The 339,632-nt window shown below is 53.5% G+C and carries 310 protein-coding genes, 7 tRNA genes, 1 other RNA gene and 3 pseudogenes (1 of these 321 running past the window's edge); 141 read left to right on the top strand and 180 right to left on the bottom strand.

What is annotated here, in order from left to right:
* The coding region (locus ACW17M_RS06240) for an IS3 family transposase (RefSeq protein ID WP_161463789.1) at positions 1–94 on the top strand (94 nt) is incomplete at its 5' end.
* A gap of 73 nt (positions 95–167) precedes the next feature.
* On the opposite strand, the gene ACW17M_RS06235 is transcribed toward ACW17M_RS06240, so the two are convergent.
* The 4 genes from ACW17M_RS06235 to metH all read right to left on the bottom strand — a co-directional run bounded on the left by ACW17M_RS06235 (position 168) and on the right by metH (position 7,556).
* Positions 168–731 carry a DUF934 domain-containing protein gene (locus tag ACW17M_RS06235; RefSeq protein ID WP_457547058.1) on the bottom strand — a complete coding sequence of 188 codons (564 nt, stop codon included), beginning with the start codon at positions 729–731 and terminating at the stop codon, positions 168–170.
* Positions 724–2,376, bottom strand: a complete 1,653-nt coding sequence (locus ACW17M_RS06230; RefSeq protein WP_027959435.1) for a nitrite/sulfite reductase — start codon at positions 2,374–2,376, stop codon at positions 724–726. The genes ACW17M_RS06235 and ACW17M_RS06230 overlap by 8 nt, the downstream gene beginning before the upstream one ends.
* 155 nt (positions 2,377–2,531) lie before the next feature.
* Positions 2,532–3,857 (bottom strand): MATE family efflux transporter, encoded by a 1,326-nt coding sequence (locus ACW17M_RS06225; protein ID WP_457547057.1) that lies wholly within the window; start codon positions 3,855–3,857, stop codon positions 2,532–2,534.
* A 3-nt stretch (positions 3,858–3,860) separates the two neighbouring features.
* A complete protein-coding gene (gene metH, locus ACW17M_RS06220; protein ID WP_457547056.1) occupies positions 3,861–7,556 on the bottom strand; it encodes a methionine synthase in 3,696 nt (1,231 codons plus the stop codon).
* 292 nt (positions 7,557–7,848) lie between these two features.
* Between metH and nfuA the strand changes: the two genes are divergently transcribed.
* Positions 7,849–8,472, top strand: a complete 624-nt coding sequence (gene nfuA, locus ACW17M_RS06215; protein WP_457547055.1) for a Fe-S biogenesis protein NfuA — start codon at positions 7,849–7,851, stop codon at positions 8,470–8,472.
* 54 nt (positions 8,473–8,526) lie between these two features.
* On the opposite strand, the gene ACW17M_RS06210 is transcribed toward nfuA, so the two are convergent.
* On the bottom strand, positions 8,527–9,567 hold the full coding sequence (locus ACW17M_RS06210) for a DNA-binding protein (RefSeq protein WP_457547054.1): 1,041 nt from the start codon (positions 9,565–9,567) through the stop codon (positions 8,527–8,529).
* A 215-nt stretch (positions 9,568–9,782) separates the two neighbouring features.
* On the opposite strand from ACW17M_RS06210, the gene ACW17M_RS06205 reads away from it, so the two are divergent.
* Positions 9,783–10,961, top strand: coding sequence for a tyrosine-type recombinase/integrase (locus tag ACW17M_RS06205; protein WP_041158462.1), 1,179 nt, complete (start codon positions 9,783–9,785; stop codon positions 10,959–10,961).
* Between the two features lie 61 nt (positions 10,962–11,022).
* Complete coding sequence (locus ACW17M_RS06200) at positions 11,023–11,439, top strand: SufE family protein (RefSeq protein ID WP_027959429.1); 417 nt, start codon at positions 11,023–11,025, stop codon at positions 11,437–11,439.
* Between the two features lie 9 nt (positions 11,440–11,448).
* Here the strand turns inward: ACW17M_RS06200 and yidD are convergent, their stop codons facing one another.
* The 10 genes from yidD to gorA all read right to left on the bottom strand — a co-directional run bounded on the left by yidD (position 11,449) and on the right by gorA (position 20,434).
* Positions 11,449–11,781, bottom strand: coding sequence for a membrane protein insertion efficiency factor YidD (gene yidD / locus ACW17M_RS06195; RefSeq protein WP_027965443.1), 333 nt, complete (start codon positions 11,779–11,781; stop codon positions 11,449–11,451).
* A 17-nt stretch (positions 11,782–11,798) separates the two neighbouring features.
* Positions 11,799–12,269: a phosphoribosyl-AMP cyclohydrolase gene (hisI, locus tag ACW17M_RS06190; RefSeq protein WP_027959427.1), complete on the bottom strand. Its 471-nt coding sequence runs from the start codon at positions 12,267–12,269 to the stop codon at positions 11,799–11,801.
* Between the two features lie 3 nt (positions 12,270–12,272).
* A complete protein-coding gene (locus ACW17M_RS06185; RefSeq protein WP_027959426.1) occupies positions 12,273–12,719 on the bottom strand; it encodes a transcriptional repressor in 447 nt (148 codons plus the stop codon).
* A 44-nt stretch (positions 12,720–12,763) separates the two neighbouring features.
* Positions 12,764–13,777, bottom strand: a complete 1,014-nt coding sequence (locus ACW17M_RS06180; protein WP_009286711.1) for an alpha-L-glutamate ligase-like protein — start codon at positions 13,775–13,777, stop codon at positions 12,764–12,766.
* Positions 13,774–15,297 carry an inactive transglutaminase family protein gene (locus ACW17M_RS06175; protein WP_457547053.1) on the bottom strand — a complete coding sequence of 508 codons (1,524 nt, stop codon included), beginning with the start codon at positions 15,295–15,297 and terminating at the stop codon, positions 13,774–13,776. The genes ACW17M_RS06180 and ACW17M_RS06175 overlap by 4 nt, the downstream gene beginning before the upstream one ends.
* Before the next feature lie 33 nt (positions 15,298–15,330).
* Positions 15,331–16,167 carry an ATP-dependent zinc protease family protein gene (locus tag ACW17M_RS06170; protein WP_022523469.1) on the bottom strand — a complete coding sequence of 279 codons (837 nt, stop codon included), beginning with the start codon at positions 16,165–16,167 and terminating at the stop codon, positions 15,331–15,333.
* A 229-nt stretch (positions 16,168–16,396) separates the two neighbouring features.
* Positions 16,397–16,786, bottom strand: coding sequence for an ectoine synthase (locus ACW17M_RS06165; RefSeq protein ID WP_457547052.1), 390 nt, complete (start codon positions 16,784–16,786; stop codon positions 16,397–16,399).
* A gap of 103 nt (positions 16,787–16,889) precedes the next feature.
* A complete protein-coding gene (gene ectB, locus ACW17M_RS06160) occupies positions 16,890–18,158 on the bottom strand; it encodes a diaminobutyrate--2-oxoglutarate transaminase (RefSeq protein ID WP_009286707.1) in 1,269 nt (422 codons plus the stop codon).
* Positions 18,159–18,264: 106 nt separating this feature from the next.
* Positions 18,265–18,843, bottom strand: coding sequence for a diaminobutyrate acetyltransferase (ectA, locus tag ACW17M_RS06155; protein ID WP_009286706.1), 579 nt, complete (start codon positions 18,841–18,843; stop codon positions 18,265–18,267).
* Between the two features lie 208 nt (positions 18,844–19,051).
* The gene (gene gorA, locus ACW17M_RS06150) at positions 19,052–20,434 is read right to left on the bottom strand and encodes a glutathione-disulfide reductase (protein WP_009286705.1); all 1,383 of its coding nucleotides are present in this window, start codon (positions 20,432–20,434) and stop codon (positions 19,052–19,054) included.
* A gap of 217 nt (positions 20,435–20,651) precedes the next feature.
* Between gorA and can the strand changes: the two genes are divergently transcribed.
* The gene (gene can, locus ACW17M_RS06145) at positions 20,652–21,299 is read left to right on the top strand and encodes a carbonate dehydratase (protein ID WP_022523472.1); all 648 of its coding nucleotides are present in this window, start codon (positions 20,652–20,654) and stop codon (positions 21,297–21,299) included.
* A gap of 27 nt (positions 21,300–21,326) precedes the next feature.
* Here the strand turns inward: can and ACW17M_RS06140 are convergent, their stop codons facing one another.
* The 7 genes from ACW17M_RS06140 to galU all read right to left on the bottom strand — a co-directional run bounded on the left by ACW17M_RS06140 (position 21,327) and on the right by galU (position 31,585).
* A complete protein-coding gene (locus tag ACW17M_RS06140; protein ID WP_009286703.1) occupies positions 21,327–21,854 on the bottom strand; it encodes a cytochrome c in 528 nt (175 codons plus the stop codon).
* Positions 21,855–21,903: 49 nt separating this feature from the next.
* Entirely contained in the window at positions 21,904–22,536 is a 633-nt protein-coding gene (gene msrA / locus ACW17M_RS06135; RefSeq protein ID WP_009286702.1) for a peptide-methionine (S)-S-oxide reductase MsrA, read from the bottom strand.
* 11 nt (positions 22,537–22,547) lie between these two features.
* A complete protein-coding gene (tamB, locus tag ACW17M_RS06130; RefSeq protein ID WP_457547051.1) occupies positions 22,548–26,600 on the bottom strand; it encodes an autotransporter assembly complex protein TamB in 4,053 nt (1,350 codons plus the stop codon).
* Positions 26,601–26,609: 9 nt separating this feature from the next.
* Positions 26,610–28,463 carry an autotransporter assembly complex protein TamA gene (gene tamA, locus ACW17M_RS06125; RefSeq protein WP_457547050.1) on the bottom strand — a complete coding sequence of 618 codons (1,854 nt, stop codon included), beginning with the start codon at positions 28,461–28,463 and terminating at the stop codon, positions 26,610–26,612.
* A gap of 104 nt (positions 28,464–28,567) precedes the next feature.
* On the bottom strand, positions 28,568–29,389 hold the full coding sequence (locus tag ACW17M_RS06120; RefSeq protein WP_009286699.1) for a hypothetical protein: 822 nt from the start codon (positions 29,387–29,389) through the stop codon (positions 28,568–28,570).
* Between the two features lie 9 nt (positions 29,390–29,398).
* Positions 29,399–30,691, bottom strand: coding sequence for a nucleotide sugar dehydrogenase (locus ACW17M_RS06115; RefSeq protein WP_022523479.1), 1,293 nt, complete (start codon positions 30,689–30,691; stop codon positions 29,399–29,401).
* A gap of 3 nt (positions 30,692–30,694) precedes the next feature.
* Positions 30,695–31,585 (bottom strand): UTP--glucose-1-phosphate uridylyltransferase GalU, encoded by an 891-nt coding sequence (gene galU, locus ACW17M_RS06110; RefSeq protein ID WP_022523480.1) that lies wholly within the window; start codon positions 31,583–31,585, stop codon positions 30,695–30,697.
* 171 nt (positions 31,586–31,756) lie between these two features.
* Here galU and ubiG point away from each other — a divergent pair, with 171 nt between their 5' ends.
* Positions 31,757–32,500: a bifunctional 2-polyprenyl-6-hydroxyphenol methylase/3-demethylubiquinol 3-O-methyltransferase UbiG gene (ubiG, locus tag ACW17M_RS06105; RefSeq protein ID WP_022523481.1), complete on the top strand. Its 744-nt coding sequence runs from the start codon at positions 31,757–31,759 to the stop codon at positions 32,498–32,500.
* Complete coding sequence (locus ACW17M_RS06100) at positions 32,501–33,169, top strand: HAD-IA family hydrolase (RefSeq protein WP_022523482.1); 669 nt, start codon at positions 32,501–32,503, stop codon at positions 33,167–33,169. It abuts the gene before it with no gap.
* Positions 33,170–33,233: 64 nt separating this feature from the next.
* Here ACW17M_RS06100 and ACW17M_RS06095 read toward each other — a convergent pair whose 3' ends face one another.
* The 13 genes from ACW17M_RS06095 to ACW17M_RS06035 all read right to left on the bottom strand — a co-directional run bounded on the left by ACW17M_RS06095 (position 33,234) and on the right by ACW17M_RS06035 (position 44,211).
* Entirely contained in the window at positions 33,234–33,995 is a 762-nt protein-coding gene (locus tag ACW17M_RS06095; protein WP_022523483.1) for a YciK family oxidoreductase, read from the bottom strand.
* Positions 33,996–34,019: 24 nt separating this feature from the next.
* A complete protein-coding gene (ybgF, locus tag ACW17M_RS06090) occupies positions 34,020–34,814 on the bottom strand; it encodes a tol-pal system protein YbgF (protein ID WP_022523484.1) in 795 nt (264 codons plus the stop codon).
* Between the two features lie 80 nt (positions 34,815–34,894).
* Positions 34,895–35,434, bottom strand: coding sequence for a peptidoglycan-associated lipoprotein Pal (pal, locus tag ACW17M_RS06085; RefSeq protein ID WP_009286695.1), 540 nt, complete (start codon positions 35,432–35,434; stop codon positions 34,895–34,897).
* Positions 35,435–35,474: 40 nt separating this feature from the next.
* Positions 35,475–36,767, bottom strand: a complete 1,293-nt coding sequence (gene tolB, locus ACW17M_RS06080; protein ID WP_035537371.1) for a Tol-Pal system beta propeller repeat protein TolB — start codon at positions 36,765–36,767, stop codon at positions 35,475–35,477.
* A complete protein-coding gene (gene tolA, locus ACW17M_RS06075; protein ID WP_457547049.1) occupies positions 36,767–37,954 on the bottom strand; it encodes a cell envelope integrity protein TolA in 1,188 nt (395 codons plus the stop codon). The genes tolB and tolA overlap by 1 nt, the downstream gene beginning before the upstream one ends.
* Before the next feature lie 16 nt (positions 37,955–37,970).
* On the bottom strand, positions 37,971–38,408 hold the full coding sequence (gene tolR, locus ACW17M_RS06070) for a protein TolR (protein ID WP_022523488.1): 438 nt from the start codon (positions 38,406–38,408) through the stop codon (positions 37,971–37,973).
* An 11-nt stretch (positions 38,409–38,419) separates the two neighbouring features.
* Positions 38,420–39,115, bottom strand: coding sequence for a protein TolQ (gene tolQ / locus ACW17M_RS06065; RefSeq protein WP_007114222.1), 696 nt, complete (start codon positions 39,113–39,115; stop codon positions 38,420–38,422).
* 58 nt (positions 39,116–39,173) lie between these two features.
* Positions 39,174–39,587, bottom strand: coding sequence for a tol-pal system-associated acyl-CoA thioesterase (gene ybgC, locus ACW17M_RS06060; protein ID WP_457547048.1), 414 nt, complete (start codon positions 39,585–39,587; stop codon positions 39,174–39,176).
* Positions 39,584–40,621 carry a Holliday junction branch migration DNA helicase RuvB gene (gene ruvB / locus ACW17M_RS06055; protein ID WP_457547047.1) on the bottom strand — a complete coding sequence of 346 codons (1,038 nt, stop codon included), beginning with the start codon at positions 40,619–40,621 and terminating at the stop codon, positions 39,584–39,586. The genes ybgC and ruvB overlap by 4 nt, the downstream gene beginning before the upstream one ends.
* An 86-nt stretch (positions 40,622–40,707) precedes the next feature.
* Positions 40,708–41,316: a Holliday junction branch migration protein RuvA gene (gene ruvA / locus ACW17M_RS06050; RefSeq protein WP_009286690.1), complete on the bottom strand. Its 609-nt coding sequence runs from the start codon at positions 41,314–41,316 to the stop codon at positions 40,708–40,710.
* A 105-nt stretch (positions 41,317–41,421) separates the two neighbouring features.
* Positions 41,422–41,985, bottom strand: a complete 564-nt coding sequence (gene ruvC / locus ACW17M_RS06045; RefSeq protein ID WP_027959417.1) for a crossover junction endodeoxyribonuclease RuvC — start codon at positions 41,983–41,985, stop codon at positions 41,422–41,424.
* 79 nt (positions 41,986–42,064) lie between these two features.
* Positions 42,065–43,846, bottom strand: coding sequence for an aspartate--tRNA ligase (aspS, locus tag ACW17M_RS06040; protein ID WP_022523491.1), 1,782 nt, complete (start codon positions 43,844–43,846; stop codon positions 42,065–42,067).
* A gap of 65 nt (positions 43,847–43,911) precedes the next feature.
* The gene (locus ACW17M_RS06035; protein WP_027959416.1) at positions 43,912–44,211 is read right to left on the bottom strand and encodes an FmdB family zinc ribbon protein; all 300 of its coding nucleotides are present in this window, start codon (positions 44,209–44,211) and stop codon (positions 43,912–43,914) included.
* A gap of 282 nt (positions 44,212–44,493) precedes the next feature.
* Between ACW17M_RS06035 and ACW17M_RS06030 the strand changes: the two genes are divergently transcribed.
* Positions 44,494–45,435: a D-2-hydroxyacid dehydrogenase gene (locus ACW17M_RS06030; protein WP_159176782.1), complete on the top strand. Its 942-nt coding sequence runs from the start codon at positions 44,494–44,496 to the stop codon at positions 45,433–45,435.
* Positions 45,436–45,469: 34 nt separating this feature from the next.
* Here ACW17M_RS06030 and ACW17M_RS06025 read toward each other — a convergent pair whose 3' ends face one another.
* Together ACW17M_RS06025 and ACW17M_RS06020 are read right to left on the bottom strand one after the other, a co-directional pair.
* Complete coding sequence (locus ACW17M_RS06025; RefSeq protein WP_027959414.1) at positions 45,470–45,745, bottom strand: acylphosphatase; 276 nt, start codon at positions 45,743–45,745, stop codon at positions 45,470–45,472.
* Positions 45,746–45,781: 36 nt separating this feature from the next.
* Entirely contained in the window at positions 45,782–46,681 is a 900-nt protein-coding gene (locus ACW17M_RS06020) for a YihY/virulence factor BrkB family protein (RefSeq protein ID WP_027959413.1), read from the bottom strand.
* 143 nt (positions 46,682–46,824) lie between these two features.
* Here ACW17M_RS06020 and ACW17M_RS06015 point away from each other — a divergent pair, with 143 nt between their 5' ends.
* Positions 46,825–47,919: a bifunctional nicotinamide-nucleotide adenylyltransferase/Nudix hydroxylase gene (locus tag ACW17M_RS06015; protein ID WP_022523496.1), complete on the top strand. Its 1,095-nt coding sequence runs from the start codon at positions 46,825–46,827 to the stop codon at positions 47,917–47,919.
* Between the two features lie 13 nt (positions 47,920–47,932).
* On the opposite strand, the gene ACW17M_RS06010 is transcribed toward ACW17M_RS06015, so the two are convergent.
* From ACW17M_RS06010 to ACW17M_RS05980, 7 genes are all read right to left on the bottom strand, one after another.
* Positions 47,933–48,850 (bottom strand): LysR substrate-binding domain-containing protein, encoded by a 918-nt coding sequence (locus tag ACW17M_RS06010; RefSeq protein WP_009286686.1) that lies wholly within the window; start codon positions 48,848–48,850, stop codon positions 47,933–47,935.
* A gap of 62 nt (positions 48,851–48,912) precedes the next feature.
* The gene (gene cls / locus ACW17M_RS06005; RefSeq protein ID WP_138801036.1) at positions 48,913–50,334 is read right to left on the bottom strand and encodes a cardiolipin synthase; all 1,422 of its coding nucleotides are present in this window, start codon (positions 50,332–50,334) and stop codon (positions 48,913–48,915) included.
* A gap of 92 nt (positions 50,335–50,426) precedes the next feature.
* Complete coding sequence (locus ACW17M_RS06000) at positions 50,427–51,932, bottom strand: fumarate hydratase (protein ID WP_022523498.1); 1,506 nt, start codon at positions 51,930–51,932, stop codon at positions 50,427–50,429.
* A 190-nt stretch (positions 51,933–52,122) separates the two neighbouring features.
* Complete coding sequence (gene nei / locus ACW17M_RS05995) at positions 52,123–52,944, bottom strand: endonuclease VIII (protein WP_457547046.1); 822 nt, start codon at positions 52,942–52,944, stop codon at positions 52,123–52,125.
* Between the two features lie 4 nt (positions 52,945–52,948).
* Positions 52,949–54,973, bottom strand: coding sequence for an excinuclease ABC subunit UvrB (uvrB, locus tag ACW17M_RS05990; protein ID WP_009286682.1), 2,025 nt, complete (start codon positions 54,971–54,973; stop codon positions 52,949–52,951).
* 24 nt (positions 54,974–54,997) lie between these two features.
* Positions 54,998–55,405 (bottom strand): OsmC family protein, encoded by a 408-nt coding sequence (locus tag ACW17M_RS05985; protein ID WP_457547045.1) that lies wholly within the window; start codon positions 55,403–55,405, stop codon positions 54,998–55,000.
* Positions 55,405–55,602, bottom strand: coding sequence for a hypothetical protein (locus ACW17M_RS05980; protein ID WP_007114205.1), 198 nt, complete (start codon positions 55,600–55,602; stop codon positions 55,405–55,407). Before ACW17M_RS05980 ends, ACW17M_RS05985 begins: the two co-directional genes overlap by 1 nt.
* 176 nt (positions 55,603–55,778) lie before the next feature.
* Here ACW17M_RS05980 and ygfZ point away from each other — a divergent pair, with 176 nt between their 5' ends.
* Positions 55,779–56,750: a CAF17-like 4Fe-4S cluster assembly/insertion protein YgfZ gene (gene ygfZ, locus ACW17M_RS05975; protein ID WP_009286681.1), complete on the top strand. Its 972-nt coding sequence runs from the start codon at positions 55,779–55,781 to the stop codon at positions 56,748–56,750.
* Between the two features lie 7 nt (positions 56,751–56,757).
* Here the strand turns inward: ygfZ and ACW17M_RS05970 are convergent, their stop codons facing one another.
* From ACW17M_RS05970 to ACW17M_RS05955, 4 genes are all read right to left on the bottom strand, one after another.
* Positions 56,758–57,525, bottom strand: coding sequence for a TatD family hydrolase (locus ACW17M_RS05970; protein ID WP_027959408.1), 768 nt, complete (start codon positions 57,523–57,525; stop codon positions 56,758–56,760).
* 22 nt (positions 57,526–57,547) lie between these two features.
* Positions 57,548–59,137 (bottom strand): peptide chain release factor 3, encoded by a 1,590-nt coding sequence (locus tag ACW17M_RS05965; RefSeq protein ID WP_009286679.1) that lies wholly within the window; start codon positions 59,135–59,137, stop codon positions 57,548–57,550.
* 238 nt (positions 59,138–59,375) lie between these two features.
* A complete protein-coding gene (locus tag ACW17M_RS05960; RefSeq protein ID WP_022523503.1) occupies positions 59,376–59,585 on the bottom strand; it encodes a putative motility protein in 210 nt (69 codons plus the stop codon).
* A 140-nt stretch (positions 59,586–59,725) separates the two neighbouring features.
* Positions 59,726–60,967, bottom strand: a complete 1,242-nt coding sequence (locus ACW17M_RS05955) for an NAD(P)/FAD-dependent oxidoreductase (RefSeq protein ID WP_009286678.1) — start codon at positions 60,965–60,967, stop codon at positions 59,726–59,728.
* 313 nt (positions 60,968–61,280) lie between these two features.
* Between ACW17M_RS05955 and amt the strand changes: the two genes are divergently transcribed.
* The gene (gene amt, locus ACW17M_RS05950) at positions 61,281–64,661 is read left to right on the top strand and encodes an ammonium transporter (protein ID WP_342583985.1); all 3,381 of its coding nucleotides are present in this window, start codon (positions 61,281–61,283) and stop codon (positions 64,659–64,661) included.
* Positions 64,662–64,784: 123 nt separating this feature from the next.
* Here amt and ACW17M_RS05945 read toward each other — a convergent pair.
* From ACW17M_RS05945 to ACW17M_RS05925, 5 genes are all read right to left on the bottom strand, one after another.
* Positions 64,785–64,859, bottom strand: a tRNA-His gene (locus tag ACW17M_RS05945).
* Positions 64,860–64,893: 34 nt separating this feature from the next.
* A tRNA-His gene (locus tag ACW17M_RS05940) sits at positions 64,894–64,968 on the bottom strand.
* Positions 64,969–65,044: 76 nt separating this feature from the next.
* Positions 65,045–65,121 (bottom strand) — tRNA-Arg (locus ACW17M_RS05935).
* Between the two features lie 92 nt (positions 65,122–65,213).
* Positions 65,214–65,290 (bottom strand) — tRNA-Pro (locus tag ACW17M_RS05930).
* A gap of 36 nt (positions 65,291–65,326) precedes the next feature.
* Positions 65,327–65,485 carry a hypothetical protein gene (locus ACW17M_RS05925; protein ID WP_022523505.1) on the bottom strand — a complete coding sequence of 53 codons (159 nt, stop codon included), beginning with the start codon at positions 65,483–65,485 and terminating at the stop codon, positions 65,327–65,329.
* A 14-nt stretch (positions 65,486–65,499) separates the two neighbouring features.
* On the opposite strand from ACW17M_RS05925, the gene folD reads away from it, so the two are divergent.
* Together folD and mtnN are read left to right on the top strand one after the other, a co-directional pair.
* Positions 65,500–66,372 carry a bifunctional methylenetetrahydrofolate dehydrogenase/methenyltetrahydrofolate cyclohydrolase FolD gene (folD, locus tag ACW17M_RS05920; RefSeq protein WP_009286677.1) on the top strand — a complete coding sequence of 291 codons (873 nt, stop codon included), beginning with the start codon at positions 65,500–65,502 and terminating at the stop codon, positions 66,370–66,372.
* Between the two features lie 38 nt (positions 66,373–66,410).
* The gene (gene mtnN / locus ACW17M_RS05915) at positions 66,411–67,118 is read left to right on the top strand and encodes a 5'-methylthioadenosine/S-adenosylhomocysteine nucleosidase (protein WP_009286676.1); all 708 of its coding nucleotides are present in this window, start codon (positions 66,411–66,413) and stop codon (positions 67,116–67,118) included.
* 69 nt (positions 67,119–67,187) lie between these two features.
* Here mtnN and pyrC read toward each other — a convergent pair whose 3' ends face one another.
* The gene (pyrC, locus tag ACW17M_RS05910) at positions 67,188–68,225 is read right to left on the bottom strand and encodes a dihydroorotase (RefSeq protein ID WP_457547044.1); all 1,038 of its coding nucleotides are present in this window, start codon (positions 68,223–68,225) and stop codon (positions 67,188–67,190) included.
* A 224-nt stretch (positions 68,226–68,449) separates the two neighbouring features.
* On the opposite strand from pyrC, the gene ACW17M_RS05905 reads away from it, so the two are divergent.
* The 3 genes from ACW17M_RS05905 to ACW17M_RS05895 are packed head-to-tail and all read left to right on the top strand — an operon-like array spanning position 68,450 to position 70,728.
* Positions 68,450–68,866: a hypothetical protein gene (locus ACW17M_RS05905; RefSeq protein WP_022523508.1), complete on the top strand. Its 417-nt coding sequence runs from the start codon at positions 68,450–68,452 to the stop codon at positions 68,864–68,866.
* A 7-nt stretch (positions 68,867–68,873) separates the two neighbouring features.
* Positions 68,874–70,145: an ATP-binding protein gene (locus ACW17M_RS05900; RefSeq protein WP_027959404.1), complete on the top strand. Its 1,272-nt coding sequence runs from the start codon at positions 68,874–68,876 to the stop codon at positions 70,143–70,145.
* Between the two features lie 43 nt (positions 70,146–70,188).
* The gene (locus tag ACW17M_RS05895) at positions 70,189–70,728 is read left to right on the top strand and encodes a response regulator transcription factor (RefSeq protein ID WP_009286672.1); all 540 of its coding nucleotides are present in this window, start codon (positions 70,189–70,191) and stop codon (positions 70,726–70,728) included.
* Between the two features lie 61 nt (positions 70,729–70,789).
* On the opposite strand, the gene ACW17M_RS05890 is transcribed toward ACW17M_RS05895, so the two are convergent.
* Together ACW17M_RS05890 and hybE are read right to left on the bottom strand one after the other, a co-directional pair.
* Positions 70,790–71,563, bottom strand: coding sequence for a 3-hydroxybutyrate dehydrogenase (locus ACW17M_RS05890; protein ID WP_342583987.1), 774 nt, complete (start codon positions 71,561–71,563; stop codon positions 70,790–70,792).
* A gap of 73 nt (positions 71,564–71,636) precedes the next feature.
* On the bottom strand, positions 71,637–72,062 hold the full coding sequence (hybE, locus tag ACW17M_RS05885) for a [NiFe]-hydrogenase assembly chaperone HybE (RefSeq protein WP_027959403.1): 426 nt from the start codon (positions 72,060–72,062) through the stop codon (positions 71,637–71,639).
* Between the two features lie 183 nt (positions 72,063–72,245).
* Between hybE and ACW17M_RS05880 the strand changes: the two genes are divergently transcribed.
* Together ACW17M_RS05880 and ACW17M_RS05875 are read left to right on the top strand one after the other, a co-directional pair.
* Positions 72,246–72,509: a GrxA family glutaredoxin gene (locus tag ACW17M_RS05880; protein ID WP_027959402.1), complete on the top strand. Its 264-nt coding sequence runs from the start codon at positions 72,246–72,248 to the stop codon at positions 72,507–72,509.
* Between the two features lie 104 nt (positions 72,510–72,613).
* On the top strand, positions 72,614–73,381 hold the full coding sequence (locus ACW17M_RS05875) for a DUF1338 domain-containing protein (RefSeq protein WP_457547043.1): 768 nt from the start codon (positions 72,614–72,616) through the stop codon (positions 73,379–73,381).
* Between the two features lie 93 nt (positions 73,382–73,474).
* On the opposite strand, the gene ACW17M_RS05870 is transcribed toward ACW17M_RS05875, so the two are convergent.
* Complete coding sequence (locus ACW17M_RS05870; RefSeq protein WP_022523514.1) at positions 73,475–74,140, bottom strand: CoA transferase subunit B; 666 nt, start codon at positions 74,138–74,140, stop codon at positions 73,475–73,477.
* Between the two features lie 63 nt (positions 74,141–74,203).
* The gene (locus ACW17M_RS05865) at positions 74,204–74,902 is read right to left on the bottom strand and encodes a CoA transferase subunit A (RefSeq protein ID WP_009286666.1); all 699 of its coding nucleotides are present in this window, start codon (positions 74,900–74,902) and stop codon (positions 74,204–74,206) included.
* A gap of 164 nt (positions 74,903–75,066) precedes the next feature.
* Here ACW17M_RS05865 and ACW17M_RS05860 point away from each other — a divergent pair, with 164 nt between their 5' ends.
* From ACW17M_RS05860 to ACW17M_RS05850, 3 genes are all read left to right on the top strand, one after another.
* On the top strand, positions 75,067–75,963 hold the full coding sequence (locus ACW17M_RS05860) for a LysR family transcriptional regulator (protein ID WP_457547042.1): 897 nt from the start codon (positions 75,067–75,069) through the stop codon (positions 75,961–75,963).
* A gap of 106 nt (positions 75,964–76,069) precedes the next feature.
* On the top strand, positions 76,070–76,951 hold the full coding sequence (locus tag ACW17M_RS05855) for an acyltransferase (RefSeq protein ID WP_027959399.1): 882 nt from the start codon (positions 76,070–76,072) through the stop codon (positions 76,949–76,951).
* Positions 76,952–77,067: 116 nt separating this feature from the next.
* The gene (locus ACW17M_RS05850; RefSeq protein WP_027959398.1) at positions 77,068–77,865 is read left to right on the top strand and encodes a LysM peptidoglycan-binding domain-containing protein; all 798 of its coding nucleotides are present in this window, start codon (positions 77,068–77,070) and stop codon (positions 77,863–77,865) included.
* Between the two features lie 80 nt (positions 77,866–77,945).
* On the opposite strand, the gene gcvT is transcribed toward ACW17M_RS05850, so the two are convergent.
* Together gcvT and ACW17M_RS05840 are read right to left on the bottom strand one after the other, a co-directional pair.
* A complete protein-coding gene (gcvT, locus tag ACW17M_RS05845) occupies positions 77,946–79,058 on the bottom strand; it encodes a glycine cleavage system aminomethyltransferase GcvT (protein ID WP_022523518.1) in 1,113 nt (370 codons plus the stop codon).
* Between the two features lie 123 nt (positions 79,059–79,181).
* Complete coding sequence (locus tag ACW17M_RS05840; RefSeq protein WP_027959396.1) at positions 79,182–80,591, bottom strand: alanine/glycine:cation symporter family protein; 1,410 nt, start codon at positions 80,589–80,591, stop codon at positions 79,182–79,184.
* 390 nt (positions 80,592–80,981) lie between these two features.
* Here ACW17M_RS05840 and gcvH point away from each other — a divergent pair, with 390 nt between their 5' ends.
* Both gcvH and gcvP read left to right on the top strand, forming a co-directional pair.
* Positions 80,982–81,371: a glycine cleavage system protein GcvH gene (gene gcvH / locus ACW17M_RS05835; protein WP_022523520.1), complete on the top strand. Its 390-nt coding sequence runs from the start codon at positions 80,982–80,984 to the stop codon at positions 81,369–81,371.
* Between the two features lie 103 nt (positions 81,372–81,474).
* Positions 81,475–84,369, top strand: a complete 2,895-nt coding sequence (gene gcvP, locus ACW17M_RS05830; protein ID WP_457547041.1) for an aminomethyl-transferring glycine dehydrogenase — start codon at positions 81,475–81,477, stop codon at positions 84,367–84,369.
* Between the two features lie 64 nt (positions 84,370–84,433).
* On the opposite strand, the gene ACW17M_RS05825 is transcribed toward gcvP, so the two are convergent.
* Positions 84,434–85,339 carry a LysR family transcriptional regulator gene (locus ACW17M_RS05825; protein ID WP_009286662.1) on the bottom strand — a complete coding sequence of 302 codons (906 nt, stop codon included), beginning with the start codon at positions 85,337–85,339 and terminating at the stop codon, positions 84,434–84,436.
* A 218-nt stretch (positions 85,340–85,557) separates the two neighbouring features.
* Here ACW17M_RS05825 and ppnN point away from each other — a divergent pair, with 218 nt between their 5' ends.
* The 3 genes from ppnN (at position 85,558) to ACW17M_RS05810 (ending at position 88,234) form a co-directional block, all read left to right on the top strand.
* Positions 85,558–86,940 carry a nucleotide 5'-monophosphate nucleosidase PpnN gene (ppnN, locus tag ACW17M_RS05820; protein ID WP_022523522.1) on the top strand — a complete coding sequence of 461 codons (1,383 nt, stop codon included), beginning with the start codon at positions 85,558–85,560 and terminating at the stop codon, positions 86,938–86,940.
* A 224-nt stretch (positions 86,941–87,164) separates the two neighbouring features.
* The gene (locus tag ACW17M_RS05815) at positions 87,165–87,899 is read left to right on the top strand and encodes a sulfite exporter TauE/SafE family protein (RefSeq protein WP_233974000.1); all 735 of its coding nucleotides are present in this window, start codon (positions 87,165–87,167) and stop codon (positions 87,897–87,899) included.
* Positions 87,900–88,033: 134 nt separating this feature from the next.
* Positions 88,034–88,234 (top strand): hypothetical protein, encoded by a 201-nt coding sequence (locus ACW17M_RS05810; protein ID WP_022523524.1) that lies wholly within the window; start codon positions 88,034–88,036, stop codon positions 88,232–88,234.
* Positions 88,235–88,351: 117 nt separating this feature from the next.
* On the opposite strand, the gene ACW17M_RS05805 is transcribed toward ACW17M_RS05810, so the two are convergent.
* The 11 genes from ACW17M_RS05805 to hemN all read right to left on the bottom strand — a co-directional run bounded on the left by ACW17M_RS05805 (position 88,352) and on the right by hemN (position 101,883).
* Entirely contained in the window at positions 88,352–89,143 is a 792-nt protein-coding gene (locus ACW17M_RS05805) for a DUF6694 family lipoprotein (RefSeq protein ID WP_411906402.1), read from the bottom strand.
* Positions 89,144–89,292: 149 nt separating this feature from the next.
* Positions 89,293–90,282, bottom strand: coding sequence for a GTP 3',8-cyclase MoaA (gene moaA, locus ACW17M_RS05800; RefSeq protein WP_022523526.1), 990 nt, complete (start codon positions 90,280–90,282; stop codon positions 89,293–89,295).
* On the bottom strand, positions 90,279–90,683 hold the full coding sequence (locus ACW17M_RS05795; RefSeq protein ID WP_009286657.1) for a putative zinc-binding protein: 405 nt from the start codon (positions 90,681–90,683) through the stop codon (positions 90,279–90,281). The genes moaA and ACW17M_RS05795 overlap by 4 nt, the downstream gene beginning before the upstream one ends.
* 52 nt (positions 90,684–90,735) lie before the next feature.
* Positions 90,736–91,998 (bottom strand): molybdopterin molybdotransferase MoeA, encoded by a 1,263-nt coding sequence (locus ACW17M_RS05790; RefSeq protein ID WP_022523527.1) that lies wholly within the window; start codon positions 91,996–91,998, stop codon positions 90,736–90,738.
* A complete protein-coding gene (moaB, locus tag ACW17M_RS05785; protein ID WP_138801024.1) occupies positions 91,995–92,573 on the bottom strand; it encodes a molybdenum cofactor biosynthesis protein B in 579 nt (192 codons plus the stop codon). The genes ACW17M_RS05790 and moaB overlap by 4 nt, the downstream gene beginning before the upstream one ends.
* A 35-nt stretch (positions 92,574–92,608) precedes the next feature.
* A complete protein-coding gene (locus tag ACW17M_RS05780; protein ID WP_027959391.1) occupies positions 92,609–93,430 on the bottom strand; it encodes a peptidylprolyl isomerase in 822 nt (273 codons plus the stop codon).
* A 40-nt stretch (positions 93,431–93,470) separates the two neighbouring features.
* Positions 93,471–94,163 carry a respiratory nitrate reductase subunit gamma gene (gene narI, locus ACW17M_RS05775; protein WP_039858452.1) on the bottom strand — a complete coding sequence of 231 codons (693 nt, stop codon included), beginning with the start codon at positions 94,161–94,163 and terminating at the stop codon, positions 93,471–93,473.
* A 13-nt stretch (positions 94,164–94,176) separates the two neighbouring features.
* Positions 94,177–94,989: a nitrate reductase molybdenum cofactor assembly chaperone gene (narJ, locus tag ACW17M_RS05770; protein WP_022523530.1), complete on the bottom strand. Its 813-nt coding sequence runs from the start codon at positions 94,987–94,989 to the stop codon at positions 94,177–94,179.
* Positions 94,982–96,544 carry a nitrate reductase subunit beta gene (gene narH, locus ACW17M_RS05765; protein ID WP_009286654.1) on the bottom strand — a complete coding sequence of 521 codons (1,563 nt, stop codon included), beginning with the start codon at positions 96,542–96,544 and terminating at the stop codon, positions 94,982–94,984. The genes narJ and narH overlap by 8 nt, the downstream gene beginning before the upstream one ends.
* Positions 96,541–100,323, bottom strand: a complete 3,783-nt coding sequence (locus tag ACW17M_RS05760; RefSeq protein ID WP_342583988.1) for a nitrate reductase subunit alpha — start codon at positions 100,321–100,323, stop codon at positions 96,541–96,543. Before ACW17M_RS05760 ends, narH begins: the two co-directional genes overlap by 4 nt.
* 174 nt (positions 100,324–100,497) lie before the next feature.
* A complete protein-coding gene (gene hemN, locus ACW17M_RS05755; RefSeq protein ID WP_342583989.1) occupies positions 100,498–101,883 on the bottom strand; it encodes an oxygen-independent coproporphyrinogen III oxidase in 1,386 nt (461 codons plus the stop codon).
* A gap of 241 nt (positions 101,884–102,124) precedes the next feature.
* Here hemN and ubiU point away from each other — a divergent pair, with 241 nt between their 5' ends.
* From ubiU to ACW17M_RS05715, 8 genes are all read left to right on the top strand, one after another.
* A complete protein-coding gene (ubiU, locus tag ACW17M_RS05750) occupies positions 102,125–103,120 on the top strand; it encodes a ubiquinone anaerobic biosynthesis protein UbiU (protein ID WP_342583990.1) in 996 nt (331 codons plus the stop codon).
* A gap of 9 nt (positions 103,121–103,129) precedes the next feature.
* On the top strand, positions 103,130–104,077 hold the full coding sequence (locus ACW17M_RS05745) for a U32 family peptidase (RefSeq protein ID WP_342583991.1): 948 nt from the start codon (positions 103,130–103,132) through the stop codon (positions 104,075–104,077).
* Between the two features lie 137 nt (positions 104,078–104,214).
* The gene (locus ACW17M_RS05740; RefSeq protein WP_457547040.1) at positions 104,215–105,966 is read left to right on the top strand and encodes a ribonucleoside triphosphate reductase; all 1,752 of its coding nucleotides are present in this window, start codon (positions 104,215–104,217) and stop codon (positions 105,964–105,966) included.
* Between the two features lie 44 nt (positions 105,967–106,010).
* Positions 106,011–106,175: an anaerobic ribonucleoside-triphosphate reductase gene (gene nrdD / locus ACW17M_RS05735; RefSeq protein WP_027959384.1), complete on the top strand. Its 165-nt coding sequence runs from the start codon at positions 106,011–106,013 to the stop codon at positions 106,173–106,175.
* 70 nt (positions 106,176–106,245) lie between these two features.
* Positions 106,246–106,530, top strand: coding sequence for a 4Fe-4S cluster-binding domain-containing protein (locus ACW17M_RS05730; RefSeq protein WP_457547039.1), 285 nt, complete (start codon positions 106,246–106,248; stop codon positions 106,528–106,530).
* A 19-nt stretch (positions 106,531–106,549) separates the two neighbouring features.
* A complete protein-coding gene (locus tag ACW17M_RS05725; protein ID WP_457547038.1) occupies positions 106,550–107,008 on the top strand; it encodes a hypothetical protein in 459 nt (152 codons plus the stop codon).
* Positions 107,009–107,127: 119 nt separating this feature from the next.
* Complete coding sequence (locus tag ACW17M_RS05720) at positions 107,128–107,574, top strand: Rrf2 family transcriptional regulator (protein ID WP_022523538.1); 447 nt, start codon at positions 107,128–107,130, stop codon at positions 107,572–107,574.
* A gap of 127 nt (positions 107,575–107,701) precedes the next feature.
* Positions 107,702–108,178 carry a DUF4870 family protein gene (locus tag ACW17M_RS05715; RefSeq protein ID WP_457547037.1) on the top strand — a complete coding sequence of 159 codons (477 nt, stop codon included), beginning with the start codon at positions 107,702–107,704 and terminating at the stop codon, positions 108,176–108,178.
* Positions 108,179–108,250: 72 nt separating this feature from the next.
* On the opposite strand, the gene ACW17M_RS05710 is transcribed toward ACW17M_RS05715, so the two are convergent.
* Positions 108,251–109,462: an NnrS family protein gene (locus ACW17M_RS05710; protein ID WP_457547036.1), complete on the bottom strand. Its 1,212-nt coding sequence runs from the start codon at positions 109,460–109,462 to the stop codon at positions 108,251–108,253.
* A gap of 265 nt (positions 109,463–109,727) precedes the next feature.
* Between ACW17M_RS05710 and hmpA the strand changes: the two genes are divergently transcribed.
* Entirely contained in the window at positions 109,728–110,900 is a 1,173-nt protein-coding gene (gene hmpA / locus ACW17M_RS05705; RefSeq protein ID WP_457547035.1) for an NO-inducible flavohemoprotein, read from the top strand.
* Positions 110,901–110,956: 56 nt separating this feature from the next.
* On the opposite strand, the gene ubiT is transcribed toward hmpA, so the two are convergent.
* A complete protein-coding gene (ubiT, locus tag ACW17M_RS05700) occupies positions 110,957–111,427 on the bottom strand; it encodes a ubiquinone anaerobic biosynthesis accessory factor UbiT (protein WP_457547059.1) in 471 nt (156 codons plus the stop codon).
* A 228-nt stretch (positions 111,428–111,655) separates the two neighbouring features.
* On the opposite strand from ubiT, the gene ACW17M_RS05695 reads away from it, so the two are divergent.
* Together ACW17M_RS05695 and ACW17M_RS05690 are read left to right on the top strand one after the other, a co-directional pair.
* Complete coding sequence (locus tag ACW17M_RS05695) at positions 111,656–112,222, top strand: cytochrome c oxidase subunit 3 family protein (protein WP_457547034.1); 567 nt, start codon at positions 111,656–111,658, stop codon at positions 112,220–112,222.
* A 15-nt stretch (positions 112,223–112,237) separates the two neighbouring features.
* On the top strand, positions 112,238–112,540 hold the full coding sequence (locus tag ACW17M_RS05690) for a cytochrome C oxidase subunit IV family protein (protein ID WP_457547033.1): 303 nt from the start codon (positions 112,238–112,240) through the stop codon (positions 112,538–112,540).
* A gap of 40 nt (positions 112,541–112,580) precedes the next feature.
* Here the strand turns inward: ACW17M_RS05690 and ACW17M_RS05685 are convergent, their stop codons facing one another.
* The 5 genes from ACW17M_RS05685 to ACW17M_RS05665 form a co-directional block, all read right to left on the bottom strand.
* Complete coding sequence (locus tag ACW17M_RS05685) at positions 112,581–112,778, bottom strand: hypothetical protein (protein WP_457547032.1); 198 nt, start codon at positions 112,776–112,778, stop codon at positions 112,581–112,583.
* A gap of 11 nt (positions 112,779–112,789) precedes the next feature.
* Positions 112,790–114,733: a VWA domain-containing protein gene (locus ACW17M_RS05680; protein WP_457547031.1), complete on the bottom strand. Its 1,944-nt coding sequence runs from the start codon at positions 114,731–114,733 to the stop codon at positions 112,790–112,792.
* A gap of 9 nt (positions 114,734–114,742) precedes the next feature.
* Complete coding sequence (locus ACW17M_RS05675; protein WP_457547030.1) at positions 114,743–115,555, bottom strand: AAA family ATPase; 813 nt, start codon at positions 115,553–115,555, stop codon at positions 114,743–114,745.
* A gap of 64 nt (positions 115,556–115,619) precedes the next feature.
* On the bottom strand, positions 115,620–116,975 hold the full coding sequence (locus ACW17M_RS05670; RefSeq protein ID WP_088701533.1) for a cbb3-type cytochrome c oxidase subunit I: 1,356 nt from the start codon (positions 116,973–116,975) through the stop codon (positions 115,620–115,622).
* Between the two features lie 38 nt (positions 116,976–117,013).
* Positions 117,014–117,466 (bottom strand): c-type cytochrome, encoded by a 453-nt coding sequence (locus ACW17M_RS05665; RefSeq protein WP_088701534.1) that lies wholly within the window; start codon positions 117,464–117,466, stop codon positions 117,014–117,016.
* A 455-nt stretch (positions 117,467–117,921) separates the two neighbouring features.
* Here ACW17M_RS05665 and ACW17M_RS05660 point away from each other — a divergent pair, with 455 nt between their 5' ends.
* The 9 genes from ACW17M_RS05660 to ACW17M_RS05620 all read left to right on the top strand — a co-directional run bounded on the left by ACW17M_RS05660 (position 117,922) and on the right by ACW17M_RS05620 (position 127,284).
* The gene (locus ACW17M_RS05660; protein ID WP_009286641.1) at positions 117,922–118,488 is read left to right on the top strand and encodes a YIP1 family protein; all 567 of its coding nucleotides are present in this window, start codon (positions 117,922–117,924) and stop codon (positions 118,486–118,488) included.
* Positions 118,489–118,557: 69 nt separating this feature from the next.
* Positions 118,558–118,908 carry a DUF488 domain-containing protein gene (locus ACW17M_RS05655; protein ID WP_457547029.1) on the top strand — a complete coding sequence of 117 codons (351 nt, stop codon included), beginning with the start codon at positions 118,558–118,560 and terminating at the stop codon, positions 118,906–118,908.
* A gap of 322 nt (positions 118,909–119,230) precedes the next feature.
* Positions 119,231–119,533 carry a c-type cytochrome gene (locus tag ACW17M_RS05650; protein WP_457547028.1) on the top strand — a complete coding sequence of 101 codons (303 nt, stop codon included), beginning with the start codon at positions 119,231–119,233 and terminating at the stop codon, positions 119,531–119,533.
* A gap of 26 nt (positions 119,534–119,559) precedes the next feature.
* Complete coding sequence (nosR, locus tag ACW17M_RS05645) at positions 119,560–121,707, top strand: transcriptional regulator NosR (RefSeq protein ID WP_457547027.1); 2,148 nt, start codon at positions 119,560–119,562, stop codon at positions 121,705–121,707.
* A gap of 17 nt (positions 121,708–121,724) precedes the next feature.
* Positions 121,725–123,602 (top strand): TAT-dependent nitrous-oxide reductase, encoded by a 1,878-nt coding sequence (gene nosZ / locus ACW17M_RS05640; RefSeq protein ID WP_027959373.1) that lies wholly within the window; start codon positions 121,725–121,727, stop codon positions 123,600–123,602.
* Between the two features lie 68 nt (positions 123,603–123,670).
* The gene (locus ACW17M_RS05635) at positions 123,671–124,969 is read left to right on the top strand and encodes a nitrous oxide reductase family maturation protein NosD (RefSeq protein ID WP_457547026.1); all 1,299 of its coding nucleotides are present in this window, start codon (positions 123,671–123,673) and stop codon (positions 124,967–124,969) included.
* Positions 124,966–125,898 carry an ABC transporter ATP-binding protein gene (locus tag ACW17M_RS05630; RefSeq protein WP_457547025.1) on the top strand — a complete coding sequence of 311 codons (933 nt, stop codon included), beginning with the start codon at positions 124,966–124,968 and terminating at the stop codon, positions 125,896–125,898. The genes ACW17M_RS05635 and ACW17M_RS05630 overlap by 4 nt, the downstream gene beginning before the upstream one ends.
* The gene (locus tag ACW17M_RS05625) at positions 125,895–126,719 is read left to right on the top strand and encodes an ABC transporter permease (RefSeq protein WP_457547024.1); all 825 of its coding nucleotides are present in this window, start codon (positions 125,895–125,897) and stop codon (positions 126,717–126,719) included. Before ACW17M_RS05630 ends, ACW17M_RS05625 begins: the two co-directional genes overlap by 4 nt.
* A gap of 28 nt (positions 126,720–126,747) precedes the next feature.
* On the top strand, positions 126,748–127,284 hold the full coding sequence (locus ACW17M_RS05620; protein ID WP_457547023.1) for a nitrous oxide reductase accessory protein NosL: 537 nt from the start codon (positions 126,748–126,750) through the stop codon (positions 127,282–127,284).
* Positions 127,285–127,316: 32 nt separating this feature from the next.
* Here ACW17M_RS05620 and ACW17M_RS05615 read toward each other — a convergent pair whose 3' ends face one another.
* From ACW17M_RS05615 to ACW17M_RS05605, 3 genes are all read right to left on the bottom strand, one after another.
* Positions 127,317–127,703 carry a SirB2 family protein gene (locus ACW17M_RS05615; RefSeq protein WP_457547022.1) on the bottom strand — a complete coding sequence of 129 codons (387 nt, stop codon included), beginning with the start codon at positions 127,701–127,703 and terminating at the stop codon, positions 127,317–127,319.
* A gap of 11 nt (positions 127,704–127,714) precedes the next feature.
* Complete coding sequence (locus ACW17M_RS05610) at positions 127,715–128,122, bottom strand: ribonucleotide reductase subunit alpha (protein ID WP_244317870.1); 408 nt, start codon at positions 128,120–128,122, stop codon at positions 127,715–127,717.
* Between the two features lie 82 nt (positions 128,123–128,204).
* A complete protein-coding gene (locus ACW17M_RS05605; protein WP_223827952.1) occupies positions 128,205–128,774 on the bottom strand; it encodes a hypothetical protein in 570 nt (189 codons plus the stop codon).
* A 176-nt stretch (positions 128,775–128,950) separates the two neighbouring features.
* On the opposite strand from ACW17M_RS05605, the gene ACW17M_RS05600 reads away from it, so the two are divergent.
* From ACW17M_RS05600 to ACW17M_RS05580, 5 genes are all read left to right on the top strand, one after another.
* The gene (locus tag ACW17M_RS05600) at positions 128,951–130,849 is read left to right on the top strand and encodes a type IV pili methyl-accepting chemotaxis transducer N-terminal domain-containing protein (RefSeq protein ID WP_457547021.1); all 1,899 of its coding nucleotides are present in this window, start codon (positions 128,951–128,953) and stop codon (positions 130,847–130,849) included.
* The gene (gene narL, locus ACW17M_RS05595; protein ID WP_457547020.1) at positions 130,849–131,517 is read left to right on the top strand and encodes a two-component system response regulator NarL; all 669 of its coding nucleotides are present in this window, start codon (positions 130,849–130,851) and stop codon (positions 131,515–131,517) included. Before ACW17M_RS05600 ends, narL begins: the two co-directional genes overlap by 1 nt.
* A gap of 238 nt (positions 131,518–131,755) precedes the next feature.
* Complete coding sequence (locus ACW17M_RS05590; protein ID WP_035558452.1) at positions 131,756–133,348, top strand: MFS transporter; 1,593 nt, start codon at positions 131,756–131,758, stop codon at positions 133,346–133,348.
* Positions 133,349–133,420: 72 nt separating this feature from the next.
* The gene (locus tag ACW17M_RS05585; protein WP_022523564.1) at positions 133,421–133,879 is read left to right on the top strand and encodes a universal stress protein; all 459 of its coding nucleotides are present in this window, start codon (positions 133,421–133,423) and stop codon (positions 133,877–133,879) included.
* A gap of 58 nt (positions 133,880–133,937) precedes the next feature.
* Complete coding sequence (locus ACW17M_RS05580; protein WP_027959364.1) at positions 133,938–135,431, top strand: MFS transporter; 1,494 nt, start codon at positions 133,938–133,940, stop codon at positions 135,429–135,431.
* A 90-nt stretch (positions 135,432–135,521) separates the two neighbouring features.
* Here ACW17M_RS05580 and ACW17M_RS05575 read toward each other — a convergent pair whose 3' ends face one another.
* On the bottom strand, positions 135,522–135,842 hold the full coding sequence (locus tag ACW17M_RS05575) for a carboxymuconolactone decarboxylase family protein (RefSeq protein WP_457547019.1): 321 nt from the start codon (positions 135,840–135,842) through the stop codon (positions 135,522–135,524).
* A 159-nt stretch (positions 135,843–136,001) separates the two neighbouring features.
* The gene (locus tag ACW17M_RS05570) at positions 136,002–136,418 is read right to left on the bottom strand and encodes a MarR family winged helix-turn-helix transcriptional regulator (protein ID WP_141441144.1); all 417 of its coding nucleotides are present in this window, start codon (positions 136,416–136,418) and stop codon (positions 136,002–136,004) included.
* A 127-nt stretch (positions 136,419–136,545) separates the two neighbouring features.
* On the opposite strand from ACW17M_RS05570, the gene ACW17M_RS05565 reads away from it, so the two are divergent.
* Positions 136,546–137,112 carry a YIP1 family protein gene (locus ACW17M_RS05565; protein ID WP_141441145.1) on the top strand — a complete coding sequence of 189 codons (567 nt, stop codon included), beginning with the start codon at positions 136,546–136,548 and terminating at the stop codon, positions 137,110–137,112.
* Between the two features lie 73 nt (positions 137,113–137,185).
* Here the strand turns inward: ACW17M_RS05565 and ACW17M_RS05560 are convergent, their stop codons facing one another.
* Positions 137,186–137,617 carry a DUF488 domain-containing protein gene (locus ACW17M_RS05560; RefSeq protein WP_081742519.1) on the bottom strand — a complete coding sequence of 144 codons (432 nt, stop codon included), beginning with the start codon at positions 137,615–137,617 and terminating at the stop codon, positions 137,186–137,188.
* A gap of 418 nt (positions 137,618–138,035) precedes the next feature.
* Between ACW17M_RS05560 and ACW17M_RS05555 the strand changes: the two genes are divergently transcribed.
* Both ACW17M_RS05555 and ACW17M_RS05550 read left to right on the top strand, forming a co-directional pair.
* On the top strand, positions 138,036–138,395 hold the full coding sequence (locus ACW17M_RS05555; RefSeq protein WP_081742520.1) for an Atu4866 domain-containing protein: 360 nt from the start codon (positions 138,036–138,038) through the stop codon (positions 138,393–138,395).
* 38 nt (positions 138,396–138,433) lie between these two features.
* Positions 138,434–138,640 (top strand): winged helix-turn-helix transcriptional regulator, encoded by a 207-nt coding sequence (locus tag ACW17M_RS05550; RefSeq protein ID WP_414120496.1) that lies wholly within the window; start codon positions 138,434–138,436, stop codon positions 138,638–138,640.
* A gap of 54 nt (positions 138,641–138,694) precedes the next feature.
* On the opposite strand, the gene ACW17M_RS05545 is transcribed toward ACW17M_RS05550, so the two are convergent.
* Positions 138,695–139,525, bottom strand: coding sequence for an AraC family transcriptional regulator (locus ACW17M_RS05545; RefSeq protein ID WP_027959359.1), 831 nt, complete (start codon positions 139,523–139,525; stop codon positions 138,695–138,697).
* Positions 139,526–139,648: 123 nt separating this feature from the next.
* On the opposite strand from ACW17M_RS05545, the gene ACW17M_RS05540 reads away from it, so the two are divergent.
* Positions 139,649–140,077 (top strand): organic hydroperoxide resistance protein, encoded by a 429-nt coding sequence (locus ACW17M_RS05540; RefSeq protein WP_027959358.1) that lies wholly within the window; start codon positions 139,649–139,651, stop codon positions 140,075–140,077.
* Between the two features lie 43 nt (positions 140,078–140,120).
* On the top strand, positions 140,121–141,080 hold the full coding sequence (locus ACW17M_RS05535) for an alpha/beta fold hydrolase (protein WP_457547018.1): 960 nt from the start codon (positions 140,121–140,123) through the stop codon (positions 141,078–141,080).
* Positions 141,081–141,290: 210 nt separating this feature from the next.
* On the opposite strand, the gene ACW17M_RS05530 is transcribed toward ACW17M_RS05535, so the two are convergent.
* Positions 141,291–142,226, bottom strand: a complete 936-nt coding sequence (locus ACW17M_RS05530; RefSeq protein ID WP_400670785.1) for an AraC family transcriptional regulator — start codon at positions 142,224–142,226, stop codon at positions 141,291–141,293.
* A 99-nt stretch (positions 142,227–142,325) separates the two neighbouring features.
* Between ACW17M_RS05530 and ACW17M_RS05525 the strand changes: the two genes are divergently transcribed.
* A complete protein-coding gene (locus ACW17M_RS05525) occupies positions 142,326–143,270 on the top strand; it encodes an alpha/beta hydrolase family protein (protein WP_027959355.1) in 945 nt (314 codons plus the stop codon).
* A 99-nt stretch (positions 143,271–143,369) separates the two neighbouring features.
* On the opposite strand, the gene pdxR is transcribed toward ACW17M_RS05525, so the two are convergent.
* Positions 143,370–144,836 (bottom strand): MocR-like pyridoxine biosynthesis transcription factor PdxR, encoded by a 1,467-nt coding sequence (gene pdxR / locus ACW17M_RS05520; RefSeq protein WP_457547017.1) that lies wholly within the window; start codon positions 144,834–144,836, stop codon positions 143,370–143,372.
* 101 nt (positions 144,837–144,937) lie between these two features.
* Here pdxR and ACW17M_RS05515 point away from each other — a divergent pair, with 101 nt between their 5' ends.
* Positions 144,938–145,567 (top strand): LysE family translocator, encoded by a 630-nt coding sequence (locus tag ACW17M_RS05515; RefSeq protein ID WP_039858431.1) that lies wholly within the window; start codon positions 144,938–144,940, stop codon positions 145,565–145,567.
* 332 nt (positions 145,568–145,899) lie between these two features.
* Here the strand turns inward: ACW17M_RS05515 and ACW17M_RS05510 are convergent, their stop codons facing one another.
* The 3 genes from ACW17M_RS05510 to ACW17M_RS05500 all read right to left on the bottom strand — a co-directional run bounded on the left by ACW17M_RS05510 (position 145,900) and on the right by ACW17M_RS05500 (position 148,848).
* Positions 145,900–146,847 (bottom strand): pirin family protein, encoded by a 948-nt coding sequence (locus ACW17M_RS05510; RefSeq protein WP_039858429.1) that lies wholly within the window; start codon positions 146,845–146,847, stop codon positions 145,900–145,902.
* Positions 146,848–146,891: 44 nt separating this feature from the next.
* Positions 146,892–147,194: a GNAT family N-acetyltransferase gene (locus tag ACW17M_RS05505; RefSeq protein WP_027959351.1), complete on the bottom strand. Its 303-nt coding sequence runs from the start codon at positions 147,192–147,194 to the stop codon at positions 146,892–146,894.
* A gap of 187 nt (positions 147,195–147,381) precedes the next feature.
* Positions 147,382–148,848, bottom strand: a complete 1,467-nt coding sequence (locus tag ACW17M_RS05500) for an MFS transporter (protein WP_457547016.1) — start codon at positions 148,846–148,848, stop codon at positions 147,382–147,384.
* Positions 148,849–148,910: 62 nt separating this feature from the next.
* Between ACW17M_RS05500 and ACW17M_RS05495 the strand changes: the two genes are divergently transcribed.
* The 3 genes from ACW17M_RS05495 to ACW17M_RS05485 all read left to right on the top strand — a co-directional run bounded on the left by ACW17M_RS05495 (position 148,911) and on the right by ACW17M_RS05485 (position 151,104).
* The gene (locus ACW17M_RS05495) at positions 148,911–149,840 is read left to right on the top strand and encodes a dihydrodipicolinate synthase family protein (protein ID WP_009286624.1); all 930 of its coding nucleotides are present in this window, start codon (positions 148,911–148,913) and stop codon (positions 149,838–149,840) included.
* A complete protein-coding gene (locus ACW17M_RS05490; RefSeq protein WP_027959310.1) occupies positions 149,833–150,846 on the top strand; it encodes a 2-hydroxyacid dehydrogenase in 1,014 nt (337 codons plus the stop codon). Before ACW17M_RS05495 ends, ACW17M_RS05490 begins: the two co-directional genes overlap by 8 nt.
* A 147-nt stretch (positions 150,847–150,993) precedes the next feature.
* Positions 150,994–151,104 carry an IS66 family transposase zinc-finger binding domain-containing protein gene (locus tag ACW17M_RS05485; RefSeq protein WP_309599316.1) on the top strand — a complete coding sequence of 37 codons (111 nt, stop codon included), beginning with the start codon at positions 150,994–150,996 and terminating at the stop codon, positions 151,102–151,104.
* A gap of 143 nt (positions 151,105–151,247) precedes the next feature.
* Here the strand turns inward: ACW17M_RS05485 and ACW17M_RS05480 are convergent.
* The 4 genes from ACW17M_RS05480 to ACW17M_RS05465 all read right to left on the bottom strand — a co-directional run bounded on the left by ACW17M_RS05480 (position 151,248) and on the right by ACW17M_RS05465 (position 153,431).
* Positions 151,248–151,324: transfer RNA gene (locus ACW17M_RS05480), tRNA-Pro, on the bottom strand.
* A gap of 132 nt (positions 151,325–151,456) precedes the next feature.
* Positions 151,457–152,278 carry an inositol monophosphatase family protein gene (locus ACW17M_RS05475; RefSeq protein ID WP_009286596.1) on the bottom strand — a complete coding sequence of 274 codons (822 nt, stop codon included), beginning with the start codon at positions 152,276–152,278 and terminating at the stop codon, positions 151,457–151,459.
* Positions 152,279–152,372: 94 nt separating this feature from the next.
* Positions 152,373–152,807 (bottom strand): anti-virulence regulator CigR family protein, encoded by a 435-nt coding sequence (locus ACW17M_RS05470; protein ID WP_009286595.1) that lies wholly within the window; start codon positions 152,805–152,807, stop codon positions 152,373–152,375.
* 108 nt (positions 152,808–152,915) lie between these two features.
* A complete protein-coding gene (locus ACW17M_RS05465; protein ID WP_009286594.1) occupies positions 152,916–153,431 on the bottom strand; it encodes a pilin in 516 nt (171 codons plus the stop codon).
* Positions 153,432–153,672: 241 nt separating this feature from the next.
* Between ACW17M_RS05465 and pilB the strand changes: the two genes are divergently transcribed.
* The 6 genes from pilB (at position 153,673) to ACW17M_RS05435 (ending at position 159,562) form a co-directional block, all read left to right on the top strand.
* Positions 153,673–155,421 (top strand): type IV-A pilus assembly ATPase PilB, encoded by a 1,749-nt coding sequence (pilB, locus tag ACW17M_RS05460; RefSeq protein WP_039858366.1) that lies wholly within the window; start codon positions 153,673–153,675, stop codon positions 155,419–155,421.
* A 3-nt stretch (positions 155,422–155,424) separates the two neighbouring features.
* Positions 155,425–156,657, top strand: coding sequence for a type II secretion system F family protein (locus ACW17M_RS05455; protein WP_009286592.1), 1,233 nt, complete (start codon positions 155,425–155,427; stop codon positions 156,655–156,657).
* Positions 156,658–156,849: 192 nt separating this feature from the next.
* A complete protein-coding gene (locus ACW17M_RS05450; protein ID WP_039858364.1) occupies positions 156,850–157,695 on the top strand; it encodes a prepilin peptidase in 846 nt (281 codons plus the stop codon).
* 68 nt (positions 157,696–157,763) lie between these two features.
* Positions 157,764–158,366, top strand: a complete 603-nt coding sequence (coaE, locus tag ACW17M_RS05445; RefSeq protein ID WP_039858363.1) for a dephospho-CoA kinase — start codon at positions 157,764–157,766, stop codon at positions 158,364–158,366.
* A 35-nt stretch (positions 158,367–158,401) separates the two neighbouring features.
* The gene (gene yacG, locus ACW17M_RS05440) at positions 158,402–158,635 is read left to right on the top strand and encodes a DNA gyrase inhibitor YacG (protein WP_022523595.1); all 234 of its coding nucleotides are present in this window, start codon (positions 158,402–158,404) and stop codon (positions 158,633–158,635) included.
* A gap of 39 nt (positions 158,636–158,674) precedes the next feature.
* Entirely contained in the window at positions 158,675–159,562 is an 888-nt protein-coding gene (locus ACW17M_RS05435; protein WP_457547015.1) for a DNA replication terminus site-binding protein, read from the top strand.
* Positions 159,563–159,585: 23 nt separating this feature from the next.
* Here ACW17M_RS05435 and ACW17M_RS05430 read toward each other — a convergent pair whose 3' ends face one another.
* Positions 159,586–159,945: a hypothetical protein gene (locus ACW17M_RS05430; RefSeq protein WP_039858361.1), complete on the bottom strand. Its 360-nt coding sequence runs from the start codon at positions 159,943–159,945 to the stop codon at positions 159,586–159,588.
* A 375-nt stretch (positions 159,946–160,320) separates the two neighbouring features.
* Between ACW17M_RS05430 and ACW17M_RS05425 the strand changes: the two genes are divergently transcribed.
* Complete coding sequence (locus ACW17M_RS05425; protein WP_039858359.1) at positions 160,321–161,151, top strand: helix-turn-helix transcriptional regulator; 831 nt, start codon at positions 160,321–160,323, stop codon at positions 161,149–161,151.
* Positions 161,152–161,239: 88 nt separating this feature from the next.
* Here the strand turns inward: ACW17M_RS05425 and ACW17M_RS05420 are convergent, their stop codons facing one another.
* The 8 genes from ACW17M_RS05420 to ACW17M_RS05385 all read right to left on the bottom strand — a co-directional run bounded on the left by ACW17M_RS05420 (position 161,240) and on the right by ACW17M_RS05385 (position 172,277).
* Complete coding sequence (locus ACW17M_RS05420; protein WP_022523599.1) at positions 161,240–161,614, bottom strand: histone-like nucleoid-structuring protein, MvaT/MvaU family; 375 nt, start codon at positions 161,612–161,614, stop codon at positions 161,240–161,242.
* 326 nt (positions 161,615–161,940) lie between these two features.
* On the bottom strand, positions 161,941–163,620 hold the full coding sequence (rpsA, locus tag ACW17M_RS05415; protein WP_008957327.1) for a 30S ribosomal protein S1: 1,680 nt from the start codon (positions 163,618–163,620) through the stop codon (positions 161,941–161,943).
* Between the two features lie 183 nt (positions 163,621–163,803).
* Positions 163,804–164,502, bottom strand: coding sequence for a (d)CMP kinase (gene cmk, locus ACW17M_RS05410; protein WP_022523601.1), 699 nt, complete (start codon positions 164,500–164,502; stop codon positions 163,804–163,806).
* On the bottom strand, positions 164,495–166,774 hold the full coding sequence (locus ACW17M_RS05405; protein ID WP_039858355.1) for a bifunctional prephenate dehydrogenase/3-phosphoshikimate 1-carboxyvinyltransferase: 2,280 nt from the start codon (positions 166,772–166,774) through the stop codon (positions 164,495–164,497). The genes cmk and ACW17M_RS05405 overlap by 8 nt, the downstream gene beginning before the upstream one ends.
* A 5-nt stretch (positions 166,775–166,779) precedes the next feature.
* A complete protein-coding gene (pheA, locus tag ACW17M_RS05400; protein WP_009286587.1) occupies positions 166,780–167,871 on the bottom strand; it encodes a prephenate dehydratase in 1,092 nt (363 codons plus the stop codon).
* Between the two features lie 5 nt (positions 167,872–167,876).
* On the bottom strand, positions 167,877–168,980 hold the full coding sequence (gene serC / locus ACW17M_RS05395) for a 3-phosphoserine/phosphohydroxythreonine transaminase (protein ID WP_342584020.1): 1,104 nt from the start codon (positions 168,978–168,980) through the stop codon (positions 167,877–167,879).
* Positions 168,964–171,675 carry a DNA gyrase subunit A gene (gene gyrA, locus ACW17M_RS05390; RefSeq protein ID WP_039858353.1) on the bottom strand — a complete coding sequence of 904 codons (2,712 nt, stop codon included), beginning with the start codon at positions 171,673–171,675 and terminating at the stop codon, positions 168,964–168,966. Before gyrA ends, serC begins: the two co-directional genes overlap by 17 nt.
* Positions 171,676–171,827: 152 nt before the next feature.
* On the bottom strand, positions 171,828–172,277 hold the full coding sequence (locus ACW17M_RS05385; RefSeq protein ID WP_457547014.1) for an acyl-CoA thioesterase: 450 nt from the start codon (positions 172,275–172,277) through the stop codon (positions 171,828–171,830).
* 141 nt (positions 172,278–172,418) lie between these two features.
* Here ACW17M_RS05385 and ACW17M_RS05380 point away from each other — a divergent pair, with 141 nt between their 5' ends.
* The 11 genes from ACW17M_RS05380 to nth all read left to right on the top strand — a co-directional run bounded on the left by ACW17M_RS05380 (position 172,419) and on the right by nth (position 183,307).
* Positions 172,419–173,348 (top strand): recombination-associated protein RdgC, encoded by a 930-nt coding sequence (locus ACW17M_RS05380; protein WP_027959295.1) that lies wholly within the window; start codon positions 172,419–172,421, stop codon positions 173,346–173,348.
* A 93-nt stretch (positions 173,349–173,441) separates the two neighbouring features.
* A complete protein-coding gene (locus tag ACW17M_RS05375) occupies positions 173,442–174,623 on the top strand; it encodes a 1-acyl-sn-glycerol-3-phosphate acyltransferase (RefSeq protein WP_009286584.1) in 1,182 nt (393 codons plus the stop codon).
* Between the two features lie 127 nt (positions 174,624–174,750).
* Positions 174,751–175,032, top strand: coding sequence for a hypothetical protein (locus ACW17M_RS05370; protein ID WP_022523639.1), 282 nt, complete (start codon positions 174,751–174,753; stop codon positions 175,030–175,032).
* Positions 175,033–175,136: 104 nt separating this feature from the next.
* Positions 175,137–177,173, top strand: coding sequence for a methionine--tRNA ligase (gene metG, locus ACW17M_RS05365; RefSeq protein WP_457547013.1), 2,037 nt, complete (start codon positions 175,137–175,139; stop codon positions 177,171–177,173).
* Positions 177,174–177,349: 176 nt separating this feature from the next.
* Positions 177,350–177,931, top strand: coding sequence for an electron transport complex subunit RsxA (gene rsxA / locus ACW17M_RS05360; protein WP_007114112.1), 582 nt, complete (start codon positions 177,350–177,352; stop codon positions 177,929–177,931).
* Between the two features lie 12 nt (positions 177,932–177,943).
* Complete coding sequence (gene rsxB / locus ACW17M_RS05355) at positions 177,944–178,540, top strand: electron transport complex subunit RsxB (RefSeq protein WP_027959293.1); 597 nt, start codon at positions 177,944–177,946, stop codon at positions 178,538–178,540.
* Positions 178,540–180,195, top strand: coding sequence for an electron transport complex subunit RsxC (gene rsxC, locus ACW17M_RS05350; RefSeq protein ID WP_230805053.1), 1,656 nt, complete (start codon positions 178,540–178,542; stop codon positions 180,193–180,195). The genes rsxB and rsxC overlap by 1 nt, the downstream gene beginning before the upstream one ends.
* Positions 180,192–181,241 (top strand): RnfABCDGE type electron transport complex subunit D, encoded by a 1,050-nt coding sequence (locus ACW17M_RS05345; RefSeq protein ID WP_009286581.1) that lies wholly within the window; start codon positions 180,192–180,194, stop codon positions 181,239–181,241. The genes rsxC and ACW17M_RS05345 overlap by 4 nt, the downstream gene beginning before the upstream one ends.
* On the top strand, positions 181,238–181,897 hold the full coding sequence (gene rsxG / locus ACW17M_RS05340; protein WP_009286580.1) for an electron transport complex subunit RsxG: 660 nt from the start codon (positions 181,238–181,240) through the stop codon (positions 181,895–181,897). Before ACW17M_RS05345 ends, rsxG begins: the two co-directional genes overlap by 4 nt.
* Positions 181,894–182,595, top strand: a complete 702-nt coding sequence (locus tag ACW17M_RS05335; protein ID WP_009286579.1) for an electron transport complex subunit E — start codon at positions 181,894–181,896, stop codon at positions 182,593–182,595. The genes rsxG and ACW17M_RS05335 overlap by 4 nt, the downstream gene beginning before the upstream one ends.
* Before the next feature lie 73 nt (positions 182,596–182,668).
* Positions 182,669–183,307 (top strand): endonuclease III, encoded by a 639-nt coding sequence (gene nth / locus ACW17M_RS05330; RefSeq protein WP_457547012.1) that lies wholly within the window; start codon positions 182,669–182,671, stop codon positions 183,305–183,307.
* A gap of 175 nt (positions 183,308–183,482) precedes the next feature.
* Here the strand turns inward: nth and ACW17M_RS05325 are convergent, their stop codons facing one another.
* A complete protein-coding gene (locus ACW17M_RS05325) occupies positions 183,483–184,616 on the bottom strand; it encodes a tRNA-queuosine alpha-mannosyltransferase domain-containing protein (RefSeq protein WP_027959291.1) in 1,134 nt (377 codons plus the stop codon).
* 368 nt (positions 184,617–184,984) lie between these two features.
* Here ACW17M_RS05325 and ACW17M_RS05320 point away from each other — a divergent pair, with 368 nt between their 5' ends.
* From ACW17M_RS05320 to ACW17M_RS05300, 5 genes are all read left to right on the top strand, one after another.
* The gene (locus ACW17M_RS05320) at positions 184,985–185,359 is read left to right on the top strand and encodes a response regulator transcription factor (RefSeq protein ID WP_022523646.1); all 375 of its coding nucleotides are present in this window, start codon (positions 184,985–184,987) and stop codon (positions 185,357–185,359) included.
* Positions 185,356–187,416 (top strand): 3'-5' exonuclease, encoded by a 2,061-nt coding sequence (locus tag ACW17M_RS05315; protein WP_039858347.1) that lies wholly within the window; start codon positions 185,356–185,358, stop codon positions 187,414–187,416. The genes ACW17M_RS05320 and ACW17M_RS05315 overlap by 4 nt, the downstream gene beginning before the upstream one ends.
* Entirely contained in the window at positions 187,416–187,625 is a 210-nt protein-coding gene (locus ACW17M_RS05310) for a hypothetical protein (protein ID WP_022523648.1), read from the top strand. The genes ACW17M_RS05315 and ACW17M_RS05310 overlap by 1 nt, the downstream gene beginning before the upstream one ends.
* A gap of 2 nt (positions 187,626–187,627) precedes the next feature.
* Positions 187,628–190,372 carry an ATP-binding protein gene (locus ACW17M_RS05305; protein ID WP_009286577.1) on the top strand — a complete coding sequence of 915 codons (2,745 nt, stop codon included), beginning with the start codon at positions 187,628–187,630 and terminating at the stop codon, positions 190,370–190,372.
* A gap of 97 nt (positions 190,373–190,469) precedes the next feature.
* Entirely contained in the window at positions 190,470–191,696 is a 1,227-nt protein-coding gene (locus ACW17M_RS05300; protein ID WP_230805060.1) for an EAL and HDOD domain-containing protein, read from the top strand.
* Positions 191,697–191,702: 6 nt separating this feature from the next.
* Here the strand turns inward: ACW17M_RS05300 and ACW17M_RS05295 are convergent, their stop codons facing one another.
* The 3 genes from ACW17M_RS05295 to ACW17M_RS05285 form a co-directional block, all read right to left on the bottom strand.
* The gene (locus ACW17M_RS05295) at positions 191,703–192,845 is read right to left on the bottom strand and encodes a DUF294 nucleotidyltransferase-like domain-containing protein (RefSeq protein WP_027959287.1); all 1,143 of its coding nucleotides are present in this window, start codon (positions 192,843–192,845) and stop codon (positions 191,703–191,705) included.
* A gap of 39 nt (positions 192,846–192,884) precedes the next feature.
* Entirely contained in the window at positions 192,885–193,214 is a 330-nt protein-coding gene (locus ACW17M_RS05290) for an HlyU family transcriptional regulator (RefSeq protein WP_022523652.1), read from the bottom strand.
* Between the two features lie 75 nt (positions 193,215–193,289).
* Positions 193,290–194,510, bottom strand: coding sequence for an argininosuccinate synthase (locus tag ACW17M_RS05285; RefSeq protein WP_027959286.1), 1,221 nt, complete (start codon positions 194,508–194,510; stop codon positions 193,290–193,292).
* Between the two features lie 271 nt (positions 194,511–194,781).
* Here ACW17M_RS05285 and rnt point away from each other — a divergent pair, with 271 nt between their 5' ends.
* Together rnt and ACW17M_RS05275 are read left to right on the top strand one after the other, a co-directional pair.
* Positions 194,782–195,450: a ribonuclease T gene (gene rnt, locus ACW17M_RS05280; RefSeq protein WP_009286574.1), complete on the top strand. Its 669-nt coding sequence runs from the start codon at positions 194,782–194,784 to the stop codon at positions 195,448–195,450.
* A gap of 168 nt (positions 195,451–195,618) precedes the next feature.
* Positions 195,619–196,878 carry a 6-phosphofructokinase gene (locus tag ACW17M_RS05275; protein WP_009286573.1) on the top strand — a complete coding sequence of 420 codons (1,260 nt, stop codon included), beginning with the start codon at positions 195,619–195,621 and terminating at the stop codon, positions 196,876–196,878.
* 186 nt (positions 196,879–197,064) lie between these two features.
* On the opposite strand, the gene ACW17M_RS05270 is transcribed toward ACW17M_RS05275, so the two are convergent.
* Positions 197,065–198,780 (bottom strand): bifunctional protein-serine/threonine kinase/phosphatase, encoded by a 1,716-nt coding sequence (locus tag ACW17M_RS05270; protein WP_009286572.1) that lies wholly within the window; start codon positions 198,778–198,780, stop codon positions 197,065–197,067.
* 283 nt (positions 198,781–199,063) lie between these two features.
* Here ACW17M_RS05270 and ppa point away from each other — a divergent pair, with 283 nt between their 5' ends.
* The 8 genes from ppa to purH all read left to right on the top strand — a co-directional run bounded on the left by ppa (position 199,064) and on the right by purH (position 208,067).
* Entirely contained in the window at positions 199,064–199,594 is a 531-nt protein-coding gene (ppa, locus tag ACW17M_RS05265) for an inorganic diphosphatase (RefSeq protein WP_022523655.1), read from the top strand.
* Between the two features lie 190 nt (positions 199,595–199,784).
* Positions 199,785–201,659 (top strand): protein-disulfide reductase DsbD, encoded by a 1,875-nt coding sequence (gene dsbD / locus ACW17M_RS05260; protein WP_443603939.1) that lies wholly within the window; start codon positions 199,785–199,787, stop codon positions 201,657–201,659.
* A 334-nt stretch (positions 201,660–201,993) separates the two neighbouring features.
* Entirely contained in the window at positions 201,994–202,470 is a 477-nt protein-coding gene (gene accB, locus ACW17M_RS05255) for an acetyl-CoA carboxylase biotin carboxyl carrier protein (RefSeq protein WP_022523657.1), read from the top strand.
* A 31-nt stretch (positions 202,471–202,501) separates the two neighbouring features.
* A complete protein-coding gene (accC, locus tag ACW17M_RS05250; RefSeq protein ID WP_027959283.1) occupies positions 202,502–203,842 on the top strand; it encodes an acetyl-CoA carboxylase biotin carboxylase subunit in 1,341 nt (446 codons plus the stop codon).
* 128 nt (positions 203,843–203,970) lie between these two features.
* Positions 203,971–204,885 (top strand): 50S ribosomal protein L11 methyltransferase, encoded by a 915-nt coding sequence (prmA, locus tag ACW17M_RS05245; RefSeq protein WP_027959282.1) that lies wholly within the window; start codon positions 203,971–203,973, stop codon positions 204,883–204,885.
* A 113-nt stretch (positions 204,886–204,998) separates the two neighbouring features.
* Positions 204,999–206,036, top strand: coding sequence for a tRNA dihydrouridine synthase DusB (gene dusB / locus ACW17M_RS05240; RefSeq protein ID WP_457547011.1), 1,038 nt, complete (start codon positions 204,999–205,001; stop codon positions 206,034–206,036).
* On the top strand, positions 206,033–206,401 hold the full coding sequence (gene fis / locus ACW17M_RS05235) for a DNA-binding transcriptional regulator Fis (RefSeq protein ID WP_022523661.1): 369 nt from the start codon (positions 206,033–206,035) through the stop codon (positions 206,399–206,401). The genes dusB and fis overlap by 4 nt, the downstream gene beginning before the upstream one ends.
* 49 nt (positions 206,402–206,450) lie before the next feature.
* Positions 206,451–208,067, top strand: a complete 1,617-nt coding sequence (gene purH, locus ACW17M_RS05230) for a bifunctional phosphoribosylaminoimidazolecarboxamide formyltransferase/IMP cyclohydrolase (RefSeq protein WP_202606275.1) — start codon at positions 206,451–206,453, stop codon at positions 208,065–208,067.
* A gap of 152 nt (positions 208,068–208,219) precedes the next feature.
* Here the strand turns inward: purH and ACW17M_RS05225 are convergent, their stop codons facing one another.
* Together ACW17M_RS05225 and folE are read right to left on the bottom strand one after the other, a co-directional pair.
* A complete protein-coding gene (locus ACW17M_RS05225; protein ID WP_022523663.1) occupies positions 208,220–209,677 on the bottom strand; it encodes an NAD-dependent succinate-semialdehyde dehydrogenase in 1,458 nt (485 codons plus the stop codon).
* Positions 209,678–209,797: 120 nt separating this feature from the next.
* The gene (folE, locus tag ACW17M_RS05220; protein WP_022523664.1) at positions 209,798–210,349 is read right to left on the bottom strand and encodes a GTP cyclohydrolase I FolE; all 552 of its coding nucleotides are present in this window, start codon (positions 210,347–210,349) and stop codon (positions 209,798–209,800) included.
* Positions 210,350–210,740: 391 nt separating this feature from the next.
* On the opposite strand from folE, the gene ACW17M_RS05215 reads away from it, so the two are divergent.
* Positions 210,741–211,301 (top strand): hypothetical protein, encoded by a 561-nt coding sequence (locus tag ACW17M_RS05215; RefSeq protein WP_009286567.1) that lies wholly within the window; start codon positions 210,741–210,743, stop codon positions 211,299–211,301.
* Positions 211,302–211,349: 48 nt separating this feature from the next.
* On the opposite strand, the gene ACW17M_RS05210 is transcribed toward ACW17M_RS05215, so the two are convergent.
* Positions 211,350–212,324, bottom strand: a complete 975-nt coding sequence (locus ACW17M_RS05210) for a serine/threonine protein kinase (protein ID WP_009286566.1) — start codon at positions 212,322–212,324, stop codon at positions 211,350–211,352.
* Positions 212,325–212,378: 54 nt separating this feature from the next.
* Positions 212,379–213,083 carry a ComF family protein gene (locus ACW17M_RS05205; protein WP_027959278.1) on the bottom strand — a complete coding sequence of 235 codons (705 nt, stop codon included), beginning with the start codon at positions 213,081–213,083 and terminating at the stop codon, positions 212,379–212,381.
* A gap of 83 nt (positions 213,084–213,166) precedes the next feature.
* Between ACW17M_RS05205 and ACW17M_RS05200 the strand changes: the two genes are divergently transcribed.
* The 3 genes from ACW17M_RS05200 to ACW17M_RS05190 all read left to right on the top strand — a co-directional run bounded on the left by ACW17M_RS05200 (position 213,167) and on the right by ACW17M_RS05190 (position 215,283).
* Positions 213,167–213,251, top strand: a tRNA-Leu gene (locus tag ACW17M_RS05200).
* Between the two features lie 336 nt (positions 213,252–213,587).
* The gene (locus ACW17M_RS05195) at positions 213,588–214,247 is read left to right on the top strand and encodes a hypothetical protein (protein WP_027959277.1); all 660 of its coding nucleotides are present in this window, start codon (positions 213,588–213,590) and stop codon (positions 214,245–214,247) included.
* 49 nt (positions 214,248–214,296) lie between these two features.
* Complete coding sequence (locus ACW17M_RS05190) at positions 214,297–215,283, top strand: hypothetical protein (RefSeq protein ID WP_027959276.1); 987 nt, start codon at positions 214,297–214,299, stop codon at positions 215,281–215,283.
* A gap of 111 nt (positions 215,284–215,394) precedes the next feature.
* On the opposite strand, the gene ACW17M_RS05185 is transcribed toward ACW17M_RS05190, so the two are convergent.
* Positions 215,395–216,156, bottom strand: a complete 762-nt coding sequence (locus tag ACW17M_RS05185; protein ID WP_027959275.1) for an SDR family oxidoreductase — start codon at positions 216,154–216,156, stop codon at positions 215,395–215,397.
* 181 nt (positions 216,157–216,337) lie between these two features.
* Between ACW17M_RS05185 and ACW17M_RS05180 the strand changes: the two genes are divergently transcribed.
* The 4 genes from ACW17M_RS05180 to ACW17M_RS05165 all read left to right on the top strand — a co-directional run bounded on the left by ACW17M_RS05180 (position 216,338) and on the right by ACW17M_RS05165 (position 220,013).
* Positions 216,338–216,823, top strand: a complete 486-nt coding sequence (locus ACW17M_RS05180) for an FxsA family protein (RefSeq protein ID WP_039858336.1) — start codon at positions 216,338–216,340, stop codon at positions 216,821–216,823.
* Between the two features lie 235 nt (positions 216,824–217,058).
* The gene (locus tag ACW17M_RS05175) at positions 217,059–217,352 is read left to right on the top strand and encodes a co-chaperone GroES (protein WP_027959273.1); all 294 of its coding nucleotides are present in this window, start codon (positions 217,059–217,061) and stop codon (positions 217,350–217,352) included.
* A gap of 85 nt (positions 217,353–217,437) precedes the next feature.
* On the top strand, positions 217,438–219,081 hold the full coding sequence (gene groL / locus ACW17M_RS05170) for a chaperonin GroEL (protein ID WP_041158428.1): 1,644 nt from the start codon (positions 217,438–217,440) through the stop codon (positions 219,079–219,081).
* Between the two features lie 200 nt (positions 219,082–219,281).
* A complete protein-coding gene (locus tag ACW17M_RS05165; RefSeq protein WP_027959272.1) occupies positions 219,282–220,013 on the top strand; it encodes an RNA methyltransferase in 732 nt (243 codons plus the stop codon).
* Between the two features lie 66 nt (positions 220,014–220,079).
* On the opposite strand, the gene ACW17M_RS05160 is transcribed toward ACW17M_RS05165, so the two are convergent.
* Positions 220,080–221,429: a Na+/H+ antiporter family protein gene (locus tag ACW17M_RS05160; protein ID WP_041158427.1), complete on the bottom strand. Its 1,350-nt coding sequence runs from the start codon at positions 221,427–221,429 to the stop codon at positions 220,080–220,082.
* Between the two features lie 166 nt (positions 221,430–221,595).
* Here ACW17M_RS05160 and ACW17M_RS05155 point away from each other — a divergent pair, with 166 nt between their 5' ends.
* The 5 genes and pseudogenes from ACW17M_RS05155 (at position 221,596) to ACW17M_RS05135 (ending at position 224,975) form a co-directional block, all read left to right on the top strand.
* Entirely contained in the window at positions 221,596–222,804 is a 1,209-nt protein-coding gene (locus tag ACW17M_RS05155) for an MFS transporter (protein WP_039858333.1), read from the top strand.
* On the top strand, positions 222,801–222,926 hold the full coding sequence (locus ACW17M_RS05150) for a hypothetical protein (protein WP_268747805.1): 126 nt from the start codon (positions 222,801–222,803) through the stop codon (positions 222,924–222,926). The genes ACW17M_RS05155 and ACW17M_RS05150 overlap by 4 nt, the downstream gene beginning before the upstream one ends.
* A 26-nt stretch (positions 222,927–222,952) precedes the next feature.
* Entirely contained in the window at positions 222,953–223,402 is a 450-nt protein-coding gene (locus tag ACW17M_RS05145) for a potassium channel family protein (protein WP_041158426.1), read from the top strand.
* A 31-nt stretch (positions 223,403–223,433) separates the two neighbouring features.
* Positions 223,434–224,441: pseudogene (locus ACW17M_RS05140) on the top strand (cation:proton antiporter domain-containing protein); the annotation flags it as partial.
* 111 nt (positions 224,442–224,552) lie between these two features.
* Positions 224,553–224,975, top strand: a complete 423-nt coding sequence (locus ACW17M_RS05135) for an NAD-binding protein (protein WP_411906434.1) — start codon at positions 224,553–224,555, stop codon at positions 224,973–224,975.
* Between the two features lie 18 nt (positions 224,976–224,993).
* Here the strand turns inward: ACW17M_RS05135 and ACW17M_RS05130 are convergent.
* Together ACW17M_RS05130 and ACW17M_RS05125 are read right to left on the bottom strand one after the other, a co-directional pair.
* Positions 224,994–225,280, bottom strand: a pseudogene (locus ACW17M_RS05130) (metal ABC transporter permease); the annotation flags it as partial.
* A complete protein-coding gene (locus tag ACW17M_RS05125) occupies positions 225,259–225,396 on the bottom strand; it encodes a hypothetical protein (RefSeq protein ID WP_155705819.1) in 138 nt (45 codons plus the stop codon). The pseudogene ACW17M_RS05130 and the gene ACW17M_RS05125, both read right to left, overlap by 22 nt.
* Positions 225,397–225,556: 160 nt before the next feature.
* Between ACW17M_RS05125 and mntR the strand changes: the two genes are divergently transcribed.
* Positions 225,557–226,036 carry a manganese-binding transcriptional regulator MntR gene (gene mntR, locus ACW17M_RS05120; protein WP_138800315.1) on the top strand — a complete coding sequence of 160 codons (480 nt, stop codon included), beginning with the start codon at positions 225,557–225,559 and terminating at the stop codon, positions 226,034–226,036.
* A 181-nt stretch (positions 226,037–226,217) separates the two neighbouring features.
* On the opposite strand, the gene ACW17M_RS05115 is transcribed toward mntR, so the two are convergent.
* From ACW17M_RS05115 to ACW17M_RS05010, 22 genes are all read right to left on the bottom strand, one after another.
* Positions 226,218–226,976 carry a DUF3750 domain-containing protein gene (locus tag ACW17M_RS05115; protein ID WP_009286560.1) on the bottom strand — a complete coding sequence of 253 codons (759 nt, stop codon included), beginning with the start codon at positions 226,974–226,976 and terminating at the stop codon, positions 226,218–226,220.
* Positions 226,977–227,214: 238 nt separating this feature from the next.
* Positions 227,215–228,162, bottom strand: coding sequence for a glycosyltransferase (locus ACW17M_RS05110; RefSeq protein WP_457547010.1), 948 nt, complete (start codon positions 228,160–228,162; stop codon positions 227,215–227,217).
* Complete coding sequence (locus tag ACW17M_RS05105; RefSeq protein ID WP_457547009.1) at positions 228,163–230,211, bottom strand: acyltransferase family protein; 2,049 nt, start codon at positions 230,209–230,211, stop codon at positions 228,163–228,165.
* Positions 230,212–230,380: 169 nt separating this feature from the next.
* Positions 230,381–231,157, bottom strand: coding sequence for an AAA family ATPase (locus tag ACW17M_RS05100; protein ID WP_457547008.1), 777 nt, complete (start codon positions 231,155–231,157; stop codon positions 230,381–230,383).
* Positions 231,158–231,359: 202 nt separating this feature from the next.
* Complete coding sequence (locus tag ACW17M_RS05095) at positions 231,360–232,286, bottom strand: glycosyltransferase family A protein (protein WP_051051899.1); 927 nt, start codon at positions 232,284–232,286, stop codon at positions 231,360–231,362.
* A gap of 44 nt (positions 232,287–232,330) precedes the next feature.
* Positions 232,331–233,290, bottom strand: coding sequence for a glycosyltransferase family 2 protein (locus ACW17M_RS05090; protein ID WP_152419231.1), 960 nt, complete (start codon positions 233,288–233,290; stop codon positions 232,331–232,333).
* A gap of 262 nt (positions 233,291–233,552) precedes the next feature.
* Positions 233,553–234,371, bottom strand: coding sequence for a glycosyltransferase family 2 protein (locus tag ACW17M_RS05085; RefSeq protein ID WP_457547007.1), 819 nt, complete (start codon positions 234,369–234,371; stop codon positions 233,553–233,555).
* 147 nt (positions 234,372–234,518) lie between these two features.
* On the bottom strand, positions 234,519–235,421 hold the full coding sequence (locus tag ACW17M_RS05080) for a phosphoribosyltransferase (RefSeq protein WP_457547006.1): 903 nt from the start codon (positions 235,419–235,421) through the stop codon (positions 234,519–234,521).
* A gap of 217 nt (positions 235,422–235,638) precedes the next feature.
* Positions 235,639–236,847 carry a glycosyltransferase family 4 protein gene (locus ACW17M_RS05075; protein ID WP_233974053.1) on the bottom strand — a complete coding sequence of 403 codons (1,209 nt, stop codon included), beginning with the start codon at positions 236,845–236,847 and terminating at the stop codon, positions 235,639–235,641.
* A gap of 157 nt (positions 236,848–237,004) precedes the next feature.
* Positions 237,005–238,363 carry a UDP-glucose dehydrogenase family protein gene (locus ACW17M_RS05070; protein ID WP_342584041.1) on the bottom strand — a complete coding sequence of 453 codons (1,359 nt, stop codon included), beginning with the start codon at positions 238,361–238,363 and terminating at the stop codon, positions 237,005–237,007.
* A 50-nt stretch (positions 238,364–238,413) separates the two neighbouring features.
* Positions 238,414–239,481 (bottom strand): NAD-dependent epimerase, encoded by a 1,068-nt coding sequence (locus ACW17M_RS05065; RefSeq protein WP_022523691.1) that lies wholly within the window; start codon positions 239,479–239,481, stop codon positions 238,414–238,416.
* A 68-nt stretch (positions 239,482–239,549) separates the two neighbouring features.
* The gene (locus tag ACW17M_RS05060) at positions 239,550–240,734 is read right to left on the bottom strand and encodes a hypothetical protein (RefSeq protein ID WP_457547005.1); all 1,185 of its coding nucleotides are present in this window, start codon (positions 240,732–240,734) and stop codon (positions 239,550–239,552) included.
* Positions 240,735–240,950: 216 nt separating this feature from the next.
* Entirely contained in the window at positions 240,951–242,951 is a 2,001-nt protein-coding gene (locus ACW17M_RS05055) for a polysaccharide biosynthesis protein (RefSeq protein WP_022523693.1), read from the bottom strand.
* Between the two features lie 53 nt (positions 242,952–243,004).
* A complete protein-coding gene (locus ACW17M_RS05050) occupies positions 243,005–244,150 on the bottom strand; it encodes a hypothetical protein (protein WP_022523694.1) in 1,146 nt (381 codons plus the stop codon).
* 24 nt (positions 244,151–244,174) lie between these two features.
* Positions 244,175–245,989, bottom strand: coding sequence for an ABC transporter ATP-binding protein (locus ACW17M_RS05045; protein ID WP_009286549.1), 1,815 nt, complete (start codon positions 245,987–245,989; stop codon positions 244,175–244,177).
* 6 nt (positions 245,990–245,995) lie between these two features.
* Positions 245,996–248,251: a polysaccharide biosynthesis tyrosine autokinase gene (locus ACW17M_RS05040; RefSeq protein WP_022523695.1), complete on the bottom strand. Its 2,256-nt coding sequence runs from the start codon at positions 248,249–248,251 to the stop codon at positions 245,996–245,998.
* 28 nt (positions 248,252–248,279) lie between these two features.
* Positions 248,280–249,434, bottom strand: a complete 1,155-nt coding sequence (locus ACW17M_RS05035; RefSeq protein WP_009286547.1) for a polysaccharide export protein — start codon at positions 249,432–249,434, stop codon at positions 248,280–248,282.
* Between the two features lie 474 nt (positions 249,435–249,908).
* Positions 249,909–250,901, bottom strand: a complete 993-nt coding sequence (locus tag ACW17M_RS05030) for a phosphoribosyltransferase (protein ID WP_009286546.1) — start codon at positions 250,899–250,901, stop codon at positions 249,909–249,911.
* A 650-nt stretch (positions 250,902–251,551) separates the two neighbouring features.
* Positions 251,552–251,989: a low molecular weight protein-tyrosine-phosphatase gene (locus tag ACW17M_RS05025; protein ID WP_009286545.1), complete on the bottom strand. Its 438-nt coding sequence runs from the start codon at positions 251,987–251,989 to the stop codon at positions 251,552–251,554.
* Between the two features lie 51 nt (positions 251,990–252,040).
* The gene (locus ACW17M_RS05020; protein WP_457547004.1) at positions 252,041–252,667 is read right to left on the bottom strand and encodes an ElyC/SanA/YdcF family protein; all 627 of its coding nucleotides are present in this window, start codon (positions 252,665–252,667) and stop codon (positions 252,041–252,043) included.
* A gap of 43 nt (positions 252,668–252,710) precedes the next feature.
* Positions 252,711–254,018: an O-antigen ligase family protein gene (locus ACW17M_RS05015; protein WP_051430440.1), complete on the bottom strand. Its 1,308-nt coding sequence runs from the start codon at positions 254,016–254,018 to the stop codon at positions 252,711–252,713.
* Positions 254,019–254,056: 38 nt separating this feature from the next.
* Complete coding sequence (locus tag ACW17M_RS05010) at positions 254,057–254,617, bottom strand: sugar transferase (protein ID WP_035537425.1); 561 nt, start codon at positions 254,615–254,617, stop codon at positions 254,057–254,059.
* Between the two features lie 310 nt (positions 254,618–254,927).
* On the opposite strand from ACW17M_RS05010, the pseudogene ACW17M_RS05005 reads away from it, so the two are divergent.
* A pseudogene (locus ACW17M_RS05005) lies at positions 254,928–255,268 on the top strand (transposase); the annotation flags it as partial.
* A 235-nt stretch (positions 255,269–255,503) separates the two neighbouring features.
* Here ACW17M_RS05005 and ACW17M_RS05000 read toward each other — a convergent pair.
* Together ACW17M_RS05000 and ACW17M_RS04995 are read right to left on the bottom strand one after the other, a co-directional pair.
* On the bottom strand, positions 255,504–256,154 hold the full coding sequence (locus tag ACW17M_RS05000; protein WP_233974058.1) for a BON domain-containing protein: 651 nt from the start codon (positions 256,152–256,154) through the stop codon (positions 255,504–255,506).
* Between the two features lie 58 nt (positions 256,155–256,212).
* Complete coding sequence (locus ACW17M_RS04995) at positions 256,213–256,716, bottom strand: Hsp20/alpha crystallin family protein (protein WP_009286542.1); 504 nt, start codon at positions 256,714–256,716, stop codon at positions 256,213–256,215.
* Between the two features lie 451 nt (positions 256,717–257,167).
* On the opposite strand from ACW17M_RS04995, the gene ACW17M_RS04990 reads away from it, so the two are divergent.
* A complete protein-coding gene (locus ACW17M_RS04990; RefSeq protein ID WP_101148358.1) occupies positions 257,168–258,895 on the top strand; it encodes a PHA/PHB synthase family protein in 1,728 nt (575 codons plus the stop codon).
* Positions 258,896–259,304: 409 nt separating this feature from the next.
* On the opposite strand, the gene ACW17M_RS04985 is transcribed toward ACW17M_RS04990, so the two are convergent.
* The 5 genes from ACW17M_RS04985 to ACW17M_RS04965 form a co-directional block, all read right to left on the bottom strand.
* Complete coding sequence (locus ACW17M_RS04985) at positions 259,305–259,955, bottom strand: DUF2238 domain-containing protein (RefSeq protein WP_009286541.1); 651 nt, start codon at positions 259,953–259,955, stop codon at positions 259,305–259,307.
* 16 nt (positions 259,956–259,971) lie between these two features.
* A complete protein-coding gene (locus tag ACW17M_RS04980; RefSeq protein ID WP_457547003.1) occupies positions 259,972–262,710 on the bottom strand; it encodes a cation-transporting P-type ATPase in 2,739 nt (912 codons plus the stop codon).
* A 45-nt stretch (positions 262,711–262,755) separates the two neighbouring features.
* Positions 262,756–265,422 (bottom strand): bifunctional acetate--CoA ligase family protein/GNAT family N-acetyltransferase, encoded by a 2,667-nt coding sequence (locus tag ACW17M_RS04975; protein ID WP_457547002.1) that lies wholly within the window; start codon positions 265,420–265,422, stop codon positions 262,756–262,758.
* On the bottom strand, positions 265,409–266,431 hold the full coding sequence (locus ACW17M_RS04970; protein ID WP_457547001.1) for a zinc-dependent alcohol dehydrogenase family protein: 1,023 nt from the start codon (positions 266,429–266,431) through the stop codon (positions 265,409–265,411). Before ACW17M_RS04970 ends, ACW17M_RS04975 begins: the two co-directional genes overlap by 14 nt.
* Before the next feature lie 480 nt (positions 266,432–266,911).
* Positions 266,912–267,412, bottom strand: coding sequence for a hypothetical protein (locus ACW17M_RS04965; RefSeq protein WP_039858552.1), 501 nt, complete (start codon positions 267,410–267,412; stop codon positions 266,912–266,914).
* Positions 267,413–267,773: 361 nt separating this feature from the next.
* Between ACW17M_RS04965 and ACW17M_RS04960 the strand changes: the two genes are divergently transcribed.
* From ACW17M_RS04960 to ACW17M_RS04935, 6 genes are all read left to right on the top strand, one after another.
* Positions 267,774–268,802, top strand: coding sequence for a zinc-dependent alcohol dehydrogenase family protein (locus ACW17M_RS04960; RefSeq protein WP_039858317.1), 1,029 nt, complete (start codon positions 267,774–267,776; stop codon positions 268,800–268,802).
* Positions 268,803–269,369: 567 nt separating this feature from the next.
* Positions 269,370–269,828, top strand: a complete 459-nt coding sequence (locus ACW17M_RS04955; RefSeq protein ID WP_457547000.1) for a hypothetical protein — start codon at positions 269,370–269,372, stop codon at positions 269,826–269,828.
* Positions 269,829–270,006: 178 nt separating this feature from the next.
* Positions 270,007–270,333 carry a TraR/DksA family transcriptional regulator gene (locus ACW17M_RS04950; RefSeq protein WP_027959244.1) on the top strand — a complete coding sequence of 109 codons (327 nt, stop codon included), beginning with the start codon at positions 270,007–270,009 and terminating at the stop codon, positions 270,331–270,333.
* Positions 270,334–270,692: 359 nt separating this feature from the next.
* Entirely contained in the window at positions 270,693–272,225 is a 1,533-nt protein-coding gene (gene ftsH / locus ACW17M_RS04945; RefSeq protein ID WP_457546999.1) for an ATP-dependent zinc metalloprotease FtsH, read from the top strand.
* Positions 272,226–272,472: 247 nt separating this feature from the next.
* Positions 272,473–273,405, top strand: coding sequence for a DnaJ C-terminal domain-containing protein (locus ACW17M_RS04940; RefSeq protein ID WP_039858316.1), 933 nt, complete (start codon positions 272,473–272,475; stop codon positions 273,403–273,405).
* 3 nt (positions 273,406–273,408) lie between these two features.
* Positions 273,409–273,723, top strand: a complete 315-nt coding sequence (locus ACW17M_RS04935; RefSeq protein ID WP_039858314.1) for a chaperone modulator CbpM — start codon at positions 273,409–273,411, stop codon at positions 273,721–273,723.
* A gap of 119 nt (positions 273,724–273,842) precedes the next feature.
* Here the strand turns inward: ACW17M_RS04935 and ACW17M_RS04930 are convergent, their stop codons facing one another.
* The 6 genes from ACW17M_RS04930 to ACW17M_RS04905 form a co-directional block, all read right to left on the bottom strand.
* Entirely contained in the window at positions 273,843–274,958 is a 1,116-nt protein-coding gene (locus ACW17M_RS04930; RefSeq protein ID WP_041158414.1) for an ABC transporter permease, read from the bottom strand.
* A 1-nt stretch (position 274,959) separates the two neighbouring features.
* Positions 274,960–277,680, bottom strand: coding sequence for a ribosome-associated ATPase/putative transporter RbbA (rbbA, locus tag ACW17M_RS04925; RefSeq protein ID WP_027959239.1), 2,721 nt, complete (start codon positions 277,678–277,680; stop codon positions 274,960–274,962).
* The gene (locus ACW17M_RS04920) at positions 277,677–278,753 is read right to left on the bottom strand and encodes an HlyD family secretion protein (protein ID WP_457546998.1); all 1,077 of its coding nucleotides are present in this window, start codon (positions 278,751–278,753) and stop codon (positions 277,677–277,679) included. Before ACW17M_RS04920 ends, rbbA begins: the two co-directional genes overlap by 4 nt.
* Before the next feature lie 528 nt (positions 278,754–279,281).
* Positions 279,282–279,378: signal recognition particle sRNA small type (gene ffs / locus ACW17M_RS04915), an RNA gene on the bottom strand.
* Between the two features lie 52 nt (positions 279,379–279,430).
* A tRNA-Met gene (locus ACW17M_RS04910) sits at positions 279,431–279,507 on the bottom strand.
* Between the two features lie 100 nt (positions 279,508–279,607).
* Positions 279,608–280,546 carry a choline ABC transporter substrate-binding protein gene (locus ACW17M_RS04905; RefSeq protein ID WP_009286517.1) on the bottom strand — a complete coding sequence of 313 codons (939 nt, stop codon included), beginning with the start codon at positions 280,544–280,546 and terminating at the stop codon, positions 279,608–279,610.
* A 243-nt stretch (positions 280,547–280,789) separates the two neighbouring features.
* On the opposite strand from ACW17M_RS04905, the gene betI reads away from it, so the two are divergent.
* The 11 genes from betI to ACW17M_RS04850 all read left to right on the top strand — a co-directional run bounded on the left by betI (position 280,790) and on the right by ACW17M_RS04850 (position 295,596).
* Positions 280,790–281,410 carry a transcriptional regulator BetI gene (gene betI / locus ACW17M_RS04900; protein ID WP_009286516.1) on the top strand — a complete coding sequence of 207 codons (621 nt, stop codon included), beginning with the start codon at positions 280,790–280,792 and terminating at the stop codon, positions 281,408–281,410.
* A gap of 23 nt (positions 281,411–281,433) precedes the next feature.
* On the top strand, positions 281,434–282,903 hold the full coding sequence (gene betB, locus ACW17M_RS04895; protein WP_457546997.1) for a betaine-aldehyde dehydrogenase: 1,470 nt from the start codon (positions 281,434–281,436) through the stop codon (positions 282,901–282,903).
* Between the two features lie 202 nt (positions 282,904–283,105).
* Positions 283,106–284,779, top strand: a complete 1,674-nt coding sequence (gene betA / locus ACW17M_RS04890) for a choline dehydrogenase (protein ID WP_027959236.1) — start codon at positions 283,106–283,108, stop codon at positions 284,777–284,779.
* 230 nt (positions 284,780–285,009) lie between these two features.
* Positions 285,010–287,496: an acyl-CoA dehydrogenase gene (locus tag ACW17M_RS04885; RefSeq protein ID WP_039858290.1), complete on the top strand. Its 2,487-nt coding sequence runs from the start codon at positions 285,010–285,012 to the stop codon at positions 287,494–287,496.
* Positions 287,497–287,696: 200 nt separating this feature from the next.
* Positions 287,697–288,794, top strand: coding sequence for an ABC transporter ATP-binding protein (locus ACW17M_RS04880; protein ID WP_022523706.1), 1,098 nt, complete (start codon positions 287,697–287,699; stop codon positions 288,792–288,794).
* Positions 288,787–289,911, top strand: coding sequence for an ABC transporter ATP-binding protein (locus ACW17M_RS04875; RefSeq protein ID WP_027959234.1), 1,125 nt, complete (start codon positions 288,787–288,789; stop codon positions 289,909–289,911). Before ACW17M_RS04880 ends, ACW17M_RS04875 begins: the two co-directional genes overlap by 8 nt.
* On the top strand, positions 289,904–290,791 hold the full coding sequence (locus ACW17M_RS04870) for a carbohydrate ABC transporter permease (protein ID WP_022523708.1): 888 nt from the start codon (positions 289,904–289,906) through the stop codon (positions 290,789–290,791). The genes ACW17M_RS04875 and ACW17M_RS04870 overlap by 8 nt, the downstream gene beginning before the upstream one ends.
* Before the next feature lies 1 nt (position 290,792).
* Complete coding sequence (locus ACW17M_RS04865; protein ID WP_027959233.1) at positions 290,793–291,689, top strand: carbohydrate ABC transporter permease; 897 nt, start codon at positions 290,793–290,795, stop codon at positions 291,687–291,689.
* A 12-nt stretch (positions 291,690–291,701) separates the two neighbouring features.
* On the top strand, positions 291,702–291,974 hold the full coding sequence (locus tag ACW17M_RS04860; protein ID WP_022523709.1) for a DUF2160 domain-containing protein: 273 nt from the start codon (positions 291,702–291,704) through the stop codon (positions 291,972–291,974).
* Between the two features lie 95 nt (positions 291,975–292,069).
* On the top strand, positions 292,070–293,836 hold the full coding sequence (locus tag ACW17M_RS04855; RefSeq protein ID WP_022523710.1) for an ABC transporter substrate-binding protein: 1,767 nt from the start codon (positions 292,070–292,072) through the stop codon (positions 293,834–293,836).
* 119 nt (positions 293,837–293,955) lie between these two features.
* Positions 293,956–295,596, top strand: coding sequence for a glycerol-3-phosphate dehydrogenase/oxidase (locus ACW17M_RS04850; RefSeq protein WP_039858288.1), 1,641 nt, complete (start codon positions 293,956–293,958; stop codon positions 295,594–295,596).
* Positions 295,597–295,652: 56 nt separating this feature from the next.
* On the opposite strand, the gene ACW17M_RS04845 is transcribed toward ACW17M_RS04850, so the two are convergent.
* From ACW17M_RS04845 to ACW17M_RS04825, 5 genes are all read right to left on the bottom strand, one after another.
* Entirely contained in the window at positions 295,653–295,877 is a 225-nt protein-coding gene (locus ACW17M_RS04845; RefSeq protein WP_022523712.1) for a hypothetical protein, read from the bottom strand.
* 482 nt (positions 295,878–296,359) lie between these two features.
* Complete coding sequence (glpK, locus tag ACW17M_RS04840) at positions 296,360–297,847, bottom strand: glycerol kinase GlpK (RefSeq protein WP_027959230.1); 1,488 nt, start codon at positions 297,845–297,847, stop codon at positions 296,360–296,362.
* Positions 297,848–298,101: 254 nt separating this feature from the next.
* Complete coding sequence (locus ACW17M_RS04835; protein WP_022523714.1) at positions 298,102–298,860, bottom strand: DeoR/GlpR family transcriptional regulator; 759 nt, start codon at positions 298,858–298,860, stop codon at positions 298,102–298,104.
* 125 nt (positions 298,861–298,985) lie between these two features.
* Positions 298,986–300,926 (bottom strand): SLC13 family permease, encoded by a 1,941-nt coding sequence (locus tag ACW17M_RS04830; protein WP_009286509.1) that lies wholly within the window; start codon positions 300,924–300,926, stop codon positions 298,986–298,988.
* Positions 300,927–301,306: 380 nt separating this feature from the next.
* On the bottom strand, positions 301,307–302,284 hold the full coding sequence (locus tag ACW17M_RS04825; protein WP_009286508.1) for an NADPH:quinone reductase: 978 nt from the start codon (positions 302,282–302,284) through the stop codon (positions 301,307–301,309).
* 227 nt (positions 302,285–302,511) lie between these two features.
* Between ACW17M_RS04825 and ACW17M_RS04820 the strand changes: the two genes are divergently transcribed.
* The 3 genes from ACW17M_RS04820 to ACW17M_RS04810 all read left to right on the top strand — a co-directional run bounded on the left by ACW17M_RS04820 (position 302,512) and on the right by ACW17M_RS04810 (position 305,681).
* Positions 302,512–303,267 carry a glycerophosphodiester phosphodiesterase family protein gene (locus tag ACW17M_RS04820; RefSeq protein WP_009286507.1) on the top strand — a complete coding sequence of 252 codons (756 nt, stop codon included), beginning with the start codon at positions 302,512–302,514 and terminating at the stop codon, positions 303,265–303,267.
* 46 nt (positions 303,268–303,313) lie between these two features.
* Positions 303,314–304,156, top strand: a complete 843-nt coding sequence (gene nfo / locus ACW17M_RS04815; protein ID WP_009286506.1) for a deoxyribonuclease IV — start codon at positions 303,314–303,316, stop codon at positions 304,154–304,156.
* A gap of 109 nt (positions 304,157–304,265) precedes the next feature.
* Positions 304,266–305,681: an amidase gene (locus ACW17M_RS04810; protein WP_027959227.1), complete on the top strand. Its 1,416-nt coding sequence runs from the start codon at positions 304,266–304,268 to the stop codon at positions 305,679–305,681.
* A gap of 70 nt (positions 305,682–305,751) precedes the next feature.
* Here the strand turns inward: ACW17M_RS04810 and ACW17M_RS04805 are convergent, their stop codons facing one another.
* Entirely contained in the window at positions 305,752–306,186 is a 435-nt protein-coding gene (locus ACW17M_RS04805) for a hypothetical protein (RefSeq protein ID WP_009286505.1), read from the bottom strand.
* Positions 306,187–306,456: 270 nt separating this feature from the next.
* On the opposite strand from ACW17M_RS04805, the gene ACW17M_RS04800 reads away from it, so the two are divergent.
* The 5 genes from ACW17M_RS04800 (at position 306,457) to ACW17M_RS04780 (ending at position 313,018) form a co-directional block, all read left to right on the top strand.
* A complete protein-coding gene (locus tag ACW17M_RS04800; RefSeq protein WP_027959226.1) occupies positions 306,457–308,175 on the top strand; it encodes a proline--tRNA ligase in 1,719 nt (572 codons plus the stop codon).
* A 386-nt stretch (positions 308,176–308,561) separates the two neighbouring features.
* Complete coding sequence (locus ACW17M_RS04795; RefSeq protein ID WP_009286503.1) at positions 308,562–309,245, top strand: cupredoxin domain-containing protein; 684 nt, start codon at positions 308,562–308,564, stop codon at positions 309,243–309,245.
* A gap of 50 nt (positions 309,246–309,295) precedes the next feature.
* On the top strand, positions 309,296–311,665 hold the full coding sequence (locus ACW17M_RS04790; RefSeq protein ID WP_027959225.1) for a bifunctional diguanylate cyclase/phosphodiesterase: 2,370 nt from the start codon (positions 309,296–309,298) through the stop codon (positions 311,663–311,665).
* Complete coding sequence (locus tag ACW17M_RS04785) at positions 311,662–312,540, top strand: DUF3034 family protein (RefSeq protein WP_223827962.1); 879 nt, start codon at positions 311,662–311,664, stop codon at positions 312,538–312,540. Before ACW17M_RS04790 ends, ACW17M_RS04785 begins: the two co-directional genes overlap by 4 nt.
* Before the next feature lie 10 nt (positions 312,541–312,550).
* Complete coding sequence (locus tag ACW17M_RS04780) at positions 312,551–313,018, top strand: group I truncated hemoglobin (RefSeq protein WP_027959223.1); 468 nt, start codon at positions 312,551–312,553, stop codon at positions 313,016–313,018.
* On the opposite strand, the gene ACW17M_RS04775 is transcribed toward ACW17M_RS04780, so the two are convergent.
* The 4 genes from ACW17M_RS04775 to ACW17M_RS04760 all read right to left on the bottom strand — a co-directional run bounded on the left by ACW17M_RS04775 (position 313,002) and on the right by ACW17M_RS04760 (position 315,647).
* On the bottom strand, positions 313,002–314,054 hold the full coding sequence (locus ACW17M_RS04775) for a GGDEF domain-containing protein (RefSeq protein ID WP_027959222.1): 1,053 nt from the start codon (positions 314,052–314,054) through the stop codon (positions 313,002–313,004). The two genes, ACW17M_RS04780 and ACW17M_RS04775, sit on opposite strands and share 17 nt — an antisense overlap.
* Before the next feature lie 92 nt (positions 314,055–314,146).
* Positions 314,147–314,662, bottom strand: coding sequence for a hypothetical protein (locus ACW17M_RS04770; protein ID WP_022523727.1), 516 nt, complete (start codon positions 314,660–314,662; stop codon positions 314,147–314,149).
* Positions 314,663–314,863: 201 nt separating this feature from the next.
* Complete coding sequence (gene ccoM, locus ACW17M_RS04765) at positions 314,864–315,019, bottom strand: cytochrome c oxidase subunit CcoM (protein ID WP_022523728.1); 156 nt, start codon at positions 315,017–315,019, stop codon at positions 314,864–314,866.
* A 109-nt stretch (positions 315,020–315,128) separates the two neighbouring features.
* Positions 315,129–315,647: an FKBP-type peptidyl-prolyl cis-trans isomerase gene (locus ACW17M_RS04760; protein ID WP_039858286.1), complete on the bottom strand. Its 519-nt coding sequence runs from the start codon at positions 315,645–315,647 to the stop codon at positions 315,129–315,131.
* A gap of 113 nt (positions 315,648–315,760) precedes the next feature.
* On the opposite strand from ACW17M_RS04760, the gene ACW17M_RS04755 reads away from it, so the two are divergent.
* On the top strand, positions 315,761–317,122 hold the full coding sequence (locus ACW17M_RS04755; protein ID WP_009286498.1) for an AmpG family muropeptide MFS transporter: 1,362 nt from the start codon (positions 315,761–315,763) through the stop codon (positions 317,120–317,122).
* A gap of 19 nt (positions 317,123–317,141) precedes the next feature.
* On the opposite strand, the gene ACW17M_RS04750 is transcribed toward ACW17M_RS04755, so the two are convergent.
* Complete coding sequence (locus ACW17M_RS04750) at positions 317,142–318,959, bottom strand: SEC-C domain-containing protein (protein WP_041158385.1); 1,818 nt, start codon at positions 318,957–318,959, stop codon at positions 317,142–317,144.
* 137 nt (positions 318,960–319,096) lie between these two features.
* Positions 319,097–320,338 carry an ABC1 kinase family protein gene (locus ACW17M_RS04745; protein WP_027959219.1) on the bottom strand — a complete coding sequence of 414 codons (1,242 nt, stop codon included), beginning with the start codon at positions 320,336–320,338 and terminating at the stop codon, positions 319,097–319,099.
* Positions 320,339–320,550: 212 nt separating this feature from the next.
* On the opposite strand from ACW17M_RS04745, the gene ACW17M_RS04740 reads away from it, so the two are divergent.
* A complete protein-coding gene (locus tag ACW17M_RS04740; protein WP_457546996.1) occupies positions 320,551–322,473 on the top strand; it encodes a DNA topoisomerase III in 1,923 nt (640 codons plus the stop codon).
* Positions 322,474–322,581: 108 nt separating this feature from the next.
* Here ACW17M_RS04740 and ACW17M_RS04735 read toward each other — a convergent pair whose 3' ends face one another.
* Both ACW17M_RS04735 and ACW17M_RS04730 read right to left on the bottom strand, forming a co-directional pair.
* Complete coding sequence (locus ACW17M_RS04735) at positions 322,582–323,097, bottom strand: MgtC/SapB family protein (RefSeq protein ID WP_009286495.1); 516 nt, start codon at positions 323,095–323,097, stop codon at positions 322,582–322,584.
* A gap of 233 nt (positions 323,098–323,330) precedes the next feature.
* Positions 323,331–324,236, bottom strand: a complete 906-nt coding sequence (locus ACW17M_RS04730) for a LysR substrate-binding domain-containing protein (protein WP_027959213.1) — start codon at positions 324,234–324,236, stop codon at positions 323,331–323,333.
* A gap of 119 nt (positions 324,237–324,355) precedes the next feature.
* Between ACW17M_RS04730 and ACW17M_RS04725 the strand changes: the two genes are divergently transcribed.
* Positions 324,356–325,057, top strand: coding sequence for an FMN-dependent NADH-azoreductase (locus ACW17M_RS04725; RefSeq protein WP_141441186.1), 702 nt, complete (start codon positions 324,356–324,358; stop codon positions 325,055–325,057).
* A gap of 56 nt (positions 325,058–325,113) precedes the next feature.
* On the opposite strand, the gene ACW17M_RS04720 is transcribed toward ACW17M_RS04725, so the two are convergent.
* The 6 genes from ACW17M_RS04720 to ACW17M_RS04695 form a co-directional block, all read right to left on the bottom strand.
* Positions 325,114–325,434 carry a DUF1330 domain-containing protein gene (locus ACW17M_RS04720; RefSeq protein WP_141441187.1) on the bottom strand — a complete coding sequence of 107 codons (321 nt, stop codon included), beginning with the start codon at positions 325,432–325,434 and terminating at the stop codon, positions 325,114–325,116.
* A gap of 75 nt (positions 325,435–325,509) precedes the next feature.
* Positions 325,510–326,145, bottom strand: a complete 636-nt coding sequence (locus tag ACW17M_RS04715) for a LysE family translocator (protein ID WP_141441188.1) — start codon at positions 326,143–326,145, stop codon at positions 325,510–325,512.
* Between the two features lie 50 nt (positions 326,146–326,195).
* Complete coding sequence (locus ACW17M_RS04710) at positions 326,196–326,603, bottom strand: VOC family protein (protein ID WP_141441189.1); 408 nt, start codon at positions 326,601–326,603, stop codon at positions 326,196–326,198.
* An 80-nt stretch (positions 326,604–326,683) separates the two neighbouring features.
* Complete coding sequence (locus ACW17M_RS04705) at positions 326,684–327,223, bottom strand: GrpB family protein (protein WP_457546995.1); 540 nt, start codon at positions 327,221–327,223, stop codon at positions 326,684–326,686.
* Positions 327,224–327,255: 32 nt separating this feature from the next.
* A complete protein-coding gene (locus ACW17M_RS04700; protein WP_141441190.1) occupies positions 327,256–329,217 on the bottom strand; it encodes a M48 family metallopeptidase in 1,962 nt (653 codons plus the stop codon).
* Between the two features lie 18 nt (positions 329,218–329,235).
* Positions 329,236–329,832: a LemA family protein gene (locus tag ACW17M_RS04695; protein WP_027959206.1), complete on the bottom strand. Its 597-nt coding sequence runs from the start codon at positions 329,830–329,832 to the stop codon at positions 329,236–329,238.
* Between the two features lie 337 nt (positions 329,833–330,169).
* On the opposite strand from ACW17M_RS04695, the gene kynA reads away from it, so the two are divergent.
* The 3 genes from kynA (at position 330,170) to ACW17M_RS04680 (ending at position 333,096) form a co-directional block, all read left to right on the top strand.
* On the top strand, positions 330,170–331,006 hold the full coding sequence (kynA, locus tag ACW17M_RS04690) for a tryptophan 2,3-dioxygenase (RefSeq protein WP_027959205.1): 837 nt from the start codon (positions 330,170–330,172) through the stop codon (positions 331,004–331,006).
* Positions 331,007–331,089: 83 nt separating this feature from the next.
* Positions 331,090–332,319, top strand: coding sequence for a kynureninase (gene kynU, locus ACW17M_RS04685; protein ID WP_141441191.1), 1,230 nt, complete (start codon positions 331,090–331,092; stop codon positions 332,317–332,319).
* A gap of 12 nt (positions 332,320–332,331) precedes the next feature.
* Positions 332,332–333,096, top strand: coding sequence for an alpha/beta hydrolase (locus ACW17M_RS04680; RefSeq protein ID WP_141441192.1), 765 nt, complete (start codon positions 332,332–332,334; stop codon positions 333,094–333,096).
* On the opposite strand, the gene ACW17M_RS04675 is transcribed toward ACW17M_RS04680, so the two are convergent.
* From ACW17M_RS04675 to ACW17M_RS04640, 8 genes are all read right to left on the bottom strand, one after another.
* Complete coding sequence (locus ACW17M_RS04675) at positions 333,091–334,224, bottom strand: GGDEF domain-containing protein (RefSeq protein ID WP_457546994.1); 1,134 nt, start codon at positions 334,222–334,224, stop codon at positions 333,091–333,093. The two genes, ACW17M_RS04680 and ACW17M_RS04675, sit on opposite strands and share 6 nt — an antisense overlap.
* Before the next feature lie 202 nt (positions 334,225–334,426).
* Positions 334,427–334,912: a VOC family protein gene (locus ACW17M_RS04670; protein WP_141441194.1), complete on the bottom strand. Its 486-nt coding sequence runs from the start codon at positions 334,910–334,912 to the stop codon at positions 334,427–334,429.
* A 56-nt stretch (positions 334,913–334,968) separates the two neighbouring features.
* A complete protein-coding gene (locus ACW17M_RS04665; protein ID WP_141441195.1) occupies positions 334,969–335,208 on the bottom strand; it encodes a hypothetical protein in 240 nt (79 codons plus the stop codon).
* 69 nt (positions 335,209–335,277) lie between these two features.
* Positions 335,278–336,591 (bottom strand): S8 family serine peptidase, encoded by a 1,314-nt coding sequence (locus ACW17M_RS04660; RefSeq protein WP_141441196.1) that lies wholly within the window; start codon positions 336,589–336,591, stop codon positions 335,278–335,280.
* 197 nt (positions 336,592–336,788) lie between these two features.
* On the bottom strand, positions 336,789–337,580 hold the full coding sequence (gene map / locus ACW17M_RS04655) for a type I methionyl aminopeptidase (RefSeq protein ID WP_457546993.1): 792 nt from the start codon (positions 337,578–337,580) through the stop codon (positions 336,789–336,791).
* Positions 337,573–337,779, bottom strand: coding sequence for a ParD-like family protein (locus tag ACW17M_RS04650; RefSeq protein WP_022523750.1), 207 nt, complete (start codon positions 337,777–337,779; stop codon positions 337,573–337,575). Before ACW17M_RS04650 ends, map begins: the two co-directional genes overlap by 8 nt.
* Positions 337,780–337,867: 88 nt before the next feature.
* Positions 337,868–339,238: a CHAD domain-containing protein gene (locus ACW17M_RS04645; RefSeq protein WP_457546992.1), complete on the bottom strand. Its 1,371-nt coding sequence runs from the start codon at positions 339,236–339,238 to the stop codon at positions 337,868–337,870.
* A 53-nt stretch (positions 339,239–339,291) separates the two neighbouring features.
* Positions 339,292–339,632: the 3' portion of a DUF2784 domain-containing protein gene (locus ACW17M_RS04640; RefSeq protein WP_035578726.1), read on the bottom strand. The gene runs 61 nt beyond the window's last position; 341 of the gene's 402 nt are visible here — the last part of the coding sequence; its start codon lies beyond the right edge, outside the window — the gene reads right to left on this strand; it ends in the stop codon at positions 339,292–339,294.

The following is a 339,632-nucleotide window of genomic DNA, read 5'->3' as shown; positions in this document are numbered from 1 at the left end:
GCACTATATCCATTACTACAATCACGAGCGGATTAAGACCAAATTAAAAGGCCTGAGTCCGGTGCAGTACCGAAATCAGGCCTTGGCTGCTTAGTTTTTCACTGTCCAAGTTTATGGGGTCAGTTCAGAAGCTGCCCTTTTGGGTTTATAACATTCACTCTCTGCGTCTACTTATTATCGGCTAAACGGCGCTCAAACAGCGCCTGTCGCTCTTCAACATCGGGTTGGTAGCGAACGCTGATAAAACTTAGCGCGCGCAGGGCATCCTCGGGATGCTGGTCATCGCGCAGCGCCATGGCAGTAAAACCACAGCGGCGCATATACTCCAACTGATCCACCAGAACATCACCCACCGCGCGCACTTCGCCGCTATAGCCGTAGCGCTCGCGCAGCAGGCGGGCGATGCTGTAGCCACGGCCATCGGTGAAGGCAGGGAAGTCAATCGCGATGGCTACGGCATTACCAAGCTGTTTGCCTAATTCGGCCGTCAGCTCGGTATCGCTGGTGAGTAGTGGTGCCAGCTCAGCGTCTTCCTGATTGGCCTGCCACAACGCCAGCGGCACAAACGCTGGGCGCTGTTCGGGCAGGGTGTCTGTATCGTAGGAAACACACCAAGCGTTTTCCGCCGCAAGCTCGCCATTGAAAATTAAGTGATCGACATGAACCGGTGTCTGTTCAACCGCTTCAGCTTGCGTCTCATCAGGTTTATTAGGCGCAGGGCTATTAGGCATAGACACGCTCCTTAAAGGGTTTTAAGCCAATACGGCGGTAAGTATCCAAGAAGCGTTCGTCCTCATGGCGCTGTGACACATAGACTTCCAATACTTTTTCAACCACATCCGGCACGTCTGAGCGGAAAAAGGATGGGCCTAAAATCTTACCAAGCGAGGCATCGTCGGTGGAGTTGCCGCCAATCGATATCTGATAGAACTCTTCGCCTTTTTTATCCACGCCCAGGATGCCGATATGACCCACATGGTGGTGGCCACAAGCATTCATGCAGCCGGAGATATTCAGATCCAGCGGGCCAAGGTCATACAAGAAGTCGAGGTCTTCAAAACGTTCCTGCAGCGCCTGGGCAATGGGAATGGAGACCGCATTAGCCAAGCTGCAGTAGTCGCCTCCAGGGCAGCAGATAATGTCGTTGAGCGTGCCCACGGTGGGGTTCGCCATACCCAACGCTTCAAGCTCTTCCCACAGCGCTTCCAGTTCATCGACCGGTACGTCAGAAAGCACCAGGTTCTGTTCGTGGGTAACACGCACTTCACCAAAGCTGTAGCGATCGGCTAAATCTGCGACGGCTTCCATTTGGTCAGCGGTGACATCCCCAGGCGCGTGCTCGCGGCGTTTCAGTGACAGCGTTACGGCCTTATAGCCGGGCACTTTGTGGTCGGTCACGTTGTTGGTGACAAAGCGTGCGAAGCTGCGGTTTTCAGCGCGCAAGCGGTCAAAATCCTCGTTAGCGCTCTCTGCAACCGGGCGACGATCAGGCTCAGGGAAGTGAACTTTGGCTGCGTCGACGGCTGCTTGGTTAAGCGTTTGCGGGCCGTCTTTCAAATGCGCCCACTCTTCTTCCACCCGGCGACGGAACTCCTCAATACCCAGGGCTTTTACCAGGATTTTAATCCGCGCCTTGAACTTGTTATCCCGGCGACCAAACTGGTTGTAAACCCGTACACAGGCTTCCAGGTAGGTGAGCAGATGCTGCCAGGGCAGATCTTCACGTACCACGTCTGCAATCATAGGAGTACGGCCAAGGCCGCCGCCGGCTAGCACTTTAACACGCAGCTCGCCGTCGTCGTTGTGCCATAGGCGCAGGCCAATATCGTGCACTTGAATCGCCGCACGGTCTTGGGCCGCACCGCTGACCGCGATTTTAAACTTACGCGGCAGATAGGCGAATTCCGGGTGCAGAGTCGACCACTGGCGGATTAATTCGCACCAGGGACGTGGATCTTCCACTTCATCGTTGGCGATGCCGGCAAACTGGTCGCTGGTGGTGTTACGAATGCAGTTACCACTGGTTTGAATCGCGTGCATTTGTACTTTGGCGAGATCTGCCAAAATATCCGGCACGTCTTCAAGGGCAGGCCAGTTGAGCTGCAAATTTTGCCGGGTGGTAAAGTGGCCGTAGCCGCGGTCATAGCGGCGGGTGATCTCAGCCAGGGCACGCAGTTGGCTACCCGCCAGCATGCCGTAAGGAATCGCAATACGCAGCATAGGCGCATGGCGCTGAATATAGAGGCCGTTCTGCAACCGTAAAGGGCGAAACTCCTCTTCTCCCAAACGCCCAGCGCGGTAGCGTTCCATTTGGTCGCGGAACTGAGCGACACGCTCGTCAACCAGGGTTTGGTCGTGAATATCATAACGGTACATGTGGCACGATCCTGCTAAAAGCGAAATGGTCACGTTGAGACGGACGTTAATGTAGCGTCACCTTAACGCGGGCGTCATATTCTTCAAAAGAATATATAATTATCTTTTTATCTCTAAAAGCTATTTAGAACACCTATTATGGGTCAGGCAGCCGGTTAGAAAGCAGGGGCCAGCCAGCGGCGTCGTTGCCATACCCATAAAAAGCCGGCTGAGTTTATCAACCGGTAGAGCAGTTGCATAAGCCAGATACCTAATAAGCCCTGGTTTAAACCAATCCCGACCCACCAGGCCAGGGGTAAAAAAAGTAGCCACTGCATCCCCAGGGTCAACATCATCACTGTGCGTTGAGCGCCCGCGCCCATTAAAGCCTGGGCGAGCACTAAAGCTGCGGCATCCAGCACAATCATCACGCCGGTTATCTGCAACGGGAGTTTACCCAGCGCCACTAGCTCGCTACTGCTGAAAAATATCCCAAGTACCTGTTCAGGTATCACTAACATCGGCAGCGCCAGCACAAGTAAAAGTAGCCATGCGACTCGCAGCGCATCCAGACCCCAGCGGTGGGCTTCGTGCTGAGCATCTCGGCCTAATGCCTCACCCACCAAGCTCATCGCCGCAACGCCAATCCCCACCCCCGGCAAAATTAGCAGCAGTGAAAGATTAATCAATACATGGCCAACCGCGACACTGGCCGTGCCTAGCTGGCTAAGTAACCAAATGAGTACCGCATAACCCGCTGCAAATAAAAACTGCTGCAAAGAGTGAGGAGCGGCAAGTAGCAAGGTCGTACGCAGGGTGGCTAAGCAAGGCATGCGTGTCAAAAAATGCTGGGTAAATGGGCTTTTTATGCTCACCCAACACCAAACAATCAAGCCAATAAACAGCGATAGTGTTGTGCCAGCACCCGCACCGCTCGCCCCCATTTTGGGTAGCCCGGCGAATCCATAGATCAACCCCGCACTGGCCGTCACATTAATCAAGTGAACCGCCACGATGATACGCAAGTAGAGATGCGTTTGCTGGCGACCGTTCCAGTAGCCACGAAAGCAGAGCGTTAGCGCAATGGCCATTAGTGACACCACCCGCCAACGAAAATAATCAACGGCGACGCTTTGCACATCATCGGCTTGGCTAATCAAACCAATCAGCAGTGGTGCTTGCCACCAAGCCCAGACGGACAACGGCAGGCCAACCACAAGCCCAATCACCAGCCCCGAGTTAAGCGGATGGGCAATATCCGCGTGGGCAGCCCCCTCGCGCTGGGCGGTTTGTGACTGCACGCTGGAGGAGAGGCCAAACACAAGAGCGCTGAGCATAAACATGGCGTAACCGCCCACGCCAACACCCGCAAGCGCTACCTCGCCTAAATGCCCCACCAGTACGGCATCGATCAAGTTAAGCATGCTCTGGGAGAGCATGCCCAACATGATCGGAAAAGCTAAGCGCATGACCTTGCCATGGCGGCCGGGAACAAACAGCATTAATTAGCTCGGGTCGTAGGAGAGTACTGGTGAGAGCCAGCGCTCCATCTCCTCAAGAGGCATCTGTTTGCGCTCGGCAATGGCCTCGACCTGATCCCGGGTAATCTTACCGGTGGAGAAGTACTTCGACTGGGGATGGGCAAAGTACCAGCCGGAAACCGCTGCCGCAGGCCACATGGCGAAGTTTTCGGTCAACGCCAAACCGGTATTTTCGGTGGCATCGAGCAGCCGGAATAACGTGGCTTTTTCGGTATGATCCGGGCAGGCAGGGTAGCCGGGGGCAGGGCGGATGCCCTGATACTTCTCAGCGATCAGGGCATCGTTGTCCAGCGTTTCTTCCGGTACATAGCCCCAAAACTCTTTACGCACCCGTTCATGCATGCGCTCGGCAAAGGCCTCCGCAAGGCGATCCGTCAAGGCCTGCACCATAATCGCATTGTAGTCATCGCCTGCCGCCTCATAAGCTTTGGAGAGCTTATCGACGCCGTGACCGGTAGTGACCGCAAAGCCACCAATCCAATCGGCTTTGCCGCTCTCTTTGGGGGCAATAAAGTCGGCCAGACTGTAGCAGATACCGTCGCGGCCTTTGGTGGTTTGCTGACGAATATGATGCAAGCGCTCGACGACTTCGCTGCGCGACTCATCCGCATAGACCTCAATAACGTCGTCATCGACGCTATTGGCGGGCCACAGGCCGATAACACCACGGGCCTGAACGCGCTTTTCATCGACCAGCTTGCGTAGCATCACTTTGGCGTCTTCAAACAGGTTGCGGGCTGCCTCGCCGACGACTTTGTCGTCGAGAATTTTGGGGTACTTGCCCGCTAGCTGCCAGCTCATAAAGAACGGCGTCCAGTCGATGCGTTCGATCAGTTCTTCCAGATCGTAATCATCGAAGGTTTTTAACCCCAACATATTGGGCTCGGCGGGAGTGTGGTTGTTCCAGTCGGTGCGGAAACGCCGCTTGCGCGCCTGGGTGTAGTCCAGATCCGCCGCTTTGGGGCGGCGCTTGGCGTTACGCTCACGAACTTTTTCGTACTCTTCACGGATTTCGGCGACGTAAGGTGTTTTTAAAGCAGGCGTCAATAATTTGCCCGCTACACCAACGGCCCGGGAGGCGTCGGTCACGTAAATCACCGGGTGCTCATACTGGGGCTCGATTTTGACGGCAGTATGCGCTTTTGACGTGGTGGCACCGCCAATTAGCAGCGGTAGATCCATATCGCGGCGCTGCATCTCTTTGGCGACGTGCACCATTTCATCCAGCGACGGGGTAATCAGGCCCGAAAGACCGATAATATCGGCGTTGTGATCTTTGGCCGCCTGTAAGATTTTGTCGGCGGCGACCATAACACCAAGGTCAATCACTTCGTAGTTATTACACTGCAAGACCACGCCGACGATATTTTTGCCGATATCGTGAACATCGCCTTTGACCGTGGCCATGACGATTTTACCTTTGGCTTTGGTCTCTTCGCTCTTCTCGGCTTCGATATACGGGATCAGGTAGGCCACGGCCTGTTTCATCACCCGCGCAGACTTAACTACCTGGGGCAGGAACATTTTGCCGTCGCCAAACAAATCGCCGACCACGTTCATACCGTCCATCAGCGGGCCTTCGATCACTTCAATAGGGCGTTCGGCCTCGGCGCGGGCCTGTTCGGTGTCCTCCTCGATATACACCGTAATCCCTTTAACCAGTGCATGCTGAATACGCTTGTTCACCGGCCAGCTACGCCACTCAAGATCCTCTTTCTTAGCCGCGCCGCTACCGTCGCCTTTATACTTATCGGCAATATCCAGCAAACGCTCGGTGCCGTCGCTACGGCGATTGAGCACCACATCCTCTACTGCGTCGCGTAGCTCGGCGGGTAGGTCGTCATAAACGGCGAGCTGGCCCGCGTTGACGATACCCATGGAAAGGCCCGCGCGGATCGCATGATAAAGGAACGCCGAGTGAATCGCTTCGCGCACCGGGTTGTTGCCACGGAACGAGAACGAGACGTTAGACACACCACCCGAGATCATTGCGTGGGGCAGGTTTTCGCGAATCCACTGAGTCGCTTCGATAAAGTCGACCGCGTAGTTATTGTGCTCCTCAATACCCGTGGCAATAGCAAAGATATTAGGGTCGAAGATGATGTCTTCGGCGGGGAAGCCGATCTCATCAACCAACAGGCGATAGGCGCGCTGACAAATTTCGGTTTTGCGGGCGAATGTGTCTGCCTGGCCTTCTTCGTCAAAGGCCATGACGACAATGGCAGCGCCAAAGCGGCGGCACTTGGTCGCCTGTTCGCGGAAGGCGGCTTCGCCCTCTTTAAGCGAGATGGAGTTCACCACCGCCTTGCCCTGGACACACTTGAGGCCCGCTTCGATGATCTCCCACTTGGAGGAGTCGATCATAATCGGCACACGGGCGATATCTGGCTCGCCGGCGATCAAGTTAAGGAAGCGCTCCATGGCTTCCTTGGACTCGAGCATGCCCTCGTCCATATTGATATCGATGACCTGGGCGCCGTTTTCGACCTGCTCCAGGGCGACTTCCAAGGCGGTGGTGAAGTCCTCTTCTACTATCAAGCGCTTAAAGCGTGCCGAGCCGGTAACGTTGGTACGTTCACCAACGTTGACGAAAAGTGAATCAGATTCAATATTGAACGGCTCAAGACCGGATAAACGGCAGGCGCGGCTGCGCTCAGGAATTACCCGAGGCGTCATATCGCGAACCGAATCAGCAATGGCGCGAATGTGCTCAGGCGTGGAGCCACAGCAGCCGCCGATAATATTCACCAACCCGCTGGCAGCAAACTCGCTGACAATCTCCGACATCTCTTCCGGCGTTTGGTCGTACTCACCAAACTCGTTGGGCAGGCCCGCATTGGGGTGGGCGGAGACAAAGGTATCGGCTTTGGTAGCGAGCTCTTCCAGATAGGGGCGCAACTCCTCGGCACCCAAGGCACAGTTCAAGCCTACCGACAGCGGCTGAGCATGACGTACCGAGTTCCAGAAGGCTTCGGTGGTTTGACCTGACAGCGTACGCCCCGAGGCATCGGTAATGGTGCCGGAGATCATTACCGGCAAGCGCTCGCCGCGGTCATCGAACAGCTCTTCCAGGGCATAGATCGCGGCCTTGGCGTTAAGCGTATCGAAGATGGTTTCGATCATGATCAGATCGGCACCGCCTGCAATCAGCGCTTCAGCGGCTTCATAGTAGTTCTCACGCAGCTCATCGAAGGTGACGTTACGCTTGGCGGGATCATTCACATCCGGCGATAGCGACGCGGTGCGCGAGGTGGGGCCTAACACACCGGCAACATAGCGGGGCACGCCGGTTTCAGCGGCCACTGCGTCGCAGACCTCACGGGCTAGGCGCGCTGATTCACGGTTGAGTTCAACCACCAGCGATTCCATGCCGTAATCAGACTGTGACAGCTGAGTGCTATTAAAGGTGTTGGTCTCAATAATGTCGGCACCGGCTTCCAGGTAGTCACGGTGAATCCGCGTGACCACTTCGGGGCAGGTTAGCGCGAGCAGATCATTATTGCCTTTGAGATCCGAGGGCCAGTCGCTAAACCGTTCGCCGCGAAAATCTTCCTCGCTCAACTGGGCATTCTGCAGCATGGTGCCCATGCCGCCATCCAGAATCAGGATACGTTGGGCAAGGCGTTGGGTGAGGGTCGCGATCAAAGCACTATCAGCCATGGCAGGGGGAGTTCTCCAGCGTCACAGTCGTCAAAGGGGATGTTGTTATCGTCGGAAAAGCAGCATCTGTCGTTATAAGGCGCATAATGATAACAAAAGGGATGGCAAAAGGCGCCCCTACGGAGGCTATACGCAAGATAAGGAAAGATAATTAATAGTCGCTCGTAAAAAGAGCCGTTTAAAATAGCCGACTAAAACAGTCGGGATTGTGTCAGCGCGCTGTTTTGCTTACCATAGACACAAATGACATGTGAAGTGGCGCCGCCACTACCACGGGAGGAAGACAGCCCTCATGACCACGACTAGCGAAAAAGAAACCAGTGTCGATACCCAAGGTATTGATATTACAAACAGTGCGCAAGAATACTTGGCAGAACTGCTGGAAAAGCAGAACGTTGAGGGTATTGCCGTACGCATTTTCATTACCCAGCCGGGCACACCCTACGCGGAAACCTGCCTGGCTTACTGTCGTCCCGGCGAAGAAGAACCCACCGACGTTCTGCTTGAGCTCGAGAAAATCAACGTCTTTCTCGATAAAAACAGCTTAGCGTTTTTGGAAGAGGCGGTAGTGGATTTCAACGCCGACCGCATGGGTGGCCAGCTAACCATCAAAGCGCCCAACGCCAAAATGCCCAAGGTAAATGCGAATAGCCCGCTGGAAGACCGTATCAATTATGTGCTTTACAGCGAGATCAATCCTGGGCTGGCGGCCCACGGCGGCGAAATCAAGCTGGTGGAACTCACCGAACAGCAGTACGCGGTGTTGGCCTTTGGCGGCGGCTGCCAGGGTTGTGCAGCGGTTGATTTAACCCTGAAAGATGGCGTTGAGAAAACCCTGATGGAGCGCATTCCAGAGCTTGCCGGTATTCGCGACGTTACCGATCACAGCGATACCACCAACGCTTACTACCGCTAAATAAGCGATAGTAAGGCTCAAAAGCCCAGCTTGAATCGCTGGGCTTTTTTACGTCTACTGGCCTGGCTCACTGCTCTGTTTTGAAAGCGCATCGGGCAGCGCCGTTAGCTGTGTTTGTAACGCTTCCATACGGCTCCAAAGCTTCTCTTGCCACGCTTGCTGTAGCGCAGCCTCGCGCTCGGCATGCTGTTGAGATTGGCTGTTTAGCGCGGCTTTGGCCTCATCTAGCTGCTGGGTCAGCGCTTTCTCTTGCTTCTCCAATGCCGTCATTTGCTGTTTCTGCTCACTTAGCTGTTGCTCGCGCTCACTGGCTTCCAGCTGTAGTTGATGCAGGGCCTGCTGCTTTGTCTTTAGCTCCTGACTCAATGTCTCAATGCGCTGCTCAGACTGCTGCAGACGTTTTTGGAAATTCTTCTCTTCCTGGGCACGCGCCTGCTGAGCACTATCCAGCATCGCCATCAGCCTTCCTTCGGCCGCCTCATGGCGCTGTTCTTCCTGTGCTAGGCGCTGCTCCCACGCTACCTGCTGCTCGCTGAGGGCATTGCTATGCGCATCGCGCTGTGCATCTGCCTGGCTCTCTAGCTGCTGCTGTACCTGCTTCAGTTGAGTTACTTCTTCTTGGGATGCTTCGGCTTGTTGATGCCAGTGATGTTCGCTGGTTTGACTGGCGGCTAATTCCCGGTTTAACGCTTCCATGCGCTGCTCCATATGACGCAAGTGCTCGGCGAGGGCGCTTTCGCGCTGTTCGGCGTTAGCGGCCTGCTGTTTAGCGTCCTCCGCGAGCTGCTGGGCCTCTGCCACTTGGCGATTGGCATCTTCGCGATAATGGAGCAGCGCTTGATTCGCTACCTCCTGGGCCTCGCGCCATAGCTTGCTGGCCATGGTCACCACGACTTCCGGCACACCCTTGGGCGGCGGCACGTCGCGATTCTGTTCCCGCTCACTGCGCCACAAGCGAAAGTGATCACTAATCGTCGTGAAGCTGCCGGTGCCCAGCACATCGCGAATACGCTGCACGCTGGGCGTGTCGCCCCGGGCCAACAGGGCATCAATGGCTTGTTGAACATCGCTGTACTGAATGCCGTTGCGGGCCATGAAATGATCCTTCCTTGAGAGCTTCTGTAACCACCATTGTCGGGACTTGTCGTATAAAAGGCAACAATTACGTATTATGTAATACGTAATTTTATTTATGATAATGTGCATAAATTCAAGATTACCCGTATTATCTTGAATTTATAGGGCTACAGGAGCACACTTAAGGCCAGATAATATAAACATCGGCTAAAAAGAAGAGAGTGGCGACGGGCATGGCGAACGAGGTTATTACACCCACTGGTCAACTACAGATATTGAAAGATTCGCCAAATGGCGGTCGTATTAGCGCCCAAAACGATGCCCAGGCAGTGACCGCATGGCTTGAAGAGTACGTGGATAGCCCACAAACCTGGAAAGCGTACCGTCGCGAAGCGGAGCGGCTGCTGCTCTGGCTCGCCAGCCAAGGGCACACGCTGGCCGATATCAACCGCGAAAACCTGCGCCGCTTTGAAGCCTTTCTCGCCGACCCACAGCCAAGCGAGCAATGGGTAGGGCCCTCCAAACCCCGCGCGCACCCGTCGTGGCGGCCATTTCGTGGCGGTTTATCACCCGCCAGCCAACGCCAAAGCCTGGTGATACTGCAAGGGATGTTTGCCTGGTTGGTGGAAGCAGGCTGGGTTCACCACAATCCGTTTCGCTTGATGCGCGATAAATCGCGGCGCCTGAATAATCAAACGCCGCGTGTTGAGCGCTATTTGGAAAGTGATTTGTGGGCGTGGCTGTGGGAGTGGCTGAATAGCCCGTTAGAGGCTGGGGAGGGCAGTCGTGCCCGTTTTGAACATTCACGACGGCGCTTTATCTTTGGCTTTGCCTATTTGCTGGCACCGCGCATCAGCGAGATGGCCGATGCACGCATGGGGGATTTCCAGCGCAGCGAAGGGCGCTGGTGGTGGCATGTGGTGGGCAAGGGAAACAAGATGGCGCGCATTCCGTTGCCTGACGATATGCTTGATTGTTTGCGCCAGTGGCGCCATACGCTGGGATTGCCTGAATACCCTGAGCAGTTTGAAGCTGAAGCACCGGTGCTTCGCGCTCTGGATGGACAGCGTGGCCTGGGCCATAACCAGCTTTATCGGCTTATTCGCGCAACGTTTCAGCAGGCGGCACAAGCACTTGAAGATATTAACGGAGCATCGGAACATGTGACCGCGCTTAACCTGGCAACGCCGCACTGGTTACGGCACACATCGATCACCCATCAGGCTCAATCGGGTATTAGCCTGCGTCATCTGGCCGAAAGCGCTCGACACGCACGCCTCGACACCACCTCACGCTATCTCCATAGCGAAGACAACGAGTGGCATCTTGAACAGCAGCGACATCGATTGACTGTTTCCGACACAACCTCCCTCAAGACACCTTCGAGCCGTTATAATGGCCACAATGAGTAACCCTATGACGCAAAATGTCAGTCGCCAATATTCAGCCAATTCCAATAGAGAAGGAAATAGCATGAGCACTTCCGGCGCCGAACAGGCCCAGCAAGAGCTAATCGAAGATTTCGAAATATTTGATAACTGGATGGATCGTTATCAGTACATTATCGATATGGGCAAGCAACTGCCTGACTTTCCCGAAGAGTGGAAACTCGAAGAGTTTAAGATACAGGGCTGCCAGTCAAACGTGTGGATGCGCCATGAGGAGGAGGGCGATAAGCTGGTGTTCAAAGCGACCTCCGATGCCGCCATCGTATCCGGCCTGATTGCCGTATTGCTGCGCATTTACAGCGAACGCACCGCCGCTGAGATTCGTGCTACCGAGCCACACTTTTTGGCGGATCTGGGATTGGATAAGCACCTTTCACCTACGCGCAGCAACGGCCTGCATGCCATGCTGGAGAGGATCTACGCGGTAGCGCAGCAGAAGTAGGAAAACAAGCTAGCGAGGGTGATGGTCACAGCAAGAGGGCGGCGATCCCTTTTCGTCATCCTCGCGGCAAAGCTGTTCGCTGCGGCCACCGGGCACCGGATCCATACCGCCAGGATTGCCCGGGTGGCACTTAACGATCCGCTTAACGGCCATCCAGCCGCCCTTGATGGGCCCATGCACCTGAATCGCTTCAATCGTGTAGGACGAACAGCTCGGCCAGAAGCGGCAGCGCGGGCCTAAAAGGGGGCTGAGCGTATATTGATAGACTCTAACGCAGCCAATCATCACCTTCATCAATACCCAACGCGGGCCTGAGCGCAGGGCTGATATTAACCGAGTCATAGCTTGCATAGGCAGAACTAGGTTTTTTTGCCGTACAGGTCGTCAGGATCAATCAGCGGATTGCTGGTAATTGAGGCCTGCTCTCCATCCACGGCAATATAGAAACAGCTGCGCCGCCCGGTGTGGCAAGCAGGCCCTGTTTGTTCAACTTGCAACAACAGCGTATCACCATCGCAATCCAACGCAGCAGAAACAAGCTGCTGCTGCTGGCCCGATGACTCACCCTTGCGCCACAGTTTTCCCCGCGAGCGCGAATAGTAGCAAACACGCTGGGTGGTTAACGTCTCTTCCAGCGCCTCACGGTTCATCCAGGCCATCATCAACACTTCGTTAGTATCGTGCTGCTGAGCAATGGCAGGGATCAAACCATCAGCATTAAAACGCACCGCGGCTAGCAAAGTGGCCACAGCGGGAAGACTATCTTCTGGGGCAGCACGCTCGAGTTGCTTAAACAGAGCATCCGGCGCGACGTGATCAAAACGGGACATAAATTACTCGCTAACTGTTCGGCAGTCCTGACAAAGCCCTTGAAGCTCAATGGTTTGGCGCTCAACGTTAAAGCCCTGGCGTTTTGCCAGCGCCGCCAGTTGATCGCTTATCTCGTCCAAGTGCAGCTCTTCGACATAGCCGCAGTGACGGCAAATCAGTAGTTGAAAACCATGCGCATGCTCTGGGCAAGCGCAGGCCACGTAGGAGTTCTGCGACTCAATGCGATGCACCAAGCCTTGATCAATCAAGAACTCAAGCGCCCGATAAACCGTCGGGGGGCGGGCAGCAGCATGCTCAGTAGAGAGCTTATCGAGCAGGTCATAGGCTTTTAGCCCGCCGCCATTTTCGGCGATCATCTCCAGCACACGTCGGCGAATAGGGGTGAAGCGGACGCCGCGGATATGGCACTGAGACTCCGCCTGCTGTAGTAGTGTACTCGCTTGGGTCATGGGCAACTCGTTGAACGTTGTTAGCCTAGGCTCTCGTTAGTAGTCTACGCGCCGGTGGAAGCGGTGTCAGAGCTTTCTACCGATTCGCTGTCTACCAGCTCACTTTGTCGCGCAAAATGGTGCTGGGCAAAAGCTACCCGTTGTTTAGCGGGCACGCCATCGGGTTGACGTTCAATCAGATCGAGGCGACGGCGCAAACCTTCACCATTGGTCATTTGAATAGCCAAGCCAGGCCTGGCGTTGAGCTCAAGCAGCATCGGCCCGTATTTACGATCCAGCACCATATCAGTACCCAGGTAACCTAGACCGGTCATTTCATAACAACCCGCCGCTAAGTTAAGCAGCGTTTCCCACTGGGGAACGACCAAACTTGCCAGATCGTGCCCCGTGTCCGGATGACTAAAGCAAGGGCGGTCAAACTGAACGGCGCGCAGGGCAGCCCCGGTAGCGATGTTCAAGCCAACGCCTACCGCCCCTTGGTGCAGGTTAGCTTTGCCGTCGGATGCTGCGGTGGAAAGGCGCATCATGGCCATCACCGGGTAACCCTTGAAGACGATAACCCGGATATCAGGAACACCTTCATAGGTGTAATCCATCAGGCTTTCATCGAAATTAATCAGTGTTTCAATCACCGCCACATCAGGCGAGCCGCCCAATGAGTAGAGCCCCGACAGAATATTCGACACATGTCGCTCAACGTCGGTAAGAGAGAGCGTGGTACCACTAGGCTTGATAAAGGCGTTATCTTCGACCTTTTCAATCACCAGGATGCCCTTACCGCCGCTTCCCTTAGCAGGCTTGATGACGAAGCCCGCGTGCCCCGTGAGCATGGCGCCAATATGCTTAACGCCAAATTGGGTTGTTACGGTGCCAATCAGCTCGGGCGTGGTAATCCCATACTGCTGAGCCAGTAGTTTGGTTTTAAGCTTGTCATCGACAAGGGGATAGAGACGGCGGCTATTATATCGGCCAATGTAGCGAATATTACGCCGATTCATGCCGATAATACCTTTATCCCGCAGGCGCGTGGGCCACGTCCAATTCTTCAGCCAACTCATGAGGGCTTCTCATCGTCAGTGATCGGCTTGAAGCGACGCAGCTCCAATAAACGGTAGCCAGTGTAATTGCCCAGCAGCAAGATCAACGCCATCAATATCAACTGAACGCCCAGGAAGTTGAAGGTGATATGACGTACCCAGGGGTTATTCATCGCCAGGTAGGCAAGGATAGCCGTGATCAAACTGCCGCCGCCTTGGATTAGCACCTGCTTAGGGCCTTCCTCTTCCCAAAGTATCGACATCCGCTCGATGGTCCAGGCCAGGATGATCATCGGGAAGAAGGTGATCGTTAAGCCAGCACTGAGCCCCATGCGGTAGGCCAATACGGTGAAGATCGAGATAATCGCAATCACCGTTATGATCACCGCCGAGACCCTGGCCACCAGTAATAAATTCAAGTAGGAGAGATAGTTACGAATAATCAGACCGACGGCAACGATAAGCAGGAAGCCAATCAACCCCGTAGGAAGGGTGGTTTGAATGAAGGCGAGGGCGATCAGCACCGGCATAAAGGTACCGGACGTTTTGATGCCCACCAGCACACGCAAAAACACCACCATTAACGCACCAATGGGAATCAGCAAGATAGTTTGGAATAGCGCTTGCTCCTCCAGTGGCAGGCTGTGAATGGAGAAATTCAGTAGCGTATCTTCAGAGTAGTGGTTGCGCACCGCCGCCGAAGCAGGCTGGTCATGGGTCATCATTGAGAAAGAAACCCGTGAGTTGGTGCCGCCCTGAACTTCTAATACCGCTCGACCACCGGTTTCCCATAGCAGCAGGTTGTCAGGCTTACCTTGCTCACCCGTCAGTGGATGGAAAATTGACCATTCTTCACCTGACTCGTTAAACACCTGAATCCAACTGCTAAGCGTTTGGCGACGACGACCATCTTCCAGAAGCAGGCCGCTCACTTCACGCGCTAATACGCCCGCCTGGTTTAGCAACCGCACCACCAAGGCCGCCGGATTCTCTTGCGTCAGCAGCAGGCGGGCATTTTCAGATTGACGCTCGCCGTTAATATCACGTATTAACTCACGGGCGAAGGTGGCGTTATTGGCACTGCGCGCCCAGGCTTGTTCGATAAGCTGATTAGCCGCAGTGTCATAGGGGCTTTCCCAAGGCGTTGTGACGGGGATTTCAGGGGGTGTCTGCACCGGCGAGCGAGCATCTTGAGATACCAGCATCTGAACCGAGTAGTATAATGTTTGGCTACCCATTGCTTCACGAATAGTCCAGCGGGCGGTGCGGCCTAAATCATCCGCCTGATAAGCAAGCCCATACCCTGATGATGCGGTGTTTTCAGTCAGTACACGGTAGCCTGCCTGATGGGAAGGCAACGCCAAGTCGACCTGGACGGGGCCGTCCTGAGCATTAAAGGTAATGCCCGCCTCAATCTCCCACACCTGGCGCTGTTCACCAGGCAACCATGGAATTTCAAACTGCACATGGCGGTGCACGCTGGTCGCTACGCCCGCGACTAGCAACAGGCCGACAATAATATAGAACATTAACCGTGACATGGAGATTCCTTTCCTCGTGAAGCGTCAGAGCGGTTACTCTTCGCTATCGTCTTCGTCAACTGCTTCATCTTCAGCAGCTTGGTCCGCTGGTTCGCCACCAGGAAATTCGGGGCGCTCATGCAAGTAAGTATCGGCTACATCAATTACCGCAATATCCATCAAAAAGCGCCGTCCTAGCAGCACTGGATAATCGAGATGAGAGCGGTCATTGAGGGTAAATTCGACATTTTCACGGATCGGCCCTAGAGTCATTAACAGAGAAATGACGGGGCGTGACTCTTCGCCAGAAGCTTGAACAATGCGCACTCGGCGCACGATAGGCGCTTCAACCCACTCATCGCGCTGCGACTCAACCGCCACGTCGTCGTCGTTCAGCGCCAACTTGAAGCGCACCCAATCTTCACCGTCACGCTCGAAGCGAGTGATCTCGGCAGCAGAAAGGGACGAGGTGTTGGCTCCTGAATCGACTCGCGCTTTGAGGTAGGTGCCAAGGCTTGGTAAGCCAACCCATTCGCTGCGGCCCAGTAACGTTTTAGTGGTCAAGCTCTCATCAATCTCACACTCTTCACGTATGATGACCGGCTCTTCACCGCGAGCTTCCAATTGCTGTACGTCTTGGCGGAGGTAACGCAATAAACTGCCCACTTCACGCATATCAGCGGTCAATGCCTGCTGGTGATCAAGCTGGCGTTGCTGCAAATTAATGCGGGTGTCACATTGTTGCGTTAGCTGGCTCTCTAACTCCAGGATACGAGAATTGAATGAGGCTTCGCTTAAAGGGGGCGGTTGATTCGTTTCCGGCTGGGTTGCTGCACAGCCTGCGATCGAAAGCGACAAGCCAGCGATAAGCCACAAAACACCTGGGCGCATAACGAGAGATATCCTTGGACAATAGGTTGGGGAATGATAAGGAGATGGGGGTCTAGTGTCCAACGCCATCATCGCTTTTGGAGCACCTATTTTATCTAATTTAACATAATATATATTAAGCGAACCAGTGATGCCGCTATGGGTAAAATTGCGCTCGTCCATTCAGATCAAAAAAGGCAGCCCGCATATTTAGCAGGCTGCCTTCTTATCTATCTCACGCTAGCACGATTTACTCTGGGGCTGCGTATGAGCCATCTTCCTGGTGAACTTCGTTGCCCGTAATCGGCGGTGTAAATACACATGCTAGGTGCATGGTTTTATGCGCACGCAGCAGATGTTCATCGTGCTGGTCGAGGATGTAGATATCACCCGGCTTGATAGGCCAAATCTTGCCATCAGCGAGTGTTTCTACCTCGCCCTCGCCTTCGATGCAGTACACAGACTCATAGTGATGTTTGTAATGAATATGAGTCTCAGTGCCTTCGAAAATTCGTGTGATATGGAAAGAAAAGTTTCCATCGTCGTTGGCCAACACCAGGCGTGTGCTGTCCCAGTTACCATTTTCGGCGGTCACTAGGCGCTCTGTTTTACGCGCTTCTTCAATATTACGAACGATCATAGGAGTACTCCTTAGCAAAGCAGCTGGTGACTACCAGCCGCTATATCCCTAACTAAAAACTGTGAGCTACTGCTTCAGCGTAACGCTTAATCCTACCGCCAGGTTATTCGCTAGCAACAGCCTTAACGCACATTTCGAGAATATCCAAACCTTTCAGCAGATCTTCATCGCTAATGGTTAGCGGGCATAGGCACTTAACCACTTCACCATCCTGACCACTGGTTTCGATTACCAGACCATGCTCAAAGGCTTTACTGGTAATTTTATCGGCAATATCACCCGACACGACGTCAATACCGCGCATCAAGCCACGACCACGTTCAGTGGCAGGCATGCCGTGCTCCGTTAACAGCGCTGCTAACTTCTGGAAGCGCTCTTCTACAATACGCCCTTTGCGCTGAACATCACGCTCAAAGGTGTCATTAGTCCAGTATTTTTTCAACGCAGCGGTGGCAGTCACCATCGCCAGGCTGAAACCACGGAAAGTGCCGTTATATTGACCCGGTTTCCATTTATCCAGCTCTGGGCGCATCAACACATGGGCAAATGGCAGGCCAAAACCGGAGAGCGATTTCGAGTTGGTAATAATGTCAGGTGTAATACCCGCGTGTTCGAAGCTAAAGAACTTACCCGTACGGCCACAGCCTGCCTGAATATCATCAATAATCAGCAGAATGTCGTGGGCACGGCAGATCCCTTCGAGACGCTTTAACCACTCCAAGCCTGCAACGTTAATACCGCCCTCACCTTGCACGGTTTCAATGATGACACCCGCTGGAATATCCAGACCACCAGATTTGTCGCTGAGCAGCTTTTCAAAATAATCCAGGGTATCGGTATGCTCACCCATGTAGCCATCGTAAGGCAGGAAGCTAGCGCCCTGGGTGGGTATGCCACCCGTGGCTTCACGGAATTTACGATTACCCGTGGTCGCCAAAGCCCCCATGGTGACGCCGTGGAAACCATTGGTGAAGGTGACAATGTTGTGACGGCCTTTAGCCACACGAGCCAAGCGGATAGCGGCCTCTACGGCATTGGTACCGGTTGGGCCAGGCAGATGCACTTTATAATCCAGCCCGCGTGGCTTGAAAATAACTTCTTCCAGCGTTTCAAGATAATCACGCTTGGCATTGGTCCACATATCCAAACCGTGAACAACACCGTCAGTCGACAGGTAATCAATCATCGCCTGTTTCATGTGCGGATTATTGTGGCCGTAGTTCAGCGTGCCCGCGCCGGCGAGGAAATCAATGTACTCACGGCCATTCTCATCGGTTAGACGCGCATTTTGCGCTTTGGTAAACACCACCGGAAACGAACGAGAATAAGTACGTACATTGGATTCCATGCGTTCAAGCGTCTGGGTCTGCATTAGCGACCTCCTTGGTTGATCATTTTAACTTTAGGCATTACTTGCCCGAAGCAACATGAGCGGGAAAAACGGTAAGTCCGATACGTGTATCTAGCAAAACGACGTATTAGATGCGATCTGTTTGGAACGGGCCGATACGAACCAGGTTTTCCGGGTCATGCTCTCCTCCGAGCTGTTCGGTAGAGAAGTATTCGCGGCTATTGAGCGGCGCATGCCAGCGTGCCGCCAAGCGACGGAATAAGCCCCAAGAGGCTAGATTGTCAGGGGTGATGGTGGTTTCAAGGTGATGCACATCATCAAGCTCAGGGCGGGACATAATAGCCTCGACCAAGCGTCGCGCTAGCCCTGTACCACGTGCTTTTTCACCGACAGCCACTTGCCATAAAAAGTAGGTGTCTGGAGCATTATCCTTAACATAGCCAGAAACAAAACCAACGATTTCGCCCTCTTCATTGGTAGCCACTGCGCAGGTATCACGAAACTGAGTCGCCAGTAGCAAGTAAGCGTAGGCTGAATTCACATCCAGCGGAGGGCAAGCTTTGACCAGCTCGTAAACTCCCCAGCCATCATCCGCATTGGGTTTGCGAATAAACAGCGGCATCTCCGCATGACCCACAACAGCATCAGCCACCGTTGGCCTAGCAAGGTCAGCAGAGGGGGTAAAAGGTTGTGTCGGCGTACTCATAGTTATGCTTCGCTGTAGCGAATTTGATGTTCATTATAACAGCTGATTATGAGCAATTCAAAAATCATATTATTCTACACCTCGCTTTCCATAATTTTTTGTTATGATCGAGTAGCATAACCACCGCTCACCGCTATCTCTTTTAGAATAGTGCAAGTAGCCTACAAAAAAAGGCGCGCCCATGGGCACGCCTTCACTTTTAATATGCTTATCTGCGTGTCAGCGTACGCAGCGTGACGAACTCCTCGGCCCCCGTTGGGTGGATGCCTACGGTGCGGTCAAAGTCCTGCTTGGTAAGGCCAGCTCTTACCGCGATAGCAATTCCCTGAATAATTTCACCCGCGTCATCTCCGACCATATGGGCCCCTACGACCACATCGGTAGCATCGTCCACGACCAGCTTCATTAAGGTGCGCTCTTGGCTACCCGATAGGGTGTGCTTCATGGCGCGAAAATCGGTGCTATACACGCGAATATGGGTGAATTTTTCCCGCGCGGCCTCCTCGGAAAGACCCACGGTACCGATGTTGGGATGGCAAAAAACGGCGGTAGGGATCGTAGTGTAGTCCAACGGCTTGGGAACCGTATCGGCAAAGTGGGCGTCGACAAGCTGCATCGCCTCAGCCAGTGCTACCGGTGTTAATTCCGGCCCAGCCGTCAGGTCGCCCAAGGCTAAAATTGAAGGCAGCGCTGTTTCAAACCGCTCGTTTACGGGGATTTTGCCCGCCTCATCCAGGCATAGGCCCAACGCTTCAAGCCCTAGCTCACGGATATTCGCCTTGCGCCCTGTGGCTGCGAGCACCACATCGACTTCAAGCACGTTGCCGTTGGTAAGGTGAACATTGTAGCCGTCTTGGCTGCGCTCAATACGCTCGATGTTAGTGTTGAAATGGAGGTTGACTCCCTTTCTTTCCATTTCCGCGCAGGTGAACTCGCGAACCTGTTGATCAAAGCCTTTTAAAAACAGCTCGCCACGGTAGATGAGGTGCGTCTCGCTGCCCAGACCATTAAAGATACTCGAAAATTCCACCGCAATATAGCCACCGCCAAGCACTAAAAAGCGCTTAGGAAAAGTATCTAGATCAAAAATCTGATTGGAATCCAGTGCGTGTTCACTGCCAGGAAAATCGGGTACCCAGGGCCATCCACCAGTAGCCAGAACGATTTTTTGTGCAGTCACCGATATATCGCCATGCTCGCCGCTTAAGGTCACCGTGTGTGCATCGGCCAAGCGTGCTCGTGCATTGAAGAGCGTTACTCCAGCGCCTTCCAGCATGCGCTGATAAATGCCATTCAGACGTTTGATTTCACTGATTTTGTTGTCGCGCAGTGTGGCCCAATCGAAGCTGGCGGGGCCAGGCAGCTGCCAGCCAAAACCTGCCGCATCATCAAAACTGTCATGGAAATGGGCAGCGTAGGAGTAAAGCTTCTTGGGCACACAGCCAACGTTGACACAGGTTCCGCCCAGGTAGCGATCTTCGGCAATGGCCACTTTGGCGCCGGTAGCCGCGGCCATACGCGCGGTGCGTACACCACCAGAGCCTGCGCCAATAACCAGAAGGTCATATTCGTATTCAGAAACGTCTGCCATGATTTGCTCCTGGGGAGTTAGAATTCGTATGAATCAATATCGGGTTGCCCATTGGTCAAGTGCAGTGGTTGACCTGACTACCCGGGAAGGTTAAAACCTTCTGCTGCTATTTTGTACTGGCCTAGGTTATACAAGGCCTAATTCCACCCTGAGTAGGGCTTTGATAACCCGCTTATCTACCAGCGACTTAACGCCCTTTAACTTTTCTGGAGACGCTATGTCTGACCCTATTGCGACGCTACTCGACAATAATCGCGCCTGGGCTGAGCGTATGTGCGAAGAAGACCCCGACTACTTTAAGCGCCTTTCGAACCAGCAGAACCCCGATTATTTATGGATTGGCTGCTCCGACAGCCGAGTACCGGCGAATCAAATTATTGCACTCCCGCCTGGGGAAGTTTTCGTACACCGCAACGTCGCCAACTTGCTACACCACACCGATATGAACGCCCTCTCCGTGGTTCAGTTCGCGGTGGATGTTCTTAAAGTCAGCCATATCATGATTGTCGGTCACTATGGCTGCGGGGGCATTAAGGCCGCCATGATGGGAGGCGAATGTGGCGTGGTGGATTACTGGCTGCACTCAGTGCGCGAACAGTACAACCATCACAGGAATTCGCTTGACCACCTCCCACTGGAAGATCAAATCGATCGCATGTGCGAGCTCAACGTGAAAGCCCAGGTAAACAGTTTGTGCCGCACCAAAATTTTGCAGCGCGCTTGGCAGCGAGGTCAGCAGATTTCGGTGCATGGCTGGGTCTACGGATTAAGCGATGGCCGCGTTAAAGATCTTAACTGCACCGTAAGTGGTTTAGAACAAGTGGAAACACTTTACCGTATTGACCGCATCCAGCAAGGCGATTAAGCACTCCCCCAATGCCTACCGCTACGCTTAGTCGTAGCGGTAGGCACGATGGCAGCTCTTACAGCTCGCGCCCACTTCTGAAAGCGCTCGGGCAGTGTTTCGAGTATCCTCTTGCTCGGCTACATCAATTAAATTAGCGATTTTATCCTCCAGATCGCTAAAACCGGCGGCGAACTCACCCCACTCTTCCCATATGGATGCCCGCGCTTCAGAACCACTGCCGTGGGTGCCCTCAATAAACGCAGGTAGCAAACGATCAGCGCTGGCACGCTCTTGCAGCTCAAGTAACCGCGGCATTGCAGCCTCAAGATCTTGATTATTGATTAGATCAAAGCGCAGCTGACGCACCAGACTTTCAATATCTTTAAGCTCTTCTCGGCGCCAAACCACGGCTTCGCGCTCACTTGCGAATGGCGTGTCGCTGACGGCTTGGGGCATGGCCAGGGCGCTCGTTTCCTCGCCTGCCCAAGCCAGCGGCGTGCAGAGCATTAATGCTAAAGCGCTGGCTGCCGTGCCGCGGGGGGAAGCCCACTTCAGGTAATGGCGTTGCTGCATAATGGCTTCCTGTCGATGATTCGGTAGTCAAAGGTTTAGTGCGCACGTTTTAACCTATCGGGCAGGTGACACCCGTACCTTTTAAGCCGCAGTAGCCATGAGGGTTTTTATCCAGGTACTGCTGATGGTAAGCCTCTGCGTAATAAAATGTTTCTAGCGGCTTAATCTCAGTAGTGATTGCCCCTCTGCCCGCTTTGTCGAGCGCCTGTTGGTACGCTGCCGCACTCTGCTCGGCTACCGTTTGCTGCGCTTGGCTGGTGGTAAAAATGGCGGAGCGATACTGCGAGCCAATATCGTTCCCCTGGCGATTGCCCTGGGTCGGGTCGTGCCCTTCCCAGAAAACCTGCAACAACGTTTCCAGCTCGACTTGCTGTGGGTCATAAACCACCCGTACCACTTCGGTGTGGCCAGTACGCCCCGTGCATGTCTCGTCGTAGGTGGGGTTAGGTGTCTCACCACCGGCATACCCCACCGCAGTGACATAGACTCCTGGCAACTGCCAAAACAGGCGTTCAACGCCCCAGAAACACCCCATGCCTAGCACGATCTCCTCGTGGCCTTCGGGAAACGGAGGATGTATCGAGTGCCCATTAATGGTATGCACCTGACTGGTTTCTATGGGCGTATCACGTCCAGGCAGTACACGGCCTGAACCTGAGCTAGCGTTTGAAAATAGTGACATATCACCCTCACTTATTGCTGCTGAATGATTTCAGGATTACCGGAACGGGTAAAGGTGTAGATTAAGTCCACCGCTTGGTTGGTACCCGAGACGGCCTGTACATAAAGGTTACGCCACAGCGTGTAGCGTAGTGTTAGTTCGGCAATTGGCGAGAAAATTCCCACACCGTAACTAATTCTAAGATCATCGGTGAGTTGGCCACTGACAGCGACTTGGCTATCATCGCCAGCCCCAGTGGTGTCCAGAGTTAAGTCATCAATGCCGAAGGCTTCACCAATGGAACCAACCGCCCCACCGGTGCGCCCTAACGACATGCCTATCAGCGCGGTAGTCAGTGCGCTATCCACACCGCCCCCAGAAGCATCAGGTGCGCGACCCCGTAACAGGTAAGAGAGCGCACGGGATTCATCCATCGCCGGTTCAGAAAAGATCAGTACGTTCGGAGATTCGGCACTACCTGTTACCCGCAAGCCCGCAATAACGTCATCTTCGGTAATGTCAGGGTTGCGAATGGCCTCGAAGTCGAGCGTAGGTAGACCGGGTGGCCCACTAAACAGCAGTTCACCGCGGCGGATAACCAGGTCTTGGCCGAAAGCCTGGAAACGACCATCGACCAAATTAACGTCGCCGAATAACTGTAACGCGCCGCTGCTTTGGCGAATTTCCAGCGCGCCTCCCAAGCCAGATTCCAAGCCGTAGGCTGAAATTTGCATATCGCTACCCAACGTTAAGGTCACCAGTACGTCAATGGCCATACCGGTGGCGGCAAGCTCGTCCGCGGCACTTGGATCATCCTCATTGGCAGCCGCTCGCTGAGCCTCAATTTCGGCCTGGCGATCGTCGCGCTCGGTAATAATCACTTCATCGCCACTTGGGGTGACTGCTGATGAGGGCATATCGCCAATTTCAAGCCGTGCCCAGGGTAAATTCACATCCCCCCTCACTTGCAGCCTTTCCGGCGTGACCCGGATACGGATATCAGGCGCTACTTCAAGACGTCCAAACTGGGGCAAAACGACCAGGATAGGCTCCTGCACAGCATTCAGATCGACGCCAATCCGCCAATCATCACTGCTTGGCCAATATGCATCACCGGTGATTTCCAAACGCCCGCGCTCAGCGGCCAAGTAGCCGTCAATATCCCCCTGTTCACCGTCGAAAGAGACCACCAGTTCGCCACCCTGAATATCGACAGGAATATCCGGGCCACTTACTCCTATACCGCGCAGTCCAAGCTGGCCTTGTAAGTCAGGCGCGGCGGTGGTGCCAGTAATTTGGACGTTGCCCGTTAATTCGCCCTCCAGTCGCTCCATTCCTACCAACATGGATCGATAGGGCTGCAGCGAAACATCTTCTGCACGCAGCTCGCCAGTTAACGCGCCGGCCCCCAAGGGATCATTAACCGCTAGGTCCAAGTTGATATCGCCCGCTTCGGCAAGCGAAAGCGACACATTGGTATTCGCCTGAGCTTGGTTGGCCTCGATCTGAGCGTCGAAACTGACTTCTGGCAGTTGCACAGGCTGGCCATAATCATTAACGGCGGTAATGGCGAGTTCGCTAAGAATTTGTAGATCTGCCTGCCACTGGGCACCCCCTTGACGCCAGTTGGCAACAAGATCCGCGGTTGTATCCCCCTCTAACTGCCACTCTTCAGGCAAAAAGGGCTCCAGCATTTCCATTGGCACTTCACGTACCGAAAGCACGGCGTTGCCCTGTTGCGCAGAGGCAGTGATCTCCTCTTCAGAACAGACTAGCCCACCTTGCTCCCGGCGCAGGCAGAACGGCGATAGGCGCGCCTGACCATTGGCTAGGTCATAGCGCAGGTCTAGAGGCGCTTCAAGACGAATATCCCCCGCCTCAGAATCAACTTCCAGTGGCGTTACGCGGGCTTGGTAAAGCTGGTCTTGCTGGTCAAAGCGGCCTTCCAGGGCAATCAGCGCACGGCTTAAAACGCTGTTGTCTGTGCCCTGGGCGGTCAGTTCAAGCTGATGCTCAGAGAGGCGCCCGGCCAAATTGGCCTCTATGTTTGCAAGGGCCTGCCCCCCAGCATTGACGTTTTGTAGTGCGAGCTGTACGTCGAGGGAAGGATCATCAATGCCCTGTACATCAGCATCTAGGACAAGCCGTTCAATACGATTCTGACCAAAACGCACGCCATCACCCTGTAAATTGGCGAGTAATTGCGGTTGATTAAAACTACCGCTGGCTTCTAGCGTACCGACGATAGTGCCCGCCAAGTCTGGCGATAGTGTTTGCAACTGGCGTAGTGCAATGTCCGCGTTTAACGACATGGCCTGTTCGCTAATTTGCCCCTCTGCTGTTAAGCGATTCTCCCCCTGGGTAAACAGCAACTCGTCAATCTCCAGCTCCAGGTTGCTGTTAGCATCAAAGGCCGCTTGCAGGGTTAGCGGGTAGTCGCGCAGTTCACCGTCAATCGCTAAGTTGGGTACGCTAACTGCCCACTGATCCTCTTGCTGCCTCAGCGTAAGCTCGATGTCGCCGTTTAAATTACCCTCAAGCTGATCCACGAAGTGGGCAGGGTTAAACTGATCCAGACGAATAGTGGTGTTGACCTGTAGCGGTGCAACCCAACTGATGTTCCCTTCGCTGCGCAGGGAGCTTTCGTCGACTGCGAGGGTGAGCGGTTGCCAGCTAAACTGCTCGAGATCGCCCTCTCCGGTAACGTTAATTTGAGTGCGCGGCAGGCTCGGGCCCTCAACCGCCAGAGCCAATTGAGCACTATAATCGCTCAGGCTGCCGGTGACCTGTAGATCCAGGTCATCGACTATATAGGCTTGGGCTGTCTCTTCTTCAGTGCTGTCATCGACGCTTTCATTGCTACTCTCATCTGCGCTGACAGGCAGCGGCCACTGAACTTGGTCACTTTGTAGCTGCAGTTGAAACGGCAGCGTCGGGGCGAGTGCATCGACTTGCCCCCTCAAGGACGCATTGACCGCGCCAGAGGCATCCAACTGCGCTTCAAGCGCATCCAGTGGACCAGACAGCGTTAAGGTTAAAGCTTCGCCACTTAGCTCAGGGTATATCTCAGGTAAAAATAGTTCGACGCCCAAGCGAGCTTCGAGTGGGTAGTTGCCGGTTAGAGTGGCGTTCGCGGTTAATTCCGCCTCAGCAGCCGGGGTAACAACGGAAAGCTCAGTTACTTCGACGTTATCACCTTCGGTTAACAGCCCAAGCCGCAGTCGCTCGACGCGGTACTCGGTAGCCCCTTCCAATCGAAAATCGTTGAGCGTGAATTCAGGTATCTGGATATCAACCGGTAGCGTGATCTCTGGTAGTTCCAGGCGTTCGCGTTTTTCAAGCTGCTGCTCTGGAGATTCCACCGACGCCACGGCTTCTTGGGGTGGTTGGTTGAGCAAGATAGCGGCATCGATGGCTTCAGCATAAAGCGGCGTTTCAATGCCCTGGGTTAGCAGAACACCTGGGGAAGGTGGCAAATAGACACGAGGCTGCTCCAAATGGGTTGGCGAGAGGCGTACTGTGTTTCCTTCAGCGGTGGCTGCCGAGCTTAACGAGCGCCACGCTACTTCGGTACCATCGGCAAGCCTGAGGTTAACATCGTCCAGCAACAAAGAACGTAGTTCGATGGGGAAAGGAAAACGAATAGTCAGCGGGCTCTCTTCCTCTTCGGGAGGTGGCGCTTGCTCACTGGATGGGCCTAGCTGGATGTCGGCGCCCACCACACGCAGTGTGTCGATGCATAGGCGCCCTGACAGAACACAGTCATCTGCCCACTGGAGTTCGAACTCATCCACGGTTATACGGGTTTCGCCTAGCTGTAGCTGGAAATCTTCGAGCTGGAAATGGTCGAGCAAGCCGCCTTCATGATGCGTGTAGGAGAAAAAATCACGCTGCTCCCCCTGCGAGAGCAGCACCCCAGTGCCCCAGGGTGATAACGCCACCCCGACAATCAGCGCCACAATACCGAACAGCCAAATAGGCAACACGATTACAAGACGCACAAGGCTCCAGAACAGTAGCCAGGCACGATACTTTGGAGACAACATACGGCGTTTATCAGACGCAGCTGGTTCAACCTGAGACAAGTCTCTCTCCTAGAATTCCGGTCCGATAGAAAAGTGCAAACGCCAATCGTCTTCGTGGTCAAAAGGGTGGGCGATGTCAAAACGAATTGGCCCCACCGGCGAGACCCAACGTACCCCGACCCCGGCGCCCGTTTTCAAATCATTAGGCCCCCAGTTATCAAACGCATCGCCGTTATCTATAAACGTGGCCCCCCACCAATCCCCCGTCACGCGACGCTGATACTCCAGGGTCGAGGTGAGCATTTGCTGCCCACCTCGCAGTCGGCCCTCGTCGTTGCGGGGAGATAAGCTCTCATAGGAGTAACCACGCACACTGCGGTCGCCACCCGCGAAAAAGCGCAGCGATGGCGGTATTTTGGCAAAATCATCGGTTTCAATGGCGCCTAAGCTAATACGTGCCAAGAAGCGGTTATCGTTGCCAATCATGCGGATCCACTCCGTATCCCCCGTGATACGAGCGAATGTCGCATCCGAACCCCAAACGGTATCCGAATACTCTAACGAGAGCTGCTGGCGATCACCCCATAACGGAAAGCGCTGAGGGCGTGTCCGCGTACGCGACCACTGAATACCTGGATAAAACAGCCATACTTGATCCGCTTCGCCGCCCTGTTCAAAGTCTTCATAAGTAGTGCGGAAATAGATCGTTTGCACCCAATCGTTATCAAACTCCCAACGCCGGGCTAGCTCGACAGTGCCTTCTAACGACTTGGTGTCGCTGTCATCGACATTACGAACCCCGTACTGAAGCCGATAGCTGTCGCGAAGCGGGTCTTCCAGTGGCACATTATATACCCCGGTAAAACGCTGCTCTGGGGCAGATAAATAGAGGTCGTGATCAAGGCTATGACCAAAGCGGTTAATCCATGGTTGATCCCAACCAAAGCGCAGCCGTGGCCCTAAATCGGTGGCGTAACCAATACCCACTTCAAACTGATGGCGATCAGCAGGTTCAACACTGACATCGATAGGCAATTGGGTATCACTGGGCTTATTAAGACTTAGCGCGCTGGTCAAAGCAGCACTGGTGACTCTCGGGCGCTCCGGCTGAGAGGCGGTGGCTTCACTCCACCAGGGGGCACCACCGCCAGGAGGAGAAATAACCAACTCTTGGGCGGTCTCAAGGCGCGGACGCACCGAGACCGAGCTAAACCAGCCGGTTTCCGCAAGCGACCGATTATAGTCTGCCAGGGTCTGCGCCAAATAGGGGTCGCCCGGCTCGAAGGGCTGCATGCGACGCAATCGATCAAGCTCAATATGGCTTCCGGTAATGGAGGATTCACCAAATTGGTAGCGTGGGCCACTGTCAAAATCCATATACAGGCGCGCACTTTGCAGATACGGACGCACTTCCATGCGTCGATCGGTAAACCCCCAGTCAAAGTAACCGCGCTCAATAGCCAGCCCCGAAAACTGGCTGCTTAATCGATCCCAGGGGGCGTGCCGCAACACATCCCCTTCTTCCAAGGGAAAGTCCTCTACGGCCTGTTGGAAAGGTGGGTCTTCACTCGCCTCGCCTTCCACATTGATTGACAGAATTTCAATTTCAACCTGAGGGCCGGGCTCGATTTCCAGCCACGCACGTTTATCAGTGGCGCGCTCAAGGGTTATCTCGGGTTCGTAATAGCCGTAAACACGCATTGCTTCCTCGGTGCGTCGGCGGATCTCACCCTCTAAACGCACCTCGGTATATTGTGCCGCATCGATATTCTGTAAGTAGGCTTGGATGTTGCCTTCGACCTCATCGGAAACACCCGTGACAGTCGCTTCTAATGCCCATGCGCTAGGTGATACGCATAACAGCGGTAGCACAACAGTAACGGTGCGCTTTGTGGCTGATGTCCATCGCCGTTGTCTTCCCATACATTTTTATCCCAACCTAAATCAGCGGCTTCATCGCCTAAGCATTTCAACGCATTAGCATGTTAAAGATTAAGCAATCACACTCATACTTCCGTCGCGCCTTATTAACGCAACATCTCTAGCTGGGCACTGAAAGCAAGCTGCGCCTGGCGTACTTGGCGCACATCGCTTTCCAGCGAATTCAGCCGTTGAGACCACTCCTGCTCCAATGCTTCCAGGGCTGCTTGATCTGCGGGTGCTTCTATCTCTGCAACGGATGTTTCCAGCTCATTAAAGCGTGCCTCGAACGCTGCTCTTTGTGCTGATAGCTGCTCTTCCCAAGCGCTACTGACACTGTTGAGCTGACTATCCAGGCCATTGATGCGCCGTTCGGTCAATTGCTCCAGATGGGAGACTTCCTCAACAAGATTTTGACGACCCGAGGAACCCGTTTGTTCCAAGGCGTCAAGAGATTCCCTCACCGCCATTAATTGACTGTCGCGCAGTTCGGCTTGCTCTCTAAGTTGAGACAACTGCTGCAACAGTGTATTGATGGAATCACTAGAGACAGTATCCTCGCTAGAAGTGAGAAAACCGTACAACTCTTCCCGAGTAGCGGCCAACGACACTGACAGCTGCTCCTGCTCTTGGAAAAGCGTCGACATCTGAGCTTGTACAAAGGTTATCGTATCTTGTACATCCGTGTCATCCGAATCCAACCGAGCGTGCACATTGGAGACTTCCCCACTTACCCGGTGCAGCTCACCCAGCAGTCGTTCACGTTCATACCAAAGTCCAGCCGCCGCCGCGCCCATAAGCGCAATGATCAGTAGCAAACATAGCCATAGTGGCCATAGCGTGGGCCCCTTTCGGTGACGCAAGTGTTGCGCAGTCAAGCTTTGATCCACATCGGGCACAATACGAGAGGATGCGGTAGCGTCTGGCATGACATTTCCTCAAAGAGTCTTCGGGTCGGCACGGCGGCCAATACCTCGGTACATTAATCCACAGCTGGCAACGAACTCAGGGTCGTAAATATTGCGTCCGTCTAGTACGAGCTTAGCGTTTAAAAGCGAGCCGAGTCGGTGCCAGTCCGGGTTCCAATACGTTTTCCATTCAGTCACCAGCATCAGTACATCGGCCCCCTCACAGGCTTGGTAAGGGTCATGCGTATAGGTGCGCAGGTCGTCACGTTCGCCCACCAAGGCATGAAGAGCTGGCACTGCTGCTGGGTCGTGGAGCTGAACTTTAATTCCTTGCGCCCAAAGAGCCTCAAGCAGCGTTAATACCGGGGCGTGGTCAATACGCGCTGTGCCGGGCTTAAACGCCGCACCCCATATCGCCACGGTTTTACCCGCCAGCTCACCTGCAAAGTGAGCCCACAGTTTGCGAAACAGGGTCTCTTTCTTCTGCTCGTTAATATCCATTACCTGCTCAAGCAGTGCTGAATAGCGACCACTTTGCAGTTGCACATCGGCCAAGCGCATCAAATCCCGGGAGAAATTCGGCCCGCCAAACCCACATCCGGGGTAGAGATACTCAAACCCGATCCGTGAGTCAGCGCCCATTCCCTGGCGGACATGTTCAACATCCACCCCCAGGGTATCAGCCAAGCCAGCAATTTCATTCATATAACTGATACGGGTAGCCAGCATGCCGTTAATTGCCAGCTTGGTGAGCTCTGCAGCGCGGCGCGGCATACACTGAAATACTTCGCTGCGGCGATTAAAGGCGCGTAATAGTTCCCTGGTCACCTGCTCACCAGTGGCATCATCGCAACCTAGCAGCCGCCTAGTGGGGCGGGTAAACGACTCCCACGCCCGCCCCTCTTCCAACGTATCTGGGAGTGCCACGCTGGTGTGCTGCATGCCCATCAGTGCATGCAGGCGCTCGGTCTCGCCGACCGGAAACGTTGAATTATTGATAAGCACTATGCCCTGCTGATCGACCAATAGCGGGTCTTCAACCAACGCACTGGCTGAACTACGCTGCGCAGGAGATAACGCCAGCCAGATCACTTCAGGCGTGCGCGCCTCTTTAAGCTGCTCAATGACCTCCAGTGTCCCATCCGCCAAACCCTGCTCCAGATGAGCCATCAGCTGAGGTTCGCTGCGCAGCCAGTCCACTCGGGAAAGTGCTGACCAGGGGGCGTCAGCGTGCGGCAACCACTGCACCTGATGCCCGACCCAGGCCAACGCAGCGGCGGCCGTCGCTGCGCTCAATTCGCTACCGTAAAGCAACACCCGCATGGGTTACTCTCCTTGTTGGTAACGTGATAACAGGGCTTGGAAACCCTCACCAAACTCGGGGTGACGCCGCGCGTAGGCAAGTGTGGCTTCAAGATAACCCAGCGGCTGGCCACAATCGTATGTCGTGCCCTGCATACGGTATGCCTGCACCCCCGACTGTTCGCGCAGGGTCTCCAGCGCATCAGTGAGCTGAATTTCGCCACCGGCACCGGGCTTGGTGGCTTCTAAAATGGAGAAAATATGGCCTGGCAGCGCGTAGCGACCAATCACGGCTAGGTTTGAAGGCGCTGCATCGCGCTTTGGCTTTTCCACCATTCCCACAAGATCTGCCGATTGGTTAGGTGCAGGCACATCGCCAGCGGGTGCCACGATGCCATACTTCTCAACTTGCTCCCAAGCCACCTCTTCCACCATTAGCTGCGCCGTTTGCTGTTGGTCATAAGCTGCCAACATGCCGGCCAAGTCGGTAGTTTGGTTGGCGCTGTTGTCGACCAGCACATCGGGAAGCAGCACTGCAAAAGGTTCGTCGTCGCCGATGATCGGGCGAGCGCATAGCACCGCATGGCCTAACCCCAGCGGTACACCCTGACGAATACTGATAATGCTGACATCATCAGGCACCAAATTGCGCAACATCGCCAAAAGCTCGTGTTTACCTTTCGCTTCCAGGCTGGCTTCTAGCTCGGCGTGGGTGTCAAAGTGGTTTTCAATAGCGCTTTTATTACTACTGGTGACCAGCACAATCTCACGAATACCCGCGGCAATGGCTTCTTCGACCACATATTGAATAACCGGCCTATCGACAATCGTAATCATCTCCTTGGGAATAGCCTTCGAAGCCGGTAAGCAGCGGGTGCCAAACCCAGCAACAGGAAGTACGGCCTTGCGAATCATAAAGAGGTCCTTTTCATGCGTTCCGACACAGGAGTGGTTAGAATGTCCATAATACTGAAGGCGTGGATGGATGCCACCTCGCCAATGGACGATAACCAGTGCAAATGGATAATAACCAGTAACTAAGCGTCAACTCTTCGCTTAATGCGTAACGACAATGGGAGTCACAACATGCAAGCGACACCACAGGATAGCACTGCTGGTCACTATCAAGGCAATGTCGATGCAGCAGAAGTCGCCAAATTTGAAGCGCTTGCTAGCCGCTGGTGGGATCCGCAGGGTGAATTTAAACCACTCCACGAGATTAACCCTTTGCGGCTCGATTTTATTGATGCGCGTGCGGGCTTGGCAGGAAAAAAAGTGCTGGATGTGGGCTGTGGCGGCGGCATTTTGAGCGAATCAATGGCCAACCGCGGGGCTAAAGTAACCGGTATTGATCTCGGTGAAGCACCTTTAGCGGTGGCTAGGCTGCACGCGGAAGATCGCGGTGTCGAGATCGATTATCAGCACATCAGTGTGGAAGCCATGGCGGCTCAAAAGCCCGGTTTTTACGATGCAGTGACCTGCATGGAGATGCTTGAGCACGTACCCGACCCCGCCTCCGTCATTCGTGCCTGCAGCGCCCTGGTTCGCCCTGGCGGCTATGTGTTTTTCTCTACGCTGAATCGCACCGCCAAGTCCTATGCGTTTGCCATTCTAGGCGCCGAGTACGTGCTTAGACTGCTCCCCCGGGGTACGCATAACTACGCGAAATTTATTCGCCCTTCAGAAATGGCCGCCTGGTCTCGCGACTGTGGCTTAGAAGTGCGTGAGCAGACGGGGCTTACCTACAATCCGCTAACCCGGCACTATCGTTTGGTAAGCCATGATGTTTCGGTCAACTACATGATGTACTGCCGTAAGGTGAGCGATTAAATGCCGATGCAAGCGCCCCAAGCGATTCTCTTCGATCTAGACGGCACCCTGGTCGATACCGCTCCAGATTTAGCCCACGCAACCAATGCGCTACGTATTCACCACGACTTAGAGCCACTTCCCTTTGAAGTGATCCGCCGCCAGGTCTCTAACGGCGGTAGTGCGCTGGTGACGCTGGCGCTAGGGTTAGAAGCGACAGCGGATGGACATACTCAAGCACGCCAGTTCTTGCTGGATGCCTACGAGCAGGCGGTCGCGGTGCACAGCCAGGTCTTCTCGCCGCTCGATGTATGGCTGAAAGAGTGGCATGGCAACCAACGACCCTGGGGGATTGTGACCAATAAACCGCGTCGCTATACGCTACCGTTATTGGACGCATTGGCGCTTCAGCCGGGCGCCCTACTATGTGCAGATGACCTGAGTGTAAAAAAGCCAGCCCCTGAGCCGCTCTGGGAAGCTGCCCGGCGGCTAGGCGTTGAGCCGGGTCAGTGCTGGTACATCGGCGACCATGCACGGGATATCGAGGCCGCCGTCGCTGCGGGGATGACGGCCGTGGCCGTTGGCTACGGCTATATCAGCGCAGAGGATGACTATCAACAGTGGCCTGCTGACTTATGGTTTGGAGAGTGTCACGCGCTGGTCGATGCCCTTAACGGTTTCAGACGCTAGCGACAATTTCAAGCGTAAGTACCGGCGGGCATCGACGTGCTGATAAGGGGTTTAAAAGTAAGCGCTATACCCGTGGCGGCTGGGCATCAAGCTTTTGACCGTTGGTGCCTGCACTGTCTGGCCCCATAAGCCATAAGTAGGTAGGCATGATGTCTTCCGGGGTGCGTAGTGTGAAGGGATCCTCACCGGGGAACGCGGTACGCCGCATTTGAGTCCGTGTGGCACCCGGATTGAGTGAATTAACGCGTACCGTGGACTGGTTATCCAATTCGTCGGCCAACACCTCGACAAACCCTTCGGTGGCAAACTTAGAGACCGAGTACGCTCCCCAATAGGCGCGGCCTTTACGGCCAACGCTGGAGGAGGTGAATATCACCGATGCATCGTCAGACGCCTGCAGTAGCGGCAATAGTGCCTGGGTCATCCAGATGGGCCCATTGATATTCACCTGCATCACCTGCTGCCAGAGCTCAGGGTTATACTGCTCGAAAGGCGTGATGCGACCCAACAACCCAGCGTTATGCAACACCCCGTCCAAACGGCCAAACTCTTTATCCAGCGTTTCCGCCATATCATGAAAATCTTTTAGCGTAGCGCCTTCAAAGTTGAGCGGAAAAATCGCTGGCTGGGGGCCACCGGCCGCTTCGATTTCATCGTAAACGCGCTCTAACTTGGCAATAGTGCGCCCCAATAGAATCACGGTGGCTCCGTGTTGGGCATAGCTCAAAGCTGCCGCACGGCCAATCCCGTCCCCTGCGCCGGTTACCAACACGATGCGATTTTCCAATAGGTTGGGCGCTGGTTGATAGTCGATCTTGCAGCTCATGCTGATTCCTTGAAGCAAAAGATATTAACTTGCTGATTGGCGTAAAAAGTCATTGGCAAGGCCCGCGGCACTGCTTTGCGGGTAGTCATCGCGCACTTGCTCGAGTAGCTCACGGCTGCGCTCTGCTTCGCCTTTACGTGCTTTCACTAAGCCTAGCTTATAGATCGCATCCGGCACTTTACTGCTGCCGCTGTACTCCTCGATCACACGGCTAAATGCCTGGTCGGCGGCATCCAGCTCGCCTTCTGCAGCATATAGCTCGCCCAGCCAGTAGTGACCATTAGCCGTTAGACTAGTATCAGGATGGTCGCTAACAAAAGCCTCAAAGGCCGCAATCGCCTCATCAAAACGGCGCGCTTGAACATGCGCAAAAGCCGCTTGGTAATCGGCCTGGGCGTCCTCACTGACATTGCGGCTCGAAGGCGCGTTGACAACTTCTTCAGCGGCCTCAGGCTCGACTGCTGGTGTTGACTGCTCAATCTGAGTTGGGCCGCTGCTCATCAGGCGGTCTTCAATATCGAGATACTGCTGCTGGGATTGACGACGCAGCTGTTCCAACTGGTGGCGTAACTCTTCAATTTGACCACGCAGCTGCTGGATCTCCTGCTGGTGCTCCTGCACCTGGTTAAACAATACCAGGTTACCGCTGGACGCTTCCTGGCGCTGCGTTTGCTGGTAAAAGCTGCTGTTGGAAGAGTTGGAAAGATCTTGAACGAGCGGCTGTTGAGCGGTGGCCGTTAGGGGCAATACGGACAGCGGGAGCACTATGGCTCCCGCACCGCACAGCCTCTCAACGTAACGCTTGAGACTGTGATTCATGATGACTCCGTAGACGTAAACGGCGTGCGATAAGCCGCACGCCGAATTCATCAGTGGTTAAGCATTCAATCGTTAAATGCTCAGTAGTTAAATACAACACGGCGGTTCTGAGCGTAAGCACTCTCGTCTTGGCCATTGACAGCCGGACGCTCTTCACCATAGCTAACCACGCTCATTTGTGAAGGAGAGACGCCCTGAATATTCAAGAAGCGTTCTACCGCATTCGCACGACGCTCCCCTAGCGCCATGTTGTATTCACGGGTACCGCGTTCATCAGTATGCCCGTGGAGTACCACTTGAGCGTTCGGGTTAGCACGCAGATAGCGCGCATGAGCCATTACCACGGATTCGTACTCGCTCTTAATTGTATCGCGGTCGTAATCGAAATAGATGGTGCGTACTTCTGGGATGCGCGAATCAGCCTGCTGACCAGCGCCTGAACCAGAGGTGGAACCATACTGACTACCCGTGCCTGTACCCGAGGTGCTAGACCCAGTCGTGCTGCCATCCTGGCTACCGTACGAGTCACCGTCTTGGGTTCCGCCGGTGCTGGAACAGCCAGCGATTACCACGATAGATAGCGCTGCTGCTAATGAGCGAGCCAACGGTTTAAGTTGCATAATCAGACTCCTTGCCTGAAAACTGAAATTTTGATGTTAATCAATTTAAGAAGGGTGACCAAGCTGGATCACGAACATCGCCTTGTGCTGACGGCAGCCTGAATGAAGAGCGACCATCGGCAGAAACAGCACTTAGTACCCCACTGTTACCCTGCTGGGTAGCGAAGATTACCATGGTCCCGTTCGGCGCAACACTAGGAGATTCATCTCTTGTTGATTCACTCAATACCACTAAGCGGTCACCGCTTAGGTCTTGCCTTGCTACTTGATAACCACGGCTAGAGCGATGGATCAAGAATATTTGCTCGCCATCCGGCGAGAAGCGGCCACGCGCATTATAATTACCGGTAAATGTCAGGCGCTGGGCCTCTCCGCCACCCAGTGTATATTGATAGAGCTGGGGGCCACCGCTACGATCAGAGGTAAACAACAGGCTGCGTCCATCCGGCGCCCAAGCGGGCTCCGTATCAATACTGTTGTTATTGGTAATGCGTTCTACTGAACGGTTGGCAACATCCATAATGTAAATTTCAGGCTGGCCATCTTTAGACAGTGACATGGCGATACGCCGCCCATCCGGTGACCATGCTGGCGCGCCGTTAATGCCATCGAAGGAGGTCGCCTGCACGCGCTGGCCCGTCGCCACATCCTGGATATAGATCGCCGGACGCTCAGTCTCAAAGGAGACATAGGCGAGCTTGGTGCCGTCGGGCGACCACGCCGGTGACATGATCGGTTCATCAGAGGTCAATACCTGCTCACTACGGCGGCCATCGGCGTCTGCAACGTACAGACCAAACTGCATATCGTCACCGATACCTTGGGCCGTGACATAAGCAATTTTGGTGGAGAACGCGCCGCGGATATCAGTAATCTCTTCAAAAATTTGATCGCTGATATAGTGTGCTGCACCGCGCAGGTCATTACCCCTCACTGTCACGGTTTCACCGATCATTCGACGCTGACCACTGATATCCATCAGTTCAAACTGTAGTTCAAAGCCACCGTCAGTTTGTTCTGCCTGGCCGACGACCAGATAGCGCACGTCCAGCGAACGCCAGGTACCGAACTGCACATCGTCAGATTGGCTAGGCTGCTCAAACATAGCGCTGCGCGCCAAGGGGGCAAAATAGCCACTGCGTTCAAGGTCATCTTGAACAATCTGTGCTACATCTTCGGGCAGGCCGTCTGAACCGGCAAACGGCACGACACCAATCGGCAGCGCTTGATCGCTGCCCCGCGTGATCTCAATGGTTAAGTTAGCACTTGCCACACTGCTAAAAGTGAACAGCAAGCACAATAACCAAAATTTCTTTAACACTTGAGTTTGCATCAACGGACTCCCCCTGGGGAAAAGTTCAAAGTGATATTGCGTCGGATTTCACGCTGTTGATCTTCTGATAATTGTAGTAGCTCAGAAAACGGTGCCGCTTGCTCAACCGCCTGAATAATGGATTGATCAAAGGCACTATCGCCACTCGATGATGTTACGTTTACTAATAATACCTCCCCCGAAGGCCCCAGACGCACATTGACAGAAGCCCGCATACTATCACTTGATCCACCAGGAATTATCCAGGCTTGTTCAATAGCTCGTTTCATTATGTTGCTGAAATTATTTGCAGCCTGCTCAGCCTGCTGGGCATTGGCAGCTGCTTCGGCCTCACCGTCCAGTTGGCGCTGCATAGCCGCCTCGGCAGCTTCTGCGGCTTGGCGTTGGCGCTCAGCTTCTGCTTCACGACGCTGCTGCTCTTCAGCTTCACGCTGACGCTGTGCTTCGGCCTCTCGCTCTCGCTGAGCCTCCTCTTGCTCACGCAATCGCTGTTCTTCAGCTTCGCGTTGGCGTTCAGCCTCCTCCGCTTCACGGCGCTGCTGCTCTTCAGCTTCGCGCTGACGCTCGGCTTCTTCCGCTTCACGGCGCTGCTGTTCTTCGGCTTCGCGCTGGCGTTCTGCTTCTGCCTCTTCGCGTTGCTGCTGCTCGGCGGCTTCCTGCTGGCGTTGTGCCTCTTCCACTTCACGCTGGCGCTTTGCGGCAGCTTCCGCTTCGGCTTCACGTTCAGCCGCTTCAGCAGCCTGCTGTTCGGCCTGCTCAGCCGCTTCTTCAGCTCTGCGCTGAGCCTCAGCTTCAGCGGCCGCACGCGCCTCTTCTAACGCTTGTGCTTCCGCTTCCGCCGCCTGCTGGGCGGCCTCTTCGGCGGCTTGCTGCTCGGCTGCGGCCTGCTCTTCACTGGCTGAAGGCTCCTCACTAACTGAAGGCTCTTCCGGTGCATCAGGCTCGGTGGGGGCTTCAGCAGGCGCATTCATCGCCGCCTGCTCTTCCGTTGCTTGCTGCGCCTGGTCGGTAAAGGTTTCGGTGCTTACCAGCGTTGCCTGTACGATCGAGGAGCTGTCAGGTTCTGCGTCTCGATTAGGCAGGCTGATCAAGCTAAACGCTACAATTGCTACGTGCACACCTATCGCCAGAACAGTCGGCCACTTATAGCCGACGTCTTGAGGATCGCGCGGGGATTTCAGTGCCATGTGCTGCGCCTTGCCCTTACCCATCTTTTGACGGCTCAGATAGCAGCCCCACATTAGCCACGCCCGCGCCTTGCAGAGTGCTCATCAAGACGACAATCTGACCGTAGGCCACATTACGGTCGCCGCGTACCATTACCGGTGTGCCTGGGCGACGCTCTATAATCGTTGTCACTCGTGAGGACATCTCATCCAGCGACACCGACGTGGAGTCTTCCCCAAGCGTGATGAAGTACCCACCGTCGCTATCAACCGAGATAATGATCGGATCATTATCCTCCTGGATATCAATGGGCTGAGAGGTGACTTGCGGCAACTCAACTTGTACGCCCTGGGTCAACATGGGCGCGGTGATCATAAAGACCACCAGCAGTACCAGCATGATGTCAATGAAAGGGACGACGTTAATCTCCGCCATTGGCTTGCTTTTGCCGCTACGATTGAATGGTCCTTGCATGGCTCTCTCCCTTAGCTGGCGCTCGGTTTGCCGTCACGACCTTGCAAATTGCGGTGCAGGATAGCGTGAAACTCTTCGGCAAAGTCTTCATATTTGCCCAGCAGGCGAGAAGACGAGTTGGATAGGCGGTTATAGAAAATCACCGCTGGAATCGCCGCAAATAGACCCATGGCTGTGGCAATGAGCGCTTCAGCAATCCAGGGAGCCACTGTAGCAAGGGTCGCTTGCTGAGTCAGTGATAGTGCCTGAAACGACCCCATGATGCCCCATACAGTGCCGAACAAGCCGATATAGGGGCTAGCTGAGGCTACCGTGGCAAGAAACACTAAATGCTGGGTTAAGCGATCCTCTTCCCGAGACCACGCTACGCGCATGCTACGCTGAACGCCTTCCAGCACGGTATCCGGGTCACGGGTTTTAGGCATCAAACGGTTAAATTCACGAAAACCAGCTTGAAAAATATGCTCGGCGCCGTGGCGCGGGTCATCGGCGGGAATCTCACGATAGAGTTCGTTTAAGTCGACACCTGACCAAAAAGACTCCTCAAATTGGTTGTACTCTTTCTTGGCGCGGCCCAGCGCAATACTGCGCTGAAAAATCACTACCCAAGAGAGGATCGACCCCACCAGTAGCAGCAGCATTACCAGTTGCACTACAGTACTGGCATTCATTATCAAATGGGGAATGGACATGGTGTTATCGTTCACAGGTGCCCTCATCAATCTATTAGGGTCGGGATTGCCGACGCAGTGAGTGACCTCTTGGTTAAGAGGCCTGGGTCAAAACTTTAAGCGATGCTGGCCATGCTTTTGGCCGTAAACGTTCGGTGCTCAAGCAGGCTATCTCGACTGTGGCAGAGCATAGGAGTTCCTCATTACGCCAAACCTGCTGTTCAAATGTCATCCGACAGCGCCCAACGTTGGTAACGTGAGCACTAATTTCCAACGCGTCATCCAAGTAAGCCGGTTTCGCGTAGTGACAGGCCAAGCGGTATACCACTAGCTGTGTACCTTCGTCTAGCAGCGTTTGCTGATTCAGGCCCAACTGGCGGAGCCATTCACTACGCGTACGCTCCATAAACTTCAAGTAGTTAACGTAGTAGACAATGCCGCCTGCGTCAGTATCTTCCATATAAACGCGCAGCGGCAGTCGATAACCTTCTCTTGTGCAGCTACTCACGGACGGCGCTCTCCTTCCATATCGGTTGCCTGTTCGTGGGGCACGCGCTCAAAGTGCAGCCACGCCTGGCGGGTGGCCACCCGGCCGCGGGGAGTGCGCATCATCAAGCCCTGCTGAATAAGATAGGGCTCAATAACGTCTTCGATCGTGTCACGTTCTTCACTGATCGCCGCGGCGAGTGAGTCAATACCCACCGGCCCACCGTCAAATTTATCGATCATGGCCAGCAGTAGCCGCCGATCCATATGATCCAAGCCGTGGTGATCCACATTAAGCATATTGAGAGCCGCATCAGCCATGGCGACATCGACGACGCCGTTACCTTTCATTTCGGCGTAATCCCGCACCCGGCGTAGCAGTCGGTTGGCAATTCGCGGCGTGCCCCTTGAACGCCTGGCCACTTCAATGGCGCCATCATGGCTGGTTTCAACGCCTAACAAGCGCGCTGAACGCGAGACAATTTCTGTTAGCTCTTCCAGGTTATAAAATTCAAGCCGCTGCACGATACCAAATCGGTCACGCAGCGGGGAGGTCAATAATCCTGCCCGGGTCGTGGCGCCCACCAGGGTGAAGCGGGGAAGATCCAGTTTAATCGAACGTGCCGCAGGCCCTTCGCCAATCATAATATCGAGCTGAAAATCTTCCATGGCCGGGTAGAGCACTTCTTCGACCACCGGTGACAGGCGATGAATTTCATCGATAAAAAGTACATCGCCAGGCTCTAAATTAGTCAGCATGGCGGCTAGATCGCCTGCCCGCTCGAGTACCGGCCCGGAAGTCGACTTTATACCGACGCCCATCTCGGTGGCAATAATATGCGCAAGGGTCGTTTTACCTAACCCTGGGGGGCCAAATACCAGAGTGTGATCCAGGCTCTCTTCACGCAGCCGCGCGGCGCCGATAAAGATTTCCAGTTGTTCACGCACACGCGGCTGGCCAATATAGTCATCCAGCCGCTTGGGGCGAATCGCGTAATCAATGCGCCCCTCCCCCTGTTCAGGCTCAGCGGCGATCAGCCGATCGTGTTCTAACATAGGTGCTCTTCTTTATGGCGATTCAAAAGGTCTATTCACAAAGGTCTATCCACTACCCACAATTTCGTACTCACACCGCTGCCTGCTTAGCCACCCATGCGCTGGGTGAGCGCGGCTTTAATCAGCGCTTCGGTAGACTGATTGGGGTCGATATCGGCGAGCATTTTCGACGCCTCAGTCAGTTTATACCCCAAGCTAACTAACGCGGCTTCCGCATCGGCAAGACTATCGCGGGTAGAAGCACGGCCATTGGTGGCTTCAAGGGGCAGTAGCGCGTCGCTGCCATCTTCCCACTCGGGAAAACGGTCGCGCATTTCAATAATCAGCCGCTCTGCGGTTTTCTTACCCACTCCTGGCAGGGTTGTCAGCGCTTTGCTGTCGTCATCACGGACGCAGCGCATAAAGGCGTCTTCGTCCATACCCGACAGGATGGCGAGTGCAAGCTTGGGCCCTACGCCATTGACCTTGATCAAGGCGCGGAACAGAGCACGTTCATGCTCACGGCCGAAGCCATAGAGTAAGTGGGCATCATCACGAATGGTTAAATGGGTGAATAATGAGACGCTCTCGTTAATCGCAGGAAGTGCGACCAGCGTATTCATTGAGGTTTCCAGTTCGTAACCTACGCCATGAACGTCGATCACAATCCAGGGAGGTTGCTTTGCCACTAGCTGACCACTCAGACGTCCAATCATAAATACGCTCGCACCGGAATGAAAAAAATAGAGTGAAAAACAGGTGATTACTATAAAGCGACTCTGTACAGGTGACCAGTAGTTCAGCCAGCGGTACAGCGGGAATTAAAGCCGCCAGCGTCCAGTTGAGCGACGGCGGCCCCGAGATGGCGCAGCGGGCAAGCCATGGCTGCTAAACACAGAGCCGTTATAAGCATGGGTTAACGCAATGGCTAACGCGTCGGCGGCATCGGCCTGGGGAGTAGCGGAGAGCTGCAGAATGGCGGTCACCATATGCTGCACCTGCTCTTTGTCCGCGCCGCCCTGGCCGGTCACCGCCTGCTTGATCTGCCGCGCGGCGTACTCGGCAAGGCTCAAGCCATGATTGGCCATACACACCATTGCCGCCCCCCGAGCCTGGCCAAGCTTCAGCGCTGAATCGGGATTTTTGGCCATAAATACCCGCTCAATGGCCACCTGGGAGGGTCGATGCAGGCCGACGACTTCGCTAAGACCGGCGTAAATTTGCGCCAAGCGCTGCTCCAAGGCCCCTTCTGCCGTGCGGATACAGCCACTCGCTACGTAGCAGGGTTTAACGCCAATAATGTCGATCACCCCGTAACCGGTTACCCGGGAGCCAGGGTCTATGCCCAAAATGCGAATGGGTACGACGGGCTTTTGCTCTTCCATGGCGTCGATACTCGTGTGACTAGAACATACAAAAACACCGACGCCGTGGCGTCGGTGTTGAGCAGCCATCCAAACCGATTTATTCGGCGGCGGGTTCCGCTTTGACTTTCTGACGTAGGCGGATGTTCAAATCTTTCAGCTGCTCGGGGCTGACTTCGCCCGGTGCATTGGTCATCAAACAGGCAGCGCTTTGGGTTTTCGGGAAGGCGATGACTTCACGAATAGTTTTGGCACCGACCATCAGCATGACCAAGCGATCCAAGCCAAAGGCTAAGCCACCATGAGGCGGTGCACCATACTGAAGTGCATCCAGCAGGAAGCCAAATTTCTCTTGGGCTTCTTCTTCACCGATGCCTAGAATCTCAAACACCGTGCTCTGCATGGTCTGATCGTGGATACGAATAGAGCCGCCGCCCAATTCGGTACCGTTGAGCACCATATCGTAAGCGCGTGAAAGCGCATTGGCGGGGTCTGCCTTGAGCTCTTCCGGTGTGCAGGAAGGCGCGGTAAAGGGGTGGTGCAGCGGGCTCAGGCGACCACTGTCGTCGGCTTCAAACATTGGGAAGTCGACTACCCACAGTGGCGCCCACTCTTGAGTATAGAGTTCCAGATCAGCACCGAGCTTGACGCGCAGCGCGCCAATGGCTTCGTTAACGATACGGGCTTTATCGGCACCGAAGAAGATGATGTCACCATCTTCTGCGCCCACGCGGTCGAGCAGCTCTTCAACGATGTTTTCCATAAACTTGACGATCGGAGACTGCAGACCTTCAAGCCCTTTGGCGCGCTCGTTGACCTTGATCCACGCCAAGCCTTTGGCGCCGTAGATGCCGACAAACTTGGTATATTCGTCGATCTCTTTGCGCGATAGCTTGGCGCCGCCGGGTACTTTCAGCGCCGCTACGCGGCCATCATCCGCGCTGGCGGGGCCAGAGAAGACTTTGAAATCGACTTGCTGCATCAGGTCGTCGACATCGGTCAGTTCCAGCGGGATACGCAGATCCGGCTTATCGGAACCGAAGCGGTCCATCGCTTCCTGCCAGGTCATGCGCGGGAACTCAGGGAGTTCGGCTTTTAGCACGTCCTGGAAAAGCTGACGAATCATGGCTTCGGTAATGCCCATGATGTCGTTCTCTTCCACAAACGACGCCTCGATATCAATCTGAGTGAACTCAGGCTGACGGTCGGCGCGCAGGTCTTCATCGCGGAAGCACTTGGCAATTTGGTAGTAGCGGTCAAAACCCGCCACCATCAACAGCTGCTTAAACAGTTGCGGCGACTGAGGCAGTGCAAAGAAACTACCCGCGTGGGTACGGCTAGGCACCAGGTAATCACGAGCACCCTCTGGCGTAGCGCGGGTGAGTACCGGCGTTTCGATATCCAGGAAGCCTTGGTTTTCGAGGTACGCGCGCACGTTATGAGAAATACGCGAGCGCAGACGCAGCTTCTCGATCATATCCGGGCGACGCAGATCGATATAGCGATGCTTTAAGCGCACTTCTTCGCCGACCTTGCCATGCTCATCCAGCTGGAATGGCGGGGTAACGGCGGTATTGAGCACTTCAACGTCTTTTGCCAACACTTCAATCATACCCGTCGGCATGTTGGCGTTTTGGGTGCCTTCTGGGCGCAGCCGAACGCGACCAGTGATACGCAGGACAAATTCACTGCGGGCACGGTCGGCATTAGCGAATGCCTCGGCGGTATCAGGGTCGACCACGAACTGTGCGATGCCGTCGCGATCGCGCATATCGAGGAAAATTACCCCACCGTGGTCACGGCGGCGATGAACCCATCCGCATACCGTAACCGTTTGATCCACCAAAGTTTCGTTTAGCTGGCCGCAATAATGGCTGCGCATGTCAAATCCTGTTCTGTTACGTGGCAATGAGTGTGTCGCGGGCGTCCCGACCCTGACTGCCGCGGCTATGCCGCGGCGCCCTTGTCTTTGGGAGTAACGCTCTTAGCGGTAGCGCTGGAATCGCTTGATTTACCGGCATCTGCAGAGGCAGTTTTGCCATCAGCGGCCAGGTTCTTTTTGCTACCCGTTTTGAAATCAGTTTCGTACCAACCGCCGCCGGCCAAACGGAATCCCGCTGCCGAGACAAGCCGTTCCAAGCCATCACTTTGGCATGCAGGGCAATCCTTGAGAGGATCGGCGCTAATTTTCTGCAATTTTTCCATGCGATGGCCGCAGGCCTTGCACTCATATTCATAGATGGGCATCTTAATGACTCCTAATAAGCTCAACCCTGACAAGCTTAGTTCTGACAGAACTGATTCTAACGACTCAGCTCTAAGGAAACAGCTCTGACAAATCCAGTTCTATCTAAAAGACTCGTTCTGAAAAGAAAGAACAATGGCGAACACAAACGCTGCCAGGCTGCAATATGTGGCCAGTCGGGGTAAATTCCAAGGCTGCGGTTGATAAAGCGCCGCCATTATACCCTTTTGTGCCCCCTGACGAGCAAGGTTATACAGCCCCCTGCGGTTAATGGAGAGAAGAAAATGCCCCATGCGGTGATACTGGATGCGCAAAGTCTCGGCCCCGAGATCAATTTGGCCGCCATTAAAGAGACGGTTTCAAACCTTGAGGTGTTTGAGCAGAGTACCACGCAACAAGCGCGGGAACGCCTTGCTAACGCCGATGTAGCGATCGTGAACAAGGTAGTGCTGGACGCCGAAACGCTGCAGCAACTGCCAAAACTGCGGCTAATATGCGTATTGGCGACAGGTCTCAATAATATCGATCTTGAAAGCGCAAAAGAACACAACATTGAAGTTAAAAACGTCGCGGCTTACGGCACTGCCAGCGTTTCCCAACACACTTTGATGCTCATGCTCGCGTTAGCCAATCGTCTTCCCCAATATCAGCGCGATGTCGCCGCAGGCGAGTGGCAGCGTAGCGCCTTCTTCTGTTTGCAGGATTACCCAACGCTCCAACTGGCAGGTAAACAGCTAGTGATGGTCGGACAAGGCGAGTTAGGTACCGAAGTAGCACGCTTGGCGGAAGCCTTTGGCATGCAAGTCACCTTCGCCGCCCGCCCCGGCAACGAAGCTAATGATAAGCGCCCTGCCCTGGACGACCTGCTTCCCGATGCCGATGTTATCAGCCTGCACTGCCCGTTGAGCGAGGCCACCAAGCACTTGATCAATCGGGAGCGCTTAACGCGCGCCAAGAACTCACTGCTACTGGTCAACTGCGCCCGCGGCGGGGTTATCGATGAAGTGGCAGCGTTAGAGGCGCTGCGTAGCGGCAAGCTGGGTGGATTAGGCGTTGATGTACTGCCCGCTGAACCACCCAGAGATGGGCACCCACTGCTGGATGCACTCAGCGAGCCGCTAAACTTAATTGTCACGCCTCACAACGCCTGGATTACACCAGAAGCGCGCCAGAATATTGTTAGCCTGACAGCTAACAATATCCTTGAATGGAAAGGTGCCCAATAGAGACCTGCCTCTCATTAGAGGCTCCCAATAGGCTTTACTGGGTGGCAAAGTGGCTCGGGGCGCGGCAGTTATCCAGCACCTCGAGCTCTACATGGGTAACTTGTGCACCTTCTGAGCCCTGCCATAGCCATTCGCTTAGCAGCTTGACTGCGTCGGAGTGACCACACATCAACACTTCAACCCGGCCATCGGGCAAGTTTTTGGCATAGCCGGTGATACTGTGCTGAAGAGCTTTCTCTTGGGTGGCACGGCGATACCAGACACCCTGCACCTTACCGGTCACAAGGGCACGTACACAGCAATCACTCATACTTATCTCCTTACCTTGGCGCTTCTTAACGGAGTGTTAAACAAACTCGCGTTTGACAATCACTGCGCTGTTGCGCGGAATCAGCGGGCGGCCACGGCGTAACAGCAGTGAGCGGGTGAACGCCGCCCCAAACAGCAATATTAGTGAACTGTAGTAGACCCAGAGCAAAATCATGACCACCGACCCGGCGGCACCATAGGTAGATGCTGTAGCCGTATACGCCAGGTAAATCGCGATTACACTGCGCCCAATAGTAAACAGTACGGCAGTGACGACAGCACCAATCAACACATCTTGCCAGCGCAACACAACGTCGGGAAGTACTTTAAAAATGGTGGCAAATAGTAAGGTAACAACAGCCAGCGAGACCAGCGACTCAACTGACGTTGTCAGCAAGCTGGCATAAGGCACCAAATTATCGGCGGCCTGGAGCATACCGCGCAAAACGACACCTAATACCAGCGATACCATCAGTATGAATCCGATGGAGAGCACCACTGTTAACGATAGCAATCGACTTTTAAGAAAGCGTAAAGCGCTATTAGAAGTGGGCTTTGCCGTTACGCCCCAAATGGTATTGAGCGAAAATTGCATCTGGGCGAAAACGGTTGTTGCACCAATCACCAGGGCTCCTACGCCCAATAGCGTTGGCAGGATACCCGACTCCTCAATCCTGGATTGAGCGACGGCGTCTTGAATAGCGACAGCTGCGTCAACCCCTAAGGTACCTTGCAGTTGCGCTACAATTTGTCCCTGAGCCGCCTCTTCTCCCATCACGACACCGATAACTGTGACAGCGATAATAATGGTAGGCGCCAATGAGAAAAGTGTATAGAACGCTAGCGAACCTGCGTAGCTAAAGGCATTACGCTCCAACCATAGTGACGTGGCGTCTTGGACTACTTTCCACCAAAAGATAGCGGCGCGTTTAATCATATTCACTCCCTGTGCTCTGGGTAACGGGGCTTTTTATAAGCGTTATCAACATCCTATTTTTCTAGCATACCTAACCACAGCGTTTAGCGCAGTTTTCTGGTAGGTTGCATCTCTGAGTTCACCAAACGAAAAAGGAAGCTTGGATGGCCACTGATACTTCGCGCTCTGCGACTGCCTGCGATTTCGACTGTTTGGTGTTTATTGGCCGTTTTCAGCCGCCACATCTGGGGCATCTCGCGGTCATTCGTGAAGCGCTCAAACGCGCACGGCAGGTCATTGTGTTGGTAGGCTCTTCTTGGCAGGCTCGCTCACTGCGTAACCCCTGGCGATTCGACGAACGACAAGCCATGCTTCGCGCGGGATTTGACGACGCCGATAATCAACGCTTGGAGATCACCCCGCTACTCGACGCCCTCTATAACGACGATGTTTGGGTGCGCGATGTGCAGCGCAAAGTGCGCGATTTAGCTGCACCTGCCAATGCTCGCCTACCACGTATTGGCTTGATCGGAGCCAGCCGCGGCCAGTCAAGCTACTACCTTTCACTGTTTCCTCAGTGGGAGTCTGTCAGCGTGCCGTCGGTGGAGGGGATTTCAGCCAGCCAAATACGTGAGCGACTGTTTCGCTCGCCGAGCTCAACGAATGACTACCTGAGTACCGGCGCTTACCACGATTTACCGCCAGGGGTGGTGGAGAGCGTCAAACACTTTTGCAATGAGGGCGCCTATCAGCGCCTGATCGAAGAGCAGCAGTTGTTGGATCAGTACCGTCAGGCCTGGGCTCACGCGCCCTACCCGCCTATTTTTGTCACGGTCAACGCAGTGGTCGTGCAGTCAGGCCATGTGCTGCTGGTACGACGCACGGCGGCACCGGGCAAAGGCCTTTATGCCCTGCCGGGAGGGTTTATTAACCCCCATGAACGGCTGCTGGATGCTTGCTTGCGTGAACTTCGCGAACGCATTCGCTTAAAGGTTCCTGAGCCTGTACTCAAAGGCTCGCTGCGTGGGCAACGCCTGTTTGATGAACCCCACCGCAGCTGGCGCGGGCGCACCTTGGCGGAAGCTTTCTATTTTGCGCTACGCCCCGATCAGCAGCTGCCACGCCTAAAGCCCGTTAAAGGCGGTGATCATGCGCGCTGGGTAGCACTTGCAGATCTCGAGCCCGACAGCCTGTTTGAAGATCACTTCTTCATCATTCAGAACTTTTTAGGGCTACCCGCAGATTTTGGCAGTAGCTAAACGTCAACAGGCCCTAGGCTTGTAGGAAATCCCGCGGCAGCTTCATCATCTGCCGCCATAAACGCTCTACGCCGGGCTTATGCACCATCGAGCAGCGATATAAGCGGATTTCCAGGGGGATATCCCAGCTAGGGTCGCCTGCCCTCACCAAACGGCCACTTTTCAGCTCTTCACGAATACAAAAGTCGGGGATCCATGCGACGCCAACGCCTTGTAATACCATTCCCTTCAGGCCTTCAGCCATGGCCGTTTCATATACCGTACGCAGCTTCATACGCAGCGGGTCATTTTTCAGCAGCATGCGCACACTGCGCCCTAAAAAGGCCCCCTGGGTGTACGAAAGATAGGGAATGGAGGTGTCGTGCTGGAGTGAAAACTTTGCTTTCCCATGCTCGTCGGGTAACGAAACGGGCAGCATATTGACCTTACCAATTGAGAAAGAGGGGAATACTTCAGCGTCCAGTTGCATCGTCGCAAAAGGGTCATAGTAGGCGAGCATCAGATCACAGTTGCCCTCTCGCAGCACATGTATTGCCTCGCCCACATTCATGGCCACCAAGCGGGTCGGCAACTCGCCCAAACCCTGCTGCAGGCGAGAGATCCAAGGCGGATAAAAACTCAACGCCAGGGAGTGCGCCGCGACAATATCCAGCGCCTCATTGGCGATAGAGAGACCGCGCAAATGGCTAAGCGATTCGTTTAACTGTTCGACCAGATTGCGCGCAGTAACCAAAAACAGCTGCCCTTCGGGCGTTAACCCGACGGGGGTAGTTGAACGATCTACCAAGGTGACATCAACGGCCTGCTCCAACGCGCGAATACGGCGACTAAAGGCCGGCTGGGTCACGTGTCGCTGGCGTGCTGACGCAGAGAAGCTGCGCGTATTGGCTAGCGCTACAAAATCTTCCAGCCATTTTGTTTCAAGATTCACCCCATGACTCCTTGTCTCACCCTGCGTTTGAGCATCTCGATTTTCCTTTTAGGCTGACGTATCTATTGAACCGGGGCCATTAAATAGGCCGCCCGCGAAACGACTTTCATCCATACCGGGCGCTGGTTAATTTCATCGATGGTGACACGCCGACAGTGAGCAAAGTCTTTTTCCAGCATCGCCTCGACGCAGGTAGCAAAATCACGACTTGGAATAAACGCGGTAATCTCAAAATTTAACCTAAACGAGCGATTATCCAAATTGACTGTCCCTACCGTGGCTGCTTCGTTGTCTACCAGCATGACTTTTTGATGTAAAAAACCAGGGAGATAACGGTATATTTTAACACCTGCCCTTAACATATCGGGTAGAAATGAGAATGCAGAGAGAAAAACCAGCAAGTGATCGGGGCGCTCTGGAATCATTACCCGAACGTCGACGCCGCGCATCGCTGCAAGCCGGAGCGCATCCTGAACTCCCTGGTCAGGGACGAAATAGGGGCTGGTCACCCACAGGCGCTGCTTGGCACTATGAATGACCTGCTGGACGAGCAGGCTGGCGGTGTCCTGACGGTCGGCGGGCCCAGAAGGCACGATCACCACATGATGGTCGGTGGCAGAGGATGACGTGTCGGCCATCCAGTTCAGGCTAATCACTTCATCCGTCGCCCAGTGCCAATCCTCCCAAAATGCCTCCTGCAAGCCCAGTACGCTGGGTCCTGCAAGCTTGAGATGGGTATCACGCCAAGGCCCGTGCCGTGGGTTCTCGCCGAGATATTCGACCCCAATATTAAAGCCCCCTATCCAGCCCTCCTTGCCGTCTATTACCGTTATTTTGCGATGGTTGCGAAAGTTAAGCTGAAAACGGTGCTTAAAGCCTCGCGATGAGCGAAAGGCACTCACGGCCACCCCATCGCTGATTAAATCATTGAGGTAGCTATCGGCTAACTTGCGGCTACCCACTTCATCATAAAGAAAATAGACCCGCACGCCGCGCCGGGCAGCACACTGTAAATGGTGCTTCAAACGTTGCCCGAGAGCGTCGTCGCGAACAATGAAGAACTGCACCAAAACATATTTTTCCGCCCGGTCAATACCATCGAACAGGCTTTCAAACGTTGCTGGCCCGTCAATGAGCAGTGTCGCTTGATTGCCATGGGTTAACGGCATCATGGCAAGCTGCTCGACCGCCTGAATATCGGCGTTGGTAGAGGGCGCAACGTAGGGTTGAACGTTAGCCCGGTAGTGCACTAGAACCCGGCGTAGCACGGTGTCCCGCTGGCCGCGGGCAGACACATAGCCATAAAACCTTGGACGCCCGAAAAACCAGTACGCTGGAAGCGCGACATAAGGGAACGTCAGCAGCGAGATGATCCATGCCACGGCCCCCTGAGAGGTGCGACTAGACATCAGCGCCATAATGGCTGAAACGATGCCAAGCAGGTGTATCAGTAAGATGCTGGTCCCTAGCAACCAGGAGGTCATAGTCACGTCCTTATAAAGCCCTCACATAGAACAAGGCCTCGCCGTCAGCGAGGCCCTTATGCGTCTAAAGCCTAATCAACCTTACCACTCCATTACGCCGATTGGGCAATAATCTCTTTCCACTTCGCAGGCCCGGTTTGATGTACCGATGTGCCCAGGCTATCAACGGCGACGGTCACCGGCATATCTTCAACCTCAAACTCATAGATTGCTTCCATACCTAAGTCTTCGAAGCCCACTACCCGCGATTTTTTAATCGCTTGAGCGACCAGATAAGCCGACCCACCGACCGCCATTAAGTACACCGCTTCATTGTCACGGATAGCATCAATAGCGGCTTGGCCACGCTCTGCTTTGCCGACCATGCCTAACAGGCCAGTCTCTTCCAGCATAGTGCGGGTAAATTTATCCATCCGCGTGGCGGTAGTTGGGCCAGCGGGGCCAACGACTTCGTCACCAATGGGATCAACCGGGCCCACGTAGTAGATAAAGCGACCTTTCATATCCACGGGCAGCGGCTCGCCTTTGGCCAGCATATCGACCATGCGCTTATGAGCAGCATCGCGCCCCGTGAGCAGCTTACCGTTCAACAGCAGCGTATCACCAGGCTGCCAGGTTTTAACCTCCTCAGGCGTCACCGTATCAAGATTGACACGTTTGACGTTTTCACCCGCCTCGCGAGTGATTTCCGGCCAATCCTCAAGCTTCGGCGGCTCAAGTACCGCGGGGCCAGAGCCGTCAAGCGTGAAATGGGCATGACGGGTCGCCGCGCAGTTGGGAATAATCGCGACGGGCTTGTTGGCCGCATGGGTTGGATAGTCTTTGACTTTAATATCCAGCACGGTGGTTAAGCCGCCTAACCCCTGGGCACCGATACCGCTCTTGTTGACCTTGTCAAACAGTTCTAAACGCAGCTCTTCGGCACGGTTGCTGGGGCCACGGGCCTGTAGATCCTGAATATTGATAGGATCGAGTAGCGCTTCTTTGGCAATCAGCATGGCCTTTTCGGCGGTGCCGCCGATGCCAATCCCCAGCATCCCGGGTGGACACCAGCCAGCGCCCATCTTCGGAAGCTGCTCCATCACCCAATCAACCACACTGTCGGAGGGATTCAGCATGGCGAACTTGGATTTTGCTTCGCTACCACCGCCCTTCGCCGCTACGTGAATATCGACCGTATCGCCGGGCACAATCGAGTGGTGAATAATCGCCGGGGTGTTGTCTTTGGTATTGGCACGCTTGCCGTCGGGATCCGCCAGCACCGAGGCGCGCAGGATATTATCGGGGAGCAAATAAGCGCGACGAACACCTTCGTTAATCATGTCGTCCAGGCTCATGTCCGCTTCCCAGGTAACGTTCATGCCCACGTGAACGAATACGGTGACGATGCCAGTGTCCTGACAGATTGGACGGTGCCCGGTGGCGCACATGCGTGAGTTAATCAAAATCTGTGCGATGGCGTCTTTGGCGGCAGGGTTCTCTTCGCGCTCATAGGCGGCGGCCATGGCGTCGATGAAATCTTTAGGATGGTAGTAAGAGATGTACTGCAGAGCATCGGCAACGCTTTGAATAACGTCGTCCTGGCGAATCACGGTCATAGACTAATAGCTCCTAGGTTATCGTCTAGTCAGCGGCTTCCCCTCCGCGCCCGCGGAGGTGCCGTCTTAGCGTGCTACCAGTATACCGTATTGGCACTTACGCAGCAGCAATCCCTGGCACCTATATGACTACTATGGTTAGGGCTTTAGTCGATGGTATCTCTTAAGCAAGATAACGGTATAACCCTACTCACGCCGACTGACAATATGGGCATAAATAAAGCCTGCGCGCCCCGACCCTTTTGCGCTCGATCACCGTTCCACAGCGGGGGCACTCTAGCCCTGCTCGCTCGAAAACCGCAAAACGCCACTGCCTGCGCGGCTCACCCGCTGCTTTAGCCTGAGCAATCCAGGCCTCACGATTAGTAACACCTGCGGCTTGGTAGGCTTGCCGGGTAACATCAATGATGCAGTCAGCCAGAGTTTGCTGCTGTTCTGGGGTTAAATCCACCGGTCGAGCGCTTGGCGGAAGCTGGGAGAAAAAAAGGATTTCAGAGCGCAAATAGTTGCCCAGCCCGGCGACCAACCCCTGATCGAGCAGCAGTGCCCCCAGGCTGCGTTTATGAAACTGCTTTAAATTCAGCCGCTGCTGCACATCGGAGGGAGCCACGTCTTGACTCAGTAGATCAGGGCCCAAGCGGGCTAAGAAAGGGTGTTCGGTGAGATGTTCTGCGTGCCAGAGGGAAATATCGGAGGCGCTATAGAGGCTGGCGCAGTGCCCTTCTGCGCTCAATCGAACCCGCAGCGCTCGCTTGGTATTAGGCGGCTTATCCTCGCTATGCAGCTTCCAAACACCATAAAGTTGGTTGTGGGAATAAAGCACGCGCTGATCGGCAAACCGGACCAGCATTGCTTTACCCCAGGTATCTACTCGGGCAACCCGAACACCAATAAATGAGGCTGCCTGCTCGGCAAGTTCTGGAAAGGCGAACCAGGCATCGTCGATCACCCGTCCACCTATCTGCTGCTCAATACGATCCGCCGCGCGGCGAATTTCTGGGCCTTCTGGCATACCGCTAGCCCAGCGCCAGCTGTTTGTCTTTCATTTGATGGAGCTGGTCGCGAAGCCGAGCCGCCTCTTCGAACTCCAGATTTTGTGCTGCCTCAAACATGGCGTCTTCGAGCTTGCTGATGGCGCCCAACAGATCATGCTTGCTCATCGTGGTGACATCATACTCGGCGGCGCTTTCCGCCACCTTGCGCTCATTACCACGCCGACGGCTGTTCTTCTTGCCCGGCGCCTGGGCGGCTTCAAGGATATCGGCCACTGAGCGGGTAACCGTTGTTGGCGTAATACCGTGTTCTAGGTTGTGTTCGGTCTGCTTGGCGCGACGACGCTCGGTTTCATCAATCGCCTTGCGCATCGAGTCAGTAATCCGATCACCGTAAAGAATCGCCTTGCCGTGGGCGTTACGGGCAGCGCGGCCAATGGTCTGTATCAGCGAGCGTTCGGCACGCAGAAAGCCCTCTTTATCGGCGTCGAGAATCGCCACCAGCGACACTTCGGGAATATCCAGGCCTTCGCGCAGCAGGTTGATACCCACCAACACATCAAATTTGCCCAGGCGTAAATCGCGAATAATCTCAACCCGCTCGACGGTGTCGATATCCGAATGTAAGTAGCGCACCCGAATGCCGTGCTCATCAAAATACTCGGTCAGGTCTTCCGCCATACGCTTGGTTAGCGTGGTCACCAGTACTCGCTCGCCTACCGCAGTGCGCAAGCCGATTTCCGAAAGCAGATCGTCGACCTGGGTACTGGCCGGACGCACTTCGATTTCGGGATCCAGCAGCCCGGTGGGACGCACCACCTGCTCAACGGTCTGGCTTGCGTGCTCCCCCTCATAGCGGCCTGGGGTTGCGGAAACAAAGATGGTTTGTGGTGAAATGGCCTCCCACTCTTCAAACTTCATGGGCCGGTTATCCAACGCCGAAGGCAACCGGAAACCATACTCGACTAGGGTCTCTTTACGCGAACGGTCGCCTTTGTACATACCACCTACCTGGGGCACGCTGACGTGGGACTCGTCGATAAATAGCAGTGCGTCATCGGGCAGGTAATCAAAGAAAGTAGGCGGTGGCTCGCCGGGGGCACGCCCAGAGAGGTAGCGGGAGTAGTTTTCGATACCGTTGCAGTAACCCAGCTCCAGCATCATCTCAATATCGTAAAGTGTGCGCTGCTCAAGACGCTGTGCTTCTACCAGCCGTTCATGCTTACGCATCCACTCCAGTCGCTCTTTGAGCTCCTCTTTAATGGCATCAATGGCGCCCAGAATCGTTTCCCGGGGGGTGACGTAGTGCGATTTTGGATAGATAGTCATCCTTGGCACCTCCCCGCGGACAGCGCCGGTGAGCGGATCAAACAGTCGGATAGTGTCGATTTCGCTGTCAAACAGCTCTACCCGCACCGCCTCCTCGTCAGAGTCGGCAGGAAAGATATCGATCACATCGCCGCGCACCCGGTAAGTACCGCGGCGGAAATCCATATCATTACGAGTGTACTGAAGCTCGGCCAAGCGCCGCAGGAAAGCGCGCTGGTCAATCAACTCGCCGCGAGTGAAGTGCAGACGCATCTTTAAGTATTGGTCGGGGTCACCCAAGCCGTAAATCGCTGACACTGATACCACAATCAGCGCATCGCGCCTTTCTAGCAGTGCCTTGGTGGCCGAAAGCCGCATCTGCTCGATATGGTCGTTTATCGAGGCATCTTTCTCGATAAAGGTATCCGAGGAAGGCACATAGGCTTCCGGCTGGTAGTAGTCGTAGTAGGAGACGAAATACTCTACGGCGTTATCCGGGAAAAACGCCTTGAATTCGCCATACAACTGGGCAGCCAGGGTCTTATTCGGCGCCATCACGATGGTCGGGCGCTGCTGTTGTTCCACAACATTGGCCATGGTGAAGGTTTTGCCCGACCCGGTCACGCCAAGCAGCGTTTGGTGAGCAAGCCCAGATTCCAGGCCACTAATCAGCCCTTTAATAGCAGCAGGCTGGTCGCCAGCGGGCTGAAATTTTGACTGCAATCGAAAGGCTTTGCTCATCGGTGCTCCTATAAAAGATATAATTTAAACTAACCGGGTGGCGATCTCGACCGTAGACTGGGTCATCAGGCGTTGAATCGGGCAGCGGTGGCTAATATCTTCCAGCCGGGCGCGCTGTTCGGGGTCTTCAATACCGTGCAGTGTTAATGCCACGTCTAGCTTGTAGATGCCCTTTTTTTCCTGACTATCGTCCCGCTGCACGGTGACGGTAATGCCCTCAAGCGGCCACTCTTTACGCTTGGCGTACATCTGCACGGTAACCGCCTTGCAGGTACCCAGAGCAATATCGAAATAGTCGTGGGGATCAGGGGCACTGCCCTCGCCACCTACTATCGGTGGCACATCGGCATATAGATCTTCCAAACCATTGACTTCAACTCGCTGCCTAAAGACATGGTTGCGTTCACTGGTCACGGTAATGGGAGGGTGCATTAGGATACCTTTACGCCTAGCTTGAGTTTTTCAATGGCATTAATCAGCGTCTCGCGTTTTGCCCGGCCGTCCACATCGGCACCATGGCGCCCCACTTCGGCACTATCAACGCCATCAAGCATCATGAGTGCAGTGGTGATTTTGTTCACCTGATCGACCGATTTAACACCCTGGAATGTCAACGACTGCTGTGCCATAGCGTTTCCCTACCTGTTGCCCTGTGCAAAACTGATACAAGAGAAAGAGTCTAGCACGCTAATGGTGCCTTGCAATCAGTGACGACTGCCCACACCTAATAGCATTCAAGGCACTTTTACTTTTACGTACTGAATGCATCACTATCGAACGCTTTCCCACTTTTGCAGGAGTTTTTATGGCGACCGTTACCGCTAGCACCCCCGCCCTTGGCAGCGTCCGCCTTAACCACTTAGCCGCGCTGGATGTGAAGGGGGCGGATGCAGAAAAGTTCCTACAGGGCCAGACCAGCGCCCAAGTCAGCTTGGCCGACGGGCACTTTGCGCCGCTCACCTGTTTCTGCACGCCTAAGGGCCGCATGCTGGCCAACGCCCAGCTAATGCGCTTGGGCGAAGAGCATTATCGGCTACTGCTCAGTAATACCCTATTGGATAGCCTAGAGAGTCATCTTAAAAAATTCGCCGCTTTTTACCGTGCTGAACTAACCAGCCAACGCGACCTAGTATTCATTGGTGCCAGCGATGAGGCCCAATCGCTTGCGAATCAGCTGGGCCTGACGCTAGCTGATCAAGTAGGCACCCATACTAGCAACGATCAGGCCTGCGCAATCCGCTACCCTGGTGAGACACCGCGCTGGCTATTGTGTTTCGCAAACGACAGCAAGGTCGATTTAGCGTCGGCTCAGGATGACCAAGCGGGCCGTAACGCTTGGCAGCTTGAGGATATTCGTAGCGGTTTGGCGTGGCTAACCGATACCCAACAGGATCACTTCCTGCCCCAAATGCTGAACTGGGAAGCGCTGGGCGGCATTAGCTTTAAAAAAGGCTGTTACACCGGCCAGGAAGTCGTCGCCCGAGCACACTTCCGGGGTCAGGTGAAAAAGCGCTTGATGCGTATTAGCTTAGAAGCCGACTCACTGCCCGCAGCAGGTGCTAGCGTGGTTAATAGTGACGATAAAGCGGTAGGTGAAGTGGTGGTCAGTGCGTTTAATCATCAAGGCGGCGTCGAATTACTGGCAGTCATGAGCACCAAAGTCGCCGAAGAAACTATGCAACTTTATTTAGATGGGGTGCCAGCGACACTTCTCACGTTACCCTATACGATTGAACGCGTTGACCCTGAACAGCTGGCAGTTAGCCTTAACGGCTAGGCTTACTCTAGGTTGAAGGCAAGCCAAACAGCGTCGCGGCGGTATTACTGCTCTGAGCTGCGACCTGCTCCTCTGTTTGCCCGCGCAGTGCGGCAACAACGCTGCATACCTCAGCCACTCGACATGGCTCATTACGCATGCCCTGGTAGCCGCTAAGCGGCATATCGGGGCTGTCGGTTTCCAGCACAAAGGCATCGTCAGGCAGTCCCTCAACGGTTCGCCGTAACCGCCTGGCGCGTTCATAGGTGACTGCGCCGCCCAACCCCAGCTTGAAGCCCAGATCGAGAAACTTGGTTGCTTGCTCAATGGAGCCTGAGAAGGCGTGAATCAGCCCTGCCTCTGGAAGCGCAAGCTGGCGTAGGCGCTTGGCGACCTTATCGTTGGCGTGGACACAGTGCACCACTACCGGCAGAGAATGCTGTTTCGCTAGCTTCAGCTGGACATCAAAGTAGTGCCACTGCGCTTCAAGCGTGTCGGTAAAGCGACCATCAATACCGCACTCGCCCACTGCTACTATCTCAGGGTGCTCAGCGAGCAAATGATCAAGCGCGTTGATATCCGACGCTTGATGCTCATCGACAAAGTAAGGGTGCAAGCCCAAGCATACCGACGTATCCGGCCGCTCGCCGAGCGCCAGCACCTGCTGCCAGCGCGAACGGGTCGTCCCCGGTACCACAAAGTGCACGACACCCACTGCCTTAGCGGACTCGAACACCTCAGCCCGATCATCATCGAACTGGGTAAAATCGAGATGGCAATGAGCATCTATCAGCATGGGAACGCCTGACATATAGGGATTAGTGCTCGCGGGTAGGCTGGAAGCGAATATCCGGCCAACGCTCCTGAGTCATCTGCAGGTTCACCCGGGTAGGCGCAATGTAGGTGAGATAACCACCGCCATCGATCGCCAGGTTGGCGCTGGCCTTGCGCTTGAACTCTTCCAGCTTTTTGGCATCTTCACAGTAGACCCAGCGAGCTGTCTGGACATTGACACCTTCATAGAGGCAGTCGACCTTGTACTCCTCCTTGAGACGGTGGGCGACCACATCGAACTGCAGGGTACCTACGGCGCCGAGAATCAGATCGTTGTTGTCCATCGGCATAAAGACCTGGGTAGCCCCCTCTTCGGAAAGCTGCTGCAAGCCTTTTTGTAGCGCCTTCATCTTAAGTGGATCTTTAAGCCGTACGCGCTTAAATAGCTCGGGGGCAAAGTGGGGTATGCCGGTAAAGCGCATATCTTCGCCCACGGTAAAGGTATCGCCGATCTGAATCGTGCCGTGATTATGCAGGCCAATAATATCGCCGGGCCAAGCCTCTTCTACCTGGGAGCGGTCGGAGGCCATAAAGGTCAAGGCGTCGGCAATTTTAACGTCCTTGCCGATACGCACATGGCGCATCTTCATGTTCTTTTCGTACTTACCCGAGCAGACGCGCAAAAAAGCGATGCGGTCGCGGTGATTGGGATCCATATTGGCCTGGATTTTAAACACGAAGCCGGTGAAACGCTCATCATCAGATGTAACTACCCGAGTATCGGTTTCGTGGGCCTTGGGCGGCGGTGCGTACTCGACAAAGCCATCCATCATCTCGCGCACCCCAAAGTTACCCATGGCGGTACCGAAATAGACCGGCGAAAGCTCACCCCGGCGATAAGCCTCCAGATCAAATTCATGGGAGGCGCCACGCACAAGTTCTACTTCCATACGCAGCTCTTCGGCCTGATCTTCCCCAAGCACAGCATCCACTTCGGGATTATCCAAACCCTCAATGCGCTTATCCTCGGGAATGCGGCTACCCTGCCCCTGGGTATAAAGATGAATCACGTCGTTATAAAGGTGATAAACGCCCTTAAAGTGGCGACCCATGCCAATCGGCCAGGTCATCGGCGCACACTGGATATTGAGTACCGTTTCAACTTCATCCATCACCTCAATGGGATCACGGATATCGCGATCCATTTTGTTGATGAAAGTGAGAATCGGCGTGGTGCGCAGACGACACACTTCCATCAATTTAATGGTGCGATCCTCAACACCTTTGGCGCCGTCGATCACCATCAAGGCAGAATCAACCGCCGTGAGCGTACGGTAGGTATCTTCAGAGAAGTCTTCGTGACCCGGTGTATCCAGCAGATTGACGATGCGGCCGCCGTAGGGGAACTGCATCACCGAGGTCGTTACCGAGATCCCCCGCTCCTGCTCCATCTTCATCCAGTCTGACGTTGCATGGCGATCGTTACGCTTGCTCTTCACCGAGCCGGCTAACTGGATGGCATTCCCAAATAGCAGCATTTTTTCGGTAATGGTGGTTTTACCGGCGTCGGGGTGCGAAATAATAGCGAATGTCCTGCGAAGCTCGGCTTCACGGGCTAATTGAGTCTCTTTCATTGTGCCTCTTCAAATATAGGGTCTCATTCGCAGCACTCACTCAGCAGCTTTCGCTAACTGGCCACCGCGCGTTGAGCCATGTCCATTGCGACAATTGTAACGCTTGGAGGCGGCTGTTGTCGCGGGTGGCGTCAAATGTGACGCTCTTGAAAAAGGCCAAAAAAAACGCTGAACAAGTCAGCGTTTTAATCTTACAAAGTGGCACAAGGCCGATGTTAACCACCACCAAAGCCGGGGGCTAGGCGAAGGTATTTACCTGCGTACCTAGGGTGCCCTCTTTAGCTAGATCTGGCTGCGCGCCAGTATCGGCAGAGGCCATTATTTCAGTTACTTGATCAGCTTGCGTATCCAAAGCTTCTTTGAAAACCTGCATTTGAGCCTGTTCGGCGGTTTGCGCCTGATTCATATACAGCGATGCACTGACTGAACTGCTGATGCCTACATCCATATATCCACCTCATGGTGTGCAAATGTACTTATAAACTAGCAAAGCATTAGATCACGCGCAAAGATACCGTCTCTATTACTGGTGCTAGCGTCTATTACTATCGGCCTAACTCGCCTGATCATTAATAAATAAAGCGCTAGTTAGAACCTATCAGCACGAAATGGTGCCATATCGATGGCCGTGGGCTGCCCCTCCATCATATCCGCCATTAGATGACCGGTGGCGGGCCCCAGAGTGAACCCCTGATGGCCATGGCCAAAGGCAAGCCACAACCCTGGATGCCTTGGCGCAGGCCCAATCACTGGCTTCATATCGGGCAAACAGGGGCGCGCGCCTTTCCAAGGGGCGTCATCGCGTCGCTCGCCCAAGGGGAACACGCTGCGTGCCACTTTCTCGGCGGCGCCCAGTTGATTGACATCAGCAGGCGCATCCAAGCGATCCAGCTCAGCGCCGGTAGTCAAGCGAACCCCTGCGTTCATCGGCGCCAGCAGGTAGCCCACCTCGGCATCCATAACCCAGAAATTTAGCTTGGCTGGCGCTTGAGGCGCGTAGTGCATGTGGTAGCCACGTTTTACAAAGGTAGGAAAGTGGTAGCCCAATTCTTTTAGCCAGCTTCCCGCCCAGGGCCCTAGCGCCACGACGACGTCATCTACTTCTAACGCTTCAGCAGCGGTATTGACCTGCCAGCGATCACCCATTTGCTGAACCGACTTGATATCCGACTGCAAAATACGCCCGCCATCATTACTAAACGCTTGGGCGTAAGCCGCGACCAACCCACCTGGATCAGCAACCGTCCAGGGATCAAGCCAGTGAATTGCGCCGATAATGGTGTCACTCAAAGAGGGCTCTTTCTGCGCAAGAGCCGCCTTATCCAGTTGCTCAAACTGCACGCCATAAAGGCGCCGTGCTTCTTCGGCCTCGGTTATCCGCGCAGCAAGTTTTTCAGGCGTGCGATATAGCTCAAGCCATCCCTGCCTGCGCACCAAGTGCTCAGCGCCTGCGGCTTCAATCATCGGGCCGTGGGTTTTTAGCGAAAGCTGAATCAGTGAGGCGTATTCCGGCACGATTTTCTGGTAAGTCTTCGGCGCTGAGTTCATCCAGTAGCGCAATAGCGGGGAGGCGGCGTTGACCATACCCGCGGGGCGGTAACGAATATCTACCCGACGGTTAGGTAAAACGCTGAGGAGCGTTTTAACGTCGCGGGGAAAAGGGTAAGGCCTTACCGCTTCCCGCTGAATGATACCCGCATTGCCAAACGAGGTTTCGCGGCCAGGCTGAAGGCGATCTACTAGGGTCACCTCATGCCCACGCTGGCGCAGATGCCAGGCAATGCTGACACCGACCATGCCTGCTCCCAAAACTACCGTTTGACGCGCCATCTTGGTGCACTCCCTTTTCAGCGTTTATGAACCACAATTGAAGACCTATAACTAATTGAAAAATATCACCAATCAATGCGCATTAACACAGTAGAAAACGCTATTTTATTTCTAAAAATCAGTAATTAATGCTGCCATTAGCGTTAAAAAGGATGACTTCACTATTAGCGGCATAACAATTGCTTAGTTTCTATTAGGAAACCTGAATAGCAGTCAGTTAGCACCGGTGCAACGGTTCCCCCTCCTTCCGCTTAAAACAAACAAAGCACCAAAAAGAAGCGCACTTGCACCAAAAGATACTAAGGAAAACACCATGCCTGCCACGCTAAATTTGGACAGCTCGTTGCTCGATATGCTCTGGGTGCTCTGGGCCGCTGCTCTGGTATTTGTGATGCAAGCTGGCTTTCTCTGCCTGGAAGCGGGCACTACGCGCACCAAGAATGCTATCAACGTCGCTATGAAAAACGTAGCGGACTTTGCCATTGCCGTCAGTATTTTTTGGTTAGTCGGTTTTGGTCTCATGTTTGGCGACTCTCACCACGGCTTAATCGGCACAACGCTGTTTGGTTGGCAATTAGAAGCCTCCAGCCACTGGGTGATTACCGTTTTTATTTTCCAAGCAATGTTCTGCGCCACCGCCGCTACCATTGTGTCGGGCGCAGTGGCAGAACGTATGCCCTTTTTAGCCTATACCTGGACGGCCCTCTGGATAGCCTTGGTTATCTATCCGGTTTTTGGGCATTGGGCATGGAGCGGGCTTTTGGATGGCGCGGAAGGCTGGTTAGGGGCGCTAGGGTTTGTCGACTTTGCGGGCTCCACGGTCGTACATAGCGTAGGCGGTTGGGTCGCCCTGGCAGCGGTACTGTGTATTGGGCCACGCAGCGGACGCTTCAGCCACGGTAAACCACCTACTGCCTTCCCTTCAGGCAACTTACCCCTCGCCATGTTAGGCGCACTGTTTATGATCTTAGGCTGGTTTGGCTTTAACGGCGGTAGCACCCTGGCCGTTACCGAGCAAATACCCAGCATAATAGCCAATACTGTTTTGGGCGCCGTCGGCGGCATCCTTTCGGGCATGCTGATGGGGCTACGCACTCGGCGCTACGCCGACGTTATGTATGCGATTAATGGCGCCATTGCGGGCTTGGTCGCCGTCACCGCCAGCGCTCATGTGATCTCCTTATCGGCGGCATTTGGGCTGGGTGCGGTTAGTGGCGTACTGATGGTACTGACCAGCGAATGGCTGATAAGCAAACATATTGATGATGCAGTCAGCGCCATACCCTCGCACCTCGTCGCGGGCGTATGGGGTACGCTAGCACTGCCTTGGGTCGCTGACTTAACACTGATGGATAGTGGCTTGTCGCGATCCGCTCAGTTTGGCGTTCAGTTGATCGGTGTTGTGGTGTGCGGCGTTTGGAGCTTTGGCAGCGCCTGGCTACTGTTCCGCATTACCCGGCGCTTCCTGCCCATACGCGTCTCACCTGAAGCAGAAAAGATGGGCCTCAATCTCGCCGAGCATGGCGCCAAAAATGAGTTGAACCAACTGCTTGAGCATATGCGCCAGCATGAACAGCAGGGTGATATGCGCCAGCGAATTGACGCCAACCCGTTTACCGAAGTGGGCGAAATAGCGGCGAGCTATAATCGCGTAACCGCTGCCCTTGAAAGCGCCGTTGGACATACCCGCGTGATGCTTCGCAATCTCCGCGATGGCGTGATTACCTGGCAGGCAGACGGCACCCTGACCAGCCTTAACCCTGGAGCGGAGCAACTCTTCGAGGTCGACGCCAAACAGATTATTGGCCAACCTGTCTCGCAGCTATTGCCAACCCGCTCCCTCAGCCCCGGAGCACGCCATGAAATTAAACGCCGCTGCGCAGATATGCAGGTGCGCCACCTGGAAATACAAGTCAGCGAAGGAGCCAGCGGTTCCGCGTCAGAGCGCTCAGGGATGGTGCGCGATATTACCGAGCGCAAACAGCTGCAGGAGCAGTTAAACCGCGAACGCGACCTTGCCCGTACTACCCTGGCATCGATCGGTGATGGCGTTATTACCTGCGACGCTAGTGGCAACGTAACGTTTATCAATGCGGAAGCTAAGCGCTTGACCGGATGGACACTCGAAGAGGCCATGGATAAACCCATTTACGTGGTGTATCAACTACTCGATGAAGCCAGTGGCCAACCGCTAAACAACCCGGCCCGGCAAGTGCTCACTCAACTAACTCCGGTGCACTCCACCGAGCACTGCCTACTGGTCAGTCGTGATCACTCGCATACCCCCATCCAACACAGCGCTTCACCAATACGTTCGCGCAGCGGCATTACCTTAGGTGCAGTGGTCGTTTTTCAGGATGTTAGCCTCACTCGCCAGTTGACCGAACAGCTGAGCTATCAGGTCAGCCATGACAACCTGACCGACCTGCTCAACCGCCGCGCCTTCGAATCAGCACTGACTGCGCTACTTAATCGCGACGATGGCCACCATGTGCTGTGTTACCTGGATCTCGATCAGTTCAAAATCGTCAATGACACCTGCGGCCATCTCGCTGGAGATGAGCTGCTGCGCCAATTGGCGTTAAAATTTAAAGACCATGTGCGCAGCAGCGATATCGCCGCCCGCCTGGGTGGCGATGAATTCGCTTTGTTGCTACCCGATTGCGGTATAGAGCGAGCATTGACGATTGCGGAAGCGTTACGCTGCGATATTGAGCAGTATCGTTTTTCTTGGCAGGGCCATACCTTTGGTATCGGCGTAAGCATTGGTTTGGTTGAACTCAACGCCGCTCAGCCCATGCAGTTGAGCCAGGCTCTCCACGCCTCTGACGCTGCGTGCTACGCCGCGAAAGAGGCAGGCCGCAATCGCATCCACTGCTATCAGCCTGACGATCATGCATTACTGGAGAAACACGGCGAACTGCAGTGGGTACAACGCTTGCAAAATGGCTTGGATAACGACACCTTCCGTCTTTTCGCCCAACCCATTGCAGCCATTTGCGCCACTGGCCCTGGCTACCGGGAAATTCTGCTGCGACTTGAAGAGCATGGAGAGATCATCGCGCCAGGTAGCTTTCTACCCGCTGCCGAGCGTTATCACTTTATGGAGCGCATTGACCGCTGGGTGATTCGTAACACCCTAGCTTGGCTAGGGGATCAAAACCGCCATGCGACGCTGCCACCTCACAGCTTATGGGGGATCAATCTTTCAGGTGCGTCGCTTTCCGATGCGGATTTTTGTCACGACCTTATTACTCAGGTCGCCATGGCAGGCCTGCCCCACGGCACGCTCTGCTTTGAAATTACCGAAAGCACCGCCATTGCCCAACTCTCAAGCGTGAGTGAAATAATTGTCACCCTTAAAGAGTACGGCTGTCGCTTTGCACTGGATGACTTTGGTACCGGCCTCTCCTCTTTTAGTTATTTGAAGCAGTTGCCCGTCGATTATTTGAAAATTGACGGTAATTTTATCCGCAATGTGCATCAGGATCCGATTGATCGGGCGATGGTTGAGGCGATTCATGCCGTCGGCAAGGCGTTAGGAATTGAAACCATTGCTGAATTTGTGGAAACCCAGGCAACGCTGGATATTTTGCACCACATGGGAATCAACTACGCGCAGGGGTATTTGCTGGGCAGGCCTGAGCCGCTCACCCATATGGCGGGTAACCGCATTAAGGTGATGCCGCGCTAGCTACAATAAAGGGGGAGTCTAAAAGCCAGAAACACAAAAACCCCAGTTAAGGGCATACTCTCTAAAAGAAGGGGTAAACTAAAAGGAAATTAAAAATAGCAGAAGCGATATATGCTGGGGTAATGGGGTGGATGATGGGACTTGAACCCACGACCACCGGAGTCACAATCCGGGGCTCTACCACTGAGCTACACCCACCACAACCTAAAACTGGAAACGCAAATATTGTCACTGGGGTGGATGATGGGATTTGAACCCACGACCACCGGAGTCACAATCCGGGGCTCTACCCCTGAGCTACACCCACCAAAGACAATCTTACGTAGAACAAATAGCATGCGCTTGAAGATATGATTCTGACAGGTTGTTACCACTGAATTAGGTGGCACGCCCAGCAGGAATCGAACCCGCAACCTACGGCTTAGAAGGCCGTTGCTCTATCCGGTTGAGCTATGGGCGCACATATAGTATTCATATAATACGAATACCGATGAGCACTAGACCACAACTGCAGCTTGGAAAAGCAAACTACTACCTTTCATGCTAAGTGATTGGTCGGGATGGAGGGATTCGAACCCCCGACATCCTGCTCCCAAAGCAGGCGCGCTACCAGACTGCGCTACATCCCGATTTTTATCACCTTAGACGCTACCGTGCTGCCCGTCTCAAGCGAGGCATATATTACTATTTTTAATTTTAAAGTCAACCATTAAAGTGATTGTTCGTGAAGGCGCTTTGCCTGGATGCTCCAGCGTGCGAAAATTACCGCCTTTAAAGCGCTGTGGCTTGAGCGCTTTAATGCCTAGGCTATTTTTAACATTCACAGGGACTCCATTACATGACCGCCCAACTAATCGATGGCAAAGCCATCGCTGCTACTGTCCGCCAACAGGTTGCCGAAAAGATCGCTGCACGCCGTCAAACCGGCGGACGGGCACCGGGACTAGCCGTGGTTGTGGTCGGGGACGATCCCGCCTCTCATGTGTATGTCAGCAATAAGCACCGCGCCTGCGAACAAGCTGGCATTCTCTCCTTTCAGCATGCCCTACCCGCTACAACCTCACAGCATGAACTGGAAGCCCTGGTTGATCAGCTCAACAGCGACCCGACCGTTGATGGCATCTTGGTTCAACTGCCACTGCCCAAGCATCTCGATGCCGAGCCCATTTTAGAGCGTATTCTGCCTGGCAAAGACGTCGATGGGTTTCACCCCTACAACATTGGCCGCTTAGCGCAGCGTATGCCCGCCCTACGCCCCTGCACGCCGAAAGGAATCATGACCCTACTGGCACAGAGCGATATTGCGCTACGCGGCTTAGATGCCACCGTTGTGGGCGCCTCTAACATTGTAGGCCGCCCTATGGCGCTGGAGCTGATGCTGGCAGGCTGTACCACCACCGTATGTCACCGTTTTACCCGCAACCTTGAAGATCACGTAAGCCGCGCCGACATCCTGGTCGTGGCCGTCGGCAAGCCGGGTATCGTGAAAGGCGAATGGATTAAGCCGGGCGCTATCGTGATCGACGTAGGCATCAATCGTCAGGAGGATGGCACGTTAAAAGGCGATCTTGATTTTGCCACCGCCGCCGAACGCGCCAGCTTTATCACCCCCGTACCTGGCGGCGTGGGGCCGATGACCGTAGCTACTCTGCTGGAAAATACCCTTGAAGCCGCCGAGAAGCACGATTTAGCTCCCCTAGAGCACGCCTGAGTTAAACAACACCACTTTTAATGTAGGAGCATGGCGCAGTGAAGCGTATTGGTATTATTGGCGCAATGGCGCAGGAAGTGAGCACCTTGGTGAGTCAGTTGGACAATCCCCAACGCTACGAGCACGCGGGTTTTGTCTTCCATACCGGCACGCGTTACGGCCTTGAGGTCATTGTGCTGCAGTCAGGGATTGGTAAGGTCAATGCCGCAGTAGGCACGGCTATTTTATTAGAGCGCCATCAGCCCGATGCCATTATCAATACCGGTTCCGCCGGTGGCTTTGCCGCCGATTTAGCCATTGGCGATGTAATCATTTCAGACGAAGTACGCCATCACGACGTCGACGCCGTGGTATTTGGCTACGAGATAGGCCAAGTGCCAGGGATGCCCGCCGCCTACTTGGCCGACAAATCGCTGCGAGAGGTGGCGCGTAATGCCATCGCCTCGTTAGGTGAAGTCCAGGTACGCGAAGGCTTGATCGCCACCGGTGACGCCTTTATGGCTGACCCTGCAAGGGTAGACGCTACCCGTGCCCAGTTCCCTAGCATGCTTGCGGTAGAGATGGAGGGCGCAGCCATTGCTCAAACGTGCCACCTCTACCAGTGCCCCTTCGTGGTGATCCGCGCGCTCTCTGACATTCCTGGCAGTGGCGACAACCACCTCTCCTTCGATGAATTTCTGGAAGTGGCCGCCGACCACTCATCGCGCATGGTTGACCAAATGCTTAAGCAACTTGGCAACGTCTAACAGGGCTTACTAAGCGCTTGGAGCCGTCGACCGTTAAAGCGTCGACGGTTCTTGTTAAGACCTGGCTTGTTAAGACCTAACCGCCCAGTTAAGCGTCTCCCCCGCCAGCAATGGAATAATGTTCTCTCCCTGAGCGTAAGGATAACTCTCCGGCAGTGTCCAACCCCGTCGCTCTAGCGTAATGGTGTCTGCGTTAGCCGATAACCCATAAAAACGCGGCCCATTCAGGCTGGCGAAGGCTTCCAACTTATCCAGGGCACCCATTTCATCGAAGGCGGTGGCGTAAAGCTCAATGGCCGCGGGGGCAGTATAGGCACCGGCACAGCCGCAGCTTGACTCTTTAGCCCCCTGGGAGTGGGGCGCGCTATCGGTGCCCAAAAAGAACTTATGGCTACCGCTGGTGGCTGCTTTAAGCAGCGCCTGGCGATGCTGCTCACGCTTTAGAATGGGCAGGCAGTAGTAGTGAGGACGAATCCCACCCACCAGCATCTTATTGCGGTTAAACAGCAGGTGATGCGCAGTAATGGTGGCGGCCACATTATCCGGTGCCTGGGCAACAAACTCTGCGGCTTGCTGGGTGGTGATATGCTCACACACTACTCTCAGCGCCGGATGGCGTTCCAGCAGCGGTTTTAGCACTGTTTCAATAAACACCGCTTCGCGATCAAAAATATCGATCTCAGCATGGGTGACTTCACCGTGCACCAAAAGTGGCATGCCAACCTTAGCCATCATTTCGATAGTAGCGTCACAGTGGGCCAAATCGGTCACCCCTGAATCGGAGTTAGTCGTGGCACCCGCCGGGTAAAGCTTCACCGCTTTGACAATGCCACTTTGTGCCGCGCGCTCGATCTCTTCCGGTGGAGTTGTATCGGTGAGATAGAGCACCATTAAGGGCTCGAAGGTACTGCCCGCTGGCAAGGCAGCAAGAATACGCTGACGATACTCAAGCGCCTGAGCCGCAGTGGTAACCGGCGGGGTGAGATTGGGCATAATGATCGCCCGCCCCATCTGCGCTGCGGTATGGCCTACCACCGCGTTGAGCGCCTCATCGTCGCGCAAGTGAAGGTGCCAGTCATCGGGGCGGGTCAGTGTTACAGTGTCCACGGCATGTCCTGTAGTGGTGTTAAGTCGGGTAAAATACGCCATGTACAGTATACGCAATTGCGCGATGGGATAAATCTGCTCCTCAAGCGCCCACACCCCAGCCCAAGTATCGTATTATGGCGGCGCTGTTTTAGAGACACAGCTCTTTCAAGATCCAGATCTAACGGTTAGTTTTTGCAGTCGTTTATAAAAGTTAGTTTTTGACGCTAAGGATTCGGTTGTTTATGCAGAACGTGCGCCGCTATGCGGATATTATTGCCAGCCTGGAAGGATTGATGTGGCTAAGCCTCGCTTGGTCGATTTCGCTCTCCGTTCATATCGGCAGCACAGAACCCACTCTTGCTAGCTTATTGGTGATTGGTGCTCTAGTGGTTTTCTGCTGGGCTCATCGGCCACTGCGTTACCTGTTGCGCCGCTACCATATTCGCAAGCGACGCACCGACATGTGGATCCATACCCTGGCTCTGCCGTTGCTGCTGGCGATGTTCCTCCACATCATGCTTGAAGCGTTATTGGGTAGCGCCTGGTTGCCGCCTAAAATGCTGCTGTTCAATATATTGGCGTCGGCTGGCTGGACAACCTACGTGATGACCCTGTTGATTAAATCTGTCATTCATGGCTTTAAAGCCAAAACCAAGTAAGCCCATCATGCCGACTGCCCTACCCCTCCCGCTTTCTACACCCAACCGTAACTTGGTGCGACTGACTATTGTGCGCGGCATCACCTGGACGGGTTTTTTACTGGCGATTGTGGTGGGCGTTGAACTGCTCGCCTTCGATTTACCGGTGACCGCCGTGGTGAGCGTGGTCATTTCAATGGGCGTACTCAATATTGCCACCTGGTGGCGCCTGGGCCGTCCCCGTGCGGTGACGCACCTTGAGTATTTGCTGCATTTACTTGCCGATATCACCGGCTTAACACTACTGTTCTATTTCTCGGGCGGTTCCACCAACCCTTTTATTACCTACTACCTGGTGCCGGTTACCATCGCCGCCGCCACACTGCCCTGGCGCCATGCCTGGATCATCGCCGCTTGCTCCATGGCGGGCTATACCTTTTTAATGTTCTCCTACCACCCCATCCCGCAACTGGGCCATATCAACAGTGATAGCCCCTTGAGCCTGCATATACTAGGCATGTGGCTTAACTTTGGCCTCTCTGCGGGGCTGGTAACCTTTTTTATCTACAAAATGGCTCACGCGCTGCGTAGCCGTGATCAGGCGCTCTCCCGCACTCGGGAAGCGGCCCTGCGCAATGAGCAGGTGTTGGCGGTCGCAACCCAGGCCGCGGGCACTGCCCACGAACTGGGCACACCACTCTCTACCATGGCAGTCCTCCTCAAAGAGATGCAGGCCGATGCCCCCGCCGATTCGACGCTTGATCAGGACATTAACTTATTGCGCCAGCAGGTCGACGTATGCAAATCACGTCTACAAAATTTGGTCTCCAACGCTGACCGGCGGCGTATGGCAGAACCCGAAGTGCTCGATGCAGAAGTGTGGTTAGCGGGGGTTGTTCAGCGCTGGTTGGTGCTCCGTCCTGATGTGAGCCATCAGTTCGATGTGGCAGAGAAACGCGGAAGACCTTGGCTGGCCGTCGATGCCACGCTCGACCAAGCATTGACCAATTTGCTCAATAACGCCGCTGACGCCAATCCTGAGCACATTGCCATACGCTTAGACTGGCAGAGTGAGAGCGTGGTGATCGATATTCGTGACCATGGCCCAGGTGTCGCCATGTCGATCGCCGACCAGTTGGGTGAGACGTTTATTTCGACTAAAAGCAAAGGCATGGGCATCGGCTTGTTTTTAACCCATGCCACCATCAATCGCTTTGGTGGTGGTGTAAGCCTGTATAATCACCCGGAAGGGGGTACGCTAACGGAAGTCACGCTGCCCCGCTGCGCAGCGCCAACTTAATCGCGCCCGCCCCAAGCACCGCCAGTTATGGATTGAGGACAACATGCAAACGCGAGAGCAACGCCTGCTAATCATAGATGACGATGAAATGTTTTGTCATGTGCTGAACCGTGCCCTTACGCGCCGCGGTTACGACGTTATAGTTGCCCACGATGCCGAGCAGGCCCTGACCATGGCCGCGCAGCATTCACCCACCATGGCGACCCTTGATTTAAAACTGGAAAACAGCTCAGGTTTAAAACTGCTTCCGGAGCTGCTTGCCACCGTGCCCCAGTGTCGCATTGTGGTGCTGACCGGCTACTCCAGCATTGCCACCGCAGTGGAGGCGATTAAGCTCGGCGCGGTTAACTACCTGTGTAAGCCGGTGGATGCCGACGATGTATTAACCGCATTCGAGCGCCAAAGCGGTGACCCGGATATTGAGCTTGCAGACAATCCGCCATCGATTAACCGCATCACCTGGGAGCATATTCAGAAAGTGCTGCAGGAGCACGACGGCAATATATCCGCCACCGCACGAGCGCTGGGCATGCACCGCCGCACCCTGCAGCGCAAACTACAAAAACGCCCCGTACGTCGTTAAAGCCTGCAACAAAGCACCCCGCCAACCACATCAAGGTCACTGGCGGGGCCAAACTGATTAATTAATGCGCCGTCCAGCCTAAATCGATATTAAAGCTTGAGCCAGTCACAGCACCGGCTGCGTCGGATGCCAGATAAGCGACTAATTGCGCCACCTCTTCAGGTTCGATCAAGCGCTTGATGGCCGCCTGTTTGAGCATGACTTTCTCGATGACCTCCTGCTCATCCATACCGTGCAATTTAGCCTGGTCGGCGATTTGGTTGTCCACTAACGGGGTTTTCACATAGGCAGGACATACCGCATTCGCGGTGATGCCTTGTTCACCGCCCTCTAGCGCCGCCGTTTTGGTCAAACCAATCATGCCGTGTTTGGCACTGATGTACGCCGCCTTCCCTGGTGAAGCCACCTGAGCGTGTATCGAGGCCACGTTAACGATGCGTCCCCAACCCTTTTCACGCATATGCGGCCAAGCCGCCTGTGTTAGTAAGAAAGGCGCCGTTAGCATCAAGTCCATAATCTGACGCCACTTTTCCTCGGGGAAGGTCTCAATCGGGGCAACGTGCTGAATCCCAGCGTTATTGACCAATATATCAACACCGCCAAAGCGCTTGACCGCATCCGCCACCGCCGCACGGCAGGCGTCGGGATCGGTTAGATCCGCCTCAAAGAACGCCGCGCCGGATTTTTCAGCGACCGCCTTACCCGCCGGATTAAAATCGACGGCAAGCACTTGATGACCTAATTCGCAAAAGTGCTTAACCACAGCGGCACCGATCCCGCTGCTAGTACCGGTTACCAGCGCAACTCGCGGTGTTGTAACGGCTTGGGGAGTCATGGGTAATTTCCTTTTTCACTGCGTGGATGGAAGATACTGTTTGTAGAAATCCTGACAGTATAGCTGGCTGCACTTAGGCGTTGAGCTCTTCATCGGGTTGCATTAAACGCGCCATCATTTGCTGCGCCAGCCTCGCGGCCTCCTGCATGCTCTCCAGCTCGCTTAAATCTCGCAAAATGGCGCGCTTATAGAGTCCGTAGCCGCCTGGCAAGCGCTCAAGAGATAGTGGGTATGTGCCTGAAGGCAGAGAAAGCGTAAGCGTATCCGCCAGAGTCTCGGTCAGCAGGGAGTGGTCAGGCACTGCAACCAGCCACAGCTCGCAGGGCGTAATCAACGCCCCCACCATGTGCTTAGCGCCATGATGCTGGAAGCATAGCGCATCAACCCCTAAACGCGGGTTCCAGTCACTTTTTCGTTTAATGGATGGCAAGTGCCTATCTCGGTACGCTTTCGACAGATCAGTAAGAAAGGTGTATTCGTCAGCGGTGAGCGTTTGCATAGGCTTGTTGGTTTTCCCAGGTGATAACGGACATTAATGGTTCGTGTAGCGAGCTACTATTGGCGAAACGAGCTCTGCTCAGCCACAATGGGCGCGAATTTATCGCTTAGCCAAACGGCTATTTACCCTTCAGTTACTGTCTACCTGATAACTTACTCAGTTTATCGTAAAGGAGCACCACCTATGTTCGTGGTTATTTTTGGTCGGATGTCATGTCCTTTCTGCGTACGCGCAAAACAGCTGGCCGAGCATTTGGAAAAAGTCGGAAAAATTGAAGGCTATCGCTATGTGGATATGCCCTCTGAAGGCGTCACTAAAGAAGATATCGCCAAAACAGCGGGTAAACCCATTCACACTGTCCCGCAGGTATTTGTCGATCAAACCCATGTAGGCGGCTTTACTGAATTTGATCGGTTTGTCCGCGATCAACAGCTACTTGCCGTTTAACCGCTCGTTAATAGCCGTTGAACCCTTGCTTACCCTGCTTGCCTATACTGAGCAGTTATTTAATGGCTCACGCTAGGTGTGCCACTTTAGGCAAGGAGTTCACCATGCAGCGTCAGGAGTTCGTTCAGCAGCTGTGGCTTGACTATGTACATACCCATCCCGACATCGGCGCCCTTAGACTTTGGCCACTATCAACGGCGGCTGAATATTTAACGCTGGTAACGCTCAATTACGGGCCCTTTGCCGCTGCCGCGCTTACCGGCAATTTAGCTCATATGGGCTATCGCGTCATGGGCCATTACGCCATGGCCGATAAAGGCCTATTGGTGCAACTACTCGCGCCAAGCGACGGCAGTAGTTGGCTGGTGCTGGCAGAACTGCAAATAGGCACATTGTCCAAGGCGCCCCGGGAAGCCATTGAAGGGCTGGTGCAACAATCTCACCCTCAGGATTGCAAGGGGCATAATTTGCTCTGCCGCGGTCGCCCCTGGCCGATGCCTAACTGGGCGCTTTATCAACAGCTACAGCAAGCTCACCCCTTGGCTGCCTGGATAGCGGTGATGGGCCCTCGATTGCATCACGCTGGCTTTGATTGTGGGCAGTTGGGGGAACCCTTGAAAACGCTGGATCAACGCCTAAGTGAAGTGGGCATGCCAAGCCTTGAGGGCCAGCAAAACGGTGTCTTCACGGTATCATCACTGCTTGATCACCGCTTCTACCCCACCACACCACAGAAAACAGTCTTCGCCAATGGCGATGAACATCGCCTCTGCCTAGGCGGCCTGGCGTTAGCCCAAAAGCACGTTGAAGATAATCACGAGCGTATTGCCGATTTACTGCTACCCCACCATACGCGCTGTGAAATGGCCTGAGACGCTAGCAGTAATGGCGCTAGCGTCTCACTGTGCAGTTTATTTAACCCTCTAACCTTCGGCTGTTTATCATTCGGGCTAATGGGAGCGTACTTACTCGGCATCAAACGTCATTTCGGGAACATGGTCAGGCACAATCAGCTTGCCCGCCGTCTTCTCGACGATTTCCTCAACGCTTACGCCCGGAGCGCGCTCCTTGAGAATAAAGGCACCGTCTTTGATTTCAAGATAAGCTAAATCTGTCAACACGCGGTTAATGCAGCCTGCGCCGGTCAGCGGTAGTTCGCATTTTTCCAATAGCTTGGATTCGCCGTGCTTAGAGGCATGGGTCATAGTGCAAATGATATTGTCGGCACCGGCAACGAGATCCATGGCACCGCCCATGCCTTTGATCAACTTCCCTGGAATCATCCAGGACGCGATATTGCCCTGCTGATCCACCTCGAAAGCCCCCAACACGGTGAGATCCACGTGGCCACCACGAATCATCGCAAATGATTCTGCGGAAGAAAAAATCGCTGCGCCTGGGCGCGCCGTCACCGTCTCTTTACCCGCATTAATCATATCTGGATCAAGTTCGTCTTCGGTGGGGTAGCGGCCCATCCCCAGCAGACCGTTCTCGGATTGCAGCATGACATCGATGCCATCCGGAATATAGTTGGCAACCAGGGTGGGAATACCAATGCCCAGGTTGACGTAAAAACCATCTTGAAGTTCGCGGGCGACACGCTGAGCCATCTGTTCTCGTGTTAAAGCCATGGTGACTTCCTCTTGTTGAATCGTTAAATGAGAAGCTAGTGTTGCGTTTGAAGGCGCGGCGTATTAGCTGCGCACCGTGCGTTTCTCTATCCGCTTTTCAAACGTGCCTTGAATAATCCGATCCACATAAATTCCTGGGGTATGGATCTGGCTAGGCTCAAGCTCACCCGGTTCAACGATCTCTTCAACTTCCACCACGGTAATTTTCCCCGCCGTGGCGGCCATGGGGTTAAAATTCTGCGCCGTATGGCGATACATTACATTGCCATAGCGATCCGCCTTCCAGCCTTTCACTATGGCAAAATCACCTACAATGGCTTCTTCTAAAATACAGTGTCGGCCATTAAACTCGCGAACCTCTTTCCCCTCACCAATCGGCGTTCCGTAACCGGTAGCGGTGTAAAAGGCGGGAATACCAGCGCCGCCTGCGCGCATTTTTTCCGCCAATGTGCCTTGAGGCGTTAACACCACTTCAATCTCATCGTTGAGCATTTGCTTCTCAAACAGGGCATTCTCACCTACGTAAGAGGCCAGAATCTTACTGATTTGGCGGTCTTCAAGCAGTATTCCCAAGCCAAAACCATCGACACCGCAATTATTGGATACCACGGTAAGGTCAGTGACGCCGCGTCGCTTGATCTCGGCAATCAGGTTTTCGGGAATACCGCAGAGCCCGAAGCCACCAGCGATGACGGTCATACCGCTTTCGATGCCTTCCATAGCCTCTTCGTAGGAAGCTACACGCTTATCGAATCCTGCCATTGTTGTGCCTCACATTGTTGTTGATGATCAGTATTATCGTAGATGAGTGCTGTCAAAAATTCGCGAACTGAAGCTTACGATAGTGCCAGTGTTGTGCGAGATGATATATTTGTTAAGTTTGTTTTTCTTATCAATTTATTTTTTAAACTTATAAAAGGTACTTTATGACCGTCAAACAGCTGCGCGCCTTTCTGGCGGTCGCCCAAACCCTCAGCTTTACTCAAGCCTGCGAGCGCCTGCATTTATCCCAACCAGCGCTAAGCCTGGCGATTAAAGACCTGGAAGAGTCCCTGGGTGGCAAACTGCTGATTCGTAGCACCCGCAGCGTCAGATTAACCCCAGAAGGCGAGTCGCTACTACCGCTAGCCAAACATCTGCTGGCCCAGTGGGACAATACCGAGGAGCGTTTGCGCCAGCGCTTCACCCTCCAGCTGGGGCGCCTTAGCGTGGCGGCGATGCCCGCCTTTGCCGGTAACTTACTCCCTGCGGCGCTGGTTAAATTTCGCCAACAGTACCCCAAAATCAACATAACCGTGCACGATGTCATCAACGAGGAGGTTACCGCCATGGTGCGCTCCCGACAGGTAGAGATGGGGATCGCTTTTTCTCCGGAGGGTACCGGCAGCCTGCTCTTTACGCCGCTGTTTGAAGACCATTTTGTGGCGGTCGTGCCGACTGGCTCTCCGTTAACCCAGAGCACCCAGCTCGCCTGGTCGACGCTGCTAAGCCACGATTTCATTACTCTTCAGCGCCCCTCCATGGTACGTCGTTTATTGGAACAGGAGCTGAGCAAACAGGATATGGAGCTCACTGTGGCCTTTGAAAGCCACCAGCTCTCCACCGTGGGGCGGATGGTTGCCGACGGCCTGGGCGTCAGCGCTGTGCCTTCCATGTGCATTCGTCAAATGCATGAACTGGGCGCTCGCTGCATACCGCTGACAGCGCCCGCTATCTCCTGCCGGGTCGGCATTTTGACTCACCAAGAGCTCTCCGTAGCCGCCCATGCACTGCGCACCGTTCTCTTGAACACCGTCCAAGCCCCTTCACTGCCGCTCGTCTAAAACATCATCAAGCTAATGAATTGCTGTAGGTTTCTGCTGGGCAGCGTGGCTAGGATCATTTAGCATTCAGTATTACGTTATTGGTCTGACGGTAAGGAAACGTGGTATGCCTATTTTAAAGGGGCTGATTAGCGCTCTGCTGCTAACGCTCAACACGCTGTTCTGGGGCGTACCTCTCATTCTGCTGACGCTACTTAAAGTCATTGCCCCAGGGCAGCGGCTTAAACAGTTAGTGTTGCAGGGGCTGAATGGCGTTGCGCTTAACTGGATAGGCGTTAATCTTTGGTGGATGCGGCACTGGCTCAAACCCGTGCTACACGCCAGCGTACCTGATAATTTGAGTCCACAGCAGTGGTGGTTGGTGATATCCAACCACCGCAGTTGGACGGATATCTTTATGCTGTTGATGGCGTTGCATCGGCGTATCCCCATGCCACGTTTTTTCTTAAAACGTCAATTGATCTGGATCCCCATCGTAGGGTTGGCTTTTTGGGCGCTAGAATTTCCTTTTATGCGCCGCTTTAGCCGCGAACAAGTCGCTAAAAATCCTAAGCTGGCCACCATTGATCGAGCAGCTACCGAACGGATGTGCCAGCAGGCAAGGCTCTCGCCCATTGCGATTTTTAATTTTGTCGAGGGCACCCGCTTTTCGGTTGCCAAACGCGATGCCCAGCAGAGCCCCTACCGCCACTTATTACGCCCTAAAGCGGGCGGCATTGCCCAAGTACTTAGTCTGCTAGGCAACCAATTGGATGGTATCCTGGATGTGACGATCAGCTACGCTAACCCCTCGCCGACGTTTTGGGGCTTTTTATGCGGCAGGGAAGCGCCCATAACATTACAGGCACGGCAACTCAGCATTCCTGAGTGGATGTACGCATCAGAAAACCACGAAGAAAAGCAGCATAAGGAACGCTTCCACACATGGATCAATGCACTCTGGTTGGAAAAAGATGGCATGCTGGACAGCCGAACCGATCACGCCTAGCCGGCTGGCTCACTGTTTGGCTGTTAGCGGGACTACTGACCGGCTGTTCCAGCGCTCCTCCATCGTCATCCCAGCGAGCAGCCGCTCCTAGCGACAGCCAGATCAGTGGCAACTGGGTGCAAGTACAGCGTGGCGACACGCTGGGTAAGCTGGCGGCCCGGGCTAACGTGCCACTGGAACGCTTGGAGCGCTTTAACCCAGGTGCCGATACGCGGCGCCTGGAAATTGGGCAACGTCTATTAATTCCTACCCAGCAGGAGCGGGCACCTTCAGGTGGCCCCTACCGCTATCAAATCCGTCCTGGTGATACGTTCTCGAGCATCGCCCGACATTTTGGCACTACCAGTGGCCGCATTCAGAGTGCCAACCCTAGTGCCTCTCCCACTAATTTGAGAATTGGCCAAATAGTCAGCCTCCCCCTTAGCGGTTCAGCGGCGCGAAGTTCATCTAGAAGCTCAGCAAACAGTAGCAGCTCTTCAAGCGCTAACAAGCCTGCCGCTGCACCTACCAGCAGCGCTCCCAGTCAGGCGCTACCCTCATCAGCCAGGCGCTGGCCCTGGCCGCTGGAGGATTATCGAGTGGTTCGCCGCTTCGGGCCAGACAGCCGAGGCACCCTGCAGCCCATGCTGCTGGCTACTCAAGCTGGCGCTCAGGCTAAAGCCGTCGCCCCTGGCGAAGTACGCTTTGCCGACGGTATGCGTCAGTTGGGTGAAGTGGTGATTGTGCACCATGCCAATAACCTCCAAACCGTATACGCCCTTTGCGAGCGCATTTTGGTCGAGGTAGGCAAACAGGTTAGCGCGGGAGACCCACTTTGTGAGGTAGGTCAAAGCAGTGCCACCCAACGCTATGATCTACTCTTTGATCTGCGCCAAGGCGGCAAACCCATCGATCCCAAGCAGGTTCTGCGCTAAAACACTCGCTTGAAACCGTCCCTCATAATAAAGCAACGGCCCCTAGCTTAAGCAGGGGCCGCGGGTAGATGGACACGCTTCTAGCCGCGATAGTAGCCCGGCTTTACAAACGGCGTGGGAGTTACCACCATAGGTAACTGTTTACCGCGTACCACCGCGAATACAGTGCTTTGCGGTGCTTCCTGCTCGCGAGTGACATAACCCATCGCCACAGGCTTACCGACGCTGGGACCAAAGCTGCCGGAGGTAACGATTCCAATCTCATTGCCTGCCTCATCCACAAGCGGCGCACCCTCACGCACCGGCGCGCGACCTTCAGCTAACAGCCCAACACGCTTGCGGGTGTGATCTTTGGCATCGACCTGATGAAGAATCACATCGGCGCCTGGAAAACCTCCCGGCCGATCACCGCCACGACGACGGGGCTTGCCAATCGCCCAAATTAGACCTGCTTCTATCGGGGTGGTTTGCTCATCCATATCGTGGCCATACAGGCATAAACCCGCTTCCAAACGCAGCGAGTCCCGCGCTCCCAGGCCAATCGCTTCGACTTCAGGCTCAGCTAGCAGTTGCTCAGCGAAGGCTTCGCAAGCATCGGCGGCGACGGAAATTTCAAAACCATCTTCACCGGTATAGCCGCTGCGGCTCACCCAAACCTCCTGCCCAGCAATGGTGAAGCGGCCATGCTGCATAAACACAAGCTCACAGGCTTCAGGGCAAAGCCGCTGCATGACATCCCGCGCCTGAGGCCCTTGGAGCGCCAGTAAGCCACGATCCAAAGGTTCAATTGTATGGGTTGACGCCAAATTGAGGCGCAGGTGAGTCAAGTCCTGATCTTTACAGGCGGCATTCACTACCAGATAGAAGTGATCACCCGCATTGACCACCATCAGGTCGTCAATAATGCCGCCTTCTGTGTTGGTGAACAGCCCGTAACGTTGGGCACCTTTCTCAAGGCTCATCAAATCGGCAGGAATCAAGGTTTCCAGGGCTTCGGCCACGCCGTCACCGGAAACGCTGATTTGCCCCATATGGGAGACATCGAACAGCCCGCACTTTTGACGGGTGTGTTCATGTTCTTTTTTGACCCCCAGCGGATACTGCACCGGCATATCGTAGCCAGCAAAAGGTACCATCTTGGCGCCTAGCTTGAGGTGCAGCGCATGCAGTGGCGTTTGCTTTAATTCAGACATAGGGGCTTTCCTCACTTAAAAGTGCTCGCTCAAAAAAGAGAACGGGAAGCCACTGATTAAGTGCCTTCCCGACTCTCCTGTTATTCACGTTCACCTACAGCGCCGATGAACGCGCTGCGGGTATTACTGGTCGTGATCCAGTGCTTCACCCGGCAATACGTCTTTGCCGTCGAAATAGTCCTTGGTTAGCTTAAAGACTACCGGCGAAAGCAGTGCCAAGGCAATCAGGTTCGGGATCGCCATCATGGCGTTGAAGGTATCCGCCATGAGCCAGATAAAGCCCAGTTGAGCGATGGCGCCCAGCGGGATGGCCAGTACGAACAGCACCCGATAGATCATAATGGAGCGAGTGCCAAACAGGAACTGGCAGCACTTCTCACCGTAAAATGACCAGCCTAGGATGGTGGTAAAGGCAAAAATCGCCAGCGCAATGGCGACAATCTGATTCCCAAAGCCAGGCAGTGCAGCGTCAAACGAAAGCGCGGTCAGCGACGCCCCCGCTTCACCCTCTTGCCAAACCGTTGAGGTCAAAATCACCAACGCGGTAATCGTGCACACAAGAATGGTATCGATAAAAGTGCCCAACATCGCGATTAAGCCTTGGCGCACTGGATTTTTGGTTTTGGCCGCCGCGTGCGCGATCGGCGCACTACCCAAACCCGCTTCGTTGGAGAAGATCCCGCGTGCCACACCAAAACGAATCGCCGCCATGACGGCGGCGCCCGCGAAACCACCTGCGGCCGCCATGGGGTTGAAGGCATAGTAGAAGATCAAACCAAAAGCTTCACCGATCTGCCCGGCATTGACGATCAATACCAACAAGCCAGCCACTACGTAGGCAATGCCCATAATCGGCACCAACTTGCCCGCCACTTTAGCAATACGCTTGATACCGCCCAGAATCACCGCGCCAGCCAGCACCATAATGACCACCCCCGTGAGCCAGTGCGGCACGCCGAAGGTGGCGTCCATGGCGTCAGCAACGGAGTTGGACTGAACGGTATTGCCGATCCCGAAGGCTGCGACAGCGCCAAAAAATGAGAACAGGCCGCCCAACCATAGCCACTTTTTACCCAGGCCATTCTTGATGTAAAACATCGGCCCGCCCACGTGGTAGCCAGTGCTATCGGTTTCACGATAGCGCACGGCCAGCACCGCTTCAGCAAATTTAGTGGCCATACCCACCAGTGCGGTAATCCACATCCAAAACACAGCGCCAGGGCCACCTAACGCAATGGCTGTGGCGACACCGGCAATATTACCGGTACCGATGGTCGCAGAGAGTGCGGTCATCAAGGCATTAAAAGGAGATATTTCCCCTTCGTCTCCCTCTTTGGCAACTGCCGCTTTACCCACCCCAGGTTTCGCATCACGCCCCGCCCACATTAGCTTGAAGCCCATGCCGAGCTTTCTAATCGGCATCAGTTTCAAGCCAAGCTGCAGGTAGATCCCCACACCGAGTAGCAGAATCAACATGACGGGCCCCCAGACCACGCCGTTGATCGCCCCTAAGAGGCTAGTTAATGCTTCCATGTTCATCTCCTCGCTTTGTTGGTATGCAATATTGGTGTGTATTATTGGCTTGTTGCGATTACGGGCTAGTCCTAACGACGCTATTGTTGGTTAGCGCACGATTTGAATGTTTTACACCATAAACTTAGCTAGCATCTAGGGTGATGTCGCTTGTGCATAGAGGATACCGCTTTTTTCATAACCCGATCTTCTGCACAAACCCGGCGAAAAGTAGCTGAACCGATAACGCTACCAAGCAAGCTTTGAAGCAACGAAGAAATTTGTTTCCGATTGGAAACACGTTAACATGCTTGCTTATTCGCTCGATCTACCCCAGTCACTAGTCGCCAAGGCGAACGACAACCGCTAGTATGCTCGGGCCCAGAAAACTGTTTCATATAGGAAAACACCATGAGCAATCTTCCTACCAATCTTCGTTACGCAGAAAGCCACGAGTGGGTGCTGGATAATAAGGACGGCACCGTGACCGTGGGTATAACTGATCACGCCCAGCAGGCGCTCGGCGATGTCGTGTTTGTTGAACTGCCTGAAGTGGGAACAGCGCTGAACAAAGGGCAAGAGTTTGGCGTTATCGAATCGGTAAAAGCTGCTTCTGATCTCTACTCACCGGTTGTTGGCGAAGTCATTGAGGTCAATGACGCTCTTGAAGACGCCCCTGAAACAGTCAATGAAGCGCCTTACGAAGGCGGCTGGATTATGAAAGTGCGTTTAGACAGCGACTCACTTGATGGCCTGCTCGACGCAGATGCCTATCAAGCAACGCTAAGCGCCGACGACTAAAGGCGGTAGCTGAATCATATATTAGGGCCTGCCTTTATCCTTTATGGCAGGCTCTTCGCTTAACGCCCTGCACGGTTCTCTCTTAACGTCCGGAATCTTCTTCATGTCTCTTGAAACACGCCGTCTGGCCGAGCTGGCCGATCACGATGCTTTTATCAAACGTCATAATGGTCCAAGTCAAGATGACGTGGCCACCATGTTAAAAGCGCTCAACATGCAGCACATGGAAGATCTGATTGAACAGACCGTGCCGAGCGATATCCGTCTTGGCCGTGAGCTAGCGCTTGATGAACCGCGTAGCGAATCAGAGGCGCTAGAGTACCTAGCGCAGCTCGCGCGCCAGAACCGCGTGGCTAAGAGCTATATTGGCCAGGGCTATTACGGCACCCATATGCCCGCGGTGATTCAGCGCAACGTATTGGAAAACCCAGGCTGGTACACGGCCTACACCCCCTACCAGCCGGAGATTTCTCAAGGACGCCTGGAAGGCTTGCTTAACTTCCAGCAGGTGGTCATGGATTTAACCGGCATGGAGCTGGCTAATGCGTCGCTGCTCGACGAAGCCACCGCTGCCGCCGAAGCCATGGCGCTGTGTAAGCGTGGTAATAAGAAAAGCAAATCCAACGCTTTTTTCGTCGCCGACGATGTTTTCCCGCAAACGCTGGATGTCGTTAAAACCCGTGCCGAGTTCTTTGGCTTTGAGCTGATCACAGGCCCTGCAGAAGAGTTGGCCAGCCACGATGTGTTTGGAGCCCTGGTTCAGTACCCCTCTGCCAGTGGTGAAGTGCGCGATCTGGCACCGCTATTAAGCGCCGCGGCTGAGCGCAATATAATGACCTGCGTGGCCAGCGATCTTTTGAGTCTGGTGCTGCTTAAAGAACCCGGCCAGCTCGGCGCGGATATTGTGGTGGGCAACTCCCAACGCTTTGGCGTACCCATGGGCTTTGGTGGCCCTCACGCGGCGTTCTTTGCTACATCCGACAAGCTCAAGCGCTCGATTCCTGGGCGTATCATCGGCGTATCAAAAGATAGCCGTGGTAACACCGCCCTACGCATGGCAATGCAGACCCGCGAGCAGCATATCCGCCGCGAGAAAGCGACGTCCAATATCTGTACCGCCCAGGCGCTTCTGGCCAACATCGCAGGCTTTTATGCCACCTATCACGGTGCAGAAGGGTTGCGCAAAATTGCCGGCCGCGTTCATCGCCTAGCCACCCTGCTTGCCGAAGGCCTTAAGCAGGCAGGCGTATCGCTCGCTCATGACAGCTGGTTTGATACGCTACGTCTGACAGGTGTTGATGCAGGTAAGATCCATGGCCGAGCCATGACCCATGATATTAATCTGCACTACTTCGGCAATGGCGATGTCGGTATTAGCCTGGATGAAACCACCACCGCCCACGATGTAGCCACATTGTTTGATGTGCTGCTGGGCGATGAGCACGGCCTTGCCGTTGCAGTATTGGACGAGCAAGTGGTAGCTAGCGGCGCTTCCGGCATTCCCACGGCATGCCAGCGCGAAAGCGACTTCTTGAGCCATCCCACCTTTAACCGCTACCGCAGCGAAACCGAAATGCTGCGCTACTTAAAGCGTCTGGAGAATAAGGATCTGTCGCTTGCCCATGCAATGATCCCGCTCGGCTCCTGCACCATGAAGCTCAACGCCACCAGCGAAATGATCCCCGTCTCCTGGCCCTCGTTTGCGCACCTTCACCCCTTTGCACCTCGCGACCAGGTGGCTGGCTATCATCAAATGATCGACGAGCTCTCGGCCTTCCTGGTCGAAGTCACCGGTTACGATCACCTCTCGATGCAGCCTAACTCCGGCGCTCAGGGTGAATATGCTGGCCTTGTGGCAATTCGTCGTTACCAAGCGGCCCAAGGCGAAGGTCATCGCGATGTCTGCTTGATTCCAAGCTCTGCCCACGGTACCAACCCTGCCTCGGCAGCCATGGTGCAAATGAAGGTGGTGGTGGTCGAGTGCGATCAAAACGGCAATATCGACATAGCGGATTTACGCGCTAAAGCTGAACAGCATAGCGATAAGCTCTCCGCCATTATGCTGACCTACCCATCCACACACGGGGTGTTTGAAACCAGCGTACGCGAAGCGTGCAAGATCGTTCACGACAACGGCGGTCAGGTGTATATTGATGGCGCCAATATGAACGCCCAGGTAGGGCTAACCCGTCCTGGCGATTTTGGCGGCGATGTGTCTCACCTTAACCTGCACAAAACGTTCTGTATTCCCCACGGTGGCGGCGGCCCGGGCATGGGCCCTATCGGCGTGAAAGCCCACCTGGTGCCCTACGTTTCAAACCACGTGGTAACGCCCATCAACGGCGTCAACACTGATAGCGGTGCAGTCTCCGCGGCCGCCTTCGGCAGTGCTTCCATTCTGCCCATTTCCTGGGCCTACATTAAGATGATGGGTGCCCGCGGGCTGCGGGAAGCTACCGAGCTTGCCATCCTAAACGCCAATTACATTGCCAAACGATTGGAAGCGGCATTCCCGATTCTATACCGCGGTCAGAATGGTACCGTTGCCCACGAATGCATAATCGATATTCGTCCGCTCAAAGCGGCCTCTGGGATTAGCGAGGAGGATATCGCCAAGCGTTTGATGGATTACGGTTTTCACGCACCAACCATGTCGTTCCCAGTGCCGGGCACGCTGATGATCGAGCCGACTGAGTCTGAGTCGCTGTATGAAATCGACCGTTTCTGCGATGCGATGGTTGCCATTCGTGACGAGATCGCCCGAGTGGAGAGCGGCGAATGGCCGTTGGATAATAATCCGCTGGTCAATGCGCCACATACCCAGGCGGATCTAATGGATAGCGACTGGCAGCGGCCTTATGACCGCCAGTTGGCCGCCTTCCCGACCGCGGCTGTTCAAGCCGCTAAATACTGGCCCGCCGTTAACCGCGTCGATAACGTTTTCGGTGACCGTCAGTTAATCTGCTCCTGCCCTAGCATCGACGAATATCGCAACTAGCGGCAAAGCTGGCAAGATGTGAAGCGATAGCGCTCTAAGTAACGAAAACGCCCTTGGTGCCTAATCAATTAGACGGCATCAAGGGCGTTTTTTCTTGCAGACGCTGAGCGTGAAAACCGTCTAACAGCTTCGCGTAGCGCTTAGGCAGCACCGAGTCGCGGCGGCGCAGCAAATAGAGCACTTCATTGACCGCATTGGGCAGGTTCAACGCTTTTACCTGGCGCTGCCAAGGCGAAGTTTCCAATACCAATCGCGATACCACGCTAAAGCCCAACCCCCTGGCCACTGCATCCAGCACCATGCTGACTTCATTGGTAAAGCCTTGATGGCGGAAATGGGTCATTGAGCGAAACTCGTCGGGGTAGTTGGCTCGCAGCAGTGCATTGGCATGGTTAATGCCGTCGTAATAATTGAGAAAGCCGATGCCCATTAAATCTGATAACGTGCTGCCCGCAAAATCTGCAGGCACCACCAAGCAGAGCGGTTCTTCATGCCAAATGCTGCAGCTAAGCTCAGGGTGCCGCATTGCCTCGGTGACTATCCCGATGTCATAACGCCCTTCAAGCAGGTCATTGACGATTTCGTGGTTGAACGCAAAGCTATAGTTGACCGTTAAATTGGGGTGCATTTGCTGCTGCCCCAATATATACGGATAGAACATCAGGCCAACGCTACCCGGCGAGGCAATGCGGCAGTCACCGCTATCCAAAGAGTCATCGTCTAGCCCGTGACGGAACTGTTCATGCTCAGCAAATAACTTTAAAGCGTAATCGTAAGCACGCCGCCCCGATTCGGTTAATGTAAAGCTACGCCCCTTGCGCTCTAGCAGCTCTTTATTTAAATAGTCTTCTAACTTGCGTACATGCTGGCTTACGCCCGGCTGGGTCATTTCTAAACGTTGCGCCGTACGGGTAAAACTGCCTGTTTCAACAAGCGTAATAAAGGTACGAAAATAGTGGGCATTGAACATAGTGAAGCGCCATGGTCTTTGATAACGGTCTTTAGCAGCTCTCTTTGAGAACCCGCTTTAGGCAACAGTTTAGTAACTAACAAAAAACGCTATTGCCGCCGCCCTATAAAATAGACCTCATAATAGCACACCCCGGCGAGCCAGCCGCTGCGCTGTACCCACCGCTTGGGCGTGGTAATATGCCAAGAGACATCAAACGATTAGGGACAGCCCCGCTAATGACCGAAAACGTTCAACCTCGCGCCACTCTTTCCAGCATCATTTCCCCCGAGGGGAGCCTCGAAGTACTCTCTCAGCATGAAGTTAATCGACTGCATAAAACTTCTCAAAGCGGTCTGCACGACCTTCTTCGGCGCTGTGCGTTGGCAGTACTCAATTGCGGTAATCCCAGCGACGATAGCCTGGCGATTTTAGAAGCCTATAAAGATTTCGATATTGAAGTGCTGCAGCAAGACCGCGGCATTCGCTTAAAGCTCACTAACGCCCCCGCCGAAGCCTTTGTAGATGGCCGCATGATTCGCGGTATCCGCGAGCATCTATCCTCGATCATTCGCGACATCGTTTACGTCTACAATGAGATTCAGCACCACAATCGTTTTGACCTGAGTACGGGAGAAGGCACCACCAATGCGGTCTTCCATATTCTGCGCAAAGCGGGCACGCTCAAACCCGGCCGCGACCCTAGCCTGGTGGTGTGCTGGGGCGGTCACTCTATCTCCCGGGAAGAGTACGAATATACCAAAGATGTGGGCTATCACTTGGGTCTGCGCGATTTAGATATTTGTACCGGCTGTGGCCCTGGCGCAATGAAAGGCCCCATGAAAGGCGCGAACGTTGCCCATGCCAAGCAGCGGCGTAAAGAAGGCCGCTATTTGGGTGTTTCAGAGCCCGGCATTATCGCTGCCGAAGCGCCTAACCCCATCGTCAATGAACTGGTTGTCATGCCAGACATTGAAAAACGCTTGGAAGCCTTTGTGCGCCTGGGCCATGGCATTATTGTGTTTCCTGGCGGGGTGGGCACCGCAGAAGAGATTCTCTATCTGCTGGGCATTCTGCTGCACCCCAGCAACCAGGATATTCCTTTTCCGTTAATTTTCACTGGCCCTGCTGATTCTGCGGCCTACTTTCAGAAAATTGATGAATTTCTGGTCTATACCCTCGGTGAGGATATCCGCCGTTACTACACCATCATTACCGGCGATCCGGTCTCGGTTGCACGCACCATGCGCCACGGCATCGATGAGATCGCTGAATTCCGGCGCACCCATCAGGATGCTTTCTACTACAACTGGCGATTGACCATTGCGCGCGACTTCCAGGCAACCTTTGAACCGACACACGACGCCATGCGTGGCTTAGCGCTCCACCGCCAGCAGCCTACCCATGAGCTCGCTGCTAATCTGCGCCGCGCTTTCTCGGGGATCGTCGCAGGCAACGTCAAAGAGGCTGGCATTCGAGCCATTGAAGCTCATGGCCCCTTTGTACTGACCGCAGAGCCCGAACTAATGCAACGCCTTGACGAGCTACTCACCTCTTTTGTAGCCCAAGGGCGCATGAAACTCGACGGCCAGCACTATGTGCCCTGCTATGTGCTGAAATAACAGCGTTTAGGCTCTGCCTGAAAACTGGCTGCGCTCGACCATACGGCGTTAAAAATCGGCTCAAAGTACTCATTTACAAAACGTAAACTCCGTCTTTTCGCCGATTTTTGCCTTGTCTGGCCTTCGCTCGCCGACTTTTCAGACAAAACCTAATCCTGAAGAAAATCAATACGCACAGCTGCCGGTTGCGTGGCGGCTGTGCGCTAAAAAGGGCCGGTAACCTTATGCTGTTAATTGCGTTTATAGCGCTACTCGTTGCAGGTATCGTCAAAGGCGCCATCGGTTCAGGTGTCCCGGTTATTGTCGTACCCATTCTCACCATGCTGTACGACGTTCAACTCGCTATCGCTCTATTAGTCGCGCCTAACCTATTTAGTAATGCTTTACAGGTATGGCAATATCGACGCCACCTACTACCCTTGCGCTTCTTGGCAGCTTTCTCCATTGCTGGCGGGCTAGGCATCGTTCTGGGCACTTGGGGATTAGTCGTTTTATCTCCCGAAATACTGTCACTGGGTGTCGCGGGTGTGATCGTGCTTTACCTGATCATCAAAGTGATGAAACGTCGTATCGCCCTGCCTTTTAATATCGCTGCGCGACTAGTGATCCCTATTGGCCTACTCGCTGGCGTGCTTCAAGGCGCTGCAGGCATGTCGGCGCCAGCCTCGGTTACGTTTCTCAATGCGATGCAGTTGAAACGAAGCGTATTTATTGGCTCCATCTCGGTCTTCTTCGTCGCTATTACCAGTGTTCAAATACCGGCGCTTTTAAACGCGGGCATTTTAACTCTGGAACGCTTTTTGTTTAGTATTCTTGCCCTTGTGGTGATACTCGCCGCCATGCCCCTAGGCGCCCGCCTGGGCAATCGGCTGCCCCACCGCTGGTTTGATAATTTGGTTATGCTGTTGCTGGCAAGTATCGCCGGTAAAATTTTTATCGATACGCTGATGGCTGGCTAGCCCACGGAAAACCTTTTCTACGCTTTTTTTCTCACTTCAGCTAAGCAGTGTTGAGAACCAAGTCAGGTAAAAGCGGCCAGAATAGCTACACTGAGTGAGCATTACCTCACTATTGACCTTGAAAGGAACTCAACATGTCGATGATTAATCAGCTAAAAGATGTCAAAACCAAAGATTTCGCCAAGCACTGCTATGAAAGCAGCAGCGTCGATAAACTACGAGAGGCGTCAGCAGGCAGCGCCGATCAGTCAGAAATGGAGCATTGGGGGTTAACCGAAGGGCAGTGGGAAGAGGCAATTGTTGCCGCCCTCGCCGACCATGAAGCCAAAGAGTAAGTAACCCCGTTTGGCGAAAAGATAATTGGTAGAAATGTTTGCGCCCTATCGGATAACCGCTAGGGCGCTGTGGTTTTTGCACCGTTTACCCCACAAAGAGCTTAGTCCACACGAGACTCACTCCAAACGGGAGAAAGCAATGCCACCATACTCCTTCTGCAGTTGCTCAAGCCTGGCCAGTTCGTGTTCCGTTAGCTCAGGGGAGTCCCATAATGGCTGCTCATCAAGCCCTTTCAACCCTTGCAAGGTGACCGTCAGCTCTGCATCGCTGGGTATTTGAGCATTCCCCCATGGGCCAAAGCGGTTAGGCGCAAGGCTCCACTCCAGTGTTTCACCAGGCTCAATGCCACCAGGAACAACGTAGTAAAACGTTTCGTCTACCCAAGCTGCTGAGTGATCAGGGCTCGTCACCACGCCCCTCAACAGAAGCTCAGAAATGGCCTGATCCGTGTCATTGGTCACTGTAAGATCAATCACAGGTTCCGGAGCGCCATAAGGGCTTGAGCCAATGTAATAGCGAGCACTGTCAATGGTAAACCGCGCTAACTGCTGCTGATCACTGGTGGCTTTTGCACGCTTCTCTTCCAGCCGCTTTAAGGTGCGAATAGCCTGTTCGCGTTCGCGTGCCCGACGCTCGCGCAGAATTTGATCGGCACGCTGAATCACCTGATCCCCCGTTAACCCATGCATTTGCACATTGGCAGTTTCGGCAATCTCAGCGGCATTCATGCGGTGGGGGTTGAGAATATCGATACCACTAAACGACGTCGACGTGGCGATAATGATCAAGCCTTGATCAAACTCATCGCGCTTGTAGGTGGGCAAGGAGTTACGCACTTTCTCAACCGAGACAACCGACGCAGGCATGGAGCTAGTATCAATTTTGGGATCTGAGCAACCAGCTATCATGAGTACTGATAGTGATATTGCAGACAGCCTTAGCAGGCTCCACATACAATCACCTCAACGCAACCAAAAATAAAAAATTGTCGAGGAGCTTAACGGAAAGCGCTATTCACCACTAGCCCCTGCTAGCTTTGAACGCTGACCGAATCGTATTACCCGCCTGTTGCATTCATAAACCTCACTATTTGAACTTCACCATCCGTCGTGAAGTGATGGCGCTCAGGTTTTTTCTTCATGGCCGCCACAATGCTCGATTTAAGCCGCTGGGTATCACCCGGATAACGTCGCATTACGGCGCGTAAATCTACCGAGTGCTCATTGCCCAAGCAAAGGAGTAGTCGCCCTTCAGCCGTCACCCGAACACGATTACAGGCAGAGCAGAAATTGTGGCTATGGGGAGAAATAAAGCCAATCCTCGACTGGCTGTCTACCATGCGGTAATAACGGGATGGCCCTAGGGTGGTCTCGGTGGTGGGTAAGAGTTGATAGTGGTTTTCTATGGTCTCGCGTACCGCATCGGTGGAAAGAAAGGTTTCACCACGGTTATGCTCGCTGATAGCGCCCAGCGGCATCTCCTCAATAAAGCTTATATCGACTTGTTCATCCCGGGCAAAGTTTACCAAGTCGATAATTTCGTCGTCATTGCGCCCCTTGAGCAATACGGCGTTGAGCTTAATCGACTGAAAGCCAGCGCGGCGCGCTGCACGGATACCCGCGATCACCTGATCAAGATCCCCCGTCCGGGTTAATGCTTTAAAGCGTTCGGGCTTGAGCGAGTCGAGGCTAATATTGAGCCGATGTAGCCCGCCTTGCCGCAAAGCATTGGCATGCTTGACCAACCCTGAGCCGTTGGTGGTCATCGCCAGCTCGCGCAGACCTTCCAATGCACCGAGTTTTTGCACTAGCGTGAGTACGCCCTGGCGTACCAGCGGCTCACCGCCAGTTAGACGGATTTTCTCCACACCCAGCTCGACAAATGCCTGTGAAAGCGCGGCTATCTCCTCAAGGGTAAGCAGTTGGGCGCGTGGCAGAAAGGTCATTTCCTCAGCCATGCAGTACACACAGCGAAAATCACAACGATCAGTTACCGATATACGCAGGTAACGCACCGTACGGCCATACCCATCGACTAGCGCACTCATTCCATGGGTTCCTCTTGGGTATTGGCATTAACGGGCAGCCGTGCAATGAGTTCTTTTACTTCTGCGGTGACGTCGATGATTGTTTGCTCATCATAAAACTGGCCCCGCCGCTTGCGCAGGCCGTTTTCATATAGCTTTACGTGCTCTGTGGGTATCACATCCGCTTTGGCGAGACAGTGGCTGGCGCAGTGCATCTGGCACCCGTCAATGGCTACAATAGGGCGCCCTGAGCGGGCAATGCGCACCAGACCGGGCACACCACCGCCCACACCAGCAATGCAGGACATTTCTGCCTCTCCTGCATGGTCAAGACGCAGGGCAACGCTATTGGCAAGTTGCGCCACATCAGAGCAGCCGGAGCAGGCATAAATCAGTGTGCGGGGTTTGTGTTGTGAAGACATACCCTCTCCTATGAAAAAAAACGAGGTCAGTGGCCACGATAGGAAAAGCTGTTCAAGCGGCGAACTGATTGATGGGGTAATAGTGATAGGTGGCCCCTTCAGTTACCTCCGTGGCGGGGTTAATCATTAAATAACCATGGGCCTGGCTAGCCGCGCTGAGCATATGTGAGCCCTGCCCGCCCGCTAGCTGCGCCACGGGAGCCCCCTGTGACCAATCCATCACCACCCGTAGTAGCTCGCAGCGCCCCTGGGGGCCACGCTGAGAAAAGCCCGCTTTTACCGGATAACGCTGTAGAGCCGCTACGGCTCTACCTTGCATGGCATGGATAAACGGCAGCGCCAGCAGCTGCCAGCCCACCAGGGAGGCCACAGGATTACCCGGCAGCGCCATTAACGGTGTGGAAGAGGCAGGCTCCGCGCCCAGATAACCGAACGCAAAGGGCTTCCCTGGCTTCATGGCGACACCATGAAAATGTAAGCCACCGCGCTGCTCAATCACTGGGCGTACATGATCCTCCTCGCCTACCGAAACGCCTCCGGTGCACATCACCACATCCGCAACGGTTTGTGCGTGCTCAAAGGCCTGATGCAATGACTGCGGTGAATCAGCGATGATGCCCAAATCCAGCACGTCGCACTGAGCTTGCGCTAGCAGTACGTTAAGCATGGCGCGGTTGCTGTCGTATACCTGTCCCGGTGATCGCACTGTACCTGGGGCAATCAGCTCATCGCCGGTGGAAAGCAGCGCCACCCTCAGACGCCGTTTGACAGTCACGGCATTGATTCCATGGCTTGCCAGCAGCGCAATCGACGCGGCATCAAGAAGCTTACCCGCAGCGAGCAGCGGGGTGCCTATGCGAGTCTCCTCGCCTTGGCGACGAATGTTAGCGCCTAGCACCAAGCTACCCTCGAGGTGTATATGCCCGCGCGGATCAAGAGTCACCCGCTCTTGAGGCACCACAATATCTGCCCCCATGGGCACCGGCGCGCCGGTAAAAATACGCGCGCAGCCTCCTTCCGGTAGCAGCATGACGCCTGCGCCAGCTGGTACGCGTTGGAGAATGGGTAAGCCTGCGCCGCGAGGTGCCGCTTGGTAATCAGCCAGACACAGCGCGTAACCATCCATAGCGCTATTGTCCACGCCCGGCATATCGAGAGGAGCGACCAGCGTTTCTGCCAGCACTCGCCCTGTCGATTGTTCTAGGGTGATGGTTTCTACTGCATTAATGGGCGTGGCTGCGTCGATAAGCCGTTGGCGCGCATCAAACAGATCTAACAAGCCGGGCGTGACTATTTCTGCGCAGTGACAGTTCATAAGCGCTCCACCTCATTGGAAGAAGTCGCTGTGTGACGTCCACTGCACGGGGTCGCTGAAGGCAGCACCATGGCGGCGAAGTTGCAGGGCCGAGTGCGGGAGTCCAGCTGCAAAGCAATAATCCTGTCCCACGCCAAGGCACACGCTTTGGGCGAACCGGGCATCGCAAATATCATCGTTCGGTTGGCCACCCCCGCTACGGCGCGAGACTGGATCGTCGCTGTGCCGATTGTTTTCAGGGAGTAGTGGCGGAACAGCTCGCCATACCCCTCAATCGCTTTGTCGAACAGCGGTATCAACGCCTCGGGAGTGGTATCCCGGGAGGTAAAGCCAGTGCCGCCATTAACCAGAATCGCGTGGACATCCGTTCGAGCAATCCACTCCGAGACCACGGCACGAACCTGGTAGATATCATCAGAAACGATGCGCCTCTCGACCAGGATATGGCCGCTTTCGCTCAGATGTTCAACCAGCAGGTCACCGCTACCATCCTCGTCGAAACCACGGGTATCGGAAACCGTTAGCACCGCGATGCCGAGCGGAGTGAAAAGAGCATCTACAGGAACATGGGACATCAAGCCTCTCCTATTAGCTTTGCTATTGCTTCAAGCTATTGCATCAAGCTGCCGCCAGCATCGTCATCCAGAACAATCCCTTCGACGCCTATTTCGCTCTCTAACGCCAGCAAATAGTGACGCAGCGCACGTCGAGTTGCCTGTTCCCGTAGGCTATGGCGCACCCGGTCAATCACTTGATCGAAAGGTAACGCCCTACCGTCTCGCCGCTCGTCAATACTCACCACATGCCAGCCATAGCGAGACGCCAAGGGGCGCTCGTGTAGACCTTCGGGTAAGTGCTGCAAAGCGCGATCCAACTCCGGAACAGTCTGCCCTGACACCAGCCAGCCCAAATCACCATCCAGCTCTTTTGAAGGGCACGCGGAGTGGTGTTGAGCAAATTCGGCAAACCGTTCGGGTATCTGCTTAAGCTGTTCGAGTAGCTTTTCACCAAGCTGGTAAGCGTCGTCGCGACCCTGGGAGTCATCGGGTGCGGCCGCGAGCAGGATATGCCGAACGCGTAACTGCACTGGTTCGCTGAAGCGCTCGCGGTGGGTGTCAAAAAAGCGCTGGCAATCTGTTTCCCCCGGTTCCGGCACCTCAAGCTCCTGTTCGAGCAAGGCAGCAATCGCCGCATCTTCCTGTGCTTCGTTAGTTTCCTGCCTCGACAGTAGGCCCAGGACGTTGGCTCGCTGGCGCAGCAGTTCCCTGACCACCAGGGCGCGGGCCGCCTGAAGCTGGGCCTCCCCCGACGTTTCGGCGGGGTGGTACTGCATCTCCAACGCAATCGTTGCTTCATCGATAGGGGTGTCACCGACACGTACCGGAGGCGCAGCGACGCCCCCAGGTAGCTGTTCGATATCAATCATCTGCATGTTATTTCTCCTCTAGGCCTGGCCGAGCACAAGCCAGTTTTTAGCCACGACGGCGGACAAGCTGATAGCGCCGGGTTACATAGCCGAACGGCGCGCTCCACACATGCACCAGCCGCGAAAACGGGAACAGCAGGATGATGGTTAAGCCGATAAAGATATGCAGTTTGTAGATCCATGACACTTCCTGCATGTAGTCCGCCGCACCGCCGCTGAAGAAGACAATCGACTGCGCCCAGCTGGAGAGTGTCAGCATCATCTCGCCGTCCATATGGCCCAACGAGAAGATGATGGTCACCATACCCAGGCACGCCTGTAAGACGATCAAGCCCAGGATCAAGGTATCCATCATGCTCGACGACGCCTTTACGCGTGGGTTGGCCAAGCGGCGATAGAGCAACATGGCGCCGCCCACCACGCACATGGCACCGGCAATACCGCCCACCACGATAGCCACTAGCTGTTTAGTACCGGCGTGCAGGAACGGTTCATAGACCCAGTGCGGTGTGAGCATGCCCACCAGATGGCCGAAGAAAATCACGATAATACCGATATGAAACAGGTTGCTGCCCAGGCGCATATTCTTTGAAGAGAGCATCTGGCTAGAACCGGTCTTCCAGGTGTACTGACCATGATCAAAACGGAGCAGGCTGCCAAGCAGAAACACCGTGCCCGCGAGATAGGGGTAGTAACCGTAGATCAGATGGGTTAAGTAATGCGCAATCGCGTCATACATGGTGATTCTCCTATTAACGATCGGCGGAAGGAGCGGAAGAGGCATTTAAAGACGGAGCAGGCATAATGCGTACCGGCTGGCTCTGAACGGTGTGTTTGCGCTCGGCCAAGCGGCGGCCTTCGGCAGACTGCAGCGCGCAGTCTTCGTCAGAGGTTGCCGAGAAACGCACCGCTTCTTCTTCCCATACGGCGTCCAAGGCTTCGGGGGTGTTATCAGGCGCTTCTTTTTTGACCTGGGGCCGATGCTCTTCGACATCGCCCTCGGCCCCAATTAACGCCAAGAGTGATAGCGGCACCAGGGCGTGATCCGCTCCGCGCTCCTCCAGCCGCGCGGTGAGCAGCGCCAGGATATGACGTATTTCGCCCAACCAACGGCCGATCTCGGCGTCGTCGCACATCGAAAGGTATTCAAGAAATACCGGTATATGGTCCGGCAGCTCCCGGGCATCCAGTTCGAAACCGGCCGCGCTATATTCGGCCATAAGATCGACCATGGCCTGACCACGATCGCGGGATTCACCGTGAACGTGCTCGAATAGCAGCAGCGACGTAGCCCGCCCCTTATCGAACATGGCGACGTACTCGGCCTGCAGCTCAAGCAGGTCGCCCTCTTGGAGACGCTGACACCACTCCATTAGCGACGATTTGAGAGCCGCCCCCAGGCGGCGTTCGGCATTGAGAATTTCGATGAGCTCGCCGCTGGCATCCTGCAGTTCCTGGGTCGGGTAATCGAGCAGGCGGGCCAGTACGCGTAGGCTACGCATACCCTGTAGCGGTTCGAACGACGGCTCTACCGGGGTCGGCGATTGGGTAGCGGCTTCAGTCATGACGAGACTCCTCAAGTTGTGGCTGTGGGTCGAAGACCTCTACCGGTTTTACCAAAACGCTGGTCTGCTTACGGCCGTTAAATAGGTTGGGCTGGCTCTCACCGTGGCAACCATCACCAAAGGTAAAGCCACATCCACCCCGCTCGGGGAAGGCTTCGGTTGCCATCTCACGATGGCTGGTGGGGATCACGAAACGATCCTCGTAGTTGGCAATGGCCAGGTAGCGGTACATTTCTTCCACCTGGGCTACGCTCAGACCTACGGCGTCGAGCACCTCGGCATTAGGGGCGCCATCCACGTGCTTGCCGCGCATGTAGACACGCATCGCCATCAAGCGCTTGAGTGCCAATACCACGGGCTCCTCTTCACCGGCTGTCAACAGGTTAGCCAGGTACTTCACCGGGATACGCAGTGATTCGATCTTGGGCAGGATGCCATCGAACTCTACATGCCCCGCCTCAGCGGCGGACTGAATCGGCGACAGCGGCGGCACGTACCACACCATCGGCAGCGTGCGGTATTCCGGGTGCAGCGGCAGCGCCAATCCCCAGTCGATAGCCATCTTGTAAACCGGTGAGGCCTGGGCGGCTTTAATGACGTTATCCTGGATGCCATCCCGCTTGGCCTGGGCAATCACTTCCGGATCGTTGGGATCTAGGAAAATCTCGCACTGGCGGTGGTAGAGATCACGCTCGTCAGGGGAGCTTGCCACTTCCTCGATCCGATCAGCGTCATACAGCAGCACGCCGAGATAGCGAATGCGGCCCACACAGGTCTCGGAGCAGATGGTCGGCTGACCGGCCTCGATACGCGGGTAGCAGAAAATACACTTCTCGGACTTACCGCTTTTCCAGTTGTAGTAGATCTTCTTGTAGGGGCAGCCGGAGATACACATACGCCAGCCACGGCACTTGTCCTGGTCGATTAGAACGATGCCGTCCTCTTCCCGCTTGTAGATCGCACCACTTGGGCAAGCCGCTACACAGGTTGGGTTCAAGCAGTGCTCGCACAGACGCGGCAGATACATCATGAAGGTGTTTTCGAACTGGCCGTAAATATCTGCCTGCACCTTGTCGAAGTTGGCGTCTTTGCGCCGCTTGGCGAACTCGGTGCCAAGAATCTCTTCCCAGTTCGGGCCCCATTCGATCTTTTTCATACGCTGACCGGAAATCAGCGAGCGCGGACGCGCCACCGGCTGGTGCTCGCCGATCTTGGCGGTATGCAGGTGTTGGTAGTCGAAAGTGAACGGCTCATAGTAGTCATCCATCTCGGGCAGGTCGGGGTTGGCGAAAATGTTCGCCAGCACCCGCCATTTGCCACCAATACGCGGTTCAATCCGACCGTCGTTACGGCGCATCCAGCCGCCCTTCCACTTGGCCTGGTTCTCCCACTCTTTGGGATAGCCGATACCGGGCTTGGTCTCGACATTGTTGAACCAGGCGTACTCCATACCTTCGCGACTGGTCCAGACATTTTTGCAGGTCACCGAACAGGTGTGGCAACCAATACACTTATCAAGATTGAGAACCATGCCTACCTGGGAACGAATTTTCATTTCACGGCCTCCTGAACGCTGTCATTGCCTTCACCATCCAGCCAGTCAACGTGTTTCATCTTGCGCACTAACACGAACTCATCGCGATTTGAGCCGACGGTGCCGTAGTAATTAAAACTGTAAGAGAGCTGCGCGTAGCCGCCGATCATATGGGTTGGCTTGGGGCAGACACGGGTGACCGAGTTGTGAATACCGCCCCGCGTACCGGTGACCTCAGAGCCAGGGACGTTCACGTTGCGCTCCTGGGCGTGGTACATCATCACCATGCCCGCCTTGACCCGCTGGCTGACCACTGCCCGCGCGGCAATCGAGCCGTTGGCGTTGTAGACCTCGATCCAGTCGTTGTCCTCGATATCGATCTCAGCCGCGTCCGCCTCGGAGAGCCACACCACCGGGCCGCCTCGGTTAAGCGTCAACATCAGCAGGTTGTCCGAGTAAGTGGAGTGGATGCCCCACTTCTGGTGCGGCGTGAGAAAGTTCAGCGCCTTGCTCTTGAAGCCGTTGTCGGCGGGAAGCTGGAAGCCTTTGGCCGCCTTGGTATCGATGGGCGGACGATAGACCAGCAGGCTTTCGCCGAAAGCGCGCATCCAGGCGTGATCCTGATAGAACTGCTGACGGCCACTCACGGTGCGCCAGGGAATCAGCTCGTGAACGTTGGTGTAGCCGGCGTTATAGGAGACATGTTCATCCTCGAGGCCGGACCAGGTCGGGCTGGAGATAATCTTACGCGGCTGGGCGACGACATCGCGAAAGCGGATTTTTTCGTCATGTTTGGGCCTTGCCAGGTGGGTATGGTCACGCCCGGTAATTTTGGAGAGTGCATCCCACGCTTTTACTGCCACGGCGCCGTTGGTTTCCGGTGCCAGGGTCAGAATCATCTCGGCAGCATCAATAGCGCTGTCGATCAACGGACGCCCTTTATGCGGGCCATCCAGTTTGCGATGGTTGAGTTTTCCCAGCAGCTCGACTTCAGCATCGGTATTCCAGGCGATGCCCTTGCCGCCGTTACCGATGCTTTCCAGCAGCGGCCCAACAGAAGTGAAGCGCTCATAGGTTTCGGGATAGTTGCGCTTAACCTCAATCAGCGATGGCATGGTCTTGCCGGGAATCGGCGCGCATTCGCCCTTCTTCCAATCCATCACCGCCGGTTGGGCCAACTCTCCTGGCGAGTCGTGCTGCATCGGCAGAGTGACCAGGTCGGTCTCTTCGCCTAGGTGGCCTACACACACCTTGGAGAAAGCCTTGGCAATGCCCTTGTAAATATCCCAGTCGCTGCGCGATTCCCAGGCCGGGTCGGTGGCGGCAGTCAACGGGTGAATAAAGGGGTGCATGTCAGAAGTGTTAAGGTCGTCCTTCTCATACCAGGTCGCCGTAGGCAGCACGATATCCGAGTAGAGGCAGGTGGTGGACATGCGGAAATCCAGCGTCACCAGCAGGTCGAGCTTGCCTTCCGGCGCCTCGTCACGCCATACGACTTCTTCGGGCTTCTGGCCGCCGAAGTCGCCCAGATCTTTACCCTGAATACCGTGGCGAGTACCCAGCAGGTACTTGAGCATGTACTCATGGCCCTTACCGGAGCTACCCAGCAGGTTGGAGCGCCAGATGAACATATTGCGCGGGAAGTTCTCTGGCGCGTCCGGGTCTTCCGCGGCAAAGCGCAGTTCACCGCTCTTGAGCTGCTGAACCGCATAGTCGGCTGTCGACATACCCGCGGCTTCGGCTTTTTTCGCCAGGCGTAGCGGGTTAGTGTCCAGTTGAGGTGCTGACGGCAGCCAGCCCATGCGCTCAGCGCGCACGTTAAAGTCGATCAGGCTGCCGGGGTAATCCTCGGCCTTGGCCAACGGCGAAAGAATTTCTTTAATCTCTAGCTTCTCGTAGCGCCACTGGGAGGAGTGACTATAGAAGAAGGAAGTAGAGTTCATGTGGCGCGGCGGGCGCTGCCAGTCGAGGCCAAAGGCCAAAGGCGTCCAGCCAGTCTGCGGACGCAGTTTTTCCTGACCAACGTAGTGGGCCCAGCCGCCACCGCTCTGACCGATACAACCACACATGACCAGCATGTTAATCAGGCCGCGGTAGTTCATATCCATGTGGTACCAGTGGTTCATACCGGCACCAACGATGATCATGCTACGGCCGTTGGTTTTATGGGCGTTGTCGGCAAATTCACGGGCAATGCGGGTGCACTGCTCTGCAGGGACACCGGTGATTTTCTCCTGCCACGCGGGGGTATAGGGGCGAATCTGATCAAACGAGGTCGCGCCATCATCTTCGCCGTCGCCGACAAAGCCACGGTCGATACCGTAGTTGGCACACATCAGATCAAAAACGGTGACCGCCAGCATTTCGCTGCCATCGGCTCTCTTCAAGCGTTTGGCGGGCAAATTGTGGAACAGCAGGTCGTCAGCAGCACCAACACCGGCCCCTTTTACGTGCTCAAAGTGCTCGTGCTCAATGCCACCGAAGTAAGGGAACGCCACGCGCGCGACGCTATCGTGGTGGTTGACCAAACTGAGTAACGGCTTGATTTCAGCGCCTGCGGCGTCCAGCGATTCCAGGTTCCACTTGCCCACTTCGTCGCCGGTTTCGCCCCAGCGAAAACCGATGGAACCCCGTGGTACCACCAGCTGGTCACGGGTTTCGTCCCAGGCAACGGTTTTCCACTCGGGATTGTTTTCCTGGCCCAGGGCAGCATCAAAATCACTCGCACGCAGTTGGCGGCCCGGTGCGAAGCTGCCATCTTCACGCACTTCCAGTTCCACCAGGAACGGCATGTCAGTATAGCGGCGTACATAGTCAGTGAAGTAAGCACTCGGGTTATCGAGGTGGAACTCTTTGAGGATGACATGGCCCATGGCCATCGCCAGGGCGGCATCGGTGCCCTGTTTGGCGGACAGCCATTCGTCGGTGAGTTTGGAGACTTCGGCATAATCCGGAGTGATCGAAACCGTCTTGGTGCCCTTGTAACGTACTTCGGTAAAGAAGTGGGCATCCGGGGTACGCGTCTGGGGCACGTTGGAGCCCCAGGCGATGATGTAGCCGGAGTTGTACCAGTCAGCGGACTCAGGTACGTCGGTCTGCTCGCCCCAGGTCATCGGTGAGGCTGGGGGCAAGTCGCAATACCAGTCGTAGAAGCTCATGCAGACGCCGCCAATCAGCGAGAGGTAGCGGCTACCCGCGGCGTAGCTGACCATCGACATGGCAGGAATCGGCGAGAAGCCAAGAATACGGTCGGGGCCATACTGCTTGGCGGTGTAAACGTTAGAGGCCGCCACCAGCTCGTTGAGCTCGTCCCAGTTTCCGCGAACGAAGCCGCCCATGCCGCGAGCACGCTTGTACTGTTTGGTCTTGGCGGGGTCTTCGACAATAGACGCCCAGGCGTCGACCGGATCTGGGTTAGCCTTGAGCGCTTCGCGCCATAGCGCCAGCAACGGCTTGCGGATCAACGGGTACTTGAGGCGGTTGGCGCTGTACAGATACCAGGAGTAGCTGGCGCCGCGGGGGCAGCCACGCGGCTCATGGTTAGGCAGGTCGGGACGGGTACGGGGGTAGTCAGTCTGCTGGGTTTCCCAGGTAACTAAACCGTTCTTAACGTAGATCTTCCAGCTACAGGAGCCGGTGCAGTTCACCCCGTGGGTACTGCGTACTACTTTGTCGTGCTGCCAGCGGGCACGATAACTATCTTCCCACTGGCGGGATTCGCTGCGTAGCTCACCGTGTTCGTTGGCAAAAGGCTCGCGGGACTTGCGGAAGAAATTCAGCCGATCTATGAAGTGACTCATGGTCGATCTCCAGGCTCCTCGGAAATTTGCATACCCGACAGTGCGGGCTCCATGGAGTGGATTCTGCGTGATCGACAAGCGAATTACTGCGTGATTACCTCCATATACACCCTATCTACCCCCAAGGTGATAGAGCGGCCAACGTAAAGGAATAGACGGTTGGCGCTGTTGAAATTACACCGTGCGCGAATAACGGTTTTCCGTTGGTTTCAGGTAGGCGTCGAACGCCATGGCCAGGTTGCGGATCATTAACCTCCCTGAAGGCAGCACCTCGATGTCATGGTCGCGCAAAGCAATTAACCCGTCGTCCGCCATCTCTTCGAGGCTCGCCAAGGCACTCGCGAAGTAGCTGCGAAAATCGACATTGTGCCGGGCTTCAATAGCGGAAAATTCAAGTCGGCCGTGACACATCAGGGTATTAATGACATCGCGGCGCAGGCGGTCGTCATCGCTAAGGCGATAGCCACGGAAGACCGGTAAACGCCCTTCATCCAAACGATGCTGATACTGGGCAGTTTCCTTGACGTTTTGGCTGTAGGTATCGCCCACCTTGCCAATCGAAGTAATGCCCAGCCCAATCATGTCGCAGTCGGCGTGGGTAGAGTAGCCCTGAAAATTGCGCTGCAGAGTGCCATTTTCACGGGCCAGGCTCAGCTCGTCATTCGGAAGGGCGAAGTGATCCATGCCTATGTAGACATATCCTGCAGACGTCAGGCGGTTAATCGTAAGCTCCAGCAGCTCCAGCTTGCGCTCGGGTGGCGGCATGTCTTCGGGGCGAATTAGCCGCTGAGCTTTAAACAGTTCGGGCAGATGGGCGTAGCTATAAGCGGCAATGCGATCCGGTTGCAGGTCAATAATCTTGGTTAGCGTCGTATCGAAACTCGCCACTGTCTGCAGCGGTAAACCGTAGATCAGGTCAACGCTGACCGATTCAAACCCCGCCTCGCGGGCAGCCTTGACCAGGGATACCACCTGCTCTTCGCTCTGGACGCGATTGACAGCTTGCTGCACGTCGTGATCGAAATCCTGCACACCGAAGCTCAACCGATTGAAGCCCAGCGCGTAGAGCTCGTACACCTGTTCGGGTGTCACGGTGCGAGGGTCTACCTCCAGCGAGAATTCACGCTCTTCAGGTGCGGCGAAGTGAAAGGCTTCGTCCAGCGCCGCCATCAGTTCGCGTAGCTGGGCATTGCTTAAGTAGGTTGGGGTGCCGCCGCCCAGATGCAGTTGGGTCATTTGGCGGGTGGTATCGAACAGCGCTCCCTGAACACGTATCTCCTGTTTTAACCACTGGAGGTATTCGGCAGCTCGCTCGGTATTATGAGTAATGATTTTGTTGCAGGCGCAGTAGTAGCAAAGGCTTTTGCAGAACGGGATATGCACATAGACCGAAAGCGGCTTGGGTACTGCGACCCGATTACTGCGCTCGGCGGCGCTACGGTAATCATCCTCGGCAAACGCGGCATGAAACTGGGGCGCAGTGGGATAAGAAGTGTACCGCGGGCCTGGGCGGTCATATTTCTCTACCAGGGGACGATTGAAGAGCAGTTTATCTTGCATGATCGAAGTAGGTCTCTGAAAAGGGGCTCTAAAAGAGGTCTCTGAAATGGAACTCTGGAAGTGGGTGCAGCAAGCATTGGTTAATATTCATACAATATACGTTTTAAAAACTGCCTGCATCCAGCTTGCCTACTCTGCAGCGTTATCCTCTTTTGAAAGCCACCCCGATATGACCTGTGTCAAAAGCCGACAAAAAATAGGTGACTAAAATGCTCGGACTTTTCCCGCAAGGAGTCTCGCTATGGAGCTTGTATGTCCCGCTGGCAACCTGCCCGCTCTAAAGCGCGCTGTAGATGAAGGTGCCGACGCTGTCTATTTCGGTTTCCAGAACATCACCAACGCACGGCAATTCGCCGGGCTAAACTTTACCGACAAACGTGCCCGCGAGGGGATCGATTACGCCCACCGACATGGCAAACGCGTTTTTTGCGCCATTAATACCTATCCCCAGCCCGATGGCTGGGAACACTGGACTCGGGCCGTGGATCAGGCCGCCGAACTGGGCGTGGATGCGCTGATTCTCGCCGATATGGGACTGCTCGACTACGCTACTCGCCATCACCCCGAGATCTCGCGGCACCTTTCAGTGCAGGGTTCGGCGACCAGCCATGAAGCGCTACGCTTTTACCACCAGCATTTCGGCATCAAGCGCGCCGTACTTCCACGGGTGCTGTCAATCACTCAGGTACGCGACCTGGCCAAGCAAACACCGGTAGAACTGGAGGTGTTCGCTTTCGGCAGCCTGTGCATCATGGCCGAAGGACGCTGCTATCTCTCCTCCTACCTGACCGGCGAATCGCCCAATACCCGGGGCGTCTGCTCGCCAGCGGCTCATGTCCGCTGGGAAGAAACGCCTGAGGGCTTAGAGTCACGCCTTAACAATGTTCTTATCGACCGCTACGCCGAAGGCGAGCGCGCAGGCTACCCCACCCTATGCAAGGGTCGCTTCGAGGTAACGGGCGAGACCTATCACGCCATTGAGGAACCCACCAGCCTCAATACTCTGGAGCTATTGCCGGAACTACGCGACCTGGGTATTAGCGCCGTCAAAATTGAAGGTCGTCAGCGCAGCCCCGCCTATGTCTCTAAAGTGGCCGGGATCTGGCGTCAGGCGCTCAACCGCCTAGAGGCTCAGCCTGAGCGCTTTGATCCAGAACCCGCCTGGATGGCAGGCCTTGCCGAGCTTTCCGAAGGTGCCATCACTACCCTAGGCGCCTACGAGCGCCGCTGGAAATAGGAGCCTACTATGCCGAACACTACACCTCCCCTATCACCGACCTTATCAACCGGCCCTCTGCAACTCTCCCTCGGGCCGGTGCTTTTTTACTGGACTCGGCAACGCTACGCCGACTTCTACCGCGAGGCGGCCGACTGGCCGGTAGAGATTATAACCCTGGGCGAAACCGTCTGCTCGCGGCGCCGCGATATGAAACTGGACGACTGGCTAGGCATTGGGCGCGAGCTCGCCCAGGCGGGCAAGCAGGTGGTACTCGCCAGCCAGACACTGATCGAGTCTGAGGCCGATCTGCGTGACTTACGCAAGCTGTGTGACAACGGCGACTTTATTGTCGAGGCCAATGACCAGAGTGCCCTGCAGCGCCTCTCCAGTGCCGGACTGCCGTTTATCGCCGGTGCTGCGCTCAACCTCTACAACCCGGCGACACTGGGCGTTATGGCCCGTGCCGGCATGCGGCGTTGGCAAGCGCCGGTGGAAATGTCACAGCAAGACTTAGCCAAGCTTATTAACGATTGCCACCAGGCAGGCGTTCCCCACCCATGCGAAGTATTCGCCTACGGGCATCTCCCCTTGGCCTGGTCGTCACGCTGTTTTACCGCCCGGCGTCACCAAACACCCAAAGACCGCTGCAAGTTCGTCTGCCAAAAGTACCCCGAAGGCTTGGTGCTACGTTCACAAGAGTCCCGGGATGTTTTTACCCTGAACGGTATTCAAACCCTTTCCAGCGCCTGCCAGGATCTGCGTCATGAACTTATGGTCATGGCGGATATGGGGGTATCAGTGGCACGTCTCAGCCCACGGGCGGAAGGCATGGCCGAGGTGGTCAAGGCTTTCGATCAGTCCCGCCACGGCAGGTTAGCTACGCCCGATCCTTTGACACTGGTGGATGCTGAAATCTGCGACGGTTACTGGTATGGCCGACCGGGTATGGATAACACCCGCACGATGACCGGCTAAAACAATAGCCTAGGCGCCACCACGCCTTACTATTTTTCCCCACCATTTTTGACCTGGGTCATTTATTGCAAAATCCTGAACGCTTACCCTTTAACACCACATATAGTATTTATTTTTATTAAATCTAGCATATATAGGTGAATTGGGTGAAAAGCTCCACAAGCGTTCAGGTAGCAAAGCATCATATTGACGTCGCTTCGACGGTCAATGAGTACCTCCAACGCGCCGACTGGCGTGTTCACGCCAATGCCAACCAGGGCTATTCATTGGGCGGTTTAATCCTCAACGTCTCGGGCAAGTTGATAGCCAACTACTGGCTCGATGAGATTTACCCCCACACCGTGGGGGAAGCTCATAGGGAAGGTGATTTGCATATTCACGACCTGGATATGCTGTGCGGCTATTGCGCCGGCTGGTCGCTGCGTACTTTGCTGCTAGAGGGATTTAATGGGGTACCGGGACGAGCCGAAAGCCACCCGCCCCGCCACCTTTCAAGTGCCCTGGGGCAAATGGTTAATTTTCTTGGCACCTTGCAGAACGAGTGGGCCGGGGCACAAGCCTTCAGCTCTTTCGATACCTATCTGGCACCCTACGTGCGCAAGGACGGCCTGACCTACGCGCAGGTTAAGCAGGCGCTTCAGGAATTCATCTACAACCTAAATGTACCTTCGCGCTGGGGTAGCCAGACGCCCTTCACCAACCTAACCTTCGACTGGGTCTGCCCCGACGACTTGCGCCATCAGGTACCGGTTATCGGCGAAGAGGAGCAGCCGTTCAGTTACGGCGAACTGCAGGTTGAAATGGACTTGATCAACCGGGCCTATTTGGAAGTCATGGAGGCCGGGGATCGCCACGGGCGTGTGTTCACCTTCCCGATACCCACTTATAACATCACCCATGATTTCGACTGGGAAAGCGACAACGCCGAGCGGCTCTTCGCACTGACCGCCAAGTATGGACTGCCCTACTTTCAAAACTTTCTCAATTCGGATCTGGAACCCCACATGGTGCGTTCCATGTGCTGCCGCCTGCAGCTTGATTTGAGTGAACTGCTCAAACGCGGCAACGGTCTGTTCGGCAGTGCGGAGCAAACCGGATCGTTGGGAGTAGTGACGATCAACTGTGCCCGGTTGGGTTACCGCTTTGCCGGCGACCGGGCCGGGCTGTTCAGCGAGCTGGATCGCCTTCTGTCGCTCGGGCGCGATAGCCTCGAACTCAAGCGCGAGCGCATTCAGCAACTAATGGATCAGGGGCTCTACCCCTTTACCCAGCGCTACCTGGGCACGTTACGCAATCATTTCTCTACTCTGGGTGTGAATGGGCTCAACGAAATGGTACGCAACTTTACTGGGGATCGCTGCGATATCGCCGACGCCCAAGGGCTACAGCTGGCACTGGATCTTCTTGACCACGTTCGGGAGCGGATGCGCGAATTTCAAGAACAGACCGGCCACATGTATAACCTTGAAGCCACCCCGGCAGAGGGCACCACTCACCGCTTTGCCCGGGAGGATCTGACGCGCTTTCCTGACATTCTTCAAGCCGGTACACCCGAGGCGCCCTACTACACCAATTCTAGTCAATTGCCGGTGGGTCATACCGATGATCCCTTTGAGGCACTGAGCCATCAAAACCCCTTACAGACTCGCTACACCGGTGGCACGGTATTGCATCTCTATATGCGCGAACGGATTACCTCGGCCTCCGCCTGTCGCAAGCTGGTTAAAACGGCGCTCTCTCACTTTCGCTTACCCTACCTCACAGTCACACCCACCTTTTCGATCTGCCCGGTGCATGGCTACCTGTCGGGTGAACATGAGTTCTGCCCCAAGTGCGACGAAGCACTTTGGGCAAAAACGGCGAGCGCAATCGACGCCGCCACGGCTTGAGGCATTTGCCTCACTTTTTCTCAACTCGTTTAAGGAACACGCTAATGCAAACCTCTCAATATGCTAGCTTGCCCACTGAGCAGCGCCAGCGCTGCGAAGTCTGGACCCGCGTCATGGGCTACCACCGCCCGGTAAGTCAGTTCAATATCGGCAAACGTGCCGAACACCAGGAGCGACGCCATTTTACTGAAGCCGCCGCCTCTCGGTAGCTAGCCCTCACTTTTCTCTAACGACAGCTGGGGGGTCTGGCTACAGGCGCCCCAGCAGGGGGATATCACTATGGCTATGCAGACGACACTTGACGACATCACAACTAAATTATCTTCGGTTCGGCTGCCGATTGCCGGCCTTGTGCCCATGACCACACTGGATTATCCCGATCATCTGGCGTGTGTTGTCTTTCTCCAAGGCTGCCCGCTACGCTGCGGCTACTGCCACAATCCCAACATGATCCCGTCGCGCCGAGGTGAACCCCAGGAGTGGCAAGCGATACGGGAATTCCTGAGCACCAGGCAAGGCCTGCTGGAAGCGGTGGTTTTCAGCGGTGGTTTTCAGCGGTGGTGAGCCCACCCTGAATGCCGGTTTGTCCGATGCAGTAAAGGAAGTGAAAGCATTGGGCTTTAAGGTGGGACTACATACCGCCGGCCCTTATCCTGACCGCCTCACCCAGCTATTACCGCACCTTGACTGGGTGGGGCTGGATGTAAAAGGACGCGGAAAAGAGTTTGACCGCATCTGCGGCCGTCCCGGCATCTGGCAGTTGCATGCCCGCAGCTTGGAAGCTTTGCTCGACAGCGGACTCAATTTCGAGTGCCGTACCACCATTCACTGGAAAGATTTTCAGCTTGCCGATGTGGAACGCCTGGCACTGAGTCTTGCCGACTGTGGGGTACGCCACTATGCGCTGCAGGTGGCCCGCAGCGAGCAATGCTTCGATCCCACCTATTCTCAGCCAGTTGCCAATACTCCATCTACAGCTCAGATGAATGCGCTGGTAAGCCGTTTGAAACCGTACTTTGACCAGCTTGAGCTAAGGCAATAACGCTTTCCTTCTTGACTCAGGTCAGCATTAGTACCCCCATGTTCTGATTGCAACTTACTGAACGTTCATACAACATGTTTCTTTTACAGTTGGATTACTCTCGGAGCAAAGCACACTCCATGCATCTCACTCGATTCACCGATTATTCAATACGCGTGTTGATCTTCCTCGCCGTGAAAGGCGAAGAGCGTTCTACTATCAATGAGATCGCAGAGACCTTTGATATTTCTCGCAATCACCTGATGAAAGTCGTTCAGGAGCTTAGCCAGAAGAACTACGTTACCGCTATTCGGGGCAAGAACGGTGGCCTATTGCTCACGCGAGACCCCGCTACTATCGTGCTGGGTAAACTCGTGCGCGAAATGGAACATGGCATGGAGCTAGTCGAGTGCTTTCATAGCGATAACAACTGCATCATCACCCCTTCTTGTCGGCTCCAGCCCATTCTAAACGAAGCATTGTCAGCGTTTCTGGAGGTGCTTGACCGCTATACCTTGGCAGATGTGTTGTCCAATCGTTACCCGCAGTTGGCAGGACTAATGCGTATCCCCACCGTCAATGTCTGACAATCACTAGAAACAACCCTATTAATTTCAGCTAAGGAAATTCTGCATAGTTGCTCTACAATAAATGCATTAAAAATGCATTTTAACGCGCTATTAATGGTTCCCACTTTGCCGAATGAGGTTCTCTATGGCTATTTCCCCATCCTCCATGCCCTCCGCATCTCACTCCGCGGCCACTTCAACGTCGACTTCCTCTAATACGTTTAAGAAAAGCCGCGGACGTGGCACGGCTATCGTTGTCTATATGCTCTTTCTGGGTAGCGTATTAGCGGTGGTCACCGCCCCCATAGGGGCACTCATTGCCCACATGAAAAGAAACGATGCCGAGGAGTGGGTCGCTTCCCATTTGCAGTTTCAGATTAGAACGTTTTGGTTAGGGCTATTAGGCGGGGTGTTGTTCACTGCCATTTGGCATCTACTGGGCTGGATCGGGCTACCGGCAGTAGCCCCCTGGGCTCTGGGCTACCTCTATTTTACAGCCTGCCTGATCTGGATGGTGGGCCGTTGCGGGGTAGGCATTACCCGCCTCACCAACAACCGTCCAGTGGCTAACCCACGCAGTCTTGCCTTTGGCGGTGCCCGGGTCACCCTGGCTGATCGCTAATGAGCGTTTGAATACCTCAATGGTTTTAATACGCCTGCATCCGGACGGATGCAGGCGCCATCTATTATTCGTTCAACCATCCTGACCATCGACTCGCGCCTGCATCAACGGCCAAGTGTAGTGCACGACGAATATTGCGTAGGCAACGCACCAGAAGATGATGCTCAGCGTATAGGTCCAGTGGGTGATCTGGGGAAATAACGCCAAGACGGGTGAGCGCACCAAGGCGGCTATTAGCATTAAGCCCAGCGCCACACCAATACCGGGCAAAGTGCGTATGGGGCGGCCCGTATGACCTAGCGAAACCCTGGCCATCATGGCCAGCATCATGGTGCCCATGCCACCAATGGTCAGGGCGTGCACGGCAAGTTCAACGCGCATCAGCCCCATGAGTGCCAAGACCCACATGATAAGCCCTAGCGGAATGCAGGCGTAGCTACCGTGCAGCCCCCAAAGTAAAGGTTCACGCCAGCTATGCAGCCCACCCCAGCGCGCCATGCGAACAGTGTTGGCCAACGCCGCCAAGAGCATCACTCCCCCCATTAATAAAGCAGGAATGGCAACCCCCAACATGATGACCAGCTGCAGCACGACTACGCCAGCCGTACTCACCAGCGTTACTCCTTCGAGTAAAGCAATAGGTTCAGGTTTTGGGCGCCCCAGACGATTGGCAGTGAACATGGCAATCACACGCCCGCCAACGACTGTCATCATCAGTGTGATTAACAGTACGGCCAAGTAGGCGGCTTGGCGGATCAGCTCGGCGTCACCCTGCATCACCCCTAAGTGCATCGCCAGGTTAGCCGTGGCAAACAGCAACAGCGCGGGAATAAAGATCAGGTTGCGCCAACGCTTTGCGGTAATGACCAGACGCGCCATAACAATGGCGACCACTGGAAGAAATGCAAGGTCAACCGCCAGCAGCAGCCATCCTGGCAAATCCATGGGAAAAGCCATCAGCACCCTACCTAATAGCCAAAACGCCACCAGACCCAGTAGCGGCCCGCCGTTTAAACTTGGCAAGCCTGTCCAGTTTCGTACAGCGGTAAGCAAAAACCCTCCGATCACTGCTGCGGCAAAACCAAACAACATTTCATGCTGATGCCAGAACACCAGGCCGCCATAAGGGCGCAGCAAAATATTGCCATGCCAAAAGCCCAGCCATACCAGTAGAGATAAAATACTGAACAGCGCGGCCAACAGGAAAAAGGGCCGAAAAGCCAGACGCAGCAACGGTAGTTGCTTGAGCTTGGAGGCAGGCTGGGAAGAGGTGATGGTTGGCATAGCATAATACCCCACTGAATTACTTGGATTTGCATTGTGCGTCAGGCTAATAACAAAAACCATGACAAGTATCAAAAATGCATCTTATAGGCTCAAATAAGCTACTTCGTCACTCAATGACAGACGCTTTTGCATTGTCTTCAGGCCTTGTTATTCAAATGACTAGCAGCCCCCTCTCCTTAACAAAGCCCCTTGATGGTTGGTATTTATCGCTTTTAGCGTTAAGATGCATCTGCAATGAATCTTAACGCCTGAGGTATTATCCGTGCTAACACATGAGCAGGAAAAGCTGATCAACGCGACAGCTCCCGTCGTGGCCGAACACCTGAATGCGATTACACAGCGCTTCTATCCGCTGATGTTTACCCGCTACCCAGAGGTCAAGCCGCTCTTTAATGAGGTTCATCAGCAAAGCGGTGGTCAGCCCCGTGCCCTGGCCAACGCCGTGTTGGCCTATGTGCAACTACGCAGTAATCCAGCTCAGGCGCGTGCTACTCTGGATGTTGTGGTCAGTAAACACATCTCGCTAGGCATTCTTCCTGAGCAGTACCCTATTGTCGGAGAATGCCTGCTGGCAGCAATTGGCGAAGTGCTGGGTGAAGCTGTCACTCCGGAAATCGCCGATGCATGGGGCGCTCTATATAACGAACTTGCCGCCCTGTTAATCGACCTCGAAGACCAGCGCTATCGTGAGTTTGAGCAGCGCCCGGGGGGATGGCGCGGCACACGCCGTTTCAAGATTGCCAGTACCCATCAGGAAAGTGCTGTAATTCGCTCTTTTATCCTTGAGCCCGAGGATGGAGGACGTGTGGCTGACCATGAGCCAGGTCAGTATATCGGTGTACGTCTAACCATTAATGGCGAGCTGGTTTATCGGCATTACAGCCTCTCAGACACGCCAAATGGCCAAAGCTATCGAATCTCGATCAAACGCGAAGAACAGGGCCAAGTCAGCCGTCACTTCCACGATGTCTTACAACCCGGCGACACCTTGGAAATGCTACCGCCAGCAGGTGACCTAACGCTGATTGAAGGTGATGAGCCTCTGCTGCTTGCCAGCGGCGGCGTTGGGCAAACGCCCCTGCTTCCCATGGCAAGACATGCCTTGTCCCTTGGGCGGCAAGTCACCTATCTACACGCTGCCCTGGATGCCGACCACCAGGCCTTTAAAGGCGAATTAGAAGCACTGAAGAGCGAGTACCCTCAACGTCTTAAGGCTGTCCGTATTCATGAGCGCGGCAACGAAGCCGAACATATTGGTCGTATCGACCACAGCTTATTAGCTCACTACCTGCCTGATCTTAAGGCGCGCTGCTACTTCGTCGGCCCCCAAGGATTCATGACAGCGATTAACAGCGCTTTGTCCGAACTGGGTGTCGACGAGGATCGCCGACACTTTGAGCACTTTGGGCCTTCACGCCCCCTCGACGCAGCGTAATAATGGGCGGCCTCGGGATTTCCCGAGGCCGCTTGTGAACATTTCAGAAGCCTGGGTCACTCTTTACGTACCAAGCGCTCCAGTCCCAACAACAGTTCCCCCAAACGCCCTTGTGCAAGGCCTTCCTCGCAACCGTCGAGTAGATTCTTGAGCGTCAACCCCAGCTCTGTATCCCCTTCAATGATTAAGCGACGCTGGAAAAACAGGCTGTCGGGATCCTCGCGGCGCGTGGCAAGGCACAAGAATTCACGCCAACCTCCCCGAATGGTTGCCTCGCCTTTCTCGCGACATAATATTAAGCGCTGGGATTCAAGCGTCAGACTTAGCGTCACAGCTAAATCGGCGATGGTGAGACTAATGCGCCGACCTTCCAAAGCATCGAACTCCCCCTCTGCAAGCGGCATAGCAAAAGTACGGTTGAGTAAAGGCTCGACTATACGTTGCTTAATTGTAAAAGGTATCCGTGGATCAAGGAGACGTATCAAATGGCTAGGCGTTATAGGAGGGGAAATTGAAAAAGAGGGCATGGAAAAAGGTAAAGACAGCAATGACATAACAGTCACTCCGGAGTAAAGGCATTATCGGCAAACACTAGGCCACTGATGCTAAGCGTTGCCGTGGCGCTGGGTAGTGACGCGTGTCAAATAAAAGAAATATTGCACCAAAATTAACATGCATTTAAAATGCACTTAATATATTGACGAAAACTAGTGAGCCCTGATACCTCGGCACAACGCTTACCGAGTGGAGTATTAATGAGGCACGACCTGCCCAATCCGGGCTGGGGGCCGCTTTCAGCCCTACCCGGCAATCCACTGATGTGGGTATTGATACTGAGCGAAATGCTGGTTTTCACCGCCTTCTTTGCGCTCTATGCCGGTCAACGCGCCCTTGACCCTGCACTATTCAATGAATCCCAACATCAGCTTGACCCGGTGCTGGGCGGCCTCAATACCCTGGTGCTCTTGACCAGCGGACTATTTGTAGCCTTTGCCGTTGAGGCGATAAGCGCTCAGCGCATACAGCGCAGCCGACAGTGGTTAGGCGCCGCTATATTGTTGGGCGTACTGTTCTGTGTCATTAAGGTTTTTGAGTATACAAATAAGTTTGCTGCTGGAATAACGCCAGAAACGAACGCTTTTTTTGGTTTTTACTATGGTTTAACCGCCTTCCATTTTGCTCACGTTGTGTTCGGCTTAGCGCTACTAGGCTTAGTGAGCTGGCGCACCTCCACCGAGAACGTAGAAACGGCGGCAGCCTTCTGGCATATGGTGGACTTGATTTGGATCCTGCTTTATCCACTAATCTATCTGCTGAGATAATTTTGTGAGGAAACAATGAGGGCACTGCCCGGTACACGACGTTTACTGATTACTTGGGGCATATTAATGGCGCTGACCCTGGTTTCCATGGTTTCCGCTCGGCTAGATCAGACCACCAACTGGCAGGCGCTTCCCCTATGGTCAGCCGCCATGATAATGATGGCGACGGGGTTCAAAGCCCACTGTGTGCTCATGGTCTATTTAAACTTGCGCGCCGCGACCCCAGCCTGGAAGGGAATTTTCATTGCCCTGACACTATTAACGTTAACGCTGATTGCCGCGGGCTACCTGGCCGGTCGCTTTCATTTAGTGGGGTAGCCTCACAGGATTGGCTTTAGCGAAGTGCGGAATCAGTACCTCAAGGCCGCTGCGCGGCATTTGCCCAGGCTTCCAGCAACCGACCCAGCCGCATCAAACCATAAACGATAAAGGGAACCAGCAACATCAGCGCCACGCCCCAATCACGATTATTGATAAGCCATACCAGCGGCACGACTATCCCTAAAGCGACCAAAGACCAGAGACAAATCGCCACTACGAGGCGCAAACGCACCATAGATAACCTCCTTAGGAAGCAACAATCTGGCGGTAGATACTCGGCAGCGCCAAGGCGAGATGCTCCGGACGCTGGACAATGGCATAACCACCTCGCCCAAACAGATGAGGAATATAGCGCCCTGCTTCCCGGTCAATCGTTACTCCGAACACGCGCACTTCTTCCCGTCGCGCTTCAAGAACGGCTTTGCGCGTATCCTCTATACCATAACGCCCTTCATAATAGTCGGTATCGTTAGGCTTACCGTCGGTCAGAAGTAACAGCAACCGGTGCCGATTGGGCCGTTTGGCAAGCGCTTGGGAAAGGTGCCGAATAGCGGGCCCCATACGCGTGTAGTGGCCTGGTTTGAGCGCTGCGATCCGCCGTGACACCCGCTCGCCCATTGGCTCATCGAAACTTTTCAGCGTATTGACCCAAACACGGTGACGACGGTGGGAGGTAAAGCTGTGAATGGCATAGTCATCGCCGCACCCCGCAAGGCCGTGCCCCAATACCAGCAGCGCCTCTTTAGCCACATCCAGCACCCGCCGGTCTTCCAGCCAGGCCTCAGTGGAAAGGGATACATCGACCAGGATCGAAACCGCCAAATCCCTCGCTTGGGTACGGCTAGCTTGATAAAGACGGTCGCTGGCTTCACCGGTAGCCGCCAGATCACAACGGGAGCGAATCACGGCGTTCATATCCAGCTCGCTGCCATCCAGCTGGCCACGTAGCGTCTCACGACGCGGCCTCAGTGCTTCAAACTCGCGACGGACTCGGCGAATGCGCCGTTTTGTCGTTTCGTCCGGCTGCCAGTTCTCCCCCTCCTCGCTCTGCACATCGCTGAGTACCACACAGTGGTCAGGCATATAGATTTGCTTACGATGGTTCCATTCCGGATAGGTATGGCGCCCACGCAGCCTTCCCCCACTCACCTCATCGGGCGCCAGATCAAGATCAAGCTTTAGCTTGGAAGCCGCCTTCTTACGGTTAGCACTGAGCACAATCTCATCAATCTGATCGGCCGCCTGCTTGGCCTCATCATCGTCTTCATCCTCTACATGACGATTGAGATTGACCATTTCGGCCCAGGAAAGCATCTTTTCGGATGCATTGAGCATTAAAGAGTCATCGCGGTCGGCCTGATCCTGCTCGCGCCGGTCAGCCTTACGTTTACCACGATCATCTTGTGGAGAATTCTTCCCTGCGACCGGTGCCTCATCATCTTCCTGCTCGGTTCGTGCTTGTTTATGGGTACCCAGGGCAACGGCTTGCCCCCATAGCGGCACCGGAAGTGGCGGCCGGTATCCACGCGGCGCATGAAACTTGTCCAAAGGCAGGAGCTCATCGAGGATAGCGATATGCATCGCTTCGGCCCAGCCAGCCTCGGGCGGCGTTTTTCCAAGCTGGGTGCAGAGAACGGATTCCAGCGCCGCTTCCATCGGCGGCAAGCGCTTGCGCTGGGGGCGAATGGCCAGCAATGCCTGACATAATCTGGCGTGGCGCTGAGCGAGCCCAGGGAAATGGGCCAACACTGCCCGAGTCGCCCGGTTTACTTCACGCAGCTGGAGAAGGTCTTGCTGTAGCGGATCTTCGACGACGTGCACATGCCGGGTCACCGCCAGGTACGCTACCAGCCAAAGGTAGAGATCCCGGTTCAAGGAAACCTCGGCGAACAGGGCAATGCGTGGCGGTAACAACAGGCTTTCTTCGTCACGGCGTGCTTGATCGAGCACCTCCTCATCAAGCCCAAGCCTTTGACGTAAGGATAAGCGATGCGACGAACTACGCCCCGCAATAGCAGCAACATCGATACCCGCCTCGCCACCTCCGGCGCGGAAAAAGACGCCGAGCATGGGCCGCAGCGTTTCAAGACGTACTGCGGCTTCGGGATGGTCAGGGTAACTTGCCGCACTGGAAGCCCAACGGTTCCAATGGCGGCCTACAAACTCCTCGACTTCAAGAAAATCAAGCATGCCGTGCCCTCACCCAAAGGTTGCGTGAATGGCTTCCATCAGCCCTTCCTGAACATCTGCGTCATCACTCAGCGGCTCCACTAAAGTAGCCCGGGCAGCTTCCAAAATGGGCACCCCGGCAGCAATCAGGGTAGCGCAGTAAACTAACAGGCGAGTAGAAACACCCTCTTCTAAATCCTGACCCTTCATGGCCCGTAGGCTGGCGGCAAGATTGACCAGCGCGGCGCACTGCTCACCAGGCAAACCACTCTCCCGCGCGACAATATCGCGCTCGACTTTGGGTGGTGGAAAATCAAATGACATGGCCAGGAAGCGCTGGCGGGTACTCGGTTTAAGCGATTTGAGAATATGCTGATAACCAGGGTTATAAGACACTACCAGCATGAAGTCATCCGGCGCTTCGAGCAGTTCTCCGGTACGTTCCAACGGCAGTAGTCGGCGGTCATCGGTGAGTGGGTGAAGCACCACGGTGACATCTTTACGCGCCTCCACCACCTCATCGAGATAGCAGATACCCCCTTCGCGCACTGCTCGAGTAAGCGGGCCATCGACCCAGCGGGTCTCACCGCCCTGCAACAGATAGCGGCCTGTAAGGTCGGCTGAAGTCAGATCGTCGTGACATGAAATAGTGAATAGCGGACGGCCCAGCTTCGCGGCCATATGGCTAACAAAACGTGTTTTACCACACCCGGTGGGGCCTTTAAGTAACAGCGGCAAACGTTGACGAAAGGCGTGCTCAAACATAGCGCATTCGTTCCCGACGTTCTCGTAGAAAGGTATTTCACGCTCAGCGATAGGATTAGCGACAGAAGAAAGAGGCATGGCAAGACTCCATTGCCGGAAAATAAATAAAGAAAGTAAAAACGGCCCCGCAGGGCCGTTAAGCTCAGGCCGAGCCTGCCCCAGCGGTAATTTGTGTGCCGCCGGCGGGCACCTGCTCTCGGGCGGGCCCGAAGAAGGAGTAGAGCAGCATGATCGCCCCCACTGCCACGGCCACACCAGCGCCCAGACGCATGATGTAGAACAGGCCCAATTGATCCTGCACTTCCATGTAATTCATGCCCAAGACGCGCTGTAAGTGAGTCTGCACGACCCCGGCGAAGGTCAGGGTAAACGTCATGAAGCACATGGCACTGGTGACGATCCAGAAGCCCCACATGTTCAGCACTTGGTTATAAGGCTGCACACGGCGGATCTGCGGCATGGCGTAGGTAATCACGCCAAGAATCAGCATCACATAGGCACCATAGAAAGCTAGATGGCCATGAGCGGCGGTTACCTGAGTGCCATGGCTGTAGTAATTCACGAACGAGAGGGTATGCATAAAGCCCCACACACCAGCGCCGAAAAAGGCAATGGTTGGGCAGCCTAAGGCCCATAGCATGGCCGCTTTATTAGGATGGTTACGACTGCCCTTCCAGAACATGGTAAAGGCGAATACCACCATGGCGAAGAAAGGCGCCACTTCAAGCGTCGAGAAGATACTGCCGATGGGCTGCCAGTAGCCAGGTGCGCCAATCCAGTAGTAGTGGTGCCCGGTGCCCAGCAGGCCGGAGAACAGTGCCAATCCAACAATGATATAGAGCCATTTTTCGATCACTTCGCGATCCACACCGGTCATTTTGATCAGCAGGTAACCCAGCAAGGAAGCCATGATCAACTCCCATACGCCTTCCACCCAGAGGTGCACCACCCACCACCAGTAGAGTTTATCTACCGCCAGGTTGGTCGGATTGTAGAAAGCGAATAACCAAAACACTGCCGCTAGCCAAAGCCCCAGCATTAACACCAGATTGATAGCGGTCTTGCGGCCCTTGAGCAGCGTCATGCTGGTATTGAAAAGAAACATCAGAAAAGAAATGGTGATGAGTATTTTCACCCAGAACGGTTGCTCAAGAAACTCGCGCCCTTCATGGATACCGAACTGGTAGCCGACCAGAGCAGCGGCGCCAGCAAAAGCAAAGATCGCCAGCTGGATATACGCCAGATTGGGGCTATGGATTTCCCGCTCGGCTTCCTCTGGCATCAGATAGTAGGTACAGCCCATAAAACCAATCAGCAGCCACACAATCAACAGATTGGTATGGCTGACACGCATGATATGAAAGGGCATCACTTCGGCCATAAAGTTAGGCCAAGCATAGACGGTGGCGGCCAGTAGTCCGAAGACTATTTGTAGCGTAAATAGCGCCATGGCCACCATAAAAAAGGGTAAAGCAACCTTCTGGGTTTCATATTTCATTGTACGGTTCTCCTTGATTCATCCTTCGGCTGTTTGCTTTAGCCAGCGGGATGTGGGGGCCAGTCCTGATCGTCGATGCCATCGGTCCATTCGAGGAAGTCGATTAGCGAGTTCATATCCTCTTCGCTAAAGTCATACGCTGGCATTTGACGACGACCCTCGATCCCCAATGGCTGGGCGCGGATCCAGGCATTAATACCCGATCTGGCAGCCTCAGGATTTTCATGACCTCCATAGCGTTCCCAGACGTTACCCAGTTCAGGAGCGAAATAAGCACCCTCTCCCATAATGCTATGGCAGTTGATACACATGTTTTTTTCCCACACTTCTTTGCCATGCTTAACAGAATCCGTGAGGCCTTCGCTGTCCGTGGAGACATTGACCATGTACCAATGACTATGAGCCGTTAGCGCGGCAAAGAGCAGGAAGAAGAACAGCGAACCACCGTAGAAAATATTGCGGGCCGCTGATTTAGTGAGACCATCAGCCATAAGCCATACTCCCTTGCTAGTCAGATCCGACCTTAGGCTGGGAAGCCAAAAGGCATACGTTTATTAAGATGTATATTATTTACATTTTTAAGATTAGCAGAAGAATCCCCCTAGCAACATTGCCACAGATCAATTTTTGGCAAGAGCAAAACCCTTGGTAAATTTACGATTACTAATTAATTCGAGCCAGAACGCGGCTGGGTTTCTTAATATTGCCTAATCACTCTGTGCGGTTTGCACCAGGGCATAGCCGTTCTAGAGGTAGGCTGATGCTATGACTTCTCAGATTTCACACGGGCATGCACCACTGCTGCTGATATGGGTTGCGCTCTCTTAAAACAGAGAGAATCAAGCTTCACACTTGACAAAATACAAACTAGCCTTAATTCTGAATATAATATCACGACATGATATTTTAAGCTCACAACGATCACAACTGACTGCGAGGCTAGACAATGAACCCTCTAACCATTATTCAACTGCCCTTTACCCATTTAGCGGGATGGAAAGACCTCCAGCAACGCCATCCTTCAATCGCCACTCTGGCTTGGTGCATCGTGCTGCCCATGTCATTGTTGCCACCCGTGATGCTCTATTATGCCGGTACACACTACGGAGATATCTTCGCTCCAGGCTTCGCCGATCGGCAGTGGCGCTTCATCACGACCATTCTCTTCCTGGCCGAGCTGCTCACCTTCTTTGTAATGGGCTGGCTAATTCACGCGGTGGTCAATAGCGATCGTGATCTCTCAATTAGCTACCACGACGCTTATCTGTTGGCAGCCCTGGCACCTTTGCCACTTTGGTCAGCAGCGACCGCTCTGCTGATCCCCAGCCTGTTGTTCAATGCGCTGGTAGTACTGGTGGCACTGGGCATCTCTTGCAGTTTGGTCTACCACGGGCTGCAGGCTCTGTGTAAACGCTCAGCGAATGACGTAACAACGATGTCTGCTACTTACACCGTTATGGCCGCCGGGGTGCTGGCATGGGGCTTGCTAATGGCTATTGTCTGGGCTTACTAGGATTCAAGTAGAGTGGAACCGACTCACTAGCTAGGCTTAAAAGGAAACGCATTGACTTGCGAGATAGCGATGAATATTGAATTAAAGCGTGCCTATGACTCACCTCAGAGCAAAGATGGTTATCGTGTCCTCGTCGACGGTATCTGGCCGCGCGGGGTGTCCAAGGAGGAAGCCAAAATCGATGAATGGCGCAAGGAGGTCGCCCCAAGCAGCGAGCTTCGCAAAGCATTTCATAATGGTTCTCTCGACTGGAGTGGCTTCCGCCGTCGCTATCTCAAAGAGTTAATCTCTTATCGCGAGTCTCTTCGTGATCTTGCACAACGTGCCAGGAAAGAGCGAGTTACTCTGGTATTTGCCTCTAAGGAAGAGCGCCGTAACAATGCCGAAGTGCTGCGCCAGTACTTGAACATGTTGAAATAATCCACGCTGTAAAAAACATTTCTACATCGCCACACCCCTAGCGCCGTGGTGCATAGCCAAGCGTCTGAATTTCGAGTTGAAATCACAATAACGACTGACGTCATCGCCTACCCACTAAGGGGTAAGCTAATGCTCTGTAGGGGTACGCGAGACTAAAAATGATCCAGATCAATATTAGCCCCCCTTATTTCTTTAAAGTGAACTTCATACCTTTTCTCGTACTGAGAAATCAGTACCCAGCAACTCGTATACCTCTATAAACCACCTTGCCACGTTGCCGAATTGGTAATTTCAACTCAAAAGATGCATAAGGAATACTTCAATGAAAACCCTCGCGTCCATACTGTTGCTAGGCGTTGTTGCTTCTATTTCGGTTACCGCTCATGCAGATGGCGAAGCCACCTATAACCAAGCCTGCATGGCTTGCCACATGACGGGCGCCGCAGGTGCTCCCATTCGCGGCAATGCCGAACGCTGGGAGCCACGCTTAGAAAAAGGCATGGACACCCTGTACGACCACGCGATTAACGGTTTTCAGGCAATGCCGCCGAAAGGAGGCCAATTGGGCTTGAGCGATGACGAAGTGAAAGCTGCCGTCGACCACTTGCTAGAACCGGTTCTATAACGCTCTTGACCCGAAAGGAAACCACGATGTCCCCTGTGGCTTGCCCGCGCCGTCTAACCGGCATCTGGATTAGCTTGCTGTTACTCCTAGCGATAACACTGCCCGCCCAAGCTATCGAACTGGGGCAGGTACGCGAGGGGTTTCCCACGGCAGAGCGTCTTGAAGCCTCGGATTCACAGTGGCCGGTAAGCCGTGTACTCGCCAGCGACGATGAGTTGCTCGGCTACGCTTTTGAGAGTGTGGATGTCGCTCCGATCCCCGCCTACTCGGGCAAACCGGTCAATGTACTGGTGGGGATCGGTCTGGATGGGCAAATTGTACAGACCGACGTCCTCAGTCATTCAGAGCCGATCATGCTGGTGGGCATTCCCGAATCGAAGCTAAATAGCTTCGCCGATGAGCACGAATCGGCCCACGTCAATGACAGGCTCAGGGTCGGCGACAATCTTGACGCTATCTCTGGCGCGACGGTGACCGTCATCGTCGTCAGCGACACCATCATGCGCAGCGCCAGGCAAGTGGCCGCTGAACAGCAGCTCATTGCCGACCCCTCCCAGACACCACCGGCACGCGTTCGAGAAGACGTTTTCGCCCCTGCCAACTGGGATGAACTGACCGGCGACGGCACCATTCGCCGTTTGCAACTGACCCATGGCGAGGTCGATGCGAGCTTTATAGGTACGCCCGCCGAAGATTACCTGCGCTCGCCACAGCCCGCCGATAAAACCTTTATCGAGCTGTTTTACACCTACCTCAACCCACCAACCGCTGGCCGCAACCTGCTCGGCGATACTGGCTATGACCAACTAATGGTCGAGCTGAAGGATGGCGAGCACGCTATTGCCGTCATGGGGCGTGGTGACTACTCATTCAAGGGTTCAGGGTATGTGCGCGGCGGCATCTTCGATCGCATCGAGCTTTCACAGGGCAGCACTCGGGTCAGCTTTCATGATCGCGAACACATCCGCCTGGGTGATCTGGCCCTCGAAGGCGCGCCCTCGCTGGCCGAGCGAGACATCTTCATCGTCCGCGAAGAGGCGGGCTTCGACCCCGGACAACCGTGGCAGCTGGAATTACTGGTTCGCCGCGCCTCTGGCCCCTTGGATACCGAGTTCAGCCGCTTTAGCGCCGACTACAGTGTTCCCGAGGCCTATATAGAACGGCCTGAGCCACCGGTGGAAGAGCCTATCTGGGTACAGGTTTGGCGCGACAAGGCTTTCCAGATCGTTGTGCTATCCGCCGGATTATTGGTGCTCACTGGCATCATGCTGTTCCAGGATGTGCTGGCGCGCCACCCGCGTGTTCTGAACCCACTGCGTCTGGGTTTCAAGATATACACCTTAGTATTTATCGGCTGGTACTCGCTGGCCCAGCTATCGGTCGTCAATATCCTTACCTTCACCAACTCGCTGATAAGCGGTTTTAGCTGGTCCTCATTTTTGATCGACCCAATGCTATTTATTCTCTGGTCGTTCGTGGCGGTGAGCCTGCTGCTGTGGGGCCGCGGAGTTTTCTGCGGCTGGCTGTGCCCCTTCGGCGCTTTACAAGACCTGGTCAACCAGGTCGCTCGCAAACTAAACGTTAAGCAGATCGAGGTGCCCTTCGGGCTCCATGAGCGCCTATGGGCGATTAAATACATCATTCTGCTGGCCTTGTTCGCAGTCTCGCTACATTCGCTTGGCACCGCGGAACGCTACGCCGAAGTGGAGCCGTTCAAGACCGCAATCACCCTGCGTTTCCAACGTGACTGGGCCTTCGTTATTTATGCTCTTGGACTGGTGGCGATTTCTGCCTTCAACCACAAATTCTACTGCCGCTATCTGTGCCCTTTAGGTGCCGGGTTGGCTATTCCTTCGCGTTTACGCCTGTTCGACTGGCTCAAGCGCCACCGCGGTAGCTGCGGTACCCCGTGCCAAATCTGTGCCAATGAATGCGAAGTGGCCGCTATACACCCGGACGGCCGCATCAATGCCAATGAGTGCCACTACTGTCTCGACTGCCAAGTGACCTACCACGACGACCAGCGTTGCCCGCCCATGGTCAAGCGCCGCAAGCGCTATGAAAAGGCGGCCAATATGTCATCGCGCGGTAATAGCGTTGAGACCCAACGGGATACCGATGCCAGCGGCAAACAGGCCGCATGGCAACGCATCCCTCTTCACCAGCAAGACTGATCTCAGGGGAATCAAGCATGAGCGATAAAAAAGACCATATTCAGGATATCGGCCGTCGCCATTTCTTGCGCAATACCGCCGTCACCGGCGTTGCCGGGGCGGGCCTGGCCAGTGGTTTTGGCGCAGGTGCGTTACTCAATAGCCGTCAAGTTCAGGCCGCCGGCGCCAACGGTATCGACGTTGCACCCGGCGAGCTCGACGATTACTACGGCTTCTGGAGCGGTGGCCACTCGGGCGAGGTTCGGGTGCTCGGTGTACCTTCAATGCGCGAACTGATGCGGATTCCAGTGTTCAACGTGGATAGCGCCTCTGGCTGGGGGATCAGCAACGAGTCGAAGCGGATACTCGGCGAATCGAGCCATTTCCTCAACGGCGACTGCCACCACCCCCATATTTCCATGACCGACGGCAGCTACGACGGCAAGTACCTATTTATCAACGACAAGGCTAACACCCGCGTTGCGCGCATTCGTCTCGATATCATGAAGACGGACAAGGTCACCACCATCCCCAACGTCCAGGCGATTCACGGTTTGCGCCTGCAGAAGGTGCCTTACACCAAGTACGTCTTCGCCAATGCCGAACTGCCAATACCCCAGATCAATGACGGCCGCGACCTGGAGAACCCCGACAACTACTTCACTATGTTCAACGCTATCGATGCCGAAAGCATGGACGTGGCTTGGCAGGTGATCGTCGATGGCAACCTCGATAACACCGATGCCGACTACACCGGTCGTTTCGTCGCCTCTACCTGCTACAACTCAGAAAAAGGCATGACCCTGACCGAGACCATGCGAAACGAACGCGACTGGGTCGTGGTATTCGACGTTGAAGCGATTGAAGCCGCCGTGGCGGCCGGGAACTACAAGACACTGGGTGAATCAAGCGTCCCGGTACTGGATGGCCGCAAGGGCTCGCAACTGACACGTTACATCCCGATCCCCAAGAACCCCCATGGCGTGAATACCTCACCGGATGGCAAATATTTCATCGCCAACGGCAAGCTATCCCCCACTTGCTCAATCATCGCCATCGACAAGTTACCTGAGCTGTTCGACGACAGTATCGAACCGCGCGATACCATTGTGGGTGAACCTGAACTGGGCCTGGGCCCGCTTCACACCACCTACGATGGCCGGGGCAACGCCTATACCACGCTGTTCATCGATAGCCAGGTAGCCAAGTGGAATATTGAGGATGCCATTCGCCACTACAATGGCGAAGACGTCAACTACCTGCGTCAGAAGCTAGATGTCCACTACCAGCCTGGGCATAACCACGCCAGTCTCACCGAATCCCGGGATGCCGACGGCAAGTGGCTGGTGGTGCTGTCGAAGTTTTCCAAAGACCGTTTCCTGCCGGTAGGCCCTCTGCATCCCGAGAACGATCAGTTGATCGACATCTCAGGGGAAGAAATGAAACTGGTGCATGACGGCCCCACTTATGCCGAGCCCCACGACTGTATTCTGGTACGCGCCGACCAGATCAACCCAAGCCGAGTATGGACACGAGACGACCCCTTCTTCGCCGAGACCGTGGCCATGGCCGAGGCAGACGGCGTCAACCTGGAGGGCGAAAGCAAGGTAATCCGCGATGGCAATAAAGTACGCGTGTACATGACCTCCATCGCACCGCAATTTGGCCTGACCGAATTCAAGGTCAAACAGGGCGATGAGGTGACCGTGGTCATCACCAACCTTGACCAGGTCGAGGATCTGACCCACGGCTTCTGCATGGTCAACCACGGCGTGCAGATGGAGATCAGCCCCCAGCAGACCGCTAGTGTCACCTTCACCGCCGACAAAGCCGGGGTGCACTGGTACTACTGCAACTGGTTCTGCCACGCGATGCATATGGAAATGACTGGTCGCATGCTAGTCGAACCCGCCTGACGCCTCACTGACAGGAGTCTGAAGACACAATGCGGGCCGATTCCTTCGGCCCGCTGCGGGAGAACACCATGAAACGACACCCTGGCTATTTAGGTTGCTTGCTGGCGCTGCTATGGCTTTTTGGGCTGCCTAGCGGGGTTTATGCAGCTGACTGGCTCGCCACGCCTGGTGAGCCGTTACAGCCGTTGATCGAACAGGCTACCGACGGCGATCAATTGCTGCTGCCTGCAGGACGCTACCCTGGGCGTGTGGTTATTGACCGCACGCTGCATATTAGGGGCGAGTTGCAAGCCATCCTCGATGCAGGAGGCCAAGGCCATGCGGTGGTGCTGGCAGCTCCCGACATTATATTTGAAGGTGTGCGCATTGAAGACTGGGGGGATAACCTGACAAAACTGGAGGCCGCTATTTTTGTCGAGCCCAGCGCTCACGGTAGTACCATCCGCAATAACCAGCTAAACGGGCCTGGCTTCGGCATCTGGCTCGATGCTGTCAATAACGTCAGTGTGATAGGCAATACCATTCGTGGCGATACCCGACTGCGCTCTCAGGATCGCGGCAACGGCATTCACCTCTATAACGTTAGTGACTCGATTATCGAATCCAACGATGTTGCGCAGACTCGCGACGGCATCTATCTCGACAGCAGCCGCCACAACGTGCTGCGCGACAACACCCTGCATGACCTGCGCTATGGCGTGCACTACATGTACTCCTTCGACAATCGTCTTGAAGGCAACCTGACCCAACGAACCCGAACCGGCTACGCCCTGATGCAATCCAAACGCCTGGAAGTCGTTGATAACCGTTCGGAAGCAGACGACAACTACGGGATTTTGATGAACAACATCACCGACTCCCTGTTGAGCGGCAACCGAGTCGAAGGCGTCACCCAGCCCCTGGGGGCAGATGGCGAGGGGCGTCTAGCGGGCGGCGACGGCAAGGCACTGTTCGTTTACAACTCGCAGTTCAATCGTATCGAGAATAATCGTTTCGCAGCCAGCGACATCGGCATCCATCTCACCGCCGGTTCAGAAGATAACCAAATGGCGGGCAACGCCTTCATCGCTAATAAGCAGCAAGTCATGTATGTCGCCACCCGTGAGCAGGATTGGTCGGGCAATTACTGGAGCGACTACCTGGGTTGGGATCTTGACGATAACGGTGTCGGCGACACCGCTCATGAACCCAACGACGCCATGGATCATCTTCTCTGGCGCCACCCCTCCGCGCGCCTGTTGATGCAAAGTCCTGCGGTGTTGGCACTGCGCTGGGTGCAACGCCAGTTTCCAGTGTTTCGTCCCCCGGGGGTCAGAGACAGCGCGCCCTTGATGAGCGAGCCCGGCCGAGAAGGAAATGCTCCATGAACCCAGTAATAGAACTACAGCGAGTTACCAAGCGTCACGGGGCGCTGGTGCGACTAGCTGAAATGGATCTCACCATCAAAGAAGGCGAGATGCTCGCCCTGCTGGGGCATAATGGCGCGGGCAAGACGACCATCATGAAACTCATACTGGGCTTAATTGCGCCCAGCTCGGGCCACGTTGACGTCCTCGGTGGCGCTCCTGACGGGCCACATGCCGAACGCCTACGGCGTCAGTTGGGCTATCTACCTGAAAACGTCACCTTCTACGAACAGCTCACCGGGCGTGAAGTGATCACCTATTTCGCTCGTTTAAAGCGCGCTGACCGCCATCAGGTAACGGTTCTGCTTGAGCGTGTGGGCCTGGTCGAAGCCGCCGACCGTCGCGTTAAAACTTACTCCAAGGGCATGCGCCAGCGCCTTGGCCTGGCCCAGGCTTTACTAGGGTCTCCCCGGCTATTGTTGCTGGATGAACCCACCACCGGCCTTGACCCCGCTGCCACCCGCGATTTTTATCAAGCGGTAAAAGCCCTACGCGACAACGGTTGTACCGTGCTGCTCTCTTCCCATGTACTGCCGGGCATCGAACCCTATATCGACCGCGCCTTGATCCTGGGCAAAGGGCGACGCCTGGCCCTGGGCAGCCTTAAACAGCTGCGTGAAGAAGCACAGCTACCGCTGACGTTTCGTATCCACGGCACATTGCTGGCCATGCAGTCTCAGCTCTGGAAAGCCATGTCCCTTGAGCCTATCCCAATCAATGAGCGCTGTGTGGAGGTCAACGTGCCCGCGGAAAATAAAATGCAGGTACTACGTCAATTAACCACCATGCCGAATATCGACGACATCGAGTTATCGCCCCCCACCCTTGAGCATCTCTACACGCATTTTTCTACTCGCCCCGCCTCACTGACGCTAGGAGCCAGCGCATGAAGGCCATGTTCATCGTCGCCGCCAAAGAGTTCCAGGATGGCCTGCGTAATCGCTGGGTACTGGCGATCACCGTGATCCTTGCCGTTCTGGCAATGGGTATTGCCTACTTTGGTGCCGCTGCGAGCGGCGGTCTTGGTTTTACTTCACTGGCCACCACCCTGGTCAGTTTATCAACTCTGGCCGTTTTTCTGATCCCCTTAATCGCGCTGATGCTAGCCTACGACGCCGTTGTTGGTGAGCAGGAGGCCGGCACGCTACTACTGCTACTCACCTACCCTATAAGTCGTTCGGCGTTGCTGTTTGGTAAGTTCTTCGGCCATGGGATGATTCTGGCCGTCGCCACGCTACTCGGTTTTGGTATCGCGGGTATGGTTATTGCGTTGGGCGCTGAAGGCGTACCGCTTATCCAACTAACCGTCGGCCTAGCACGATTGATCGCCAGCAGTGTGCTCTTGGGCTGGGTGTTTTTGGCCTTTGCCTACCTGATCAGCGTAACGGTCAGCGAAAAGGCACGGGCCGCCGGGCTGGCACTAGGAGTGTGGTTTCTGTTCGTGCTGGTATTCGATCTAGTACTGCTGGCCCTACTGGTTGGCGTCAAGCAGGGGGGCGACTGGCTCCCCTACCTGATGCTGCTCAATCCCACCGACAGTTTTCGCTTGATCAATCTGTCGGGGTTCGACACCACACAGCTAGAAAGCGGTATCGCGGCTATCGCGCAGCAAGGCGCGTTCCACTCTGCCTGGCCGCCCTTGGCAATGCTGGTTTGGGTCGTGGTGCCCCTGCTATTGGCCGTCCGTCGCTTCCACCGTCATACCGCTTAACATCATCTCTTAATAACGAGGATTGATCATGCCCGCCCTGCTGCCCACGCTAGCCCTTATTATTTTGCTCATGACCGGTTGCAACAATGCCACTGACAGCGCCGAAAGGATGCCGCCTCAGCCTATTAGCGGCGATGACATCTGCCATGTATGCGGTATGTTTATCACCGAATTCGAAGGCCCCAAAGGTCAGGCATTTATGCAAAGCCACAGTGACGCGCGTAAGTTCTGCTCTACGCTGGAGATGTTCGTTTTCCTCCAGCAGCCCGAAAATCAGACCCAGCTGCGCCATGCCTATGTACATGATGTCGGCGTAACACCCTGGGAAGCACCTAAAGACGATGCCTTTATCCCTGCAGCAGACGCTTGGTATGTGGTCGGCCATGATCGGCGCGGCAGCATGGGCCACACCCTTGCACCGTTCTCCAGCCATGAGCGTGCCGCGCAGTTCGCAGCAGTTCATGGTGGCGAGATAATCACCTATGACGATATCGACCTGGAATTGCTCGCCCGGCTCGGGCGCCACGGAGGGAGCGGCCATGCCGCCCACTCAATGGCGCAATAAAAGTGAGGAGTGAGGCAGAAAGTAGCCGCAATTCAGGCTAGCCAGGAAAGCGGGCTGTGATGTATGGCAGCCCCCACCATGTAGGCGAATATGGCAACCGCCACTAACGCAGCAACAGCACGTGCCCTTGGCGTTGCACCGCGCTTAATCGCAATGGTGCCAATACCGATATAGGCCAGCAGCGCCAGTAACTTGGCGCCAAGCCAAGGAAGCTGCCAGGGCCATACGGAAAGCAATACCATCAAAGTCACCCCCAGCCCCAACAGAGCCGTATCAATAAGATGAGGCAATACCTTGACCCAACGGGCGTTGAGCCGCGGGCTTTCCTGCACCGACCACCAGGCGCGCACTATGAAGAGCGTGATGCTCAGCGCAGCGGCCGACATGTGCAGGTGCTTGATGAGGAAATAGTGCTCCATGGTAACCGTCCCTAGCCGACGTTAACCGCATTGCCGTGATGATCGAAGGCAAGATAGGCGGTGATATTACCCATTTGCAGCGACTCCATCATACGCTGGAGCTGCCGTTCAACCTCAGCGTCATCTTTTGGGTCGTCCATGGCAGCTGTGAAAACTAGATCCCATTCGATCTCGGTACGGCGTGACTCCTCAACCAACGCCGCCATGCTGGTCAACTCCTCCGTCGACTTATCTACGCATACCACAGGCACCAACACCCCCCCTTCACCCTGTTCGAAGCGACGACGCTGGTCAGCATCAGGGAAGTCGGGCAGCTCTGCGCGAACGAACACAAACAGCAGGCGCTGGGGCTTAGGTTGTTTACGCGCTTCCTGCAGTAAATCGGCAAACGTGGCTATGGTCATCAAAACTGTGGTCATAAAATAGGCCTTATCGCTAGTGGTTTAGAATCAGAAGGTGAGAGAGTAGGTAAGAATGAACAGGTGAGACTCATAGGCGGCGTTACTCGGGTGACTCTACGAAAAGCCACAGCAGCAGCATTACCATAAACAGAGGGATCAACAGGCTAAGTGGCGCCGCGCGCCAACCATAGGCTTGGACTACCAGAGGCGCCATCCGCAAGGAAAACCCTACCCCCGCCGCTAAAGCCAGAAAAAGGGCGACACAAAGACTCACCCAACGACCAGGCATCCAGCCTTTGGCGTGGGCGATGCCCGTCGTAATCACCGCACCTCCCAGTCCAAGCCCAGCCCCCACTAACAAAAACTCCCACGGTCGGCTAGCCATCCCAAACCCGCCCAGCGCCAACGCTAGCCCCAGTAATAGCCATTGCATCAAGCGGCAGGTGTCTCCCCGCCTGGCGATATACCAAGCCGGCCAAGCCAACAGCACACCGCTACTCAACGGTACCAGCACATAGAGGGGTTGTTTTGCGAGCAGGGCATAAAGTGTCCAGCCAGCCACCGCTAAAGCGCTTGCCAGCGGCATCAGCAGCATGGCTACCAGCAACTGATAACCATTTACTGGCTGTTTTGATGTCTCCAACGTGGGAGGCGGCACAGATGATGGCATGGCGTTTCCCAGCGAGGGTATAAAGACATCGGAAGACATGTAAGAATTGTCTGTAAATACTGGGCGTAGGTCAAAAGGCATCGGAGGTAGACCGGCTAACCCCAAAGGAATAGCCCTCGTATCGAAATGCAGACAGTGCCACACTCCCTTACCTCTTCCGCGCTATCGGAAATGCCATGAAATTACTTCAGCGCTCCCTGGTTGCTCGCATCATTGCGTCCTTACTTGCCATTAGCGGGATGGCACTCATCAGCATCACCCTGACCATGGCAATGTCTAACAGCAGCCGTGGCGATGCTGCCGCGATTAATGTCGCTGGCTCACTACGCATGAATGCCTATCAAATCATGGGGGCACTGCAACGCCTGGAGTATGCTCCAGAGGAGACTAGCGCAGAACAGCTCGAAGGACTGATTTCGAGCTTCGATCAACGTTTGTATGGCACAACGCTTCAACAAACGATCCCCATCGATGATCGTCACGAGCGCCGCCGTCAACTGGAAAAACTTCAGATCTACTGGCAGCACACGCTTCGTCCGGCACTAGAGGCACCGTCCCCAGCCACTGCGCTTGACCTCGATACGCTAGAAATGATGATCGTGGCGATGGTCAATGACATTGAAGTGCTGGTGACCTATTTGGAAGAGAGCACTGAGGCCAAGGTGCGGCTGCTGGGGATGATGCAAGTGCTCTTTCTGGTACTGATCGCTATAGTGGTCTCGATCGCCCTCTACGATGTTCGCTTCAATCTGGTAGTTCCTTTGCGTCAACTGATGGTTCTTGCCCGCGAGGCGGCACAGCGTAACTTCAAGCCACGCTCCGAACTCCGCGGCAGCGACGAGTTGGCTTTGTTGGGCCATACCTTTAACAAGATGTCTGCGGAGCTGGCAACAAGCTACGCCGCATTGGAAGACAAGGTGTCGCGCAAGAAGCAGGAGCTTGAACGCAGTAATCAGGCACTGCGGGTAATGCACGATGCCAGCCGCTCGCTGTATGGGGGCGGTAATGATCTCTGCTCTAGCGCAGCCCCTATGTTACGCGAACTGGAAAAGCTGCTGGATATCGGGCCAATACGGCTTTCTCTCAACGATCCTTTCGACCAACGGGAAATGCCGGTTTTAGAAACCCACTCGCGTACCCGACCAGAGTATTGCCGTGACCAGGAGTGTCACGCTTGCCTGATCGATCCTCGCCCCTTGGAGATGGTGTCCAATAACCAGTCACAGTGCTTACTGCTACCGATTAGCGTAGGCGATACGCTGCTAGGCACCCTGGAAGTGTGGTATCCCCAGGAGCGCCTCAACGATAGCACCCGTCGGCTGCTCACCATGTTAGCCGACCAGCTCGCCACGGCGGTGTATCTGCAGCGACGTATCGAGGAGCAGCAGCACGTTACGCTGATCAACGAGCGAACCATCATTGCGCGGGAACTTCACGATTCTCTAGCCCAATCGCTCTCTTATCTCAAAATGCAGGTCGCTCGACTCGAACGCATGCAGCAAAAAGAAGCCACCCGAGAGATGCAGTCTGCGGTATTCGACGAGCTGCGTACCGGCCTAAACAGCGCCTATCGTCAGCTACGTGAGCTGCTCACTACCTTCCGGCTCAAACTAGAGGGGCCGGGGCTGCAATTTGCCTTACGCCAGACCGTCGATGAGTTTAGCCAGCGCATGGAGGTAACGGTCGAGCTTGAGTACGATGTGCCGCCTTACCTACTTAACCCCAATGAAGAAATTCACGTGCTGCAGATCATTCGTGAGGCGCTGGCCAATACCCACAAGCACGCCCAAGCCCACTGGGCTGGAGTCACTGTGCGCTTCGCCGATACTCGCCTGCTAGTGCGTATTGAGGATGACGGCATCGGCCTGGAAGACGATAGCTCGCCACCTATGCACTACGGTTTGGTGATCATACGCGACCGAACCACTACCCTGAACGGGGAGCTGAGTATCACCAATCGCCCCACAGGGGGGGCCAGCATTGAGATAGTCTTCACCCCGTTGACCGCTCGCTTAATTCAGCAGCAGCCTGTTACGGCTGCCTCCGACTCTCACTTAGGTACAGGGACTTCTTAATGACGCTGACCAACGCCAACGATACACCCGCCAGCCTGATGATTATTGATGACCACCCGCTACTCCGGCGTGGCGTCGCTCAGCTGCTTGAGCTAGAGGACGATCTTGAACTGGTTGGCGAGACGGGCGACCCTGAAGAAGGCATTGCACTGGCCCTCAAACTTGAGCCTGACCTGGTTTTACTTGATTTAAACATGCCGGGCGTCAATGGCTTAGAAGCCTTGCGCCGCCTACGGGAAGCCAACTATAGCGGCCGTGTGGTGATGTTCACTGTTTCCGACCATGAGGATGATGTTATCGCCGCACTGCGCAACGGTGCTGACGGTTACCTGTTAAAGGATATGGAGCCTGAAGACATGGTTCGCCAACTGCGTCAGGCTGCTTTGGGGCGCATGGTCATCAGCGAAAGCCTGACCGCCCTACTCGCTGAAGCCCTGCGTAATCAGCGCAATGCCCCCACCACCCCGGATATTCATAGCCTGACGCAGCGTGAACGCGAAATTCTGCAACAGCTTGCTGGCGGACTCTCCAACAAGCTCATCGCACGCAAGCTGGATATTACCGAAGGCACGGTCAAGGTTCACGTCAAGCATCTGCTCAAAAAGCTTAACTTACGCTCACGTGTCGAAGCCGCCGTCTGGGCAGTCCAGGAAGGTATCGATCACTAATCGATTCTGTGTGGTTACCTCTAAAGACTCACAGAATACTTTTGCTCTGACCCGCCTTTACCTTCTCTCGATTTTTTCTGTTTAAAATCAATGAATCCAGGCTTTTCAGCGACTACCTCTCAAGAGGTATGTCGCTGTTTTTCATGCTATTTCCACCTATTCCCCAATTTCTTCCTCCAGCGTATCTTGCTTTCTAACTGCTAGATGCAGATAGGTTTGATGCCAAGGGGAAATCGCCATGAGCAAGAGAAATGCCGACATTGAGAAATGGAATGTCGAAGACGCCCAATTCTGGGAACAGGAAGGCAAGCACATTGCCAACCGCAATCTATGGATATCCATTCCCAGTCTGCTGATGGGATTCGCTGTCTGGATGATGTGGGGAATGATTACCACCCAGATGCAGAACCTGGGTTTTTCGTTCACGGTTAACCAGCTATTTTCACTGACGGCGCTTGCCGGTCTAGCAGGTGCCACACTGCGCATCCCAGCATCGTTCATGATCCGCATCGCTGGCGGGCGTAACACCATCTTCCTGACCACCGCGCTATTGATGATCCCCGCTGCCGGCACTGGTATCGCCTTGATGAACCCAGGCACGCCGTTCTGGGTATTCCAGGCTTTGGCGCTACTTTCCGGTATCGGAGGGGGTAACTTCGCTTGTTCAATGAGCAACATTTCCACTTTTTATCCCAGCAAACAGCAAGGTTACGCCCTGGGCATGAATGCAGGCCTCGGTAATTTCGGCGTCACTACCATGCAGATTGTCATCCCGCTGGTAATGACCGTCGGTATTTTCGGCGCTATAGCCGGTTCGCCGATGGAGTTGCAAAGCGCTAGCGGTACGTTGATCGGCCGGATCGAGGCAGGTACCGATACCTGGATCCAGAATGCTGGCTTTATCTGGCTTGTATTCCTGGTTCCATTAGCGTTCGCCGGTTGGTTCGGTATGAACAATCTTCGCACTATTACGCCCAACCCTGGTTCGCCGCTGGCGGCTTTTAGCAAAATATTAGGCCTCTACGGCGTCGGCATGGTAACTGCCATCGTCGGCATGCTAGCTCTCAGCTGGCTTAATATGTGGGTTGCCCTGCCGCTAACCATTGTTCTGACTCTGGTGTTGTTGCGCCTGATTCCTGGCGACATCAAACCTAATATCCAGAAGCAGTTCGCAATATTTTCCAATAAGCACACTTGGTCAATGACCATCCTCTACATTCTGACCTTCGGCTCTTTTATCGGCTTCTCTGCAGCCCTGCCGCTCTCCATCAACGTCATCTTCGGCAACATGATGGAAGCCACTGCCGATGGCACGCTGATTCGCGTGGCCAACCCAGAGGCGCCCAGCGCTTTAACCTGGGCCTGGATAGGCCCCTTCGTGGGCGCCCTGATCCGTCCGCTGGGCGGATGGATCTCCGACAAAGTGGGTGGCTCCATCGTCACCCAAATAATCTCTGCGGTCATGGTGGTCGCCTCTATCGCCACCGGCTACGTGATGATGCAGGCCTATAACGCCACCGATCCTAATCAATTCTTCTGGCTATTCCTGCTGCTATTCATCGTGTTATTCGCCGCCAGTGGTATCGGCAACGGCTCTACCTTCCGCAGCATCGGGGTTATTTTCGACCAGCAGCAGAAAGGCCCGGTACTTGGCTGGACCTCAGCCGTCGCTGCCTATGGCGCCTTCATCGCCCCGCGGGTAATGGGCGAGCAAATCCAGGCCGGCACACCGGAACTTGCCATGTACGGCTTTGCGGTCTTCTACGCCATCTGCCTGGTCATCAACTGGTGGTTCTACCTACGCAAAGGTGCCTACGTTAAGAACCCCTAAATAGGGCTTGCTTGTTTACGCCCGGAGCCAAGCTCCGGGTCTTCACCCCCTACCCCAATGCGGGAGGACACCATGAAAATCATGATCGCCTATGACGGTTCGCGAAACGCCAAGCTGGCTCTCGCTCAGGTCGTCAACATGTTCCGCTGTAACCAACCTCTGCTGGTACTGGTCGGCGTGGTGGAGAATCCACTCGACGCTACCGATAACAACGAGGCGCTTTTTCAGCAGGAGCACGATGAGGTTAAACGGCACCTTCAAGAGGGTGTGGCATTCGCCATCGGCGAGGGCTTCCAAGCCGAGCAACTTCTAGCCGAAGGGGATGCGCGCAAGATGTTACTGCAGGCCACTCGCAAACTCTCGCCAGACCTACTGGTCATTGCCCGCCATAGCCATCAGCCGGACGGCGGCATCATCGCCAAATCGTTGACTTATTTTGTTGATGAACTCGACTACATGACTTTCGGCAGCGTCAGCTCGTTCCTGGCCCGGCGCGCCGAGTGTCCCTTGTTGATCCTACCCAGCCCTTGAGCAGCCCTTACCCCTCCTTTTGGTACAAACCACCTTTGGGACACAGGACGATACGACCATGAAAGTTTCCGCTGTATTCAAGTTTCGCAGCCCCGAAATTCGGGCCTTGCACCTGACCTGGATTGCCTTCTTTATTACCTTTTACGTGTGGTTCAACATGGCGCCGCTCGCGTCGAGCATGCTCAAGAGCGTCGACTGGCTGACCACGGATGATCTCAAACTATTCGCCATCTGCAACGTCGCCTTGACCATTCCCGCCCGCATCATCGTCGGCATGGCGCTGGATCGATTCGGCCCGCGACGGGTGTTCTCGGTGCTCATGGTCACTATGGCGCTACCGGCGTTGGCGTTTGCTTTCGGTAACAGCATGACGCAGCTGCTGGTGGCGCGTCTGGTGCTGAGTTCGATTGGTGCCAGCTTCGTGGTGGGTATCCACATGACGGCGCTGTGGTTCAAGCCGAAAGACATCGGCTTCGCTGAAGGCTTCTACGCCGGCTGGGGTAACTTCGGCTCCGCCGTAGCGGCCATGTCGCTGCCGACCATCGCCTTGAGCATGTACGGCGGCCCCGATGGCTGGCGCTGGGCTATCGCCCAAAGCGCTATTGTTATGGCCGCTTACGGTGTTTACTACTGGTTCGCGATTACCGATGGCCCGGATGCCCAGGCTCACCGTAAGCCACGCAAATCCGCTGCCATGGAAGTGAGCTCCTGGGGCGATATGATCAAGCTGATCATCTGGACCATCCCACTGGTCGGCGTACTCGCCATTCTGGTCTGGCGTATTCAGTATATGGGCTATTTATCAGTTACTGGTGCGACCATCGCTTATCTAGCCATTATCACGATCGTCATCTATCAAATTGTCCAGATCCTGAGAGTCAATCTACCGATCCTGCGTAAGGGTGTACCGGAGGATGATAAGTACTCGTTCAACAGTGTGGCGGCGCTGAACAGCACCTATTTTGCCAACTTCGGCGCTGAACTAGCAGTGGTATCGATGCTGCCCATGTTCTTTGAGGAGACCTGGGGCCTGAATGCCGCTACGGCCGGCCTGATCGCTGCATCATTCGCGTTCGTCAATCTGGTGGCGCGCCCCATGGGCGGCATGGTTTCCGACCGCATGGGTAACCGGCGTTTTGTGATGCTGTGCTACATGTTTGGCATTAGCGTTGGGTTCTTGCTGATGGCCATGCTCAATTCGAGTTGGCCACTGATCCTGGCCATTGCGGTGACCATCGGCACCTCGATTTTCGTACAAGGGGCTGAGGGGGCAACCTTCGGTATCATTCCCTCCATCAAGCGCCGCATCACTGGGCAAATCTCGGGCATGGCCGGCGCCTACGGTAATGTTGGCGCGGTGGTTTACCTAACCATCTTTACGTTTGTCACACCGTCGCAGTTCTTCTACATCATCGCGACCGGCGCCTTCATCAGTTGGGTTATCTGCCTAGTGTGGCTCAAAGAGCCAGAAGGCGCTTTTGATGACGAGTACTACGTCTCTTCAGTCGATAGAGACATCGAAGAACAGGCTCTTCAGAACGCCAAGCACTAAACGGTCGGAACATCTGTAGCATCACGGCACTGTTCGCGTCGATTGGACGGACAGTGCCTCTAGAGTAAAAAGAGCGCCCCCAGAGCGCTCTTAATCAGGATCCGTGATGTCCTCAATCCAGGTTAAGGCCGCCACAGCAGTCGGAAATCCGGTGGTAGGAATCGCTAACATGGCTACTTGTTTAAGTTCCTCGGCACTCGCGCCCTCCTCCAAGGCACGACGCACATGGGAGTGAACGGCCCCTTCAGAGCGTGCCCCTATGGCCAGCGAGAGTTTTATCAAGCGCCGACTACGTTCATCAAGCGGCCCAGCTTCAGCACAGGCTTTGCCCAAAGCGGCATAAGCTTCCCATATCTCAGGATACTGGTTTGCGACATCTCCGGCTCCAGAAGGCAAATCATGCTTTGTCATAGTGCAATACCTTAATGATAAATCGAAGTTCACAGTATAGAAGTACAGCAACTAAATGCCACACACCACACTTAAGAGCTAAACACAGCAACCGAACCAAGCATTATTAATGAGGACTTTCGATGTATATTGGCTATATCCAACTTCTTAAGCTCTGCATTAAGTGGGCTTATGCCAACCAGGAAATGGCGTCTCTTCCTGCAAATGACGCAACTCAGGTTGATGAGCTTCAGCGATTTGGGTTACTCGATTCACGCCCTCTTCCAATAAATGCACTTCTATTTGTCGGCGATCCTCACGCCCTTGCCGCCGTACAACCAATGATAACTGCTCACAGCGGTCAACTAGCGCCACCACCCCGTGATGTTTTGATTGAAGCCGCTCCGCTAGCTCCCCCACCGTCGCCCAGTCTCTTCCATGGAAACCACGAAGATGTAGCAATAGTTGATACTGCAATGGTGTCAGCCCATAGCGGCGACAGATATCTTCACTATGGCGAAGAAAGCAACGCAACCGGTAGCGAAATTGCGACAGCCGCTCAAAGTCGCTTTTATCAAGTGTCTGAGGGTTATTCATTTTTCCAATTCTCTTTACCACATACTCGGCTATTGCTGACTCGCCAATTTAGAGCGCTTTAAAAAAATACAATATCACACCATGATACAAATAACCATTGAGATTACACCTGCAGGGGGGATCTGAAATGAGAGCACTCACCTTTCTCAAATTACCATTCAACCATCGTGAAGGCTGGAAAGAGCTACAGGCTTCCTCCCCCTCCATTCCTTTGCTAGCGTGGCTGGTGGTTTTACCCATGTCGCTCTTGCCGCCAGTAATGCTCTATTATGCGGGCACCCATTACGGCGATGCATTTATGGCGGGCTTTGCTGACCGAGAGTGGCGTTTTATCACGACAATTATTTTCCTAGCAGAGATATTGAGTTTTTTCGTTATTGGCTGGGTAATCTACGCTGTAGTCAATGGAACTGAAGAGCTATCTATCAGCTATCAAGATGCCTATTTACTTGCCACACTTGCACCGCTACCGTTATTCGTCGCTTCATTATCGCTATTGGTACCCAACTTACTTTTTAACGTAGTGGTTATACTTAGCGGGCTGGGTATCTCTTGCAGCTTGATTTACCACGGCTTACAAGCACTCTGTACCCATCAAGAATTTGATGTTGCTACGATCTCAGCCACTTACACAATCATGGCTGCCAGTGCTCTGGGGTGGGGTATTTTGTTTGCTGTTATCTGGGCTTATTAAGCCATGAATATTAGGCGCACTGGCACCAACCCATTCATCGTCAAGCCCAATGATGACGCGTGAAGCAAACGGTCTAACGTTGAGAAGTGGGTAATGTGTGCGCCAGGCAGGGCGATGAGCAAAATTCACGATCACTGGCGTCTTCCTCTTCGAGCGCTGATAGCACCAGCTCTTTGATTACTGGAAGGTGGGAATCTTCAATTTCACGAGCGGCGGTTAGTAGGGTAACTCGCCCCGCTCGTGCGAATCTCATTAAAGGCAGTAGCTTATCAGGACATGCCTTCAGCTCACGCCTGTATCGCTCAAGAAAGAGTGATTGACTGATTTTTTGCTGTCGATACTGACGGCATAATTGAGACGCAGGCGCTATCTCCGGGTACCACTCATTCAGTGCCAGGAAACTGGGAGACAGCCCGCTAGGACATAATCGATCAACCAACACCCGAGTGCCGTCGTGATCCTCTATCGGCGCATATATACGCTTTAGCATGATTTCATACGACATCGTTTATATACCTCCGCCAGCGCGCACATGGCTTCAGCGAGTAAATCTATATAGGTATTAACATAGTAGCAAACTTAGACAGGTTAATAGCCATAGGGATTTGCACCATTCATAACTGGGCGTTGGTCATCACCACGGTGGAACGCCCCCGCTCACCCTTATTTTAATAATAGGATTAGGCAAGGATGCAATAGAATTGTCTCTATGAGCGATTGCTCCCGCTAGTTAAACTTCTCCAGGTATTTTTCATTGTGCGGATTAACACATGACAATTTCAACTAACTTCATATCAAAAGTTGTTTTATTAACCGGACGACGTTGATACCAGAGACATAGTGGTACGACCTACGGCGAGCCTGTAACTCCGTATAAATTGTCCGAGCTATTCAAACAAATGTGGCAAAGCGAGTGACCTTACATGCAAGACACCAAGCTTCCTATCTACTGGCAACGTGCGATAGTCGTTGCTGGCATTATCACTATTTTCCCCGCCACCACTACGGCTCAAACAGCCCCGAACATAGGAGATAACGCTATGGCAGAACACCCGTATGTTGGCATGTGGGTAACTAAAGATGGCCAAATACGCCACGAACTTTTACCCAACAATCGTTACGATGAAGCCCGTGGTGAGCGTGAAAGCGCCTATCAGGGCCGCTATCAGGTGACAGGTAACTATATCGAATACTGGGACGACACCGGTTTTACCGCTGATGGCGAGTTTATTGATGGCGTGCTCTATCACGGTGGTATGGTGCTATACCGTAACAAAGAGTAGCGCTAAAAAACGAATCACCCGAGCCGGACTTCGCCGTAATTCGTCACTACTTCCCTGAAGTGCCACCACGTGTGGAGTATGAGCTGTCTGAGATGAGCGCCAGTATGCTGCCCGCTCTAGAGGGCTTTACTTCATGGATACGCATTCACTGGCCACAAATTGAAGAGAACCGTCGTGCCTTTGATAAGGAGCAGCCTGCCTCTACCGAAATTCGGTCGACATACCGCGATCGGGACGGTTATTGATGCCAGCGAGTCTGCCTAGTATTTATACTTCGTCTGGAGCTGAGCGATCAAATCTCACAGAGTGGCAGTTTGCGCTTCTCGCCATTGTCTTGGTGACATTCCCGTATAGGCTTTAAAAGCGCGCGATAAGGCCACTTCACTTCCATAACCCACTTCACCGGCAATAATCTTGATCGGCCGGCCGCGCTTCAACGCCTGCTGTGCCATCCTGATACGCCACCCTTGCAGATACTGACCCGGCGTATCACCCACAACGTCGCGAAAGGTGGAAGCAAACACACTGCGCGACATACCTGCCCGTTCCGCCAGTACCTCCAGCGTCCATGTTTTTGTTGGTTCTTCATGCATGGCAACAAGTGCATTGCGCAAGCGTGGGTGTGAGAGGCCCGCCAGCATCCCCCCCTTCACATCGTTATTTTCCATCAACTGTCGCAGTATTTGAATCATCACCACCTCAAATAGGCGGTTAACCAGCGCAACCCGACCGCAGCGTTGGGTAAATGCTTCTTCAAACAGCAGATCGAGAACCTGCGCTACACCAGCAATGGAATCCAAAGGCAAACACACAACGTTAGGCAAACTTGCTGCAATTGGATTCTGCTCGCCTCCCTCAAAACGTAAGCTTGCACAGGCCATGTCGGCACCCTGTTCAGGATCGGTCATGAAACGGTGTGTCATTGGCCGAGCATAGAGCAACAAACTGGGCTGCGTAATGCTCAGAGAGCCATCGTGGTGTACCACTTTAACCGTTCCACGCCGCACCAAGTGCATCTGCCCTGATACCCCATCGGCTTCCAATGTATTGGTGCCGCATAAAGCCCCTGCGTGAAATACCTGAGCCGTTACCGAAAAGTGCTCCATCAGAGTTGCTAACCTATCGACCATTTGATACTCCAAATCAATTTATCGAGATTATAGATCACCAACCGTCCAATCATAACAGGCAGAATGCCTATCACCGGACAACATTTGTTTTCGGATCAACCACTGCTTTGGAGAAAACTAGACATGACTATCGAAAAAATTCTTTACACAGCTACTGCCTCAGCCACAGGTGGACGCGAAGGCCAAGCCACTTCTTCCGATAACGCTTTGAACGTCAAGCTTTCCACGCCACGCGAACTGGGCGGTGCGGGTGGAGATGGCACCAACCCTGAGCAGCTGTTCGCCGCTGGCTATTCAGCCTGCTTTCTGGGCGCCCTGAAATTCGTGGCGGGCAAGCAAAAAATCAGCCTTCCTGAAAGCACGTCTGTCACCGGAAAAGTTGGTATTGGCCAGATACCTACCGGCTTTGGAATTCAAGCTGAATTAACGATTGCGGCGCCAGGTGTGCCCAACGACGTTTTACAAACGTTAGTCGATCAGGCCCACATCGTCTGCCCTTATTCCAACGCCACGCGCAATAACATCGACGTCACACTCACCATCACCGAATAAACACCACCACCACTACTCAACCGCGAGAACAGGAAACGACATCATGAAAAAACTAAACCGCACATTGACCACTACAGTGCTAGCACTAGGCCTTCAAATTGGCTCAAACGCCTACGCTGCAGATGCCCAAGAAGCCCAAGAAGCCCAAGAAGCCTTCAATGCTGAACAAACTACCAGCACCATCACGACCGCTGATGGTGTGGAACTGTACTACAAAGACTGGGGACCTAAAGAAGGTCAGGCCATCACCTTCAGCCATGGCTGGCCGCTGAGTTCTGACAGCTGGGAGTCACAAATGATTTTCCTGGCCTCTCAAGGTTACCGTGTGATCGCTCATGACCGCCGCGGTCACGGACGTTCCAGCCAACCCTGGGATGGCAACGATATGGATCACTATGCTGACGACCTGGCCACGGTCATCAACACCCTTGACCTGAACGATGTCACACTCGTCGGCTTCTCGACGGGTGGCGGAGAAGTGGCTCGCTACATTGGCCGGCACGGAACAGATCGCGTCGCTAAAGCCGTCCTGGTTTCAGCGGTTCCTCCACTAATGCTGCAAACACCTGACAATCCTAATGGACTACCTATCGATGTGTTCGATGGTATCCGTGAAGCTTCTCTAAACAATCGCTCCCAACTGTACTTGGATATTGCATCAGGGCCTTTCTTTGGCTTTAACCGCCCAGACGCGGAACCCAACCAAGGCCTGATCCAGTCATTTTGGGCACAAGGAATGCAAGGCGGCCATAAAAATACCTATGACTCCATCGCCGCATTCTCGGCCACTGATTTCCGTGAGGATCTCGCAGCATTTGATATTCCCACCCTGGTGATCCATGGTGATGACGACCAAATCGTACCTTTAGACATCTCGGGCCAGGCATCTGCTGCATTAGTAGAAGGCGCGGAATTGATCGTGTACGAGGGTGCTCCCCATGGTTTGACCGACACACATAAAGAGCGACTGAACCAGGATCTGCTCAATTTCCTTCAAAACTGATCGCTCCCCCATTGGCCCACTGCCATGCAGTGGGCCAGTTTGTAACATCTTTGACAGCAAAAGTTCAGCAACCTGCCATGCCAAGTTCAATGAGGACTCTAGATCCAGGAGCAGTGTTTCGGCCTGCTCGCGGTGAATTCGCACTTTGAGTCCCAACACAGCGTTGCTCCATGAGTGGGAACAACCTGTACATCATAGCCACTGTCGTCTTCAAGACACTCCCTTTGAACCTCTCTTACGGCCTTGCTTGCCTGCAAACGCACCGGGAGAAAAGCCCTCGTGCCGAACAAATGCCATCCCGAAGGCACTGGCAGATCCGTAGCCGACCCGCAGGGCGATCTCCGTGTTGGTAAGTTTGCCCTGCCGTAGCAGCGTCTTAGCGATGGCCATGCGCCAATCCGTTACGTATTCCATCGGCGCGCGTCCAATTTCCTTCCGGAACTTCTCGAAAAATCCAGAGCGGGACATACCCGCGTCCTGCGCCAGCCCTGAGACGGAAATCTCGCCACCCGCGTCCGCGTGAATGCGCTGCAAGGCGGCAGCCAGTTGCGGATCGGACAGCCCGCGCAGTAGCCCCGGCGGCATATTCACGGCAGGGCCCGAGCGGAGCGCCTCAATAAGCAGCACCTCTAGAAGCCGCTGGAGGATCAGCTCACGCCCCGGCCGGTCGGCGCGGGTCTCATCGTGTATCACCGGCACCAGGGCCATCAGGCGATCGTGCCCAGAGACATGAATCATCTCGGGCAGCAGTGACACCAGCAAGTCGCTCGCGGGCGTATCGAAGCGGCAATGCCCGACCAGCGCGCGCATCTCCACGGGGGCGTCCGCCGGGCCGAGGCGAACCCGCCCGGGTCCGATTTCAAGCGGCCGGCCCGACCCCCTGGGTTCCGGCGGCACCTCGCTGGTCATGCTAAAGTCATGCAGATCGGGGATCAGGACGAAGTCTCCGGCCGCCAGCGTAACCGGCTTGCGACCGCTCACCTCAACCCGGCATCCCCCCTCGACCATCGCACAATAAAAGGGGCTGGCCATGTCATGCCGCTCGACTTGCCACTGGCCACCCGCCTCGACCAGCTTCGAGATAGACACCGACGGTTTGAGCAACGTGACGACACTGGACAGGGGGTCTTCGATACCATCGGGCATATTTTGGACTCTTGATAAAAGAATTTGGACATTTGTGTATCGCATGAACGGGTAATCGCTGTCTATACTCTCCTGCTCATCAAACAAGGAGGCTAATAGATGAACCGACTGATCAACCTGTCCCGCGCACTGCCGACGCCGGATCCCGCCCTGACAGTGGCCTACACGCCGCTCCGCCTGAAGATGCCTGGCCGCCAACCCCTGGAGCTGCGCCTTACCGCGCCAGCAGCCGGGGACGCCATACCAATCGTGATCCTGTCGCACGGCTTTGGTCCATCGAGCTATATCCCCTCGAAAGACGGCTATGCCCCGCTCGCCCAGTTCTGGGCCGAACGGGGCATAGCCGTCATTCAACCGACCCACGCCAGTTCACGGGTCGGCGGACTTGACCCCGACCTACCTGAAGGCCCCTTCTACTGGCGCGAGCGCGTGCTCGAGATGCGTGCCATCCTAGACCAGTTGGCCGAGATCGAACGGCAGGCTCCCGCCATCGCAGGACGTCTGGACCACGACCGGATCGCGGTGGCGGGCCACTCCTTCGGCGGCCACACCTGCAGCCTGCTGCTTGGCGGACGTTTGTATGGGGAGGATTTCTCTGATCCGCGTATCCGCGCGGGTGTCCTGCTGGCAACTCCAGGGCGTGGCGGCGCCGATCTGACACCCGATCATGCTCGACGCTTTCCCTTTTTCGATGTGGATTTCAGCGGCATCGAATTACCCACCCTTGTGGTCTGCGGCGCGGAAGATGACCCGCATTTCACGCCACGCGGCCCCGAGTGGCACGCGGATGCCTTCCACGACGCGCCGGGGGCCGATGCCCTGCTGACAATCAGTGGCGTGGGCCATGGGCTTGGCGGAATCGCGGGGCTCGACGCGAAAGAGACCGAGGCAGAAGATCCCGATGCGCTGGAGGCGACCCGGCGGTTGGTATTGGCTTGGCTGCGGCGCATATTCTTCATCGAGCAAGATGCCTGGATACTTAGCCAGACTGCGCTCCGGGATAGAGCGGCCGCCGTCGCGAAGATCACCGTGAAAGAGCGCTAAGACGAGGTCTCATTGTCAGCTCGCCTGAAGGCTTTTCAATGCGCACCGAGGAGAAACCGAGATTTATCGGCCCGGTTGACCAAGCGAAAAAGTCACCAGCTAACTGGGTGTTGGAAGCAGTAATTGCCCAAGCTTACGAGCGGCATATTTTGCCTGTGCCCGTGTTAGCGCTGCGAAACCCAACACAATGGCAGGCGCTAATTCAATCTCACGGCAGCAGTGCCGAAGCGGTTGTAGCACTACTCCCTGCTGTTCCGCTGCATGGATTAACATGTTTTCGTCTTGATCCGGCGATAACCACAGAATCAGGTGGAAGCCTGCATGTTCGCCACTAATGCGATAGCGCCCCGGCGCTTCGGCCCTCAAGGTTTCAAGCACGATGTCACGCAACGTCTGATACTCCTGCCGAGAACGGCGTAAATGCCGTAAGAAAGCAGGGCCTTTCATAAACGCCGCCAACCCCAGTTGCTCCGACACTCCCACACTACGCCCTACCGTATGCCACAATTCGAGCACTTTTCGCTGTAGTTCTGGTGGAGCAAGCATATAGCCAAGCCTCAAATTGGAAAAAGGCGCCTGATTAAAACTCCCGCAATAGACTACTCGATTCATCGTGTCGATGGATTTTAGCGCTGGTAACGGCGCGCTTTGATAGTTGAACTCGCTATCGTAATCATCCTCGATGATCCAGGTGTTGTTGCTTTGGGCCCAGTCAAGAAGCTCTAAACGGCGAGTCGCCGACATGATAACGCCAAGCGGTGACTGGTGCGCCGGTGTCACATAGGCAATACGACATTCAGTTGCGCCTATTATGCCACCCAAATTAAGCCCTTCCTGATCAATAGGCGCGTAAAGCAGGTTAGCGCCTGCTTCTTCAAATATTTGGTGTACAGCTGGATAACCAGGATCCTCGACACACACATGATCACCAGGCTTTACTACACAGCGCGCGACCAGATCAATGCTATGGCGAATGCCGTTAGTGATGAGTATCTGCTCTGCCAGACAATCGATTCCCCGATGGTTACGCAAGTACTTGGCAATCTGTTCCCGCAATACCCAAGCGCCTTGCGGCTCAACGCTACACATCTGCTCGGGCTGCATAGCTGCCATGGCCCGCTGTAGATGCGCGGCCCACTCAGCAGGTGAAATAAGCAACGGGCTGGCAAGCCGGGCAACAAAAGGTACTCCTACCTGGGCTTGGTAGTGTTTTCTTACGCTAACGGGCGCCGCTTCGACCATCGCTGGCTCTTTATGGTGGGTCGCCGTCGTTTGCGCCGTCAAATATCGGTCTGGGATAGTGGCACTGACACGGCTTCCAGACCCCACTTTGCGGGAGATGTAACCCTCGAGTTGCAAACGCTCAAAGACACTTTCCAACGTACCACGCCCTACCCCCCAACGTTGCGAGAGTACGCGTGTGGATGGCAACCGGTCACCCGCCTGTAGCAACCCATTCACAATCCCATCGCGCATGGCTTGGTAGGCCAGTTCAGATTTCGTTACACCGACGGGGCTGGTGGGTAAAGGTAGGTCTAACCCAGCTGTGTTTTTTCCTTTAACCATAATGGTTCGTATCAATCTCGTTTATATGGCTCTCTTATATGAGCCACTTTACTTCTAGCATAGCAACATATTGACGTTTCATTGGCTAAGGAGTGTTCACTATGTTGCTCACTGACTATCTGTTATTCGCCATGATTGCGGCGATGCAAGTTGGCTCGCCGGGCCCTTCGACAATTTTTTTGGTAAACAACGCGCTGGTGCATGGCCCCAGCCGGGCCATATTGATACTCACTGGGGATTTGGTGGCTATTGCTGGGCTCGCGGCTTGCTCACTACTGGGGGTCGGTGCGCTACTGGAGGCAAATCCAACGGTGTTTATGGCCGTCAAGGTAGCCGGTGCTGTTTATCTTTTATGGCTGGGTATGCAGCAGTTTCGCCTGGCACAAAGGGTTCGTATTTCCAGCGATCAGCCTACAACGCTGCAAAGCATACCCGTACTTTGGCGACAATCGTTTATGGTTGGGCTCAGCAACCCCAAGGCGATTCTATTTTTCTCATCGCTGTTGCCGCAATTCGTAAGTGCCCAGCAGGACTCCCACATTTCTGCGTTCCTTCCCCTCATACTGTTATTTGTGTTTATTAAACTGATCGTATCGAGCGCTTACGCATTAGCAGCAAGAACAATGATAGCGAAGGTGGCCACACCAGGCGCCGCCGTTTGGGGTAAGCGCGCGGCCGGAGGAGTGTTAATGCTGTTTAGCATCTTTATGGGCATAAGCGCTTTTTACTAAGTGCCCAAATGTTGGAAAAAGGCAGGCGATTAACTTCATGGTTGGACTTTCCCCTTGTGCTCGCCAAGTAGCTCGCTCCCAAGCGATGCCTTATAGAATAGAGTTTTGCAAACACTTCTCGCTATTGCTCAAAAACATCACTATGTATCTGGAAAGATATAGTCGGATGTTATGTATGGAGGGACGCCCCCTCGCCCCATAGCGACGTTACCGATGGAGGCCTTTGCGTAAGCACTGATTGAGATCCGACATCGGCTGGGAGCTCAATTCGCTGGCACTCCTACGAGTGAAGTATAAGCTGACTGCTTAAGGCGGCCAGCTTTTTTGGGGCGTTATTTAGCAGGTTCTCCAGGAAAAGGAATGAACTCCGCATCGTCTCCGGGGGGAAGACGAAAGCGACCATTCTCAAAATCTGCTTCTACCCAAGCCTGTTTGGCGGCTTCCAGCTTTTCTCGCGAAGAGGCAACGAAGTTCCAGGATATATAACGGGGGCCATTCAGCGTTTCACCGCCCAGTAGCATCAGCCTAGTTCCGGATTCGCCCGCCACCACCGTTATCGGGTCGCCTGGTCTGAACACCATCATGCGGCCGGCTTCAAAGGTTTCCCCTGCAATAATGACACTACCGGACATGACATAAATACCACGATCCTCATGGCCATCCGGCAAAGGAAGCTTTGCACCTGGCTGCAGTATCGCATCCGCATAGAACATTTCAGAGAAGGTTTGCACCGGCGCCCGCTCCCCCCAGGCCGTGCCCAGGATCAAACGCACTTCCTTACCCTCGCCCTCCAGTACTGGCAGTGTCTCCTCGGCATGATGCTCGAAGCTGGCAGGCTGGTCTTCATAGGCTTCAGGGAGCGCTACCCACGTCTGTATCCCCAACACAGAGTGCTTGTTCTGACGAGTAATAGCACTGGTGCGCTCCGAATGGGTGACCCCATTGCCCGCCACCATCCAATTAACCGCGCCAGGATGAATCATTTGGTTGGTACCCAGGCTATCGCGGTGTTGGAACTCCCCTTGATATAGATACGTAACAGTGGCAAGCCCAATATGGGGATGTGGGCGAACATCAATGCCTTCGTCGTTAAGAAACTCAACGGGCCCCATCTGATCAAAAAAGATGAACGGCCCCACCATCTGCCGTTTTGGGGCAGGCAGCGCACGGCGCACCTCAAAACCACCCAAATCCCGAGCGCGTGGAACAATTAGTGTCTCTATATCATTCAAGCTACCGGCGGATGGGCATTTTGGCTCTAAATCAGGCATCCAGCTCATAGGTTTTCTCCAGAAGTGAGAGGTAGGAAAATGGAGTACGCACCTTACAAAAGCACATCGTGCCACTCTGAGTGGCGTGCAAACTGTGCTTTTGCAAATGGGCATAACGGCATGATTTTCTTGCCCGAGGTGCGAACGTCTTCGACTGCTTTTGCAACTAACGCAACACCCACTTTTTGTCCGCGCATAGCATCAGGCACTTCAGTGCTATCGATGATGATCATCGAATCACCTGCTTTCGAATAGGTCATCTCTGCTTTAGCCCCATTGAGCTTGACTACATAGCGCCCCTTGGTATCGCTGGTTTCATGCTCAATGGTAAAAGAAGCTTCAGGTGTACCAGACATTGCTTTCTCCTTGTCGTATTACCCAGCAAACAACTCAGTATGTGTATCTATAAGTTAATAGTTATCAAAAGCCTTTTCTTTCTATAGCACTTAAGACCAGCACTTAAGACCAGCACTTAAGACCAGCACTTAAGACCTGTACTTAAAATTAGCACTAAGCTTAGTACTTAGCCCCTTGAATAAGATCTTACGTTCGGCCTTCATGGGGATGATTGAAAGTCAGGAAATGGCGCACGACCGGGCGTTCCTCCCCTTGATGGAAACGCAGAACCTCCTCTTGGATATCGGCGGCTGATTTAGAAACACGCTTATGCTGACGCAGATGCTCTGCCCAGGATTCAACTTGGAACCACTCCAGCATCAAGCTGGGATCGGCGGAATCTTCGGTAATACCCCAAGCATAGGCACCATCACGACGTCTTTCAGCAGAGAGCCTAGCCAATATTTTCAGAAAGGCTGAACGATCTTCGAGGGCTACCCGGTACTCTATCTGGATAAGCACCGGTCCGCGATCATACTCGACGGGAGTAGCTGTCAGTGGCTCAGGCCAATGATTCGACGGCATTAAGTCTGATTCGCCTTTGGGCAACTTGATACGGTGTGCAATAGATCCGATCGCTGCTAGCCCCGCCGCGCCAGATAGTAACGCCAACGGTACGCCAATCCCTTGAGCGATTACCCCCCATGCCAAACTGCCCGCGGCCATGGCGCCATTGAACACCGTCAGATATACCGCCAGAGAGCGGCCACGTACCCAGTTGGGAAGAATTGCCTGGGCGACGCCATTGAGGGTCGTCAACGCTGTAATCCAAGCGGCACCAAGGATCAATAGAGAGGACACTGCGAGCCATTTAGGCGGCGACAGGGATAGCAAAGACATGACGGCCGAAGTGACTAATGTTGACGTTAGAAGTAAGCCGTCGGCGCTAAGATACGTACGCAAACGGGGCATAATAATAGCCCCGCCGATTGCGCCCAGGCCAACTGCGCCAAGCAATATGCCATAGAAACTTGGGCCGCCTTCCAGTAACTGACGTGCTACTAGAGGCAGCATTGCCCACACTGAGCTGGCCATAGCAAAGAAGAGAAAAGCGCGCAGCAGGACAACATGCAACTCGCGACTGGCGCGGGCATAGCGCAGCCCGGCTCGGAAAGCACCGGGGAAGCGCTCGGATAAGGCATCCCGTTGCGTTGCTGGTCGTTTCCACCAAAACAGCGCAGTGATGACAACTACATAGCTCAGAACGTCTACTCCATAGGTAAACGCTGCTCCCATGCTGGCCAGCAACAGCCCGTCTAAAGCGGGACCTACGGCACGGGCAATGTTGATCCCCAGCGAGTTAAGTCCCACTGCGTTTTTGAAGTCTTTCTTGTCTACCAGCTCGGGGACGATAGCCTGCCAAGTTGGCCCCATCAGAGCAACGCCTATGCCCCCTATAAACGTAAGCATTATAAGTGATGCCACAGAATGCTGATCTGTAAGCGATAGAATAACGAGGCAAACGCTGACACAGGCCAGCAGAAGCTGAAAGCAGGAACAGCCGAGAGCCCCGAAAAAGCCTTTCAAATCCGACGTCGGTGCGTTGGATGCCCAGGCCCAGGCATGATCATGGCCGTGTAGGCCACACGCGCTTGCACAGCCACAGCTGGCCATCGCTTGGGCGCTACGCCATCGAGCCCTGGCAATAAAGACCTTACAACAACAAGGAGAATATCATGTCCCAATTGAGTGATGACGTCTGGTCACCGGTGATTACCCCCTTCGGCGCCGACTTGGCGCCGGATACGCAACGTTTTGTGGCGCACTGCCAATGGCTGGCCTCAAATGGTGTCGGCTTGGCCGTGTTCGGCACAAATTCTGAAGCCAACTCAATGACGGTGGCCGAGAAACAGGAGCTGTTAAAAGCGCTAGTGCATGGCGGTGTCGATCCCTCCAGGATTATGCCCGGTACCGGGAGCTGTACAATTGATGATTGCGTGGCGGTGACATGCGAGGCGGTGGACGCTGGCTGTGCCGGTGTGCTGATGCTACCGCCCTTCTACTATAAGGGGGTTAGCGATGAAGGCTTGTTTCGCTTTTACAGTGAGGTGATCAACCGTGTCGCAAATTCGCGCCTACGGATCTACCTCTACCATATCCCGCCGGTCACTCATGTCCCGCTCTCGTTTGAACTGATCGAGCGTTTACGTGACGCCTTCCCGGGCATTATTGCTGGCATTAAGGACAGCGGCGGAGACTGGGCACACACCAAAGGGTTAACCGAGCGCTTTGCTGGGCAAGACTTTGCTGTGTATGCCGGCAGCGAGCGGTTTTTGCTTGATACCCTACGAGCAGGCGGTGCTGGCTGTATCAGTGCCACTGCCAATGTCAATCCGTCGGCCATCGTTGAGTTGGCAAGGCATTGGCAGGAGGACGATGCCAACGAGCGTCAGCAGAGCCTGAATGCTATACGCGACTTGTTTGAAAAGTACCCACTGATTCCTGGCATGAAGGCAGCGACAGCTTACTTTTCGGACAATGACGATTGGAGGCGTGTGCGCCCACCTTTAGTAGAGCTGGAGGAGCAGCATGTGTCTGAACTCGTGTCTTCGCTTAAAGCGACAGGATTCCAGATGGAAGGCGTAGGTGAGGCGAGCCATGGATGAGCAAACGAAATCGTGGCGTATTGTCGCTGTACGACGGCTCAGTGAAGCCCAGCTTGAGGCACTTTCCGAGGTTGCCGAGGTCGACTATTTCGAGGACGTGGACGAATCAAACCGTGCTGATTTCATGGCAGCGCTTTCCAGAGCTCATGGCCTAATCGGCGGTAAGCTAGAACTCAATGAGGCAATGCTAGCCGAGGCGCCTGCGCTTCAAGTGGTATCCACCATTTCAGTGGGCTATGACCACCTGCCCCTTAAGGCACTGAATCAACGCCGCATTCTACTCTGCAATACGCCAGATGTGCTTACCGAAACCACTGCCGACACAGCATTTATGCTAGTCATGGCGACCCAGCGGCGGCTAGTCGAACTGTCCAACCTTGTCCGCGATGGCGGCTGGCGAACACATATCGGTCACGAATACTTCGGTATTGATGTACACGGCAAAACCCTAGGCATCGTGGGTGCTGGTCGCATTGGTGCGGCGATTGCACGACGGGGAGCGTTGGGTTTTGGTATGCCCATTCTCTATACCGCCGCCTCATCCAAGCCTGCGCTTGAGCAGCAGTTAGGGGCGAAAAGGCGTGAGCTGAATGACCTGTTAGCTGAAGCAGATATCGTCTGCCTCAGCGTGCCCTATAACAGCGATACACATCACTTAATTGACGCAGATGCTCTAGCACGGATGAAAACGACGGCTGCCCTAATCAATATAGCGAGAGGTAAAGTGGTCGACGAGCCAGCACTGATCGAGGCACTCCACTCCGGCGGAATCCGTGCAGCTGGGCTTGACGTGTTCGTAGAGGAACCGCTTCCACCCGATTCGCCACTGGCGGCCATGGACAATGTAGTGACGACTCCACACATTGGCTCGGCGACCCATGAAACACGTGAGGCCATGGCACAGTTGGCAGTCGATAATCTGCTGGGCACGCTGATCGGCAGCGGCCCGCTTACCGCGGTTAATGAGCATGTCTGGCGACGGGCTGATGCTATTGAGGAAACATAATGCCTCGCCGCCTACAACACATCTTGTGTCTTGATGATTTCGAGCGGGCCACTCAGCGGCATTTAGTCCCGGCCGGTTTGTCGCGGTGGGGAGCGTCCATGAACTGCCCGAGAACGCCCACCATTGTGACGATGACAGCACACCGCGCTGAAGGTCATCGGTGAAGCGGTCAGCGAGGAGCTGCATGTGGTGCCCGCCCGGATCGAGGTGATCCGTCATGTGCGGCGTCAAGATCGCCCCAGCGCCCGCCAAGCATGAGGTTGCTGTGACATCTCCAAATACGATGATGGCGTGACATCACAGAAACTCCGGACAAGTGTCACCTATATGCCACTTATAAAACGCTAACAAACAAAAACGGCCACTGTAGCAATTAGCTAAGTGACCGTTTTATATGTTCTTGGTCGGAGCGACAGGATTCGAACCTGCGACCTTTGCAACCCCATTGCAACGCGCTACCAAGCTGCGCCACGCTCCGCTGTCTTTATTGGCCGCTACATCTTTGCCTCAAGACGGTGCGTATACTAGCGGTTTCTTGCATAAATGAAAAGCCCTTATAGCGCTTTCTTTTCAAGTATTTGTCACACACCGCTATAAATCTCATCACCCTTTATGGCTTACGTTGATCAGCTTCAAGCAGCAGATAAGCCATCGCGTCATATACACCGGGGGCCGTTACGATTAAATGATCCGGGTAGATATCTTCCGACACCGCTGAAGGTACCGGGTATAGATGCCCTACTCGCGCACCGGCTTCCCGTGCAATAACCCAGCCCGCAACGAAATCCCAGGGCGAGACACTCTCGTAATACGCATCCAGACGACCGCAGGCTACATCGCATAAATCGAGCGCTGCTGCGCCATTACGACGTACGTCTTGGCACTCAAACAGCACAGCTTCCAAGCGCTTCAAAAGTTGCTTACGCTCCTCTTTACGGTAGGGAAATCCTGTCCCTACCAGGGTGTTCGCCAGTGATTCTGCACTGCTTGGCTGTATGGTTTGACCGTTGCAAAAAGCCCCAGAGCCTTCTGCAGCACTAAAGGTCTCACCTAAAAACGGTGCATGAACAACGCCCACCTTGGCAACGCCCTCTTCCATCCAACCAATGGAAACCGCTACGTGGCGAAGCCCTTGAGCAAAATTAACAGTGCCATCAATAGGATCCACCACCCACAGCTTAGGTGCTGTTTCATGCAAAGCGCTTTCTGGAGCAAGCTCTTCACTCAGCCGCGCTTCCCCCGGAAAGTGCTCCTCCAGGCGTTGGCTAATGAGTTCATCCACGGCCACATCCACGTCGGTGACCAACTCATTATCCTTTTTTAAGCGCTGGGCAAAGCCTTGCTGCTCCCGCGCCTTGATAATCATCTGCCCAGCTTCTTCGGCAATAGCGATAGTAATTTCAAGACGTGCGGCTAGTGTGTGGTCGCTCATTGAATCTCCCTTTAGGACGCGATGATACTGTGAGCTTCTACCATAAGCCGCCGGGATATAATTTTCGAGTCATACCGACTTGCGCTTGCAATGGTTAACGCAATACGTCTACCAATACATCCACCACGATGCGCGTGGCAGCTTCAATTAGCACCACATCGGCACCAACACGCTCCCACTCATAGCCTGGGTAGCGCGGCAATTGAGATGCTAACTGGCCGTCAAAACGCTTGGCGATACCTGGGGGCAAAGGTTTGCCACGCTCAAGGTTGCGCTGAATACCTGGCGGCAACGATTCGGCTCGCGGTGCGTCATGCCGGCGCAGCAGCTGGCGCAGCTCACGTTCGTTAATGCGTGGTAAATCAACTCGCTCATCGCGGAAGTGACCAGGTCGGTTAGATTCATGTTGCTGGTGCTGGCCCTTATCGCGGGCACCGTGGGCCGGGGCATGGTCAGGCTGAGCAAAGGCTGCGCTATTAACTAGCAATGCGCCAAGTGCGCTTATGGCAATCAGTTTGATGGGCTTCACTGTAAGCTCCTCGCTTAAGGTCAGAGTTTATAGTGTAAAGAACAAATGAGTAGGAAGTATGGAAGTAATAAAGGGCACGTGGGCCCTTTGGAATTAATAAGTAAAGAGCTAGGGACGACAAGCTGAGGGAAGAAAGGTATCGTCGATAGTAGTGCTGCTACAACGCCAACCAGTAATTTGCCCACCGCTAGTGCTAGCAGTTGCTACAGCATCATTCATTGTTTCATTGCTGATAAGTGGTTGAATCACCATTGAAGAGCCGCTATGAACGCCATTATCAAATGCGACGGTGAACCCACCGCTCGCTTGTCCATTGAGTGTCACACCACTGATGTACTGACCACCTATTTGATTTGCGGTTTTGGAGATGTAAGAAGGGGTGCTGTTTATTGTTTTATAGCCTACAAAGTTTCCATTCTCAGAAAAGTATAAACCGATGTCAGTTCTCAAACCTGCTGTAGCAGTAAAAGCCTCTGCAGCTTGCGCGCGACCCACGTAATTTTGATACTGCGGCACAGCAATAGATGCCAATACACCAATAATCGCAACGACGATCATCAGCTCAATCAGCGTGAAACCGCCTTGGATGGTGTTACGAGAAATTTGCTGTGCAGCATTCTGCATGAAGGCATCTCCTGTGGGGTGAAGGAAAAGCCTTTTTAAGGATCGTGAATCCTTAAAAAGAATTAGAAATCGTTGAAATTAAACTAACTTAAATGGTCTACTTTTACAATGAACCTTATTAATATGATCAGCTTAGCCGACTACCTCTTTAATTACATGAAAGGATTAGTCATTTCATCCCTGTAAACGCTAGTTTATGGTACAAGTAACACGCTTATATCGATGTAAAACAGGTTTTTTGATGAGCCAGCCCTCCTTAGAGTCGACTTTAAGCCACGCCTCCGCACATGGCGACCTGCGCGGCATTGCCCAGCGCTTGGTCAAGCACGGCTTGCTGACCAACGCCCAGGCCGCAACAGCGGAAACAACCGCGTCGGACTTGGAAATATCGTTACTTCAGCATGTGATCGAAAGCGGCCTGGTCGACCCTAACAAAGCCACACTGGCGGCTGGCTGGGAGTATGGGCTTCCAGTCATTAACCTGGAGGCGGTGCGGCTTACCTCACTGCCCCCCGCTGCAGACTATCCTGTCAAAGTACTGCAGAGCCTTAACGTTTTGCCATTAGCGCGCCACGGTCATCGCCTCACGGTGGCGGTGCCCTACCCCGCTACATTGACGCGACTGGATGAATTGCAGTTTGCAACAGGCCTGAGCATTGAAGGTATCCTCGCGCCCGTTGATCAAATCACTGTCGTTCTCAATAGCTACCTTGCTCACAACGAGCGCGGCATGCTGGATGAGTTGGACGATGTGGTCAGCTCGCTGAGCATTATGCAGAACAACGGCGGTAACGATGTACCGCTGGAAGAGTCTTCCCAAAATAGCGAAGATGCACCCATCGTTAAATTTGTGAACAAAATTCTGCTAGATGCTATCCGCCGAGGCGCCTCCGATATCCATTTCGAACCTTACGAAGCGCTTTACCGAGTACGCTTTCGGGTTGATGGAATGCTCATAGAAGTGGCACGGCCACCATTCGCCATGCGCAATCGTATCGCGGCCCGGCTAAAAATCATGGCCCGCCTTGATATTTCCGAGCGCCGCCTGCCTCAGGATGGCTCGATAAAACTCAAGCTTTCGCGCACCCGCTCCCTTGATTTCCGGGTTAATTCGCTACCTACTGTCTATGGTGAAAAGTTGGTGCTGCGAATATTAGACCCTACCGCAATGCAGCTGGGTATTGAGCAACTTGGATTTACCGACGAACAACGGCGCCATTATGAGTACGCCTTAAAACAACCCCAAGGCATGATTCTAGTAACCGGCCCTACCGGTAGTGGTAAAACCGTTTCGCTGTATACCGGCATTAATATTCTTAATAAAGTGGAACGCAATATTTGCACCGCCGAAGACCCGGTTGAAATCAAAGTCGCGGGTATCAATCAGGTGAACGTATTGCCTAAGATCGGCCTCGATTTTGCCAGTGCGTTAAGGGCGTTTCTGCGCCAAGACCCTGATGTGGTCATGGTGGGCGAGATTCGTGACCTTGAAACAGCCGAAATTGCCGTCAAAGCGGCTCAGACAGGCCACCTGGTACTTTCCACGGTGCATACCAACTCGGCAGCTGAGACACTGACTCGACTGGCTAATATGGGAGTCTCTTCGTTTAATATCGCCAGCGCCGTTAGCTTGATTGTTGCCCAACGGCTGGCTCGTAAACTATGCACACACTGCAAAGAGCCCATTGACATTCCCCACGAGGCGCTGCGCAAAGAAGGCTTTAGTAGCGAAGAAATCCATCAGGCAACGATCTACAAACCGTTAGGTTGCAAGCACTGTACTCACGGTTATAAAGGTCGAATTGGCATTTATGAGGTAGTGCCGATCACCGAAGCGATGCGTCAACTAATTATGCGTGATGCCAACGCCTTAGATATTGATCAACAGGTGCGCAAGGAGGGCTATCCAAGCCTTCACCGCAGTGGGTTACTGAAAGTCATGCAGGGTATTACCAGCCTGGAAGAGGTTAACCGAGTGAGCAAGGAGTAAGGCATGGCTAAAACGGCACGTCGACGCCAAACGCCCGCCATCAAGCTAGCGCGCTGGAAATGGATCGGTAAAGGCCCCCAGGATAGAGCGCTAAGCGGTGAGATGATTGGCCGCAGTAAAGCCGAAGTAGCCGCTAAACTCACCAAGCAAAATATCGTTATCCGCCGGATTAGTAAAAAAGGCAACCTAGGCGGCAACGGCCGAGTTAACCCCAACGACGTTATGGTCTTTGCGCGCCAGATGGCCACAATGGTTCGCGCCGGTATCCCCTTGCTACAGGCGCTTCAAGTGGTGGCAGAGAGCCTCAAAAAACCTGCTATGGTTGCCCTAATGCAACAGATGATAAGCGATGTATCATCGGGCTCCAGCTTCTCTGATGCATTGAACCGCCACCCCAAACACTTTGATCGCCTGTTTGTTAACCTAGTCAGCGCCGGCGAGCAGTCAGGTGCGCTGGATCAAATGCTTGATCGTCTTGCGACCTATAAGGAGAAGGTTGAGTCGCTGAAAGCGCGAGTAAAAAAAGCGCTTTGGTACCCCACCACCGTTATGACGATTGGCATTGCTGTGACCATGTTGCTGTTGATTAAAGTGGTGCCTGAATTTGAAAGCATGTTCCAGAGCTTTGGCGCTGAACTTCCAGCACTGACCCAGTTGACCGTGAATTTATCCGAGCTTGCCCAGCGTTATTGGCTAGTGGCACTCGGCGCAGTGTTTGCCGCCATGCTCCTGCTCAAAATAAGCATTCAGCGCTCGCCCAATGTCGCCTACCGCATGCACGCACTGCTGCTTCGGTTACCGGTCATTGGCGACATCGTGCATAAATCCGCGATCGCGCGCTTTTCTCGCACGTTAGCGACGACCTTTGCCTCCGGTGTACCGCTCGTAGAAGGCTTAGATACCGCCGCCGGTGCCACTGGCAATAAAGTGTACGAACGCGCGGTGGTACAAACGCGCCAGGACGTAGCCACCGGGCAACAGCTACACTTCGCCATGCGGATGACCAACCGCTTTCCCCCCTTGGCAATCCAAATGGTCAGTATCGGTGAAGAAGCGGGGTCGCTGGATGCCATGCTTAATCGTGTTGCCGATTACTACGAAGAAGAAGTCGACAATAAGGTCGATGCTCTTACCTCGCTCATGGAGCCGGTTATTATTGTAGTACTGGGCGTGCTCGTTGGCGGTGTGGTTGTCTCTATGTACTTACCCATTTTCGACTTGGGCGCAGCCCTCTAAGCACCAAATGCTTAGGCTCTGTCAGAAAACTGGCTGCGCTCGACCATACGGCGTTAAAAATCGGCTCAAAGTACTCATTTACACCATGTAAACTCTGTCTTTTCGCCGATTTTTGCCTTGTCTGGCCTTCGCTCGCCGACTTTTCAGACAGAGCCCAAAAAAACGCTAATTTCTAGAAACCTAAGGAGCTCCATGCATCACCCTCCGTTTATCCTGTGGTTAATCGTTTTATTGATTGGGCTATGCCTGGGCAGTTTTCTAAATGTGGTGATTACGCGCCTGCCGGTGATGCTGATGCGTGGCTGGCGTAATGAAGCCCGCGAAGCACTTGAGCTTAGCGCTGAACACTCACCACGCTTTAATTTGGCCACACCAGGCTCTATGTGTCCACGCTGTGAAGCCCCCATTGCATGGCACGACAACCTGCCATTGATTGGCTGGATAAAGCGCCGCGGCCGCTGCGCTGAGTGCCAAACACCGATTAGCGTTCAATATCCTCTGGTAGAAGTAGCCGGTGGCTTACTGGCCATGGCGGTGCTAGCGCTCCACGGGCTTACGGCAGAATCAGTCTTCGTCTACGGGGCCTGTCTGATGCTGTTAGTGCTCGCCGTGATCGACTTTCGCACCCAGCTTCTCCCCGACATCATCACCCTCCCCTTGCTTTGGGCAGGGTTACTGTTTCAGCTCCTCTTCCAGCCACTGATGCTGCCAAGTGCCGTTATCGGCGCAATGGTAGGCTATCTTTCACTGTGGAGCTTTTATTGGCTATTCAAACTGGCCACCGGCAAAGAGGGTATGGGCTATGGCGACTTTAAGCTGCTGGCAGCACTAGGCGCCTGGCTGGGTTGGAGTTTTTTACCGCTAATATTGATACTTTCCGCAGGGCTTGGGGCCATTGTTGGGATAGTTGCCCAGGCCTACTCACCTAACCTACGCGGCACACCGTTTCCCTTCGGCCCTTTTCTCGCCCTCGCCGGCTGGGTGGCGTTGTTAGTCGGTGATGAAATAATGGCAATGTATCTCAACCTGCTTATGTAAAATTGAGCCATGTGAACTTTGGCCATGTGAAACGTGGCCCTATAAACTTTAGCTATATGAGGCAGCAGATGATTATCGGATTAACGGGTGGCATTGGATCGGGAAAATCGACCGTCGCTCGCGCCTTCGAAACGCTTGGCGCTGCCTGGGTCGATGCCGATGATGTCGCCAGGGAAATAGTCTTACCTGAAGAACCGGCACTGCTAGCCATTAGAAATCGCTTCGGCGGTCAGGTCATGCACCAGGATGGCACGCTTAATCGCGCCGCCCTGCGCGAGATTATTTTTAACGATCCAAAACAACGCCAGTGGCTAGAATCCATCACACACCCCAGAATAAGGGAGCGGCTATTGCAGCATTTAGCGCGGCTCAAAGCCCAGGGAGCGCCTTACGTGCTGCTTGTGTCACCGTTACTGTTTGAGTCGGGTCAAAACACACTAGTAAACCGCGCGGTGGTTGTCGATGTGCCCCAAGCGCTACAATTATCGAGAACCCAACAGCGTGATGGGGTGAGTGAAAGCCAGGTGCGTGCTATTCTCGCCGCCCAACTTTCCCGCGAACAACGGCTAGCAAAGGCAGATGACGTGATAGATAACAGCGGTGACCACGCCAGCATGATGGAACAAGTGGCACGGCTTGATGAACGCTACCGTCGACAGCTTAACTACTGAGATATCGCACTTGTTAACGCAATTGGAGTTTTTTTATGGCTCGCCCTGCAAACGATTCCCCGCTAGAAGTTAATTGTCCGCAGTGCGCTAAGCGCGTGCCCTGGTTACCAGAAAGCACTTACCGCCCTTTCTGCAGTAAGCGTTGCCAACTATTGGATTTGGGTGCCTGGGCCGATGAGTCACATCGCATATCGGGCGAATCTGCCATGGATGAAGCCGATATAGAAACCTTACTGGCGCAAGCCGACAAGGATGCACCACTGACCTAGTTTTTACGAAAACTGACTTAACGAGCACTGACACTGACTATGGCCGAGATAAACGCTAACCCACCATCGCCTTCGGCCTATCATCTGCTGCTTCAACTGGAGCAGCAGTTTGATCATCTACTTGCAACCATTGAAGCCGCTGTTTCACTATACGAACAGCAACTACCGGCAACATGGCTCTTTCATCAAACGGCGCCGTCTAGCGATTGGTTGCGTAAAGCCCTGTTCGATATGTGGCATGAGCAGGATCAAGATGGCCGTGAGACGCGCAACTATATTGCCGTAGTAGCCGCTAATGACGAGCTACTAATGACAATAGACGCTGTAAATCAAGCCAAGGTCAGTTTTAGTGACCAATTACAACATATCAAACAGGCATTTCCCCAAACACTTAGCGATGCAAAAAGTCGCCTACCGCAACGCCACCCTCACGTTGATGAAGTGTTACGCCGCAATGGACTTGCCCGTTTACATCTTAAACAGAGCTGGCGGCAGCTACCTATCGCACAAGCGCCTGTCTCACGCATTCGCTTTGCTTGGTACAGTAGTGGTCGCTCTATTAAACGCCTGTCAGTTCAAGAAGCTGAACATAAGCTATTGCAGCTTGATACTGATGCACCGCATATTCGTATTCAGCTACGCAAGCTAGCCGGTATTCCAAGCGGCGAAGTGCTTGCCCAGGTGCAAACTCAGGCCCCGCTGATGCGGGCAAACCTGTTTTTTACCGAACCACTCGACGATGGGCATACACGACGGGCACTGAATGCCGCTATGCCTATTTTTGTGCCTGACAATAACCAGCGGCTGCCCCACATTAACCTGCCTACGCCAGAACCTCCCACTGCCCGCACACGGGCAAGACGACGCGATGAGAAACTAGAGCAGGATGTATTTCTACCGAGCTTGAGGATTTATCGCTACCGTTAGCATAAAGGCACCTGCAAAGACTTCTACGGTGTTTTGGATATGCTAGCTGCAGGCACTACATCCTGCTGCCATACCCCATAGCCAAGCAGCGCTTCGATCAGCTCGGCCAGGTCGTAATGATCCACACCATACTCGCTCAACAAAGCTTCAAAGCGCTGTTTAAAAATACGCTCCCGCTCTTGTTGCTGTTCCTCCTGCTGGCTTTCTAAATCTTCTTGCTCCAATGCCGCAAGCGAGCGTACCGGCGGGCCTGTCGGTATATCGAAACCGCTCTCTGGGTCATCTAATTGGCGTAAAGCCTGCGCAAAAGCATCGTCTAACTCACGAAACTTACGCAGCTTCTCGCGCTCATCTATCGGCTTTTGAACCTTTTGATATTTCATCGATGTTTCATTTACACCTTGCTTGAAATGGTCGATATGACTGCCAATGTCGCTTTTTTTTGGCAAAAACTGTGCACAAACGCGTAAAGCTAACGAGCAAACTTGCCTTTGCCACCCAATTACCAGCATAAAGGCATCATTATTAGGTATATGAGGGTAACCCACACATTTATCAAACACGTCACAGTCAGCGACAACGCATTAATTGATGCCTCGCATCAACATTACCCACAAGTAGCCTGAATAGAGATTCCACTCTCATCAGTAAGCTGAACTTTTTCCTTTCAGCCAGGTTACCAACACTAACGCACTGGGAGAGTGCATTACAGGCAAGATAAGCACGACCTGTATGATTCACGTATTAGAGGCCAGATAATGTTCAACGCGATGACACGAGCTGAGATCTGGCTGCAGGACACACTTGATAAGCCACTCGGTATTGAAGACCTTGCGAATCACATAGGGTATTCATCTTCCCAAGTTCGGCGCCAATTTCGCCAAAGCTTTGACATCTCACCTAGCGCCTACCGTGAAATAAGGCGATTGGAGCGCGCAGCGGTGTTGCTAGGGCTTACTCCTCTCAATATAGCGCAAATTGCGATACGTTGCGGGTACCATAACCACTCGTCGTTTTCCCGGGCATTTCAACGTCGCTATCAGCTGAGTCCGCGCCATTTTCGACAAACCCTGAAAACCGCGCTCATTCAGCCAAAACCGCATCCTGTTTTTAACACGCGCATCGAAAAAAGCAATGACCGCCAAATGATCCTAATGCGCCTCTACAAAGCTCCCACGCATATTAAGGGGCTAGGGGATGCCAGCTATCAGAATAAGCAGCTAGCGCGCTTACAGGCGCGCCTTAGACTATCAACGACCGTCATTGCACTGCCCGACATACTCGCAGATAAGGTTAATGCACTTAATAGTGAATTTTTTCATTCATACCGTACCGACTTTGGTCTTTACCTATCGGATACGGACAATGCACAAGACATTGCGTTACCAGTGCACTACCGGCGGGTCGACATTCCCACCCACCACTACGCGAGCACGTGCTTTGACGACTTAGCTGATCTAAATAGCGCGTTGATGCATACCATCATGTATCTACTTCACAAGAAAAATGTCTGTCACGTTAGCGGCCACCCTCCGCAGGTATTATGGAAAGCGAACCATTTAGAACTTCGTATTCCCTTAATAGCCTAGCAGTGATGGTCACGTCTTAGCGATATAGCTGAACACAGGGCAATAAAAAACCGGCATTCCTGTACAGAAATGCCGGTTGTTAACTAACTTAGTCTTCCATGCGCTCCAGCCAAGACTCGACGGTTTCATCGCCATACTGATCTTTCCAGCTACGCAGACCCTTATGGTTGCCGCCACGAGTCTCAATGACTTCCCCCGTTTTGGGGTTTTTGTAAATTTTAAGACGACGCTTACGACGTGCATTGCCACTGGCTGTGGTTTTAGCCGTACGCTGGTCAGCAGCCGGATCCAATAAGGCAATGACATCGCCTGGGCGCTTGCCAAACTCAGTCATTAGCGCTTCAAGTTTGGCCTTAAATTCCAACTCGCTTTTTAGACGCTGGTCGCCTTCTAAGCGCTGCAAATCTTCCTGAAGCTGCTTTAGCTGCTGCTCTTTTTGGATATATTCGTTAAGTAATGACATCGAGGTTCCTTTAATAGCTTATCCAACTGAATGGGGCTCAGCTGAATGGGATCTAACTGAGGTGCAGATTGACAACCTTGACACCCACTAGTTCAGAATGCAGGGACATTATTCCTGTAAAAAGAGTAACTGACAACAGTCTAGTTGATTTTCACTCAATTACTAATCGTTTTTTTAAAACTCAATTGCTGCTTAAAGAGTTTAACCCTAATAGAACATGGCGACTATACACACCTACCGTAGAGCTATTACAAGCACTCAACCACTACAAACAAAAGCGCCGCCCATAAGGGCGGCGCTTTTACAAACCAATAACTAATCGATAATTAGTCTTGGCCCATCTGCTGCTTGATCAAATCACCGATGGTGGTCGGGCCACCTGCAGTTTCCGGCTCTTGCTCACGCATCTTCTTCAGGTTCTGACGCGTATCGTCTTGGTCTTTCGCTTTTACCGACAGATTGATCTGACGACTCTTACGATCAACACTTACAATACGGGCTTCTACGCTGTCGCCTTCATTCAGCACATTGCGCGCGTCTTCTACGCGGTCAGCACTGATTTCAGAGGCTTTCAGCACAGCAATAACGTCAGTCGCCAATTCAACTTGAGCTTCTTTAGCATCAACTTCAATGACGCGACCCGTTACGATGCTGCCCTTATCGTTGACTGACAGGTACTCAGCAACGGGGTCAGAATCCATCTGCTTGATGCCCAGCGAGATGCGCTCACGCTCAGGATCAATAGACAGGATAACGGCTTCAGCTTCATCGCCTTTCTTAAAGCTGCGTACAGCTTCTTCGCCAGTATCAGTCCAAGAAATGTCAGACAAGTGAACCAGACCGTCAATACCGCCTTCTAGGCCGATAAAGATACCGAAGTCAGTAATTGACTTGATGGTACCGGAAACACGGTCACCCTTGTTGTAGTCAGTGTTGAAGGTTTCCCACGGGTTAGCAGTGCACTGCTTGATACCCAGAGAAATACGACGACGCTCTTCGTCGATATCCAACACCATGACGTCAACATCATCGCCCACTTGAACGACTTTAGACGGATGGATGTTTTTGTTAGTCCAGTCCATTTCAGAAACGTGAACCAGACCTTCAACACCCTCTTCCAGCTCGGCAAAGCAGCCGTAGTCAGTCAGGTTAGTGACGACCGCGTGTACTTTCATGCCTTCTGGATAACGCTCTTTAATGTTGACCCACGGATCTTCGCCCAACTGCTTCAGACCCAGTGAAACGCGATTACGCTCACGGTCAAACTTCAGAACTTTGACGTTGATCTCATCGCCAACGGCAACGATTTCGGACGGATGCTTAATACGCTTCCACGCCATGTCTGTAATGTGCAGCAGGCCGTCAACACCACCCAGGTCTACGAAAGCGCCGTAGTCTGTCAGGTTCTTAACGATACCCTTGATCTGCTGACCTTCTTGCAGAGTTGCCAGCAGCGCTTCGCGCTCGGCACTGTTCTCTGCTTCCAGAACCGCACGACGTGATACCACAACGTTGTTGCGCTTCGGATCGAGCTTGATGACTTTAAAGTCCAGCTCTTTGTTTTCCAGGTGCGCAGTGTCGCGAACTGGACGAACGTCAACCAACGAGCCCGGCAAGAAGGCACGGATAGAGTCAACTTCAACAGTGAAGCCGCCTTTAACCTTACCGTTAATAACGCCCTTAATGATTTCGTCTTTCTCGAAGGCTGCTTCAAGAATCTTCCAAGCTTCTGCACGCTTGGCTTTTTCACGAGACAGACGCGTTTCACCGAAACCATCTTCTACGGCTTCAAGTGCAACGTGCACGTCGTCACCGATAGCGATGTTCAGATTACCGTGCTCATCGCGGAATTGTGACGCAGGGATCTGACCTTCAGATTTCAGACCAGCGTTGACAGTAACCCAGTCACCGTCAATGTCGACAACCTGAGCCGCGACAATAGCGCCTGGCTCCATGTTGATGTCGTTAAGAGACTGTTCAAACAGCTCAGCAAAGCTTTCGCTCATGGTGTTCCTACGTAATTACGTTGTTGAGGCATAAATGCCTTCTCCGCACCACCAGCAAGTGCGGGCCTAATGTCACTCAGCCTTTGGGGGTGTTAACGCTGGTTAGACCTGACCGGGCTCACCGATGTGAGTTTAGTGCCCTGCCACGTCGTGACACCTATCCAAAAGCGCCGCAAGGGAGAATCAGACGCCGCTTACCAGCCCTTTTTGGGCGAGCAGTTCGGTCAGTCGATCAACCACTTCCGGTATGCTCAGGCGCGTGGTATCAAGCGTAATGGCATCATCTGCCGGCTTGAGAGGAGCCACACTGCGCTGCGTGTCGCGTGCATCGCGTGCCTGAATCTCCTTTAAAAGACTCGAAAGACTAGCATCCACCCCGGCTTCCTGCAACTGCAGATAGCGTCGACGCGCCCGTTCATCGGCGCTGGCGGTTAAAAAAATCTTCAGCGCCGCGTCAGGAAACACCACGGTACCCATGTCACGACCATCCGCCACCAAGCCCGGCGCTTGGCAAAAATCGCGCTGGCGCTGTAGCAGGGCTTGGCGCACCGCAGGCAGTGCCGCCACTTGAGAAGCTCGCTCGCCGGCCTGTTCGGTGCGAATCACCTGGCCAACATCTTCACCCTCAAGCAGTGTACGTGGCTGCCCCTCTTCCACAGGAAACGCCACATCTAACTGCTCTGCCAAGCGTGCCAGGCCCAACTCGTCGTCAACGGCTACGTTGTGCTTAACTGCTGCTTGAGCCGTCAGTCGATAAAGTGCGCCACTATCGAGAAGATGCCAGCCTAGGCGCTCTGCCACCAAGCCACTGATCGTACCTTTACCTGCGCCGCCAGGCCCATCAATGGTGACAACGGGAGCAGCAGCAACACGATCATTCATGCGCGCCCTCCACGCTAACGCCCATGCCAATACGCGTGGCTAATTCGACAAAGTCAGGGAATGAGGTCGCCACATTGGCGCAGTCTTCAATCACAATTTCTGCACTTGCACGTAGTGATGAAATCGCAAACGCCATGGCAATACGGTGATCGCCCAGACTATCGACACGCCCACCGCCGTAGCTCGCTTTTTGCGCATCGCCATTGCCGACAATATCGATGCCGTCGTCTACAACGGTATGCTGCACACCTAACACAGCCAAGCCATCGGCCATGGCCTGAATGCGATCAGACTCTTTGACCCGTAGCTCTTCAGCACCTCTAAGACGGGTCACACCCTCGGCATTAGCGGCGGCAATAAACAGCGCGGGGAATTCATCAATTGCTAACGGCACTTGCTCTTCGGGAATATCAATGCCTTTCAGCGGCGCATAGCGAATACGAATATCGGCCACCGGCTCGCCACCCACTTCGCGCTCATTCTCTAACGCCAAATTCGCCCCCATCAGGGTAAGAATATTGATTACGCCAATCCGGGTGGGATTAATCCCGACGTGTTCAAGGGTGATATCTGAGCCTGGGGTAATGGCAGCTGCCACTAAGAAGAAGGTTGCAGATGAAATATCCGAAGGCACATCAATGGGGCCTGCGGTGAGCTTACCGCCCCCTTTGAGCCAGCAGGTATCGCCCTCACGGGAAACCGCATAGCCAAAACCATTGAGCATACGCTCGGTGTGGTCGCGGGTCGGCGCAGGTTCGCGCACTCGAGTTTCGCCTTCGGCGTACAGCCCCGCCAGCAACAGGCAAGATTTTACCTGGGCACTGGCCATGGGCATATCGTAATGGATGCCTTTAAGCTTGGCGCCACCATGAATCTTCAACGGCGGACGCCCGCCCTCAGCGGTATCAATGGTTGCGCCCATCAAGCGCAGCGGGTCAGCCACGCGCCCCATAGGCCGTTTGGTTAGTGACTCATCGCCGGTCAGCTCGCTATCAAACGCTTGGCCTGCCAGCAGTCCTGAAAAAAGCCGCATGGCGGTGCCCGAGTTACCTACATAGAGCGGGCCTGCTGGGGCTTTTAAGCCATGCATACCCACACCGTGAATCGTCACGCGGCCCTGGTGCGGCCCTTCGATCGCCACACCCATTTCCCGAAACGCCTGCAGGGTCGCCAGGCTATCCTCACCTTCCAGAAAGCCTTTTACTTCAGTGACACCCTCAGCCAGCGCGCCCAACATGATAGAGCGGTGCGACATGGATTTATCGCCAGGTACGCGCAAACGCCCCTGGGCTTGACCGCCCGGCTGCACACGGTAGGTGACCTTACCTTGTGGTTGCATATGATATTCCGCCTGATAACTGGTTTTGTTCAATAAAGAGTCGAAATAGTGCCGGGCGTGGCTAGCCCGATCAAAGGTGGCAATCAGCGCATCGCTGTCACCGGCTTCTACCGCATGACGCAATCGAGAAAGCCCCGCTTCAAAATCATCCAGCGATGCTAAAACCGCCTGCTTGTTGGCAATAAAAATATCTCGCCACATCACCGGGTCGCTTCCCGCGATACGGGTAAAGTCGCGAAAGCCGCCCGCTGCGTAACGAAAAATATCTAGCCGCTCATCCTGACGGGCCAGCGTATCCACCAGCGAAAATGCCAGCAAGTGCGGCAAATGGCTGGTACGCGCCAACACTTGGTCATGGCGCTCTACGTCCATTTCCAGCACATCGGCACCACAGGCTTCCCATAAGCAGCGCACGCGCTGCAAAGCCTCACGGTCGACGTTCAGCTCAGGTGTCAAAATAACCTTGTGGTCTACATACAAACGCGGATTCGCCGCTGCCACACCGCTTTTTTCTGAACCGGCAATAGGGTGCCCCAGCACCATATTAGTGGGTACCTGGCCAAATACACGCTGAGCGCAGGCGCGGATAGTCGCCTTGGTACTACCAACATCGGTAATCACAACGTCAGCCGACGCGTTAGGTAGCGCTTCGGCCAAGCTTGCCATCACGCTCTCCATGGCGAGCACCGGCACTGCCAGCACTACCATGGTGGCGTCATTGACTTGCTCATCAAGGTGGGTACTGCCTGAGTCGATCAGCCCCATCTCAATACCGCGTGCAATCTCAGCTTCGTCAGGGTCACAGGCAACAATTTGACCCTGAAACCCTACCGCGCGCAGCGCTGCCGCTAGCGAACCACCAATCAATCCCAGACCAACAATCAATAGACGCGACTCATGACAGCCTGATGTTTTTACACCGTCTTCGGCCATTAACGTCACAGCACGCCTATGGGGTAAGAGCCCAGCACGCGTAGATCTGCCGCTCGTAGCTGCACCTCTTCAAGCACTGCCGCGACCTCGGGCTCATCACGATGGCCTTTAAAGTCGATAAAAAAGACGTAGTTCCACACACCGGTACGCGAAGGACGCGTTTCAAGGCGCGTTAAATCAATTTGGTGGCGATGAAAAGGCTCCAGCAGCGCATGCAGCGTTCCCGGCTGGTTGCGCATGGCAACCACAATAGAGGTTTTATCCTCTCCTGCCATGGGCACATCCTGGTTGCCAATAATCAAAAACCGCGTGGAGTTATCCGGGCTGTCTTCAATTTTTTCGGCAATGTGCTCAAGCCCATAAAGCTTGGCCGCCATATCACCTGCAATCGCCGCACTATGCCACTCGGTTTTGACTAACTTGGCCGCTTCCGCATTAGAGGAAACCGGCACGCGCTCCGCATGGGGATAGTGAGCATCCAGCCATTTACGGCACTGGGCAAACGACTGCGGGTGCGAGTAAATACGCGAGACCTTATCGCGGCGCGTCGTTTCACTGACCAATAAATGGTGATGAATACGTAGCACTACCTCGCCACAAATTTTGATCGAGGAGTCCATAAAAGTGTCCAGGGTGTGATTAACCACCCCTTCGGTGGAGTTTTCCACCGGCACGACGCCGTAGTGTACGGCCCCCGCCTCTACTTCACGAAATACCTCGTCGATGGCTGCCATGGGCAGGCTAACAGCGCTTTCACCAAAGTGCTTGAGCGCCGCCTGTTGCGTAAAGGTACCTTCAGGGCCTAAGTAAGCAACTTTTACCGGCTGCTCAAGCGCCAAACACGCCGACATGATTTCGCGAAACAGCCGCGCCATTTCTTCTGAATCGAGCGGCCCCTTATTCAACGCCATAATGCGCCGAAGCACCTGAGCCTCTCGCTCAGGGCGATAAAACACCGCATCTTTATCTTCAGCTAGCTTGACATGGGCCACCTGCTGGGCACAGCTGGCGCGCTCACTGATCAGGTTCAGAATATCGCTATCGAGCTGATCGATACGCTGGCGCAACTCATCCAGATTGATCGACGTGTCGGACATGGTGATTAGCCCCTTGTTTTTTCAAAATCGGCCATAAATGCAATTAAGGCATCTACCGCAGACTCAGGCACCGCGTTGTAAAGGCTGGCACGCATACCGCCCACGCTGCGGTGACCTTTCAAATTAAGCAGCCCCGCCGCATCGGCCTGCTGTAAAAACGCTTTATCCAGTGCCGAATCGGCCAGTACAAAGGGCACGTTCATGCGCGAACGGTTGGCTTTAGCAATTGGATTGCTATAAAGCTCGCTGGCATCAATCGCTGCGTAAAGTTTATCGGCCTTACGTTGATTGATAGCGTCCATCGCCGCCAATCCGCCAATATCGTCCTTCAGCCACTGAAACACCAGCCCGGCTAAATACCAAGCGTAAGTGGGGGGCGTATTGACCATCGAACCAGCGTCCGCCAGCATTTGATAATCAAATAGCGAAGGTATATTGGCCCGAGCTTTACCTAGCAGGTCGTCACGCACCACCACCAGCGTTAACCCGGCGGGGCCAATATTTTTCTGTGCCCCAGCGTAGATAACGCCAAATTCGCTAACGTCGATGGGCCCAGACAGAATGTTCGACGACATATCGCAGACCAGCGGCACGTGAGCACCATCGGCACGCTGAATATGCGGCGTATAATCAAATTCCAAGCCACCAATTGTCTCGTTAGAGGTGTAGTGCAAATAGGCAGCATCTACGCTCACCCGCAGTTCGTCTTGTGCGGGCACCGCCGTATGGCCGTTGGACTCACTGCTGGCAACTACATGGCAATCAAAACCAAGGTGTTTGGCCTCATTGAGCGCCTTCTTGCCCCAGATGCCGGTCTGAATAAAGTTTCCGCTACCACCCTGCCCCAGCAGGTTCATCGGCAGCATGGCAAACTGCATGCTGGCCCCGCCCTGTAGAAACAGAACGCGGTAGTTATCCGGCACGCTTAGCAGATGACGAAAGTCGGCTTCGGCGCGCTCGGCAATGGCAATAAATTCATCGCTGCGGTGGCTCATTTCCATTACTGAAAGGCCGCGCCCCTGGTAGTCCAGCAACTCTTCCCGGGCGCGCTCCAGCACGGCCACTGGCAGGGCCGCTGGCCCTGCGCAGAAATTATAGTGACGTGTCATCAGTCCCCGTTTCCTGTGCATCATCGGATGTTTCATTCGCCTGGGCGTCTTCAAGAGCGCTTAGCTCGTCGCTCTCTTCCGGTTCATCAACGCGCACCGTCTTGACCAGCTTCTCCTCTTTGCCAAGACGAATCAGCATCACGCCCTGGGTATTCCGTGATGTGGTCGAGACCTCTTCCACACGGGTACGCACTAGCGTGCCGCGGTCGGTGATCAGCATCATTTCATCGCTGTCATAGACCTGCATCGCCGCCACGAGCGAACCGTTACGCTCGCTGGTTTGCATGGCGATGACACCCTGGCCACCACGACCACGCAGCGGGAATTCTTCCAGGCGCGTGCGCTTGCCGTAACCATTCTCACTGGCGGTCATAATGTAGATCTGACCAACGGCGGTCTCGGCTACAGTGCTCTCTTGGGCACCGTCTTGCGTTTCCCCTTCGGCATCCGCCTCGGCGTCGATCTGCTGGCTTTTAGGAATAATCAGGCTAATGACTTCCGCGTCGCCAGCTAGGCGCATACCACGCACCCCGCGGGCAGTACGCCCCATGGCGCGGGCTTTGCCCTCTTCAAAGCGAATCGCCTTGCCGTTAGACGACAGCAGCATGGCATGGTCATTACCCGTGGTAATCGCCGCGCCAACCAAGCGGTCGCCCTCTTCCAAATCAATCGCAATCAGACCGACGCTGCGTGGGCGCGAGAACTGCTCAAGGCTGGTACGTTTTACGGTACCTTTAGCCGTGGCAAAGAAGATGTAGTTATCAGGGTTGTAGTCGCGCACCGGCAAGATGGCGTTGACCGCTTCACCCTCTTCAAGCGGCAGCATATTCACCAGCGGTTTACCCCGCGAGCCGCGGCTGGCGTTGGGCATTTCGTACACTTTCAGCCAGTACACTTTGCCGCGATTTGAGAACAGCAGTACGGTGTCATGAGTAGAAGCCACCAGCAGATGCTCTATCACATCTTCGTCTTTCATGGCTGTAGCGGACTTACCTCGGCCACCACGGCGCTGGGCCTGATAATCCGACAGCGGCTGCGTCTTGGCATAGCCTGAACGCGACACGGTTACCACCATGTCCTCTTCGGCGATCAAGTCCTCCATCGACAAATCGAGGTGACTAGCCTGAATTTCAGTACGACGGTCATCGCCAAACTGATCACGCACCGCCCGCAGCTCTTCGCGAATCACTTCCATCAAGCGGTCAGCAGAGGCCAGAATCTCGGTTAGCTCGGCAATTTTCTCAAGAATGCTGAGGTATTCATCAAGCAGCTTCTCGGTCTCAAGTCCCGTCAAGCGATGCAGGCGTAGCTCAAGAATCGCCTGCGCCTGGGCAGGAGAAAGCCGATAAGAGGTGGCCGCGGTATTTAAACCAAAACCCTCTTCCAGCTCTTCTGGCTTGCAAGAAGTAGCCCCGGCCCGCTCTAACATGGCGGTCACCTGACCGGGCTGCCAAGTCTTGGCGAGCAGCTTTTCACGCGCTTCAGCCGCGTTGGGTGAGGCTTTGATCAGCTCAATCACTTCATCGATATTAGAGATAGCGACGGCCAAGCCTTCCAACAGATGCCCACGCTCACGGGCTTTTTTCAGCTCATACAGCGTGCGCCGGGTAACCACTTCGCGCCGGTGACGAATAAAGGCTTCCAGCATCTCTTTAAGATTGAGCGTGCGTGGCTGGCCATTTTCCAGCGCCACCATGTTAATCCCGAACACGTTTTGCAGCTGCGTTTGAGCAAACAGGTTATTGACCACTACTTCGCCGGACTCACCGCGCTTGATTTCAATCACCACGCGCAGGCCATCTTTATCCGACTCATCGCGTAGTTCGGCGATACCTTCAATCTTCTTCTCTTTCACCAGCTCGGCGATCTTCTCGATCAACCGCGCCTTATTCACCTGATAAGGCAGCTCGGTGATGATGATGTGGTCGCGACCGGTTTTGTCGTGGTGCTCAATGGTGTGGCAAGCGCGCACATAAATACGCCCACGGCCTGTACGGTACGCCGACAAAATACCCGCGCGACCATTAATGATCGCGCCGGTGGGGAAGTCAGGGCCGGGGATATACTCCATCAAGTCATCCACCGACAGCGTGTAGTCATCGATGAGGGCCAAACAGCCGTCAATCACTTCACGCATATTGTGCGGTGGAATATTGGTCGCCATACCTACCGCGATACCCGACGAGCCGTTAATGAGCAGGTTGGGTACCTTGGTGGGTAATACGGCGGGGATACGCTCGGTACCGTCGTAGTTATCCACCCAATCGACGGTATCTTTTTCAAGGTCAGCAAGCAGTTCGTGGGCAAGGCGCGACATACGCACCTCGGTATAACGCATGGCGGCCGCGTTATCCCCATCAATAGAACCGAAGTTGCCCTGACCGTCGACCAGGACATGGCGCATCGAGAAGTGCTGCGCCATACGTACGATAGTGTCGTATACCGCGCTATCACCGTGCGGATGGTATTTACCGATGACATCGCCGACGACACGCGCCGACTTCTTGTACGGTTTATTCCAATCATTACCCAGTTCATGCATGGCAAACAGCACACGCCGGTGAACCGGTTTAAGGCCATCCCGCACATCTGGAAGCGCGCGGCCGATAATGACGCTCATCGCATAGTCGAGATACGACTGTTTAAGCTCGTCTTCAATATTGACGGGCAAGATTTCTCTGGCGATGTCACCCATGAAAGTCAGATCCTTTGCACTGCATTGGCACTGCGAGAGTTGAAAGCGCTGGTAAACACCGCTCTGAAATTACCATAGAGCGGCGCGCAAATACTGCGACATCATACCACCGCAAAAGCAGCAAGGGCAGCCAGGGAGCTCACCAAAGCCGTTTAGACGCTAAATGCCTCTTTCCCCAAGGTTAATGCAGCCAACGCCTCACGCACCTCTCCCTCGATTGCAGCGGCCTTGTTGGCGCGCATATCGAGTAGCACGAAGGTTAAATCCGCACGGGCGATGACGGCGCCATCCTTACGCCCACCGTTTTTACGAACAATACGATGGTGGCAAAGCCCGCTGCGCTCACCAACGTCGATGATCCCGGTCATCACTTCCAAATCATCCCCTTGGCGGGCAGCGGCCAGATAATCAATGTTCAAATTGACGACGACGAATGCCCGCCCGGCCTGATGGAGCTCTTTGATCATCTCTGGGTGTTGATCAAAGAAGTCCCAGCGCCCTTCTTCCATAAACTCAAGATAGCGAGCGTTATTGACATGCCCATAGCCATCCAGATGATAGCCTCTAACGCGTAAATGAACTCGCGACAGCGATGCACTCATATCGACTCCTCTATAGTGATTGGCAACGATTCAATCAAACACAAGTTTGAAACACGTGCAACAGAGACGATTGGTGACAGCCGCTGGTAGGAATGCCCCGCTTTCGCCATAATGTGCCACCTTTTAAACAGGATTGGCTCCATGTGGTTTAAGCACTTGCATTTATACCGCCTGCACGACGCGCCCGAATTATCCAGCGATGAGCTCGCTAGCGCTTTACAAGAGCATGCCGCCAAACCACTCGGCAACGCCGACGCACGCCGCCTGGGCTGGACTGCACCTGCTGGACGTTTGGGCGCAGGGCAGCTTGTTCACGAAATTCAATCACATCGGCTGCTTTCAGCGCTGCGTCAAGAGCGCCTACTGCCCGCCTCTGTTGTAAAAGAGGAAGTCGATGAGCAGGTGGCGGATATTGAGGCCAGCGAAGGCCGCAAAGTGACCCGCAAAGAGAAGACCGCGTTAAAAGAGCAGGTAACCGAGAATTTATTGCCCCGCGCTTTTGTGCGTAGTCAGAAAATTGATCTTTGGTGGGACATTCGCGGCCAGATGATAGGCATCAATGCCAGTTCACGCACCCGCGCCGAAGATATTCTGGATTTGCTTCGCGAAACCCTGGGCAGCCTAAAAGTCACCCCACTGAGTTCACAGACGCTGCCTATTCGCGCCATGACCACTTGGCTAGGTGACGCGGCCAGTCGCCCGGCCGATCTTCAGCTTGGTGACCAGGTTGAACTCAAAGCTAAAGGTGATGACGGTGTACTGCGCGCTCGTCAGGTCGATTTAGACAGCGATGAAATTCAGCAACTGCTTGAGACCGGCCGCCAAGCCAGTAAACTCGCGATTAGCCTGGAAGGACGGCTAAGTTGTGTGTTACACGATGATTTGGCGCTGAAATCGTTGCGCTTTGGCGATGCCTTGATTGAAGAAGCCGATCACGCTGACGACGGAGACGACGCGCTTGCCCGTCTGGAAACAGACTTTATTCTAATGGCGCAGGCGCTATCTACCGATATTCCACGCTTGATAGAGTGGCTTGGCGGCGAGACACAGCGGGAACCCGCGGCACAGTAAGGGCTCTATAGTCATTCAAGACTGTTATCCGAAGTCGTCTTTTCGCCTCGATGTTATTAATCGATATTTACTATTTATCATCCAACGGTTCGCATGACTCATCACAACAACGCTACCAACGCCTCTACCGAGACAGACCCGTGGGCCGATATTCGGCCCTTTATGGATCATGAAGTGGCCGATGTGCTGGCCAGACTCTCACGGGACAACGAGCTGCTGGATGCACTGACCCGCTTTCGGCTGCCTCGCATGGCGCGCTGGGCACCATCCCTGGCGCGTGTTTTTGCCAGCCGTGCCGTACGTCGTGAAGTCAAAGACGTAACGACGGTTTATGAGTTTCAAATGCGTATTGCCCATTACATGGAGCGCATGATTCGCACCACCACGGATGCCTTTGAAGTTACCGGCCTCGACAAACTCGACGCCAACGGCGCTTACCTGTTCATAGGTAACCACCGCGATATCTCGCTGGATCCCGCGTTCGTCAACTATGCGCTGTATCAAGCAAACCGCGATACCGTGCGTATCGCGATCGGTGACAATCTGCTTAAAAAGCCCTATGTCACAGATCTAATGCGGCTTAATAAAAGCTTTATCGTGCCACGCAGCGCCCGAGGTAAGCGGGCTATGCTGGCAGCATACCAGCAACTTTCCGCTTATATTCGCCATACCATTACCGAAGACCAGCACTCAATCTGGATGGCACAGCGGGAAGGGCGGGCCAAGAACGGCATCGATCACACTGAGCCCGCCATTATCAAAATGTTGATCATGGCCAGGCGAGCCGCAGAACGAGACATGGTATTTGGCGAGGCAATTGCTGAGTTAAAGCTGGTACCGGTATCGATTAGCTATGAATACGACCCCTGCGATGTCCAAAAAGCCCAGGAGCTGCACGATATCGACACACTGGGTAGCTACGCTAAAAGTGAGTTTGAAGATATTCGCTCCATTGTAGCCGGCATTACCGGCTCCAAAGGGCGTGTACGGCTGCACTTTGGCACACCGGTAGGTTCTGATATGGCCACGCCCGACGAAGTCGCTGCTGAGATTGACCGCCAGGTGATTGGTGGCTATCGACTGTTCCCCAGTCATTATTTGGCTTTAGAGGCGCTGGGCGAAGCACCGGAGCTGGTGGCACGCAAAGCCATCACTCGACAAGACCGTGAACGCTTTAATGCCCGGCTTGCCGAAGTGCCGGAGCCTCTGCGCCCCTACTGGCTTGCCCAGTACGCGAACCCTGTTAAACACAAGGCAGGGCGACTGACGCTCTAAATCAGCGTTTTAAGCTGCCATTTTAATAACGGGCAATTCATGCCCGTTGGCGGAAAAAATGCTATGGTCGACGCATTGATTGGTTTCGCATGGCGCTGTCGTCAATTGCGATCCTAAGGAGACCCCCATGTCCGGTTCAGAAATTCAGAAAACACGTATCATCAACGAGCTACGTGGCTTTATTCGTAAGCTGCTGCAAGATCCAAAGATCCTTGAGCAATCACTGGCGATTGCCAGAGAACAGCTGACCGAAGGCAATAGCCCTGCGGTGATGGCGCGGATTGCCAACGAAATTTCCGATACCACCAGCGTGCATATACCGGAAGACCCGGCTGAACACTCTGAGGCTGATAAGCTCTTTTTAGAACTGCTGCGTGAAGTCGTTCAAGAAGAGCAAGCGCTTTATTAATCGTTGCTAGGACGTAACGGTATCGGCGAAGCGTTTAGCGGCTTCGCCGTCTTTTTTACTATCGCCTGACCGGCACCCTTATTCACTCGGAATTAACCTTCACCATGTCTACTACCGCCACGCGCAACATTTTGGTGACTAGCGCGCTCCCTTACGCCAACGGAGCCATTCACCTCGGTCACTTACTTGAGTATATCCAGACTGATATCTGGGTACGTTTCCAGAAAAGCCGTGGCCAGCAGTGCTACTACGTATGTGCCGATGACGCCCATGGCACCGCCATTATGCTGCGTGCCGAGCAGGAAGGTATTACCTCTGAAGCCCTGATTGAGCGGGTTTCCAACGATCACCAAACAGACTTTGCCCGCTTTGGCGTTGGGTTCGACAATTACCACTCGACCCACTCCGCTGAAAACCGCCACTTCAGCGAAATGATTTATAAGCGCTTACGGGATAAAGGCCATATTGCCACCCGTGATATCGAGCAGATGTTTGACCCCCAGAAAGGCCTGTTTCTGGCTGACCGTTTTATTAAAGGCACCTGCCCTAGATGTGGCGCTGAAGACCAGTATGGCGATAACTGCGAAAAGTGCGGCGCTACCTATACTCCCGCCGACTTGATCAACCCCGTTTCAGCCATTTCAGGCGCAACGCCCGAAGTACGTACATCGACCCACTACTTCTTTAAACTGCCTGACTTTGCCGACTTCCTGCAGGGCTGGATTGACGACGGCCATGTGCAGCCGCAAATCCGCAATAAGCTGATGGAGTGGTTTGAGTCTGGCTTTAACGAGTGGGATATTTCCCGGGATGCGCCCTACTTCGGCTTCGAAATTCCCGATGCCCCGGGCAAATACTTTTATGTCTGGCTGGATGCGCCAATTGGCTATTTGGCCAGCTTCAAGAACTTGTGTGACCGCGAAGGTATCGACTTCGACAGCTACTGGAACAAAGGCTCTGATGCCGAGGTATATCACTTTATCGGCAAAGATATCGTCTACTTCCACGCGCTCTTCTGGCCCGCCATGCTGCATGGCGCGGATCTGCGCACCCCCACCGCCGTCAACTGCCACGGTTTCCTGACGGTAGACGGCGCCAAGATGTCGAAATCCCGCGGCACCTTTATTAAAGCCGCCACCTACGCCGATCATCTCAACCCGGAATACTTGCGCTACTACTTTGCCGCCAAGCTTACTTCCAAAGTTGATGACCTGGATCTGAATTTGGACGATTTTGCCGCGCGGGTAAATTCAGATTTAGTCGGCAAGGTGGTCAACATTGCCAGCCGCTGCGCCGGTTTTGTTAAAAAGCTCGGCAGTGGCAGCCTCTCAAGCCACTGCGCTGAGCCACAGATGGTCGCCCGCTTTATTGCCGCCGGTGATGATATTGCCGAAGACTTTGAAGCCCGGGAATTTAGCCGGGCAATGCGCAAAATTATGGAACTGGCGGATGAAGCCAACACCTACATTGCTGATAAAGAACCCTGGGCGCTGGCCAAGCAGGATGGCCGTGACACAGAGGTGCTTGAGATATGCTCGGTAGGCATTAATCTGTTCCGCCAGTTGATGGTTTATTTGGCTCCTGTGGTACCCGCCATGGCTGAAGAGGCCCGTGTTTTTCTTAACGTTGAGTCGCTGGACTGGCACACTCGACAGAGTGTGCTCACCGAGCACACAATCAACAAATTCAAGCCGCTGATGACCCGCGTTGAACGTGACAAAATCGATGCCATGATTGAAGCGTCGAAGGAAGATCTCGTGGAAGAGCAAAAATTGAAAGAAGCACCCAAAGGCCCGCTGGTGGAAGAGCCTATCGCCGAGGAAATCGACTTTGCCGCCTTTGCTAAAGTCGACCTGCGCATTGCGCGTATTGCCAAAGCCGAATACGTAGAAGGCGCCGACAAACTGCTGCAATTGACCCTCGACCTGGGTGGCGAAACCCGCAACGTCTTCTCCGGCATTCGCTCCGCCTACGCCCCGGAAGCCCTGGAAGGCCGCTTAACGGTCCTGGTCGCCAACCTGGCTCCGCGCAAAATGCGCTTCGGCGTATCGGAAGGCATGGTGCTGGCCTCTGCTAACGAAGATGGCATCTACCTGCTCTCTCCCGATGCAGGTGCCGAGCCGGGTCAGCGGGTAACCTAACCCGTCGCATAAGCGGTAAGCAGGTTAAAGGGCAGAGACTCAAAAGCGCTCTGCCCTTTGCATTTTTATTACAGCGGCAATTTTATTCAAACTTCCTCCTGCATAGGTTTTTCACACATCAAACTTCCTTGCCTCCCACTAGCCAGCGCCGCCTTTTCTTCGCACAATACGCTGCCATGAGTGAGTTATTTATCATTTTGATCAGCACTGCCCTGGTCAACAATTTCGTACTGGTTCAGTTCTTGGGCCTATGCCCGTTTATGGGCGTCTCCAATAAACTGGAGTCGGCCATGGGCATGTCCCTGGCCACTACCTTTGTGCTGACCCTGGCATCGGCCGCTAGCTTCGTGGTTTATCACGGCCTGCTTGTGCCGCTGGATGTAACCTACCTGCGTACCATTAGTTTTATCGTGGTGATCGCCGCCGTGGTGCAGTTTACCGAAATCATGGTGCGCCAACTGAGTCCGCTGCTGCACCAGGTGCTGGGCATTTTCCTGCCGCTGATCACCACCAACTGCGCGGTATTGGGTGTAGCCCTGCTGTCGTTAAACCGTGAATTAAGCTTTTTCCACACCACCCTTTATGGATTGGGCGCAGCACTGGGCTTCTCGCTTATTTTGGTGCTGTTTGCCGCGATGCGCGAACGTTTAGCGGGGGCGGATATTCCCAAACCCTTCCAAGGCGCCGCGATTGCTATGGTCACCGCCAGCCTTATGTCGTTAGCATTTTTAGGGTTTTCAGGGTTGGTGCAGGGATGAAGGCAGCGCGCAATGAATAGCACCATTGATATCATTGGAATCCTCAGCGCCGTCGCGGTATTAACCGGCTTGGGTATCGGTTTTGGCGCCCTGCTGGGCTTGGTGAGCGAGCGCTTTAAGCGCGAAGATAACCCGCTAGTTGAGCAAATTGATGCGCTACTGCCGCAAACCCAGTGCGGCCAGTGCGGCTACCCAGGCTGCCGCCCTTACGCTGAAGCCATTAACCAGGGTGATGCGCTGAATAAATGCCCTCCGGGTGGCGAAGCGACGATTCACGCCCTTGCCGATCTTCTCGGGCGCGACCCCGAGCCCCTGGATGGCGAAGCGCAAAGCGAAGCCAAGGTGGCATTTATTCGCGAAGCGGAGTGCATTGGCTGCACCAAGTGCATCCAGGCCTGCCCGGTCGATGCGATTATCGGCGCGGCTAAATTAATGCATACCGTGATTGAAGACGAGTGCACCGGCTGCGATCTCTGCCTTGACCCCTGCCCCGTGGACTGTATCGATATGCTGCCACGCTCAGCCCCGCTCACCCAGTGGCAGCCGGTAGTGGCGCACTCATCAAACATGATTGCCAGCGACCGCCAACCCGCTTCAGGGGTGTCTTGATGTCGAACGCCTTTGACTTCCCGGGAGGGATTTACCCCCCCGAACGCAAACAGCGTTCAAACCAATCCGCGCTGATTGAAGCGCCACTGCCCCGCCGGGTCACTCTCCCCCTTCAGCAGCACAGCGGTCAGCCAGCGAAGCCCTGTGTGGCGCAAGGAAATGCGGTAAAAGTGGGCAGCGTGATTGCCAAACGTGAAGGTATGGTCTCTAGTGCCCTGCACGCCAGCATTAGCGGTACGGTGAGCGAGGTTAGCACTACCCAAATCAGCATTGAGGGTGACGGGCAAGATGAGTGGCTTAGACTGCCACCATTGGTGTGGCAAAATGTCGAACCCCACGCGCTGCTTGAGCGTTTAAACGAGAGCGGCATCGTCGGCTTAGGTGGCGCCGGGTTTCCCACCCATATTAAAGCGCGGGTGGTCGAACAACATACGATTCACACCCTGGTGATTAACGCCGCCGAGTGCGAGCCCTATATCACCGCCGATGATCTTACCCTGCGCCACTACGCTAACGAGGTGCTTGAAGGCGCACAGATAATCGCCAAACTGTGTGGCGCGCAGCATATCGTTATTGGCATCGAGGATAACAAACCCGAGGCCATTGACGCGCTGAAGCAAGCCCTAACCAATAGTCAGCCAGTCCCCGTCGAGCTGGCCGTGATCGCCACCCGCTACCCCAGCGGCGGCGAACGACAACTGATTAAAAAACTGCTAGACCTCAACGTACCCAGTGGCGGGCTGCCTGCTGATGTTGGCGTGCTGTGCCACAACCCAGGCACGCTACTGGCGATACTACACGCAGTGCGCGATGGTCAGCCGCTGGTTTCCAGGGTGGTCACGCTGACTGGAGAGGCCATCACCCAGCCCGGCAATCGCTGGGTGCGTCTGGGCACATCGGTTAGAGAGCTGCTGGAGCAGGCAGGGTTAAATACCCCAGAGTTACACCAAGTGATTCAAGGTGGCCCCATGATGGGCACGCCACTGCTAACGCTCGATACGCCGGTCACCAAGCTTACCAACTGTTTAATCGCGGCAACGCTTGAAGAGTTACCGCCGCCCCCAGCAGAATCGCCCTGCATTCGCTGCGGTGAGTGCGAAAGCGTTTGCCCGGTAGCACTGCTGCCGCAACAGCTGCACTGGTACGCCCGCGCTCAGGATGATGCCAAGCTTGAGCGCTACCACCTATTTGATTGCATTGAGTGCGGTGCCTGCAGCTACGTCTGCCCCAGCCATATTCCGCTCGTGGTGGATTACCGGGAAGCTAAAAGCCGGTTACGCCTGCAGCGAATTGAGACAGCAAAAGCGGAGCACGCCAAGCACCGTTTTGAGTTTCGCCAAGCGCGGCTTGCTCGGGAGGAGGCTGAGAAACAGGCACGCAAGCAAGCCCGCCAGGCGCAACAGCGGCGCCCTTCTAACACTGCCGCAACCAACAGCGAAAAGGTCGACTTACGCGGTCTGCGCATCGCCCATGCCGCCGCCAAAGCATCGGTCAAAAAGGCTGAAAAAACCCTGGCGCGCGTCGCTCAGGAAGATCCTAAACAATCCCTGGATGACTTAGAAATGCAGCTTGCCACCGCCCAGGAGAACTTGAAAGCAGCCGAGTTGCAGCTTGCCCAGGCGCGCGAACAGCAGTCTAACGAGGAGTCGCCATGAGCATGATGCACGCCTCAGGCGTTAAAGATGCCATGACGGCAACCGCGGTGCCACCAACGGCAAGCTTAATGCGCTGGGTAATTGCAGCAACCCTGCCAGGCATCGCCACCATGAGCTACTTCTTTGGCCTTGGAGTTATCAGCAATGTACTGTTAGCCGCCGCTTTTGGTATTGCGCTTGAAGCCGCCGTGCTACGGCTACGCAAGCGCCCCATTCGTGTGACGCTGAATGACTCAAGTGCCCTGCTTACCGGCGTTTTGCTGGGCACGTCACTGCCACCCGCTAGCCCCTGGTGGCTTGTCGGCGTGGGTATGATCGCGGCAATTGTAGTCGCCAAGCAGCTATACGGCGGCTTGGGGCATAACCCGTTTAACCCCGCCATGGTGGGCTATGCGCTGCTATTGGTGTCGTTTCCTACCTACATGACGCTATGGGCACCGCCCCAGGAAATGCTACCTAATGATTTATGGGCGCAAATCACCGGAACTCTACCGACCGCCCAACTAGATAGTTTGAGCGGCGCAACACCGCTAGATGCTTTTAAGCACAAAGGGGACGCCGTGCTTGCCAGCGAGTTTTGGGCGGCTAACCCACTGCCGAATGGAACCCTAACTGCCTGGCGATGGGTAGCACTTGCTTGGCTAGTAGGTGGTGTGGTGTTGTTAGCGAAGCGGATTATTAGTTGGCATATTCCGATCGCGATGCTTGGCAGCCTAGTACTACTGGACACGCTGTTTTATCTCAGCGACCCCAGCCACTTTGCTTCACCGCTGTTTCACCTGCTCACCGGGGCAACGCTATTCGGGGCGTTCTTTATTGCCACCGACCCGGTCTCCGCTGCCACCAGCCAACGCGGCAAACTTATTTATGGCGCGGGGATCGGCGCGCTGGTTATCATTATTCGCACCTTTGGCGGCTACCCCGATGCTGTGGCGTTTGCGGTCTTACTGATGAACCTGTGCGTACCATTACTGGATATATATAGCGTGCCGCGGCCCACTGGCCAGCAAAAAGCTTCACCGGGTAAGCCAGGAGAACAGCCATGACGCTGCTCCAGGCCATGCGGCGTGGCGCCTTCGCGCTGGGCACCTTTGCACTGATTACCGCCGGCAGTGTCGCGCTTACCCGCGCGCTAACCGCCGAACGTATAGAGACACATCAGTTGGCTTACCAACACCGCCAGTTGCAGGAAGTACTGCCCCAAGCGCTGGCGAATACCCCCGTCACCCAGGTACTGGAGAGCACCTTTACCCTTCCCAACCCACAAGCGCTAGGGCTGGCGAGTGATAGCCAAGGCTGGTGGGTAAGTGGCAGCGAGAACAATAACCCGAGCCGAAACGGAAGCAGCGCAGTGATCTTGCCGGTGGTAACCCGCCAGGGATATAACGGCAAAATCCACCTACTGATTGGCATTGATGAGCACCAGCGTATCAGCGGCGTGCGCGTTACCCAGCACCAGGAAACGCCTGGGCTAGGCGATGACATTGAGCGCAGCCGCAGCGACTGGATCACCCGGTTTAATGGTTTAAGGTTAGATAGCTTGCCACCAGAAGGCTGGGCGGTAGCTAAAGATGGCGGTCACTTTGATGCGTTCACCGGTGCAACGATTACGCCCCGAGCCGTGGTCAACGCTGTCCATAAAGCGCTTCAGTACGCCGCCGATACACCGCTACCGATGTCATTTGAGGAGCCCACCTTATGAGCCAGTGGCGCGAACTAGCCCAAAGCGGCCTTTGGTCGAATAACCCCGCGCTGGTGCAACTGCTGGGACTTTGCCCGCTGCTAGCCGTGAGTGGAAATGTCGTCAATGCGCTGGGGCTGGCGCTGGCTACGCTACTGGTAATGGTAGGCGCCAGCACGGCGATTTCGCTGATTCGTCACCAGGTGCCCAGCGCGGTGCGCTTGCCCGCTTTCGTAATGGTGATTGCAGCTTTTGTTACCTGCGCTGAACTGCTCATGGCCGCCTACGCCTACCCGCTCTATCAGGTATTGGGGATTTTTATTCCGCTGATCGTGACCAACTGCGCCATTCTTGGCCGAGCCGATGCATTTGCTTCCCGCCAGCCGGTGCTTCCAGCGGCCATCGATGGCTTTATGATGGGGTTGGGTTTTGCTGCGGTACTGGTGTTACTTGGCGCTCTGCGCGAGTTGCTGGGCCAAGGCACGCTGTTTAGCGATATGGCGCTACTGTTTGGGCCGCAAGCGGCCAGTTGGCAGCTGACGATTGCCGACGACTACCAGTTCCTGTTTTTCGTGCTGCCGCCCGGCGCGTTCTTTGTGGCGGGCCTGTTAATCGCGCTGAAAAACGTTATCGATCAACGCAATGCTGCCCGTGCCAAGCCAGTCGCGGCAGCACCCCGAACTGAGCGCCGCGTACGGGTTACCGGCACGATTAAATAGTTGGCAAGATGCCGAAAGTACACATGTAAGCAACTGCTTGTATTTATAACGCGTATTTATTAAGAGACCCGCCATGAATGCCCAAAAGCGTCATGAAATCTTTGCTCGCCTTCAGGCAGAGAACCCGCACCCCACCACCGAGCTTAACTGGAACACGCCCTTTGAGCTGCTGGCTGCCGTACTGCTTTCTGCTCAAGCCACCGATGTAGGCGTCAATAAAGCCACGGCGCGGCTCTACCCGGTCGCTAACACGCCCCAAGCGATCATTGATTTAGGTATCGATGAGCTTAAAGCGCATATCAAAACCATCGGCTTGTACAACACCAAAGCCGAAAACCTCATGAAGACCTGCCACATCCTCGTTAATCAGCACGCCGGCGAAGTGCCCGACACCCGCCAAGCGCTGGAGGCCTTGCCCGGCGTAGGCCGTAAAACGGCCAATGTAATTCTCAACACGGCATTTGGTCAGCCCACAATGGCGGTAGATACGCATATTTTCCGGGTATCCAATCGCACCGGCATCGCTAAAGGCAAAGATGTCGTTGAGGTAGAGCAGAAACTGCTGCGCCATGTGCCAAAAGGGTTTCTGCACGATGCTCACCACTGGCTAATTCTGCACGGCCGCTACACCTGTATCGCGCGCAAACCCCGCTGTGGTAGCTGCATTATCGAGGATCTGTGCGACTACAAAGACAAAACCGAACTTGCTTAACGGCTAGCAGCCTGTCGGGCTTGACCGATCGTCGCGAGAAGAACGGATTTTGAGCCAAATTTATCGATCGATTGAGGCGAATAGCGCGCTATTTAACGAAATCGATCGAATAAAGTTGGCCAAAATACCGGGATTCGCAGTAGATCAGTGTTAAGTCCGACAGGCTGCTAGGCCATCAAGTCGAACTCATCAGCAACTGGCGGTAAGCCTCACGCCAAGCGGGCCACTCCCAAGCGGTAGTATCAAGTAGTTCAGGGCGAGTCGCTGGATCGTTAAGCCAAGCACTGAGCCGGTCGTAAAGCCCTTCCCGGGTACCGTCATAGCGATAGGCAGGCGGATAAAGCGCCGGGAAGCAGAGCCGATCCGGCACCAGCGGCAACGCCCCGCGCTGGGCCGCCTCCATGATCGCCAACCCCTGAAATTCATGCCAAGTGGTCGAAACCACAATATCCGCGCTATCCAACAACTCACGGTAGGCCTCCTCCGGCTGTGGCCCCCAAGCCACAATATGCTTGGCTAAGCGCTGCTCGGCCTCGGCAAAAATAGCGGGGACTTGGCGGAAACGCTGACCAAGCACCGCCAGTTCAAACGCTACACCGGCTTCGCTTAACGCAAACAACACGGTGAAGAAGTCGTCGGGATTTTTGTCATACTCCCAGCGGTGATTCCAAATAATTCGCTGTGGCACCATTTTTTGAAAAGCCGTTTGCTGGCAAGGTGCTAAGTTTTTAGATGCTAAGTTTTCAAGCTCTACGTTTTCAGGTGCTAAGTTTTCAGGGGCTGTGCTATCAGGAATGGGCACCGGCAATACCATAGCCCGCTCGCGTATCGCTTCTAATGGCTTAGCTGCCGGAAGGTTTTCCGGCATTTTTTTCAAAAAAGCTCGCGCGCCATCAATAAAGGAGTCACGGTTATAGGCGCTGTTAAACACCACGCTATCCGCCGCCAGCGCCGTATAGAGATTGACCATTTTGGCCTCTACTTGTGGCATTTGATCGCTCGACTCAGGATAGGCGAACTGGTTTTCATGAAAGTAGACAACCTTTTTTGCTCGACCCAGATGCGGGAACAGCCCTACCAGCGTTGCCAGATCAACCATCGAAGTGGCTAGCACTACATCAAACGACTGGCTGAGAGTATCGTGCTCTTTGAGCATCCAGCTCAGCGGATTGCCACGAATACGCCAAGCAAAATGTCGTGGCGGCAGGCTCAACTGCGTCCACGACACCTCCTCAAGCTGCGCCATTAAACTTTGTGCCCAGTAGCGATGGCTCACCGCCTCGTAGGCAGATAACAGGAGAACGCGCATTTACAGCCCTAACAGCCAGATCAGTGGAACGCCATAACATGTTAAGCAATGGCACAGAGGTGTGCAGTGTAACAAAGCGCGCTTACTAGGCTTTGTACGAAAACTGCCTGCGCTCGACAATACTGCGTTAAAAATCGCCTCGAAATGCTCATTTACACCCCGTAAACTCCGCTTTCTCGTTGATTTTTGCCTTGTCTAGTCTTCGCTCGCCGACTTTTCGTGCAAACCCTATCTCTTTTGCAATAGCTCCCTGAACTTGCACGCATTCGGCCAAGGTCGTCTTGGCTGACCTGTTAGATCTATCTAGACTGCATTCATACGGCTTTAAAACAAATAAACGTTAAAACAAATAAAAGCAGGAGAGCTCCATGGCTAAAGTGCTCGTCGTCGATGACGAACCCAACATTGTTTTATCGCTAGAATTCCTGATGGAGCAAGCGGGGTTTGAGGTCGTCACTGCCGAAGATGGTGAACAGGCCCTGGCAAGAGTGAATGATAGCCAGCCTGATCTACTGCTACTTGATATTAGCCTGCCCGGGATTAGCGGTTTTGACGTTTTAGAGCGGCTGCGTAGCGAAGCGGCTACTGCCCAGCTTCCCATTATTATGTTGACCGCTCACGGGCGTGACGTTGAGCGGGAAAAAGGCATGGCGCTGGGCGCCGATGATTACATCACCAAGCCCTTCTCTACTCAGTCGCTGGTCGAAAAAGTCAAAGCGCTACTGATTGAGGAGCAGCCATGACCCGAGGCGGGCTGCCCAAGCGTCAGCGCCTGATTGGCCTCTGGTTGCTACTTAGCGGCATCAGCCTGCTGGGTGGAGCCATTTTCGCCGCTTGGCTGGATGCCAAGCTTGCTCCCACAGGCGTAACGCGCATCGCTCTCTGGCTAGGCAGTTTCTCCGGTGGCGCGACGATTTTTTTAGTCGGTTTGCTGCTTGAGCGCATGCTGTTTACCCCGCTGCGCCATTTACAGGTGCAGCTGGCACGCCTGGTCGCCAACCCGGACGCCCGAGACGAGCACCCACCCGAAGGTTGGCTAAAAGGGCTGGGGCCCGACCTACGTCGAGTACGCGAAAGTTGGCGATCAGATCGCAGTCGCCTTGCCACCGCTCACGCTGACGGCGCCCGCAGCGCTGCACGTATTCGTCAGGAGCTGGAAACGCTGCTGCAAGTGCTCGAAACACCGCTGCTACTGTGTGATCACCACCGCCGGCTCATGCTGTTCAATCAGGCAGCCGAGGACTTTTTTGAGGGTAATACCGGGTTAGGGCTGGGTAAACGCCTGGAGGCGCTGCTGCCAGTAGTAAGCTTACAGCAAATGCTCGGTCAACTGCCTAATGACGGCTCCCCGCGCGAGTTACTCGCTCCCTGTGATGACCGCTGGCTCAAAGTCATTTTACGCCGCGTACCGGGTAGCGATGGCGAAACACTGCTGACTTTTAGTGACGCCACCGCCTCTTGGTCGAGCGAAATGGGCGTTAGAGCGGAACTGGCGGCCATGCTGACCCCGCTTCGCCAGCATACCGCCAGCCTGACCAGCGCTGCTGATGCGCTGATACAGCTGCGCGATCAAAATGACGCCAGTACATCCTCTTTACGCCAGCGTTTTGAGCGGGTAATCCACGAGGAAGGCGTTACGCTTGGCGACAACGTGGCTAAAATCGGCCAGCTACTCGACGACATGCAACACCAGGGCGAGCGCTTGACGCCCATGTGGTCAAACGATTTCTGGCAAGCGTTGGATGAGCGTCTTGATCCGGAGCACCGCCTAATCACCCCGGTGGGCATGCCAGCCTGGTTTAAAGGCGATGCTCCGGCACTCATTGCGCTGTTCGACTCTTTAGTCAAACACCTCAATACCCATCTGCCTGACAGTGGCTTTGAGGGTGAGATGTGCCTGGGCAATAAGCGCGTCTATCTCGACCTTATTTGGCGTGGCAAAGCAATCCCTGAACACGAACTGGCGGAGTGGCGCCAGCAGCCGCTAAACTCCCTGCCATTGACGCCAAGCGTCGCGGATGTGCTGCGCCAACACGCCAGCGACATCTGGAGCCTTGCCGACGATGACGGCGTTCATTCACGCCTGCGACTCCCCCTGCCCGCCATGGAGCGCGTCGGCGCCCCACGCGAAACCGCCCCGCCGCGCCCTGAATTCCATGACTTTGGCATTGCCGACCTGCCTCCACCAGATGAAGCGCTGGCCAGCCGAACACTGCGCAGCCTGGAAATAGTCGCCTTTGATACGGAAACCACCGGGCTTGAGCTACGCCGAGGCGACACCGTCATCAGTCTTGGCGCCTGCCGCGTGGTCAACGCCCGTTTATTGGCAAGCGAGGTCTTCGATCAAAAAGTTGATCCGCAGCGGCCGATCCCGCCGGCTAGCACCGCGATTCACGGCCTTACCGATGCCGATGTGATCGGTGCGCCACCGCTGGATATTGTGCTTACCCGCTTTCGTGATTATGTCGGCGAAGCCGTCTTGCTGGCCCATAATGCCGCCTTTGATCTGCTTGCCATTAGCCACAAAGGGGTCGTTTTTGATATCCCTGTGATCGATACCCTACTGATTTCACGGGCACTGGACGAAGCACTCGCTGGGCATGATCTGGATAGCCTTGCCCAGCGCTATGATCTGGCTTTTCCGCCGGGCACCCGCCACACTGCATTAGGCGATGCTCGTGTTACCGCCGAGCTATGGCTAGCTTTGCTGCCACGCCTAGAAGCCCGCGGCGTCGATACCCTCGAGCAGTTGTTAGCGCTGCAAGCCAACGCCTTCGACCGACAGGATGCCAGTGCCTAATGAAACCGTTCGGTGTTAAATCACGCCAAACAGAGCGCCTAATGGCTCTGGTGGCGATTGCCCTGCTACTGTTCTGCCCGCCGCTGATTATCGTGGTGGATCGCCTTCCCGCGTTTAGCGTGGGCTGGCTACCGCTCTATCTATTTATCGCCTGGGCTGGGGTGATCGGCTTAACCGCCTGGCTGATGGAACAGCGTGCAGGCCGCTAACCATGCGTAGTGAGGCGATTATCCTCGGCACCGCTTTTGGCTACTTGGCGCTGCTGTTTGTGGTCGCCGCCTGGGGCGACCGGCGGGCAGAGCAGGGTCGTTCCATCATTGGCTCGCCAACGGTATATGCCCTTTCTATTGCTGTTTACTGCACGGCCTGGACGTTCTACGGCAGCGTAGGGCGCGCCACTGAGTATGGACCCAGTTTTATGCTCATCTATCTGGGGCCGACGCTGGCGATGCTGTTGGCCCCTTTTGTTATACGCAAGATGGTGCGCATCGCCGCGCGGCAGCGAATCACTTCCATTGCCGACTTTATCAGCGCCCGCTATGGCAAAAGCACCAGTTTAGGCGCGCTGGTGGCACTGATGGCGCTCATTAGCATCACCCCCTATATTGCCCTGCAGTTAAAAGCCATCACTGTTAGCCATGCGGTACTGATCAATTATCCCCACGCGGCCGACACTACGTTGGTGGATGAACACTTCTGGATGGATAAGTCCCTCTGGGTCGCCCTGGTGTTGGCGGTGTTTATTATTCTGTTTGGCACACGCCACCTGGATGCCAGCGAGCGCCATGAAGGCATGGTGGCAGCGATCGCCGTGGAATCTATCGTTAAGCTGGTAGCCTTTATGGCCGTTGGCGTGTTCGTAGTGTTTGTGATGTTTGAAGGCCCCGCCGCGCTGTTTGCCCAGGTAGCGGCCACGCCGGCCCTTGTCGATAGCATGCGGTTGAATAGTGTTCCTGGTGGGGTCACCGGCTGGGTGGGCATGCTGGTGCTGGCCTTTTTGGCCTTCTTAACTCTGCCTCGCCAATTCCAGGTATTGGTGGTGGAGAATGTCGATGAGCAGCACTTAGCCAGAGCAAGCTGGCTATTCCCCCTCTACATGCTGCTGATTAATCTGTTCGTTATTCCCATTGCGCTGGCTGGCCTGCTGTTAGGCGTAAGCGCAGGTGATCCAGACAGCTTCGTACTCACGCTGCCGCTCTCAGCTGGTTTAGAAGGGCTGCCGCTACTGGTCTTTATTGGTGGTCTGTCTGCGGCGACAGGCATGGTGATTGTGGAGACAATCGCGCTTTCCACTATGGTTAGCAATCAGTTGGTGATGCCACTGCTGCTGCGCTCACGGCGCCTGCACCTGAGTACCAAAGGGGAGCTTGCCGGTTGGCTGTTGGGTATTCGCCGCATCGCTATCGTGCTGATTCTACTGCTCGGATATCTCTATCATGCTCTGATTGGTGACTCCTATAGCCTTGTCACTATTGGCTTGGTCTCCTTCGCTGGGGCCGCGCAGTTTGCTCCAGCGCTTTTGATTGGACTCTATTGGCGTGGCGCTACTCGCCAAGGCGCCACCGTTGGTTTAATCGCCGGGTTCTTAATCTGGTGCTATACCCTGCTGCTACCCGGGTTTGCTCAATCCGGTTGGTTGGATACAGCACTGCTCACCGAGGGGCCATGGGGCATCGGTTGGCTAGTGCCCTACAGCTTATTCGGGCTCGAAAATTGGGATATTTATACCCATTCGCTGCTCTGGAGCATGTTGGCCAACGTGGGGCTATTGGTGGGGGTATCGCTGTTTACCCGCCCTACGCCCCTTGAGCAAACTCAGGCGGCACTGTTCACCGAAGCGATGCACCCCAATTTGCAAACCACCTCACTATCTTCGTCACTATGGCGCGGGCAAACTACCCAGGGTGCACTCAAAGAACTACTCGTTCGCTATCTTGGCACCCCGACCACCCGCCGTGTATTTAGCCATAGCGGAGCCAAAAGCGCTTATGCAGCGGACGAGCCCGCCACCGCGGAGCTGATTACTCGCGCCGAACAGGCACTGGCGGGGGCGTTGGGTAGCTCCTCAGCGCGAGTATTGATCAACTCGGTGGTACGCGGCGAAGCACTGGATATTGAGTCGATTCTGAGCATTCTGGACACGACCTCACAAACTCTGGAGTACAACCGCCGTTTGGAGCAGAAGTCTCAGGAGCTGGTGCAAATTGGCGAAGAACTGCGTAGTGCCAATGAGCGCCTGCGTGAGCTGGATCGCTTGAAAGATGAGTTTGTCGCCATGGTCAGCCACGAGCTACGCACGCCGCTCACCTCGATTCGCGCCTTTGCCGAAATATTGCGCGATAGCAGCCAACTGCCTGATGAAAAACGTCAGCATTTTCTTGGCGTGATCGTCCACGAGAGCCAGCGCCTGTCACGTTTAATTGAAGAAATTCTGGATCTTGCCCGTCTGGAGAGCGGCCGTTTAACGCTTAACCCCGTTCCTCTTGATCTTGCCGCCCTGACTCGGCATAGCATTGATGCTATTGCGCATCTGCATGAGGAGCGCGGCATAGTGCTAGACGTTAGCTTAGAAGCTGATCCTGCGATGGTGGTTGGCGATCATGACCGTTTAGAACAGGTGATTATTAACCTGCTTGATAACGCGGGTAAGTTTGCCGATCGGGAGCAGCCAAAAGTGCGCCTCACGCTTTATCGTCATCGGCGTCATTTCCGTCTGAGTGTAGAGGATAACGGTGCGGGTATTAGCGAAGATGAGCGTGAGCGGGTATTTGAAAAATTCCATCAAATTCAGCAAGGCGATGATATTCCCCGTGGTCGGCCAAGGGGCAGTGGCTTAGGGCTACCGATTAGCCGGGGCATTATCGCCCACCTGGGGGGACGGCTTTGGGTCGAAGATGCTAAAACCTTAGGCGGTGCCTGCTTAACGCTAGAACTCCCCGCTGCGCCTCCAACATAAAGCGTTGATTCCTTATTGGTGACAACGGCTAGCCTTGCTCACTAAAACTAAGTTATTCTTTACTCCAGAGTTCTACTTTCGCCTAAAGAAGCATGTCGTGGATGAGCCGATGAAAAATGAGTGTCACCTTCCTCAAAAAGCGAACACAAATGAGTACACTATTGCGATCCAGCCAATAGTGGATGCTCAGCTACGTCATGTCGCCGATGAACTTCTTTATCGGGCTAATGAAACGAATCAGACTGCTAACGTTTTTGATAATGTCCAAGCCACCGCCAGAGCATGTGCTATTGCTGTCTATGAAATTGGCCTGGATAAACTTTGCGGCACACGCCAGCTGTTTATTAATGCTTCTGCAGACTGGCTCACCAATCCAGACCTGACTGGGCTACCTAGTCAACAAATAGTCATTGAGGTTCTCGAGGATACTTCGCCTACTAAAGAAGTTATTGATGCCTTGCACTACATTAAAAGCCAAGGGTATAAATTAGCGTTAGATGATTTTATCCTAGATGAACATAACCATGCATTTCTGCCCTTCTGCGACATCGTCAAATTTGACATATCCAACGACTTACCTAAAAAACTAATAAAAAAGCTACACAAAGAAGGGATTACGCTTCTGGCTGAACGAGTTGAGACACAGGAAGAGTTCAAGCAGTGTAAAGCGCTAGGTTTTACTCTTTTCCAGGGCTATTTTTATGAGCGCCCCAAAACCCAACTAACTCAAACAGCTCGTCTCTCAACGTCACGCGCCAATCAAATGCAGCTACTTTCCGCACTGTATAGTGACAATGTGCGTCTCTCTGAAATCAGTACGTTAGTGGCTAGGGATCCTTACTTACTGAGCGCAATATTCAAGCGCGCAAACTCCGCGGAGAAGGGCTCACGTCGTCCCACGACGAAACTGATTGATTGTTTACATATTATAGGGCTGAGGGAGCTACGTACCCTGGTTACCATTGTTATGCTCGCTAACAACAGCCCTGTGAGCAAACTTAACCTTATCAAAGGGTTAACCCGGGCATTTGCATGTGAAATGATGGCCGACCAACGTAGACTCGATGAACAGGAAAGCTTTATCGCGGGTTTATTCTCGCTAATGCCTACCATCCTGGGGATTAGTGCCGAACTCATGAAGAATGAAATCAGGCTTGGGCGCTTTATTGAAGATGCTATCAATCAGCGTATAGGCTCATTAGGTAAGTTACTTAATGATGTGGAGGCCGCAGAGAGTCAATTTTCTCCTCTAGATTTTCCATCCGACGTCATGCTCCAAGCGGCTTCTAAAGCGCGCTCGCTTGTTTATACCGACGCTAGCTGATTTATTTTATACGCTGCTTTGAGCGCTAGCACTCAAACGTTTAATCTGCTGTAGATCAAACTTCAGCAGTAATCGCTCGTCTTCGCGCAGGCGCCGCAGGTCAACCCAGCCATCTGCAGCCTGACCGCGAGCTTTGTTATACCGCTGCTGATCCAATAGGCGCTGCTGCAGTCGCTCAAAAGCGGCTACAAGCAACGCCGATTCAGCCGACGTTAGCGCATCCGTTGCATGGCTTAGCGCGATCAATCGCTCGCGTGTGGGTATATCGCGCAGCCCGTACCGCAAGCAGAGTAAGCGTGCAGCGCTAATCAACGGCAACAAGCCTTGATGCTTAAGATTAAGGGCTTGTTCGTGAGGGGCATCCAGGCCCGGGCTTGAGGCAAGCCGCCCAAAGCGATCCAGCGCCACCGGCAACTCATCCAGTAGCGCCGCCATTTCATCCATAAACAGTGGCGCTTTGGGAAGTGTCGAAGCGATGCTCTCACCCAACTGCTTAGCAAGCGCCGGATTACCAGCGATCGGGGCAAAATCGAGTAAGATATTAGTCTGTTGTACGCGCTTTACCCGGCGATCAGCGCTCCAAATGTCTAGCTGCGCGTGCCACTCACTCAGCCGTTTGCGCCACATCGGCCATCGCGCCATGACATGGCCATTGCAGAGCGGAATACCGGCCTCATCCAGGCGCTGGGTAAACCGCTCACCCAGCGCTTGAAAGTAGCCGTCGATCTCTACGTGGCGATGGTCAGGATAATCGTCAATAATCAGCGCATTATCCTGGTCGGGGCCTAGCAGGCTCTCAAAACGCGCCGCGGAACCTAGTAGCAGTATGCAGTAGTCGACTGGCGGAGCGCCCCACCCCTGCGCCTGCATTTCGTCCAGGGATTGCGCAATAGCCTGACGATAAAGTAAAGCATTGTGGTCGCTGATGATTTGGCTAATACGCCAGGCGGGTAAATCATAATGCACCAACGTTTCGACCAGCGGCAGTTGCCACGCATAGACATCAGCTAATGAGGTTTGCGGCAAGGGGAATGTAGAGAAGAGTTTCGAGAAGAGATGATCTAACGGCGCATTAAGCGCCGAGGCATTAAGCGTTCCATCCTCATGGAACAGAGAGCGCCAGGGTGAGGCTTGGTGTACTAAACGCATACGCCTCTCCTTTACTAGAATGATATGATGGCGTTGTTGCTACTCGCCCTCGCCTGCCCTGCGCGGGTCTGGCTCGAACATCGCTTCACCTACTTCATCAATATAGCGTTGCGCTTTGGTGATCATCATGGCATCACAGGCCTCTCGCCCTGGGAGCATATCGGAACGCTCAAAGCGGTGCTCAAGAGTTTCACCACTGGCGTCGGCCTTGCGAATCCAGCCACTGACGCGGTACTGACCGCTCTGATTGTCTGGCTGAGAGACAATCTCGTAACCTTTGTATTCCACCGGCTCAGCAGCTTTGGTGGTAGCACCTGGCTCAGCCTGACGATCACTACCGAAGAGACCGGAAAATAATTTCTTAAGCATAATGGCTCCTTTGCTTGCAGGGCGGCAAGGAGATGGCCACCCTGCAAGATATAAGCTGCTTTTATCAGCGCTTAATTAGCTCTGCTTACGACCCTTGCCTGCGGCAATGCGCAAACGCAGCGCGTTTAGCTTAATAAAGCCTTCGGCATCTTTCTGATTGTAAGCGCCAGCATCATCTTCAAAGGTAGCGATTGATTCATCAAACAGCGACTCATCGGACTTGCGGCCCACTACGGTAGCGCTGCCTTTGTAGAGCTTCATACGCACGACACCCGCTACATTCTTTTGGGTCTCGTCAATGGCCGCCTGCAGCATGCGACGCTCAGGGCTCCACCAGTAACCGTTGTAGATCACTTCTGCGTACTTCGGCATCAACTGATCTTTTAGGTGGGCTTCTTCGCGGTCTAGGGTGAGCGACTCAATGGCACGGTGAGCACGCAACATAATAGTGCCCCCTGGCGTTTCATAACAGCCACGAGATTTCATGCCCACGTAGCGGTTTTCAACAATATCCAAACGGCCAATACCGTTGTCGCCACCCAGTTTGTTGAGCTTTTCGAGCACTTCATGGGCTTTCAACGGCTCGCCGTCGATGGCCACGATATCGCCCTTTTCAAACGTCAGCTCAACATAGGTGGGCTGGTCGGGCGCGGCTTCAGGAGAGACACTCCAGCGCCACATATCGTCTTCAGCTTCGGCCCAGGGATCTTCCAAAATGCCGCCCTCATAGGAGATGTGCAGCAGGTTGGCATCCATTGAGTAGGGCGATTTTTTCTTTTTATTAGAAAAATCGACCGGAATTTTATGCTCTTCGCAATACGCCATTAGCTTTTCGCGGGAAGTTAAATCCCACTCCCGCCAAGGGGCGATCACTTTTACGCCGGGCTTCAGGGCATAGCCGCCAAGTTCGAAACGCACCTGGTCGTTGCCTTTACCCGTAGCACCATGGGAAATAGCGTCAGCCCCCGTTTCATTGGCAATTTCGATCAACCGCTTGGCAATCAGCGGACGAGCGATAGAGGTACCCAGCAGGTACTCGCCCTCATAGATAGTATTGGCGCGGAACATCGGGTAGACGTAGTCACGCACGAACTCTTCACGCAAGTCTTCGATGTAAATCTCTTTCACGCCAAGCGCTTGCGCTTTAGTTCGCGCCGGTTCGACTTCTTCGCCCTGACCGATGTCGGCAGTAAAGGTCACTACCTCGCAGTTGTAGGTTTCTTGCAACCACTTAACGATAACGGATGTGTCCAGGCCGCCTGAATATGCCAGCACAACCTTTTTGACATCGGACATTCTTTGCTCCTCGTTGACCATAAGATATTCATTAGTAAAAACTACACTTGCCACTAGCGCCTGGCGAATGTGATAGCTCGTATTTGATAGCTCGTTGGAGTAAACCGTTGAGACTGACGTTGAGTATAGCGTTCTCAATGCCCAGCGAATACCGTCAACGACGCCTGGGGGCTAAAGCTGCTAGAATCTCCCCATTCAAAGCGGTGGTTTGCCGCTGATGTTGACTGATGACTCGCTTTACTATTACTCGCTTTAAACCAAGGAGAGCTGCATGAGCGAGGCTATTGCCCGCGAATTAATGGCCCAACGTTTTCGCAGTTACCTGCCTGTGGTCGTTGATTTAGAAACCGGGGGATTTAATGCCCAAGGCGACGCTGTACTCGAGATAGCCGCCGTCACGCTGACCATGGATCCGGAGGGCAACCTGCTTCCTGATGCCACCTATGCCTACCACATTCAGCCCTTTGAAGGGGCGAATGTAGAGCAGTCTGCGCTCGATTTTACCGGTATCAACCTGGACGACCCCCTGCGTCGCCAGGTGGCGCTGAGCGAGTCTGAAGCGCTGGGCGAAATTTTCCGCCCGATTCGTAAATCGATCAAAGCCCACGACTGCACGCGCGCTATTTTAGTCGGCCATAATGCGGCGTTCGACCAGGGCTTCTTGAATGCGGCGGTCAATCGCTGCGGCATTAAGCGCAATCCTTTTCACCCGTTCTCAAGCTTTGATACCGCCACCCTTGCAGGCCTGGTCTATGGTCAAACGGTGCTTGCCCGGGCCTGTCGTGCCGCGGGCATTGAGTTTGACAACAAAGCCGCTCACTCCGCTCGTTATGACACCGAGCGCACTGCCGAACTGTTTTGCGCGATGGTTAATCGCTATAAAGACCTGGGTGGCTGGCAGCTTGCCCAGCGCGAGCAAGAGATGGACGGTGCGGATTAACACCTCGCCGTCAACAGCGTAGCCGCTAATGCAGAGAGCCAGGCTTTACGCTAAACTTCGCCCCATTACAGCAATCTGGTTTAGAACCGACAATGCCGGGTAGCGGGTATTTGGCGGTGATAAATATATCGATTAAAACTATCCGTTTTTAGGAGATGAGACGTTTCCATGGCCCAGCATAATGCCTTTTACGCCCAATCAGGTGGCGTCACCGCCGTGATCAACGCCAGCGCCTGCGGCGTTATCGAAGCCTGCCGTCAAGCCCCCGATCAAATAGGCAAGGTTTACGCCGGTCATAACGGCATTATCGGTGCCTTAACGGAAGACCTTATCGACGTTACCCAGGAGAGTGATGAGGCCATTGCCGCACTGCGCCATACGCCGGGCGGCGCTTTTGGCTCCTGCCGCTATAAGCTCAAAGACATCGACACCCACCGTGCCCAGTACGAGCGCTTGATCGAAGTCTTCAAAGCCCACGATATTCGCTACTTTTTCTATAACGGCGGCGGCGATAGCGCCGACACCTGCTTAAAGGTCTCTCAACTTTCCGAGAAGCTGGGCTATCCGCTGACCGCTATCCACGTGCCTAAAACCGTCGATAACGACTTGCCGATTACCGATAACAGCCCGGGCTTTGGCAGCGTAGCCAAGTATATTGCCACCTCAACGCTGGAGGCATCGCTGGATATCGCCTCCATGTGCGCTACCTCCACCAAGGTATTTGTGCTCGAAGTGATGGGCCGCCACGCGGGCTGGATTGCCGCCGCAGGTGGTTTAGCAGGCGAAGCCGAAGGCGAGCCGCCGCATATGATTATCTTCCCGGAAATCCCCTTTAACCGTAAAGCGGCCATGGCACGGGTTGAAGAGAGCGTTAAACAGTATGGCTACTGCGTTATTGTGGTCTCTGAAGGCGCTCGCTACGAAGATGGCACTTTCCTGGCCGATGCAGGTAACACCGATGCGTTCGGCCACCGCCAGCTTGGCGGCGTGGCACCAACACTTGCCGGTATGATCAAGCAGGATTTGGGCTACAAGTATCACTGGGCAGTGGCCGACTATCTGCAGCGCGCGGCGCGTCACCTGGCGTCTAAAACCGACGTTGAACAAGCCTATGCGGTGGGTCGCGAAGCGGTAACCTTGGCGCTGGCGGGTAAAAACGCCATGATGCCCGCCATTCGCCGCATCTCTCAGGCGCCCTACCAGTGGGATGTGATCTCTGCCCCGCTCTCCCAGGTGGCCAACCAAGAGAAGTTTATGCCCCGGGACTTTATCAGCGAAAACGGTTTTGCCATTACCCAGACCTGCCGGGACTATCTCTCACCGCTGATTCAGGGCGAGGACTTCCCACCGTTCGAGAATGGCCTACCCAAAGTCGCCAAACTGAAACTGGCCAAAGCAGAACGCAAGTTGCCCATTTTTACGCTGTAAACGGATCACCGGTCATTGCGAACTGAGATTGCTTCGTCGCTTCACTCCTCGCAATGACCTACCCTTATGTCATTGCGAACGCAGTGAAGCAATCTCGGGGTTGGCTGCCACAATACACTTAGATTCCCGCGTCGCTTCGCTCCTCGCAATGACATAATCTTATTTATCCACCTTTACTACTTGGAGTTAGCGTAGCAACCAGGAAAGCACTAACAGCAATAACAGAATTCCCGCCACACCCTGCCAGAAACGCCGCGGCTCCTGGCGGCTCTCTTCCCGATTGGGCAGCCGCCCGAGCGGCACCCTAAGCGCATGCAAAAACTCAGACATACGCCTAAACCGCAACGCCCTTTGTGGATCCAAGGCGCGGCGTAGTGCATCGTCTAATTCCTGGGAGATTTCAGGATTGGTTGTTCGCGCACTACGATAGGTCAACTCTTCGAGGTCGGTATGGCTGCGCAGCCTGTTGGGTGTCAGTGTGTAAGGTAACGCGCCGGTCAAAAGCCAGTAAGTAGTGGAGGCTAGCGAGTACTGATCACTACGCCGACCGATGCTGTCGCCCAAGGCATACTCAGGTGCGCTGTGTTCGTTAAAGCCAATCTGCCTGAGCAACTCACCTGAGTGGCGATGCCCTTCCCCATCACGCATATGGCAGGCACTAAAATCGGTGAGCACGAGCTTGCCATGTGGGTCGATCAAAATATTATCGGGATTGATCTGCTGATGAATAATGTCCCGATGATGCAGCGCTTGCACCGCTTTACCCAACTGATTGGCAATGTCCAGGCGCTGGGTCAAGCTGGCTTGAGGATGGCGCTCTGCCCACTGTCGCAGCGTCTCGCCTTCAATATGCTGCATCAGATAATAGAGGTAGCGTCGTGGCCGAGATGGCTCCATCACCTTAACCACAAAGGGCGAGTTAACCCGCTCCACTACCCACTGCTGGAGCAGAAAGTGCTCAAGATAGGCATTGCGCAACGAGAGCTCGGGGCTGGGCGCTTTCATGACCATTTCCCGTTCGCTATGCACATCACGGACACGGTACACCCGCGACTGCGCCGTTCGCGATAGCACGGCGAGAACCTCCAGGCCATCTAAACGCTCACCCGGCGCCAGCTCAGGGGGAATGGGTAGATCACCGTAGAGCTGCCCCGGGTGCTCGGCGACCTCATCGGGTAATTCATCGATACGTACCAGCTGAAAGCAGAACTGATCACCGCCATAGCCACGCTCCTGGGCGCGCTGCTTCGCCTCATCAGCTAGCCGCTCGCAGGCGGCATCCAGATCACTGGCATCCTGGCGAATCAAGCGCACATAGTCGGAAGGTAGCAGCGTGCCGCGCACGCCCTGGGTAGTAAACAGGAACAGATCGCCCTGCTTAAGCGCAATGTGGGTGTAATCGATATCGACACTGCCATCCAGACCCAGTGCCCGTGAAGGGTAACGATAGCCGCCTAAATCAGTCACATGGTCGCGGCTTAGCTGTTCAAACTCGGCACCCCGTAAGCGAAAGACCAGCGTATCCCCCATATGGAACAGGTGGGCTTCACGGCCACGAAACACCATCGCCGACATGGATGAAACAAAACTCCCCTCTTTCACATGCTGGCTTTGGCTGTAGCACCAGCTATTAAGCGCGCGCAGTACGCGGGTGGCAGAGGTTTTTACGTCCCAGTGATCAGGGGTGGAGAAGTAATCGGCCAGGAAGCCGCGCACGCTGATATCACCGGCCTGTTTGGCCATGGTATTGCGTGAAATGGAGTCGCTGATCACCGCACAGCCGCCTTTGGCGCGAAGCAGCGGCGCTTCAGGAAAGCGAACTGACATTGAGCTGCGATGCAGGCGCCGATCGGGCGCGACAAACGCTTGACCATAACTAATGAGCAACTGGGCGTGCGACAAGTCATCCTCCTAGGCTGCCGACTCGATCGAGGGACATCACTGCCAACCAACACTATTGATAAACTCTGGCTATGATACACGCAGCGGAACAGAAACGATGCCCACCAAACGTCTCTATCGTATTCGTCCAAATAGCAGGACATATGAATGATCACCCACGAGCAACCTATGTCGCATTGGTAATCGTGCAGTCATGTTCGTATAATTCTCCGCCATAAACGACTCTGACACGTTTGCCTAACCACGGCACGACTCTAGCCACAGCACTACCAAGGAATCAACGATGAACTTCGATAATATCCCTGCTGGAAAGGATCTCCCCAACGACGTTTACGTGGTGATCGAAATTCCAGCCAACCACGACCCGATCAAATATGAAATTGATAAGGACATGGGCGCGCTACTCGTTGACCGCTTTATGGCCACTCCCATGTTCTACCCCGCCAATTACGGCTTTATCCCGCATACCCTCGCCGACGATGGCGATGCGCTGGACGCCTTGGTGGTTACCCCGCACCCGGTTCAACCTGGCAGCATTATTCGCGCGCGCCCGGTAGGCATTCTGAACATGACCGACGAAGCCGGTGAAGATGCCAAGTTGATCTGCGTACCCCATGCCAAGCTAAGCTCGCTCTACGACGATGTCCACGAAGTTACCGACCTGCCTGAGCTACTGCGCCAGCAAATTGCTCACTTCTTTGAGAACTACAAAGATCTCGAGAAAGGCAAATGGGTAAAGGTTGAGTCATGGGAAGGTGCTGACGCTGCGCGTAAGGCGATTGAAAAGTCCGTAACCGCCTATCAAAAAGCGTAAAAATCTCCTTGCGGTGTATTTCTCCGCCGCCAATGGGATAAGAGGCCGCCTTCTGGGCGGTCTTTTTATATGCGCAGGATTAACGCATTATTAACGGCCGCGTCACGTCACCGCAGCGTATACGCCAGGGACTTAAGGTTGCGGTATGCTGTTCGCCTTTCATTGCGATGCCATTGATTAAGGACGCACCGTGTTATCTCTTAAACGCCTGAGCCTGTTTACATTATTGATTTTCTTTCTTGGCTTGCTACCGCTAAGTGCAAACGCCCAATGGTTTTCATCGTCTAGCAACCAAGATGAATTTTTGCCGGTTATGGAAGCCTTTCAGCCGACTGCTTGGCATGATGGCGATACGCTCTATATCGGCATGGATATCGCAGATGAGTACTACCTATATCGCCACCAGTTCGCGGTAGTCAGCCAAACTGAGGATGTCAGTCTCGGCGACCCCATTATCCCCCAAGGCATCTTTACCAACGATGAGTTTATGGGCGATGTGTATGTGTTCCGCGATCAGGTAGTGTTTGAAGTACCGCTGGAAGCACCCTACTCAGGCCCGCTCAATATTGCCCTGACCTTTCAAGGCTGCGCAGATGCCGGGCTCTGCTACCCTCCAGAGCAAACAACCCTAGAGGCCAGCGAAACCCAACCCCCCAGCCAGTTTGCCGATTGGCAAGCCGATAGTACGGCATCCAGTCCAGCAGCCAACACTTCAGCCGCTAACACCTCTGAACAGAATGGTTTCGCCGCCCCCAAAAGCGAAGATAGCCGCTTTAGCGCTTTGATTAGCGATGCTAGCCTACCACTGGCACTGGGGCTGTTTTTTATTGCCGGCCTGGGGCTTACCTTTACCCCCTGCGTGCTGCCGATGATTCCAATCTTGTCATCGATCGTGGTTGGCCAGAACCCCACACGCCCCCGCGCCTTTGCCCTTTCGTTAAGCTATGTGCTCGGCATGGCGCTGACCTATGCCCTGGTCGGGGTGTTAATGGGGTTGTTTGGCGCCGGGCTTAATCTTCAGGCGCGACTGCAGTCAGCACCGGTATTGATCATCTTTGCAGTACTCTTCACGCTCTTTGCCCTGGCCATGTTTGGGGCATTTAACCTCAATCTGTCGCCTCGTTTAGCCAACCGTGTTGACGCTTGGCAGGCACGCGCTCAGCGCAGTGGCCCGGCCGGCCTAGCGCTGGCTGGCGCCCTCTCGGTATTGGTGGTATCGCCCTGTGTAACGGCGCCTTTGGCCGGCGCGCTGGTGTTTATCTCTTCAACAGGGGATGCCGCGATGGGCGGCGCGGTGCTGTTTGCGCTGGGCATGGGCATGGGCGTGCCACTGCTTTTGGTCGGTACCTTTGGCGCCACGCTGCTGCCCCGTTCCGGCGCCTGGATGAACGGCGTAAAAATTGCCTTTGGCCTTTTACTGTTGGGCGTAGCGATTTGGATGGTCGAGCGTTTAGTGTCCGCGCCTATTGCGCTGCTGCTATGGGCAGCCCTTGCGATCGGCACGGCACTGGCACTTGGGGCGCTGAATTTCAATCAGCCGCAGGGGTGGCCGCGGGCACGCCAAACGCTGGGGCTTATGCTGCTAGCTTGGGGGATAGTGTTGGTGATTGGCGCCGCTCAGGGGGGTAGTAACCCCTTGCGCCCCCTTGCGGCAACCTCCAGCATTTCCGGCGAACCTCAGGCAGAAGCACTCGACTTCATCGAGGTCAACAGCTTAACTGAGCTTGAAGCGGCTATTGCACAAGCTGAAGACGCCAACCAGCCCGTCTTTGTCCACTTTACCGCCGACTGGTGTATTTCGTGCAAGCTGCTGGAGCGGGATGTTTACCCCGACCCGCAGGTCGTCGCAGCGCTTAATGATTACACCTTGATCGCCGCCGACGTCACCCGCACGGACTCTCAAAGTCGTGAGTTGCTCAACCAATATAATCTTTTCGGCCCACCCAGCCTGCTCTTTTTCAGCCAGGGTGAGGAGATTCGCGATGCACGCATTCAAGGCGAAGTGACCGCCGATCAGTTGCGCGAACATCTGGAGTCAGTTAGCCAGTGGCTAGCAAATAGCTAAGCTCAAACCCTATGCTGGCTACTCATTGAGGCACTAAAGCCGCTTTCTGACGCGAACATCGTCAAACAGTTGTTTAATTCTTAACTACATGATGGCTTGGACGTTGGCGTAGGCAGTTGCTGGACATCCTGGCACTTTTTCGGCAAACTCCGCTCCCATATTAGCTAAAAACTTGCTTTTTTAACGGTGAGAACGGGGTAACGTTCGCTAACATGCAGCGTTCTCTTCATTTTTAAATTTGGTTTACTGCGCAACGTACGCGCCATAAAGAGCTTCCTGCACTTATGCTCGCGCGCTTTGTGACTACCTTTTATGACATTGATGGGGCTATGCCATGGATATCCGCAAAGTTAAGAAACTGATTGAGCTACTCGAAGAGTCCAATATTAGCGAGATTGAAATTCAGGAAGGCGAAGAGTCAGTCCGCATCAGCCGTCACCCTAATGGCGCTTCGTGGCAGCCACAGCCGATGCCGCAATATGCGCAGCAACCTGGCTATGCGCCTGCTCCCCCCGCAGCGGGCGCTCCAGCATCAGCACCGGCTGCTGAAGCAGAGCCTCAGGGCGCAAGCTACCGTGGCGAGGCAGTCAACTCTCCCATGGTAGGCACCTTCTACCGCAGCCCAGCGCCGGGCGCCAAATCGTTTGTGGAAGTCGGCGATAGCGTCAAACAAGGTGACACTGTATGCATCATTGAAGCCATGAAAATGATGAACCAGATTGAAGCTGACCGTGACGGTGTAGTGGAAGCCATCCTGGTGGAAGATGGCGAGCCTGTAGAATTCGATCAACCCATGATCGTTATCGCTTAATCTTTCATTTTCAACACGGGTGGACTCTCCCATGCTGGACAAGGTACTTATCGCCAACCGCGGCGAGATTGCCCTCCGTATCCTACGGGCCTGTAAAGAACTCGGCATCAAAACCGTAGCGGTACACTCCAAAGCTGATCGTGAACTGATGCACGTTCGCCTGGCGGATGAAGCCGTGTGTATTGGCCCGGCATCGTCAGCGCAGTCTTACTTAAACATTCCGGCCCTAATTAGTGCAGCCGAAGTCACCGACTCGACCGCCATTCACCCCGGCTATGGCTTTTTGTCTGAAAACGCCAACTTTGCTGAACAGGTTGAGCGCTCAGGCTTTACCTTTATTGGCCCCCGCGCCGAGACGATTCGTCTGATGGGCGACAAAGTCAGCGCCATCCAGTCGATGAAGGAAGCGGGCGTTCCCACGGTGCCAGGCTCAGACGGTCCCTTGGGTGATGATGACGCAACGAATCTCGCCACGGCACGTCGCATTGGCTACCCGGTGATCATTAAGGCTGCCTCTGGCGGCGGCGGTCGTGGTATGCGCGTGGTGCACACTGAAGGCCATCTGCTTTCAGCGATTACCGTTACTCGCACTGAAGCCCACGCCGCCTTCGGTGACGGCACGGTCTACATGGAAAAATTCCTTGAGAAGCCGCGCCACGTGGAAGTACAAGTATTAGCCGACGGCCAGGGTAACGCGATCCATCTTTATGACCGCGACTGCTCGCTGCAACGTCGTCACCAGAAAGTGCTTGAAGAAGCCCCGGCGCCAGGTCTTGACCCAGACGCCCGTGCTCAGGTGCTTGAAGCGTGCCGCCAGGCATGTATCAAGATCAACTACCGTGGTGCGGGCACCTTCGAATTCTTGTATGAAGACGGTGAATACTTCTTCATCGAGATGAATACCCGCGTTCAGGTCGAGCACCCGGTCACCGAAATGGTCACTGGCGTGGATATCGTCAAAGAGCAGCTGCGTATTGCCTCAGGCCTGCCGCTGTCGATTCGCCAGGAAGATGTGCAGCTCAACGGCCACTCCTTCGAATGCCGTATTAACGCCGAAGACTCGCGCACCTTTATGCCGTCTCCCGGCAAGGTAACGCTGTTTCACGCACCCGGTGGCCTCGGCGTGCGGATGGATTCCCATCTCTATACCGGCTACACCGTGCCGCCGCACTATGACTCTCTGATCGGCAAGCTGATCAGTTGGGGCGCGGATCGTGAAATAGCCCTGACACGGATGCGTAACGCCCTCGACGAGCTGCTGGTGGAAGGCATTAAAACCAATATCGACTTACAAAAGGATTTGGTTCGCGACAGCTACTTCCGTCAAGGCGGTGTCAACATTCACTACCTGGAAAAGAAACTCGGCAGCTAATGCAGCAGCCAAGCGCTTTCCAGCGCACTGTGTGATACCCAGCGGGGTGGCCATGTCCACCCCGTCCTTGTCTTTACTCCATGTGTCTGTACTGTATTTATCTTTAATTCGCCTTGCGGAGAACCTCCATGCCCTGGCTTCAACTCAAAGCCCACGTCGCCCCCGAACAGGCAGAGTTCCTAGAAGAACTACTGCTTGACGAAGGCGCAACGGCTATTGGTCTTCAGGATGCCCACGATGATCCGGTATTTGAGCCAGAGCGTGGCACCACACCGCTGTGGGAAGATACCATCCTTACCGGCTTATACGATGACCTGGAGGGGGTCGAGAGCATGCTGGAGCGTATCGAGGCCGCCTGGTCAGAGCAGATGCCTGGTGAGCCCTGCCCGACCATCGAGTATGAGCTGCTCGCTGATCGAGATTGGGAGCGCGAGTGGATGGATGACTTCACGCCGCTGCGCATGGGTCAACGCCTGTGGATTGTACCCAGCTGGCACGAACCACCCGAGGCCGACGCCGTTAACCTGATACTCGACCCGGGCCTCGCCTTTGGTACCGGTACGCACCCCACCACAGCGCTGTGTCTTGAGTGGCTGGATGAGCTGGCCGTAACCGGTCACCTAGCTCAGCAAACCGTACTGGATGTGGGCTGCGGTTCTGGCATTCTCGCTATCGCCGCGCTCAAACTGGGCGCTAGCCACGCCGACGCCACCGACATTGATCCCCAGGCGCTGCAGGCCAGCCGAGACAACGCCGAACGGAATGGTATTGCCGAGTCGAACCTAAACCTCTACTACCCTGAGCAGTTAAGCGACGGCGGTGACTATCCTATCGTAACCGCCAATATTTTAGCGGGGCCGCTGGTCGAACTAGCGCCAATGATTGCCGGGCACGTGGCGCCAGGTGGGCGCATTGCGCTATCGGGGGTGTTGGCAAACCAGGCCAATGAGGTTTACGAGGCCTATGCAGCGCAAGGCATTGCTATGGATGAACCGGTGATTCGCGAAGGCTGGGTGCGGCTTAGTGGCTTGCGTCCACGTTAAAGCGGCAATTGGCCTTCACCCCACCACCGAGTAGGCGTATCATACGCCTCCTTGAAACGCCTACTCGCCGTTAGCACTGCACCCATAGCTTAAAACCAACAAAGTCTGACGCCATGACGTTAACCACACTACCTGCCAGCATTGGCCCGTTTGCATTACCTAATCGAGTAATGCTTGCACCCATGGCTGGCGTCACTGACCGACCTTTTCGCCAGCTATGCCGGCGGCTTGGGGCTGGCTGGGTAGTGGGCGAAATGGTCACTTCAGACCCTAGTTTGTGGCATACTCGTAAATCGCAGCTGCGCATGGATCACCGCGGTGAACCTGACCCGAGAGTGGTGCAAATTGCCGGAGGCGACGCTGAAATGCTCGCCCAGGCAGCGCTCTTGAATGCCGAGTTAGGCGCCCAGATTATCGATATCAATATGGGCTGCCCGGCTAAAAAAGTATGTAACAAGGCGGCAGGGTCGGCGCTCCTTCGAGATGAAGCCTTGGTGGCCGAAATTCTCGATGCAGTAGTGGCAGCAGTTGATATACCCGTGACGCTAAAAATACGCACGGGCTGGTGTGCCGAATCCAACAACGCCCTGCGCATTGCCCGGCTCGCCGAGTCAGCCGGCATTCAATCGTTAGCGATACATGGCCGTCATCGCCAGCAGCGCTATACTGGAAAAGCAGAGTACGACACAATTGCCGAGATTAAGTCTCACCTATCGATCCCGGTGATTGCCAACGGCGACATAACAAGTCCGGAAAAAGCCGCCGAGGTACTCGCTTATACCGGCGCTGATGCCGTGATGGTAGGCCGCGCTGCGCAGGGCAACCCATGGATATTTCAACAGATCAGCCACTACCTCCAGCATGGAGAGCGGATGGCACTGCCAAGTCTTTCGGAGCGTCACCAAGTGCTCCACGGGCACGTTGAAGCGCTGCATGAGTTTTATGGCACCACCATGGGTGTACGTATCGCGCGCAAGCATGTCGGCTGGTACCTCAGCGATGACCAACGCTTTACGCCGCCCCAACAGCGCGCGCTTAAGCAGCAGTTCAATGCGTTAGCGTCACCTGAAACGCAATTTGATTGGATCAACGACGCGATGGCCCCCGGCGCCGCCTCGCGTTTGCTAGCCAAAGGAAACCATGCTGCATGACCGAACGCGATCTTCTCTCTAGCGACACCTATTCAAGCGATAGCTATTCCAATGATGTCGGCTCCAGCGATAGTTACTCCCATTTAGCAGGCACGCTAGCGGATCCTGCAGCCAACTCACCGCCGCAGCCGCTTCGGGAGGCAGTGGAAACGGCCATGCGACGCTACTTTGAACATTTAGATGGCAGCCAGGCGACCGATCTATACGCCATGGTGATGGCCGAAGTTGAGGCGCCTTTACTTGCCTGCGTCTTGGAGCACACCGACGGCAATCAGACCCGTGCCGCCGATGCGCTAGGGCTAAACCGTGGCACCCTGCGCAAAAAACTCAAGCTATACGGACTTATCGAAGGTGACGCCCCATAACCAGGGGCGTTGTTGTTTTTAATTCTCGACTCTGCACACGAGCACTCTAATGGCTGATACCCCTCTCATGGCTGATAATCCTTCCCTGACTGACAGCAACGCCACTCCCGTCCGCCGCGCCCTGCTGAGCGTTTCTGATAAAACCGGCATTGTGGAATTTGCTCGGGGCCTCACTGAGCACGGTGTTGAACTCCTCTCCACTGGTGGCACCTTCCGTCTACTGCAAGAAAATGCTATTGCCGTGAAAGAAGTGTCTGAGCACACAGGCTTCCCCGAAATCATGGATGGCCGCGTTAAAACGCTGCACCCGAAAATTCACGGCGGCATCTTGGCTCGTCGCGGCCAGGATGATGCGGTCATGGCTGAGAACGATATTACGCCGATCGACATGGTGGTGGTCAATCTCTACCCCTTTGCCGCCACGGTAGCCAAGCCCGACTGCACACTTGAAGATGCTATCGAGAATATCGATATCGGCGGCCCCACCATGGTTCGCGCCTGCGCCAAAAATCACGCCTACACCACGATCGTCGTCAATAGCAGTGACTACGCGCGAGTGCTGGGCGAGCTGGCCGCCCAAGATGGTCAGGTCAGTAGCGCTACGCGCTTTGACTTAGCGGTTAAAGCCTTTGAGCACACCGCCGGTTATGACGGCGCGATTGCTGACTACCTAGGCCGTAAGGTCAATGCCGCTGATGAAGCGTTCCCACGCACCTTTAACCTGCAGCTCGAGAAAAAGCAGGATATGCGGTACGGCGAAAACCCGCACCAAAAGGCAGCTTTCTACGTTGACCCCCAGGCAAGCGAACCCAGCGTTGCCACAGCAAAAATGCTTCAGGGCAAACCCCTCTCGTATAACAACGTCGCCGATACCGACGCTGCATTTGAATGCGTAAAAGCGTTTAGCGAGACGGCCTGCGTGATTGTTAAGCACGCCAACCCTTGCGGCGTCGCCATTGGTGCAACCGCCTTAGCAGCTTACGACAAAGCCTTTGCCACCGACCCTACCAGCGCGTTTGGCGGCATTATCGCCTTCAATACGCCGCTGGAAGCCGAAACCGCCCAGGCGATTATTGACCGCCAGTTTGTCGAGGTGATTATTGCCCCGGGCGTCAGCGATGAAGCTGCCGCGATCGTGGCTAATAAGCAAAACGTACGCTTACTGGACGTCAGCGCTCACTGGCCCGGCGAGCAACAGCCTGCACTAGACTTTAAGCGCGTCAACGGCGGCTTGCTGGTGCAAGAACGTGACGACGGAATGGTCACCCGCGACGAATTGACCGTGGTCAGTCAGCGCGCTCCCAGCGAGCAGGAACTGCGTGACCTTGCTTTTGCTTGGCGGGTAGCTAAATTCGTTAAGTCCAACGCCATTGTGTATGCCAAAGAGGGCCAAACGGTGGGCGTTGGCGCGGGTCAAATGAGCCGTGTTTATTCGGCTAAAATTGCAGGCATCAAGGCCGCAGACGAAGGCCTTTCGGTTCCCGGCTCGGTGATGGCGTCTGATGCTTTCTTCCCTTTCCGTGACGGCATCGATGCTGCCGCAGCGGCAGGTATTACCGCGGTTATTCAGCCCGGTGGTTCCATGCGTGATCAGGAAGTGATCGACGCCGCCAACGAAGCAGGCATTGCCATGGTATTTACCGGTATGCGCCACTTCCGCCACTAAGTCCGCTAAATAACCCAGATTAGAAACACAAAGCCCCTTAGGCGCTCTTTTGATAGGAGCATGCCTAAGGGGCTTTCTTACTATCATCAATAAACGCTAATCAATCACTGCCTATCGACTCAATATCGAGTTTCTAGCCAATATTGAGCCTTTCAGCCCAGATCAATACACAGATACTTGGTTTCCAGATACTCTTCCAAGCCCTGATGACCACCTTCGCGGCCTAGGCCCGAGGCTTTTACCCCCCCAAAGGGCGCAGCAGCGTTAGAAATGGCGCCAGTATTAATACCCACCATACCGTACTCCAGCGCCTCTGCGACACGCCATACGCGCGCAAGATCACGGGAGTAGAAATAAGACGCCAGGCCATACTGGGTATCGTTGGCCATCTCAATAGCGGTCTCTTCATCATCAAACGGGAAGACAGCAGCTAGCGGGCCAAAGGTCTCTTCGTGGGCCACCTTCATCTTGTCAGTGGCAAAACTGATCAGCGTAGGCGTGAAGAAATTACCCCCCAGCGGGTGCGGATGCCCACCTAACAGCAGCTCAGCGCCATTATCAATGGCGTCCTGCACATGCTCACTGACTTTCTTAACAGCATTTTCATCGATAAGCGGCCCAATATTAATATTGGGCTTGGTGCCATCACCCACATGCAGCTCGCTGTTCATGGCAACAGCCAGCTTTTCACAAAAGGCGTTAATTACACTGGACTGAACCAGGAAGCGATTAGTGCAGACACAGGTTTGCCCGGCGTTACGGAATTTAGCTGCCATGGCGCCTTCCACAGCGGCGTCTAAATCGGCATCCTCAAACACGATAAAGGGCGCATTGCCGCCTAGCTCTAGCGATATTTTTTGGATATGTTCCGCCGCTTGGGCCATCAGCTTGCGCCCCACTTCAGTCGAACCCGTAAAGGTGATCTTGCGCACTTTGGGAGATTGGGTCATCGCTTGGGCAATATCGCTAGCGCTACCTGGCACCACATTAAAGACACCGCGTGGGATGCCTGCCCGCTCAGCCAACAGCGCCAAGGCTGTTGCGGAAAACGGCGTTTGGCTAGCGGGCTTCACCACTATCGTGCAGCCAGCAGCCAATGCAGCCCCGGCTTTACGGGTAATCATCGCCGCAGGGAAATTCCAGGGCGTGATCGCACCAACAACACCGACTGGCTGCTTGGCAACCACAATGCGTTGATTGGCGTTAGCCGCGGGAATCGTTTCGCCATAAACGCGCCGCGCCTCTTCGGCAAACCAGCGTAAGAAGCTGGCTGCATAGGCAATTTCGCCCGCGGCTTCTTTAAGTGGCTTGCCCTGCTCAAATGTCATCAGCATGGCTAAATCCTGCTGATGCTCCAACATCAGGTCGTGCCACTTCATCAGCAAGTCAGCGCGTTCTTGAGCAGTCAACGCCCGCCAAGCCGGTAGCGCAGCGTCCGCCGCATCAATGGCCCGCTCGGTTTCGGCTTTACCCAAGCGAGGTATATCGCCAATCGCTTCACCGGTGGCCGGATTCAATACCGTGATCTGCTCACCGCTATCTGCCGCGACCCAACTGCCGTCAATATAGGCAAAGGGGCAATATAGCTGTGTTTCTTTAAGCGCTTCCATGACAGGCTCCTGACCAAAAATGATGGCCTTGTAGGCTCATTAACGTCTTCATGCTAAGACGAAACACCCCTTTAAACCAAATTTACGGCGTGCATAATCGGTCAATGACAACCGTACACGTTAGCTAATGAGCATTAAAAATTCTTGCCGGGTTGCTTGGTTTTGACGAAATCCACCCAGCATGACAGACGATGTCATGCTGGAGTTTTGCTTCTCCACGCCACGCATCATCATGCAGAGGTGCCGCGCTTCAATAACCACAGCAACGCCCTTTGCCTCGGTCACTTCCTGCACCGCCTCTGCAATCTCGCGGGTTAGGTTCTCCTGAATCTGCATACGGCGAGCATACATATCGACGATTCTGGCAAATTTAGATAGCCCCAACACTTTGCCGTTAGGCAAATAGGCGATATGGCATTTGCCTATGAACGGTAACAGGTGGTGCTCGCACATTGAGTAGAGCTCAATGTCTTTTACCAACACCATCTCATCCGTTTGCGACTCAAACACCGCCCCATTGATAATGTCGTCCAATGACTGAGTGTAGCCCGCATTGAGAAACTGCATGGCCTTGGCCGCACGTTTAGGCGTATCTCGCAGACCTTCCCGGGCGGGGTCTTCGCCAAGTGCTGAGATTATCTGGCGGTAGTGCTCGGCGATATCATCGGACATATTTAGCCTCATCAATAGCTATCTCAAAAACGATGCGCAATCGCTTCCAGGCGGTCACCAAGGTCATCCCCTTTTGCGCATGAAAAAGTAACATCATTATTAGGAGGACATTAATCAGCGTCATCCACCACCTTCATTGTACAAAAGGTATACTTTAAAAAAGCACTGCACAATGAGTATTAAGCAAAGAGTGCATTTTACCGCATCTAGGCTGCCTGTGGCTCCCCAGGCTTTGTACGAAAACTGCTGGCCCTCACTCAGGTTTTTTTTGCGCAGCCTTGAACTGCGTCAGAGCGCCGCGCCACTCAATTTGTCCCCCCAATGCCTGTGATATAATAAAGCGTTTTTATTTAACTGCCTTTATTGCAGGCGCCAACATTGAGAGCTCGCCATGTCATTCAAGCCAACGCCTTTGTGGTTAACCGCCCTTGCAGCCCCCTTTCTTGCTACACCGCTCTTGGCTACCGCTGCAGACGCTACGCTTTCGCTGCCCAATGAAGCAACCGTCGGCGTAGAGGTTGTGGAAGAGCTTGCGTTTGAATCAAACCAAACGCGCCTTAACGATATTTTGCTACACCCTACTCAGGCTGCTAGCGCCTCACACTCTTTACCGGAATACTGCGTTATCGTAGGCAGGGCGCAACGGGTTGATGAGCGCATTCGCGTTACCACCCAAGAGGCGACCTGTATTGAAACACACGACGCTGACAGCGATATTTTCACTGGCGAATTTAGCGCCAGCGCTTATGGCGAAGATGGCCAATATGGTATCGCCTGCGAAGGTTCACAGTGCGCACTCTCCCCTGGTCAGACATTCCTTCTCACACTGGATCAACCCGTAGAGATTGAAGAACTGGACAATCCGTCTGCAGAGCTTAACGAACAGCGTCGCCAAGCAGACGGAGAAGGTATCGCCAACCCTGTGCCGCGCGACGAAGCCGTGCCTGATTGACCTTGTTCTAATATCGCCATAACAAGTCAGTGGTGGGCTGAAAGCTCATTACGCCAGCCAGCGTGGGTTCTCTAACTGCAGGCACTGCTGCTCTAATTGGCGGATATGCTGGTCCCAGTAGCCACTATCCGCCAGCCAGGGGAACGCCCGAGGAAAAGCGGGATCCTCCCAACGTGATACCAGCCACGCTGAGTGCCTGATCAGCCGATAACTCCTAAGCGGCTCGATAAGCGCCATCTGCTCGCTAGGAAACGGGCACGTCTCTTCATACCCTTCGGTAATTTCACTTAACTGCGATCGCCATCCCTGCGGGTCATCGGTGGGCAGTAGCATCCAAATATCCTGCATGGCGGGCGCCATGGTGCAGTCGTCAAAATCGACTAGGGTAAACTGCTCGTCACGCCCCAGCACATTCCCCAAATGGCAGTCGCCATGGCAGCGAATCATGCTGCTGGCGGGCACATTATGTTTTAGGAGCTGCTGGTGAACCTTTTCGATCACACGGTCATAGGCCCGGCGCTGATGACGGCTCATCCAATTGCTGGCCAGCACGCGCTGCTGAGCATCAAGAATACCGCTCGCCATTTCTAAACGCGGGCGATGCTGAAAGGTTTTTTTAGCTGACACTTGGTGCAACCGCCCCAGCAACTCCCCCATGGCAAATAGGTGCGATGGATTATCAAGCTCTGGCGCCTGGCCGGGGCAATGGGGGAACAGCGTAAACCGAAAGCCCTTAAAATAGTGTAAAGACGCCCCCGCCTTATCACGCCAAGGGGCAACGACCGACACCTGTTGATCTACCAGCTCCTGCAGAAAATCATGCTCTTCCTGAATCGCACTGTCTGACCAACGATCAGGCCGATAAAACTTAACAATCCAGTTCTTGCCATCGTCATCGCGAAATAGCAGTACACGGTTTTCATAGCTATTTAGCGCAAAAGGCTCGCCTGCAGGCCAAATATCCAGCGACTCCACTGCAGACATCACTAAATCAGGCGAAAGAGAGCTAAACGGGTGTGACATAGGCCACTCCTGGGTTGGCGAAAGAGCTAATGAATAAGCGAAAAGACTATTCTATCAATCCTTACCTAACGGTGTCCGTGCGGCCGCCCAAATATCAACACGTTTGGCACCTGCCTCCAGCGCAGCGCGCCCTAATGCGTTGCCTGTGGATCCGGTGGTGACCACATCATCGATTATTAACAAATGCGCCGGGGGCGGTGATTCAAAGACAAAGGCACCCGCCAGGTTGGCAGCCCGTTGGCGGCGGTTCAACGTGCGCTGGGAGGGGGAATCCTTTATCCGTTTGGCCGACACCATTGGAATTCCAAGCTGGCGGCTGAGATGTTCGGCCAACCAGTGCGACTGGTTAAATCCTCGGGTGCACGCATGCGTGGTAGTCATAGGCACTGATAGAAGTGCGTTTCCCAGGTCTATCGGCGGGGTTAAGAGCATCAATTCAGCCAATAGCGTGCCCGCCCGCGGAGAAGCATGAAATTTAAAATCATGCACCAACTGTTTGATCGACCCTTGATACAACAGCCCCGCTTGGGTGGTCGAAAATGCCGGTGGGTCAACTAAGCAGTGCCCACACAAGCTTGTACCATGAGCAACTGGGTCACCGCATTGGCGACAGGCATGTAGGTTCCACGGCAGCTCGTACAAACAGGTTGCGCACCACCCTTGCCCTGCGGATGCCGGCGCCAAACAAAATGCGCAGTAGCCGGGCATGGCCTGCTTTACCCAATTACTACCCCACTGTAGCCACCCCTTTAATGCCATGCCCTCTCCTGACTGCCATATGCATTAATATCAAATCATTGATTGACTTCTATCACAAAGTTGATAATATACGCCTCGTCTTAGCGGATGTGGTGGAATTGGTAGACACGCTAGATTTAGGTTCTAGTGCCGTAAGGTGTGGGAGTTCGAGTCTCCCCATCCGCACCAATTACTTGTTAGCTTTCAAGAGGTTAGCACAGCCCCTCTTGTATTTTGAATAGCTTCCAAACAGCTTGATGTTAGCGCTACTTGGATAGCTTTTGGTCAGTATTCTTCGCAAAACACCTTCTCTTCGTTTGAAAAATACCCATGGCTTAAGGCCATTTTTTTGTGTGCCTGGTATTTGCTCAATACTACCTCTATCAAAGGCCGATTTGGCTGACTTACCCCCACTTTTCCGCTAGTCTCTATTCCTAAATAATGCTACCCAACCTCCCTCAATGGCTATCCTCAAAAGCCCGTGTCAGGGATTAACACCAATAACAATGAGAAGGATCTCATATAATGGAATGGCTCAACGATAATGCTCAGGCAATCTCGGCTGTAGCGAGCATTTGCACACTCTTTGTATGGGTATTTTACGCCCAGCTACTTTATAACGGCTATGTGCGACAGCGTCGCCCCCGCGTGATCATTAATCGCGGCAAGGGTATCGGCGTGGACTCCATCTGCTTAATTAGCAATATGAGCAGCGAAGCGATCTATGTTCAACACCTGGTAGCGGTACTGCATACCCAAAAGGGCAGTTACTCCCTTGACGTAGTGGAGTACCAGCAGCACGGTGGTGAACAGCAAACGGGTAGCCAACAGAAAGGTGAGCAACAAGAACCCAGCTACCGCACTCATCAAGGCCCGTTAGCTTCCGGGGATTATCTGAACATTCAATCGTTTGGTGATATTGTGAATCAGGTTAAAGATTATTGGGAAATCGATGATAATCTACTGCAAGAGCAGGATATTCAGCTTGAAATTCGCGTTATCGCTATTTATGGCTCCGAGGATATGCCGACAGGCGCGTCACGAACCTTTAACCTCGACCTTAACGCGCCACCCAATCACCAGCTTATCCCGGCGAGCGTCGATACGGATCGACTCAATAGCCGTGGCCAACGCAAGCGTGTGCTGGAGTGGGCAAAAGAGATTGAGACCCATAAAGCACGCTAAATAAACGCTATTGTTAAGCAGCGACGCCCCATTACCGAGACTATCGACGATGCATAAACTGTTAACCCTCTGCTGGCTTGGCCTACTCACTACGGTTTCGACGAATGTGTATGCCGAAGAGGAAGATAGTGACTTACCCGAGTGGGCGGAAGAGCGCATTGAGCCGTTTCGTGAAAGTGTAGGCAACTGGGTTGATAACACATCGCGCCGCATCGATGGATTCTTTGGCACTGACGACCATATGCAGGTCAACAACGAGTCCTATCTACGTTTCGGCCAAGAGATTGATTGGATGGAGGGGGATGGCACCCGCGGCGACACCACCCTTCGTTACCGTATTGACCTACCTACCTCAGAGGATCGCCTGCGACTGGTCATCGAGAGTGACCCGGAAGAGTCGCAAGGCACCCTAGAAGAGCAGGGCTCTGGGCGCCTTGCCAATGACCAGCGTGACCGTCGCAGCTCTACGCTCGGCCTGGATTGGTTAGAAAGCCGAGATAAACGCGAAAACTGGAGCAATCGAGTAGGTGCCGGTGTTCGCCTGCGCCTCCCTCTTGACCCCTACGTGCGTTTTACCAGCGAGCGCCTGTGGCAACTGGGTGAAGGGCCGTGGCAGCTTGAGTCAAATAACCGCGTCTCATGGTTCAACAATGAAGGCTACTCAGCGCGCACACGCTGGGATGTCGGCCGACCGTTGAGCAAACGCCGCCATTTACGCTTTATCTCGACAGTTCAGTGGCGCGAGGAAGAAGACAAACTGGAGTACAGTGAAGTTGCCGAAATCAATCACCGCATCAACCGCCGCAGTGCACTGCGCTACTCGGCTATCGCCATCGGCGAAAGTGTGTCCAATCCTCGCATGACTAATTACTACCTTCAGACGCGCTACCGCCGTGATCTTCATAAAGGTATTTTATTCGCCGATGTGATTCCGGAGCTACACTTCCAGCGCGATGTCAGCTACGACCCACGCTGGGCGATGACCCTGCGCCTTGAGATGTATTTTCAGCGCAAAATTAGCCACGACTACTTTTAAGCGTTATGTACAGATGAGTGAGTTCACACGTTCATCTACACACGCAACGCGGGCGGCCTTTTAGAGCCGCCCACCTATGCAACACGCCTTTGTCTTACCACGGCCAAGAAACTATAGCCGTAAACCGCCGTCACACTCGATGATGCGCCCAGAGAAGTAGTCGTTCTCCATAATAAAGGCAACGCTTTGGGCAATATTATCGGGCTCACCCAAACGCTTTAACGGCACGCTTGACGAGATACGCTCCAACATATCAGGACGCATCGCAGCGGTCATTTCGGTAGCCACAAACCCAGGCGCTACGGTGCCGGTACGAATACCATAGCGTGCCAACTCCTGGCTCCAAGTGACTGTCAACGCATGTACGCCCGCTTTTGCGGCAGCGTAATTGCTTTGCCCCATATTGCCTGCCCGGGAAATACTGGAGATATTGACGATCACGCCTTCATGTCCGGTTTCAATCATCTGAGTGGCGGCTTCGCGACCGCACAGGAAAACGCCAGTTAAATTGACATTAATAACGTTTTGCCAAGCCTCTAAGGACATGCGCTTTTCCACTTGCCCCTCTTTGGCTTTTACCAGCAGCGCATCCTGGGTAATGCCCGCATTATTGACACAACCGCTGATAGGCCCCATGCGTTGCGCGATATCGGCAAACGTCTGAGTCACGGAGGCTTCTTCGGCGACATTCACCACAAACGCCTGGGCATCGATACCTTCAGCGGCAAGTTGCGATACTGCCTGATCAAGCGCTTCAGCGCTCATATCCAATAGCGCCATGCGTGCACCCTGCCTGCCCAAGCGCAGCGCCATGGCATAACCCAACCCTCGCGCCCCACCCGTGACTGCAATGACTTTATCGGTAAGTACCATTCGTGACTCCTTACAAAAGATTAAACCAGCTTCATTGTGCATCGCAGCATAGAAGAATTATGGACATAAATCGAGCTACATCATCGCTGGAATACGTCATGTCAGCTGCTTGCTATTTATATTTATGTCACCATATTACGCATTTACGACTGTTATCGAGTCGCTTTTTCGGGAGTTAGCCATGCCTATTCTTATTTTTATATCACTTTTCACTCTACTGGATTTTGTGGTTCTGTTTTCGATTGGCAGCCAGATCGGCCTACTCACCACCCTACTTTTAGTGCTCGGCACAGGTTTTGCCGGGCTACATCTGATTCGTAAAGAGGGTGTATCCACCTTTGCGCGGGCACGCCAGCGCATGGAGGCTGGTGAACTCCCCTCCAGTGAGCTATTAACTGGCGCTGCACTTATCTTCGGCGGTGCCTTATTAATGGCCCCAGGCTTTTTGTCTGATGCAGTAGGCTTGGCATGCTTGATCCCCAGCGCGCGGCAATTGATGTTCAAAGCACTTACCTGGCTGGGGCTTAAAAAAGTTGCCGGACAACAGCAAGGCCCCAGCGCTTCATCAGCTCGGCCCAATGAATATCAAAACAGCCAGTCTTCACAACAGGATGGCCCGATTGAAGGTGATTTTATTAGTCGAGATGAGCCCCCACGCCGTCGCTGAGGTTTTCTTCGGAAGAAATTCAGCGGAAAAGCAATTTTTTTATTACTCTCCCCCTTGAAAGGCCATTCGCAGCCCCCATTTTTCATTCAGCACACAAATTCGGTAGCGATCGAGACGGTAGCTGCCATTAACAAAGAAGACCGTGAGGTCTTCACTTCTCGCGGGTTACTCCCTCGAGAACACTTTTAGGCTAACCGCCCTCACCAGGGCTTCAACCATACTCAGGAGAACGTGAATGAATATCCGTCCTTTGCACGATCGTGTCATCGTCCGTCGCGTTGAAGAAGAGCAAAAAACCGCAGGCGGCATCGTGCTTCCGGGCAATGCAGCAGAAAAACCGACACGCGGTGAAATACTCGCCGTCGGTAATGGTCGCATTCTGGAAAATGGCGATGTCCGTCCGCTAGACGTTAAGGTTGGCGATAACGTGATCTTTAAAGATGGCTATGGCGTCGAGAAGCAAAAAATCGACGGCGAAGAAGTCTTGATCATGAGCGAAGCCGATATTCTTGCCGTTGTTGAAGGCTAAGCATCGTTGCAGCTGGTACTTATTTAACCAGTGCTTCGACTATTTACTTTCACGTTTTTGCATTCAATATTAGGAAGTAGCAGATATGTCAGCTAAACAAGTTAAGTTCTCCGATGATGCTCGTAAACGCATGGCCCGCGGTGTCGACGTTCTCGCCAACGCGGTAAAAGTTACCCTCGGCCCGAAAGGCCGTAACGTAGTACTGGAAAAATCTTTCGGCTCACCCACCGTTACTAAAGACGGTGTTTCTGTTGCCAAAGAGATCGAACTGAAAGACAAGTTCGAAAACATGGGCGCGCAAATGGTGAAAGAAGTCGCTTCACAGACTTCTGACGCTGCAGGCGATGGCACGACTACCGCTACTGTTCTGGCCCAGGCCATTATCGCTGAAGGCCTGAAAGGCGTGACGGCGGGCATGAACCCGATGGATCTTAAGCGCGGCATCGACCAAGCGGTCAACGCCGCGGTTAAAGAAATCAAAGCCATGTCGGTACCTTGCACCGATACCAAGTCGATTGCTCAGGTAGGCACTATCTCTGCAAACGGCGACAAACGCATCGGTGAAATCATCGCCGAAGCGATGGAAAAAGTCGGCAAAGAAGGCGTCATCACTGTTGATGAAGGCCGTGGCTTTGAAGACGAGCTGGAAGTCGTTGAAGGTATGCAGTTTGACCGCGGCTACCTCTCGCCCTACTTCGTTACCAACCAGGACACCATGACGGTTGAACTGGAAGATCCCTACATCCTGCTAGTGGATAAAAAGATCTCCAACATCCGTGAGCTGCTGCCGGTTCTCGAAGCTGTTGCCAAGCAAGGCAAGCCACTGGCCATCATCGCTGAAGATATCGAAGGCGAAGCCCTGGCAACGTTGGTTGTAAACAACATGCGCGGTATCGTTAAAGTAGCCGCTGCTAAAGCACCGGGCTTCGGCGACCGTCGTAAGTCCATGCTGCAGGATATCGCTATTCTGACTAACGGCACGGTCATTTCTGAAGAAGTCGGCCTGACGCTTGAGCAAGCCAACCTGGATCACCTGGGTACTGCTAAGCGCATGACGATGTCTAAAGAAAACACCACTATCATCGATGGTGCTGGTGCAGAAGGCGATATCGAAGCACGCGTTAGCCAGATCCGCGCGCAAATCGAAGACACCTCTTCTGACTACGACAAAGAGAAACTGCAAGAGCGCGTTGCCAAACTGGCAGGCGGTGTTGCCGTTATCCGCGTCGGTGCTGCCACCGAAGTAGAAATGAAAGAGAAGAAAGCCCGTGTTGAAGACGCTCTGCACTCTACTCGTGCAGCCGTTGAAGAAGGCGTGGTGCCAGGTGGCGGTACAGCACTGGTTCGCGTAATGGCCAAAGTACAGGGCCTTACTGGCGATAACGAAGACCAGAATCACGGTATCAACATGGCGCTACGCGCTATGCAGTCACCACTGCGTCAAATCGTTTCCAACGCTGGTGAAGAGCCTGCCGTTGTGATTAACCGTGTGAAAGATGGCGAAGGCAACTTCGGCTACAACGCACAAACCGGCGAGTACGGCGACCTGTTTGAAATGGGCGTCCTGGATCCAGCGAAAGTAACCCGTACTGCACTGCAGTCCGCTGGTTCTGTTGCTGGCCTGATGATCACCACTGAGTGCATGATCGCAGAAGACCCTGAAGAGAAAGACGCTGCACCTGATATGGGTGGCATGGGCGGAATGGGTGGTATGGGCGGCATGATGTAATGCACCCCTGAGCCCTTCGCTCTATCGACGGCTAGCATTTAGCTGTCAACAAGAACCCCGCCTTGTGCGGGGTTCTTGCGTTTTGAGGCGCCTACAGGCGTGAGGTTGTCGATAGCGTTTTGTCAGCCATTTCCAGGGCCGAACGTGCTACTATCTGGGCGATTTTTTTAAGCTACATTTTCACTACTGGGCACCAGCGCATGTTGCAGCATATCCGTATCGTACTCGTTCAGACCTTCCATCCCGGCAATATCGGCGCTGCCGCGCGAGCCATGAAAACCATGGGCCTGACCGAGCTGGTGCTGGTTAATCCGCGCCTATTCCCCGATGAAGAAGCGAATCGGCTAGCGGCGGGTGCCACTGATGTCCTGGAGAGTGCGCGGGTGGTTACCTCGCTGGAGGAAGCCGTTAACGACTGCGTGCAGGTCGTGGGTGCCAGTGCACGCTTGCGCAGCCTGCCCCTTCCCCACTTTGACGAACCTGATGAGATGGCAACAGACGTCATCCAGAACGCTCAAACGGCGCCGGTGGCACTGGTGTTTGGGCGTGAACGTTCGGGGCTGACTAACGATGAGATTCGCTGCTGCACGCATCAGGTCAGCATTCCTGCCAACCCTGATTACGGTATTCTGAATCTATCCCAGGCAGTACAGATACTCGCTTATGAAGTACATCGCGCCTGGCGTAAAGGTGATGGGAGCGGTTTTACTTATCAGCGCCCGCTGGAGGCAACGCCACCCAGCCGCGAACAGTTCTTACACTTTCAAGCGCATCTGGGCCGCTTAATGCAGGAAAGTGGCTTTTTAACCCAGCCACATGCCCGCACTGAAGAGCAGCTTCAAGCCCTATTCGCTCGCGCTCAGCCCAGCCGCAAAGAGCTTTCGCTTCTGCGTGGGCTATTAAGCGCGTTTGAAAGTCATCTGCCTAAATAGTGATAGAGTTAAAGCGACTAAAAAGGGACAACCAAGTTGTCCCTTTTTAGTTTGAAGATAAGGCTTTTAGAGCATCATTGCCGCTAGCCAGCCAAAGCCGACTAACGGAATGTTGTAGTGCAGAAACGTTGGCACCACGCTGTCCCACATATGATCGTGCTGACGGTCAACGTTAAGGCCTGAAGTGGGGCCCAGGGTAGAGTCAGAGGCAGGCGAGCCTGCATCACCCAACGCCGCTGCCGTACCCACCAGCACCACCGTGGCCATGGGAGAGAAGCCAAACTGTACCGCCAAGGGCACAAAGATGGCAGCAATAATGGGAATGGTTGAGAACGACGAGCCGATACCCAGGGTAATGAATAGCCCTACCAACAGCATCACCAGCGCCGCTAGCCCACGGTTATCGCCAAAGAGTGAAAAAGCTCCTGACACCAGGGCATCAATCTCTCCCGTGGTTTTCATGACTTCAGCAAAGCCCGCTGCGGAGATCATGATAAAACCGATCAGCGCCATCATGCGCATACCACTGGTAAATAGATCGTCTGCTTCGCGCCATTTAAAAATACCGCCCATTGAAAGCAGGCCAATCCCCACCAAGCCCCCCAGAATCATCGAGCCGCTATAAAGCTGGAGACCGAGCGCTGCGACAATAGCTATTCCAGACATCACAAGCCCCAGCCTATGAGGTTTAGCGGGCGTATGGCCTTCGGCAACGTTGGCGTTAGCGATATCTTCGGCCTGATACTCACGCGGGCGGCGGTAACTCCAAAATAGCGCAACGATTAGCCCCAGCGCCATCCCCCCTACCGGTACTGCCATGGCCAGCGGCACCATGCCACGGGTGATCTCTAAACCCAGCGGTTCCCCAGCGCTATTTAAGTTGGCCAAAAGAATATCGTTTAGAAAGATCGCCCCAAACCCTACCGGCAGCAGCATATAAGGGGCCGTTAAACCAAAGGTGAGCGCACAGGCCACCGCGCGTCGATCCAACTTTAAGCGGTTCATCACGGTTAATAGCGGCGGAATCAGCACCGGTATAAAGGCAATATGTACCGGGATAGCGTTCTGAGAAGAAATAGCCACCAACAACACAGCCGTTAGCAACAGCATTTTGACCCGCGTCTGCTGCGCAACGGTTGCCTCTTTTTTACCCAGCAGCGTAATCAAACGATTAGCCAGCATATCCGGTAGCCCAGAGCGAGAGATCGCCACAGCGAAGGCCCCCAAAGTGGCGTAGGCCAGCGCCACCTGGGCCCCGCCGCCCACGCCTGTATTAAAGGCTTCCAGAGTTTGTTCTAGTGACAACCCGCCCACTAAACCGCCGACTAAAGCGCCCACCACTAACGCAAATACCACCGAGACACGCGCCAGCGATAGCGCCACCATCACCAGCACCGCAAGAATTACTGCATTCATGAAAATCCTTAGAGCTATTGAGAGGTCATTAACGGCGAAGGGGGCGGATTTTAGCAGATTAATAGCATAAAACTAATACTGCCTTACTTACCTATTCCTAGCTTCTAAAAGCGCACAACGCATGCGATAGTGAGCTAACTGTTAGCCTGCCAACAAAGAGAACATCATGGCCTTCGTTCTTCGCCACTCACTGCTGCTGATTATATTGGGAAGCTTGGTTATTTCCACGGCCATGGGCTTACGCCATGGTTTCGGGCTCTTTATGGAGCCCCTCAGCAGCGAGCTCGGCTGGGGGCGTGGTGTATTTGCTTTTGCACTAGCCTTACAAAACCTGGTTTGGGGCTTATCGCAACCCTTTACCGGGGCGCTCGCGGATCGCTTCGGTGCGGCCAGGATTATCGTTGTTGGCGGCTTGCTGTATGCCTTGGGGCTGCTGTTTATGAGCCTCTCTACGTCAGAACTAGGCATGACGGTCAGCGCCGGGCTGTTGATTGGCCTTGGCCTCTCCGGTACCACATTCTCGGTTATTTTAGGTGCTGTGGGGCGCGCAGTGGCGCCTGAAAAACGCAGTATGGCCATGGGGATCGTTAGCGCAGCGGGCTCGTTTGGGCAATTTGCCATGCTGCCTGGCACTCTGGGTTTGCTCGAGTGGCTCGGCTGGGCCGCAGCGCTGATGGCGATGGCAGCTATCGCGACCATCATTCTGCCCCTGGGGGCAATGCTGCGCGACAAGCCCTCCGCCAAAACGGCATCCGATTTAAGCCTCAAAGATGCGCTCAACGAAGCAGCAGGCCAAAAAGGCTTCTGGCTACTCTGTTTAGGCTTTTTTGTCTGTGGCTTTCAGGTGGTGTTCATTGCCGTGCACCTCCCCGGCTACTTATTCGATAACGGCCTGGCGGTAAAGGTGGGTACGACGGTACTGGCCTTAGTGGGACTGTTTAATATTGTTGGCACTTATACCGCGGGTTGGATGGGCGGCATCTGGTCAAAACCCAAGCTGCTAACCTGGCTCTATTTGATTCGCGGCGTAGTGATTACGGCGTTTGTTTATTTGCCGTTAAGCCCAACCAGCGCTTACCTATTTGGTATCGTCATGGGGCTTCTATGGCTCTCTACCGTACCATTAACCAACGGCATTGTGGCTTCCGTGTTTGGTGTTCGTCACCTCTCCATGCTGGGCGGCATCGTATTTCTGTTTCACCAGTTAGGCTCTTTTATGGGTGTATGGCTGGGTGGCTATTTTTATGACCTTACTGGCAACTACAATACGGTCTGGCAAATTGCTATTGTGCTCTCGGTCGTCGCTGCTGCACTGCATTGGTTTATCAATGAAAAGCCGCTCGAGCGCTCGCAGTCAACAACGGTGATCCCATGACACGCAATAATTTACTCAAGGCCATGGTGGCAACTCTGCTGTTTAGCTGTTTAATACTCGCATGGTGGGGCTGGCAGCATATGGATGCTGCCTTGCTACTGATGGGAACCCGGTTATGCTAACGAGCAAAGGTTGACTACTTGCTAAGATGACTATTCCTTACCCTGAGCATGTCACCGTGGTGGTAACCACTTTTATTACCGTGGTCATTGCGGTGCTGCTTCACTATGAAGCCCTGTGGCTTATCTCGCACCAAATAGAAAAATCTCGAAGACCACATCGGCAACGCATCCTGGCGATGGCGTTTGGAGTATTGATGACCCACGTTGTCGAAATTTGGCTATTTGGCATCACTGGCTGGTGGCTTACCGAGCAATTAAGCATTGGTGCTTTACATGGGTACGACAGCTTCAACATTTTTGATTATATCTTCTTCTCTGCGGTGACCTATACCACCGTGGGCTATGGCGATATATATGCCATTGGGCCGGTACGTTTTCTGTACGGCACGCTGGCTTTAACAGGCTTTGTATTGATCACTTGGTCAGCATCATTCACTTTTATAGAAATGCAAAAGCACTGGCGAGTTGGAAGATAATCAGCTTCGTTACGCGCTCTAGGGATCCGGCATGTTTGAAGTGGTTATTCTATCGGTAGCGTTTATCTTTGGTATCGCAGCACGACAGCTAAGTTTACCGCCACTCGTGGGGTTCTTATCAGCAGGGTTTGCACTCAATGCCTTTGGGCCCAGTATTGGCCTCCCAAGTGATGCGGGCCCAATGCTTGAACACCTTGCCCATCTAGGGGTTCTGCTACTGCTGTTCACCATTGGTCTTAAACTCAATATCCGCAGCCTGGCAGAGCCCGTTGTGCTAGGAAGTTCCTTTATACACTTGGCAATTACCTGCCTGTTGTTTACATCTGGTTTTGTCATTTTTCTATCGCTGCCCCTGGACAAAGCAATTCTGCTGGCCACTGCGCTGTCTTTTTCAAGCACGGTATTAGCGGCCAAAGTCCTTGAAAGCAAACGCGAATTACGCGCCCTACATGGCCGAATTGCGATTGGCATTCTGATTATTCAAGACCTTGTGGCTTTAGCCGTTCTCAGCATCTACAGCGGCAACTCCCCTAGCCCCTGGGCCGTGCTGGTTTTTTTGGTACCGTTATTAAGGCCGGTACTTTATTGGCTTATGAACGCGGCGCAGCACGATGAATTACTGGTGCTACTAGGCGCCGTATTAGCTATTGCCGTTGGCGGCATGGGCTTTGAAGCAGTGGGTTTAAGCTCAGAAGTAGGAGCCCTGGTCATGGGTCTGCTGCTGGCCAAACACCCCCGTGCGCAAGAATTATCCAAGGCGCTCTGGGGGCTGAAAGAAGTATTGTTAATCAGCTTCTTTCTGCAGATAGGCATGGCTGGCTTACCTGATCAAGACGCACTGCTATTTGCGGTTATCCTAGCAGTTCTGCTTCCGCTTAAAGGGATCCTGTTTTTTGCACTACTCATTGCCTTCCGAATCAGGGCACGCAACGCCTTTTTGGGAGGCTTAAGCTTGACGGCTTACAGTGAGTTTGGCCTGATCGTCGCTGCGAGCATTTTGCAAGAGTGGCTTGTTCCTTTGGCAATTACCGTTGCCTTGTCGTTTGTCATCGCCGCACCGCTGAATCGCATTGCCCATCAGCTTTTTGATCGCTGGGAGAAACACCTGCTCTGTTTTGAGCGGCACGCACGACATCCTGACGAACAGCCTGTGGATTTAGGCAACGCCACCATCTTAGTGCTAGGCATGGGGCGAACCGGTAACGCCGCCTACGACTTTTTTACCGATAAAGGTTTGTCTGCCGTGGGCATCGATTCAGATCCCAATAAAATAAATACCCAACGGCATGTTTTTTATGGTGATATTGAAGATGTGGGATTTTGGCATCACCTGCATATTGCGCAAATAACCGCAGTAACGCTGGCCACCCCAGAACTTGAGAGCAAGCTTATTGCCACCCGCGAACTGCGTAAAGCGGGCTTCACTGGCCACATTATTGCGGGCATCCACTTCCAAGATGAAGCCGAACCGCTGCATACCGCTGGAGTAGATCAAACGTATTTGCTGATGACCGGTGCTGGCATCGGTATTGCCGAGAAAACCTGGGAATGCCTGCAGTCGCCGCCGTTGTAAACGCTTAAGTAAATGGTGCTAACTAATTTGACGATGGCACCAAAAACGCATCAGCCCCCTGATTGGGCGAGAAAAGCAGCGCCATAAAGAACCAGCAGGTAGCGACGAGCACGATTGCACCGCCCGAGGCAACGCCCAATACCACCGAAAGCCATAGCCCGATGACCGCCGAGCTATCCTACACCTACGGAAATCAGCATTATGGTTTTAAAACGGTCGGTGAGCAGGTGTGCCGTTGCTCCTAGGGTGATCAGCATCGCCACCACTAAAATGATACCCACCGTTACCAAACCCGCCACGATGGTAGGGAAGGAGAAGTCGCATTCTCTTGCGCTTCGGCACTGGGCGCTTCGGTACAGGCTAGTGCAGCGCTCAGCCATAGCGGTAGGCTCAAGGCCATACCCAGATTGCGCTTACTCATTGTCTCTCCTTTTTTGTACATGACCGATAAGTATATTGCAGCTCAACAAGAAAGCATTGTGCAAATAGTTTAGCCTAGGCTAACAATATTGCACAAAAATACGTTACTATCCCAGCGACTATCCAATGATTGTTCCCACTGCTTCCGATATAATTTACCAATGACTGATTCTAATCCGAACGCCTCATTGACTGCCCCAAGTATCCCTGGAGATGCCCTACCCCCTGTGGAGCAGCATGCCCAGCAGTATGCAACGGTGCGAAATGCCCACGAAACCGAACTGATTGAAGACTACGTTGAGCTAATTGGCGACCTGCTGGCACACCGCGGCGAAGCGCGCGCGGCGGACATTGCCAGCCGTATGGCGGTCAGCCAGGCGACGGTTTCAAAAATGATTCGGCGTTTAAATGAGCTGGAGTTGGTTACTAGCAAGCCTTATCGCTCGCTGTTTCTAACCGAAGCGGGTCAAAAAATGGCGGAAACGTCACGCGCCCGCCACGATATCGTGCTGCACTTTTTACGCGCCCTTGGGGTGAGAGATGCGACTGCGCGTATTGACGCTGAAGGCATGGAGCACCATGTGAGCGACGAAACCCTCGCTATCATGCAGCGCTTTACCGAACAGCAGCAAAACAACTAAACCCGCTGCTCGTCCTCAATGGGAAAAACGCAATTGATTCGCCTGGGTAATGGCGCCGTTCCAAATCATTTCCAAATAAGTGGTTTGGATAATGTCAGCAACGCAGCTTGGTGTCATCAGCGCCCAGTAGTTACTAGTTTAATAAAAAGTATCTGCAAACACAGTTTTTTACTCTTATTGATCAACCTTCTGTTACCTTGACGGGCATCCCCAACCGCCCGATGCCCGGCAATTTCAAAGCGGGTCGCATGACATCGATACCAAAGCTCAAGCCCAGGAGGTTAAGTTCAATGCCCTCCTCAAGCGCCAACATAATGCCAACCACCCCACCCAAAGACAGCTGGTAACCGCTGCCGCTGGGCGCAGCAGCAAAAACGCCATTGAAAATATAATCCTTACCAATAGCAGTTACCGGGAGCGTCACCTCAAAGCCTGGCACTTCGCGTATAACCCAGGCAATAAAGCTATTGCTGTTCGGGCCAGGCCACACTCGATAAAGCTCAGCTTGTGGGTAGTCAGCGGCGGCGGCCTCTATCTGCGGTATTATCTGTGCAGCCGCCTCGCCGCGATAGTCAGCCAACAGTGTAGGAGGACTGCCAAACCAGGCTCGATCAGGCGTGTCGATTGAAGACACCACCGTGGGACGCCGCCAGCTCAACACCTGATGCAGTCGGTAACTATCGGCGTTTTCAGTCTTGGTCGCAATCCAGATATGCTCGCCAAACGCTCCGCGCCAGTTATAAGCCCGGGCTGAATATACCTGAACGACGGCTTCAGCGTTCACCGCTGGATCAGGCGCTATGCCAGCAGATGACCGATCCAGCGACGACCAATGCCCATCGGTCGCCACCTGATTACTCGCCAATAGCCAAACAGGCCCCGCTAACAGCAACGCTAACAGCGCCACTAGACTATGAAGCCAACGCATTAGCATTTTCATCGCATTATCCGTGATTGGAGATTATCTGCTTATTACCGCGATAGCTCAATGGGTGCAAGTATAGATTCCAACGACGCCATGTGCTCTATAGAGTATGATCAACAGTACAGTAAGCTACTTTTCAGGCACCACTTGAAAAATTAAAGAAAAATTTATACCCAAAAAAACCCTCCAATATTTATGGAGGGTTTATATTTTATGAACCTTATACAGAGTCAACAACATTTCATTTTATTGATCAAGATCTCTCGGGCTTTGCAATACCTATTAGCAAGGCTAACTTATAAGTAGTTGAGTAAATCTTAAAGTAATAACACAACAAATATGCCAAAAACTTTCTAGAAAATGAGAGTCCTTTTCTACCAAAAATATTTAACTGTCTTCGTGGAGGAAAATAGCCTTTAAGAAGAATTAAAAAAAAGGTATTTTTAGAAGCATTATTTTTATTGCATACTTCCCCACCGATCACCCTTTTGCGTTTTTTTAGCATAGCTTTCATATCGGCACGAGCAGGATGATTTACAATAACGTCTGGAGCATACTCAATAGATATACCTTTATCTTTTGCTCGCCAGCCCCACTCATTATCGCCTCCTGACATTAATGTATCGTTAAAAAGCCCAACCGTCTCAAAGTGTTTCGCCAATGTAATCATATTGGCAGTTGCTGCTCCTCCAGTCTGAGCATATTTTTCCTGATCAAAGGCAAAAGCCTTCTCATAAATTTCGACTAGGGTGAGCTTATCAGACTTAAAAAAAAGCTCTATTTTTCCTGCTATTCGCTCTACACCTTTATCAAAATGGTTAACAGCAGCTTCCAACCAGTAAGGATCCGGAATACAATCAGAATCAGTAAAAGCAATAATTTCACCTTTCGCCAATTTTAAAGCTGCATTTCTTGCAGCATATGATCCCGGCTTTCCCTCTTTAATGATACAGAAATTGTGAGGCAAAGAGAAATCAACAGGTGGTGTATCTTCTGGTGCATTATTTACAATAATAACTTCAAAATCATCCTGGGGAAATGTTTGATTTTTCAAAGCATTAACACACAGCTTCAATCGAGCCCAATCATGATAAGTAGGCACAATTACTGAAGCTCTTGGGCTGCAAACCTTCGTAACCCCACCTGCATCCTCTATCGCACTTTTACATTTCACCGCTTTTTCAAATTCATAAATGGACATTTAGTTGCTCTCCCCGTAATTATTAAAAACCTGAAAAATTGACGTCTGATGCTCAAGCGAAGCTTTCAGGCTTGGGGTGATATATTCCAGATAATTTCGTGTCAGGTGGTGGGTATCAGACCACATCAATCTTTCATCAAAATATGCCGGACATAATCCCTCAACACAAATTAATTCGGTAAAGTCTATTGAGATAAACAGAGGTATTTCACCTACATACGCATCTGCAGGATTAACAGATAGCAACACCTCTTCAATGGGTCGAGCGCATAGGCTTGCCTCATGACGGTTCTTCCAAACGCAATAGCTTGGATCACTTTCAAACCAAGGGTTATCTCTTATACCCATTACAGGAATACCTAAAGCAGATATTTCCTTCCATTTTTCCACATGTCCAGAAGGAACAAACTCAACAGGATTCCCTACTACTAATCTATTCTCACGGGGACGATTCGACCTCGTCGAGTTTGTTATAACAAGATCAGGGGACAGGTCACTTAAATAATCAACGATATTTTCATTCCATAACTTACAAGTATCATTACCTTCCACAATTTCATAGCCAAGGGAACAAGAATTCTTTATGATACTTACCACTTTAAATCCATATTCATTCCCTAGACTCGAGAAAAAAGGTTCCCACTGACCTATATGCGACCCGCCTACGAGTGCGACTACATTTCCTGAAGAGGTATCTCCAAAATCACAAGATGAAATTTTGGACTCTGTAATGACCGTAGCACAACCATTATCTCTGTCCATGGTCTCGCCTAAGTCATTAGAAATGGCGGTAACATACCAATAGTTCAAATTGGAAGCATCGTCTTGTATAGAAATCTCATCGCCCTCGAATGCAGATCTTTTAAAATCAACTTTTACATCATGCAGATTTTCAATATAGTATTTAGCACCCAACCCAAGCGTAACCGAAGGAATGAAAAATGAAAAACCTGCAATATAGGAGATCCAAACCCTAGACTTGGGTATTTTCCTAAAAGGCTTTTCAATCAACCAGGTCGTAATAATAGCCAGCAAAACTCCTAATACAACAATGGTCATACCTTTTACAACGCCTAAGTTTGTTGTTTCATAATAGTGCTGAAAAAAAACCAATATCGGCCAGTGCCAAAGGTAAATGGTAAAAGACATGGCACCCAACATGACAAGATATCGATTTGACAATAACCTATTCACCAGTGTACGTTTTTCAGATTCGTTTCCTGAAATGATGATAAAAGCAGCTGAAACAACAGGAAATAGCGCGACATATCCAGGGAAATTCCAGTCGCTAGGAAATGCTATACCGATGCTAAAGAGAATAAAAATACCTAGAAAAGAGATGATTGATGCCGTTTTTTTATTCAACTTAATATAAGGAATAAATATAGCAACCAAGGCACCGGCTAGAAACTCCCAGACTCTTCCTAAAGGATTAAAATAGGCTGTGTTAGGAGTAAAATGCGTAGAGACCAACGAGTAAACAAAAGAAATAAAAAAAACTATAGAAACTCCCAACATTAAAGGTATCAATGATTTCATTTTGTTTGAAATATACAATAGTGGCCCAATAAGCAAAGGGAGAAAGGCATAGAATTGCACTTGAATTGATAGTGCCCAATACTGTTGAAAAGGGCTTGCTGGGTCTCCAATTTGTAAGTAATCAACCTCTCTTCTTATTAGCAATAAGTTTTCTAAATGCCCTGCGCTAAAAATAAATTCATGTATTGTAGCCACCCAGTAAACAGGTGGTACGAAAAAATAACTGAGAATGAAAGTCGTTAAGAGTACAACATAAGCGGATGGAGCCACCCGTTTAATAATTCCTCCCCAAAAATGAAAGGGCTTTATATTACCATCCTTTGCATACTGACGAAGCAACATTCCGGTCATTAGAAAACCAGATACAACGAAAAATACATCGACACCTCCAGATACCTTCTGAAACCAGATATGGAAAACAAGCACCAGTATCGCGCCGATGGCACGAACTCCTTGAATATCCTTACGATACTTGTTATCGAGAGTATAAACATCAAACGTTTTGTTCACTTCTATCCTCCTTAATAAATAGCAAAAACATTCAACACATCTACCCACAGATGCCCTTGAGGGCCTCCAGAGGAGAGTTTAAAGTCTGCGTAAAGGAGTTTTCGGCAAAAATAGATAATTTTCTTACTCATCAACGGGTATTTTCTAGAAAAACCAACCTCGAGTTAAATCAATTAGCTCCTAAGTAATCATTCATTAGTATTTTGATAAAATCATCTATGTGTTTCGTATTCGCTTGCTCACCATCTTCAGCATTAACCGTTAACACTGGTACTCCTCTTTTCTCAAATTCCCCGATCACTTTCTTTCTTTTTTTTTGAGCTTTTCTACAATATTCAGCAATTTCATATTCATGTTTATTTTTATAATATGGCAACAGGTTACCAGTCTTCCTATAACGCTTAAGAATGCGCTCCGCTATAATTTCTGGCCGAGCGGTCATATGCACAATAACCCTTTTTTCCATCAGCTTACTAAATAAAGCTTTATCCTTTCCCCAATTATCACTAATTTCATATTTGAAGTGGTGAAAAAGGCCTTCGTCTATTAGCAAGACAGTCGGGATTTTTTTATCTTCAACATATTTATCTACTGCTCTTGGAGTAATAGCGTACTGGGAATACTTAAACCTTGATTTTTCATTCTCTAAACTTATTAACTTGTAATCTAAAATTCTTTTATAAGCACTATCGATGTTCGTATTACGTTGTAGTCTGGCAATCCACAATCTTGCACGAATCAAACCTTTAATTAACCCCTTTTCTTCCATATAATCTATCAGAGTACTCTTTCCCACCCCTGGACACCCTACAACTTCTATAAAAAGTGATTTATTTGCGTTCTCTATCTGATAATCAAAGACATCTTTCACAAAAAAATGTGCCTTATACTCAAAAGTACGCAGTCGACCTAACCAGTTTTTTGCGATGAATTCTAATTGTGTCATGGCTAATCACCTAATAAGGAAGATCTTGCATAGATTTATTATTATTCGCTGAGATATGCTGACGTCAGACAGGATAGTTAGTGTTAGCGACACAACAGTTCCCGCGAATCCTCTGAGAATTGCGCCGTTATTTAGATAGTCTACTTTACTTTATCACTTTAATTTCGAAAAAATCTCTGCAATAAAAAAGAAGATACGATTTTTAACCACTTAGCACACGATCCCGTAATCTACAGTAATATGGCTGAGGTATTATTAGAGTCGCCAAAGTCATCCATTGGCGGGGCCGCATACTAAATAGTATTAATGAGCATATATCTTTCTTAACTGACCTTCCAACTATCTTTTTTTCAACCGCCCATGACAATATTTTACGATTAATGGCGGCATTTAGATAATGTTTTTCAAGCCACGTTAGGTCAACTTCACATTCACTCTTTAAGTCTAAGCAAGGATGAATTTGAATCATATTATTTTTGTCGCTTACCACGCCACTATTATGAAGCAACCACATGCTCGTAACGGTGGGATCATAGTGAACCATTTTAAGACTGCATATAACTTTTAACCAAAAATAAACATCCCCAGCACGTCGGTATCGATCAACAGGAAAACCACCAAGGGCCATGAATGTATTTTTATGTATGCAAGCGCCGTTCATGTGAATGAAATCAGAACGTGAGAACGCTGCTAAAGCTTCCTGTCGACTCATGACTCCATTTTTTAAAGGTTCACTTCTCGGAATTACTATATTTCCTTCCATCTTCCGAAATGCATTTACAAAAAGATTAACAGATGGGTTTTCGGAAATAGCATTAGCAAACCTTGAAAGGTGGTCATACACAAGCAGGTCGTCTGCATCAAAAAAAACCAACCATTCAGCTGTTGCCTGCTGTGCTCCATAATTGCGTGCTGCGTAGCCGCCTGGGCCAGGCTTATCTCGCTGGAACAGTCGCAGCTTACCCTTGCGTTCCTCTTGTAATAAAATCTGGAGAGACCCATCTGTAGAGGCATCATCAACGACAATGATTTCAAAATTCTTAAAGGTCTGATTATAAAGACACGAGAGAGAGTCCAACAAAGTTGAAGCCTTGTTATGAACAGGCACTATGACAGAAAACTTATACATAAACTCACCTCGTCTTAAGCTATTAGCCAACTTTAGCCAAAAAACTATAAACTTTCACATTTATAAATTCTCAATGGAAGACATTGACTTTTAACCGGTGAATCAATGTATTCAATTTCAGGTGAAAACAAAAAACCTTCAACCAACCCAGCTGTTACAATACCAGCTTTTTTTAACTGTCTTCTTCGTAATAATTTTAATATCATATATAAATCTAAACACATAATTTTTACTACGACATGAGCTGGACGATATTTTTTTGTGACAAATATTCTATTTCTTATTAAGTACTTATAATACTTAAGGCGCACCTCACTATTTTCAGAAATAATATTTAGCACTCCTTTCTCCTGCCGTAAATGCATCACTTTGCTGGCACCCACAACAAACCCGGGAACATCTTCCGTTATTCTTAATGTATATTCAGTATCCTCGCCCCATATGAACATATCGGAAATAGGCAAACCATACCTGTCAATGGTACCGCGGGGAACAAGAATAGATACAAAAGTTGCTCGATCAACGGAGACAACACCATATTGAGCAAATTTTGGCCAATCTTTATATCCAATATGATTAATTTTTTTGTTGATAGAAGGTGAATTAGTTACATAACCATTTTCTGTAAAAGCAGTAGAGATAAGGTAGGCTCTGTCAATACCATTTTCATCCAAGGTATTATCTGCTTCAATTAATCTTTGCAAGGCAAACGGCTCAGGAATGACATCATCGTCCATCATCCAGATATAATCAGCTCCTTCCTTATATGCGAGACGAAACCCAGCATTGAATCCACCTGCAGCACCTACATTCTGCGACAGCAAATACACTTTTAGATTCGGATAGTCCAATTCACTTAGCATTTCTTGTGTATTATCATCGCTAGCATTATCGACCACAATCACCTGGTCACAAATGCATGTTTGTGAATAAATGGCAGCTAAACATAGCTGTAGCAAATCCTGCCGATTGTAGGTGAGTATCACCGCGATCACCTTGCTCATAGTGTCCCCTGCATAATCATGCCCTTGAAAACTCAATACAGCGTTTAATTATTGGCTAACATATACATGCGATTAATACGGCAGCACCTGACCTTAGTTGCCATTTTAATATAATAAACATTTTTGTTTGGCATAAAGAGAAGCCTGGAATTTCGTGCATTCGTAAAATGCAAATGGAGAACACACACACTTTATGTCGCTAATTATTTAGTATTATGCTATTCCAGGTGCGATCCCTAAAGCATATCAAAGATTAGCATCATTATAATTTCCAAAGGCTCACCCTTTTCAAGCGACGCCGGATGCTTCTTGGAATGTTATTATAAAAAAATTTAACAAAAGCAATTGGAAAATAGTAGAAAGGAGCTTTAAGCTGTCGTAATTTTTTTAGACTAATTTTCAATGAATTAAATGTATAACTCAATCGATTTCCGACTTCAAAGCTCTGTCCTTCATGAAGTCGTTTAACTGTTAGCGGTAAATCCACTTGGTAAAATATAAAACCTTTTCTCAGAGCGCGTACCCACAGGTCTATATCGACCTGTCTAAACAATGCTTCATCGTACCCTCCAACCTCATCAAAAAATCGTCGAGAGAACAATATAGAGCTATGATTTATTGGATTGTTAACATAAAAACTATCACACCCCATTGGTGTGACGGAGAATCCTCTACTAATAACTAACTCCCCTTCCCCTTCTCCATAAACGATCTGGCTAGCTGTTACGACAAGCTCCACATTTGGAAATAGGCTTATAGTAGCGACCTGCTGCGCCAATTTTTCGGGTAGCCATTGGTCGTCTGCGTCGATATTGGCCAGCCACGGATAACAAGTATGATTGACAGCAAGGTTAAGCGCCCGCGCACGACCAACACCTTGCGTATCCACTAACTGAACCTGGACAGGGGCCATGTGACGTAACTTCTTGAGCACTTCCCAGGTATCATCGTCTGACCCATCGTTGACCACCACAACTTCTTTAGGTAGATAGGTTTGAGAAAAAACGGAAGAAAGACTTGATTCCAGGTATTTGGACCCATTTTTCACAGTCATAATGACAGAAATATCAATCTGATTCATTAGGCCACCTCCATGGCATCAGACAAGCTGATGATGAGAACTTTTTCTATTAATAATAATTATCATTAACAGACAGTAAAAACTCATTAGCATATTAACTACAGAACTAACAATTTATTTAGCCAGAAAATAATTTATATCTCTTTTCTATCGGTGAAATTTCATATTGACTACTTTCCATATCAATAATTTTATTTTATTCTTGGCAAAACGAGCCCCAAGCTGATCTTCAGGATTATATATACGGCTATCACTAAAACAGAAAACAGGCTTACCTGCTTCTCGACAAATTAGTTTTGCTTGATAAGAATTAAACTCGACAAACAAGTCCGCCGTGGATGCAACGAAAGTCTCAACCTTGAATTTCACCTGCGAATCAATAGTCATGACATTCTTATTATTTTTCTTCATAACGAGATTACGATACGAAACCCCGTTATCCATCAGTAAAGCTTCTACCTTATGTCGGTTTGACTCACTCTGAGACGTAACGATTGTATCGATATCTCTTGAAGGAAGGTAACGAAAGCGTGTAGTACCTGTATCATCACAAAGTTCGTTTTCTGACATCATCCCCTCAAGACAAATACAAGACCTACTCATTACATTATGATGAAATATATTCCATTCAAAAGCTCTTGGATGGGGAAGAAATTCAAGAATAATATCTACATCACTTCTGATTGGCTTGCCTGAGTAAATAGCCAGTGTCGATGCACGTGCTGCTAACCAATCGGGGAGCGCGTTAATTTCGTTTCTTATTGAATCTCCGGTCATTATACTGTCGTCTACAATAAGAACTTTTTGTGCCTCCCAGGGAGAGTTCAAATCTTTTCTCACGCATCGCGTAAGCCCTTTTTTCAATGGATAATTATTAACCCAGGATGAAATATCCGTACAATTTATATTTAGTGCAAGTGCAATCATGTAGGCGGGAACCATACCACTTCTTGGTACCCCGACGACTAAGTCCCAGTCACCAGAAAATTTTTCAAAATTCTTTGTAATATCCCTGCCGAGATCACCATATGACTTGAACTGAATCTGCATTAAGTTTTCTCCGACAACTCGCTCAATATTTTCAGCAACAGCTATCTACCACCCATTTAGCTGATACAGATAGATATATGGTGACCACCAATCGAAATACCTATTGCATCAGAGATGCCGCAGCTATTAAATTAGATAAAATCAGGAAATTAGTATCGAGGCTGTTAGTACTTTTGCAGGGTATAATGTAGATAACACGCAGCACTACGCTACAATTTTATTTAGCAGTAATAGTATCAAATGGTTTTTGCACCCTATTACGAAGCTCTGGTTTTCCTATACCCATTGCTTCAAGCATAACAGCATTGACTTTATGCACATCGTATTTATCTTTAGCAATCTCGTGGGAGCGCTGTCCCATGGTTTTAACTAAAGCTGGTCTGTCAATAAAGTGTTGCATGGCTTTAACAAGCGCATCGACATTTTTTACAGGTATCAAGTAGCCGTTATCGCCATTAGTGACGGTTTCTCGACATCCAGGTGCATCGGTAGTGATGACCGCTCGCCCCATAGACATGGCTTCCAGAATTGAGCGCGGCGTGCCTTCTCGGTAATAACTAGGCAGTACAAAAACACTACTCTCGGCAAGTGCCGGGCGCACATCATTCAGCCAACCCAAGTGTTCAAGCGATCCCTCTCCCACCCAAGTATCCAGCTCTTGTTGCGAAATCGTATCGGGGTTGCTGTCGATATCACCAGCCAGTTGAAATACTACCTCAGGGTGCTGCTGCTTGATTCGCCTAGCTGCCTCAGCGTACTGGCGGACACCTTTGTCTGCCAACAAGCGAGCAACCAATAAAAAACGTGGCGGCCCAGCAGGTAAAGGGGCTGCCGCAAAATGCGCCATATCGACCCCTGACCCATTGAGTACTTGGGAAGGTACGCGATCGCGTAGTATTCCCAAATCACGAAATAAGCTTTCATCATCGGGGTTCTGGAAAAAAACCTTATCCACCTTATTCAAAGCTGCCGAATACAGTCTACGCACCAGATGGAAAACCAGAGCGCGCTTACCGCGTGCCTCTCCGGCAAAGGCATATCCCAGGCCAGTGATCAATGCATAACGTTGAGGAACCTTCGCCAGCCAAGCCGCCAACATCCCATACACCACCGGCTTGATGGTATATGCCAGAACGACATCGGGTCGTATATTACGCATCAACAAGTAAAGTGCTTTTAGCGTCAAAAAATCATACCACGGGTTAAGGCCTGTTCGTTGCATGGGGATATCGTGAACAAATACTCCCCAAGCCTCTAACTGGCGGCATGTCCTTGGATCATCATGTAACCCTGGTGATGCCGCATGTACTTCTAATCCTGCACTAATCAGGCTTTGTACGAGCGGCCCCCGAAAATTGACTAAGGAATAGCTTGAGCCCGACACTAGCAGAAAGCGACGTTTTGGTTTATTAAGCTTAGAGTTCATGCTGCCTCCTCAACGAACACCAGATAGTAAAAAATTACCAGCTAAAAACATATAAATTCGAAAACATAAACGCCTACTTATAATAAAGACCCATGCATAACATAAATGCATCCTTAAAGTAGTGAATATAAACAAAACCATGTGATACATGGAATATTTAATTAGAAGCTAGATATGAAGATTCTAATGGGCTGGGCCTACCTACTGAATAATAAGTAAATCCTTTCGCCCTCATTCGGCGCGGCTCATAAATATTACGCCCATCAAAGATAGTGGGTTCAGTTAATTTCTCTTTAATAAGATCAAAATCAGGTGCACGGAAGTTCTGCCACTCCGTGACGATAATCAAGGCGTCAGTATTCTTTAAAGCTGCTTCTTTGGTTCCACAAAGGATTAAGTGATCATGACTCCCGTAGAGACGCTGAGCTTCTTCCATGGCTTCCGGATCATAAGCCTGCACCTTGGCACCAGCTGCCCAAAGTGCCTCCATTAGTACCCTGCTGGGGGCATCGCGCATATCATCAGTGTTGGGCTTGAATGAAAGCCCCCAAATGGCGAAGGTCTTACCCTTTAATTCAGCATGGAAGTGCTGGCTTATCTTATTGAATAGCGTGTTTTTTTGCTCTTTATTACGCGACTCCACTGCTTTGAGTAATTTGGCGTCAAAATCAATGGTATTCGAGACGTGGATAAGAGCCTGCAGATCTTTAGGAAAGCACGAACCGCCATAGCCCACACCGGGATAAATGAAGTCGTAACCAATGCGTGGATCCGAGCCTATTCCTTTACGCACCGCCTCAATATCGGCACCCAGACGCTCAGCCAGGTTTGCCATTTCGTTCATAAAACTGATTTTGGTAGCCAACATGCAATTAGCTGCATACTTGGTCAGTTCGGCACTTTTTACATCCATCACGATGATCTTGTCGTGATTACGATTGAAGGGGGCGTATAGCTCGCGCATGACTTCAATCGTGGCATCGCACTCTGTGCCGATAATAATACGATCAGGCTTTTGGCAGTCTACGACCGCACTACCTTCTTTTAAAAACTCAGGATTAGACACCACGTCAAACGCGATATCATGGCGTCCGCGCCTTTCCAGCACTTTTTCCACCTCGTCACGCACTTTGTCAGCACTACCTACAGGTACGGTGGATTTGTTAATGATAATTTGGTTCTGCTCCATATGTTCGGCAATGGTGGCAGCCACAGTGAGAACGTACTTGAGATCAGCACTACCGTCTTCGTCCGGTGGAGTTCCCACAGCAATAAACTGCACTTGGCCATGGTTGACTCCCGCGGCCGCATCGGTAGAAAACTCAAGGCGCCCAGCGGCGTAGTTCTCTTTTACTAAAGATTCTAGACCAGGCTCATAAATAGGGATGTTGCCCTGCCTAAGTTGTTCGACCTTATGATCATCTAGATCGATGCAAACAACATGATGGCCAACTTCAGCCAGAATAGTTCCTTGAACCAGGCCTACGTAACCCGTGCCGAAAACTGTAACGTTCATTGGATTTCCTAACTGGAGAGTAAAGTGGTGAGAAAAATTAGAGAGAAGTTTTATTTAGGCAAGCTATGAATTTCACTTATGGTGCTGCTCGCCTTATTTGGCGAATAGTAACTTCGATACCATTCGACAAACTTGGCAACGCCATGAAAAACTGATGTGGCGGGCCTATAACCAACCTTTTTTTCTAATTCACTTGAATCCGCATAAGTGTCTGGAACATCGCCAGGCTGCAAAGGCAGTAGATCCTTGATGGCCTTTCTACCTAATGCTTTTTCAATGGCTTCGATATAGATGTTGACCGTCACAGGATCATTATTGCCAATGTTGAAGATACGAAATGGCGCATTGCTGGTAGCAGGGTCAGGGTTATCGCTATTCCACTCAAAAGCAGGAGTGGCTATATCATCACTGGCGCGAATAACGCCCTCAACAATATCATCCACATAGGTGAAGTCGCGGGTATGGCAGCCATAATTGAAAACCTGGATGGGCTCATTGGCCAAAATATTTTTGGTGAATTTAAAAAGCGCCATATCTGGGCGCCCCCAGGGGCCATAGACGGTGAAAAACCTTAGCCCGGTGGTCGGTAATCCAAACAAATGACTATAACTGTGGGCCATCATTTCATTGGCTTTTTTGGTGGCAGCATAAAATTGCAGTGGATGGTTGGCTCCTTCATGCTCGGAAAACGGCATTAAAGTATTAGCGCCATAAACACTACTGGTACTGGCGTACGTCAGGTGCGCAATGCTGGAGTAACGACACGCCTCCAAAACATTAGTAAACCCAATCAAGTTACTTTCCACATAACTAAGTGGGTTTTCCAGCGAATAACGAACCCCTGCTTGGGCAGCTAGATGAATAACTCGGTCAAAGTGGTGTTCATTAAAACACTCGGCCACCGCCTGTTGATCAGCTAGATTAGCGCGAATAGAAAGGTAGTCGTTTCTTGTCTCTTTCGCCGTCTGCTCAAGAATTTTTAGGCGCGCCTCCTTAATGGCAGGGTCATAATAGTCATTGACGCTATCAAAGCCGACGACACTATCACCGCGCTCCAGTAGCCGCTTGGCAGTGTGAAAGCCGATGAATCCGGCATGGCCGGTAACAAGAATCTTCATTTAATAACTCCATGACGTGGGAGGAATAGAGGGCATTGGCAGGAGTAGGGCAAATAACAGCGCTAATCTCAGCTGCGTACAAAGCGCTGAATATGGCGCCAGCTCACTCGCCTCAAGCCATCCAACGTCAAGGGCACCAGAGCCACTGAACGCACCATGGCAAGTAACGGACGCGGAAGCTCACTCAGACATAAGGTTCGCGGCAGGCCGGTATAGGGAAACCAACATTGTCGATAGGAGCTCTGCCGGGCTGAAGGAGGTAAATCGCCGGTAAAAATCGAAGGTACGGCGTACCAGGCATAGTTGCCTTTCAGCGTCTTTATTTCGTCAGAACCGGGCTGTAGAAACTCGAAATCGATAATCTTTAGCCCTTGGCAAGGGTCATAGATAAGGTCATGCGGATTAAGATCGATGCATTCATAGCCAAGACTGCGATAGTGCAAAATAACGGCTCTCACGCGCTCGATGGCCCAGATAGGCAGCAAACCATGATTAGAAAAAGGCGCACGAGGCGATAAAATGCGTTCCATGCAATTGGCATAGCGCTCAAACACTAGATAATGAGTACCGACTTCTAGCAGACGGGATACTTCTGGCAGAGAGGCACCGAGTTCACGCGCCTTTACTTCACGCTCTAGGTAGCGCTCACGCCCAGGCCGAAATGTCTTGCAAATCGCCTCAGTGCCATGAAAATCCACCAGCTCTACTTTGGCTCGGCAAACCTCTTTACTTAGGTCAGCTAATACCGGGTAAGGTGTGCGAAATGCTGCATCGTTGCTTAGGGCTGCTTCACGTATCTTACCGATCTGCTCGGGCACCAAGGTTTTGAGATACTTAAACGCCTGATCCGCATCGCGGGAGCAATGTATCGGACTCTGTTGTTCTGCTTTGCTCTCCTCTGGAGAGAGCGTGGCACTGAAGGTTGCCCTGATGGTAGGTAGTCTTAAATTGGGAGAGTCACTCGACATCCGCTTCACCGGTACTGGATGGACATCCTGTACCACAAGCAGAAAAACTGGCGGCGACCCACTGCTGGCAAAATTTCCTTGCTCTTGTCCATCATCAAGAACCCACTGAGCGAGCGTCTGTTGCTGCCCACTTTCGATTGGCACGCTACACAACACATTAAATCCATAGTGATCAAGCAACTTAAGAAGGGTGTCCAAATACGCCAACTCACACTCTCTAATCAGAAAAACAGTAATCCCGGATAGCCACTCTTGTTGCTCGTCATCAGATTGTTTGTTCGTCATGACTTGCCTCCTTGTGCTAAAGAGAGCACTTATTTTTAAATAAGCATTGATGACATGCTCAATAATGCTTTTCGCATCACTCAAGCATGAAAAGTGGTGATCAGAGCGAGGGGGAAACGGCTCAGTCGCTATGGCGTAGGCGCCGGAAGTAAACGGGTTGCAGCAAAGTTGGTAAGATTCCGTCGTCTTGTGATAGCCAGCGATTCAATAAGATTCTCAACCTTCTTTGGGTACGGAGCGTAATACAGGGCCTAGTCTGGCGACCGACCTTAAGGCTGTGTTCGTTGCATCAACATGTTGGCGTTGCGTATCTGAGGTCATGGTCTGACGCGCTTTCCATACCAGGTCGGCTATTTCGTCCAAAGGGTTGTAGTCCAGTGGAGCCGACTGCAACAACTGGCGGATACGCAGGTGATCAGTAGCGATAAATGCCTGCTCCAGCTGCTTTAAAAAGGCTTCGAGCCTCGGCCATTCCCAGAAGCGCTCTTTTGAAGTCATGATACGATCATGGCGCGTCTTGCTGACGTCATGACCTATCAACAATTCCTCGTAAAGCTTTTCACCAGGCCGCAAGCCGGAATAGATGATTTCGATATCCCCTTCAGGATGCGCAGCGTCTCTTACCTCCAATCCCGAAAGGCGAATCATATTCATGGCCAGATCATGAATGCGTACCGGCTCGCCCATATCGAGCACGAAAACCTCCCCACCTTCCCCCATGGCGCCAGCCTGGATAACCAGCTGCGCAGCTTCGGGAATTGTCATGAAATAGCGGGTGATATCCGGGTGAGTCACCTTAACGGGGCCGCCCTGCTCAATCTGCTGACGAAACACTGGGACAACGGAGCCACTTGAACCCAGAACATTGCCAAAGCGCACCATGCAGAATCGAGTGTTGGACTGAGAATGTGCGAAGGCCTGACAGATAAGCTCAGTCAAACGCTTGGATGCACCCATGGCATTGGAGGGGCGAACCGCTTTATCGGTGGATACCACCACAAAGGTTTCAACATTGGCCGACATTGCCGCCTTGGCCAGATTCAATGTGCCAAAGACGTTATTACTCACTCCTTGCACGAGATTAAATTCCACCATCGGCACATGCTTGTAAGCAGCAGCGTGGTAGACAGTATGCACCTCGAAACATTCGAACACTGCCTTAAGACTGCCCGAATGCTGCACTGAGATAAGCAATGGTTTTAGCTCGCACCGTGACGCGGTGCTTTCGATATGTTGCTTCAACTCTTGCTCAATGGCGTATAGCGCAAATTCGCAGTTATCGATCAAAAGCAGGCGGACAGGATTCTGATCAAGAATCTGACGACACAGTTCACTGCCTATCGAGCCTCCTGCCCCCGTCACCATGACCGATTTATCGCGGATATTGGCCTCCATCAGTTCGGGGAAGGCAGGCACAGACTCCCTACCCAATAAGTCCTCCAGCGCCACATCGCGAAGTTCACTGATTTTGGCTCTACCGGCAATTACATCGGCGCTACCAGGAATTGTCTTAAGAGGCACGGAAAGGCCCGAAAGCCAGTGCAGTATCTCGCGGCGACGCCAACGTGGGGCGCTGGGGATAGCTAACAAGACCATTGTGGCGCGGTGTTCTTGAACCAGAGCAGCTAATGCTACCGGCTGATGTACCCGCAGCCCTTCTACCATGGCGCCTTCCAATCCCCGCCAGTCATCAACGAAGGCCACCGGCTGGTATTCCTCTCCATTGCGCAGAGCAGCCACCAGCTCGCAACCCGCGGCCCCTGCCCCATAAATCACCACTGGCTTGCGCTGTCGAAGCTGACTGTGGCGATACAACTCTCGCAATAGAAAACGCAGGCTACCGATACCCAACAATAAGAGCAGCGCATAAATGATGATAATAGATAGTCCAATGGGCGAGTTAACCATGTAACTGGCCGGCGCTACTAACAAAGTCGATGCCAGCACAACAACAGCGATAGTGGATACAGTGGCATGGCTCATGTAGCGAATGACGGCGCGATAAAGCCCTAACCAGCGGAAAAGCAAAAGGCTTATCGGAACTAACACGCTGATGGTCATCCACAAGGAAATGCTGCTGAGTGGTTGTAGGCTTTCCAGGTGAATCATTGTGGCAAGTTGCAGGCTACCCACCACAATCAAACCATCAAATACAACAAGTACCCGGCGCTTTATGGAGCGCGGCGCCATTGATAACGACTTTATTAAACTAGCCATAGTTATCTCTATCCGTCCTTGCGGGTTGCCAAGTTACGGCGCTGGCAGCCGCATTATTGAAGTGGGCGATCAAAAACGAGATTTTGACGGGAAGCCGCTATCGAGCCTTCTCGATAGAGATGCCAACAGATCACTAGTAGTACCCAGAATAACGTCGCGCGCAGCCCGTTATGAGTAGTGGAATAAATCAATGGCCCTGCTACTCCAGCCCAGATGTAAAGGGGAGCTCGGCGCAATACGGTGGCTATTATCGATAGGAAAAGCACTAGGCCTGGCAAGCCATAAGCAAACAACATGTTAATAAAGGAGGAGTGGATTTCGGCCCCATCATATGGTGCAAAACGCTGCCGTTCGGCTTCTCCTGCCCCCAATATTGCGTAGGCGGGAAAGTTAGTCAGTCGGTCAAACTTGCGTTCTTCATACACACTATCAATTTTGCTTGGTGCTCGATCCATACGCGCTTCCAGGTTGCGCAACACCTGCCCCTCAGTACTAATATTGGCGAGCACAACACCTCCCAATAATAGTGGCACCAGCAGCAACAGGCGCGCAAAGTACTTGACCTGCTTAGCATTTGCTATGGCCCAGCCGATCCCCACCATAGCCCCACCTCCCATAGCGGCCAACGACGACGCCGATAAGATCCCCAACACGCCGCTAGCTAGCCCGGCCAATGCCAAAGGCCTCATTTTAGGGTGAAAATCATCGAGCATTAACAACACCACTACGCCACATAGCGAAAAGTAGGCCAGCTGATTGGGATTATTAAAGCTGCCAGTGGTGCGGTTGATCCCCAAGGCTAATTGCACTAACACATGGCCACCGGCGATCACTAGCGCAATAGAGATGCTATTTCGAATAAGCCCTATGGCACGTTCACCGTAAACGCTTAGGAAACGCAGCAGCCCCATACCGATTAAAAAATTGAACAGGAAAAACTGGGCTGGTCTAAAAAATTCAGTGGTTTCCATCACTAACGTCCAGCTAAGGCATACCATTACTACCCACAACACCATTAATCCCCAGCACATAGCGAAGGGTGAAACTTTCAGGTGTTTGTCTCCTAATGACATCAAAAGCATCACGCCGGCAAAACCGATCAGCACAAAATCAGCCAGCTGTGGCCCACCGCTGGGAAACAAATAAAGGCTGCTTAGCGAAAGCCCCACAAACAGCAATAGCGCACCGATCAGATTCATGGCGATACCTTTTTTCTACTGTGGCTAGAGGTTAGCCATCATCTGGAAGGTATGATTGCGACTGGCCAGGTCATCATAAGTACCTGCATCACTTACTTGCCCGTCCTCAAGCATATAAATTATGTCGCACTCTTTGACCGTGGCCAGGCGGTGGGCAATAAGCACCACCGTCATTTGGCCTGCGAAGCGCTGGATATCTTCCATCACACGACGTTCGGTGATCCCATCCAGAGCACTGGTGGCTTCATCAAAAACTAATACACTGGCTTGCTGATAAAGAGCACGGGCGATACCCAAACGCTGACGCTGTCCCCCTGATATCTGCACTCCGCGCTCCCCGATTCTAGTTTCGAGCCCTTCGGGAAATCGCATGATCAGTTCATCGAGTTGCGCCATGTGTAGGGCTTCTTTGACTCTCTCAACATCAATATTTTCGCGTTCAATGGCAAAGGCGACGTTTTCGAGGATCGTGGCATCGGACAGAAATATCTGTTGCGGCACAAACCCCACACTGGCATGCCAATTCCGCAAGTTCTCCTGCGTTAAAGCCACACCATCAATGAGTATTTGCCCTTGCTGAGGCTCGATCAGACCCAGCAATAGATCCACAGCAGTACTTTTACCACTGCCAGAAGCACCGACTAAGCCGACCATCTTGTTGACCGGAATTGTCAGAGTCAGGCCATTCAGCGCCCGTGCTCGCGCTCCTGGGTAGTCGAAGGCGACCTCATGAATTTTGATTTCTCGCTGAGGAACCCACGGCATTGACTGAGCAGCAGGCTTAGATTCACTGCCTGTTTTCAGTTTTATGGTTTCCTCACTGCTGGCGATCAAATCTTCACGGATTGCATCATAAGCCGCCAGGTTGCCGCGTATTTTAGTAATGGAGGTATAGATTTTCTGAAAGCCAGGCAGCATCTTGAAACCGGCTAGGGCATAAATTGAAAGCGCCGGCAAAATGGCGCCCAGATTGCCTTGGTAGAGGTTAAGCAGGTAAAGAACCAGCAGGATTACCGAACCAAAGGCCACTAGCTCGATAGCATAACGGGGTGCCTCACTCAGTCCTTGTGTTACACCTTGGCCTCGCGCTATGCGGTTGCTGGCCTTTTCAAACCGCGTGGTAAAACTCGCCTGACGATGCAATAAAAGAAGATCTTTGATGCCTCCAAACCCTTCAGTCATCAGCTTGAAGCGTTTCGATTGAGCCTCAGATATACGCCTTCCATTAATGCTGAGAAAGCGCCGCACCGTCTGATAAAGCAGTAGATAAGTTGCGAGGAATATCACTAAGCCGGATATTGCTACAACAGGGTTATAGATAAAGATAGCCAAGCTCATCAAGGTCACCATGACCGCCTTGGCGTTGAGCTCCATCGCTGGATTGATCACCTTTGTCGTAACGCGCTGGACTTCAACGGAGACCTTGCTGATCAGGACACTGGTATTCTGGCTCGAATGAAATAACCAAGGTTGGTACAGATAATAACGATAGAGGCGGCTAGAGAGTTCCGCTCCCACTTGCTCACTGTAGAGCGACAGCCGCCAGGTGGTATACATGGAAATTAGCGCTGCCATTAACAACACTCCAAGTACCATACCGCCCAATAGACTCAAGAAGGACTTGTGGCTTTGCATTCCGCTATAAGTATAAGCCCAGGCTAACCAACCATTGCCCTGGAGTTTGCTCATATCGCCGACCACCGCCATAAAAGGCCCAATGGCGATGACACTGGCAATTTGAGCTAGCGCCATCACAATGATCAGTGCCTGAAGCCCTAACAATCGGCGGCGCTGTTGTTGCGTTAGTAAAGAATAAAATTCGCGCAATTGATTAAGCATATTGGCTCACCGGTAAGCATAGAGGTAGCTGCCATAGTATCCGTGACGGCTGCTGGTCGGCTTCTTAACACCATTTAGAATTCCACCTTTGAGCCTCACACCAGCACTCTCAAGACGACGCTTAGCGGCTTTGATTTCGCCAGGAGGGTTCGTGTCGAACCGCACCACCATTAGACTGGTACCAACCAACTTGCCGACTACCGAGGCATCGGTTACCGCCAGAATCGGGGGCGTATCCACGATTACCAGGTCATAGTGCTGGCTTATCGTGTCTAGAAAGTCGTGAAAACTCTGCTGCATCAAAAGCTCTGATGGATTAGGCGGTACGCTTCCTCTTGCCACATAATCAAGTCCATCAAGCTCACTATGGCGAATGGCCTCCTCCACACTGATACGCCGTGCCAACAACTCTGAAAGTCCCTTTATTCCCTTACCGTGAAAGGCATGGTGCAAATGGCCGCGGCGCATATCAGCATCGATTAACAACACTTTTTGGCCAGCCTGGGCACATACCGCCGCTAAGTTCGCGGCTATGAAGCTCTTACCTACCCCCGGACTAGCACCAGTAATCATCAACCGATTGTTATCGGATTCGAGCATGGCGAAGTAGAGGCTGGTACGAAGCCCACGCAATGCCTCAACGGCAATTTCAGCGGGTTTCTTGACGGCCAGCAAGCCACGAAAAACTTCTTGGGCTTTCTTGGCACGACGCGGACGAATACGCTCGGTAAGCCCTGCCTGTTCACCGGAATTCGGTAAGGTGGCATAGACAGGCAGACCCAATTCTTCAAGCTGCTCGGGGGTTTTGATAGACCGGCTGAGCAACATACGAACGATCACTAATAACATTGCCAACAAGGCGCCAAACAGGCCGCTAACAGCGGTTATTAAAGGGATACGTGGAGCAATGGTACCGGGGGACAGCATGGCCGCATCCAAGATACGCACATTGCCTACTGTGCCAGCCTTCACCAAACGCATCTCTTGAAGCTGGTTGAGTAGCTGGACATACACTTGCTGATTGACCTGAGTATCCCGAGTAAGACGCAGCACTTCCTGTTGGGTTTCGGGTAATTCACTCACCAGAGCGTTAAGTCGGTCACGCTCGGCTTCTAGCTGGCCGCGTTGTCTCAGTAACGTTTGGTAGTTAGGGTGTGAAGGACGGTACCTCTCAGCCAGATCCGCTTCCCGCATAGCCAACTCACCAAGCTGGTTTTCCACATCGACTACCCGAGTAAGCAGGTTCTGTGTCTCGAACGTCAGGTCGACAGAGTCACGCTGAGCTCGGTAATCGTTGAGCATGCCTTCGGCATCTGACAATTGGTTGCTAACCTGAGGAATTTGCTCGTTGAGAAAGGCGATCTGTTTTTCTGCTTCTTCTGAATGACGCTGCACGTTTTGAGTCAAAAAAACGCTGGTCAGCGTATCTAGTGTTGGCTGAATCTGGTTTTGATCCGCCCCGTTCAACGTCAGTTCATAGACGCCCGACTCTAACCCACGCGGAATGATTTCAAAGCGATTCTTCAGCTCACTTATTGCACTAAGAGCAGACGTTCTTACTAATGTGAATTCTGCGCCGGGGTGGGCCTCTGCCTGGCTGACAAAAAGACGATACCCCAATTCATCATTCTGTACCGTTTCCCCAACGCTACCAGTAAGCAGCGTTTCTTCTTCCAGCAGCAGCTCGAATTCACCGCCGTCGAGAAGCCGCAACACATGCTCCCCCCCCACGTTCTCCTCGGGAACATCGAAACGAGCGACTCGCAGTGATTCCCCAGCCCACACATAGGGGTTACTCCAAGCATCATCCACAGAGTCTGCTAACCACTGGCGAATGAATTCAGGCGTGAGGCTCTCGAACCACTGCTGATTAACTCCATGATGAACCAGAAAGTCCCCCACCACCGGCAACCTACGCGGCTCAACCTGAATGGCAAGGTCAAGACGGTCAGCGGTTTCACCCAACACCATACGTGACTGCAGAATTTCTAGCTCAGCAGAGGTAGGGTTGCCTTGTTGCGGCTCTCCCAATGACTCCATAAACGCCAAGTTCGATCCTCGGGTCTCTATCTGAACTAAGGCATCGGCCTGATAAATTCTCGGCTGAGAGCTGGCATTAAAGTAGCCCGCCAGCAGAAAAAATCCCGTCACCGACACAATAAACCAGCGATGATCGGACAGCGTGTCTACCAACTTACGCAGATTAAGCTCATCGCTCTCTCGAGGTGCTGGCGACGGCGCTGGTGAAGGGAAATTAGTCATGGAGATGCCTCATCACTCAGAAAATATATTAAAGCTCACCGGCATCAATAGCAGACGTTGCAAAGTCGCCTGGCAAACTAACTGATGGCAACAGCAGGGAGATCACAGAGTTCCAGCGAGCCAGCGGTGCTGACGTCACGTACACCACATCCTGCGGCTCAAGAGGAAAGCGTGTTCCTAGCAATAAGCGAGTGGCATCCTGAATATCCAACTGATAGACGGTGGCAATTTTCTCGCTACCCGGCGGGTTTCCCCTTACTACGAAAATACCCGACGGCTGGGCGCGATTTTCATTCACACCACCTGCCCTTCCCAATGCATCCGTCAACGTGATGCGTTCATTGCCCAGGGCAATGGCACCTGGACGGCTAACCTGTCCCAGAACGACCACGTTTTGATTTTCCATGGTGGGCACGTGAAGTAGATCGCCATCACGCAGTAACCGGTTTTGTGTCATATCCCCTTGACGCATCATGGCGTAAAGCGATATCACCTCTTCACCACCATTGCGGCTTAGGGTGACATTACGCCAATCCGCATTATCACGTGCCCCGCCTACTTCACTAATGGCATCAAGTACCGTCATCGGCACAATACTCAGAGGCAGAGTGCCGGGGTTTTCCACTGCACCACTGATGTACACTTTTTGGGAGTTAAACGCCGCAATGCCTACCTCTACCTGCGGCTCATTGATTACTGCGGACAATCGCCGTGCGATTAACTCGCGCACCTCGTCAAGCGTCATGCCCTCGACTCTCACACGCCCTACGTAGGGATAGAACATCGTGCCATTGGGCCGTATACGGTTCCCGGTTTCCGCAGCGGAGCGCTCGGCGCCGGCAGGAATCGTTAATTCTGGATGGTCATAGACGATCACGCTTAAAATGTCCCCAGGCCCTACCCGATATTCGTAGTCTTGCACTTCTTGATTCAATGCTTGAGACGTGGCTTGCGTGGTAGGCTCTTCTGGGACATACAACCTATCTACAAACTCTGGTGTAATGGGTTGTACGTCCACTCGGCCATCAAGCGATTGGTCGAGCTCGCTTTCATCAATATGCCCGCCTGGGGCCATGGCACAGCCACTTAATATCCCCAGCAGCATGATGAACATTAGATAGCGAACCAGCCGCAATGGGTTTTTTCTGGTTTCTACACCTTCTATTTCTTTGAAATTATTCATTTTTTGTTCCCTTTGCTTTGTGTCTTACCACGCTACCGCCCGGGGATTTTAAATGGCATTTCCCAGAGCCTATTTGGAAACTCGCCTTGGCAGTGCAACCTTCGAGCCGCCATAAGACATGAATGCCATTACGGCAGACAAATATAATGTTACATAAAAAAACAAAAAACATACTTTGATTTACTTCATTGCTGAGGATGAGATAGCTAACGCTATTTAGGCGTTTAGAAATGAGGTTTGGCGTCATGGGTGAGAGGAGAGGAGATCATGCCTAGCGGTATTAAACATTTAATGATAATAAAAAATTTATATTTAAAATTAATAAGTTGTAAAAAGTTACAAAAGAAGAAATTTCAAGTTACAATCGCGGAACAATTGTAATATCGCCTTAATTGAGGGGTTTCTTAGTGACAGTGGTCACATAGAAAAAAGCCACCCTTGGAGGGGCGGCCATAAGTTGGTCTTTGAATCCGCTCACGCCTTTTTGGGTTTCCACCGCTCCCTCAGTGCCGTCTTGAGGGGGCTTGGAAAGCTAGATAAAATCTTTCTTTTGCTGGCGCTGAGAAGGCGTTTCGTATAGCTATGCGATCCCTTTTTGGCGGAGATTTTATCAGACGCTGTATAGACTCTATTATCTTCACAGCAATAAACGGCTTTCCCCGATATTTTTGCAATACTTGCAGCCTGCCTGGTAGCACTCTCAATGAAGAAAGTGTAATCCGAGTTCTTATAGAACAGGCCCTTGTGCGTAGAGTGAATCCCCTGGCGTTGGCGCTCCTCTTTCGAAGGCAGATCCAGCATGACCAAGCGCTCATAGTCAATTCCCTGTTGCTTCAGCCACTGCTCTGTCTGGCTACGGTACTTCTCAAGACGGTTGGTTACCAAGCAGCCGATTCGGCCAGCAGGTAGGAAAAGAAGCTCCGCGTTATTCAAAAACGCAATGTACTGCTCTCCATCATCGTTCTGAAGGTCGGTAGGATCGACGCACAGTACACCATCGATATCGACACATGACTGGGAAAGTATGGCAGGAGTGAAAAGGTTCCACTGGAAAGCACAAGGCGATTCTAGCGTGTAAAAATGAAAATCAACATGTTGCTTACCGTCGGGATCAGCATAGATCGCCAAGGTATCTATTATACAAGGACAGTTTTCGGGGATAGCACTCCGTGCTTCCTGCACAGTCTTCCCTGTAATGACGCTATCATCGACGAAAAGAACTTTTTTCGCGTCCCAGGCGGCTCCCGGCGGCTTTTCTTCCTTTCTACGCAAGCGAGTTTTCAGCGGTTGGTTGTCAATAAAGTCTGGGAGCCCCATCATATCGAGATGCAAACCCAACGCAACCATGCTGGCAGGGATGATGCCGCTACGGGGAATACCGACCACCAGGTCGTAATCCTTCCCGTGAACTTTGAACAAGGACGCAGCGATGTCCTCACTTAAATCACCATAGGATTTGTAATTCATTGTCTATCCCTCCTTATTTATCAGGCTTGACCGCCAAATTAATGGATGGTTAGGTAGAATCGCCTTTCTTGTAAAACCCAGCGGTGATGGCCCTAAACACAAAGACATACTCTCGGTACGTCACGCCTCTACCCAAGATGGAGCATCACGCCAGAGAGTTAAAAAGGCTTTTCCGATAGTTTCTGCAATGAACAAAATCGCTTAGTTACGACTTATAGTGGAACGGTAACTTTATCGAATGACAAAATCGTGTCACTTAAATGATAGGTTATATGATATCTCCAGAAAAAATTATTAAAACTACAATAAAAAAAATACAAGCATTTGTTTCTGTTAAATTTATTCACCTTCATAGTCTAAAGACAGAAACCTCAATCTTCTACTTTATTGGCATTTAAATCAGGCATTTTTAACAATTTTACTCCTTCAAAATAAATGAGAAAAACAACACATAAATCCCATCATAAATACAAAGATCAACATCTTAAAAACACGAAACACATAATTAAAAAATAGCAAAAAAATCATTACTTAATGATTAGTCAACTAAAAATTTTAAAACGAAAAATGGATCTAATACTGACATGCACATTGGTCATACCGCAGACAGATCAAGCAGTAAAAAAGAAAAAGAAGCGATGGCGATGCCTCTAGAGCCTCTCTGCCCACGTAAAGGCAGCGTCCTTTAGCAACATATGGATATGCTCGAAAACTTCCCTGGATTTTCGGTAAGGATCGGGGATATTGCGCCCTTTGCCACTATCTAGCCAACGACCTAGCAATAGCGTCTTACCTAAGGCTTGGGGTACGTGTTGTCCTACGGCACGGCGCTGGCCCTCAGACATCACCAGAATGAGATCGGCTTCCTGTATCATTATCACCGTTAATTGCCGTGCCTGGTGGCTGGTCACATCCAAACCATCGGCCTCGGCCAATTGACGTGCAAACGGGGATACAGGCTCGCCTTCCAAGGCGCCCAAGCCTGCAGAACTGATATGACGCTCGGGTAGCCGCTGTTTAAGAAATGCCTCAGCGACAGGACTACGACAAATATTACCTGTACACACCACTAAAATACGCTCGAACATGTCTTACTTATCTCCTGGGTGAGCAGAGGTAGACGTTTTCAAATGACACCTTCAATGCTCCCACTGAATAGCAAGCAACCCAAGGGTTTCGTAGATTGCCCTCTCAGTCTTGCGTAGCTCACGGGCAGAGGGCAGCCAATAAGCTAGCGCTAATCCCTCCGTTCGATCGGCCAAATAATGGGTAGGTGCAGCAACTGGAGCTAGGCCTGCCGCCTCGAAATGACGCATAGCGCGCGGCATATGCGACGCTGATGTCACAATCAATACTTGCGCACCTTCACCGAGCAGCGCCCGAACTGACTTGGCCTCTTCAGCAGTATCGTTGGGCGACACCAGCGTCACGATACTCTCTGGCGGAACCCCCAATGCTTCGGCAGCTTCGGCGTAACCATGAGCCATGGTCATTTTTGGATCTTGCCCTCCCCCTGACACTACCTGTAGCAAGTCTGGACGCTCATGCCATAGCCGCAGGCCTTCCATCAGACGCAAACCCGAACTTTCGCTGAGCCTGCCGGTTATCGACCAAGGGCGATCCGGCTGCCAACCACCCCCGAGGACTACCACTGCTTCGATGTTCTGCTCTTCAGGCCATTTCTCCCAAGCGACATATTGAGACTCCAACGGCCCTAGCAAATTATCTGCCACTGGTGCCCAGGCCGCCAGCAATAGCAAGAGCATTGCTAACGTCATTATGCTGTGACCCAGGCGGTACCACCCAAGCTTACGAATCAACCATCCGATAGTAAAAGTGAGGGCCATCAGAGACATTGGCATCAGCAATATCGCCGTCAGGCTTTTCATTAGTGTATACATGGCAACCATCTTGCAGAACTTGCTCGGAAACGAGAACCCAAAGGAAAATCAGCCAGCTAGCATACACCGCTACCCCTGCTGGATAAGCAAAAAAAGAATAGCTTAAGCCAAAGCCCATAAAAGTGATTGGCAGCAATATACCAGCCACGGCATAGGAGCGCTGAGTGGCGCTTTCAGCGCGTAAACCTGGGAAAAAAAGCCACAGGGGAATGAGATAGAGGCTCACTACTATAACAAGACCTGGCAGCCCTTTTCGTACCCAGGCATCCAGAAGGTCGTTATGCGCATGCCAGTAATTGCCTAACTCGGGGCTTAGCACGCCTTGAGTCTCTAGTCTTTGCATGGCGGGTAGATAGCCCTGATGCCCGTAGCCCACGAGGGGACGTTCATAAATCAGCCAGAATGCGCCGCGATACATTTCCAAGCGAGCCCCTACGGAGCCATAGTCAGCGCCTTCCATGTAGCGATGCACCTCGGCCACCGCCTTATCCACCCTTTTTTCTACGCCGCTATGGGGCGTCGTATACACCCCTATCATCACAGCTATTGCAGCAGTCAGTGCCAACCATCGCCACAGCGCTCGCCAGCGACGCGCATAACCGTAATAAAATACCCATATCACTAGCGGCAGTGCCAACCACCCGCCCCGGGTGCCAGAAAGAGCCGAGGCTAGTCCGCCCCCCATTGCGCCGCTCAGCAAAAGCGCTACCCAAAAAAAACGTGTTGATCGCTGTTGCCAGGCCCACCCCAATCCGGCCAAACATAACAGCGCCATCAATAGCGCAAGATTGCCGAAAAAGATTGAATGTAACGGTGGGTGGCCTGTAGCACGGGTTAAACCGACTATCCATTTTTGCCACGCCGCCCAACCCCCTGCACCCAATCCACTTAGCGCTAAACCCACCCACCATGCTGAAGGACGTGGTGGAACGGCGCGCACTAACATAAACGCCAATGCCGCGAGCCAAGCTGCACCAGCTAATGGCAAGGCCCGCTCCAAGCTAGAATGCCAAGCGCCAGCCACTACTTCGACAATACCGACTCCTAGTAGCAACGCCAAAAGAAGGCCATCACCACGCCCCATTGGTTTTCTAAAAAAGCTACGCCTTTGTCGCTCATGCCTAGCAAGAAACGACCATATAATAGTGATCGCCAATCCTAGCCAATAGCCCAAGGGGGCCAATAGCGGTAACACGGTGATTGCTAAAGCCTGCATGCAGTATTTACCTTGTAGGCCACAGGAGTGCGCATGCTTTATTGTCTCACCCGGTCTCCGCTTCCTCTACCCATCACAGTGAGGAACAGGTAGCGAAAATACGTCGGCATCGCCATTGTCGCCAACATTTTTTGATCCGTTTCTGCCAGTAATTGAGGCGTAGACATATCAATATCGTTAAGTTGCGCCAGCCCGGTAATTCCTGGGCGAGCATTGTATACACCACGCTCAGTACGCTCTTTGATCAACTCATCTTGCGTATATAAGCAAGGACGAGGCCCCACAAGGCTCATATCCCCTTTCAATACATTCCATAGCTGCGGTAACTCATCCAATTTGGTACGCCGTAAGAAATGACCGAATTTGGTAATTGAAGAAGAATCCGCAAGATGCGAAGCAACCCAAGCGGTATCAGGCTTCATAGTACGAAATTTAATCAATACAAACGGCTGGCCACGGTATCCCACACGCTTTTGCAAAAATAGAGGAGACCCCGTGTCCCAGTAACCGATTAAGGCTAATATAAGCAATAATGGCAGACCAATGAGTAGGCCCGTGGCAGCAAACAGGATATCAAAAAATCGTAATATTTTAGTCATGATGTCAATACCCGCATGGTTAAGTCACTATTATTACCATATAAAAATTAGATCTTGGCAACTTCCACTTCAACAAGAATACGCTTTATCACCCAAACAAAGGCAACCAAAGAGTAACGATCTCGAAGAGAAGTATATAAACAAGCTGTTTATATAGCTATAACTGTTAACCTAACAATTTAGGCATATTTTCTCATTCTATTTTACTAGTCTCACCAATTATAAATTAAGCAAAAAAGGCTAAAACAATTCCCATTAATATATATTATTTGGTAATCCCCCCCGAAAAACCAGGGAACTCAGAAGTAGAATTTTCCGTAAGCTAAACGCAGGGAGAACCTGCACGAAAAAATCACGTTTTTCAGACAGCCAAATACTTTCGATCCTTAAGTAAAAGGAAGGCGGTTCCCCGGTTCCGAAACTATGCCGTGAGCTCGGCATGAGCAGTGCGATCTTCTACAAGTAGATAGCTAAATTCGGTGGTATGGGTGCATCCATGGTGGCACGGCTGAAGGTGCTAGAGGATGAAAGCCAGCGGCTCAAGAAGATGTACTTCAAGGAACGATTGAAAGCGGACATCTTCAAGGAAAGCCATCATAAAAAGTGGTGAAGCCGTCTCGTCGCCGTGAGATGTCGCAGAAAGCCGTAAGGAGACATCACTATGGATCACAGGCTCGGCGGCCATCAATATAGTTTTGCATCGCCCACAAATTAGATGCATCGTAAAGATGTTCGGCGGCCTCCCATTGGTAGCACCTCAGGACGGGCGGACTAGGTACATAGCAGGATTCCCTTTGGTTACAGGATCCAACAAGCCAAAAAACAAAGGGTCATCGAACCCCTGCCTGCGATTAGACAACCCTGAAAACTCTATAACATTTAATGCTTAAGTTCTTATATGATCCGTTACTTTCCAGACGCCTGGTGAATTCCATACAGCATGGTGAATTAAGTCTTTTTCCGCAAGGTTGTGTACCTTTCCACTAAGCGTTACTTCATGATTATGAACTTCTACTTTTATGGCATTCGCATCCTGAAGCGCCCTTCGCTTAAGTGCGTTCTCAATATTAGCCTTAACCGCAGTAGTCGTTGGCTTAGGTTTAAGAACGATCTGGTTACTAACACCAGTCACACCTGCTAAATATCGAATTGAGCTAGCAGCTAGGCGGCGCTGATATTCCCAGGGCACTTCCCCTGACAAGGTGACCCATCCATCCTCAACCATTACCTTTAATGGGTCATTTGGAATAAAAACATTCCACTCAAGCGTATTTTTTACCGCACGCGCTATATCGGCATCAGTGCGCTGATTTTCCCCTGGCAGTTGTACGTCAATTTCCACAGCGACGCCCTTTACCCCAGCCACCCGCTGAGCTGCCTTTTCCGCATGCCATTTTTCACCATAACTATCCACATGACCGGCTAATGTTACAATGCCATCTTTTACCTCTACACCAATATCCGACGCTCGGACAGAGGGTTCATCACCAAGTTCCGCAAGTACATCTTGCTGAAGTTGACTATCTGATTTCGACATTATGAATACTCCTTGTGTTATGCAGTTATAACTTTCCGTCAACCAGACTATTTTTGACTTACTTAACCTCAAGCTTTCGCCGTAATGCCTGCTTGGATTTGGGCATGGTGATTGTCAAGATACCATCCTTAAATTTGGCCTCCGCATGCTGTGTTTCTACATCGACAGGCAATGCAATCGTACGAGAAAAAGTGCCTTGCCATATTTCTGAATGGTAATATTCATCTTTCTTTTCCTCGGTTTCACCAGAGCGCCGACCTTTTAACATCACAGCATGGTCGGTGATCTCGATATCTATCTCCTTGCGATCAACACCTGGCATCTCAGCACGAACGACGAGTTCCTTTTCTCGGTCAATAATGTCGACTTTAGGGTTGCTTTGAGCAAAAAATCCGAGCCTTTCCTTGACTAAGTCATCTCTAAAGAAAGGTTTTAACCAACTACGTTCAAAGAACCCCTCCATTAAGCGGTCGAACTCCTCAAGCGGATTCAGCGACCGATTGGTTGGCAATGCGCTGGACTCCTGCCCCGCAATAACAGGTTTTGTAGCAGTCTTCTCCATGATATTTCTCCTCTATGCTTTCATCTGCTTTGGATAGCACCTTCACCCATTACGTATTAATCTTAGGCACCAAAAAAACATCAGGTGTTACTTGAATATTTATAGCGCAAACAAGATTTTTTAAAAGCTAATCAACGTAACAAAAAGGTATTAAAATGCTTAAAAATTGATCTAGAGCAATTTATCTTCCTTTCCAGCCATTCAAAATTCTATTCTTAAAAGGGGGTTACAACAGACTTATTAAAAATCAAAAACTTAGCAGGGCAGCATGATGAGTTTTATATGGCGTTAAACTAGCCCTATTGAAACCCAAGTAGCTTATAATCTAGAAAAGAACAGCTAGTATCAAACACGATGCCAAGACGCTAAGCAAGTGGTAGATAAGAGTGAAGCACTAAATCTTGTACTCACTCTCTTGAGCAGCCTATCTACCTCACGAGGATTGATTTTGATGATTTACGACGAAGCTCAACACCAAAATATCGATAGGTTGGTACGTGCATCATTGGCCAGGCTAACGCTCGGTATTTCTCCTGCATCGGCGATGCTGACTTACTTGGACTGGCTATCCAGCCTCCAGCTTTCTCCAGGGACTCAGGCTCATCTACTACAAAAAGCAACGAAGAAACATCTACGCTTACTGATTTGGGCCAGCCATTCGGCTCTAGATCCCGATGCCAAGCCTTGTATTGCCCCTTTGCCACAGGATCGTCGTTTTCGTGATCCTGCTTGGCGTTATTTTCCCTATAACCTGCTTTATCAAGGCTTTCTTCTTCAACAGCAGTGGTGGCATAACGCTACCACCGGACCACGCGGTTTATCTCCGCATCACGAACAGGCAGTAGAATTCGGTGCCCGCCAGTGGCTTGATGTGTTCTCGCCCTCCAATTTTTTACTGACTAATCCCACTGTGCTCAAAAAGACCTTTGAAAGCGCCGGAGGTAATCTAATCCAAGGCCTGCAGCATTACTGTGAAGATATCCAAAACCACTATCTTGGCAAAAGGTCAGCGGGTACTGAAAAGTACGTCGTTGGAAAAAATGTAGCAATTACGCCGGGTAAGGTTATCTATCGCAACCATCTAGTCGAATTGATCCAGTACACGCCTACTACTGAAGAGGTGCACGCGGCTCCTATGCTCATTGTGCCTGCCTGGATCATGAAGTATTACATCCTAGATCTGTCACCGCATAACTCGCTTGTCAGGTATCTGGTCGACCATGGCCACACCGTTTTTATGATCTCATGGCGCAACCCAACGTCTGAGGATTGCGATATTGGGATGGATGACTATCGGCAACAAGGCATTATGGCTAGCCTCGATATTATCGAACATCTATTTCCTAGCCAGAAGATACATGCGGTAGGCTACTGCCTTGGAGGAACACTGTTGGCCATTACCGCCTCTGCGATGGCGAGAAATAGCGACAATCGCTTAGCTTCAATGACACTCTTTGCCGCGCAAACAGATTTTCGAGAAGCTGGCGAATTGATGCTATTTATTGACGAAAAGCAGCTCGCCTTCCTTGAAGATTTAATGTGGGCTCAGGGCATTCTCGATACTAAGCAAATGTCAGGGGTATTCCAGATACTGCGCTCCAACGATTTAATCTGGTCTCGGGTCGTGAACGAGTATTTGCTAGGCACAAGGCAACCCATTAACGATCTTCTCGCCTGGAACGCGGATGCAACGCGTATGCCTTACCGCATGCACTCTGAATACTTGCGTAACCTGTTTTTAAATAATGATTTAGCCGAAGGACGTCTTCGAGTAGATGGCCGTCCGATAGCACTTAGTGATATTCAGATACCTATCTTCTGTGTTGGCACTGAGTGGGATCATGTCGCACCATGGCGATCAACCTACAGGTTGCATCTAATTGCGGATGCGCCGGAGATTACTTTTTTACTCACTAGTGGAGGTCACAACGCGGGTATTATTAGCCCCCCTGAACAATCGCATCGGCATTATCGGGTAGCCACCGCCTTTGAAGGTGACTCTTATATTGATCCAGACACTTGGCTGAAACGCACAGCAATTAAGCCAGGTTCATGGTGGGCTGCATGGCAATCATGGCTGGCAACCAGGTCTGGCTCTCTTATTAAGGCGCCCGATGTTGGTTCACAAACTTACCCACCGCTCGAAGACGCCCCTGGTAGCTATGTTAGAAAGGCGTAACGCCTGTATGGCTAGTTCTATTAAGGTGCTAGTCACTTTGTTTCTTTTATCCTGGCTGCCTCACAGAGCTAAACGATATTCAACGTTACACGCCCTATCTCTCACTACCTATAAATCCCTGGATATTTACTGCGCCACATCCCAATGAGGCACTGTAAAATACATACCACTGCTTGCAAGATTTTAATATAGCTTACATTCGCAATATTGAAACGCTCAGCCGACTCATCAGCGGTTTTCAACAGCAAGGCATATTATCAGCTCATGGGCATGAGTACTGCCGCCTTCTTAACCCTACAAAGTTGGCTGCTATTGCTGAAATAAAAACATGAGCGCGCATCGCATTACCTCTTCTTTCAATGATGCAATTGATATCTATGAAGAAAATTCCACATACTCACCACTCTGCTTATTTATTTGAATTTGAGTTAATTGGTGTCACGAAATAGTGTGCTGTCACACTCAGTAGGCTTGCTATGGACGCTCCTAAAAGTGCCAAAACCATGTCCTTCTGTGCATCCCAAATATCTCCCTGGGCACCTAGGTATGATTCCCCCAATTCCCCTGGGAAGAGTACAACCGCCAGCCACTCAGCAATCTCATAAAACGCCGAATGGGATAAAATCAGCATCACCGGTAGTAGGCGTCTTTTCACAAGATCTTCCATCAGTGGAAAAAGTAGCAGTCCATAAAGGAAATGTACCCAGCGGTCGTACTGATTACGCTCAAAGCTAAACCGTTGGTCCAGAGAAAACCCAAGCAGGGTTCTCAACCAACGGTCATAGGGCACTTCAGAATAGGTATAATGAGCACCAACTTCATGAAATATCAAAAATAGAAAAATGCTTAACCATGCCAGACGTGAGACACCACCCTGATACCACAACCAACCCAATACGGGCACCGCGGCAAACACCAGAATATTTTCAAGTAGCCAATCTGAACGGTAATAAGGCGCTATGGCCAACCATATCCAGAACAGCACAAATCCAACAAACAGCCATGCAGGAAACGGATCAAGCGTTAGCAGACGAGCACGTACTTGCTTAATCCTAGACACACTCCCCTACCTCTGTTTATTGATTTAGCCAGCCTGTTCGGCGCATCACAATTTTCTCGAGTTCCAATATAGTCATCATCACCATGCCGATGCTGATGACCAATACGCCATCCAAAAATGTTAACGGCTGAGTATCGAAAAGGGCTTGCATAGCAGGCCAGTAGGTAAACATCGCCTGAGCAACTATCACCACAGCGACAGCAGACAGCACAGCGGGAGTGCCCAGTAACCCCTGCCAACTAAATGAGGTGTAGTGTAGATAGCGCACATTAAATAGATAGAAAATTTCCAATACGACGATCAAATTGACCACCAAGGTGCGAGCCATCGGCAGCTCATCCCCACGCCCCAGTGAGTAAAAAAATACGCCCAGCACCGCTGCTAGAAAAAGGAACGAAACAAGCGCTACCCGCCAGATCAGAAAAGGTGTCAGCAACCCTTGATTAGCAGGCCTGGGACGGCGCTGCATGACATTGGGTTCTGCCGGTTCGAACGCTAGAGCTAGGCCAAGGGTGCCCGCCGTAACAAGATTAATCCACAAAATTTGCACCGCAGACATCGGCATGGAGAAGTTAAACAGGATAGCGGCAATGACCGCCAATACCTCACCGCCATTAGTGGGTAGTGTCCACGCGGTTACTTTGCGGATATTGTCATAGACAACTCGACCTTCGTTCACCGCAGCGACGATAGAGGCGAAGTTATCATCCAGCAAGACCATTTGAGAGGCCTCTTTCGCCGCATCAGTGCCTTTATGCCCCATCCCAACGCCGACATTTGCCTGCTTCAACGACGGCGCATCATTGACGCCATCGCCGGTCATGGCCACGATTGCCCCCGTCGACTGCAGGGCACGAACGATACGCAGTTTGTGTTCAGGGTTGGTGCGAGCAAAAACACTGGTTTCGTTCACGATAGCAGGAAGGTCAGCGTCTGAAATGCCATCAAGTTCACGCCCAGTCAGGACGTGTGGATCTTCTCCAAATCCTAGCTGCCGCGCAATCGCCGCTGCTGTCTCAGCGTGATCACCGGTAATCATTTTCACCGCAATACCCGCGGAATGGCATTCTTTAATGGCGGCCACCGCCTCCTCGCGCGGAGGGTCGATAAACCCTATCAGGCCAATGAAGACGAGCCCATCCAGGTCGGAAAAAGCTAGCTTATCAGCACCTGGAGCTACTACTTTAACGGCAAAGCCGAGCACTCTTTCTCCCTGAGAGGCTGCGTTCGCGACCTTGGCGCCCCAGGCGTCTTGGTCTAGCAATGCCGTCCCTTCACCATCTATCTGGGCGACACATCGCTGCATTAGTTCATCGGGGGCGCCCTTGACAAAAATCCGACCATCGCCTGATGAATGGCGATGAAGGGTGGCCATAAAGCGATGATTAGCATCAAAGGGGATCTCATCAATTCGCGGCCATTCATGGCGGGTTAGCTCCGGCTCCAAACCAGCTTTAATGGCCAACGCCACCAGCGCACCTTCCATCGGATCGCCCATCACATGCCAGGCACCATTTTCCTGGTTCAACTGGGCATCGTTGCACAGCACTCCCGATAGTACTAAACAACCACTCTCTAGCCGCTGTTTATCCGCAGCAGCGTCATCTGTAGAAGCAGCTTCCAGCCGCCCTTCCGGCACATAACCCGAGCCTGTCACCGTGTACCGACCATGAGGGACTTCCAGCCGTCGCACCGTCATCTCGTTACGCGTCAGGGTGCCGGTCTTGTCTGAACAGATGACCGAAGTAGCGCCTAGTGTTTCCACCGCCGGTAGCTGCCGGATCGCTGCATGACGACGCGCCATACGCTGTACGCCGATAGCCAATGTAATGGTGATGACCGCTGGCAAGCCTTCAGGAATAGCCCCCACTGCCAGGGCAACGACAGCTATCAGCGCGTCCGGCCAAGCATAGCCACGTACCAATACCGCAAAGGCAAATAGTAAGACCGCCACCGCCAGTGTGATCCAGGTAAACCACACCCCAAAATGGTTAATCTGGCGCAGCAGCGGTGTGGTCAATGGTTGTACTTCACGCAGCAAAGCACTGATGCGCCCGATTTCCGTAGCACCGCCCGTTGCCACAACGACACCCATCGCCTGCCCTGTAGCCACCAGCGTCCCGGAATAGGCCATTGAGTGCCGGTCACCTAATGCAGCGTCCTTGGGCGCTGGTGTTTCCCGCTTTTCTGCCGCCACCGACTCGCCCGTCAGAATGGCCTCTTCGATACGCAAAGCACTCGTACGAATAAGCCGCAGATCAGCAGGTACCCGATCCCCTGGCTCAAGTGACACGATATCTCCAAGTACAATCTCTTCCACGGGTACCTTGACTCGCCTTCCCTCTCTTACCAGATAGGCGTGGGGAGCGATAAGATTGTGGATCGCGCTCAGCGCCTTTTCGGCCTTACCTTCCTGAATAAATCCAACCAGCGCATTGACCAAAACCACCGCAGCAATAACCGCAGAGTCAACGAAATGCCCTAGCAGCGAAGCGGCAAGCGCTGCCGCCAACAGAAAATAGATCAATGCGTTATGAAACTGGGCAAGAAGACGAAACAATGGATGTCGACCGGCCACCTTTGGCAACCGATTACTTCCAAAAATAACGAGGCGCTGCTTCGCGTCACCCACTGCAAGCCCGGCGGTTGAGGTTCCTAGCGCCGCAAGAACATCCTCGCTTCGCTTGGTATGGGCATCGCTGGGCGGTGAAACCAATGGAGAAACAGTATCTCGTTTAACAGTCGGCGTCTCCATCCTGTCTCCCTGGCAGACGTACTCAAAAGGAATAAGCAATCACCGTTACAGCTTGAGCGCCACCGTCACGGTATCGACTTCATCGCGGCCGGGCTGAACTATAAAACCAAATTCTTTGGCCATGTCCCGCATGGCATGGTTCTCTCTCAGGACATCGGCAAACACCTGCTGAATGCCGGCAGCACGAGCATAATCAATCATCTGCTGCATAAGCCGATAGCCAAGCCCGATCCCCTTCATATCACTACGCACCATGATCGCAAACTCCGCTTTTTCATTGTCGGGATCCGAAGATAAACGAACCACTCCCGCGATATCCTGCTTGCCAAATGGCATCGCTATAAAGGCCATTTCCCGGTCATAATCGATTTGAGTCAGGCGAGCAGCAAAGGCGTGATCAAACCCTCGAATGGCAGCAAAGAAGCGCAGCCTCACATCATCAGGGGAAGAGTGACGCAGCATATCGACCAATGCACTCTCATCTTCGGGGCGAATAGGTCGCAGGCTGTAGCGCTGACCACTGCGTGTTTCTATCGTTTGCTCAAGCTGCTGTGGGTAGGGACGAATAGCCAGCGGGCGCCGCTGATCACGCTCGGCCCTGACCACAATACGTGCATCTAGGGCAAGCACCCCAGAGGTATCGGCCAGCAACGGGTTAATATCCAGTTCGACCACGCGCTCCAAATCAATGACCAACTGTGACAATTTGATAAGAGTGAGCGTAACCGCCTCAAGATCAGCCGCAGGCCGATCACGATAGCCACGTAGCAACTTTGAGATACGTGTCGCCTGGATCATTTCCTGCGCTAACAGCGGGTTGAGAGGCGGGAGGCCAATCACACGATCACCTATCAGTTCAACGGCCGTTCCTCCCTGGCCAAACAGTATGATTGGACCAAAAATGCTATCTTCAGCGATACCTAAGATCAGCTCATGTGCGCCAGGACGACGAATCATCGGCTGTACACTAAATCCATCTAATCGCGCCTCAGACATTACTTGGCGAATAGACACAAGCATGTCTTCAGCAGCCTGCTTCACCGCACCAGGCGAGGCAAGATTCAATTGCACGCCGCCACTATCCGACTTATGCGAAATGTCTCGCGACAGGATTTTCAATACCACCGGAAAGCCAATCCGTTTTGCTGCCTCACTCGCCTCTTCCGGGGTATGCACCGTGATAGCAGAGACGGTTGGAATGCCATAAGCTGATAGCACGGCCACCGCCTCTGGCTCCGTTAGAACACTCCGCCCATCTTCCAGTACGCGGTCAATCACAGCATCCGCACTACTCTTATCGATAGTACTGTTGTTAAAAAGAGGCGGCGGCGTTTCCCTTAATGTTTGCTGGTTTCGCCAGTAACTAAACAGATGTCCGAAGGCCCGAATGGCCTGCTCGGGTGTTTCGTAACTCGGAATGTTGTGTGCCGCAAACAAATGGCGAGCTTTAGCCGGTGCACCTTCACCCAGCCAACAAGTGAGGACGGCTGTCCGCTGTGAGCCCAGAGTATCCACCACTGTCTGGGCAGCGTCCAAGCTATCGGCGACCGCTGTCGGGCAATTCATGACCAGAATCGCATCCGCTTCCTTCTCATTCATCAAAGTTTCGAGTGCGCCGGCGTAAAGTGCCCCTGGCGCATCACCGAGAATATCGACCGGATTGGCATGGGACCATGCAGGTGGCAGAAGATGATTCAGACGCGCTAACGCGTCTTCGGAAAGCTCGGCAAGACGGCCATGCATGTCAGCCAACTCATCGACTGCAAGCACACCAACGCCGCCACCGTTGGTGAGAATGGCTAGCCGGTCGCCTTTCACGCGAGCCCCTGTGGCCAACGTACCTGCCGCTTGAAATAGTTCATCGAGTGTTTTGACGCGCAGCATCCCAGCACGCCGAAACGCTGCATCGTAAACGGCATCAGCACCTGCCAGCGCTCCGGTATGCGACAATGCAGCCTTGGCCCCCGCATCGCTACGCCCTGCCTTAACCACCACTACAGGCTTGGTACGAGAAGCCATTCGGGCCGCCGAGAGAAATTTGCGTGCCTCAGTAATGGCTTCGACATACAGCAGGATGGAATGCGTCTTAGGGTCAAGGGCTAAGTAGTCGAGCATATCGCCGAAATCGACATCGCTCATCGAACCCAGAGACACTACATGCGAAAAGCCGATTCCCCGTGCTGCCGCCCAATCGAGGATAGAGGTCGCCACCGCGCCAGACTGCGTCACAAAGGCCACATCGCCTTTTTGGGGCATGATATGCGCAAAGCTGGCGTTGATCCCCCGATGGGGGGCTAAAATGCCCAGACAGTTAGGGCCAACAATGCGCATCAAGTAAGGCTTGGCCGCGTCAAGCATCGTCTGTTTGAGTACTTTTCCATCGGCATAATCGCCTTCGCCGAAGCCAGCTGTAATGACCACGACAGCCCGACATCCACGTTCGCCGAGTTCGCGTATAAGACCAGGAACCGTATCTGGCGGCGTTGCAATAATGGCCAAGTCGGGAACCAGCGGCAGCTCACTCACGGTGTGGTAGTTGAGGGTCGAGCGGATCGCTCTCTCCCGTAGATTGACCGTTAGGACAGGCCCGGCAAAACCAGCATCAAAAAGATTGCGTGCCAGTACCGCCCCCACAGAACCGGGGCGGTTACTGGCGCCAATCAAAGCGATCGTACTAGGTGAAAACAGGGCATCCAAATTACGAATCGACATCTAACATCTCCGATGCCAGGGATGGCCCCATCACCAACACGGCAGCTCCGGTCAGCTTGCCTTCCCTGAGATCCTTCAGTGCGTCATTAGCGGCGTGGAGCGGGTAGCAAACTGTCCTGGTCTGGATCATCGCCTCAGAGGCCAGTGATAAAAACGCCCTACCGTCCTGGCGAGTCAGATTGGCTACCGAGCGCAACTGCCGCTCTCCCCAAAGCAGCGCATACGGAAAAGAGGGAATGTCACTCATATGTATACCGCCACAGACAACGACTCCCCCTTTGCGCACGGCACGAAGTGCAAGGGGTATCAGCTCTCCCACAGGTGCGAAAATGATAGCGGCATCCAGTGGCGCTTCCGGCAACTGTTCAGAGCTACCTGCCCATGTCGCCCCCAGGTACTGCGCAAATCGTTGAGACACTTCATCCCCTGGGCGAGTAAAGGCGTACACTTCCATGCCCTGCCATTTTGCGACCTGGGCCACAATATGTGCCGCCGCGCCAAAGCCATAAATACCGAGACGCTGCAGGTCATTGCCACACATAACCAGAGAACGATAGCCAATCAGGCCAGCACACATCAGTGGGGCTGCTTCAGCAGCGCTATAGTGGGAACTGATAGAAAAGCAGAAGCGATGATCCGCTAAGGTATATTCAGCAAAGCCACCATCTATCTGGTACCCGGTAAAACGCGCCTGATCACAAAGGTTCTCCTTCCCGTGCAAACAGTAGCGGCATTTACCGCAGCTATACCCTAGCCAAGGAACGCCCAGGCGTACTCCCTTCTCTAGCACTACACCAGGGCCGCACTTAACAACACGACCAATAATTTCGTGCCCAGGAACAATCGGATAACGGATGTCCGGCAGCTCTCCGTCAAGCAGATGCAGGTCAGTGCGACACACGGCGCACGCTTCAACTTTCAGCAGTACCTGCCCCTTTCCCGGCGTAGGAATGGGCCTTTCCTGACATTGCAACGATCCACCCTGTTGCTCAAGCACCATGACCTTCATGCGACGTCCCTAAGCACCGTAAACACCAATTTTCGTTACCTTTTTCTTAGCTGGTTTCGTATGCTGCTTTTGTGTACAAACCACTCCTTTGCTCACAGTCACTACTAGAAATCTATGGATAGTTATAGCGTAAAGTCCCGTGAAGAAAAGCTCATCAAGCAAATAAAATCACTTATTCATAATAACATTGATCTAGCGCAATCAAACTGCCTCGACAGCGCCCGTTTTTTTTTCATAGCAGTCCACTCAACATAAGGAATTAAAACAACACCTTATCGCTCAAATAAAAATACCTATTAAATACAGCCTTGATATTAAAGGCGCAGATTTTAAAACGCTCCTGAATCAAAAATACCAGCCGATAGTGAGACATCTTTCATAGCGTCTTAACAAACGAGCTGTTTTGGGAGGTATGCCGCTTTTACGTGGCCACATATGCTCTAATGCATGAATATACCATGCGTGAAAGCGGCGCTTTAATCACATCGCAAGATTTAGCTCAGAAGAGCCTACTCTCCACTGTTCTTGGCACTCCCGAAGCACAAAACACTCTTTCGTTTTCTGTGTCACAAAGTCGAATAAAGGCTGGTGCAATTCAGGTGTAGCATTCGTTTCCAGCATCCAACCAAAGAAAGCACTCGTCGCTTCAGCGGCTTTTTCGGCATTCACTAGCAGGTGATGCCCCATATTTTCATCCACAACGAAGAAGTGCTTACTAACTTTATTGAAAAATGGAGGTTCCTTTTGCTGATTAGCACTCACGCAAGCACCAAGATCCATTTGGCTAGCCACTTCCTGCAAACTACAAAGTCTGTGCACACACTCCATACCAATCGCATCCATCAAACGACTAATGGGTGGATCAAAGGGTAGAAAACTCAATGCCAAGCCTCGGTAGCGATTTAACTCACGTACTTCGTGCAAATATGCTAAGTTCAGCTGGTCTTGCGGCAGAAAATTAAGTGCTGTCAAGTTATCCATCAATAAAGCCCTCTCACCATGTAGCAATAGCCCAACATTAGGCTGTTTTTCAGGAGGCATCCTAGTGTGAGAGAAAGCTCATTTTCTATGATCTCTGTCAATTTTTCATCACGGCATTAAGAAATTAATACTCCTCAAAAGAACATCCACCATTACCATTAGCCAATAACTCAAACTTCACCCTTGTAGTGCTAATCAAGTCTTAGCTATTTAAGCTGCCGGTTTTATAACAACCATACACGCATAAAAAAACAAAGCTATAAAGCTGACAACGGTCAAGTTTTTGTGCACCTATATTATCTATACTCTTTGAAAGCTATTGCGAGATCCCTAGCAATTGTCTGCATAGGAGGAATAAACGATGAAAGCACTTGTTTATGAAGGAGTAGGGAAACGGAAGTGGAAAGAGAAGCCCCGGCCTATAATCGAGACTCCCACCGATGCTCTTGTAAGGATAACGCAAACCACCATTTGCGGGACTGACCTGCACATCCTTAAAGGAGATGTTCCTACAGTCGAAGCTGGTCGCACTCTGGGCCACGAAGGAATCGGTATCATAGAAAAAGTAGGTGATAGCGTGAGTAGCCTCAAGCCAGGAGATCAAGTACTTATCTCCTGCATCACCTCTTGCGGACATTGCGACTACTGTAAGCAAGGAATGTATGCGCATTGCCGCGATGGAGGCTGGATTCTGGGGCATAAAATTGATGGCACCCAGGCTGAATTCGTACGCATCCCGCATGCCGACAACAGTCTCTACCACTTGCCGCCGGGACTCGATCCTGCCGCCGCACTTATGCTGAGCGATATCCTGCCAACCGGTCATGAAATTGGCGCACTCAATGGCGGAGTTAAACTCGGCGATACCGTGGCCATCGTCGGTGCCGGGCCGATCGGCTTGGCGGCCCTACTCACCTCCCGTTTCTACTCACCCGCACGTATTATCATGGTAGATCCCGACGAAAACCGTCTAGCCGTGGCACGTCAGTTAGGAGCTACCGATACCGTCAGTGCTGACCCGGTCGAAACAATAATGAAGCTCACGGATAGTGAAGGCGTCGATGTAGCGATGGAAGCCGTAGGAATTCCCGAGTCGTTTGATACCTGCCAGCGCATATTGCGTCCCGGTGGTCGCCTTGCCAATATCGGGGTGCATGGCCGCAGCGTTGAATTTCGAATCGAGGACTTATGGATCAAAAACGTTACCGTGCGCACTGGGCTGGTGAACACCAATACCATTCCAGTATTGATGCGTTTCCTGGAGGCAGGTGGCATTGAAGCGAAGAGCCTAATCACCCATCGGTTCGCCTTGAAAGAGATCGAGGAAGCCTATGATATTTTTTCGCGTGCTTCTTCAGAAAATGCAATTAAAGTGTTGCTGTCAGCCTAATAAGATAACTCACCGACCTAAATAAAATAAAAATCAGGACGTTAAGTACATCGAACTAATTGATTATTAATGAAAATACAAAACGAATCAAAATAAATGCAATTTTCGCCTGGCTACAAAACAAAAACACTTCAACGAGGACAAGAACATGATAACTTCAGGTCATCAAAAAAACCCTCTGAAAGCACCCGTGGCAGACAACTTGCTCGTTTTGTGGTCTCAACCTTGGATGGAATCCACTAACACAGCGATCAAGTTACAGCGCATTTGGCTAGAGACACTGAATGACGCAACGCGTCACGAACTAGACTTCTTTTCAACCGTGGCGATTTCCTGCAGTAAGCTGACAAGCTGCATGCTGTGTCTTGAGGGTCTGCTAACGCCATCATCTATGATGTCCTGCTATCACGAAATCACTGGTGATATGACAGAAGCGACGTTAAAACGCGTGCATAAGGTATCAAAGCTCAGTGATGATCTAAGAGAGCGCATTTGGTGTGAAATCTAAAAATTCTGCAAGGATCGCGCGACTTTTTCTAAAGGACTAACCTGAGATAGGACAAGGGCATGACGGTTGAAACCATCAAAGACATACTGGAACTGACCCAGCGGTTGCATGCCAATCTAGCCGATAAACTAAAGCGCGCCGCCAGGGACACCCAGCATGAAAAGCTGCGCATGTTACTTGACTATCTTTCCCAACATGAACAAAAGCTTAGCCGGGTCATAGCGTTGAGCGAGCAAGATGCAGAGAAAGCCGCGCTCCAAACGTGGTGTGCAGAATACTTTGACAAGCACCCTTTCAAGCTTGAAACACTGGGTAATTTAGACTTTGCCAACATGAGCACTGACGATGTCTTGCGCTCTTTTCTAGCAGTACATGATCGTATTATTGATCTCTATCGCTATTTATCGACACGGGCTGAAGTCTCGTCCACCGAGGAATTATTGAATGGCCTCCTCGCTTTAGAACAACACGAAATCATGCGCATGATACGAGACGCGGAAAAGCTGGAAGATCTTTAGTCATAGCTACAAGTTCTAGCGCTCATGCTGTTTGACCTTACTCAGAAAACCGTGGGGTGTAACGCCACCATCGGCCCGATTAAAACAGGTTTGAGCATAACGCGAGCTGTACCAAGTGTATTAGATGCCATATAGCGCTCAATAGAGCAACTTACTAATCAACATTAACGGGTACATCATGTCTACTCAAGATAGAAAGGCCTTGCTAGACAACCTACGGTTAGAGCTCAAAGCCCGCATCCATCACTATGAAGAACACCAGCATCGAAGCAGTGGCGCTCTGAATAAAGATCTTGATGATCAGGCGGTAGAGGTTCAAAACGACGAAGTTGTCGCGCGGCTGGAGGAAGAAGTCAGGCTAGAACTGGCCCAGGCCGAACGCGCCTTGGCACGCATCGCTGCCCAGGTCGGAGACTTATGCGAGGAATGTGACAAGCCCATCGCACCAGATCGTCTCAAGGCCTTGCCCTACACAACCCGCTGCAAAAACTGCGCCGATCTGTAACAAGGGCGAAACCTCCTCCAATAAGGCCCTCTAGTAAGCCGCATTGAGGTTAGCATGGACAAACGTTACCAAGCATATATCCTCTTTTTTATTTTCGGCTATATTGTTGTCCTATTGGCTCAGGACTTCATTGCGGAGGAGCGTTCCTACGAACCGATTCCCTATTCCGAGTTTTTGAGCAAGGCATCATCAACACGCTTGATGTTAGTTCAGAGCGGATCAAAGGCACCTACAATACGCCACTCTCCGACGGTACTACTGGCTTCACCACCTATCGCATCGACCCGACCTTGGCCAATGACCTAGCCCAATACGATGTCACTTTCAATGGTGCGCCTAGTGAGTCATGGCTGACCTCTATGCTTTCTTGGCTCTTGCCGTTCCTGCTCGTATTCGCTATCTGGGGATTTTTCCTGCGCCGTATGGTATCTAGTCAGGGAGGCCTTGGCAGCATGATGACACTGGGCAAATCGAAAGCCCGTGTTTATGTTGAGACCGAAACCAAGGTGACCTTCGCCGACGTGGCTGGCATTGACGAAGCCAAGGATGAACTCAAGGAAGTAGTGGCCTTTTTGCGCGACCCACAGCGTTATGGTCGCCTGGGGGCTCACGTGCCGAAGGGCATCCTTCTGGTTGGTCCTCCTGGCACTGGCAAGACGCTACTGGCCCGTGCCGTGGCTGGCGAAGCTGGCGTTCCCTTCTTTTCGATTTCAGGGTCCGAGTTCGTAGAGATGTTCGTCGGTGTGGGGGCAGCCCGAGTTAGAGACCTCTTTGAGCAAGCTGCAAAAGCCACGCCGTGTATCATTTTTATTGATGAGCTGGATGCACTCGGCGGCGCCCGAGGGCTTGGTATGCTCGGTGGCGGTCATGACGAAAAGGAACAGACCCTCAACCAGCTACTAACTGAGCTAGATGGCTTTGATACATCATCCGGGATTGTACTTCTGGCCGCGACTAACCGACCCGAGATCCTTGATCCCGCCCTGCTGCGTGCAGGACGTTTCGACCGTCAGGTTTTGGTCGATCGCCCCGAGCGGCGGGGACGTATTGCCATTCTCAATGTACATCTAAAACACCTCAACAAGCTGGCGCCTGATGTCGATGCCGAGCAGATAGCCGCCTTGACCCCAGGGTTTACCGGTGCTGATCTAGCCAACTTGGTCAATGAAGCGGCTCTGCTAGCCACGCGCCGTGATGCCGATGCGGTGACACTAAGCGATTTTACACTCGCGGTGGAACGCATCGTTGCCGGACTGGAGAAGAAAAGCCGTGTGCTTAATGAACATGAGCGACGCGTAGTAGCGCATCACGAAATGGGCCATGCTCTCGTCGCCGCTTCGTTGCCTGGAATGGACCCCGTACACAAAATCTCTATCATTCCACGTGGGGTTGGCGCCTTGGGCTATACACTCCAGCGCCCAACAGAGGAGCGTTTCCTGCAAACGGTTGCCGACCTAAAGAGTCGTATGGCAGTGCTGATGGGCGGCCGAGCCGCCGAACGCATGATTTTCAACGAAATCTCCACTGGAGCGGCTGATGATCTGGCCAAGGTGACCGATATTGCCCGTAGCATGGTCACCCGATTCGGAATGAGTGAGGAAGGCGGACAAGTCATTTATGAGGAAGACCGGCAAGCATTTCTAGGCGACAAATTTGGGCTCGCAAAGCCCAAGACCTACTCCGAGGAAACAGCCCGTGAAATCGATACTGCCATACGCAGACTGGTCGACGACGCTTTTGATAGTGCCACCCAGATACTGACCCGCCGTCGCAAGGTACTGGAGACCGGTGCCGCCATGCTGCTTGAGCGTGAGACGCTGACCGCCCAAGATTTTCCGCCTATCGGGGAAGTAGCAGAGATAGCTGACAGGCCAGCGACGGATCGAATATAAAGCACTCTTGACCCATAGGTACGATAGGCTCGACTAAAAAACATAATGACTACTTTGTCTGACCTATTACAGCAAAGTGTGGATTTATTGATAATGGTCACGATAAGACGAGGAGAGGCATTTTAAAATAACAATAACCTTTTACTATAGGCTCTTAAAGTAACAAAAGAGGCATCTAGCCGGCCAACGGACATTTGCGTAATGAATGTCTCGCCCCCCTTAGCCCCGAACAAGTATGGAGTGATTCGTGGAGTTCAAGGATTATTATCAAATACTTGGGATCGATAGAGCTACCGCCATCCCCGACATCAAGAAGGCCTATCGCAAGCTGGCGCGCAAGTATCATCCTGATATTAGCAAGGAGCCCGATGCTGCCCTGCGTATGCAGGAAATCAATGAGGCTAAGGCGGTGCTTACCGATCCCGAGAAACGTGCGGCTTACGACCAACTGGGAGAGCATTATCGTGCTGGGCAGGAGTTCCGGCCGCCGCCAGATTGGGATGCAGGTTTCGAGTTCTCGGGCAGAAATTACGAAGATGTCGACCTTGGTGAGTTCAGTGACTTCTTCACCGATCTATTTAGCCACGTTGGTCGGCGAAGCACCGGGTCACATCACCGTGTGCGTGGATTGGATCGTCATGCAAAAGTTTTCATCGACTTGCGCGACACCTATGACGGTGCAACACGCTCGGTGACTTTGCATGCGCCACAGACTGATCCACAAGGACATGTCTACCTGCAGCAGCACAATCTCAAGGTGCGCATTCCTAAGGGTATCACTGAAGGTCAGCATATCCGCTTAGCGGGACAGGGCCACCCTGGTACAGGTGGGGGCGAGTCCGGCGACCTTTATCTGGAAATACACTTTACACCGAACCCCGACTATCGCGTGGAAGGGAAAGATGTGTTCGCAACCCTGCTGGTTGCACCTTGGGAGGCAGCTCTCGGTACGTCTCTCACGATGCCCACACCTTCTGGACAGGTTCAACTGAAAGTGCCCAAAGGTTCCCAAAGCGGTAGAAAGTTACGATTGAAAGGCCGAGGCATTCCCAGTTCTGAGCCTGGTGATCTCTATTTCGTCCTGAACGTGGTATTACCTCCGGCCAATACCGATAAGGCACGCCAACTGTATGAAAGTATGGCGCGTGACATACCATTCAACCCGCGTCAAAAGAGGTAGATCATGGTTGAAAACAACATAGTCAATGGTGAAATACTCGACGAAACTACCCTTACACTGGAAGAGTTCGCGCATGCATGCGCCGTAGAAAGGCAATGGGTGAAAGAGCGGGTCGAGAGCGGCATGCTCGGCGATGGCACTCACTACGTCTCTCAATGGCGATTCACCAGCCACGATCTTATTCGGGCTCGCCGCCTTCGCCAAATGGAGTACGATTTCGATGCTGTCCCAGAGCTAGCCGCTCTGGTCGCCGACTTGTTTGAGGAGATTGAGCGACTAAAAGGACGGCTCAGAGCGGCTGGACTGCCCTTCCATTAAGTCGCTAGTCCATGACCACTTATGGGATTGATGAATGCTGCATTGATTTATGTTGCCGTTGCCCCCCTGCTCCAGGGTTTGTTCGGCCATAAACAACGCGCCGAAAGTAGCTGGCTGAATCATTCTTGTGCTTTTCTAAGTCTTACCAGGGCGCCAAAGAAGAACACGCTTCCAATGATGGCCAGCGCCAACAAATGCGGCCAGACAATTCCCAATCCGGCGCCACGAAAGAGAATGGCCTGAGCAAGCTCGACAAAGTGAGTGGTCGGGGCGACGAACATAATGCGCTGCACTAGATCTGGCATGCTTTCACGCGGTGTCATCCCGCCCGAGAGAATCTGCAGGGGAATCAGTACCAGAATGATTAATAGCCCCAATTGCGGCATCGAGCGCGCCATCGTACCCAGAAAAATCCCCATCGATGTGGTCGCGAACAGCAGTAGCGTGGCGCCGAAAAGATAGAGCATCTGCGAGCCGCGAAGAGGTACTTGCAGCCAACCCTCGACGATAATGCGTAGTGCGAAGACCGAAGCCAGCAGCACGACCAACCCCATCGACCAGACCTTGGCCAACATGATCTCGAACGAGGTGACCGGCATGACCAACAAATGCTCAATGGTGCCGTGCTCTCGTTCACGGATCAACGCTGCTCCTGTCAGGATAATCGACAACATGGTGATTTGATTGATAGCTTCATTAATGGCGCCGAACCAACTTCGGTTGAGATTAGCGTTGAATTCAGCACGAACCACTGCCTCAATGCGGCCCGGTGATGATTGCTGGTATGCTCCGATGAAATCGGCCACCTCACCACTGATAATCCGCTGGATATGCCCAGCTCCCGTGAATGCCTGGCTGATCTGGGTAGCATCGACATTCAACTGAATGGTCGGCTGTCGAGCGGCCAGCAGATCACGCTGAAAGTTAGGAGGAATATTAAGTGTAAAGGTATAACGCCCCGCATCCATGCCGCGATCCATCTGGCCAATATCGATAAATTCGGGCGGCAAAAAATAGGGAAGTTGAAAGGCATTAACAATACGCAAGGATGCCTGAGATCGATCCTCGTCGACGATGGCTACGCTAGCCCGGAACGGCGCCTCCGGCTCGCCAGTGGCACTCAGGTAGATCCCCAAAGTAAACGAGTAAACGATCAGTAACATCAGAGCCGGGTCGCGATACAGGCTGCGTATTTCCTTGATACCCAGTTGCAGAATATTGGCAAACCTGGCCATGTCAGCGCTCCTGCTTCCTAAGCCCCAAAACACTAAACAACGTCAGTACGGGGATAGTAATCAGCAGGGCCAGAAAATACGGTGTCAAATCTCCCAAACTAAGCGCTTTGGAAAACACGCCTCGACTGATAATCAGAAAATGGCTAGTGGGGTAGATATGTCCAATGACAGCCGCCCCCCCTTGCAGCGCAGAAACCGGAGAGAGTAGCCCCGAAAACTGGATCGCAGGCACCAGTGTAGCGATGGCGGTACCGAAGATAGCGGCAATCTGACTATGCAGAACCGATGACATCAACAATCCCATCCCCGTGGAACAGGCGACATAGAGCAGCGCTCCTAGGCTCAATGTCAGCAGGCTCCCCTTCACTGGGACGCCAAAGGCCAGAACGGCGAACGTCACTAAGGTGGCGAAATTGATCATCGCCAGCATTATGTAGGGCAACTGCTTGCCAAGCAGAAATTCCAACCGAGAAACCGGCGTGACGTAAAGATTGATAATAGAACCGAGCTCTTTCTCACGAACGATTCCCAGTGCAGTAAGCATCGCCGGTATCAGCATGAGCAGTAACGGGATCATCGCCGGGGCCATGGCTGGCAGGCTTCTAACATCGGGATTGTAGCGGTAGCGAATGGCAATCTCGACAGGAGAAGAGGTTCCAGCACTTTCACTCAAACGAGCTACGGTCTCAGCATGAATCCCCTCCACATACCCTTTGATGGTATCGGCCCTGACCGGCATGGATCCGTCGACCCAGTAAGCAACTTTGGGCACATTGCCACGCTTGAGATCGCGGCCAAACCCTGGCGGAATTTCCACCGCCAGGCTAATGTCGCCGCTGCGTAGACGTTGCTGTACATCGGTGTAGTCGGTCAGAGGAAACTTCTCGGTGAAATAACGCGATCCCGTTAGATTGAGAGTATACGCTTGGCTGGTAGTGGTCTGGTCACGATCGAGCACGGCATAGGTCAGATGTTCGACATCCATATTGATGCCATATCCCATGATAAACATTAGGATCAGACTACCCAGCAGCGCCAGCGTGGCGCGTATCGGATCGCGACGTAGCTCCAGGGTCTCTCGGTGGGTATAGCTGAACAAACGACGCAGGCTAACGGTCAGCCCGCCTGACCGGGTCGACGGGTGCGGTTTTAGAGAGGTAGTTGTCGGCTTTTCGGGCTCGGCTTCATCTATCTTGCTAGCCTCCTTCAGGTACGCCATAAAGGTAGCTTCTAGTGTGGGTAAGCCACGCGACGCTAGTAGCCCCGCAGGGGTGTCGGTGGCTAATACGCGCCCTGCATGCATCAGGGCAATTCGGTCGCAGCGCATTGCCTCGTTCATGAAGTGGGTGGAGATGAAGATCGTCACTCTCTCTCCACGGGAGATCTGCCCTAACAGCAGCCAGAAATCATCGCGTGCAATCGGATCCACTCCAGAGGTGGGTTCGTCGAGAATCAATAACTCAGGACGGTGAATAACAGCCACCGCCAACGACAGCCGCTGGCGCACACCTAGGGGAAGCGCTGTCGGTAATTTGTCAGCCACTGCTGTGAGGTCAAAACGATCCAGCATCTCCCTCACGCGAAGGGAGCGCTCAGCCTTAGGAAGATGAAACAGGTGCGCATGCAATTCAAGATTCTGACGAAGCGTCAGTTCCGTATAGAGAGAAAAACCCTGGGACATGTAGCCCACCCGACGGCGCGTAGCGATATCGCGTGGATCGACGGGCTTATCGAATAGCAATGCCTTTCCTTCACTGGCGGATAGTAGCCCAGTGAGCATCTTCATCGTGGTGGTCTTTCCACAGCCATTAGATCCCAGGAAACCAAATATTTCACCGCGTTCGATACGAAAGTCAGCGTGATCCACGGCGACGAAATCGCCGAACCGCTTGGTAAGTCCATGGGCCTCAATGGCTATATTGGCATCAGGTTGACGCGGCGTTATCTTGAAGTCTCGATGCCTGCGCCGTTTAGTCTTGGGTAATAACCTGATAAAAGCTTCCTCAAGCGTTGCGCTTTCCGTCGCTGCCAGCAGATCGTGGGGCGAGCCAGTATTCAGTACCTGTCCCTCATTCATGACCACCAACCAGTCGAAACTTCGAGCCTCCTCCATATAGGCAGTGGCAACTAGTACGCTCATACCTGGGCGCTTGCCCCGTATCCTACCAATCAGTTCCCAGAACTGGGCGCGTGACAAAGGATCGACGCCAGTGGTGGGTTCATCGAGTATCAATAGGTCGGGATCGTGGATCAGCGCACAACATAGCCCCAGTTTCTGTTTCATTCCGCCGGAGAGCTTGCCGACAGGACGTTCCGTGAACCCAACCAGCCCAGTACTGTGCACAAGTTCGGCAATACGACTATGCCGGTTCCGGCGATCCAGACCGAATAGTCGGCCGAAGAAATCGAGGTTTTCAAAGACTGTCAGAGTGGGATAGAGGTTCTTTCCCAACCCCTGAGGCATATAGGCAATCCGCCAGCACACCTGTTTGCGATGTCGCCCTTCTGCCATGTCACCGCCTAACACGACAACTTTACCCTGCTGAATTTTCCTGGCACCGGCGATCAGGGCCATCAGACTGGACTTACCCACGCCATCGGGTCCGATCAATCCCACCATACTGCCAGCGGGGATGGCCAAATTTAGGCCAGATAAGGCATGCACTGAACCATAGCGCAAGCTGACACCTTCAAGCTGTACCACAGGTTTATCAGGGATCATGGCGTCACATTGACCTTCAGTTCTTCGGGCCAATCGAGCGTATCATCAAGCTTGAGATAGGCCATGCCCGGCAAACCGGTTTTGACTTGATCCAGATGCTGTTCAAGTAGCGCAGGGTCGATACGAGCCTTAACTCGAAACATTAACTTTTCACGTTCGCTAGCCGTTTCCACGGTCTTGGGCGTGAATTGGGCCACGCTGGAGACGTAGCTGACGTTAGCCGAGATCACATACTGAGGTGCTGCATCTAGCACCAAGTGCACGTCAGCACCCAGCGCAACACGCCCGGCTTGACGCTCGGGCAGGAAAAAGGTCATATACACATCGGTCAGATCGATGAGATTGAGTACCACGCCCCCCGCTGACAGCACTTCACCGGGCTGAGCGACACGATACTGAACCCTAGCCACCCGGTCACTGCGCAGCTGGCTGTCTTCAAGATCTGCCTCTAATTTGTCCACCGTGGCGCTCGCCGCCTCAATGGCCGCCTGTGACTCAATGACCTGTGAATCGGCTGCCTCAATAGCCGCCACGGCAGCGAGTACACCCGCACGCGCTGCCGCCAACGCGGCTTCGGTACTCTCCAAGCGGGCTAAGTCATCGTCGAGTTGCTGCCTTGACAAAGCATTGCGAGCGACCAATGCCAGAGTTCTTTCATAACGCTTTTGAGCCGCCGTTAGCTCGGCTTGCCGTTGCAGAACGGTGGCATCGGCAGCCGTTTTTTCGCTCTGTCGTTGAGCTACTTGTGCCTGGGCGGTGCGTGTCGCGCTCTCGGCCTGTCGAACCTGTGCCATGGCCTGTCCCAGCTCGGCTTCTAGCACCTTCGTGTCCATACGCACCAAAAGCTGATTCGGCTCGACCTGCTCTCCTTCGCCAACAAACACTGCTTCGATGCGCCCCGCCTGCTTGGTAGCGATATCGATTTCTGTCGCTTCAATCCTTCCATTACCGCTGACAAAACCATCACCCAGCCCATCGGGTCGGAACTCCAGCCATACCAGCACACCGGCAATGAATACAACTCCGGCAATTATTAATATTCGCCATAACACTTTTTTCAGCGTGGAGGACACAACAGAGCTTCCTTGATTCTCTAATTATTCAGTAGGAAAAAAAGATAACGACTGATGTCATTATTGACCTTTACAACCACCATGAAACTGGAAAATGTACATTTGGTGATACAGATCAAGAATATTCTCCAAATATCTTGCATTCCTGATATCAATTCTTGAATGACACTAGGCTTAAGAGCCTGTCCCTGCTGAGTAGGAGGCTAGACTTGAAAAAGGCTTGCGCGAAGTATAAGTCACTTGCTTTAGATGAAGCAGAAGCGAGGCTGCATACCAAGTAACCATGTCGTCGATACGACTCCAGGGAAACCAGCGACTATCTTCGTGATATGTCAACTTCGGTGGTTTAAATGTAGCGGGTGCCTAATAGTATAAAGAAATCCAAACATGAAACATGTGGATCATTATGCTTTTTACAGAATAATGTTTATAGAAGGCACATGGCAACACAGCTCTCGAAGGATAACTACATAAAGCTATGACACGTAACTGAGGCAGGATCGAAGGGAAAATCAGAAATGGAGGCGGCCCCAAAAGCCACATCCCGGCACACGCAGCCACCACTACCGTTGCTCCCTTCCGGGCCTGGCGGGGTTCGCAGTTTAGCGTTGCGGGAGGACCTAAGGGACCACCATAACGGCACACTCTGTTATATATTAAGTGTGCTGAGGCTGATGTGGTGGCTACGCCCTGATTTGAACAGGGGACCCCATCATTATGAGTGATGTGCTCTAACCAGCTGAGCTACGTAGCCTTTCCCTCATCAACGGGTGCAGATTATGCCTACCTTAATGACGAAAGGCAAGCCGGATTCCGGCTTGCCCTGCTAGTCAACAAAGCGTATCGAAATTGACTTACTGAATAGCGGCGCGCACGGCCTCTGCACCTGGCTCGCCGTCTCGTGTTGTAACGCCGTCTAACCACTCGTCCAGTAGGCTATCATTAGCCTTCAAATAGTCACGTGCGGCATCACGGGGATCTTCGCCATCATCCATGATCGCGCTCATGAGCTGATTTTCCATTTCCAGCGTGAAGGTCATATTGCGCAGCAAGGTACCCACATTCGGGCACTCATCCACGAATCCCGCTCGGGTATTCGTGTGCACAGTCGCGCCGCCTAAATTTGGGCCAAAATAGTCGTCGGCATCAGCAAGATAAGCCATATCGAAGTTAGAGTTCATGGGGTGCGGCTCCCAGCCCAAAAACACCATCCACTGCTCATTGGGTACCCGGGCGCGCAGTTCCGCCAACATTCCCGCTTCGCTGGAATCGATCACCTGCCAATCGCCTAACCCATAAGCATCATCATCGATCATCTGCTCAATGAGCTCGTTACCGTCGTTACCCGCTTCGATGCCGTGCACGCTACGCTCAAACTGCTCCGCATGCTCGGCCAAATCGTTAACCGACGTTACCCCCGCATCGTAAACGTACTGAGGCACTGCCAGGGTATACTTCGCCCCTTCCAGGTTGGTCGCCAAGCGCTCAACTTCACCGCGCTCGATATAGGGGTCACTAATAGAGGCCATCGAGGGCATCCAGTTACCCAGGAAGACATCGAAATCATTGTTGCGCATACCGGCGTAGGCAATCGGAACGGAAACTGTATCGACGCTTGGCTCATAGCCAAGCCCTTCAAGGACTTCGCTGGCGAGCGCAGTGGTGGCGGTAATATCTGTCCAGCCCACTTCAGCAAAGCGCACGCTGCTGCACTCGTTTGCATAGGCTGCCGTTGGCAGACCCGCTGCCAGCAATAAAGCACCTGCATAGCGTGAAGAAGTTCTGCTCATCATCGTAGTCCCCTTTTATAAGCTTATTGCCAATACATATTGCCAATACATATTGCCAATACGTATTTCCAAAACATAGATACGAACACTCCGTTGCTGCAGTGGTCGCAGTGCGTAGCAATCACCGCTGTCTTTTTTATTGATTGAACGTTCAATAAAAAAATGCCATCATTGTTAGGTAATCATGTCTACGCTCGGGTTTCAAGCAACGACCCTGTTAGGCATTCAACGAATTAGGAGAACGTCGTGCCAAAGGTGGGAATGGAACCGATACGCCGCCAGCAGTTAATCAACGCGACTATGGCAGCCATTGATGAAGTCGGCTTAGCCGAAACTACCGTGATGCGAATTGCCCGCCATGCGGGCGTGTCAGCGGGCATTATCAGCCACTACTTTGGCGGTAAAGATGGCTTGCTGGAAGCGACGATGCGGCAAATCCTGACCGACCTGTCCGGAGCCGTTGCGGTGCGTCGCCATGCGCTGGAAGACGACTCTCCCCGCGCCCATATCGGTGCCATTATTGAGGGTAACTTTGACCGCACTCAGGTCACCGGCCCCGCCGCCAAGACATGGTTAGCGTTCTGGGCCAGCAGCATGCATAAGCCTATGCTGCAGCGTCTGCAAAACGTCAATGATCGCCGTCTTTACAGCAATTTATGTCACCAGTTCCGACGTGTTATGCCCCGCGTAGAAGCCCGCAACGCAGCACGCGGCTTAGCCGCCATGATTGATGGGCTATGGCTGCGTGGCGCACTAACGCCAGAAGGCCTTGACGCCGAAGAGGCCCGCTACCTTGCCCACACCTATCTCGACCAGCTTTTTGCTCATCATGGATGCACCAACAAAGCATCCAATATTTACCTTTAATTTTCTGATTCTTGGAGATCGACATGGCCGCTCAAGACGTACAGCCACTTTATATTGATGGTCGCCAGGTAAACGCCACTTCAGGCGATACTTTTACCGTTACCAACCCCTTCGATGGCAGACTGCTGGCCACTATCGGCCAAGCCAGCCAAGCGGATGTTGACACCGCGGTCGCCGCAGCCCAGCGCGGCCAGCGCGAGTGGGCCGCGATGAGCGGCATGGAGCGCTCACGCATCCTGCTGCGCGCCGTCGCGCTGCTGAGGGAGCGCAATGACGAGCTAGCTGAGCTTGAAACCCGCAATACCGGCAAGCCGATCAGCGAAACGGCCAGTGTCGATATCGTTACCGGCGCAGATGCGTTGGAGTACTACGCGGGCCTGGCGCCGGCTATTGAAGGCAGCCAGATCCCCCTTCGCGACAGCTCTTTTGTGTACACTCGCCGCGAGCCCTTGGGTGTCATTGGTGCCATTGGCGCCTGGAACTACCCGATCCAAATCGCCTGCTGGAAAGCCGCCCCGGCGCTGGCGGCAGGCAACGCAGTGGTATTCAAGCCCAGCGAAGTGACCCCGCTGACCGTGATGAAACTAGCGGAAATCTTTACCGAGGCAGGCCTGCCCAACGGCGTCTTTAACGTGGTTCAGGGCGACGGCCGCGTGGGCGCCATGCTCACCGAGCACCCAGGCATCGCCAAAGTCTCGTTCACCGGCGAAGCAGGCACCGGCAAGAAAGTGATGGCCGCCGCTGCTAGCTCAACGCTGAAAGACGTCACCATGGAACTGGGCGGCAAATCGCCGCTGCTGGTGTTTGCAGATGCCGACCTTGATCGCGCTGCAGACGCCGCCATGATGGCCAATTTCTACTCCAGCGGCCAAATCTGTACCAACGGCACGCGGGTATTTGTTGAGCGCAGCGTTAAAGATGCTTTTGAAGCCAAACTGGTGGAGCGCGTTAAGCGCATCAAAGCAGGCGACCCCATGGATCCCAGCGTCAACTTTGGTCCCCTAGTCAGCTTCGAGCATCAGGAGAAAGTGCTCTCCTATATTGCCCTGGGCAAAGAGCAAGGCGCTCGCCTGCTCGTGGGTGGCGACGACTGGAACACTGGTAGCTTTGCCAATGGCGCCTGGGCTGCACCCACCGTGTTTACCGACTGCACTGATGAGATGCGTATCGTGCGCGAAGAGATCTTTGGCCCGGTGATGTCGGTACTCGCCTTTGATGATGAGGCGGAAGTCATTCGCCGCGCCAATGACACCACCTACGGCCTGGCCGCCGGTGTCTTCAGCGAAAGCTTGAACCGCGCCCACCGCGTGATCCACCAGTTGGAAGCGGGTATTTGCTGGATTAACACCTGGGGTGAGTCACCCTCGGAGATGCCGGTAGGCGGCTATAAAGAGTCGGGCATTGGTCGCGAAAATGGTGTTGAGACGCTCAATCACTACACCCAGACCAAGTCGGTACAAATCGAGATGGGGCCATTTGAGTCAGTGTTTTAACTCTAAGCACTAAGCTCCGCCGGTAGGCATAACACGAAGACGCTGTGAACCCATCCATGGGTGCTCGGCTTTTTCATCTGACCGCCAAGGATGGCGGGAATGCTGGAATCGCATGGAGCACTTTCCGGCCCTGAAAAAGACGCTTCGCTTTTATGCCTACCGGCTCACTTCCTCGACTCGCCAGATTTCTTAAGGAGACACTATGTCTCAACCACGCGAATTTGATTACATCATTATCGGTGCAGGCTCGGCGGGCAATGTGCTTGCTACTCGCCTCACCGAAGACAGCAACGTCAGCGTATTGCTGTTAGAAGCGGGCGGGCCCGACTACCGCTTCGATTTCCGCACCCAAATGCCCGCTGCCTTGGCATTCCCACTACAGGGCAAGCGCTACAACTGGGCGTTTGAAACCGACCCCGAGCCACATATGGATGGTCGCCGCATGGAGTGTGGTCGTGGCAAAGGGTTGGGCGGCTCCTCACTGATTAACGGCATGTGCTATATCCGCGGTAATGCACTCGATTACGACAACTGGGCCAAACAGCCCGGCCTCGAAGATTGGGACTACCTAAGCTGCCTGCCCTACTTCAAAAAGTGCGAAGCCCGCGACATTGGACCCAACAGCTACCACGGTGGCGACGGCCCGGTCAGCGTGACCACGCCCAAAGCGGATAACAACCCGCTTTATCGCACCTTTATTGAAGCCGGCAAGCAGGCTGGCTACCCGGAAACCGAAGACGTTAACGGCTACCAGCAAGAAGGCTTCGGCCCTATGGATCGCTTCGTCACGCCCAAAGGCCGCCGCGCATCAACGGCCCGCGGCTACCTGGATACCGCCAAACAGCGCCACAACCTCACCATCGAAACCCATGCCGTTACCGATATTATTGAATTCGAAGGTAAACGTGCGGTGGGGGTACGTTATGAGCAGAAAGGCGAAAAACAGCAGGCCTACGCCCGCCGTGAAGTACTCCTGTGCGGTGGCGCCATCGCTTCCCCGCAGATTCTGCAGCGCTCAGGCATCGGCAACCCTGAACTGCTGAAGGAACTGGGTATCGAGACGGTTCACGCCCTGCCCGGCGTAGGTGAAAACCTCCAGGATCACCTGGAGATGTACATCCAGTACGAGTGCAAAGAACCCATCTCGCTCTACCCCGCGCTAAAGTGGTACAACCAGCCCAAAATTGGTGCTGAATGGCTGTTCAATGGCACCGGCGTGGGCGCCAGCAACCAGTTTGAATCCTGTGGTTTTATCCGCAGCCGCGATGAAGAGGAGTGGCCCAATCTGCAATACCACTTCCTGCCCATTGCCATTAGCTATAACGGCAAGAGCGCGGTGCAGGCCCATGGCTTCCAGGCCCACGTTGGCTCCATGCGTTCAGAAAGCCGTGGTCGTATTCGACTTACCTCGAAAGATCCACACGCCGCGCCCAGCATCCTGTTCAACTACATGGCCAAAGAGAAAGATTGGGAAGAGTTCCGCGATGCTATTCGCCTGACTCGCGATATCATCGCTCAGCCAGCCTTTGATAAATACCGTGGTCGCGAGATAGCACCAGGGCCCGACGTGCAGTCGGATGCCGAGCTCGATGCCTTCGTCAAACAGCACGCCGAAACCGCCTACCACCCCTGCGGTAGCTGCCGTATGGGCGAGGGTGAAATGGCCGTCACCGACGGCCAGGGTCGTGTCCATGGTATTGAAGGCCTTCGCGTCGTAGATGCCTCACTGTTCCCGGTGATTCCCACCGGCAACCTGAATGCGCCCACCATTATGTTGGCCGAGAAAATCGCCGACCGTATCAAAGGCCATGAGCCGCTTCCCCGTGCCAGCGTTGACTATTACGTCGCCAACGGAGCACCGGCCAAACGCGCCTGAACATTTAGTCTGTTTTTTACTCCAAACGCCATGGCTTGTCGCCATGGCGTTTTTTTTGGCTACGTTAAAGGAACAAGCTACGCCAAACGTGCCTAAAAACTTGCGTGTGATAGCCCCCATCTGCCAATATTCAAACAAGTGTTCGACTCAATATCTCAACAACGATGTTACTCGCGTTTTATTAACAACAGTCGGCCTGCAACAGTGGCCAGCAAAAAGAGAGATAACCTATGCTCACCCTACTTCTGATCGTGCTCGCCATTGTCGGCTTGCTCGTGGTCATGCGTCGCGAAGCAGGCGCTCCCGCGGCGCTAGCTGTGTTTGGCGTATTAGGCCTTGTTGGCCTACTGTTTGACGCGGAAATCATTGGTGGTCTGCTGCTTCTTGGCGCTGCGGCAGTAGCCGTGGCAGGCCTGCCTGCACTGCGTCGCAAGTGGCTCACACCGCGCTTATTCGCCACCTTTAAAAAAGTCGCCCCCAAAGTTTCCGCCACCGAGCGCACAGCTCTGGAAGCGGGCAGCGTTTCCTGGGACGGAGAGCTATTTTCAGGCAAACCCCAGTGGGAAAAACTGCTCGCCTTTAAAGACGATGGCCTACGCGACGATGAGAAAGCCTTCCTAGCCAATCAGTGTGCGAAAGCCGCTGGCATGTGCAACGCCTGGGACATCGCCCAGGAGCGCGCCGACCTGCCCCAGCAGCTTTGGGACTACCTGAAAAAAGAGGGTTTCTTCGGCATGATTATTCCGAAGGAGTACGGTGGTCTTGGCTTCTCGGCTAAGGCTCAGTCCATGGTACTGCAGAAGCTCTCCGTCAATGAAACCCTGATGGTGACCGTGGGCGTACCCAACTCCCTCGGCCCTGGCGAGCTGCTGCTTAAATACGGTACCCAAGAGCAGAAAGATCATTACCTGCCGCGCTTATCCGATGGCCGCGAGATCCCCTGTTTTGGCCTCACCGGCCCCCGCGCAGGTTCTGACGCTACCTCGCTGCCAGACACTGGCGTTGTATGTAAGCAAACCATTAACGGCGAAGAAGTGATCGGCCTGCGCCTTAACTTCGAAAAACGCTGGATCACTCTGGCGCCCATCGCCACAGTCGTTGGTCTTGCCTTCCGTCTGTTTGACCCGGAAAAATTGCTGGGTGACGAAGAAGATCGCGGTATTACCCTGGCGTTGATTCCCCGCGATACCGACGGCATGGAAATCGGCCGCCGTCACCACCCTATCGGCAGCCCGTTTATGAACGGCCCGATTATCGGCAAAGATGTCTTTGTTCCGCTGGACACCATCATTGGCGGCCCAGACATGATCGGCCAGGGCTGGCGGATGCTGGTGGAGTGTCTGTCTATCGGCCGCTGCATCACGCTGCCGTCAGGCGCCACCGGCACCGCGCGTTACGCCCTGGGCTGGAGCGGCGGTTTCACCCGTGTTCGTCGTCAGTTCAACGTGCCGGTTGCCGAAATGGAAGGTGTGCAAGAGCCCCTCGCCCGCATGACGGCGCTGGCCTATATCTCCCAGGCCACCGTGTATCAAACCGCCAATATGATCGACCACGGCGAAAAACCCGCCGTGCCCTCAGCCATCCTGAAGAGCCAGTTGACCGAGTTCCAGCGCGTATTGCTTAGCGATGCGATGGACGTTCACGGCGGCAAGGCGGTCACTCTTGGCCCGCGCAACTACCTCGGTATCGGTTACAGCGCCAACCCGGTGGCGATCACCGTGGAAGGCGCCAACATCATGACCCGCAACCTGATGATCTTTGGTCAGGGTGCTATTCGCTGCCACCCCTACGTACTAGAAGAACTGGCCGCCAAAGACGCCAACGATATGCAGGCGTTCGATAAAGCCTTCTTCGGTCACGCGGGCTTGATCTTTGGTAACGCTGCGCGCGCCTTTACCCTCGGCTTTGGCATTGGTAAAGCCAGCGTACCCTTCGACGGCCCCGCCGCCGCCTATGCCCAGGATATTGCCCGCCTCTCCGCTGGCTTTGGCCTGTGTGCCGATGCTGCCATGGCAAGCCTGGGTTCAGCGCTGAAGAAACGTGAAATGATCTCTGCACGGCTGGGGGATGTGCTGTCTAACCTCTATCTCACCTCAATGGTACTCAAGCAGTGGCAGGCAGGCAGTAAAGTAGAAGGCGAAGAGGCGCTGTTGCACTACAGCTGCCGCTTCCTGCTCCAGCGTGCCGAGCAGGCGTTTGTGGAGATTTTCGATAATCTACCCAACCGTGCGCTAGGTAAAACGCTCAACGCCGTAGTAATGCCCACCGGTCGCCGCTGGAATAAACCCCACGATGACCTGGCCCGGGATATCGCTAAGCGTGTGTCTACACACAGTGCCCTGCGCACCAAGCTGCTGGAAAACACCTGGGATGCAGACGACGGTGAACAGCGCAACCCGCTGGCGCGCTACAACGCTTTGCTGGTCGATTATGACCGCGCCGAGGCGATCTACCGCACGGTGAACAAGGCGTATGCTAAAGGCAAACTCCCGCAAACGGCGCTGCATCCTGAGGCACGTGTAGAAGCCGGTCTGGAAAAAGGCCTGATCAATGAAGAGGATGCCGACTTTATGCGTACCTTCGAGGCCGAAGTACTGGAAATGCTCACCGTGGACGATTTTGCCTACGATGCCTTTGCCAAGAATAAGTCCACGCTGATCGAGCACAACGGAAAACCTGTGGTAGCGCCTAAGCAGGAGGAAGAAAACGTTAAGTAATACCTCTTTTTCAAAGCATTACCTGTAAAGATAGCCGACTCCTGTATGCCAGGAGTCGGCTTTTTTGTGTTCACTTTCTACACCTAAATGCGTAGACCAAGGAACCAAAAACGCGTTGCAAGTTCGCAAACGATCAACTAGCCTTTCGTAAACGAAAACGATCTACCTTATCCAACAACAATGACGCTAGCGAGATCGGCATGTCCTTACATTTGCAAAATATCGATCACATCGTTAACGGTGTGCCCCATATCAGTGGGATAGACTTAGCCCTAGAGCCAGGATCCTTTAATGTGCTGCTTGGGCGAACACTTGCTGGCAAAACCACTTTAATGCGCCTAATGGCGGGGCTTGAACCACCCACCCGCGGCAAAATTATTATGGATGGCAAAGACGTCACGAACGTCTCAGTGCGTAAACGCAATGTCTCCATGGTGTACCAGCAGTTTATCAACTACCCCAGCCTCACCGTTTACGACAACATTGCGTCGCCGCTTAAACTGGCCAAACACCCAAAAAGCGAAATTGATAAACGGGTTGGCGAAATTGCTGAAATGCTGCATATCGAGCACCTGCTTAACCGCTACCCGCAGGAACTCTCTGGTGGCCAGCAGCAGCGTACCGCCATGGGGCGGGCCTTGATCAAAGATGCCGATTTAATTCTGTTTGATGAACCGCTGGTCAATCTGGATTATAAGCTCCGCGAAGAGCTACGCGATGAGTTGCGTGACCTGTTTAAAGCGCGTAACTGTATTGCGGTATACGCCACCACCGAGCCCAATGAAGCGTTAGCGCTGGGCGGTAACACGGCGGTACTGCACGAAGGCAGGCTTCTCCAATACGGCCCTACCGAGCAGGTCTATCGCGAGCCCAATGGCCGCTTTAGCGCAGAAATGTTCTCCGAACCCCCAATCAATATCGTTCCCGGTCAGCTGACCGACAGCGAGATCACCTTCGACCAAACGCTTCACTTTCCCTGCGATGACGAGCTAAAGCGTCTTGAACCGGGTGATTACGACTTTGGCGTGCGAGCTTCGCATCTCACTCTACAACCCCAACAGGCCGATGACCTGGCCCTGGATGTCCATGTGGATGTAGCGGAAATTAGCGGCTCTGAAACCTTCCTGCATGTTCGCCACGAACGCTTCCCCTTAGTGCTGCACTTAGCGGGTATTCACCAGTTTAGTGTTAATGAACCTCTGAAAGTTTACTTCCCCACCCATCAACTTTACGCCTTCGACAAGCAGGGTCACACGGTACATATTCCTGCACGTCAGGGAGGAGCTGCCCATGGCTGAGATCACACTAAAAGGCTTGGCGCACTCCTACGAAAAAACGCCCAAAGGTGCGGCGGATTACGCCATCCGGCAGATGGATCACGTATGGCACCAGGGCGGCGCCTATGCCCTATTGGGCCCATCAGGGTGCGGTAAATCGACCCTTCTGAACATTATTTCGGGCCTGCTTGAACCCTCGGAGGGTGACGTACTTTTCGACGGTCAGCGGGTCAATGAGCTGCCCCCAGAAGAGCGCAATATTGCCCAGGTGTTCCAGTTTCCGGTGATCTACGACACCATGACGGTGTTCGATAATCTTGCCTTTCCCCTGCGCAATATGAATACCCCCGAGTACCGGGTGAAACCCAAGGTACTCGAAGTCGCCGATATTCTTGAGCTGACCCCTTTGCTGGATCGTAAGGCCAAAAACCTGACCGCCGACGAGAAGCAGAAGGTCTCCATGGGCCGTGGGCTGGTACGTGACGACGTAACGGCGATTCTGTTTGATGAGCCGCTCACCGTTATCGACCCGCAGCTAAAGTGGAAGCTGCGTCGCAAGCTCAAAGAGATTCACGAGCGCTTCAATATCACCATGATCTACGTGACCCACGATCAGCTCGAGGCCTCTACTTTCGCGGATAAAATTGCCGTGATGTATGAGGGCCAGGTGGTGCAATTCGGCACCCCACGTGAGCTGTTCGAGCGCCCTGCGCATACCTTTGTGGGTTACTTTATTGGCAGCCCGGGCATGAATTTTATGGCCGTGGAATATCGCGACGATCAGGTAATGTTCGGCACACAGCCACTGCCGGTTAGCGAGCAGATGAAACACGCTGTCGCCAGCGCTGCCAATGCCAGCGCTAACGATATTAGCCATAACAATATAAAACTAGGCATCCGCCCCGAGTTTATCGCCATTTCCTCAAGTGAAGTGGCCAATAGCGTGCCGATTCAGGTGACCAGCGTGCAAGACCTGGGCACCTACTCCCTGCTGACCTTCAAACTCAACGAGCAAACGTTTAAGGCACGCCTGCCCGAAGGCCATCCGCCGGTCAGTGAAGCGGCGTTTGCGCACTTCGATGCTGCTCACGTAGCGCTGTATATCGATGAATACCTGGTGGAGGCTGGTCATGAATAACAAGGTACCCAATAACAGAGCCTGGCTACTGGTGCTTCCCATGCTGGTGTTGGTGGCCTTCTCCGCCATCATTCCGCTCATGACCGTGGTCAACTACTCGGTGCAGGACGTGCTCGGGCCGAACGCACGCTTTTTTACCGGCACTGAGTGGTTTCAAAGCATGCTCAACGACGACGCGCTGCAGGCAGCGTTTCTGCGCCAAATTTCGTTCTCGCTGATTATTCTGGCTATTCAGATTCCGCTAGGGATTGGCATCGCGCTCATTATGCCCAAACGCGGTTGGCAAGCCTCGGCGGTGTTGATCCTGATTACCCTGCCGTTGCTGATTCCCTGGAACGTAGTGGGCAGTATCTGGCAAATCTTTACCCGTGGCGATATCGGCTTAATGGGCTGGGGCCTGCGCGAACTGGGCATTGAATACAACATTACCCGTAATGCCGGCGACGCCTGGGTAACCATCATTTTAATGGACGTGTGGCACTGGACGCCGCTGGTGGCCATGCTGTGCTATAGCGGTCTCCGCTCGATTCCCGAAGCCTACTATCAAGCAGCACGTATCGACCGTGCCTCAAAATGGGCGGTGTTCCGCTACATTCAGCTCCCCAAGCTAACCAACGTGCTGGTCATTGCCGTGCTGCTGCGCTTTATGCACTCTTTTATGATCTACGCCGAACCCTTTGTACTGACGGGCGGCGGGCCGGGCAGCGCCACCACTTTCTTAAGTCAATCACTAACCACTATGGCTGTCGGCCAACAGGATTTAGGCCCTTCTGCAGCTTTCTCGCTGATCTACTTCCTGGTCATTCTGCTGGTGAGCTGGGTGTTCTACACCACCATTATGAATATGCAGAAAGACAAACCGCCGCACGGAGGTGCCTAACATGAGCTATCAACTCGAAAACACCCAGCGCGGTGAAAAGTACAACACGATTTTTAGCAAGGTTTCACCGGCCAAGCGGCGTAACCGCACCGCCCGTGCACACTGGCGCTCGCGCCTCTTGCTTGGCCTGTATCTGGCGCTGATGATTCTGCCCATTTACTGGCTGATCAATATGTCGCTACAGACCAATAGCGAAATTCTCGGCTCGATGACGCTGTGGCCCCAGAACCTTACTTTTGATAACTACATCGGCATTTTCACCAACTCAAGCTGGTACATGGGCTACGTCAACTCGATGCTCTACGTAGCGATGAATATGCTCATCACCATCTGCGTCGCGCTACCCGCCGCCTACGCCTTTAGCCGCTACACCTTTATTGGCGACAAGCATCTATTTTTCTGGCTGCTGACCAACCTAATGGCGCCACCTGCGGTATTTCTGCTGCCCTACTTCCAGCTCTACTACTCGGTAGGCCTGTTCGATACCCACATCGCCGTCGCGCTGGCTCACTGCCTGTTCAATATCCCGCTGGCTATCTGGATTTTGGAGGGCTTTATGAGCAGCGTGCCTAAAGAGATCGATGAAACCGCCTATATCGACGGCTATAGCTTTCCGCGCTTTTTCGTCAAGATTTTTATCCCCATGATCCGCTCAGGCATTGGCGTCACGCTGTTCTTCCTGTTCATGTTCTCCTGGGTGGAGCTGTTGCTGGCCCGCACGTTGACAGCCACTGACGCCCAGCCCATTGGCATGATCATGACGCGCACATCGACTGCTTCTGGGATTGACTGGGGCACTTTGGCCGCCGCCGGTGTACTCACCATCATTCCCGGCATTCTGGTGGTCTACTTCGTTCGTAACCATATCGCCAAGGGCTTTGCCCTGGGCCGTACCTGAGGAGATCTCGCTATGTCTTGGATGGTATGGACAGTGCCCACCGCCATATTCTTTTCATCCATTGCGGCCATGCTGGCAGGCATGACGGTATGGGAGATCATGTCGCCCACTGTTGAACGCAAAGGTTTTTTACCCATTGCCACCACTCGCGGGGATCGGCTGTTTATCGGCCTGCTCTCCGCAGCCTTTATCCATTTGGGCGTGATCGGCTTCACGTCACTTTCCATTTGGATAGCACTAGCGGTATCAGCCGTATGGCTGCTGGTTTTAATGCGCTGGGGATAGCCCTTGGGACTAGCCCTTGGGAAATGCCATCAGCGTTTAATCGGTATCAAGGACGGCCAAGCCATCAAGGAAGAACACAACAAAACGAGGTCAACATGCAAAAGCACGACAATAAATCCAAACTGACTAAATTCAAACTGACAACCCTCGCCGCCAGCTTGTTGCTGGCGTCGGGAACGCTGTCAGCGCAAGAGCAGGATACCCGTGCCATCGCTGAACGCTTGGTCGACGAGCACTTCCAGAACTCAACCCTGAGCCGCGAAGAGCAGATCGAAGAGCTGATGTGGTTTGCCAACGCTGCCGAGCCTTTCCGCGGCATGGATATTCAAACCGTGGCTGAAGGCCTCACGACTCACGTTTATGAAAGTGAAGTGCTTGCAGAAGCCTTTAGTGAGCTGACCGGCATTAACCTGACCCACAACATCATCGGTGAAGGTGATGTGGTGGACACCATGCAGAATCAGATGCAGTCGGGTAACAGCATCTACGATGGCTTCGTCAATGACACCGACTCCATCGGCACGCATATTCGTTATGGCACCACCATCAACCTGTCTGAAGCGATGGAGAACGAGTGGGCCGACTATACGTTGCCCACCCTGGATTTAGACGACTTTATTGGACTGCAGTACGGCACCGGGCCAGATGGCAGCCTCTTTCAACTGCCCACCCAACAGTTCGCTAACCTCTACTGGTTCCGCTATGACTGGTTTACCGACCCTGAGCTGATGGCACAGTTCGAAGAGGTCTACGGCTACCCTCTTGGCGTTCCCACTAACTGGACGGCCTATCAAGATATCGCCGAGTTCTTTACCGAGCATGTCGGCGAAATAGATGGCACCAAGGTGTATGGCCATATGGATTACGGCCGCCGCGATCCGTCACTGGGCTGGCGCTTCCACGACTCCTGGCTCTCCATGGCAGGTATGGGCAGCCCCGGCGTCCCTTCCGGCAACCCGGTGGATGACTGGGGTATCCGCGTCAACGAAGATAGCCAGCCAGTAGGCGCAAGCGTAAGCCGCGGCGGTGCTACTAACTCACCGGCCTCGGTATTTGCCATGCAAAAAGCCGTCGATTGGCTGCGTGACTATGCCCCTCCTGAAGCACAGGGCATGACCTTTGGTGAGGCTGGCCCGGTACCTGCGCAGGGACACATTGCCCAGCAGATTTTCTGGTACACCGCCTTTACTGCCGACATGACCGACCCTGCAGTCGCAGTGACCGATGACGAAGGCAACCCGCTATGGCGCATGGCTCCATCCCCCACCGGCCCGTACTGGGAAGAGGGTATGAAGGTCGGCTACCAAGATGTAGGCGCCTGGACGTTCTTCGATTCAACGCCGGAAGATCGTCGCACCGCGGCGTGGCTGTTCGGCCAGTTCACCGTGTCTAAAACGGTGTCTTTGGAAAAACTGATGCACGGTCTAACGCCGATTCGTGAATCTGACATCTTCTCTGAGCAGATGACCGAGATGGCCCCCAAATTAGGCGGCCTGGTGGAGTTCTACCGCAGCCCCAACGAGTCGAACTGGACGCCTACCGGCACCAATGTGCCTGACTACCCACGCATGGCCCCACTGTGGTGGCAAAACCTGGCGCCTGTCATGAGTGGTGAAGTCACGCCTCAGGAAGGCTTGGACAAACTGGCGTCGGATATGGACAGCACCATGCATCGCCTAGCCAGGGCCAACGTCTTCGACAGCTATGCGCCCGTGCTCAATGAAGAGCAGGATCCGCAATACTGGCTGGATCAGGAAGGCGCACCCAAAGCCAAGCTGGACAATGAAATGCCCCAAGGCACCACCGTTCCTTATGACGAAATGATGGAAGCCTGGATGGCAGCCGGTACGCGCCAAGAGTAATCACGCGTAACGCTTGCAGGGTGGGCAACCGCCCTGCAAGGGTTTCATTGGCGGCAGGCCATAGCACAAGAGAAAACACCCAGGGCACCAGGGCTATTTATTTGTTAATTGGATCCGCTATGAAACTGCGAAATCGAAATATAGAAAAATTACCTACCGAGACCTTTGATGCCCTGATTATAGGGGGCGGTATCAATGGCGCGGCCACTGCGGCGGCGCTGGCTGGAAAAGGCGCTAAAGTCGCACTGATTGATCGCGGCGACTTCGCCGGCAGCACCAGCATGCACTCCTCCAACTTAGTTTGGGGAGGCATTAAATACATGGAAAGCAAGGATTTTGCACTGGTTCGAAAATTGTGCAAAAGCCGCAATCACTTGATAAAGAGTTACCCCTCTACCGTGCAGGAGATTCGTTTCCTGACCACTATTTCGAAAGGTTTCCGCCACTCACCACGCTACCTATGGGCGGGCACCTGGCTTTACTGGCTGATGGGCAACGGCTTCACTAAACTGCCCCGCCTGCTTTCGCCTAACAAGATTAAGCAGCAAGAACCCATTATCGATATTGAGGACGCCGTTGGCGGCTTCGAGTACTCCGACGCCTACCTCCACGATAATGACGCACGCTTTGTGTTCAACTTTGTGCGCCACGCGCTTAACTATGGAGCAATTGCCGCCAACTACGTCGAGTCACTCGGCGCCGAACGGGTCGGCGACCTATGGGTGACCAAAGCGCACAACGTGATGGATGGCAGCACCTTCGATATTCATGCCAAGGTATTAATCAACGCTGCTGGCCCCTGGGTAGATCAGCATAACGAGCTGACCGGCCAAAAGACTACCCATCATCACCTCTACTCCAAGGGCATTCACCTCATCGTTCCACAGCTAACCGATTCACAGCGGGTGTTGGCATTTTTTGCCGACGATGGAAGGCTGTTCTTCGTCATTCCCATGGGCAATCGCACCTGTATCGGCACTACCGATACCCATATGGAGCATCCAGAGGTGGACGTTACTGCTGACGATATCGCCTTTGTGCTGGAAAATATCAATAAACGCCTAACGCTAGATCAACCGCTCACACAAGACGACATTATCTCGACACGCTGTGGCGTAAGGCCTTTAGCCATCAAAGATGATCAGGGCAGTGACCGAGACTTTTTACAGCTTTCTCGCAAGCATGTGGTCGATACCAACGTTGAGAGTGCGCATATCAGCATCTTTGGTGGCAAACTTACCGACTGTTTGAACGTGGGGGATGAGATTGCCGAAGAGATCAGCCGCCTGGGCGTTTCACTTTCAGACCCCAACTTTCGGTGGTACGGGGAACCTGCCAAGCCCGTGAAACAGCAGTTTATGGATCAAGCCAAGCGTATGAACCTGGATGCCATGACCGCCTCTACGTCATCGGAGCTGCTCTCCTCTCGGCTGTGGCGGCGCTATGCCGATCAAGCCATACCGATGCTGGAGAAAATTCGTCAGGATCCCGCTCAGGGCGAAATCCTCATTGAAGGCACTGAGTACATCCGTTGTGAAATTGAGCATGCCCGCGACCACGAGATGATCACCCAGCTTGAGGACTTCCTGCGCCGCCGCGCCAAAGTTTCTCTGGTGGTACCTCATGAGCAGTTACGCCATTCCACAGGTTTAAAGGAAGCGTGTCGGGTACTGTTTGGTGACGATGCTGAAAATCGATTTAGCCAGTACTTCGAACAAAATCGCGATACTGCACTTCCGCCGACATCGACAGCGGTTTAGCGTAAAAAAGCCCCCTCACCTAAGTGAGGGGGCTCAAACAATCAATAAGCGATGCCCTACTCTTCGTCTTCAATTCGCATTTGAGAGTCCCCTGAGAGCACTTCATCCCAAGCTTCTTCCAGTGTGCAGCCTGAGCGGCTATCCACTGTGTCGATGACCTCAACGGCATGCTGCAGTGATTCACGGTTGCCCTTCAGTGCCACAACAAGTCTAGCGAGATCTTGTTTGCTGAAAGTGCTGGCGATGCTGTCGGCTTGTTGGCTCAGTTCGATGCAGTTCATTAGTAATACCTCATGGTATGGTCATCCGCTGCTTAACCGACTATCGGTTAAAAAAAGCAGCCATCTTAGTTAACGACGTATGGTGACGTTGCTACTCATGCTGGGCCGGATAAGTGCCCAGTTCGGCAACTGCGAAACGGTCACAAGCTTTGCAAGACCTTCGCCTTTAGCGCTCGGGTAATACTGAAGCGCTATGGTTCTGTAGCAGAGATCAGGGCAGTGACTCGGGATAACGAAGCACCCTCCTGATCCATGGCTTCACTATGGTTCACTGCAACAAAACCCACAATGCATCATTGGCAGCAGGGGTGGTTGTAACTCGACTACATAAACACTCATTAAGTGTTAAGTGTGTTAAAGACTTTCATGAGGGGCGCTAAAAGCGAAGAAAGGCGGCCAATGGTTTAATTGGCCGCCGCATTATAAAGAATCGAAAGAGTTAATAGATAGTGTGCTTAAGTAGTGGGCTAAATCGTTATTACCTAAGGCGTGGAGCGCACGCGCGAAACCGCATCCAACCAGCCTTGATAGAGCTGCTCGCGAGTGGTCTCCTCCATAGCAGGCATAAAGCTCTTCTCACAGCGCCACAGCTGCTCAATCTCTTCGAGGGTTTGATACCAACCTAAACGCAACCCGGCTAAGTAAGCAGCCCCCAGCGCCGTGGTTTCCAAAATCGTAGGGCGATCCACCTGGACACCCAGCATATCGGCAAGAAACTGCATCACCCAGCTGTTCTTCACCATGCCACCGTCGACGCGCAAAGTGCCTGGTGCGGCCTCCATGTCGTCGTTCATACAGTGCTGGAGGTCTCGGGTTTGATAGCACACCGCTTGCAGGCCTGCAGCGACTATTTCAGCGATACCGGTATCGCGAGTTAACCCAAAAATAGCGCCGCGGGCTTTGGGATCCCAGTGTGGAGCGCCCAAGCCGGTAAAGGCGGGCACCAGATAAACGCTGTGGCCACTGCGGGTCTCCTGGGCCAAGGCCTCCGTCTCTGACGCATCGGCAAACAGGTTCAAGCCGTCACGTAACCACTGCACCGTCGCCCCCGCCACGAAAATACTGCCCTCCATGGCATAGGTCGGCTTACCGTGAAGCCGGTAGCCAATGGTGGTCAACAGGCGATTGCGCGACAGCGAGGGCGTTTCACCGGTATTCACAATCATAAAACAGCCTGTGCCATAGGTGCTTTTACCCATCCCCGGTTGAAAGCACGCCTGCCCCACTAAAGCAGCCTGCTGATCCCCCGCTACCCCAGCAATGGGGAGCGCGGCACCCAGCCAGTGCGCTTCGGTGGTGCCAAAATCATCGCTGGAGTCTTTCACTTCGGGCAATAAATTGGCGGGAATATTAAATAGCGCCAGCAGCTCTTCATCCCACTCCTGAGTATGGATATTAAACAACGCTGTACGCGAAGCATTGGTGGCATCGGTCACGTGCTGCTGACCGCCTGTCAGCCGCCAGATTAAAAAGCTATCTACCGTTCCAAATGCCAACTCGCCCTGCTCGGCGCGCTCCCGAGCACCCTCAACGTTGTCCAGTACCCAACCAAGCTTGGTGGCTGAAAAGTAGGGATCAATCAATAGGCCCGTTTTAGCTTGAACGGTATCGGTATAGCCTTGATCGCGCAGTGACTGGCATAAATCTGAGGTGCGGCGATCCTGCCAAACGATGGCGTTATAGAGTGGCTTACCCGTTTTCCGATCCCACAGAATAGTGGTTTCCCGCTGGTTGGTAATGCCGATCCCGGCTATTTGGTCGGCGGAAACTTCAGCGTTACGCATCACATCTCGGCAAGTCGCCACCACGGTTTCCCAAATGTCTTCGGGGTTGTGCTCAATCCATCCGTCGTGGGGGAAGTGCTGAGTGAATTCTTGCTGGGCAACAGCGGCCACCTGGCCTTGGCGGTCAAACAGAATGGCGCGAGAACTGGTGGTACCTTGATCAATGGCGAGTATAAAAGAGGACATATCGAGTTCGCTTTGTTGTATTATCTTTCGATTTTGTATGATTGGAAACCTCTGATTAACGCGATGAGCGCAGGCCAGACAAGGCAAAAATCAACGAAAAAGCGGAGTTTACGGGGTGTAAATGAGCATTTTGAGGCGATTTTTAACGCTGTATGGCCAAGCGCAATAGTTAATCAGAGGTTTCCACGTTTTCGCTTTATTATCATCCAAGGCTACTCTAGCCGCCCAAAATGCTCAAGGCTGAAACCACCTCATTAAGCAATGTAGAGCGCCACATCGTGTTGCGTCAGCAAGCGCTGAATCGCGTCTGGGGGTTTGCGGTCGGTAAATAGCGCATCCAGCTGTTCCAGGTTACCTTGCCGAACAACCGGGTTACGGTGAAATTTAGAGTAGTCCGCCGCCAGATAGATGCGCCTGGAATTGGCGATAATCGCCTGAGCAACGCGCACTTCCTGGTAATCAAACTCCAGCAGTGAGCCATCCTCATCGATACCGCTGATGCCGATAATGCCGTAGTCCACTTTGAACTGATTGATAAAGTCGATCGTTGCTTCACCGATAATGCCGCCGTCCCGGGAGCGCACCTGACCGCCGGCGATAATCACGGTGAAATCCTCTTTATGTTGCAGGATAGCGGCAACATTTAAATTATTGGTAATGATCTCAAGGCCCTGGTGCTCTAACAGCGCTTGAGCAATCACTTCATTGCTGGTGCCGATATTAATAAACAGAGAGGAGTGATTCGGGATGTGCTGTGCTAAACAGCGGGCAATGCGCTCCTTTTCTTCCAGATGCAGTGTCTTGCGCGTGCTGTAGGCGGTATTGACTGTACTCGACTCGATTCCTACTCCGCCATGCACCCGCCTCACCCGGCCCTCATTGGCCAGGGTATTTAAATCGCGACGGATGGTTTGTGGTGTCACGGCAAAATGATCGGTGAGCTGCTCAATACTCATATAGCCGTGCTGACGAACCAGCTCGACAATGGCATCCTGACGAAATTGTTGATTCATAAGCCCGGCCTGTTCGATTTTTATTGATATCTGAACATAATCTAGCAAAATTTTCGAAACCTAATAGCACTATTCATACAATTCCGCAGGTGCCAAACCGACAGACCAAGCGGCGACCTCGCCTATTAAAGCGGCCACACCCATAGGATCATTGGGATAGCAACCACCAGCACCACCAGTGATAGCGGCAAGCCCAGTTTCCAATAATCACCAAAGCGGTAGCCGCCAGGCCCAAGCACCAGCGTATTGGATTGGTGCCCAATAGGGGTTAAAAACGCACAGGAAGCGCTAACAGCTACGACCATCAAAAACGGATCCAGTGAGACGTCAAAGCCATTGGCTAAGCTCACCGCAATCGGTGCCATCAGTAGCGCAGCCGCCGCATTGTTAACCACATTGGAGAGCAGCATAGAGAGTAAAAACAGCCCTATCATGGTCACCACCACCGGCCAATCGCTGCCAAAACTGAGCAGCGCGTTAGCAATCAAATCTGCACCTCCACTGGTTTCTAATGCTTCGCCCACGGGAATCATCGCCGCGAGCAGCACTATGACGGGGCCATCAATGGCCTGATACCCTTCCCGGAGTGGTAACACGCCAATCAGGAGCGAAATCAGTGCCGCACTACTCATGGCCACCGCTGCGGGGAGTAGATCAAACAGCATGGCGACGATTGCCAAGGCAAAAATAGCAATCGACATAGCGAGTTTGCGTGGCTGCCCCAGATGCAGTTCACGGCTAGCCAGGGGTAGACACCCAAGCGAGGCCAGGCTATCTGACATCTCGTTTTCACTGCCCTGGAGGAGCAAAACATCACCGTTTTTAAAACGAATATCCCGCAACCGCTGCTTCAAGCGCCCGCCATCTCGTGCGACAGCCACCAAGTGCAGGCCAAACTGATGGTTTAAGCGGAGCTGGCGTACGCTGCGGTTAATCATCATTGAGTCGTTACGCACCACGGCCTCGATCAGTTGCAGGCCCTCGGTATCCACGGGCTGTCGATCCTGCGCAGAATCTTTCTTATTCGCAGGATCCTTATCACTCTCCGTAGGCTCAGCATCCTCCGCCTCAGGGTCTTCCTCCAACTCTGCAATCGCGCTTAGCCCTACTTTGTCTTCCAGCATTTGAAGCTCATCAGGCCCTGCTTCTAATAGCAGAATATCGCCCTCTTCCAGTGCGCCGTGGAAGTTATAGCCCGCACGGCGGTTGTCATCACGCACCACCGCTAACACGGGAATGGTTTCGTCCAGTTCGTCGCGCAACTGCTGTAGCGTTAAGCCTTTGGCTTTCGACTCTTCACCCACTTTCAATTCGACTAAATAGTTGGCGGTATCGAACATTTCATCCGTAGAGGCCTGGCCGCTACGCTTGGGCGTCAAGCGCCAGCCCACCAGAACAATAAAGGCCAGCCCCGCCAGCGCAACTACGATGCCAACAGGCGAGAAGCTAAACATACTAAATGCTTCATCTGTCACATCACGGCGATAACTGGAAATAATGATATTGGGTGGGGTACCAATCATCGTGGTCAGGCCGCCGAGCAGAGAGCCAAACGCCAGGGGCATAAGCAGTAAGGAAGGCGAGGTGTTGTGTTCGCGGGCAAGCCGCATTGCTACCGGTAGCAGCAGTGCCAGGGCGCCCACATTATTCATAATACCTGACAGCACAACAATGGTACCCACCAGCACCAGGAGTTGGAGCAGCAGGTTTTCCCCCACTTTAAGCACTTGGTTGGCAATAATATCGACCACGCCCGAGCGCTCAAACCCTCGGCTAAGCACCAGTACAGCGGCCACGGTAATCACCGCCGGATGGCCGAAACCGGCGAAAGCGCTTTCGGCCGGCACAAGCCCCAGCATGACCGAACCCAACAACGCTGCCAGCGCCACTAAGTCATAACGAAAGCGTCCCCATATAAACGCGGCGAGCGTTAGCCCAAGTACGATAAACACCAGTGTGCTAGGTGTAAGCGTTAACCCGCCAAGATCCAATGCTTCAATACTTACGTTTTCAATACCGGAGCCCTCAGCGCTTGAGCCCTCAACACTTATGTCCTCAGCCGACATCCTTTTCCCACTCCCTTGCTGGCGTTTGAAAGTTCACCATGCGATTGATGCAAAACACGCTTTAACATGACTATTTCTTCTGCACATTAGACGTTTACTATACAGAGGTATAGACCCTGCATACGCAAAGCCTATAAACACATAGCCAAAAGGGACAAAAGCTCGGCAAAGCCGAGCTTCATATCGGTAGTGTAATGAAGGGTAAAACGGGCTAATAAAAGCGCTTACTTTTGGCGCTCAACAATAATGTGAGCATCAACAATCTTATAGCGATGCGTGCAGCCTTTGAGATATAGGAAACTTCACGGGGCCCTGGCCAATCGCTTCAGGCTGCCCCTGCTGCTGCTCTCAAAGTTCTATCGTCGGCTAAAATGAACCCGCTACGGCAAAAGAATAGTTGAGCCCGTGGTCTTGCGGCTTTGCAGGGCGTCTTGGGCTTTGCCAGCTTCTGCAAGTGGGTAGCGGTTGGCGATATCAATGTTGACCTTACCGCTTTCAATCATGGCGAAAAACTCTTCGCACATCATCTCCAAACGCTCGCGGGTGTCGGCGTAGCCATTCAGGCTGGGGCGGGTCACGTAAAGTGCGCCCTTCTGATTCAGAATGCCGATATTAACGCCCTCCACCGGGCCAGACGCGTTGCCAAAGCTGACCATCAGACCACGGGGCTTCAGGCAGTCCAGTGACATTTCCCAGGTGTCTTTACCCACCGAATCGTACACCACATCGCACATATCGCCGTTGGTAAGCTCGCGTACGCGCTCTACCACGTTCTCTTCGCTGTAATTAATTGTCGCCCAGGCACCGTTGGCCATGGCTAGATCCGCTTTTTCCTGTGAACTGACTGTGCCGATCAGCTTAACGCCTAACGACTTCGCCCACTGGCAGGCAATCGAACCTACCCCGCCCGCTGCGGCGTGAAATAGAATGGTTTCGCCACCTTTTAGTTCATAGGTTTGGCGCAGCAGATACTGCACGGTAAGGCCCTTGAGCATACTCGCCGCTGCGGTGTCGAAATCAACGAAGTCGGGTAGCTTGACCACTTTAGCCGCTGGCAGCGTATGCAGTTCAGCATAGGCGCCCAACGGGCCTTGGGCATAGGCCACGCGATCGCCAACCTGAAGGTGTGTGACTCCTTCGCCAACCGCATCGACCACGCCTGCACCTTCGGTGCCTAGACCAGAAGGCATGGAAGGGGTTGGATAGAGCCCGGTACGAAAATAGATGTCGATAAAATTAAGGCCAACGGCTTTATTAGCAATACGTACTTCACCCTGGCCAGGTTCAGCAGGGGTAACGTCGACCAGTTCAAGTACCTCAGAACCGCCGGTGCGGGCAAATTGAATACGCTGAGACATTAGGACTCCTTATTGTGTAATTCGGCTATTATTCGAGTTGATACGCCATCTCTGAATAATGCTAAGCATGGCAACAGGTGCTGCTATACAAGCGCGTCATGGCATTTAAATCAAGCTAGCACGCTAGCGTATTTTTACCCACTAGAACGCGAGGCAATGCAATCCTGCTGTCATGCGCCCATGCTAGTATTAGCGCTTCTTTATCGTCTAAGGCTTAGAGATTTGTCATGACGCATCCCGCTATTCAACTCCCCGCGCTGATTGCCCACCGCGGCTACTCCGCCGCTGCCCCTGAAAACACCCTCGCCGCGGTGCGCGCCGCCTATGAAGCGGGAGCCACATGGGTAGAGCTGGATGTGCAGCTACTCGGTGATGGCACCCCGGTGATTTGGCACGACGGCGATGTAGCACGCTGCTCAAACGGACGGGGCGGACTCGCCTCCATGAGCTGGGCGAAGGCGCAAACCCTGGATGCCGGGGCTTGGTTTGACGATCGTTTTGCGGGTGAGAAGATGCCTAGCCTCAGCGAGATGTTGGCACTGCTTAACGAGCTGGAAATGGGCGCCAATATGGAAATCAAGGTCAACAAAGGCCGCGACCCCATCGCGCTGGTGGAACGCGCGCTGCCGGAAATGCTCGACACTCTCCCCCCCGAGCGCTTGATTATCTCCTCCTTCAATGCCGCGGCTCTTGGCCACTGCCGTCAATTTGCCAGCAAAGAACGGCTGGCCCTGGGTGTGCTGTTCGGTAGCGTGCCCAAAAGTTGGCGTGAGCAGTGCGAGGCCATTGAGGCTTTTAGCGTGCACCCCCACTGGCCGCGTTTGAAGCGCGCCCAAGCCGACGCTATGCAGCGCGATGGCTATCAAATATTGTGCTATACCGCCAATGACCCCAGTGCCTTTCATAGCCGCTGGGAGTGGGGCATCGGCAGTGTCATCACCGATGAACCCGCCGCGTTCAAGCGCTTTTTAGACAGCCATTGATAAACTCTAACAACTTATAAGTTCACACACTGACAAGGAGTCCACCGTGAAGTACCTAGGAGCCCATGTGAGCGCCGCTGGCGGCGCAGACCAAGCCGTGCAGCGAGCAGTGGAAATCGGTGCGGATGCGTTTGCGCTATTCACCAAAAATCAGCGTCAATGGAAAGGTAAACCGCTCACCGATGAGGCGATTCAAGCCTTTCGCGATGCCTGTGCCGAGCACAACTTTTCTGCAGAGCAGATTTTGCCCCACGACAGCTATCTGATTAATCTGGGTCACCCCGAGCAGGAAGGGCTGCGCAAATCCCGCGATGCGTTTCTGGATGAGATGCAGCGCTGCGAGCAGTTGGGGCTGACGCTGCTTAATTTTCACCCTGGCAGCCATTTGAACAAAATCAGCGAAAGCGACTGCTTAAAGCGTATTGCAGAATCCGTTAACGAAGCGCTAACGCATACCCAAGGCGTTACCGCAGTCATTGAAAATACCGCTGGCCAAGGCACTAACCTAGGTTGGCGCTTCGAGCATTTGGCCGAGATCATTGCCCACGTGGACGATAAAACTCGCGTGGGGGTGTGTATTGACACCTGCCACGCCTTTGCGGCGGGCTATGATCTACGCACGACAGAGGCCACCCAAGCAACGCTTGATGAGCTAGACAGCGTGGTCGGCTTTGAGTATCTGCGCGGTATGCATTTAAACGATGCCAAAAGCAACCTTGCCAGCCGCGTGGATCGCCACCATAGCCTGGGCAAAGGCAATATTGGCCTACCTGCCTTTACCACCATCATGCAGGAACCACGGATTAACGGCATTCCAATGATACTGGAGACCATCGAACCCGAGATATGGGCCGATGAAATAGCTTGGCTACGCGCTCAAGCCTCCTGAAGTGGATACAAAGAGTCAGCCTACGATTCAGCGGTTTTTGCACGCCCGGTAATGCTTGCCTACGCTTAAACTCCTTTACCCAAGCCCCAGCCTACGTAAGGAGTGTGCAATGAGCGATACCGATCTTGGCAGTTTAGATGCCCAGACCCTAGCTCACTTGTTTGCAAGCCGAGAGGCCTCCCCGCTAGAAGCGACTCGTGTCGCTCTTGATCGAATCGAGCGCTTCAACCCAGACGTTAACGCCTATGTGTATGTAGATGCTGAAGGTGCGGAATCGGCGGCCAAAGCCTCGGCGCGGCGCTGGGGGCAAGGCAAGCCGCTAAGCCCCATCGACGGGGTGCCGGTATCGCTTAAAGACCTGACCCAAGTGGCAGGCATGCCCTGCCGAGAAGGCTCGTTAACCTCTTCTGAAGCGCTATGTGACACCGATGCGCCACCCGCACGCATGCTGCGTGAAGCAGGCGCCGTCATTTTAGGTAAAACCAACACGCCCGAATTTGGCTGGAAAGCCGTGACCGATAACCGTGTCTTCGGTGCCACGGCTAACCCCTGGGATACTCGGTTAACCCCCGGCGGTTCTTCCGGCGGGGCCGCCGCTGCTGCGGCACTCAATATGGGGGTACTGCACCAGGGCGGCGACTCCGGCGGATCCATACGTATCCCCGCGGCGTTCACCGGTGTTTTTGGCTTCAAACCCACATTTGGCTGGACGCCCCAATGGCCTCCAGCTAAAGAACCCAGCCTATCGCACCTGGGGCCGTTAACGCGCACCGTGCGGGATGCGGTTAGCATGCTCAATGTGATGGGCCGTTACGACTACCGTGACCCTTACGCCACCCGCGGGCAGCCCGAGTGCTGGGGGATGGATTTGGATAAAGGTTTAACCGGACTACGGATTGGCTACTCGGCTGATCTTGGCTACGCCAAGGTAGATCCACAGGTTGCCGAACGCGTGCGAGAAGCAGCCGGCAGACTGGAGGCGTTGGGCGCTGAAATCGTCGAAGTGCATCCCGGCTTTTCGTCACCGCTGGATACCTTCCGTAAGCTGTGGTTTACCGCCTCTTTAGAGCAGTGGTCACAAATGGATGATCACCAGCGTACGCTGCTGGATCCCGGCATGGTGGCCAATGCCCGTGAGGCCGAACCCTGGAAAGCCGTTGAACTGTTTCGTGCCTTGGCAGATCGTGCGGAGTTAACCCAGCTCCTGGAGCACTTTAACCAAGAGTATCATCTACTGATGACCCCCTCGGTGGCGATACCGCCGTTTGAAATTAACCAGGAAGTTCCCCTCAGCAGCGATATGCGGGACTGGGAAGAGTGGGCGCCCTTTAGCTATCCTTTTAACCTTAGCCAGCAGCCCGCCGCGTCAGTGCCCTGTGGTTTTACCGATAACGGTTTACCGGTGGGTTTTCAGCTTGCGGGTGGCAAGTATGATGATGTGCGGGTACTGCGTGCCTGCCACGCCTACATGGAAGCGCACCCGCCGCGCTTTCCCAGCGTACCCAACCCTCCCCAGTATGCTTAACACTTGCACGACATGAAAAAACCCAGCCAAGCGTGACACATGGCTGGATTTTAGCGATCAATAGCGAACGTTACATAGCTGAGAGTTTCTCTTGGTCTAACACGCCCGACATACGCACCATGGCCAACGCTTCATCCAAGCTGCTCACCTCCTCGATCATGACCAACTCGCTCTCTAAGCTCACCGGCTGACCAGCTGTTTCAGAGAGCAATTTTTCCAGGGAAGCCACATCCATAGCGTCGTCTAAGTGGTGAACATCTACTGAGGCGCTGTTGCGGCCCGGCAGATAGATGGTGCCATTAGAGAAATCCACGGCGTAGGCAATCACTCCGGGTACAATAAAAAACAGCAAACCGACCCCATTGGCGACAGCAATAACCGGATCAATATCACCGCTCAATTGCCCTTTACGTTCAGGGTGAAAAAGCGTACCACAACCACTCAATGACACGATGGAAACGCCAACCACGGCGCCAGTCAACCAGCGACGAACTGCTTGATGCATGAAGGTTCCCTCAAATACAAAAGTAACGATAGTCGATATAGCGTATTGCGCTTGCGTTTTTGCCGACTATCGCGCCACAAAACTCGATCAGTTTAGCACAGCCATCCAAAAGCATAGATCATTTGAACATAAGCACTATTTTGCCGCTTTAACCGCTAGACCGTACAATGTCCCCATTCAACGCTTCCAAGCACTTTTTCAAGAACCCAGCTTTCAAGAACCAGGTTTTCAACAACCCTGTTTTCAAAAACCTAAGGAATGCTCACGCCCATGCGCGCCAGCCAATTACTGATTGCCACTCTCAAAGAAACCCCGGCTGACGCCGAAGTCATTAGCCACCAGCTAATGCTCCGTGCCGGGATGATTCGCCGTTTAACCTCAGGGCTATACACCTGGCTGCCACTTGGCCTGCGCACCCTGCGTAAAGTGGAAGCCATTGTGCGCGAAGAGATGAACCGTGCCGGTGCTCAAGAGGTACTGATGCCCGCCGTGCAGCCCGCTGAGCTTTGGCAGGAGTCTGGCCGTTGGGAGCAGTATGGCCCCGAGCTGTTACGCCTGAAAGATCGCCACGACCGCGACTACTGCGTCGGCCCGACCCACGAAGAAGTGATCACCGACCTGGTGCGCAAAGAGATTGCCAGCTATAAACAGCTGCCGGTCAATTTCTATCAGATTCAGACCAAGTTCCGTGACGAGATTCGCCCACGCTTTGGGGTAATGCGCTCCCGCGAGTTCATCATGAAGGATGCTTACTCCTTCCACCTGGATGAAGCCTCGCTGAAGCAGACCTACCAGGATATGTATGATGCTTACACACGCATTTTCACGCGACTAGGCCTCGACTTTCGCCCGGTAATTGCCGACAACGGCTCTATCGGCGGCACCGGCTCCCATGAATTCCACGTACTGGCCGACTCGGGCGAAGACGATATCGTATTCTCCAACGCCTCCGACTACGCCGCAAACATGGAAAAGGCCGAAGCCTTGCCTGCCCCGGTGGGCAGCGACATACAGCGCGAAGCACCTACCCAAGAGATGCATCTGGTAGACACACCTAATGCCAAGACCATCGCCGCCCTGGTTGAGCAGTTTGATCTGCCGATCGAGAAAACGGTCAAGACCCTCATCGTACGTGCCGCTGAAGGTGGCCTGATTGCCCTATTGGTGCGCGGTGATCATGAGCTGAACGAGGTAAAAGCAGAGAACCTTCCCCAAGTGGCGGCCCCGCTGACCATGGGCAGCGAAGAAGAAATTCGCGCAGCAGTTGGTGCAGGCTTTGGCTCGCTTGGCCCGGTGAACCTTGATATGCCCATTATTGCCGACCGCAGCGTTGCCCTGATGAGCGACTTTGGCGCGGGTGCCAATATTGAAGGCAAACACTATTTCGGCATTAACTGGGAGCGTGATGTTGCCCTTCCCGAGGTGGCCGACCTACGCAATGTGGTGGAAGGCGACCCTTCTCCCGACGGTCAAGGCACGCTCTCTATCAAGCGCGGCATCGAGGTTGGCCACGTCTTCCAGCTTGGCCAAAAGTACTCCCAGGCCATGAACGCCAACGTACTGGGCGACAACGGCAAAACCAGCCATCCTTGGATGGGTTGCTACGGCATCGGCGTGACCCGTGTGGTCGCCGCGGCCATTGAGCAGAACCACGATGAATCCGGCATTATCTGGCCTAACGCTATTGCGCCCTTCCAGGTGGCACTGGTGCCGATGAATGCACACAAATCCCAGCGTGTTCGCGAAGAGTCTGAACGTCTTTACCAAGCACTCACCGCCGCTGGCTTAGACGTCTTGCTGGATGACCGAGACACCCGGCCCGGCGTTAAATTTGCCGACTTGGAGCTGATGGGCGTTCCTCACCGCCTGGTAATCGGCGACCGCGGCCTGGACAACGGCGAACTGGAATATAAAGGACGTCGGGATAGCGAAGCCACCATGGTGCCTGCGGATCAAATCATCGACTTTTTGCGTGAGAAAGCTAGCTAAGGCAGTAACGCTGAGCGGCGCTGGGCTTGTAGAGACAAGCCCAGTGGCGTGAACGTATGGGCACGCCGCTAGCGCGTTTTATTGGTGATGACGTGCAGCGCCAGACGCAGCCTGGGAGAAACCTGGTACCCAGAGCGCGTCATGTATGCCTGGCGGGACACTTGGCGCCAGCCAGCATTGCGTTAAGCACTATCCTGCCCATCTAATCGGTAAAAGCTAACGTGGTCACTGGTGCGAGTGCCACAGCACCTAATAAAACAAAAGCAAAGTTAAGGATAAATCCACAAGTGTTGGCTTACCGTTAAGCCAAAGGCATGACTTTCTTGCATAATCCATCCACTATTAGGCTTAACACTTTGCCAGCTTAATGCGGGATGCCAATCTGAATGCCAACACAACAACGTAGCCCTTTTAGTGGCTTTTTCAGCGTATTTACTGCCCCGTTTTTTGTAGTGGCAATCACATCCCTACTTGTCTCCACCGCTAATGCTGCCCAGGTAACGGTGCGTAGTGTTGAAGGTCAACTGCTTGAGGACGCAGTGGTTGAGGTCTATTACGACACCTCAGCAGGAAATCCACCCCAACAAGAGAGTATCTACCAGCGCGATGCCGCCTTTCACCCCAAGGTGCTAACCGTATCGACCGACAGCTATGTGGCATTTCCTAACCAAGATACGACTCGCCATCACGTCTACTCTTTTTCACCGGCCAAAACCTTTGATTTAAATCTCTACCTGCAAGAAACCCCACCACCAGTTCAATTCGACCGAGCGGGCATTGTCGTCTTGGGGTGCAATATTCACGACCATATGCAGGCCTTTATTGTCGTTAGCGACGCTCCCTATATGGCCACAACGGCTGCCGAAGGCACGCTTTTGCTACCTACTCTGCCGCCAGGTGAGCATCGTGTGCGGATTTGGCACCCTCAGCTTGATGACAGCCAACAAGTCTGGTGGGAAGGCGTCATTACCGATACCGACCAATTAAACGTCAGCTTGAAACTCAATGCGCTGCCACCCCCAGCGCCAACACTCTCTCCACTTCAGCAGCGATTTAAAGATGCCACCTAAGCCCCTATCAGTGTTCAGGAGATCGCGATCCGCCACTTAGTGAGGTTGCTATGCGCTTTAGAACGCGCCTGATGCTCGTGCTACTGACAGTGGTGATTGTCTCGCAACTCGCCACCGGGGTGGCGTTTCTTCGTGCGACCCAAAACGACGTCATTGCAAAAGGCTCCCAACGTTTAGAAGTGGGTGCCAATGTATTGGAACAACTGCTGGACGCACGCGGTGAGCAGTTAGCTAATAACGTCGCCATTCTTGCCGATGACTTCGGTTTTAAAAGCGCCGTTTCCACCCAGGACACCGATACGCTCTACTCCGTATTGGCCAACCATGGTGATCGAGCCAAGGCGGATATCGTGTTACTCAGCGGCCTGGATGGGCGTATTTTGGCAAGCAGCCATCACGCGCAAAATAGCCCCATGCCTTTCCCGCAGTTGTTCGATCGAGCCAGCCAAGAAGGCGAAGCTGTTAGCGTCGTCATCGCCGAAGGGCAGCCGTACGAGTTTGCCCTGCTGCCAGTGCGTGCCCCCAACCTGATTGGCTGGGTGGGTATGGGCTTTTTAATCAATGAAGCGGTCACGGAAGAGATTAATGCATTAACCGGGTTGGACATCAGCGTAGTCAACTATCGCGACAACGGCGAGATCAGCTACCTTGCCAGTTCTCATCCCGAGCAACTGGCCCTGGAATTAATGAGCGGGCGTGACGATGAGCTAATCGAAGGTGAATATGCCTTACACAGCCAGATGACGCCGGATGCCGAGTACCTGACCTACGCGTCTCAGCTCTATTCCGATGACGTCAACCAGACCTATGCGTTGTTACAACTCTCACGCAACGAGCTGCTTGGCGCTTACCGCTCGCTGCAGTGGCAACTGCTGGGAATCATTGCTTTGATCCTGCTGTTTACCGTGCTGATTGCTATGTGGAGCGCCCGGAGTATGAGCAAACCGTTAATGGAGTTGGCGAAGGCGGCACAGCGCATTGGTCGCGGCGAACGTTTTACCGAGCTACCCATTGGTAGTGAGCGAAGTGAAACGGGGCTTTTGGCGTCGACACTGATCGCCATGCAGGAAGGCATCGCTCAGCGCGAGGCGACGCTTCATCACCAGTCTCGCCACGACCTCCTTACCGACCTGCCCAACCGCATCAGCACCCAAGAAGATATTAGCCTTTTGATCAAACGCGGTGAGCCTTTTACCTTGCTTCGCCTGGCGATTAACAACTTTCGCGACATCAACGACACCTTCGGCTATGCGCTGGGGGATCACGTGCTAGTCACACTGGCCAAGCGCTTGCAGCACTTTGATGGCTCTGAGAGCACTGCCTACCGACTGGATGGCGATGAATTACTGCTACTCGTCAAGCAGTCGAGAAGCGACTTTGCCTGGCGAACCCGCCTTTTTACAACGCTGCACCACCCTATCGACCTTGATAAATTCCCTATCACGCCGTCACTCTCGGCGGGCGAAACTAATTACCCCGACCATGGCGACAGCCCTCAACTGCTGCTGCGGCGTGCCGACATCGCACTCGATATGGCGCGTCGCCACCGTCACGCCCATCAACGCTATTTGGAAGGACAGGATGAGCATCATTTACGCCAGCTCACCTTGATTCGAGACCTACAGGACGCGGTGGGCAACGGTGAGCTGTGGATGGCCTACCAGCCCAAAGTAAACACACGTAACGGCCGTGTCGATCAGTGCGAAGCGTTGATGCGCTGGCGTCACCCGTCGTTAGGTTTTGTGCCACCCGATGAGTTTATTAGCTTGGCCGAGCGTTCGGGAAGCATCAGCATGCTAAGCCACTGGATGTTAGCCAATGTCTGCGCTCAACTGCATGCTTGGCAGCAGCATGGTTACCACTTATCGGTAGCGGTTAATCTCTCCGCCAGTGATGTGGTGGATCGCCAATTAGCTGCTTATTTGGCTAGCCTGCTTGAGCGCTATCGTCTTGCCCCTGCCCGCCTGAGTATCGAAGTCACTGAAAGTGCCGTTATGCAGGACGTTGATGCCGCCATGGCCACGTTGATGGAGCTCAACCAACTAGGGCTGCGTATCGCGATTGACGATTACGGCACCGGCTACTCTTCCCTAGCGCAAATCAAACGCTTGCCCGTGGATGAACTCAAGATCGATAAATCGTTCGTGTTGGCCATTGATTCTCAAAAAGATGACTTGACGATTGTCAGCTCGACCATCGAAATGGGCCACAGCTTAGGACTGCGCTTAGTGGCCGAAGGCGTCGAGAATCGCGCCAGCGCCGAGCTGTTAAGCAAGCTTGGCTGTGACTTTTTACAGGGCTATTGGATTGCTAAACCAATGCCAGCTGATGAACTCCCCGCATGGTTGGATAATTTTACGCCGCTCTCCTTGCCCCACCCGATGTCTTCCTTACTAAAGGCGTTCCAGAGAAAGCCATGATGTTATTTCAATCTATGTTTTCACCATCCAGTTCACCCTTTCGGCACTTTTTTTTCAGCTGCCTTGCGGTCTGTTTAGCGCTTGCGGCCATGCCCTCCTATGCCGGTAGCCGTATTGTAAGTACGGGCGGAGTGAGTGCTATTGAAGGGGCCGCGGGGGGTGGCTTATCGCCTTGGGCAGTGCTGGCCAGCACCGCCAGCGAACAGGAAATCGGCGTCACTGCCGCCGCTACCCATGCCTGGGTGGACGATTATCGGCTAACAGTGACCGGCGCAAGCCTGAATGTTTATGACCGTATTGAAGTCTCAGTGGCGCGTCAAACGCTTGATCTAGACACCCTGGGTGGCGAGCTAGGCCAGGATATTTACGGTGCTAAGGTGCGCTTGCTCGGTGATGTGCTCTATCACCCTTGGGGCATTTGGAGTGTTGGGATGCAACATAAACGACTGGTTGATGGCACCATTCCCACCGCCCTCGGTGCCGATAAAACAAGCGGTACCGATATGTATCTTAGCGCCAGCAAGTTGCTGTTTAGCGCTGTTGCCGGGCGCAATGTGCTATTCAACGCCACCCTGCGCAATACCAATGCCAACCAGGGCGGTCTGCTTGGCTTTGGCGGCGATCAGAGTAGCCGCTCGTGGATGGCCGAGGGGAGCGTGGGCGTTTTTATTACCCCGCAATGGGTTGTCGGTGCAGAGTATCGTCAGAAACCCGATAACCTAAGCGTAGCTAAAGAGGATGATTGGCAAAGTCTCTACAGTGCCTACTTCTTCAATAAGCACTTATCACTCACGGGCGCGTGGTTGAACTTAGGCGACATTGCCGGCCTACCTTCCCAACGCGGCGGCTATCTTTCACTTCAGGCAGCTTTCTAAGCGGGGCGCTATGAGCTTTCCACACAAATGCAAGCGGACACACCGTGGTTTAATAACGGTTACTTTTGCAACAATCGCAATTACGCTCGCAGGCTGCACTCATCAGTCAGCCACTCAATCAACAACGCTTTACGAACGGCTTGGCGGTCAGGGCACTATCGACACGGTGGTCGAGAATCTCTTATACCGAATTGCGGATGATCCCGAAGTAGTGGTGTTTTTTGCTAACACCAATATCGATTTATTTGCTGAATCCCTGGCCAGCCAGCTATGCGATGTAAGCGATGGCCCCTGCCACTATGAAGGCCCGCCGATGGATCGTGCTCATCAACATATGGGGCTAACAGATGCGCATTTTAATCGCTTGGTGGAACATCTCGATGCGGCTATGCAGGCGGAGGGTATTGCCCTTGGCGCACGTAATGAACTGCTGGGCAGACTCGCCCCTATGTACACAGACGTTATGCGTCTTCAGTAACCTGCCAACCGTCACGGCCCATCGCTTTTACCCGGTAGAGTGCTTTGTCGGCGGCTTCGTAAGCGTAGGGAAACGTTGCTTCATCGGCTACAAAACAGCTCCCGCCAACGCTTAACGTCACGCCTTTTTTATCCGGATGGGCAGAGTGGGCAAAATCAGCTTCCCGCAGCCCTTCAATTAGCTGACGACAGTAACGCTTCAGCGTGTCAGTGTTCGGGCAGTGAAGTAGTGCCGCGAACTCATCGCCTCCCAAGCGGTAGAGCTGCGCTTCATCATTCAGCGTTTCACCAATCAATGTGGCCAATTGGCGCAAAAGAGTATCGCCTTGCGGATGCCCATAGGCATCGTTGTACTGTTTAAAAAAGTCGATATCGACCAGAATCAGCCCTAACGATTGATGCTGCTTCGCCAACACATCCTGGTGTAAAGCGCTGCGATTGCCAATCCCGGTGAGCGGGTCGCGCATGGCACGCTGCATCCACTCGAAGGTCTCTTGGGTGGCGCGATCTGCGCGTCTTAGCTGGCGCTCATGGAGCCACCAAAACGCCAATCCCATCACAAAGATCAATAAACTGGAGTAAGTCAGCACCTGACGATGCTGACGGGTGCTTTCGGAAAAATCGTTAATCGCTGCGCCCCGACGATCAAGCTGATCCATCTCAATATGGGTTAAGCATTGAATCGGTGCGAACAACGCCATCGCCGCAGCGATACGGTCAATGCCCCGCGCCACGAGCAGCGCCACCAGCCGATCCAACTCCTTCAAACTAGGCTCAACGCAGGTATATTCACGCCGATAAATGTGCACATCGGCTAAGCCGTAGGCCAGGTCAATATCCAAGGCTGCGGCATCCAGCGCATCTTGCTCTGCCTGGTCACTCAATAGCTCGGATTGGGCATTTTGTAGGTAGACCCGTGCCCGAGTAGAAAGCTGCTGACCTGTAAGGCTCCCCGTCTGGCTGAAATAAGCCTGTATTTCGGGGTATACCCAGCGCGATTCATAAACAATCAACACCATAAGTGCCAAAAAGCTCATCAAGCTCAATGATAACCACGTAAAATAGCGGTGCTGGCGAGCTAAAGGCCGGGGACGAACTGTGGGCTGCGCGACGGGCCTAGTTTTGGATGTCACCACTTCGCCTCTATGCTACGAATCATCCAGATCCAGTCATTGAACTCACGCAGGTTTTCTACGTCGCGATCACCCTTGCCCTGATTATTGTAGTCACGCTCTACCAGCCGCACAGGGCCTCGCGTACGGATGGTGAGCGGATCGCCATCCTCAGAGCTAATCAGGTACCAGTTAGGGTCGTCCCACCCTTCTAAGGTAACCTCGTAGTCGTCCCAAGCGGTAAAGTGAAGCGCCGGGGGCACTTCGCCAAACTGTTCAATCAGAAAGGTGCGAAACTCGACGCCCTGCATCTCCACATCGCGCCCTTGATAGGGGTCATAGAGTGTAAACGTCGTATCAGACATGTCGTGCAAGTCACTTAAAGCGACCTTTTGAGTGACATCGCCGTTGATCATATTTACTGCCTGGGCAAAGGCAGTCGCGGGAAGTATTATGCCCACGACAATTAACGCGCACGCTAACCGATCACGTACACGACCCCACGGGCTGTGGTGTAAGGCAACTGCGTTCATGACAAAGCATCCTAGTGTAGTCATTGCTTCAATGGACTTTACCAGAGCACGCCTTGCATTGCTCATTAACGCACGCTATGCGATTGCAACTTTTCAGCACATTTCAGGCAAAAAAAAGCCAGCCCATGGTGGGCTGGCAACAGGAGGTTTACTGCGATAGCAAACCCCCTCCCCTGACAAGGTTTACATGAGGTGGGAAAGCTACTTTTTACGCTCATCTTTACGTAGATGATCACGAATCACGAAGCCCACCCACCCCAGCATAAAAACGATTACTAACGCGACGGTCACTAAGCCGAAAATAACTGTGTCATCCCAATACATGGTGAATCCCCCCGCCGTGATGTATGCGTTCATACTAGTCACTCAACGGCAGAAGAATGCTGACCTAGATCAAGTTACGGCAGGCGGGGGAAGGCGGTTAAACAGGAAATTGATACTGATCAATTTTTGGGCGTGATTAGCACTACAGCACCTTGCGGTCTTCGACTTTACTGTGTTCGGTACCTGGTGGTAACGGATGGCCTTTGGCTAATTCTGCACGGGTAGCTTCGCGTACGTCTAAAATGGTGACTTTATAGTTCAGCGTGCGCCCGGCCAGGGGGTGATTGGTATCGACGGTGACGCGGTCGCCATCGACTTTGAGTACCGTAACAATTTGCGGCCCGGCTTCGCCCTCAGTTTGAAAGCGGCTGCCCGGTTCCAACTCAGCGTTACCAAAAGAGCCACGGCTGACTTCCTGAACCAGATCTTCGTTACGCACACCGTAGGCATCTGCGGGCATTAGTTGAACGCTAAGCTCGGCGCCAACGATTTGACCTGCTAGCGCACTCTCCAACCCTGGCACGATATTGTCGTGACCATGCAAATACTCTAGCGGCTTATTGCGCGCTTGGGAGTCATCCAATACCTGCTTGCTGCCATCGTTGAGCACGTCGCTGAGGACATAGTGCAAGGTAACTACCTGATGCGCCGTAATCGACATGGAAAACTCCTCTCCGGTAAGCTGTCGGTTTTGTGATAGCACTTTGTGTTAGAACACTGCCTCAGTTTATCACTTGGCCGTTGCCAGCGTCTTTCCACCAGGAGTAGCGTTTAATGTTAAACCCCACCCCCCAGCGCACTTGGCTTGCTGCGCTGGCTATTTATTGTCGTGCACCCGTTATTACCATGCTGTTTTTGGGGTTTTCTGCAGGCCTACCCTTTTTATTAGTGTTTTCAACACTCTCCGCCTGGCTGCGTAGCGACGGCGTGGAGGTAGCGGCAATTGGCTTTTTTGCCTGGATTGGCATGCTCTACTCGATCAAGTTTTTCTGGGCGCCGGTGGTAGACCGGTTAGCGCTCCCGATTTTGACCCGCGCCTTCGGCCAACGCCGCGGCTGGATGCTGTTAGCCCAGGGGTTGATCGTTGCGGGGTTAGTGGGGCTGGCCGGTTTGAGCCCGGTGGGTAATCTCGGCTGGGTGGCCCTCTTTGCACTGCTGGTGGCGTTTGGCTCAGCGACGCAGGATATCGCTATCGATGCCTATCGCATTGAGTCCGCCGATGACGATGTTCAGGCCGCCATGGCCTCGACCTATATTATTGGCTATCGCGGTGGCTTACTTGCCGCCGGTGCCGGCGCACTGTATATCGCGGCCTCTGCCTCTTGGGATGTGGCCTACATGAGCATGGCGGCTCTAATGGGCATTGGCGTTCTCACCGTGCTGCTGCGCCCTGAACCGAAGCGCGCTTCGCTTTCTATTCAACTTATCCATGAGCCTAAGGTACGGGCGTTTATTCGCGCCAGCCGCGGTAAGCCCAAACTGTTACGCCGCCTGGGTGCCTGGAGCATTGGTGCGCTGGTCTGTCCGTTTACCGACTTTTTTCGCCGCTATGGAGTGAAAGCGCTGTGGATTTTGGTGTTTATTGCCGTATTTAGAATCAGCGATTTGGCCATGGCCTCCATGGCCAACCCGCTGTATATCGACCTGGGCTTCTCGCTGGCAGAGATTGCTAACGTGACCAATATATTCGGCATTGCGATGAGCATTACCGGTGGAATTCTAGGCGGGCTATGCGTGGCGCGCTACGGCATTGGCCCGCTGCTGATCTTCGGCGCGGGGTTAGTGATGGTGACTAACCTGCTGTTTGCCGTGCTTGCCGTGGTGGGTAATCAGTTGCCCATGCTGGTGGTGACGATTATCGGCGATAACCTTGCCAATGGCTTAGCCAGTGCGGTGTTTATCGCCTTTCTTTCCAGTCTCACATCACGCGCCTATACTGCAACGCAGTACGCGCTGTTCTCATCACTAATGACGCTGCCAGGAAAGTTTTTGAGCGGTTTTGGTGGGCTGGTCGTAACCTCTCAGGGCTACCCAAGCTTCTTTGTCATCGCAACGTTACTGGGCCTTCCCGCCATTATCTTGGCAATTTGGATCAGCCGGGACAAGCAGCTAGTGCCTACCCCCAAGCCTGCTTAAACAGGCTTGAAGGTTTAGGCTAGCGATGTGTTTCGAGCCAGTCCAAGGCCCCTGGCGTAGTCCGCCACTGATCGCGCATCAAGGTGCGGTACTGCCACGCTTCCGCCCGGGAGCCGGGGTCAACCTGACCATCGGGGTGAGGCATGGAAGGCCGCGGGCTCTCTGCACAAATTAGCTCTAACGCGTAGCGGTTATGGCCAAGCACATCGCCTAGCGCCGCTTCTGCCGCCTCACGCTGCTCTAACCGATAGAGTGCCAGGGCTTTACCCATCAAAAGCCCCAATACCAGCGAGCCGTCGTCGTCACTCTCTTCCGCAAGTGCCAACGCTTCCTCGTTGCGATCATCACGTAGCAACTGGTCAAGTACCAGCTCCCGCAGCCCTAAGCTATCTTCCTGGTCGATCAGCAGTAGCTCTTCGGCCAACTCGCGGGAGTGCTGACGCGCCCCGCGCTCCATGCCGACCACCAACGCGAGCCCTGTGCGTAGCAACATGGCGTTGTTGGCATCGTCCCAGCACAGGTTGCCATCGCCTTCGGCGCGGGCTTGTTCCAACCAGCGCGAGAGGCGAAGCGCCAGTGGCTCCAGCAGGCTTGGGGCCATCCACGGCAGGCTGCCAAAGCGGCTGGTGAGCGCCAACGTTAAGTCCTGCACAACCTGTGGGGCGTCCAGCCACTCGGGATGTGCACAGAGTGCCGACATCCACTCAATGGCGTTGCCCCAAGGGTCATCGCGGAAGCCCAACGCTACGTCTTCATCCACCAGCACCTGAAACTGCTCATGCCAGGCGGCAAACAGCGTCTCTTCACGAGCACTGGTGTTGTAAAGCAATCGGCCACTTTCAGGGTCGGCGCTCACATCGATTTTGGGGGCAGTGGGCAGCGCGGCCAACAGCGCCTGAAGCGCCACCAGCGGCGTGGCCAGATCCTCTTCCGCACTCAGCAACTGATCGGCAAGCGTCGCGCCGGGGTTATCCGCCAACGCGGCTAAAAAATCCAACTGATCTTCATCCAGATCACCCTGTCGAACCAAGCGGCGATACCAGAAATTAGCGCGCTCTTTGGCTTCCTGTTCGTGGCCTTCATGCAGTAACAGCATGGCTTCAATGTAGGCCAAGGTAGGCGAATCGGGTAGCGCCTGCTGAGCCTTCACAAAGGCACCGCGGGCACTATCCAGGTCATCGTTATCCAAGTGCATCAGGCATAAACGCTCAAGAGCCACGCCACGCAAAAACAGCGGCCCCCGCTCCATCACATCATCAAGCAGGTCAGCACGTTTACGGCTAAAACCGCGCTCTTGATAAATATCCAGCAGGATTTCAAAGGCAGGCTCGGCCTGCTCAGGCAGCCGTGACCAGTCACTACCATCGAAGAGTGATTCAAGGATTTGCATAGCGCGGCCCGTCTGGCCGCTTTCAGCAGCAATCAACCCGGCTTCCAGTAGCGCTTGAGCCGGAGCCTGTTGGCTATCCAACGCGGCTTTCAGGGTCGCGCCCTTCCATTCGCGCAGCGAGAGCATCCACATCATCTGATCGGGGATCTCAGTGGGAAACTCGATCTGATAGCAACACTGCTTGAATTTGCGCCCTGAGTCACACCAGCACGGTTCATTACGCCCCGGCGTGGCGAGGGGCTCACAGGCAAAGTCGAGCCGCTCTAGCGGTGTTTGCGACCATAGCACCGGCGCCAGCGCCTGGGCCATAGCCACATCACCTTCAAAGGAATCCGCGCCTTTGGCACGCACCCAGGTCATAAAATCCGGATAGTGTTCTTGTTGCCTGATTGCCGAGAGTGCCCCGGAGGCGAATCCCAGCAGCTGATCGACCCATACCGCCAGCATTGCCGTCTCCATGTTGTGACAGGATGGCTTGTTAAACGATGTCGTGTTCAACGATATCGAATTAAACAACGACCTGTTTAAAAGCGGCATAGTTTAGCATGAAGGCCGACATGGTCGCAGTGGCAATCGGTTGATCATTAATAGGCTCGATGTAATAGCGGAAGCGTGCGCTCGTGCATATTCAGTCGCGCGCCCAAACGCACTAAATTCCAATAGTGGCCGTTCAGCGCCCGGGAAAGCAGCAGCGTTTCAGCAGGAGGCTGTAGTCGATCCATCGCCGCCCACACTTTAGGGGTTAGCTCGCGCAGACGACGGTGCACCCGCACATCGCTGAAATCCTGCTCGCCCGGCTCAAACAGCGGCGCGATACATTCAGCAGATTCACGATAGAGCGCCAGCGGCGCGCCCTGCCCCTGGCGGCCACCCATTTGCATCAAGGCTTCGTCCATCCCCATGGGGTCATGCTTCAAGGTGGCATCCAACAGCTGCATCATCGCCTTTATGCGCGCATCGGGGACCGCAATTACCGCGCCCAAATCGTAAATCACCAGCCGCCCTTGGGCATCGGCGGCGAAATTACCCGCATGGGGGTCGGCGTGTAGTTCGCCGTAGGTAAACAGTTCTTGGGTAATCCAGTCCGCTAATGTCTCGGCAATGCCCTGGCGCGTCTCGTCATCTGCCTCGGCTAATTCGCGCAATGGCGCTCCTTCCACGTAGCGCATCGCCAGCACATGGGGGCCGGAGAGCGCTGGCAAAGGCTCGGGAATCACTAGCCGCGGGTCATCCTTATAGCGCTCACGGTAGCGGGCCAGTGCATCGGCTTCGGCGTGGTAGTCCAGTTCCCCACGCAGGCTTTCAGCAAGCTCTTCAAATAGGGCATCCAAACGCGCCTGGGGCACTTTGAACCAGCGGCCTAAACGCATAATGCGCCGCACCTGAACCAAATCGCTCTCCAATACCTCGGCTAGGCCGGGGTACTGCACCTTGAGTACGACCGTTTCTCCCTCATGGGTGGTCGCGCGGTGAACCTGCCCCATGGAGGCGCTGGCAAAGGGGCGCTCCTCGACTTCGCTGAAATAGTGGTCAATGTCGCCGTACTGCTGAACCAGCGCTTCATGAATACGTGGCCAGGGCATCGGTTCGGCTTGGCGCTGCAGGCGGGCAAGCTCCTCGGCGAGATCGGGCGGTAGCAGATCGTCCCACTGGGACATAATTTGGGCAAGCTTCATGGCCGGGCCTTTAAGCTCTGAAAGCCCCTCAAACAGCGCTTCGCCCAGGGCTCGCCAATCCGCTTGGCCACCTAAACGGGTTTTCAGCAGCGCTCCACCGGTGCGTGCACCCAATCCCATTAAACGTCGTGTTCTGCCTCGATCACGCATTGATGATGCCCCTTAAATACCAACCCTGACCATCAAATAGATGGCTATCGAACAGTTTCCTGGCGAACAAAACTATTTGTACATAATTTATACAACTTAACAGTATCAGCAATTTACCGCATCACTATATTGACCTGCCCCTCTGGCGCCAATGCTGGTCAGCGTCTGCTACCATAGGCGCCATCAAAGGATACGATGAAGGCTTCGCTGCTATGCGCCTGATAATTGCCGAAAAACCCAGCCTCGCCCAAGCCATTGTCGAGGCGTTACCGGGCACTAGCAAACGCCAGGAGGGCGCGGTGCTATGTGGCGACACCACGGTCACTTGGTGCTTAGGGCACTTATTAGAGCAAGCGCCACCGGAAGCCTATGACCCCACTGACAAACAGTGGCGGCTGGATCGGCTCCCTATCGTGCCGCAGCAGTGGAAGCTGATGCCACGCCCCAAGGCACGTGGGCAGCTCGCGGTGATTCGCAAGCTGATCAAACAAGCCACCGATGTGGTTCATGCGGGTGACCCTGACCGCGAAGGTCAGCTGCTGGTGCAGGAAGTGATCGAGTACATGAAGTACCGTGGCCCGGTACAACGGCTGCTGATCAGCGACCTCAATAAACCTGCAGTGAGCCGGGCGCTTGCCAAGCTACGCTCCAACGCCGATTACCAGCCGCTGTTTCAGGCAGCCCAGGCCCGCTCTCGCGCCGACTGGCTGTATGGCATTAACCTAACCCGTGCCTGGACACTCACCGGCCGACAAGCGGGGCACGACGGTGTGCTTTCTGTCGGCCGTGTGCAAACCCCGGTACTGGGATTAATCGTGCGCCGCGATAACGCCATCCGTGATTTTGTGCCCCATCCGTTTTATCCACTATGGGTGGATCTCAAGGTTGCCCAGGGTCAACTGCGCGCCTGGTGGGCGCCCAAAGAGCACCAACCCCTCGATGATCAAGGCCGCTTGATTGACCGCAGGCCCGCCGATGCCCTGGCGGCTCAGTTACCCGGCGCATCAGGGCAACTCACCAAGCTCGACCAGCAGGAGAAACGCCAGGCACCGCCACTGCCCTACTCGCTCTCTGCTCTTCAGGTAGACGCCGCCCGCCGCCACGGGCTCTCTGCGCAGATGGTGCTGGATATTTGCCAGCGGCTCTACGAGCGCCACAAGTTGATCACCTACCCCCGTTCAGACTGCCGCTACCTACCCGAGGAGCATCTTCAGCTTGCTCAGCGCAGCCTCACCAGTGCCTGCCAGAACGATGAAGCGCTTCAGCAGTGGCTGAATGGAGCAGACTTTACCCTGCGCTCCAAGGCGTGGAACGATAAGCAGGTCGGTGCCCACCACGCAATCGCACCGACCGGAAAACCCGCTGATTTCAGCCAGCTCTCCGCTACCGAAGGCCATGTGTTTCGGTTGATCGTGCGCAACGTGATGGCTCAGTTCTACCGTCCTCTGCGCACCTTCGAAGTCAAAGCCGAATTTACGCTGCTTAATGAAGCCTTCCGCGCCCGCGGGCAAAGCATTCTCGACCCCGGCTGGAAACCGCTATTCACTACTCGGGATGAAACACCACCGCTGCCGCCGCTGACCCAAGGTGAAGCATGCCAGGCTATTGGCGCAGTCGTCGAGGAGAAAGAAACCCGACCGCCGGAGCCTTTCACCGATGCCAGCCTGATCAAGGCGATGATGAACATCGGCCGCTACGTGGATGACCCAGAGGTACGCCGCACCCTGCGCGACACCGATGGCCTGGGCACCGAAGCCACCCGGGCGGGCATTATCGAAACCCTGGTACAGCGCGGCTACCTGGTACGCCAGCAAAAAGCCCTGCGCGCCACCAAGCTTGGCACTGCCCTAATCGCCGCCCTTCCCAGCGCCGTAAGCACGCCTGAACGCACTGCGCTATGGGAACAACGCCTACGGGCGATTTCCGAACAGCAGGACGACCCTGGCGCGTTTCAGCAAGCGCTGCTGGATGATTTACGCGACCTGCTCACCCACAGTGACGCTGCCAAGCTCAGGCAGAGCCTGCAAACCGCCCAGGGTGAGGCCGGTGGCCCGCCGAAACGCACGGGTAAGCCGAGAAAGAGCTATGCAAGAACGAAAAGCCCCAGTGGAAGAAAGAAGGCTTCCAACAAATAATAATTATACCGTCTGGATGTAGTTCCCTGATTATAAAAAGGCGAGGCCTTACCAGAGGAGTTAACTCTCTGTTCATTCACGCCCTCTAGTTTTTGCATTCGGCTCCCATCAAATATCGGTATTGTCTTCGTCATCGCCCAAGGACGAAGACTTTTTCTTGCTGATTGAACCGGAAAAGAAAGGCACTACATAGAGGACTACCCAGGCCAGCAGCGTACACAAAACCGCCGTCTGCTCGCGTCCTAGGCCTACGGCTATGCCAATTGCCGCCGTCAACCAAACCCCTGCCGCCGTGGTAAGCCCTGACGTGCCTTTTTCATCTTTTCGGGTGATGATGGTGCCAGCACAAAGAAAACCGATGCCAGCAATAACGCCTTGGATGACCCGGCTCATTTCCGCATCAGAGATACCCGTTTGCTGAGGTATAAATATAAACAAAGCCGCCCCCATACAGACCAGCATATGGGTGCGTATTCCAGCGGCCTTGCCTCTCTGCTCTCGCTCGAGCCCCAATAGACCGCCTAGTACAGCCGCCAACAGCAAGCGAATCACAACAATGATGAATTCACTCAGGTCATTAAAATCCGAAAACTCGGATATTATAGTATTAATAATTACTTCCATCGTTTCGTTCCTTGATTGCCAGAGCGACGGCTCTTAAATACTATGAGTTGAATTCAGGGGAAACAGCATTTCTCACCTGCAGTAGGACGAGCATCAGCTCGGAGATACACTTTAGAAGCTCCTTGAACAACAGCGAAGCTTCGAAGGTCATCCAGCAGCGTGGCCTGTTAACCAAGTCAGTAAGGTGGATGGGTAGCTTGCCTATAAGATAACGGTATAAAAGTCCTCCACTATCAATTCATCAACGTACACAACCCACCCGGCACCGCCAAAACCCAATCACTGATCGCTTGAATGGTTGGGTCATGCCGTCGGCTTTCTGGGTAGACCAGAAAGAACGGTTTGCCCTCGAATTCTGGGCCAAAGGGCTGTACCAAGCGCCCTTCTTCCAACTCATCCTGAATCAACTGGCGGCTCATCAGCGCTACCCCCTGCTCCCCAACGGCAGCCGAGATAGCGTGGGTCTCATCAGAAAAGACCAGCCCGGCACTCACGTCCAGCCCAGGTACCTTTGCCTCTTTCTGCCACGTCGCCCAATCCAGTGGTGATGATATGGCCCCCTGGCTGCTGAAGTGAATCAATGGGTGCAACGGTAGCTGTTCTACCTCGTGTAGACCAAGGCGTGGGCTACAAGTCGGGATAAAGGTGTTATCAAACAGCTTTTCCGCGACCAACCCTGGCCAACGGCCATCGCCATAGCGAATGGCAATGTCTGCCGTTACCCCATCCAGAGGAACCGACTCATGCGAAGCATGAATACGCAGATCTATATCTGGATGGGAGTCGCGCAACATACACACCCAGGGCAGCAACCAGCGCACCGCAACCGCTGGCGTTGTAGAGAGCGTAACGGTTTGGCGAACAGGTACAGCACTCAACCGCTCGACAACATGACTAATGCTATCAAACGCAGTCTCCAGAACCTGCAGTAGCTCACGGCCCTGAGGTGTCAGCGCCAACTGTCGGGGTTTACGTAAAAATAGGGTAACGCCCAGCGCCTCTTCAAGACCCCGAACCTGATGGCTAATCGCAGTGGCAGTCACCGACAGCTCCTGCGCGGCCTGCTTGGCGCTTTCATGGCGGGCAGCGGCTTCGAAAGCTCGGAGTGCTGAAAGCGAAGGTAATCGGCGATGGTTCATGAATGAGCTTCACTCATCTATAGCTGCAAGAAAAGATCGTTTGTTCAGGCTGAAAGGCACAGCCTAAGCTAAGCCTGTTGTTAATCATAGATGAGTTTAACTCAGATTAGGAGGCCACCATGACACACATCCTGCATATAGACGCTAGCGCCCGCCCCGGCATTGCTGGCACAGGTAACCACGGTTCGCATAGCCGCCATTTGACTTATCAGTTTGTCAGCCAGTGGCAATCAGGCCGGCCGCAAGACACGGTTACCTATCGCGATATAGGTCAAAACCCGCCGTCGATTATTAGCCACGACTGGATTGCCTCTGCCTTCGCTCCAGAAGAGCGACGAGAATCCTGGATGAAGAACGCACTAACAGAGAGTGACCAGCTGATTGATGAGTTAATTGCTGCTGATATTGTGGTAATCGGAACGCCGCTTTACAACTTCGGGATGCCTGCCGCCCTCAAGGCGTGGGTCGACCAAGTAGTACGGCCCGGTCGAACGGTAGAGTTCGATGACACCAACCCGATAGACCCTTACATACCCAAGCTCACAGACCGAAAAAGGCATGCCGTTGTGCTCACCGCTAGAGGCGGCGTAAATATGGCGCCAGGTGAAGAAATGGCCCATATGAACCACCTTGAGCCACACTTGGCCACAGCACTGGCATTTATCGGCATCACTCGCGTTCACTACATCGCGATCGAAGGACAGGAAGTGGGCGGCGAGGTATTGGCCAAATCGGTTGCTGCCGCGATACAGAAAGTTGAAACGCTTGTTGAAGAGTTGCAGGTAGCGTTGGAAAGCACGCCATCACCTCAACCGGCCTAAATTATAATTAATGGTCTTTCATCGTAAATACGCTGAAGTATAAGGAGCGGCTATCGCTACCCAAGGATGTCCGCTCCTTTATGCCCTTCTGGTACACCTTGAACTAATAGCACATCGCCCTCTGTATTCCGGGTACGCAATGGGCGGATCGCTTTATAAGCAGCCGAGTCATACCAACCTTGCGCATGCTCCATGGAAGGAAATTCAATCACCACCATATCCCCTGTCCACCCTCCCTCAAGCGGAATGTATGGCCCACCATGCACGAGGTATTTGCCCGAGAACGGCGCGAGGGTTGCATCAATGCCTTCTAAATATTGTTTAATTTCAGGATCGAATCGGGTTTCGCGGATAAGAGCAACGGCGTAGGCAGGCATTATCATCATCCTCCATTTCAACGAAAAGAGACACCCGCCCCCAGCACTTCAAAAGTAAAAATAGCATCACGTAGCCTATCTTGCACTGGCAGCCAACCGTGCACCCAACGCGACGAAAAGTGCTCCAAGGGATCTATCCATCCATAAACCAACGCGTGGTTTTCTCTTTAAGTAAGCACCCAACTTAGCACCAGCCAGAACCAAAGGGGGCTCTATTACGGCAGCAACTGCAATAATAAGGCTGCCATGCAATAAAAGCTGTGCCTCGGCTGGGCCAGAGCCTTCCACGATAAATTGCGGCAGGAAAGCCAGAAAGAAGATAGCGACTTTGGGGTTTAGCGCAGATACCAGCATGCCCTGCCAATAAACAGCGGAGAGGTTCTTGTTACCCGGCTTTTCTGCAGCGACAAACTGATCCCCTTGAGACAGCAACATTTTAATACCGAGCCATATCAGGTAGGCGGCCCCTACCCATTTAACAATCGAAAACGCCAATGCAGAGGTGGCTAAAATAGCCGAAAGACCAACTGCAGCCATTACTACATGGAGCGCCGCTCCTGTCCAAATCCCAAACATAGCGGCAAACCCTTGTCGTCGCCCGCTACGTAATGTTTGCCCAAGTATGTAGGCAATATCTGGCCCCGGCGATAGGTTCAAAAGCACGGCCGCTGATAAAAAAGTCATCCAGTGCAGCAATGTATACTCAAACATAAGCGCTCTCTTGTATTTTTCCGTTGCCAAGCTAAAAGAATGTTAACGTGCTAGCTGGAAAGGTTCAGCTGCCAGGAAACGCCGTATTTATCATTCAACCATCCGAATTTTTCACTAAAGCCGTAATTATCTAGAGGCATCAAAACCTTACCTCCATCGCTCAATGCTTTAAATACGTCTTCTATTTCTTTCTCTGAGCCGCACTCAACGTGTAACGACATTGATGGCGTAAAACTGAACTGATGGTCGTAATAGCTATCCATTGCCAGGAAGAGAGTGCCGTTTATCGAGAAGCGGGCGAGCTTAACTGCCCCTTCGGGACCATGCCCCCCAGCTTCGACACGCTCGATATCGATGATTTTCGAGTTCTCAAATAGCGAAGTGTAAAACTTGATAGCTTCTTCGGCTTTACCGGCCTGATCCCCCACAAACATTAGAGATGTTTTGATAGCCTTCACTTTAACCTCCCATTTCATTTGACGCGCTAAGCGTTACTGTAGAAAGGTCTGCAAAACAGACGCGACATTGACTGCTGTGGTTAAGAGGCATTCTTGAGCCCCTGTTTAATGAAATCCCCTTTCGCCGCCGTATAGGCTTCTCGGTCTGACGTAAATTCCGCCGCCCACAGACGCTTCTTTTTCTCATAACGTTGCGCCAGTTCAGTATCAGCGCGCAGTCTATTGCGAAAAGCCAATCGCCGATGCCACTCTTCACCGCCATACACCATAAGATGCAGATGATGCGTCCTACGCCCCTCGGCCCATCGCATTAACCAACGCCGCCCGACCAAGGAAGCGTTGTACGCTAATGATGTCGCATATTTGGCACGGCACAACGGCTCCAGCAAGTCATCAGCCTGGTGCATTGACTCTACGCCTGCCAGGATATCGATGATTGGCTTGGCCGAGAGACCATGAACAGCGGTACTTCCGATGTGCTCAATGGCTAGAAATTCATCTGGAAATAAATCCAGCAGCCTGTCTCGCTCCTTCTCGAATAGAGCTGGCCAAGCCATATCATATGGAAATAGCGCGACCTCCTCATGGATGGCTCGATTTAAAGATTCCGTTTCATCCATGGCTGAGGCTCCCCTGTATCGAAAATTGTTGCCTATGCTTCATCTGATAACAGTGGCGACATTGGGCAATCGAGAATATCGGCCATAGCACGGAACAGCTCGGCTTCAGCAGGCAAAATACGTCCGCTATGTTCAATACAGCGTGCCATCGCTTGCAACAGCGCAGGCTTTTGCAGAGGCTTTAAGCGCCGCAAACGCTCAACCGCTAGGCTGAGTGCACGCATATCACTTATATCGTCAGTGGCCCTCAATGAGAACGGCAGCTCACTCTCAGCGGCATTGAGCGCGGCGCTTATCTCAACCGGGTCATCTTGCCCGGCGGTGGCAAGCACCGTCAGTAGCATCTGACACTCCCGTTGCAGGTCGTTTATCTTGAGGTTTGCAGGCCCACTGCCTTGCTTGCTGATGTTATTCAACACCAACTGATATAGCGTCCACTCCAACAGGCTGACCTGACCATCTGCCTCGATCAACCGTTCCATACAGAGGCGAAAGTGTTGGGCCTGCTCCATTGAGAGCGAGCGTAACGCTGGCAGCGCCAGTTCAATCAGTGGCAAGCGTAACTGTACATCCAGCCTCAACATTTCAGGGCCATAATCCATCAGCGCTCGGTAAACATCTGGCAGTGCAACTTGATGCAACGCCTTAAGCTGATGCCTACGCATTGTCTTATCCTGGCTGAGCAGCAGTGCATAGATCAGAGCACGAGCGGCATGGGGCTCATGGGCGGCGCTTTTAACTCGCTCAGGCAGCGCATCTAATGTCGCTCTAGCCTGATTAAGATGGCGCTGGTCAGGCTGGCCCATGGTGTTAATGGCAGTTTGAGCTGAGGCACCGGTTAACACAGCGGCCATTGCCCCCGTTCCCGTTGCTGTTCCCGAGCCAAATCTGGGCTCTGCTTCAGACCGCTCACCGTTGCCTTCTGGTTCTGTTGCGTCATTCTCGGCTTGCTGGCTGGGCCAAGTGACTTCGAAGCGGCCACTCCAATCAGGCATGACCCGCTTGATACGATCTTTAATCGGCGGATGGGTGGCCATCATTTGGCTAAACCCCTGCCGTACGCCTTGACCGAAGAACAGGTGGCTGAATTCCGCCGCCTGTGTCGCTTGCAGGTGAGAACCCTGGCTGTGCGAGCCGATTTTAACCAGCGCATTACCAATCCCCTTAGGGTTACGGGTAAACTGCACCGCAGAGGCATCCGCCAGATATTCACGCTGCCGACTGACCGCCGATTTGATCAAATTGCCAAAAAAGGTACCCGCGTAGCCGATCAGCATTAGCACCGCCCCCAGTGCTAAAACGACAGTGCCTGAGTTGTCGCGTTTTCCACCGCCCACCCGTCGAAAACGCATACTGCGCAGCAGTGTACCGCCCAATAAGCCAATAATCAGGATGCCATGGAGGATGCTGATCAGGCGCATGTTCAACCGCATGTCACCATGCAGAATATGGCTAAACTCATGCGCTACGACGCCCTGCAGTTCATCCCGCGTCAGGTTTTGGATCGTGCCACGGGTAATCCCGATCACTGCATCATTGGTTTGATAACCGGCGGCGAAGGCATTGATACTCTCCTCCTCAAGCACATAAACCGAGGGCACTGGCGTACCAGAGGCAATCGCCATCTCTTCGATCACATTGAGAATACGCCGCTCATCAGCATCACGGGTATTAAGATTGATCTCGCGTCCACCAAGGGCTTCTGCCACTACCCGGCCACCACGCCTTAGCTGACTGCGTTTAAATAGCCCGCCCAGCACCACGACGGCCAACACCGCAATAGCAACGCCAGTGACCAGTTCAATCGAGAGTGCCGACCACATCCCCTGAGCAGAAAGATTGGTTTGTGTAGCAGATTGCTCCCCCATTAGATGCAGCGCGATGGTAATTGCGAGCGTGGTAACAGCAATCAGGGCAAGTACTGCCAGTACCATCAAAACGACCAGACGCCCGGTTTTACGACGAGCGTTATCCTGCGCGGTAAAAAAATCCATGTCGCGTTTTCCCTGAGCTTAGAACGACACCGTCGGCGCCACTTGAATCTGGGCACTGTCTTCAAACTCTAACAACGAGGCATCCTGCCCATGGCCGAACATGCCAGCCACTGCTACCGGCGGGAAGCTCTGCCGATAGGTGTTGTAGTGCATCACCGCATCATTAAATGACTGCCGCGCAAAGGCCACCTTGTTTTCAGTGCTGGTTAGCTCTTCTGACAATTGCTGCATATTTTGCGAGGCTTTTAAATCCGGATAGGCTTCCATGACCACATTGAGCCGCCCCATTGCCTGAGTCAGTGCACCTTCTGCGCCGCCCAGGTCTGCCATGGCTTTGGCACTGCCTGGATTTGCCGCGGCCGCTTTTAGCCCAGCGGCGGCTGTATTACGAGCTTCGATGACCGACTGCAGCGTCTCCCGTTCATGGCTGAGATAACCTTTTGCGGTCTCTACCAGATTAGGAATCAGGTCATGCCGACGCTTAAGTTGCACTTCAATTTGCGCAAAGGCGTTCTCAAAGCGATTTTTCAAAGACACAAGTCGGTTGTAGATACCGATGACGTAAAACGCGATAACGGCGATGATCGCCACGGTGATGATGATAGTGAGCACTATGGTTCTTCCTTATAGTAGGCATTCGTCAGTAAAAGCCGGTCTATGAAAAGCTAGACAATGAATGCCTAGCTAGTGAAAAAAGTAGCCACCAAGTTCAATATCCGACGTTCACACATCACTTTGCAAGCTTAGGGAGAAAGGGAATGTCGACATAGCATTGCTCAAGATCACCTTTCTCATAAAACACTGTGATCGTATCAGTACCTGCTCGAAACGATTATCGAGCAGGGTCTGAAGCTCGCCTCCGGTATACTCTGGGACTTAGGTGAACCTAAAGAACAGGCTTGCAAACAAACGACAACAACCACACATTGCACAGCAACCAAGGCAGAATAAAATGACGACTCCTGAAGAAAACAGCGTCGATAATGAAGCCATTCATTGGGATCAGGATATTAGCTACGGCCAGTACCTGGATCTGGAACCTTTGCTTGCTTGCCAAAATCCGGCTTCTGATGAACACGATGAATTACTCTTCATCGTTATCCATCAAGTATCGGAGCTATGGATCAAACTTTGCCTTCACGAAGCTCATGGTGCCGCAGCGCATATTCAAGAAGATAACCTGCGCCCTGCTTTCAAGATGCTATCGCGGGTTTCCAGAATTCAGGAACAGCTTATCAAGGCCTGGGAAGTGTTGGTCACCATGACCCCCGCCGACTATGCCAGCTTCCGAGACAGCCTTGGCCAAAGCTCTGGGTTTCAGTCCTATCAATATCGGGAAATGGAATTCCTGTTAGGTAACAAGAACGCCAAGCTAATCGAAGCCCACAGATCAAAACCCAAACACTACCAAAAACTTCAGGAATCCCTCCACTCGCCCAGTCTTTACGATATCGTGCTGCAGCTGCTTGCCAAACGCGGTTTCAGCATTCCGGAAAGCAAAACCCAACGCGATTGGAGTATCCCCTACACCGCCAGTAGCGAGGTGGAAGCGGTCTGGACGGAAATCTACCGCAACAGCGAACAACACTGGGATCTATACGAGCTTGCTGAAAAACTGGTGGATGTCGAATTCAACTTTCAGCGCTGGCGATTCAGCCACATGAAAACGGTCGAGCGTATCATTGGCTATAGACGCGGCACAGGCGGAACGGCTGGGGTGAACTATCTGGTCAAAGCGCTGGATCTTCAGTTCTTCCCGGAACTGTGGAGTGTTCGGACGACGATATAAGCACTTGGCGCGCTGCTGCGCACCCAGTTTAACTACCGTATTGATATTCAAAACAGCGACATACAATTTTTCGGAGCAGCCATATGCCTGTAAGCCTGGATAGTGTTCGTGAGCGTGACCGCCAAGACCCATTGGCAGACTTTAAAAGCCATTTCGCCCTGCCCGAAGGCGTGCTTTATCTTGATGGGAACTCACTAGGCGCTCAACCGAAGGCCGCCAAACAGGCGGTCGATGAGACTCTGGATCAATGGCGCGACCAACTGATCAAAGGCTGGAACCAGGGCTGGTTCGATGCTCCGGAACGCCTGGGCAATCTACTAGCCCCGGTGATTGGTGCGCAACGCGGTGAAGTGAGCGTCACTGACAATATCACGTTAAATATCTTCAAGCTGCTGGGGTATATCCTCGGCCAAGACAAGGAGGGGCGCCAGGCGGTTCTTAGCGAAGGCGGCAACTTCCCGACCGATGGCTACATCGCCCAAGGCTATTGCCGGGTGAGTGGCGCCGAGCACCGCTTCCTGCCCGAAGGAGGCAACTTGGCCGAACACCTCGACGGTGTAGCCGTGGTGGTACTGAGCCAAGTTAATTACCGTACTGGCAAATTACGCGATATAGCCACCACCACGAAACTGGTGCACGACCACGGCGCGGAAGTCATCTGGGATTTGGCCCATTCCGCAGGCGCACTGCCCATTGATCTAAACGGTTGCGGTGCTCGCTACGCCGTAGGCTGTACGTACAAGTACCTTAACGGCGGCCCTGGCGCGCCAGCTTTTTTATACGTGCATAGCGATCACCAAGACAAAGGTTGGCAGCCGCTTTCCGGCTGGCACGGCCATGCATCGCCCTTCGCTTTTGAAGCGGATTACACCCCAGCAGGGGATATTTCCCGCTTTCGCACTGGCACCCATTCGGCACTTGCCTACGCCGCTCTGGAAGCCTCACTCGCCCTATGGAGCGAGGTGGACATGCAGGCGCTGAGAGAAAAAAGTCTGGCAATGAGCGACCTGTTTCGAGAGTGTTTAAGCGATATTTTTACCACTCATAATATTGACGATATAACCCCATCAGCCAGTGAGCGCGGCAGCCAGGTATCACTGGTGGATAGTCAAAACGGCTACGCTATCGTTCAAGCCTTGATTGCCCGCGGTGTAATCGGCGACTACCGGGAGCCCGGCTTAATGCGTTTTGGTTTTACCCCGCTATACCTCAGTTTTGAAGATGCTTGGCAGGCCGCCCAGCACTTCCGTGAGGTAATGGAAAGCGGTGAGTACCAGGATCCGCGGTTTCATGTGCGTGGTGCCGTTACCTAATAGAGGTACGTGATGACTGAAACACCCCTGAACCTCGCCTACTCGCCGAGCTATTTCGCTCGGGATTATGAAGCCACTTTAAGGCGCCAGGCAGCGTTAGGTAGCGACCTGGTGGCACGCCACCAGCCGATTACCCTGCGCTACGGTGAAGATCCGGCGGCCCGCCTCAACCTGTTTGTTCCGGAAAATACCGCGGGCCCCTGGCCATTGATGCTATTTATTCACGGCGGCTACTGGCAGGCGCTGGATAACACCGCAACGGACTTTCTGGCTGAACGCTACCTTGCCCGTGGCTTGGCTTTCGCCTCCCTGGGTTACGGCTTAGCCCCGGAAACGTCCATTAACACCATGGTGAACCATTGCGTTGAGGGGATTACGGCGGCATGCAACGCCCTCGCGGATAACGGTGGCGTGTGGTCTATTGTATTAGGCGGCCATAGCGCCGGTGCCCAGCTGGCTTACTGGGTAGCCGCCAGTGGTGATATCCCCATTGATAAGCTGGTACTGGTTAGCGGCGTTTATGACCTAACGCCATTGGTAGATACCTACGTTAACGAAGCGCTGGAGCTCAACCCAGCCCAAGCGCTTGCGTTAAGCCCTATATTTGCCGATTCGAGCAAACTACCCTCATGCCAAGTGGTGATCGCCGAAAATGATCCGCCCTCTTTCCGCCAACAAGCACACGATTTTGTTGCAGCGTTAAAGACTATCCATACCCAAGTCGAGCTCGTGGATATAGCTAACTGCGATCACTTTGATGTGTTAGATGCTTTATGAGGTTGAGGCAATTGCAGAAAACACCGTGCCCGATCTATCGCCTGCCAGTACCGCACGGTTGCGGCCTTCTTGCTTGGCACGGTAAAGCGCCTTGTCGGCGCGACTGATCACTTCGTCAATGCTCTCGGTCTGGCGGTGAAGCGCAACACCCAGGCTCAATGTAACCGCCAAGTTGCCTGCTGAGGTGGCAAAAGTCGGCTCAGCAACTGCTCGACGTACCTTTTCGGCGACGGCCATAGCACTCTCAACGGTGGCGCTTGGAATCAGTAGCAAAAACTCCTCTCCACCCCAGCGGGCAACCCGATCACCACCGCGAAGCGTAGTGGTGAACCGAGTAGCAAGAATGGTGAGCACTTCATCACCCACTTCGTGGCCATACTGGTCATTAACTGCCTTGAAGCGATCCAAGTCAGCCATCAACACAGCAAAGCACTGTTCGCCGCGTTTAGCGCGGCTCCACTCTGCCTGCAAGTGTGTTTGCATCGAGCGCCGGTTGGGCAAGCCGGTCAGCGCATCGGTCAAAGCGCTATGCTCAAGTTGCTGGCTGGCAATAAAAGTGCGCTGGTGTTCCTGGTAAAGCATAGTGGCAATGACTACACCTATCCCTATCGCAGCGGGAATGAAGGCCAAATGAATAGGGTTATCTGGAAACGGGCTGCCTGAAAAAACAATAAAAGCGATTACTGCTGTAAGCGGCAAGCCGTATATCAAAGCCAGATCTCTAGCACCGTAGACGGTCGCTGTAGCCACAGTAATAATGACCAAGGTTAGCCCCTGGGTGATGTAGAGAAGATGTCCGCCCTGCTCCGAATAGTGCAATACAAACATGGCAGCCATCATGCCCACTATTGAAAGATTCAACGTCAGCAATAGCGGATAAGCCCAAAAGCCCGGGTCTTTCTTATGATGGAGCAGCAAAAAAGTAATCGCCAGAATAACGGCGGGCAGGCGGAAGAGAATATGTTTCCATATCAACTCCCCATCAGCGTAGCTGACCAGTGTCGCGTCCAAAATAGTAAAAATGGGTAAAAACACCAACACCACGCCAGACAACGAGTAGCCAAGTCGGTGCGACAGCGAGAATTGCTTAAGCAGAAAATCGGCCTGCCATTCGGGGGGTATTGGCACATGCTTACTCATCATCATTACCTGCTTCCGGGAACTGGATAGCTTTACTCCACCCGCCACCTACCGGGAAACACCGGTGAGATCAGGATTTTCTGACGTGGCTAATGGTAAGTGACATATTGAGGTTCAATGCTCATAATACCTAATCAAGCCGACTTGCAAAATATTCTTAATTTAAACGAAGAGTCAACCAGTCCTATACTCAACCGTGAAGCGCCGCCTCAATGTCAGCGACGTTGATTTTTCTCATCTGCATCATTGCGTCGAATGCGCGCTTAGCGGCGGCAGGGTCAGGATTGGTAACGGCGTTAATCAGCACGACAGGCGTTATCTGCCACGATATTCCCCATTTATCCTTGCACCAGCCACAGGCGCTTTCCTTGCCACCATTGCTAACAATGGCATTCCAATAGCGATCCGTTTCGGCTTGGTCATTCGTTGAGACCTGAAAAGAGAACGACTCATTGTGCGTCACCCCAGGCCCGCCGTTGAGTCCAAGGCACGGAATGCCCATCACGGTAAACTCTACGGTCAATACATCCCCTTGCTTACCCGATGGAAAGTCTCCCGGTGCGTGATGAACCGCCCTGACAAACGAATCAGGAAAGGTATCAGCGTAAAAGCGTGCTGCCTCTTCTGCACCACCATCGTACCAAAGGCAAACAGTGTTCTTTGCGGGGGTTGCCATATCACATCTCCACTAAAACCATAGCGTCATTAAGCCCAGTGAAATATTTACCGAGCTTACCAAGTCTCATCAGCGCCCGGTGGCCCCATATCGATCTGCATATCAGGCGCTATATCCACTACGCCTTTGATCTTTTTCAGCCGTTCCGCCGTGGCATCGTCAGCCGAGCCGGTAATACAGCCGATCTCCTCCAGCACCTCCTGGATGGTTAATCCTTCAGCGCTGAGGCGCGTGGCCATTTCATTTATCGGTTGATCGCTGGAAATAGTGATCAACCATAGCGCTACCGTTGGCATCTGACATATCTCCATAGTAAGTGTGCTGGGCGGCCTGAAAGGAGCGCCTGCCCAGCGCGTCGCCCAACATCAAGGCGCTTGTACCAACCCAGCTCCCACGCGGGATTCAGGCGATGGCAGCTCTTGCACCGAAGCCACTAGCTGTTGCCACAGTTTCCTTCCCCGTAATGAGGCATCAGACTGTGCCCACAGTGCCGCGCAGCCTGCCACGTGTGGTGCCGCCATGCTGGTGCCACTGATCGTCTTATGGCGAGTGGGCCGGGGCCATGAGGAGAAGATATCGCGCCCAGGCGCGGCAATTTCGATCTTGCCATGATTGGAAAAGCTGGAAGGCTTCAGGTTCGGATCGAGAGACGCCACCGACATCACGGTAGGCGAGTTGGCAGGCGCCCCTGTATTGGTTGCAGAATTTCCCGCTGCAGCGATAACGAGGCACCCATTACGCAGCGCCGCTTCACCAGCATGGGTGTAGGCGGCCTGCACCGGGCTCTGGCTGCCAAGCGACATCGAGATCACCTCACAGCGGTTGGCTATGGCCCAGTTTAGGCCAGCGAGAACGCCCGCCCCGGTACTGCTGCCCGAGTTGGTCAGCACCTTGCCGACGAAGACCTGCGCCTCATACGCGATCCCGTAACGCTGTGTGTTTTCACCGGGCGCCAGGGGGCCACAGGCCGTGCCGATACAGTGAGTACCGTGCCCGTTAATATCCTGCACCGGCTCCCCGACGAATGAGCGGGTAACGAACTCCCTACCCTCGAAATCCGGGTGGCCAAGATCCATCCCGGTATCCAGAACGGCGACTTTTATACCCGCGCCACTCCAGCTACTTTGCGGCACCTTACAGCGTTTTAGCCCCCAAGTTGGCCGAAGGGCATCCTCTTCAAGGTTCTCTTCGCCTTCTTCCAACTCCAGCTCAACACCAAGATCACGAGCGATGGTGCTGGCTGCCCGCAAAAAACCACGTAGATATTCAGAATTTTCAGAAAAGGCGAAATACTCTGGCTCAATAATTTCGATGGGACTATCCGCAGCTACCTTACCCAGCGCACTCATGCCACGTTGCTGTAGGGCATCGCCGCCTACCAGTGCCACTCCAAGCTCCGGAAAGACCATTGCCTCAGCATCTCCGGCATCTTCCAGGCTAACGGCTTGATCGGTGAAATCCCGCGCATCTGCGATCCGAAATTTCTGGGCTTTTAGCGACTTAATGCCCTCTTCTACCCGCCCCTCACGATAGCTAATCAGAAAGCGCCCGGTTTCAAGGCAATTGCCGCCCCGCTCTAAGGCTGCCAATAGCAATTTTTCGGTGCCGCATGAAACAGTGGCGAGTAACTCACCCGCTGGCGTACTGCCTTTTCCATTACCTGTCGGTTTTTTCGCCATCGTAGACATCCTTTTCATTTAGCTGGTAAGCGATATGGAATAGGTGAATCATAGACACCATGCAAGGGCAAGCATGCCTATCTATGTAGCACCCACCATTTCAGCTTAACGCACCTGATGTGCTTCGCCAGATCGATTTCAGGCTACGGTCCTTAAACATACAGGGCGCTTAAACGAAGGAGGATGGGTCATGGCCGTTATGGGTTAATCTCAGTAGGGAGGCACTCGTCATCGCGGAGTGTTAGCACTTCGAAACCAGAGGATGTGACCGCCACTGTATGCTCCCACTGAGCAGACAATTTCTTGTCACTGGTCACCACCGTCCAGCCATCCCGCTTGGTTTTTATCTTGGCTCTGCCCTGATTAATCATGGGCTCGATGGTAAACACCATCCCTTCTTTCAACGCTAGGCCTCTGCCTCTCTTCCCGTAATGCAGCACCTGCGGCTCTTCATGCATTTCGCGACCAATGCCATGGCCACAATACTCACGAACGACAGAGTATCCGTGTTTTTCGGCATATTGCTGAATTGCGTAGCCTACATCACCCAACGTGGCACCTGGCTTGACCGCGTGTATTCCTTGCCACATGGCCTCGTAGGTTTTATCGACCAGTCGCTTGGCATAGGGAGTCACATCGCCAATCAGATACATCTTGCTGGAGTCAGCAATAAAGCCGTCTTTCTCCAGGGTAATGTCGACATTGACGATATCACCTGTTTTGAGTATTTGCTTCTCGGATGGAATGCCATGGCACACCACGTGGTTGACTGAGGCATTCAATACGTACTGGTAATCGTATTGCCCCTTACTGGCCGGACGAGCCTGCAATTGATCGACGATATAGCGCTCGGCCCAATCGTTAATAGCCATGGTGGATACGCCGGGCGCTATCCGTTGGTCGAGATGACTGAACACCAACCCGAGTAGCCGTCCGGCTTCCCGCATCAAACGCAACTCCTCCTCGCTTTTTAGCGTCAGCTCACTCACCGACCACCTTCCTTACTTCAACGTCGGCTTGTTTCATTTGCTCACGCATGATGTCAGAGAAGGTCATTCCCGGATTGGCCTCGGCAAGCATGCCCACCTTTATCCAGTACTCTGCCTGGGCATTGATTGAGCGCACCATGACAGTGCTTGCCTTGCGAATATCCTCATGCAGCTGGTCATTGATCTTAACGATACCCATCACACCACCCAATATATGAAACGAGTATAAAGCATATATGAATCATATATCGCGTAACGATTGGCGGCAAGGCTACCTGATTACGTTGTTACGGGGACACGTTGGCCATAGGTTCCAACGCCAATACTTCTTTGCGCAGCACAAGCTTCGGCTTCTCTAACGAATCGCGCCACTGAACACACTCCTGCTGTTGCTGCGGGTCGTTATCGGGGCTTGCGCCGAAGGCATCCAGCCAGGCCTGACGGGAACACAGGTCTTGATACTCCCCAAGCAGGTGCTGGCGGTACTTCAGTTGGGACAGAAACGGCTCAGGGGTCTCTGGATTCAGATCAGCCAGGTAGCGAATCCGCTTCACGCCCTTACGCAGTTCATGAAACTCGGCGTCATGACTATCCAACGAGAGTGCCGCCAGGTCTTCATCGTGGCGTGCGATACGCTCACTCAGTACCGTACGGATACGCTTTGGCGTGAGTTTCGAAAGCGCCTTCCCAACGTCATCTGAAGCGATGAAGTGCTGCCAGGCCTGCATCTCCTCAGCATACGCCGGTGTACTTAACTGCTGACACAGCACCTGGTGACGTTCCCGCTGGCAAGCCTGGAGCCACTGCATCAATCCCTGGCGACTACCAGAAGTGAGCGGCGGGGGCGTCTTGGCCATATCCTCCAGAAACACATCAATATCACGCAGGTCACTGGTAGCCTGGGCACGTTGCTTGAGTCGCTTAAGCATCTTTTTCAGGCCAGGCACTCGGGTAATAGCGTGCACGGATTCGCCCACTGCCCGGCTACGGCGCAGATTGACCCGGTACTGGTGCAGAAACTCAGGGTCAACGCCTGCGATGACACCGGCTTCCAAGGCACGGATCATCTGATACTGGTGCTCCATCATGTCACGCATGCGGCTGGCGGTGTCGTTATTGCGTTTGGGTGGTTGGGGGGCAAGGCGCTGAAAAAGAGGATAGCTGGCCGTTTCCGGGGTCAGGAACCCTGCCAGTTTGGCTCCGTTATGCCCCGCGCTTTTCCAAGAAGAGCCGGACAGCGTGAAATGCAGCACGCTCCCGGTGGGCAGTGAATGAGGCGCAGCCTTGTCGAGCCAACGAGCCAGATCATGCAGCGCAGGGTTATGCCCAATCACCAGGACGCTTTCGGCTTCGTTTGGCAACGATTCGAGCCAGGCCTGCAGCCCGCCACCATCGAACGTGTAAAGGTCTTCATCGAAGTGAACCTGGTTGACCAGGGTATGATCAGGCAGTTGGCCTGCGATCTCATCGAAGGTTTCCCGCGTGCGAGCCGCTGTACTGACGTAAATCCCCCCTTCTAACGCTTGCCAGTGCTGCAGCACATGCGCCATCGCCGCTGCCTGACGTTTACCACGCTTTCGCAACGGCCGTTGATGGTCGATCATATCGCCACTGGGCTGTTTAGCCTTGGCATGCCGCATTAGGTATAGGTGCCGCATGGGTTCGCTCCCAAGCACAGTATGATACGCAAAGTTTAGTACACGCCCATCTTCTAGGAAGAGTGCTGACGAGGCTTCACCACAAACCAACTGGCCAACACCAGGCTACCGAATAGCGTGTACACCACCACAAACACCCACTCCGGCAAAGTGAAATAGAGCAGGCTGTGCAGCCAGTACTGAATAAACGAGCCCGAATAAGTAGCGGCGCCCGCCTCTGCCCTAAGCGCCATTTCCCAGGTGGTTAACGGGCAAACCACCCCGAGCCAAGCCTGAACCACCACATAGCCAATGGCGCAAAGATGTACGATGCGGAAGGTTTTATTGCGAACCCACCTCCAGTTGAAGAAGTAGCCTGCGTAAATGGCGACCAGGCCTAACACCACGAAGGCCA

This window comes from Vreelandella sp. 2A-K22 (assembly GCF_054065485.1).
This window is presented reverse-complemented; position numbering and strand designations above follow the sequence as displayed.

Bases quoted from the DNA above. Each gene is read 5' to 3' on its own strand.
- ACW17M_RS06235 (WP_457547058.1), bottom strand. From the start codon at position 731: ATGCCTAATAGCCCTGCGCCTAATAAACCTGATGAGACGCAAGCTGAA.
- ACW17M_RS06230 (WP_027959435.1), bottom strand. From the start codon at position 2,376: ATGTACCGTTATGATATTCACGACCAAACCCTGGTTGACGAGCGTGTC.
- ACW17M_RS06225 (WP_457547057.1), bottom strand. From the start codon at position 3,857: ATGCTGTTTGTTCCCGGCCGCCATGGCAAGGTCATGCGCTTAGCTTTT.
- metH (WP_457547056.1), bottom strand. From the start codon at position 7,556: ATGGCTGATAGTGCTTTGATCGCGACCCTCACCCAACGCCTTGCCCAA.
- nfuA (WP_457547055.1), top strand. From the start codon at position 7,849: ATGACCACGACTAGCGAAAAAGAAACCAGTGTCGATACCCAAGGTATT.
- ACW17M_RS06210 (WP_457547054.1), bottom strand. From the start codon at position 9,567: ATGGCCCGCAACGGCATTCAGTACAGCGATGTTCAACAAGCCATTGAT.
- ACW17M_RS06205 (WP_041158462.1), top strand. From the start codon at position 9,783: ATGGCGAACGAGGTTATTACACCCACTGGTCAACTACAGATATTGAAA.
- ACW17M_RS06200 (WP_027959429.1), top strand. From the start codon at position 11,023: ATGAGCACTTCCGGCGCCGAACAGGCCCAGCAAGAGCTAATCGAAGAT.
- yidD (WP_027965443.1), bottom strand. From the start codon at position 11,781: ATGACTCGGTTAATATCAGCCCTGCGCTCAGGCCCGCGTTGGGTATTG.
- hisI (WP_027959427.1), bottom strand. From the start codon at position 12,269: ATGTCCCGTTTTGATCACGTCGCGCCGGATGCTCTGTTTAAGCAACTC.
- ACW17M_RS06185 (WP_027959426.1), bottom strand. From the start codon at position 12,719: ATGACCCAAGCGAGTACACTACTACAGCAGGCGGAGTCTCAGTGCCAT.
- ACW17M_RS06180 (WP_009286711.1), bottom strand. From the start codon at position 13,777: ATGAGTTGGCTGAAGAATTGGACGTGGCCCACGCGCCTGCGGGATAAA.
- ACW17M_RS06175 (WP_457547053.1), bottom strand. From the start codon at position 15,297: ATGTCACGGTTAATGTTCTATATTATTGTCGGCCTGTTGCTAGTCGCG.
- ACW17M_RS06170 (WP_022523469.1), bottom strand. From the start codon at position 16,167: ATGCGCCCAGGTGTTTTGTGGCTTATCGCTGGCTTGTCGCTTTCGATC.
- ACW17M_RS06165 (WP_457547052.1), bottom strand. From the start codon at position 16,786: ATGATCGTTCGTAATATTGAAGAAGCGCGTAAAACAGAGCGCCTAGTG.
- ectB (WP_009286707.1), bottom strand. From the start codon at position 18,158: ATGCAGACCCAGACGCTTGAACGCATGGAATCCAATGTACGTACTTAT.
- ectA (WP_009286706.1), bottom strand. From the start codon at position 18,843: ATGAGTACGCCGACACAACCTTTTACCCCCTCTGCTGACCTTGCTAGG.
- gorA (WP_009286705.1), bottom strand. From the start codon at position 20,434: ATGGCAGACGTTTCTGAATACGAATATGACCTTCTGGTTATTGGCGCA.
- can (WP_022523472.1), top strand. From the start codon at position 20,652: ATGTCTGACCCTATTGCGACGCTACTCGACAATAATCGCGCCTGGGCT.
- ACW17M_RS06140 (WP_009286703.1), bottom strand. From the start codon at position 21,854: ATGCAGCAACGCCATTACCTGAAGTGGGCTTCCCCCCGCGGCACGGCA.
- msrA (WP_009286702.1), bottom strand. From the start codon at position 22,536: ATGTCACTATTTTCAAACGCTAGCTCAGGTTCAGGCCGTGTACTGCCT.
- tamA (WP_457547050.1), bottom strand. From the start codon at position 28,463: ATGGGAAGACAACGGCGATGGACATCAGCCACAAAGCGCACCGTTACT.
- ACW17M_RS06120 (WP_009286699.1), bottom strand. From the start codon at position 29,389: ATGCCAGACGCTACCGCATCCTCTCGTATTGTGCCCGATGTGGATCAA.
- ACW17M_RS06115 (WP_022523479.1), bottom strand. From the start codon at position 30,691: ATGCGGGTGTTGCTTTACGGTAGCGAATTGAGCGCAGCGACGGCCGCC.
- galU (WP_022523480.1), bottom strand. From the start codon at position 31,585: ATGATTCGCAAGGCCGTACTTCCTGTTGCTGGGTTTGGCACCCGCTGC.
- ubiG (WP_022523481.1), top strand. From the start codon at position 31,757: ATGCAAGCGACACCACAGGATAGCACTGCTGGTCACTATCAAGGCAAT.
- ACW17M_RS06100 (WP_022523482.1), top strand. From the start codon at position 32,501: ATGCCGATGCAAGCGCCCCAAGCGATTCTCTTCGATCTAGACGGCACC.
- ACW17M_RS06095 (WP_022523483.1), bottom strand. From the start codon at position 33,995: ATGAGCTGCAAGATCGACTATCAACCAGCGCCCAACCTATTGGAAAAT.
- ybgF (WP_022523484.1), bottom strand. From the start codon at position 34,814: ATGAATCACAGTCTCAAGCGTTACGTTGAGAGGCTGTGCGGTGCGGGA.
- pal (WP_009286695.1), bottom strand. From the start codon at position 35,434: ATGCAACTTAAACCGTTGGCTCGCTCATTAGCAGCAGCGCTATCTATC.
- tolB (WP_035537371.1), bottom strand. From the start codon at position 36,767: ATGCAAACTCAAGTGTTAAAGAAATTTTGGTTATTGTGCTTGCTGTTC.
- tolA (WP_457547049.1), bottom strand. From the start codon at position 37,954: ATGGCACTGAAATCCCCGCGCGATCCTCAAGACGTCGGCTATAAGTGG.
- tolR (WP_022523488.1), bottom strand. From the start codon at position 38,408: ATGCAAGGACCATTCAATCGTAGCGGCAAAAGCAAGCCAATGGCGGAG.
- ruvB (WP_457547047.1), bottom strand. From the start codon at position 40,621: ATGTTAGAACACGATCGGCTGATCGCCGCTGAGCCTGAACAGGGGGAG.
- ruvA (WP_009286690.1), bottom strand. From the start codon at position 41,316: ATGATTGGACGTCTGAGTGGTCAGCTAGTGGCAAAGCAACCTCCCTGG.
- ruvC (WP_027959417.1), bottom strand. From the start codon at position 41,985: ATGGAAGAGCAAAAGCCCGTCGTACCCATTCGCATTTTGGGCATAGAC.
- aspS (WP_022523491.1), bottom strand. From the start codon at position 43,846: ATGCGCAGCCATTATTGCGGCCAGCTAAACGAAACTTTGGTGGATCAA.
- ACW17M_RS06035 (WP_027959416.1), bottom strand. From the start codon at position 44,211: ATGCCCATCTATGAATATGAGTGCAAGGCCTGCGGCCATCGCATGGAA.
- ACW17M_RS06030 (WP_159176782.1), top strand. From the start codon at position 44,494: ATGCCCCATGCGGTGATACTGGATGCGCAAAGTCTCGGCCCCGAGATC.
- ACW17M_RS06025 (WP_027959414.1), bottom strand. From the start codon at position 45,745: ATGAGTGATTGCTGTGTACGTGCCCTTGTGACCGGTAAGGTGCAGGGT.
- ACW17M_RS06020 (WP_027959413.1), bottom strand. From the start codon at position 46,681: ATGATTAAACGCGCCGCTATCTTTTGGTGGAAAGTAGTCCAAGACGCC.
- ACW17M_RS06015 (WP_022523496.1), top strand. From the start codon at position 46,825: ATGGCCACTGATACTTCGCGCTCTGCGACTGCCTGCGATTTCGACTGT.
- cls (WP_138801036.1), bottom strand. From the start codon at position 50,334: ATGACCTCCTGGTTGCTAGGGACCAGCATCTTACTGATACACCTGCTT.
- ACW17M_RS06000 (WP_022523498.1), bottom strand. From the start codon at position 51,932: ATGACCGTGATTCGCCAGGACGACGTTATTCAAAGCGTTGCCGATGCT.
- nei (WP_457547046.1), bottom strand. From the start codon at position 52,944: ATGCCAGAAGGCCCAGAAATTCGCCGCGCGGCGGATCGTATTGAGCAG.
- uvrB (WP_009286682.1), bottom strand. From the start codon at position 54,973: ATGAGCAAAGCCTTTCGATTGCAGTCAAAATTTCAGCCCGCTGGCGAC.
- ACW17M_RS05985 (WP_457547045.1), bottom strand. From the start codon at position 55,405: ATGCACCCTCCCATTACCGTGACCAGTGAACGCAACCATGTCTTTAGG.
- ACW17M_RS05980 (WP_007114205.1), bottom strand. From the start codon at position 55,602: ATGGCACAGCAGTCGTTGACATTCCAGGGTGTTAAATCGGTCGATCAG.
- ygfZ (WP_009286681.1), top strand. From the start codon at position 55,779: ATGGCGACCGTTACCGCTAGCACCCCCGCCCTTGGCAGCGTCCGCCTT.
- ACW17M_RS05970 (WP_027959408.1), bottom strand. From the start codon at position 57,525: ATGCTGATAGATGCTCATTGCCATCTCGATTTTACCCAGTTCGATGAT.
- ACW17M_RS05965 (WP_009286679.1), bottom strand. From the start codon at position 59,137: ATGAAAGAGACTCAATTAGCCCGTGAAGCCGAGCTTCGCAGGACATTC.
- ACW17M_RS05960 (WP_022523503.1), bottom strand. From the start codon at position 59,585: ATGGATGTAGGCATCAGCAGTTCAGTCAGTGCATCGCTGTATATGAAT.
- ACW17M_RS05955 (WP_009286678.1), bottom strand. From the start codon at position 60,967: ATGGCGCGTCAAACGGTAGTTTTGGGAGCAGGCATGGTCGGTGTCAGC.
- amt (WP_342583985.1), top strand. From the start codon at position 61,281: ATGCCTGCCACGCTAAATTTGGACAGCTCGTTGCTCGATATGCTCTGG.
- folD (WP_009286677.1), top strand. From the start codon at position 65,500: ATGACCGCCCAACTAATCGATGGCAAAGCCATCGCTGCTACTGTCCGC.
- ACW17M_RS05905 (WP_022523508.1), top strand. From the start codon at position 68,450: ATGCAGAACGTGCGCCGCTATGCGGATATTATTGCCAGCCTGGAAGGA.
- ACW17M_RS05900 (WP_027959404.1), top strand. From the start codon at position 68,874: ATGCCGACTGCCCTACCCCTCCCGCTTTCTACACCCAACCGTAACTTG.
- ACW17M_RS05895 (WP_009286672.1), top strand. From the start codon at position 70,189: ATGCAAACGCGAGAGCAACGCCTGCTAATCATAGATGACGATGAAATG.
- ACW17M_RS05890 (WP_342583987.1), bottom strand. From the start codon at position 71,563: ATGACTCCCCAAGCCGTTACAACACCGCGAGTTGCGCTGGTAACCGGT.
- hybE (WP_027959403.1), bottom strand. From the start codon at position 72,062: ATGCAAACGCTCACCGCTGACGAATACACCTTTCTTACTGATCTGTCG.
- ACW17M_RS05880 (WP_027959402.1), top strand. From the start codon at position 72,246: ATGTTCGTGGTTATTTTTGGTCGGATGTCATGTCCTTTCTGCGTACGC.
- ACW17M_RS05875 (WP_457547043.1), top strand. From the start codon at position 72,614: ATGCAGCGTCAGGAGTTCGTTCAGCAGCTGTGGCTTGACTATGTACAT.
- ACW17M_RS05870 (WP_022523514.1), bottom strand. From the start codon at position 74,140: ATGGCTTTAACACGAGAACAGATGGCTCAGCGTGTCGCCCGCGAACTT.
- ACW17M_RS05865 (WP_009286666.1), bottom strand. From the start codon at position 74,902: ATGGCAGGATTCGATAAGCGTGTAGCTTCCTACGAAGAGGCTATGGAA.
- ACW17M_RS05860 (WP_457547042.1), top strand. From the start codon at position 75,067: ATGACCGTCAAACAGCTGCGCGCCTTTCTGGCGGTCGCCCAAACCCTC.
- ACW17M_RS05855 (WP_027959399.1), top strand. From the start codon at position 76,070: ATGCCTATTTTAAAGGGGCTGATTAGCGCTCTGCTGCTAACGCTCAAC.
- gcvT (WP_022523518.1), bottom strand. From the start codon at position 79,058: ATGTCTGAATTAAAGCAAACGCCACTGCATGCGCTGCACCTCAAGCTA.
- ACW17M_RS05840 (WP_027959396.1), bottom strand. From the start codon at position 80,591: ATGGAAGCATTAACTAGCCTCTTAGGGGCGATCAACGGCGTGGTCTGG.
- gcvH (WP_022523520.1), top strand. From the start codon at position 80,982: ATGAGCAATCTTCCTACCAATCTTCGTTACGCAGAAAGCCACGAGTGG.
- gcvP (WP_457547041.1), top strand. From the start codon at position 81,475: ATGTCTCTTGAAACACGCCGTCTGGCCGAGCTGGCCGATCACGATGCT.
- ACW17M_RS05825 (WP_009286662.1), bottom strand. From the start codon at position 85,339: ATGTTCAATGCCCACTATTTTCGTACCTTTATTACGCTTGTTGAAACA.
- ppnN (WP_022523522.1), top strand. From the start codon at position 85,558: ATGACCGAAAACGTTCAACCTCGCGCCACTCTTTCCAGCATCATTTCC.
- ACW17M_RS05815 (WP_233974000.1), top strand. From the start codon at position 87,165: ATGCTGTTAATTGCGTTTATAGCGCTACTCGTTGCAGGTATCGTCAAA.
- ACW17M_RS05810 (WP_022523524.1), top strand. From the start codon at position 88,034: ATGTCGATGATTAATCAGCTAAAAGATGTCAAAACCAAAGATTTCGCC.
- ACW17M_RS05805 (WP_411906402.1), bottom strand. From the start codon at position 89,143: ATGATAGCTGGTTGCTCAGATCCCAAAATTGATACTAGCTCCATGCCT.
- moaA (WP_022523526.1), bottom strand. From the start codon at position 90,282: ATGAGTGCGCTAGTCGATGGGTATGGCCGTACGGTGCGTTACCTGCGT.
- ACW17M_RS05795 (WP_009286657.1), bottom strand. From the start codon at position 90,683: ATGTCTTCACAACACAAACCCCGCACACTGATTTATGCCTGCTCCGGC.
- ACW17M_RS05790 (WP_022523527.1), bottom strand. From the start codon at position 91,998: ATGAACTGTCACTGCGCAGAAATAGTCACGCCCGGCTTGTTAGATCTG.
- moaB (WP_138801024.1), bottom strand. From the start codon at position 92,573: ATGTCCCATGTTCCTGTAGATGCTCTTTTCACTCCGCTCGGCATCGCG.
- ACW17M_RS05780 (WP_027959391.1), bottom strand. From the start codon at position 93,430: ATGCAGATGATTGATATCGAACAGCTACCTGGGGGCGTCGCTGCGCCT.
- narI (WP_039858452.1), bottom strand. From the start codon at position 94,163: ATGTATGACGCGATTGCGCATTACTTAACCCATCTGATCTACGGTTAC.
- narJ (WP_022523530.1), bottom strand. From the start codon at position 94,989: ATGACTGAAGCCGCTACCCAATCGCCGACCCCGGTAGAGCCGTCGTTC.
- narH (WP_009286654.1), bottom strand. From the start codon at position 96,544: ATGAAAATTCGTTCCCAGGTAGGCATGGTTCTCAATCTTGATAAGTGT.
- ACW17M_RS05760 (WP_342583988.1), bottom strand. From the start codon at position 100,323: ATGAGTCACTTCATAGATCGGCTGAATTTCTTCCGCAAGTCCCGCGAG.
- hemN (WP_342583989.1), bottom strand. From the start codon at position 101,883: ATGCAAGATAAACTGCTCTTCAATCGTCCCCTGGTAGAGAAATATGAC.
- ubiU (WP_342583990.1), top strand. From the start codon at position 102,125: ATGGAGCTTGTATGTCCCGCTGGCAACCTGCCCGCTCTAAAGCGCGCT.
- ACW17M_RS05745 (WP_342583991.1), top strand. From the start codon at position 103,130: ATGCCGAACACTACACCTCCCCTATCACCGACCTTATCAACCGGCCCT.
- nrdD (WP_027959384.1), top strand. From the start codon at position 106,011: ATGCAAACCTCTCAATATGCTAGCTTGCCCACTGAGCAGCGCCAGCGC.
- ACW17M_RS05730 (WP_457547039.1), top strand. From the start codon at position 106,246: ATGGCTATGCAGACGACACTTGACGACATCACAACTAAATTATCTTCG.
- ACW17M_RS05720 (WP_022523538.1), top strand. From the start codon at position 107,128: ATGCATCTCACTCGATTCACCGATTATTCAATACGCGTGTTGATCTTC.
- ACW17M_RS05715 (WP_457547037.1), top strand. From the start codon at position 107,702: ATGGCTATTTCCCCATCCTCCATGCCCTCCGCATCTCACTCCGCGGCC.
- ACW17M_RS05710 (WP_457547036.1), bottom strand. From the start codon at position 109,462: ATGCCAACCATCACCTCTTCCCAGCCTGCCTCCAAGCTCAAGCAACTA.
- ubiT (WP_457547059.1), bottom strand. From the start codon at position 111,427: ATGCCCTCTTTTTCAATTTCCCCTCCTATAACGCCTAGCCATTTGATA.
- ACW17M_RS05695 (WP_457547034.1), top strand. From the start codon at position 111,656: ATGAGGCACGACCTGCCCAATCCGGGCTGGGGGCCGCTTTCAGCCCTA.
- ACW17M_RS05690 (WP_457547033.1), top strand. From the start codon at position 112,238: ATGAGGGCACTGCCCGGTACACGACGTTTACTGATTACTTGGGGCATA.
- ACW17M_RS05685 (WP_457547032.1), bottom strand. From the start codon at position 112,778: ATGGTGCGTTTGCGCCTCGTAGTGGCGATTTGTCTCTGGTCTTTGGTC.
- ACW17M_RS05680 (WP_457547031.1), bottom strand. From the start codon at position 114,733: ATGCTTGATTTTCTTGAAGTCGAGGAGTTTGTAGGCCGCCATTGGAAC.
- ACW17M_RS05675 (WP_457547030.1), bottom strand. From the start codon at position 115,555: ATGCCTCTTTCTTCTGTCGCTAATCCTATCGCTGAGCGTGAAATACCT.
- ACW17M_RS05670 (WP_088701533.1), bottom strand. From the start codon at position 116,975: ATGAAATATGAAACCCAGAAGGTTGCTTTACCCTTTTTTATGGTGGCC.
- ACW17M_RS05665 (WP_088701534.1), bottom strand. From the start codon at position 117,466: ATGGCTGATGGTCTCACTAAATCAGCGGCCCGCAATATTTTCTACGGT.
- ACW17M_RS05660 (WP_009286641.1), top strand. From the start codon at position 117,922: ATGAACCCTCTAACCATTATTCAACTGCCCTTTACCCATTTAGCGGGA.
- ACW17M_RS05655 (WP_457547029.1), top strand. From the start codon at position 118,558: ATGAATATTGAATTAAAGCGTGCCTATGACTCACCTCAGAGCAAAGAT.
- ACW17M_RS05650 (WP_457547028.1), top strand. From the start codon at position 119,231: ATGAAAACCCTCGCGTCCATACTGTTGCTAGGCGTTGTTGCTTCTATT.
- nosR (WP_457547027.1), top strand. From the start codon at position 119,560: ATGTCCCCTGTGGCTTGCCCGCGCCGTCTAACCGGCATCTGGATTAGC.
- nosZ (WP_027959373.1), top strand. From the start codon at position 121,725: ATGAGCGATAAAAAAGACCATATTCAGGATATCGGCCGTCGCCATTTC.
- ACW17M_RS05635 (WP_457547026.1), top strand. From the start codon at position 123,671: ATGAAACGACACCCTGGCTATTTAGGTTGCTTGCTGGCGCTGCTATGG.
- ACW17M_RS05630 (WP_457547025.1), top strand. From the start codon at position 124,966: ATGAACCCAGTAATAGAACTACAGCGAGTTACCAAGCGTCACGGGGCG.
- ACW17M_RS05625 (WP_457547024.1), top strand. From the start codon at position 125,895: ATGAAGGCCATGTTCATCGTCGCCGCCAAAGAGTTCCAGGATGGCCTG.
- ACW17M_RS05620 (WP_457547023.1), top strand. From the start codon at position 126,748: ATGCCCGCCCTGCTGCCCACGCTAGCCCTTATTATTTTGCTCATGACC.
- ACW17M_RS05615 (WP_457547022.1), bottom strand. From the start codon at position 127,703: ATGGAGCACTATTTCCTCATCAAGCACCTGCACATGTCGGCCGCTGCG.
- ACW17M_RS05610 (WP_244317870.1), bottom strand. From the start codon at position 128,122: ATGACCACAGTTTTGATGACCATAGCCACGTTTGCCGATTTACTGCAG.
- ACW17M_RS05605 (WP_223827952.1), bottom strand. From the start codon at position 128,774: ATGCCATCATCTGTGCCGCCTCCCACGTTGGAGACATCAAAACAGCCA.
- ACW17M_RS05600 (WP_457547021.1), top strand. From the start codon at position 128,951: ATGAAATTACTTCAGCGCTCCCTGGTTGCTCGCATCATTGCGTCCTTA.
- narL (WP_457547020.1), top strand. From the start codon at position 130,849: ATGACGCTGACCAACGCCAACGATACACCCGCCAGCCTGATGATTATT.
- ACW17M_RS05590 (WP_035558452.1), top strand. From the start codon at position 131,756: ATGAGCAAGAGAAATGCCGACATTGAGAAATGGAATGTCGAAGACGCC.
- ACW17M_RS05585 (WP_022523564.1), top strand. From the start codon at position 133,421: ATGAAAATCATGATCGCCTATGACGGTTCGCGAAACGCCAAGCTGGCT.
- ACW17M_RS05580 (WP_027959364.1), top strand. From the start codon at position 133,938: ATGAAAGTTTCCGCTGTATTCAAGTTTCGCAGCCCCGAAATTCGGGCC.
- ACW17M_RS05575 (WP_457547019.1), bottom strand. From the start codon at position 135,842: ATGACAAAGCATGATTTGCCTTCTGGAGCCGGAGATGTCGCAAACCAG.
- ACW17M_RS05570 (WP_141441144.1), bottom strand. From the start codon at position 136,418: ATGAATAACCCTCAGACACTTGATAAAAGCGACTTTGAGCGGCTGTCG.
- ACW17M_RS05565 (WP_141441145.1), top strand. From the start codon at position 136,546: ATGAGAGCACTCACCTTTCTCAAATTACCATTCAACCATCGTGAAGGC.
- ACW17M_RS05560 (WP_081742519.1), bottom strand. From the start codon at position 137,617: ATGTCGTATGAAATCATGCTAAAGCGTATATATGCGCCGATAGAGGAT.
- ACW17M_RS05555 (WP_081742520.1), top strand. From the start codon at position 138,036: ATGCAAGACACCAAGCTTCCTATCTACTGGCAACGTGCGATAGTCGTT.
- ACW17M_RS05545 (WP_027959359.1), bottom strand. From the start codon at position 139,525: ATGGTCGATAGGTTAGCAACTCTGATGGAGCACTTTTCGGTAACGGCT.
- ACW17M_RS05540 (WP_027959358.1), top strand. From the start codon at position 139,649: ATGACTATCGAAAAAATTCTTTACACAGCTACTGCCTCAGCCACAGGT.
- ACW17M_RS05535 (WP_457547018.1), top strand. From the start codon at position 140,121: ATGAAAAAACTAAACCGCACATTGACCACTACAGTGCTAGCACTAGGC.
- ACW17M_RS05530 (WP_400670785.1), bottom strand. From the start codon at position 142,226: ATGCCCGATGGTATCGAAGACCCCCTGTCCAGTGTCGTCACGTTGCTC.
- ACW17M_RS05525 (WP_027959355.1), top strand. From the start codon at position 142,326: ATGAACCGACTGATCAACCTGTCCCGCGCACTGCCGACGCCGGATCCC.
- pdxR (WP_457547017.1), bottom strand. From the start codon at position 144,836: ATGGTTAAAGGAAAAAACACAGCTGGGTTAGACCTACCTTTACCCACC.
- ACW17M_RS05515 (WP_039858431.1), top strand. From the start codon at position 144,938: ATGTTGCTCACTGACTATCTGTTATTCGCCATGATTGCGGCGATGCAA.
- ACW17M_RS05510 (WP_039858429.1), bottom strand. From the start codon at position 146,847: ATGAGCTGGATGCCTGATTTAGAGCCAAAATGCCCATCCGCCGGTAGC.
- ACW17M_RS05505 (WP_027959351.1), bottom strand. From the start codon at position 147,194: ATGTCTGGTACACCTGAAGCTTCTTTTACCATTGAGCATGAAACCAGC.
- ACW17M_RS05500 (WP_457547016.1), bottom strand. From the start codon at position 148,848: ATGGCCAGCTGTGGCTGTGCAAGCGCGTGTGGCCTACACGGCCATGAT.
- ACW17M_RS05495 (WP_009286624.1), top strand. From the start codon at position 148,911: ATGTCCCAATTGAGTGATGACGTCTGGTCACCGGTGATTACCCCCTTC.
- ACW17M_RS05490 (WP_027959310.1), top strand. From the start codon at position 149,833: ATGGATGAGCAAACGAAATCGTGGCGTATTGTCGCTGTACGACGGCTC.
- ACW17M_RS05475 (WP_009286596.1), bottom strand. From the start codon at position 152,278: ATGAGCGACCACACACTAGCCGCACGTCTTGAAATTACTATCGCTATT.
- ACW17M_RS05465 (WP_009286594.1), bottom strand. From the start codon at position 153,431: ATGCAGAATGCTGCACAGCAAATTTCTCGTAACACCATCCAAGGCGGT.
- pilB (WP_039858366.1), top strand. From the start codon at position 153,673: ATGAGCCAGCCCTCCTTAGAGTCGACTTTAAGCCACGCCTCCGCACAT.
- ACW17M_RS05455 (WP_009286592.1), top strand. From the start codon at position 155,425: ATGGCTAAAACGGCACGTCGACGCCAAACGCCCGCCATCAAGCTAGCG.
- ACW17M_RS05450 (WP_039858364.1), top strand. From the start codon at position 156,850: ATGCATCACCCTCCGTTTATCCTGTGGTTAATCGTTTTATTGATTGGG.
- coaE (WP_039858363.1), top strand. From the start codon at position 157,764: ATGATTATCGGATTAACGGGTGGCATTGGATCGGGAAAATCGACCGTC.
- yacG (WP_022523595.1), top strand. From the start codon at position 158,402: ATGGCTCGCCCTGCAAACGATTCCCCGCTAGAAGTTAATTGTCCGCAG.
- ACW17M_RS05435 (WP_457547015.1), top strand. From the start codon at position 158,675: ATGGCCGAGATAAACGCTAACCCACCATCGCCTTCGGCCTATCATCTG.
- ACW17M_RS05430 (WP_039858361.1), bottom strand. From the start codon at position 159,945: ATGAAATATCAAAAGGTTCAAAAGCCGATAGATGAGCGCGAGAAGCTG.
- ACW17M_RS05425 (WP_039858359.1), top strand. From the start codon at position 160,321: ATGTTCAACGCGATGACACGAGCTGAGATCTGGCTGCAGGACACACTT.
- ACW17M_RS05420 (WP_022523599.1), bottom strand. From the start codon at position 161,614: ATGTCATTACTTAACGAATATATCCAAAAAGAGCAGCAGCTAAAGCAG.
- rpsA (WP_008957327.1), bottom strand. From the start codon at position 163,620: ATGAGCGAAAGCTTTGCTGAGCTGTTTGAACAGTCTCTTAACGACATC.
- cmk (WP_022523601.1), bottom strand. From the start codon at position 164,502: ATGAATGATCGTGTTGCTGCTGCTCCCGTTGTCACCATTGATGGGCCT.
- ACW17M_RS05405 (WP_039858355.1), bottom strand. From the start codon at position 166,774: ATGGCCGAAGACGGTGTAAAAACATCAGGCTGTCATGAGTCGCGTCTA.
- pheA (WP_009286587.1), bottom strand. From the start codon at position 167,871: ATGTCCGACACGTCGATCAATCTGGATGAGTTGCGCCAGCGTATCGAT.
- serC (WP_342584020.1), bottom strand. From the start codon at position 168,980: ATGACACGTCACTATAATTTCTGCGCAGGGCCAGCGGCCCTGCCAGTG.
- gyrA (WP_039858353.1), bottom strand. From the start codon at position 171,675: ATGGGTGACATCGCCAGAGAAATCTTGCCCGTCAATATTGAAGACGAG.
- ACW17M_RS05385 (WP_457547014.1), bottom strand. From the start codon at position 172,277: ATGAGTGCATCGCTGTCGCGAGTTCATTTACGCGTTAGAGGCTATCAT.
- ACW17M_RS05380 (WP_027959295.1), top strand. From the start codon at position 172,419: ATGTGGTTTAAGCACTTGCATTTATACCGCCTGCACGACGCGCCCGAA.
- ACW17M_RS05375 (WP_009286584.1), top strand. From the start codon at position 173,442: ATGACTCATCACAACAACGCTACCAACGCCTCTACCGAGACAGACCCG.
- ACW17M_RS05370 (WP_022523639.1), top strand. From the start codon at position 174,751: ATGTCCGGTTCAGAAATTCAGAAAACACGTATCATCAACGAGCTACGT.
- metG (WP_457547013.1), top strand. From the start codon at position 175,137: ATGTCTACTACCGCCACGCGCAACATTTTGGTGACTAGCGCGCTCCCT.
- rsxA (WP_007114112.1), top strand. From the start codon at position 177,350: ATGAGTGAGTTATTTATCATTTTGATCAGCACTGCCCTGGTCAACAAT.
- rsxB (WP_027959293.1), top strand. From the start codon at position 177,944: ATGAATAGCACCATTGATATCATTGGAATCCTCAGCGCCGTCGCGGTA.
- rsxC (WP_230805053.1), top strand. From the start codon at position 178,540: ATGTCGAACGCCTTTGACTTCCCGGGAGGGATTTACCCCCCCGAACGC.
- ACW17M_RS05345 (WP_009286581.1), top strand. From the start codon at position 180,192: ATGAGCATGATGCACGCCTCAGGCGTTAAAGATGCCATGACGGCAACC.
- rsxG (WP_009286580.1), top strand. From the start codon at position 181,238: ATGACGCTGCTCCAGGCCATGCGGCGTGGCGCCTTCGCGCTGGGCACC.
- ACW17M_RS05335 (WP_009286579.1), top strand. From the start codon at position 181,894: ATGAGCCAGTGGCGCGAACTAGCCCAAAGCGGCCTTTGGTCGAATAAC.
- nth (WP_457547012.1), top strand. From the start codon at position 182,669: ATGAATGCCCAAAAGCGTCATGAAATCTTTGCTCGCCTTCAGGCAGAG.
- ACW17M_RS05325 (WP_027959291.1), bottom strand. From the start codon at position 184,616: ATGCGCGTTCTCCTGTTATCTGCCTACGAGGCGGTGAGCCATCGCTAC.
- ACW17M_RS05320 (WP_022523646.1), top strand. From the start codon at position 184,985: ATGGCTAAAGTGCTCGTCGTCGATGACGAACCCAACATTGTTTTATCG.
- ACW17M_RS05315 (WP_039858347.1), top strand. From the start codon at position 185,356: ATGACCCGAGGCGGGCTGCCCAAGCGTCAGCGCCTGATTGGCCTCTGG.
- ACW17M_RS05310 (WP_022523648.1), top strand. From the start codon at position 187,416: ATGAAACCGTTCGGTGTTAAATCACGCCAAACAGAGCGCCTAATGGCT.
- ACW17M_RS05305 (WP_009286577.1), top strand. From the start codon at position 187,628: ATGCGTAGTGAGGCGATTATCCTCGGCACCGCTTTTGGCTACTTGGCG.
- ACW17M_RS05295 (WP_027959287.1), bottom strand. From the start codon at position 192,845: ATGCGTTTAGTACACCAAGCCTCACCCTGGCGCTCTCTGTTCCATGAG.
- ACW17M_RS05290 (WP_022523652.1), bottom strand. From the start codon at position 193,214: ATGCTTAAGAAATTATTTTCCGGTCTCTTCGGTAGTGATCGTCAGGCT.
- ACW17M_RS05285 (WP_027959286.1), bottom strand. From the start codon at position 194,510: ATGTCCGATGTCAAAAAGGTTGTGCTGGCATATTCAGGCGGCCTGGAC.
- rnt (WP_009286574.1), top strand. From the start codon at position 194,782: ATGAGCGAGGCTATTGCCCGCGAATTAATGGCCCAACGTTTTCGCAGT.
- ACW17M_RS05275 (WP_009286573.1), top strand. From the start codon at position 195,619: ATGGCCCAGCATAATGCCTTTTACGCCCAATCAGGTGGCGTCACCGCC.
- ppa (WP_022523655.1), top strand. From the start codon at position 199,064: ATGAACTTCGATAATATCCCTGCTGGAAAGGATCTCCCCAACGACGTT.
- accB (WP_022523657.1), top strand. From the start codon at position 201,994: ATGGATATCCGCAAAGTTAAGAAACTGATTGAGCTACTCGAAGAGTCC.
- accC (WP_027959283.1), top strand. From the start codon at position 202,502: ATGCTGGACAAGGTACTTATCGCCAACCGCGGCGAGATTGCCCTCCGT.
- prmA (WP_027959282.1), top strand. From the start codon at position 203,971: ATGCCCTGGCTTCAACTCAAAGCCCACGTCGCCCCCGAACAGGCAGAG.
- dusB (WP_457547011.1), top strand. From the start codon at position 204,999: ATGACGTTAACCACACTACCTGCCAGCATTGGCCCGTTTGCATTACCT.
- fis (WP_022523661.1), top strand. From the start codon at position 206,033: ATGACCGAACGCGATCTTCTCTCTAGCGACACCTATTCAAGCGATAGC.
- purH (WP_202606275.1), top strand. From the start codon at position 206,451: ATGGCTGATACCCCTCTCATGGCTGATAATCCTTCCCTGACTGACAGC.
- ACW17M_RS05225 (WP_022523663.1), bottom strand. From the start codon at position 209,677: ATGGAAGCGCTTAAAGAAACACAGCTATATTGCCCCTTTGCCTATATT.
- folE (WP_022523664.1), bottom strand. From the start codon at position 210,349: ATGTCCGATGATATCGCCGAGCACTACCGCCAGATAATCTCAGCACTT.
- ACW17M_RS05215 (WP_009286567.1), top strand. From the start codon at position 210,741: ATGTCATTCAAGCCAACGCCTTTGTGGTTAACCGCCCTTGCAGCCCCC.
- ACW17M_RS05210 (WP_009286566.1), bottom strand. From the start codon at position 212,324: ATGTCACACCCGTTTAGCTCTCTTTCGCCTGATTTAGTGATGTCTGCA.
- ACW17M_RS05205 (WP_027959278.1), bottom strand. From the start codon at position 213,083: ATGGCATTAAAGGGGTGGCTACAGTGGGGTAGTAATTGGGTAAAGCAG.
- ACW17M_RS05195 (WP_027959277.1), top strand. From the start codon at position 213,588: ATGGAATGGCTCAACGATAATGCTCAGGCAATCTCGGCTGTAGCGAGC.
- ACW17M_RS05190 (WP_027959276.1), top strand. From the start codon at position 214,297: ATGCATAAACTGTTAACCCTCTGCTGGCTTGGCCTACTCACTACGGTT.
- ACW17M_RS05185 (WP_027959275.1), bottom strand. From the start codon at position 216,156: ATGGTACTTACCGATAAAGTCATTGCAGTCACGGGTGGGGCGCGAGGG.
- ACW17M_RS05180 (WP_039858336.1), top strand. From the start codon at position 216,338: ATGCCTATTCTTATTTTTATATCACTTTTCACTCTACTGGATTTTGTG.
- ACW17M_RS05175 (WP_027959273.1), top strand. From the start codon at position 217,059: ATGAATATCCGTCCTTTGCACGATCGTGTCATCGTCCGTCGCGTTGAA.
- groL (WP_041158428.1), top strand. From the start codon at position 217,438: ATGTCAGCTAAACAAGTTAAGTTCTCCGATGATGCTCGTAAACGCATG.
- ACW17M_RS05165 (WP_027959272.1), top strand. From the start codon at position 219,282: ATGTTGCAGCATATCCGTATCGTACTCGTTCAGACCTTCCATCCCGGC.
- ACW17M_RS05160 (WP_041158427.1), bottom strand. From the start codon at position 221,429: ATGAATGCAGTAATTCTTGCGGTGCTGGTGATGGTGGCGCTATCGCTG.
- ACW17M_RS05155 (WP_039858333.1), top strand. From the start codon at position 221,596: ATGGCCTTCGTTCTTCGCCACTCACTGCTGCTGATTATATTGGGAAGC.
- ACW17M_RS05150 (WP_268747805.1), top strand. From the start codon at position 222,801: ATGACACGCAATAATTTACTCAAGGCCATGGTGGCAACTCTGCTGTTT.
- ACW17M_RS05145 (WP_041158426.1), top strand. From the start codon at position 222,953: ATGACTATTCCTTACCCTGAGCATGTCACCGTGGTGGTAACCACTTTT.
- ACW17M_RS05125 (WP_155705819.1), bottom strand. From the start codon at position 225,396: ATGAGTAAGCGCAATCTGGGTATGGCCTTGAGCCTACCGCTATGGCTG.
- mntR (WP_138800315.1), top strand. From the start codon at position 225,557: ATGACTGATTCTAATCCGAACGCCTCATTGACTGCCCCAAGTATCCCT.
- ACW17M_RS05115 (WP_009286560.1), bottom strand. From the start codon at position 226,976: ATGAAAATGCTAATGCGTTGGCTTCATAGTCTAGTGGCGCTGTTAGCG.
- ACW17M_RS05110 (WP_457547010.1), bottom strand. From the start codon at position 228,162: ATGTCCATTTATGAATTTGAAAAAGCGGTGAAATGTAAAAGTGCGATA.
- ACW17M_RS05100 (WP_457547008.1), bottom strand. From the start codon at position 231,157: ATGACACAATTAGAATTCATCGCAAAAAACTGGTTAGGTCGACTGCGT.
- ACW17M_RS05095 (WP_051051899.1), bottom strand. From the start codon at position 232,286: ATGTATAAGTTTTCTGTCATAGTGCCTGTTCATAACAAGGCTTCAACT.
- ACW17M_RS05090 (WP_152419231.1), bottom strand. From the start codon at position 233,290: ATGAGCAAGGTGATCGCGGTGATACTCACCTACAATCGGCAGGATTTG.
- ACW17M_RS05085 (WP_457547007.1), bottom strand. From the start codon at position 234,371: ATGAATCAGATTGATATTTCTGTCATTATGACTGTGAAAAATGGGTCC.
- ACW17M_RS05080 (WP_457547006.1), bottom strand. From the start codon at position 235,421: ATGCAGATTCAGTTCAAGTCATATGGTGATCTCGGCAGGGATATTACA.
- ACW17M_RS05075 (WP_233974053.1), bottom strand. From the start codon at position 236,847: ATGAACTCTAAGCTTAATAAACCAAAACGTCGCTTTCTGCTAGTGTCG.
- ACW17M_RS05070 (WP_342584041.1), bottom strand. From the start codon at position 238,363: ATGAACGTTACAGTTTTCGGCACGGGTTACGTAGGCCTGGTTCAAGGA.
- ACW17M_RS05065 (WP_022523691.1), bottom strand. From the start codon at position 239,481: ATGAAGATTCTTGTTACCGGCCATGCCGGATTCATCGGCTTTCACACT.
- ACW17M_RS05060 (WP_457547005.1), bottom strand. From the start codon at position 240,734: ATGACGAACAAACAATCTGATGACGAGCAACAAGAGTGGCTATCCGGG.
- ACW17M_RS05055 (WP_022523693.1), bottom strand. From the start codon at position 242,951: ATGGCTAGTTTAATAAAGTCGTTATCAATGGCGCCGCGCTCCATAAAG.
- ACW17M_RS05050 (WP_022523694.1), bottom strand. From the start codon at position 244,150: ATGAATCTGATCGGTGCGCTATTGCTGTTTGTGGGGCTTTCGCTAAGC.
- ACW17M_RS05045 (WP_009286549.1), bottom strand. From the start codon at position 245,989: ATGCTTAATCAATTGCGCGAATTTTATTCTTTACTAACGCAACAACAG.
- ACW17M_RS05040 (WP_022523695.1), bottom strand. From the start codon at position 248,251: ATGACTAATTTCCCTTCACCAGCGCCGTCGCCAGCACCTCGAGAGAGC.
- ACW17M_RS05035 (WP_009286547.1), bottom strand. From the start codon at position 249,434: ATGAATAATTTCAAAGAAATAGAAGGTGTAGAAACCAGAAAAAACCCA.
- ACW17M_RS05030 (WP_009286546.1), bottom strand. From the start codon at position 250,901: ATGAATTACAAATCCTATGGTGATTTAAGTGAGGACATCGCTGCGTCC.
- ACW17M_RS05025 (WP_009286545.1), bottom strand. From the start codon at position 251,989: ATGTTCGAGCGTATTTTAGTGGTGTGTACAGGTAATATTTGTCGTAGT.
- ACW17M_RS05020 (WP_457547004.1), bottom strand. From the start codon at position 252,667: ATGCTCTTGCTATTGCTGGCGGCCTGGGCACCAGTGGCAGATAATTTG.
- ACW17M_RS05015 (WP_051430440.1), bottom strand. From the start codon at position 254,018: ATGCAGGCTTTAGCAATCACCGTGTTACCGCTATTGGCCCCCTTGGGC.
- ACW17M_RS05010 (WP_035537425.1), bottom strand. From the start codon at position 254,617: ATGACTAAAATATTACGATTTTTTGATATCCTGTTTGCTGCCACGGGC.
- ACW17M_RS05000 (WP_233974058.1), bottom strand. From the start codon at position 256,154: ATGTCGAAATCAGATAGTCAACTTCAGCAAGATGTACTTGCGGAACTT.
- ACW17M_RS04995 (WP_009286542.1), bottom strand. From the start codon at position 256,716: ATGGAGAAGACTGCTACAAAACCTGTTATTGCGGGGCAGGAGTCCAGC.
- ACW17M_RS04990 (WP_101148358.1), top strand. From the start codon at position 257,168: ATGATTTACGACGAAGCTCAACACCAAAATATCGATAGGTTGGTACGT.
- ACW17M_RS04980 (WP_457547003.1), bottom strand. From the start codon at position 262,710: ATGGAGACGCCGACTGTTAAACGAGATACTGTTTCTCCATTGGTTTCA.
- ACW17M_RS04975 (WP_457547002.1), bottom strand. From the start codon at position 265,422: ATGTCGATTCGTAATTTGGATGCCCTGTTTTCACCTAGTACGATCGCT.
- ACW17M_RS04970 (WP_457547001.1), bottom strand. From the start codon at position 266,431: ATGAAGGTCATGGTGCTTGAGCAACAGGGTGGATCGTTGCAATGTCAG.
- ACW17M_RS04965 (WP_039858552.1), bottom strand. From the start codon at position 267,412: ATGGATAACTTGACAGCACTTAATTTTCTGCCGCAAGACCAGCTGAAC.
- ACW17M_RS04960 (WP_039858317.1), top strand. From the start codon at position 267,774: ATGAAAGCACTTGTTTATGAAGGAGTAGGGAAACGGAAGTGGAAAGAG.
- ACW17M_RS04955 (WP_457547000.1), top strand. From the start codon at position 269,370: ATGACGGTTGAAACCATCAAAGACATACTGGAACTGACCCAGCGGTTG.
- ACW17M_RS04950 (WP_027959244.1), top strand. From the start codon at position 270,007: ATGTCTACTCAAGATAGAAAGGCCTTGCTAGACAACCTACGGTTAGAG.
- ftsH (WP_457546999.1), top strand. From the start codon at position 270,693: ATGCTTTCTTGGCTCTTGCCGTTCCTGCTCGTATTCGCTATCTGGGGA.
- ACW17M_RS04935 (WP_039858314.1), top strand. From the start codon at position 273,409: ATGGTTGAAAACAACATAGTCAATGGTGAAATACTCGACGAAACTACC.
- ACW17M_RS04930 (WP_041158414.1), bottom strand. From the start codon at position 274,958: ATGGCCAGGTTTGCCAATATTCTGCAACTGGGTATCAAGGAAATACGC.
- rbbA (WP_027959239.1), bottom strand. From the start codon at position 277,680: ATGATCCCTGATAAACCTGTGGTACAGCTTGAAGGTGTCAGCTTGCGC.
- ACW17M_RS04905 (WP_009286517.1), bottom strand. From the start codon at position 280,546: ATGATGAGCAGAACTTCTTCACGCTATGCAGGTGCTTTATTGCTGGCA.
- betB (WP_457546997.1), top strand. From the start codon at position 281,434: ATGGCCGCTCAAGACGTACAGCCACTTTATATTGATGGTCGCCAGGTA.
- betA (WP_027959236.1), top strand. From the start codon at position 283,106: ATGTCTCAACCACGCGAATTTGATTACATCATTATCGGTGCAGGCTCG.
- ACW17M_RS04885 (WP_039858290.1), top strand. From the start codon at position 285,010: ATGCTCACCCTACTTCTGATCGTGCTCGCCATTGTCGGCTTGCTCGTG.
- ACW17M_RS04880 (WP_022523706.1), top strand. From the start codon at position 287,697: ATGTCCTTACATTTGCAAAATATCGATCACATCGTTAACGGTGTGCCC.
- ACW17M_RS04875 (WP_027959234.1), top strand. From the start codon at position 288,787: ATGGCTGAGATCACACTAAAAGGCTTGGCGCACTCCTACGAAAAAACG.
- ACW17M_RS04870 (WP_022523708.1), top strand. From the start codon at position 289,904: ATGAATAACAAGGTACCCAATAACAGAGCCTGGCTACTGGTGCTTCCC.
- ACW17M_RS04865 (WP_027959233.1), top strand. From the start codon at position 290,793: ATGAGCTATCAACTCGAAAACACCCAGCGCGGTGAAAAGTACAACACG.
- ACW17M_RS04860 (WP_022523709.1), top strand. From the start codon at position 291,702: ATGTCTTGGATGGTATGGACAGTGCCCACCGCCATATTCTTTTCATCC.
- ACW17M_RS04855 (WP_022523710.1), top strand. From the start codon at position 292,070: ATGCAAAAGCACGACAATAAATCCAAACTGACTAAATTCAAACTGACA.
- ACW17M_RS04850 (WP_039858288.1), top strand. From the start codon at position 293,956: ATGAAACTGCGAAATCGAAATATAGAAAAATTACCTACCGAGACCTTT.
- ACW17M_RS04845 (WP_022523712.1), bottom strand. From the start codon at position 295,877: ATGAACTGCATCGAACTGAGCCAACAAGCCGACAGCATCGCCAGCACT.
- glpK (WP_027959230.1), bottom strand. From the start codon at position 297,847: ATGTCCTCTTTTATACTCGCCATTGATCAAGGTACCACCAGTTCTCGC.
- ACW17M_RS04835 (WP_022523714.1), bottom strand. From the start codon at position 298,860: ATGAATCAACAATTTCGTCAGGATGCCATTGTCGAGCTGGTTCGTCAG.
- ACW17M_RS04830 (WP_009286509.1), bottom strand. From the start codon at position 300,926: ATGTCGGCTGAGGACATAAGTGTTGAGGGCTCAAGCGCTGAGGGCTCC.
- ACW17M_RS04825 (WP_009286508.1), bottom strand. From the start codon at position 302,284: ATGTCTCAGCGTATTCAATTTGCCCGCACCGGCGGTTCTGAGGTACTT.
- ACW17M_RS04820 (WP_009286507.1), top strand. From the start codon at position 302,512: ATGACGCATCCCGCTATTCAACTCCCCGCGCTGATTGCCCACCGCGGC.
- ACW17M_RS04810 (WP_027959227.1), top strand. From the start codon at position 304,266: ATGAGCGATACCGATCTTGGCAGTTTAGATGCCCAGACCCTAGCTCAC.
- ACW17M_RS04805 (WP_009286505.1), bottom strand. From the start codon at position 306,186: ATGCATCAAGCAGTTCGTCGCTGGTTGACTGGCGCCGTGGTTGGCGTT.
- ACW17M_RS04800 (WP_027959226.1), top strand. From the start codon at position 306,457: ATGCGCGCCAGCCAATTACTGATTGCCACTCTCAAAGAAACCCCGGCT.
- ACW17M_RS04795 (WP_009286503.1), top strand. From the start codon at position 308,562: ATGCCAACACAACAACGTAGCCCTTTTAGTGGCTTTTTCAGCGTATTT.
- ACW17M_RS04790 (WP_027959225.1), top strand. From the start codon at position 309,296: ATGCGCTTTAGAACGCGCCTGATGCTCGTGCTACTGACAGTGGTGATT.
- ACW17M_RS04785 (WP_223827962.1), top strand. From the start codon at position 311,662: ATGATGTTATTTCAATCTATGTTTTCACCATCCAGTTCACCCTTTCGG.
- ACW17M_RS04780 (WP_027959223.1), top strand. From the start codon at position 312,551: ATGAGCTTTCCACACAAATGCAAGCGGACACACCGTGGTTTAATAACG.
- ACW17M_RS04775 (WP_027959222.1), bottom strand. From the start codon at position 314,054: ATGAGCTTTTTGGCACTTATGGTGTTGATTGTTTATGAATCGCGCTGG.
- ACW17M_RS04770 (WP_022523727.1), bottom strand. From the start codon at position 314,662: ATGAACGCAGTTGCCTTACACCACAGCCCGTGGGGTCGTGTACGTGAT.
- ccoM (WP_022523728.1), bottom strand. From the start codon at position 315,019: ATGAACGCATACATCACGGCGGGGGGATTCACCATGTATTGGGATGAC.
- ACW17M_RS04760 (WP_039858286.1), bottom strand. From the start codon at position 315,647: ATGTCGATTACGGCGCATCAGGTAGTTACCTTGCACTATGTCCTCAGC.
- ACW17M_RS04755 (WP_009286498.1), top strand. From the start codon at position 315,761: ATGTTAAACCCCACCCCCCAGCGCACTTGGCTTGCTGCGCTGGCTATT.
- ACW17M_RS04750 (WP_041158385.1), bottom strand. From the start codon at position 318,959: ATGCTGGCGGTATGGGTCGATCAGCTGCTGGGATTCGCCTCCGGGGCA.
- ACW17M_RS04745 (WP_027959219.1), bottom strand. From the start codon at position 320,338: ATGCGTGATCGAGGCAGAACACGACGTTTAATGGGATTGGGTGCACGC.
- ACW17M_RS04740 (WP_457546996.1), top strand. From the start codon at position 320,551: ATGCGCCTGATAATTGCCGAAAAACCCAGCCTCGCCCAAGCCATTGTC.
- ACW17M_RS04735 (WP_009286495.1), bottom strand. From the start codon at position 323,097: ATGGAAGTAATTATTAATACTATAATATCCGAGTTTTCGGATTTTAAT.
- ACW17M_RS04730 (WP_027959213.1), bottom strand. From the start codon at position 324,236: ATGAACCATCGCCGATTACCTTCGCTTTCAGCACTCCGAGCTTTCGAA.
- ACW17M_RS04725 (WP_141441186.1), top strand. From the start codon at position 324,356: ATGACACACATCCTGCATATAGACGCTAGCGCCCGCCCCGGCATTGCT.
- ACW17M_RS04720 (WP_141441187.1), bottom strand. From the start codon at position 325,434: ATGCCTGCCTACGCCGTTGCTCTTATCCGCGAAACCCGATTCGATCCT.
- ACW17M_RS04715 (WP_141441188.1), bottom strand. From the start codon at position 326,145: ATGTTTGAGTATACATTGCTGCACTGGATGACTTTTTTATCAGCGGCC.
- ACW17M_RS04705 (WP_457546995.1), bottom strand. From the start codon at position 327,223: ATGGATGAAACGGAATCTTTAAATCGAGCCATCCATGAGGAGGTCGCG.
- ACW17M_RS04700 (WP_141441190.1), bottom strand. From the start codon at position 329,217: ATGGATTTTTTTACCGCGCAGGATAACGCTCGTCGTAAAACCGGGCGT.
- kynA (WP_027959205.1), top strand. From the start codon at position 330,170: ATGACGACTCCTGAAGAAAACAGCGTCGATAATGAAGCCATTCATTGG.
- kynU (WP_141441191.1), top strand. From the start codon at position 331,090: ATGCCTGTAAGCCTGGATAGTGTTCGTGAGCGTGACCGCCAAGACCCA.
- ACW17M_RS04680 (WP_141441192.1), top strand. From the start codon at position 332,332: ATGACTGAAACACCCCTGAACCTCGCCTACTCGCCGAGCTATTTCGCT.
- ACW17M_RS04670 (WP_141441194.1), bottom strand. From the start codon at position 334,912: ATGGCAACCCCCGCAAAGAACACTGTTTGCCTTTGGTACGATGGTGGT.
- ACW17M_RS04665 (WP_141441195.1), bottom strand. From the start codon at position 335,208: ATGCCAACGGTAGCGCTATGGTTGATCACTATTTCCAGCGATCAACCG.
- ACW17M_RS04660 (WP_141441196.1), bottom strand. From the start codon at position 336,591: ATGGCGAAAAAACCGACAGGTAATGGAAAAGGCAGTACGCCAGCGGGT.
- ACW17M_RS04650 (WP_022523750.1), bottom strand. From the start codon at position 337,779: ATGGGTATCGTTAAGATCAATGACCAGCTGCATGAGGATATTCGCAAG.
- ACW17M_RS04645 (WP_457546992.1), bottom strand. From the start codon at position 339,238: ATGCGGCACCTATACCTAATGCGGCATGCCAAGGCTAAACAGCCCAGT.